General features: G+C 59.5%; 419 protein-coding genes, 1 tRNA gene and 22 pseudogenes (2 of these 442 running past the window's edge). 262 read left to right on the forward strand and 180 right to left on the reverse strand.

What is annotated here, in order from left to right; all coding sequences use genetic code 11:
* The 5 genes and pseudogenes from LAC81_RS35740 to LAC81_RS35760 form a co-directional block, all read left to right on the forward strand.
* Window positions 1-245 (forward strand): annotated as a pseudogene (locus LAC81_RS35740) (DoxX family protein) (it extends 197 nt beyond the left edge of the window).
* A 32-nt stretch (window positions 246-277) separates the two neighbouring features.
* Window positions 278-436: pseudogene (locus LAC81_RS35745) on the forward strand (MFS transporter); the annotation flags it as partial.
* Window positions 437-740: 304 nt separating this feature from the next.
* The gene (locus LAC81_RS35750) at window positions 741-1,172 is read left to right on the forward strand and encodes an Hsp20/alpha crystallin family protein (protein WP_223730924.1); all 432 of its coding nucleotides are present in this window, start codon (window positions 741-743) and stop codon (window positions 1,170-1,172) included.
* A 10-nt stretch (window positions 1,173-1,182) separates the two neighbouring features.
* Window positions 1,183-1,587, forward strand: a complete 405-nt coding sequence (locus tag LAC81_RS35755) for an Hsp20/alpha crystallin family protein (RefSeq protein WP_223730925.1) — start codon at window positions 1,183-1,185, stop codon at window positions 1,585-1,587.
* A gap of 25 nt (window positions 1,588-1,612) precedes the next feature.
* Complete coding sequence (locus LAC81_RS35760; protein WP_223731040.1) at window positions 1,613-2,113, forward strand: Hsp20/alpha crystallin family protein; 501 nt, start codon at window positions 1,613-1,615, stop codon at window positions 2,111-2,113.
* Between the two features lie 50 nt (window positions 2,114-2,163).
* Here LAC81_RS35760 and LAC81_RS35765 read toward each other — a convergent pair whose 3' ends face one another.
* From LAC81_RS35765 to LAC81_RS35780, 4 genes are all read right to left on the reverse strand, one after another.
* Window positions 2,164-2,427, reverse strand: a complete 264-nt coding sequence (locus LAC81_RS35765) for a hypothetical protein (protein ID WP_223730926.1) — start codon at window positions 2,425-2,427, stop codon at window positions 2,164-2,166.
* A 562-nt stretch (window positions 2,428-2,989) separates the two neighbouring features.
* Window positions 2,990-3,373, reverse strand: coding sequence for a PRC-barrel domain-containing protein (locus tag LAC81_RS35770; protein ID WP_223731041.1), 384 nt, complete (start codon window positions 3,371-3,373; stop codon window positions 2,990-2,992).
* 55 nt (window positions 3,374-3,428) lie between these two features.
* Window positions 3,429-3,791 (reverse strand): response regulator, encoded by a 363-nt coding sequence (locus LAC81_RS35775; protein WP_223730927.1) that lies wholly within the window; start codon window positions 3,789-3,791, stop codon window positions 3,429-3,431.
* Window positions 3,778-6,342 carry a PAS domain-containing sensor histidine kinase gene (locus LAC81_RS35780; protein ID WP_223730928.1) on the reverse strand — a complete coding sequence of 855 codons (2,565 nt, stop codon included), beginning with the start codon at window positions 6,340-6,342 and terminating at the stop codon, window positions 3,778-3,780. Before LAC81_RS35780 ends, LAC81_RS35775 begins: the two co-directional genes overlap by 14 nt.
* 116 nt (window positions 6,343-6,458) lie before the next feature.
* On the opposite strand from LAC81_RS35780, the pseudogene LAC81_RS35785 reads away from it, so the two are divergent.
* Window positions 6,459-7,123, forward strand: a pseudogene (locus tag LAC81_RS35785) (sulfate/molybdate ABC transporter ATP-binding protein); the annotation flags it as partial.
* A gap of 433 nt (window positions 7,124-7,556) precedes the next feature.
* Here the strand turns inward: LAC81_RS35785 and LAC81_RS35790 are convergent.
* From LAC81_RS35790 to LAC81_RS35800, 3 genes are all read right to left on the reverse strand, one after another.
* On the reverse strand, window positions 7,557-7,817 hold the full coding sequence (locus tag LAC81_RS35790) for a DUF1344 domain-containing protein (protein WP_223730929.1): 261 nt from the start codon (window positions 7,815-7,817) through the stop codon (window positions 7,557-7,559).
* A 157-nt stretch (window positions 7,818-7,974) separates the two neighbouring features.
* A complete protein-coding gene (locus tag LAC81_RS35795) occupies window positions 7,975-9,366 on the reverse strand; it encodes a sensor histidine kinase (protein ID WP_223731042.1) in 1,392 nt (463 codons plus the stop codon).
* Window positions 9,359-10,036, reverse strand: coding sequence for a winged helix-turn-helix domain-containing protein (locus tag LAC81_RS35800; RefSeq protein ID WP_223731043.1), 678 nt, complete (start codon window positions 10,034-10,036; stop codon window positions 9,359-9,361). Before LAC81_RS35800 ends, LAC81_RS35795 begins: the two co-directional genes overlap by 8 nt.
* A 434-nt stretch (window positions 10,037-10,470) precedes the next feature.
* Between LAC81_RS35800 and LAC81_RS35805 the strand changes: the two genes are divergently transcribed.
* Together LAC81_RS35805 and LAC81_RS35810 are read left to right on the forward strand one after the other, a co-directional pair.
* Window positions 10,471-11,118 carry an MOSC domain-containing protein gene (locus tag LAC81_RS35805; protein WP_223730930.1) on the forward strand — a complete coding sequence of 216 codons (648 nt, stop codon included), beginning with the start codon at window positions 10,471-10,473 and terminating at the stop codon, window positions 11,116-11,118.
* A gap of 470 nt (window positions 11,119-11,588) precedes the next feature.
* Window positions 11,589-12,845 (forward strand): arsenic transporter, encoded by a 1,257-nt coding sequence (locus LAC81_RS35810; RefSeq protein WP_223730931.1) that lies wholly within the window; start codon window positions 11,589-11,591, stop codon window positions 12,843-12,845.
* A gap of 186 nt (window positions 12,846-13,031) precedes the next feature.
* On the opposite strand, the gene LAC81_RS35815 is transcribed toward LAC81_RS35810, so the two are convergent.
* The 3 genes from LAC81_RS35815 to groES all read right to left on the reverse strand — a co-directional run bounded on the left by LAC81_RS35815 (window position 13,032) and on the right by groES (window position 15,454).
* A complete protein-coding gene (locus LAC81_RS35815) occupies window positions 13,032-13,334 on the reverse strand; it encodes a DUF982 domain-containing protein (RefSeq protein WP_223730932.1) in 303 nt (100 codons plus the stop codon).
* Window positions 13,335-13,455: 121 nt separating this feature from the next.
* Window positions 13,456-15,084 carry a chaperonin GroEL gene (gene groL / locus LAC81_RS35820; protein ID WP_223730933.1) on the reverse strand — a complete coding sequence of 543 codons (1,629 nt, stop codon included), beginning with the start codon at window positions 15,082-15,084 and terminating at the stop codon, window positions 13,456-13,458.
* Window positions 15,085-15,139: 55 nt separating this feature from the next.
* Window positions 15,140-15,454 (reverse strand): co-chaperone GroES, encoded by a 315-nt coding sequence (groES, locus tag LAC81_RS35825; RefSeq protein ID WP_223730934.1) that lies wholly within the window; start codon window positions 15,452-15,454, stop codon window positions 15,140-15,142.
* 271 nt (window positions 15,455-15,725) lie between these two features.
* On the opposite strand from groES, the gene LAC81_RS35830 reads away from it, so the two are divergent.
* From LAC81_RS35830 to LAC81_RS35845, 4 genes are all read left to right on the forward strand, one after another.
* Window positions 15,726-15,998: an usg protein gene (locus LAC81_RS35830; RefSeq protein ID WP_223730935.1), complete on the forward strand. Its 273-nt coding sequence runs from the start codon at window positions 15,726-15,728 to the stop codon at window positions 15,996-15,998.
* Window positions 15,999-16,181: 183 nt separating this feature from the next.
* Complete coding sequence (locus LAC81_RS35835; RefSeq protein WP_223730936.1) at window positions 16,182-16,658, forward strand: Hsp20 family protein; 477 nt, start codon at window positions 16,182-16,184, stop codon at window positions 16,656-16,658.
* A 69-nt stretch (window positions 16,659-16,727) separates the two neighbouring features.
* Window positions 16,728-17,045, forward strand: a complete 318-nt coding sequence (locus LAC81_RS35840; protein ID WP_223730937.1) for a DUF982 domain-containing protein — start codon at window positions 16,728-16,730, stop codon at window positions 17,043-17,045.
* Window positions 17,046-17,085: 40 nt separating this feature from the next.
* Window positions 17,086-17,382 (forward strand): DUF982 domain-containing protein, encoded by a 297-nt coding sequence (locus LAC81_RS35845; RefSeq protein ID WP_223730938.1) that lies wholly within the window; start codon window positions 17,086-17,088, stop codon window positions 17,380-17,382.
* A 313-nt stretch (window positions 17,383-17,695) separates the two neighbouring features.
* Here LAC81_RS35845 and LAC81_RS35850 read toward each other — a convergent pair whose 3' ends face one another.
* Entirely contained in the window at window positions 17,696-18,451 is a 756-nt protein-coding gene (locus tag LAC81_RS35850) for an SDR family NAD(P)-dependent oxidoreductase (RefSeq protein WP_223730939.1), read from the reverse strand.
* A 297-nt stretch (window positions 18,452-18,748) separates the two neighbouring features.
* On the opposite strand from LAC81_RS35850, the gene LAC81_RS35855 reads away from it, so the two are divergent.
* From LAC81_RS35855 to LAC81_RS35870, 4 genes are all read left to right on the forward strand, one after another.
* Window positions 18,749-19,336: a L,D-transpeptidase gene (locus LAC81_RS35855; RefSeq protein WP_223730940.1), complete on the forward strand. Its 588-nt coding sequence runs from the start codon at window positions 18,749-18,751 to the stop codon at window positions 19,334-19,336.
* Window positions 19,337-19,518: 182 nt separating this feature from the next.
* Complete coding sequence (locus tag LAC81_RS35860; RefSeq protein WP_113540252.1) at window positions 19,519-19,650, forward strand: ABC transporter; 132 nt, start codon at window positions 19,519-19,521, stop codon at window positions 19,648-19,650.
* A gap of 126 nt (window positions 19,651-19,776) precedes the next feature.
* Window positions 19,777-20,349 carry a hypothetical protein gene (locus LAC81_RS35865; protein ID WP_223730508.1) on the forward strand — a complete coding sequence of 191 codons (573 nt, stop codon included), beginning with the start codon at window positions 19,777-19,779 and terminating at the stop codon, window positions 20,347-20,349.
* Between the two features lie 119 nt (window positions 20,350-20,468).
* Entirely contained in the window at window positions 20,469-20,606 is a 138-nt protein-coding gene (locus LAC81_RS35870; protein WP_328717964.1) for a hypothetical protein, read from the forward strand.
* Between the two features lie 218 nt (window positions 20,607-20,824).
* Here LAC81_RS35870 and LAC81_RS35875 read toward each other — a convergent pair whose 3' ends face one another.
* The 3 genes from LAC81_RS35875 to LAC81_RS35885 form a co-directional block, all read right to left on the reverse strand.
* On the reverse strand, window positions 20,825-21,058 hold the full coding sequence (locus LAC81_RS35875) for a hypothetical protein (protein ID WP_223730941.1): 234 nt from the start codon (window positions 21,056-21,058) through the stop codon (window positions 20,825-20,827).
* Between the two features lie 1,832 nt (window positions 21,059-22,890).
* A complete protein-coding gene (locus tag LAC81_RS35880) occupies window positions 22,891-23,097 on the reverse strand; it encodes a hypothetical protein (protein WP_223731044.1) in 207 nt (68 codons plus the stop codon).
* A 652-nt stretch (window positions 23,098-23,749) separates the two neighbouring features.
* The gene (locus tag LAC81_RS35885) at window positions 23,750-24,247 is read right to left on the reverse strand and encodes a response regulator (protein WP_223730942.1); all 498 of its coding nucleotides are present in this window, start codon (window positions 24,245-24,247) and stop codon (window positions 23,750-23,752) included.
* A gap of 367 nt (window positions 24,248-24,614) precedes the next feature.
* Between LAC81_RS35885 and LAC81_RS35890 the strand changes: the two genes are divergently transcribed.
* The 5 genes from LAC81_RS35890 to LAC81_RS35910 all read left to right on the forward strand — a co-directional run bounded on the left by LAC81_RS35890 (window position 24,615) and on the right by LAC81_RS35910 (window position 28,175).
* Window positions 24,615-24,959: a response regulator gene (locus tag LAC81_RS35890; RefSeq protein WP_223730943.1), complete on the forward strand. Its 345-nt coding sequence runs from the start codon at window positions 24,615-24,617 to the stop codon at window positions 24,957-24,959.
* Between the two features lie 220 nt (window positions 24,960-25,179).
* Window positions 25,180-25,626 (forward strand): hypothetical protein, encoded by a 447-nt coding sequence (locus LAC81_RS35895; RefSeq protein WP_223730944.1) that lies wholly within the window; start codon window positions 25,180-25,182, stop codon window positions 25,624-25,626.
* Window positions 25,627-25,890: 264 nt separating this feature from the next.
* Complete coding sequence (locus LAC81_RS35900) at window positions 25,891-26,901, forward strand: ATP-dependent DNA ligase (RefSeq protein ID WP_223730945.1); 1,011 nt, start codon at window positions 25,891-25,893, stop codon at window positions 26,899-26,901.
* 183 nt (window positions 26,902-27,084) lie between these two features.
* On the forward strand, window positions 27,085-27,396 hold the full coding sequence (locus LAC81_RS38665; RefSeq protein ID WP_419195928.1) for a hypothetical protein: 312 nt from the start codon (window positions 27,085-27,087) through the stop codon (window positions 27,394-27,396).
* A 206-nt stretch (window positions 27,397-27,602) separates the two neighbouring features.
* Window positions 27,603-28,175 carry an alpha-ketoglutarate-dependent dioxygenase AlkB gene (locus LAC81_RS35910; RefSeq protein ID WP_223730946.1) on the forward strand — a complete coding sequence of 191 codons (573 nt, stop codon included), beginning with the start codon at window positions 27,603-27,605 and terminating at the stop codon, window positions 28,173-28,175.
* A gap of 563 nt (window positions 28,176-28,738) precedes the next feature.
* Here LAC81_RS35910 and LAC81_RS35915 read toward each other — a convergent pair.
* Both LAC81_RS35915 and LAC81_RS35920 read right to left on the reverse strand, forming a co-directional pair.
* Window positions 28,739-29,182: a hypothetical protein gene (locus LAC81_RS35915; protein ID WP_223730947.1), complete on the reverse strand. Its 444-nt coding sequence runs from the start codon at window positions 29,180-29,182 to the stop codon at window positions 28,739-28,741.
* Between the two features lie 346 nt (window positions 29,183-29,528).
* Entirely contained in the window at window positions 29,529-29,825 is a 297-nt protein-coding gene (locus LAC81_RS35920) for a hypothetical protein (protein WP_223730948.1), read from the reverse strand.
* A 631-nt stretch (window positions 29,826-30,456) separates the two neighbouring features.
* Between LAC81_RS35920 and LAC81_RS35925 the strand changes: the two genes are divergently transcribed.
* The 4 genes and pseudogenes from LAC81_RS35925 (at window position 30,457) to LAC81_RS35940 (ending at window position 35,018) form a co-directional block, all read left to right on the forward strand.
* Window positions 30,457-30,633: a hypothetical protein gene (locus LAC81_RS35925; RefSeq protein ID WP_223730949.1), complete on the forward strand. Its 177-nt coding sequence runs from the start codon at window positions 30,457-30,459 to the stop codon at window positions 30,631-30,633.
* Between the two features lie 320 nt (window positions 30,634-30,953).
* Window positions 30,954-33,590 (forward strand): DNA ligase D, encoded by a 2,637-nt coding sequence (ligD, locus tag LAC81_RS35930; RefSeq protein WP_223730950.1) that lies wholly within the window; start codon window positions 30,954-30,956, stop codon window positions 33,588-33,590.
* Window positions 33,591-33,620: 30 nt separating this feature from the next.
* A pseudogene (locus LAC81_RS35935) lies at window positions 33,621-34,534 on the forward strand (hypothetical protein).
* Complete coding sequence (locus tag LAC81_RS35940; protein ID WP_223730951.1) at window positions 34,509-35,018, forward strand: DUF4334 domain-containing protein; 510 nt, start codon at window positions 34,509-34,511, stop codon at window positions 35,016-35,018. The pseudogene LAC81_RS35935 and the gene LAC81_RS35940 overlap by 26 nt, the downstream one beginning before the upstream one ends.
* A 346-nt stretch (window positions 35,019-35,364) precedes the next feature.
* Here LAC81_RS35940 and LAC81_RS35945 read toward each other — a convergent pair whose 3' ends face one another.
* Both LAC81_RS35945 and LAC81_RS35950 read right to left on the reverse strand, forming a co-directional pair.
* Window positions 35,365-36,411 (reverse strand): glutathione synthetase, encoded by a 1,047-nt coding sequence (locus tag LAC81_RS35945; RefSeq protein ID WP_223730952.1) that lies wholly within the window; start codon window positions 36,409-36,411, stop codon window positions 35,365-35,367.
* 46 nt (window positions 36,412-36,457) lie between these two features.
* Window positions 36,458-36,706, reverse strand: coding sequence for a hypothetical protein (locus LAC81_RS35950; RefSeq protein ID WP_223730953.1), 249 nt, complete (start codon window positions 36,704-36,706; stop codon window positions 36,458-36,460).
* Between the two features lie 64 nt (window positions 36,707-36,770).
* Between LAC81_RS35950 and LAC81_RS38365 the strand changes: the two genes are divergently transcribed.
* The 7 genes from LAC81_RS38365 to LAC81_RS35980 all read left to right on the forward strand — a co-directional run bounded on the left by LAC81_RS38365 (window position 36,771) and on the right by LAC81_RS35980 (window position 43,950).
* On the forward strand, window positions 36,771-36,899 hold the full coding sequence (locus LAC81_RS38365; RefSeq protein WP_268906885.1) for a hypothetical protein: 129 nt from the start codon (window positions 36,771-36,773) through the stop codon (window positions 36,897-36,899).
* Window positions 36,900-37,838: 939 nt separating this feature from the next.
* Window positions 37,839-38,456, forward strand: coding sequence for a helix-turn-helix domain-containing protein (locus LAC81_RS35955; RefSeq protein ID WP_223730954.1), 618 nt, complete (start codon window positions 37,839-37,841; stop codon window positions 38,454-38,456).
* Window positions 38,457-38,700: 244 nt separating this feature from the next.
* On the forward strand, window positions 38,701-40,287 hold the full coding sequence (locus LAC81_RS35960) for an ABC transporter substrate-binding protein (protein ID WP_223730955.1): 1,587 nt from the start codon (window positions 38,701-38,703) through the stop codon (window positions 40,285-40,287).
* Between the two features lie 86 nt (window positions 40,288-40,373).
* On the forward strand, window positions 40,374-41,423 hold the full coding sequence (locus LAC81_RS35965; protein ID WP_223730956.1) for an ABC transporter permease: 1,050 nt from the start codon (window positions 40,374-40,376) through the stop codon (window positions 41,421-41,423).
* A gap of 9 nt (window positions 41,424-41,432) precedes the next feature.
* Entirely contained in the window at window positions 41,433-42,335 is a 903-nt protein-coding gene (gene nikC, locus LAC81_RS35970) for a nickel transporter permease (protein ID WP_223730957.1), read from the forward strand.
* The gene (locus LAC81_RS35975; RefSeq protein WP_223730958.1) at window positions 42,332-43,183 is read left to right on the forward strand and encodes an ABC transporter ATP-binding protein; all 852 of its coding nucleotides are present in this window, start codon (window positions 42,332-42,334) and stop codon (window positions 43,181-43,183) included. Before nikC ends, LAC81_RS35975 begins: the two co-directional genes overlap by 4 nt.
* Window positions 43,180-43,950 (forward strand): ABC transporter ATP-binding protein, encoded by a 771-nt coding sequence (locus LAC81_RS35980; RefSeq protein WP_223730959.1) that lies wholly within the window; start codon window positions 43,180-43,182, stop codon window positions 43,948-43,950. The genes LAC81_RS35975 and LAC81_RS35980 overlap by 4 nt, the downstream gene beginning before the upstream one ends.
* Before the next feature lie 189 nt (window positions 43,951-44,139).
* Here LAC81_RS35980 and LAC81_RS35985 read toward each other — a convergent pair whose 3' ends face one another.
* The 3 genes from LAC81_RS35985 to LAC81_RS35995 are packed head-to-tail and all read right to left on the reverse strand — an operon-like array spanning window position 44,140 to window position 46,343.
* Window positions 44,140-45,195 (reverse strand): LacI family DNA-binding transcriptional regulator, encoded by a 1,056-nt coding sequence (locus LAC81_RS35985; RefSeq protein ID WP_223730960.1) that lies wholly within the window; start codon window positions 45,193-45,195, stop codon window positions 44,140-44,142.
* A gap of 8 nt (window positions 45,196-45,203) precedes the next feature.
* Window positions 45,204-45,416: a tautomerase family protein gene (locus LAC81_RS35990; protein WP_223730961.1), complete on the reverse strand. Its 213-nt coding sequence runs from the start codon at window positions 45,414-45,416 to the stop codon at window positions 45,204-45,206.
* A gap of 15 nt (window positions 45,417-45,431) precedes the next feature.
* Window positions 45,432-46,343: an SMP-30/gluconolactonase/LRE family protein gene (locus tag LAC81_RS35995; protein WP_223730962.1), complete on the reverse strand. Its 912-nt coding sequence runs from the start codon at window positions 46,341-46,343 to the stop codon at window positions 45,432-45,434.
* A 350-nt stretch (window positions 46,344-46,693) separates the two neighbouring features.
* On the opposite strand from LAC81_RS35995, the pseudogene LAC81_RS36000 reads away from it, so the two are divergent.
* Window positions 46,694-47,437: pseudogene (locus LAC81_RS36000) on the forward strand (substrate-binding domain-containing protein); the annotation flags it as partial.
* A gap of 234 nt (window positions 47,438-47,671) precedes the next feature.
* Here LAC81_RS36000 and LAC81_RS36005 read toward each other — a convergent pair.
* Window positions 47,672-47,857, reverse strand: a complete 186-nt coding sequence (locus LAC81_RS36005) for an oligopeptide/dipeptide ABC transporter ATP-binding protein (RefSeq protein WP_328717969.1) — start codon at window positions 47,855-47,857, stop codon at window positions 47,672-47,674.
* 215 nt (window positions 47,858-48,072) lie between these two features.
* Here LAC81_RS36005 and LAC81_RS36010 point away from each other — a divergent pair, with 215 nt between their 5' ends.
* A complete protein-coding gene (locus LAC81_RS36010; protein ID WP_223730963.1) occupies window positions 48,073-48,351 on the forward strand; it encodes a CopG family ribbon-helix-helix protein in 279 nt (92 codons plus the stop codon).
* Window positions 48,339-48,629, forward strand: a complete 291-nt coding sequence (locus tag LAC81_RS36015; protein WP_223730964.1) for a type II toxin-antitoxin system RelE/ParE family toxin — start codon at window positions 48,339-48,341, stop codon at window positions 48,627-48,629. Before LAC81_RS36010 ends, LAC81_RS36015 begins: the two co-directional genes overlap by 13 nt.
* 321 nt (window positions 48,630-48,950) lie before the next feature.
* On the opposite strand, the gene rpsU is transcribed toward LAC81_RS36015, so the two are convergent.
* From rpsU to LAC81_RS36035, 4 genes are all read right to left on the reverse strand, one after another.
* Window positions 48,951-49,181, reverse strand: a complete 231-nt coding sequence (gene rpsU, locus LAC81_RS36020; protein ID WP_057249963.1) for a 30S ribosomal protein S21 — start codon at window positions 49,179-49,181, stop codon at window positions 48,951-48,953.
* Between the two features lie 145 nt (window positions 49,182-49,326).
* Window positions 49,327-50,121 (reverse strand): L,D-transpeptidase, encoded by a 795-nt coding sequence (locus tag LAC81_RS36025; RefSeq protein ID WP_223730965.1) that lies wholly within the window; start codon window positions 50,119-50,121, stop codon window positions 49,327-49,329.
* A gap of 364 nt (window positions 50,122-50,485) precedes the next feature.
* A complete protein-coding gene (locus LAC81_RS36030; protein ID WP_223730966.1) occupies window positions 50,486-51,049 on the reverse strand; it encodes a cytochrome b/b6 domain-containing protein in 564 nt (187 codons plus the stop codon).
* The gene (locus LAC81_RS36035) at window positions 51,046-51,321 is read right to left on the reverse strand and encodes a PepSY domain-containing protein (protein ID WP_223730967.1); all 276 of its coding nucleotides are present in this window, start codon (window positions 51,319-51,321) and stop codon (window positions 51,046-51,048) included. Before LAC81_RS36035 ends, LAC81_RS36030 begins: the two co-directional genes overlap by 4 nt.
* Before the next feature lie 102 nt (window positions 51,322-51,423).
* Here LAC81_RS36035 and LAC81_RS36040 point away from each other — a divergent pair, with 102 nt between their 5' ends.
* From LAC81_RS36040 to LAC81_RS36055, 4 genes and pseudogenes are all read left to right on the forward strand, one after another.
* Window positions 51,424-51,801: a PepSY domain-containing protein gene (locus LAC81_RS36040; RefSeq protein ID WP_223730968.1), complete on the forward strand. Its 378-nt coding sequence runs from the start codon at window positions 51,424-51,426 to the stop codon at window positions 51,799-51,801.
* On the forward strand, window positions 51,798-52,463 hold the full coding sequence (locus LAC81_RS36045) for a response regulator transcription factor (protein WP_223730969.1): 666 nt from the start codon (window positions 51,798-51,800) through the stop codon (window positions 52,461-52,463). The genes LAC81_RS36040 and LAC81_RS36045 overlap by 4 nt, the downstream gene beginning before the upstream one ends.
* Window positions 52,464-52,498: 35 nt before the next feature.
* On the forward strand, window positions 52,499-53,833 hold the full coding sequence (locus LAC81_RS36050) for a sensor histidine kinase (protein ID WP_223730970.1): 1,335 nt from the start codon (window positions 52,499-52,501) through the stop codon (window positions 53,831-53,833).
* A gap of 35 nt (window positions 53,834-53,868) precedes the next feature.
* Window positions 53,869-54,333, forward strand: a pseudogene (locus LAC81_RS36055) (heavy metal translocating P-type ATPase); the annotation flags it as partial.
* Between the two features lie 143 nt (window positions 54,334-54,476).
* On the opposite strand, the gene LAC81_RS36060 reads toward LAC81_RS36055, so the two are convergent.
* The 3 genes from LAC81_RS36060 to selD all read right to left on the reverse strand — a co-directional run bounded on the left by LAC81_RS36060 (window position 54,477) and on the right by selD (window position 61,774).
* Complete coding sequence (locus LAC81_RS36060; protein ID WP_223730971.1) at window positions 54,477-58,790, reverse strand: putative Ig domain-containing protein; 4,314 nt, start codon at window positions 58,788-58,790, stop codon at window positions 54,477-54,479.
* Between the two features lie 21 nt (window positions 58,791-58,811).
* The gene (locus LAC81_RS36065) at window positions 58,812-60,065 is read right to left on the reverse strand and encodes an IPT/TIG domain-containing protein (RefSeq protein WP_223730972.1); all 1,254 of its coding nucleotides are present in this window, start codon (window positions 60,063-60,065) and stop codon (window positions 58,812-58,814) included.
* 653 nt (window positions 60,066-60,718) lie between these two features.
* The gene (selD, locus tag LAC81_RS36070) at window positions 60,719-61,774 is read right to left on the reverse strand and encodes a selenide, water dikinase SelD (RefSeq protein WP_223730973.1); all 1,056 of its coding nucleotides are present in this window, start codon (window positions 61,772-61,774) and stop codon (window positions 60,719-60,721) included.
* Window positions 61,775-61,960: 186 nt separating this feature from the next.
* On the opposite strand from selD, the gene fdnG reads away from it, so the two are divergent.
* The 9 genes from fdnG to LAC81_RS36120 all read left to right on the forward strand — a co-directional run bounded on the left by fdnG (window position 61,961) and on the right by LAC81_RS36120 (window position 73,657).
* Window positions 61,961-65,047, forward strand: coding sequence for a formate dehydrogenase-N subunit alpha (fdnG, locus tag LAC81_RS36075; protein WP_223730974.1), 3,087 nt, complete (start codon window positions 61,961-61,963; stop codon window positions 65,045-65,047).
* Window positions 65,044-66,030: a formate dehydrogenase subunit beta gene (fdxH, locus tag LAC81_RS36080; protein WP_223730975.1), complete on the forward strand. Its 987-nt coding sequence runs from the start codon at window positions 65,044-65,046 to the stop codon at window positions 66,028-66,030. Before fdnG ends, fdxH begins: the two co-directional genes overlap by 4 nt.
* Window positions 66,030-66,719, forward strand: a complete 690-nt coding sequence (locus LAC81_RS36085; RefSeq protein WP_223730976.1) for a formate dehydrogenase subunit gamma — start codon at window positions 66,030-66,032, stop codon at window positions 66,717-66,719. The genes fdxH and LAC81_RS36085 overlap by 1 nt, the downstream gene beginning before the upstream one ends.
* Window positions 66,720-66,821: 102 nt before the next feature.
* Complete coding sequence (gene fdhE, locus LAC81_RS36090) at window positions 66,822-67,733, forward strand: formate dehydrogenase accessory protein FdhE (protein WP_223730977.1); 912 nt, start codon at window positions 66,822-66,824, stop codon at window positions 67,731-67,733.
* Complete coding sequence (selA, locus tag LAC81_RS36095; RefSeq protein ID WP_223730978.1) at window positions 67,733-69,109, forward strand: L-seryl-tRNA(Sec) selenium transferase; 1,377 nt, start codon at window positions 67,733-67,735, stop codon at window positions 69,107-69,109. The genes fdhE and selA overlap by 1 nt, the downstream gene beginning before the upstream one ends.
* Window positions 69,106-71,010: a selenocysteine-specific translation elongation factor gene (gene selB / locus LAC81_RS36100; protein WP_223730979.1), complete on the forward strand. Its 1,905-nt coding sequence runs from the start codon at window positions 69,106-69,108 to the stop codon at window positions 71,008-71,010. Before selA ends, selB begins: the two co-directional genes overlap by 4 nt.
* 843 nt (window positions 71,011-71,853) lie before the next feature.
* A complete protein-coding gene (locus LAC81_RS36105) occupies window positions 71,854-72,246 on the forward strand; it encodes a hypothetical protein (protein WP_223730980.1) in 393 nt (130 codons plus the stop codon).
* 487 nt (window positions 72,247-72,733) lie between these two features.
* The gene (locus tag LAC81_RS36115) at window positions 72,734-72,970 is read left to right on the forward strand and encodes a hypothetical protein (RefSeq protein WP_223730982.1); all 237 of its coding nucleotides are present in this window, start codon (window positions 72,734-72,736) and stop codon (window positions 72,968-72,970) included.
* A 414-nt stretch (window positions 72,971-73,384) separates the two neighbouring features.
* Window positions 73,385-73,657, forward strand: a complete 273-nt coding sequence (locus LAC81_RS36120; protein WP_223730983.1) for a hypothetical protein — start codon at window positions 73,385-73,387, stop codon at window positions 73,655-73,657.
* Window positions 73,658-73,674: 17 nt separating this feature from the next.
* On the opposite strand, the pseudogene LAC81_RS36125 reads toward LAC81_RS36120, so the two are convergent.
* Window positions 73,675-73,824 (reverse strand): annotated as a pseudogene (locus LAC81_RS36125) (CsbD family protein); the annotation flags it as partial.
* A 278-nt stretch (window positions 73,825-74,102) separates the two neighbouring features.
* Here LAC81_RS36125 and LAC81_RS36130 point away from each other — a divergent pair.
* From LAC81_RS36130 to LAC81_RS36145, 4 genes are all read left to right on the forward strand, one after another.
* A complete protein-coding gene (locus tag LAC81_RS36130) occupies window positions 74,103-74,369 on the forward strand; it encodes a hypothetical protein (RefSeq protein WP_223730984.1) in 267 nt (88 codons plus the stop codon).
* A 1,842-nt stretch (window positions 74,370-76,211) separates the two neighbouring features.
* Complete coding sequence (locus LAC81_RS36135) at window positions 76,212-76,721, forward strand: hypothetical protein (protein ID WP_223731087.1); 510 nt, start codon at window positions 76,212-76,214, stop codon at window positions 76,719-76,721.
* Window positions 76,636-76,920, forward strand: coding sequence for a tyrosine-type recombinase/integrase (locus LAC81_RS36140; protein WP_223730985.1), 285 nt, complete (start codon window positions 76,636-76,638; stop codon window positions 76,918-76,920). Before LAC81_RS36135 ends, LAC81_RS36140 begins: the two co-directional genes overlap by 86 nt.
* Window positions 76,921-76,988: 68 nt before the next feature.
* Window positions 76,989-77,084, forward strand: a tRNA-Sec gene (locus tag LAC81_RS36145).
* A 516-nt stretch (window positions 77,085-77,600) separates the two neighbouring features.
* Here the strand turns inward: LAC81_RS36145 and LAC81_RS36150 are convergent.
* Window positions 77,601-78,695, reverse strand: coding sequence for a GSU2403 family nucleotidyltransferase fold protein (locus tag LAC81_RS36150; protein ID WP_223730986.1), 1,095 nt, complete (start codon window positions 78,693-78,695; stop codon window positions 77,601-77,603).
* Between the two features lie 998 nt (window positions 78,696-79,693).
* The gene (locus tag LAC81_RS36155) at window positions 79,694-80,350 is read right to left on the reverse strand and encodes a dihydrofolate reductase family protein (RefSeq protein ID WP_223730987.1); all 657 of its coding nucleotides are present in this window, start codon (window positions 80,348-80,350) and stop codon (window positions 79,694-79,696) included.
* Window positions 80,351-80,458: 108 nt separating this feature from the next.
* On the opposite strand from LAC81_RS36155, the gene LAC81_RS36160 reads away from it, so the two are divergent.
* The 3 genes and pseudogenes from LAC81_RS36160 to LAC81_RS38670 all read left to right on the forward strand — a co-directional run.
* Entirely contained in the window at window positions 80,459-80,809 is a 351-nt protein-coding gene (locus LAC81_RS36160) for an ArsR/SmtB family transcription factor (protein WP_223730988.1), read from the forward strand.
* Complete coding sequence (locus LAC81_RS36165; protein ID WP_223730989.1) at window positions 80,793-81,272, forward strand: SRPBCC family protein; 480 nt, start codon at window positions 80,793-80,795, stop codon at window positions 81,270-81,272. The genes LAC81_RS36160 and LAC81_RS36165 overlap by 17 nt, the downstream gene beginning before the upstream one ends.
* 144 nt (window positions 81,273-81,416) lie before the next feature.
* Window positions 81,417-81,646: pseudogene (locus tag LAC81_RS38670) on the forward strand (ABC transporter ATP-binding protein); the annotation flags it as partial.
* Window positions 81,647-81,700: 54 nt separating this feature from the next.
* Here LAC81_RS38670 and LAC81_RS36170 read toward each other — a convergent pair.
* Window positions 81,701-83,716 (reverse strand): transcriptional regulator, encoded by a 2,016-nt coding sequence (locus LAC81_RS36170; RefSeq protein WP_223730990.1) that lies wholly within the window; start codon window positions 83,714-83,716, stop codon window positions 81,701-81,703.
* 80 nt (window positions 83,717-83,796) lie between these two features.
* On the opposite strand from LAC81_RS36170, the gene LAC81_RS36175 reads away from it, so the two are divergent.
* From LAC81_RS36175 to LAC81_RS36200, 6 genes are all read left to right on the forward strand, one after another.
* Window positions 83,797-84,885 carry a PLP-dependent cysteine synthase family protein gene (locus LAC81_RS36175; protein WP_223730991.1) on the forward strand — a complete coding sequence of 363 codons (1,089 nt, stop codon included), beginning with the start codon at window positions 83,797-83,799 and terminating at the stop codon, window positions 84,883-84,885.
* A gap of 11 nt (window positions 84,886-84,896) precedes the next feature.
* Window positions 84,897-86,405, forward strand: coding sequence for a pyridoxal phosphate-dependent decarboxylase family protein (locus LAC81_RS36180; RefSeq protein WP_223730992.1), 1,509 nt, complete (start codon window positions 84,897-84,899; stop codon window positions 86,403-86,405).
* Window positions 86,406-86,932: 527 nt separating this feature from the next.
* Window positions 86,933-88,639 carry an adenylate/guanylate cyclase domain-containing protein gene (locus LAC81_RS36185; protein ID WP_223730993.1) on the forward strand — a complete coding sequence of 569 codons (1,707 nt, stop codon included), beginning with the start codon at window positions 86,933-86,935 and terminating at the stop codon, window positions 88,637-88,639.
* A 262-nt stretch (window positions 88,640-88,901) separates the two neighbouring features.
* Window positions 88,902-90,257, forward strand: coding sequence for an NADP-specific glutamate dehydrogenase (gene gdhA, locus LAC81_RS36190; protein WP_223731046.1), 1,356 nt, complete (start codon window positions 88,902-88,904; stop codon window positions 90,255-90,257).
* 456 nt (window positions 90,258-90,713) lie between these two features.
* Window positions 90,714-91,655, forward strand: a complete 942-nt coding sequence (locus LAC81_RS36195; protein WP_328717965.1) for a DMT family transporter — start codon at window positions 90,714-90,716, stop codon at window positions 91,653-91,655.
* A 720-nt stretch (window positions 91,656-92,375) separates the two neighbouring features.
* Window positions 92,376-95,825, forward strand: coding sequence for an IPT/TIG domain-containing protein (locus tag LAC81_RS36200; protein WP_223730995.1), 3,450 nt, complete (start codon window positions 92,376-92,378; stop codon window positions 95,823-95,825).
* A gap of 233 nt (window positions 95,826-96,058) precedes the next feature.
* Here LAC81_RS36200 and LAC81_RS36205 read toward each other — a convergent pair whose 3' ends face one another.
* The 4 genes from LAC81_RS36205 to LAC81_RS36220 are packed head-to-tail and all read right to left on the reverse strand — an operon-like array spanning window position 96,059 to window position 101,116.
* Window positions 96,059-96,973, reverse strand: a complete 915-nt coding sequence (locus LAC81_RS36205; RefSeq protein WP_328717970.1) for a nucleoside hydrolase — start codon at window positions 96,971-96,973, stop codon at window positions 96,059-96,061.
* A gap of 46 nt (window positions 96,974-97,019) precedes the next feature.
* Window positions 97,020-99,092, reverse strand: a complete 2,073-nt coding sequence (locus LAC81_RS36210; RefSeq protein ID WP_223730997.1) for an ABC transporter permease — start codon at window positions 99,090-99,092, stop codon at window positions 97,020-97,022.
* Window positions 99,089-100,153 carry a quaternary amine ABC transporter ATP-binding protein gene (locus LAC81_RS36215; protein ID WP_223730998.1) on the reverse strand — a complete coding sequence of 355 codons (1,065 nt, stop codon included), beginning with the start codon at window positions 100,151-100,153 and terminating at the stop codon, window positions 99,089-99,091. Before LAC81_RS36215 ends, LAC81_RS36210 begins: the two co-directional genes overlap by 4 nt.
* 24 nt (window positions 100,154-100,177) lie before the next feature.
* The gene (locus LAC81_RS36220; protein ID WP_223730999.1) at window positions 100,178-101,116 is read right to left on the reverse strand and encodes an ABC transporter substrate-binding protein; all 939 of its coding nucleotides are present in this window, start codon (window positions 101,114-101,116) and stop codon (window positions 100,178-100,180) included.
* A gap of 172 nt (window positions 101,117-101,288) precedes the next feature.
* Between LAC81_RS36220 and LAC81_RS36225 the strand changes: the two genes are divergently transcribed.
* Window positions 101,289-101,873, forward strand: coding sequence for a TetR/AcrR family transcriptional regulator (locus tag LAC81_RS36225; protein ID WP_113536262.1), 585 nt, complete (start codon window positions 101,289-101,291; stop codon window positions 101,871-101,873).
* Between the two features lie 552 nt (window positions 101,874-102,425).
* On the opposite strand, the gene LAC81_RS36230 is transcribed toward LAC81_RS36225, so the two are convergent.
* Window positions 102,426-103,337 (reverse strand): LysR family transcriptional regulator, encoded by a 912-nt coding sequence (locus LAC81_RS36230; RefSeq protein ID WP_223731000.1) that lies wholly within the window; start codon window positions 103,335-103,337, stop codon window positions 102,426-102,428.
* A gap of 394 nt (window positions 103,338-103,731) precedes the next feature.
* Between LAC81_RS36230 and LAC81_RS36235 the strand changes: the two genes are divergently transcribed.
* From LAC81_RS36235 to LAC81_RS36270, 8 genes are all read left to right on the forward strand, one after another.
* Entirely contained in the window at window positions 103,732-104,190 is a 459-nt protein-coding gene (locus LAC81_RS36235) for a (2Fe-2S)-binding protein (RefSeq protein ID WP_223731001.1), read from the forward strand.
* The gene (locus LAC81_RS36240) at window positions 104,190-106,364 is read left to right on the forward strand and encodes a xanthine dehydrogenase family protein molybdopterin-binding subunit (protein ID WP_223731002.1); all 2,175 of its coding nucleotides are present in this window, start codon (window positions 104,190-104,192) and stop codon (window positions 106,362-106,364) included. Before LAC81_RS36235 ends, LAC81_RS36240 begins: the two co-directional genes overlap by 1 nt.
* 505 nt (window positions 106,365-106,869) lie before the next feature.
* Entirely contained in the window at window positions 106,870-108,303 is a 1,434-nt protein-coding gene (locus LAC81_RS36245; protein ID WP_223731047.1) for an NAD-dependent succinate-semialdehyde dehydrogenase, read from the forward strand.
* Between the two features lie 140 nt (window positions 108,304-108,443).
* A complete protein-coding gene (locus LAC81_RS36250) occupies window positions 108,444-109,460 on the forward strand; it encodes an amino acid ABC transporter substrate-binding protein (RefSeq protein ID WP_113536267.1) in 1,017 nt (338 codons plus the stop codon).
* 69 nt (window positions 109,461-109,529) lie between these two features.
* The gene (locus LAC81_RS36255) at window positions 109,530-110,339 is read left to right on the forward strand and encodes an amino acid ABC transporter ATP-binding protein (protein WP_113536268.1); all 810 of its coding nucleotides are present in this window, start codon (window positions 109,530-109,532) and stop codon (window positions 110,337-110,339) included.
* A 2-nt stretch (window positions 110,340-110,341) separates the two neighbouring features.
* Window positions 110,342-111,385, forward strand: a complete 1,044-nt coding sequence (locus tag LAC81_RS36260; RefSeq protein ID WP_223731003.1) for an ABC transporter permease subunit — start codon at window positions 110,342-110,344, stop codon at window positions 111,383-111,385.
* Between the two features lie 10 nt (window positions 111,386-111,395).
* Window positions 111,396-112,424 (forward strand): ABC transporter permease subunit, encoded by a 1,029-nt coding sequence (locus LAC81_RS36265; protein WP_223731004.1) that lies wholly within the window; start codon window positions 111,396-111,398, stop codon window positions 112,422-112,424.
* 352 nt (window positions 112,425-112,776) lie between these two features.
* Window positions 112,777-113,796, forward strand: coding sequence for a molybdopterin-binding protein (locus tag LAC81_RS36270; RefSeq protein ID WP_223731005.1), 1,020 nt, complete (start codon window positions 112,777-112,779; stop codon window positions 113,794-113,796).
* Between the two features lie 172 nt (window positions 113,797-113,968).
* Here LAC81_RS36270 and LAC81_RS36275 read toward each other — a convergent pair whose 3' ends face one another.
* The 6 genes from LAC81_RS36275 to LAC81_RS36300 form a co-directional block, all read right to left on the reverse strand.
* The gene (locus LAC81_RS36275) at window positions 113,969-114,601 is read right to left on the reverse strand and encodes a LysE family translocator (protein ID WP_223731006.1); all 633 of its coding nucleotides are present in this window, start codon (window positions 114,599-114,601) and stop codon (window positions 113,969-113,971) included.
* Window positions 114,602-114,676: 75 nt separating this feature from the next.
* The gene (locus LAC81_RS36280) at window positions 114,677-115,609 is read right to left on the reverse strand and encodes an EamA family transporter (RefSeq protein WP_223731007.1); all 933 of its coding nucleotides are present in this window, start codon (window positions 115,607-115,609) and stop codon (window positions 114,677-114,679) included.
* A 38-nt stretch (window positions 115,610-115,647) separates the two neighbouring features.
* Window positions 115,648-116,412 (reverse strand): SDR family NAD(P)-dependent oxidoreductase, encoded by a 765-nt coding sequence (locus LAC81_RS36285; RefSeq protein ID WP_223731008.1) that lies wholly within the window; start codon window positions 116,410-116,412, stop codon window positions 115,648-115,650.
* A 13-nt stretch (window positions 116,413-116,425) separates the two neighbouring features.
* Window positions 116,426-117,256 (reverse strand): aspartate dehydrogenase, encoded by an 831-nt coding sequence (locus LAC81_RS36290; protein WP_223731009.1) that lies wholly within the window; start codon window positions 117,254-117,256, stop codon window positions 116,426-116,428.
* A gap of 23 nt (window positions 117,257-117,279) precedes the next feature.
* Complete coding sequence (locus LAC81_RS36295; protein WP_113536276.1) at window positions 117,280-117,831, reverse strand: 3-hydroxyanthranilate 3,4-dioxygenase; 552 nt, start codon at window positions 117,829-117,831, stop codon at window positions 117,280-117,282.
* A gap of 35 nt (window positions 117,832-117,866) precedes the next feature.
* Entirely contained in the window at window positions 117,867-118,820 is a 954-nt protein-coding gene (locus LAC81_RS36300) for a dihydrodipicolinate synthase family protein (RefSeq protein ID WP_223731010.1), read from the reverse strand.
* A gap of 260 nt (window positions 118,821-119,080) precedes the next feature.
* Here LAC81_RS36300 and LAC81_RS36305 point away from each other — a divergent pair, with 260 nt between their 5' ends.
* The 12 genes and pseudogenes from LAC81_RS36305 to gpmI all read left to right on the forward strand — a co-directional run bounded on the left by LAC81_RS36305 (window position 119,081) and on the right by gpmI (window position 132,895).
* Window positions 119,081-119,650 carry a CGNR zinc finger domain-containing protein gene (locus LAC81_RS36305; RefSeq protein WP_223731011.1) on the forward strand — a complete coding sequence of 190 codons (570 nt, stop codon included), beginning with the start codon at window positions 119,081-119,083 and terminating at the stop codon, window positions 119,648-119,650.
* 3 nt (window positions 119,651-119,653) lie between these two features.
* A pseudogene (locus LAC81_RS36310) lies at window positions 119,654-120,560 on the forward strand (cyclase family protein).
* A gap of 415 nt (window positions 120,561-120,975) precedes the next feature.
* A complete protein-coding gene (locus LAC81_RS36315; protein ID WP_223731012.1) occupies window positions 120,976-121,953 on the forward strand; it encodes a LysR family transcriptional regulator in 978 nt (325 codons plus the stop codon).
* 2 nt (window positions 121,954-121,955) lie between these two features.
* Window positions 121,956-122,915: a LysR family transcriptional regulator gene (locus LAC81_RS36320; RefSeq protein WP_223731048.1), complete on the forward strand. Its 960-nt coding sequence runs from the start codon at window positions 121,956-121,958 to the stop codon at window positions 122,913-122,915.
* A gap of 149 nt (window positions 122,916-123,064) precedes the next feature.
* A complete protein-coding gene (locus tag LAC81_RS36325; RefSeq protein WP_223731013.1) occupies window positions 123,065-125,125 on the forward strand; it encodes a hydantoinase/oxoprolinase family protein in 2,061 nt (686 codons plus the stop codon).
* Window positions 125,125-126,897, forward strand: a complete 1,773-nt coding sequence (locus LAC81_RS36330; protein ID WP_223731014.1) for a hydantoinase B/oxoprolinase family protein — start codon at window positions 125,125-125,127, stop codon at window positions 126,895-126,897. The genes LAC81_RS36325 and LAC81_RS36330 overlap by 1 nt, the downstream gene beginning before the upstream one ends.
* Before the next feature lie 20 nt (window positions 126,898-126,917).
* Window positions 126,918-127,742, forward strand: a complete 825-nt coding sequence (locus tag LAC81_RS36335; RefSeq protein ID WP_223731015.1) for an NAD(P)-dependent oxidoreductase — start codon at window positions 126,918-126,920, stop codon at window positions 127,740-127,742.
* A gap of 72 nt (window positions 127,743-127,814) precedes the next feature.
* The gene (locus LAC81_RS36340) at window positions 127,815-128,810 is read left to right on the forward strand and encodes an ABC transporter substrate-binding protein (protein ID WP_223731016.1); all 996 of its coding nucleotides are present in this window, start codon (window positions 127,815-127,817) and stop codon (window positions 128,808-128,810) included.
* Between the two features lie 28 nt (window positions 128,811-128,838).
* Window positions 128,839-129,648, forward strand: a complete 810-nt coding sequence (locus LAC81_RS36345; RefSeq protein ID WP_223731017.1) for an ABC transporter ATP-binding protein — start codon at window positions 128,839-128,841, stop codon at window positions 129,646-129,648.
* Between the two features lie 11 nt (window positions 129,649-129,659).
* Window positions 129,660-130,493 carry an ABC transporter permease gene (locus LAC81_RS36350; RefSeq protein ID WP_223731018.1) on the forward strand — a complete coding sequence of 278 codons (834 nt, stop codon included), beginning with the start codon at window positions 129,660-129,662 and terminating at the stop codon, window positions 130,491-130,493.
* Window positions 130,494-130,553: 60 nt separating this feature from the next.
* The gene (locus LAC81_RS36355; RefSeq protein ID WP_223731019.1) at window positions 130,554-131,309 is read left to right on the forward strand and encodes an SDR family NAD(P)-dependent oxidoreductase; all 756 of its coding nucleotides are present in this window, start codon (window positions 130,554-130,556) and stop codon (window positions 131,307-131,309) included.
* A 92-nt stretch (window positions 131,310-131,401) separates the two neighbouring features.
* On the forward strand, window positions 131,402-132,895 hold the full coding sequence (gene gpmI, locus LAC81_RS36360) for a 2,3-bisphosphoglycerate-independent phosphoglycerate mutase (protein WP_223731049.1): 1,494 nt from the start codon (window positions 131,402-131,404) through the stop codon (window positions 132,893-132,895).
* A gap of 155 nt (window positions 132,896-133,050) precedes the next feature.
* On the opposite strand, the pseudogene LAC81_RS36365 reads toward gpmI, so the two are convergent.
* A pseudogene (locus tag LAC81_RS36365) lies at window positions 133,051-133,316 on the reverse strand (DUF433 domain-containing protein); the annotation flags it as partial.
* 641 nt (window positions 133,317-133,957) lie between these two features.
* Between LAC81_RS36365 and LAC81_RS36370 the strand changes: the two are divergent.
* The 10 genes from LAC81_RS36370 (at window position 133,958) to LAC81_RS36420 (ending at window position 144,883) form a co-directional block, all read left to right on the forward strand.
* On the forward strand, window positions 133,958-134,953 hold the full coding sequence (locus LAC81_RS36370; protein WP_223731020.1) for an MsnO8 family LLM class oxidoreductase: 996 nt from the start codon (window positions 133,958-133,960) through the stop codon (window positions 134,951-134,953).
* 20 nt (window positions 134,954-134,973) lie between these two features.
* Entirely contained in the window at window positions 134,974-136,323 is a 1,350-nt protein-coding gene (locus tag LAC81_RS36375) for an LLM class flavin-dependent oxidoreductase (protein WP_223731021.1), read from the forward strand.
* Between the two features lie 20 nt (window positions 136,324-136,343).
* Window positions 136,344-137,531 carry a M20 aminoacylase family protein gene (locus LAC81_RS36380; protein ID WP_223731022.1) on the forward strand — a complete coding sequence of 396 codons (1,188 nt, stop codon included), beginning with the start codon at window positions 136,344-136,346 and terminating at the stop codon, window positions 137,529-137,531.
* 22 nt (window positions 137,532-137,553) lie between these two features.
* Complete coding sequence (locus LAC81_RS36385; RefSeq protein ID WP_223731023.1) at window positions 137,554-138,105, forward strand: GNAT family N-acetyltransferase; 552 nt, start codon at window positions 137,554-137,556, stop codon at window positions 138,103-138,105.
* A 42-nt stretch (window positions 138,106-138,147) separates the two neighbouring features.
* Window positions 138,148-139,923, forward strand: coding sequence for an amino acid ABC transporter permease/ATP-binding protein (locus tag LAC81_RS38495; protein WP_273700269.1), 1,776 nt, complete (start codon window positions 138,148-138,150; stop codon window positions 139,921-139,923).
* Window positions 139,924-139,998: 75 nt separating this feature from the next.
* Window positions 139,999-140,943 (forward strand): ABC transporter substrate-binding protein, encoded by a 945-nt coding sequence (locus LAC81_RS36400; RefSeq protein ID WP_223731024.1) that lies wholly within the window; start codon window positions 139,999-140,001, stop codon window positions 140,941-140,943.
* Window positions 140,944-141,026: 83 nt separating this feature from the next.
* Window positions 141,027-141,962 carry an ABC transporter substrate-binding protein gene (locus LAC81_RS36405; RefSeq protein WP_223731025.1) on the forward strand — a complete coding sequence of 312 codons (936 nt, stop codon included), beginning with the start codon at window positions 141,027-141,029 and terminating at the stop codon, window positions 141,960-141,962.
* 11 nt (window positions 141,963-141,973) lie between these two features.
* Window positions 141,974-143,005: an LLM class flavin-dependent oxidoreductase gene (locus LAC81_RS36410; protein WP_223730448.1), complete on the forward strand. Its 1,032-nt coding sequence runs from the start codon at window positions 141,974-141,976 to the stop codon at window positions 143,003-143,005.
* A 52-nt stretch (window positions 143,006-143,057) separates the two neighbouring features.
* Window positions 143,058-143,654 (forward strand): 2-hydroxychromene-2-carboxylate isomerase, encoded by a 597-nt coding sequence (locus tag LAC81_RS36415; RefSeq protein ID WP_223730449.1) that lies wholly within the window; start codon window positions 143,058-143,060, stop codon window positions 143,652-143,654.
* A 38-nt stretch (window positions 143,655-143,692) separates the two neighbouring features.
* A complete protein-coding gene (locus LAC81_RS36420; RefSeq protein WP_223730450.1) occupies window positions 143,693-144,883 on the forward strand; it encodes a cystathionine beta-lyase in 1,191 nt (396 codons plus the stop codon).
* Window positions 144,884-145,008: 125 nt separating this feature from the next.
* Here LAC81_RS36420 and LAC81_RS36425 read toward each other — a convergent pair whose 3' ends face one another.
* Window positions 145,009-145,317 (reverse strand): hypothetical protein, encoded by a 309-nt coding sequence (locus tag LAC81_RS36425; RefSeq protein ID WP_223731080.1) that lies wholly within the window; start codon window positions 145,315-145,317, stop codon window positions 145,009-145,011.
* A gap of 213 nt (window positions 145,318-145,530) precedes the next feature.
* Here LAC81_RS36425 and LAC81_RS38675 point away from each other — a divergent pair.
* A pseudogene (locus LAC81_RS38675) lies at window positions 145,531-145,800 on the forward strand (type II toxin-antitoxin system VapC family toxin); the annotation flags it as partial.
* 36 nt (window positions 145,801-145,836) lie between these two features.
* Here LAC81_RS38675 and chrA read toward each other — a convergent pair.
* Complete coding sequence (chrA, locus tag LAC81_RS36435) at window positions 145,837-147,252, reverse strand: chromate efflux transporter (protein ID WP_223730451.1); 1,416 nt, start codon at window positions 147,250-147,252, stop codon at window positions 145,837-145,839.
* Window positions 147,253-147,267: 15 nt separating this feature from the next.
* Window positions 147,268-148,248: a chromate resistance protein ChrB domain-containing protein gene (locus LAC81_RS36440; RefSeq protein ID WP_223730452.1), complete on the reverse strand. Its 981-nt coding sequence runs from the start codon at window positions 148,246-148,248 to the stop codon at window positions 147,268-147,270.
* A 734-nt stretch (window positions 148,249-148,982) separates the two neighbouring features.
* On the opposite strand from LAC81_RS36440, the gene LAC81_RS36445 reads away from it, so the two are divergent.
* The 5 genes and pseudogenes from LAC81_RS36445 to LAC81_RS36465 all read left to right on the forward strand — a co-directional run bounded on the left by LAC81_RS36445 (window position 148,983) and on the right by LAC81_RS36465 (window position 152,688).
* Window positions 148,983-150,008: a sulfate ABC transporter substrate-binding protein gene (locus LAC81_RS36445; protein WP_223731051.1), complete on the forward strand. Its 1,026-nt coding sequence runs from the start codon at window positions 148,983-148,985 to the stop codon at window positions 150,006-150,008.
* Window positions 150,009-151,009: 1,001 nt separating this feature from the next.
* A pseudogene (locus LAC81_RS36450) lies at window positions 151,010-151,178 on the forward strand (ATP-binding cassette domain-containing protein); the annotation flags it as partial.
* 104 nt (window positions 151,179-151,282) lie between these two features.
* A pseudogene (locus LAC81_RS36455) lies at window positions 151,283-151,468 on the forward strand (SfnB family sulfur acquisition oxidoreductase); the annotation flags it as partial.
* Between the two features lie 160 nt (window positions 151,469-151,628).
* Window positions 151,629-152,189, forward strand: coding sequence for an FMN reductase (gene msuE / locus LAC81_RS36460; protein ID WP_223730453.1), 561 nt, complete (start codon window positions 151,629-151,631; stop codon window positions 152,187-152,189).
* A 145-nt stretch (window positions 152,190-152,334) separates the two neighbouring features.
* The gene (locus LAC81_RS36465) at window positions 152,335-152,688 is read left to right on the forward strand and encodes an FAD/NAD(P)-binding protein (RefSeq protein ID WP_223730454.1); all 354 of its coding nucleotides are present in this window, start codon (window positions 152,335-152,337) and stop codon (window positions 152,686-152,688) included.
* On the opposite strand, the gene LAC81_RS36470 is transcribed toward LAC81_RS36465, so the two are convergent.
* Window positions 152,649-153,635 (reverse strand): FAD/NAD(P)-binding protein, encoded by a 987-nt coding sequence (locus LAC81_RS36470; protein WP_223730455.1) that lies wholly within the window; start codon window positions 153,633-153,635, stop codon window positions 152,649-152,651. The two genes, LAC81_RS36465 and LAC81_RS36470, sit on opposite strands and share 40 nt — an antisense overlap.
* 450 nt (window positions 153,636-154,085) lie before the next feature.
* Window positions 154,086-155,099 carry an acetylserotonin O-methyltransferase gene (locus LAC81_RS36475; protein ID WP_223730456.1) on the reverse strand — a complete coding sequence of 338 codons (1,014 nt, stop codon included), beginning with the start codon at window positions 155,097-155,099 and terminating at the stop codon, window positions 154,086-154,088.
* A gap of 559 nt (window positions 155,100-155,658) precedes the next feature.
* Between LAC81_RS36475 and LAC81_RS36480 the strand changes: the two genes are divergently transcribed.
* The gene (locus tag LAC81_RS36480) at window positions 155,659-155,949 is read left to right on the forward strand and encodes a helix-turn-helix domain-containing protein (RefSeq protein WP_223730457.1); all 291 of its coding nucleotides are present in this window, start codon (window positions 155,659-155,661) and stop codon (window positions 155,947-155,949) included.
* A gap of 18 nt (window positions 155,950-155,967) precedes the next feature.
* A pseudogene (locus tag LAC81_RS36485) lies at window positions 155,968-156,585 on the forward strand (type II toxin-antitoxin system HipA family toxin); the annotation flags it as partial.
* A 275-nt stretch (window positions 156,586-156,860) separates the two neighbouring features.
* Here the strand turns inward: LAC81_RS36485 and LAC81_RS36490 are convergent.
* The 8 genes from LAC81_RS36490 to LAC81_RS36525 all read right to left on the reverse strand — a co-directional run bounded on the left by LAC81_RS36490 (window position 156,861) and on the right by LAC81_RS36525 (window position 166,013).
* Window positions 156,861-157,781 carry a LysR family transcriptional regulator gene (locus LAC81_RS36490; protein ID WP_223730458.1) on the reverse strand — a complete coding sequence of 307 codons (921 nt, stop codon included), beginning with the start codon at window positions 157,779-157,781 and terminating at the stop codon, window positions 156,861-156,863.
* A gap of 57 nt (window positions 157,782-157,838) precedes the next feature.
* Window positions 157,839-159,371, reverse strand: coding sequence for an ABC transporter ATP-binding protein (locus LAC81_RS36495; protein WP_223730459.1), 1,533 nt, complete (start codon window positions 159,369-159,371; stop codon window positions 157,839-157,841).
* A gap of 5 nt (window positions 159,372-159,376) precedes the next feature.
* Entirely contained in the window at window positions 159,377-160,309 is a 933-nt protein-coding gene (locus LAC81_RS36500; RefSeq protein ID WP_328717907.1) for an ABC transporter permease, read from the reverse strand.
* A gap of 75 nt (window positions 160,310-160,384) precedes the next feature.
* On the reverse strand, window positions 160,385-161,479 hold the full coding sequence (locus LAC81_RS36505) for an ABC transporter permease (RefSeq protein WP_223730461.1): 1,095 nt from the start codon (window positions 161,477-161,479) through the stop codon (window positions 160,385-160,387).
* Window positions 161,480-161,552: 73 nt separating this feature from the next.
* Window positions 161,553-162,542, reverse strand: a complete 990-nt coding sequence (locus LAC81_RS36510; RefSeq protein WP_223730462.1) for a BMP family protein — start codon at window positions 162,540-162,542, stop codon at window positions 161,553-161,555.
* A gap of 54 nt (window positions 162,543-162,596) precedes the next feature.
* A complete protein-coding gene (locus tag LAC81_RS36515) occupies window positions 162,597-163,892 on the reverse strand; it encodes an amidohydrolase family protein (protein ID WP_223730463.1) in 1,296 nt (431 codons plus the stop codon).
* A 218-nt stretch (window positions 163,893-164,110) separates the two neighbouring features.
* Complete coding sequence (locus tag LAC81_RS36520) at window positions 164,111-164,899, reverse strand: aldolase (protein ID WP_223730464.1); 789 nt, start codon at window positions 164,897-164,899, stop codon at window positions 164,111-164,113.
* A gap of 217 nt (window positions 164,900-165,116) precedes the next feature.
* A complete protein-coding gene (locus LAC81_RS36525) occupies window positions 165,117-166,013 on the reverse strand; it encodes a LysR family transcriptional regulator (RefSeq protein ID WP_223730465.1) in 897 nt (298 codons plus the stop codon).
* A 162-nt stretch (window positions 166,014-166,175) separates the two neighbouring features.
* Here LAC81_RS36525 and LAC81_RS36530 point away from each other — a divergent pair, with 162 nt between their 5' ends.
* The 10 genes from LAC81_RS36530 to LAC81_RS36575 all read left to right on the forward strand — a co-directional run bounded on the left by LAC81_RS36530 (window position 166,176) and on the right by LAC81_RS36575 (window position 177,649).
* Window positions 166,176-167,567: a nucleobase:cation symporter-2 family protein gene (locus LAC81_RS36530; RefSeq protein WP_223730466.1), complete on the forward strand. Its 1,392-nt coding sequence runs from the start codon at window positions 166,176-166,178 to the stop codon at window positions 167,565-167,567.
* Window positions 167,568-167,630: 63 nt separating this feature from the next.
* Window positions 167,631-168,494 (forward strand): FAD binding domain-containing protein, encoded by an 864-nt coding sequence (locus LAC81_RS36535; protein ID WP_223730467.1) that lies wholly within the window; start codon window positions 167,631-167,633, stop codon window positions 168,492-168,494.
* Window positions 168,491-168,973 carry a (2Fe-2S)-binding protein gene (locus LAC81_RS36540; RefSeq protein ID WP_223730468.1) on the forward strand — a complete coding sequence of 161 codons (483 nt, stop codon included), beginning with the start codon at window positions 168,491-168,493 and terminating at the stop codon, window positions 168,971-168,973. The genes LAC81_RS36535 and LAC81_RS36540 overlap by 4 nt, the downstream gene beginning before the upstream one ends.
* The gene (locus tag LAC81_RS36545) at window positions 168,970-171,276 is read left to right on the forward strand and encodes a xanthine dehydrogenase family protein molybdopterin-binding subunit (RefSeq protein ID WP_223730469.1); all 2,307 of its coding nucleotides are present in this window, start codon (window positions 168,970-168,972) and stop codon (window positions 171,274-171,276) included. The genes LAC81_RS36540 and LAC81_RS36545 overlap by 4 nt, the downstream gene beginning before the upstream one ends.
* A complete protein-coding gene (locus LAC81_RS36550) occupies window positions 171,273-172,406 on the forward strand; it encodes a CobW family GTP-binding protein (protein ID WP_223730470.1) in 1,134 nt (377 codons plus the stop codon). Before LAC81_RS36545 ends, LAC81_RS36550 begins: the two co-directional genes overlap by 4 nt.
* Before the next feature lie 400 nt (window positions 172,407-172,806).
* Window positions 172,807-173,730 carry an amidohydrolase family protein gene (locus LAC81_RS36555; RefSeq protein WP_223730471.1) on the forward strand — a complete coding sequence of 308 codons (924 nt, stop codon included), beginning with the start codon at window positions 172,807-172,809 and terminating at the stop codon, window positions 173,728-173,730.
* An 18-nt stretch (window positions 173,731-173,748) separates the two neighbouring features.
* Complete coding sequence (locus tag LAC81_RS36560) at window positions 173,749-174,693, forward strand: amidohydrolase family protein (protein WP_223730472.1); 945 nt, start codon at window positions 173,749-173,751, stop codon at window positions 174,691-174,693.
* A gap of 60 nt (window positions 174,694-174,753) precedes the next feature.
* Entirely contained in the window at window positions 174,754-176,127 is a 1,374-nt protein-coding gene (locus LAC81_RS36565; RefSeq protein WP_223730473.1) for a UbiD family decarboxylase, read from the forward strand.
* Between the two features lie 3 nt (window positions 176,128-176,130).
* Window positions 176,131-176,712 (forward strand): UbiX family flavin prenyltransferase, encoded by a 582-nt coding sequence (locus LAC81_RS36570; RefSeq protein WP_223730474.1) that lies wholly within the window; start codon window positions 176,131-176,133, stop codon window positions 176,710-176,712.
* Window position 176,713: 1 nt separating this feature from the next.
* Entirely contained in the window at window positions 176,714-177,649 is a 936-nt protein-coding gene (locus LAC81_RS36575) for an XdhC family protein (protein WP_223730475.1), read from the forward strand.
* 60 nt (window positions 177,650-177,709) lie between these two features.
* Here the strand turns inward: LAC81_RS36575 and LAC81_RS36580 are convergent, their stop codons facing one another.
* The 9 genes from LAC81_RS36580 to LAC81_RS36620 all read right to left on the reverse strand — a co-directional run bounded on the left by LAC81_RS36580 (window position 177,710) and on the right by LAC81_RS36620 (window position 185,727).
* Entirely contained in the window at window positions 177,710-178,198 is a 489-nt protein-coding gene (locus LAC81_RS36580) for a GNAT family N-acetyltransferase (RefSeq protein ID WP_223730476.1), read from the reverse strand.
* Window positions 178,199-178,237: 39 nt separating this feature from the next.
* Complete coding sequence (locus LAC81_RS36585; protein ID WP_223730477.1) at window positions 178,238-178,669, reverse strand: gamma-glutamyltransferase; 432 nt, start codon at window positions 178,667-178,669, stop codon at window positions 178,238-178,240.
* A gap of 189 nt (window positions 178,670-178,858) precedes the next feature.
* Window positions 178,859-179,644: a L,D-transpeptidase gene (locus LAC81_RS36590; protein WP_223730478.1), complete on the reverse strand. Its 786-nt coding sequence runs from the start codon at window positions 179,642-179,644 to the stop codon at window positions 178,859-178,861.
* Window positions 179,645-179,815: 171 nt separating this feature from the next.
* Window positions 179,816-180,136 carry an ATPase inhibitor subunit zeta gene (locus LAC81_RS36595; RefSeq protein WP_223730479.1) on the reverse strand — a complete coding sequence of 107 codons (321 nt, stop codon included), beginning with the start codon at window positions 180,134-180,136 and terminating at the stop codon, window positions 179,816-179,818.
* Window positions 180,137-180,467: 331 nt separating this feature from the next.
* Window positions 180,468-181,733 carry an alpha/beta hydrolase gene (locus LAC81_RS36600; RefSeq protein ID WP_223731052.1) on the reverse strand — a complete coding sequence of 422 codons (1,266 nt, stop codon included), beginning with the start codon at window positions 181,731-181,733 and terminating at the stop codon, window positions 180,468-180,470.
* Between the two features lie 88 nt (window positions 181,734-181,821).
* Window positions 181,822-182,034 carry a hypothetical protein gene (locus tag LAC81_RS36605; RefSeq protein WP_223730480.1) on the reverse strand — a complete coding sequence of 71 codons (213 nt, stop codon included), beginning with the start codon at window positions 182,032-182,034 and terminating at the stop codon, window positions 181,822-181,824.
* A complete protein-coding gene (locus LAC81_RS36610; RefSeq protein ID WP_223730481.1) occupies window positions 182,031-182,819 on the reverse strand; it encodes a DUF2092 domain-containing protein in 789 nt (262 codons plus the stop codon). Before LAC81_RS36610 ends, LAC81_RS36605 begins: the two co-directional genes overlap by 4 nt.
* A 141-nt stretch (window positions 182,820-182,960) precedes the next feature.
* Window positions 182,961-184,772 carry an adenylate cyclase gene (locus LAC81_RS36615; RefSeq protein WP_419195915.1) on the reverse strand — a complete coding sequence of 604 codons (1,812 nt, stop codon included), beginning with the start codon at window positions 184,770-184,772 and terminating at the stop codon, window positions 182,961-182,963.
* Between the two features lie 616 nt (window positions 184,773-185,388).
* Complete coding sequence (locus LAC81_RS36620) at window positions 185,389-185,727, reverse strand: DUF2147 domain-containing protein (protein WP_223730482.1); 339 nt, start codon at window positions 185,725-185,727, stop codon at window positions 185,389-185,391.
* A 476-nt stretch (window positions 185,728-186,203) separates the two neighbouring features.
* Here LAC81_RS36620 and LAC81_RS36625 point away from each other — a divergent pair, with 476 nt between their 5' ends.
* From LAC81_RS36625 to LAC81_RS36640, 4 genes and pseudogenes are all read left to right on the forward strand, one after another.
* Entirely contained in the window at window positions 186,204-186,629 is a 426-nt protein-coding gene (locus LAC81_RS36625) for a cysteine rich repeat-containing protein (RefSeq protein ID WP_223730483.1), read from the forward strand.
* A gap of 28 nt (window positions 186,630-186,657) precedes the next feature.
* Window positions 186,658-187,228: pseudogene (locus LAC81_RS36630) on the forward strand (OmpA family protein).
* Window positions 187,229-187,309: 81 nt separating this feature from the next.
* Complete coding sequence (locus LAC81_RS36635) at window positions 187,310-188,752, forward strand: DUF1254 domain-containing protein (RefSeq protein ID WP_223730484.1); 1,443 nt, start codon at window positions 187,310-187,312, stop codon at window positions 188,750-188,752.
* A gap of 728 nt (window positions 188,753-189,480) precedes the next feature.
* A complete protein-coding gene (locus LAC81_RS36640; RefSeq protein WP_419195930.1) occupies window positions 189,481-190,422 on the forward strand; it encodes a polysaccharide lyase in 942 nt (313 codons plus the stop codon).
* Between the two features lie 252 nt (window positions 190,423-190,674).
* Here LAC81_RS36640 and dhaL (LAC81_RS36645) read toward each other — a convergent pair whose 3' ends face one another.
* The 8 genes from dhaL (LAC81_RS36645) to LAC81_RS36680 all read right to left on the reverse strand — a co-directional run bounded on the left by dhaL (LAC81_RS36645) (window position 190,675) and on the right by LAC81_RS36680 (window position 199,764).
* Window positions 190,675-191,316: a dihydroxyacetone kinase subunit DhaL gene (gene dhaL / locus LAC81_RS36645; protein ID WP_223730485.1), complete on the reverse strand. Its 642-nt coding sequence runs from the start codon at window positions 191,314-191,316 to the stop codon at window positions 190,675-190,677.
* Between the two features lie 62 nt (window positions 191,317-191,378).
* Entirely contained in the window at window positions 191,379-193,466 is a 2,088-nt protein-coding gene (locus tag LAC81_RS36650; RefSeq protein WP_223730486.1) for a bifunctional sugar-binding transcriptional regulator/dihydroxyacetone kinase subunit DhaK, read from the reverse strand.
* Between the two features lie 171 nt (window positions 193,467-193,637).
* Window positions 193,638-194,279, reverse strand: coding sequence for a dihydroxyacetone kinase subunit DhaL (gene dhaL, locus LAC81_RS36655; protein WP_223730487.1), 642 nt, complete (start codon window positions 194,277-194,279; stop codon window positions 193,638-193,640).
* A 15-nt stretch (window positions 194,280-194,294) separates the two neighbouring features.
* On the reverse strand, window positions 194,295-195,287 hold the full coding sequence (locus LAC81_RS36660) for a dihydroxyacetone kinase subunit DhaK (RefSeq protein WP_223730488.1): 993 nt from the start codon (window positions 195,285-195,287) through the stop codon (window positions 194,295-194,297).
* A gap of 29 nt (window positions 195,288-195,316) precedes the next feature.
* Window positions 195,317-196,090 (reverse strand): SDR family oxidoreductase, encoded by a 774-nt coding sequence (locus LAC81_RS36665; RefSeq protein ID WP_223730489.1) that lies wholly within the window; start codon window positions 196,088-196,090, stop codon window positions 195,317-195,319.
* A gap of 59 nt (window positions 196,091-196,149) precedes the next feature.
* On the reverse strand, window positions 196,150-197,136 hold the full coding sequence (locus LAC81_RS36670; protein ID WP_223730490.1) for a substrate-binding domain-containing protein: 987 nt from the start codon (window positions 197,134-197,136) through the stop codon (window positions 196,150-196,152).
* Window positions 197,137-197,222: 86 nt separating this feature from the next.
* Window positions 197,223-198,227 (reverse strand): ABC transporter permease, encoded by a 1,005-nt coding sequence (locus LAC81_RS36675; protein ID WP_113540297.1) that lies wholly within the window; start codon window positions 198,225-198,227, stop codon window positions 197,223-197,225.
* Between the two features lie 58 nt (window positions 198,228-198,285).
* Complete coding sequence (locus LAC81_RS36680) at window positions 198,286-199,764, reverse strand: sugar ABC transporter ATP-binding protein (protein ID WP_223730491.1); 1,479 nt, start codon at window positions 199,762-199,764, stop codon at window positions 198,286-198,288.
* 248 nt (window positions 199,765-200,012) lie between these two features.
* On the opposite strand from LAC81_RS36680, the gene LAC81_RS36685 reads away from it, so the two are divergent.
* Entirely contained in the window at window positions 200,013-200,324 is a 312-nt protein-coding gene (locus LAC81_RS36685) for a hypothetical protein (protein ID WP_273700258.1), read from the forward strand.
* 199 nt (window positions 200,325-200,523) lie between these two features.
* Here the strand turns inward: LAC81_RS36685 and LAC81_RS36690 are convergent, their stop codons facing one another.
* Window positions 200,524-201,006, reverse strand: coding sequence for a hypothetical protein (locus tag LAC81_RS36690; protein WP_223730492.1), 483 nt, complete (start codon window positions 201,004-201,006; stop codon window positions 200,524-200,526).
* A gap of 391 nt (window positions 201,007-201,397) precedes the next feature.
* On the opposite strand from LAC81_RS36690, the gene LAC81_RS36695 reads away from it, so the two are divergent.
* From LAC81_RS36695 to LAC81_RS36730, 8 genes are all read left to right on the forward strand, one after another.
* Window positions 201,398-202,771, forward strand: coding sequence for a lyase family protein (locus LAC81_RS36695; protein ID WP_223730493.1), 1,374 nt, complete (start codon window positions 201,398-201,400; stop codon window positions 202,769-202,771).
* A gap of 31 nt (window positions 202,772-202,802) precedes the next feature.
* Window positions 202,803-204,308, forward strand: a complete 1,506-nt coding sequence (locus tag LAC81_RS36700; protein WP_223730494.1) for an aldehyde dehydrogenase family protein — start codon at window positions 202,803-202,805, stop codon at window positions 204,306-204,308.
* A 58-nt stretch (window positions 204,309-204,366) separates the two neighbouring features.
* Complete coding sequence (locus LAC81_RS36705; RefSeq protein ID WP_223730495.1) at window positions 204,367-205,404, forward strand: aldo/keto reductase; 1,038 nt, start codon at window positions 204,367-204,369, stop codon at window positions 205,402-205,404.
* Between the two features lie 60 nt (window positions 205,405-205,464).
* The gene (locus tag LAC81_RS36710) at window positions 205,465-207,066 is read left to right on the forward strand and encodes an ABC transporter substrate-binding protein (protein WP_223730496.1); all 1,602 of its coding nucleotides are present in this window, start codon (window positions 205,465-205,467) and stop codon (window positions 207,064-207,066) included.
* Window positions 207,067-207,161: 95 nt separating this feature from the next.
* The gene (locus tag LAC81_RS36715) at window positions 207,162-208,103 is read left to right on the forward strand and encodes an ABC transporter permease (protein WP_223731055.1); all 942 of its coding nucleotides are present in this window, start codon (window positions 207,162-207,164) and stop codon (window positions 208,101-208,103) included.
* Window positions 208,100-208,942, forward strand: coding sequence for an ABC transporter permease (locus tag LAC81_RS36720; RefSeq protein WP_419195916.1), 843 nt, complete (start codon window positions 208,100-208,102; stop codon window positions 208,940-208,942). Before LAC81_RS36715 ends, LAC81_RS36720 begins: the two co-directional genes overlap by 4 nt.
* On the forward strand, window positions 208,939-210,516 hold the full coding sequence (locus LAC81_RS36725; RefSeq protein ID WP_223730497.1) for a dipeptide ABC transporter ATP-binding protein: 1,578 nt from the start codon (window positions 208,939-208,941) through the stop codon (window positions 210,514-210,516). The genes LAC81_RS36720 and LAC81_RS36725 overlap by 4 nt, the downstream gene beginning before the upstream one ends.
* 86 nt (window positions 210,517-210,602) lie before the next feature.
* Window positions 210,603-211,490 carry a LysR substrate-binding domain-containing protein gene (locus LAC81_RS36730; RefSeq protein ID WP_223730498.1) on the forward strand — a complete coding sequence of 296 codons (888 nt, stop codon included), beginning with the start codon at window positions 210,603-210,605 and terminating at the stop codon, window positions 211,488-211,490.
* A gap of 194 nt (window positions 211,491-211,684) precedes the next feature.
* Here the strand turns inward: LAC81_RS36730 and LAC81_RS36735 are convergent, their stop codons facing one another.
* The 5 genes from LAC81_RS36735 to LAC81_RS36755 form a co-directional block, all read right to left on the reverse strand.
* On the reverse strand, window positions 211,685-213,730 hold the full coding sequence (locus LAC81_RS36735; RefSeq protein ID WP_223730499.1) for an ABC transporter ATP-binding protein: 2,046 nt from the start codon (window positions 213,728-213,730) through the stop codon (window positions 211,685-211,687).
* A gap of 3 nt (window positions 213,731-213,733) precedes the next feature.
* The gene (locus LAC81_RS36740) at window positions 213,734-214,621 is read right to left on the reverse strand and encodes an ABC transporter permease (RefSeq protein WP_223730500.1); all 888 of its coding nucleotides are present in this window, start codon (window positions 214,619-214,621) and stop codon (window positions 213,734-213,736) included.
* On the reverse strand, window positions 214,618-215,571 hold the full coding sequence (locus LAC81_RS36745; protein ID WP_223730501.1) for an ABC transporter permease: 954 nt from the start codon (window positions 215,569-215,571) through the stop codon (window positions 214,618-214,620). The genes LAC81_RS36740 and LAC81_RS36745 overlap by 4 nt, the downstream gene beginning before the upstream one ends.
* On the reverse strand, window positions 215,568-216,239 hold the full coding sequence (locus LAC81_RS36750) for a dimethylsulfonioproprionate lyase family protein (RefSeq protein ID WP_223730502.1): 672 nt from the start codon (window positions 216,237-216,239) through the stop codon (window positions 215,568-215,570). Before LAC81_RS36750 ends, LAC81_RS36745 begins: the two co-directional genes overlap by 4 nt.
* 68 nt (window positions 216,240-216,307) lie before the next feature.
* Window positions 216,308-217,834, reverse strand: a complete 1,527-nt coding sequence (locus LAC81_RS36755; RefSeq protein WP_223730503.1) for an ABC transporter substrate-binding protein — start codon at window positions 217,832-217,834, stop codon at window positions 216,308-216,310.
* A gap of 109 nt (window positions 217,835-217,943) precedes the next feature.
* On the opposite strand from LAC81_RS36755, the gene LAC81_RS36760 reads away from it, so the two are divergent.
* Window positions 217,944-218,822: a LysR substrate-binding domain-containing protein gene (locus LAC81_RS36760; protein ID WP_223730504.1), complete on the forward strand. Its 879-nt coding sequence runs from the start codon at window positions 217,944-217,946 to the stop codon at window positions 218,820-218,822.
* Between the two features lie 872 nt (window positions 218,823-219,694).
* On the forward strand, window positions 219,695-220,102 hold the full coding sequence (locus LAC81_RS38680) for a helix-turn-helix domain-containing protein (protein WP_223730505.1): 408 nt from the start codon (window positions 219,695-219,697) through the stop codon (window positions 220,100-220,102).
* Between the two features lie 124 nt (window positions 220,103-220,226).
* On the opposite strand, the gene LAC81_RS36770 is transcribed toward LAC81_RS38680, so the two are convergent.
* Window positions 220,227-220,982, reverse strand: a complete 756-nt coding sequence (locus tag LAC81_RS36770) for an SDR family NAD(P)-dependent oxidoreductase (protein ID WP_223730506.1) — start codon at window positions 220,980-220,982, stop codon at window positions 220,227-220,229.
* A gap of 318 nt (window positions 220,983-221,300) precedes the next feature.
* Between LAC81_RS36770 and LAC81_RS36775 the strand changes: the two genes are divergently transcribed.
* The 7 genes from LAC81_RS36775 (at window position 221,301) to LAC81_RS36805 (ending at window position 226,075) form a co-directional block, all read left to right on the forward strand.
* Window positions 221,301-221,888, forward strand: a complete 588-nt coding sequence (locus LAC81_RS36775; protein ID WP_223730507.1) for a L,D-transpeptidase — start codon at window positions 221,301-221,303, stop codon at window positions 221,886-221,888.
* 190 nt (window positions 221,889-222,078) lie between these two features.
* Window positions 222,079-222,210, forward strand: a complete 132-nt coding sequence (locus LAC81_RS36780; protein ID WP_113540252.1) for an ABC transporter — start codon at window positions 222,079-222,081, stop codon at window positions 222,208-222,210.
* A 126-nt stretch (window positions 222,211-222,336) separates the two neighbouring features.
* Window positions 222,337-222,909, forward strand: a complete 573-nt coding sequence (locus LAC81_RS36785) for a hypothetical protein (RefSeq protein WP_223730508.1) — start codon at window positions 222,337-222,339, stop codon at window positions 222,907-222,909.
* Window positions 222,910-223,114: 205 nt separating this feature from the next.
* Window positions 223,115-223,702, forward strand: coding sequence for a protein-S-isoprenylcysteine O-methyltransferase (locus LAC81_RS36790; RefSeq protein ID WP_223731057.1), 588 nt, complete (start codon window positions 223,115-223,117; stop codon window positions 223,700-223,702).
* Window positions 223,703-223,712: 10 nt separating this feature from the next.
* Complete coding sequence (locus LAC81_RS36795; protein ID WP_223730509.1) at window positions 223,713-224,495, forward strand: 2-oxo acid dehydrogenase subunit E2; 783 nt, start codon at window positions 223,713-223,715, stop codon at window positions 224,493-224,495.
* Complete coding sequence (locus tag LAC81_RS36800; protein WP_223730510.1) at window positions 224,492-225,370, forward strand: SDR family NAD(P)-dependent oxidoreductase; 879 nt, start codon at window positions 224,492-224,494, stop codon at window positions 225,368-225,370. The genes LAC81_RS36795 and LAC81_RS36800 overlap by 4 nt, the downstream gene beginning before the upstream one ends.
* A gap of 489 nt (window positions 225,371-225,859) precedes the next feature.
* Window positions 225,860-226,075: a hypothetical protein gene (locus LAC81_RS36805; protein WP_419195931.1), complete on the forward strand. Its 216-nt coding sequence runs from the start codon at window positions 225,860-225,862 to the stop codon at window positions 226,073-226,075.
* A 324-nt stretch (window positions 226,076-226,399) separates the two neighbouring features.
* Here LAC81_RS36805 and LAC81_RS36810 read toward each other — a convergent pair whose 3' ends face one another.
* The 4 genes from LAC81_RS36810 to LAC81_RS36825 form a co-directional block, all read right to left on the reverse strand.
* Entirely contained in the window at window positions 226,400-227,380 is a 981-nt protein-coding gene (locus LAC81_RS36810) for a DUF2950 domain-containing protein (RefSeq protein ID WP_223730512.1), read from the reverse strand.
* A gap of 18 nt (window positions 227,381-227,398) precedes the next feature.
* Window positions 227,399-228,766: a DUF3300 domain-containing protein gene (locus tag LAC81_RS36815; protein WP_223731058.1), complete on the reverse strand. Its 1,368-nt coding sequence runs from the start codon at window positions 228,764-228,766 to the stop codon at window positions 227,399-227,401.
* A gap of 460 nt (window positions 228,767-229,226) precedes the next feature.
* A complete protein-coding gene (locus tag LAC81_RS36820; RefSeq protein ID WP_235693199.1) occupies window positions 229,227-229,658 on the reverse strand; it encodes a MarC family protein in 432 nt (143 codons plus the stop codon).
* Entirely contained in the window at window positions 229,642-229,896 is a 255-nt protein-coding gene (locus tag LAC81_RS36825) for a hypothetical protein (protein WP_223730513.1), read from the reverse strand. Before LAC81_RS36825 ends, LAC81_RS36820 begins: the two co-directional genes overlap by 17 nt.
* Window positions 229,897-230,395: 499 nt before the next feature.
* Here LAC81_RS36825 and LAC81_RS36830 point away from each other — a divergent pair, with 499 nt between their 5' ends.
* Window positions 230,396-230,848, forward strand: coding sequence for a DUF2721 domain-containing protein (locus LAC81_RS36830; protein WP_223730514.1), 453 nt, complete (start codon window positions 230,396-230,398; stop codon window positions 230,846-230,848).
* 70 nt (window positions 230,849-230,918) lie between these two features.
* Here the strand turns inward: LAC81_RS36830 and LAC81_RS36835 are convergent, their stop codons facing one another.
* Window positions 230,919-231,170 carry a hypothetical protein gene (locus LAC81_RS36835; protein WP_223730515.1) on the reverse strand — a complete coding sequence of 84 codons (252 nt, stop codon included), beginning with the start codon at window positions 231,168-231,170 and terminating at the stop codon, window positions 230,919-230,921.
* Between the two features lie 285 nt (window positions 231,171-231,455).
* On the opposite strand from LAC81_RS36835, the gene aspT (LAC81_RS36840) reads away from it, so the two are divergent.
* The 5 genes from aspT (LAC81_RS36840) to LAC81_RS36860 all read left to right on the forward strand — a co-directional run bounded on the left by aspT (LAC81_RS36840) (window position 231,456) and on the right by LAC81_RS36860 (window position 239,232).
* The gene (gene aspT / locus LAC81_RS36840; protein ID WP_223730516.1) at window positions 231,456-233,147 is read left to right on the forward strand and encodes an aspartate-alanine antiporter; all 1,692 of its coding nucleotides are present in this window, start codon (window positions 231,456-231,458) and stop codon (window positions 233,145-233,147) included.
* Between the two features lie 250 nt (window positions 233,148-233,397).
* Window positions 233,398-236,109 carry a decarboxylase gene (locus LAC81_RS36845; protein WP_223730517.1) on the forward strand — a complete coding sequence of 904 codons (2,712 nt, stop codon included), beginning with the start codon at window positions 233,398-233,400 and terminating at the stop codon, window positions 236,107-236,109.
* A gap of 115 nt (window positions 236,110-236,224) precedes the next feature.
* On the forward strand, window positions 236,225-237,919 hold the full coding sequence (aspT, locus tag LAC81_RS36850; protein ID WP_223730518.1) for an aspartate-alanine antiporter: 1,695 nt from the start codon (window positions 236,225-236,227) through the stop codon (window positions 237,917-237,919).
* Window positions 237,920-238,051: 132 nt separating this feature from the next.
* Complete coding sequence (locus tag LAC81_RS36855) at window positions 238,052-238,417, forward strand: hypothetical protein (protein ID WP_223730519.1); 366 nt, start codon at window positions 238,052-238,054, stop codon at window positions 238,415-238,417.
* A 41-nt stretch (window positions 238,418-238,458) separates the two neighbouring features.
* Window positions 238,459-239,232: a hypothetical protein gene (locus LAC81_RS36860; RefSeq protein WP_223730520.1), complete on the forward strand. Its 774-nt coding sequence runs from the start codon at window positions 238,459-238,461 to the stop codon at window positions 239,230-239,232.
* Between the two features lie 283 nt (window positions 239,233-239,515).
* On the opposite strand, the gene LAC81_RS36865 is transcribed toward LAC81_RS36860, so the two are convergent.
* The 3 genes from LAC81_RS36865 to LAC81_RS36875 form a co-directional block, all read right to left on the reverse strand.
* Entirely contained in the window at window positions 239,516-240,547 is a 1,032-nt protein-coding gene (locus tag LAC81_RS36865) for a DUF4105 domain-containing protein (protein WP_223730521.1), read from the reverse strand.
* A 521-nt stretch (window positions 240,548-241,068) separates the two neighbouring features.
* Window positions 241,069-242,046, reverse strand: a complete 978-nt coding sequence (locus tag LAC81_RS36870) for a DUF2950 domain-containing protein (RefSeq protein WP_223730522.1) — start codon at window positions 242,044-242,046, stop codon at window positions 241,069-241,071.
* A 21-nt stretch (window positions 242,047-242,067) separates the two neighbouring features.
* Window positions 242,068-243,447: a DUF3300 domain-containing protein gene (locus tag LAC81_RS36875; protein WP_223730523.1), complete on the reverse strand. Its 1,380-nt coding sequence runs from the start codon at window positions 243,445-243,447 to the stop codon at window positions 242,068-242,070.
* A 404-nt stretch (window positions 243,448-243,851) separates the two neighbouring features.
* Between LAC81_RS36875 and LAC81_RS36880 the strand changes: the two genes are divergently transcribed.
* From LAC81_RS36880 to nuoG, 14 genes are all read left to right on the forward strand, one after another.
* Window positions 243,852-244,352, forward strand: coding sequence for an NADH-quinone oxidoreductase subunit J (locus LAC81_RS36880; protein ID WP_223730524.1), 501 nt, complete (start codon window positions 243,852-243,854; stop codon window positions 244,350-244,352).
* Complete coding sequence (gene nuoK / locus LAC81_RS36885; RefSeq protein ID WP_113540320.1) at window positions 244,352-244,654, forward strand: NADH-quinone oxidoreductase subunit NuoK; 303 nt, start codon at window positions 244,352-244,354, stop codon at window positions 244,652-244,654. Before LAC81_RS36880 ends, nuoK begins: the two co-directional genes overlap by 1 nt.
* A 4-nt stretch (window positions 244,655-244,658) precedes the next feature.
* Complete coding sequence (locus LAC81_RS36890) at window positions 244,659-246,122, forward strand: monovalent cation/H+ antiporter subunit D family protein (protein WP_223730525.1); 1,464 nt, start codon at window positions 244,659-244,661, stop codon at window positions 246,120-246,122.
* The gene (locus tag LAC81_RS36895; protein ID WP_223730526.1) at window positions 246,119-246,373 is read left to right on the forward strand and encodes a hypothetical protein; all 255 of its coding nucleotides are present in this window, start codon (window positions 246,119-246,121) and stop codon (window positions 246,371-246,373) included. Before LAC81_RS36890 ends, LAC81_RS36895 begins: the two co-directional genes overlap by 4 nt.
* Complete coding sequence (locus tag LAC81_RS36900) at window positions 246,366-248,126, forward strand: Na(+)/H(+) antiporter subunit D (protein ID WP_223730527.1); 1,761 nt, start codon at window positions 246,366-246,368, stop codon at window positions 248,124-248,126. Before LAC81_RS36895 ends, LAC81_RS36900 begins: the two co-directional genes overlap by 8 nt.
* A gap of 8 nt (window positions 248,127-248,134) precedes the next feature.
* On the forward strand, window positions 248,135-249,610 hold the full coding sequence (locus LAC81_RS36905; protein ID WP_223730528.1) for an NADH-quinone oxidoreductase subunit M: 1,476 nt from the start codon (window positions 248,135-248,137) through the stop codon (window positions 249,608-249,610).
* On the forward strand, window positions 249,607-251,046 hold the full coding sequence (locus LAC81_RS36910; protein ID WP_223730529.1) for an NADH-quinone oxidoreductase subunit N: 1,440 nt from the start codon (window positions 249,607-249,609) through the stop codon (window positions 251,044-251,046). The genes LAC81_RS36905 and LAC81_RS36910 overlap by 4 nt, the downstream gene beginning before the upstream one ends.
* Before the next feature lie 153 nt (window positions 251,047-251,199).
* Entirely contained in the window at window positions 251,200-251,565 is a 366-nt protein-coding gene (locus tag LAC81_RS36915) for an NADH-quinone oxidoreductase subunit A (protein WP_223730530.1), read from the forward strand.
* Window positions 251,553-252,056 (forward strand): NuoB/complex I 20 kDa subunit family protein, encoded by a 504-nt coding sequence (locus LAC81_RS36920; protein WP_223730531.1) that lies wholly within the window; start codon window positions 251,553-251,555, stop codon window positions 252,054-252,056. Before LAC81_RS36915 ends, LAC81_RS36920 begins: the two co-directional genes overlap by 13 nt.
* A complete protein-coding gene (locus LAC81_RS36925; protein WP_223730532.1) occupies window positions 252,053-252,607 on the forward strand; it encodes an NADH-quinone oxidoreductase subunit C in 555 nt (184 codons plus the stop codon). Before LAC81_RS36920 ends, LAC81_RS36925 begins: the two co-directional genes overlap by 4 nt.
* Window positions 252,608-252,680: 73 nt before the next feature.
* A complete protein-coding gene (gene nuoD, locus LAC81_RS36930; protein ID WP_223730533.1) occupies window positions 252,681-253,895 on the forward strand; it encodes an NADH dehydrogenase (quinone) subunit D in 1,215 nt (404 codons plus the stop codon).
* Between the two features lie 16 nt (window positions 253,896-253,911).
* Window positions 253,912-254,403, forward strand: coding sequence for an NADH-quinone oxidoreductase subunit NuoE (gene nuoE, locus LAC81_RS36935; RefSeq protein ID WP_223730534.1), 492 nt, complete (start codon window positions 253,912-253,914; stop codon window positions 254,401-254,403).
* Between the two features lie 4 nt (window positions 254,404-254,407).
* The gene (gene nuoF / locus LAC81_RS36940; protein ID WP_223730535.1) at window positions 254,408-255,670 is read left to right on the forward strand and encodes an NADH-quinone oxidoreductase subunit NuoF; all 1,263 of its coding nucleotides are present in this window, start codon (window positions 254,408-254,410) and stop codon (window positions 255,668-255,670) included.
* A gap of 30 nt (window positions 255,671-255,700) precedes the next feature.
* Window positions 255,701-258,268: an NADH-quinone oxidoreductase subunit NuoG gene (gene nuoG, locus LAC81_RS36945; RefSeq protein ID WP_223730536.1), complete on the forward strand. Its 2,568-nt coding sequence runs from the start codon at window positions 255,701-255,703 to the stop codon at window positions 258,266-258,268.
* Window positions 258,269-258,317: 49 nt separating this feature from the next.
* Here the strand turns inward: nuoG and LAC81_RS36950 are convergent, their stop codons facing one another.
* From LAC81_RS36950 to nuoH, 3 genes are all read right to left on the reverse strand, one after another.
* Window positions 258,318-258,758 carry a CBS domain-containing protein gene (locus LAC81_RS36950; protein WP_113540270.1) on the reverse strand — a complete coding sequence of 147 codons (441 nt, stop codon included), beginning with the start codon at window positions 258,756-258,758 and terminating at the stop codon, window positions 258,318-258,320.
* Between the two features lie 45 nt (window positions 258,759-258,803).
* Window positions 258,804-259,370 carry an NADH-quinone oxidoreductase subunit I gene (locus LAC81_RS36955; protein ID WP_223730537.1) on the reverse strand — a complete coding sequence of 189 codons (567 nt, stop codon included), beginning with the start codon at window positions 259,368-259,370 and terminating at the stop codon, window positions 258,804-258,806.
* A 110-nt stretch (window positions 259,371-259,480) separates the two neighbouring features.
* Window positions 259,481-260,476: an NADH-quinone oxidoreductase subunit NuoH gene (nuoH, locus tag LAC81_RS36960; protein ID WP_223730538.1), complete on the reverse strand. Its 996-nt coding sequence runs from the start codon at window positions 260,474-260,476 to the stop codon at window positions 259,481-259,483.
* 464 nt (window positions 260,477-260,940) lie between these two features.
* Between nuoH and LAC81_RS36965 the strand changes: the two genes are divergently transcribed.
* Window positions 260,941-262,701: an adenylate/guanylate cyclase domain-containing protein gene (locus LAC81_RS36965; protein ID WP_223730539.1), complete on the forward strand. Its 1,761-nt coding sequence runs from the start codon at window positions 260,941-260,943 to the stop codon at window positions 262,699-262,701.
* A 391-nt stretch (window positions 262,702-263,092) separates the two neighbouring features.
* Here LAC81_RS36965 and LAC81_RS36970 read toward each other — a convergent pair whose 3' ends face one another.
* Window positions 263,093-263,473, reverse strand: a complete 381-nt coding sequence (locus tag LAC81_RS36970) for a hypothetical protein (protein WP_223730540.1) — start codon at window positions 263,471-263,473, stop codon at window positions 263,093-263,095.
* 753 nt (window positions 263,474-264,226) lie between these two features.
* Between LAC81_RS36970 and LAC81_RS36975 the strand changes: the two genes are divergently transcribed.
* From LAC81_RS36975 to LAC81_RS37010, 8 genes are all read left to right on the forward strand, one after another.
* On the forward strand, window positions 264,227-264,637 hold the full coding sequence (locus tag LAC81_RS36975) for a hypothetical protein (protein WP_223730541.1): 411 nt from the start codon (window positions 264,227-264,229) through the stop codon (window positions 264,635-264,637).
* 1,025 nt (window positions 264,638-265,662) lie between these two features.
* Window positions 265,663-266,058 carry a DUF1236 domain-containing protein gene (locus tag LAC81_RS36980; RefSeq protein WP_223730542.1) on the forward strand — a complete coding sequence of 132 codons (396 nt, stop codon included), beginning with the start codon at window positions 265,663-265,665 and terminating at the stop codon, window positions 266,056-266,058.
* 132 nt (window positions 266,059-266,190) lie between these two features.
* Window positions 266,191-266,463: a hypothetical protein gene (locus tag LAC81_RS36985; protein WP_223730543.1), complete on the forward strand. Its 273-nt coding sequence runs from the start codon at window positions 266,191-266,193 to the stop codon at window positions 266,461-266,463.
* A 124-nt stretch (window positions 266,464-266,587) separates the two neighbouring features.
* Window positions 266,588-267,199: a BA14K family protein gene (locus tag LAC81_RS36990; protein ID WP_223730544.1), complete on the forward strand. Its 612-nt coding sequence runs from the start codon at window positions 266,588-266,590 to the stop codon at window positions 267,197-267,199.
* Between the two features lie 196 nt (window positions 267,200-267,395).
* Window positions 267,396-268,598, forward strand: coding sequence for an acyltransferase family protein (locus LAC81_RS36995; RefSeq protein WP_223730545.1), 1,203 nt, complete (start codon window positions 267,396-267,398; stop codon window positions 268,596-268,598).
* A gap of 15 nt (window positions 268,599-268,613) precedes the next feature.
* Window positions 268,614-269,723 carry a glycosyltransferase family 2 protein gene (locus tag LAC81_RS37000; protein ID WP_223730546.1) on the forward strand — a complete coding sequence of 370 codons (1,110 nt, stop codon included), beginning with the start codon at window positions 268,614-268,616 and terminating at the stop codon, window positions 269,721-269,723.
* The gene (locus LAC81_RS37005) at window positions 269,720-270,748 is read left to right on the forward strand and encodes a glycosyltransferase family 2 protein (protein ID WP_223730547.1); all 1,029 of its coding nucleotides are present in this window, start codon (window positions 269,720-269,722) and stop codon (window positions 270,746-270,748) included. The genes LAC81_RS37000 and LAC81_RS37005 overlap by 4 nt, the downstream gene beginning before the upstream one ends.
* A 9-nt stretch (window positions 270,749-270,757) precedes the next feature.
* Complete coding sequence (locus LAC81_RS37010; protein WP_223730548.1) at window positions 270,758-272,554, forward strand: ABC transporter ATP-binding protein; 1,797 nt, start codon at window positions 270,758-270,760, stop codon at window positions 272,552-272,554.
* 49 nt (window positions 272,555-272,603) lie between these two features.
* Here the strand turns inward: LAC81_RS37010 and LAC81_RS37015 are convergent, their stop codons facing one another.
* Window positions 272,604-272,825, reverse strand: coding sequence for a hypothetical protein (locus LAC81_RS37015; protein WP_223730549.1), 222 nt, complete (start codon window positions 272,823-272,825; stop codon window positions 272,604-272,606).
* A gap of 537 nt (window positions 272,826-273,362) precedes the next feature.
* A complete protein-coding gene (locus LAC81_RS37020) occupies window positions 273,363-273,773 on the reverse strand; it encodes a low affinity iron permease family protein (RefSeq protein ID WP_223730550.1) in 411 nt (136 codons plus the stop codon).
* Between the two features lie 860 nt (window positions 273,774-274,633).
* Here LAC81_RS37020 and LAC81_RS37025 point away from each other — a divergent pair.
* The 3 genes and pseudogenes from LAC81_RS37025 to LAC81_RS38685 all read left to right on the forward strand — a co-directional run.
* A pseudogene (locus LAC81_RS37025) lies at window positions 274,634-274,840 on the forward strand (cytochrome c3 family protein); the annotation flags it as partial.
* On the forward strand, window positions 274,835-275,236 hold the full coding sequence (locus tag LAC81_RS37030; protein WP_223731081.1) for a hypothetical protein: 402 nt from the start codon (window positions 274,835-274,837) through the stop codon (window positions 275,234-275,236). The pseudogene LAC81_RS37025 and the gene LAC81_RS37030, both read left to right, overlap by 6 nt.
* An 86-nt stretch (window positions 275,237-275,322) precedes the next feature.
* Window positions 275,323-275,502 (forward strand): annotated as a pseudogene (locus tag LAC81_RS38685) (cytochrome C oxidase subunit IV family protein); the annotation flags it as partial.
* 27 nt (window positions 275,503-275,529) lie between these two features.
* On the opposite strand, the gene LAC81_RS37035 reads toward LAC81_RS38685, so the two are convergent.
* From LAC81_RS37035 to LAC81_RS37045, 3 genes are read right to left on the reverse strand one after another with little or no spacing between them, the layout of a single operon-like run.
* The gene (locus LAC81_RS37035) at window positions 275,530-275,814 is read right to left on the reverse strand and encodes a hypothetical protein (protein WP_223730551.1); all 285 of its coding nucleotides are present in this window, start codon (window positions 275,812-275,814) and stop codon (window positions 275,530-275,532) included.
* 31 nt (window positions 275,815-275,845) lie between these two features.
* Window positions 275,846-277,171 (reverse strand): PQQ-dependent sugar dehydrogenase, encoded by a 1,326-nt coding sequence (locus tag LAC81_RS37040; protein ID WP_223730552.1) that lies wholly within the window; start codon window positions 277,169-277,171, stop codon window positions 275,846-275,848.
* On the reverse strand, window positions 277,168-277,602 hold the full coding sequence (locus tag LAC81_RS37045; RefSeq protein WP_223730553.1) for a DUF2231 domain-containing protein: 435 nt from the start codon (window positions 277,600-277,602) through the stop codon (window positions 277,168-277,170). The genes LAC81_RS37040 and LAC81_RS37045 overlap by 4 nt, the downstream gene beginning before the upstream one ends.
* A 213-nt stretch (window positions 277,603-277,815) precedes the next feature.
* On the opposite strand from LAC81_RS37045, the gene LAC81_RS37050 reads away from it, so the two are divergent.
* Complete coding sequence (locus LAC81_RS37050; RefSeq protein WP_223730554.1) at window positions 277,816-278,109, forward strand: DUF6894 family protein; 294 nt, start codon at window positions 277,816-277,818, stop codon at window positions 278,107-278,109.
* A 423-nt stretch (window positions 278,110-278,532) separates the two neighbouring features.
* On the opposite strand, the gene LAC81_RS37055 is transcribed toward LAC81_RS37050, so the two are convergent.
* Window positions 278,533-278,901, reverse strand: a complete 369-nt coding sequence (locus tag LAC81_RS37055) for a hypothetical protein (RefSeq protein WP_223731082.1) — start codon at window positions 278,899-278,901, stop codon at window positions 278,533-278,535.
* Window positions 278,792-279,367 (reverse strand): N-acetyltransferase family protein, encoded by a 576-nt coding sequence (locus tag LAC81_RS38690; RefSeq protein WP_419195917.1) that lies wholly within the window; start codon window positions 279,365-279,367, stop codon window positions 278,792-278,794. The genes LAC81_RS37055 and LAC81_RS38690 overlap by 110 nt, the downstream gene beginning before the upstream one ends.
* Before the next feature lie 419 nt (window positions 279,368-279,786).
* Here LAC81_RS38690 and LAC81_RS37065 point away from each other — a divergent pair, with 419 nt between their 5' ends.
* The 9 genes from LAC81_RS37065 (at window position 279,787) to LAC81_RS37105 (ending at window position 290,316) form a co-directional block, all read left to right on the forward strand.
* Window positions 279,787-280,281 carry a ferritin-like domain-containing protein gene (locus LAC81_RS37065; RefSeq protein WP_223730556.1) on the forward strand — a complete coding sequence of 165 codons (495 nt, stop codon included), beginning with the start codon at window positions 279,787-279,789 and terminating at the stop codon, window positions 280,279-280,281.
* Window positions 280,282-280,479: 198 nt separating this feature from the next.
* Window positions 280,480-281,217 (forward strand): PHB depolymerase family esterase, encoded by a 738-nt coding sequence (locus LAC81_RS37070; protein ID WP_328717913.1) that lies wholly within the window; start codon window positions 280,480-280,482, stop codon window positions 281,215-281,217.
* Window positions 281,218-281,619: 402 nt separating this feature from the next.
* Entirely contained in the window at window positions 281,620-281,949 is a 330-nt protein-coding gene (locus tag LAC81_RS37075; protein WP_223730557.1) for a hypothetical protein, read from the forward strand.
* 265 nt (window positions 281,950-282,214) lie between these two features.
* Window positions 282,215-282,424, forward strand: coding sequence for a hypothetical protein (locus LAC81_RS37080; protein WP_223730558.1), 210 nt, complete (start codon window positions 282,215-282,217; stop codon window positions 282,422-282,424).
* Window positions 282,425-282,547: 123 nt separating this feature from the next.
* Window positions 282,548-283,159: a (2Fe-2S)-binding protein gene (locus tag LAC81_RS37085; RefSeq protein ID WP_223730559.1), complete on the forward strand. Its 612-nt coding sequence runs from the start codon at window positions 282,548-282,550 to the stop codon at window positions 283,157-283,159.
* A gap of 2 nt (window positions 283,160-283,161) precedes the next feature.
* A complete protein-coding gene (locus LAC81_RS37090; protein ID WP_223730560.1) occupies window positions 283,162-284,178 on the forward strand; it encodes an FAD binding domain-containing protein in 1,017 nt (338 codons plus the stop codon).
* 2 nt (window positions 284,179-284,180) lie between these two features.
* Window positions 284,181-286,469, forward strand: a complete 2,289-nt coding sequence (locus LAC81_RS37095) for a xanthine dehydrogenase family protein molybdopterin-binding subunit (RefSeq protein WP_223730561.1) — start codon at window positions 284,181-284,183, stop codon at window positions 286,467-286,469.
* Between the two features lie 306 nt (window positions 286,470-286,775).
* Window positions 286,776-288,284, forward strand: coding sequence for an ATPase domain-containing protein (locus LAC81_RS37100; RefSeq protein ID WP_223730562.1), 1,509 nt, complete (start codon window positions 286,776-286,778; stop codon window positions 288,282-288,284).
* A complete protein-coding gene (locus tag LAC81_RS37105; protein ID WP_223731060.1) occupies window positions 288,259-290,316 on the forward strand; it encodes an ATP-binding protein in 2,058 nt (685 codons plus the stop codon). Before LAC81_RS37100 ends, LAC81_RS37105 begins: the two co-directional genes overlap by 26 nt.
* 69 nt (window positions 290,317-290,385) lie before the next feature.
* On the opposite strand, the gene LAC81_RS37110 is transcribed toward LAC81_RS37105, so the two are convergent.
* The 4 genes from LAC81_RS37110 to ligD (LAC81_RS37125) form a co-directional block, all read right to left on the reverse strand.
* On the reverse strand, window positions 290,386-290,571 hold the full coding sequence (locus LAC81_RS37110) for a hypothetical protein (RefSeq protein WP_223730563.1): 186 nt from the start codon (window positions 290,569-290,571) through the stop codon (window positions 290,386-290,388).
* A 54-nt stretch (window positions 290,572-290,625) separates the two neighbouring features.
* Complete coding sequence (locus LAC81_RS37115; RefSeq protein WP_223730564.1) at window positions 290,626-290,805, reverse strand: DUF1289 domain-containing protein; 180 nt, start codon at window positions 290,803-290,805, stop codon at window positions 290,626-290,628.
* A 204-nt stretch (window positions 290,806-291,009) separates the two neighbouring features.
* Entirely contained in the window at window positions 291,010-291,213 is a 204-nt protein-coding gene (locus LAC81_RS37120; protein ID WP_223730565.1) for a hypothetical protein, read from the reverse strand.
* Between the two features lie 141 nt (window positions 291,214-291,354).
* Window positions 291,355-292,377, reverse strand: coding sequence for a non-homologous end-joining DNA ligase (ligD, locus tag LAC81_RS37125; RefSeq protein ID WP_419195918.1), 1,023 nt, complete (start codon window positions 292,375-292,377; stop codon window positions 291,355-291,357).
* A gap of 351 nt (window positions 292,378-292,728) precedes the next feature.
* Between ligD (LAC81_RS37125) and LAC81_RS37130 the strand changes: the two genes are divergently transcribed.
* A complete protein-coding gene (locus LAC81_RS37130) occupies window positions 292,729-293,133 on the forward strand; it encodes a hypothetical protein (protein WP_223730567.1) in 405 nt (134 codons plus the stop codon).
* A 282-nt stretch (window positions 293,134-293,415) separates the two neighbouring features.
* A complete protein-coding gene (locus tag LAC81_RS37135; RefSeq protein ID WP_223730568.1) occupies window positions 293,416-293,784 on the forward strand; it encodes a hypothetical protein in 369 nt (122 codons plus the stop codon).
* Between the two features lie 35 nt (window positions 293,785-293,819).
* Here the strand turns inward: LAC81_RS37135 and LAC81_RS37140 are convergent, their stop codons facing one another.
* Entirely contained in the window at window positions 293,820-296,318 is a 2,499-nt protein-coding gene (locus LAC81_RS37140; protein WP_223730569.1) for an EAL and GGDEF domain-containing protein, read from the reverse strand.
* Window positions 296,319-296,800: 482 nt separating this feature from the next.
* Here LAC81_RS37140 and LAC81_RS37145 point away from each other — a divergent pair, with 482 nt between their 5' ends.
* A complete protein-coding gene (locus tag LAC81_RS37145; protein WP_223730570.1) occupies window positions 296,801-297,139 on the forward strand; it encodes a hypothetical protein in 339 nt (112 codons plus the stop codon).
* Window positions 297,140-297,352: 213 nt separating this feature from the next.
* Here LAC81_RS37145 and LAC81_RS37150 read toward each other — a convergent pair whose 3' ends face one another.
* Both LAC81_RS37150 and LAC81_RS37155 read right to left on the reverse strand, forming a co-directional pair.
* On the reverse strand, window positions 297,353-299,254 hold the full coding sequence (locus tag LAC81_RS37150; protein ID WP_223730571.1) for a potassium transporter Kup: 1,902 nt from the start codon (window positions 299,252-299,254) through the stop codon (window positions 297,353-297,355).
* A gap of 189 nt (window positions 299,255-299,443) precedes the next feature.
* Entirely contained in the window at window positions 299,444-299,890 is a 447-nt protein-coding gene (locus LAC81_RS37155) for a hypothetical protein (protein ID WP_223730572.1), read from the reverse strand.
* Between the two features lie 348 nt (window positions 299,891-300,238).
* On the opposite strand from LAC81_RS37155, the gene LAC81_RS37160 reads away from it, so the two are divergent.
* The 4 genes from LAC81_RS37160 to LAC81_RS37175 all read left to right on the forward strand — a co-directional run bounded on the left by LAC81_RS37160 (window position 300,239) and on the right by LAC81_RS37175 (window position 304,274).
* Window positions 300,239-300,547, forward strand: a complete 309-nt coding sequence (locus tag LAC81_RS37160) for a DUF1236 domain-containing protein (RefSeq protein ID WP_223730573.1) — start codon at window positions 300,239-300,241, stop codon at window positions 300,545-300,547.
* A 269-nt stretch (window positions 300,548-300,816) separates the two neighbouring features.
* Complete coding sequence (locus LAC81_RS37165; protein ID WP_223730574.1) at window positions 300,817-302,010, forward strand: low temperature requirement protein A; 1,194 nt, start codon at window positions 300,817-300,819, stop codon at window positions 302,008-302,010.
* A gap of 946 nt (window positions 302,011-302,956) precedes the next feature.
* The gene (locus LAC81_RS37170) at window positions 302,957-303,541 is read left to right on the forward strand and encodes a hypothetical protein (protein ID WP_223730575.1); all 585 of its coding nucleotides are present in this window, start codon (window positions 302,957-302,959) and stop codon (window positions 303,539-303,541) included.
* Window positions 303,542-303,704: 163 nt separating this feature from the next.
* Entirely contained in the window at window positions 303,705-304,274 is a 570-nt protein-coding gene (locus LAC81_RS37175) for a DNA-3-methyladenine glycosylase (protein ID WP_223730576.1), read from the forward strand.
* 101 nt (window positions 304,275-304,375) lie between these two features.
* Here the strand turns inward: LAC81_RS37175 and LAC81_RS37180 are convergent, their stop codons facing one another.
* Window positions 304,376-304,690: a plasmid stabilization protein gene (locus LAC81_RS37180; RefSeq protein ID WP_223730577.1), complete on the reverse strand. Its 315-nt coding sequence runs from the start codon at window positions 304,688-304,690 to the stop codon at window positions 304,376-304,378.
* A 204-nt stretch (window positions 304,691-304,894) separates the two neighbouring features.
* Between LAC81_RS37180 and LAC81_RS37185 the strand changes: the two genes are divergently transcribed.
* The 4 genes from LAC81_RS37185 (at window position 304,895) to LAC81_RS37200 (ending at window position 314,295) form a co-directional block, all read left to right on the forward strand.
* Window positions 304,895-310,840, forward strand: a complete 5,946-nt coding sequence (locus LAC81_RS37185) for a HAMP domain-containing protein (protein WP_223730578.1) — start codon at window positions 304,895-304,897, stop codon at window positions 310,838-310,840.
* A 10-nt stretch (window positions 310,841-310,850) separates the two neighbouring features.
* Entirely contained in the window at window positions 310,851-312,524 is a 1,674-nt protein-coding gene (locus LAC81_RS37190) for a response regulator (RefSeq protein WP_223730579.1), read from the forward strand.
* A 220-nt stretch (window positions 312,525-312,744) separates the two neighbouring features.
* Window positions 312,745-313,182, forward strand: a complete 438-nt coding sequence (locus LAC81_RS37195; protein ID WP_223730580.1) for a hypothetical protein — start codon at window positions 312,745-312,747, stop codon at window positions 313,180-313,182.
* 159 nt (window positions 313,183-313,341) lie between these two features.
* Complete coding sequence (locus LAC81_RS37200) at window positions 313,342-314,295, forward strand: SDR family oxidoreductase (protein ID WP_223731061.1); 954 nt, start codon at window positions 313,342-313,344, stop codon at window positions 314,293-314,295.
* 119 nt (window positions 314,296-314,414) lie between these two features.
* Here LAC81_RS37200 and LAC81_RS37205 read toward each other — a convergent pair whose 3' ends face one another.
* Both LAC81_RS37205 and LAC81_RS37210 read right to left on the reverse strand, forming a co-directional pair.
* Window positions 314,415-314,888, reverse strand: coding sequence for a ProQ/FINO family protein (locus LAC81_RS37205; protein WP_223730581.1), 474 nt, complete (start codon window positions 314,886-314,888; stop codon window positions 314,415-314,417).
* Between the two features lie 72 nt (window positions 314,889-314,960).
* Complete coding sequence (locus LAC81_RS37210; protein ID WP_223730582.1) at window positions 314,961-315,215, reverse strand: hypothetical protein; 255 nt, start codon at window positions 315,213-315,215, stop codon at window positions 314,961-314,963.
* Window positions 315,216-315,583: 368 nt separating this feature from the next.
* On the opposite strand from LAC81_RS37210, the gene LAC81_RS37215 reads away from it, so the two are divergent.
* The 4 genes from LAC81_RS37215 (at window position 315,584) to LAC81_RS37230 (ending at window position 319,331) form a co-directional block, all read left to right on the forward strand.
* Window positions 315,584-315,790: a CsbD family protein gene (locus LAC81_RS37215; protein WP_223730583.1), complete on the forward strand. Its 207-nt coding sequence runs from the start codon at window positions 315,584-315,586 to the stop codon at window positions 315,788-315,790.
* Between the two features lie 89 nt (window positions 315,791-315,879).
* A complete protein-coding gene (locus LAC81_RS37220; RefSeq protein ID WP_223730584.1) occupies window positions 315,880-316,107 on the forward strand; it encodes a ribbon-helix-helix domain-containing protein in 228 nt (75 codons plus the stop codon).
* Between the two features lie 311 nt (window positions 316,108-316,418).
* Complete coding sequence (locus tag LAC81_RS37225) at window positions 316,419-318,407, forward strand: AI-2E family transporter (RefSeq protein ID WP_223730585.1); 1,989 nt, start codon at window positions 316,419-316,421, stop codon at window positions 318,405-318,407.
* Window positions 318,408-318,542: 135 nt separating this feature from the next.
* Complete coding sequence (locus tag LAC81_RS37230; RefSeq protein ID WP_419195919.1) at window positions 318,543-319,331, forward strand: ABC transporter permease; 789 nt, start codon at window positions 318,543-318,545, stop codon at window positions 319,329-319,331.
* Between the two features lie 32 nt (window positions 319,332-319,363).
* Here LAC81_RS37230 and LAC81_RS37235 read toward each other — a convergent pair whose 3' ends face one another.
* The 3 genes from LAC81_RS37235 to LAC81_RS37250 all read right to left on the reverse strand — a co-directional run bounded on the left by LAC81_RS37235 (window position 319,364) and on the right by LAC81_RS37250 (window position 323,177).
* A complete protein-coding gene (locus LAC81_RS37235) occupies window positions 319,364-320,389 on the reverse strand; it encodes an ABC transporter substrate-binding protein (RefSeq protein ID WP_223730586.1) in 1,026 nt (341 codons plus the stop codon).
* 94 nt (window positions 320,390-320,483) lie between these two features.
* On the reverse strand, window positions 320,484-322,376 hold the full coding sequence (locus tag LAC81_RS38695; protein ID WP_419195920.1) for a flagellin: 1,893 nt from the start codon (window positions 322,374-322,376) through the stop codon (window positions 320,484-320,486).
* A gap of 171 nt (window positions 322,377-322,547) precedes the next feature.
* Window positions 322,548-323,177 carry a hypothetical protein gene (locus LAC81_RS37250; protein WP_223730587.1) on the reverse strand — a complete coding sequence of 210 codons (630 nt, stop codon included), beginning with the start codon at window positions 323,175-323,177 and terminating at the stop codon, window positions 322,548-322,550.
* Window positions 323,178-323,497: 320 nt separating this feature from the next.
* Here LAC81_RS37250 and LAC81_RS37255 point away from each other — a divergent pair, with 320 nt between their 5' ends.
* Both LAC81_RS37255 and LAC81_RS37260 read left to right on the forward strand, forming a co-directional pair.
* Window positions 323,498-325,246, forward strand: a complete 1,749-nt coding sequence (locus LAC81_RS37255) for a hypothetical protein (protein WP_223730588.1) — start codon at window positions 323,498-323,500, stop codon at window positions 325,244-325,246.
* A 395-nt stretch (window positions 325,247-325,641) separates the two neighbouring features.
* Window positions 325,642-325,956 carry a hypothetical protein gene (locus LAC81_RS37260; RefSeq protein ID WP_223730589.1) on the forward strand — a complete coding sequence of 105 codons (315 nt, stop codon included), beginning with the start codon at window positions 325,642-325,644 and terminating at the stop codon, window positions 325,954-325,956.
* A 125-nt stretch (window positions 325,957-326,081) separates the two neighbouring features.
* Here the strand turns inward: LAC81_RS37260 and LAC81_RS37265 are convergent, their stop codons facing one another.
* Window positions 326,082-326,288 carry a hypothetical protein gene (locus LAC81_RS37265; RefSeq protein ID WP_223730590.1) on the reverse strand — a complete coding sequence of 69 codons (207 nt, stop codon included), beginning with the start codon at window positions 326,286-326,288 and terminating at the stop codon, window positions 326,082-326,084.
* Window positions 326,289-326,876: 588 nt separating this feature from the next.
* Between LAC81_RS37265 and LAC81_RS37270 the strand changes: the two genes are divergently transcribed.
* The 4 genes from LAC81_RS37270 (at window position 326,877) to LAC81_RS37285 (ending at window position 330,156) form a co-directional block, all read left to right on the forward strand.
* Window positions 326,877-327,986: a flavodoxin family protein gene (locus tag LAC81_RS37270; protein WP_223730591.1), complete on the forward strand. Its 1,110-nt coding sequence runs from the start codon at window positions 326,877-326,879 to the stop codon at window positions 327,984-327,986.
* 235 nt (window positions 327,987-328,221) lie between these two features.
* Complete coding sequence (locus LAC81_RS37275) at window positions 328,222-328,803, forward strand: nutrient deprivation-induced protein (RefSeq protein WP_223730592.1); 582 nt, start codon at window positions 328,222-328,224, stop codon at window positions 328,801-328,803.
* The gene (locus tag LAC81_RS37280) at window positions 328,796-329,215 is read left to right on the forward strand and encodes a phage holin family protein (protein WP_223731063.1); all 420 of its coding nucleotides are present in this window, start codon (window positions 328,796-328,798) and stop codon (window positions 329,213-329,215) included. The genes LAC81_RS37275 and LAC81_RS37280 overlap by 8 nt, the downstream gene beginning before the upstream one ends.
* The gene (locus LAC81_RS37285; RefSeq protein WP_223730593.1) at window positions 329,212-330,156 is read left to right on the forward strand and encodes a DUF3618 domain-containing protein; all 945 of its coding nucleotides are present in this window, start codon (window positions 329,212-329,214) and stop codon (window positions 330,154-330,156) included. Before LAC81_RS37280 ends, LAC81_RS37285 begins: the two co-directional genes overlap by 4 nt.
* A 399-nt stretch (window positions 330,157-330,555) precedes the next feature.
* On the opposite strand, the pseudogene LAC81_RS37290 reads toward LAC81_RS37285, so the two are convergent.
* Window positions 330,556-330,816 (reverse strand): annotated as a pseudogene (locus LAC81_RS37290) (pyridoxamine 5'-phosphate oxidase family protein); the annotation flags it as partial.
* Between the two features lie 453 nt (window positions 330,817-331,269).
* Between LAC81_RS37290 and LAC81_RS37295 the strand changes: the two are divergent.
* From LAC81_RS37295 to LAC81_RS37305, 3 genes are all read left to right on the forward strand, one after another.
* Complete coding sequence (locus LAC81_RS37295) at window positions 331,270-331,545, forward strand: hypothetical protein (RefSeq protein ID WP_223730594.1); 276 nt, start codon at window positions 331,270-331,272, stop codon at window positions 331,543-331,545.
* A complete protein-coding gene (locus tag LAC81_RS37300; RefSeq protein WP_223730595.1) occupies window positions 331,499-332,242 on the forward strand; it encodes a hypothetical protein in 744 nt (247 codons plus the stop codon). Before LAC81_RS37295 ends, LAC81_RS37300 begins: the two co-directional genes overlap by 47 nt.
* Before the next feature lie 466 nt (window positions 332,243-332,708).
* A complete protein-coding gene (locus LAC81_RS37305; protein WP_223730596.1) occupies window positions 332,709-332,963 on the forward strand; it encodes a hypothetical protein in 255 nt (84 codons plus the stop codon).
* Between the two features lie 426 nt (window positions 332,964-333,389).
* Here LAC81_RS37305 and LAC81_RS37310 read toward each other — a convergent pair whose 3' ends face one another.
* Window positions 333,390-333,593 carry a cold-shock protein gene (locus LAC81_RS37310; protein ID WP_223730597.1) on the reverse strand — a complete coding sequence of 68 codons (204 nt, stop codon included), beginning with the start codon at window positions 333,591-333,593 and terminating at the stop codon, window positions 333,390-333,392.
* 184 nt (window positions 333,594-333,777) lie between these two features.
* On the reverse strand, window positions 333,778-334,653 hold the full coding sequence (locus LAC81_RS37315) for a 3-hydroxybutyryl-CoA dehydrogenase (protein ID WP_223730598.1): 876 nt from the start codon (window positions 334,651-334,653) through the stop codon (window positions 333,778-333,780).
* A 924-nt stretch (window positions 334,654-335,577) separates the two neighbouring features.
* Here LAC81_RS37315 and LAC81_RS37325 point away from each other — a divergent pair.
* On the forward strand, window positions 335,578-336,717 hold the full coding sequence (locus LAC81_RS37325) for a trans-sulfuration enzyme family protein (protein WP_223730599.1): 1,140 nt from the start codon (window positions 335,578-335,580) through the stop codon (window positions 336,715-336,717).
* 205 nt (window positions 336,718-336,922) lie between these two features.
* Window positions 336,923-337,384, forward strand: a complete 462-nt coding sequence (locus tag LAC81_RS37330; protein ID WP_223730600.1) for an NUDIX hydrolase — start codon at window positions 336,923-336,925, stop codon at window positions 337,382-337,384.
* A 96-nt stretch (window positions 337,385-337,480) separates the two neighbouring features.
* On the opposite strand, the gene LAC81_RS37335 is transcribed toward LAC81_RS37330, so the two are convergent.
* Window positions 337,481-337,627, reverse strand: a complete 147-nt coding sequence (locus LAC81_RS37335) for a DUF1127 domain-containing protein (protein WP_113536282.1) — start codon at window positions 337,625-337,627, stop codon at window positions 337,481-337,483.
* 499 nt (window positions 337,628-338,126) lie between these two features.
* On the opposite strand from LAC81_RS37335, the gene LAC81_RS37340 reads away from it, so the two are divergent.
* Window positions 338,127-338,468, forward strand: coding sequence for an ArsR/SmtB family transcription factor (locus LAC81_RS37340; protein ID WP_223730601.1), 342 nt, complete (start codon window positions 338,127-338,129; stop codon window positions 338,466-338,468).
* A gap of 19 nt (window positions 338,469-338,487) precedes the next feature.
* Window positions 338,488-339,687, forward strand: coding sequence for an arsenite efflux MFS transporter ArsK (gene arsK / locus LAC81_RS37345; RefSeq protein WP_419195921.1), 1,200 nt, complete (start codon window positions 338,488-338,490; stop codon window positions 339,685-339,687).
* A 28-nt stretch (window positions 339,688-339,715) separates the two neighbouring features.
* Here the strand turns inward: arsK and LAC81_RS37350 are convergent, their stop codons facing one another.
* The 9 genes from LAC81_RS37350 to LAC81_RS37390 all read right to left on the reverse strand — a co-directional run bounded on the left by LAC81_RS37350 (window position 339,716) and on the right by LAC81_RS37390 (window position 345,024).
* Window positions 339,716-340,486 carry an SDR family NAD(P)-dependent oxidoreductase gene (locus LAC81_RS37350; protein ID WP_223730602.1) on the reverse strand — a complete coding sequence of 257 codons (771 nt, stop codon included), beginning with the start codon at window positions 340,484-340,486 and terminating at the stop codon, window positions 339,716-339,718.
* Between the two features lie 255 nt (window positions 340,487-340,741).
* Complete coding sequence (locus tag LAC81_RS37355) at window positions 340,742-340,933, reverse strand: DUF6494 family protein (RefSeq protein ID WP_223730603.1); 192 nt, start codon at window positions 340,931-340,933, stop codon at window positions 340,742-340,744.
* A 107-nt stretch (window positions 340,934-341,040) separates the two neighbouring features.
* Window positions 341,041-341,322 carry a GDCCVxC domain-containing (seleno)protein gene (locus tag LAC81_RS37360; RefSeq protein ID WP_419195922.1) on the reverse strand — a complete coding sequence of 94 codons (282 nt, stop codon included), beginning with the start codon at window positions 341,320-341,322 and terminating at the stop codon, window positions 341,041-341,043.
* A 182-nt stretch (window positions 341,323-341,504) separates the two neighbouring features.
* Complete coding sequence (arsH, locus tag LAC81_RS37365) at window positions 341,505-342,233, reverse strand: arsenical resistance protein ArsH (protein WP_223731066.1); 729 nt, start codon at window positions 342,231-342,233, stop codon at window positions 341,505-341,507.
* On the reverse strand, window positions 342,208-342,630 hold the full coding sequence (gene arsC, locus LAC81_RS37370) for an arsenate reductase (glutaredoxin) (RefSeq protein ID WP_223730604.1): 423 nt from the start codon (window positions 342,628-342,630) through the stop codon (window positions 342,208-342,210). The genes arsH and arsC overlap by 26 nt, the downstream gene beginning before the upstream one ends.
* A gap of 2 nt (window positions 342,631-342,632) precedes the next feature.
* On the reverse strand, window positions 342,633-343,691 hold the full coding sequence (gene arsB, locus LAC81_RS37375) for an ACR3 family arsenite efflux transporter (RefSeq protein ID WP_223730605.1): 1,059 nt from the start codon (window positions 343,689-343,691) through the stop codon (window positions 342,633-342,635).
* Window positions 343,691-344,218, reverse strand: a complete 528-nt coding sequence (locus LAC81_RS37380) for an arsenate reductase ArsC (RefSeq protein WP_223730606.1) — start codon at window positions 344,216-344,218, stop codon at window positions 343,691-343,693. Before LAC81_RS37380 ends, arsB begins: the two co-directional genes overlap by 1 nt.
* Window positions 344,219-344,233: 15 nt before the next feature.
* Window positions 344,234-344,674 (reverse strand): arsenic resistance N-acetyltransferase ArsN2, encoded by a 441-nt coding sequence (arsN2, locus tag LAC81_RS37385; protein ID WP_223730607.1) that lies wholly within the window; start codon window positions 344,672-344,674, stop codon window positions 344,234-344,236.
* On the reverse strand, window positions 344,671-345,024 hold the full coding sequence (locus LAC81_RS37390; protein WP_223730608.1) for an ArsR/SmtB family transcription factor: 354 nt from the start codon (window positions 345,022-345,024) through the stop codon (window positions 344,671-344,673). The genes arsN2 and LAC81_RS37390 overlap by 4 nt, the downstream gene beginning before the upstream one ends.
* Before the next feature lie 556 nt (window positions 345,025-345,580).
* On the opposite strand from LAC81_RS37390, the gene LAC81_RS37395 reads away from it, so the two are divergent.
* Window positions 345,581-346,078 (forward strand): MBL fold metallo-hydrolase, encoded by a 498-nt coding sequence (locus LAC81_RS37395; protein WP_223730609.1) that lies wholly within the window; start codon window positions 345,581-345,583, stop codon window positions 346,076-346,078.
* 87 nt (window positions 346,079-346,165) lie between these two features.
* Here LAC81_RS37395 and LAC81_RS37400 read toward each other — a convergent pair whose 3' ends face one another.
* Window positions 346,166-347,962, reverse strand: coding sequence for an adenylate/guanylate cyclase domain-containing protein (locus tag LAC81_RS37400; protein WP_223730610.1), 1,797 nt, complete (start codon window positions 347,960-347,962; stop codon window positions 346,166-346,168).
* A 290-nt stretch (window positions 347,963-348,252) separates the two neighbouring features.
* Here LAC81_RS37400 and LAC81_RS37405 point away from each other — a divergent pair, with 290 nt between their 5' ends.
* From LAC81_RS37405 to LAC81_RS37430, 5 genes and pseudogenes are all read left to right on the forward strand, one after another.
* Window positions 348,253-350,022 carry a diguanylate cyclase gene (locus tag LAC81_RS37405; RefSeq protein WP_223730611.1) on the forward strand — a complete coding sequence of 590 codons (1,770 nt, stop codon included), beginning with the start codon at window positions 348,253-348,255 and terminating at the stop codon, window positions 350,020-350,022.
* Window positions 350,015-350,149 (forward strand): annotated as a pseudogene (locus LAC81_RS37410) (ring-cleaving dioxygenase); the annotation flags it as partial. The gene LAC81_RS37405 and the pseudogene LAC81_RS37410, both read left to right, overlap by 8 nt.
* A gap of 266 nt (window positions 350,150-350,415) precedes the next feature.
* The gene (locus tag LAC81_RS37420) at window positions 350,416-351,519 is read left to right on the forward strand and encodes an NADH:flavin oxidoreductase/NADH oxidase (protein ID WP_223730612.1); all 1,104 of its coding nucleotides are present in this window, start codon (window positions 350,416-350,418) and stop codon (window positions 351,517-351,519) included.
* A 533-nt stretch (window positions 351,520-352,052) separates the two neighbouring features.
* Window positions 352,053-354,443: an arylsulfatase gene (locus LAC81_RS37425; RefSeq protein ID WP_223731067.1), complete on the forward strand. Its 2,391-nt coding sequence runs from the start codon at window positions 352,053-352,055 to the stop codon at window positions 354,441-354,443.
* 55 nt (window positions 354,444-354,498) lie between these two features.
* Entirely contained in the window at window positions 354,499-355,470 is a 972-nt protein-coding gene (locus tag LAC81_RS37430) for a formylglycine-generating enzyme family protein (RefSeq protein WP_419195923.1), read from the forward strand.
* Between the two features lie 281 nt (window positions 355,471-355,751).
* Here the strand turns inward: LAC81_RS37430 and LAC81_RS37435 are convergent, their stop codons facing one another.
* From LAC81_RS37435 to LAC81_RS37455, 5 genes are all read right to left on the reverse strand, one after another.
* On the reverse strand, window positions 355,752-357,005 hold the full coding sequence (locus LAC81_RS37435) for a patatin-like phospholipase family protein (protein ID WP_223730613.1): 1,254 nt from the start codon (window positions 357,003-357,005) through the stop codon (window positions 355,752-355,754).
* 53 nt (window positions 357,006-357,058) lie between these two features.
* Window positions 357,059-358,225 carry a low temperature requirement protein A gene (locus tag LAC81_RS37440; RefSeq protein WP_223730614.1) on the reverse strand — a complete coding sequence of 389 codons (1,167 nt, stop codon included), beginning with the start codon at window positions 358,223-358,225 and terminating at the stop codon, window positions 357,059-357,061.
* Between the two features lie 58 nt (window positions 358,226-358,283).
* On the reverse strand, window positions 358,284-358,958 hold the full coding sequence (locus LAC81_RS37445; protein ID WP_223730615.1) for a YoaK family protein: 675 nt from the start codon (window positions 358,956-358,958) through the stop codon (window positions 358,284-358,286).
* A 189-nt stretch (window positions 358,959-359,147) separates the two neighbouring features.
* Window positions 359,148-359,837: a hydrolase gene (locus tag LAC81_RS37450; protein ID WP_223730616.1), complete on the reverse strand. Its 690-nt coding sequence runs from the start codon at window positions 359,835-359,837 to the stop codon at window positions 359,148-359,150.
* A gap of 234 nt (window positions 359,838-360,071) precedes the next feature.
* On the reverse strand, window positions 360,072-360,218 hold the full coding sequence (locus LAC81_RS37455) for a hypothetical protein (RefSeq protein ID WP_162768613.1): 147 nt from the start codon (window positions 360,216-360,218) through the stop codon (window positions 360,072-360,074).
* Window positions 360,219-360,877: 659 nt separating this feature from the next.
* Between LAC81_RS37455 and LAC81_RS37460 the strand changes: the two genes are divergently transcribed.
* Complete coding sequence (locus LAC81_RS37460) at window positions 360,878-361,072, forward strand: hypothetical protein (protein WP_223730617.1); 195 nt, start codon at window positions 360,878-360,880, stop codon at window positions 361,070-361,072.
* A gap of 185 nt (window positions 361,073-361,257) precedes the next feature.
* On the opposite strand, the gene purU is transcribed toward LAC81_RS37460, so the two are convergent.
* From purU to glyA, 3 genes are all read right to left on the reverse strand, one after another.
* Window positions 361,258-362,154 carry a formyltetrahydrofolate deformylase gene (purU, locus tag LAC81_RS37465; RefSeq protein ID WP_223730618.1) on the reverse strand — a complete coding sequence of 299 codons (897 nt, stop codon included), beginning with the start codon at window positions 362,152-362,154 and terminating at the stop codon, window positions 361,258-361,260.
* Window positions 362,155-362,178: 24 nt separating this feature from the next.
* Window positions 362,179-363,069 carry a bifunctional methylenetetrahydrofolate dehydrogenase/methenyltetrahydrofolate cyclohydrolase FolD gene (folD, locus tag LAC81_RS37470; RefSeq protein ID WP_113535907.1) on the reverse strand — a complete coding sequence of 297 codons (891 nt, stop codon included), beginning with the start codon at window positions 363,067-363,069 and terminating at the stop codon, window positions 362,179-362,181.
* A 118-nt stretch (window positions 363,070-363,187) separates the two neighbouring features.
* Window positions 363,188-364,465 carry a serine hydroxymethyltransferase gene (glyA, locus tag LAC81_RS37475; protein WP_113535906.1) on the reverse strand — a complete coding sequence of 426 codons (1,278 nt, stop codon included), beginning with the start codon at window positions 364,463-364,465 and terminating at the stop codon, window positions 363,188-363,190.
* 134 nt (window positions 364,466-364,599) lie between these two features.
* On the opposite strand from glyA, the gene LAC81_RS37480 reads away from it, so the two are divergent.
* From LAC81_RS37480 to LAC81_RS37505, 6 genes are all read left to right on the forward strand, one after another.
* Window positions 364,600-365,484: a LysR substrate-binding domain-containing protein gene (locus LAC81_RS37480; protein WP_113535905.1), complete on the forward strand. Its 885-nt coding sequence runs from the start codon at window positions 364,600-364,602 to the stop codon at window positions 365,482-365,484.
* A gap of 455 nt (window positions 365,485-365,939) precedes the next feature.
* Window positions 365,940-366,971, forward strand: a complete 1,032-nt coding sequence (locus LAC81_RS37485; protein ID WP_223730619.1) for a transporter substrate-binding domain-containing protein — start codon at window positions 365,940-365,942, stop codon at window positions 366,969-366,971.
* A gap of 63 nt (window positions 366,972-367,034) precedes the next feature.
* The gene (locus LAC81_RS37490; protein ID WP_223730620.1) at window positions 367,035-368,249 is read left to right on the forward strand and encodes an ABC transporter permease subunit; all 1,215 of its coding nucleotides are present in this window, start codon (window positions 367,035-367,037) and stop codon (window positions 368,247-368,249) included.
* Window positions 368,246-369,370 carry an amino acid ABC transporter permease gene (locus LAC81_RS37495; RefSeq protein ID WP_223730621.1) on the forward strand — a complete coding sequence of 375 codons (1,125 nt, stop codon included), beginning with the start codon at window positions 368,246-368,248 and terminating at the stop codon, window positions 369,368-369,370. Before LAC81_RS37490 ends, LAC81_RS37495 begins: the two co-directional genes overlap by 4 nt.
* A gap of 24 nt (window positions 369,371-369,394) precedes the next feature.
* On the forward strand, window positions 369,395-370,153 hold the full coding sequence (locus LAC81_RS37500; protein ID WP_273700267.1) for an amino acid ABC transporter ATP-binding protein: 759 nt from the start codon (window positions 369,395-369,397) through the stop codon (window positions 370,151-370,153).
* Between the two features lie 42 nt (window positions 370,154-370,195).
* Complete coding sequence (locus LAC81_RS37505; protein WP_223730622.1) at window positions 370,196-371,524, forward strand: D-serine ammonia-lyase; 1,329 nt, start codon at window positions 370,196-370,198, stop codon at window positions 371,522-371,524.
* Between the two features lie 268 nt (window positions 371,525-371,792).
* On the opposite strand, the gene LAC81_RS37510 is transcribed toward LAC81_RS37505, so the two are convergent.
* A complete protein-coding gene (locus tag LAC81_RS37510; RefSeq protein ID WP_223730623.1) occupies window positions 371,793-372,026 on the reverse strand; it encodes an AbrB/MazE/SpoVT family DNA-binding domain-containing protein in 234 nt (77 codons plus the stop codon).
* A 622-nt stretch (window positions 372,027-372,648) separates the two neighbouring features.
* Between LAC81_RS37510 and LAC81_RS37515 the strand changes: the two genes are divergently transcribed.
* From LAC81_RS37515 to LAC81_RS37530, 4 genes are all read left to right on the forward strand, one after another.
* Complete coding sequence (locus tag LAC81_RS37515) at window positions 372,649-373,797, forward strand: type II toxin-antitoxin system HipA family toxin (protein WP_223731070.1); 1,149 nt, start codon at window positions 372,649-372,651, stop codon at window positions 373,795-373,797.
* Entirely contained in the window at window positions 373,764-374,777 is a 1,014-nt protein-coding gene (locus LAC81_RS37520; protein WP_223730624.1) for a transcriptional regulator, read from the forward strand. The genes LAC81_RS37515 and LAC81_RS37520 overlap by 34 nt, the downstream gene beginning before the upstream one ends.
* Before the next feature lie 288 nt (window positions 374,778-375,065).
* On the forward strand, window positions 375,066-376,067 hold the full coding sequence (locus LAC81_RS37525; protein WP_223730625.1) for an IS30 family transposase: 1,002 nt from the start codon (window positions 375,066-375,068) through the stop codon (window positions 376,065-376,067).
* 124 nt (window positions 376,068-376,191) lie between these two features.
* Window positions 376,192-377,529, forward strand: a complete 1,338-nt coding sequence (locus tag LAC81_RS37530) for an ISNCY family transposase (protein ID WP_223730626.1) — start codon at window positions 376,192-376,194, stop codon at window positions 377,527-377,529.
* Between the two features lie 42 nt (window positions 377,530-377,571).
* Here the strand turns inward: LAC81_RS37530 and LAC81_RS37535 are convergent, their stop codons facing one another.
* From LAC81_RS37535 to panD, 4 genes are all read right to left on the reverse strand, one after another.
* Window positions 377,572-378,309, reverse strand: a complete 738-nt coding sequence (locus LAC81_RS37535) for a hypothetical protein (RefSeq protein WP_223730627.1) — start codon at window positions 378,307-378,309, stop codon at window positions 377,572-377,574.
* A 452-nt stretch (window positions 378,310-378,761) separates the two neighbouring features.
* Entirely contained in the window at window positions 378,762-379,478 is a 717-nt protein-coding gene (locus tag LAC81_RS37540) for a DUF4118 domain-containing protein (RefSeq protein WP_223730628.1), read from the reverse strand.
* A 351-nt stretch (window positions 379,479-379,829) separates the two neighbouring features.
* On the reverse strand, window positions 379,830-380,144 hold the full coding sequence (locus LAC81_RS37545; RefSeq protein WP_223730629.1) for an ArsR/SmtB family transcription factor: 315 nt from the start codon (window positions 380,142-380,144) through the stop codon (window positions 379,830-379,832).
* A 233-nt stretch (window positions 380,145-380,377) separates the two neighbouring features.
* A complete protein-coding gene (panD, locus tag LAC81_RS37550) occupies window positions 380,378-380,830 on the reverse strand; it encodes an aspartate 1-decarboxylase (protein ID WP_223730630.1) in 453 nt (150 codons plus the stop codon).
* Window positions 380,831-381,053: 223 nt separating this feature from the next.
* On the opposite strand from panD, the gene LAC81_RS37555 reads away from it, so the two are divergent.
* The 6 genes from LAC81_RS37555 to LAC81_RS37580 all read left to right on the forward strand — a co-directional run bounded on the left by LAC81_RS37555 (window position 381,054) and on the right by LAC81_RS37580 (window position 389,111).
* Window positions 381,054-381,563, forward strand: a complete 510-nt coding sequence (locus LAC81_RS37555; RefSeq protein ID WP_223730631.1) for a transposase — start codon at window positions 381,054-381,056, stop codon at window positions 381,561-381,563.
* Between the two features lie 221 nt (window positions 381,564-381,784).
* Window positions 381,785-382,426 carry a hypothetical protein gene (locus tag LAC81_RS37560; protein WP_223730632.1) on the forward strand — a complete coding sequence of 214 codons (642 nt, stop codon included), beginning with the start codon at window positions 381,785-381,787 and terminating at the stop codon, window positions 382,424-382,426.
* Window positions 382,427-383,730: 1,304 nt separating this feature from the next.
* Window positions 383,731-386,457: a PAS domain S-box protein gene (locus tag LAC81_RS37565; protein ID WP_223730633.1), complete on the forward strand. Its 2,727-nt coding sequence runs from the start codon at window positions 383,731-383,733 to the stop codon at window positions 386,455-386,457.
* Window positions 386,458-386,967: 510 nt separating this feature from the next.
* Window positions 386,968-387,240: a hypothetical protein gene (locus tag LAC81_RS37570; RefSeq protein ID WP_223730634.1), complete on the forward strand. Its 273-nt coding sequence runs from the start codon at window positions 386,968-386,970 to the stop codon at window positions 387,238-387,240.
* Window positions 387,241-387,256: 16 nt separating this feature from the next.
* The gene (locus LAC81_RS37575; RefSeq protein ID WP_223730635.1) at window positions 387,257-387,541 is read left to right on the forward strand and encodes a hypothetical protein; all 285 of its coding nucleotides are present in this window, start codon (window positions 387,257-387,259) and stop codon (window positions 387,539-387,541) included.
* Between the two features lie 1,054 nt (window positions 387,542-388,595).
* Window positions 388,596-389,111, forward strand: coding sequence for a sigma-70 family RNA polymerase sigma factor (locus tag LAC81_RS37580; RefSeq protein WP_223730636.1), 516 nt, complete (start codon window positions 388,596-388,598; stop codon window positions 389,109-389,111).
* 61 nt (window positions 389,112-389,172) lie between these two features.
* On the opposite strand, the gene LAC81_RS37585 is transcribed toward LAC81_RS37580, so the two are convergent.
* Complete coding sequence (locus tag LAC81_RS37585) at window positions 389,173-389,457, reverse strand: hypothetical protein (protein ID WP_419195924.1); 285 nt, start codon at window positions 389,455-389,457, stop codon at window positions 389,173-389,175.
* A gap of 263 nt (window positions 389,458-389,720) precedes the next feature.
* Here LAC81_RS37585 and LAC81_RS37590 point away from each other — a divergent pair, with 263 nt between their 5' ends.
* The 8 genes from LAC81_RS37590 (at window position 389,721) to LAC81_RS37625 (ending at window position 394,427) form a co-directional block, all read left to right on the forward strand.
* Window positions 389,721-390,269 carry a YidB family protein gene (locus LAC81_RS37590; RefSeq protein ID WP_223730637.1) on the forward strand — a complete coding sequence of 183 codons (549 nt, stop codon included), beginning with the start codon at window positions 389,721-389,723 and terminating at the stop codon, window positions 390,267-390,269.
* Between the two features lie 584 nt (window positions 390,270-390,853).
* A complete protein-coding gene (locus LAC81_RS37595; RefSeq protein WP_223730638.1) occupies window positions 390,854-391,639 on the forward strand; it encodes a hypothetical protein in 786 nt (261 codons plus the stop codon).
* Between the two features lie 166 nt (window positions 391,640-391,805).
* Window positions 391,806-392,105: an aldehyde dehydrogenase family protein gene (locus tag LAC81_RS37600; RefSeq protein ID WP_223731072.1), complete on the forward strand. Its 300-nt coding sequence runs from the start codon at window positions 391,806-391,808 to the stop codon at window positions 392,103-392,105.
* Complete coding sequence (locus LAC81_RS37605; protein WP_223730639.1) at window positions 391,997-392,383, forward strand: RidA family protein; 387 nt, start codon at window positions 391,997-391,999, stop codon at window positions 392,381-392,383. Before LAC81_RS37600 ends, LAC81_RS37605 begins: the two co-directional genes overlap by 109 nt.
* Window positions 392,384-392,397: 14 nt before the next feature.
* Entirely contained in the window at window positions 392,398-392,547 is a 150-nt protein-coding gene (locus LAC81_RS37610) for a hypothetical protein (protein ID WP_223730640.1), read from the forward strand.
* A 44-nt stretch (window positions 392,548-392,591) separates the two neighbouring features.
* On the forward strand, window positions 392,592-392,753 hold the full coding sequence (locus LAC81_RS37615; RefSeq protein ID WP_223730641.1) for a RidA family protein: 162 nt from the start codon (window positions 392,592-392,594) through the stop codon (window positions 392,751-392,753).
* 319 nt (window positions 392,754-393,072) lie between these two features.
* Window positions 393,073-393,249 (forward strand): hypothetical protein, encoded by a 177-nt coding sequence (locus LAC81_RS37620; RefSeq protein ID WP_223730642.1) that lies wholly within the window; start codon window positions 393,073-393,075, stop codon window positions 393,247-393,249.
* A 218-nt stretch (window positions 393,250-393,467) separates the two neighbouring features.
* Window positions 393,468-394,427 (forward strand): DUF3991 and toprim domain-containing protein, encoded by a 960-nt coding sequence (locus LAC81_RS37625; protein ID WP_223730643.1) that lies wholly within the window; start codon window positions 393,468-393,470, stop codon window positions 394,425-394,427.
* 427 nt (window positions 394,428-394,854) lie between these two features.
* Here LAC81_RS37625 and LAC81_RS37630 read toward each other — a convergent pair whose 3' ends face one another.
* Window positions 394,855-395,115 carry a hypothetical protein gene (locus LAC81_RS37630; protein ID WP_223730644.1) on the reverse strand — a complete coding sequence of 87 codons (261 nt, stop codon included), beginning with the start codon at window positions 395,113-395,115 and terminating at the stop codon, window positions 394,855-394,857.
* 174 nt (window positions 395,116-395,289) lie between these two features.
* On the opposite strand from LAC81_RS37630, the gene LAC81_RS37635 reads away from it, so the two are divergent.
* From LAC81_RS37635 to LAC81_RS37665, 7 genes and pseudogenes are all read left to right on the forward strand, one after another.
* Entirely contained in the window at window positions 395,290-396,207 is a 918-nt protein-coding gene (locus LAC81_RS37635) for an ArdC family protein (protein WP_223730645.1), read from the forward strand.
* Between the two features lie 145 nt (window positions 396,208-396,352).
* Window positions 396,353-396,550 (forward strand): annotated as a pseudogene (locus LAC81_RS37640) (zincin-like metallopeptidase domain-containing protein); the annotation flags it as partial.
* A 636-nt stretch (window positions 396,551-397,186) separates the two neighbouring features.
* A complete protein-coding gene (locus LAC81_RS37645) occupies window positions 397,187-397,495 on the forward strand; it encodes a DUF736 domain-containing protein (RefSeq protein ID WP_223730646.1) in 309 nt (102 codons plus the stop codon).
* Between the two features lie 280 nt (window positions 397,496-397,775).
* Complete coding sequence (locus LAC81_RS37650; protein WP_328717971.1) at window positions 397,776-398,507, forward strand: LuxR family transcriptional regulator; 732 nt, start codon at window positions 397,776-397,778, stop codon at window positions 398,505-398,507.
* A gap of 172 nt (window positions 398,508-398,679) precedes the next feature.
* Window positions 398,680-399,747: a class I SAM-dependent methyltransferase gene (locus LAC81_RS37655; protein WP_223730648.1), complete on the forward strand. Its 1,068-nt coding sequence runs from the start codon at window positions 398,680-398,682 to the stop codon at window positions 399,745-399,747.
* 160 nt (window positions 399,748-399,907) lie between these two features.
* Window positions 399,908-401,143, forward strand: a complete 1,236-nt coding sequence (locus LAC81_RS37660) for a hypothetical protein (RefSeq protein WP_223731073.1) — start codon at window positions 399,908-399,910, stop codon at window positions 401,141-401,143.
* 60 nt (window positions 401,144-401,203) lie between these two features.
* Window positions 401,204-401,767 (forward strand): GNAT family N-acetyltransferase, encoded by a 564-nt coding sequence (locus LAC81_RS37665; protein ID WP_223730649.1) that lies wholly within the window; start codon window positions 401,204-401,206, stop codon window positions 401,765-401,767.
* A 243-nt stretch (window positions 401,768-402,010) separates the two neighbouring features.
* On the opposite strand, the gene LAC81_RS37670 is transcribed toward LAC81_RS37665, so the two are convergent.
* Entirely contained in the window at window positions 402,011-402,184 is a 174-nt protein-coding gene (locus tag LAC81_RS37670; RefSeq protein WP_223730650.1) for a hypothetical protein, read from the reverse strand.
* A 677-nt stretch (window positions 402,185-402,861) separates the two neighbouring features.
* Window positions 402,862-403,125, reverse strand: a complete 264-nt coding sequence (locus tag LAC81_RS37675; RefSeq protein ID WP_223730651.1) for a helix-turn-helix domain-containing protein — start codon at window positions 403,123-403,125, stop codon at window positions 402,862-402,864.
* A gap of 141 nt (window positions 403,126-403,266) precedes the next feature.
* On the opposite strand from LAC81_RS37675, the gene LAC81_RS37680 reads away from it, so the two are divergent.
* From LAC81_RS37680 to pepT, 7 genes are all read left to right on the forward strand, one after another.
* A complete protein-coding gene (locus LAC81_RS37680; protein ID WP_223730652.1) occupies window positions 403,267-403,806 on the forward strand; it encodes a hypothetical protein in 540 nt (179 codons plus the stop codon).
* 104 nt (window positions 403,807-403,910) lie between these two features.
* A complete protein-coding gene (locus LAC81_RS37685) occupies window positions 403,911-405,515 on the forward strand; it encodes an ABC transporter substrate-binding protein (RefSeq protein WP_223730653.1) in 1,605 nt (534 codons plus the stop codon).
* Between the two features lie 6 nt (window positions 405,516-405,521).
* Window positions 405,522-406,499 (forward strand): ABC transporter permease, encoded by a 978-nt coding sequence (locus LAC81_RS37690; RefSeq protein ID WP_223730654.1) that lies wholly within the window; start codon window positions 405,522-405,524, stop codon window positions 406,497-406,499.
* Window positions 406,500-406,510: 11 nt separating this feature from the next.
* Window positions 406,511-407,386, forward strand: a complete 876-nt coding sequence (locus LAC81_RS37695; RefSeq protein ID WP_223730655.1) for an ABC transporter permease — start codon at window positions 406,511-406,513, stop codon at window positions 407,384-407,386.
* Window positions 407,383-409,140 carry a dipeptide ABC transporter ATP-binding protein gene (locus tag LAC81_RS37700; RefSeq protein ID WP_223730656.1) on the forward strand — a complete coding sequence of 586 codons (1,758 nt, stop codon included), beginning with the start codon at window positions 407,383-407,385 and terminating at the stop codon, window positions 409,138-409,140. Before LAC81_RS37695 ends, LAC81_RS37700 begins: the two co-directional genes overlap by 4 nt.
* Before the next feature lie 89 nt (window positions 409,141-409,229).
* Window positions 409,230-410,465: a CapA family protein gene (locus LAC81_RS37705; RefSeq protein ID WP_223730657.1), complete on the forward strand. Its 1,236-nt coding sequence runs from the start codon at window positions 409,230-409,232 to the stop codon at window positions 410,463-410,465.
* 75 nt (window positions 410,466-410,540) lie between these two features.
* Entirely contained in the window at window positions 410,541-411,785 is a 1,245-nt protein-coding gene (pepT, locus tag LAC81_RS37710) for a peptidase T (protein ID WP_223730658.1), read from the forward strand.
* Window positions 411,786-412,113: 328 nt separating this feature from the next.
* On the opposite strand, the pseudogene traD reads toward pepT, so the two are convergent.
* Both traD and traC read right to left on the reverse strand, forming a co-directional pair.
* Window positions 412,114-412,328 (reverse strand): annotated as a pseudogene (traD, locus tag LAC81_RS37715) (type IV conjugative transfer system coupling protein TraD).
* Window positions 412,329-412,332: 4 nt separating this feature from the next.
* Complete coding sequence (gene traC, locus LAC81_RS37720; protein ID WP_223730659.1) at window positions 412,333-412,623, reverse strand: conjugal transfer protein TraC; 291 nt, start codon at window positions 412,621-412,623, stop codon at window positions 412,333-412,335.
* A 510-nt stretch (window positions 412,624-413,133) separates the two neighbouring features.
* Between traC and LAC81_RS37725 the strand changes: the two genes are divergently transcribed.
* Window positions 413,134-414,969 (forward strand): caspase family protein, encoded by a 1,836-nt coding sequence (locus LAC81_RS37725; protein WP_223730660.1) that lies wholly within the window; start codon window positions 413,134-413,136, stop codon window positions 414,967-414,969.
* Between the two features lie 100 nt (window positions 414,970-415,069).
* Here the strand turns inward: LAC81_RS37725 and LAC81_RS37730 are convergent, their stop codons facing one another.
* Window positions 415,070-415,969, reverse strand: coding sequence for a hypothetical protein (locus tag LAC81_RS37730; RefSeq protein ID WP_223730661.1), 900 nt, complete (start codon window positions 415,967-415,969; stop codon window positions 415,070-415,072).
* A gap of 274 nt (window positions 415,970-416,243) precedes the next feature.
* Between LAC81_RS37730 and LAC81_RS37735 the strand changes: the two genes are divergently transcribed.
* Window positions 416,244-417,113, forward strand: a complete 870-nt coding sequence (locus LAC81_RS37735) for an alpha/beta fold hydrolase (protein WP_223730662.1) — start codon at window positions 416,244-416,246, stop codon at window positions 417,111-417,113.
* Window positions 417,114-417,140: 27 nt separating this feature from the next.
* On the opposite strand, the gene LAC81_RS37740 is transcribed toward LAC81_RS37735, so the two are convergent.
* From LAC81_RS37740 to LAC81_RS37755, 4 genes are all read right to left on the reverse strand, one after another.
* Window positions 417,141-417,731, reverse strand: a complete 591-nt coding sequence (locus LAC81_RS37740; RefSeq protein ID WP_223730663.1) for a cation transporter — start codon at window positions 417,729-417,731, stop codon at window positions 417,141-417,143.
* Between the two features lie 194 nt (window positions 417,732-417,925).
* The gene (locus tag LAC81_RS37745; RefSeq protein ID WP_223730664.1) at window positions 417,926-421,192 is read right to left on the reverse strand and encodes an error-prone DNA polymerase; all 3,267 of its coding nucleotides are present in this window, start codon (window positions 421,190-421,192) and stop codon (window positions 417,926-417,928) included.
* On the reverse strand, window positions 421,189-422,709 hold the full coding sequence (locus LAC81_RS37750; RefSeq protein WP_223730665.1) for a Y-family DNA polymerase: 1,521 nt from the start codon (window positions 422,707-422,709) through the stop codon (window positions 421,189-421,191). The genes LAC81_RS37745 and LAC81_RS37750 overlap by 4 nt, the downstream gene beginning before the upstream one ends.
* Window positions 422,624-423,385 (reverse strand): ImuA family protein, encoded by a 762-nt coding sequence (locus tag LAC81_RS37755; protein ID WP_223730666.1) that lies wholly within the window; start codon window positions 423,383-423,385, stop codon window positions 422,624-422,626. The genes LAC81_RS37750 and LAC81_RS37755 overlap by 86 nt, the downstream gene beginning before the upstream one ends.
* A gap of 215 nt (window positions 423,386-423,600) precedes the next feature.
* On the opposite strand from LAC81_RS37755, the gene LAC81_RS37760 reads away from it, so the two are divergent.
* Both LAC81_RS37760 and dinB read left to right on the forward strand, forming a co-directional pair.
* Entirely contained in the window at window positions 423,601-424,269 is a 669-nt protein-coding gene (locus LAC81_RS37760; protein ID WP_223730667.1) for an SOS response-associated peptidase, read from the forward strand.
* 40 nt (window positions 424,270-424,309) lie between these two features.
* On the forward strand, window positions 424,310-425,392 hold the full coding sequence (gene dinB, locus LAC81_RS37765; protein ID WP_223730668.1) for a DNA polymerase IV: 1,083 nt from the start codon (window positions 424,310-424,312) through the stop codon (window positions 425,390-425,392).
* 169 nt (window positions 425,393-425,561) lie between these two features.
* On the opposite strand, the gene LAC81_RS37770 is transcribed toward dinB, so the two are convergent.
* From LAC81_RS37770 to LAC81_RS37795, 6 genes are all read right to left on the reverse strand, one after another.
* A complete protein-coding gene (locus tag LAC81_RS37770) occupies window positions 425,562-425,894 on the reverse strand; it encodes a DUF6766 family protein (RefSeq protein WP_328717934.1) in 333 nt (110 codons plus the stop codon).
* 184 nt (window positions 425,895-426,078) lie between these two features.
* The gene (locus LAC81_RS37775) at window positions 426,079-426,927 is read right to left on the reverse strand and encodes a YihY/virulence factor BrkB family protein (RefSeq protein ID WP_223731074.1); all 849 of its coding nucleotides are present in this window, start codon (window positions 426,925-426,927) and stop codon (window positions 426,079-426,081) included.
* A gap of 444 nt (window positions 426,928-427,371) precedes the next feature.
* On the reverse strand, window positions 427,372-427,668 hold the full coding sequence (locus LAC81_RS37780; RefSeq protein WP_223730670.1) for a DUF982 domain-containing protein: 297 nt from the start codon (window positions 427,666-427,668) through the stop codon (window positions 427,372-427,374).
* 68 nt (window positions 427,669-427,736) lie between these two features.
* Window positions 427,737-428,093, reverse strand: coding sequence for a DUF2188 domain-containing protein (locus tag LAC81_RS37785; protein ID WP_223730671.1), 357 nt, complete (start codon window positions 428,091-428,093; stop codon window positions 427,737-427,739).
* 139 nt (window positions 428,094-428,232) lie between these two features.
* Window positions 428,233-428,757: a DUF4142 domain-containing protein gene (locus LAC81_RS37790; protein ID WP_223730672.1), complete on the reverse strand. Its 525-nt coding sequence runs from the start codon at window positions 428,755-428,757 to the stop codon at window positions 428,233-428,235.
* A 158-nt stretch (window positions 428,758-428,915) separates the two neighbouring features.
* The gene (locus LAC81_RS37795; RefSeq protein ID WP_223730673.1) at window positions 428,916-429,215 is read right to left on the reverse strand and encodes a hypothetical protein; all 300 of its coding nucleotides are present in this window, start codon (window positions 429,213-429,215) and stop codon (window positions 428,916-428,918) included.
* On the opposite strand from LAC81_RS37795, the gene LAC81_RS37800 reads away from it, so the two are divergent.
* Both LAC81_RS37800 and LAC81_RS37805 read left to right on the forward strand, forming a co-directional pair.
* Window positions 429,202-429,381 (forward strand): hypothetical protein, encoded by a 180-nt coding sequence (locus LAC81_RS37800; RefSeq protein WP_223731083.1) that lies wholly within the window; start codon window positions 429,202-429,204, stop codon window positions 429,379-429,381. The two genes, LAC81_RS37795 and LAC81_RS37800, sit on opposite strands and share 14 nt — an antisense overlap.
* Before the next feature lie 32 nt (window positions 429,382-429,413).
* Window positions 429,414-431,168 (forward strand): thiamine pyrophosphate-binding protein, encoded by a 1,755-nt coding sequence (locus LAC81_RS37805; RefSeq protein WP_223730674.1) that lies wholly within the window; start codon window positions 429,414-429,416, stop codon window positions 431,166-431,168.
* Window positions 431,169-431,343: 175 nt separating this feature from the next.
* On the opposite strand, the gene LAC81_RS37810 is transcribed toward LAC81_RS37805, so the two are convergent.
* The 8 genes and pseudogenes from LAC81_RS37810 to coxB all read right to left on the reverse strand — a co-directional run bounded on the left by LAC81_RS37810 (window position 431,344) and on the right by coxB (window position 438,675).
* The gene (locus LAC81_RS37810) at window positions 431,344-431,541 is read right to left on the reverse strand and encodes a hypothetical protein (protein WP_223730675.1); all 198 of its coding nucleotides are present in this window, start codon (window positions 431,539-431,541) and stop codon (window positions 431,344-431,346) included.
* 354 nt (window positions 431,542-431,895) lie between these two features.
* Window positions 431,896-432,180, reverse strand: a complete 285-nt coding sequence (locus LAC81_RS37815; protein ID WP_223731075.1) for a hypothetical protein — start codon at window positions 432,178-432,180, stop codon at window positions 431,896-431,898.
* A 102-nt stretch (window positions 432,181-432,282) separates the two neighbouring features.
* Window positions 432,283-432,744, reverse strand: a pseudogene (locus tag LAC81_RS38700) (DUF6894 family protein); the annotation flags it as partial.
* Between the two features lie 460 nt (window positions 432,745-433,204).
* The gene (locus LAC81_RS37820; RefSeq protein ID WP_223730676.1) at window positions 433,205-434,269 is read right to left on the reverse strand and encodes a c-type cytochrome; all 1,065 of its coding nucleotides are present in this window, start codon (window positions 434,267-434,269) and stop codon (window positions 433,205-433,207) included.
* Window positions 434,269-434,898, reverse strand: coding sequence for a cytochrome c oxidase assembly protein (locus tag LAC81_RS37825; RefSeq protein ID WP_223730677.1), 630 nt, complete (start codon window positions 434,896-434,898; stop codon window positions 434,269-434,271). The genes LAC81_RS37820 and LAC81_RS37825 overlap by 1 nt, the downstream gene beginning before the upstream one ends.
* Window positions 434,895-435,275 (reverse strand): hypothetical protein, encoded by a 381-nt coding sequence (locus tag LAC81_RS37830; RefSeq protein ID WP_223730678.1) that lies wholly within the window; start codon window positions 435,273-435,275, stop codon window positions 434,895-434,897. Before LAC81_RS37830 ends, LAC81_RS37825 begins: the two co-directional genes overlap by 4 nt.
* A complete protein-coding gene (gene ctaD, locus LAC81_RS37835; protein WP_223730679.1) occupies window positions 435,275-437,791 on the reverse strand; it encodes a cytochrome c oxidase subunit I in 2,517 nt (838 codons plus the stop codon). Before ctaD ends, LAC81_RS37830 begins: the two co-directional genes overlap by 1 nt.
* Window positions 437,788-438,675, reverse strand: a complete 888-nt coding sequence (gene coxB, locus LAC81_RS37840; RefSeq protein WP_223731076.1) for a cytochrome c oxidase subunit II — start codon at window positions 438,673-438,675, stop codon at window positions 437,788-437,790. The genes ctaD and coxB overlap by 4 nt, the downstream gene beginning before the upstream one ends.
* Window positions 438,676-439,002: 327 nt before the next feature.
* On the opposite strand from coxB, the gene LAC81_RS37845 reads away from it, so the two are divergent.
* Together LAC81_RS37845 and LAC81_RS37850 are read left to right on the forward strand one after the other, a co-directional pair.
* Window positions 439,003-439,272, forward strand: a complete 270-nt coding sequence (locus LAC81_RS37845) for a hypothetical protein (RefSeq protein WP_223730680.1) — start codon at window positions 439,003-439,005, stop codon at window positions 439,270-439,272.
* A 260-nt stretch (window positions 439,273-439,532) separates the two neighbouring features.
* On the forward strand, window positions 439,533-440,318 hold the full coding sequence (locus LAC81_RS37850; protein ID WP_223730681.1) for an SDR family oxidoreductase: 786 nt from the start codon (window positions 439,533-439,535) through the stop codon (window positions 440,316-440,318).
* 301 nt (window positions 440,319-440,619) lie between these two features.
* Here LAC81_RS37850 and LAC81_RS37855 read toward each other — a convergent pair whose 3' ends face one another.
* The 4 genes from LAC81_RS37855 to glgX form a co-directional block, all read right to left on the reverse strand.
* Window positions 440,620-441,123 carry an HD domain-containing protein gene (locus tag LAC81_RS37855; protein ID WP_223730682.1) on the reverse strand — a complete coding sequence of 168 codons (504 nt, stop codon included), beginning with the start codon at window positions 441,121-441,123 and terminating at the stop codon, window positions 440,620-440,622.
* Between the two features lies 1 nt (window position 441,124).
* Window positions 441,125-441,559, reverse strand: a complete 435-nt coding sequence (locus LAC81_RS37860; protein ID WP_223730683.1) for a CBS domain-containing protein — start codon at window positions 441,557-441,559, stop codon at window positions 441,125-441,127.
* Between the two features lie 19 nt (window positions 441,560-441,578).
* Complete coding sequence (locus LAC81_RS38705) at window positions 441,579-441,803, reverse strand: DUF2934 domain-containing protein (protein ID WP_419195925.1); 225 nt, start codon at window positions 441,801-441,803, stop codon at window positions 441,579-441,581.
* Window positions 441,804-442,446: 643 nt separating this feature from the next.
* Complete coding sequence (glgX, locus tag LAC81_RS37870; RefSeq protein ID WP_223730684.1) at window positions 442,447-444,495, reverse strand: glycogen debranching protein GlgX; 2,049 nt, start codon at window positions 444,493-444,495, stop codon at window positions 442,447-442,449.
* 191 nt (window positions 444,496-444,686) lie between these two features.
* Between glgX and treZ the strand changes: the two genes are divergently transcribed.
* Entirely contained in the window at window positions 444,687-446,450 is a 1,764-nt protein-coding gene (treZ, locus tag LAC81_RS37875; protein ID WP_223730685.1) for a malto-oligosyltrehalose trehalohydrolase, read from the forward strand.
* Window positions 446,447-447,109: a UdgX family uracil-DNA binding protein gene (locus tag LAC81_RS37880; RefSeq protein ID WP_223730686.1), complete on the forward strand. Its 663-nt coding sequence runs from the start codon at window positions 446,447-446,449 to the stop codon at window positions 447,107-447,109. Before treZ ends, LAC81_RS37880 begins: the two co-directional genes overlap by 4 nt.
* Window positions 447,110-447,118: 9 nt before the next feature.
* Here the strand turns inward: LAC81_RS37880 and LAC81_RS37885 are convergent, their stop codons facing one another.
* Window positions 447,119-447,289 carry a hypothetical protein gene (locus LAC81_RS37885; protein WP_223730687.1) on the reverse strand — a complete coding sequence of 57 codons (171 nt, stop codon included), beginning with the start codon at window positions 447,287-447,289 and terminating at the stop codon, window positions 447,119-447,121.
* 154 nt (window positions 447,290-447,443) lie between these two features.
* Between LAC81_RS37885 and LAC81_RS37890 the strand changes: the two genes are divergently transcribed.
* Both LAC81_RS37890 and glgA read left to right on the forward strand, forming a co-directional pair.
* Window positions 447,444-447,806, forward strand: coding sequence for a hypothetical protein (locus tag LAC81_RS37890; protein WP_223730688.1), 363 nt, complete (start codon window positions 447,444-447,446; stop codon window positions 447,804-447,806).
* A gap of 84 nt (window positions 447,807-447,890) precedes the next feature.
* On the forward strand, window positions 447,891-449,351 hold the full coding sequence (gene glgA / locus LAC81_RS37895) for a glycogen synthase GlgA (RefSeq protein ID WP_223730689.1): 1,461 nt from the start codon (window positions 447,891-447,893) through the stop codon (window positions 449,349-449,351).
* A gap of 54 nt (window positions 449,352-449,405) precedes the next feature.
* On the opposite strand, the gene LAC81_RS37900 is transcribed toward glgA, so the two are convergent.
* The 5 genes from LAC81_RS37900 to LAC81_RS37920 form a co-directional block, all read right to left on the reverse strand.
* Window positions 449,406-449,666 carry a hypothetical protein gene (locus LAC81_RS37900; protein ID WP_223730690.1) on the reverse strand — a complete coding sequence of 87 codons (261 nt, stop codon included), beginning with the start codon at window positions 449,664-449,666 and terminating at the stop codon, window positions 449,406-449,408.
* Window positions 449,667-449,786: 120 nt separating this feature from the next.
* Window positions 449,787-450,425 carry a response regulator gene (locus LAC81_RS37905; RefSeq protein ID WP_223730691.1) on the reverse strand — a complete coding sequence of 213 codons (639 nt, stop codon included), beginning with the start codon at window positions 450,423-450,425 and terminating at the stop codon, window positions 449,787-449,789.
* 1 nt (window position 450,426) lies between these two features.
* A complete protein-coding gene (locus LAC81_RS37910; protein ID WP_223730692.1) occupies window positions 450,427-450,903 on the reverse strand; it encodes a hypothetical protein in 477 nt (158 codons plus the stop codon).
* Window positions 450,900-451,544, reverse strand: coding sequence for a BON domain-containing protein (locus LAC81_RS37915; protein ID WP_223730693.1), 645 nt, complete (start codon window positions 451,542-451,544; stop codon window positions 450,900-450,902). Before LAC81_RS37915 ends, LAC81_RS37910 begins: the two co-directional genes overlap by 4 nt.
* Window positions 451,545-451,645: 101 nt before the next feature.
* Entirely contained in the window at window positions 451,646-452,611 is a 966-nt protein-coding gene (locus LAC81_RS37920; protein WP_223730694.1) for an SDR family oxidoreductase, read from the reverse strand.
* Between the two features lie 254 nt (window positions 452,612-452,865).
* Here LAC81_RS37920 and LAC81_RS37925 point away from each other — a divergent pair, with 254 nt between their 5' ends.
* Window positions 452,866-453,243: a hypothetical protein gene (locus LAC81_RS37925; protein WP_223730695.1), complete on the forward strand. Its 378-nt coding sequence runs from the start codon at window positions 452,866-452,868 to the stop codon at window positions 453,241-453,243.
* Between the two features lie 107 nt (window positions 453,244-453,350).
* Window positions 453,351-453,638: a DUF1236 domain-containing protein gene (locus tag LAC81_RS37930; RefSeq protein ID WP_223730696.1), complete on the forward strand. Its 288-nt coding sequence runs from the start codon at window positions 453,351-453,353 to the stop codon at window positions 453,636-453,638.
* A 486-nt stretch (window positions 453,639-454,124) separates the two neighbouring features.
* On the opposite strand, the gene LAC81_RS37935 is transcribed toward LAC81_RS37930, so the two are convergent.
* Together LAC81_RS37935 and LAC81_RS37940 are read right to left on the reverse strand one after the other, a co-directional pair.
* A complete protein-coding gene (locus LAC81_RS37935; protein WP_223730697.1) occupies window positions 454,125-454,562 on the reverse strand; it encodes a CBS domain-containing protein in 438 nt (145 codons plus the stop codon).
* Window positions 454,563-454,957: 395 nt separating this feature from the next.
* Window positions 454,958-455,452, reverse strand: a complete 495-nt coding sequence (locus tag LAC81_RS37940; RefSeq protein ID WP_223730698.1) for a ferritin-like domain-containing protein — start codon at window positions 455,450-455,452, stop codon at window positions 454,958-454,960.
* A 155-nt stretch (window positions 455,453-455,607) separates the two neighbouring features.
* Between LAC81_RS37940 and LAC81_RS37945 the strand changes: the two genes are divergently transcribed.
* Window positions 455,608-455,838 carry a hypothetical protein gene (locus tag LAC81_RS37945; protein ID WP_223730699.1) on the forward strand — a complete coding sequence of 77 codons (231 nt, stop codon included), beginning with the start codon at window positions 455,608-455,610 and terminating at the stop codon, window positions 455,836-455,838.
* Between the two features lie 273 nt (window positions 455,839-456,111).
* On the opposite strand, the gene LAC81_RS37950 is transcribed toward LAC81_RS37945, so the two are convergent.
* A protein-coding gene (locus LAC81_RS37950; protein WP_223730700.1) for a DUF1236 domain-containing protein crosses the window boundary here: on the reverse strand, window positions 456,112-456,313 show its 3' end. Its footprint extends 578 nt past the window's final position; only the last 202 of its 780 coding nucleotides appear in the window; its start codon lies off the right edge, out of view; its stop codon occupies window positions 456,112-456,114.

The raw sequence follows: 456,313 nt of genomic DNA on the forward strand, positions 1-456,313 counted from the left end.
AATCGCCGTTATCGCATTTGAACTGACGGCTTCCGCTCTGGTGATCTCCGGCTTCCTGCGGTGGGCGGGTTCCCTGGCGCTCGCCGGCTTCACGCTTCTCGCGACCTTTATCGCGTTGCGCTTCTGGGAGATGGCCGGGCCTGGATCGCATGATGGTGGCCAACGCCTTCTTCGAACATCTCGGCCTCGCTGGCGCATTCCTCTTCGTCGCCGCATTCGACTTATCCAAGGGAGCAGGCAAATGAGCACCGCAAAACCATCTGGCGGCACCTTCGCTTTTCTCAAGCAGCCTGTGTTCGCGGTCTTCTGGATCGCAACCGCCCTCGACAATACGAGAAACTTCGTGCGCGATGTTGCGAGCTCCTGGCTGATGACGGACCTGTCGGCATCCCCTGCCGCTCGTCCCGGGGGGCAAGGGCTGCCCGAGCAAGGATGATCAACTCTCAAGCAAGCTCGGCCCTTGAAACGCCCGCTTTGCTCACCTACCTCAGGTCTGCCGGATGCCCCTCTCGGATCCTGGCACGGGAACGATGGTCCACTCATGCGCTGGACCTGGTTCGGTTCATATCGCTTCGCAAGGAGGATATGGTCCGGCGACTGCCCGACCTCCCTTGCTTAGCTGTTGTGCGATCCACCGCCTCGGTCCCGTCCCGTCCGTTTCCGACCGTTCGACCTCCGGTCTGCACGTCCTTTGCACGTTGCAAGGAACGATGGCTGGTTTCATAGGAAGGAGGATGCACATGCTCGTATCGGATTTTGGCCGCATCGGTTTCGATCCATTTGTGGAAGTGCGGCACATGCAGCAAGAAATGAATCGGCGCTTGTCCGACATGACAGCCAGAGCCGCCCAGGAGTTTCCCCCCATCACGATCTGGATGGGTGAGGACAGCGTGGCGGTGACCGCAGAATTGCCTGGAATCGCGCCTGACGAGCTCGATCTCACGGTTCGCGAAAACACGTTGACGTTGAGGGGGCAGCGCCCTCCGACGGAGGAGAAGAAACCCGTCTGGCACCGGCGCGAAAGAGTGTACGGAAACTTCTCTCGAACGGTGCAATTGCCTTTCCGCGTCGATCCAGAACAGGTCGAGGCGCGTTTCGCAAACGGGCTTCTTGAAGTCGAGCTACACCGGCCTGAGACGGATCGGCCGAAGAAGATCCAGATCAAGGCATAAGGAGGGAAAAATGGCTCAGGAACTGAAAACAACCGAACGCCGGGCCCCAAGCAGGCTCGACGGTGGCGAACCGACCCATTCGCGCCCGGTGTTTATCCCGCGAACCGATATCTATGAGACAGAGGACAATGTCGTGGTTCTTGTCGACATGCCCGGCGTGGCCTCGGAGGGCGTCGACATCACGCTCGAAAAACGGACGCTGGCAATTCGCGGATACGCGACGGACCAGCAGCACGACAACTATCGCCAAATCTACGCCGAATATGGCGCGGGCAATTATGAGCGCGTTTTCACCCTGTCGGAAGATATCGATCGGGACAGTATCGAGGCATCGCAGAAGAATGGCGTGCTGCGGCTGGTCCTGCCGAAGGCTGCGCCGGCAAAGGCGAGGAAGATTAAGCTGAAGATGGCATAATTCGTCCGAAGGAAGGAGGTTGGCCATGCAGATTAGAGATCTCATCCCCTGGGGAAATCACAAGGGAAGCGAAATTACGAAGTCAGAAGAGGGAAGCGCCATCTTTTCTTTGCAGCGCGACGTGAACCGTCTGTTCGATGATTTCTGGAAGCGGCTCGATCAATCGTTCGGCGCTTTCGGTCGTTGGGATAGCGGCGGGCCGCGAACGGACGTCACGGAAACTGACAGTGCGCTTGAGGTTTCGGTGGAACTTCCTGGAATTGATCAGAAGGATGTCGAGGTCTCCTTGACGGACAGCGCGCTCACGATCAAAGGGGAAAAGAAAAGTGAGCAGGAAAAGAGCAAGAAGGGGCATCACTTGTTGGAACGCTCATACGGGTCCTTCTGCCGCTCGATCCCGCTACCGTCGGGCGTCGACACGGGCAAGGTTGCCGCCCGCTTCAAAGACGGCGTTCTGACCGTGACGGTTCCAAAAACGGAGGAAGCGCTGTCGCGTGTTAGGAAGATCCAGGTGAAGGCGACCTGAGGCCTCACGGTCGGCAGATGCGGCCCACGAAACCGCCGTATCTGTTACGATTACTGCAGAGATCTCGTCCGTGGATATGCCATGAGCGAAGCGCGGGCGCGGGCGAGATCTTCTCGAGCGACGGTCAGCATCTGGTCTGCGGTATCCAGAGCCGCGAAAGCAGCCGCGGTCGGATTGGGCCGCTCCGCAGTGATGCGAACCCAGACGCGGTCGATTTCAGCAAGAGCCGCGCGAACATTCGCGATCGCTCGTTCGATGGCATCGTAGAGAGCAATCTCCTCTTCGGAGACGATTGGCGAATTGTCACCGGTCATCGATCTCTTGCGTCACCCGGGTCCATTGTGCCTGTTCGAATTGCAAAACTACCACAAAGTGCGCTCTATGTTAAACCGCCGTGGCGACGATCCGATCGCAGGCGAAACCTCGACAGAAACCGTGCTCCCCGATGGCGGTGTACTAAATGCCGCAAGGCGTGAAAGTGCAACCATGGAAACGATTGGTGATCGTAGGTTCATTGCCAATCTTCGCCTGCCTCCAACATTTTCCTGCACGGATAGGCTATCTGGTAAAACCGGATTCAGCGCGACGGGCTTCGCCCCTCCCGATCAAAGTATAAGCCGAGGAATATTAACGGCGGCCACCAGACCGCCGCCGATCAGGGCAGAGGTGTTGTCTGCATAAGGGTGAAGGACCTATGCTGGATGTTGCACCAAACGTAACGGCCGCGGACCCGAAAAAATCAGCCCGACAGTCGCCCGGTCCGACCGTGAAATCGTGGCTAGACCGTCAGAAAGCAGGCGCTCCGGATCAAGTCCTCAGCCTCGCGCCTGAATAGATTTCGGTGCAGCCTTCTCATGTACTTTGTCTTCGCCCGGATCACCGTTCCCAGCGACCTGCGTATTTGAATTCAGGCGCTGCCTTGAGCTGATCCTTAGCCGGATCCATCACCGCTGTCCACTTTTTGTCGTTTTCGACATAAGTGATCTTGACGGCCTTCGGGCTCACAATCACGTAACGATCGCCCATTCCGAGAAACCCGCCAACCGACACGATGTAGCCCGTCAGCTGGTCTTTCGACAGGATCAAATCCTTGATCTCGCCGATCGTCTCGTTGGCATTGTTAGTGACATTGAGGTTGATGAGGTTGTAGCTCAGCACGTCGGTCGGCTTCGCGGTAACGAAGGTTTCGGTGGTTGTGGTTGCTGCGGTGCGCTTCGCGACAAGTCTCCAGCAGGGGTGAAATACGCCCCTTGAGTACACGAGGCCAAAAAGATAACACAGCAACGGGATTGCGGAACCGCAGTGACCGAAGACGTCACCGGACCAGCGCCGCAATCACTCGCTGCACATCCTCCGTGACGTAAGGTTTCGCCAGCGTCGGAACGTCCGCAAACTCACGTTCCAGACCATTTCCGCCATAGCCGGTCGCAAAGGCAAATGGGATACCACGCTCCCTCAACATTTTGGCGATCGGGTAGCTGGGTTGGCCGTCGAGGTTGACGTCGAGAATTGCCAGATCGAACGTTCCCGTCTGCGCGATGTCGCAAGCCTGGCGCAGGTGCGAGGCGACAGCGCTCACCGCATGGCCGAGATCTGCCAGAATGTCCTCCATCAACATTGCTATCAGTGCTTCGTCCTCGACGACGAAGATGCGCAGCTTCCGTTCAAGGGCGTTCATGTATGCTCGTTCCGTCTGTCGGGGTTATGTCGATCAACGGGGCATCCAAGGTGAAAACTAGTCCTGATCGGGGAAATAATAGCGCTACCTGGGCATCCAATTCACGAGCCAATGCCTGTTCGAGTAGGCGGCTGCCAAATCCCCTTTGTACCGGCGCGGTGACATCCGGGCCGTCTAACTCGCGCCAGGTGAGGTGAAGTCTTCGGATTTCCCCGCTGCCTGTGATACGCCAATCGACCGCCACCTTGCCGGAATCGCCTGATAGGGCGCCGTGTTTCACCGCGTTCGTACCAAGTTCATGAAATGCCATGGATAGGGAAAGCGCGAGCTTCGGCTTGAGGCGGCACAGCGGTCCGGAGGCCCGAAGGCGGATTCCCGGCTCGGGGCAAACCGCCTGGAAGGAGCGATCCAAAATGTCGCGGATATCGGCGCCCTCCCAACTTTCCTTTGTCAGAAGGTCGTGCGCCCTAGCAAGCGCAACGACGCGGGTTTCGAAGCGTTTAAAGCTCTGACTAGCCCGTTCGCCGCGAAATGTCTGAGATGCCAGCGACTGTACGGTGGCAAGGGTGTTCTTCACCCGATGGTTCAGTTCGTTGATGAGCAATTGGCGACGGCGTTCCTCTTGCCGCCGCTCGGTAATGTCGCGCGCAATTTTCGATGCGCCGGTAATCTCGCCGCTCCCGTTTTTCAAGGGCGAGACGGTCAGTGAGACATCGATCAGACTGCCATCCTTGCGCCGGCGCGCTGTTTCGAAGTGTTCGATATGCTCACCTCTGCAGATCCGCGCGAGAATTTGGGGTTCCTCGTCCTGCCGGTCGGGCGGGATAAGGATCGTGATCGGCTTGCCAACTGCTTCCTCCGCTTTGTATCCGAAGATCCGTTCGGCAGCCTGGTTCCAGGTCTGAATGACGCCCCGAACATCCTTGCTGACGATGGCATCGTCTGAATAGGTGACAATTGCGGCCAGCCTCTCGGCATATTCCTGGGCCTTCTTCCGATCGGAAATATCGATCAGCATGTTGATGGCGCCGATTAACTTGCCGTCGCTATTGTGCAGAGGAGTGGGGTAGGGGATGAAAGGGACACGCGTGCCGTCGGGCCGTTCCGCAACCGCTTCTTGACCACGAATTGCCCGGTCTTCCTTGATGGCAACCGCCATCGGGCATTGGTCGTGCGGCAGAAAGCTCCCATCCGTGCGGTACAGGCGCCAGGTGACGCACCATTTATCCCCCAGCGCTGGAGTGCGTCCGGCCATTTGCACAGCTGCCTTGTTGAAAAAGGTGATACGGCCGTCCGCGTCCGTGGTATAGACGGCCGCCGGCAATGCCTCAAGCAAATCCCCGAAGTTCTTCTCGCTCTCGCGAATGCGGTCCTGCATCCGCTCGGCATCGGTGACGTCGATCAAGACGCGCACACCGTACCGAAACCGCCCGTCAGCATCTCGCACGGACGAGCTGTGAACGTCCAGGTATATGGAAGATCCGTCTGGCTTTATCGCCCGCTTTCGGACAACATAACTATCAATCTTACCTTCGATTTGCTGTGCGTAAGAAGCCTTGTCCCGCTCTCGATCAACGGGATCGGTGTAGTCGAGAAACTTCATTGCCAACAATTCTTCTTCCGAGCGTCCGAGCATTCGGCAAAGTGCTTCGTTCACACGTACAAGGTGTCCGTCCGCGTCCGCCTCCGCAATGCCGATGGTTGCAGCTTGGTAGGTCGCGGCAAGACGTTCTTCGCTTTCGCGGCGTGCGGACTCGGCCTCGTGAACATCAGTGACATCTGCGGTGAAGCATTGGGTGTTGGTAAACACGCCGTTCTCGAAGCGGCCGCTCGAGGTAATCAGCACATATTTGATCCGCCCGTCTTTGGTGCGCAACCTTGCTGGATAACGATCGAGGGTCTCTCCAGCTTTCAGTTTGTCAAGGATGTCTGATACTGTCGAGCGATCTGCGTGGAATTCTCCGATATGCCTGCCGACATACTCCTCCGCGGCATAACCAAGCAAGTCAAGCTCAGCCCGGTTCGCGCCTCGAATGGTCCCATCGTCGCCCACGATATGCAGTGCAACAGGGGCGTTTTCGAAGAAATCTTCAAGGTCGGCGGCGTGGCGCCCTTCGAGATCAGGAGGTTTCTGCCGGGAAACGTCGTGGAAGCAGTTAATTGCTCCCTCTATTCTGTCATGGCGATCGCGCAGCGGGCGGACGTTTACCAACGCATCGAAGCGAGAACCGTCTGGCCGCTCCATGGTCACGAATTCGTTGCGCGTTTGGCGGCCAAACCGTATCGCGTTCGCCATCGGAGAGTCCTCACGCGGCCAAGCCGATCCGTCGAGGCGGTAGAGGCGATGTGACCCGCAGAAACGCTCCTTCGCGTCCTGCAGCGGGGGATGCCTGCCCCACAGACGTGCGGCTTCTCCATTGTAGCGGATAAGATGTCCTTCAACGTCGCACACATAAACTGCACCGGGGATCGCATCCAGAATAGTCGCTTCGCCGGCCAGGATGGCTTCGTAATCACTCGGTGGTGGACTTAGGGTTTCGGCGTTCGTCATTCGGGGCCCCAATAGCGTCCACGTCCCTCGCATGCATGCGAAAAAGACCGGCAGCAAGTGTCTCCAACGTTCCCGACACCGCTTGGTTCCTTGCCAGCCGGGATTTTCAGTCATAGGGCACCAACTCGGGTTATCCTGCCCAGCTTTCGGGTGGCCAGCGTCAGCGCGTGGCACTTGCCCGCGCCATGGCTGTCAAACCCACCTTGTTGCTGCTTGATGAACCTTTCGGAGCGCTTGACGCGCAAGTGCGCAAGGAGTTGCGACGGTGGTTGCGCGAAATCCATGATCGAACCGGGTACACAACCGTTTTTGTTACCCACGACCAGGAGGAGGCGCTGGAACTTGCCGATCGGATTGTCGTGCTGAACAAAGGCGCAATCGAGCAGTCGGGCACACCCGACGAAATTTATGATAACCCCGGGACTCAGTTCGTCTATGGGTTCATTGGCCAATCCAATAGCTTGAACGTCATCCTTTCCAACGGTGAGATCTGGTTTGACGACAAATTTACAGGGCTTATCGCTGCAAGCGAGCGCGATGGTGAAGCGTTATTGTACTTCCGGCCCCACGACGTTGAGCTTACAGACGAACCCACACGCAGGCTCGTGGGCCCAGTCACCGGCAGCCGCAGGGTTGCAGCCACGCGACACCTGGAAGTTCAGCTGGGAAAGAGGCACTCAGCCGTCGAGATCGAACTGCCGCCCGAGCATGCGCATTTTCCACCCATACTCGCATCACTGTCAGACCAACGAAATGGAAGCTCTTTCGTGAACAAGCGTAGCCGCGGCGGAGCGCCCATGTGCAAGAGTGCTTCTAGCCACACAGTCCAATCTCCGCTCCAATTCAATGGCCCCTGGAACAAGGGGGTGAAGTTTTTCACCAGGCGCCACTCGCATGCGCGCTGGCATCCAGCTTTTGGATGACGTTTGGGCACTGCGGCATTTTCGGAGATTTCTGCGGTCGCTATGCGGGATGATGAGTATGGATAGACCCTTTGAGGCTCGCGCGAATCCATCGCTGCGCGAAATTCCACTTGCTGCGCGATCAGGACATGGCGGGGCGAGAGCGCGCCGCTGCCAGAACATTAACGGTAAGGAATCCGTCGCCCCCGAAGATGAGTAAGCAGGTGCATGCGCAATGGCCAGCGCATTGTCGCATGCGATGGCAAGCATCGCTGCGTCAGTGCCCGGCCAGCGCCTCTCGGCAAGGTTTTTCTACTTCGTCATTTCGACCTTGGATGCGAGTAACTTATTGCCCTGTTTCACGTAAGTGATCTTCACCGTCTCCCCGACCTTGAGTTTCTTGACGTCGAACTTGGTCGGAAGGGTGAACGTTTCACCGGATTGAAGGACGATATCGTCCTTGGCTGGATCAATGGTCTTGACAACGCCGGTCGTCGAGAGTGATGCGGCGAGAGCCGAGGCCGCAAGTAGCGTCGAGACGAGAAGTCCGGGAAGAATGCGTTCGATGGTCATACCTTGCTCCTTCGCTCCAAAAAGGCGGGGGCCACTGGCCCTCCGGATGGTTTGTATCATTGCACGCACGACATTGTCGGGAATTGGCTGCTTGATTACGGATAGGTAAGGTGCCGTGTGGTCCGCCCGTCGGGTTTCCCTAAAGGCAGGCCGTGGCTCAGTGCGGCTCCGCCGCCTCGCTGCTCGCCAATCGCGGAAAGTCAATGCGAATGACGAGGCCTGGGCTGTTGTCAGAGAGTGCGACTTTGCCTCCGTGCAGCTCGGCGATAGCAGCAACCAGACTCAAGCCAAGTCCGCTGCCCGGCGTTGAACGCGACTTTTCTAGCCGATAGAGACGATGAAACACTTTCTCTCGCTCGTGTGAGGGAATCCCAGGGCCGTCATCCGAGACGATGACACTCGGACCCATTTGGCTAGCGTCCAATGTCATACGAATCGTTGTTCGCGCGGGACAATGGCGGATGGCATTTTCGATCAAGTTCACGAAAAGCTGCATCAAAAGTTCGCTGTCGCCATTCACAAAAGTTTGCCGGCTCGGGAGACTCATCACGAGAGCATCCCCAGCATCCTCAGCGACCGGGCGATAGATTTCTGCGATCTCGGTTAGAAGGTCTTTTAAGTCTGTTGCGCGGAATAGCTGCTTTCGCGCGCCTGCTTCAATCTGGGCAATGCGGAGTAGCGCCTCGAACGTCTCCACAATGGTGTCGAGTTCCACAAGAGAGGTGCTCACTTGTTCTTGAAACTCGGAGAGGCTCGTTGCGGTTCGTCGTGCCACGTCCAGTCTTTGTCTCAGTCTGCCCATCGGTCGTTTGAGGTCGTGGGCGATATCGGTCGAGGACCGGTCAACACGCTCTATCAGCCGCTGCAGGTGGTCGAGCGTACCGTTGATCTGCTCAGCCACACGATCGAGGTCGTCGCCCGAGTAGCGCCGGGCAACGCGTTCCTGCAGTTTACCGTCCGCAAAGGCAGCGAGCACCCAGGAGATAGCTTCGATTTGCGTCTGGGCGCGCCTAGCGATCAGAGTACCGGATGCCGTCGCTAGCAGCACCAAAGCGGCAAGCTCCCAAAATAGTCCGCCAAGCAGTGTCGATTGAACCACCCGCAGGTCTGCGATGCTGGCGCCGACCAGTAGCTTGCCGCTGGATAATGGAGTCCAACTGGCGTAGTAAGAGTCGTCCGGATTTCGTTCCCCATTCATGCGTGCCAGGTCGGCTTCCTGTAGTATGCGCCAATTGCGAAAATCTGGGATCCCGGCGACATTGCCTGCCACAAATGTGCCGGTGCGGTCGACCAGCAGAAGGATCGTGCCAATTGGGCGACGCGAGGCCGCCTCATGCTTAACAACCTCCGAAACCTCGTTAAAGCCGTCGCTGCTGTCTATCGCCACCAATGCATCGCGGTTGTCGAGTATACGCAGCTTGATACGCTCCTCGAGTTCGGAAGTCAGTCGCCAGTAAATGACGCCCACCCCAGCAAGCACCGTAGATCCGATCAATGTAGCGAGCAAAATCGATCCCTGCACTGCCGTGCGACGCAACAGGTCAGACATGGTCGTCAATAATATAGCCCGCTCCGCGTACGGTGTGGATCAACTCGGTGTCAAATGGCTTGTCGATCTTCGTCCGGAGTCGTGAGATATGGGTCTCTACAACGCTGGTCTTGGGTTCAAAATGGAAGTCCCATACACGCTCCAGTAGCATTGTTCGGGTTACCACTTTGCCCCTATTGCGGAGCAACACCTCCAGGAGCCGGAACTCGCGCGGCTGGAGGTCGATAGTCACACCGGCTCGCTGCACGACCCGGCGGGAGAGATTCATTTCGAGGTCGCGAAATCTCAGCGTGGTCTCTTCATCTTTAAGTGGGGGGCGGCGGCCCAATGCGTTCACACGCGCGAGCAACTCTGAAAAGTAGAATGGTTTCAAAACATAGTCGTCGCCCCCTGCCTCAAACCCCTTTACGCGGTCATCAACGCCCCCCAGGGACGTCAGATAAAGAACAGGCGTCGCCTTGCCGACGCTTCGGAGCGCCTTCACCAGCGACAAACCATCGAGCACCGGCAGCATTCGATCGACTATCAGCACGTCGTAATCGTCTGTCGTTGCCTGTAACAGGCCGTCACGACCGTCGGCAGCAACGTCGACGAGGTGACCGTCCTCGGTGAGACCGTTGTTGATATAGGATGCTGTCTCCGCATCGTCCTCGATGACCAACACTCTCATTTTTTTCGCTCTTGCTGCAGCGGGCAAATCGCCCAGCGCTGCAAGGGTGACTAAGATAGCAGAATCCGATAAAAATGGCCCGACATTCCTGACGGGCCAGTGCCAATCCGACAAAAGTTCCCCCCAGTCGCGAGAAAAGAAGACCGCGTGGGGAACGACGATCGCCGGCCGTCGCTGGGGACCGTTGAAGCCAATTGTGCCTATCAAACGGGCAAGGCGAACGCGTTTGCAGGAAAAGGAATTCGCACTTGCTGCGGCTATTTATCCCCAAGAGTTAACTCATCTGCTAAGGGATAGTTCGGCTCCCGGCAACGCGTTTGCCTAAGGTCGTGTAAGTTCGAACTTTAAGCTGCATAGGGAGGCTGGGCGGCTCGTCTGCGCGAAGGCTGCGGTACGGGGAATAGTCGCAAGCGTGGTATTGGAGTTGGTTTGACATGTCGGACGGGGCGCAAGATCTTAGAGTGCTGGCGGTTTGCCTTGGCCAGGCCGAGACAAGACCCGGCAAAAAGACGAAAACCGGAATTAATAAGCACCCGACAAACAAAAGCGTGTTCGTTGGATTCGAAGGTCTCGATGGTGACGCGGTGTGCAATAGAAAATTCCATGGTGGACCGGAGCAAGCGGTTTACATTGAGGGAGATGTGAGCCGTCTCTGGTGGCAAAAGACCCTCAAAATACCGATTGATCATGGGCAATTCGGCGAAAATCTCTGCATTGAAGGATTGGATAATCAGATCGTGACGGTTGGGGACCGCTTCACTGCTGGCGATCTCGTGATGGAAGTCACTGCACCTCGGATGCCCTGCCGAGTGCTCTTTGATAAAATGGGGGATGCAGGTTTTCCCAGGCTATACAGGAACGCTGCTCGGCCCGGCTTCTACTGCCGCATCATTCAACCTGGTCTTATCACCGCAGGAACGCTCGCTCGGTATGTTCCTTACGGCGGAGAGCGTATCTCAATGCCAGAAATGATGAGCCACCATGGCCAAAGGGTGTCGCCGGAATTGATCGCGCGCTATCAACGCGTACCGGTTCACGCAAAACTGCGGGCTTCTCTCTCGAAAAGCGTGATCAGATTTTAGGCACCTGCGGCTTGCTCGGAAGACCAACCCGCTAATCAAAGCTGATGGTCTTTGATCAGCTCCTGCGCCACGTGCAGCTGGCCTGCACATTTTGAAACAAGTGATCTGATCTGTGTGCGCCGGTGCGAATTGGGCCCTTCGGCACAGGTTCTCGGCGAGTGACTCCATAAGATTTCCCGCCGCCTCCAGCGCTGACGCCGTGTGAACGTAGGTGGCCGTTCCGCCCCGCTGCTCAGGTCGGAGCGACTCGTGCCGTAAACGGCGTTCACCGCGTCGTTCCAGGCCGAGCCACCTTCGGCGGGCGGGTGTCGGTTTACTTGTTGGGCCCTTGGCGTGCCGCGTTTGCTGTCGCAACCTTCACGAATAACCGGAAGACTATTGCTCCGTCGTTAAATAACGATATGGATGCCCCGACCTGTTGCTGATGGCGATATGTCGGCACCAGCTCCGAAATTCGGTTTGGAAATACGATGAGTACATTCACCATAACTTGGGGCATTGCGGGACTGACTGCGCTCGGCGTCATCACCAGGCCCTTCGCCTGGCCGGAAGCGATATGGGCGGTCGTTGGTGCCCTCCTGCTCGTAGGGCTTGGACTGATTGGTCCGGCCGAGGCGTGGACCGGTGTCACAAAGGGTATCGACGTCTACCTGTTCTTGATCGGCATGATGCTACTTTCGGAGCTCGCGCGCCAGGAAGGGCTCTTCGACTGGCTTGCTTCGATCACCACCACACATGCCAAGGGCTCGCCTAAGCGGCTGTTCGTCCTCATTTACGCCGTCGGCATCGTCGTCACTGCACTCCTGTCGAACGACGCAACGGCGGTGGTTTTGACGCCAGCCGTGTATGCGGCATGCAAGGCGGCCAAGGTGCGCGATCCCATGCCCCATCTGCTCATCTGTGCTTTCATCGCCAATGCAGCCAGCTTCGTTTTTCCGATCTCTAATCCAGCCAATCTGGTAATTTTCGGGGGCGGCCATATGCCGCCGCTATCGCGCTGGCTCGCAACCTTCGGTCTGCCTGCGATTGCGTCCATTTTCGTAACCTTCCTGGCGTTGTACTGGAGCCAGCGCTCGGTCATCAGGGCCGATAGCGTTGCCTTCGATGTACGGGTCGTGCCCTTGTCATCGAGCGGGAAGCTGGCTGGATTTGCATTGTGTGGCACGGCCGCCATCCTGCTTGCCGCCTCGGTAATGCATTTCGATCTCGGTTTGCCAACGTTCCTTGCCGGTTGCGTGGCAACGGCCGCAGTCCTGCTCATCACCCGTCAAAGTCCTGTCGGGACGTTAAAAGGAATCTCGTGGGGCGTGTTGCCGCTGGTTGCCGGATTGTTCATCGTCGTCGAGGCACTGGACCGGACGGAATTGATTGACCATCTCTCGCAGTACCTTTCCCGTCATGCTTCGACATTTCCGACCTGGACTGTCGCTGGCGCTGGCACGCTGGTCGCTCTGCTTTCCAATCTCGTCAACAATCTGCCGGCCGGGCTGGTCGCCGGAAGTGCCGTTCAGCTGGCGGATGTGTCCGACAAGGTCGCCGGCGCGGTACTGATCGGCGTTGATCTCGGCCCGAACCTTTCCGTCACCGGCTCGCTGGCCACCATCCTCTGGCTTACAGCGCTTCGCCGCGAGGGGCTGCAGATCGGAGCATGGGCGTTCATGAGGATCGGCTTCGCCGTCATGGTGCCGGCGCTCGTGGCATCGTTGACCGTCCTGGCGTTGCAATAGGAGGATCAAATCCTGGTGGTCGAGTGGAAAGCGTCGCTTTTGCCACAACGGGCGGATTGTCGAAACGTTCACGCCCGTTGCACTGCGACTGGCGCTGCCCGCATCTCTTCGACCAAACTTCAGGTGTATCGTCTGAACGACGTGAGCGGAGAGGCCGCAACCGCAGCCTCTCCCTAAGAGTTTAGTTCACGGCGAGATCCGGCCGCCACCGGACTTCGCTTTGATCATCCACGGGAGAACCGCGGGCGTTTTGACGAGTATGCCTTTTTTCTTCGCGAAGGAACGGAGGGCCTCGCGCGCAACCTGAACTGGCTTGTGACCGTCATGTGCCAAGTAGCATGTCTTCAGGGTCGCGTCGTGAATGATGTCGCGGTCTCCTTTGGACCATCCCTCAAGGAAATCGATCGCATCGTCCAGGTTTGTGATTTCGAGGACCAGATCCTTCCTTTCACGCAGGTAAACTGGTCGATCAAACATCTTCGTTTGCATTTCTACCTCACTGTGAATAGCTGTGGCGCCACTTACCCAACTGAAGCAGCCAATATCCTGGCCGTCTCGCGAAGTTCCGCGGGCCGATCCTGTCGGTGGAGAACGGGTCTGAGCAAACGCTTCAGAAGTCCATCCCACCGCCGGGGGCCGGGGGAGGAGCAGTGTCCTTCTTTGGCTTCTCGGCGATCATTGCTTCGGTCGTAACCAGGAGACCGGCGACGGAGGCAGCATCCTCAAGCGCGGTGCGTACGACCTTGGCCGGGTCGATGACGCCTTGCGCATAGAGGTCACCATATTCCCCGGTCTGAGCGTTCCAGCCGTAAGAGAATTCGGTCCTCTCGCGTAGTTTGCCGACGATAATGGAGCCTTCGGCACCAGCATTCTCGGCGATCTGGCGCACCGGCGCCTCGATGGCGCGCCGAACGATTTCGATGCCCACCTTTTGGTCCTGATTGGCCGTCTGCAATTGGTCTAGCGCCTTGATGGAACGCAGCAGCGCGACACCGCCGCCCGGCAGGATACCTTCCTCCACAGCTGCCCGTGTTGCGTGGAGCGCATCGTCAACGCGGTCTTTCTTTTCCTTCACCTCGACTTCGGTTGAACCGCCGACGCGGATTACCGCAACGCCGCCGGCGAGCTTGGCCAGGCGCTCCTGCAGTTTTTCCCGATCGTAATCCGACGATGTTTCTTCGATTTGAGCGCGGATCTGGGTGATACGGCCATCAATGTCGTGCTTGGCGCCGACACCGTCGATGATCGTCGTATTCTCCTTCTCGATCGCGACCTTCTTTGCCCGACCGAGCATGTCGAGGGTGACGTTTTCGAGCTTGATGCCGACGTCGTCGGAGACTACCGTTCCACCAGTCAGAATGGCGATATCTTCCAGCATCGCCTTGCGCCGGTCGCCGAAGCCGGGTGCCTTGACCGCAGCGACTTTGAGGCCGCCCCTCAGCTTATTGACAACCAGTGTGGCGAGCGCTTCGCCTTCCACGTCCTCAGCGATGATGAGCAGCGGCTTGCTGGACTGAATCACCGCTTCGAGCACCGGCAGCATCGCCTGGAGGTTGGAGAGCTTCTTTTCGTGAATGAGGATATAAGGATCATCAAATTCGGTCCGCATCTTGTCGGCATTCGTGACGAAGTACGGGCTAAGATACCCGCGGTCGAACTGCATGCCTTCCACGACCTCTAGCTCGGTCTCGGCCGTCTTGGCTTCTTCGACGGTAATGACGCCTTCATTGCCGACCTTTTCCATCGCTTCTGCGAGATAACGGCCGATTTCCTCGTCGCCGTTTGCCGAGATCGTCCCGACCTGCGCAATCTCCGCATTATTGGAAATCTTGCGGGCATTGGCCTTCAATTCTTTCACGATCGCATCAACAGCAAGATCAATGCCTCGCTTCAGATCCATCGGGTTCATGCCGGATGCGACCGCCTTGGCACCTTCCTTGACAATGGCCTGAGCAAGGACGGTCGCCGTGGTCGTCCCGTCGCCCGCTAGATCATTGGTTTTGGAGGCGACTTCGCGCAACATCTGCGCGCCCATATTTTCGAACTTGTCTTCGAGCTCGATTTCCTTGGCGACCGAGACACCGTCCTTGGTGATGCGCGGGGCGCCAAACGACTTGTCGATCACAACATTACGCCCCTTGGGGCCGAGCGTGACCTTTACGGCGTTCGCAAGCACATCGACCCCACGCAGCATGCGTTCCCGGGCGTCGAGGTTAAACTTGACTTCTTTCGCAGCCATTTCTGTAACTCCTTAATAGGCAGCTATCTGACTGATGGACATAGAGTGGATCGGCTCAGGCGGCCTGTTTTCGCGCAGCTTGGGCTTCGATGATCCCCAGGACGTCGCTCTCCTTCATGATGAGCAAATCTTCCCCGTTGATCTTGATTTCGGTGCCGGACCATTTGCCGAACAGAATGCGATCGCCTGCCTTGACGTCGAGTGCCTGGATCTGGCCCGCTTCATTGCGCGCTCCCGCGCCAACGGCAACGACTTCGCCTTCCTGCGGTTTTTCTTTCGCCGTGTCTGGGATGATGATCCCACCCCTGGTCTTCTCTTCCGAGTCGACCCGGCGGACGAGAATGCGATCATGCAGCGGTCGGAAAGACATGTCTTCCTCCATGGACAAACAGGTGTGACGTTGTTCCCATCATCGGACCGGTTGACCAGTCGAGACGGGTGCAAGACCTCACTTGAGCATCTTGCGCGAAATCATCTGGTTTCGCGATTTTTCAGTTTCAAGAGGGCGCTTGCAAAAAATTAGCACTCTTTCGAAGTGGCTGCTAAGCAGCTGTAAAGGAACAAGAATCCGTCCCATCCGTTGAGCATTAGAGGGTGGCTGCAGATGCCATCCGTCTCCTTGTTTCGAACGGAGTGCTCACATGCAAAACTCTTCGGATCTGGAACGCCAGTTAAATGGCTACGGTCTCACCACTGCACACATCCTTTATCGGATGCCGGATTTTGAATGCCTTTTGCAGACTTACATCTGGCAGGACTACGATATCGCTCCCGACTTTCCTGAAATGCGGAAATTCCTGGACTATTGGCAAGCGAATCTCGAAGGAGCACTTCATTCCGTTCGGTATTCCCATCGGGCGCTGATTGGTCCCAGTGAGTGGCGACGCGTGGATGGTGAGTTCATGCTGAATTGAGCGTCTGGCCAGGCAGTCAGTCTGGCTGCCAGCCGAAAAAGAGAAATTTTTCTTCTTGGGACTTGAAACCCAACTTTTGTTAAACCAAATCGCTTGCCGCCAGCCGCTAGAGTGAGGGCTGGACTTGCTGGAAGCGTCGCTTTCGGCGCTTTCATACCCATGTTGCTCAAGGAGGAGATGGCTATGACAACGACTCATGATTACGCGCCTCTTTTCCGTTCGACCGTAGGTTTCGACCGGGTTTTCAATCTGCTGGAAAACGCCCAGCGGGGGCGCTCTGTCAGCGACTGGCCGCCCTATGACATCGCCAAGACCGGTGCGGATAGCTACCGGATTTCGATTGCTGTCGCCGGTTTCACGCAAGACGATCTAGAGATCACATTTCAGTCTAACCTCCTCACCGCGCTGGGTAAGAAGCAGGATGCGTCTTCGGAGGGCTATCTGCACCGCGGGATCGCCGGGCGGCCGTTTGAGCACCGGTTCGAACTTGCTGACCACGTCAAAGTACGTGGGGCTAATTTGAACAATGGGCTTCTGGAAATTGATTTGGTGCGCGAGATCCCCGAGGAAATGAAGCCGCGAAGAATAACGATCCAAAGTGCTTCCACTCTCGGACAGGCGCAGGCTCGGAGGGAAATCGAGGCCCCGAATGCTGCGTGACCAATTTCGGGGTGCTGGGCGCCGGGTTAGCCGCGCCCAGCGAGCAATTCGGGTGGAAAGGAGCGAGCGATGAAATCCGATATGTTCCAACAGCCAGTTCGCATTCTTGTCGGTCTTGGGGTCCCGGTCGACGTCTGGTCGGTGATGGATGCCTATCGTCAGCTTGTTGACTGGCCAGCCTTTTCGAGAGATGCAGCTCACTGCATGGCGCTCAAGGCATGCCTTGCTGGTTTGCGGGGCGAAGTTGAACCAGAGACTGTCCGTGGGCTCTTTGTCGCCTTTGCCGAAAAACATCACATCCTTGCCTCAGCGATGAGCGTTCACCCTGGCATGGCATTCGTGCCAACGAGAGCCGCTGTTGGATCTGGACCTGGCCGTGTTGCATAGCAACTTTGTCGTCCGGCTCGGTCACTTAGGGAGGACCCCCATGCTTGACACCCAGCTGCTGTTGATGGCGCCGGTCGTGGTTCGTATGAAGGATGGAACGCGACGGGTCTTTGGTTCTGTTAATGATGTGCTCGAACTCCTCGAAGGTGAGCAGCTTGTTTACCGAGGTAGGAAATACGGCAGGGCAGTTCAGACATGCCGCCGAGCACTCAAACGGATTACGCCCGTTGCGATCGCGCGTGAGGCGTTCATTTATGCGTGCCGAGACGCGGGGATTTTAGCAGAAGGGAACGGATTGCACAGCAACGAACAACAATGGCCCGGGCGGTGGCCCTGACCGGCTTGTGATACGTCGTCGCGTGACACGAATACTGGGGTACAGAACCTTCCATAACCCGGCTGATCGCTAACCGTCGAACGTCCCGCAGGCAGTCGGCTATGGTCTGCCTGATCACCCAACGTATGCTCCGTCTTTTCAACTTCCATCGTTGACACCCTATGGCAACGTAATGCGTCAGATGTGATTGCCGATCTATTTCGGGCGAATCTCGCGCAAATGGGTGACATTTTTTGACGAATGAGGACTGATGTGGGAACCATGTTTTGGCGAGTGGAGACCGCATTTTGCATGGCTGACCGGAGCGACTTTCTCAGTGCGCCGTGTAGGCGCCATCGACAAGGTGAACGCTTCCTGTGATGAAACTCGCTTGCTCGGACAACAGAAAACAGATCAAGGCAGCCACCTCATCCGGCGTGCCGCGCCGTCCCATTGGCTGCAGAGACATTATGCGCCTGCTGCTTGCCACATCGACACTTTCTGAAGTGAGCGGCGTGTCGATCCAGCCAGGGGCGACTGCATTGATGCGGATCCCCGTTCGAGCGTACTCGATCGCAGCTGCCTTGGTCAGGCCGACCACTGCATGCTTGGCGGCGGTGTAAGCGGCAGCGGTCGGGAGTGCGACGGCGCCCAGAATGGACGCAGTGTTTACGATCGCGCCGCCGCCCTGCGCTGCCATCGCTGCAATCTCATACTTCATGCAGTAAAAAACGCCGTGCAGGTTCACATCCATGAGTGCGTGCCAGTTCTCAAGCGGATAGTCGGCAATCGGCCGGCGGATCCCGTGGACGCCGGCATTGTTGACAGCAAGATGCAGGCCTCCACAGGCCTTCACGGCAAACGATACCAGCTGTTCCACCGCGGCCGGATCGGCGACATTGGCCGCGATATCATGGGCCTTGCCTCCGCTCGAACGGATTTCGTCGGCGACCAGGCGCACGGCATTCGCATCAACATCCGCAGCGACGACTTCGGCGCCCTCGGCAGCGAGCTGGTGACACACTGCCGCACCAATTCCGGAACCCGCGCCCGTCACAAGCGCGACCTTGCCTGCGAAGTCTAGATCCATATGTGTTCATTCCTAACTTTGCCGTTCCGCGAACGCGCCGTCTTCGCAAGTCATTCTATGAAATGCACCCGAAGACCCGATCTTCCAACCGGACCAGCACAGCAACGCATAAGAATGGCGCTAACTTTAGACCCGATTCACGCAGTGCATCTAGGCCCTCTTTTGGAATATACAGCGCTTTCCGCCCAATTCGCGGGGAATGCAGGCAAGAAGCCCGAAGTTTATTGCAGCTTGGTGGGTAAGTGTTGTAAGTCTAACGGACGATTCGGGGCGTACCATTTTTCTCAGCAGGTAAGAATGGACAATCACCGCATTACACGGAGGTTCCTCCTCGTTGGCAGCCTTAGCCTATTGGCCGGGTGCAGTTCAAACTGGCAGCGCATTTCCTTTCCCTCCCTGTATGCCGGCATCCCCGGCGTCGATCCGCGCTATCGAAAACAACATGTTCGCTTCGACGGCAATGAGCCAGCCGGCACAATTCTTGTCGACACCAACCAACGCTACCTCTACGCCATCGAAGAGGGCGGATGGGCGATGCGCTATGGCATCGGTGTCGGCGAGGAGGGCCTGACGCTCAAGGGCCGCGCCGTTGTCGGGCGAAAGGCCGAGTGGCCAGCATGGACGCCGACGGCAAGCATGATCCGTCGCAAACCGGAACTGGCGCAATACGCCGGGGGCGTTTCCGGCGGCCCTCACAACCCGTTGGGGGCGTCCGCTCTATATCTTTATCGCAACGGGCAGGACACCAAGTTCCGTCTGCACGGCACCAACGCACCCTGGACAATCGGACACGCCGTTTCCAACGGCTGCATCCGGCTTACAAACGACGATATCGTTGATCTTTACGCGCGAACTCCGGTTGGAACGCAGGTATTGATCATTTGATCAAGAATCTATTTCCAAAAGGGAATAGAATAGGAGAGGCATACTTCGGAATATATTTGTGCTTTGATAACTATAATCCGACTCACGGGTGTGCTTTTTCTGAATTAGGACTAATTGGGACTTTGTCGCCAGGGATGTTGCCTTCGAATACCCATTCCGATCACAGAGGGAAGGAAATATTGATGAGCAGAATTCTAATCGTAACAGTTGCGTTGCTTTCCGTTGCTAGCCTCTCGGCTTGCGGAACAATCGGCAAAGGTAAGGGTAAAGCGCCGCCACCAGTGGCAGCGGAACCTGCGCCCGTTTACAAATAGTGGCTGACCTTGGTTCGGGGAGGGCCTCACGGTCCTCCCCGCCCTGTCTGATCGCGGCTGCGGTGGCAAGCCGCTCAAGATGGCCGCTTCAAGCGCTCATCTGAATTCAGGAGATATGGCGCAGTAATGACGCTCTCACTAGGTCGCATTCCGTTCGCCGTCATAACCGCCCTGGCGGTTACCGCGTGTCAATCGCAAGACAAAAGCCCGCAGCCACGCTATGTCTCAACCATTGCAGGCAGTCCAGCGCAACAACGCGATCAGGGCTATTTCATCGAATTCCGCTCCCGTTATGCGCTCAGTTACGGTCATACCTATGTGGTCTTTGGCCGCCTGAACGAGTCCGGAGCAATGGTCAATCCGGAAGTCGCGGGACTGGCTCCAGCAACAAGCGACACCGCTCCCTACGTGCTGGGGCATCTTTTGCCGGTACCTGCAGAAACGGGCGCAAGCGACGGTGATCTTGAGGAGCAATACAGGTCCGCGAGCTGGCGCGTCATGTTGACTGAAGCGCAATACCGCGACGTCGTCGCCAAAATCCGAAAGCTCAAAGCCAAAGCCCACTTCTGGCACGCGTCGCTCTATAACTGCAACGCTTTCGTGGCCGATATTGCCCGCTCCATGGGATATAAGACACCTGGTATCTGGCTGAGACCCCAACAGTTTGTCACAAGACTACGCGAGATGAATGGCGGCTGATCTGATAAGCCCCTGCGGCGCGACCAAAGGGAACTGCCGCTGTCAGCTTTAGGACGTCATCAGGCCGAAGCAACGCGACCAAGTCGCTTTCAAAGGCGATCAACGACCCGACGACGGCCGTGTTGGCGATCGACGAACTGCATCGCCTGCTGCGCGGCGCCGGAGGCCGCGATCTGCAGAATGAGAGCATCTGCGATCGACGGGCGCGCGTGCGCCTGATACTGCGAACACCAACTGGAAAGACTTTGTGTAATTGACCTGTCGCGAGGGCCGAGTACTCTCCCCGCGGCGGCTTTGGGCCATGATTGACATTGCTTAGTCCGCCAACAATCAGCACGTCGACGGGTTGGGCAGAGAGGCCAGTTGTCGCTGAGACCTGGACTCGAGGGGGCTTCGCCCATAGGAAACCGAAGCTTGCGGTTGTGCGGGGCTGTTTCCAAGGTCTCCTGTCAGAGCGATGCTTTAAGTGGCCATTTCAGCGGTTGCGTTTTTTCCACTCGCGATATGGTGCAAGCAACTGACCCGGAAATCGCTTTGCAATTTCTTCTCCGGTCAGGGCAATGCGCGCCAGCACCGCATCGCGTTCCCCGCCTTCAACACATTCGCTTGCAGCTTCCAGATCACTCATGACAGTAAAGACCTCGTCCTTTGTCATAGCCGCAAGTCGCGCAGCAAAATCTGCGACGGGAATGTTGTCGAAGTTCGTCATGGATCACCTCCAGCCTTCCTCACCCTAAAGCTTGATATCGGCTCGAAAGTTCCCGAGAGGTGGAAATCAGTAAGGCCTGGCTAGGTTTGCGTCCCTTTTGTTGCGAAAAATTCCTTCTCCATGCTGAGCGGGCAAGTATAACGCCGTAGCGACAACCAGCGCAGAAGGATCGGCAAGCGCGGCACGCCGAGATCTTTTTGACGGCCATTGCCCCTCCTTTTTCATCAGCGACCCTCCCTGTTCGCAAGCACGGTAATGCCCCCGTGGGCGAGTGCCGCCTTGCCAAGTTGGGGGGCCTCCTTGAAGTCCAGGAACCAAGCGTCGCCCCGTCGTCAGTGACAGTCGGATATGGTCACGAACCACCCTTCCAACAGGCAGCCTGCCAAAAACTAAACGCGAGCGCCGATGTCGAATTTTGGGATTTTATCCTTCTGACGCGCTTCTTTGTCCAAGGTCGTGGTCGCTCATCTGGTTTGTGCCAAAAACTTATAACAGCTATGCGCGCCTATCAGTGTTATAATTTTTTGCCAAGATCTTATAACCGCCCGCCGCTATGAGAGTCGCCGAGCGCGGCGGTGCGTCTGACACGGCGCGAGACGGCGCCATGCTGCTTAAACGCCGAAGTCTGGAAAGCGGGAAGCATGCGCGCATCCAATCTACATGCCTTGCATTCCACTGCAATGATCTGCCACTTGAGAGCCTTGGCTTTCAGGAGACTAAGCGCGTCGAGGGGCGGTGAGGAAGCTCGGTTTCAGGTCTGTTGTTTCGTGTTTGTTGGATCGGTGAGGAGGAGGGCCACGAGAACCCGGCCGTAAACCGTTCGCAACATCAGATTATCGACGGACAACAAATACAATGGAAAAATTGGGACCCAAAAAGCGACAACGGGGCCAGTATGTCGAGTAGAAACGGAAGAGCCCCGTCCCTCCTGCGGCTCTAATTCTTTGATGTCCGCGGGAACTTTCGAATGATCTGTTCGTTTCAAAATGCCAATGATCCAGATCCCTCCGGATCAAGGTAGGGCCCCATCAACGCACCCGGCGGAGGTGGGGCCTTTTTGCGAGGTTCTCCTTGATCCACGATCGCCTGATCGAGCGCCGTCACATGGGTCGTCGGTTCCCGGCGAGAAGAAGTCAGCGCCAAATGCGGCATGGGCGCCATGCGCTGCTTATCGCAGTTGCCGCAGTACCGGTCTGCCGATCGAGGGTGGGGGTCGTCGAGTAAAAATGGCTGCCGATTGCCTGGGAAAAAACGCATACACTAGACTTGGGGCAGATCCTTAAGAACCATCAGTCGGTTGCCGGGCAACAGCACGATGAACCTGTCCTGTTCGAGTGCATACAAGACCTCCATGATTTCATCCTGCGTAAATCCTGCCGCGGTCAACGGAACGCCGATATCGCGGGAGCGTAGACGATCGATCAATGCGATTTCGGTTTCCGCGAATCTATTCATAGTAGCTTGATAACGCTTTTAGGCGGAATCGTCTCAAATTCCAACTCGATGCGCCTCTATCCTCTAACCGCGGTCCTCGCAAGCAAATCGGCTTTTGAAGAAAGCCTGTGGTGGCGCGAAATATCACGTCGTTGTTCCGTGGAGCCACCTATTCGAATGCATTCAAGAGTAAGATCTCCTTGGTCGCGGGAACGCCAGTCCTCAAGAGATGCGGTACGTCAGTGGCCATCCTGTTAACCCCGAAGGTGGCCGTCCATTGGTCAATTCCAGTCAAAGCGAGGAAACAGACCAGGACAAGGCGATGATTAACAATCTCAGGCCGTAACAGGACCTCGCGCCGCGTACCGGGTCGCCGTTATGGCCTGCACGGCGAGAGCTTATAAGTCTCCAGGGTTTTGTTTTTCGCCCGCGCTCCTGCCGTCAGAACTCCGAGATCGTTCATCGAAACGCTCTTCCCCTTTGGCGAGCGGACTCCCTTTCTGGTTTTCGACTCGACGCTCTTCATTTTCCGCACTCTCCCGTAGACCTTGCGCCGATTCAGCGCCTTGTCGCTGGGCCGCGTCGCCTGCATCGCCATCTGGCAGTTCCGCGGACTTCGAGATTTGGTCTTCCGATACGACGTTGGCAATGGCCTCACGGCGAATCTTCTCTAAAATCTCGCTTACCTCATCTTCGTCCCATCCCGCTTCGACAGCGTCGGTCATGAAGTCGACATCGATGTCTTGAGCGGGGCCACTTCGCGCCTGTGCCGAAAGGGTCGATGAGAGGCATTGGTAACAGTCGGCCACCCGCTCCGCAGTGCCTTTTCCTGTCCTCGGGGATGAAATGTATGCCATGGTCCTAGCCTCCTTTGACCAATTGCTGGCTGGAAAAACCTAATGCCTCGGCAAATGTTCCGCAGACCGTATGTGATATCGGAGTTCGACCCGGGTCGAGGCATGGGCAGGAGAAAGACTGAGCGCTACGCGATCAAGACCGGGGTCGGCTACATGAGCCATCCTGAGGCCTGAAAACGGAGGCGTTGTTGGCATCGATCCATTCAAAGAAAAAAATAGGTGAGAGCGGCTATCAAAGGAAAATCGCCGAAATCTCCGACTTTTGCTGGATCACTTTGGTCTCGATCAGGCCGATCTCGAACATAGGGGCGTCATCTGGCGGGAATGGGTCTCAGTCCATTCAATGCTGCGTAGGGCCCGAATAAAGTCTCCTGCACGAGACCGTCGACGCAAGATGTCGTCAATAAATCAGCATCTTTATTAGCGCCTCGTAAGAATAGGGCTTGGGAAGAAAGGAGACGCCGCTGGCAAGATCGAAGGCGCCGAGCATCACGTGTCCTGAGGTCACGATCACCCTGGTTTGCGGAGCAGTCGCTCGAACCCGCTGGACAAGGACGAGCCCGTCAACCGAACCCGGCATGTTAATGTCTGTGAAGAGCGCATCAATTTCAGCACTCTGCAATAAGGCCATGGCTTCGTCGGCACTGCCAGCCTCCAACACCCTGAGGCCCACTCCCTCCAGTGCGTCAACCGTCGCGAAGCGAATAAGAGGGTCGTCCTCAACCACCAGAACAGTTTCTATCGGTGGCATTGAGCCGGTCGTTTCTGTTTTGGAAAGCAGGTCTCGCTCGGAGACTGCTTGGTTCCAATGCTCGCGATCCCGTCCGTCGGGACATCCTTCCTGCTGCCATATCTCGTGGGCTCGTCGGCTGATCCAGTTGTATGCATCTTGATCCATTTATGCCTCCAGGCCAGTCGTGAGAATGGCGGCTCTGTCGCTCCATGCAAATTTTGACCAATTTAGGCAGCCGTCCAATGATGAATGTTGAGGCTTCGGGCTGATCAACTTTTCCTCCTTTGAGCTCTGCCTGCCTAACGTTTGATTTGGCATTGGGTTTCCTCATCTCCTCAGATTGCCGACCCCTACACGGGGCAGCCATCGTTCATATCTTCACAAGGGTATACGCGAGATGGCCTTTGAAGGTTGGCAGGCGTGCGTTGGCGAACAACGATCACACCCTAATTAAAACAGCGGGTTCCGTGCCTGCCGCTGCAGACACATATGCTGGAGAATATTCGTGACGCCGGGGAGTTGTGCCCTTGTGATGGAAGATGAACCGATAATTGCGCTCGATCTCGAGGAAATTCTAGCCGAGGCAGGATTTGATGAGATCCGCGTGTTCAGTTCATGCACAGATGCCAACGGCTGGCTCGAGCTAAACACGCCTGAGGTAGGAATCCTCGACCCACAGGTGAGAGACGGTGTGTGCACGTCAGTGGCTAAGACCCTGGTGGAAAGAGCTGTACCGTTCGTTGTCTATTCTGGGCAATCGGCCGACCTGACGGAAGACGCAGCCGCGATCTTCAGCAAAGGCATTTTACTTCTCAAGCCGTGCCACCCAGACATGCTCTTGACTGCGCTCGCTAAAAGTGGGCTGCGCGCGGGCTAGGCGAGGGAGTCTCCTGGTACCTTCAAGCGCACAGGCGGGGGGCTCTCGCGCAGGTCGCGCACTCTCCCATGGACCCTCCAGGGAGGGACCACTAGGCGATCTGATCTTGCAGAACCGCCAGCCGTTAATCGGCGGAAGCCCCCGGCGTCGTCGACTAAGCGGAACGTCTTCGCCGGCGGAGGCGTTACTCACTTGTTCCCTGCAAATCTGGAGCACGAGAATGCGAGAGGCTACAAAAATCGGAAAGCGCTCTCCCGGCGAGCGCGGTAGTGAAACGACCTTTGGAAAGTCGATGGAGAGCAAGGCGCAGATCGAAGACGCCGACGTTAGAGCCAAAGGTGCCGCCGCCGAAACATTGAACATTTACAGATTGGTACCGAACACCACGCCAACCGACCCACGGTGGGGAAATTCGCCATCACACGGGGAAGTCGTCGTCGCCGCCCGCACGGCGGGTGATGCACGCATCGTCGCAGCGGGGCGAGAACTGGACTTCATGGAAATAGATGCGGCACCCGCAGAGGATGTCAGCACATCATCCGCCAGCGCATTCCGATCGGAAAAGCTCTATTCGGTCGTGGAACTGGAGAGAGGTCGGACCGATTTGTCCAGGGGTGTTCTCTCGGGAGAGGTTTCGGTGGGCAACATAAAGCCGACACAGGTGTGAACGCTCGCTCGGCCAAAGCCGTATCAGCAAAGGTGAGAGCGCATAATGCTCGCGAGCCGACCGGTGATCCGGTTGGCCTCTGGTGACCCAAATTTTCGCGCATCGGATTCGCTCCTCCGGCCTGGCAGGAAGCAGGTGAACCGGGCACCCAGATCCTCTGGAACTTTCGATCGGATGTGGGGTTGGCTGCGGGAGGAACGGAGCCAACTCAATGAGTGGGCAACTCTTTCAGACTTTGGCGGATTGGCTGTGAAGGCGGCGTGAATGACCAAGGTGGATGTAGAATTTGGCCTCTCGCTCAAAGTAGAGCCGATGGAAGCAAGGCCAGCGGCCGAATTACCGGGCGAGGAAGGTTGGCAATACGAACCAAAATGGGATGGTTTCCGTTGCCTGGCATTCAAGCGCGGTAGCAACGTAGATCTAAGAGCAAAGTCGGGAAAGTCTCTTGCAAGGTACTTTCCGGAGGTGGTCGCCTTTCTGTCCGAACTGTCGGTGCAACGGTTCGTTATTGATGGTGAACTGGTGATCGAGATTGATGGAAGCCTCTCGTTCGACGCTTTACAAATGAGGTTGCATCCCGCCAAGAGCCGCGTCCAAAAGCTATCACTCGAAACCCCCGCAAGGCTCGTGGTTTTCGATATGTTGGTGAATCCGGATGGAACGCCCATTCTTGACAAGGATTTGCTTGAACGCCGCGCGGCGCTTGAGGACTTTGCACAAGACGCAACAAACCGCGATCGCCTCATGCTATCGCCCACCACGCGCGATATCGCCCAGGCCGCCGATTGGCTGTCAGCCTCTGGGGGCGACACCGATGGTGTCGTTTGCAAACGGGTGGACGGACGATACATGCCCGGCGAGCGGGCGATGGTCAAAGTGAAGCGGCTGCGCACGGCCGACTGCGTCGTAGCGGGCTTCCGATATGAGATCGACAGCGAACTGGTTGGCTCTCTGCTGCTCGGCCTCTACAACGAGAAGGGTGAGCTTGACCACGTAGGTTTCACGTCGACAATCAGCGACAAGGAAAGGCCCGAACTGACGTCGAGGTTAGAAGCATTGCGAGGAGGATCGGGATTTACTGGCAAGGCGCCGGGCGGGCCAAGTCGATGGAGCACGAAGCGCTCGAAAAATTGGGAGCCTCTCCGGCCGGAACTTGTCGTTGAGGTCCGTTTCGACCATGTGACGGGTCGTCGTTTCAGGCATGGCACCAAGCTTCTTCGATGGCGCCCGGACAAGAAGGCATCGCAATGTGACTACCGACAGATGGACAGGTGAGGGTGTCGGCTCCGTGAGCAACACCTCCGCCTTACCTGGCACGATCATGCGGCCGAGCGGCAGCCAGGTCCAACCCACACACGCCCTTATCGTGAGGGTGCGAGACAACTCTCAATTCCACCTCGGGCGGGCGAAAGGCTTCGCTCAGTGGAGCGCACGTCTGTACGGGTGGCGATTGATGCGATGATCTACTTCACGAGCCATACGCCTTTTGGCAATTCTCGCGTGCTGCGCATCGACCGCCACCCATTTGCAAATATTCAGGACCACGATACGGCTCTGGTTTCGAACTGGGACAAGATAGTTTCGCCAGAAGATGTTGTTTGGCATCTTGGAGATTTCGCAGGGAGGCGAACCGCCCTTGCCCAGCAGCTCCTGTCCCAGCTCAACGGTAGAAAGCAACTTATCATTGGCAACAATGATCCCGCTGAAACCACGTTCGCGAACGGAGGGGGCAAGCGCCGAGCACTACGTAGGATTGAACGCCACAGGTGAACTTTTAATCCTCTGCCACTATCCATTTCGCAGCTGGAACCAGATGGGCAAGCGATCGATCAATCTCAACGGTCATTCGCACGCGAAGCTAAAGCCGATGCTGCGCCGGTTTGATGTCGGTGTCGATCCACGTGCTCTTCGCCCCACAACTCTCGCGCAGATACTGGCGAAAGCCCGTGGTCCATCCCAGCGAAAGGAGGTAGCCAATGCAGGGTGATCTGTTCGGTGACCTGCCATCAAGTCTGCCCGAAGGTTTTAGGTATCGCCGAGACGCCGTCCCACAGGATATGCAGGATGAGCTTTTACGCGAGATCCCCAAGCTGCTGTTCAAAGCATTCGACTTCCATGGCTTCGAAGGTAAGCGGCGCGTGGTTTCATTCGGCTGGAAATATGATTTCGATACAGCCGCGGTAAGGAAAGCAGACGACCTACCCAGCTTCCTGCTTCCGTTGCGAGAGCTTTCGGCCGAATTCGCCGGCCTTTCGTCCGACCGATTGCAGCAAGCCCTGATCAGCGAATACGGTATCGGCGCGCCGATCGGCTGGCACCGCGATAAGGCTGTATTCGGCGTGGTCGTGGGCATCTCACTCCTATCGCCCTGCACCTTCCGCCTTCGGCGGCGGATCGACGATAGTTGGGAGCGGGTCTCAATAATCGTCGAGCCCGGATCAATCTATTTGCTTTCTGGCATCGCAAGAACGGTCTGGGAGCATTCAATCCCGCCGGTTGATCGGTTGCGCTATTCGATCACATTTAGGGAGCTAATCGGTAAGATATGAAGATATAAAGCTGCGGCTGGAGCGGAGGACGCTTATCGCGAGCCCGCTGAGGAGCAATGCGCCGCACTCGACTTCCTTGCGTGGGGCGTTTTGCAACGGCATTCTCCTCGCTGTCTGCATCAACGTGCGCTCGTCCGCTGTGCCGACTATAGGGATGACACGCGGTAAAATCCTGCTGGTAATTCCTGCATCGAGAGGAGGGCAAAAGGTCAAAAACCGTTGGAAAATCAAATCAGTGCATTTCGGCCGACGCAACTGCCGTTGGCGACCTGTCATGCTCAGTCTCGATGCAACCTGGCCCGGCGTGGCAGTCCTGAACGCGGCTGTAGAGGGGTATTTTCCTGGCTCTTCTTACTGTGGGAAGTTTGACAGTGATCATCGGAATTACTCGTAGTTAGGAAACGTTGTGCATCATTTTCGCCAACGATATTGAAGATCGGCGATTAAGAAGCCGCAACGCCCGACTTGGGCCCGGCGGTTCCGCTTCGGGATAACCTTCATGTCAATTTGGCGCTCCACCTTCTCCCATTGCAAGCGAGGCCCTGGTTGGCTACCACGCTGGTTTAGACTTTGTACCGACCCGAGCTTCGGCCGAAGCGAAGCTCCAGCATCAAACCTATAAGCCAGCCTCTCACGTCAGAACTTTTGCGGAAATCATCGACGTGCCCGATTGCGTACTCAAGTGTTTGTTCTGACAGTGCAGTTGCTGCCCTTGGTGAGGCAGTCAGGCTACGCGCCCACGCCGCTAACTCGGGTAGAAAGTCCTGAACTTCCGTCTTGCCGCTCGGCAGCGGCGAATACTCCAGAGCGCGGCAAGTCTCCGTGAGACGGAGCTCGAGCTCCCACGATCTTCGTGTGCCGCTCATGAACAGGTCAAGGGCATGCCGCGCCAGACACTCGCCTTCTTCACTTCGACGGTCGATGTTCCGCGCGTTGACGACATTTTCCAAGGCCGTGCAAATAACGATAAAATCATCAGGAAGGACATACCCGGATTGACCCGCCATAGCGCAATCTCCTCCAGTTGGGGCGAAAGCTCTTATGATCTTCCAGGCGCCGGAGCCCTATTCTTCGCACGGCGATGGGCGGAAGTATGCTCCTAGGGGAGGCGAATGGCTATCAGAATGCGAACGCAGCACGGTGAATCGTAGCAGTTCGAGGACTACCTGCGTGGCAGTTCGACGACCGTTATTAAACGCCGGAAATAGCTGGTCTTTGCCTGCGAGCCTCCGAGATTAGGAGATTCGCAGACAGCAAATTCTTGCGATGGCCGGACGATCTAGATCGTGCATCGCTGCGTGTAGGGGCGCGCCACACACCGGGGGCAGTGCGCAGAGCGTGACGTCGAAACTGCTAGCGGCTACTTCTGGGAACCTCTTCGTCGAACCTTGAATTTTCACGCTCGGGATCATCTTCGAGGATCTCCTCCTCTGTATCGTCCGGCAGGGCTTCGTCGGGTTCAATGTTGGCCTCATCACGGCTAGGAACGGGCTGAACTCGGCGCTGAGACGACGGTTCGTCGGTATCTTGGGAGGCTCCGGACAAGTCCGGCAACGGAATTGGCTCCAGATCCATTTCTGGCGGCCGTGGTTTTGAGATCGGCTTCGGCATCGGTTCGCCGCTGCCCTTTTTATCTTTCGGATCGCTCATTGTTCGGCTCCTTTTCAACGCGAAGGGAACCGGCATTCATCAGTTATGTTCCACACCATCTATAATTCCAACTATAATTCCAAGCTCGTCGGAGCGATTGGCCAGACTACGACACCGCGCGGCGGCGCTCTGCCGGCCGCTGTCGCGCTCTCCCTCAGGATCGGTTTTAACTATGCAGACGGGAAACCTTAATCAGTCTTATGGTCGAATTCTTAGCGTGGTGCAGCGGCGCCGCAATCCATCTTCCCGGGCCCTGCGACGGCTCGCCATCCTCTATGCCTTGCGGGGGATTCTGCTGTCGTGCCGCGTCCATAGCCCCTTCGTCAGCTCGGCTTGTTGGATCTTTTTCCAGCATGCCGAGAACCAGGTCATCGATGGTTGCAGAAACCATCAGCCCGCGGCCACAGCGATCCATTGGGACGTGACCGAGACGCAATCGATCATCAGATCATCAACCTCGCCCCGATGTCGACCCCGTCTAGCTCATCAACGCGGGCACCAGCGATGTGGATGGAGATGTGTTGCACATCGTTGACGGTAGCGTGAGCTTGGACAGCGGTGCAAGCCTGCCACCCTACATCGCGATCGTTGGGGATACGATTGAGCCGTGCACTTGATGATCTCTCGAGTGATGGCCAAGACGGGAACGATCCGCCGCCAGCTGTCGCAATTCGGCTGGGCCGTCATTTTCCTGCTTTTTGGTGTGCTTGGTGGCCGGGCCTTGTTCGCTCCGCTCCGTGGCGCGATGGTGGCCAACGGCGTCGTCAAGGTGCCGAGGCCCGAATGTGATCAATCCCTGTCGCTCTAGAAAATGCGCGGCTCGTCACCGCGAGCAAAGGCACCGCAAAAATCGATCCTTCGATCATCCCGCGAAGCATTGGGTTGACGTGAGGTCACGATAAGCCTCCGTAATAAAAGATGCCCCTTAAGTCGTTCGGATTCTGAAAGCGCTTGCGAACTAGACGACGTCGCAACGTGCGTGATTTGCGTCGCCCAGTGTGTTTCTCCCGGTTCGCGACCGCGTATTCACGAAACTTCCAGCCGTCGAAGGCGTTCTCGTTGCGTTGATATAAAAATCAGGAGACTGGCAGCGCCGCACCTCCTGCTATGGAAGGCTCCGCAAGACATATGGCCGACAATCTCTCGAAATACCGGGCAAAGCGCGATTTTCAAAAGACACGCGAACCGAGCGGCGAGGCAAACGTCAAGCCGTCGAACCGGCGACGGTTCGTGATTCAAAAGCACGATGCGAGTCGGCTTCATTATGACCTCAGGCTCGAACTTGATGGTGTCTTCAAGTCATGGGCGGTGACCAAGGGGCCGTCGCTTGATCCGCATGACAAGCGGCTGGCCGTTGAAGTCGAGGATCATCCGCTCGACTACGGCGACTTCGAAGGCACCATTCCCCAAGGTCAATATGGCGGCGGCACAGTGATGCTATGGGACCGCGGCTATTGGGAGCCGGAGGGCAATACGTCCCCGGGTGAAGCGTTGAGGAAGGGTGAGTTCAAATTCAGCGTTCAAGGCAAACGCCTGCATGGCAGCTTCGTCCTCGTCAGGATGCGCAACGAGCGCGACGGCGGCAGGCGGACGAATTGGCTTTTGATCAAGCACCATGATGACCATGCGGTTGAGGCGAACGGCTCGGCTATCCTGGAGGAGAACGAAACCTCGATCGCCTCGGGCCGCAGCATGCAGCAAATCGCAGAGGGCAAAGGCCGCAGTCCGCGACCGTTCATGATCGCGAATGCGGATGCCAAGGCAGATGCCGTCTGGGACAGCAAGCAAGGGCTCGCGGCGACCCAGCGCAAGAAGCGATCGCGCACGGGTGCCCCAACCTCTACCGCTGTCGATCTGCCAGAATTTGTCGATCCGCAGCTTTGCGACAAGCTTGCTCGGCCGCCCGCTGGCAATGGCTGGCTGCATGAGATCAAGTTCGACGGCTACAGGATTCAGATGCGCGTGGCAGATGGAGCGGTGACGCTTAAGACACGAAAGGGGTTAGACTGGACCGCGAAATACCCTGAACTCGCAAGAGGCGCTTCCAACCTGCCCGATTGCATCATCGATGGCGAGATCTGTGCGCTTGACGAGAGTGGCGCGCCGAATTTCGCCGCACTCCAGGCCGCCCTGTCGGAAGGCAAAACCGGCAATCTGGTCTACTTCGCATTCGACCTGCTGTTCGGTGGCGGCGAGGACTTGCGGTCGATGAGGCTGGTCGAGCGCAAGCACCGTCTGAAAAAACTGCTTGCACAAGCGAGCGACGATCCCCGTATCCGTTATGTTGAACATTTCGAGTCGGGTGGCGAGGCGGTGCTGCGGTCCGCCTGCAAGCTGCATCTGGAGGGTGTCATCTCCAAGCAGGTTGACGCACCCTATCAATCGGGCCGCACCGACACCTGGGCGAAGTCGAAATGCCGGGCTGGCCATGAGGTCGTGATCGGCGGGTACGCCAAGACCAACGGCAAGTTCCGCTCACTCCTGGTTGGCGTCTACCGTGGCCATCACTTCGTCTATGTCGGCCGTGTCGGAACCGGCTACGGTGCCAGGAAAATCGAAATGCTGCTTCCGAAACTGAAGGCGCTCGAGACCACCCGATCGCCATTCGTCGGTGAAGGTGCTCCAAAAAAGCAAGCCGAAGTCGTATGGCTCAAGCCGGCGCTTGTCGCCGAAATCGAATTCGAAGGGTGGACCGCGGACGGTCTGGTCAGACAGGCAGCCTTTAAGGGGCTACGTGAGGACAAGCCGGCGAAAGAAGTTGAGACCGAAAAGCCGGCTTCCCCCACCCAGATTGACGCTGCTGAACCTGCCGCGTTGGCCAAACAAAAACCTGCCCACCGCAAAGCCGCCAAGGCGGAGGTCATGGGCGTGCTTATCTCCAGTCCGGACAAGCCCCTCTGGCCGGATGCCGGAGACGGTGAACCTGTAACCAAGGAAGAGTTGGCGCGTTATCACGAAGCCGTCGGCGTCTGGCTTATCGAGCATATCAAAGGCCGGCCGTGCTCTATCATCCGGGCGCCGGACGGGATAGGCGGAGATCAGTTCTTCCAGCGCCATGCCATGCCCGGCACCTCTAATCTACTCGAACTGGTAAAGATCTTCGGAGACAAGAAGCCTTATCTGCAGATCGATCGGATCGAGGGGCTCGCGGCGATCGCCCAGATCGGCGGCGTAGAACTGCATCCGTGGAATTGCATGCCCGGCAAACCGGAAGTGCCTGGCCGGCTGGTGTTTGACCTTGATCCGGGTCCCGACGTGCCCTTTGCAAGGGTAGTGGCGGCGGCGCGGGAAATGCGCGAGCGCCTTGACGAATTCGGGCTTGTCAGTTTTTGCAAGACGACGGGCGGCAAGGGGCTGCATGTCGTGACCCCGCTCAAGGCGAACAAACGCAAACCGCTGGCTTGGGCAGAAGCGAAAGGTTTCGCACATGACGTCTGCCAGCAGATGGCCAGCGACAATCCGGATCTCTATCTTATCAAGATGACCAAGCGCCTAAGAGGCGGCCGGATTTTTCTTGATTATCTTCGCAACGATCGCATGGCCACCGCCGTGGCGCCGCTTTCGCCGCGGGCACGACCCGGCGCAACCGTTTCGATGCCGCTGACGTGGGCGCAGGTGAAGTCCGATCTCAATCCGAAGCGATTCACGGTTCGCAGCGTCCCGCGGCTGCTTGCCAGAACCTCCGCTTGGCATGACTATTGTGATGGCGAACGGCCACTTGAGCAGGCGATCAGGCGCCTCGGAAAAGGGCAACCCTCAGCGTGAGCTCGCAACGAAGATTCCAGGCGATGTCATATGGACGAAGCAACAAAGGAAACAGTCGAACCGCCTCCGCGCGAGGGGACAACGACCGAACTACCGCATGACCGGACGACGGTAGAGCGGTTTCGGAAGGCGTTTCCGCGCGCCGGGTGGAGCGACACACTTAATGCCTGGTTTGTGCCCGGGTGCATGGCCGAGAAGCGCATCGGCCGCTGGCTGGCGAATTGGAGGCTGAAGCGGACAGATATGCCGACGAGAAGGGAAGGGACGCCTTTGCATTCGAGCCTATCGAAAGGCGCTACCTTGAAGCGGCGCCAGCGACCTTCGAGATCCGGACATCCTTCTCCCGCACCGTCGTCGATGAAGTCCGCGAAATCCCGCACGCACGCCGGGACGCCGATCGCCGCCTCTGGACTGTGCCCTATAGCTCATTTGAAAAACTGCGGCAGCGCTGGCCATCGATCGAGGCAGCCGCCGTGCGGAGCGAGCCGGAAACCCGCCGCGCAAGGCGCGAAGCGATCAAGGGGACAGAGGAAGACCATGCCTTCAAAGCGAGGGCGAGCGAGCGTCGGCGAAAGCGATATCCGGTCCGCGCGGACGATCCGCCGCCCTTCGACCGTGCGATCGCCACACATATCGGGGTTGTATTCTTCACCAGGACCGACGGCGAACTCGCGGAGCCAGCGACGGTCAGCGCGTTCTACTTTGCTGCAGAGGCTGGAGAGGATTATGTCTGGGCGTCCTGGCGATCGGGCTCGCTGGAAGAGTTGGTCACCACTTGGCCGGCACGCACGCCAGCAGATCAGGCAGAAATCAGACGCGGCTGGTGGAAGCCGTCTCTTGAGGAACTGCGGATTGCACGGCGCGACGCCAAATCCAAGCGGCGGGCCAAAGAACGCAGGAAAAACGACGACCCATCCGGTGGGAGGACAGCAGATAGTGCTTGACGAATTTCGAGGCTTGTCTCCGATCGAGCCACGGACACTCGTCGGCCTTTGGAAAGGGCGCGGCGTACCGGCGGGACATCCGTTCGACGGCGTGTTGGAAAATCTTGGCTGGTTCGGCAAGCGGTTCACACCCAACATGCGCGCCGACGCGTTGTTGTTTCGGTTCGGCGACCATCGGCTGACCGCCCTCGATCCGAAACTGATACCGCTTCGCGTGGCGCTGCGCTTCCATAAATTTGGGCGGACGCGGATGGCGCAAAACTTGTTTTCTTGTCTTGAGCGGCGACTGCGGGCAACGGGACCGGTCGCTTCTCTGAAAACCATGCCGTTTGGTGGCGTAGAAAGTGCGGCTATGGTTTACGACGACCAGCCCATCGTCGACTATTTTCGGCGAGTCGATGATCGTAGGGTCATGGGTGCGATGACCATCAGGGGCGACGAACGGATCTACTTTTTCGAACTTGAGCGCGTCGACGAAACTTGAAAGCCGCTCACCCCTCGGTTCATCAACTGTTTCAATGAAGCCCTACCGGGCAGGGCAATGCCCCATCAACGCTCATCGGAGGCAAGAGCTTCTCGCCTTTCTCAAAAGCGCGGTATACCTTCCTCGTTCCCCCATCTATTGTGGCGAGATTTAGTAACCGCGCGACGTCCCGGCTCGGGCTGTGACACGAAACGCAGCAATTTCAATGTCTATCGAACGCTCGGCGGCTTGATGTGATAAGCGGTCCGGATCACTAGCCAGACAAGCTCAAGCATCCAACGTCCGAGCTTGGACACGGAAAGCCGAGCGTGGTCAAACGCGAATGCTTGGCTCGAAGGGGTGTGCGCTAATAGGTCGACAAGATGCGGTTGTTCAACACGCCGTTGTAGGTCTTTTTGGTAGAAACTTTGTTCTCCAGCGAGTCGAGGATTTCCTCGCAAAAGTCGACATCGCACAGTTCACGAATGGTCTGGAGGCCCCCAGGCGTGAAAACATTTATTTCGAGCAGCTTGTCGCCGACGATGTCGAGGCCGACCAGGAACATGCCATCTTCAACGAGCTTCGGGCGCAGAGTCTCGGCGATAGCCAACATTTCCTTTGTCACATTCGCTCGTTTTGGTGTCCCACGCGCATGAAGGTTGGAACGCACGTCTCCCCTCGCGGGAACGCGCCTGAATGCAGCGTACACGGTTCCGCGCTTTAACGGTCGTCCGTTCATGAGAAACATTCTGGTGTCACCATCCGACGCTTTTGGAAGGTAAGACTGCGCGATAAGATAACCGACCTCGCCGACCGCATCGATGATCTGGTTGAGGTTGGATTCTGTGCTGCTTGCGACCCGGAAAACGTTCTTGCCGCCCGATCCTTGGAGCGGTTTGATAATCACACCGTCTGAATGGTTGTCGATAAACGACCTGATCTCCTCAATATCCTTGGAAATCAGAGTTGTTGGACGGACGATAGCCGGGAAGTCCTGGAAATAGAGCTTGTCTTGAGCCAAGGCCAGGCCGCATGGGTCATTGACGACGATCGTGCCTCTTTCTGCCGCGAGCCGACCAAAGTTTGCACCGGCATGCGCGGCCCAGGGACGGCTATCGGCATCCAGCGCCGGATCGTTCCGTAAGAACAGGACGTCCACCTCTTCAACGTTGATGAGGGTTCGTTCCTGCTCAGGTCCGGTTAGAGCACGGAGAAGCGTTTCGGGCTTCTTGGGTCGGGCATCGCCAAACTGTGCGGTACGGATCATCAATGCGTCGTCGGGGCTCAAAATGAAATCGCCCGGAGTGATGTAACGAACGTCATGGCCGCGAGCGAGGGCGGCAAGTGCCAGCGCTGTTGTCGTATAGGAAGGCTTTTCGGTTTCAATCGCGTTGACGAGGAAGGCGATGCGCATAGGAACTCCTGGCTTGAGACAGGGATGAGCCGACGGCAGGGATTATTTATCGCCAGTAGCCCCACTTGCGATCGACCGATGAGCTTCCCAATACGTACCCGATGGTGAATGCCAGGGCCCCTATAAGTACTGCCAGAGTGGATGCGGTTTGAGGATGTTGTGCTGCCGCAGTAGCGACCGCGCTTGTCTCTCGCTTCACTGCATCAGTGGCTGTCTGAGCAACTTTGCGAAAGCCCGCGAGAGGTTCTTCCGGAGTACCGGTAAAGCCCGCCTTTAAATTGTCGTCCTTGGCCATTGCATGTCTCTCCTGCCGATTTTGGAGGAGAAACGGAGGACGGCGCCTTCGGTTCCGAAGTGCCATGAAGAAAGCCTTCCTGATCAATGTTTTGGCGCCCGCGAAGGAGCCGGATCCTCGCCTCTCAAAATCTCGAGGAAAAGCCCTGATGGCGATCGCGCTGTATCCGGCCGCCAGAAATTTCAACTCATAGAGATGGCGCCAAGCAAGTGAGACAAATATCCACGCGACCGCCCGTAAACTGGGGGTTGCCAGATCGACCACCAGCACTGTCTTGGGGAGCCTTGGACAGCAGTTTATTTTCCGGCCTTCCTCGTCGATTTCGCGGTTGTCGCCTACTGAGCCCTGGACTTTGTCAGTGCCAAAGGCCGGTCTGGACCATGAAGGGACCGATGCTATAACTCTCCTTTCTGAGGGCCAGAAGGGGAATTCGGCCACGGCGTGCTCGCTTGTGCAGGTTTCGATTGTAAAATCTGGAAGTGGTCAGCTCAGCCTTGGTTTTCAGTTGCGCGTGGATTGCATGACGCTGGCGTGGCCGGGCAGGTGAGGGAGGGATGCTTCATCGCGAATGCTGCGAACCTCGACCAAAAGGGGCCCCCCGATATCCCTCCCGGCTTGTTTTTCCGCACCTACCGTCCGGTAGATCGCTGACGTTAATTGGCCGCCTTCAGGTAGTCAGGGTTCGTGAAAACTCGAGCCTACCAGGGGCTTGGCCCAGAGGCTGCATGACCTGGCGTAGCTCCGGCTATTTCAAGAGCTGGGATTGGGCCGCCGCCGGCTTTGGCCTTCTGCTCGGTAAACCATGCCATGGCTACATGCTGTAAACGCACTGAAGATGTGACTGGCGTTTCGGTGTATTCTCATGCGTCGTTGCTCGGGCTTGAGCAGCCTCGTGTCCGCGCTTTGCGCGAACCCGGCACTCATTTCGGATCCGATTTTCGAACGCTACCGTCTCCGCATTGAAGGTTCGATGCGGGGAGTTGGCGCACCCGCAACTCACGTTTCAAACACCGAGGCCCGCTTGCGGGCCTCGCCTGCAGCCCAAATCAACAACGCGCGCTCTATTTTACTTGCATCAAGTGCTTTAGTAAGACTAAAGTTTTCTCAGGCTGGCGCAGTGCGGAAAGACAACATGAGCTTCAATGATAGGGAGGCGCAACAGGAGGCCCCTGAGCGATCCTCTCTTTTTCCTCCTGCTATTTCACTCGGGCGTGCGCTTCGAGAGCGGCGCAAGGAGATCGGCAAGACGATGCGGCAGGTTGCGCGCGAGGCTGGCCTCAGTGAGGGCTTTGTCAGTCAAGTAGAGCGGGGTCTTTCGACGCCCTCCTTGATCTCGCTTTGCAACCTCGCCTCGAGTTTGGAGGCCAGTGTTGAGGCCTTTCTGCCGCAAGCGCCGCAGCGTACCCACTCCGTGGTCTCGCATGCCAGCGAGCGCCACAACTACACTCTCGAGGCGGAAGAGCGGGTGTACCAACTATTGCAGCGCGGTTTTCCCGGGGCGCTTCTAAACAGCTGTATCACGCACATGCCTCCCGGATACGTCTCGGATGTGACACGCCACGAGGGCGAAGACTTCCTCTATCTCATCGAGGGCGAGATGCTCTACGAGGTCGGCGACCGCAAATATCTACTCACGGCCGGGGACACGTTGCATTTTCTCGCATCGTTGCCGCACCGTGCACGCAATGTCGGTCCCGGCGAGGCGCGGGAACTTTGGGTTGGTACAACGCGGATCATACCGGAGCGCTGATCGGGGAGAATAGTGGTCAGCATTCAAAATTGTCACGAGGCCGATTGACAACCGCCCCTCTTGAACTTTAGCCTGACTAAAGTTCAAGAGGGGCGGGAGCGGTGGAGGCCGCTCGATTGGGCGCATAGCTTGGCCGGTGCGGGAACCTTCACAGGACCGGACCGTAAAAGCGGAAGGCTTTTCAAACAACGCAACGTGGGAGCGGGCGGACGCGGGTGAAACCTGCACGCCTGAAGGAGGAAAAATGCGCGCAAAAAAACTGATCAACGGGGTTGCCCTCGTGCTGGCATTGGCGGCTGGCCAAGCCCTGGCCGAAACGCCGAAGAACACGCTCGTCGTCGCCGATGCCATCGACGATATCATCACACTTGATCCGGGCGAGGTGTCGGAGGTTGGCGGCGTGCTTGCGGCAAATCAGATCTACCAGCCGCTTCTGACTGCAGCGACCGACGGTTCCAGCAAGATCATCGGTGTGCTCGCCGAAAGCTGGACGGCGTCGCCGGACGGCAAGAGCCATACCTTCAAGATGCGTCCGGGCCTGAAGTTTGCCTCCGGCAACCCGGTGACGGCGAGGGATGCGGAATATTCGCTGCGCCGCGTCGTGCAAATGAAGTCGCGCTCTGCCTTCATCCTCACCCAGTTCGGTTTCACGCCTGAGAACGTCAAGGATCGCATCAAGGCGACTGACGACATGACGCTGGTCATCGAGATCGGTGACACCTATGCGCCGTCATTCCTCTACTACTGTCTGTCCTCCTATGTCGGCGGCATCGTCGATTCCAAGCTGGTGCAGGAGCATGAGCTCAATGGCGACTTCGGCAATGCCTGGCTGAAGGCTGAGAACTCCGCCGGTTCCGGCCCGTACGTGCTGACGCGCTGGGAGCCCAAGCAGTCGATCATGTTGACCCGCAACCCTAACTATACCGGCGAGACTGGAGGCCTGGAGCGGATCTTCCTCCAGCACATTCCCGAAAGCGCCACGCAACGCCTGTTGCTCGAAAAGGGCGACATCGACATCGCCAACAAACTCGGACCGGATGATTTCGGCGCAATCGAGAAGAACCCGGACGTCGGCTTTGTCGACGGACGTTCTGGAACCATCTACTACATGGGCCTGAACGTCAGGAACGAGTTCCTGGCCAAACCTAAGGTCGTGCAGGCGCTGAAGTATCTGGTCGACTACCAAGGCATCGCCGACACAATCTCGCGCGGCACGGTGGAAGTCCACCAGACGCTGGTGCCGAAGGGCTTCCTCGGAGAAATCGACTACAATCCGTACAAGCTCGATATCGAGAAGGCCAAGGCGCTGTTGGGCGAGGCTGGAATTTCGGGTGAGTTAACGCTGGATACCGTTGTCTGGAATACGCCGCCCTACACGGATTTCGCCCAGGCGGTCCAGGCGACCATGGCGCAGGCCGGCATCAAGCTGAACCTTGAAGTGGTCGACGGTCAGCAGTGGCTGGAACGTTATCGCTCGTCAAATCTCGACATCTGGCTCGGCCTGTGGGGCCCGGACTATCCCGACCCGCACTCCAACGCCAAAGCCTTTGCCGTGAACAAGCAGGACGCACCGGACGGTTCCGCCGGCCTTGCCGATCGATTTGGCTGGAATGCTGGAAGCCTGTCCCAGGATGCGATGGCGGCCGTACGCGAACAGGATACGGACAAGCGACGGGCGACGTATGAAACCCTCCAGAAGGCCCACACCGACACTTCGCCCTTTGTCTACATGTTCCAGCAGGTCCGAAAGGTCGGCGTGCGCAGTTCGGTCAAGGGTGTCGTCCTCGGGCAGACCTTCGCCGACGACCGCTACTGGAACGTAACCAAGTAGCCGTCCGAACCATGCTTCGGACGCGAACGGAGCCCCGGCACCGGTCGCGTCCGAGGTCAATCCCGGTAAAGCAAACGGAGTGGTTCGTGCCGGCAGTTCTCATCAACCGGGTTCTCGGTGTCACCGGTCGGATCCTCACGCTTCTCCTCACCGTGGGCATCACGCTCATTGGCCTGGTGGCACTCACCTTTTGTATCGGCCGCGTTGTACCGATCGATCCGGTCCTGTCGGTGGTCGGACAGAAGGCGAGCGAGGAGGTCTATCAGCGCGTCTTCCTCGAAATGGGCCTCGACAAGCCGCTCTGGCAGCAGTTTATAGCCTATGCCGGAAAGCTCCTGCAGGGCGACTTTGGCACGTCTTTCGTCACCAACCGACCCGTGCTCTTAGACCTCTCCGGCTTCTTTCCCGCAACCTTGGAGCTTGCGACGCTCGGCCTTCTGGCTGGCACGCTCATCGGCGTGCCGGCGGGCGTGGCGGCTGCCTACTGGCACGACAGATGGCCCGACTACGTGATCCGCTTCGTCGGCCTCATCGGCTATTCCGTGCCAATCTTCTGGCTTGGACTGGTCGGTCTCTTCGTCTTTTATTCCCGGCTCGACTGGGTGTCTGGTCCTGGCCAGATCGACGTCTTCTACCAGGGCATCGTCAAATCGGTAACCGGTTCGCTGTTGATCGACTCGTTACTGTCAGGCGAGTGGGAAGTCTTCGGAAATGCCTTGAGCCATATCGTGCTGCCGGCAGCGCTGCTCGGCTATTATAGCCTCGCCTACATCTCGCGCATGACGCGCTCGATGATGCTCGACCAGCTCTCGCGCGAGTACGTGCTGACGGCCCGCCTGAAGGGGGCGACCGAATATCGCGCGGTGATGCTGCATGCACTGCGCAATGCCGCCATTCCGCTCGTCACGGTGATCGCACTTTCCTATGGCGGTCTCCTGGAAGGCTCCGTGCTTGTCGAGACCGTCTTCGCTTGGCCGGGCATCGGCAACTACATAGCCTCATCGCTCTTTAGGGCCGACATCAACGCCGTGCTCGGCGGCACGGTACTGGTTGGCGCCGTGTTCATTCTGCTCAACATGATCTCGGACGTCGTCTACCAGATGCTCGATCCGCGCTCCAACCTTCGCCGCCGGTAGGAGGCTGCCATGACCGCAACAAACCTCACCCACACCAACAGCCGCCGCCAGCTCAGGCGCGCGCGCCTCGGCGAATTGCAGCGATTTTCTCGCCGCTTCGCCCGCAATCCGCTCGGCATGATCGGCCTTGCCATTCTTGGCCTGCTCGTGCTGAGCGCCGTCGTCGCGCCAGCTCTCGCGCCGCATGATCCTTACCTGCCCGATCTCGCTCGTCGTCTTTCGCCACCGAGCGGGGAAAACTGGCTCGGCACCGACGAACTGGGACGCGATATCTACTCCCGCATCCTTTATGGCGCCCGGCTGACATTACTGATCGTCGGGCTAGTCGTGGCAACGTCAGCGCCCATCGGCCTCGCCATCGGCGCGGTGGCGGGGACGGCGGGCGGCTGGGTCGACGCGGTGTTCATGCGCATCACCGATGTCTTCCTTGCGGTCCCGAAGCTGCTGCTGGCGCTCGCCTTCGTTGCCGCGCTCGGCCCCGGCATCGTCAATGCGGCGCTGGCAATTACGCTCACCGCCTGGCCGCCCTATGCGCGGCTGGCGCGGGCCGAAGCCCTCATCGTGAGAGACAGCGATTATGTCAACGCCGTCAGGCTTGCCGGCGGCTCGCGATTCCGCATCGTCTTGCGCCACATAATCCCAATGTGCCTTTCTTCTGTTATCGTGCGCATGACGCTCGACATGGCCGGCATTATCCTGACGGCCGCCGGCCTCGGGTTCATCGGCCTCGGCGCGCAGCCGCCGCTGCCGGAATGGGGCGCGATGATCTCGACCGGCCGCAAGTTCATCTTCGATCAATGGTGGGTAGCAACGATGCCTGGACTTGCGATCTTCATTGTCAGCCTCGGCTTTAATCTTCTGGGCGATGCCATGCGCGACCTGCTCGACCCGCACTTAAGGAGGCGCGCATGAGCGAGACGCTTGTCAACGTGGAAAACTTGCGCATCGCCTTTGCCGGCGAGGGCGGCACAATGATCGAGGCCGTCAAGGGCGTTTCCTTCCAAGTCGGCCGGGAAAAGCTCGGCATCGTCGGCGAAAGCGGCTCGGGAAAGAGCCTCTCCAGTCGCGCCCTGATGGGCGTTCTGCCGGAGCATGCGCGCGTCTCGGCGGATGTCATGTCCTTTGCCGGCATCAACCTGCTTACGGCCTCGCCGCGGGTACGTCGGCAGCTGCGTGGCAATCGCATGGGCATGATCCTGCAGGATCCGAAATTCTCGCTCAACCCGGTCATGCGTGTCGGCAAGCAGATCGCCGAGGCGATCCGGCTCGGTGCTCGATCGCTGACGCCGGCAAAGGTGCGCCAGAAAGTACTTGACGTCTTGGAGGCGGTGCATATCCGCGCGCCGGAGCGCGTCTACGACCTCTATCCACACGAGCTCTCTGGCGGCATGGGCCAGCGGGTGATGATCGCCATGATGGTGGTGCGCGAGCCGGAACTGCTGATCGCTGACGAACCCACCTCCGCCCTCGACGTCACCGTGCAGTTGCAGGTGCTCGAGATCATGGACGAACTGGTCAGGCGCCGTGGCATGGGTCTTGTCTTCATCAGCCACGACCTCAACCTTGTCTCGCGTTTCTGCGACCGTGTACTGGTCATGTATGCCGGCCGGATCGTCGAGACGCTGGATGCGCGACGCATGCACGAGGCGGTACATCCCTATACGCGGGGGCTGCTCGCCTGCCTGCCAGCCATCGATGGGCCGCTGACACCACTGCCAACTCTCGCGCGCGACGCGAGCTGGGGAGAGGCCCGCTTATGATCCGCATCGACAATCTCAGCGTCCATTTCGGCAGCGCCGTCGCGGTGCAGAACATCAGCCTCTCAGTGGAGAGCGGCGAGAGCTTCGGTCTCGTCGGCGAAAGTGGCTCGGGCAAATCCACCGTCTTGCGCACAGTCATGGGTCTCAATCGCCATTGGACCGGTGATATCCACATCGCCGACATAGATCTACGCAAGGGAAGGCGGCGCGACCTCGTGCGCGTGGCGCAGATGGTGTTCCAGGACCCCTATGCCTCGCTGCATCCCCGTTACACGATTGGCCAGGCCATCGCCGAGCCGATGCTGATCAACCGCATGTCGGATGTGGATGCCCGCACGGTCGAGTTGCTGGAGATGATCGGGCTGACGGCGGCACACCGGTTCCGCTTCCCGCACGAACTGTCCGGCGGCCAACGCCAGCGCGTGGCGATCGCCCGCGCACTGTCGCTGTCCCCAACGGTGCTGCTGCTCGACGAGCCGACCTCGGCGCTCGACGTTTCGGTCCAGGCCGAAATCCTCAATCTCCTGAACCGCCTTCGTCGTCAGCTTAACCTGACCTTTGTCATCGTCAGTCACGACCTCGCGGTCATCTCCTATATGTGCGATCGATTGATGGTGATGCAGAACGCCCGCGCAGTCGAAACGCTGACGCGCGCACAATTGCGCGCTGGCGACATGGAACACGACTATACTCGCACACTCTTTCGGGCGAGCCGTCGCGATCGCATGGGCGCTCCTGCTTCGGCCGAAGCTGGTTGTTGTGGATGAGCGCTCCGCGGCACTTTTGCCAAAGCTTGTCCAGAATGTGTGCCGCCGGCGCTGCAATTGCTGCAAATCCTTCGCGCCACGACCGGCCGTCAACTGCGCAGAAGTCGGGATGGTGGGATCATCAGGGCCGCGATCGCTAATGTATCATCTGGATTGTGCGCTGCGGCCGATCCGTGAGGATGTGCCGCTTCATCGCGTCGTACTTTCGCGAACCTGAAGCTCGAAGCCCAAGTCGACGATTGGCGATTCAATTGGCCGGCCGGCAAGTCGATCCAGCACCATCTGCACCGAGAGCCGGCCTGTATCATAGCGCGGTGTACGTACGCTTGTGAGCGACGGGTAGGCGACATGCATCATATCAAGGTCGTTGAAGCCGCAGATTGCCATGCGGTGCGGGACAGCGATACCCGCCCGCTGGCATTCAAACAGTACGCCCATCGCAAGGTCGTCATTGTTGCAAAAGACCGCGTCAAGGTCGGCCGCCTTCGCCAGCGCATCGGCGAGCAGCTGCCCGCCGAGTGATACACGCGACGGCGTAAGAGTGGTGGTTACCAGCTTGGGATCGAAGAGCTGCGCCGCCTCCAGCGCTGAGCGATAGCCGGCCAGTCGGCGCTGCGAGCGTGGATCCATGCGCGCGCCGATGAAGCCGATCCGCCGGTATCCAGCTTCGATCAAGTGGTTGGTAGCCGTTTTGCCGCCTTCGAAATGGGAAAAGCCGACCAGCATGTCGACCGGAGTGTCGCCGTGCTCCATGATCTGCACGATTGGGCAATCCGCGCTCTCGAGCAATTTGCGGGTCCTCTCGGTCTGGTCTATGCCGGAGACGATCAGTGCTGATGGCCGCTGGCTCAGAAACATGCGGACCAGGCGCTCCTCTTCGCGAGGCGAATAGTGGGTATTGCCCATCTGTATTTGCAGTGGACCGTCGCCGAGCCCGTCATAAATGCCTCTCACCGTGTCGGCGAAGACGATGTTCGTTAGCGACGGCACGAGAACACCGATCACGTCGGCTCGGGAGGAAGCAAGCGCGCGCGCATTGGGGTCGGGCGCATAGCCGAGCTGCGTCACCGCCGTATCGATCTCTGCGCGCAGTTCGGCCGAAACTCGGGACGGATCGCGCAGCGCGCGCGACACGGTGATCGCGGCAACGCCGGCCAGTTTCGCGACGTCGGCGATCGTCGGCCTGCCACTGCTGCGCCGGCTTGTTTTTCGACCCTGGTCCCTGGAGATAATGTCGTCCGTCACGTCGACTCCTAAGCGCTCCGCCTGCGCAGGGTCTCGACATCGGTGCTGCCGATATACCAGTTCCTGGCCTCCACCTCATCGAAGACGACGGAGACTTCGCGCTCAGGAAGTCCGGTTGCTTCGGCAATCGCCGCTGCGACCTTGCGACTGACGACAGCCTTCTTGCCGGTAGGGTCATCGGCGAGGGTCTCGCGCACGATGGTGATGCGCACAAATGGCATGGCTGACCTCCCTGCTCAGTATAGTTTTGCGCCGTTGACCATGAGCCGAACCGCATAAAGCGAGCTGGTCGCGCAGATATAGAGGATGTTTCGTTTAGGCCCGCCGAAGACGCAGTTGGCGGTATTCTCCGGTACCCTTACCTTGCCGAGCAGGGTGCCGTCCGGGTGGTAGCAGTGGATGCCATCGCGCGCGCTCGTCCAGATCCGTCCCTCGTCGTCCAGACGAAAGCCGTCAAAGAGGCCAGCAGTGCAATCGGCAAAGACGCGCCCGCCCGAAATTACGCCCGCATCGCTGACATCGAAGACGCGCATATGTGCAGGATGGTCGGGCCCGTGGGTGCGGCCGGTGTCGACGACGTAGAGCTGTCTTTCGTCAAGGGAAAAGGCAAGGCCGTTCGGTCGCACCATGTCGGTAATGGCGGCGGCGACCTCGCCGGTCGCCGGGTCGACGCGATAGACGTAGCAGGCGCCGATCTCGCTTTCGGCCCTGTGACCCTCGTAATCGGACTCGATGCCGTAGGCGGGATCGGTGAACCAGATCGACCCGTCCGACCGCACGACGACGTCGTTTGGCGAGTTGAGCCGCTTGCCGTTCCAGCGGTCGGCGATGGTGGTGATCCTCCCGTCATGTTCCGTACGGCTTACGCTGCGGCGGCCGTGTTCACAGGTGACCAGCCGGCCTTGCCGATCCGTAGTGTTGCCGTTTGAAAAGTTGGACGGCTGGCGAAAGACGCTCACATGCCCGTCGGTCTCGTCATAGCGCAGCATCCGGTCATTGGGGATGTCCGACCAGACGACATAGCGCCCGCCGGCGAAATAGGCCGGCCCCTCGGCCCAGCGACACCCCGTGTAAAGCTGCTCCACCCGGGCGCTGTGGTTGACCAGACGGGCAAAGCGCGGGTCCACGATCTCGAAATCCTCGGCCATGGGGCCTCCTCATGCGACAAAGAAGGTATCTGAGCGTGGCGATATGATAGCGCTATCATAAAAGAAGGGAATAGCCTTCCTGCTGGAATGCCGAAACGACACTGATTTTGATCTGAAATCTCGGATGTCCGCTGTTTTATAATCCGCAAATGTTACTTTACAATCGTATGTGGTAGCGCTACCTAATTAAGAGACAGCGGTGTTTTCGGGAGGAGACCAGAGCGCCTCGTCAATGGTGAAAGCAGGCATCCAGCGTGCCGGTGCCTCAGGAGTTCGTGCCGTTCGGGGGAAAAATTTCCGCCCCGGGCTGGAGAACAAAACAAGTGGCGCGCCAATGGGAGGAAATGTCGATGGTGAAGTCACTCGCTGGCGGCATCGTTGCCGCCACTGCCTTTTTCATGCTGGGCTCTGCTGCCTACGCAGATCCGGAAATCGTCTCGGGGCCTGCGGCTGAGCCGGAATGTTTCGCGCCGTGGTCGGCGGACACCAAGTTCTTCAAGTTTCCAAAAAAGGACGGCCCGTATCGCGTTGCGCTGGCAAACGGCTACATCGCCAACACCTGGCGCATCCAGATGGTGCAGACCGCCAAGGCCTATGCCGCTCAGCCCGACGTTGCGGCCAAATTGAAGGAGTTCAAGGTCGTTTCGACGGGTGAGGACGTGCCCGCGCAGATCTCGGCGATCAACAACTTCATCGATTCCGGCTATGACGCCATCGTCGTCAACGCCCAGAACCCGACGGCATTCGCGCCCGTCATCAAGCGGGCGAAGGAGGCTGGCGTGGTGCTGGTCGCCTTCGACAACATCCTCGACACCGAGGACGCCATCAACGTCAACGTCGACCAGAAGGGGCTCGGGCAATTGTGGGGCGACTGGCTCGTCAAACATCTGCCTGATGGCGGCAAGGTGCTCGAGGTGCGCGGTGTCGCCGGCACGTCTGTCGATACCGACAGACACGACGGGATCCATGAGAAGCTCCAGGCGTCGGGCAAGAACTTCGAGGTCGTTGAGGTCATGGGCAAGTGGGATGACGGCGTTGCCCAGAAGGTGACTGCGGACGCAATCGCAACCAGCGGTCCCTTTGATGGCATTACTGCCGCCTGAGACGGTCCAAAGCACGCCCGTTCCCGCCCACACCATGCATTCAACGCATGCCGGCGCGTCAGCGCGAAGCCAGCATCGGTCTCTTGTTCGTCCTTGCGCATTTCCGTTCTCCTTCGAACGTGAGCGTCCGAGTAGGAGACCGAGAAAGCCCCGCGCTTATTCTGGGCAAGCGCTCACTTTATCGCGAGCCGTGGCGCGGAGACAAGTTTGGCCGCCGGGAAGTGTTCATGCGGCTGTCAACCGCCTAGCAAAAAGCTCGCCGGCAAACCTGCATGCGGCTCTATGGTTCGAACTGACTTCTGTCAGATGCGGTTCCGCAGCGGCACAGTCCTTCACCGCAAGGGGACACCGTGTCCTGAAAAAGCAACCGGACGGAGGGTTCGTCGGGCTCGGTATCTCGCCCTTGATCAGGGTGGGCTTCTATGGCGCTCCACTGCCGGATCAGCTTCGGGAACCGAGGCGACCGCGTCACGCGACGACATCATCGACATTGTCCGGTCGCTGGCGCGCTCGGGAAGGTGAGTGGCGGTAGGTTGCGTGATCGCGACGGAGCTGGATCATAGACAACTGAAACAGCAGCTCTTATATTTAGCGCTTGGTATTACCTCTAACTAAGGACGGTTGCGATGGCATCCCCAACCTCGCTCAAGCTCGATGATGAGCTGAAAGGTCGCGTTCAACACTTAGCTGAAATCCGCCGCCGTTCGTCTCACTGGATCATGCGAGAAGCGATTGCGCAATACGTCGAGCGAGAAGAGAAGCGAGAAACATTGCGACAGGACACGCTGGACGCGTGGGAGGAATATCAATCGGCGGGCCTCCATGCCACTGCGGCCGAGGTCGAAAAATGGCTATCCACGTGGGGAACTGACGACGAGAGCGCTGCGCCTGAATGCCACAAATAGTCTTCTCTTCAGCGGCTGTTCGTGACCTAGAGCGTCTCCGAAAATACTTGCAGCCCAAAAGCCCTTTGGCTGCCAAGCGAGCGGCTGAAGCCATCCTGAAGGGTGTGCAGGCCCTTGGCGCACATCCAAAAATGGGGCGCCTTATTGATGATCTGCCGGATCAGTATCGAGAGTGGCTCATTGATTTTGGAGATAGCGGATACATCACGCGTTACCGCATTGATGAGGACGTTTTGACAATCCTCGCCGTGCGGCACCAGAAAGAAAGCGGCTTCTGAGAGTAAGCCGGCGGTTGGACCGCTCATCAGGGAATACCAACAGACTCAGTTGTTCACCTTATGGCGTCTCGGATCGCGTAATATATCGACCGGAACGCCTATCAGGTCGCCGATGATTGAGGTCATTCCTTGATGCGGGTGATCTGATCCAGTGCTTGGTAGTGATTGAAGCCCAAGCAGCGCGAATTTTTAACGTGTGCTTTGCGGGTGCTGATTAATCTATTCGAGTTGCGCGGCAGCCCCGGACAAATATTTGGACCTGTGCTTCAGAACCACAGGGCGCTCTACCCGTCACAACGGCCGCCCTAAGCGTTCATGAAGCTATCTACTCTTTTTCGGCTTCGACGGGAGCAGGCCTTCGCGTTGCATTTGTTTGCGAGCATTCTTGCGCTGGCGGCTCACCGCCTCGGCTTTCTCGCGCGCCCTCTTAACCGAGGGCTTTTCAAAAGCTTCGCGCATCCGCATTTCACGAAAAATGCCCTCGCGCTGGAGCTTCTTTTTCAGGACGCGGAGCGCCTGATCGACATTGTTATCGCGTACTAGAACCTGCATTGGCCGCTCGTAGTTGGAAAAGGTCGCTCAACTTACAAGTTTTCGCGCTGATTCCAAGTTCACAGTTTGCAGAAACTCGAGCCTTCTAAAATGAAAAGCAAGGCGACGCTGAAACCGGGTCCTCGAACCATGCCTCGAGTGGAATTCATGCGACCACAATCGGGACTTTGCTCGGTGACGCCTTCACCCGGTTGTAAAGGTCGATGACGTCCTGGTTGATCATGCGCACGCATCCGGAAGATGCCTGAGTGCCAATGGTCCACCATTCCGGTGAGCCGTGTACGCGATAGCCAGTATCGTGGCCGTCCTTGTAGATATAGTGCGCTCGGGCGCCGAGCGGGTTGTCGAGTCCGCCCGGCTGACCGCCCGTCCATTTCACAAGCTCTGGCTTGCGCGCGATCATCTCTTTGGGCGGCGTCCAAGTCGGCCACTGCTTTGTGTACTGGATCTCGGCGCGACCGCTCCATTCGAAGCCGGCCTTGCCGATGCCTACGCCGTAACGGATCGCTTCACCGCCTTCCTGCACCCAATAGAGATGCCGCTCGCTGAGCCGCACCACTATGGTGCCCGGCGCCTCTCCGGTTGGATCGATAACGATTTGCCGCCGGAATTCCGGCTTGACCTTCTGGTATGGGATTGCCGGGATCACGAAACCATTGTCGATCGTCGAGGCATACATCGTGCCGTTGTCGGTGATGTTGCTGTCGACGCTGATCGGTGGGATAGCCCCGGTCGACATGTTGTCAACGCCCGCAGGCGACAAACGAGCGGACGGCTCGAGCGGTTCCAGCGATGGGAGTTCAAGCGCCTGCGAGCAGCCGGAGGCACCAAGTAACGTCATGACACCGAGGCCTGAAAGCACGCTGCGACGGGAGACGACATATCCGGGCTCTAAAATGGTGTCGCCGGAGGACAGCTTCTGATCTTGCGGCTTACGCATGCACTCTTCACCCCAAAAGAACGGTCGGCATCATGCCCTCCGGCTGGGCGCATTTTCACAATTTATGGTTAAGAAGGCGTGAAATGGGCCTGAATGCTGCTTTCTACTTGCAAGTGTAGGGTGGCAGACGCGATGCGATGCATAAGCCAGTTCCTCGTCGCAAGGACTGCATTTCTGGTTCTGGGCAGCAATTATGCACTCCATTGAACCCAGGGCGAGCTGCTTGTCCGCGGTTCGAATCCCTTCAAGGCGAGGGATTTAGACGCCTCATCGCTTCAAAAGGGCGGGCGTGGCGTTTGGATTTCCCTCGCGCCAGCGCCGGTAGCAAGTGGTCGTCCTTGTGGACCATTGTCGGGTCCGGCGATCATTCGGCACGTTTGCGGCCCGTGATCATCGCGCGGACCAGATTTTCCTTGTGCTCGATGCTGGCGAGCACAACGCCTGCGACGTGCAAGCCAATAAGACCAAGGGTCAGGTTCGCCAGCAGTTCATGGGTCTCCTCCACCCACGCGACACCCCAATAGGCGTCGGTCGTCATCATATATCCGGTTGCGGCGATGCCGGAGATTGAGATGAGAAGAGCTATCACCATCGCGCCTCCGGCCGGGTTGTGGCCAATATAGCGTCTGGCTTTCAGTGCTATGCTGTCCAGAAGAAATCTAACGGTTGTGACCGGGCTGTATATGAAGTTCGAAAATCGCGCGTGGCGAGTACCGATAAAGCCCCAGATGACGCGAATGACCAGAAGCCCGATGATTACGTATCCCGCCAGGATATGGGCCTTTTTCCACTCGTCGCCTGTCAGGTAGGAGAAGGAAAACAGTCCGACGACACTCCAGTGGAACACGCGCACGAGCGGGTCCCAGACATTGACCGTCGGCGGCGAGCCCGTGCTCGCCGCATCTAGATCCATCGTGCCCATGATCATTCGCTTTCGTTGCCGACCGCAGCGCCGGTCTCGGGGTTGAACACGGTCTCAACCTTGTTGCCCTTGGCGTCGATAGCGTAAACTTCGTAGCAGCTGCCCTCGACTTTCACCCGGCGCACATCGAGGCCCGTGGCTTTGGCCTTTTCCTTGATGCTGTTCTCGCTAAGCCACTTGTCCTTGGCCGCGCTTGTGCAATTCTGCTCTTCTTCGGCGCGGGCGACGCCTCCAGAGGCGGTGGCGAGCAGGAGGGTCGCGAGGATGATCATCTTCATTTGTCTTCTCCATCAGATACCCAGGAGCGGTTCTGCTCTTCTGGTCGACGTCGAACCTATGGCAGGCAACATGACGACGACCTGATGGAGATTGTCAGGTTCTTGTCATCTGCGATGGGCTATCGGTGTGCGATGTGTTCGTTTCGCATCCTCAGCGTCTTTGCGCTTCTCCTTCTCGGCCTGCCCCTGCTGCCGGGACCTGCCCGTGCTGACGATGACCGCTCACATGCTGCCGGAGACGACGACGTCCCGTCGCACGATGATCTCAGCGAGCTTGTCCGGGAGGGCAGAATTCACCCACTGGCCGTTCTGAAGGCGCAAGTCCTGACCAAACTGCCGGGCGAATTGATCGATGTCAGGGTGGAGCGCGACGACGGCGTTATCATCTATGAATTCCGGATCCTGAGGGAAAGTGGCCGGGTCACCGAAGTGGAGGTGGAAGCCGCCTCGGGCAGGATCGTCGAAATCGAGAACGAATGATGCGTCTGCTGCTTGCCGAAGACGATCCGCTTATCGCCCGTGACGTGGGTGCTCATCTTGCGAAGGCGGGCTTTAATGTCGTGCACGAGAAGAATGGAGAGGCGGTGTTGTTCGCGGGCGAACATGAGGACTTCGCGGCTGTCATACTCGACCTGGGTTTACCCACGATCGACGGCCTCACCATCCTGAAGAGGTGGCGTTCTGCCGGCCGAGGCATGCCCGTGATCATCCTGACGGCACGAGGCAACTGGGAGGAGCGCGTGGAGGGCATCAACGCAGGTGCTGATGACTATCTCGGCAAGCCCTTCCGTATCGCCGAATTGCTTGCCCGACTGCACGCCGTGCTGCGCAGATATTCCGGCCAAGCGAGCGCAGTCCTGTCCTCTGGGCCCGTTTCAATCGACACCCGCCATCGTACGGTTGCGATCGACGGGGTGCCCGTGGACGTGACACCCCTGGAATACAAATGTCTCACTGTCCTCATGCAAAACCGCAGTCGCGCCGTTTCGCAGATGGAGTTAACCGAACAGCTCTACACTCAGGACTTCGAACGGGAGAGCAATTCCGTTGAAGTCCTTATCGGACGATTGCGAAAGAAACTCGGGCGGGACGCAATCGTCACGCGCCGGGGCTTCGGCTATCAGATCGCGGCGGACGAGTGATGAGGTCGCTCCATGGCCGCTTCATTCTTACATCCGTGGTCGTCGTCTCGATCTGCCTCGCAGCGGCGTTTTTTGCTCTCGTTCAGATTTTTGCGGAAAGCTACAGTACGCGCCTCCAGAACGAATTGACCGGGCACATAAACCGACTGGCTGCCGTCATCCGCTTCTCTGCTGACGGGAAGGTCCAGGTGCCTGAGAATCCTCCGGACAATCGTTTCCTGCTGCCTTATGGCGGTCTGTATTGGCAGATCGACGATCCAGTCGGGAAAGTTGAGCTGCGGTCGGCCTCGCTATTCGACTACGCCCTGCCGCTGCCGCAGGAGGCGCACCCGGTCGGCGTCATGCACCTGTATCGCCTCGCTGGTCCGGAGGGAAAGGATGTCCTGGTCCAGGAGCGCGTTCTGTTGTTGGCCGCACCCGAAGGGAAAAGGCCTGTCCGGATTGCGGCTGCGGTGAATGCGGATGAGGTCGACAACGCACGCGCGGCCTTCGCTCTCGACATCCTGCCCTATGTGGGCGTGCTGGCCGTGCTGCTGGTCCTCATGTCGATCATCCAGCTCTGGATCGGCCTGAGACCCCTCGACCACATTGGCCGCGACCTCGAGGCGGTGCGTGACCGCAGCGTTAGGCGCTTGGCAGGTCCATACCCCCGTGAGGTCCAGCCGCTCGTCGATCGGTTGAACAGACTGCTGGAAACCCAGGCCACGGCCATGGACAACGCAAGGGGCCGGGCCAGCGACCTGGCGCATGGACTGAAGACACCGCTGACTGTCCTCACCAACAATGCCTTGACCCTCCGCGAGAAGGGTGAGATCGAAATCGCTGACGAACTCGACCATCTGGCCGATACCATGCTCTCCCATGTCGAGCACGAGCTGGCCCGTGCGCGGCTCACACCGAGCGCGGACCAGCGGAGCGGCGATGCCGACGTCGCCAGGATCGTCGGCGAGACGATCCGGATGCTTCAGCACACCGAGGCAGGCGAGCGCCTTTCATGGGAGGCCGGCTTGCAGGAGGGCCTGACGGCGCCGATTGATCCGCATGATTTTCGCGAATTGGTCGGCAACCTTCTCGAAAACGCATCGAAATGGGCCACGAGCCGTGTGGCTGTCACGGCCGTCCGGCGCGATGGTCTTATCCGGCTTGTGGTCGAGGACGACGGCCCGGGGGTGTCACCCGAGAGACTGCCGGACCTGCTGCGCCGGGGTGTGCGCCTGGATCGCCTGAAGCCCGGCTCGGGTCTTGGTCTGGCGATCGTATCCGAGATCGCCAATGTCTATAATCTGGCCCTAACCTTGGAGAATAGCGCCGAAGGCGGCTTGCGCGCGGAAGTCGCCGGTTCCGACCCGCGTCCTTCGCCGGAGACCTGATGTCGCGGAACATCAAAGCGAAGCTGAACTGAAACTTGGCCTTCTGCTTGTTGCGTCGGCGGATTGCTGCTTGGCTCGGCTCGCACTTCGCAGGCCGAACGGATGCCGCGCGATTTATATGGACAATCGCCATCGCTCCGGTTCTGGGGGCCTACTTGTCGAGATAATCCGAAGCCTATGGCATGGGGAATGGGCCTGGACCTCGTCACTGCGCTGTCGATGTCGGCTGCACTCATCTTTGGAGAAGCCTTGGCGGCAACGGTTGTCGCGCTGATGTACACGGGCGGCACATTCCTCGAAAACTTCGCGGAGGGGCGCGCGCCGCGAAAATGCGTGACTTACTCTCCCGCGTGCCGCGGACCGCGACGCGCTATCTTGACGGCGGCCTGCACGGGGTTCCTATCGACGGCATCCGGTCTGGCGATCGGCTGCCGGTCCGAAAGGGTGATGTCGTCCCTGTGGACGGGACGGTCGCGAGCGCCCGGGCCTTCCTCCGCACAGACGGCCCCGGCCGAGGCAGATTATTTCACCGGGTTGCGCGATCGGGCTCGTGGTCGACAGAGCAAGTGAAAACCAAGCCGGTTATTCCACGTAAGCTGGGCGCTGCTCGGCTCGACGTCGCATGACCAGCGATCCGCTTCCGTCAGAACTGCCTTCCCGCCCTCACTTTGCCGCCGGCGGCTTTCTCGCCATCGCCTTCGATGTCGAAGAGCAGATCGGCTGAAAGCATCCAGAGGTCGGCCGTTTGAAGCGAGAAGCCGGCGGTGATCGACCCGAAAAGGCCGGATCCATCCTGGCCTGAATAGCCCGCGGTGACGCCGAGCTTGGGCGTGAGCGCCGATCCGTTGTCCAGCGTGAAGGAGCGGGCGATTTCAGCGCCGAGGCTGACGCGGAACTGCTGGGCGTCAAAGCCGTCGATCGCTATCTCGTCGCCTGCGTCGTTGCGCACCGAATAGTCATCCACCTTTTCGTTGAAGTAGACGGCCCTCAGCTTCGGCGTCAGCACCGTGGCGTCGTCGAGCTGCCACTCTCCCGTGATCGCGGTATCGATTATCCAGCGCGTCGTGTCGAAATCGCCGTTCCAGAACTCGGTATCGATATCGTTGGCCGAACCGCCGTAAAGAAGGCTCGTGTCCCAGAATACACCCTGGCCGATTTCGAGCGAGGCATAGGGACCGGCAAGCCAGCCATTGCCCGTCAGTTCCGCATCAGCGTCACTTGGATCGGTCATGCGATCGAAGTGGAACGACAGGCCGACAAGCGCTCGCTCCGACAGCAGATAGTCGGCGCCGAGATTGAGCATCGCGAAGCTGCCCCACTTGCCGTCGTTCTGGTCCCGCTTGTGTGCGAGGAAGGTGCCATCGATCCAGATGTTGAAGGGCGGCAAGGCGGTTGCCTCGATGCCATCCGCAGCGTCCCGCGCGGCATCCAACTGCGCAAGGCTGGTCGAGAAACTGGCTGTCATGCCCTCCTCGGACGGTGTCATGCGCGCGGTGACCGAATCTGTTGCGTGTTGCATCTGCCGACGCTCGAGAAGGCCGGGAACGTATATGCCGTTGGCGATCAGGCCCTGCCGCGTCTCGACAAAGCCGCTGACGAGCGCGTTGATATCCTCCGCCACGTCGGTCGCGGCATAGGCGAGATTATAGGTCACTGTGCCGATGTTCGAAGAGCCAAGCGAACTCGTCAGGCGGAAACCGACCCTGGCCGCGCCGGAAAATGCCGGATTGGGGGTAAACTGCAAGTACCAGCCGACCGGCCCGGTGACCGGACCTGCCTGGGCAAGCCGCCCCTGGATGATCGTGGCGGTGCCGGCGTTGGGAGGCTCCACGAAGGCCACGTCGGCGGACGTAAACGGTCCCCCGGTCGCGCCGCGATTGAGATAGATGTCAGGTGGGCTCGTGCCGGCGGGCACATTCACCACCTGGTCGGTGACGGTCGCTCCGCGTGAGTTGACCGTCATGCTGTAGGTCGCAGAACCGGACGCGCCGTTGTTGTCCTCGACCACCACAGTAAAGGTGTAGTTGCCTTGGCTTGCGGCATCGAGCGGGCCGGTCAGCTCGCCGGTCGAAACGTTGAGCACCATGCCGCCGGGCAACGCGCCGGATCCGATCCGATAGAGGAGCGGTGCCGCCCCGCCGGTCGCCGTGATCTGCTGGCGATAGTCCTCGCCGGCCATCGCATCGCCGAGGGGTCCGGGCTGAGGCGTGAAGGTGAAGGCGGCGATCGGCGCCCTGACGGCAAGCGAATAGGTGGCCGAGCCCGTGGCGCCATAGGCGTCGGTGGCGGTAACGGTGAAGCCGAAGTTGCCCGTTGCCGTGGGCGTGCCGCCGACATGGCCGGTTGTGCCGTCGAGCGCAAGTCCGGCCGGAAATGCACCTGCCGTCACGGTGTAGGCATAGGGCGCGGTGCCGCCGGATACGGCAAGGGTCTGGGCGTAAACAGTTCCCTTGGTGCCGTCGGCAAGCGCGCCTGCGCCAGGCGAGAGTACCAGCGTTGGTGCCGTCACCGTGACGGTAACCGTTGCGGCCGATGAGGTTCCGGCAGCATTGGTGGCAGTATAGGTGAAGCTGTCCGTCCCGGAATAGCCGGGCGCCGGTGTGTAGGTGATGGTCGTGCCAGACGCTGTCGCCGTGCCGTGGGCGGCAGGGTTTGCAACCGCAACGCTGTCGGCAGCACCTCCGGTGATCGCAAGTGTGATCCCGTTGGCCGTGGAGTTGGCCGCAACCGTGGCCGTGACGGCGTTGGCGACGGGCAGGACCTGGTCGACGACAAGGGCATAGCTTTGCGTGCCCGTGAAGGGGCCGGTACCGCTCGCCGCGTCGGTGGCGCTGATCGTGATGTTGAAGGTTCCGACCTCCGACGGCGTGCCCGAGAGAACGCCAGCGGCGCTGAGGTTGAGGCCCAGTGGAAGCGTGCCGGATGTGACAGAGTAGCTGTAGGGGGCAATGCCGCCGGATGCCGTCACCGTCTGGCTATAGGCCGCGCCGAAGGTCGCGTTCGGCAGGGTGGACGGTGCAACCGCGATTGCCGGAGCTGCAATCGTCAGGGAATAGCTCTGCGAGGCTGTGAAGGGTCCTGTCCCGGTTGAGCTGTCGGTCGTCCTGACCGTGAAGGTGAACATGCCGCCTGCGGTCGGCGTGCCGGAAAGAACGCCGGCCGAACTCATGCTCAGGCCGGCCGGAAGCGCGCCCGTTACTGAGTAGGTATAGGGGCCGGTTCCGCCCGACGCGCCAAAGGACTGGCTGTAGGCAAGGCCGGTCGTGCCGCCGGGTAGAGCGCCTGCTGGCGGCGACAGAACCATCGTCGGTGTGTCGACGGTCAACGCATAGGCACGCGCGCCCGTATAGGGCCCGGTCCCTGCGCTGTCGGTGGCGGTGACCGTGAAGTGGTAGGTTCCCCCACCGGTCGGCGTGCCTGAGATGGTGCCATCGGCGGCCAGCGCGAGGCCGTCCGGGAGTGCGCCTGCGGTGATCCCAAATGTAAATGGGGCAATGCCGCCCGTAGTGCTCACCGTCGCGCTGTACGAAATGCCGTTCGCCGCGTTCGGCAACGATGGGGGATTGATGGTGATGGTCGGCGCGGCAATGCTGATGCTGGCTGCGGCCGTGCCGGTAAAGCTGCCATTTCCTCCCGAACTGTCGGTCGCGGTGACCACGACCGTGGCATTGCCCGCCGTCGTCGGCGTGCCGGAGATGACGCCTGCGCTGCTGATCGACAGGCCGGCCGGCAGTCCCGTTGCCGAGAAGTTGGAATAGGGAGCGTTACCGCCGCTGACGCTGACGGCGATCCCGCCGCTGTTATAGGCATCGCCCACCGTGCCGGTGGAGGCCGGGAGCGTGACCGAGAAGACGGGATCGTTCACCGTCACGAAGACCTGGCCGACATTGGACGTGCCGCCCGGGTTGGTCGCGACGTAGTTGAAGGTGTCGGTGCCACGGAAGCCGACTGGCGGCGTGTAGCTGACGAGGCCGGCGCTATCGATGCTGACCGGGGCGCCATAGGACGAAGCCCCCACCTGATAGCCGGTCGGGTTGTTGGTGGCGTGTGGGGCAGCACTGAAGGTCGTGGCCGAGGCCGAGCCGGCGTTATAGGTCAACCCGGAGATGGCGAAGGACGAGACAATCGGCGCCGGCGGCAAGACGACCGTCAGCGTCGCCGTCGCATTGGTGTTGTAGGGACCTGCCCCCAACGAGCTGTCAGTGATGTTGACGCTCACCGTGAAGGTGCCGCTGGCCGTCGGCGTTCCGGTCACCACACCGCTGCCGCTATCGACCAGACCCGCGGGCAGCCCGCTGACGCTGTTGACCGTGTAGAGTGCTTTGCCGCCCGAGATCGTCACCGCGGCGTTGCCGGTGTTGTAGGCCGTGCCGACGGTGGCCGTGGCCGACGGCAGCGTGACCGTAAGGGTCGGATTGCCGATCGTCACGGTGACGGTGGCGGGGCTTGACGTGCCGCCGAGATTGGTCGCCGTGAAGGTGAAGCTGTCATTGGCATTGCGGTAGCCCACAGGCGGGATGTAGGTCACCTGTCCGCTGCTGTCGACGCTGACCGACCCGCCTTGCGCAGTGGTTGAGGAGCCGACCGCGTAGCTCGTTGGATTGTTGCTCACGTGTGTGGACAGGTCGATCGACTGGCTGAAACTGGAGCCGTCGTTGTAGGGCACGATCGAACCGTGGGTGAAGCTGGTCGCTACAGGTGGCGCTACGTACGTATACTGGTCGGACGCGCTCGTCGCGCTCGTGCCACCGGGCGTGGCCACGGTGATGTCGTACGTGCCCGCCGAACTGGCCGGCGCCGTCGCCGTGATCTGCGTGTTGCTGTTGATCGTATAGACCGCAGTTGTCGCCCCGAACTTCACCGCGCCTGTCGGATTGGCTGCCGCAAACCCGGTGCCGGTGATGGTCACCGTCGTACCGCCTGCCGTGGGGCCTGCCGTTGGCGACGTCGAGGTCACGGTCGGTGCGGCAACATAGGTTTATTGGTCAGACGCGCTGGTGGCGCTCGTCCCGCCCGGCGTCGTCACGGTGATGTCATAAGTGCCTGCCGAATTGGCCGGCGCTGTCGCCGTGATCTGCGTGTTGCTGTTGATCGTATAGGTCGCCGTCGTCGCCCCGAACTTCACTGCCCCGGTGCCGCTCGCAGCCGAGAACCCGGTGCCGGTGATGGTCACCGTCGTACCACCGCCCGTCGGACCCGAGGTCGGCGACGTCGAGGTCACGGTCGGCGCCGAAACATAGGTGTACTGGTCGTTGGCACTCGTCGCGCTTGTCCCGCCGGGCGTGGTCACGGTGATGTCATAGGTGCCCGCCGAATTGGCCGGCGCCGTCGCCGTGATCTGCGTGGCGCTGTTGATGGTATAGGTCGCGTTTGTTGTGCCGAACTTCACCGCGCCGGTAGCATTCGCAGCGGAAAACCCGGTCCCTGTAATGATGATGGTCGTGCCGCCCCCGGTCGGACCGGTCGCGGGAGATACCGACGTCACCGTCGGCGCCGCCACATAGGTGTAACCGCCGGTGAGTGTCGCGGTTCCCCCGCTCGTCGTGACGACGACATTGACGAAGCCGGCGCTTCTCGCCGGTGCGGTCGCCGTGATCTGGGTCGCACTATTAACAGTATAGCCGGCTGCCGCCGTCCCGCCAAAGGTGACCGCTGTCGCCCCCGACAGATTGGTACCGGTAATGACGACCGTCGTGCCACCGCCCGTCGGGCCCGACGCCGGCGTCACCGCCGTCAAGGTCGGCGTGGGACCATAGGTGAAATTGATCGTTGCCGGGGTATCCGAGCGAAAGCTCGGATTGCCGGTATACATGTAGCCGGTAAAGCTGTCCGAACCCGATGGTGGCGCGGTCAGGAGCTTTATTTGGAGAACGGAGTTGCTTACGTTGAAGGTAAATTCATAATTTCCGCCATTGCTTCCGCTTCTCTGCTCGGCAACGGAAATTCCTGCATCGTTCGCGCCGAGTCCGTAGCCAGATTGGATATCGACCGTCGGCGAATCGTAGAAGCTGCCGTAGGTGCCGTCCGGCGCAGCCAACTCGCAATCGTTGGTGTTGATCGTTTTCGTCTGACCGACGAAGGTGAAGGCGACATCCCATGTGCATGCGGCCTGCGCCGCCAGAGCGCTCGCAAGCCAGAGCGATAGCGCTATCGCACCGGCACGAACGAACCCGAAGACGCCTGGCAGCACGGCGCCCGATATCGCCTCGCATGCTGCAGACCATGCTTTCAAGCATGATTCTCGGCCGGGCCTCAACTTAGAGCCAAGGCCTTTGCACGTCTCAACATCCCATGCCCGCACTTTGTAGTCCCCAACCACATCAACGAAAGAAGAGCTTAGAGAATGCAGGTATCGAAAGCTGAAAACATCCAGCCTAGATTGCATTCCTCGCGCAATGCGCGCAGCATCAACTTTTAACTGCGGCTTGAAGCCATAAATTGTTTCCGGCCGGGATGCTATGGGTTGCGTCGCATTTTTGCCCCAATTTCACAACCTACCGTTTTGCGGCGGCGAGTTCCTTGGCGCCGATGATCACTGCAGCTTTCATCGGCTCTTGGTGGATACTGAAAGCGTTGCAAATTAATCCGTGAATCGCGGGCCGTTCTGAAGACTGAAGCGCCTGTCTGTCATGCATATGGATTTTGCGGTTGGAGAGCATGTCGCCCGCGGCGCATTGGTCGGCGTGCTCGGGCTTTGGTGTCCAGGTTGCGAAGGATTCGACGTCTTGCCGACACGGGACCAAATGGCTGCTAAGGTCCGGCGAGGGCAGAGTGCGTGCTGCATCTGCAAGTCGAAAATGTGGAAGCCTGTGTGAAATTGTGAGGGCGAGCCTCTTGTTAAGCCTCATCCATAGGAACCGGGTCACCGAAAGCGAACATCCAGGTCTAGAACACCGACAATCCGGCATCACCATCCACCACTTCCCCAATTACCGCGGCGTCGGAGGCGTGCTTGCGGAATATCGCGAGTATGTCTGGCGCGGTCGATCGGGAACAGGCGACGAGCAAGCCGCCACTCGTTTGCGGATCGCAAAGCAGCGCCTTGTCGATCGCGCCCATCTCGCGTGCAAAGGCCACGTCCTGCCCATAGCTTGCCCAGTTCCTCCCGGAGGCGCCGGTGACAAAACCGGCGGCCGCGAGATCGAAAGCGCCTTCCAGAAGGGGAACGGCGGACCAGTCGATCCGGACCCGGCAGCTCGACCCGCGCGCCATTTCGAGCGCGTGGCCGGCAAGGCCAAAGCCTGTCACGTCGGTCATGGCATGCACGCCGGAAAGCCGCGCGAGTTCGGGCCCGGCCGTGTTGAGGCGGGTGGTGCTTTCGATCATGCGGGCATAGCCGGCCTCATCGAGCGCGCCCTTTTTCAATGCCGCGGAAAAGATGCCAACGCCGAGCGGTTTGCCGAGGATGAGTACGTCGCCCGGAAGGGCGCCGCTGTTGCGCTTCAGATGCGCGGGATCGACGAGGCCGATGGCGACGAGACCGTAGATCGGCTCGACGGAATCGATCGTGTGACCGCCGGCGATCGGAATGCCGGCTGCCCGGCAGGCCGCCGCCCCGCCATCAAGGATGGCGCCGATGGTTTCGGTCGACAGCACGTTGACCGGCATGCCGACGAGCGCCAGCGCAAAGATCGGCGTGCCGCCCATGGCGTAGACGTCGCTGATGGCATTGGTCGCGGCGATCCGGCCGAAATCGCGGGGATCGTCGACAACAGGCATGAAGAAGTCTGTGGTGGCGACGACCGCCTGGTGATCGTTGAGGCGATAGACCGCCGCATCGTCAGACGTTTCGATGCCGACCAGCAGCTCCGGCGGCACAGGCAGCTGGACGCGTCCCCGCAAGATTTCCTGAAGCACGCCCGGCGCGATCTTGCAGCCGCAGCCGCCGCCATGGGCAAGTGAGGTCAGGCGAGGCTCGGAGGAGGCGGGCAGGCTGCTCACGATTAGAACTCCCTCGACGCAATGGTATCGCTGGCGGCCTTGCCGGCCACGGACGCGATCATGACCCATCATTTCCGGCAAGGCCATGACTTTTCGTGACAAAAGCCGATCAAATCGGCCTTGACACGCCGGCTGCAAGGTTCGACCATTCGTTTCAAGACCGATACGCATGGAAGAGGACCTCCAATGAACATCGATCTTTCCCGCCGCAGTTTCCTGAAGCTCGCTGGCGCAGGAGCCGCGGCCACCACGATCGGGGCCATGGGCTTCGGAGCGGCCGAGGCCGCAACAGCCGCCCATGTGCGTGCCTTCAAACTCGCAAGCACCACCGAGACCCGCAACGTCTGCACCTACTGTTCGGTCGCCTGCGGCATCCTGATGTATTCGAAGGGTGACCTTTCCGCCGGCGAGAAGGCGGAACTCATCCATATCGAGGGTGATGCCGATCATCCGACCAACCGCGGGACGCTCTGTCCCAAGGGCGCGGCGCTCAAGGACTTCGTGAAGTCCGAGACCCGCGCCACGAAGCCACGTCACCGCGCCCCGGGCGCCGACACCTGGCAGGATATCTCCTGGGAAGATGCCTTCGACAAGATTGCCCGGGCGATCAAGGACGACCGCGACAAGAACTTCATCGAGAAGAATGCGGCCGGGGTCACCGTCAACCGCTGGACGACGATGGGCTTCCTTGCAGCGTCGGGCGGCACCAACGAGACGGGATGGCTGACCTACAAGACCGTCCGGTCCTTAGGCGTCGTCGGCTTCGACAACCAGGCACGCGTCTGACACGGCCCCACGGTAGCCAGTTTGGCTCCAACATTTGGCCGCGGCGCAATGACGAACGCCTGGACCGACATCAAGAACACCGACCTCGTCATCGTTATGGGTGGCAACGCGGCGGAAGCACATCCCTGCGGCTTCAAATGGGTGACGGAAGCCAAGCACCATCGCGGCGCCCGGCTGATCGTCGTCGATCCGCGCTTCAACCGCACGGCATCGGTTGCCGATGTCTACGCCCCGATCCGTCCTGGCTCCGATATCGCCTTCCTGATGGGTGCGATCCGCTACTGCATCGAAAACGACAGGGTCCAGTGGGATTACGTGAAGAACTATACCAACGCGACCTATCTGGTGAACGACGCGTTTGGATGGTCTGATGGTCTCTTTACCGGCTACGACGAGGAAAAACGCGACTACGACCGCACCGCCTGGGAATACCAGCTGAACGAGGACGGGACGGTGAAAACCGATCCGACGCTCACCGACCCGCGCTGCGTCTGGAATCTTTTAAAGCAGCATGTCGCGGCCTACACGCCGGAGTTCGTGGAAAACATCTGCGGCACGCCCAAGGATCGCTACCTGAAGATCTGCGAAATGATCGGTGCGACGTCCGCCCGCGACAAGGTGATGACCTCGCTCTACGCGCTCGGCTGGACGCAGCATTCGAAAGGCGCCCAGAACATTCGCGGCATGGCGATGCTTCAGCTGATCCTCGGCAATGTCGGCTTGCCCGGTGGCGGGGTCAACGCGCTTCGCGGCCATTCCAACATCCAGGGGCTGACCGACATCGGCCTGCTTTCCAACTCCCTGCCGGGTTACATGAACCTCGCGACGGAAAAGGAGACGGATTACACGACCTACATGTCGACGCGCGGCAACAAGCCGCTCGTTCCTGGCCAGACGAGCTACTGGCAGAACACACCCAAATTCATGGTCAGCTTCCTGAAGGCCATGTGGGGCAGCGCCGCGACACGCGAAAACGACTGGGGCTTCGACTGGTTGCCGAAGCTCGATGTACCCTACTACGACATCCTCAGAATGTTCGACATGATGAGCCGCGGCGAAGTGAACCTCTACTTCTGCCAAGGCTTCAACCCGCTTCTGTCCTTCCCCAATCGGGCGAAGCTGACCGAGGGTCTGTCGAAGCTGAAACTGCTCGTGACAATCGACCCGCTGCAGACCGAGACGGCGCATTTCTGGGAAAACCACGGTATCTACAACCAGGTGGATTCCGCCAAGATCATGACGGAGGTCTTGCAACTCCCCGCGACCTGCTTTGCCGAGGACGAGGGCGCCACTGTCAATTCGGGCCGGTGGCTGCAATGGCACTGGCCAGGGGCGACACCACCGGGCGATGCCAAGCACGACACCTGGATCATGGCCAACATCTTCCTGCGCGTGCGTGAACTCTACCGCAAGGAAGGCGGGGTCTGTCCCGAGCCTATCCTGAACCTTGCCTGGGATTACAAGGACCCTTACGAGCCGGAACCGGCCGAGCTAGCCCAGGAGATGAACGGACGGGCGCTCCAAACGCTCTATGATCCGACCGATCCGACGAAGGTGCTGGTCGAGGCCGGCAAGCTCTTGCCCAACTTCGGCGTGATGCGTGACGACGGCTCCACCATGTCGGGCTGCTGGATCTATACCGGCTCCTGGACGGAGGACGGCAACATGATGGCCCGGCGCGACAATAGCGATCCGGGCGATGTCGGCACCTTCCTCAAATGGACCTTCGCCTGGCCGGCCAATCGACGCATCCTCTACAATCGTGCCTCCTGCGACCTTGAGGGCAAGCCCTGGGATCCGGCGCGCAAACTCATCGAATGGAACGGCGAACGTTGGGCGGGCTTCGATGTGCCCGACATCGCGGTGACGGCAAAGCCCGAGGCAGTGATGCCATTCATCATGACGGCCGAGGGAACCGCCCGTCTCTTTGCCCGCAAGCTGATGCGGGACGGACCCTTCCCCACACACATGGAGCCATTCGAAAGCCCGGTCGAAAATCCGTTCAACGCCAAGCTTCGCGGCAATCCCGTCGCGCGCATCTTCCCCGGCGACCTGCAACAGCTGGGCACGAGTGGCGACTTCCCCTTCGTTGCCACGTCCTATCGCCTCACCGAGCATTTCCACTTCTGGACCAAGCACAGCCGTGTCAACGCCGTGCTGCAGCCGGAATTCTTCGTGGAAATCAGCGAGGAACTGGCGGCCGAGCGAGGCATCACCAAGGGCGGGCGGGTACGCTTGTGGAGCGCGCGCGGCGAGGTCTGGGCGAAGGCCGTGGTGACGAAGCGCATTCGCCCGCTGATCTGCAACGGCAAACCGGTTCATGTGGTCGGCATTCCGCTGCACTGGGGCTTCATGGGAGCGGCCCGCAAGGGCTTCGGCCCCAACAGCCTCACGCCTTTCGTCGGCGACGCCAATATCGACACGCCGGAGTTCAAGGCCTTTCTGGTCAACATCGAACCGGCGGCGGAAGAAGGAGCTTCGGCATGAGCGAACGCGCACCGGAACCGGTAACGGCTGCCGCCAACCCGCCGCTACAGCCGCTGGCTTCGAACCTTTTGTCGAGCGACGTCATCAAGGTGTCGGCAACCAGCGACGTGCCGACACCCGAACGACAGCTGACCCCGGTTGCCAAGCTGATCGACGTGTCGAAATGCATCGGCTGCAAGGCCTGCCAGTCCGCCTGTATCGAATGGAACGACACCCATCCGGACCTGGAGGAAAATGTCGGGGTCTACGAGAACCCGCACGACCTGACGGCTGATATGTTCACGCTGATGCGGTTCAGCGAATACGAGAACCCCGTTACCAACGAGTTCGAATGGTTGATCCGCAAGGACGGCTGCATGCACTGCGCCGATCCCGGTTGTCTCAAGGCCTGCCCGGCGCCGGGCGCTATCGTGCAATATTCCAACGGCATCGTCGATTTCATCTCGGACAACTGCATCGGCTGCGGCTATTGCATCGCCGGCTGCCCCTTCAACATTCCGCGCATTTCGAAGACCGCACATGTGTCGAAGAAATGCACGCTCTGCTCGGACCGCGTCGCGGTCGGCCAGGGACCAGCCTGCGCCAAGGCCTGCCCGACCAAGGCGATCACTTTCGGGACGAAGGAAGACATGGTCACGCTTGCCAACGAACGTGTCGAGGACCTGAAGTCGCGCGGCTACGACCACGCCGGCCTCTACGACCCGCAAGGCGTCGGCGGGACGCATGTTATGTACGTGCTGCATCATGCCGACCAGCCGTCGCTCTATGCAGGGCTGCCGGAGGATCCGCAGATTTCGCCGGTGGTGCGCGGCTGGAAGGGGCCGGCGAAGACCGTCGGTCTCGCCGTTGCCGGTCTTGCGGCCGCCGGCGCCGTGCTGCACGGCATCTTCGCCCGTCCGAACGAGGTGACCGCCCATGAAGAAGGCGAGGCGGAGGAACTCGTCGAGGACCGCAACCGCCCGCAAGGCGGCAGGGAGGCGTGATGGCTGACAAACGCATCTATTCGGCCCCCGGCGACAGGATCGAGACGAAGCACCCGGTCACCGTCAATCGCTATCGCGGCTATACGCGTCTCAACCATTGGGTCACCGCCGCCTGTATGATCGTGCTGCTGACTTCGGGCCTTTCCTTCTTCCATCCCTCGCTGTTTTTCCTGACAGGCCTTTTCGGCGGCGGCCAGATGACGCGGTGGCTGCATCCGATCGTCGGGCTTATCCTCGTCGCAAGCTTCCTCCTCCTGTTTGCGCAGATGTGGAAGCTCAATCTGCCGCGGCGCGAAGATGTGGAATGGAGCCGCAAGTTCGGCGATCTCCTCCAGGGCAACGAGGAGAGCCTGCCCGAACTCGGCAAGTACAATGCCGGGCAGAAGATGGTTTTCTGGGGCATGTCCGGTCTGATCGTCGTGCTCGTGACGACCGGCATCATGATCTGGGAGCAGTACTTCCCCGATCTCGTTTCCATTCCCGTTCGCCGCATGGCCGTCGCCGTGCATTCGCTCGCAGCCCTTTTCACGATCCTGATCTTCATCGTCCATGTCTATGCGGCGATCTGGACGCGCGGCACGATCCGGGCGATGACCCGCGGCACCGTCACTGGCGGCTGGGCGTTTCGCCATCATCGCAAATGGCTGCGCGAACTGGCTGGACGCCAGGGTTCGGACCCGTCAAAATGATCGTCTCCTACAGCGCCGCGCGTCCTGTCAGGCGCGCAACGGTCGCTGTAGCACTCTGAATGCTGCATGATCCGGCGTCTCCGCCGGATTGCCGGAGATGCGATGGCTGAAGACGTACAACCCGATCCCTCCCTCATCGGCGGCGTGCCGACACCGCCGCTGGCCTTCCTGCCAGAGCCGGTCAAACTGTTCCAGACGCGCGCGCGCCGCTTCGCGTTTCTTGCCGAAAGCAATGCGCTTGCGCCTTACCTCACCTTCCTTGCGGCGCTCTCCAAACTCCAGGCGCGCTTGGCAGTAACCCTTCCGCCCGTGACAGCGCCGTCATCGGCGCGCGTTGCCGAGGCGGCACGCGTTGCGATGCCCCCGATCGACCGGCTGGCGCTTGTCGATGACCCCGGCCTTTCGGCGACGCTCGACGCGCTCCTTGAAGGCGCTGTCGAGATTTCCATGCCCGACCCCGCCCGGCTAGCGCTCGATGCGGTGCGAACTGCCGAAGACGGCGACCGACGCTGGCTGCTTGCCAACATCCTTTCCGATCAGGTTCCGGAAGACAGCGCCGCTCCCCATCTCTTCGTTGCAGCCGCGGTGCAGGCGCACATGGCGCGGCTCGCCGCGACGCTCGATGCGAAAGCGCTTGTCCCTGTCGGACTTGGCGTCTGTCCCGCCTGCGGCGGCCGGCCGGCAACGTCGTCGGTCGTCGGCACGCAGGGCGCCGAGAACGTGCGCTATGCAGCCTGCGCCTGCTGCGCCACGCAATGGAACGAGGTGCGGGTAAAGTGCCTCTGTTGCGGTTCGACCAAAGGCATCAGCTATCGTTCGGTCGAGACGTCGGAAGCGACCGTGAAGGCCGAGACCTGCCGGGAATGCCATTCCTGGGTCAAGATCTTCTACCAGGTGAAAAACCCGAGCCTGGACCCGATCGCAGACGACGTCGGCAGCCTCGGCCTCGATATCCTGATGAAGGACACCGAGTTTCGCCGCGGCGGTTTCAACCCCTATCTTGCGGGGTATTGATGCCGGATTATCGCGTGCTTCCCTCGGTCGACCAGATGCTGACCTCGCCAGAGGGACTGGCGCTGACGGAAGAACATGGCCGCCTTGCCGTCGTCACCGCCGTCCGCGCCGGGCTTGAGATCGCACGGGAGAAAATCCGTGCGGGCGAGGATGGGGCAACGCTTGCAGCCGACCTGCCGCGCCGCGTCGCCGAGGAGCTGGCGGCTGCCGCCCGCTCCGCCCTTCGCCCGCTCATAAACCTCACGGGCACCGTGCTGCACACCAATCTCGGCCGCGCCATCCTGGCCGAAGAAGCCGTCAGCGCCGCAACCGCCGCGATGGCCAACCCGCTGGCGCTGGAGTTCGACCTTGACGGCGGCGGGCGTGGTCAGCGCGACGACCATCTGCGCGGCTTGCTTCGCGAGCTGACCGGCGCCGAGGACGCCACCATCGTCAACAACAATGCCGCCGCCGTGCTGATTGCGCTCAATACGCTCGCCGACGGACGCGAGGCGATCGTCTCGCGCGGCGAATTGATCGAAATCGGCGGCGCCTTCCGCATGCCCGACATCATGGCCCGCGCCGGCGCCAGGCTGGTGGAGGTCGGCACCACCAACCGCACCCATCCGCGTGACTATGAGGGCGCGATCGGGCCTGAGACCGGCGTCATCCTCAAGGTCCATACCTCCAACTACCGGATCGAAGGGTTTACCGCCGAGGTGCCGGCGCCAAGACTGGCCGAGATTGCCCGCAAGGCCGGTGTGCCGCTCTTGAACGACCTCGGCTCGGGCTCACTCATCGATCTCTCGATCTTCGGATTGCGACGCGAGCCCACGGTGGCGGAAGCCGTCGCCGAAGGCGCGGATCTCGTCACGTTTTCGGGCGACAAGCTCCTCGGCGGGCCCCAGGCGGGCCTCATCGTCGGCCGCCGCGATCTCATCGCCGCCATCAACCGCAACCCGCTGAAACGCGCCGTTCGCCTCGACAAGATCCGCATCGCCGCGCTTGAAGCGACGCTGAAGCTCTACCGCGATCCCGACCGGCTGAAGGAGCGGCTGCCGACGCTGCGCTTTCTTTCCCGGTCGCAGGCCGATATCGCCGCACAGGCGGCCCGTCTCGCTCCGGCAATCGATGCGCTGCTCAAGCCGCTCGGCTATTCGGCCGGCACCTGCACGTGCCAGAGCCAGGTCGGCTCCGGCGCCTTGCCAGTCGATACGATCCCGAGTGCCGGCCTGCGGCTGACAGGCAGCGGCGGCGACGCACCGGAACGGCTTTCGGCACGGCTTCGCGCCCTGCCGGTCCTGGTCGTTGGCCATATCCGCGATGGCGCGCTGGTCCTCGATTTGCGCTGTCTGGAAAGCGACGAGATGCTCATCGCGGCCCTGGTGGCACTATGATCGTCGGAACGGCAGGGCATATCGACCACGGCAAGACGGCGCTGGTGAAGGCTCTGACCGGCACGGATGCCGACCGCCTTGCCGAGGAGAAAGCCCGCGGCATCACCATCGACCTTGGTTTTGCCTATGCCGATCTCGGCGGCGGTACGGTCACCGGCTTCGTCGACGTGCCGGGTCACGAACGGCTGATCCACACCATGCTTGCCGGCGCCGGCGGCATCGATTTCGCGTTGCTGGTGGTCGCCGCCGACGATGGAATGATGCCGCAGACGCGCGAACACCTCGCGATCCTCGACCTGCTCGATATTACCAGAGGTATCGTCGCGCTCACCAAGGCCGATCTCGCCGGGCCTGAGCGGCGCGCGGAGGTGACAGCCGAAATCCAAGCAACGCTTGCTGGCACCGGTTTGGCAATGGCACCGATCCTTGCCGTCTCCGCCCTTACCGGCGAGGGTATTGAGGCCCTGCGCGCCGGCCTCGCGGCCGCCGAGGCAGAAACAGCCGCCCGCAACGAAGCCGGCCTGCTGCGCTTTGCCGTCGATCGCAGTTTCACGCTTGCAGGCGCCGGCACGGTGGTGACCGGCATGGTGCTCGGCGGCCGTGCGAAGCCCGACGATATGATCATCGTCAGCCCGACCGGGCTGACCGCCCGCATACGCGGCATCCATGCGCAGAACCGCAAGGCCGCAGAGGGGCTTGCCGGCCAACGTTGCGCGCTGAACCTTGCCGGCGAACGGGTGACGAAGGACGCGATCCGGCGCGGCGACGTGGTTCTCGCGCCGCCACTGCACGCCCCGACGGACCGGATCGACGCGGAGGTTCGCGTGCTGGCCTCGGAGGCGAAGTCGATCGGCTCCTGGTTTCCCGTTCGCCTGCACAGCCACGCGGCAGAAGTTGGTGCGCGGATCGTACCTCTTGCCGGCCCGCTCGGTCCCGGAACACAAGGCCTGGTACAGCTGGTCCTCGACCGTCCCATCGCCGCGACCATCGCCGACCGCTTCGTCCTGCGCGACACCTCGGCCAGCCGGACGATCGGCGGCGGCCGCTTTCTCGACCTGCGCCCGCCGGCGCGAAAGCGAGGCACGCCGGAGCGCCTGGCCTTGCTTGCCGCCTCTGGCAACGAGGACCCGGCGGTGGCGCTTTCCGCCCTGTCCGATCTCGCGCCGATCGATCTTGCGGGTTTCCTTCGCGACCGTGGCCTGGGCGAGGACGCCCTTTCCGGGCTCCTGAAGGCCGCCGGGGCGACGACCATCGGCGACCATGCGCTCTCGCGCGCAGCGGTGGACGGATTGCGGGCGAACCTGACAGACACCCTCGCAGCCTTCCACGCAGAAAACCCCGAGCTTGCCGGCATCGGTCGCGAGCGGCTACGGCTCCTTCTCAAACCGCGCCTGCCGACGACAAGCTTCCTCGCATTCCTCAAAGACGAAGCGGCTGCAGGTCAAATCGTGCTCGACGGCGCCTTCCTGCGCCTGCCGGGTCACGAGGTCCGACTGTCGCCGGCGGACGAAGACCTGTGGCAGCGGATCCATCCGCATCTCCTCGACGACAGCCGCTTCCGGCCACCGCGCGTGCGCGATTTCACAGTCCTTCTCAATGCAGAGGAGCGCGACATAAGGCGCGTGATGAAACTCGCCCAGCGGCTCGGGCAGACCCACGAGATCGCGCACGACCATTTCTTCGCCCGCGCGGTCGTGGAGGAGATGGCAGCCATCGTGCTCGAGGTGGCAGCCCAGGCGGACGATGGCTGGTTCACCGCGCCCGACTTTCGCGACCGGGTGCACAATGGCCGCAAGGTCGCCATCGAAATCCTCGATTTCTACGACCGGCTCGGCCTGACCTTGCGCAGGGGAGATATGCGTCGCATAAATCCCCATCGCAGCGACCTATTTGCGCGCTGAGGCCGGGTCTTGCCGCCTCGCGCGCAGTATCTCGCAATTGCCTTGGTTCGGCGTCGGCGGAGAGCCTTTGAAGGTGCGAGGCACCGAGCCGGCCCAATGCCAGCGGCCAGCCGTGGGGCCGCCGGTCTCCTTTCGGATGCGTCCGATGTTGCCGATACCGTCAAAGCCGAGCCAATTGAAATCCGTTGGTGGGTCGTGCGCGTCCAGTTCGTTCATGGCTTAGGATGTGATTGCGGTCCGGAGAAATTCAAGTCGGGCGGAACCTCTTTGCAAATCGCTGGTTCGTGGCCCGGGCTCTGAGGACTTGCCCAATCAGAGCCCTTCATGACGACGACACCTTGGCCCCGCCCTTCATTGGTCGGGGCCTTTTTCTGGAACTATCTGGCTTCATTTTGGTTAATTAGATGCCTCTGATCTACACCCCGCTTAATCAGAGGTTTCAGGCTCATCTAACGTCCATATGGATCGAGCCGTGTATGGCAAAATGCCGAATGGCCTCGACGATCTGCCGAGGCCATTTTTCGCTAAAATCAGCGGCGCTACGCAAGAAACGCGCAACGTTTCCTGTGGACGGCAGTTGTGACGCGCCGTCGACCTTCCGTTACTAAGGGCCAACGGTCGGGCTCCTGTTCGAGCCTCCTCTGCTATCCAACAGGAGCCCCTCGCGCGGCTGCGACCTCTCAGGCTCGCTTGTCGCCTTCGGATAAGGGGGTGGGAGTGCTTCGCCAAGAAAGTTGCCTTATCGCGAGGACGCCCTAAATACCGAACGCATTGTTGGGTGGTTTTAAGGGCGCGTCCCAACGACTGGAAGATAATTCGCGCCCCAAGGCAGGAGGTCGCGCGATGAATTCCACGACCAATCCGAAGGCACTTCTCCCCCACGAAATGAATGAGGTTGATCGGATCTTCAATGAGATCCTTAGTGAGCAAGGGCTCCTACGCGGTTGTGAGGAAGCAGAAGCGATTGCGGCTCGCATACTCGGCCACCACCAGCGAGGCGTTCGAGATGTCGAGACCATAAAGTTCGCGATTGGATTAAGCTTAAGGTCTGGCGCCAAGGAAATCGCAGGGGCGGCCCGCGAGGCGACGATTTCGATCATGAATGTTGGGGGCGGTCCAGAGAGTCAAATCAGTCCCGAAGTCCTCGAAATGCTTCAGCGCACCTTCGAGCGTGTGTCCATCTGGTGCAGGATCCCGCGATATGGAAAACGAGCCGCCGGCTCGCGCAATATCTGACCGAGAGCTTTCGAATCGGAAGGTATGATGAAAAAGCGTTGTCGGAAATCGCGGTGTTGCTTGAGCAGCATCCTGACGATCGCTGTGAAATCTAGTGCCCCGTGCAAAGAGGCTCTCCCGCGGAGGGAAAGCGACCGGCTGCCGCGCCGCATTTTTTTGGCGCAAAAACACTCTTCCTCAGGAACGGACTTCGATCTGTCGCGTTTTGTTTCGCATGGAAAATCTACGGCCGACACCCACAGCAGCCGTCCGGCAATATGCGGACATTTACAGCCTCGAAGAATTCGCAGTCGCCTACGATCTAAGCGCCACACGCGCGAACGACCTGTACCGGCGATTTGGCCCAACACGCGCGAAGCTCGACACGTTAATGGCGGCGCTTCATCACTTGGCGTCCTGGCGACCATAGGTCTTTCCGCAGGTCGATGTCGCGGGCGGCGCCGACGCCGGTTTTTCTCGTGCGAGGCTCACAAGGAGAAGGCACCCCATGGGCAACGACGATGACGATACCTACACACCGGCAGAAGAGCGCAGCGGCGTAGGCAAAGCCGCACAGGTCGCGGCGGAAGCTGTAAAGACAGAGGTAAGTGCCGTGGTTGGAGCGGCAGCAGAACATCCGCACACCGTCTCCGCCGTGGGTGTACTGTTAGGCGCTCTCGCCTTTACTATCGGCTACGTGGTGGGTCGAAATTCGGTCGACACGAGGCGAGGTTCTAGGTGGTGAGCGGACGTGTGTGGCCGACAGCCCTCTGTCGGATCCTGCACGAAGGCGCGCCCTAGCCTGAGAAAAGAAAAAAGGCCCTCCGGGGCCAAGTTTTGTGGAGTTTAGGCGGTCGTTAACTGCCGGTTAGGCCGAAAGTTTCTCGCTTTTCGGCCCCATTTGTCGCCTTTTGGGGCCGCTGTTTTGCCCAAGGAACCTCTGGCGCCCTCGCGCGTTTACTGGCCGCCTACGATCTGCCCCCCGCGGATCTAGGCCGAGCTCCATCGATAGTCCCCGGAATGGAGCCGATTGGCTAGCCGTCCTCGGGCCTCGGTCTCCCCCGGCCGGGGCCGCTTCTTTCTAGGTGCTCTGATTTAGCACTCACTCAAGGAACACCTCTCGGCCCACCGCGTTGGAACTTCATAAGGAGTTCCGGTGATGATTTTGATTCCGCCCGATTTTGACTGCCGAGGAGGCGAAGGCTCTGATGCTTCTGGCCTGATCGCTTCCATCAAGTACGCCTTGGCTGCCGAGGCGCCGTTCGATACACAAGGCCTCTGCTTCAGGGCGCTTGGAAACTGTGTCGTAATCGAGGGTCAAGTTGCCGAGCCCGACGGCGACGAGTTCGTTCGACGCGTGGCTGAAGATATTGCAGGGCCCGACCGTGTTGTGGTGCGAGTTGGTTGTCCGCGGCGAGCCCCGCAGTCGTGAAAACGTGCCTACCAGGTCTATCGTGAGTACCAGTTATCAATATCTTTGCGAACCTGGTTTTTCTCCAGGCCGTACCGCTCTTGAATCTTCCCTTCGAGCTGATCACGTCGGCCGGCGATCTCATCGAAACTCTCGTCGGTTTGCTTCCAGTTACCTTTAACGCGATCTCAGTCCATAGTGACCTCCTTGCGCTCCTCTTGTATCTGCCCCAAATCCCCACGGCGGAGCTTAGTTCCTGGACGGCCCTCGGACCTGGTCTACCTCGATTTTTTTCATTCTGGAGAACCTTTCATCCAGATCGGGGTTTTAGGTCTTGCTGATGATCTCGGATCCCTCCAGATCAAGGTGGAGGAGCCCCAAAGCCGTTTCTACTTTGCGATGGGGCTCTTCTTCAAAGCCCTGCTTCTCGGGGATGCACCTCTGAGGTCGTCACGGAGGAACACCAATGCCCAAAAGCAAAAAGCGGGTGATGACCCGGAGTGAGGTTCCGGTTTTCGTGAACGAGGTGATCGAGGCAGGCTGCAACATTTGCGCCGTGGGTCACGACAGTTACGTGATCGGCGACATTGCAGACCAAGACAGGGCGAAAGACGAAATCGACAGAATAGCGGAGAAGTACGGCGACCGTGACCCTTTGAAGTGGCAGATTGTCGCCTATCTCTGGTCGATCGGCCGATACATAGAGCTGGCGTCGGAAGCCACGCGGCACTGACAGGAGGCTGGTAAGGCGAAGGATGTGAAAATCAAAAGCCAGCACGGAACCATTTGACGAGCGAGCGGTTAAAAAGTGGGGCTCCCGCGTTTCTCGTTTCCGCTAGGGTCCCCGCGCACATACCTTTCATGGCCCCTTGGTCGCCTTTGGGGCCATTTCTTTTAGCGCCGCAGGCAACTGCCCTCGCGCTGGCCCGCTTCGATCCGTTGCAGTATCTCCCGCAGACGCGGCTATCGACTGAAAGACTGTTTAGCGTGTTCTCCACAGCGCATCGAGGTGGCAGCCTCGGCCGCCTGCTTCTCGACGCCAGTTATGCGGAGCTCGTGGTTGTCGAGCCCCGTGTATGGGCGGCATAGTCATCGTCGGCGGCGTTGACGTTGTCGGCAATTTCATGGTCGCCGCGGGCGACGTTGCCAGGCCTTCAGCGGCGAAGTGAAATGCTCCTTGTCGAGATCAGAGGTTCGATAGGCGCCGGCACTGCAAATGCGCGATGATACGCGGCATTTACATCGGCTGGAGCCATTCCAGCGGTAGGCGATAGCTCATCTTGAAAATTCCTTTGAGTGGACCAGGTTGTGGGGGGCTCCGAAAACAACGGGAGGCAGCAGTGGATCACTCCGACGGCTTTGAGATCCGGTGCCAAGCATGTGGCGCCCGAGAGCACCTGACGTTCTCAGAAATGGAGATGCGAGATCACGTTCAGTGCCGGGTCTACGGGACAGTCCGTAACATGCGCAAGGAAGACATCCTGGAGACTTGCCGTGACGCAGTTAGGTTGACGGGCGGGGGCTATGAAGATTTCATGGGTGAGAATTCGCGTCCGCAAGGCAACCCTAAATTAACTTGATGGAATGCAATTTACGGTCGGTCGCCATTGTCCCTGCACTCACAACTGGCACCCAAAACCGCAGCGCCCACCCACGGCTGCGGTTTTGCCAATTGGTCAGTTCGCCGCCCAAAAAAAGTCCCTGCCGGTCCACCGGCAGAGGTTGGTTCGGTATGCCGGATCGCTTGAGAAGCGTTCGTAGCGCGCAAGCTCGAAAGACGATCCTGCAGAGAGAATAAGGTCGCAATACCTTGAAACAAGGCAACTCAATAGATGATGCCAGGGCGTTCCTGCCTCACGCACACGTTTCACGAAAGCGAAACTGCCTACGCTCAATTGAGTGACAGAGGCGAGTTATGATCCCAGACGAGATTACCAGGAAAGCGTGGAGCCTTGCAGCCCGTCACCTTGCGCGCGGGCAACGCGACCCGACCAAGATGGTTGCTGAGGCTATTTCCCTGGAACGGCAACGATGTTTGGAAATCGCCACTGAATGTTGCGGCGAAAACAGCGACGTCGCTCGGGAGATACGGGAACGGTGAAAATAGCGATGGCCAGACGGGCCGCCTCGATGTTAGATGCGGGTAAGCTGCGAGAGAGCCCGATGAACGGACAAACGAAGCGCACCCGGGACCTGGTACTCATCGTTGTCGTGACTGGCGTCGCCCTTATAGTGGTTGCGGGCGCTTTGCTTTTTTTCGTCATTTGACGAGTGGCGCGCGGTTCGTCGGCAACCTTGTCATCGGCCCCCTTCCGGTCGGGTGCCAACGTTTCCACTTTAGACTAGGCGTGCCTAGGCGTTGATTTCCTGAGCTATCAGGATCGCGGTCGCTGCCCACCGAAGCGGCGCGCACTTCCGGTCCCATTCGTGCGCATCGTTACGGCGGTAGTCGGACCAACCCGCACCTTGTAGGTTACCGGCTGGTCGTGTTCGGGGCATCGACAAACTCTATTGCCATGCCCTCACAATAGCCCCCGGTCCCGACGACCTTGCCCATTGCCTGAAACGCACTCGCTTGGCCTACCAAGCTTTGACTTGGGAATTGATAGCGAAGAATCCTGCAGTTTTGAGTAAGGCTCCGAAGCAGGAGCGCAAGCCGATGCTGGCGTACGATGCCTCTCAGACAGCAAAGTTGCTGCAGGTCGAGGGAAAGCGCATCCATATTCCGGTGCCGTTGGCGGTAATGTGCGGCTTGAAACCAGGAGACATCGCAGCACTTCGGTGGAATCATATTGACTGGGCCGGCGCGCGCGCCGCTATTATCGAGAGTGTAGAGCAGACCGTCGAAGGCGTTCACTACAAGGAGCCGAAGTCTGGCCGGAGCCGCGCAGTTGATCTGTCACCATCTGTTATCCTCAAGGCACATCGGGCTAGACAGGCAGAAGGCTTACTCGCAATCGGCATCAGAAGCGCTGAAGACATGTTCATCGTGAGTGACCATGAAGGCGCCCCAGCCGCGGGCACTGACAGACGCATGGCTACGCTTGCTGGAAGGGCTGGACCTCCCGCGCATCCGTTTCCATGATCTCCGCCACACTCACGCCGCCCAACTCCTATCTGCTGGGGGTGCATCCAAGATCGCTAGCGAACGCTTGGGGCACTCGATCGGCATTACCCTCGACCTCTACTCACACGTGATGCCGGGAATGCAGGCGAATGCCGCGGTACAGATTGACGAAATGATCCGCCGTGCGGTAGGGGATTCTAGCGAGAGCAAAGGGTAGCAAACCGGTAGGAAAAGGCTCCTCGGAACATTGTCGGTTTGGAAGAAATGACAATGAAATCAAAAACTGGAAGGGAATCGTCTCCGGTGGGACGGCCGGACTTCAAATCCGGTTGGGGCAGCGAGCCTGTCCCGGGTGGGTTCGACCCCCACTCCCCTCCGCCATCGACTGGTGTGTGCAGGACGTCCAAGCTAAGATCGTTTTTTTTCGAACTAGGCTAAGTGTAGCGCGTAAGTCACTCCATCGGCCGCTGAACGCGCATCTCGCAGAGTCCTGCGCAGAAACCTAGGGACGACACTTTGAATCACCATTGAACATACAAGTTGGTAACAGCGGAGGGAGGCAAGCCACGCCATCGTTCCCGATCTCCCTCTGACCACAATTTCGGCCACTGGCTCTTCACGTGTTAACGATCAACGAGTTTCGGGGAGAGGGCTTCGATCCGCATCGCGAGGCTATTGCCGTGATCATTGGCGATCGTCCCGCGATGGTTGTTGTTCGGAACCGGGCTTTGGTCACACGGCATGGCCACAGCCGTCGCCCAGGGTGGCCCGCTCCACGGAAGGCTGACAACGCGCGCCGGGACGCTGTTCATGTCAAGGAGAGATCGGAGGCCGTTGCTGGGACCCGGGCGATGCCGACGGCTGTTGTCGGCGCAAAGGGGGGCGTGGCCGCAGAGCTCATTTGGAGCGATCATCAGCTCTCAACTTCTCCAGGTCAGGCATCTTCGATCCGAGCGCCTTATCGAGTGCCTTCACACCTTTGGCTGACAGCCTCAAGAGGCCGTTGCAAAGGCCTTCCTTCCAAGAATCGCCGCGATCCCACGCCTCCGCCCAAGCATCGACCAATTCGTATTCGTGGCGGGTCTCCACCAGGGCTTCGAATAGTAAGGAGGCCTGCACCAGATCCTTGTCCGATTTCACGCGTCCTAGCGTGTCAGGGAGCCTTCTGGAGGCTACGATAAGCTTATGGACGGCATACCGCTCGGGAGCCGGGACTAGGACGTTCACGCCTTCGCGGAAGAGAAGCACCGTGCGGACAGGCTCGTAGATCAGGAAGTCGAGGAACCTGAGGTTTTCTGCCGACGCGCCGCCGAGGGCGGGCATGGGAGACGGCTTGCCCGTGTATTCGTCCGATCCCCGGTTTCCAGTCAGGAACTCCACTCGGTAGCCCCTCGCGTTCTGAAAGGCGACCACCTTGGCTTTGTCCGCCTGGTGTGGCACGGCTCGGAAATTGGGATCGACCGACTGGAGGATATTTAGAACGGGCGGAAGGCTGTCCTGCACCCCGGCCGAGATCGCGAAGTCCTGAGCGAAATCCGCGTCGCCCGTCTGCATCGCAGACGAGGGCAGTCGGACGCCTAGCATCCCCGCATAGGTGCTGAATGCTACTGACCCAATCAGGACCGCACGGAGCCGGAACAATCCGGCGTCGGCAAGCGCCTTCGTAATATCGCCGGCGAAGGTGTCGGGACCGGGGAGACCGGCACGACGCAGAGTGCTTACCATGCGCCTCCGCTCCCGGAGATCGTCCTTGATCTCCTTGTGTGCCTTCACCCGTGCCGTGATCTCTTCGTCACTTTCTGGACCGACATAATTTCGCTTGTATTTGCCCTGTCCATCTGGGAGATCAAAATACCAGTAATTACGATCCTTGACTGTTACGGTCACGAACCACCCTTCCATCGGAAAGTCTGCCAAAAACTGACCGTCGAGCGTCCGCTGCGTCAGCTCGGCGAACATCGTCCGATAGCTGATGTCGATCTCTCTCATCATTGGCCTTTCGTCCTTTTGAAAGCGCCGAAAGGCGTGTCGATCAGCCTGTCGTGCGCTTCCCTTTGTCCAAGCATTTTGGTCGCGTTATAATTTTATGCCACGAACTTATAGCGGTCCTCGTGCCTGTCAATGTTATATGTTTTTGGCAGAAACTTATAACATTCGCCGAGGGTCGCCAACGTGGCTGCCGACGGCTGGGCCAGCCACCACCTCGGCACCGCTGGCGACGAGATCCGCTTCGTGACAAAACGCTTTCAGCAGGGGCCGATCCCAGGCCGCGCTAGGTCAGGGAACGGCGACCTTGCTGGGGTTTCGACGAATACGCTTGTTCGGCTCTAGCGGGTCAATCCGGATCCTGGCCTCGCCGACTATTTGGGGCGAGCGTGCCCCAGGCTAATTCACTGACCGCGCCTGAATTGATACCCGCGGCAACGCCGGATCGGCTCGCGACGGTCCCCGATCAAGGCCCTGGTTGATTGGTTTTTTACCGCTTGCTGTAGATTGTGCTCGCGGATTGGCGGATGCCGGAAGATGACAATGGAGGAGAAGGAATTGGATCCCGCTGGCAACATACGTGATGGGAAAGGCGGGCTTTGCAGCAACGCTCTGTAGCAACAATTTGTATAGCGCGACCCGTGACAACCATCTAGGGATGACGTTGCACGCTTGACTTGCGTTTGCTGCCTCGCAGGCTGAGCGAAGGTTCGTCGGTTGTAGGAGTGCTTGCAGCAACCCAGACATAGCGGCGCTTGCGAATTTGGGGCGGCCTTCGGGGGAAGGCAGACGGGGAGCCTATGATATTGACGATGGTTAGCGAGGCTTGGCAACTAAGCCGAGAATCCGACCAGTCGGATTCTCAAATTGCCAACAGGATAGTGCCCCGGTCATGGCCCAGTGCGGGCAATGAAGTTTCAAAGTTCTCCAACATTGTGCGCCCAAACAAGCCGACGATCGCTAGGACGCCAGTCGTCGGCTGGCCGGCGGATTTGAGGCGCTCGTCACGGGACTGGCGGCTCACGGTGGAACGTGAGGTGGACAGTCCCGCTCTCGGCCGTTTCAGACTTGACTGTGTAGCCGGCTTCCAAACCGCGTAGGTCGTCCCAGAGGCGTATACCCCGCCCCAGCAGGATTGGGGTGATTGCGATATGCAGGCGGTCCACAAGCCCAGCCTTCAGATAGTCGCGAACCGTCGTCGGCCCGCCACCTATCCGTACATCCTTGCCGTTCGCGGCAGTGACGGCCTGCTGCAGTACATCAACCCGGTCTGCAGCGAGGAAATGGAACGTGGTACCTCCAGCCATCTCGATGGAAGGCCGCGGTGTGTGCGTCAGGACAAAGACCGGGCAGTGGAATGGCGGCTCGTCGCCCCACCAACCTTTCCAGTTCGGATCATCGGCAAAGTTGTGTAGCCCGAACATGCCGGCCCCGATGATTTCGGCGCCTATGTTCGCGAAGTAGTCCTCGGCATACGCGTCATCCACGCCGGTGGTGCCTTGGCCACTGATGTCCTTGAGCACACGCTCCCGGAACGTTTTTGTGGCGACATAGGCACTGACAAGGCGCGACCAGTCGGAGCCGAAGGGGTTCTCCGGCGTCTGGTCCGTCGTTGTTGCGAAACCATCGAGCGAGAGGAGAAGATCGGCGCGAACCGCCACTGGAGTGCTCCCAAAAACTAAGGTAGATGCCTTCATAATCGCGGAGAAACACTAAGGCAAGTGCCTTTTTATTCTTGACCGACACGCGCGGCCGCTTTACCGAGCTATATGCCCTATCACACGACCCCACTTGATCTCGCCTTTTACGCCCTCAGCGATCCGACCCGCCGCGCAGTGGTGTCTCGGTTGGTCGAGGGCGAGCTGCCGGTGACAGCCCTGGCTGAGCCTTTCGACATGGCGCTGCCCTCCTTCGCCCAGCATCTCAAGGTGTTAGAGGAGTGCGGATTGATCGCCAGCGAGAAGCGCGGGCGCAGCCGTTGGTGCCGACTGGAGCGGGCGCGCTTCGCCGAGGCGGCAAACTGGATGGAAGCGGAACGCCGACGCTGGGGCGAGCGGCTTGATCGACTGGAATCGTATTTGGACATGGCGGAAGAGAACGATGATGGAAAAGCTGTTTGAAACCTGGGCGCACGACCGAGAGATCGTGCTGGTCAAGGTGCTGAAGCACCCGCGGCCAAAGGTCTTCGCCGCCTGGATGGACCCTGACGCGCTGGCACAGTGGTATGGCCCGGATGGACTTAGCATTGAGAACCACGAAGTCGATATTCGCGAGGGCGGGAAATGGCGCTTCGACATGGTGGGCGTATTCGAAGGCAAGAAGCAGCGCTTCCCCAATCTCATGCGCTTCTTGAAGATCGTACCGAACGAACTGATTGTGGTGGACCATGGTACCCCGGACCCCAATGACCCGCAGCGCTTCTTTATGACGATCACCTTCGATGAACAGACCGACGGCAAGACCGTGCTGACGATGCGCCAGCTTCACCCAAGCCGCGAACGTCGCCAAGTGGTCGTCGGTTTTGGCGCGGTTGAGTATGGATTGCAGACGCTGGACGGCCTCGCCAGGTGGCTCGATGGCTGAACGCGAGACAACGCATCGGGATGCTCGGGAAACTTCCTGCGAAAACTTGCATCGTCGATTCTGATTTTGAATGCCGCATAGAGCGATCCAAGCGACGGCGCCGCCGCGATCTCTTGCCGCGAACATTTTCAAACCGGGAAATTGTCTGCGGTCGACGGGCTATCGGAGGCGGCCATGGTCGAGACCCTGAAGTCGCGAGCGGGACGCCGCTCGACGATCGTCATAAGCCTCCATCGCAGCACCATATCGTTATGACGAAGTCGTCATCCTTGGTGGGGGGGCAGGTTAAAAGCCAGGCACCTTTCGCCGACGTTGCCAGCTTGACCATGGACCAGCTTTATGAGCGCTGGTCCGGCGGCGTTGATTCCCGGTAGAAGGGGCCGAGTACCGAAGTACCGCGCCCGGAGCCAAGCTTCTCGGTCTATCGTTCAGGTATCCAGCCCAACCAGGACCGCCGCTTCGCGGTATTGGCCAATGACCTCGGGCGTGAAGTGGAAGGCGTCGAGGAAATTGTCCGTTCGGTAGTCCGGGTTTTGAAGCCGGATTTTGGCTGCAAAGCTACGAGCCTCACTGATGCGCCCGGCGAGTGCGAGGCAATGGGCGGCGATCGCGAGGATGTGGACATGCGCGTTCGGACGGGCGGCTGCCTTGACCGCCCAGGTTGCCGCCTCCTCAAAGGCGCCCAGGCGGATGAGGGCAATAGCGCGGGTTCCGAGCATACCAAAGAGTAGGGGATCATAGGGGCTCAAGAGCCGCGAATGATCGGACGCAGCGATCGCTGCGTTGGGGTCGCCGGACTGGGAGTGCACGAAGGCGAGCGCATAGTGGCCAAGGGCGAAATTGGGGCTGAGATGGACCGAGTGCTCCAGTTCGCGCAACGCCTGGTCGTTGTCTCCGGTCAGCCAGAGGGCACGCCCCATCGACCAGTGCGCGGCGGGGTTCTGGTCGTCGACCAACAGGCTCTGCCCGGCGGCTTTGAGCGCGCGCCGGATCTCGCCGTCGCGGTCACCCCAACGCTGGAAGGCTCTTTGCCAGTGCGTGAAGGAGAGGCCCGCATGGGCGCGCGAGAATGTCGGATCGAGGCGGGTCGACAGCCGGAAGAATTCGGCGGCGCGCTCGTTTTCCTCGGCGGTGAAGCGAAACATGTGCCATAGGCCGCGATGATAGGCCTCCCAGGCGTCGAGCGAATCCGGATGTTTCAGGATCGCGCGGTTGCGTTCTTCGTTCTCGATTTCGGCCGCAATCGACGACACGATGCTGTTGCTGATCTCGTCGACGACGGCAAAGCGCTCGGCCGAGCGCGCCTCGAACTGCTCGGTCCACACGATGCGGGCGGTGGCTGCCTCGGCGACCTCCACGGTCACTCCGACCCCGAGTTCGTGCTGTTCCAGGAAGCCGGTGGCGACATAATCGACGCCGAGCCGACGGCCGAGTTCCGGCAGTTCGAGGCTCTCGCCGGCAATGGCAAAGACGGAACCTCGGGCAATAACGAAAAGACTGCGCAGGCGCGCCAGCTTGCTGATGATGTCATGCGCGACCGCGCTGCCGAGATCGTGCCGGCCCGTCGGGTCCGCGACAAGCTCGCGAAACGGCATGATGGCGATCGAGGCGCGGCGCGAGACCGTCATGTGGGCGGGCTGGGGGGGGCTGCCAACACCGTCAGAAACGATGACGACCGCCGGTTGCCGTGGCTGGGGCCGAAGGCGTTCCCATGCCTCTTGGATCGGTGCGAAGTCCTCGCCCTCATCGGCAAAGAGGCGTGCTGCCGTATCGAGATGCCGGGCGCAGGCATCGCTCATCCGCCGGTGGGAGAGTTCCGCTAGAAAGCGGATGTTTGCGTCTGTGTCGAGCGGGGCGAGGTCGAGCCATTGCCGGGCTGCCGGCAAGCCGTCCTCTTTGCCGATGGGTGTTCTTTTGCCGATTTCTGCTGCGATCTCCAGCGCGTACAGGCGAAACTCGCTCCTCACCGATGTCAGCCAGTGCTCGAAGGCAGGGCTGTTGTCGATCTCGACGCCTTCGAGCAGATCGCCTCCGCACCGCCCCGCGATCGTTCGCAATACCTCCAGATTAAGGTTTCGGACACCGCGCCGCCTTGCTTCCAGCAGGTAGCGCACGTCGACGTCACAGCCTTCGAGATCAAGTGAAATCCGGTCGTCGGCTGTGATCACGCGCTTGCGGCCATCCGTCTCCATGAGCGAGCGGATCTTGCTCAGGCTCCAGCGCAATTCACCGCGCGGATCGCTCGGCACTTGCCAAAGCAGATCGCAGAGCCGCTGGCGGGGAACCGAACCGGGCGTTACGGCCAGATAGGCGAGCAGTGCGCGCACCTTGCGCGACGGCGGTAGCGGCACGGCCACCCCGCGGCGCACGAGTTTCATCGGCCCGAGGAGCCGCAGTTCCAGCTCCTTTGCCGAAAAAACCACGTCCGGGCCATCCGTTCCCATGCGCACTCCCACGTGGGCTCCCACGCCGGCACTTTAGCATCCCTTGCCGAACCTAGCATCCGGAAGAGTGAGAGGACGCAATGGCTACCAATTCAGGACTGAGAACCACGAACGGCCGCGGGCGGCTTTTCGACAGCGTGCTGGAGACGATAGGCGACACGCCGGCGATCCGTATCAACAATCTCGGCGTCGGCAACGCGACCATCTATGTCAAGGCGGAGTACTTTAATCCGGCTTCGTCGGTGAAGGACAGGCTCGCGGTTGCGATCATCGAGGAGGCCGAGCGCAGCGGCAAGCTGAAGCCCGGACAAACCGTGGTCGAGGCCACCAGCGGTAACACCGGCATCGGACTGGCGATGGTCTGTGCACAAAAAGGTTACCCGCTCGTCGTCACGATGGCCGATAGCTTCTCCGTCGAGCGCCGCCGGCTGATGCGCATGCTCGGCGCCAAGGTCGTGCTGACGCCGCGCGCCGAAAAGGGCCTGGGCATGTATCGCAAGGCGGTGGAGCTTGCCGAGAAGAACGGATGGTTCCTCGCCCGGCAGTTCGAGACCACAGCCAACGCTGCGATCCACGAGGCGACGACCGGACGGGAGATTGTCAACGACTTCGCCGGCTCCCGCCTGGATTACTTCGTCACAGGCTACGGTACCGGCGGCACGGTCGTCGGCGTATCCCGCGTGCTGCGCCGCGAACGGCCCGAGACGAAGATCGTGCTTGCCGAGCCCGCCAACGCGCAATTGCTCGGCAGCGGCCATGTGCAGCAGCGGGGAGCAGGAGGTGCGCCGGCGGTCAGCCATCCAGCCTTCGAGCCGCATCCAATCCAGGGATGGACACCGGACTTCATCCCTGACGTCCTGCAGGAGGCGGTCGACAACCGCTACTATGACGAGCTTGTCCCGATTGCCGGCCCGAAAGCGATGGAATGGGCCAAGGCGCTTGCTCAGAAAGAGGGCATCTTCACGGGCGTTTCGGGCGGGGCAACCTTCGGCGTTGCGCGCCAGATCGCGGAGCATGCGCCGGCCGGCTCGGTGATACTCTGCATGCTGCCCGACACTGGGGAGCGCTATCTGTCGACGCCGCTCTTCGAAACGATCCCGGCTGACATGGATGACGAGGAGATGGAGTTGTCGCGATCCACGCCCGCCTTCCAGCTGGCGGCAGAATAGAGGAAAAGGCGATGGAAGCGCAATTGTCCGCTGCGAGTGAGGGGGCGCACAAGCAGCCGGAAGTTCTTGCAACTCCGGAAACTCTCGACCCCGCGGACTGGTCGTCCGTTGCGGCACTCGCCCACCGGATTGTCGACGATGCCGTCGACCATCTCGGCCGCGTGCGCGAGCGTCCGGTCTGGCAACCGCTGCCCGACGAGATCGAAGCGCTGTACCGGGCGCCTCTCCCGGATCGGCCGACGCCGCTCGAAGACGTCTACAGGCAGGTGAAGGACACGGTGCTCGCCTATCCGATGGGCAACATCCATCCACGGTTCTGGTCCTGGTACATGGGTTCCGGCAACTTCACCGGGGCGCTCGGCGACTTCCTCGCAGCGATCCAGGGGTCCAATCTCGGGGGCGGCCGCCATGCCGCCGCCCTCGTTGACCAGCAGGTCGTCGGCTGGCTCCGCGACATGATCGGCTTGCCCGAGGCGGCGAGCGGTACGCTGGTAAGCGGCGGTTCTGTGGCCAATCTGGTTGGGCTGACGGTTGCCCGCAACGTCATGGCAGGGATTGATCTGCGCGAAGAGGGTGTCGCAGCCCTGAAGCAGCCAATGCGTTTCTACGCCTCCGACCAGGTCCATTCCTGCCATCGCAAGGCGGTCGAGACGCTCGGCCTCGGCAACAAGGCACTCAGACGGATCCGCACCGATTCCCGTTACCGCATCGACCATGAGGCGCTTCGCGCGGCAATCGCCGAGGATCGCGCGCTGGGCTTCAGGCCTGCCTGCGTCATTGGCACTGCCGGTACGGTCAATTCCGGCGCGGTCGACGATCTCACCGCCTTGGCCGAAATCGCCGCAGAGGAGGAGCTCTGGTTTCATGTCGACGGGTGCATCGGTGCGCTCGTGGCAATCGCGCCTGAGAACGCCTGGCGCGTCAAGGGTATCGAGCGGGCGGATTCCGTTGCGCTCGACCCGCACAAGTGGCTGCATGCCCCGTTCGAAGTCGGTTGCGCGCTTGTACGGGACCGGACGAAGCACCGGGAGACATTCGCCGTTTCGCCGGAATTCCTGCAGCGGATGCCGCGCGGCATCGCCTCCGCTCAATGGCTCCACGAATTCGGCTTTCAGACCAGTCGTGGCTTTGCGGCGCTGAAGGTCTGGATGGCACTGATGGAGCATGGTGTTGCCAAGTTTGGCCGGCTGATTGACCAAAACATTGCGCAGGCTGCATGGCTTTCGGATCTCGTGCGGTCACACCCGCCTTTGGGACTTGTCTCAGAGCCCGAGATCAACATCGTCTGCTTTCGCTATGCGCCCGATGGGCACAGTGAAGAGCGACTAAAGCAGATCAACCTTGAAGTGATGCTGCGCCTGCAGGAGGCAGGTATCGCGGCGCTCTCTGACACAACGATCCGGGGGAAGCACTGTTTGCGGGCAGCGATCTGCAATCACCGCACCCGCAAGGACGATCTCGACCTGCTGGTTTCGGAGGTACTGCGGCTTGGGCGGGAAGTGGACCCATCATTGGCTTGATAGCGTTTTGATAAGAAACGATCGCCTGGTGCAGGGGCCATCCGATTTCGCCATGCGATGATGCCACATCGCCGGTTCGACCCCGGTCAAGGGGCAGGAGGCATCCGTGCTGCCGCTTCCGCTCGTCGGGTGATCTGAACGTTGAAGGAGCGTCTGGAGCGGATACCGGGCAAGCGCGACCCGAGCGTCTCAATTGGGCAGGAAGGAGACTGGCCGCACCTGGAGAGTTGGCCAGGGATGCAGACTTGGCGCAGTTGCAGTTCGGGTCTTCCCCGGAATGCCGTTTCGCAAACAGAACTGGCCACTTCTGCCGAAAGCCCCGCTCGCCGCCCATTACCAGGCGTTCAAGAACCGTCCGCTTTGCAGCGGACACTCATTTCCGTGTCGTCTACTTCGTCGCCGTCGGTCACAACGAAGGTTAACGGCTCGATGGAGGTGGAGGTCGCCTGGGCATTCGCTCTTGCCACTTGTGACTGAGCCGCGGCTGAACAATAATTTGCGAACTCGGTCGTTAGGCTCGTCCTCACATGACGGATCAATCTCTTCAGCGTCGTCTTGCCGCCATCCTCGTTGCCGATGTGGTGGGATATTCGCGCCTGATGGAGGCTGATGAAGCCGCAACGCTGGCGGACCTCAGGGAACTCCGTTCTGGTGTTATCGAGCCGGCAGTGTTGCGCAACAACGGTCGCCTCTTCAAGGTCATGGGCGACGGATTCCTAATCGAATTCGGTAGCGCGGTGGACGCGGTCGTAGCCGCGTTGGAAATGCAACGGGGCGCCACTGCTGTTGGGGCTTCCGGAGACCGGCGCCTGCTTTTGCGTGTTGGCGTCAATCTGGGAGATGTCATTGACGACGGTTCAGACGTTCTCGGCGACGGCGTCAATGTCGCGGCGCGCCTGGAGACGCAGGCCGCACCGGGAGGTATCTGCATTTCGGCCAAGGTTCACGGCGAGATCGTCGGCAAGATCGGCGACCGGTTCTTTGATGCAGGCGAACGCCACCTGAAGAACCTGACTCGTCCGGTCCACGTGTGGCATTGGCCGGATGCGCTGCAGAGCATATTGCCGCTGCCCGAATATCCCTCGATCGCTGTATTGCCGTTCACGAATATGAGTGGGGATGAAGCGGACGCGCCTTTCGTCGACGGCTTGACCGAGGACCTGATCACCGACCTTTCCCGCAACGCCGGCCTGTTCGTGATCGCGCGCAATTCCGTGTACGGCTACAAGGGCAAGCCGGTCGACGTACGGCTGGTTGCGCAGGAACTCGGCGTCCGCTACGTCCTCGAGGGGAGCGCCAGACGCGCAAATGGCCGTATCCGCATCAATGCCCAATTGATCGACGCGCTTGCCGGCCAGCACTTGTGGGCCGACCGGTTTGACAGGACAGTGGAAGATGTTTTCGAATTGCAGGATGAAGTCAACGCCAAGATTGTTGAAGCCCTCGTCGGCCGGCTGACCATCCCGACGCAGCGCAATCGGCCGAAGAACTTTGAGGCCTACGATCTGTGTGTGCGCGCCCGCCTCCTGACGGAAGAGTCGCCGCAAACTGAGCGTGAGGCCTATATGCTTCTCCAGCGCGCGGTTGAGCTCGAACCATCATACGCCGAGGCGCTCGGTCTGCTCGCCTATAACCGTTGGCTTGCCTGGACTCATTTCGGCGAGCCCGAAAATCCTAACCGTCGGATGGCGGCGACGTTCGCGCAGAAGGCGGTCGATCTGGATCCCAACGATGCCGGCTGCCGTTACGTTCTGGGGACCATTTTGGCCTATGAGTGGCGATGGGAGGAATCGGAGGCCGCCTTCGCCAAGGCCCTGGAGCTCGACCCCAACCACGCCGACACCTGGGCCGCCATGTCGGACATGTCCGTGCTGGACGGCAGGGTTGCCGACGGACTAGCGCAGATCGAAAAAGCGCTGCGGCTCAATCCCTATCCGACCTGCTGGTATCTTTGTCATCTTGGTCAGGCGCAATACGCCGCGCGCGACTACGTGGCGGCAGCCGCTACACTGCGCAGGAAGGACACGTATCGCACCAACTCACGCAAATTCCTGGCTGCTACGCTTGCGCAGTTGGGCCACCGTGAGGAGGCGCGGCGAGAAGCAGAATTGTTCCTGATCGCCCACCCTCATTTCACGATCGGCCATTGGCTCAGCTCCCAGCCGCTACGCGATGCGTCTGTTCGAGACCACTTTGTCGACGGCTTCCGAAAGGCTGGCCTGCCGGAAATGTGACAGCGGGTGGGGACCTCTTGGCCTCAGGCTTCGAAAGCTGATCGATCTGTCATTCGCCATTCACACAACATAGACGCTTTATTCGAGCATTCGCTGTCGTTTCTCTGGGGGCCAACGACCATCGTTTCCGGGCGACCATGCAGGCACATCTTGGACGTGTCGCATAAAAATTCATCAAATGCCGCATCGACATTCGCCCGCTTTGCGTTCATGCAGGGCAGAGAAGCACGTTTTTCTTGCAGTCGCCCAATGGAGATGCGAATTGGTAAGCGTTGATGAGAAGCTCGAGCCCATCTTTCAGGAGGTCTTGAGGCGTAATGCTGGTGAACAGGAATTTCACCAGGCCGTAAGAGAAGTGCTCGAGAGTCTGGGACGTGTCATAGCCAAGCACCCGCGCTATCTTGAGAATGCTCTCATCGAACGCATTTGCGAGCCGGAACGACAAATCATTTTCCGCGTCCCTTGGGTTGATGACCAGGGGCAGGTGCAGATCAACCGTGGCTTCCGCGTTCAGTTCAATTCGGCACTCGGCCCCTACAAGGGCGGCATCCGGTTCCATCCGTCCGTCAATGTCGGCATCATCAAGTTTCTGGGATTTGAACAAACCTTCAAGAATGCCCTTACGGGCATGCCGATTGGTGGCGGCAAGGGTGGTTCCGACTTCAATCCGCGGGGTCGTTCTGACGGCGAAATCATGCGCTTCTGCCAGTCATTCATGACCGAGCTTCATCGCCACATTGGCGAGTATACGGACGTTCCCGCCGGCGACATCGGCGTGGGCGGACGCGAGATCGGCTACATGTTCGGCCAGTACAAGCGTCTGACCAATCGGTATGAAGCAGGTGTCCTGACCGGCAAAGCGCTCTTTTACGGAGGCTCGCGCGCCCGTACTGAAGCAACTGGCTACGGCAATACATATTTTGTCCAGGCCATGCTGGCGACAAAGGGGCAGAGCTTCGACGGAAAGAAGGTCGTCGTTTCAGGCTCCGGCAATGTTGCCCTCTACACGATCGAAAAGGTGCAGTCGTTTGGCGGCAAGGTCATGGCCGTCTCCGACAGTTCCGGCTATATCGTCGACGAGAGCGGCATCGACCTCGCGCTCCTCAAAGAGATAAAGGAGGTCCGCCGTGGCCGCATGTCCGATTATCTGCGAGCCAAGGGCAAAGGTGTCTACTTCGTCAACGCCGATGCAGGATCAATCTGGGATGTCCCATGCGATGTGGCCATGCCATCGGCCACCCAGAATGAGCTGACCGGAAAAGACGCGAGGAAGCTCGTCGCGAACGGCGTGACGGCGGTCGGTGAAGGCGCAAACATGCCCTCCACGCCCGATGCCATCCGCATCTTCCAGGAAGCCGGCGTTCTGTTCGCACCGGGCAAGGCCGCCAATGCCGGCGGCGTAGCGACGTCCGCGCTCGAAATGCAGCAAAACGCATCCCGCGACAGTTGGACATTCGACCAGACCGAGGCTCGCCTTGCCACCATCATGCGCAACATCCACGACGCATGCGCAGAAACAGCCGACGAATACGGTGCGCCGGGTGACTATGTCCTTGGAGCCAACATTGCGGGCTTTGTCAGAGTTGCCCAAGCCATGGATGCACTTGGAGTGATCTGACTTAGGTTGCGAGGGCTGGGCGGACGATCGATCACCATGACGGTTCGGTTGTCTCCGCTCAGCGTGTCGGCAATAGCGCGAAGCGGACTTCTTGCGCCATGATTTTTCCACCTTCATGGGAGTGATCGCGCCAAGGCTTGGAAGGTGCAGAGCAGTTCCGCCTATGGCCATCGGTGCCACAACGATCCACGGTAACGTCATCGACACGTCGAGCAGGATCAAAGCCGCCAGCGCGAGGGCAAGATCATTCTTTTTGCGGTGTCGCTGCCTTCACTTCGCATCTTCTCTCTCATTCTGACGAAATTCTAACGCGAAACTAACGTTTCAAGAACTGTAGCGCTCCCCGCCCAAGCGTCACCATGACGGCCGATCATTTTTAATTCGCCAAATTGGGATGACCGACACAACACACGCGTTCGCGCGAGGGGGTGACGAGTGTCCAGAACAAGAGCCAACTTGCTGTTGCTGTTTGCAGCCGCGTTGTGGGGCTTCGGCAACGTCGCGCAAAAGACGGTGCTTGAACATCTCGACGCGCTGAACGCGGTGGGCCTGCGCTGTCTGATCGGCGGGTTAATTGTGCTGCCCTTTGTCTTGACCGAAAGGCGATTGCCGACCGGGTCGGGCTATTTGCCGAGTTTGGCCAGAGTGGGTGCGCTGTTTGCCACCTCCGTCATGCTCCAGCAACTCTGCTATCTCGGCGCCACCGTCACGAATGCGAGTTTCCTGATCAGCACAGCAACGGTGATGACACCATTGGCCGCGTGGCTGCTTATCGGCGAACGTCCAACAATGAACCTCACGGTGGCCGCCGTGCTCACCGTGGTCGGCGCCCTGCTTTTGTCGGGTGGGATCTCCGGACTCAACAGCGGCGACCTCACCGCTATCATCTCGGCCGCCTGCTATGCGATTTGGGCCGTCGAGCTGGGGCGGCACATGCAAGTTCATGGGCGTCCGCTCACCGCGGCTGCGGCGCAGTTCCTCGGGGGCGCCGCCATCGCCCTTCTGTTCGGGACCGTCGAAGGGAACCTCTCACCAGCCGCTGTATCCGCGGCAGGCCTTGAACTGGTGGTACTCGGTGTGTTTTCCACCGCCATCGCTTTCGGCATCCAGATTGCCGCCTTGCGATTCACCTCGGCCAGCCATGCTGCCGTGATCGTCAGCGCTGAAAGCGTCTTCGGGGCGCTGGGCGGAGCGATGCTACTCGGCGAGCGGTTTTCCGCCAGCGGAGCAGTGGGCGGGGCAATCATTCTTGCAGCGATCCTGTCGGTCGCGATGTCGAACCCTACAGCGTCGGCCGCCGCGCCATTTCGGGCCGACTCGATTCAAGCTCCCGATCGAGCCCCCGTCTTTGCCGCTGAACCGTCAGCCCGGGCGGGGGATCGTACCGCCACCAATTGAGTGCAAGCGGAGGGGTGCAATGGAGACCATGTCTGGGACTAGACGGCGCGGGGAACGGCGGTTGAACAGGGTCGGCACGTTCGGTCGTCGGATTTCTCGCGATTAGGTAGGCCCGCGCCGAAAGCTCGCATAAATTTTCGATCGGAACTCAGGGTTTATCCCGTCGAGGTCCAGCCGCTACAGATAGCGCAATCAAGCAAGAACGCGCCCGAATGGGCGTCCGCATTCAGGCGTCCGATCGGTGTTCACCCAAAGAGAGCAACTCCAGCCACATGGCGGTCTCAAACAGGGCGCCCTCATCGGAGTCCCTCTGCGGGGACTGAGCCGACAGACACCGAGCCAAGCAAACGGCCCGCTTTCCGTAACGCGGAATGCTGCAACCGATGTGCACGCGGTCGACAATGCCTGATTTCGAGGTCGTTCGTGCTGATCTGACTGTTCAGTCCACCGGCAATTTCCTGCAGGTTCGGATCAGCGGATTGTGACTCGACACTTTTCACCAAGTCAAACATGGACCAAAACGAAGAAACAATTAATAAGTTGGATCGGATGTTGTTGTGATGGGTCATCCATCAAGAATAGGAAGTGGATTGTACTGGGTGACTGTAATATAAATTGCACTCCGAGGCACCTGAAATTTGTCGTACTGGGCGCTCCTTTGCGTATTCGTCGAGCGCGTCGACCTTGCGCCATGAGTCAAGACAACGACGGGGGATCGAGATGGTACTTCGCATACACGAGATTTCACCCACGAAAGGCTGGCCGGGAACGATCGTCGAGTTTCGGGGAGAGGGCTTCGATCCGCATCGCGATGCCAATGCGGTGATCATTGGCGATCGTCCCGCGATGGTTGTGCGGGTCGAGCTAGAGCGGTTGTTGGCGATGGCGGCCGAGGATGCCCGTACCGGTGAGATTCGCGTTACAGTTGGCGTGGATAGCGAGGTTGGCCCGCCGTTCGAACTCCTCCCTTATCCCGAGGAGCATGATTGGATCTCGCCGGCGCCGCCGCGCTTTTTTCACGGTCCACAGGGTGGGACGCCTTCGCGCAACGTGCAGAACCAGCGCGTCCTCGTCCTACCAGTCTTCACCACCGAAGCACCCCCGGTGCCACCACCCACGGCAGCACAGCTCGCCGCCCTCGACGTCAAGTATAATCGAGTCGACGAGTTCTGGCGCACAGCTATTCACCGGACCTCATGGAAGTTCGAGCGCCACGCGACCTGGCTCCAGCTTCCTCGTGAGGGCGATTTCTACATCATCGATCAGACACACATCGATCACGCACGCTTTGCCTATCTCACGGCTGATCGACGCATCGTCGGCGACAGCGGCGTGATCTTCGCAGCCACGAATACTGGCTTCATCCCCATCCTGCACCCGTCGCCGCTGAGCTGGACCTATCTGCTCGGCCCAAACGCCCCAAATGATGGGGTCGTCCTCGCCCAACTCAAGGTCGGCAACAGGCTCTATGTCGGCACGAATGGCGGCACCCTGGCGATCTTCGATGTCGCCTCGCCGGGCGCAGCGGTGCTTTTGGGCTCGGTCGATGCTGGGGATCCAGTATGGGATATTGCCCTGATCGGTACGAACGCGGTGTTGGCGCAGGGCGCCGGTGGCCTCGGCCTTGTCGATGTCTCGAATGCCGCGAACCCGTCGATGCTGATCGGTGGCTGGGGAGGTGGCCTCGACCCAAACTGGGCGACGCGCGTCAAGACCGTCGTCAATCGCATTTACTCGAACCGCGGGGAAACGCTGCGTGTTCACGACCTGAATGCGGCACTGGCCTTCGTCAATGTCGCCGACGTGCCGATCGGTGACTGGATCGTGGACATTGCCATTGACGGCACGCGCTTGGTCGTTGCAACTGACGGAAGTGGCATCGTCACATTGGAGGTCACTGCAGGCGGCTTGCTCGAGAAGGCGCGCCTTACTGCATTCGCGTTCCCGCGCGAAATTCGCATCGCCGGCAATATAGCCTGGATCGTGGCGTCCGAGGATGGTCTTGCCGCGATCGATATCGGCAATCTGGCTGCACCAGCAGCCCTTGGGTCGAAGAAGTTCAAGAGGGACGCCAATTCAATTATTCTCAACGGCAACGAGGCGGTGGTCGCTCTGGGCGATACCGTTCTTGTATCGGTGAACATCGCCAATCCGGCAGCGATGACGCTGAACAGTCCAGAGCAAACGGCCAGCTTCAATATACCCATGGCGGACCGCCGCGCGTTTCTCATTGCACGGATCAATGGAAGAGGATCGGCCGTCGACTCCGATCGTATCTTCATCGATGCACTGCGTGTCTGGTTCGCCGCCACGGGGAAAGACCATCACGACCTTGATCCCTATGAGGGCATCGTCGTCAGCTTGGCCGGACCTGTCGTTCGGGCGCATAGCGGGCCGGCTGATGGCCTGGCTTCCTCAGAGTTTCGGATTCCTTTCAACGGAACAAAGGGCCTTTTCTACGAGGGCCACACCGACCCCTGGACCACGCCAACTCACGAGATCGTCCATTGGCTAGGTATGGGGGATCTCTATGAGGAGCAGTTTGCCGATGGCTCTGTGGTGATGGGCAGCGCCGCGCAATGGTGCCTATCGGGAGACAGTGGCGGTGCGCCATTGTTCTGCGCGCAGCGCCTCACTGATGCCTTGGATTGCCTCAAGATCGGCGCGGGCGCGGCCGAGAACGTCCGCCAGTTGATCTGGACGCCAACCACACAGGTGGACCAGAGTTTTGATATCGTCGCGCATGGCGCGACCGAGGATACCGACCCGGAACGCGTCCATGCGCTGCGCCTCGTGGTCTCCAAGGCGATGACCTACTGGGTAGAGGTGCGCCAGCACGCGCCTCCAGGATTACTCTTCGATCAAGCGATACCGGTTGTGCCGCCGGGTGCTGTCGGGTGCGTTCTGGTGACGCGCGCCACTGACGAGCAAAGTGTTGCCGACAACACTTTCGAGCGACCAGTTCAACTGATGGGCGTGCTTCAGCCCGGCGAGGAGGTCGTTGATGCCTCGCGCAATCTACGAATTACGGTCGATACCATTATTTCGGTCGACCCGCTGACATATCGCGTCCGCATCGAATGGAATCAGCCGATCCCGGACAATCCCGACGGCGCCTTCGACCTTACGATCACGCCCTGGGATCTCAACACCTACGAGACACCCGACATATGGATCGATTCTCCGCGTACAGGCATCAATGTTTATGAATTTTGCGAGCCTGGCGATCCCTCCAAGCCGATATTGAGCGGCGACCGGCCATGGGTAAAACATCCCAACACGATCAAAGCACGGATCCGCAACACTGGACCACTGCAGGTCGACGACATCCATGTCACCTGCTACGTCACCTCACCGCCGGGCATTGGCGACAATGGCGAGTGGCAGACACTCGAGACGAAGCCAGTTGCGTCGATTGCCGGCCACAGCGAAGTCATCGTCGACTTTCGATGGGTGCCGGAGGTCGACAAACACACCTGCATCTCCTTGGCCATCTTGCCCAAATTGGGTGAGGTCACGGGAAAAAACAACCGTGCGCAGGAGAATGTCGCGGTGTTCGACACTGCTTCAGGTTCCTCGCACGAGCCGGTGATTATCGAGGCGGCGGTGCGCAGCCCATACACCATTGGCAAGAAGATCGATGTGCTTGTGCGTCATCTCCCCGACCGTTGGCATGCCGTAGTCGATCATGCGTCTGTCTGGTTAGCCGGCAAAGGCTCCGCGCCAGTTCGCGCGGTGATCTGGACGGACCTGCAGTCTTGGGGCCTTGAAGGAGAGCATGGCGAGCGGCTTGCGAAGCCGACAATCGAGGGGTGGACGTATCACGGCGATCACTATCGGCCGATCGGCGGCATTTTGGCACCAGTCCGTGCCGTTCCCGGTGTCCGCATTATTTTTGGGGTCGAGGCTGGCGGTGGCGCCATCTACGTATGGGGCCACCTCGAACCGCGTGCCCGGCAAGTGCCCATAGCCGTCGAGATCCAAGCGGAATCGGGCCGAACTTGGATGCTTTACGACAGGACGGACAACAACGGCGAGTTCAGGCCTTCAACACCCGGGGCTGGCCTTTCCCTAGATCCCGGTCGCTACACCGTGCAGGTATTCACCGCCGGCGGAGCCAACGCTGCCGAAACCGAATCTGAAATCATGCAGGTCAATCTCGGGCCATAGAACCTGAAGGCGCTCGATGTGCCGTGCATGTGAGAAGGGCTCGACCAGTGACATCATAATCGTCCGGTCGAATGTCGGCTCGTTGCGCCTCTTGGCGATCGCATATGGGCAGTAGCGTTGGACAGTGTATCGACGGGCTGATTCGACCCTCGAAGCCTTCCGTGCCCCAAAAGTTGTGAAATGTGCCGCAGTCGGTGGAGACCAAACGACTGCGGCTCCGGCTCGAGGTACCTTCAAAGGCTTTTGAGGCATGCACTTTCTCTGGGCGTGTCACTGCCGGCGAGCTTGTGGATGAAGTCCTTCATGATGGCGTTGCGGTCGACGGCATAAACGTATCGCATCATGTGACGGGCACGATCCGAGCTGTAGCGCATGTCATTGGTCAGCACTGGCGTTGGCACCAGAACGCTCGGGGCCCAGTCGAAGCTGAGCGCCCACGCTGTTGCCGCCATATCCCAAATCTCCTTGGCCCAACCGATATGGTCATCGCAATACCCCTTGAAACGCATTGCCAGGAAAGCACCGATCTCTCCATAGGGCTCTACGTAGCGCTCGATCTCCGGGACGGTGCTGTGGAGGATGGTGGTCACGCCTTCGCACGGAATGAGAACCAGAGGAACGCCCGAGTCGAACAGCACCTGCGTGCCGCCTACGTCCTGCGCGAGATTGAATTCGTTCTGGTGGCTCCAGTCGATGGCATGACCGCCAAGCCAGACCACGACGATCTTCTCGATGATGTCGGGCGCCTTCAGGATGGCTGAAGCGACGTTGCTGATCGCAGCAATCGCAATGACGTATAGCGGATCTGTTGCGGATGAATTCCTTGCTCGGGCGATTAGATCATCGACGGCCGGCGCATCCAACGGTCGCTTTTCTGGCCCTACGTATCTCGTCACGCCGCGGTGAACGAGGCCTTCGTGAGGAATGTTCAACCGGGCGAGCAGCGCGAGAACCTCGTCGTAGCTGAGTTCCATGCCGCGGGCGGGATCGTCATTGGACTCATTGACGAATGGCGCGGCGTAGATCGCTTCAACGTTCACTCTCTCGGGGGACAAGAGCGCGTGAACGATCGCGAACTGGTCATCGATCTCGTTGAATGTGTCCGTGTCGATGACGATACGGCACTTTCCGGCGGGCGGCGCGAGCATCGACAACCGAAGGGCTTCGGACATAGGCATGGATGGTTCCTTTTCTTTAATGCGCGCCGCGGAGACGCTCAGCGACGCCTCGAAGGATGCGATCGAGATTGATGGCGAGGAGGCAAAAGACAATGCCGGCAGTTACGCCAAGACCTGCGTCGGCTTTCCCAAGCGCGATGTAGATCTGTTGACCGAGCTCTGCCGTGCCGACGGTGGCTGCCACGGGCAACATGGTGATCGCCGACATGATTACCTGGTTGAGGCCGAGAAGCAGGGCCGGGCGCGCCGTTGGTAGCTGCACCAGGAGTGTGCTTTGGAGCGGTGTGCAGCCTATTTGGGTTGCCGTTTCCAGCAGGTTGGCGGAGACACTCCGCAAGCCAGCCTCAGTGTAGCGGATTGCGGGTACGACCGCATAAAGCGAGATTGCAATCAGCCCGGCGAATTCGCCAACCTTAAAGAACATCAGGGCCGGGATTAGGAAGACGAATTGCGGCATGGTCTGCAGCGCATCGTTAACCGGGCGAATAATGGCGGAGAAGCGATCACTGCGTGCCGCGATGATGCCGATCAAACCACCGGCAAAAGCACAAAGCACCACGGCTACGACGACAAGATAAAGTGACTTAACGAACGGCACCCAAAGGCCGGTAACCAGCACGAAGCCCAAGCTCAGCCCGGTGAACAGGGCCAGCCGCAATCCTGCAGCTCGCCACGCGCTCCACATTGCAAGGGCGATTGCCGCCGGCCAGGGGAAGGCAACGAGACCGGTGTAAATCAGCACCGCCAGACAAAGAGTTGCAGCAGCAGCCGAGGGCCGGCCCCGAAGTATCTGCCGAGCGGACAATAATACTGCCAGCGCGCCATATGCGGCGGTGATGCCGGGGGTCATCGAAAAGCCCCAGGTCAGCGGCAGGACGGCGCCAGAAAGTCCCACGCGCAATGGGAGTACCAGATAATAGAGTACCGCATTCTTGATGGCTTCGAGCACATCACTATACCTTGCGACGAATGCCAGGAGGACTTGGTTGAGGCCCTGAAAATCGACAATGCCGCGGCCTTCATTCCACCCAGAAACAACGGCCGGCTGGGCGTAGCGCATGATCGCGCCGAGGGTCATGATTGCAGCGGATGAAAGCAATATCGCCCGCCAACCTGCGTTCAGCCTACCCGCATTGTGTGGCCGAGCCGAACCAAGAATTCCGCCCGTGATGCGGTCAATGACGACTGAGATCATTACGATGACGAGACCCGCCATCAAACTCTTTCCGAGATCCGCAGAACGCAATCCGCTTAGGACCGCCCAGCCGACATCGTCGAAACCACCTATGATTGATGCGGTGATTACCATGCTGAGCGCCGCCATCGTGGTCTGGTTGAATCCAAGGGCCATCATCGGGCGAGCTGAGGGAAGTTCGACCCACACAAGTCGCTGCCATGTCGTGCAGCCGCTCATTTCCGCCACTTCGCGTCGTTCCTCAGGAACCTCTGTGAGACCGCTCAGCGTGCATCTAGCCATAGGCGGGACCGCGTAGATCGCGGTTGCGATCAGCCCGGCGATCGGCCCAAACCCGAAAAGCAGAAGCAGCGGCAGCAGATAGGCAAAGGCAGGAAACGTCTGCATAAAGTCGAAGACCAACTCCAGAGCCCTGCGCATGCGGGGTAGAAAGAATGCGCCGAGTCCGAGCAGGAATCCGATCAGAACCGAGAGCGGGACAGCCAGAACTACGAGGGAAAGCGTCGCCATGCTTTGCTGCCAGAAGCCTGTCAGTACAATGTAGGCGATGGCGCCGACACTGATTGCCATCAGTCTCATGCCGCCGGCTTTGAAGCTGATCAGGACGACGGTTGCAGCGACAGCCGGCCACGGCAAGTATTGAAGGGTGCCGACAAGAGCGGCGAGGAGGACGGTCGTGATGCCGCTGACGAAGGACGTTATCGGCAGGATCGTTGGGACGAGCCATCCGAGCGCGCTGTTGATCAGGGAAGATACGGGAAACATCCATGATTGCGGAAAGCTTTCAACTGCAGGCGAAAGCTCTCCCGCGCCGATGCAGAGCAGCACAAGCGCAGGCATCGCCGCCGCTCGAAACAGGGCAGGCGCGTTGAATGTCGTGTGAGTACGCTTCATGGCGTTGCCGCTCGATCGCCACGCAACAGGCGGGAAATGGACGACGAAGAAATCTCTCCGATGAGCGTATCGCCGGGACCTGAGATTCCCACCGTTTCGTTGCCGCCCAGCAGGTCGGGGAGGATGTCCTCCAGCGGGTCGTCGGGTGAAAAAGCTCTTGTGGGACGTGTAGAACCCCTTACAGGATGCATTACGTCTGCCGCCCGAATAACTTTAAGAAGCGGGACGTCGCGCAGGAATTCGGCAATGTAGTCGTTGGCTGGGGTGAGGGCGATTTCAGCAGGTGTGCCGATCTGAACAATTGCTCCATCACGCATGATGGCAATCCGGTCCGCGAGCCGGAACGCCTCCTGAACGTCGTGAGTGACAAAAACGATCGTTTTGCGGAGCATTTTCTGCAAGCGAATGAACTCATCCTGCATTTGGCGTCGGATCAGTGGGTCCAAGGCGGAAAATGGTTCGTCAAGGAACCAGATTTCCGGCTCGGCCGCCAATGAGCGGGCAATGCCAACACGCTGTTGCTGACCGCCCGAAAGCTCGCGTGGATACTGCCCTTCACGACCCTTCAATCCGACGAGTTCCGTCATTTCCCGTGCTCGAGCCTCCCGCTTGGCGCGATCGATGCCCTGTACACGCAGCGGGAAAGCTACGTTGTCGAGAACGGTGAGATGTGGAAGTAGGCCGAAGTTCTGGAAAACCATCCCCATGGCTTGTCGGCGAATTTCCGTCATGCGCTGGCGGCCCGCCGCCAGGAGGTCTTCTCCATCGAAGGTCACGCTCCCGTACGACGGTTCGATCAGCCGTGTCAGGCAGCGTAGCAAGGTTGACTTGCCCGATCCGGACAGTCCCATCAGCACGAAGATTTCTGCCTCGTGGATATCCAGTGTTGCACCGGCGACAGCTGCGACCGGGTTGCTCCCGGAGGTCGACTTGTTGCCGTCATTCCGGGAAGCGCCCGCAATCTCAGCAGCCTCCCGTGGGGTTACGCCGTAGATCTTCCAAAGGTCACGGCAGGCGAGCTTAACCGCGCCCAAATCTGCTTTTTCATTTGTGGATGTCATTGCCGTTCTCCCTGGTTCCGCCCCTTACTTCTTTGCGGCGTCGATCCAGGGCGACCATGTTGAGGCGTGTGCGTCGAGCCACGCACTGACCACGTCTTCGATCGGCTTTTTGTCCTGATCGATTTCGAATGTCATCTTTTGCTGGTCATCAGCGCTCAGTTGATAAAGCTTCGTGAGGGCGTAGGCGGCTGGCCACTTTTCGCCAAATCCGGAGCGAACGACTTTGATCACGGGTGCAGGGAGAACGCAGCGCGGGCCGTCCTTGGGATCGCAAGGGGGCATGTCGAGCCAATTGAGCTTAACTTTTGTGAGTATCCAGTGTGGTGCCCAGAAGCGCATCAAAAGCGGCTTGTCGGCTGCGGCTGCGGCTTGAAGTTCAGCCACCAGCGCACCTTCTGAGCCGGCGGGAACGGCCGTAAGCGGGATATTGAAATCGGCGATTTCATTTGCGGACGCCGTTCCCCAATCCGCGGGATAGTCGAGAAGACGACCGTTCGGAAGCGTTTCAGCCGTGGCGAGCGCTGCCGCACAGTTTGGCTCCATCAAGGCCTTCCAGCTTGGCAGACCCGGGCAAGCCTTGAGCGTTGCATCGGTATAGGCCCAACCGTCGCGGGCGTTCAGGCCAAGGTCGCCCACAACCTCAACCTTCTTGTCTGCCAGCATTTTGGGATAAATATCGCCAAGATTGTTCGTCCAGAGTTCCGGCACGAGATCGATTGAGCCGTCCTGCATGCCAATCCACTGCGGGAAGGAGCCGGCCGTCTGATATTGAACCTTGTAGCCAAGCTTTTCGAGGAGCTGGCCTGCGACATGGGCGGTGATGTTCTGCCCCGTCCATTCGTTCAGCGATATGCGAATAGGTGCATTGGTGTCGCCGAGGGGCGCAGACATCCCCTGTTGGGGCGTGGCTGCCAAAGTCGCAAAACCTGCGGCTGCTAGTGCAAGAGATCGAAAAGTCGGCACGGTAATTCCTCCTTTGATTTAAGCTCCCGACATGCTAAATAGTCCAAACCGTCCAGCCGGTCTATAAAAAACCGTCTGGCCGGTCGAAAATGTTCAACGACGGGTTCTCTCGCTTGAGGACTTTTTGCTATGTCTCGCGCCGAGAAGGCGCAAAAGGGAGCCCAGGTGATCGATGAATGACCCCAAAAAGATAATGAAGTTTCGCAAGAGCGGGGACGAAATCAAGGCGCTGATTGTCAATGCGGCGACGCGCGTGGTCATGGAACGCGGGGCTGCGCGTATGACACTGGCCGATGTTGCCACCGAGGCAGGCATCAGTAAGGGAGGCCTGCTGCATTATTTCTCTTCAAAGGATGATCTCATCCGAGCGATGATTGCCGCAGGGCTTGAATCGTTCGAGGAGAAAACGATGGCGATGGTGGCCGCCGACCCGACGGCAGGTTCTTATCTTCGCGCGTACATTACAACGAGCTTTCCGGCCGAAGGTGCCGATGACATCGCTGCGGCGATGATTGCCGGAATTGCTTCTGACATTGAACTGCTCGCCGAGTATTCTGCGGAGAATGCAAAATGGTCAGACCGCTTGGAAAAGGATGGTCTCGACTATTTTTACGCGCAGGTAATACGGCTCGCAGTTGACGGCCTGTATTTCAGTGAAGCAATCGGATTGCCTCAATTCAAGCCGGAAGATCGGAAGGCTTTTTTGCAGCGCCTTCTGTCGATGACGCGTCTGGAGAAGCCTGAGGAGCATTCCTAGTCGCGACACGCAGCATGGGGTAACCCGGAGCATAAAGTTTAAGTCTGAGTTGGTGTCTGCGCAACAGGTGAAGCTGTGGTTCAAGCGTCATCCACCTCATCTCACCCTATGCTGAAGGTGGTCGCCCCGTTGTTTGCGCAATTGAGACCGCAGGCCGGTTACGCACGTTCGGCCGTGCTGAGACGAGCGAGCAAGCCGGTGATCGCGACTGGCGGAACCGGGAGATGGGAGGCGGTACCAGCCGCAGTTCTTCCATTGGGTGAGCCGATACGTCCGGCAGCGACACGGTCTCATAACGTTCCTCGTGCACGATCCGCCGGTCCTTGGTGCGGTCAAGCTGACGGGTCAGATGCAGCGTGAGCGCCAGGCCGCCTTGGTAGATTGATCAAAAACGAGGCTCAATCGGGCAGCTTGCTTATCGGGTTCAACCAGCCAGTGTTCTAGTGGCGACCTATAGCATCAAGCGCCAGTCTGTGGCCGGCTTCGATAGAGTGAACGTCCGTTTCCCCCCTTGTGTTCGCCGCAAGACATCGCCGGCCGGTCTGAGGCGGCTCAAGTTTGAGGCGCCGGATTGAGACGCTGCGTGTAGGAACGCAATATCCCGAGGAGGGAAACCACGGCGGGCGACGCAGATCGGCCGCTCGCATGGATCAGTGCGATGTCGCGGGTCATGGTCGGTTCGACGAGAGGCCTGGTAATGATGCCGTCGGATTTTGCCGCCGCGAGCGCATATGTTGGAAGGACGGACACCCCGATACGAGCTTCGACAAACGCCAAGGCTGTGGTTATGAGGGACACTTCGAACGCAGGCTTGAGGGGCATCCCGATCGATTCCATCGCAACATCAGCCAACAGGCGGATACCACTTTGACGCGTCAGGGCAATAAGTGGCATGTCGCGCAGATCAGACCATTTGATTGTTGGTTGCTGCGCGAGTTCATGCTCCTTCATGCAAAACAGCATGAGGTTGTCGCGCATGAGCAACGTCCGTTCGATGCCCTCTTCGTTCGGTGAAAATGTCCCAATGCCGCAGTCGGCCATGCCCGTTCTGACGTTGTCGACGATCTGCTCCGTTCCGATATCGATCAGTTCAATGGAGATGCCGGGAAACTCGTTGTGGAACGCGGCGATGGCGGAGGGGAGGATTACGGCCGAAAGCAGCGGCGGCGCGGCAATTCTGATGCGGCCGCGTCGACGCGCGGCCAAGTCGCGCATGTTTTGCACGGCGTGGTCAAGATCTTCAACGATTTTGGATGTGTAGCCTCTGAACTCATGACCGGCCGCGGTCAATTCCACGCGTCTTGTCGTTCGATCGAACAACCGGACGCCCAGTTCGTTTTCCAGGTCCTTGACCGCCTGCGACAGCGCCGGCTGCGCGATATTGAGATGCCGAGAGGCGGTGGAAAAGTTGCCGTGGGTCGCCACGGCCAAAAACGCTTCGATGTGTCTGATCGCAAACTTCATAGCTTGTCCATAAGATTCGGCGATTAATTTATACTATAAAGCATGATTGAACGATAGATCCACGCCGCCGATGATGCGCTCGCGTCAGCAATCTTGGATGTTCCGGCTGAGATCCCATGGAGGCTTGTGGATCCTTTTGCCACAAAGCCTTTCGAGCACGGCCCATTCAGGATCTCTGACGCGTTAGCAGCCACGACGTCGCTTCGGAGTACTTGACCCCCAGACCTTAGCCCACGCTCCGAGCGGCCGGGTTCGGCGTTCTATGCGCCAAACCCGGTCTCGCTCATCTGTGACCAGCAGGAGCCGAGGCTGCTTTGTGGGCATCTGTCCGACACGTTTGGAGAGAACTTACGAACAAAATCGAGGGTTCAGACCTCGGTGGAGGGAACAAGCCATGAAACTCAATATCAATGGAACTGAACATGCTTTCGATGGCGATCCAGAGATGCCATTGCTCTGGTTCGTACGCGACGTTCTCGGGTTGAAGGGAACGAAGTTCGGCTGTGGTGCTGCCCAGTGCGGAGCATGTACGATGCACGTGGACGGCGTAGCGATCCGTTCATGCATTACTCCCGCGTCTTCGATCGAGGGACAGGAGGTGACCACCATCGAAGGGATTTCCGGCAAGGTCGCAGATGCTGTGCGCGCCGCGTGGGTAGAGCTCGATGTTCCTCAATGCGGATACTGTCAGTCGGGCCAGATCATGACCGCTGTCGAGCTCCTGACGGACAACCCCAATCCCAGCGACACAGACGTAACAGCTGCGATGGACGGAAACCTGTGCCGTTGCAACACGTATCATCGAATACAGGCAGGTGTTCAGAAAGCCGCGCAGATTATGGGGGGTGAGTGATGTCCGGACCTTCGAAAGAGCGCGCGGGCCTCACGAGGCGCAGCTTCCTTGTATTCGTTGGGGCAGCCGGAGCCGGTCTCACCCTCGGGCTCCCGAATGCCTGTGCCGGCACGCCCGATGCCGCCGGCGGGGCGGCCACGCCATTCGACGCCTATCTCCGGGTCTCGCCCGACAACAGCGTTACCATCCTGTCGGCGCACGTCGAGATGGGGCAGGGCATCACCTCGGGAATTGCGACGCTGGTTGCCGAGGAGCTCGATGCCGACCCCGCGCAGATGCGCGCCGAGGGGGCCGCGGGCAATACCAAACTTTACGCGAACCTCGCAACGGGCGGCACCATGCAGGAAACGCAAGGTTCGACCGGGATCATGTCCTCGTTCGAGAGGTATCGTCTTGCGGGCGCGACTGCGCGCGCAATGCTGATTGGCGCGGCCGCGAAAGAGTGGGGTGTCTCGGCCAACGAGGTGCAGGTCAGCAATGGCGTGATTTCGCATCCCTCAGGCCTAAGCGCTTCCTTCGGCGCGTTGGCGGATGCGGCAGCGCGGCTTCCCGTGCCGTTACAGGTCTCGCTGAAGGACCCCAAGGATTGGATACTGATTGGCACGGAGAAGTTTCGGCGGCTGGACAGCTTTGATAAATCGCATGGCCGACAGAAGTACACGATCGACGTGGAACTGCCTGAAATGTTGACGGCCATGGTCCTGCATGCACCGAAGTTCGGTGGCAAGGTCAAGACGTATGATGCCGCTGGTGCCAGAGCCGTGGCTGGGGTGGTCGACGTTGTGCCTCTGGCCAACGGCGTCGCAGTTCTTGCGCATAACACCTGGGCGGCGATGAAAGGGCGGGAGGCGCTTCAGGTAGAGTGGGATTTCTCCGGCGCGGAGCAACGCAGTTCCGACCAATTGTTCGCCGAATATCGCCAGTCTGTCTTGCAGCCACCGTCGGTGACTGCTGTCTCGCGCGGCGATGTGCTGGCTTCCATGAAGGTGGCGGCGAAAACCGTTGAGGCGACCTATGAGTTCCCATACCTCGCGCACGCCGCCATGGAGCCGCTTGACTGTGTTGTCTGGCTTCAAGGCGATCGCCTTGAGCTTTGGGGCGGGTTCCAGATGCCGGATCACTACCAGGTAATCGCCGCCCGCCATGCCGAGCTTCCCCATGAAAAGGTGAAGATGAACGTCCTTTCAGCGGGCGGCGCCTTCGGACGTCGTGGAACACCCGACGCCCAGATCGTGGTCGAGGCCATCGAGTGTGCGAAGGCGATCGGATGGCGTGCGCCGGTGAAAGTGCTTTGGACCCGTGAGGACGATATGACTGGCGGCCGATACAGGCCAATGTGTTTGCATTCCGTCAAAGTCGGAGTGTCTGCGGACGGCCTACCGGTCGCTTGGCAGCACCGCGTTGTTGGACAGTCGATCTTGATGGGCACGCAGTACGAAAACTACGTTGAAAATGGCGTCGACCCAAGCTTGACCGAGGGCACGGCCAACACGCCTTACCCACTGGCCAACTTCAGCCTGGATGTGACCACGGCGGAGGTCGGTGTTCCGGTTCTTTGGTGGCGTTCCGTTGGTCACAGCCACAACGCGTTCGTCATGGAAACATTGGTAGACGAGTTAGCGACAGCCGCTGACGAGGATCCGCTGGAATATCGACTAAAGCTGTTGCAAGACCAACCTCGTCATCGTGGCGTACTTGCGTTGGCGGCGGAGAAGGCGGGATGGGGCAAAAAGCTCCCTGCCGGACATTTCCGCGGAATAGCGGTCCATGAAACCTACGGCAGCCTCGTCGCGCAGGTCGCCGAAATCGCAATCGACAAAGCTGGCTCTTTCGAGATTAAGCGGATCGTGGCGGCTATCGATTGCGGTGTAGTCGTAAACCCCGATCAGGTACGGGCGCAGGTGGAAGGGAGTATTGGTTTTGGCCTGGGCGCGGCCCTCTACTCCAAGATAACCCTCACCGACGGCGTCGTTGATCAGACCAACTTCGATAGCTATCGAGTACTTCGATCGAGCGAGCTACCCAAGCTCGAGGTGCATATCGTCCCGTCAACCGCGCCGCCTAGTGGGGCAGGGGAGCCAGGTGTGCCTCCCGTAGGTCCTGCCGTTGCCAACGCGCTTGCGGCGGCAACCGGCCGCAGATCACGGGTGTTGCCGCTGCATCCAGACGCCTAGTCGCAGCATTCGCGTGCAATGCCACGCCCGATCGCAGGTGCCTGCGGTCGGGCGAAGTATCGTTGCGTTCAACTAACGCCCGACAACCCGTCAGTTCCGATACCGCAATTGGCATGCGGGTGCGCCGATCGCCGCCAGCACCTGGCGAAGCAGATTGGTGTGCACGCCTGCTGTAGTTCAACGGCGCGGCCCTGATGCACGGCGTGGCCGCGAATTCATTTATAATGAAATCATCTAAATTAATGCGATAATTCAGGATGGATTTATATAAAGGCCGGAGCTTTAATCCTGGCCATCAGCCTTCGAGCCGAGCATCGAGCGCGTGGTTCCGACGCCAAGTGTGAGGAGGAAAGGGCTGATGAATGGTGAGCCAGGGAAGCGGAAGTATATCGTCTTCCAGCACGCCACATCCGATGCAATGCCACAAAGGCACTGCTTTTTAAATTCTTTCAGCGGGAACTTCGCGCGTTCGGATGTTCTTGCTCAGCTAGATACAGGGCATACGATGACTGTCTATCCGGAGTTGTACCTCTACATTGCAGGAGCTTGGCGGAAGAGCAAGGAAACGCTCCCTGTCCTCAATCCTGCCGATGAAAGTGTGCTCGGCGAGCTTCCGATTGCGTCGCGCTCAGACTTGGACGATGCCCTCGACGCCGCTGCCGCTGGTCACAAGGTGTGGAGCGCCATGGCGCCGGCCAAAAGGGCGGAAATCATCATTCGCGCGTCGTCGATCATGCGGCAACGCGTAGAAGAAATTGCGTACTCGCTCACTCTTGAGCACGGCAAGCCTTTGGCGCAGGCGCGGCTGGAAGTGCAGCGTGGCTGTGAGTTTTTCGAGTGGGACGCCGGCGAAGCGGTTCGTACCTATGGCCGGGTAATCCCCAGCGAGTCCGGTATTCGATACATGGTTCTGCACCAGCCGATCGGTCCGGTTGCCGCATTCTCACCGTGGAACTTCCCGATGAGCCAGCCATCGCGCAAAATCGCGGGTGCGCTTGCGGCGGGATGCTCCATCATCCTGAAGGCAGCCGAGGAAACACCAGCCGGTGCGATGCATATCGTTCGTGCGTTTCATGACGCTGGGCTGCCTCCTGGCGTGCTGAACCTGGTGTTCGGCGTGCCTTCCGAGATCTCAAGCTACCTTATCCCGCAACAGCAAATCCGGCTTGTTGCCTTCACCGGATCGACGGCGGTTGGAAAGCAGCTTTCCGAAATTGCGGCTAGGCATGTGAAGCCGGTCTTGATGGAACTTGGAGGTCATGCACCGGTCATCGTTTGTGACGATGTCGATCCGGTGGCCGCGGCACAGCTTTCGGTCTTGCGCAAGGCACGGAACGCCGGACAGGTTTGTACTTCACCAACCCGCTTCTTCGTGCACAAGGATCGCTACCAGGCCTTTGTTAAGGCGTTTGTCGAGCGGGCAAAGACGATTGTCGTCGGAAATGGTCTTGCTCATTCCACCGAGATGGGACCGGTGGCCAATCATCGGCGAGTGGAAGCGCTGGACAGACTGATTACCGATGCCGCCGACAAGGGTGCTCGCGTCCTGGCGGGCGGAACCCGTCCACAATGTCGCGGATATTATTTTCCCCTGACCGTGGCCGCGGATCTTCCAGACGATGCTCTGGCCATGAGCGAAGAGCCGTTCGGTCCGCTCGCGCTCATCAACCCGGTCGACTCCCTTGACGATGCGATCGAGAAGGCCAACTCGCTTCCCTTCGGCCTGGCGGCATACGCGTTCACGCACTCTGCGCGCAACGTTCACTTGCTGTCCGAAAGAATCGAGGCTGGAAACCTGTCCATAAACACCCTTGAGGCTTCTGTCGCCGAGACGCCGTTTGGCGGCGTCAAGGAAAGCGGATACGGGCGTGAAGGGGGCATGGAGGGATTACACCAATACATGTCCATTAAGAACGTGTCTCACCGAATCGCGTTCTAACGCTAAGAGTTGTTCGAGCACGGAGGCAGGAGATACCCGGAATGTTCTGAAGCTGGATTGTAAATGATGGTTCGAGTGCCGCCAATTCACAGAATATACGCGCACGAACTGTGGATCTTACGTGATACTGGGAGGTTGAAATGAAAAACTACATGGTCGGACTTGCTGCGTTCGTTTCCTTGCTGGCTGTATCGAACAGTCAAGCGGCGACGGTGTCGGAAAAAGTAAAGGAACGCGGTGAGTTGCGCTGCGGCGTTGGGGATCCGACGCCGGGTTGGCATAGCCTGGACAACAACAACCGGTGGGTCGGGTTCGGGGTCGACTTCTGCCGCGCAGTTGCTGCGGCCGTTCTAGGTGATGCAGAAAAAGTCGCTATCTTGCCGATCGGCTGGGCTCAGTCGTATGAGGCGCTTCGCTCAGGCGAGATCGACATCGCGACGACGTCGCACACCTATCGTATCGAGCGGGACACCGGCCTGCAGGTCAATTTTCCGGCGGTGTATTTGTTCTCTGGCATCACGGTGATGACGCGCAAAGAGAACGAGATCAAGCAGTTCTCCGACCTGGCCGGCGCCACTATCTGCCATATTTCCGGCAGTTCGGATGAGAGCACGGTTGCAGAGTGGTTTCGCTCGCGGGACCTGCAATTTAAAGCGTTGCCTTTCGATACGATGACGGCGGTGTCCGAGGCGTATGCGAAAGGGCGTTGCGATGCTTTTGCGACCGAGCCTGCTTTGCTTGCGGGATACAGGTCGAGCTATGCCGATCCGGACGACCATGTGATCCTCCCCGACTTGTTCTCAATCGACGCCGCCGGACCCATGGTCGCAGAAGGCGACCCGCAATGGGACAACATCGTTCGAGCGGTGATTTCGGCCACAATCGCCGCAGACCAGTTCGGGATCAACTCGCTCAACGTCGATGAACAGTTCGAGCTGGCAACAAGCGCAGAGGCTCGGCGACTGCTCGGCAAAGAGGGCGAGCATGGAAAGTTGCTGGGCCTCTCGGAATCCTGGGCTCGTGATCTCATCAAGCAGGTTGGAAGCTACTCCCAGATCTACGACCGCAATCTGGGAATGAAGAGCCCCACGAAGCTTGAACCCGGCTTCAATGCTCTTGTCACAGATGGCGGCCTGCTGTTTTCGCCGCACTTCTAGATCGGACGCGCAGGAATACTTGCTGGCGGCCAACACCGCCAGCGCTCATCTTTAATAGGGCTCACTGCAATGAGTATTCAAACCCAGAACGTTTCGAAGTTTCGCGACACGACGATCTCAGATTTCGGTCTTGCGAGCATTTCGCCCAGCACTCTGGCCGTAGAAATCACCGACCTTGGCAAGTGGTATGGCGAGTACCAAGTCTTGAAGAACATCAACCTGTCGGTATCGCAGCGCGAGAAGATTGTCATCTGTGGTCGTTCGGGCTCCGGGAAGTCTACTCTAATTCGTTGCATCAATCGCTTGGAGCGGCATCAGAAGGGCAAGATTGTCGTAGACGGGATTGAGCTCACGGATGACATGAAGAAGATCGACGAAGTTCGGCGCGAGGCCGGAATGGTCTTTCAGAGCTTTAATCTATTCCCGCATTTGACGATTCTTGAAAATTGCTGTCTCGCTCCCATGCGCGTCCGCAAGCTGCCTAAGTCGCAAGCGGAAGAGCTTGCCATGCATTTCCTCAGCAAGGTCAAGATACCTGATCAGGCCCGCAAGTATCCGGGCCAACTTTCCGGTGGGCAGCAGCAACGGGCAGCTATTGCCCGGGCCCTTTGCATGAAGCCTCGCATCATGTTGTTCGATGAGCCGACATCCGCGCTCGATCCCGAGATGATCAAGGAGGTTCTCGACACGATGATCGCTCTGGCGGACGAGGGGATGACAATGCTCTGCGTGACCCATGAAATGGGTTTCGCGCAAAGCGTGGCCGACAGGATCGTTTTCATGGACGAAGGGCAGATCATAGAAGTCGATGATGCCAAATCGTTCTTCACCAATCCTCGGCATGATCGCTCGAGGAAGTTTCTTGAGCAGATCCTCTAGCTATGACTGACGCTACCAAAAAATATACGTTGCTGGCGGTTTACGTCCTCATTGCCGTCATCGGCATCACAAGAGCCGTAGACAGCTCCTTCTACCTCGCGCCCTCCGGATTGGTGATCTCAAGCACGCTGGTGCCATGGGATGAATCCTATTCGTATTCATTGGCATTTGCAGTCGCAGCCGGAAACTCTCTAGCCGTGGGCCTGATCGCCATCGTCCTGTCGAGCCTTCTCGGCGTGCTGATCGGTCTCGTCGGTGTGCAGCGGAACAAGGTCGTAAACTGGCTGTACAACTTCTATGTCGGCGCTTTTCGCAACGTGCCAGTTCTTTTCGTCATTCTGCTTTTCTACTTCATTGGTATCGCGCTGCCCAAGCCCGCGAAGGCGATCGATATCCTTGGCCTGGTGTATCTCTCCAACAGAGGTGTCGCGATACCAACGGTCGACTTTGCAGCAAATGTAGAGCCGCTTGTTGCGATCGTTCTTTCAATCGTGGCTGTGGCTGCGCTTTTTATCCCAGTGCGCAAGTGGCTTCGCTTTTCCATCGCGGCAGGCGCTGCGGTTGCCTTGTCCGCGCTCGTGTTCGATGTCACCGCTCCTGTCCGGGGGAAATTTGGGTTCACGGGGGGCGCGACGGTACCGATCGAGTTCATGGTGCTGACGGCGGCGCTTTCGATCTACTACTCGGTAGAAATCGCCGAGATCACCAGGGGCTCAATCCTGTCGATCAACAAAGGCGTTATCGATGCCGCACATGCCCTTGGCTTGCACGCGTTCGATCGGTTTCGGTTTGTCGTGGGCCCGCTCGCTTTGCGGTTTGGCCTTCCCTCCGCGTTGAACACGCATCTCGTGATTATCAAGGCGACGTCTCTTGGTGTGGCGATCGGTTACACGGAACTCTTTTCCGTGTCGCGCCTGGCCATGTCGTCGTCGGGCCGGATACTTGAGTGCCTGTCGCTGATGGGCCTGTATTTCCTGGTGATCTGTGGGTCGCTGTCGCTGGTGGTGAACCTGGTCAACGACAAATTGAAATATTGGAATAGGTGAGAGACGAGCGATGTCAAAGTCAAATCAGTTGCTGTCGCAAAGACTAGGAGTCGCGGTTCTCGGGATTTGCGCGGCGTTCGTCCTCTGGCCTGTGGCGCAATGGGCTGTCTTGGATGCGGTATGGAGTGGGAGTGCTGAGGCATGCGCTGCCGCCTCCGGCGCGTGCTGGGCATTCATCAGGCTTCGCCTGCAGTTCCTGCTGTTCGGATTTTATCCGCCGGAGCAGTTCTATCGCGCGATTGCAGTCATCCTGATCGCCGTGGGCGTGGTTCTATTGATTACGCATGTCAGATTTGTCAGGGAAAAGCTGGCACGGGTCTATGTCGCGATATTCCTCGCGTTCGTCGTCTCAGTGTGCTTGCTTCGGGGCGACGGCCTTGTCCTGGCGAATGTCCCTTCACGCCTGTGGACCGGGTTCACTTTGACGGTGACCGTTGCCTTTGGCGGCGTGGCTTTGGGGCTGGCCCTCGGAACGCTTCTGGCTTTCGGGCGCAATTATGGTGGCTCGTTGCTGTCGACCACGTGCATGGTCGTGATTGAAACTCTGCGCGCTTTGCCAAGCGTCGTAACGATGTTCATCGTTATCGTGGTTTCGCCGTATGTCCTGCCCGCGTGGGTCGGAGAAAGCATGTTTTTCCGGATCATGCTGGGCTTTGTGCTGGTGGCCGCTGCATTCTATGCCGAGGCTTTACGTGGAGCCTTGTTGACCTTCGCCAAGGGGCAGGGCGAGGCGGCAATATCGCTCGGCATGAAATCGCCGACCGTTTATCTCGAAGTCATTCTCCCACAGGTCGTGGCGCTGTCTTTTCCAGCCCTGATGAACATCAGCCTGATGGTGTTCAAGGACACCGTACTCATTCTCGCATTCGGCTATTACGAGCTCCTTGGAGCTGCGAACGCCTCAATCAACACGCAGGAATGGAATGGCTTTGCGCCAGAGATGTTCATCTTTGTCTATGCGGTCTTCTGGTCCTCTTGTTCGCTCATCTCTCGCGCTGGACGAGCCGTAGAGCGAAACCTGTACGTGCGAAAAGTGTAAGCGAAATCCGCAATGTCCGGCGAAAATTCATCTGGGGTGGGGGCGGGCACCATGCGCAGAGCTATCCATTCCTTGGAGCAATTTTGATCGGCAAGGCCTGGATCGAGGGGGCGTACCGGATCTCGAGGGGAACCGGTAACGCAACCCGTGGCTACGCTTCTTTACCAGTGAGTAGCCAGGTCGCTTTTGACGGCGGCCGGCTCGGCCTGGCGGTAAGTTCCATCACGCGGGCCGGTGCTCCCATCGGGCTCGACATCGATGCGCCAGGTCCATGCGCCGCCGCAGTTTATCCTGGTGCGAACCATCCATGCTCTGTAGTGCGCAGGAACAGTGAACGACGCTGGGGTACTCAATGAAGTTCGGCTTCGTCAGAATATCAGAGGCAGAAGGTGCGGTTCTAGTTCACCCCACGTCAGCCGGCGGGAGCCGACTGCTGAAGGGGCACGTGCTGACTTCGGCCGATGTCGCGGCGCTTGCAAGGGAGGGCACCGACGAAATTGTCGTCGCGCGCGCAGACTTGGGTGAAGTCCTGGAGAATGAAGCGGCGACGCGAATAGCCGAGGCTGTCGTCAGCCCCCAGATCAGGTTGTCGCCGGCGGCGGGCGGCCGGGTAAATGTCTACTCGCGAATTCGGGGGCTTTTCGTTGCCGTTCGTGAAGCCGTTGACCGGCTGAACGGCATTGATCCGTCCATCGCTCTTGCCTGCCTTGGCGATGGTACTCCGGTGCAGCCAGGTGACTTGCTCGCCACCTTCAAGATAATACCCTTTGCGGTAGCAGGTTCGGTTGTAGAGCAGGCGTACGATTTCTTGTGCGCGTGGCCGGTGTTCCATGTCAGGCCCTTCATCCCCCGCCGGGCGGCGCTGATTGCGACAGAATTGCCTTCATTGAAGCGCCTAACCATGGACAAGACCCAAGCCGTTTTGGCGGCCCGCTTTCAGCAGTACGAAAGTCAGCTCGCCAGTGAGCGTCGTGTTGCGCATGCCGAAGAAGCAGTGGCCGGTGCCATAAGCGAGTTGATGGTGGACCACGACCTCGTTGTCATCTTCGGCGCTTCCGCTGTGGCGGATACGAACGATGTTGTCCCGGCTGCAATCCGACGCGCTGGTGGTCATGTCGCCCAGGTCGGCATGCCGGTGGATCCTGGAAATCTGATCGTACTTGGGTGTATCGGCACTTTGCCGATAATCGGGGCGCCTGGCTGCGCGCGCAGTCCTACCGAAAATGGCTTCGACTGGGTGCTAAGGCGCGTACTTGCCGGTTGTTGGCCAAGTCCGCAGGAAATCGCGGGGCTCGGGGTCGGCGGACTGCTGAAAGGGAAGGGGAGCCATCCAAAGCCGCGCGTCATGGGCACCGGTGCAGCACAAGCATAGCGCGGCAAGCGCACCATCCTTGATCAGGCTGCCGTCGATTTGGTCGTCTCTACGAGTGCTCGCCCCTGCACCAACAACAAAGCTCGAAAATGGGAACCGGCGATAACTCTGGCCGCCCGCTTCTTTTGCCCGGTCGCTTTGTTTGGCGTTGGTTGGGGTACTCGGTAGTGCGTTATTGAGGGCGTCGGCTGAATGCCAGCAATACACCGAACGTCATCATTACCGAACCGCTTATCCGGTTCAGTCGGCGTCTCGCCCCGGGGGTCCGCATTATGCCCACGATGCGCTTTCCTGCATACGCGTACGCAACGATCGCCACCACCTCGAGCGCCAGATAGATGCCCGCCAGCACTGTAAAGCTTTGCCAATAGGCATCGTCCTGGACGAATTGCGGAAAGAAAGCTGCAAACACCAGCATCGCTTTTGGATTGCCGGCGGCGACGATGAACTCTCTCGAGGCTGACAGCCTGAGTGGCTTGACGTGCCCGTCGAGTGGCACATCTGCAGCGGTCGGAGATTCGGGCGCGGTCAAAAGGCGGTAGCCGATCCAAAGGAGATACATGACCCCTCCCCATTTAACCATCGAGAACAGTAGCTCTGAGGCCATCATCGCTGCCCCAAGCCCTAATGCTGTGGCGAGGATCATCAAGCTAAATGCGGGAAGCCTGCCAACGACCGCGGCCGCTATGGCATAGCCCATTCCATGGTGTGCGGCATTCGTTAAGGAAAGCAGGTTGTTTGGTCCGAACACCATGTTCAGCGCGAAACATGCTGGGATAAACATCAGAATTGAATCGAGCGGCATCGTTCAGTCTCCTTCCATGCGTTCTGCCAAAGCGCGGTCGTGCGCGTGCAATGCCGGTGGCAATCGGCTCATGTTTCAGTCGGTCAATGCTCGGGCAGCGATGAGCGCCAGGCCAGCCAGCGATAGGAGACCGGCCAGGATATTGCCTTTGCCGAATGACCTTTCCTGACGAAAGACAATGGAGGAAAGCAGTGGTCCAACCAGCATCTCCAGCGATCCGATGAGAGCCACGATGACCATGTCGGTATGCCGAAGCGCGAAAAATTGCAGCAACTGTCCAAGCGAAACACACGCAGCCGCCAAGAACTGCCAGCGGCTAGCGCCACCGCCGGTTGCCTCGGTCATTTCGCCTGTGCTTGTCCCCAATCGGCGCTGTGCGTAACACCAGATCATTCCGCTAAGACTGCCAACGAACGCCCCGAATGCTGGATCCGGACAAGCCTCCATGCCGAGTTTCCTGGCGGAATAGGCACCGGCGTAAAATACCGAAGCGAAGAGCCCGAACATTATCCCACGGTTTGCAGATTGGCGTATTCCGAATGTACGATCTCTATCCTCTAGTGCTGGGGTTTTTGCTAAACCGATCGCGCTTGAGTAGACTCCAAATACTATTAATGTAATTCCCAGAATTTCTGTATTTGAAACTGAAGATCCAAAAATAATAAGCGAAAATACAATCGAAAACGCCGGAATTAATCGTCGGTGGACGGCTGAATTGGCGACGCCGGAAATTTCTGTTGCTTTAAAGGCCATGCTTCTGGCCAGTCCGGTCGATAGAACGCCGCCTAACGTAAACCATCCGAGAGCAGCGTATTTCCCTGGTAGATCGAGAAATTCACCGAAGGGTAGCCCGACCGAAATCCACAGCATGGACGAAATGATTGCGGTCAAAAGGCTTGATAGCAGCACGCCGCTGCTACCCTTTTTAGTCGGGCCGCCTCTCACGATCGACGCATCTGCCAGTGAGTAGCAAAGTGCGGAAAGTGCCGCGAAGCATTCGCCGACCATGACAAGACATCGCCTAGAACGGGTTTTTGATAAATGGGCTATGGACGCATGTAGTTTCCGCCATTTACGTCGAGGATGGCCCCCGAGATGAAACTCGCTCCCTGGCTGCAAAGGAATGCAATTGGCCAAGCAACTTCTTCGGGTTTCGCTGCCCGCTTCAGCGGTTGCCTTGCGATCGCCTGCTCAAGGTTGATGTCCTTCAACATAGGTGTATCGATGGTTCCGGGAGCAACGCCATTAATAAGCAATCCCGATGGCGTGTAGCGCGCGGCCAGGTAGCGGACGAGCGTATGAATTCCACCTTTGCTTATAGCGTAGTGTGGGCCGACGCCCGGGAAGGTGCCACCCGTAAGCGCGGCGACCGACCCGACGAATACGATGCGGCCGTTGCCTTTCCTCGCCATCTGGTTTGCGAACTCTCGAGCCAAACGCATGGATGCTCTAAGGTTGACTTCGAACGCAATCGAGGTCTGTTCGTCCCAATCCTCGCTATCCCAGTCGATCGCCTTGTAGATCCCGTGGCTTAGAATGAGAGCATCTAGTTCGCCACACCATTCGGCGAGCTGCTTGGGGGTAAGCGGATTGGTTACATCGGTCTGGGTCCATGACGCCGGCTTCCCATCCCGCGTCAATTCCGCGGCGAGCACCTCGCAACTTGACGTGTCCGTGAGCAGGACTGTCGCGCCGAGTTCGAAACAGACGCGCGCTGTTGCGGCGCCGATGCCGCCCGCGGCGCCGGTGATGAGGATACGTCTTCCGTCGAGCCGCAGCTGATGGGGAATGGATGGTGCGATCTCGCGCATGGGAACTCTCCAGTTAGACGACCAGTGAGGACATTTCAGACTCCAATAGCCTAACGAGGCTGAGTGCTGTCATTTCCGAAGTCTTGGGGTTGGTTTGCATTGGTTCGTTCTCGATCGTGAGATCGAGGTTGCCGAACACTCCGATCGCCCGGATACTGTGGATGTTTCGTCGCGCAGAGGGATCGGCGACAAGCTGCACCCTCGTCCGGTCCAGACCGAGCCCAGCCAACGACGAAATGACGACGGCATTGGCGTTGGCGGGAAACGACGAGGCCGCGTCACGCGCACCCCCTTCATATATCGTCAAAGCTTCCTTAAGACTGGAAAGGTCGGCGATGGCTTCGGCTGGCGTTCCCTTCCAGGCATCAGGATGCTTGCGGATGGAGTGAACGACTTCGTGCAGCGCAAGCGTCGACGCCGCCGAAAGAGCGTGCAGTCCCCCCAACGCCCCGTGGGCGAGAATAAGTTGAGAGCCGAAGCTGCGTGCCGCATTCTCCAGAGAACTTCTCAGATGATCGTCCGTTAGCGCGCTCGCAGAGCAGATCACGAATTTTCGCGCGGCCTTCAGTGCGTGAAAGCCCCATTGGCTCACGGCTTCGCGGCTGGCCACTTCCAAGACGATATCTGCGTCGAGAGTTGCGAGGGCGTTGGGGTCGGAAATCTGTACGGTTTCTTCGGGCCACCATGACTGGCGCTTCACCCCTGGGGGAACCGCAATCGCGACCAGCTCAATTGAACTGGTCGACGATGGTCCGAGAAGTTCGACCACCCGACGCGCGATCGCGCCGGAGCCGACAAGGCATATTCGCAGCCGATTTCGTGTGCTCTTAATATCTTCTGACACCACGCAGTCTCCCCTCGGCCGAGCTATAGCGACACCCATCCAGCGGGCGGAGCCTTGCCTGGGTGGACGGTCCCGCATTTGCTGCACGTGCGCGCGCCCTCATCTTCGTAGAACGCTTTGTAGATCGGCGGGAGATCGGTCACGATGCTGTTCAGATGGACCTCAACTCGCTTCACAAGGTTGTGGCATTCGAAGCAGTACCATTCGAACGCATCCACTTCCCCCGTATCGCGTTTTGGCTCGACCACAAGTCCAATCGACCCTTCTTGCGGACGCTGCGGAGAGTGGCGCACGTGAGGCGGCAGGAGGAAGATCTCACCTTCCTTGATCGGAACGTCATAGAAATCTCCGTTGTCGATGACCTTGAGGACCATGTCGCCTTTCAACTGGTAGAAAAACTCCTCAACCGAGTCGTCGTGATAGTCGGTCCGCTGGTTTGGACCTCCGACCACGGTCACCATCAGGTCAGCGTCCTCCCAGATCTGCTGATTGCCGACCGGGGGTTTCAACAGGTGCTGGTGCTCGTCGATCCATTTGGAAAAACTGAACGCGTTCAGTCGGCCTCTTTTAGTCATCGTATGTTCTCCGTCCCAATTCTTGATATTTAGGTTTAACGCCCAAGACCGCTGGCCAGGAATGCCTGTTCGGTAAGCGCTCGCTCGTCGGGTGTCAGTTCCAGTAGCGGTCGCCGAACGTATCCGCCTGTTTGGCCAAGAAGCTCTTGCCAGTACTTCGAATGCGCGTGCGGTTTTTCGAGAGGACGAGATTTGCTAAACGCCCTGCGAACCGGCTCCAGGCTGTCGCGGATAGCGCGCGCCTCGTCGATTTTGCCTGCAAGCGCCAGGTCGGTGTACTTCCGCATTCGCAGGTCATTCTTTGTCTGAAGGAGATACGGCGGGGACGAGCAGAGATACAGCTTCCAATCGAGCTCGGTGATGTTGTCGAACCACTCTGCCTCCGATGCGGTGCTGACAAGGATGCGGTCTCCCGCCAGCCTGGTCAGCTCTGAATACATCGGCCTGGGGACGCTGTATTTGATGGCGACGATGTTCTCGATATCGGCGAGTTGTGAGCAAAGCTGCGGGGAAAGAAGGTAGCCGCTATCCGGGTGGCTCCACAGCGCGATCCCGATATCCACTTTTTCTGCGATAGTGCGGTAGTACTCGTAGACGGTCTGTTCTTGAGCGTGGTGGAAATGAAGGATCGGTGCATGGACGACGATGTAATCTGCGCCTACGCGCTGGGCGTGTTTGGCGAGATCGATGACCACATCCATGTTTTGATCCGAACATGACATGATCGTCTGCGCCCGTCCGGCGCACGCGTCGACTGCAATCTCGAAGCTTCGCTTCCTTTCTTCCAGGGACATGGAAAAGAACTCGCCCTGTTTTCCGGCAACAAAGAAGCCGTCAATCTGCAGGTCACTTATCCAGTGCTCATAGTTTCTGCGCACCCCTCCCTCGTCGACAGTGTGATCGGCCTTAAAAGGCACGAGTGCAGCGGCCCAAATGCCCCGCATCGTCTGGCGCGAGTGGCTCTTGGCGTCCTTCTTCTCATACTTCATGGAATCTATGTCCGATTTTGAACTGCAATGAATGCGTTCATTTGACAGGACCGGCAGTTATAAGACAACGATAAGTATTCTTATTAAATAAGAATAGAATCATATAAATGTAAAGGCGGCTGCACTTCCCAGTCTTTGGAGCGCGAGTTCCGCCAGTGGTGGGTGGATTAGCGGCGATTGCATCTCGAACGCTTATTGCAGAGCGCTTCTCCGGGATTGCGCCGCTTGATTGCGCAGTGAACACCTGTTAAACAGGTTACATGTCTAGCCGTTTCAAATTTGAATTCATTGCAGGCGGCCCAGCGCTCAACTTTGTTGACACGTTCGGCAATCGTGGTGGGGAGGGACGGGAGCGCCTTGTAAGCGTAGCTGCCTTCGGCGAATGGCTGGCGCGGGCGGGGCTGTCGGACGGGACGCCACGCATGCCGGCGGACACGCATCTTGACGACGCGCGGTCGCTGCGGGAGGCAATTTTCCGGTGCTGCTTATGCGTTATCGAGGACCGGCCCATGGGGCAGGGGGACATTGGTCAGCTGAACCATGCGGCCGCGAAGATGCCTCTCAGGCCGCAGCTTCAGGATGGCGGCCTCTTTCTTGTCGGTGCAAATCCGGTGGAAGCTGCTCTTTCGGTTTTGGCGGAAGATGCCATCGATTTGATCGCCTCGCCCCGCCGTGCGCGCATTCGGCAATGCCCCGGATGCGCAATGGTATTCGAGGACACCTCGCGGCCGGGCAAGCGACAATGGTGCTCATCAGCAAGCGGATGCGGCAACCGCGCGAAAGTTCGTGCTCTCAGAGCGCGTCGTGTTTTGGGTCAAAAGGACGTGTGATCTATGGTGGAGAAGAGAGTTTGCTTCGACTTTGAGGTCGAGTTTTCCAACGGTGGCGGCATCCAGGGGCAGGATTTTCGCCTTGATATCGAGGGCGACGACATCGACGATGACGCGCTTGCTACCTATATCATTCGAGATATGCGTCTGCTGATGGTGGGGGAAGTACGTATCCTCAACAAGCAGATCATCGAAGAAAAGCACAAGCGCACCGCAAGTGCTGACGTGGCGATCACGGACAAGCACCCGGCCCAAGTCTTTGTCGATCTCAGTCATACGATTGAAAGCGGAATCATCACGTACAAGGGGCTGCCGGCGCCGATAATCTGTGATCATCTTTCGCGCCTCAAGTCCCGGGAGATTTACTCGGACGGAACGGAGTTTCAGATTGGGCGCATCGATATGGTCGCCAATACCGGAACCTACATTGACGTCCCCTTTCACCGATACGCCGAGGGACATGATCTCGCCGGGCTCGGGCTTGAGCGGGTGTCCGATGTCCCCGGGGTCGTCGTCAGGGTCGTCGGAGCGGCCGAGCGCGTGATCGACTGGCATCATTTCGTACCTATCAAATGTCGCGGCCATGCCATTCTGATCCACACGGGCTGGGACCGCCACTGGGGTACGGACAGCTATTTCGAAGGCCACCCGTTCCTCACGGAGAAGGCCGCTCTTTACCTGCGTGACCAAGGTGCTCATTTGGTCGGAATCGATTCTCTCAACATCGATGACACGTCATGGGGGGACGCGGCCCGTTCATTCGGTTCTGCTTGGCTTCGGCATACCAATTGTCGAGCACATGACGAACCTTGGTGCGCTGCCGCTCGACGGCTTTCGCTTCCGCGCCGTACCGCCGAAGATCGCCGGCATGGGGACTTTTCCCGTGCGGGCCCACGCCGTCTTCGTATGATTGACGGCGCCAATCTACATCAACTGAACATGGATCGAATCGAGGCGGGAGGCATTTATCGCTTCCCGCCTCCGCCAACATCATAACGGCCATCTGGAGCTCGCTGCGATGCGGCATAACCCGGCGGGCTGGTGCCGGCGGCGGTGCATGTGCAGGAGCGAACGGATCGAGGAAAACAGGCTTGCGGCAAGCTGCAAGGCAGCACCGCAGGCGACGGCTATCTGCGGCAGGATCAGCCATTCGCGCGTCCAAGCGGCACCGGAACGCACGGTGCCGGTCTTTGTTCTTGACGTTGGGCAAGCTTGCAATCCAATTTCAGCTTGCCTAAAGGTCCGTAATCCATGACGGATAGTGCATCGGGTTTTTGCTTAAAACGCGGCATCCCAGCCCGCTTCGAAAGCGTCGCGTCGATGTGTTGATTTGGGAGAAGACCATTAATCTCAAACAGCTCCGGTACTTCGTGAAGGTGGTCGAGACCGGGAACATTACCCGGGCGTCGGAAAGAATGAACGTCGCGCAGACCGCTCTTGGTCAACAGATCAGACAATTGGAACAAGGCCTGGGCGTTCAACTTCTCGAGCGCCATTCGCGTGGGATTTCCCTTACCGAGCCGGGAGAGGTGCTTTATCGGCATGCGCTCGCCATCCTTTCCTCGATCGACCTTGCACGCCAGGAAGTTATTGCCTCCGGCGCACAACGGCGGGAAGTCGTCAATCTCGGCGTCACACCCAGCATTCAGGCTTTGATCGGACCGGAACTCCTTTTGGATGCACGTGCAGAGATTCCGCACTTTTCATTTCGCATCGTCGAAGAACTGAGCTTCATTCTGGTCGACGCCCTGCTTCGCGGTGAACTCGATCTCGCGCTTGCCTATGAATTCCAGAAACGTCCGGAGGTTTCCGCCGTGCCGCTGATGGAGGAGGAATTGCTTTTCGTGGCAAGTGCCGGCTCTTGCGTGCTGGAGGAGCCGATCTCCTTCGAAGCTGCGATCCGCACGAATTTGGCGCTGGTCAGCGACCGCGATATCATTTGGCGCATGGTCCATGACGAGGCACGCCGGCAAGGGATCCCCGTGAATATCGCCTTTGAGGTGCAGTCGATGCCCGCAATCAAGACGTTGGTCATGCGCGGAGCTGCAACGAGCATCGTGCCTTATGGTGTGGTGGCGGAGGAAATCCAGCAGGGGCTGGTCGTCGCTTGTCCGATCTGCGAACCGACGTTGAAGCGCACATTGTTTCTCAACCGGAAAACCGGTGCGTCGTCGTTTATCCAGGAAAAGAGCCTGTTTGCCTTTCTCGACAAGATGATCGACCGGCTCACCGAAAGGATGGGGCCGTATGGAAGGCGGATCGGCAGGGACGCCTTCCAGCAGCGGGGGGAGATAAAACCATAAACCTGCGGCAGCTTCGCTATTTCGCAATGGTGGTCAAGACCGGTGGCATGTCGCATGCGGCTGCGCGGCTGAAGCTTGCGCAGACCGCCATCAGCATCCAAATCCGCGATCTTGAACGGGAAATCGGCGTTAGCCTGTTTGAGCGACATTCGCGCGGTGTCGCGCCGACGAAGGCCGGCGAGATATTGTACGAACGCTATAACGAACTCGAGCGCTTTCTCGATCGCACGCTCAAGGACGTTCAGGCGGCGGCCGGCAGCGTCGCGCCGCGGCCTTTCATCATCGGTCTGACGCCGAGCCATATGCGCCTTGTCGGCGCCGACGTGCTGATTGCGGCGGGGGCAAGGCTGCCCGCAACCTCGCTCAAGTTCGTCGAAGAGCTGAGCTTCGCCCTTATCAACGCCCTGGAGCGCCGGGAAATCGACGTCGCCTTCGCTTATGACGTGGAAGGCCGGTCTGGCCTCGTCCGCGAAGCGGTGATCGAGGACGAACTGCTGTTCGTCACAGCGCGCGCAAAAACCCTGGACGAGAGCCCGATTTCCTTCGCAGATGCCCTATCGGAGGAGCTTTTCTTCGCCGGCGAGCGAGGCATCGTAACCCTGGTCCGTCGCATGGCGCAGCGCCTGTCGCTGGAGCCACGCATCTCATCCGACATGCAATCGGTGCCGGCGATCCGGGCGCGTATCACCGAAGGCGGCGCTAGTCTTCTGCCCTATGGCAGTGTTGCTGACGGCGTCAGCCGGGGCATCTTCGCCATCCGCAGGATAGAGCGCCCCGTACCGAGCCGGACGCTTTACATGGTGAGCAGGCGTGAAGAGCGCTCGCCTCTGGAAGACGAATTGATAGGCCCGTTCCTGAAGGAAGTGGTTGGCCATATCTGCCGCGCTTCGGCGCCTTACGCCATCATCGTCGACCCACGTTTCAATGCCGCAGTGCCTCTTTCCGGCCCTGTCAAGCCATAGTGAAAAACTTATAGCTCGCCGCTTTTAACGGTTTTGGACAGGCGTCCTTCACGCCACTAGGTTTGCCCCATGACAAATCTGGCCGGCCGGAAAGAGGCACCTGCCTCTTCCAGGTATCGGCCATCTGGATGGTATCAGGGAGCTGCTGCATGGGAGGCTATCGCGTCACCGTCGATACGGGCGGAACGTTTTCAGATTTCGTCTATCTTGATGAAACGACAGGGGAAACGTCGATTTCCAAGGTTCCATCCACCCCCGACGATCCGTCGCGGGCAATCCTTTCCGGAATAGACATCCTTCTGTCGCGCGGCGTTCAGCCGGATGACGTGAACTACTTCTGCCACGGCACGACGGTCGGTACCAACGCTCTTCTGGAGGGTAAAGGTGCAAAGACTGGTCTGCTCGTGACCAAAGGGTTTCGCGGTATCTATGAGGTGGGAGAGCAGGCCCGTCCGCACGGTTCGGCAATTTTCGACATTCTCTATGAAAAGCCTGCGCCGATCGTCTTGCCGTCGCTGACGGGTGAAGTCGTGGAACGGGTGGTGCATGACGGCAGCGTTCTTGAAAGTCTCGATGAGGCGGCACTCCGCGAAACACTCGGCGAACTGCGCGGCCAGGATGTCGAATCCGTCGCCGTCTGCCTGCTCTTCTCCTTCCTTCATCCGGGCCACGAAGAGCGCATCCGCGAGATTGTTCGTGAAGAGCTGCCGGATTGCGAGGTTTCGCTTTCCTGCGAAATCGTGCCGCAAATTCGTGAATATCACCGCCTCAGCACGACGGTGATCAACGCCTATTTGCAGCCGGTCCTTGCCCGCTACATCGCGCGCCTTGCCGACCGGCTCGAAGAGGCCGGTGTGAAGACGCCGCAGAAATACATCATGCAGTCGAACGGAGGCATGGCGACCTTCGAGGCGACGGCCAAGAAGGGTGTTTCGACCGTGCTCTCGGGGCCCGCCGGTGGCGTGACAGCCAGCGTGGCCATGGCGCGCTCGAGCGGTCACGGCGATATCGTCACCTTCGACATGGGCGGCACCTCCTGTGATGTGGCGCTGATCAAGAACGGTACGGCCGTGATCGCCAATCGCGGCAAGGTCGAAGGCCGCGATATTGCAATCCCGATGATGGACATCAACACGGTCAGCGCCGGCGGCGGCACGATCGCTGAAGTCGACCGCTTCGGCGTCCTCCAGGTCGGGCCGGAAAGCGCCGGCGCAATTCCAGGCCCGGCCTGCTACAGCCGAGGAGGCACCAAGCCGACCATCACCGACTGCAATCTGCTGCTCGGCTATCTCTCGGAGGAGAACTTCCTCGGTGGAAAGATGCGTCTCGATGCCCGGAAGGCGCGTCAGGCGGTCGAGACCCACGTGGCCGGGCCACTCGGCATGGATGCGCTGGAGGCGGCGGAAGGGGTCATCCGCATCATCAACGTCAAGATGGAAGAGGCGATTAAGGCCATCTCGACCACGCGTGGCCATGACTTGCGCGATTTCATGCTGCTGCCTTTCGGTGGTGCCGGTCCCCTCCATGCAGGCCGCATGGTACGCGAACTTGGCATGGCCGGCTTCATCGTGCCGCTGCATGCCGGCGTCTTCTCGGCCATGGGGCTCGTCATGTCCGACGTGACCCATGACTACGTCCGATCGCGCCTGATACCGCTCGATGGTTCAGCGTGCGGCGAGCTTGCGGCAATCTTTGCCGGCATGGAGGCGCAGGCGCTTGCCGATCTCGCGGAGGAGGGTTTCCCGGCCGACCGCATCCGTCTCCAGCGGGCCCTGGACCTGCGCTATGCCGGGCAAGGCTATGAATTGGTGGTTCCTCTCGGCGGGATCGGCGACGGAGAAGATCTCGCGCGAGTGCGCGAGGCTTTCGATGCCGAGCACGAGGCCATGTTCGGTCACAAGGCCGCGCAAGAGGCCGTGGAGATCGTCTCGTACAGAGTGAAGGCGGTCGGTCTCTTGCCGCCGGTTCATGCCAGGCGTTACCAGCCGAACGGTGGAACGCTGGCCGATGCCTGCCTCGGTCAGCGGTCCGTCCGGTTCGACGGCGAATGCCTCGATTGCTCCGTCTATCAGCGCGAGCGCCTTGATGTCGGGCTTGCCTTCACCGGACCGGCAGTCGTCGAGCAGTTCGATTGCACGACGGTCATCCTGCCCGGCCAGCAGGTTCGGGTTGACGAGTTCAAAAATCTCATCGTAACGGAGGTCGCGTGATGCTTCAGCGCAACGTTTCGCTCGACAACAAGCCAACGGCCGTCGAACTTGAAGTGATCCGTGCCAGCCTCGGCGGCATCGTGCAGGAGATGCAGAACTCGCTGTTTCGCACCGGGTTCTCCACCATCATTCGCGAATCGCAAGATGCTTCCTGCGCCCTACTCGACGCCACTGCCGCGATCATCGCCCAGCATGTGGTGCTTCCGTTGCACATCGGCGCCTTTCCTGCCTGTACGCAGGCAGTTTTGCGTACCTTCGGCGATGATATCGCGCCCGGTGACGCTTTTCTCATCAACGACCCTTACGAGGGCGGCAGCCCGCACGCGCCGGACATGGCGGTCATCACGCCGCTGTTCTTCGGCCAGACGCTGGTCGCGTTCTGCGCCAGTATCGCGCATAAGGGGGATATAGGTGGGCCGGTGCCGGGGAGTTGCTCCGGTCAGGCGCGCGAAGTCTTCAATGAAGGGCTGCAGTTGCCGCCGGTGCGCTACCAGCGCAACTTCCTGCCCTTTGGCGACGTCGAACGGATTATTGCCGCCAACAGCCGCACACCGGAACTGGTGCTTGGCGACATCCGTGGCCAGCTTGGTTCTGCGCGCCTCGGCGAGCGCCGGCTTTGCGCGCTCCTGCAGAAGTTCGGTCTTACCAAATGCACGGCCGCCTTCAACGAGCTGAGCGAGATCGCCGAGCGGCGGATACGCGCGGTCATCGAGACCTGGAAGGATGGTGTTTTTGAAGCCGAGCGCTTTGTCGACGACGACGGCGTCGACTTGTCGAAGCCCGTACGCATCCATGTCCGGGTGGAAAAGAAGGGAGACGCGCTTCGTTTCGATTTTACCGGGGCGGCAGATCAAACGCGAGGGCCGGCCAACATCCGCCCTCCGCTCGTCCAGGCGGCCTGTGCCTATGCGCTGATCTCACTGGTCGATCCGAACATCTTCATCACAAGCGGCATCCTGCGCTCGTTCAGCATCGAAACTCGCCCGTCCAGCGTGCTGAACCCACGCTATCCGGCGCCGGTGAATACCTATAATCCCACGGTGCACGCCGTCGTCGATGCAATCTTCGCGGCGCTTGGGCAAGTGGTGCCGGAACGCTCGCGCGCCGATGGCTGCGGCAGCCGCTCGATCATCTTGGGCGGCCGCCAAACGAATGCCGGCAGCAGCTATGTTCAGTACGAGATCGTCGGCGGCGGCGCCGGCGCCCGTTCCACCCGCGACGGTGCCTCGGGAACGACGGTCAACCAGAGCAACGCGAAAATCGCGCCGGTGGAGATCATTGAAAGCGAGTTCCCAACCCGCCTGCTTGCCTTCGAGCTGATCCGCGATTCCGGCGGTGCCGGCAAGTTCCGTGGCGGTCTCGGCATTCGGCGCAAATATCTCAACCTTGCCGATGCCCGCTTCTCCATCCGGTCTACGAAGCACGTCATTCCGGCCGAGGGTTACTCCGACGGCCTGTCCGGCCGCACCGGCGATATCCGGATCAATCCGGATGGAGAAAGCTGGAAGCGCCTGCCATCCCGTTATGCGGATTATCCGCTGCAGGCAGGTGATGTGTTCGAACTCGAAACCCCCGGCGGCGGCGGCTATGGCGATCCGCTGACACGCGATCTGGCATTGGTGCTGGCAGATGTCCGGCAAGGATATGTCTCCATCGAGGCGGCAGGGCGCGACTATGGCGTGGTGCTGGTGAAAGGGCCCGATGGTCCGCAACTCGATGTGGAAGCGACGCAGCGGCTGCGCACCGTGCGGTCCAAGGCCGGCGCGGCTTGAATTAGATCAGGAGGAAAATGATGGATGCAATTGTGAATACCAAGCCGAAAGCCGGTGTCATCGGCCTGGGCGCCATGGGCTACCAGATGGCTCGCCACCTGAAGGAAAAGGGTTTTACGGTCTCGGGCTATGACGTATCGGCCGAAGCGACCACCAAGTCTGAGGCAATCGGCATTCCCACCCGAACCGATATCGCGGCGGTCGGCAGCACCTCCAACGTCGTCATCGTCATGGTGCAGACCGACAAGCAGGTCGTCGAGGTCATTCGCGAAGGTGGGCTTCTCGCATCGCTTGCCCCCGGATCGGTCATCTGCATCGCAAGCTCGATTGCCCCGGTGACCTGCCGGCAACTCGAAAGCGAAGCCGCCGAAAAGGGTGTCGGCGTTCTCGATACGCCGGTGGTGCTTGGTCAGGAGGCCGCCGACAATGGAACCTTGACGGTGTTTGCCGGCGGCGAGGCGAATTGGCTGGAAGCTGCCCGCCCCGTCTTGTCTGCCTTCAGCGGCAATATTTTGCATATAGGGCCCAGCGGTACCGGGCAAATCGCCAAGACGGCCAACAACATGCTGCTTTGGGCGTGTATTTGCGCGAACTTCGAAGCGCTCAGCCTTGCCAGAGAACTCGGCGCAAACGTACCGACGCTGGTCTCGGCGCTGATGCATTCGTCCGGCGCCAACTGGTCGCTGTCGCGTTGGGGAAAAAGCACGGGCAAGTGGGCCGAGAAGGATATGGATGTCGCCCTGGATCTGGCTCAGAGCGTCAAGCTGCCGCTGCCGCTAAACGGTCTCGTCGACCAGCTCATGAAGTCCATGAACAAAGAACGCATGCAGAGCCTGTTGAACTGAAAACCTGGCTATGTCCCTTACCCACGGTTCGGGGGAGCCGGGGACGGGCAAGTCGAAACCTGGGAGGAGAGCATGAGGAATTTTCTGAAAACAGCATTGGCGACAGGTCTGACCCTGCTTGCCGGTGTCCTGTCGCCGGCAGCGGCGAAGGAAGCCCTGACCAAAGTGAACGTCGCCTATGACGGCTTCACCATGACCAGCGCACCGATCCAGTACACGCTTGCAAAGGGCCTGTTCAAGAAACACGGGCTGGACGTCAATCTCGTCTTTGTCGAGGGTGGTTCCGTGCTGACGCAGGCCCTCGTGGGCGGCTCGATCGACATTGCTCAGAACGGCTACACCCCTTCAATTTCAGCCGCCGTCGCCGGGGCGGATGTGGTCATCATCGGTAGCATGGCCAACAGGCTGCCGTTCCAGCTTGTCGTCGATCCGTCAATTCAGACGCCCGAGGATTTGCGTGGGAAGAGCATTGCCATCAGCAAGTTCGGCTCCTCGACCGATACCGCGCTCAAGTTCGCACTGAAATCGCTCGGACTTGAAACGACGGACATCAATATCCTTCAGCTTGGCGGCGAAGGCACGCGCGCGGCCGCCTTTGCTACGCATCAGGTTCAGGGGCTGATGTCGCAATATCCGCGCACGCAGGAGATGGTCGATGAGGGCTCGAAAATGCTCGTGGACGTGACCGAGATCATCAAAGACTATCCGAATACGGCCTATGTCGCCTCGCGGAACTACCTTTCCTCCCACCCCGACGTGGTCAAGCGCTTCTTCATGGCGATCGGCGAAGGGCTTCATGATTTCCGCGCCAATCCCGCCGAGGCAATGGAGACGACGGCGTCGTTCCTGAAGCTTGAGAAAGGGCCGGCGGTGGAGCAGGCGTTCCGCTTCTATTCGGAGAAGGTGTTCCCGCAAGACCTCAGACCCTCGATGCCCGGTGTCGCCGCCGTTTTGGCCGAACTCGCCAACACCATGCCGGCAGCCGCCTCCGTCAAGCCGGAAACGATCGTCGATACGACGACCCTTGATGCGCTCGATAGCGAAGGCTTCTTCAAGGCGCTCAACTGAAACGGCACGCAAAGCAGGAGGAGAAACCATGTCGCAGACAACGCCGGTCAAGTTGAGGGCCGATAACGTCAAGTTGAACTATTACAATCAACGCACTAAGCGGGATTTGAACGTACTGGACGGCATCGACTTCAGCATCAGCGAGGGCGAGCTCGTCAGCATCGTCGGGCCGAGCGGCTGCGGAAAATCGACCTTTCTTGCTGCGGTCGACGGGCTCGTTTCGATCGACGGCGGCAAGATACTGATCGACGGTCGGGAAGTGACGAAGCCAGGCCCGGATCGCGGCCTCGTCTTCCAGCAGGATTCGCTCTTTCCTTGGCGCACGGTGCAACGCAACGTGTCCTATGGTCTGGAAATCCAGAAGGCCGCCGACAAGGAGGAAATCGCACGGCGCGCACGCACGTTCGTCGATCTCGTCGGGCTCGCCGGCTTCGAGGACAGCTATCCCAACGAACTCTCCGGCGGCATGCGCCAGCGTGTCAACATCGCCAGGGCCCTTGCGGTCGATCCGGAACTGCTGCTGCTTGATGAGCCTTTTGCCGCGCTCGACGCGCAGACCCGCGAATTCATGCAATTCGAGTTGCTGCGCATTCTCGACCGAGCGCAAAAGACCGGGCTTTTCATTACCCACCAGATCGACGAGGCGATCTTTCTTTCCAACCGGGTGATCGTGTTCTCCGCACGGCCGGCGAAGGTGAAGGAGATCGTCGAGATCGACCTGCCGAAGGAGCGAACGCTCGATTTGAAGCACACGCCGCGCTTCATGGAGATCTTCCGCCATATCTGGCGGCTGATCGAAGAGGAAAGCACCCGCATGGGTTTGCTGCGCGTACAGTGAGGGGGAACGAGATGACATCCGTGGCCGAAGAACGAGAAATCCCGAGACGGCGCAAATCCGAGTTCACCATCTATGAATTCCTGGTGCGCAATGAAAATGCCCTGCTGGGCGGCGTCACCCTGATCGCAGCGCTGCTGTTGTGGGAGGCGGTCGTCAGCTTCGGCTGGGTCAACCCGCTGTTCACAAGCTCCCCGAGCCGCATCATCGCGACCGGCTACAAGATGTTTGCCGACGGCAGCATCTATCCGCATCTGACGATCAGCGGACTGGAGCTGTTGGTCGGCTACGGTCTTTCGATCATCGTCGGCGTGCCGCTCGGCATCCTGATGGGCTGGTATCGTCGCTTTGATGCGGCGCTCGATCCGATCATTTCGGCGCTCTATGCCACACCGCGCATCGCACTCCTGCCGCTGATCATGATCTGGTTCGGTATCGGGCTCGGCTCGAAGTTCGCGATCATTTTCCTCAGCGCCGTGTTTCCGATCCTCATCAACACGATCGCCGGCGTCCAGACTGTCGAGCGCGACTATGTCAAGGTCGCCCGGTCCTTCGGTGCGAGCGACCGGCAGATGTTCCTGACCGTCGCCTTTCCCGCCGCAGTTCCCTTCCTGCTGACAGGGTTGCGCCTTGGCCTCGGTCACGCGCTGATCGGCATCGTCGTCGGCGAGATGTATTCGGCTCAGGCCGGTGTCGGCTACCTCATCTCCGTTGCCGGCGCGACTTTCCAGACGGATCTGGTGATGTTCGGCATCATCCTGATCGCAACGGCGGGTGTGATCCTCACCAATCTACTCAGAATGATCGAGCGCCGGTTCGACCGCTGGCGGACGAACAACAAGCTTTGATTTCCCGGCCGGCACGGATGGCCGGCTGGATTGCTTCACTTCAACGAACGGTAGGACAGAATGAAACTCATCGATCAGGTAGCCGTCATCACAGGCGCCGGCCGTAACATCGGGGAGGCCACGGCAAAGCTGCTGGCCCGTGAAGGGGCAAGCATCGCCGTTGCCGATATCGATGCGAACCGTGCCGGCCGGGTCGCCGAAGAAATCCGCGCGGCCGGCGGCACCGCCGAGCCTTTCCTCGCCAATGTCGCCGACGAAGACGGCGTCAAATCGCTCGTCAAAGGGGTCGCCCAACGCTTCGGCAAGGTCGATATCCTCGTCAACAACGTCGCCATCAGTGACAACAAGCACATTCTCGACGTATCCAAGGAAGAATGGGACCGCGTGATCGCAGTGACGCTCACCGGCACCTTCCTGATGAGCAAGTATTTTGCCCAGCAGATGGTGGAACAGGGCCATGGCGGCAACATCGTCAATGTCGGCTCGACATCCGGGTTTTATGGACGTCCGCGCGCTGTCGCCTATACGGCCGCCAAGGCAGGCGTGACCAATCTGTCGCGTTCGCTGGCGATACAACTCGCCAAGCATCGTATCCGTGTCAATTGCGTGGTGCCGAACAAGATCGGCTCACCGGTGGGCAAGGACGTGTTCGACCCGACCCGTCCTGTCGTCAACCTGCGCGACCGGCCAGGCGTTCCGGACGATCTCGCCCGCGCGATCCTGTTCCTAGTCTCCTCCGATTCAGATTTCATCGACGGAACCACGCTTTTCGTGGATGGTGGCGTCTCTGCGCTTATGCCCGGCAGCGAAGGTTAGCCATCGGTGCTTGACCGGCGCGAGAAGATGACCGAAGACCGCGGCCGTAACGATGGAGGCACGTAGTGAGCGAGAAACAAGCGACTGTCCTGATGATCATGGATGGCTGGGGCTGGCGTGAAGAGCCGCATGGTAATGCCGTGCTGCAGGCAAACACGCCGAATTTCGATCGTCTATGGTCACAATGCCCGCATGCTCTGTTGACGACGCACGGTCCTGCCGTGGGTCTGCCCGAGGGACAGATGGGCAATTCCGAGGTCGGTCACCTCAATATCGGCGCCGGCCGCATCGTCATGCAGGAGCTGCCGCGTATCGACGCGGCGGTCGCCGATGGCAGTCTGCGCCAGCGTCTTGCCGAGAGCGGCTTGCCCGATGTGCTCGGCCGCACGGGCGGCGTTTGCCACCTTCTTGGTCTCGTATCGCCGGGTGGGGTGCATGCCCATCTGCTTCATATCGCAGCCCTTGCGCGGACGCTTCGCGATCTTGGCATCCGTTCGGTCGTCCATGCCTTTACCGACGGACGCGACACGCCGCCCGGATTGGCCGGAGATTATCTGAAGCAACTTGCCGACGGGCTTCCCGAGGATACGGCGGTCGTCACGGTCAGCGGCCGTTTCTATGCCATGGATCGCGACAATCGCTGGGATCGCGTTGCGGCAGCCTATGGCGCGATCGTCGAGGGCAAGGGTATCCCTGCGGCTTCCGTCGAACAGGCGCTCGAGGCGGCGGCGGCGCGTGGCGAGACGGATGAATTCCTGACGCCGAGCGTGATTGGCGATTATGGCGGCCTGCAGAATGGCGATGCCATCCTTTGCGCCAATTTCCGCTCGGACCGCGTCCGCGAAATCCTTTCGGCGCTGCTGCTGCCGGATTTCGACGGGTTCAAGCGGTCGCGCAAGGCGGATATCGCCCTTGGGGTCGGCATGGTTTCCTACGGCACCACGCTCGACGCCGCCATGCGGACGCTCTTTTCGCCGCAATCGCTTGCCGACGGACTGAGCGAAACAGTCTCGAAGGCTGGAAAAACGCAGATCCATCTCGCGGAAACCGAGAAATACCCGCATGTCACCTATTTCCTCAATGGCGGGCTCGAAGCGCCCCATGCGGGTGAAGTGCGCACCATGGTCCCCTCGCCGAAGGTGGCGACCTATGACCTGCAGCCCTTCATGTCCGCGCCGGAACTGACCGAGAAAGTGATCACCGCCATCGACGGCGGCGAGTACGATCTTGTCGTCGTCAACTACGCCAATCCCGACATGGTCGGCCACACGGGAAGCTTGGAAGCGGCCATCGTTGCCGTCGAAACGGTGGATGCCGCGCTCGGCAAGATCTGCGAAAGCGTGCGAAACAGGCAGGGTTCCCTTCTCGTGATTGCCGATCACGGCAATTGCGAAACCATGATTGATCCCGAGACCGGCGCGCCGCATACGGCTCATACGATCAATCCTGTTCCGGTCATCCTATTCGGCCGGCCTGAGATTGCCGCGCTGCATGACGGCATTCTGGCAGATGTCGCCCCAACCCTACTTGCGCTCATGGGGATCGACGCATCAGCACAGATGACCGGTCGCCCTCTCTTCGATTAAAGGTGTTTTTCGCAATCCCGGCAAAATCCTCTGAATTTTGCCGGGATTGTTTTACTCACTCCTTCGGTGTAGGCCGAAGAGGCTTTTTGCAGATCTTCCTTCCTTCGGAGGATCTGGGCCGTTCAGGATTTGGACGATTGCACCTGTCGGGATGAGCCGGAGACGGCGGGCCGGCCGCGCAAGGGGCTTGCTTTCGCATAGATTGAGGCGAGCCTTATCTTTTCCACGTTTAGGTTAGGCCAGGCTTCCCTAATGCGCGCAACCGAATGACCAGCAGCTACGGATGCGCCAATATCGTAGACCGGTACGCGGGTGCCGCGGATAATAGGCGTAGCGCCCAGTATGTCGGGGAGGATGTGACGATCTTGCGCGCTGTGACAAGGTCATCCAGCCGTTCGCTAGCACCTCTCATATAGGGCATAACGAGATTTCCGAACTTGTGCCGGCATATCTTGGCGAACATGCCGAGCTTGAGCGCCGCAATGCGATCTTTGAACCTGCCATGGCGCAAGTCCGTCGCATGGCGACCGGGACGAATATCTCGCTCAACCGATACCAGGGCGAAATGGAGTGAAGTAAGAGAGACGCTATTCGGGTCCTTCTCGAAGCTTAGTACGAAAAAGAGCGCAGGCCCTTCCTGCTATCTCCCGCCCGATGGTTATTCCAGCCGACCGGTGTACGGAGTGTCCTTGGGCTTCGTGATGCGCGCTTGTAAGATACCGCCCTTGAGCTCGAACCAGCAGATTGCTGCACGGAAGGTGATCCACGCTTTGTGTCAACGTGGCGCCTGTTAGCGCCCGGAAGTCGCGCAAGGGGGAGTGAAGCTTCCTGTGGTATGCGGCCGGCGCTTGCCTGCGAGAGGCGCTTGCCTGCAAGGGCGCTCGCGCCGGGCGCCTATGCCTGGGCCGACCTGCATCCGCCAACAGGGAACCCGCCCTCCAGACGTGGCTGTAAGCGGCAACTTTTCTCGTTTCGGGCAGAGAAACAGAACGGTATTTCTATAATCTATAAAAATTATGTATTTAATTGGTTTCATTGCGAACCGCGGTGGAAGCCCTAACCATGTCCTATCTCCTTAGCCTTCTCGATAAGTGTCCTGTTGACCCCGGAAAGACACCGACGGAGGCTCTTCACGCGACGGCCGGCCTGGCTGCGAAGGCGGAGGAGTGGGGCTACCATCGCTTCTGGGTCGCGGAGCACCACAACATTGCCGGCCTGGCGAGCTCGGCGCCGGAAACCTTGATCGCCTACCTCCTGGCCAAGACGTCGAAGATCCGCATCGGTTCCGGCGGCGTCATGCTGCAGCATTACAGCGCCTACAAGGTCGCCGAGACCTTCAACCTGCTTGCAAGTCTCGCACCGTCCCGGGTCGATCTCGGCGTTGGCAAGGCGCCCGGTGGTTTTCCGTTCTCCACCAAAGCGTTGCAGGCCGGAATTGACCCGGCCTTGCGACCGAACTTCCCGGAGCAACTGGCCGATCTCAACCGCTATTTGCTGGCAGAAGGCGGGGAAGCTTCGGACCTGTTGGCGACGCCGCTGCCGCCCGTCGCGCCGGAACGCTTTCTGTTGGGTGCGAGCGTCGACAGCGCGTTGCTAGCTGCCGAAAAGGGCTGGAAGCTTGTCTTTGCCGGCCATCTCAACGGCGATCCGGACAATCTGCAAAGAACCTTCGACGCCTATGACCGCGCCACCAAGGGCGAGCAGCCACTTCTTGCTCTCGCGGCCTTCGCGGCCGAAAGCGAACAGCAGGCGCGCGAACGCATCGCCGGTCTGAAGATCTTCAAGGTGCTGCTTGCAAACGGCCAGAGCGTCAACGTCGGCAGCGAAGAACAGGCCGCCGAATTCGCCCGTCAGGCAGGGATTGCCGACTACCGCGTCGAGGAAAAGACGCCGAGCGTGCTCACCGGTACGGCGCGGCAGGTCCGCCAGGAACTGGACGAACTGCACCGACGCTACGGCGTCAAGGAATTCGTCATCGACACCCCCGCCGTCAGCACCAGCGAGCGTTTTGCCTCGATCGAACTCATCGCGCGGGACCGGCTTTCTCTCGCCGCCTAATTTTCCGGGAAGGATCTGTCATGACCAAGAAGAACGTGACTTTCGGCATCATGCTGCAAGGGCCGGGCGGGCATATGAACGCTTGGAAACATCCAAGCGGCCCGGCGGACGCCAGCGTCAACCTCCATTTCTTCGTCGAAACGGCGCGAAAGGCGGAAAATGCCGGCATCGCCTTCGCCTTCGTCGCCGACGGCCTCTACATCAACGAGCAGTCGATCCCGCATTTTCTCAATCGCTTCGAGCCACTGACGATCCTTTCGGCGCTCGCCGCTTCCACCTCGAAGATCGGCCTGGTCGGCACGGTTTCGACGTCCTATAGCGACCCGTTCACGATCGCCCGGCAATTCGCCTCGCTTGACCTCATCAGTGGCGGTCGCGCCGGCTGGAATGCGGTGACCTCGCCGCTCGAAGGCTCCGGCCGCAATTATGGCCGCGAGCATCCGGAACATGAGCTGCGCTATGAGATTGCCGACGAATATCTCGATGTGATCAAGGGGCTCTGGGACAGTTGGGACGACGACGCCTTCGTGCGTGACCGGGCAACCGGCGTCTATGCCGACAAGTCGAAGCTGCGGCGGCTGAACCACAAGGGACGTTTCTTCCGGATCGAGGGGCCGCTCAACATCGAACGGTCCGGGCAGGGGCAGCCGGTGGTGTTCCAAGCAGGAGCTTCCGATTCGGGCATTCGGCTTGCCGGAAAACATGCGGATGCCGTGTTCACCAATGGTGGCCCGATCGAAGACGCGAAGGTCTTCTACAAGCAGGTCAAGCAAAGTGCAGTGGCTCAGGGGCGCAGCGCCAGCGAAATTGGCATCTTTCCGGGCATCGGCCCGATCGTCGGGGCAACGGCCGAGGAGGCCGAGGCGAAATACCGCGCAATCCGCGATCTCGTAACCATCGAGGAGGCGTTGCTCTATCTAGGTCGCTTCTTCGATCATCACGACTTCAGCGCCTATCCGCTGGACGAGCCTTTTCCTGACATCGGCGATATCGGCAAGAACAGTTTCCGGGCAACCACGGACCGCATCAAGAAGACAGCGCGTGAAACCGGGGCGACCCTGCGCGAAATCGCGCTCGATGTTGCGACGCCGCGGACCGCCTTCATCGGCACGGCAGAGCATATCGCCGCCGAGATCATCCGGTGGATCGACGAGGATGCTGCGGACGGCTTCATCCTCGGCTTTCCGGTGATCGCCGAAGGTCTCGCCGACTTCGTTGCACATGTGCTGCCGATCCTCGAGCGCCGCGGCTACTTCAACCCAAGCCTCGAGGGCACGACGCTCCGCGACCATCTCGGGCTCGCCTACCGCGAAAGCCGCTACGCACGATCTGCGCCTGCCGTTGGACGAGGGAAGGCCGTCGGCGCCTGAGGGGCCGACGAAAAAAAACCATGAACCTGATTGTCACCAATACTCAGAGATCTGCTGTTGTCGAACGCGGCCTTGCAGCCTTCATTGACGAGATCGTCACCCTTCGCCGCGACCTGCACCAGCATCCGGAACTCGCCTTTCAAGAAAATCGCACCAGCGGTCTGGTCGGCGATCGGCTCGCCTCCTGGGGTTATGAGGTGAGCCGCGGCATCGCCGGAACCGGTATCGTCGCCACACTGCGGCGCGGAAGCGGCGAGAAGGCGATCGGCATTCGTGCCGACATGGACGCCCTGCCGATCGAAGAGGCGACGGGGCGCGCCTATGCCAGCCGCCACAAGGGTGTGATGCATGCCTGCGGCCATGACGGGCACACGGCCATCCTGCTTGCCGCCGCGCGATTTCTGGCAAGTGAGGGGCGTTTTGACGGTACGCTGCGGCTGATCTTTCAGCCTGCCGAGGAAATCGGCGCCGGCGCGCGAAATATGCTGTCGGAGGGCCTTTTCGAGCGGTTCCCGGTCGATGCTGTCTTTGGCCTGCACAATTGGCCGGGCGTGCCGGCCGGCCGTTTCGGCTTCGTCGAAGGACCGGCCATGGCCTCGGTCGACCAGGCAAACATCAAGGTCGTCGGCAAGGGTGGGCATGGCGCCGAGCCCCATCTGACGGTCGATCCGGTGCTGGTGGCGGCATCGCTGATCACGGCGCTTCAGAGCCTTGTCTCGCGCAATGTCGATCCGCAGCATATGGCCGTCGTCACGATCGGCTCCATTCACGGTGGCCAGGCATCGAACGTCATCCCCGAGAGCGTATCGCTGAAGCTCACTCTACGCGCCTTCAATGGCGCGGTTCGACACCTGCTCGGCGAACGCGTCCAGGCACTGGCACGTGCGCAGGCCGAGAGCTTCGGTGCAAAGGCGGAGGTTGACTACCGGCTCGGTTTCCCGGCGCTCGTCAACCATCGGAGCGAAACCGAATTTGCCCGCAAGGTCGCGCTTCAGGCGCTTGGCCAGGACGCGATCATCGCCGACTTCAAGCCGCGCACGGCCAGCGAAGACTTCGCGTTCTTCCTGGACGAGAAGGTCGGCAACTACGCCTTCGTCGGCAATGGCGACACCGCTCCCCTGCACAGCGCCGAGTACGACTTCAACGACGCGATCATCGCACCAGCCGCCCGCTACTGGGTGCGCCTGGTGGAAACCTTCCTCGCATGACGACCATGGGATGGCGAAAGACATGAGCGATACGTTTCTCTACACCACGCCCCTAGACCCGCGCGCCAAGCCGCTGATCGACGAACTCATCTTCGAATATGACAATCGCTATGGGACCTACTTCAGCGAAGAAGGAGCGGCAGCGGAGATGAACCGTTACCCACCGGAGGCCTTTGCGGCGCCGCATGGCAACTTCGTGCTGTTGATGCGCGACGGACAAGCGATCGGTGGCGGCGCCTTCAAGCACTATGACGACCGCACCGCCGAGTTCAAGCGTATCTGGACGCGATCGGATCTGCGCCGCCAGGGCCTGGCGCGAAAGGTGCTGCTCGAGCTCGAAGCGCAGGCGGCGCGGCAAGGCTATTCGCGCATCTATCTGACGACCGGGTTTCGCCAGCCCGAAGCCGTCGGCCTCTACCTTGCGAACGGCTACACCGCGCTTTTCGACGTCGAGGCCGATCCAGAAACCTACAAGACGCTGCCGTTCGAGAAGGACATCACGCATCTCGTGGTGTCGCTCACCCTCATCGGCGATATGCCTGCGTCAAAGCCTCAAGCCGTGAACCACATCTAGCAGCAGCGGCCGCCTCAACAGATTTCAGGAGAGGAATCCATCATGGCAGTTCTGACCGATCTTGCCGGCGTGCCCGCCACCAGGCAAACCAGCGAGCCGAACCCCGGCTACGCCCATTTCCGCATCGTGCCGGCGCGTCATCCGGGGCGTGCGCTCGGGACGCTGTTTGCGGCTCTCGTTATTGCCGGCGTGCTCTACTCGGTGTTGAGCAATCCGCGCTGGGGTTGGCCGGTCTTTGCGGAATGGTTTTTCGCCGAACCGGTCCTGGCGGGCCTCGGCCGGACCCTGCTTTTGACGGCGCTGGCAACCGTTTCCGGCTCGCTTCTGGGGACCGCGCTGGCGCTCGCTCGGGTATCTAGGTCGCCGCTGCTGTCGGGACTTTCCTTCGGCTACATCTGGCTTCTTCGTTCCATCCCGCTGATCGTGCTTCTGCTGGTGCTCAACAATCTCGGCTATCTCTACGAGACGATCTCGATCGGCGTGCCTTTCACCGAGACCGTGTGGTTCAACTACCCGACGACGCAGCTTCTCACGCCCTTCGCCGCCGCCTTCCTGGGGTTGACCTTCAACCAGGCTGCCTTCTTCGCCGAGATCGTACGCGGCGGCATACTGGCCGTCGACCAGGGACAGCATGAGGCGGCCGCAGCGCTCGGACTCCCCCGCCACCGCCAGGCCTTTCGCATCGTGCTTCCGCAGGCCATGCGCTCCATTTTGCCCACGGGTTTTAACGAAATCATTGGTCTCGCGAAGAGCACGTCGATGGTCTACGTGCTGGCATTGCCTGAGCTCTTCTATACGGTCCAGGTCATCTACCGCCGCAACCTCGAAGTCATCCCGCTGTTGATGGTCGCGACCGTCTGGTATCTGGTGATCATGACCGGGCTCTCGATCGCCCAGCACTACATCGAACGCCATTTTTCCAAAGGGGCTGTCCGCAATCCGGTGCCCCTGCCGTTCCAGTCGTTGATCGCACGGGTCCGTCGCCCGTTGCCGGATGTCGCTCCCCAGACCGCTGCCGTGGTCGAGACCGGGTTTCGCGACGCGCAGGGCTTCCGTTCGGGCGGCGCCGTGCATGTGCACGGAATCTCCAAGAGCTTCGGATCTCTCAAGGTTCTGGATGGCGTCGAGCTGAACCTTGAGGCAGGCAGCGTCACCGCTATCCTCGGTCCTTCCGGTTCGGGCAAGTCGACCCTGCTTCGAACGATCAATCATCTCGAGCGCGTCGACGACGGCTTCATCTCGATCGACGACGAACTCGTCGGCTACAGCCAGAAGGGCGACACACTCTACGAGCTCAAGGAAAAGGACATCTTGAAGCGCCGCGCCGATATCGGCATGGTGTTCCAGAACTTCAATCTTTTCCCGCACTTGACCGTGCTTGAAAACCTGGTCGAGGCGCCGCTGCACGTGCGCGGTCTCGGGCAGGACGAAGCGGTCCGCATCGCCCAGGAACTGCTCGCCCGCATCGGCCTCAGCGACAAGATCAATGCCTATCCACGCCAGCTTTCGGGCGGCCAACAGCAGCGAGTGGCGATCGCCCGTGCCTTGGCGCTGCGGCCGAAAGTGCTGCTGTTCGACGAGCCGACCTCTGCGCTCGATCCCGAGCTCGTCGGTGAAGTGCTGGAGGTGATCAAGGAACTGGCGCGAACCGGCACGACGCTGGTAATCGTGACCCATGAAGTTGGCTTTGCCCGCGAGGTTGCCGACACCGTGGTCTTCATGGAGGCGGGCCGGGTCCTGGAAGCAGGTCCGCCGTCCGAGATCTTCACCCAAGCAAAGCACCCGCGCACCCGCGAATTTCTAGCGCGCGTTCTGTGAAAGAAACCGACCGATTTTCCCGAGAAAGGCGAAGTCTGTCTACGACAACAACCACTAATAGAAAAGGAGCGAAATATGAGAATGCTTGACACTGCAAAGTTGTTGCTCGCCGGCGTTGTCGCCGCAGCCACGCTCGGTATCGCCACGGCCAATGCTGAAGAGAAGTTCGACCTTAGCCCCGATACTTCCAACCGCGTTCGCGCAGAGAAGAACGAGGCGGCGATCAAGGCGATTGCACCCGATTTCAAGTTCGTGAACCCGGGCAAGTTCACAGTCGCTATCAATCCTTGGGATCCGCCGATCGCGACCTATGCCTCCGACTCCCAGACTGTGGTTGGTGCCGACCCGGATGTGGCTTCGCTGCTCGCGGACTCCTTGGGGCTCGAGCTGGAACTTGTTGCCGTCGCCTGGGCGGACTGGCCGCTTGGTGTCAGCTCCGGAAAGTACGACGCTGTCATCAGCAACGTCACGGTGACCGAGGAGCGCAAGGAGAAGTTCGATTTCTCCACCTATCGCAAGGACGTGCTTGGCTTCTTCGTCAAATCGGACAGCAAGATCACCGAGATCAAGGAGCCGAAGGACGTCGCCGGGCTGAAGGTCATCACCGGAGCCGGCACCAACCAGGAGAAAATCATCCTGGAGTGGGACCGGCAGAACGTCGCGGCCGGCCTGAAGCCCATCGAGGTGCAGTACTACGACGATCGCGCGGCCGGCGACCTCGCCTTGCAGTCGGGCCGCGCTGATGTCGAGTTCAACCCGAACGCGACGCGGGCCTATGCCGCTTCGATCAAGAACAACACCAAGGTCGTCGGCATCGTCAGCGGCGGCTGGCCGCTGACGGCGGAAATCGCGGTCACGACGCGAAAAGGGGCGGGGCTTGCCGATGCCGTGACCATCGCGCTCAACGACCTGATCAAGAACGGCAAGTATGGCGAGGTGCTGAAGCGCTGGAGCCTCGGCGCTGAGGCCGTCGACGCCGCGCAGACCAATCCGCCCGGCCTGCCGAAGAGCGGTTCCTGATCCAACCTCAACGGACCGGCGCGCTTGCTGCCGGTCCGTCTTCTGCGTGCCTCTCTTTCGCATGTCACATGGAGACAACCAGCATGATCGCCTCACCGGCCCTCCGAACTCTTCTGGCCGCCGCAGCGGCAACGCTTCTGCATCTCGGCCCGGTACGCGCTGATGCAGGCTTCGATCTCAGCCCCGAGCAACCCGGCCGTGTCCATGCCGTTCGCAACGAGGGGGCGATCGCGGCCATTCCCGCGGACTTCAAGTTCGTGACGCCGGGCAAGTTCACGGTTGCCGTCAGTCCCGGCGGGCCGCCGCTTGCCACCTACGCGACCGACGCACGGACGGTCATTGGCGCGGATCCGGAATATGCCGGTGCCGTCGCCAACAGCCTTGGCCTCGAGCTCGAGCTCGTCCCCGTCGCCTGGATCGATTGGCCGCTGGGGCTGACTTCCGGCAAATACGATGCGGTGATCTCGAATGTCGGCGTCACCGAACAGCGCAAGGAAAAGTTCGATTTTTCCACTTATCGACAGGGCCTGCATGGCTTCTTCGTAAAATCCGATAGCGGCATCACGTTGATCAAGGAGCCGAAGGATGCGGCGGGTCTCAGGATCATTGTCGGCGCCGGCACCAACCAGGAACGCATTCTCCTGAAATGGAGCGACGAGAATGTCGCTGCGGGCCGCAAGCCGCTGGAGCTGCAATATTACGACGACGAGGCCACGAGCCTCGTGGCACTCGCCTCCGGGCGGGCCGACGTCATCGTCCAGCCGCATGCGCAACTCGTGTTCATCGCCGCCCGCGACAACAACATCAAACGTGTCGGCACCTTGAGCGCTGGCTGGCCGGAGCGTTCGGACGTGGCGATCACCACACGCAAGGGCAGCGGGCTCGCCAACGCTCTGACGATCGCCACCAATGGCCTGATCGAGGATGGCACCTACGGCAAGGTTCTGGAACGTTGGCACCTCCAGGAAGAAGCCTTGCCGAAATCCGAAACCAACCCGCCCGGTCTGCCGAAATTCTAGGGAACGCTCGCGTGACGCAAAAAAAGATATCGATCGGCCGTATCGGCTTCCTGAGCCCCGGCAACTACCCCGCCGACGATCCGCTCGACGGACTAGAAAAGACGCTGGCGCTCCTGCAATATGGCGAGGCATTGGGCTTTGCCAGCGCCTGGGTGCGCCAGAGACACTTGGAGCCCGGCATATCCTCGGCCGCGGCCTTTCTTGCAGCTGCAACCCAGAGAACCAGCCGCATCGAGCTCGGCACCGCGGTTATTCCGATCGGCTACGAAAGCCCCTACCGGCTTGCCGAGGATCTCTCCACGGTCGATGTGCTTTCGCGGGGCCGTCTGAACATCGGCCTCAGCGCCGGACGTCCTCTGCATGCCGACCTGATCGGGCGCCTCGTCTTCGACGATGGCTGGGAGAGCTTCGACTTTACCCACGCGCGTGTGCTGCGCTTTGTCGAGAATCTGCGCGGCCAGCCGATCGGCGATGACGACACCTTCATCAAGACTCCCTTCGGCCCGCAGCGCCCCCGGCTTCAACCACATGCGAAGGGTTTGACCGAACGTATCTGGTACGGCGGCGGCTCTCTGAAATCCGCGGGCTGGGCCGGTCGCAGCGGCCTCAATCTCCTGATCGGCAACGTGACGACCGGGGAGGGGACCGACGATTTCTTCGTAGCGCAGCGGCGCCAGCTCGAGACCTATCGCGCGGCGGGCGGCGAGGACAAAAGAGTGGCGTTGGGCCGGGTGATCGTCCCGCTCGATGGTGCTGACGCGAACACGCGCAGGCGCTATCTGGATTATGCTGCAGGGCGCACGCAACGAACGCTGACGCCCCAGGGTGAACGACGAACGCTTTATGCCCGCGACCTCGTCGGCACCTCGGAGGAGATTCTCGAACGGTTATTCACGGACCCGATCCTGCCGCATGTGCACGAACTGAGGCTCGAGCTTCCCTACGAATTCGAAGACGACGACTACCGCCAGATCGTCCATGACTTCGTTACCCGCATCGCTCCGGAACTCGGGTGGTCCCCGGCCGATCAAAGGGCAGCCTAGCAAGGCGGGAGATGCAGCCGATGCGGATGGAATGGCAGACAGGAACGCAGCAATGACAACGACGATCGACTACTTCTTCTCCATCGGCTCGCCCTGGTCCCATATCGGTTTTGGCAGCCTCGTCGACCTTGCGACACGTCATGGGGCTAAGATCAGGCCCTATTTGACCACCATTGTCGAAGAAAACGGGGGCATCTTCTCGCGAAAGCGGCCGGATGCACGCCGTGCCTATGGGGCACGTGACCTCAAGCGATGGGCCAATGTACGCGGTAAATCACTGCTTTTGGAAAACCGGCCGGCGCTCGGCGACCCGACGTCTGCGTCGCTGATTGTGATTGCCGCCTTTCTCGACGGGGAGGACTGGATCGGTCTCACAAGTGCGCTGCAACATGCTTTCTGGGCCGAGGCCAGGGACATTGGCAGTCCGGATGTGCGTGAAGCGATCGCGCGGACCGCGGGTCTTGACGGCGCGGCCCTCGTCCGGCGCGAAGCGGATGAGGACGTCAAGGCAAAATGGGCAGACGATCGCAATCACGCCGTCGCGAGCGGCGTGTTCGGCTTTCCGACCTACCGCTATGATGGGGAGCTCTATTGGGGACAGGACAACCTGTTCTTCCTGGAGCGCCATCTGGGTGGTGACCGGCCATAGCTTCTCGATCGTTCTCAGTCTTCCAAAGAGCATGCGACATGAATGACAAAACAAATGCCAGCGCCAAGCCAGGTCCGCAGACACAGTTGATCAAGGCGGGATATGACCCGGCCAGTCAGCGCGGCTTTATAAATCCACCGGTCGTCCACGGGTCGACGGTGCTTTTTCCCGATGCGCATACGATGGAAACGCACGGGCAGAAGTACACCTACGGCACGCGCGGCACGCCTACGACCGACGCACTGTGCGACGCGGTCAACGAACTGGAGGGGGCGGCCGGCACGATCCTTGTTCCTTCCGGACTTGCCGCGGTCACCGTGCCGCTGCTCGCCTATCTCTCTCCAGGAGATCATGCGCTGATCGTCGATTCCGTCTATGGCAATGTCCGCCAGTTCTGCGACCACATGCTGGCGCGCCTCAACATCGAAGTGGACTATTATGACCCTTCGCTGGGTGCAGACATCGAGCTGCTTTTCAAGTCCAATACCCGCCTTGTTCACACGGAAGCGCCAGGCTCCAACACCTTCGAGATCCAGGATATTCCCGCTATCGTTGCTGTGGCTCACCGTCGTGGGGCGATCGTCACGATGGACAACACCTGGGCGACGCCCATCTATTTCAGGCCGCTCGACTTCGGGGTCGATGTTTCCATCCAGGCATCCACCAAATATCCGGCCGGCCATGCCGACATCCTGTTCGGAACGGTGTCGGCGAATGTCGAACACTGGCCGCGCTTGAAGGAGGTAAACGGGTTGCTTGGTCTTTGTGCTGCGCCCGACGATGCCTATCAGGTTTTGCGCGGGCTGCGGACGCTCGGAATTCGGCTTGAGCGACATCAGGCGAGCGCCCTTGAGATTGCCAATTGGCTCGAAGGTCGCGACGACGTTGCACGCGTACTTCATCCCGCCCTTCCGAGTTTTCCCGGCCATGCCCTGTGGAAACGTGATTTCAAGGGCGCCAGCGGCGTCTTTTCCTTTGTACTTCGCGCCGAGCATGAGGATCGGTTCAAAATGAAAGCACAAGGCTTTTTGGAGGCCTTGTCGATATTCGGCTTGGGATATTCCTGGGGCGGATTTGCTACGCTCGCGCTTCATGTCAATCTTGACGAGCGCAAGGTGACGCCCGTGCCGACCGGCGGGCCGGTCCTGCGCCTGCAAATCGGGTTGGAGGATGTTGACGACCTCAAGGCGGACCTGGAGCGGGCGCTTTCGGCTACTCGAGCGGCCTAGAGCTGGGTGTGCGAGGGGCATGCCAAGAGATGCGGGCGGAGAACGCCGAGCTTAGCAAGCGGCTTGGTCTTTCCTAATGGGTTCGGTGATTGCCCGCCGATCGGAGCGTGCAGGATTCGGGTGGCTTAGAGCTCAGCGCAATGGGTGCCGGCGCCACCGCGTGAGATGAGGCGCACGATGTAGTCGCCGTGGAAATACCTGGCCGGTTGACGTCCTTGGGCCGGACAGCCAACGAGGCTGCATGACCGGCAGAAGCCGAGCCTTCGAAGCGGTGCGAGCGCGACGATCGACCGGCCGGACACGCCGGCAGACCCGCCGGGAACATTGTCGACCCGGTCGAAATAGTCGAGCAGATGTATGCGGCCGCGCGCTGACGGCCGCGCGTGGGAACGGGCACAATCAGCGCAATCGAGAAACGTGCAGCTGCGCGTCATCAAGCTTAAGCGCCAAGTCGGTTCGTGGTTAAAGCGGTTCAGCGGAAGGAAGCGCCCGTCGTCGTGCCGTCGCCCGCGACGTTGCCCCGACGCTCTGCGCGCTGGCCGGCCGACATTGGTCGATGATCTTCTTGGCGGTCCCGCTTGGGACGATCAGGCCGCTGATGCGGCGGGCGTACGGGTCAAGATCGCCAAGCCGCGATCTGGGTTTTGATGTATCTAGTTGACATCAACATCGTCTGTAAAGCGTGGCCCGGCGCGCTGCAGACGGTGTCCTGGCTACGCTCCGTTGATCCGCTCAGCATCCACTGAGTGCCTTCATCATCGGCGATATCATGCACGGCATCACCCAAAAAAGAGAGGTCGGAACCGAAGACCGCCGTGCACCTCACCGAATGGTGCCAAGCTGCCCACGATCACGGCGACCGCTTTTTGCCGACAACAGACCAAATCGCGATCGAATGGCGCCGCATCGCGACGATCCTCGCCTTTGATCGCGTTCTGTCGTGATTGCCGGTCCTAGGCCAAACCAACGATGGCTCCGTACACAATGCCGAGGAGCGCGCATGCGGCAAGAACCGTGAGCGTGCCGACCTTGAAGCGGAAGACGGCTATAACAGCGCCGACCGTAAGCGCCAGCGAGGGAATGTTGACGGAGCTAAACACCGGAACATCGACGGTCATTCCAAATGCACGCATTTCATAGAGCGTCCCAAACAACACATGCAGCGCAAACCAGACGGCGAGGTTCAGGATCACGCCAACGACCGCCGCAGTGATCGCCGCAAGCGCCGCGGCGAGAGCCTTGTTGCTGCGCATCTTCTCCATGAAAGGCGCGCCGAGAAATATCCAGAGGAAGCACGGAACGAACGTCACCCATGTCGTGAGCAATCCGCCAAGCGTACCTGCCAGCAAAGGATGCAGCGATCCCGGCATGCGGTAAGCGCCCATGAAGCCGACGAACTGCGTAACCATGATCAACGGACCAGGCGTGGTTTCGGCCATCGCCAGACCGTCCAACATCTCGCCCGGCTTCAGCCAGTGATAGTGCTCGACCGCCTGCTGAGCGACATAGGAAAGAACGGCATAGGCGCCACCGAAAGTGACCATGGCCATCTTGGAAAAGAACACGCCGATGGCGGTGAAGACACTGGCTTCTCCCAGGAACAGCAGAAGCAACAGGAGGGGCCCGCCCCACAGCAAAACTCCCCAGGCCGCGACCTTCAGAAGCCAGGACCGCTTGAGCAGAGCATGTTCGGGGATTCCTTCACCAAGGGCGCTGTCGGTATCGGCAACGTACTTGCCTGCGAACTTGCCGTGTCCGCCGCTGGCCAGGAATGCCTCCCAACCCAACCGACCGCCAACATACCCGATCAGTCCTGCGGCAAAGACGACGAGCGGGAACGGCGCGCGGAAGAACGCGAGCGCCATGAACGCAGCCGCGGCCAGGCCGACCATGACCTTGTTCCTGAGGGCGCGGCGACCAATCCGAAGAACCGCCTCAAGGACGATCGCCAGCACCGCGGCCTTAAGGCCGAAGAACAGCGCCTCGACGGGACCGACATTGCCGAACAGGGCATAGATCCAACTCAGTGCCATGATGGCCAAGGCGCCCGGCAGCACAAACAGGGTTCCGGCCACCAAGCCGCCCTTGGTCTTATGCAGCAGCCATCCGATATAGATCGCCAGCTGCTGGGCTTCGGGACCGGGAAGGAGCGTGCAATAATTCAGCGCGTGCAGGAACCGGGTTTCGCCTATCCAGCGTTTCTCCTCGACGATGATCCGGTGCATGACGGCAATCTGCCCGGCAGGGCCTCCGAAGCTAAGCGCCGCGACACGCGCCCAGACGCGAACCGCCTCGCCGAACGGGATTCCGTGCGACGGTACGTCGGCTGGCTTCGCCTCGCGGTGGTGGAGAGCTTCCGTATCATGCATCTGCTGTCGTCCGTGCTATGCGCGTGTCGCGCGGAAATATTCATAGAGATTGTCGAGGACCGATCCACCCTGAGCGATCCGCTGTTCGTCCTGCGTGTTGGAGGCGCAAATCCCGGCGATCAGGCTGGCGATGCCGCTGGTCTCCTCGCGCGCAAACTTCGCGTCCTTCAAGTCGATGTCGTGCACGATCTCCGAGAGGGTATGCAGGGCCGGATCTGTAATGGCGGCCCTCGTCAGGAGAACTTCGAAGCTGCAGCGATCGCCCTCATGCGTGATCTCGCCTTCAAACATGTCGAAGCGGATTTCGCCCGGATTGGGGACGTAGCCTTTGCCGGGTACGAAGCGAATGGCGGCATCCGGATCGATGAAGCGGCGGATGAGCCAACTACACGCGATACGGTCGACATGGACGCCCTCGCGAGTAACCCAGACGCGACCTTTCAGATCATCCGGGCTCTCCACCGGGTTTTTCGGTCCTTCTTCGGCCACGTCCACGTCCTCTACCAGATTATGTTCCAAATCCGCGACGGCGGTCTCGGCCTTTACTCGTGCGGCCGCGCCGAAAAAGTCGATCGCCACGATATCCGCCAGTCGCCGACGGAGACGGCCGACGGACGCCCGCAATTCCGCCTTGTCAGCGGCCTTGTCTGCCGCTTCCAGCGTTGCGGCGAGCGCGCGTGCTTCGCTCGATACCGCCTCGTAGGCTTCATCCCGCGCGACATCGAACATCGCGCGCGCCTGAGCGTCCGACAACCCGTCAATCAGTCTGGCCTCGCAGAGCATGGCCTCGCCTCCGCCCTCCACGATTTCTTTCAGGAGCCATTCGAAATCTTCCTGGGTCTCGGCGTTCCCGGGAAGAGCGTAAACGGTGCTCTTGACCGCAACCGCACCGACGCGCTGCAGCCGCCGCCAGATTTTCACGCGGAAGTACGCTGGCTTGCTGGGCAATTGATGGATCAATAGCAACCAGCGCTGCGCCGTCGTCTCGTCTCTCATATAGAAACCGTATCATCAAGATTCCAAAATGCAACGCTTGTATCATTTTGCTATCCCTCCGGGGAACATATCGGCCCCTTTGAACCCCGACCAGTCCTTTGCTGGTCTGGCGCGGCTTGAGGAATTGTCCGAACAGCTGCTGACGAGTGACTACGAGAGCCACCGCGGCGGGTGCGGCCCGACGTCTGAATTGATCGAGCGTCGGCGGGACCAACGGGACTGGTGGACCGACGGGGCTGGGGCAGCCTGGTCTTCGACTGAAACGGGAGTTGTTCCTCGCCGCAACCTTCGTCGATCCTTCACGAAATTAACTTCGACGGTTTTGACGGCTCAGGCGATGCGGGCGGCGGTCTTGCCGCCGCCCGCGTTGGGACGATGAGCTTGCAAGGAGACGCCGATCGTCGTCTATTGCTTCTAAGGATTCCAGGTTCGCCGCGAGGCCTTTGAAGAGTTGCACCGCCGCGGCCGAGGCGCGGAGGTGGTCCTCCACCGATTGCGGGCTTCCAAGAGGTCGACTAGGGCAAAGTGGGAAGCGGCGCCTTACAGTGAACGGGCTGCTGGCGGGTCGCGGGAGACACATAGCTGCACCGGACTAAGCTGCGTGGTGGCAATAAATTCCCAAAGGTGGCCGAATGAGGATTAGGTATTCCTAAAAGTCGACATCGGACGTCATCTCTTTGCGTTGTGATAGTCCATCAGATTGATAGCTTATCCGTTAAACAATGGAGGTCGACATGAATTCGAATAAACTTTCTGGAATGATCAAACTGGCGTTTGTCGTGGCAAGCCTGCACCTGGGCTCAGTCGGCCTGGCGGCTGCAGACACAACGATCCTGAACGTCTCCTATGATCCCACCCGCGAGCTCTACAAGGATTTCAACGCTGCTTTCGCGAAGAAGTGGAAGGCTGATACCGGGGAAACGGTCACGGTACAGGCGTCCCATGGCGGCTCGGGCAAACAGGCCCGAGCCGTTATCGACGGCCTTGATGCCGACGTGGTGACGCTGGCACTCGAGGCCGACATCGACGCCATTGCCAAGGAGAGCGGCAAGATACCCGCCGACTGGAAAAAGCGTCTGGAAAATGGCAGCGCCCCCTATACCTCAACAATCGTTTTCCTGGTCCGCAAAGGTAACCCAAAAGGCATCAAGGATTGGGGAGACCTCGTGAAAGAAGGTATCCAGGTCATCACGCCCAACCCGAAAACATCGGGCGGTGCGCGCTGGAATTTTCTGGCGGCATGGGCCTGGGCCCGCGGCGCCAACAACGGTGACGATGCGAAGGCGCAGGAATATGTGACACAGCTTTTCAAACACGTGCCAGTGCTGGATACGGGTGCGCGCGGCGCGACGACCACCTTCGTTCAGCGTGGACTTGGCGACGTATTGCTGGCCTGGGAGAACGAAGCGTATCTTTCACTTGAAGAACTCGGACCTGACAAATTTGAGATCGTCACCCCATCGGTCTCGATCAAGGCTGAGCCGCCGGTTGCTCTCGTGGACGGAAACGTTGACAAGAAGGGTACCCGGAAGGTGGCCGAGGCCTACCTCCAATACCTTTACAGCGATGTCGGCCAGAAGATTGCCGCCAAGCACTTTTATCGGCCGTTCAAGCCCGAACTTGCCGATCCCGCGGACATTAAGCGCTTTGCGGATGTAAAGCTCATCACGATCGACGAGTTCGGCGGCTGGAAGGAAGCTCAGCCGAAATTCTTCGCCGACGGGGGCGTCTTCGATCAGATCTACAAGCCCGCACAGTAACATGTGCCCTCTGGCATGGCTGCGAGGGATCTTTGACAGCCGAGCGTCGTCCCCAACTTGGGTCCGACGCTCGGCGACATTGCAGGATCAGGCCCCGGGTGCCGCAAAGTCGTCGCGACGCTGATGCCAAGCCGGTTTGCGCATTCTGTTCCGTTCGGGTCCATCCACGTCGTGAATGGCTACAACGATCTTACGAACATTCTCATCTCGCGCGTCCAGTTTCGCAAAAAAGCTGAAAGCGTTAAGCTGATTTGTTGGCGGCTTACATGAAAGCGGTGTGCCAGTCGCACCTTGTCAACGAATCCCAACTACGGTGGTGGATGATGACCGTGCCCAGCTCGTGGTCAATTCGTGACGTTCTGGAGCTTAAATGCAAGCCGATGACAGCGGACCAACCCTAGCTCAAGGCCTAGTGAGGCTTGGCACGCTCTTAGCAGTAACCGCGATTGGCGGCTACTTCCTCTGGAGCTTGTTCAGTGAGAACGCGGCTTTAAAACGGCTTGCGACTACCGCAAAAAACTTTCGTTACACGCAAAGTTGTGATGTCGAAGGGCGCCCCGTCTCCTCTGGCGTATCCAACTGCATTGATCTGAACCATTACGTCTTTGTCTACGGTCCCGTGATGACAGCGCTCCGCAGAGACTGCACGGGAAAGCCGGAAAAGATACTCTTCTTCGAGAAGGGGGAAGTCGCTCGGACCGAGATAAATCGCGTTGAGAAGTTGCTGCGATTCCGCGAGCAGAACGGAACGAATTCCCCCTGCGGATTGTATCGTTAGGAAAGCCAAGTAACAGACCTAGGCGCTCCAAGTATTCCATGGAAGGAGCCCTACAATTTGGCTTTGCTTATGGCCTTTCACGATCGACAGCCTCGTGCGACTGTTCAATCCTTAGAGAAACCGTCGGTCGTCCGAATCTTCAATTAACTCCCACCACGGAAGGATGCTTACATGGATGTTCGAATCGAAGGTCTGAGCAAAGTTTGACCGCGCTCGCGTGTTTGCGGGTGAATTGGTTGCGTTGCTCGGCTCCTCGGGCTCAGGAAAGACGACGTTACTCCGTCTGACCGCCCGCCTGGAAAACCCAACGGGCGGTGCCTGTGTTCTTTAGCGCCGAAGACGCTTCGCAGAAGACCGTGCAAGAGAGAAAGATAGGATTTATCTTGCATCACCCTCTTTCGGCACAAACGTGGCCTTTGGACCAAAGGTTCGCCGCTCAGACAAGAGGGCGCCTCCAGAAGAGTTTTGCAACCGGCGCCAGGCCCGCACCCGCTGGATCCTCTCGACGGAGTCGCTGCCACAAGCTGTTCGAGGCGGCACAAGCTTGACGCTGGCCGAGTACAATCTGGACCGGCAGCGGCGCAATGCCCGGACCCACACGCTCCATTACCCGCGGCGCTGGAAGTACGCCATTTTGGGCAAGTCCTTGCTGAACTGCGAAATTCCGCCATTCACGCCTTGAGTTGAACGGCAAGGCTAAAGGCACCGTTTAGAGCCGCTCCAGCTTCACGCGTGCCACCCTGACAGGAGCGTTCTTTTTCACGAAACGGTCAGGAAAGAGTGTCCCATTTCTTTAATCCATAAATTTTATAGAGAATTATTGGGCCAAATTGGAGGATCCCATGTCCGCGCTTCGGCTCGTAAGTCTCACCGGCAGTTTCAATCGCCCATCCAAGACACGCGCTCTTGCGGATCATATCGCTTCGCTGGTTGAGGCACGATACGCTGTCGAGAGCGAACTCTATGATCTCAATGACGTCGGGCCGTCGCTTGGGAGGGCGCTCTGGCGCAAGGATCTCGATCGGCAGGCATCAGATGTTGTTAATGCAGTCATCTCCGCCGATGTGCTGCTTGTCGGCTCGCCGACATACAAGGGCTCCTATCCAGGTCTGTTCAAACATCTGATCGACCTGATCGATCCTCTCGAGCTCAGGGGCAAGCCCGTGATCCTGACCGCGACAGGCGGCGGCGATCGGCATGCCCTGGTGGTCGAGCATCAGTTGCGTCCGCTCTTCGGCTTCTTCAGTGCCCGCACACTTCCGACGGCGATCTATGCGGCGGACGTCGATTTCAGGGACTATCAGGTCGCGCCGTCGCGCTTGGCCGCACGCTTTGAAGATCTGCTGTCCGATCTCGGCGATGTCCTGCCGAAGCGTGAGAAGAGCGTTGGCTATGCCGCTTAAGGCCTTCGAAAACGGGCCCGTCGCCCGAACGCGAAGGAGTAGCGCAAAACGTCAGTGATTTACTGGAGAATAACGCGCTGCCCTCCTTGAGTGAAGAGGGCCGCTGCAGCCCCCCCACCCGGCCTGGAGAGGAAGGAGCCAACCGATGACGCTTTCGCCCGCCCACTCCCCGCAACCGCAGCGGGGCGCCGCCCTTGCCAAAATCGCGATCGTTGGACGCGGTTTTACCGGTCTCATGGTCGCGATCGCTTTGCTGCGGGCGTTCAAGCGACCCTTTCATCTCGTCATGTACGATCCGTTTCCAAAGATCGACGGCGCCGAGAGTGGGCGGCCGTCATCGACCCTCTTGAACAGCCGTGTTCGGGACTTGTCGATTGACCCGTCATTGCGCGACGACTTCAAGCAATGGCTCGAGACAAACGATCGATTGCCCGACCAGTCGGGTGAGGGGGATGCCGATCAATGTCCAATTGGCAGCCGGTTGCGATGGCTGTCGTAGATAGGCTTCACATGCCGCTTGAACCGGCGACGCTCCTCCGGAGTCAGCGCTTGCCAAAGGTCATGCGCGCGCAAGCGGAAGTCATTCATGATGCCTTGCCAGCCAGAACCTTCCGCAGCCGCCTTGCTCGCCGCCTCCCGCAGGTAGCGGAAGGCACCGCGAAGCGTTTTAGGGAACGGCTGGCTGGACGACGTGATACCAACTGCCCAGGGCGTATGGGGTTGCGGCAGAAACCCGGATGCCGAGATCAATGTCACATGAGACGCCTCGCCAGCCGCCAGCAACCGCAATGCGCGGTCAACGGCATGGATCCCTCCGCCAATCACCAGCGCGTCGCGAACTGCAGTTTGGCTATCGTCAACGCCGGCGCAACTGCGCAAGCCGTAACCGGTCGCCAGGAACACCGCGTCGAAGCGAGCCTGCTCACCCTCACCTGAGAGAAGCGACAATCCACCCTGCGCATGACGGCCAATTGCCGCTACACTGTCGGCGCGGACCTGGACCATGACGTCGACGCGTTCTCGCAGCGCTTCGGAGAACCGCTGATAGACATAGGTGCTGAAAACCTCGCCTGCCACAAATGCGTTTATGAACGTTTGCGTCAGGCGATCGAAAGTGGAGCAATAACCGTGCGCAAGGGCAGAGTGGAGCGCATCGCCACCAATGGCGTGCTTCTGTCCACCGCGGCGGGTTTGCAGGTTCTGCCTGCAGAGCAAACGATCGATTGTCGTATCCGCCTGATCGATGCGGATTCTCTTCTTCTGCGTTCGCTTGTCTCGGCCAATCTTGCTAAGCGAGACGAACTCGACATTGGCATCTTCGTCGACCGAAGCGGTCGGGCGCTGGTCGACCCGGAAACCTTCGAGGGCGTATTTGCAATGGGACCGCTCGGGCTCGGTAGCCTTCCCGACATTGACCTCATTCCGGAAATCGTCAATCAGGCGCATGTAGCAGCCGACGTGCTTGGAGCATGGGTTGATGGCCGCCAGGAAGCGCCTGGAACGGCTACATGGGCCACGCAAGCTTAAGACGCTTTGGCCGCATCCGCCATTTGAGCCGTCGGCACTTCGGTCTCTTGCGCGGCCGGTCTTTGCTGATCTCTTCCCTTCGTGTGCCTCTGAGATAACGGAGGCTCGTTTGCAATATAATGCAGAATTCCGGCTCAAGCGTGCACCCTGCGGCTTGTTCTCAGCCGCCTGAGGTTGTGCGCGGTCCGGATGCAGATGAATTCCGACGGATCGGAAATGGCCCTATGTCTAGGCTCGCAAGGCCACCCCCGCATGGACCAACGGGCCCGCCGTGAAGGGACGAAGGTCCACATTGGTACCCACATCATCACCGGCTGCATACCGTTGAAGTCGGTTTTGCGGAACACCCACCGGGGTCGTGGTTTCTGCTCAGTCGGGCTTGAAGCCGATCACCATCGAGTCCGGTCCCAGCAACGGCTCGACGCGCGTAGAGACGAAGCCGGCGTCGCGCATCCAGGCTTGGCAGTCGGCGCCGGTGTAGTCGAACCCGCCGCGGGTCTCGATCAGCATGTTCAGGCTCATCAGCAGGCCGAAGGCGTTCAAGCGGCGGTCGTCGTCGATGACGGCATCGTAGACGATTAGGGCCCCGCCGTTCGGCAGTGCGGCGAACGCTTTTTCCACAAGCTTCCTTTTCTCGGCCAGATCCCAGTCGTGCAGGATGTGCCCCATCACGATCACATCCGCATTCGGCAGCGGGTTGTCGAAGAAGTTGCCGCTTTGAAAGCGGATGCGGTCCGCGAGGCCCTGCCGGTTGACGAATTCCTCGAAGATCGGCTGCACGGAGGGCAGGTCAAAGCCGATGGCCTTAAGATGCGGATGGGCGCGCGCGACCACCACTGGCACCATCCCTTGCGCCGCCCCCACATCGGCGAAGGTCGTGTATTTCGACCAGTCGAACTTGGCGGCGATCGCCTGCGCCGCACCAGCGCTGATCCCGCTCATGGCCTCGAGGAACCCGCGCAACCGTGCCGGTTCCGCATAAATCGCGGCGAAAAAGTCCTCGCTGTGCTTGGCTTCGTTCTGCGGCTCTCCGGTGCGCAGGGCTTCCGTCAACGAGCCCCAGAAACCGTAGAGCCGGGCATTGGCCATTTCGAGGATGCCGCCGATATAGGAGGGTTTTGCCTTGTCGAGGAAGAGGTCCGTATCAGGGGCATTGCGATAGCGGCCCTCCTCACGTTCGAGCAGCCTCAGGGCCACCAGGGTGTCGAGGAAGTCGCGGGCCGCGCGGGGATGCAGTTTCAACCTGGTTTGCAGGTCGGATAGGTTGGCCGGGCCGGTTGCGAGCGCGGTGAAGACGCCGAGCTCGACCGCGCTGAGCACGGCTTTGGAGGCCCAGAATCCCATGCTGAGCTGCATGATGTTGTCCGGTGTCGTTGCGCCCATCGCTCGTCTCCTCATGGATCGTGTCGTCAAACGGCATCCGGGATTGGCGCAAAAACCGAGGCGGTCCGGCAGCGCTGGCAAGTCGAGGACGTTCCGTCTCGTCGAGGCACTTAGTCGGCAAAAATAGAGCGTTTTGCCAGAGGCCGCAATTAATCAAGAAGCGCTAGGTAAGGGCTCTTCGGCCACCTCATTTATGACAGGAGTTGTAGCCCGCTTCTGTCAGGAGTGGAGTCCGTAACCATGCCGCACGACATCGAGCGACGCCCTCGGCGGCATGGCGGTGAGGTTTCGAAGGGTAGGGGCTCAGCCTTCATCACTAATGGATGGTAGCGTGCCGGGTCGTCGCAAAAGGTGGTCGAAGGCAGTCCCCTGCAGCTCGTCGCTCTTATCCCGGCTAGGACTTGCCCCAAGAAATGGTCAGTTCTTGGGGCGTTGGATCGTTGTCGTATCAAATCCATAGGCGGTGATATGTTAACGTGTCATTGTTTGCTTGCCAGCATAGCTAAGGTGGTATGTTTGCAGATCAATCGAACGAAATATGAGCCGTTAAGGTTTCAAAATGGCCAGTGAATTGTTGCAAGAAATCGGCAATCTTTTGCGCGATGCGCGAAAAGCTGCCCATCTGACCCAGGTGGCTGATCTCGCCGGGATATCGAGGCCCCGGTACCGTGATATCGAGAAAGGGACCGCGGCGGCGCGCGCCACAACGCTCATCAATATCGCTCGCGCAGTTGGTCTCGAACTGATACTCGTTCCTCAAGCAATGGTGCCCGCGATCAGGGCGCTTTCGCGACCTATGGAGGACGATGACCTGCCGGCCTTTGCACCGGAACCTGATAGGGAGCGATGATGGCAGCGACCTAACGCCCGCGAGCTCGTCGAAAAGTCGAATTTTGAGGGGATCCCGGAAGAACTTTCTACGTTGGCGGATGGCAAGGTGTTGCTGGTCAGACGCTTCGACAGGGCCGAAGGCGGCGCGCGTATTCATATTGAGGACTTCGCACAGGTCTTCGGTGTCTACCCTTCGCGCAAGTACGACGGTGCGGCTTACCACGATATCGCGAGTGCACTGAACGTCGCTGTCTCGCAAGCCGCCGCCCTGGAGTTTGTCCGCCGGCTGACAATGGCTGTGCTCACGGGCAACGGAGATATGCATCTGAAGAACTGGTCGATCATTTATCCCGAAGACGGAAACACCCCAGCGTTGGCTCCTGTTTATGATGTGCTTTCGACCATCCCTTATATTCCCGCTGATGCGATGGCGCTTTCGTTGGGCGGCGAACGAGCGCTTAAGGCCCTCTCGGCCCCACGATGGAAATCTTTCGCAAACCGGGCTCGCCTTCCCGAGCCTGCAACCCTGCGGGCCGTCACCGAAACGGTCGAACTCGTCAATGAGCGCTGGTGGACATTGCCGGAACGCGACGCTGTTCCGACGGCTGTGCTGGAGAGGATCGATGCTCACATTAAGGTTGTGACGCCTCTCCTTGATAGGGGTCAAGGTCATATGATGGGGGGAAAACCGATACGAATGCCAGCTCTTGCCGGAAAAGGGGGATGGGCGGTCTGTTTCCGTTTTCTGCTTGGAAAGTCTCATGATGTATCGACACGGCTTGAGGCTGTCAGTTGCAGATAGCCTGGAGCTTGGCGAGAGGAAGAGGCTGGTTCGCTTCACCCTATATCGGTGAGGATGTCTGCGCTGATTTTTGTATGCCTCCTCGCTGAGCGGTGAGCATGCGTTCGTCAGGCCCGACCCTCACCTCTCTAGTCGGCAACGCTTGAGAGAAAATCCGTTCGCTCGGCTGCGCTCGCAACGAACACCGCCTTCAGGCGTTCAGCGGCAGGAGAAAGGCTGTGTTGACGGCGCTGCAACAGGGAAACGTCGCGCATGACGAGGGGCTCGACCAGGTCGACGGTCGTGACACGCACGGCGGAGGCGAGCTGGCTGGAGTTTTCCGGCAATACCGCGACCCCCATGCCCGCGGCGATCATGCTGATTGCGGTCGTTGAGAAACGCACTTCGTATTTTGGCCGGAAGTTTGGAACGACACGGATCAGGTTGTGCTCGACGATGTTGCGCAGCGGGTTGGCGGCCGCCAGCGTGATGAGGGTTTCCCCCTGCAGTTCCGCCCAGCGCACCGATTTGCGCTTGGCAAAGCGGTGATCCTCCCGGCAGACCAGCATCAGCTTGTCGCGCAGCAACGGGGTTGCGGTGATCTCCGGATCCTCCTGCGACAGCGTCCCGACGGCAATGTCGACCTCGTTGCGCTTGAGCGCGGGGGTGATCTGTTCCTCCGGCATGTCGCGGATGTTGACGGAGATCTCCGGGTACATGCGCAAGAACCGCGCGATGATCGGCGGCACGATGGTAGCGGCAAGAACGATCGCCGCAGCGATCGTCACCTGGCCGCGCTTCAAGGAAGCGTTGTCGCGCACGTCCCCGACCGCAAGCTCCAGGTCCTTGAGGATCTTTCGTGCCTGCGGCAGAAACTCCTCACCGACGAGGGTAAGGGAGACCATGCGCGTGTGTCTGTCGAAGAGGCGCACCCCGATCTCCGATTCCAGGTCGCGGATAAGAATACTGACCGCTGACTGGGTAAGATGGAGGTTTCGCGCGGCCAGATTGAACTGGCCGAGCTCGGCGACCGCTATGAAGGCCCTGAGTTGCCGCAGGGTTATGTTCATCGATGCGCGGCCTCCTGTTGTCGAACTTTCATCAAAGCCTGCCGCGTCTACTCTTGTCTACCCCGCAAGTGCTGGTTGCTCTTTGTTGCCGGCCATCAGCAGGCCGAGTTCGTCGAGGCGGCTGCGGTCCGGCGGCAATTCGCCAAGGATTTCGCCGTGAAACATCACGAGGATGCGATCGCAAATCGCAAAGAGCTCCTCAAGTTCGGTGGAAATCAAGAGGATGGCCCGGCCGTTGTCGCGTTGCTTCAACATCTCCTCCATCACGAACTCCATCGCGCCGATGTCAATACCGCGGGCAAGCTGGTTGACGAGGATGAAATCCGGATTGCGCGCCAGTTCCCGCGCGACCACCAGCTTTTGCTGGTTGCCGCCCGACAGGGCACCGATCGGCTGGTCTTCGTCTCGACATTTCACGCGGAAACGCTTGATGAGATCGCGGGTCTGTTCGCCGATTGCCCGTCGGTTCAGCATGCCGCGGGTCGCGAAGGGTTTCTGGTCATAGCGCTGGAGAATGGTGTTCTCGCTGAGCGATAGCGGCATCACGATGCCATGCTTGTGCCGGTCTTCGGGAATGTGGGAGAAGCGCCTGGCATTAATGCGGGCGGGGTCGAGGCCTGTGATGTCTTCGCCATTGAGCATCACGCGGCCGGAACTGATCGGCAAAAGACCGGAAAGCCCGAGCGAAAGCTCCGTCTGGCCATTGCCGGACACACCTGCGATCCCGACGATTTCGCCAGCGCGCACATTGAGACTGACGCCGCGCACGGCGGGCAGGCCAGCCTCGCCGCGGCAGACGAGATTTTCAACCGAAAACACGATGCGACCGGGAGACGAGGGGCTTCGCGGCAGTTCCATGCGGACGTCGCGGCCGACCATCATGCGGGCAAGGTCACGCGCATTGGTCTCGCGCGCATCGATCGTGTGCACGACGCGGCCGTCGCGCATGACGCTGATGCGATTGCTGACGCGCATCACCTCGTCGAGCTTGTGCGAGATAAAGACGACGGTCTTGCCGTCCTTCACGAGGTCACCCATGAGGCACAGCAGTCGGTCGGTCTCCTGCGGCGTAAGAACGGCGGTCGGTTCATCGAGAATCAGCAGATCGACACCGTGGAACAGGGCCTTGAGGATTTCGACACGCTGTTGTTCGCCGACCGAAAGATCCTCAATGCGCGCCTCGGGGCGCACGTCGAGCGCATAGCGGTCGGAAAGGGCGCGGATTGTCTCGTGCACCTTGTTCATGTCATTGATGACGCCAAGCGCCGAGCCCTGGCCGAGGATGTAGTTTTCCGCCACCGTCAGGTTGGGCACCAGCATGAAGTGCTGATGCACCATGCCGATGCGCTGGCGGATCGCTTCCCGAGGGCTGTTGAAGCGCACGGATTGACCCTTGTAGACGATCTCGCCCTCATCGGGGCGCACCATGCCGCAGATCATGCTCATCAGCACGCTCTTGCCCGCGCCGTTTTCGCCGAGCAGCGAATGGATCTCGCCCTCTGTAATTTCCAGTGACACGCCGTCGCTCGCCACAATGGAACCGAAGCGCTTGCGGATATTATCGATGCGCAGGAAAGGAAGCTTGGACATATCCGTTACCTCATCTCGTAGGGCTGGCCGAGTTTGCTCGGTGCGGAGCCCCTGCCGCGGACGACGACGAGCGTGATGATCGTCATGACGTATGGAAGTGCCTGCAGCACCTGGTACGGCACGACGATCGATGCCTGCGCCTGAAGCATGAGCTGCAGCGCATAAAAGAGGCCGAAGAGCAGGGAGACGAAGAAGGCCCCGGTCGGCGACCAGCGCGCGAAAACGACCACTGCAAGCGCGATGAAGCCGCGGCCGGAGGTTATGCCTTCGACAAATTGATTGGAGTGGCCAAGCGTCAGGAACGCGCCTCCAAGCCCGGCAAGGCCGGTGCCGACCAACACCGCCGCGTAGCGGTAGCCAGTCACACTTCTGCCGGCGACGTCCACGGCCTTGGGATGTTCGCCGACCGCTCGAAGGGTAAGGCCGAAGGAGGTGCGGTAAAGCACCAGCGCGGCAAGGACTGTGACGAGGATCGTCGAATAGACGATGAGGTTTTGCCGAAAGAACGCTTCCCCGAGGAAAGGCAGATCGCTGAGGAAGGGGATGCGGACGGGTTGTGCGATTTCGATGCCTTTGCCAGTCGAGACGTAGTAGGTGCGAAAGAGGAAGCCGGTAAGGCCCATGCCAAGCAGGTTCAAAGCCGCACCCACGACGATCTGATCCGCCTTGATGGTGATCGTCAGGAAGGCGAAGATCAGCCCGAACAGCATGCCGCCGGCGATACCTGCTGAGAGCCCGAGGGGAATGTTGCCGGTCGCGGACGCAGCGGCGAAGCCGCAAAACGCACCCATCAGCATCGTACCCTCGAGGCCGATATTGAGCACGCCTGCCCGTTCGGAAAAGACCTCTCCGATCGAGGCGAATATGAGCGGTGTCGCAAGCCTCCAGGCGGCGCCGACAAGCGTCGCGAGAAATGTGCCAAACATCATGTCGTCCATATGAGACCCTTCCGGAATATCGCTAAAGTTTTGTTGTCCCGAAGCGCTCGCGACGCTTGGGGAGTTTCCATGCTTTCAAGCCACTATCCTGAAGAAGTCGCGCAACTTGGCGAAAGCGACGACCGATAGAATGACGATGCCCTGAATGATCAAGACGAGGATCTGCGGGACCTGAGAGTTGATCTGGAGGATTTCCGAGCCCGAGCGAAGCGTCGCGAAGAGACCCCCCGACAGGATCGCCGCCAGTGGATTGTTATTGGCCAGCAGCGCCACCGCGATGCCTTCGAAACCATAGCCGGGGGAGATATTCTGATAGAGCCGACGCGTGACGCCCGCCACCTCGAAGGCCCCGGCAAGGCCGGCGAGCGCACCGCTGATGCAAATCGCGATCATGACGTTTCGCGCGACATTCATGCCGGCATAGCGGGCAGCATGCGGATTGACGCCGACGACGCGCAACGCAAATCCCACGCTGCTCCTTTTGAGGAAGATGGATAGTGCGATCGCCAGGGCCACGGCAACGAGGATGCCGATGTGAAGCCGCATGTCCGTGACGATGCGGGGCGTCCAGGCCTCACGAACGAGCTTTGCGGATTGGGGGTAGGCGGCACTTGCATCGCGCATCGGACCGGTGACGAGGTAGCTCGTCATGATGAGGGCAATGTAGTTGAGCATGATCGTGGTAACGATCTCGCTCGCCTGAAAGCGCACCTTGAGATAGCCCGCGATGCCGGCCCAGGCGGCGCCTGCAAGGGCGCCCGCCAGCATCACGAGCGGCGCGTGCACCCAGACAGACAGACCGTCGATGCTGGTGCCGACGAAGGTGGCGGCGATCGCTCCGACATAGAGTTGACCTTCGGCGCCGATATTCCAGATCGAACAGCGGAAGGCGACACAAAGACCTGCGCCGATCAGGATCAGCGGCGTCGCCTTCAGAAGAATCTCTCCGACCGATCGCATGTCCTGGAAGGAGCCGAAGATCATCACGGTGACGACATCGCTGCCGTTGAAGCCGTTCAGCCAGAGCAGGGCAGCGCCGCAGGCAAGCGCGACGAGGACCGCTGCCAGAGGTGTCACGGTGCTGATCGCAGCCTGAAAGAGCGAGCGGTAGAATGCTTGGGTTGCTTGAGAATTCACGGTCTCGCGCACTCCCTGGTTTACCTGTGCCATGGGTGGGGTCCGGATGTTGGTGTGATGCGGAGGGATGTGTTGCGGCCGGTAAGCCGGCCGCAACCGCAATCGGCTATTGCTCGCCGGTCTTGATTTGCCCGGCGGCGATCTTGGCGCTGATTGCCGTCACCTCGGCTTGGATATCTGCCGGTACCGAGACCGGACCATCGTCTCGGAAGGTGAAAGAGATGACCTTGGGGTCCTTCAGGCCGAAGACCACGTTTTCCTTCGGCGGATTGCCGTCCTTGATCGAGCGCACCACCTCGACCACGCCTTGCGCATAGTCGGCGACGTAGAGGCCGAGGATGTTGTTGGGCGCAACCTCGGTGAAGTCGCTGAAGATCGAGAAGGAGCGCACGTTGGGACCCGATTCTGCGATCGCCTGATAGCCGCCGACCGTCGCACCCGAGGCGTTCGGCACCACGAAGTCAGCGCCTTGGGCGATCATGCTCAGGGCCGCTTCCTTGGCAGCGGTCGTGTCGGTGAAGTTGCCGATATAGGCTTCGCTGATCGGGAAATCCGGGTTGATGCTTCTTGCACCATTCTTGAAGCCTGCGAACGCCTGCTGGATTGGAGGGATTTCCATGCCGCCGACAAGACCGGCCTTGCCGCCCATTTTGGCGGCAATGACGCCCATCAGGTAGAAGGGCTGGCTGGTATCGGTGTTGAGGCCGATGACGTTGCCCTCGTGGATGGCGCTGGAAGAGATCAGGAAGTAGGTGTCCGGATAGTCCTCGGCCACGTCGAGTGCTGCATCCTGGAATTCGAAGCCATGTCCGAGGATGACCTTGTATCCCTGGCTCGCATAGTCGCGAAACGCCTTCTCAAACGATGCCGGGTTCTGCTGCAACTCGACATAGCTGACCTTGGCGCCGAGCTGTTTCTCGACGCCTTTCAGCGCATTGTAGCCGATCCGGTTCCATCCCTCTTCCGAAACGCTGCCGGGGACCAGAAGACCCATCTTGAAATCTTCAGCGCGTGCAAAGTCCTGGCAGAGCGATCCGGCAAGAGCCAGCCCGAGAGTTGATGCAAGCAGCGAACGACGTGAAATTGCGGTGTTCATTTCATTCCTCCCATTAGATTGAAGTTCCAATCCCCCCGGAGCAGCCGTTCCCTTTTATGCGTTCTCCTTCAGGCGGATGTTTTCTGTGATGCTCTGCGAAACCAGCCGCCCGTTCGAAAAGACGAAGGCACGGTCGGGTCCGCCGGCAACCAGCGTGTCGGTATCGACGCAGTCGCTGATGACGAAATCGGCGCGGGCGCCGGCCTTGAGACCGTAATTGCGGCCAAGGCCCATCAGGCGGGCTGGCGCGGTTGTGATCATCTTGTGCGCGGCGGCGAGTTCGTCGCCACGCAGATGTCCGGCAAGCAGCGTCCAACGCGCGATTTCCAGCATGTCCCCCGAACCGGTCGGAACGAACGGGTCCTGGATGTTGTCCGAGGCGGTGGCGATGGTGACGCCGGCGCGATGCAATTCGGCCACGCGCGTCAGTCCGCGCGGGGGCAGCATTTCGTAGTCCCGACCCTGCAGGTAGAGATTTGCCGCCGGCAGCGTCACGACGCCCACATCAAGGGCAAGCAGCCGTTCGGCGATGCGCTGGAATTCACGACGGGGCAGGGCGCTCAGCACCGAAACATGGCTAAAGACCGTGCGGCCCTGCATGCCGAAGCGCTCGACCCGTTCAAGGGCGGCGTCCAGAAGCTGGACACCGGCATTGAGGTGTTCGTCAAGGTGCAGGTCGACCGGCTTTCCGGCCTCCACTGCGGCCGAAAACAAGATGTCGAGATAACGCGGCGGGTCCTGCGAGACGGCGGGTGTTCCACCGACCGCGTCGGCGAGCGCCACCGCGCCGCCTATATTCTTCTCAAGCCAATCGAAATCCTGGCCGGGATGCGGCGTCATGAACGCGACAAGCTGCAAGGTGATGCGGTCTCTATTTGCGTTCCGGATGCCCGCCAGGGTCTCGATACCGTGGAAGCCTGCATCCTTATCGACGTTGATATGGCTGCGGATCGCGGTCGTGCCGCGTGAAAGACAGCGCTCGATCGTGCGGGTCGCGCGCCTGTGAATGTCGTCAGGGCCCGCGGTGCGAGCATATTTCGCGAATGCTTCGCGGGCGCCCTGGAGCGTGCCCGACGGATTGGGCGTGAAGCGAAGCACGCCTGTCTTGTCGAGATGCTGATGCGCATCGACGAAACCCGGTGAAACGAGCGTGCCCGTGATGTCCACGCGGACGCTTGAGGAACTGGTGTCGAGAAAGGGCTCGGCGATGGTGATGCGCCCATCGGCGCCAACGATAATGTCGCTTGGCGACTGCGAACCGTCGTCATGAACGACGGTTCCGCCGGTAAGAGCAAAGGGCTTGCCGGCCGTCAGGCTTTTGAGCGCCGCCGCTGGATTGTCACGTACCATTCGTCCCCACCTTCTTTGTTATGGCGGGAAACTAAGCACGAGCGATTAATTTAAACAAATTCATTATTTCAATTGTTTGATAAAATATCAGCAATAATCGCCGGCGATTGTCTTTCTTTGCGGCATGCATCGTCGATGCAAAAGTCGAGTATAATCAATGGATTATACTCGACTGCAGTTGGTGCGGATCGGCGACGCGCTAAGGAACGCCGCGGAGGTCAGTGCCTGTATTGCGGCTCTTCGGCATCCAGTTGCCGGCGGATGGCGGCAAGATGGGCCTTGGCAGACTGGGGATCGCCTTCGCGCATCTGCCGGTACGCGGCCTCGGCAATTGCCTGGTCGACCGGCGAAACTTTCCTGCCCGTCGACATGGCGAGAACCTGCACCTCGGCTGCTCTTTCGAGGTAGTAGAGATCGTCCCACGCCTCGGCGATCGTGGGCGCCAGCACCAAGACGCCATGGTGCTTCAAGAAAACGATGTCCGCATCGCCTGCCGCCTCGGCAATGCGTGCACCCTCGCGGTGATCAAGTGCCAGCCCGTTGTAATGTTCGTCGACGGCCGTGCGGCCGTAGAATTTGAGTGCTGTCTGGCCTGCCCAGATCAGCGGCGGGCCGTCCGTCATCGAAAGCGCCGTTGCATAGGGCATGTGCGTGTGGAAGGCGACCTTCGCGCGCGGCAGCAGCCGGTGGATCTCGGCGTGGATATAGAAGGCCGTTGCCTCCGGTTCGCCCTCGCCATCGACAACGGTGCCGTTCAAATCGCACACGAGCAACTTTGAAGCCGTTAGTTCGCGAAAGGCATAGCCATAGGGATTGACGATGAAGAGCGTGTCATGGCCGGGGACGACCGCGGAGAAGTGATTGCAGATCCCTTCCTCGAACCCGTTGCGTGCCGCCATGCGGAAACAGGCGGCGAGGTCTTCCTTCGCGGTGCGGATGGCATCGCTGGAAAGGTCGGGATAGTTCGTCCGCGCGGCGTTGGCACGGCCTTTCAGGGAGTGCGCCATCGTTATTGCTCCTGGATTGGCGTGGATGGGGGCGGCGGTTGGCCAAAGGCGTCTTGGACGCCCGCCTCCGCGCACAGGGTCAAGCCGCTGCGCCCTGCCTGCCCGCGGTTGCGCGGTCCAGCAGCGCCACCAGATAACGCTGGAATTTGAGCGCGGTCAATCGGAGCGACTGGCCGATGCCGGACCTGAGTTCTGAACCCATATCGGCCTGAAAGCCTCAATGAACCGATTTTACAAGAAAGTCGCGAAACCGTCGGGCGGCAGGCGACAGCGAGCGTGCGCGCTTCTGGATCAGGCTGACTTCGCGCTTGATATGCGGCTCGGTCGGTGTGCGCACCACAAGGCCCATGGACGTCGCGAGGCGGGTGACGGCCGACGTCATGATCGCGACCCCGAGACCGCCTTCGACCATGCCGATGATCGTCAGCGGCAATGCGACCTCCTGCATTGCCTTTTCGAATGGCAACACGATGCCATTGCGCGCCAGTTCGTTTTCCAGGCGATCGCGGATCGGGTTGCCGCGCTGTGGACCGATCAGCTTGCGGTCGGCGAGATCCGTCCAGCGGATTTCCGCCAGTCTGACCAGCGGATCATCCGGGTGCAGGACCACGAGGAATTCATCGGTGGTGATCCGCGTGCCCATGAGTTCGGTGTCGTCTTCCGGCGCCGTCCCGATGCCGATGTCGACCGAGCCGTTGGCCACCTGTTCCAGGACGGCTTTTTCGGCGACATCGTGCAGTGCGACAGTAATCTCCGGGTAGAGCTTGTTGAAGCCATTGACGAGCTGCGGCAGCATCAGGGCCGCCTGCACCGTTCCAGCCGCGATCGATACCTTGCCGCGCCGCAGCGCGTTCAGTTCGCGCGAGGCCTCCACCATGCCTTCGATGTCTGCCACCGCGCGTGCTGCGACCGGCAGGATGTCCATGCCCGCCTGGGTGAGGCGCAGCAGCCGGGTATGCCGGTCGAAGAGACGCAGATTGAGGTTCTGCTCCAGTTGGCGGACCAACGTACTAACGGCCGATTGCGACGAACCGAGCTTGTCGGCTGCAAGCGTGAACTGGCCGAGATTGGCTACGGTAACGAAGGCCCGAAGCTGCTTTAACGTGATGTCCATGGGAGCTCATTCATTCAATTACTATATGAATAAATATAATTGTGCCGATTGTTAACTGATTTGGCCAGCCGCATGATCCGCGATGTACGGCGTGCGGTGATAACACCATGAGGCCAAGATGCCCCCCACCGCGCCGGAAGCTGTTCGCTGGGAGGAAAGCGAATGTCTAATCCCGATACGACGGATCCTGTCGAAAAGATGTACCCGATCACGAGCCTGATGGCTCTGGGCCTGCAACACGTACTCGTCATGTATGCCGGAGCGGTGGCCGTGCCGCTGATCGTCGGCAGCGCGCTTCAACTGCCCAAGGAACAGATTGCGATGCTCGTCAGCGCGGACCTGTTTTGTTGTGGCATCGTCACCATCATACAGTCGCTCGGCCTGTGGAATGTCGGCATTCGCCTGCCGATCATGATGGGCATTTCGTTCACCGCCGTGCCGTCCATCATCGCAACGGGTACCAATCCCGACCTCGGCATGCCCGGCGTCATTGGTGCCGTCATCGGCTCCGGTGTGTTTACCATCCTGGCCGCTCCGTTCTTCGGGCGCTGGGTACGCTTCTTCCCGCCCGTCGTCACCGGCACGGTCATGCTGGTGATCGGCCTGTCACTGATGCGGGTCGGCGTGAACTGGGCGGCAGGTGGCCAGCCGATGATCAAGGGGCCGGAGGGAATGATCCCGAATCCGGCCTATGGCGCGCCGTTCGCGCTTGCCGTCGCCGCCATCGTGCTTCTGTCGATCCTGCTCCTTACGCGCGTTCTCAAGGGCTTCCTGTCCAACCTTGCGGTGCTGATCGGCATCGGCATCGGTTTCGCCGTCGCCATTGCCGCCGGCAAGGTGGATTTTCATGGCGTCGCGGATGCGGACTGGGTTCGCATCATCCATCCGCTCGCCTTCGGATGGCCGATCTTCGAGTTCTGGTCGATCTTCTCGCTCTGTGCGGTCATGACGGTCATGATGATTGAATCGACCGGCCAGTTCCTCGCAGTCGGAGATATGGCCGGGCGCAAGATCACCCAGGCCGAGCTCACCCGCGGCCTAAGAACCGACGGTGTCGGCAACATTATCGGTGGGCTGCTCAACACCTTCACCTACACGACCTATGCGCAAAATGTCGGCCTGCTGCAGATCACCGGCGTGCTCAGTCGATGGGTGGTGGCGGCGGGTGGTTTCATCCTGATCCTGCTCGGTTCGCTGCCGAAGGTTGCCTTCGTCAGTGCGTCGATCCCGAGCTATGTCGTCGGGGGTGCTGCGATCGTCATGTTCGGCATGGTTTCAGCGACCGGCGTGAAGATCCTGTCCAAGGTGGACTTCGCCGCCAACCGCCGCAATCTCTACATCGTCGCCGTCAGCGTCGGCCTCGCCATGGTGCCTGTTGTCGCCGAAAACATCTTCGTCCAGCTTCCCGCAGCGCTGGAAAAGTTCCTGCACAGCGGCGTGCTCGTCGGAACCTTTGCGGCAGCCCTGCTTAACATCCTGTTCAACGGCGTGCCGGCGAAAGACCCGGACGAGGTCGAGGTCGAAAACAGCGCGCCGGCGCCTGACCCGGCCTGAGAGCCACCAGTCCAGTCCGGCGGCCAACGTGCCGCCGGTGCCCCGAACCCCGCGAGGAATACCATGAGACGCTTCGACTATCATCGGGCGGAAACGCTGGAGCACGCCTCCCGTCTTCTTACCGAACTTGGCGACGACACCTTTCTGTTTAACGGCGGTACGGATCTGCTGGTCGAAATTCGCGAGCGGCTGCGGCGTGTGCGCAACGTCGTCGACATCAAGCAGATCCCCGGCCTGTCCGATATCACCTATGACGAGACGCGCGGGCTGACCTTCGGCGCGCTGGTAAGCGTCGGCCGCCTTGAGCGCCTGCCTCTTGTGCGCGAGCGTTATCCGAACCTTCGCTCTGCGCTCGCTTCGCTCGGCTCCATCCAGGTGCGCAACCGTGCGACCGTTGTTGGCAACGTCTGTCGGGCCTCGCCGTCGGCCGATACCATTCCGCCGCTGATCGCCGATGGCGCTTTCATACACATTTACAGCCGTACCAACATGCGGGTCGTGCCGCTTTCGGAATTCTTCACCGGTGCCGGCAGGACTGTGCTCGAGCGAGGCGAAATCGTCACCGGCATTACGGTTCCGCCGGCCAGCGACAACGCAGGAAAAGCCTATCTCAAGCACGGCCGCCGCAAGGCAATGGAGCTTTCCACCGTCGGCGTTGCCGTCAGCCTCGCCATGGAAGGCAGCGTGTGCAGCAACATCCGCATAGCGCTCGGTGCTGTCGGCGCGACCGTGCTGCGCGCGCCTGAGGCAGAACGCATTCTGCTTGGATCGACACTCGACGCTGCCACGATCAGGTCCGCTGCCCGAAAGGCGATGGAGGAATGCACGCCGATCAGCAACGTGCGCGCCAGCGCCGACTACCGGCGCGATATGGTCGGCGTCCTGACGGGGCGCGCCATCAACCAGGCATTGGAGGCCTTGGCATGAAACGGATAGTCGAGTTCACCGTCAACGGCGAGGAACGGGAGATGGCGGTCGAGACCTGCCGCTCGCTGCTCGATGCGCTGCGCGACGACGTCGGCCTCACCGGCACGAAGAAGGGTTGCGATGTCGGCGATTGCGGGGCGTGCACGGTGCTGGTCGATGGCGAGCCCGTCAACGCCTGTCTGATACTCGCGGTCGAAGTGGAGGGCCGTTCGGTTGAGACCGTCGAAGCGCTCCAGCCAGGCGTCGATACGCTGCACCCGCTGCAGGATGCCTTCATGCGTCATGGCGCCTCGCAATGCGGCTTCTGCACACCGGGCATCTTGATGATGGCCAAGAAGCTGATCGACGACAATCCGCGCCCGACCGATGACGACATCCGCTTCGGTCTTTCCGGCAATATCTGCCGCTGCACCGGCTACACCAAGATTTTCGACGCGATCAAATCCGCCGCGCGCGAGATGGAGGCTGCAAGATCATGAACATGACGACCCCTATCGAACAACGCGATTTCAAGATCGTCGGCAAGAGCGTCAAGCGCGACGACGTGCTCGAAAAGGTGACGGGCGAGGCGCAATATACCGGTGATATCAAGCGGCCCGGCATGCTTCACGGCAAGATCAAGCGTGCGCCCCTGGCCCATGCCCGCATCAAGAGCATCGACGTCAGCAAGGCGCTCGCCTATCCCGGTGTGAAAGCGGTGCTGACGCACGAAAACGTGCCGCGCGTCTTGCATTACGGCTCGCCGCATCCGCGTTCGGCTTCCTGCACCAAGGACCAGTACATCCTCGATGATCACGTGCGTTTCTGGGGTGAGGGCGTCGCCGCAGTCGCGGCGGTCAGCGAGGAGATCGCCGACGAGGCACTCGATCTGATCGAGGTCGAATACGAGCCGCTGCCGGCCGTCTTCGAGCCTGAGGATGCCACCCGGCCAGATGCACCCCTGATCCATGAAGTCGGCCCCGGCGGTAACCTGGTTCTCGATCCGGTACGCGTCAACCGTGGCGATGTCGATGCTGGCTTTGCCGCGGCGGATTTCGTGCTCGAGGGCACCTTTGCCGGTGGACGTCCGCACCCGGCCTATATGGAGCCGAATGTCTGCATTGCCGACTGGGACGGCTCGAACAAGCTCACCTTCTGGACGTCAACGCAGACCTCCTTCATGGTGCGCGGCATCCTTGCCGAAGTGCTCGGACTGCCGCTCACGAAGGTCCGCGTGCTCGTCGACCACATGGGCGGCGGTTTCGGCGCCAAGCAGGATCTCTTCCAGCACGAGTTCCTTTGCGCCTTGCTTGCCAAGGAGACGCGCCGGCCGGTCAAGATGGAATTCACCCGTCGCGAGACCTTCGTCGCCGGGCGCTCGCGCCATCCCTGCAAGATCTGGCTGAAGCAGGGTTTCAAGAACGACGGCACGCTCGTGGCCCGCGACATGAAGCTCGTCTACGATTCCGGCGCCTACGGCTCGCATGGTCCAGGCGTCACAATCGTCGGCACGACGGCGGCGACCTCGCTCTATCGCTGCGACAACGTGCGGCTGGAGGGGCGCTGTGTCTACACCAACACGCCGATCAACGGCGCTTTCCGCGGCTATGGCGTGGTGCAAAGCTACTATGCCCTCGACATCCAGATGGACGAGGCGGCCGAACGGCTCGGCATGGACCCCGCCGAGCTCAAGCTGAAGAACGTGGTGCGCGAGGGCGACATCGCGCCCTCCGGCCACCCCATCATCGGCCACGGGCTCGCGATCTGCTTGAAGCACGGCATTGACGTGCTCGACTGGAAGGCGTTGCGCAACCGCGATCGCACGCCGGATGCCAAGCGTCCGCATATCCGAACGGGATGGGGGGTTGGTTGCGAAATGCATGGGTCGTCGGCCTATCCGGGCATCAAGGAGCAAGGAAACGCCACGGTTAAGATTAACGAGGATGGCACGGTGACATTGCTCACCGGCGCGGCGGGTCTCGGCACGGGCGCCCATACGGCGCTCGCACAGATCGTCGCTGAAGAACTCGGCGTGCGGTTCGAAGACGTCGGCGTCATTCATGGCGATACCGATGTCGTTCCGTGGGATATCGGAGCCTTCGCAAGCCACACCACTTACCTGGTCGGCACCGCCGCGAAGATGGCTGCCGGCAAGGTCCGCGCCGCCGTGCTCGAGCGCGCTGCGATGAAGCTGCAGCTTGCACCCTCTGACCTTGATCTCTCGGAAGGTCGGGTTTTCGTCCTCACCGAGCCCGATCGCGTCATGACGGTTGCCGAGGCAATGGGGCCTTCTCGAGGAATTCCCGCCGCCAACATCGTTGCCAACGGCACCTATGAGCCGACGAAATCCTACTCCTTCGCCGCACATTTCACCGAGGTGGACGTCGACATCGAAACCGGGATCGTCGAGGTCAAGCGTGTCGTGCCGGTGCACGATGTCGGTCGGGTCATCCACCCGATCGCTGCGCAAGGCCAGATTGAGGGTGGTATCCAGCAGGGCATCGGCCACACGCTTACCGAAGACTACGTCATCTGCAAGAAGACCGGCCGGTCGCTGAATGCCGGCCTGGTCGACTACAAGATGCCGCTCTCGATGGACATGCCGGATATCGAAACGATCATTCTGGAAGCCGCGCCCGATCCAGGTGGTCCCTGGGGCGCCAAGGGCGTCGGTGAGGATCCGATCATCGCCATCGGCCCCTCGATCGCCAACGCGATCCATGACGCCGTCGGCGTGCGCTTCCACCACTATCCGATTACTCCGGAAGATATTCTGAAAGCCTTGAGGGAGAAGGGCGAATGAACATCCATATCGAACCTGCGAGCCGGCAGAAGCTCCCGATCACGATCCTCACCGGGTTCCTTGGGTCGGGAAAGACGACGCTGCTCAATTACATTCTCACCGAACGCCACGGTCATCGCATCGCCGTGATTGAAAACGAGTACGGCGAGGTCGACGTCGACAGCGATCTGGTGCTCGCCTCCGACGAGGAAATCTTCCAGATGCAGAACGGCTGCATCTGCTGTTTCGTCGACGTGCGCAATGATCTGATCGACGTGATGAAGAAGCTCTTGAGCCACAAGGACAAGTTCGATCACATCATCGTCGAGACGTCCGGTCTCGCCGATCCGACGCCCGTGGCCACAGCCTTCTTCGTCGACCGCAACGTGGCGGAAGAAGTAGAACTCGATGCGGTGGTCACGCTGGTCGATGCCAAGCATATCGACCAGCATCTTTACGATCCCGTCCTCGATGGCAGCGACAACCAGGCGGTCAACCAGATCGTCGCGGCTGACCGTATCATCGTCAACAAGATCGACCTGGCAGAAGACGAGGCGCTCGGGTCGCTGGAGGGTTCGTTGCGCAAGCTCAACCAGACAGCGCCGATCCTCAGATCCAGCTATGGCAAGGTCGACCTTTCCGACATTCTTGGCGTGAACGGCTTCCGGCCGTCCTATGTGCGCGAGCGGGCAGAAATCCTCGATATCGATCTGGATGACAATCGCGATGCGCATGGTCATCACCATCACGAATGCCATGATGCGGCGTGCGACCATCCGGATCACGATCACGCCCGTCATGGCCACGATCATGACCATCGCCACGCGTCAGCTCTCAAACCGCACCGGCATGACGCGACCGTAACGTCGCATTCCTTCGTCTACCCGGAGGCTTTCGACGCTGAGAAACTCGCCGCCTTCCTTGAAGGTTACCTGGACAAACACGGCAACGACATTTTCCGCACCAAGGGCATCGTTTCGGTCGCCAATGACGATCGCTTCTTCGTGCTTCAGGCGGTGCACAAGCTCGTAGATTTCCGCCCTGACCACGCATGGGGCGAAGACAGGCGGAAATCGAAATTCGTTTTCATTGGTCGCAATCTCGACCGTGTCGGTATCGACAGAAACTTGCGTGCATGCCTGGTGCCATAGCAGCGCTTCTCCACGCCGGACGGTGCCTTCGTAAGTCTTTCTGTCTGAGCCGCCCGCGCACCTCCAGCGCGGGCGGTTGCTGCTTCGTCAGCGTAAAATAGGAAATAAAAACAATATCTTAGCAAAAATAATCTGTTGACACGACGCTTCCGTCGAGGTTAGCTTGAAGCCGAGTAGAAGCACCGACAATTGCTCACCGTCTGTTGGAAGATGAGGCCGCGATGTCGATGCTGACTACGAAAGGAATGCCCGGTTGCGCCCGCCTTGGGGATTTGAGCGCCGGCCTTTCTTTTCCGTCATCGGCATTTCCTGAGATCGCGGATCCACGCCTGGCTTCGGCCGGCATGGCGTTCACCGCGCGGCCCCGCATCGACCGGACCCTCTACGACAGGAGAACCCCATGATAATTGACCTGAGCTGCTACCCCACCGACCTGGTGGATCTGGCTTGGCGCCACGACGGGCCGCCGTTCACCGGCGACAAACTGCTGAAAATGATGGACGGCCCGTACTATGTGAACGGCAAGCCGCGCCGCATTGACAAGGCTTTCATCCAGCCGCCGCAGGGCAACACGATCTATACCCACGAAGTCATGGACCTGGAGGGCAAGGCCGCCATCCGCCAGTACATGGCCTATACCGAAAAAATGGTGACTGAGCATCCGGACCGCTTCCTTGGCTGCTTCGTCTACAATCCGCGCTACGGCACGCAGAACGGTGCAGACGAGATCGAACGCTATGCCAAGGAGTTCGATTTCAAGATGGTGCAGCTGCAGGCAAACATGCACGCCTATCGTCCCGACCGCGCGCTCGACTGGCTGCGTCCGGCTCTAAAGAAATGCGCCGATCTCGGCCTGATGGTGAAAGTACACACCGGCGACGGGCCGTACTCGATCCCGACGGAGTTCTACCCGATCATCCGCGAGTTCCCCGAAGTAAACTTCATCCTGGCGCATTTCGGCGTGCAGACCGGCGGCGTCTACGTGTTCGAACCGATGCAGATGGCGCTCGATACGCCGAGCGTCTACGTGGAATCCGGCTGGTGCCTGCAGTCGCGCATCGTCGAATTCGCAAAGGTCCTGCCCAAGCACAAGATCCTCTTTGGCTCCGATACCCCGCCGAACGAGCCGGGCATGTGGATCAACCTTCTGGAAGTCCTCTGCCATGAGCCGCCCCAGGGCCTGAACCTCGATGAAGATACGCTGGAGGATTACCTCGGCAACAACGTCGCCCGCATGATCGGCCTTGAGGCAACCAAGCCCCCGGCCACGGTCGAGGAAGCCGAGGCGTATCTGCGCCAGCACGGCGTAGCGCTCGCCGCGTAAATTTGAACGGAGTGAACAATGATCATCGATACCCATCTTCACCCGACCAATCTCGTCGACGAGGCGTGGCGCCACACCGGCGAGCCCTTCACCGGCGAGCGCATGCTCAAACTGATGGACGGCCCCTACATGATCAACGGCAAGCCGCGCCGGATCGACATGGGCTTCATTCAGCCGCCGCCGGGCAACACCGGCTACCGCGACGGTAACCGCAAGGGCCGCGAGGGCATTCGCGACTACATGGCCTATTGCGCCGAGCTTTGCCAGAAGTACCCGGACCGCTTTATTGGCAACTTCAACTACAATCCGCGCTGGGGACCTGAAAACGGCGCGGCGGAGCTGGAATTCCACGTCAAGGAATACGGCTTCAAAATGCTGAAGCTGCACGCCAACATGCACGGCTATCGCCCCGACCGCGCGCTCGACTGGCTGCGTCCTGCGATGAAGAAATGCGCAGAACTCGGCGTTGTGGTTCTCATCCACACAGGCGACGGCCCTTACACCATCCCGACGATGTTCTACCCGATCATTCGTGAATTCCCGATGGTCAACTTCATCATCGGCCATTTCGGCATTCAGACGGGTGGCAACTACTCGTTCGAATCTTTCTGGATGGCGATGGATACGCCGAACGTCTACTGCGAGTCCGGCTGGTGCTTCCAGTCGCGCATTGTCGAGTTCGCCCAGCAACTGCCGAAGAACAAGATCGTGTTCGGTACGGACAGCCCGCCGAACGATCCTGGCATGTGGCTGCGCGAACTGGAAGTGCTGTGCAAGGATCCGCCGCAGGGCATCAACCTCTCCGAGGATGATCTGGAGGGCTATCTCGGCAACAACATCGCCAAGCTCGTCGGCATCGACCCGTCGCCGCCGCCGCGCGACCTCAGGGACGCACAAGCACGCCTTAAGGACTCCTACGCCGGCGTCGACCGCGCGACGGGCCGTCACCTGGAATTTGCTTGATTGAAGACGACGGCGCCCGTTCCGGGCGCCGTCACTCTCCAGATGCGCCGAGGCTGAGAAATGACCCAATACCACAAGCAAGACGTCCGACGCTTCCTGACGGACTACAGGCAGGAGCACCCCGAAGACGTGATCACCATCGACCGTGCGGTGTCGGATGATCAGGACGCGACGGCGTTGATCTGGAACCTGGCCGACAAGGGACAGCATCCGATGCTGCATCTTAAGAGTGTTAGCGGCATCGGTTCTGAAGTTCTTTGCAACATCTTCGCCTCGCGCGAGCGGATCGCCCGCCTTCTCGGCTCGACGGCCGAAAATCTGCACGAGGTCTACCAGGCGCGCTCCAATCGGCCGTTCACGCCGAAACTTCTGGAATCGGGCCCGATAAGCGAGGAGATCATCTCCGGCGATGCCGTCGACCTGCACGATCTGCCGATGCTCAAGCATTTCGACACGGATCGTGCGAAATACATCACCAGCGGCATCATCATCGGCGAGCATCCGCAAACCGGTGCCGGCAATCTCAGCTATCACCGCGCGATGATCCATTCGAAAAACTCGCTCGCAACCTCGCTTCACTCGCGCGGCCATCTCTGGCGGTTGATGAACATGGCCAAGGAGAAGGGAAAACCGATGCCCGTCGCCATGGTCATCGGTGGCCATCCGCTCTTCATGATCGCGGCCTCCGCCCGTCTTGCCTTCGGTGAAGACGAGCGTGATGTCGCCGGTGGCTTGATGGGAGAACCGCTTGAGGTCGTGCGCACGCCAAAATTTGGCATCCGCGTCCCCGCTCATGCCGAAATCGTGCTGGAAGGCGTGCTGGATCCCGAGGCGCATGTGGAGGAGGGGCCTTTCGGCGAGTTCACCGGTTATTCCTCCGATCGTTCGACCAACAATCTCTTCACCGTCGAAACCGTAATGCGCCGGCGCGATGCCATCCTCGTTAGCGTGGCTGGCGGTAACTCGGCGGAACACCTCAATCTCGGTCGCGTGCCGCGCGAGGCGGAGGTGGTGGAAAAACTGAAGGCGCGTTTTCCCTCGATCACCGCCGTGCACTACCCCTCGTCGGGCACGCATTTCCACGCCTATATCGCCATGAACCAGACCCGCGAGGGAGAAGCGCGGCAGGTGATGCTCGGCCTTCTTGGCTGGGACCAGTATCTGAAAACCGTCGTCGTGTTGGACGCGGATGTCGACATCACCCGTGACAGTGAAGTGCTCTGGGCGCTCGCAACCCATTTCCAGCCGCACAAGGACGTCGTCATCATCGAGGGCCTTCCGGGCAATGCGCTCGATCCCTCCGCCAGCGGCATTGGCACGACGTCGCGCATGGGTCTCGATGCGACCCGCGGGCCGAATTTTCACGGCGTGCGCGCCCGCATCAGCGACGAGGCTTCTGCTCGTGCCGCATCTCTGCTGAAAAGCGTGGGATAGGCCATGGCGCATCCAAGACGCATGATCGTCGGCATTTCGGGGGCATCCGGCGTTGTCTACGGAAAGCGCCTCCTCGAAGTGCTGCGCGACCTCGACATCGAGACACACCTGATCATGTCACGCGCTGCCTGCATAACGCTTGCGGCCGAGGCGGAGTTCTCGAAACAGGATCTCGAAGCTCTGGCGACAACCACACATTCCAACAAGGACATCGGCGCGGCCTGCTCGTCCGGCTCCTACAAGACGCTTGGCATGATCGTCGCTCCCTGTTCGGTAAAGACGCTTGCCGAGATTGCAACGGGCACAACGGACAATCTGCTATCGCGTGCCGCCGACGTCGTGCTCAAGGAGCGTCGCCGCCTCGTCCTCATGCTGCGCGAGACACCGCTCCATCTCGGCCACATTCGCAATATGGCGCAAGTGACCGAGATGGGCGGCATCATCTATCCGCCCGTGCCGGCTTTTTATGCAAAGCCACGAAGCATCGAGGACATGGTCGACCACACCGTCGGCCGCGTGCTCGATCTCTTCGAACTTGATGCGGGCGTCGTGCGACGGTGGCAGGGAACGAGAGGAGAGGAATGACATGGCAGGGAGCATCGCCACATATCCGGATAGTTTTGCGCCCGAACCCCGTGCCGCATTCTTGTCGGACGATGCCGCCGACATTCTCGCTTTCGCGGCCGAGTGTCTGGAAGGCGGCCACAAGGCTGCCCTTGTCACCCTTGTCGAAATCCGGGGTGGCGCAGCGCGGGCTCTTGGTGCGCAAATGGTCGTGCGCGAGGATGGTTTTTATTGCGGCTTCGTGTCTGGCGGCTGCACGGAAGCGGCCGTTGCGGCTGAGGCCATGACGGCAATCGGGAAGGACATGGATCGCAACCTTCGTCTCGGTGAAGGCTCTCCCTTCTTCGACATCGTTCTTCCGTGCGGCGGCGGGATTACGCTCACCATCCATGTCCTGCGCGATGCAACCGTCTTGCACCTCGCCTTGACGGCCCTTGATCGCCGCACGCCGATGCGCCTGCGCTATCATCCCGGCAAACGAACCCTTTCCGTCGCGCCTGGCGAGGGACCAAGCGGATGGGATGGCCCGTACTTTTTACGGGCGTATCGACCGAAACCGCGGCTGCTGATCGCCGGTACACCGTTGGAGGCCCAGGTGGTGTCGCGGCTGGCAGTTGCCTGCGGATACGAGGTTGTCGTTCTGGCGCGCAGTGAGCAGCCCTCAGCGGATCAGTTGGACGCCGACACTGCCGTCGCGCTGCTCTTTCATGATATCGATCGGGAACTGCCGGTGCTGAACGCCGCGCTCGCCTCGAAAGCATTTTACGTCGGCGCCCTCGGCAGCCGCAGGACCCACGCGAAGCGTTGCGAGGCTCTTCGCCGTTGCGGCTATGGCGACGACGACATTGCGCGCATCAGAGCGCCGATCGGGATCTTCGACAAGGCAAGAGACGCGTCCTCTCTCGCCGTCTCCGTCGTTGCCGACATTGCGCACGCACGGGTCGGCTACACAGCTTGAGGCTGTGGCTGCCACGACCGGTTCCAGCCCTACGCAGCAGGTTACCGGGGCGTTGCTGGATCAAACATTCCCGCCCAACGCCATCTCAACCATTGTCGGACGAAAGCCTGCCGTTAAAAACAGTCGCTGGGCTGCCTCGTTTCTGTGGGCCGTCGACAGTACGAGCAGGTCAGCACCTCGCCTTTGCAGCTCTGCGATCACCGCGTCCACCAGCATGCGACCGACGCCTTGGTTGCGATGTTCGGGATCCACAAAGAGATCGTGGATGACCCCCGCCGGCCCTCGAAGCGCCATATAGTCATATCCCTCGAGAGAGGCATAGGCATATCCGACGATTGCTTCGGCCTGTTCGGCTGCGAGGACCACGACATCGGACGCTTCCAGCTGACTTTGCAGCCATCGAGCATAGGAAGCCTTCGTATCGGCCCGCGTTGCGATGAAGCGCTCGGGGTCCCATTGGTGATGGAGCGCCGTTAGCTGCGTGCCGAACGTGCCGAGGACTGGCATGTCTCCCTTCCGGGCGGCTCTGATCGTGATTGATGTCGACATTTTGCTGCATGATCCATCTGGTGTTCGAACAGCATGAACCTATACGCCGATCGGTTCGTCTGCCCAACTGACACGGTGGCCCATGGAGGGCAGACGGTCAAAGGTGGCCTGCGAATGGGTCGTTTCCAGTTGCAGGTTGTCGCCGAATGCGAATCGGCGCGGAGCGGCGTTCGCCGCCTGGACATCCCGGCCTCGGTCAAACATCTCGGAAAGGATATAGGCATGGCCGCCGACAGCCTGGAACTGTCCGCCCATCACGCCGAACGACATGACGGTCTTCCCCTGCTCGAGGAGCAGTGCGGAATTTGCTGGTCGATGGTTCGTTTTGGCGGGGAAGTGCGATGACCGTCGGTCGATCAGGTGATGAGCTACGCCAAGGGCCGCATGCCCGGCAGCGGCGTGGAATGGTTTGATGTCGGCTGCGCCAATTGCGCCCACTATGCCGGCGACCTGCTGCGCTGTTTGCTGCATTCGCAGCACTGGCGAGTTTTCGAGGGAGACTCGAGTTATCCGGCCAGGCCCATATCGGCCCGATTCCACCTGGTCTCTGCCGATCAGCGGTCGAAGAAGAGCAACCGGGTGCGCTAGGATCGAGCGGCTGACTTTTTGCCAAGGACCGTCGTGGTTCTTCGGGTCCCTGCTCACTCGGCGCAGCACCTATTACGCAACCACAATGGGGACTTTGGTCGGCGACGCCTTGACCCGGTTGTACAGATCGATAACGTCCTGGTTGATCATGCGTACGCAACCGGAAGAGGCCTGTGTGCCAATGGTCCACCATTCCGGTGAGCCGTGCACGCGATAGCCGGTATCGCGGCCGTCCTTGTATATATAGTGCGCGCGGGCGCCGAGCGGGTTGTCGAGGCCACCCGGCTGGCCACCCGTCCATTTCACCAGCTCCGGCTTGCGCGCGATCATTTCTTTGGGCGGCGTCCAGGTCGGCCATTGTTTTGTATACTGGATCTCCGCGCGGCCGTTCCATTCGAAGCCGGCCTTGCCAATGCCGACACCGTAGCGGACCGCTTCGCCGCCTTCCTGCACCCAATAGAGATGCCGCTCATTGAGCCGCACCACGATCGTGCCCGGCGCTTCACCAGTCGGATCGCGAACGATCTGACGACGGAATTCCGGCTTAACCTTTTGGAACGGGATTGCCGGGATGACGAAGCCATTGTCGGTCAGCGAGGCATACATCGTGCTGTTGTCGGTGATGTTACCGTCGACGCCGATTGGTGGGATTGCCCCGGTCGACATGTAGTCAACGCCCAAAGGCGACATGCGACCGGACGGTTCGAGCGATGGGAGTTCGAGCGCCTGCGAACAGCCGGAGGCACCAAGCAGGGTCATGACACCGAAGTTTGAAAGCAGGGTGCGGCGGGAAACGACGTAGCCGGCTTCCGAAATGGTCGCGCCGGAGGCGAGCTTCTGATCTTGCGGCTTACGCATGCACTTTTTACCCCAAACGACCTCGGCATCATGCCTCCGGATGGGCGCATTTTTACGATTCATGGTTAAAAAGGAGTGAAGCCGTAACCTGCCGCACGGGTGCTTGATCGCAGCCCGGGCCATTCCAGCAACGGGCTCTGGCCTCGATAGCGGCCTTCGCCTCGAGACACGCTACCGCGAGAGATTGCGGGCGATCTGCACGAGCGCGACATCGCTTGCATCCGCGCGCTGAGTTTGCTTTCCAGCTTCCAGCCAAGACAGGTTCATTACGTCTAGAATCTGCTCGTCGGACTGAACGACGCCGGCAACTTCGAAATCTTTCCGAATAATGGCAAGAAGATCATTGCGTTCGAAGTCAAGCGCCCTCATCGCAAGCTCGTTCGAATAGGCGATCGCGCTCTCACCGGTAAGAGCCAGTTTGTCCGCGGCCCAAATGCCAACCAGTTTGTTGCGCCGAGCCATTCTCATCACGTCTGTACCCAGGCCAGCCATCGAGGTGCTCCCAAGCTTGTTTGATAATATCCTACCTCAATTTTTCTCGTCTCTAAACGTATTCCGCTTCGTCGAGCAAAAGCAGAAAACAGCCGAGGCTGTCACATATGCGCTGCGCGGATATTGTCAGTGCACGCCCGATACCGTCAGCATCGTCTTCGACGACGTCAGAGATGATAGTTGAGCATTCTCTGACAGGCTTCGTCACTACGCAGCAACCCAAGAACGCTCGAGACTTCTTGCCCGGCAAGCTTTCGCTTGTCGGACAACAGAAGTGGATTGCGCAATGGCCCGAGCGCCGAGCAATCGGTATCCTCGCATTGAGCACTCCTCAGTCTTCGTGCGAGCGACACGTGGGAGCGCGTTCTAGGCTTTGATTTGAAACACAGTCCTTGGCGGCGTTCGCCGGTTTGCTGCCCGACGACCCCGCTAACCCGTTTAAATGGTGAACGTAGTTTTCGCGTGTCGCTTGATCGACAACGGCGACCGGTGCAGCGAGGACCAGGCCCGCAGCATTGCCTGCTGCTGCCGCAACCCCGGCCGTTCCAGCGATAAGGTGATCTCCAAGGCCCATCTTGCTGTCCGTCAGGGTTTGGCCGTCAGAAATCCGGGCGCCGATCAGTTGGACCACCTGCGGCGATTCCGCGAACTTGCCATGGTGCATGCTGTCTCCGGCCTTCACCTTGGTCAGATCAATGACGGTGATATCGTGGTTCGCCAACTCTTGGCGATAAGGGGCTTGCTCCGGATCGATCGATCCCAGCCGGGGGATGTCACCCCAGACCCTGCGCGAAAAAGCGAGCGCCCGGTCGTCCTGTGACACGAAGAGGGTGAACCGCGGGTGCTGGTCGCCCATGTCCTCGATCTGCGAGCGAAACACATCGACGTCGACGTCGGGGGCTGCAAGCATCACGTTTTTGAACTTTGGCGGTAGCCGTCCGTTACGGATGGCCATCTGCCGGAGCGCTTCCAGCGTCAGCCAGTTTCCCATCGAATGAGCCAGGATCGAGACGTCTTTCACCTCCTTGTCCGCAGCCAAATACTGGAACAACGATTCCAGCGCATTGCGGGTATAGTTGGTGCTTTCACGGTCATAGCCATAGGCCAACAGGCTGCCCCGCGATGGCCAGGTTACCAGAACGGGCGTGCTTTTGACGCCGGAATCATGGACGATCTGGGCAAAACGATAGACGGAGTCTTCAAAGCGATTGTTGAATCCGTGGATGAACACGAGCACGCTCCGGTCGGGACTTTTCCTGACGGAAGTACTCAGCCAGGCCTTAGCCTCGTCCTTCGTCAGTTCATCCGCCTTCAAGGTTGCAAAGTCTGTCGCCGGGTTGGCGGGCAGCTTCTTTGGCCATGCCACGTCACCCACCTTCCGTAGAGGGGGGATGGATACGGTGATGTCCGCAAACGTTGGTGCACGTGCCCTCTCGCCCGAGAACATTTCTCCGGGCACTTTTGAGCGGTCACGCGTCGTCGTGATCAACATCTCCACCCTGCTTGCATCGGCTGACGTCTCGGCGACGGGCGTCAAAACACCCTTCGGGTGGCCGCCGCATCCGGAAACCGTGATGAGCGTCAAGCAAAGGATCATCCGGCGCAGGCGACTTGAGAATGGAGCGACGCGTGCATCGCTGGTTTCAGATTTGATCAAAACGCTTCCGCTTCCTGAAATCTTGGCTCTAGCAATAATAGACGCCGACGGCACAGCGTCTCACGGTTCGCCGAGCTACGCCCGCGACGCTGACCGGCGTCAAGGGACGACCGACACGAGCCTCGGCGTGCTTGGCAAAGCCGTAGAGCCCAAGGATTGGTGCTTGCTCAGCGACATCGATCGCGGGAAGCAACAGCGCGGCAATAACCAGAACGGTCTTCAGTCTCCCGGGCACGGTCATTTGTTGCCTCCAATGGACAGGTGATCTGGTAGTTCGTCGACGTCGGCAAGATCCTTCAGCTCCACCATCTTCGCGTCGGTCTTGTTGACGTAACTATAGTCTTCCGCCACGACATCGACGCCTGTCTTCCAGTCCGAAATCTGGATACTGTATTGCGGACCTTGCTCGATCTGACTGGCGGTAATCACGTAGCGGCAGGGATAAGGCGTTTCTCCCTGCGCAATCCAAATCTGCCAGTCGACGTCTTTCGCCCGGAAAGCGAGATGATCGCATTCGACACCCCCGATCACGCCGCTGCCGAGGTCCTTTACGTTGGTTACGCCCTCCATCAGCTTGTCATAGGCATCGGGCAGGAGCAGGTCCCCGCCGGGCACCGGTTTGCCGAGCTTATCCCGCATCGCATCGACCAGATGCTCGAGTGTGCCGGGGAGTTCCACCTGGGTGTAGCGGTTTATATCCTTTCCGACCAACGTCACCGTCTTGCCGTCGAAAACCATTTCAACATTGGCGAAGCCGCCAAGTCGCGTGGCGCGCAATTTGTCCGGTCGCCCTAGTTCGATCTTGCCGGAACTCGCCAAAAGCAATTTCTGATGGTCACTGGTGACGAATTCCAGGTTTGAATCGTAGGCGAACGAAATCGCCTTTTGCGAAGCGAGATAGTCTGACATCGCCTTGAGGAGGCCCTTTGCCTCGACTTCTGCCGCCATGGCTCCTTGTTGCGCAATCACCCCTAATAGTAAGGCGAGTGCAGCGGTTGGGGCGGTTTTCTTACTCCAGCGGATCATCGGCCTTTGCCTCTCGGTGCCTGGCATGCATCAGTCGCCGGCCGGCGGCTAATATCGGCAAACTGTAGACACAGCCGAGAATGAACGCCCGTAACGTCTGGTAGGTTCTGCGCGACGAGACTGTAGGATCTGTCTTCCAGCCTAGGGGCGTTTTGCTGCAGCGGCGGCCAACATCTGCGCCGCGACGTCCTCTTCGCTCGGCACAGGAAGCCCCGCCTTGCGGAGCGATGCGATCATCCGCAGATTGTCCATCGGCTGGATGTTGCGTTTCCTGTGCTCCTCAATGATGTTCGGGATGTAGTCTGGACGCATCTTCATGAAGATCTCTCCCTCGCGCCTTGCGTCATCCAACAATCCAGCGTCGGCGTAGATGGCGGTTGCGACCAGGTGAAACATCGGGAACTGTTGCAGGTTCGTCTTGCGGATGAGGCGCACCGCTTTATCAGTATCGTTCAGCATATAGGCCGCGAGCGCTCGTGCTCCGTGATAGAAGCTTGCGCCACCGGGATTAAGCGCAAGTGCTCTATCCAGAAGATCCGCGCCACGCTGCCACTCGCCACAGATTGCGAGCCGCGTCCCGAACTCACCCAATAGCTCCGTGTCGTTCGGGTTTAATGCCAACGCTTCCTCGCCAACCTGAAGCGCTTCTGCGAGTTGTTGGTTGAAAAACAATGCGATCATCAAGGATTGAAGCGCCCGGGTGTTACCCGGTTCCAGTTCAATCGCCCGTCGGGCCGAGCGCAAAGCGCGCTCAAGCGGCGTCGGTTGACTGCTTCTGGGGTTGAAGCGAAAGCGATCCTCATCAAGGTACAAGATGGAAGACATTGCCCACCCGGTCGCATAACCAGGGTAGCGTGCAATGACGCTTTCCAGACACTCTCTGGCGTCCAGATGGGTCTCTGGGGTCAATTCTGAACGATACGCATAGAAACGAAGTGTGCAGTCGTAGACCCCAAGGTCGTCAGGGGGAGGGTTTGCTGTCGCAGCCTGCGCGATAGCGCCGTAAGGCTGAGCTATCGCGGACGCCACCTTGCTCGCGACGTCGGATTGGATGACGAACAGTTCCCGGCTCGTCAGGTCATCATCATAGGTCTGCGACCAGATAATTGCTCCGTCGGATGTGTCCAGCAAGCGCGCCGTCACCCGGACCTTGGAACCCGCGACCCTGACGCCGCCTGCAAGCAGATAGCGGGCACCGAGCCCGCCGCGAACCTCGGAAGCCTCAACCTGTGGCGAGAGAGATTTTGACGTCTCGCGGCCGAAAACCTTGATCTCCTTGAACCGCGGCAGGGCGGTGAGCAGTTCCTCGGTCAGCCCTGCTGTGTACAGTTGGGCCTTGGGGCCGTCGCCAAGATTGGCAAAGGGTGCGATCACCAGCTTCGGCTCGTCTGGTAACCTTGCAGCTCCGGCACGTTTGGCGGCCTCAACGACACGCTCGCTCCCCCAGTATGTGAGCGCGGCAAGACCGATGACGCCAACAAGCCCAATCATCAGCCACCCGCGACGCTGCCAAGATTGACCGACCTTCTTGCTTCCCGTGTCGACCGCGGTAGAAATTGCAGGTGATATCGGACAGTTCCAGGCGAATGAAGGCGCATAACGTCCCTTTGGGATATCTATCCTGACGCGATCGTCCTGTCCGGCCACGAGATAGTAACGCTCGAGCGCACGTCTCAGCCGCCCGGCCTCGATGCGGACGACCGGATCGTCCTGGGTAAAGTCTTCGCCCCGCTTGAATACCTCGACCGCGATGGTGTAGCCCTTTAGCCGCTGCCCTCGTCCCGCAAGCGACTCCTCGACGACGAAGCTCAGAAAGGCCGGGCCGCGACCTCCCTTTGGAAACTCCGCACTCGAAATGATGCGCGCAAGTTGGTCACGAACATCTGCGGCGGTTGGTACAGATCCTGGCGATTCCCCCATGCCGGCTGATCCGTGTGCCACAATTGTGTCCATCAATCGCTCCTACGACGCACACAGCTGCGACAATCACAGATTTAGTTTGCGTCCCTTGATGTAACCTACGCTGCCAAGTTCCGCTCGTCCAGAAACCAGATCGGACCACAACAGAGATTTGGTGTTGCATTCAATGGCATCGTGATCGCTGCGGGGGGATGGCGCTGAAGCAGGGTCGACCGTCTAGCCCCGTGGCCGCTGCACTTTACGTCGCGCGCGCAAATGGCGAGGCTTGAATTCCTCAGGCAGATTCGCGGGGCAATTCTTGAAGGAGTTTCGCCGTCGGCACAGTGAATGGCGCGAGCTTGCGAGGAGTGTAAGGGCGATGAGGACGAATGACCGCCAGTTTTTCGCGGAGGTCTCGTCGCAGCTCGTGAACACCAAGGCCGCGTTTGACTTGGAAGAAGCGCCGTGTTGCGCTCAGCGCCGACCGATGGGGCGTGCCGTTTGCGATCGTGTATGGGAAGGCGGCTACCGCGCGTTGGCTCAAGTCCAGACACGCGGGCGTGGACATCGGTAGCGGAGACGTTTGCAGCTCTGCCGGGAAGGCAGCAACTGCAAACGTAGAGGTCGGAGACGCTCTATCCGCTTGTGTCGCGCGGGAGGAAAACTATTTTCACATTCGTGGCCAGGTCTGAGATTCGCACACGACCTTCAGCACACACCCCTTCATCTTCAGGGCGTTGCCTGAAACGGTAAGGGAACCGTCATAGGTCTTGTTCGCGTCCGGATCTGTTATCTTTCCTGAGTAGCTGCCATCCTTGCCATGGAAAGTACCGATCTGCTTGCCTGCATGCTTTCCGGATTTCAACGTGATGCAGTAACCTCCACCGCAAGGGGAAATCGCCGCAGTGTCGCCCAGCTCGGTTTTCCAGTTGCCGATGATCGGGTCTTCTGCGAAGGCGTTGCTTGAAGCCAGCGTGAGTGCGGCAGCCATGGCGAAGATATGCTTCATATGTCGCTCCTATGATTGGGACACCCCGAGCCTACGCCCGTACCCCCTCACGCGCCTGTAACAACTCGTAGGCTCTCTGTAAGGCAACGGCTGTGGGGCCTCTTCGTGCGATGTAACATCTGAGGGATGAGGGTGCGATTGTTCCACCTTTTCGCGTGATGAGAGTTCCGCGATCTGTGACATGAGCTTCGCACCGCCGACCCATGTTCCGGCAATCGATGTAAAACTCTTGGCTTCCCCCGCGCGCGACGAACCTTCGCGGGAAACGTGGAATAGCCCGCAAGACAAGGCGTCGGCAGCGCTCGCCATCGTGTCGTCTCTGGCCTGCTAAAACGACACCGCGACCGTAACAGGGGCGTTGGATACTGTAAGCTACTTTCCTTTTGGCCACCGTATTGAGCATGTCAACGCTGGTTAGCGCCTCGTTTATCGACCGGGCTAACCGAGTTTGGGGCTGTTTTCGATCGGACTTGCCAATGACAAACAGACTTGCAGTTTTCGGAGGAACGTTAGTTCTCACTGTTCTTGCCCTTGCCACAATCGGTCGGGCAGACACCATCAGCTACGCCGACGCCGTGAGCTTGCTCGCCAACGATTGCGGCTCGGATATCAAAAAACACTGCAAGGGGCTCAACCTGGGCGGCGGCCGCATCCAGACCTGTCTCGAGCAGAACGTGGGCAAAGTCTCGCCAACCTGTACCGTGACTTTGGCGAACGTGATCACGTCGATAAGCCAACGCCAGGCGGCCCAATCGTCCTTTGCGGAGCTCTGCCGACACGACATTGCCCAATACTGCAAGAGCGTCAAAGGCGAAGGAAATGTTCTTTCCTGTCTGAACAAGGCGACGCGCGTGAACGAAGGGCAATGCGGTCAGGCCATCATCGACGCCGGATGGCGCTGAGACCTTCTTGATAACGAAAGGCAAGTCGATGAAGAATTTCCATCTTGGCGCATTACTGACGATCGGGCTCGGCATGGCCGCTGGCGCGGTCGCAGCGCAGGACATCAGTGACAAGGAACTTGTGCGCACCCTTGGGAGGGTGGAAGGCGCCGCGCCCGCAATCGACGTCGCGCTTCTGGTACAGGAGGCCGAGGCGAATGCGGGAAAAGGTTTCGCCGACCTTCCGAACTGGCAGAAACTCTCCAAGTTGTCGCAACTGATCGTAGATATCGAATTTGAGAACGACTCGATCGCCATCGAGCCGAGTTCTTACCGCACTGTCGGGCTGATCGCCGACGCGTTGCCACCATCCCAACCTGCGGCGCTATAGATTTCTCATCGTCGGCCACACGAGCTCGACGGGAGACGCGCAACACAATCTTGAACTCAGCGCGCAGCGCGCCAATGCCATAACTGAGGCACTTTCGACTACGTTTGCGATCGCGCCCGAGCGCTTGTATTCGATTGGCGTGGGCGAGGAGTGGCCGCTCGATACAGCCAACCCGACGTCGGCGGAAAACCGGCGGGTCCAATTGATCAACCTCGGTCTCGTCAAATAGCGCGCATCTAGATGAGTTCATTCTGGGGCAGATTTTCCCCCAGCCGCATTTCGGTGCAAGATTTTTTTTTGGAGGATAGTAATGGATATCACGCGTCGTGAGTTAACGGTTGCCAGTCTTGGGCTGATGGCCGCCGGTTCCGTGGGGTCTGCGGCGAACGCCGAAGACGGACTGGTGGCAAATTTGCCGGAAGGTCTTGATGAATTCGCATTGGCCGTCGAGGCGTATATCTACGCCTATCCGCTTGTCACCATGGAGATCACCCGGCGCGTGATCACCAACGTCGCCGAGGTTGAAGGAACCCGAGGTCCGATGGGGCATGTCATCAAGCTGCGCCAGTATCCGGATGCCAAATTCCGCGACGTGACGGCGCCCAATGCCGACACCCTCTATACGACCGCATTTTTCGATGTGGGTGATGAACCTTGGGTGATCAGCCTGCCCGACCTCAAGGATCGTTATGCTCTGTTTCCGATGCTGGACGGCTGGACGACGGTGTTCGACGTTCCCGGAAAGCGGACGACCGGTACAGGAGCGCAGACCTACGTTGTGACCGGCCCCGGTTGGGAAGGGACGCTGCCGGAAGGGCTGAAGGAATACAAGTCGCCGACAAGCATCGTCTGGTTGCTTGGGCGCATCTATTGCACGGGCACGCCGGAGGACTACGCAGAGGTTCACAAGCTGCAGGATGAGGTAAAGCTTTATCCCTTGAGTGCATGGGGCAAGGACTGGACACCACCCAAGGGCAAGGTCGATCCGTCGGTCGACATGAAGACCGCGGTTCGCGCGCAAGTCAACAAGATGGATGCCGTCGAATACTTCACCCTGTTCGCCGAGCTCCTGAAAAGAAATCCGCCGAGCGAAGCCGATGCACCGATCGTCGCCAAGCTCGCCGAGCTGGGCATCGTTCCCGGCAAGGACTTCGACAAGACCAAGTTCGACCCTGCATTTGCAAAGCGCGTCCCGGAGCTGGGTTTTGCCCGCATCATGCTGCATTTCAAGTTCAGCGACGGCGACGTTCAGGACATCGACGGCTGGGGCTTCACAACGAAGACCGGCATCTACGGCACCAACTATGTCCAGCGGGCCTTGATCACCGCGATCGGTCTTGGGGCAAACCGGCCGCAAGATGCGATCTACCCAACGTCGACGAAGTCCGGAGGCAGTCTGATCAAGCGGGCCTACAATGGGTCCGACAAGTATGTGCTGACGTTCAAGAAAGGTCTGACGCCGCCGGTTGGGGGCTTCTGGTCACTGACCATGTACGATGCGGAGTACTTCTTCGTCGACAACCCGCTCAACCGCTATTCGATCAGTGCAAGGGAGCCGCTCAAGGCCAACCCGGACGGCTCTATCGACCTGTTGATCCAGCACGAATCTCCAGGAGCGGACAAGGAATCAAACTGGCTGCCGGCGCCCAAGGGGAAATTTATCCTCATGATGCGCCTGTATTGGCCGAACGAGGCCAATCCCTCCATCATCGACGGCACGTGGACGATCCCGCCGGTGAGAAATGTAAGCTGATTGCAGGCTGGCAATGGGCGGCTTAACGCCGCCCATTCATTACCGTCAGCGCGTGATCAATTCGGAACTGAATAGGCCAGGCCTCAACGAGCACCGTCACGCTCAGCTCTGTCCCTGCCGCAAATGGGCGCCCCGTAGCTACCCGCCGTCACAGTTCGGCCTGGCTCGCAAGTTTGACAAACGACCAGGTTGAGACGGGTTGGCAGCGGGAAGGGAAGAACCGGGGAGGGCAACCACATCCTGGCCAGCTCGGATTCATGGGAAAGGGTCTCTGCATGAAGCATGCGGAGTTCGTCGCGCACATTCGTCAAACCTATGCTCGCCTTTTTGATCCAGATACGAGCGAGGAGACGTGGTCTCTTTTCCTGACTGCCAACACGGGCTGGAACGGCTTGATCGAGGAGTATCTACGGCGCGTCGAAAGGTACCTCAGCAAACGCGGGCTGCTTTCCAAGGTTTACATTCGACAAATAGAGGAGAAATGGGGCGGTCTACGCTGCTACCTCAGGCCGACGAATGACTTTCGCCTGTCGGCAGAAGCGACCGCTGCGCTTGGCGGCATCTATCACGACATTGCGGGCCGGTCGTACCACACGTGTGACGTGTGCGGCGAAACCGGGCGATTGAAGTCCATCAACGGCACATACCTCACCCGGTGCAACGATCATATCTCTGACAGCAGGTTCATGACGGGTCTTGCAAGTGTCGAGGGTGTGGCGGCGAAGGAATTGAACGTTGGCAACTCACCTCATGGGAATGACAAGGCCGCGGCTCCACTCTCTTGGGAAGCCAACCTTATTGACGGTTTCGAAGGTGACCGCTTCTCGCCCATGGGTGGGCTCTACTATCGCGATAATGTCGAGCAACGGGCAGGCTCACTCGAGTTTCAGCGCGACGTCACGTTTGGCAGTGCCGGCGCGTTGAAACTAAGCGTCCGACCGCTCTTTGATGGCGAAAACCATCGGAGCGAGCGGGCGGAGGTGTGGGAACGCACGGCTCTGCGCGTACCCTATGACACAGCCGTCTGGTACGGCTTTTCCGTGAAGTTTGCCGACCCAATCCCGCAACAGGACCACCGCCATCTGATCGCTCAATGGAAGCGCGAGATCGGTCCGGACGCCAGGGGTGACTATAGTCCCTTCCTGGCACTTCGTTTGGTTCGCGGTCGGCTCTTTGCGACCGTTGAAACCACTTTTCCCGTGATCCCTGGCCGGGTTTTGCCAACCAGCGCACCGGTTCTCACGCCGGTTTGGCTACGTCCGGGAAAGCGGCAGATGCGTGCACTGGTAGCCGCCGACCCGGGTTGGACGCCAGCAGACGGGCACCTGTTTACCGCCTACACAGATCGTATCACTGTCATCCCCAGAGGAAATGAACTACCGACGCCGCATAGTGGCTGGATTGACTTTGCGGTGATGACCCGTCCAGGCCCGGATGGTACGGGGCATATCGAACTCTTCGCCAACGATCGTTGGATCGTGACGGTCCGAGGGCATATCGGCCACGACGAACAAGGGCTGGGCGCTCGGCAGTATTTCAAGTTCGGGCCCTACCGCTCGGCATCTCAGGGCGAATGGTCGCTCTACTTCGACAACTTTCGCCGCTCCACGCGTAGTGATGATGTGCTCGGACCGGTCGGACTTGCAGCGCTACGTTCAGCAGGCTCATAGATCCCGGGACAGAACACTTCCTCAAAAGCTGGAGCGCGCCCCTGGCCGATTCAATGACTGCAAGCTGAAGCCGTGCCCTCATTGCATTGGCCTGGGCACTTGCGAACGTGGCCTTCGCCCGTCTGCCGCAGCTTGCGCGAAGGTCTTTGCTACTTTTCGACACCCAACCGTTCGATGCCAGGAAGCACCCCTTGATGGCGTCGCGAACCGGTGTACGCCTTGTAGATCCCATAGCGTTCGCTCTGTTGTTGCTCAACTGCCGAGGGTTGCCGCCATGGCGCGGATAACAACAACGGCGGAAGCAGCGCCTGGGTCGACATGGCCAAGCGAGCGTTCGCGCACACGGGCTGCCCGACCCTTGGCCGCCACCATTGACCGGGTCGCGTTGGCCCCGGCATCGGCGGCGGCAACAACATCGCTCCAGAACTCAGCGCTAGTCTTCTCGTCTGCGAGTGCTGCTGCTGCGGCGTCGGCTGCTGGCAACCAGGCATCCAGCATGGTCTTGTCGCCGCGCTGGCCCTTGCCGCGCTCGCAGATGCCAGAGCCGATGGCGTCGATCATGGCCGCTGCTGTGGCAAGGTTCAGTTCACTGGCGTCCGCAAGCGCCTGTGCGGCGCGACGAAAGGCGGTCGCATAAAGCGGACCCGTCGATGCGCCAACGGCGTTGAGGAAGGCACCGGCCGCCGTCTCCATCACATCGCAGGGCTGCGCCTTGTCGACGTCGATCTTTGCGAGTTCGGCTTTCACCGCAAGGAAACCCAACGACATCGTTGTGCCATGGTCGGCGTCGCCAATCGCGCCGTCCAGTTCGGAAAGATGATCCTTCTCGGTCTCCACGGCGGCAGAAATCGCCTCGAACATAGCGATGAGGCGGCGCACCGCATTTTCCGACATGATTATCCTCCCAGAACGTCGCGGGGGGTGGCGTTTCGTAGCCCGCACCCCGTGACGGAATATCAATTGATACGCAGGAAAGCCGTTTCGCAAGGATGGCGCAACAGTTCGGTCAGTTCCTGGTCGAGATGCAGAATGGAGATGGAAGCTCCAACCATGTCGAGTGAGGTGCAATAGTGCCCAATCCAGTTCGCTTCAATCCGAATATTCTTGGCTTCCAGTCTTTGGGCGACTCTCCGGAATAGGATGTAGAGTTCCATCATCGGTGTGCCGCCGAAGGAGTTGACGAGCACGGCAACGCGGTCGCCGGGGGCGGCCTTCATCTCCTTGAAGATGTTGTCCATGATGCTGTCGGTGATTTCGTCTGCGGATTTGATCCGCTCGCGCGTGACCCCCGGTTCGCCATGGATGCCCATCCCGATCTCCATGTCATCGGGCCCAATCTCGAAATTGTGCCTTCGGGTCTGCGGCATCGCGCAGGGCTCGAGCGCCACGCCGACGGTGTAGGTGCGCAGGTTTGCCTTTCGCGTGACCGCCTCGCAGGCTTCAAGCGTCAGGCCGCGATCACAGGCAGCACCGGCGATCTTGAAGATGAAGAAGTTTCCGGCAACGCCACGGCGTCCCTCGCGGTCTTCGACCGGCGACGATGCGATGTCATCGGTGGTGAGCACCGTGCGGACTTTGATGCCTTTCTCCTCGGCGATCTCCGCGGCCATCTCGAAGTTCATCACGTCGCCCGCATAATTGCCGTAGACGAAAAGCACGCCCTCGCCGCCCGAGGCAGCGGCTGCGCATTGTACGATCGGGTCGGGTGGCGGCGAGGAGAAGATATTGCCGACGGCAACGGCATCGGCGAGCCCCTTGCCGACATAGCCGAGAAAGCATGGCTCGTGGCCCGTGCCGCCGCCAATCACCAGTCCGACTTTCCCAGACCTTGGGCCGTTGCGCGCGACCAGCGCGCGATTGGAGCCGTTGATCGGCTGCAGATAATCGGTATGTGCGCGAACGACGCCGTCGAGCATCTCCTCGACCACCTGGTTCGGGTTGTTCAGGAACTTCTTTACGTGGGTTCGATAAGAGCTTGGCGCCTGCGCGACCTTTGGTTTCTGGGAAAGTCGTGCATCGAGACTTGTAACGCCGTCTGCCCGAAGGATGCCGTGTCCGGTTGCCGCATCGGTGATCAGCACGTTGGCGTAGCCGCCGCGCAGTGCGGCAAGGAGGGCCGGAACCTTGTCGAAGCCGCCTGCAACGAGAATGCGCGTGTCGATCTTGCGCAGCATGTCGAGCGAGATACCGACGGTGCGGTCGTCGAGCGGGCCTGCGACCGGTCGGCCGCGCTCGTCGATAAAGCGTCCGGCAACGACGCCGACGGCCCCGGCTGCCAGGTAGTGCTGCAGCGAAACGGACTCGAAGAAGCCGCTGGTATGGATCGTCGAGTTTGGTCGCAGCGAGGAAATGCCAAAGAGCATTCGATTGGCGCGCCCGAGCGTTTGGAATTGTTCCTGCAGCAGCGGCTCATCCAGCAGCATGGTGCGCATTGCCGGCGATTTGACGATGGCCGGGGCGGTGATGTTGACGCATCGCGCCGAGACCGACTGAGCGATTGCGGCCGCACAGAGTTCGGGCGTGTAGGCAAAGGTTGCCGTGGTGCCGCCAGTTGCCTGGACGACGGTCATGTCCTGGAGCGCTGCAATATCCGCATGTTCGCCGACGGAAAGCACGGTGCGCCCCCAGGCGACCGCGAGCGTGTCCCCGGACTTCAGGAGCTTCGGAAGCGCCTGTGCGGCGGCTACGCCAAGCCGGTCGATGAGCGGTCGCGCGTTGTCGTCGCTTGGGACCACGAGGCAGTCCATCAGCCCGAAATGCCGCTTCAATTCCTGCGCGATCGTCAAGGAAGCCAGCCGCGCCGGCTCCAGGGAGATGTGGACGATACCTTTTTCGCGCGCGTCCGCCAGATAGCTGTTGACCGTCGCGCGTGAGACGCCCATGGCGTCGGCGATCTCGCCCTGGGTCATGCCGTCTTCGTAGTAGAGCCAGCAAGCCCACACATAGGGGTCATCGCCGTAGCGCAGCGGGATTGCGTCCGACGTATCGCTCGCACCGCCGCGGTTGGCGCCGCCCTTGCGTGGAGAGGGTGTCTTGGTCGTCATCTGGTCTTTTTCTTCCCCTGTTTTGGCTCGGGAGGATGGAAGCAACGTCGTGCTTTTGCAACCTCATAACCGCGTGGAGCGGGGCGCGACCCCAGTCTATTCACCGGGATCGCGCAGGCCCTGGGAGAAGGTCATCGGCCGCGGCAAGCTTGCCGCCGCGGCGCGCAGGTGTCAGGCGAGGCGCGCCTGGGCGCCAAGCGAAAGTTCCTTGAGGATGATTGCGCAGGATGTCGCGCCTGCGTCGAGCACCCCCAGAGAGCGCTCGCCGAGCCGGCTGGCGCGGCCGATCTTGGCAACGAGGTCGCGCGTCGAGTCGCGGCCGGCTTCGGCCGCGACAATCAGGGCGTCGAGGGCTTCGGAGAAGCTCTTCCCGGACGAGACAGACCCGTCGAAAGCCTCAATGGCCGGAACGAGCGTGTCGATCAGCGTCTTGTCGCCAACCTTGGCGGAGCCGATCGACTGAATGCCCTCAAGCCCCGCGTGCAGCATACGGCTGTAGGCTGCCGTGTCGATGGCCGGCACGCCGTCGAGCTTTTCGGCAAACTCGGTGAACATCACCCCATAGAGCGGGCCCATCGAGCCGCCGATCTCGGTCATCAGCACGGTGCCGAGCGTGTCCAGCGCCTCCGACAGGGTGGTTTCCCTGTCCTTCATCCGTTCGGCTGCCATGCCGAAGCCCTTGGCCATGTTGACGCCGTGGTCGCCGTCGCCGATCTTGCCGTCAATCTCGCTCAGATAGGCGCGGTTCTCGATAATGCGTTCTGCGAGCGACTGCACGATCGCGCCGGCATTGGCGTTGCTAAACGTCTGCATGATGCGCTTCCTTCGTCACAGGATGGTGGTGCAGCGGACCTCGACGTCGAGGAGCGCCTTGAGTTCGTCGTCGAGTGCCAGCACGGTCAGCGTCGCGCCGACCATCTCCAGCGATGTGAAGTAGTTGCCGATATAGGTCCGGTAGATGCTAAGGCCGCGGGCGGTGATTTCCTTCTCGATCGTGTCGTTCAGGATATAGAGCTCGTTGAGCGGCGTGGCGCCGAGGCCAGAAACCAGCACCGCAACCTCCGTTCCGGACGCCAGGTTGTGATCGTCGAGCACGATCTGGCACATGTCCTTGGCGACTTCGTCGGCGGTCTTCAGCGCTTCGACCCGTACGCCCGGTTCGCCGTGGTGGCCGATGCCGACTTCCATCGTGCCGGGCTCGATCTGGAAGTTCGGATGGCCGACGGCGGGAAGCGTGCAGGGACCAAGGCCGACGCCGATCGAGCGGCAGTTGTCGATCGCCTTCTGCGCGGTCGCGCGCACCTCTTTGAGACTTGCGCCTTCGGCCGCCTTGGCGCCGCCGATCTTCCACATGAAGATCTCGCCGGCCACGCCGCGGCGCTTCTCGCGCTCTTCCGGCGGTGCCGAGCAGACGTCGTCATTGGCAACGACGGTCAGCACCTCGATGCCATCCTTGGCAGCGAGCTTCGTCGCCATCTTCACGTTCATGTTGTCGCCGGCATAGTTGCCGTAAAGGCAGACGACGCCCTTGCCGCCATTGGCTTCGCGGATGGCATCGTGGAAGCTCTTGGCGGTCGGTGAGGAGAAAAGCTCGCCGACGGCAACGGCATCCAGCATGTTGCGGCCGGTGTAGCCTATGAAGGCCGGCTCGTGGCCAGAGCCGCCTCCGGTGACGACGCCGACCTTGCCGGCAACCGGCGCGCCCTTGGCGACGACCACGCGCGGGTTGTCAGCCAGGCGAACGATGTCGGAGTGAGCCTTGACGAAGCCCTTGACGGTGTCCTCGACCACCTCGTCGGGATTGTTGATGAACCTTTGCATGGTGTCTCCTGTAATGGGGTCGTGCTTCGTCAGAGAATGGTGTAGCCGCCGTCGATCAGGAGATCGGCGCCGTTGATCATGTCGGCTCCTGCCGACGCCAGGAACACGGCGGCCGCCGCGATCTCTTCGGGAAAGGCGAAACGGCCGGCCGGGATACGCTTCTTGGCTGCTTCCCCCTTCTCACCGCTCCAGGCCTTCTTGCCGAGTTCGGTCAGAACGATGGTTGGCGAGATAGTGTTGACGGTGATGCCGTGCTTGCCCCATTCGGCCGCAAAGGTCTTCGACATGCCGATGACGCCGAACTTCGATGCGCAATAGGCAACGTGGTCTTCGATCGCCACGGTGCCGGCCTGGGAGGCGAGATTGACGATCTTGCCGCCCTTTCCGGCTGCGATCATCGCCCGACCGACCGCTTGGGTGACGAGGAAGCTGCCCTTCAGATTGATGGCGATGGTTTTGTCCCAATGGTCGAGCGACAGATCTTCGGCCGGCGCCAGGTAGACGACGCCGGCGCTGTTGACGGCGATGTCGATGCCACCGAACGCGGCGAGCACGCTGGAGACGGCCGCATTGACCGAGGCTGCATCCGAAACGTCGCAGACGAAGGGCCTCGCGCCACCGCCGAGCGCTTCGGCTTTTGCGCGCGCAACATCCTCATTGATGTCGAGCACGGCCACTTTGGCGCCCTTTTCGGCAAAGGCGCTGGCGATGGCCGCACCGATACCGGAGGCGCCGCCGGTGACGAGGGCAACCTTGCCGGTCAGCGGGAAGTTAAGGTCGATCTGGGGAGTGGTCTCGGTCATGTCGTTGTCCCTCGGCGGTTGGATAGCGGGGCGGGCAAGCCGCCCCGCCAGCATTGGCGTTACTTGCGGGCTTCGAGCAGCTTGTCGACGTTCTCGGTCGTGACCGGGGTCCACGGAACGTTGTATTCCTTGTCCTTGCCGTCGTTGAACGGCATGTCGGGGTACTGCGCCCAGATGTCGGACTGCGGCTTGTAGTCACCCTTCTTTGCCTGGAAGATAGCGATGTCGAGCGCGCCCTGCGCCTGGGCGCGGGCATCCTGCAGGATCGAAGTCATCGTGCCTTCCTTGACGGCCGTCAGCGCATCGGTCACGCCGTCGATGCCGGCAATGGCGAAATCGTCGACCTTGAGGCCGGCCGATTTGATTGCCTCGATTGCGCCGAGCGCCATCTCGTCGTTCTGGCCGATGACGCCGTTGATCTGGCCCTTGTGAGCCGTGAGCCAGTTTTCCATCAGCGTCTGGGCTTCGGCACGCGACCAGTTGGCGGTCTGCTGTTCCAGGACCTTGACGTCGGGGCACTCGGCGAGCGCCTTCTTGTTGCCTTCGAGACGGGAGATCTGCGCCGACTGGCCGATCGGGCCCTCGATGATCACGACGTTGCCCTTGCACCCGATCTTGTCGAGCACGGTCTTGGCTTCCATGTAGCCCGAGACCGTGTCGTCCGATCCGACATAGGCGGTCAAGAGATCCGAGTTGACGCGCGTGTTGGAGCCGACGACCGGGATCCCGGCGTCGTGTGCGGCTTGAACGGCGGTTGCACCGGCCTCGATATCGATTGGCACGAAGATGATCGCGTTGAATTTCTGCGTGATCATCGTGTTGAACTGTTCCTGCTGGACCAGCGCGTCGTAGCGGCCATCAAACACGGTCAGTTCGACTTCACCGCTCTTGACGGCGGGATGATCTTCGAGGGCCGCCGACCAGATCTGCATAAACTCGGCGTTGAGGCCGTAGGGCGCTGCGCCGATCTTGATCTTTTCCTGCGCGACGGCTGACGACGCCAAGAGGGCCGTGGCGGAAGCCAGGGCGATCACGAGTTTCTTCATGCTACTCCTCCATATTGTGGTTTCCGCCGCCTTCATGGCGCACGGATTGGTTGACAGCCGCCGCCAGGCGGCCGTTGTCTTGAGGGTCAGAGACCCTGATTGCGTTTCTGGTCGAGCATCACGGCGCCAACGATCAGCGCGCCCTTGAGGACTTGCTGGTAGTAGGACTGGATGCCCATCAGATCGAGGCCGTTGTTCATCACGCCGATGATCAGCGCCCCGATCAGCGTTCCCGTGACGCGGCCGACGCCACCCGAAAGGCTAGTGCCGCCGATGACGACCGCGGCGATAGCGTCGAGTTCATAGGCGATGCCTGCCTGCGGCAGGGCCGAGCCGGTGCGAGCCGAGAGCATCATGCCTGCAAGGCCCGAAAGACCGCCGGAGATGACGTAGACGAGGAAGCGGATGCGGGTGACGTTGATGCCCGAAGTCTTGGCAGCATGCGGATTACCGCCAACGGCGTAGATGTAGCGGCCGAAGCGCGTGCGGGTCAGGATCCACCAGGATGCGAGAAAGACGGTCGCAAGCAGGATGACCGGCATCGGGATGCCAAGGATGTTGCCCGTTCCGATCCAGCGGAACTCAGGCGTCAGCGCCGGCACGGGCTTGCCGCCGCCATAGATCAGCGTCATGCCGCGGGCAGCAGACAACATGCCGAGCGTGGCGACGAAGGCCGGGACCGAGAAGCGCGAAACGATGAAGCCGACGATGATGCCGCAGGCGACGCCGACGAGAATGCCGATCGCCAGTGCCACAAAGAAGGGGTAGGGCGCGCCGGCGACACCGGCAGTGGCCGAAGTGGTCGCGAAGCTGGCGCTGACCATTCCGGCAAGGGCCACGACCGAGCCTACGGATAGGTCTATGCCGCGTGTCAGGATGACGAAGGTCATGCCGATCGCAAGTACGCCGTTGATCGACGTCTGCAAAAGCACGTTCGAGATGTTGCCGGGCGTCAGGAAGTACTCGTTGGAGAACGAGAGGATGACTGCCAGCAGCAGGAAGGCGAGAAAGATGCCGTATTCCTGGATCAGCGTGCCGCGCTGTTCGGCGCTGAACCAGCTTCTGGACGGGTTGTTTTCGATGTTGGACACGGTTCTCAGGCCCCTTTGATGTCGGACAAGCGCTTTTGGCGTCGATCTCGCGGGTGGTTCAGGTCGACAGATGGACGAGGGTTTGGGCGTCGGTCGCCCGGCGGTCGTAGATGCCGGCCGATTTTCCCTGCCGCATGACCAGGATACGGTCGGACATGCCGAGCACTTCGTCGATCTCGGAGGAAATCATGACGACGGTGCCGCCGGCTGCGGTGAAGTCACAGATGATGCGGTAGATTTCGCGTTTCGCGCCCACGTCGACGCCGCGGGTGGGCTCATCAAGCAGGAGCAGTCGCGGTTGGCGCAGGAACCATTTGCCCAGCACCACCTTCTGCTGGTTGCCGCCCGATAGGCCCGAGACCGGCATCGTGTCGCGTGCGGCCTTGATGCCGAAGCGAGCGATCATCTCGGCACTGGCTGCCGCCTCGTCCCGCGCCTTCATGACGAAACTTGGGCTCATCTCGGGAAGGCTGGCCAGGCAGATGTTGCCGCGAACGCTATCGGCAAGATTGAGGCCGCTGACTTTCCTGTCTTCGGTGACAAGCGCGATGCCGCTCGCCATTGCGTCGGCCGGCTTGTTGACACTGATCTGCTCGCCCTCGAGCCTCACGTCACCCCGTGCCGGACGGTCGAGGCCGAACAGGCAGTTGAAGATCTCCGTGCGGCCCGAACCCATCAGCCCGTAGATGCCGAAGATCTCGCCCTTGCGCACGGAAAACGAGATATCCTCGATCTTGCCCGGCAATGTCAGCCCAGAGACCTCGAGGCCGATCTTGTCGGTGGGAGCGTTGGTCTTGATATATTCCTCGCCGAGTTCGCGCCCGACGATCATCTTGATCAGGCCGGGGCGATCGATATCGGCCAGCAGGCCGCTGCCGACATAGCCGCCGTCGCGAAAGACCGTGTAGCTGTCGGCGATCTGGAAGATCTCCGACAGCCGATGCGAGACGTAGACGACGCCCTTGCCTTCGGCCTTGAGGCGAGCGACCGCGGCAAACAGGTGCTGGGCTTCCTTCTCGCCAATCGCTGATGTCGGTTCGTCCATGAAAATCACCTCGGCTTCGTGGCTGAAAGCCTTGGCGATTTCGACGAGCTGCATCTGCGCGACCGAAAGGGTCAACATCGTCTGTGTGGCGCGGATGCCGAATTCCAGCCGATCCAGCAATTGCTGGGCATCCCGGTTCATCTTCTTGAAATCGATGCCGCCGAAGCGCCCTGAGGGTTCGCGGCCGAGATAGATGTTTTCGGCCACCGTCATGTGCGGGACGGGGCTCAGTTCCTGCTCGATGATGGCGATGCCGGAGGCAAGTGCTTCGGCCGGGTTGCCGTAGCGGACTTCCTTGCCGCGCCGCCAGATCGTGCCGCCGTCGCGTTGCTGGATGCCCATCAGGATCGAAAGGAAAGTGGACTTGCCGGCGCCGTTGCCACCGCAAAGCGCGTGAACCGAGCCGGCCTGAAGTTCCAGGCGGCCGTCGCGCAAGGCGGCGACGCCTCCGAACGACTTCTTTAATCCCTCAACTTTCAGCAATGGCTGCATGGTTTCCTCCACGCGTCGTCAATTTCGACAAAAATCACATTGAGATCGACAAATGTCAATCGCACAATTTTACTTTTGATAATTGAACTACGACTTTTGTAAAGCTGCGATATCGCCAAACGCACCGATCGAGGCAGGCCGTTGGTGCTGAAGCTGGCAGGAATTCAGTTCCAGCGCGTTGAAATCGGGGGGTCCACGCCTTCGGCCGCGGGAACTTAGGCCTCACATTGGCGGGAGTAACGCGGCAATTGGTTGCCGTCGCCTTGGACCTGCAGCAGATCAATACTGCCGTCAACCAAATGGATCAGGACACGCAGAAGAATGCGGCGATGGTCGAGGAAACCACGGCTGCGATCCACAGCCTTTCGCGAGAAGTGTCTTCGCTGAACGAACTCATCGCACTATTCAAAGTGACCGCGGTGGCGCCAAAGGCACCCAACACAGCATACCCGACGGTCGTGTCTCCGCCGCACTCGCCCGCGCGTGATCTCAGACGCCGGCTGATTGGCGCATCCGGCAACAGTGCGACGTTGAGACGAGAGGACTGGGAAGAGTTCTAGGTACGCGAGGGTCAGATCCCAATGATCGCTGCTGTAGCTGAAGCAATGGACCCGAAACTCGCCCGGATATGCTTCTGCGCCGACGGGCTGAGGATCCATATCCAAGTTCGTAAAGAGGGAAGTTGCCTGGGGGCGTTCAATCGAGGAGGCGCGCATGGCGCGAAGCTTCGTTCGAGGCTTGTCCATGCAGCATGGCACATCACAAGCCGAGCCATAAGCCGGCAGTCAGAAAGGCGAGTGTGCCCGCCGCGACTTTCATGCCTCGGCTGTGGAACACGCGCGCCATACGAGATGGGTGTCCTGGACGGCCGGTAATGTAGCGTTCCGTGACGTCAGCGTCGGCATGCATAATGTCTTCATCATCCCAGCCGAACGCTTCACAGGCCATTGTCGGCCAAACCGAGCTTTGATTGAGCTCATCGATCGCCCTCAGACTACGTTCCTGCATCGCCTTTAAGGTGGCTTCCTTGGGCTGAGGCGTCTCGGTTATCTTGACTGCGACAAGGTCCGAAACCCTGACGATGTTCTTACCGATATTCACGCTCCCTCCGGTGCGATAGGGGACGACGAAGCGTTTGATGAACTGCCTTTCGTTCAGGTCGGAAAACACCAGAACAGCCTTATCCGCGGCCTGCGAGGTGCAAACGACGACGTGGAAGTATGATTGCTGCGGTTCGCCCATCACGCGCCTGCAAGTCCTCGATTTCCGCCGAGAAGTATCGCCAGTGACCGTCAGTTGAAGCATCCGGTCCACCGTATCAGACGAATATGAAGGTGATGCGTACGTCCCCGGTTCGGGCTCGCACGTCTCTGTCGCAAAATGTTCCAACTGCCAGTCGCAAGAGCCAGTCGCACAAGCCGCCGGAATCGGTTGCTGGCACAGATGCTCATGACGCCCGGTTCCGCCAGGGCGTTGCAGGCAAGCCGGATGCGAACGCTGGAACGGCTGCGCGCTTCTGCCATCCCTCCGTGTGAAGGGTATGAGTTTTAGGAATGACCCCTGCGCGATAGTCGTTTGTCAGACAGGGTCGAATACCCGATCTATGCGTCCCACTGGAGAGGAGGACGCATTTATGATCGCAGGCCACGGCCCGACCCGTCAGGAAGTTGACAGCATTGGCGCGCACGCCGTGCCAGCGGCGGCCGTATACGGCATCCAGACGCAGCGGGCAGTCGAGCTCTATCCGCTCGAGGGGGCCGCGGGGTTTGCCGACTACCCTTTGCTCCTTGCCGCCATGCTGCATGTCAAGAAGGCGGCCGCGCGGACCAATATCGAGATCGGCGCGATCGAGGCGCCCATGGGCCAGGCGATCATCAAGGCGATCGACGATCTCCTGGCGCGCATCCCCCCCGAGGCATTCCCGGTCCATGCCTTCCATGGCGGCGGCGGGATCTCGTTCAACATGAACATCAACGAGGTCCTGGCCAACCTTGCCAATGCCAGAGATTTCGGCGTCGCCTTTGGCACCTATGCGCCCATCCACCCGAACGACCATGTGAACGCCAATCACTCCACGGCCGACTGTTTTTCGACCGGCTGTCATATCGCCGCACTCGCCGCCTTCGATGGCCTTTCGCAGGAAATTGAAGGACTTGCTGCCGATCTCGACAGGCTGGGCGCCGAATGGACGCCACTGCGCAAGCTCGCCCGCACGTGCCTCCAGGATGCCGTAGACATCGGTTTTGAAGACTATCTTGGCGGTGTCGCGTCTTGCCTGCGCCATAATCTGGCGCGGGCGGCACAAGATGCCGAGGACCTGCGCCACGTCAGCATTGGCGGCAACATCATCGGTCGTTCTACCGATTGCGATCCCGGTTTCTTCGCGCTGATCATTCCCGCGCTCAACGAGCAGCTTGAAGCAGCCGGACTGCCGGCCGCGCTCACCCGAACCGGCAACCTTTATTCGGCCTCGCAGGCGCACGACCCTCTTTTGGCTCTTGCCGGATCGCTCGAACAGACCGCGCGCACGCTGATCCGTTTCGCCAAGGATTTGCGCCTGATGGCCTCGGGACCGCATGGTGGTCTCGCTGAGATCCGCCTGCCTGCGGTGCAGCCGGGGTCCTCGGCCATACCGGGCAAGGTCAACCCGACGATCCCGGAATTCATGGTGCAATGCGGCATGATGGCCTGTGGTCGCGCGGCCGCGGTGGCCATGACCGCAGATCATGGGGAGATGGACTATAATCCATGGGAAGCGGTGGTTGTCACCGGCCTCCTCGACATGATCGCGATCCTCACTTCAGGGGTTTTTACCTTCAGGCGCAATTGCGTGCAGGGCATGCGGCCTGATGCGAAGCGCAACACCGACAATGCCACCAGTCTCTTGCCCTCGCTGATCCGGCTGAAACAGCTGAAGGGCTACAGCTATGCCTCCGCCATCGCAAAGGAGGCCGCCGGCGACGTCGACTTCGTACGCCGCAAGGTGACTGAGGCCGAAGCCGGCTGACCTTTCCCTCCCAATCACTTCTAAGCAAGGCATGAAAGACATGTTGCAGGAAACCGAACTTGCCTGGGCTCAGCGTTGGCTCACAGCTGAGAAAAAGCAATATATCGATGGCCAGTGGGTCCGGGGCGCCGGCGCTAAATGGTCTGTGATCAACCCGGCGACCGGTAAGGCGCTTTGCGCAATACCACTTGCCGATGCAGACCAGGTCGAGACCGCAGCGGTTGCCGCCAACCGCTGCCATCGCAGCGAGGTCTGGAGCCGAAAGACGTCGCGCAAGACCCGCTCTGACCTGTTGAACGCCATCGCCCGGCTGATCCGCGAAAATGTCGAAAAGCTGTCGCTGCTCGAAAGCCTTGCCAACGGCAAGACCTACGCCGAGGCGCTGGTCGACGACATCCCGACCTGCGCCGACATTTTCGAATATTATGCCGGCTGGACGGACAAGTATTACGGCGAGGTCTCGCCTGTCGAGGACGGGTTCCTGAACTTCACCTCGAAGGACCCGGTTGGCGTCTGCGGGCTGATCGCGCCCTGGAACTTCCCGCTCTACCAGGCCAGCCTGAAGATCGCTCCGGCGCTTGCCATGGGCAATACCGTGGTGATGAAGCCGTCGGAGTTCACACCGCTCGCCACGCTCTATCTCGTAGAGTTGATCGATCGCCATCTCGACCTGCCGAAGGGCCTCCTGAACCTTGTCCTCACCGATGGCGAGGCAGCAAACCAGCTCACCCTCAGCCGCAACGTGCACAAGGTCTCCTTCACCGGCTCGACAGTGGTCGGACGCAAGATCGTGCAGAATTCGGGCGTCTCGAACCTCAAGGCCGTGACGCTGGAACTGGGCGGCAAGTCGCCTTGCATCTTCTTCGACGATACGCCGAACCTCGACGGGGCGATCGACCGGGCCTTCACCGTGATGTTCTCGCACAAGGGTGAGAAATGCTCGGAACCGACACGCTTTCTCATCCAGAAGGGTATCTATGACTATGTGCTGGAGCGGCTGATCGACAAGGCCGAGGCGGTGCGTTGCGGCGATCCGCTTGCGTCTGGAACCCAGCAGGGTCCGCAATGCAACGAGGCGCAGTTCCGTCGCATCATGAACTATATCGAGATCGGCAAGACCGAAGCAGAGCTTGTCGCGGGTGGACGCGATGACCGGGCGGGAGAGAACGCCGACGGCCTCTTTATCCGTCCCACCATCTTTTCAAACGTGCCGCAGACCGCCCGCATCGTGCAGGAGGAGATTTTCGGCCCCGTTCTCTCCTGCACGCCCTTTTTTACGGCGGAGGAGGCGGTGACCCTTGCCAACGACACGGTCTATGGCCTCGCCGCGGGGGTCTATACCGGCAACGTGACCCTGGCCCACCGCATGGCCGAGCGGCTGGATGCCGGCATGGTCTTTGTCAACCGTTACGGTTGCTATGGGCTTTCCAGTCCCTTTGGCGGCTTCAAGGAAAGCGGCTGGGGCAAGGAAATGGCCGTGCATTCGCTTTCCTCCTACACCCGGACCAAGGGGACCTGGGTCTATTTCGGCGATTGAAACACTCGCCTTCTCCCCGTCGCACATCCTCCCAACGCTCCATCCGAAAGTCTGAAGAATGCAATACATCCGTCTCGGTCAATCCGGCCTCAAAGTCTCTCGACTGTGCCTCGGCACGATGAACATGGGCTCCAAGAACTGGAAGCCCTGGATTTTCGACGAGAGCGAAAGTGAGCCGATTATTGCCCATGCGCTCGACAACGGCGTGAACTTCATCGATCTCGCCGACTTCTATTCGGCCGGCGCGGGCGAGGAGGTGGTGTGCAACGTGTTGCGCCGGGTGGCACGCCGGGAAGAACTGATCATCACCACCAAGCTCGGCTACGCCATCGGCAAGGGCGTCAACAGTGGCGGTCATTCGCGAAAGCGTGTCTTCGACGCCATGGACGGCTCGCTCACGCGCATGAAAAGCGACTACGTCGACATCTACATGCTGCACTACTTCGACACGGAGACCCCGGTCGAAGAGACGATGGAGGCAATGAACGATCTCGTTCGGGCCGGCAAGGCGCGCTACATCGGCGTCTCGACCATGTTCACCTGGCAGTTCGCCAAGATCCTGAAGGTCTGCGAAAAGAACGGCTGGGCCCGCCCGATCAACATGCAGCTTCAGCTCAACTGCGCCTATCGCGAGGAAGAGCGCGAGATGATCCCGTTCTGTGCGGATCAAGGCGTCGGCGTTTCGGTCTTCAGCCCGCTTGCCCGCGGGATCCTGACCAACGACATGAACTCGATCCGCAACCAGACCGATTTCTTCACCGCCGAAATGTACAACGACCGCGCCTCGCGCGACATCGCTCTTTCGGTCGCTCGGGTAGCCGAGGCGCGCGGCGTCAGTCCGGCGCAGATTGCCCAGGCCTGGGTTCTCGGGAAGCCGGAAATCTCATCCATGCTGGTCGGCGCCGATACCAAAGCGCAGTTCGACAGCGCCCTGGCGGCGCTCTCGACCGCGCTCGATGCTGACGAGGTGTTCGAAATCGAGCGCAACTACACGCCCTGCGACCTGATCAACGACTACACCGCAGGCAAGCGTCTGCCGCGCGAGCCGCGCCCGGCCGCCGGACGTTTCGCGGCACCCATGGCAGCAGTTGCCTGAGGAGGAGGGCGGACCGGATGGCGGTCCGCCGCAAGGCAAATTCTAGAGGGAGAAGAGGAAATGACGGATTTCAAGACACTCAGCGGCGCGCCGCTTCATCCGGAGGCCGAGACGCTCATGACGCGTCTTTCTGCCAGAGCAATTGACCGCCGCGGCTTCCTGCGTGCCATGGCCTGGCTTGGCGTTGCCGTCGGCAGCGCCAGCACCTTCGGCGGCAAGGTCTTTGCCCAGGAGACGCCCAAGGACGGGGGCACGCTGCGCTTTGCCTGCCAGATTCAGGAAATCACCGATCCGATGATGACGAACTGGATCGAGGCTTCGAACCTGTTTCGCAACAGTCTGGAATTCCTGACCTACGTCGACGAGAACAACATCACCCATCCCTATCTGGCCAAGAGCTGGACACCGTCGGCGGACCTGACCGTCTGGGATTTCGAGCTTGACGAACGCGCCAAGTGGTCGAACGGTGACGCATTCCTGCCCGAGGACGTGATCTTCAACATCGAGCGCTGGATCGCACCGGATTCACAAAGCTCGAACAAGACTGCCTTCGGCGCAATCTCGCGCGTTGAAAAAACCAGCGACCACGGTGTGCGCATCACGCTGTCGCGGCCGATGGCATCGCTCCCTGAACAGCTTTACTCCTACACCTGCCCGATCGTTCACCGCAGCTTCAAAGGCAACTGGCCGGCCGACCCCGTCGGAACTGGACCGTTTGCGCTGGTCAGCCACGAGGTCGGACGGCAGGCCGTCTTCCGTAAGCGGCCCGATTACTGGGGCACGCCCGCCCATCTGGACGAGGTCCAGTATATCGACCTTGGGCCCGATGTGACGACGCACCTGGCGGCACTCTCCGGAGGACAGGTGGACGTCATCTACCGTGCCACGATTGCCGAGTACGACTTGATGAAGTCGCTGCCGAACATAAAGATCCTCTCGGTGAAGGGCGCCAACACCATCGTGCTGCGCATGCAGGTGGATCAAAAGCCGTTCGATGATATCCGCGTTCGCCAGGCGGTCGTGCTGGCCGCCAACAACCAGCAAATGCTTGATGTGGCCTATCGTGGACAGGGCGATCTCGGCGCCAACTATCATGTTTCTCCCACGCAGGCCGACTATTTCTCACTTCCGGCGACCCCGCGCGACGTAGAAAAGGCAAAGGCCCTTTTGGCTGAAGCCGGCCATCCGGACGGGCTGGATATCGAGCTGACCCTCGGCAACACCCAGGGCAAGTGGGAACAGGACACCGCACAGGTGCTGCAGCAGAACCTTGCCGAGGCCGGCATCCGGCTGAAGCTCAACGTATTGCCTGCCTCGCAATACTGGCCGATATGGAACAAGGTGCCCTTCGGCCTGACCTTCTGGGCGCACCGTCCGCTCGGCACGATGACACTGGACCTTGCCTATCGCTCTGGCGGCTCATGGAACGAAAGTCACTTCGCCAGCCCGGAATTCGACGCGGCACTGGACAAAGCCATGGCCGTTGTCGACCCGCAGGCGCGAAAGGCCGCCATGCAGGATGTCCAACGCATCCTTCAGGACAACGCCGTCATGGTTCAGCCTTTCTGGCCGGAGCGTCTGACCGCTGCCTCCGAGCGGGTGCGCGGCTTTGTGCTGCATCCGTCGGACTATTTCCGCATGGACAGCGTCTGGGTCGCGTAAGCGCAACGGCCGGGCGCAAGGCGCGCCGGCCGTCCAAGCGCGCCCCGCGAATGAGGCGCGGCCTGTTTCACGATGAGGGGGAGAATTCGGTGTTTTTGGGCATGTTCCTGTTGAGAAAGGTAGCGATCGCGCTTGCCACGATGCTGGCAGTTTCGTTCCTCATCTTTGTGGCGCTGGAGGTGAACGTCGAGGATGTCGCCGTCAAGGTGCTGGGGCAGTACTCGACCGTCGAGCAGCGTACGGCCTGGCTGGCGCAGAACGGCTACAACGATCCTTTTCTGCTTCGCTACATTCGTTGGCTGGGCCAATTCGTGGTCGGCGACTGGGGCATGTCCACCTTCTTTCGCGCGCCGGTGATCGAGATGGTAATACCGCGCCTTGCGGCCTCGGCTCTCCTGGCCGGCGGCGCCTTGTTGGTGATTGTCGTTTTCGGTCTCGGCCTCGGCGTACTTGCCGGCATGCGGGCGGGCTCGCTCCTTGATCGGGTGATTTCGGTCTTTTCCGTCGTGACCACCTCGATACCGGATTTTGCCTCGGCGGTGTTCCTGTCGGGGATTTTCGTATTCTGGCTCGGCCTTCTACCTGGTGCGAGCACGATGATCTCCGGATTTTCGCTGGCAGAACTGGTTCTGCCAGTCTCGGTGCTCGGGCTTTATTCGATGGGTTACCTCGCGCGCGTGACGCGTGCTTCGATGGTAGAGGTGATGAACGCGCATTACATTCGCACCGCGCGCCTCAAGGGTGCCGGGATGGGTCGGATCGTGCTGCGCCACGCGCTGCGAAACGCCCTGATTACGCCCGTCACGGTCATCATGCTGCAACTGCCCTGGCTCTTGTCGGGTGTCATCGTCGTTGAGGTCTTCTATGCCTACAAGGGTTTTGGCACGCTTCTCTACGACGCAGCGCTCAACCAGGACATCTACCTGATCGAGGCCTGCGCCATGATCTCCGTGCTTGTTGTCGTGGCAAGCCAGGTTCTGTCCGATCTGCTCTACGGTTGGCTTAACCCGCGCATCGCACTGGGGGCTGCGGCATGAAGACGATGATCTCGAATTTGGCAAAACCGCTTGTGCTTGTGGGAGGCGTGCTCGCCATCGGCTGGCTGCTGGTCGCCCTATTGGCACCGCTGATTGCTCCCTACGACCCCTTGCAGACGCTGCAGCCCCTCGCCAAGCCGTTGACGGCGGGAGCCAAGGGGGAATTCTTCCTCTTTGGCACGGACATGCTGGGCCGCGACATCTTCTCGCGCCTTGTGTGGGGCGCGCGTACGGTGGTGGTCTACTCCACGCTCGCCACGCTGACCGCCTATGCCTTCGGCCTTTTCTTCGGCCTCATCGCCGGTTATGCCGGCGGGCGGACGGACGCGACCCTGTCGTTCCTCGCCAACGTCGTGCTCAGCTTCCCGGTCCTAGTGCTCTATATCGTCATCATTGTCATGATCGGTGCCTCGCCCGTAAACATCGTCATCGCCGTGACGTTCAGCAGCGCGCCCGCTATCTTCCGTATCGTGCGCGGCATTACGATCGATGTCGCCAGCCGGGACTTCGTCAAGTCTGCCATCACCCAGGGCGAAAGCACCCTGCGCATTCTCTTCGTCGATATCCTGCCCAACACGACCGGACCGCTCGCCGTCGATTTTTGCCTCAGGCTCGGCTATACGGCGATCACCATCGGCACTCTTGGTTTCCTTGGCCTTGGCCTGCCTCCACCGACGCCCGATTGGGGCGGGATGGTCAACGAGGGCCGCGCCATGGCCATCGCCTTCCCGCATCTCGTCATATTCCCCTGTATCGCCATTTCGTCCCTGACCCTCGGCCTCAGCCTTTTGGCCGATGGCCTGCGCGAAGTGAACGACGCGAAGGAGCGCCAGGCATGAACCAGCCCCTCTTGAAGATCCGTAATCTTTCCGTGGCCCTGCCGAAGGGCGCCGACCGTCCTTTCGCGGTGCATGATGTTTCGCTTGAGGTGAAGCCAGCCGAGATCCTTTGCGTCGTCGGGGAATCCGGTTCGGGCAAGTCCGTGCTGACTTCGGCGCTGATGGGCGCCGCCCCACGCGGTCTTAGTGTTGCGAGCGGCGAGGCGCGCATGGGCGGACGCGATCTGCTCGCACTCACCGAACGCCAGTGGCGCGATATCCGCGGCAAGGATATCGGCATGATCTTCCAGGAGCCGATGGCTTCTCTCAATCCAGCGCTGACTGTCGCGCGGCAGATTGAGGAGGTCTTCGAGCTGCATTCCGATTATTCCCGGGCCGAACGTGCCGAACGCGCGCGGCGGCTGGTCGAGGAAATGCACCTGCCCGAACCGGACCGGGTTCTCAAAAGCTATCCGCACCAGCTGTCGGGTGGCCAGTGTCAGCGCGTGGTCATTGCGATGGCGCTGGCGATGAGCCCGAAGCTGCTGATTGCCGATGAACCGACCACGGCGCTCGACGTGACCACCCAGGCCCAGGTGCTGAAGCTGATCCGGGAGCTGCGCGACAATCACGGCCACGGCATCATCTTCATTACCCACGATCTCGGCGTTGTGGCCGACATCGCCGATCGCATCGCCGTGATGCGGCGCGGCGAGGTGGTCGAAATCGGTAGCGCCGAACAGGTACTGAAGGAGCCTAAGCACGACTACACCCGCGCGCTGATCGCTGCGGTGCCGAGCCTCGTGCCGCACTGCCGCCCTACGGTAGAGGCGCAGGACGTGCCGGCGCTTTCGGTCAACGGGCTCAACCACAGCTACGGTGCAAAGCAGGTTCTGCATGACATCACGCTTTCGGTCGCGCCCGGAAGGGTGCTGTCGATCGTGGGGGAATCGGGATCGGGCAAGTCGACCATCGCCAAGAACCTCATCCGCCTTACCGACCCGACCGAGGGGAGGATCGCGGTTGCCGGGCAGGACATACTCGAGCTGAAGGGTGGTGCGCTGCGTCGCATGCGACGGCGGATCCAGATGATTTTCCAGGACCCCTTCGGCTCGCTCAATCCGCGCCGCAAGGTCGGGCCGATGATAGCGCGTGCCGCCATGCTATCAGGCATGGGCCGTGCCGAGGCGGTGGAGCGAGCAAAGGAATTGCTGGAGCTCGTCGGGCTGCAAGGCAATGCCTATGAGCGCCGACCGGCCGCATTTTCGGGCGGCCAGCGTCAGCGGATCGGCATAGCCCGTGCATTGGCGATGCGCCCCGACGTTCTTGTCGCCGACGAAAGCGTTTCGGCACTGGATGTGTCGGTTCAGGCCCAGGTGCTCGACCTTTTGGCCGATTTGCAGAAGCGCTTGTCGCTGGCCGTGGTCTTCATCACCCACGACCTCAGGGTGGCCGCGCAGATCAGCGACGAGATCGTGGTCATGAGCAAGGGCCGTGTGGTCGAGCGCGGACCCGCAAGCGAGGTCTTGACCCGGCCGCAGCATCCCTATACCCGCGATCTGATCAAGGCGGCGCCTGGGCGCGGCGCCTTTTGATACGACCCGGTGGTCGCCATCGGGGCCTGGATCTCAACGCACGCCTGGGGCCGGCCGCCCCGGAGCCATGACAGGTATAGCCCGCGATGTCGGTTGCTCCATCCCTCACGTCTCTGCGGGCTTTTTCAGTCGTCGGACAATGTCTGAGCTTCACGCAGGCAGCGCATCGCCTAGGCGTAACGCAGAGTGCAATCAGCCGGCAAATCCGGCAACTTGAAAGCACGCTCGATGTTGCCCTGTTCCGTCGCATCGGCAACAGCGTTGCGCTGACGGAAGTGGGTGCGATCTTGCACGAGCGGCTGAGCGTTTCGTTCGACCTGATGGACGAGGCCGTGCGCGAGGTGCGTGCGACCGTGCCGCGCCAGACCCTGAAGGTTCTCGCTCCTCCGACCTTCGCCGCGCGCTGGCTGGCGCGGCGGCTTGCCTCCTTCCGCCAGCGGTTTCCTGATCTCGATCTGTCGCTGCACATGCGCGGCGACGAGAATGTCCGCTTTGATTGTGTGATCCGCTTCGGCGCTGGCCCTCGGGAGCGCCACACCAGCACCCGGCTGATGACCGAGCAGCATATCGCGGTCTGTGCGCCCGGGCTTGAAAAGGATCCAGAGCGGCTACGCAGCAGTTGCCTGCTCTACGTGCTCGACCAATCACGGCGCCTGCCGACCTGGGAGAACTGGTTTGCCGCCACACAGCGCGACCGGCGCGAACTGCCCGAGAACGCAATGGAGTTCGCCACGCTCGACATGGTGATCCAGGCGGCCCTGACCGGAGCTGGGATTGCCGTGGTGGACCGCAACATGATCGAAGCCGAATTGCAGGCCGGAAGCCTCATTCAGCTCGATCCGGTGGTCGTCACGGGGCCGGTCGGCTACTGGTTGGACATTTCCGGAGAACGCCTCGCTCATTCGCGTGTCGTGCATTTCGCGCGCTGGCTGCAGCAGATGGCCGGAGGCGGCCGGGAGCTTGACCTTTCCTAGGACGAATTCAGGCCAAGTACCCGGATACACTGTCCCACAACAATTTAATGTGGTCCCGACCGGCCGGCCCTAACAGGCGCGATAGACCTGGCGCTGGTCGAGCACCCCATGGAGCGGCAGCCCGACCAAACACCTGGTGAGAAGGCAAAGCATTGCCCGGTTGTTGGCGCGACCCGGCACATCCGGCAGTTATTTCAAAGGGACTGGAGCCGACCGTCTTCGACGGCGGATGATCGGATATGTTTTGGCGAAGGGACGTGCCTCCCAAGAGCGTCAACGGGCAGGTGGCAACGGACAAAGCCGCTTCCCGTTTCCTGAACGGGAGGACGTGTTTCCGCGCAGAGGCTGCCGGGTTGGCGCGGGCAGCGCCCGGCAAAGGGACAGCCGATTCCCGGCGCTGCTTTCAATCCGGGTGCAGAAGGCGGGCGAGAGACATGCCCATCCTTGCGCAGGCTTGGCGCGGCTTCCAGCAGCATTTCCGTATATGGATGCAGCGGTGCGGTGAGGAGGGATACCGCCTTGCTCATCTGCATGAGGTCGCCATGATAAAGGACGGCCACCCGGTCTGCCAGTTGCTGGACGACGGCCAGGTCATGCGAAATGAAGAGCATAGCAACGGCATGCTTTTCCTTCAGCGACCGCAGAAGCTCGACAATCCGGGCCTGGACCGACACGTCGAGCGCCGACAGGATTTCGTCGCAGATCAAAAGCTTCGGGTTGACGAGCAGCGCGCGGGCGATGGCGATGCGCTGGCGCTCGCCGCCGGAAAGCTGTTCGGGAATGCGATCGAGATAGCCGGCATGAAGGCCGACGCTTTCGAGCACGGTTTCAAGCGTCTTGCCTTCTGCGGAAATGCCGAAATGCGTCAAGGGGCGCTTGAGGATCGAACGGATGCTGGACCGGGGATTAAGCGACGCGTCGGGGTTCTGGAAGATGTACTGTATCTGGCGCAGTTGCTCGGCCGAGCGATCATGGAGCGCCGGCGAAAGAGGACCGTCCTTGAGGGTGATCGCTCCGGAGCGCGGCGGCAGCCGCCCGCTGATCGCCCGGGCGATCGTCGATTTGCCGCTGCCCGACTCCCCGACAAGCGCGACCACTTCTCCGGTCCCAAGTTCCAGGTCGATGTCGCGCACCACCGGCAGGGTCGTACGCCCCAGGATTTTGTCGACGATGCTCGGTTTTCGATAGGAAAGCTGGAGGCCTGAGACCGCAAGAAGCCGCTCCGACCTCGCAGATGCCCGGCCTTTCGGCTCGGCCGAGACGGCTATCTGATGTTGGGCGGCCGCGTCCCGCCAGCGCATGCAGGCGACGGTGCGTGCATCGGCGATCGGCTCCAGGAGCTGAGGTGTCGTGCGGCAGGCGGGCGTTGCGAAATCACAGCGCGGCGCGAACTTGCAGCCGGTCGACATCTGATCACGCCGAAGCACGCCGCGCAGTCCGCGCTGATGCCGGTCGGCGCCGTCCATCGTCGGGATCGAGGCAATCAGCCCGCGGGAATAGGGATGGGCAGGGGCCGAAAGCAGCCTGTCGCTTGTCGCCACTTCGACCAGCTGGCCGGCATACATGACGCCGACGCGATCGGCGATCTGGGCGAGCAGCGCAAGGTCATGGGTGACATAGAGCATCGCCATGCCGATGCGAGCCCTGAGATCGGAAAGAAGGTGGATGATCTGACGCTGTGTGGTGACGTCGAGGCCGGTCGTCGGCTCGTCGAGAACCAGAAGATCAGGATTGCACGCGACCGCCATGGCGATCGTCACCCGTTGCTGCTGGCCGCCGGAGAGCTCGTGCGGATAGCGGTGACCGACATCCGGCAGCCCGACGAGCGCAAAGAGCTCGATGATGCGGCGCCCCATCGTGATGCCGTCCGGCAGCGCCTTGTGCGTTGCGATCATTTCGCGGATTTGCGCACCGACCCGCATGCCGGGGCTAAGCGATGTCGTCGGGTTCTGTGGCACGAGCGCAATGCGGTTGCCGCGCAGGCGTGTCAATGCCGTGGGCGCGAGCTTCAAGAGGTCGACGCCGTCAAAAAGCACTTCGCCGGTCTGAACGAAGCTGTTGATCGTGCCGTATCCGAGCAGGCGATAGGCAACTGTCGATTTGCCACAGCCGGATTCCCCAACCAGTCCGAAGGCTTCGCCCCGGGCGATTTCGAAGGAGACGTTCTGCACCACGTTGGTCAGGCCGGACGCTCCGCCATAGGCGATGTTGAGATTGCGAACTTCGATGAGCTTTTTCATGTTTCACGCTCCCGCGACGGGCCGTTGGCCGAGCATGCGCGACAGGCCGTCGGTAAAGAGGTTGAAGCCGATGACGAGCGACGCGAGGCCGAGGCCGGGCCCGAACACCGTCACCGGGGAAACGATCAGGAGGTTGCGGTTTTCACTAATCATCAGTCCCCATTCGGGCGTCGGCGGTCGGATGCCGAAGCCGAGAAAGCCGAGTGCTCCGATCAGGATCGGTGCGTAGCTGAGGCGCAGCGAGAACTCGACGAGCAGCACGTTGGCGGCATTGGGAAGGATTTCCCTAAAGACGATCGACCAAGTGCCTTCGCCACGCAGTTCCGCTACCGCCACATATTCGCGCGTGGCGATCTCCATCGCCGCCGCGCGGGCGATGCGGGCAATGCGCGGCGCATAGACAAGGGCAACGACGAAGACGATGAGCACCGGTTCTCCGGCGAGCGCCGGGCCGGCCGCAATGATCATGACAAGTGCAAGCGCCAGGAAGGGAATGCTGATCGTCGCCTCGACGACGCGCTGCGTGATTTCATCGAACCAGCCGCCGATATAGCCGGACAAAAGCCCGAGCGTGGTACCGGCGACCATGCCCAGAATCGTACCGGCGAAGGAGAGCAGCAGCACGATATGGGCGCCGTACATGAAACGGCTGAAGACATCGCGGCCGATCTGGTCGAGCCCCATCGGATGGTGAAGGGACGCCCCGGAAAGGGGGAGCCCCGCGCCCATTTCCGCAAAGCCATAGGGTGTCCAGAAGGCACCCGCGATCGCGAACATTACATGGGCGGCAAGAATGATCGCACCGACCCTGAAGGGGCCGGGCGTCGCACGCCAGAGCGCTTTGTCGAACCAGGCGGATCGTGCGGGCAGGTTGGACGTCGTCATGGTCATCGGCTTGTCCTCAGGCGCGGTTGAAGCAGGACGGCGAGCACGTCCGCTACCAGGTTGGCGGCGACGTAGACGGCCGCGCTGATCACTACCGTCGCTTTGATGAGGGGAATGTCGCGCAATTGCAGCGCGTCGATCAGCAACGTGCCGAAGCCTGGATAGGAAAACACCCGCTCGACGATGACAACGCCGCCGATCAGGAAGCCGAGGTTTAACGCAGTCACGTTGAGCGCGGGTACGACGGCGTTCGGAAGGGCGTGACGGAAGAGCACGGCGCGGGGCCGGAGGCCCTTTAGCTCGGCGAGCCGCACATAGTCCGAGCGCAGTACCTCGATCAGACTGTCGCGCAACACGCGGATGGCATAGACGGCCATCATGATCGCAAGCGTCACCGCAGGGAGGATCATGGCGCGTAGCGTCTCCTGCCAGGTGCTGGTCTCGGAGATCGTCGCCAGCGCCGGCAGGATCGGCACGGCGACCGCGAACAGGAAGAGCAGGATGGTTGCGAGTAGGAAATCGGGCAGCGAGAGCAGGAGCAGCGTGATCACGGAGATGACGTTGTCGATGGTCTTGCCGCGGTTGACTGCCTGGATGACGGCCGGAACGAGCGCCAGCACCAGGTAGATCGCAAAGGCCAGGAGCGACAGAAGCAGCGTGTTGAGGATGCGAGGCGCCAGAACGTCGGCGATCGGCCGGCCGGTCGCGATCGACACGCCAAGATCGCCGCGCAGGAAATCGCCGAGCCACTGGAAATAGCGCACGAGTGCAGGCTGGTCGAGATGGAGCTGGCTGCGCAGCACCTCCAGCGCCTTGACGGTTGCGTCGCGTCCTAGAATGCGGGTGGCGACGTCGCCGGGAAGCGCCTCGAGGATCAGGAAGATCAGGATCGAGACCAGGAGCAGGGTGAGGGCCGAAAACAGGATCCGGCTGACAAGGAGGCGGACGACACTCATTTCGGGATCGCTCCGGCTGAGCGCAGGGCCGCCTTGGCGGTCAGCGGGTCGGGAATGAAGGCGGCATCCGTTTCAAGATCGCCTTCCCAGATGTAGAGAAGCACCAGGGGCCTGTCGGCCGACAGCGTGGCGTGCGGCACCCATGGTGCGTGATGAATGGTTTCGCCGATGCCCCGCATGTCCCAGTCGGCGTCTCCGGCCCGCCAGAAAGAAGGCCCGGTGACCGTGTAGTAGAGCTCGTCGGCGGGATGATGGTGGAGCGGATAATGGGTCTTGGCCCCTAGGAACATCAGCCCGAAGGCGAGTTCCCGATCCTCGATCAAGGCCGGCACGCCATTGTCGGGTCCGCAAATCACGCCGTATCCGTAGTTCTCACCGAAATCGCTGCTGGGCGGATTGGCCAGGTAACTCTTGCTGCGGGTGACATGGATAGCCGGCAGCAGGGCGCAAAGGGCCTGGGCGAGTGCGGATGTGCCGCCATAGGCTGCAAGCTCGTCTTCGCAAGCGGCCTGGATCGGCACGCGTCCCTTGGGCACGGCGGTGACGGGCGGCAGATGCTGTGCAATCCGGCGCAGCCGGACGGCGTGCGATCGCGACACGGCGCGCTGATCGCGATCCAGCGCATCGGCAAAAGAGTTCACAAAGGTCGTCAGGGCGGAAATCGTCATGCAGCTATCCTCTTCCACGGGACGGCTCGTCCCGTGGATGGGTTGACATGAGGGTTGGGAGGGCGGCTCTAGTTGCCGCAGGTCAGCTCGGCATAGTCGATACGGTTCACATCGACATTCGGCCGGTAGCCCGAGCAGCCCTTGCGCAAACCGGCGACCACCGAGGTGAAGACCGGCAGGATCATGCCGCCTTCATCGGCGACGATCCGTTGGGCATCGCGGTAGAGCTTGTTGCGCTCCGTTTCATCAGCCGTTTGCCCGGCCTTGACGACGAGCGCATCGAAATCGTCCCGCTTCCAGTGCGTCTCGTTCCATTCGGACTTGCTGTTCAGCGACAGCGTCAGGGCTTCTGCCGGCGGGCGGGCGCTGGTGTAGGAGATGACCGCCGGCTTCTTCAGCCAGACGGTGTCCCAGTATCCCTCGGCGGGAGAGGTGATCACGTTAACGCGAATGCCAGCTTCTGCGGCCATCTGCGCATAGACCTGCGCCAGCAGCATCATGCCCGGATAGGAATCCGACGTGTAGAGATCGAAGTCGATGCCATCGGGGTGGCCGGCTTCGGCAAGCAGCGCCCTGGCCTTCTCGACATCGACAGCCTTCGCCGGCACGCCGAGGCCGAGCGGGGAGGAGAGCGGGATCGGCGTATCGCCACCGACCTCGCCATAGCCGAGCAGCACCGTATCGAGGATCTTCTGCCGGTCCATCACCAGCCGCAGGGCCTCGCGAACCTTGACGTTGTCGAAGGGCGGCGTGTCGGTCCAGACGGCGAGATAAAGGGACGTCGCGCCCGGTGTGGCAACGAGTTCGACTGCTGGATTGTCCTTCAGCGTGATCAGGCTCGGCGGATCCACCGTCAGGGAGAGATCAACGGTGCCGGACAGAAGGGCGGAAAGCCGCGAGGTGGATTCGAGGCTGGTAGTGATCTCCAGGCACTCGGCCTTCGGCAGGCCTGGACGCCAGTAGTTCGGATTGCGCCGCATCACGCGGACTGGGCCATTGATGGTGAAGGTCTCCTGCATGAAAGGCCCGGTGCCGTTGCCCCTGGTGCGAAGATCCTCCGACTTGGCGCCATCGGGCACCATCAAGGCATATTTGGTTGCGATCAGCATCGGCAGTTCGACGACCGGCTCCTTCAACTTGAAGAGCACGGTATGATCGTCGATCGCCGTGATGCCGTTCTGATCGAGGAAGGCGAGGGTCGAAAAGCCACCGGGCGAGATCGCCGGATCGAGCAGGCGGCGATAGGAGTAGACCACGTCCTGGGCGTCGAAGTCGGTGCCGTCGTGGAATTTTACGCCCTTGCGCAGGTGAAATGTCCATTCTGTTGCATCGGCGTTGGCTTGCCAGGATTCCGCCAGCACAGGCACGGGCTGCATTGTGTTGCTGCGGTCGACAAGCGGCTCGTAGACTGAACGGATATGGTAGACGCTGTCCGTGCCGATGAGGGCTGCCGGGTCCATCGTCTGCTTCTCGCCGTCGGATTCATAACCGAGCACCCGGACGCAAGCCTGCTGAGCGGCGGCTGCGGTTGCAAAAAGCGCACAGCCGGTCATGGCCACGGCGAGTGCCGTGGTTCTCATAAGATCCCGTTTCATTTCGGTTCCCCATTCTTGGATTATTCAGGGAGTATGAAAATGGCGCCGGCTGCTTGCAAACGATTAGAATTAACGTCTACATGAGTAAAATTCATGTGGGTTTGAAAGCATGGTCCGCCGCACATTGCCGCCCTTGACGACGCTCAGGGCCTTCGAGGCCGCGGCACGGTTGTTGAGTTTCAAGGCGGCAGCAGAAGAGTTGCGGGTCACGCAGTCGGCGATCAGCCATCAGGTGGCTTCGCTCGAACGCAATCTCGGCACGCCGCTGTTTCTCAGACTTCCCGGTCGGGTCGAACTCAGCCAGGAGGGAGCCGTCTATTTTCCCGTCGTGCAGGAAGCGCTCGACAAGGTTGCGCTCGCCACCGACCTCATCCGCCAGACGAACACGCCGGTATCGCTGACGGTGCAGGTTTATGTTACCGTCGCCGTCCGCTGGCTGATACCGCGCATGCAGACGTTCAAGGAGAGTTCCCCCGAGGTTGCCGTCAATCTCGACGCGAGCCTGCTCGACTGGGAGTTCAATTCCGACCGCGCCGACATCGGCTTCATCTACACGAAGACGCCGAACCGGCCGACCCTTGCATATACGCTACTGCGCCGCGAGCGCCTTGTTGGCGTCTGCTCTCCGGCCATTGCCAAGGTCATCAATACGCCCGAAGACTTAAGGCACTTCTCGTTTCTATCGGTCAGCGGCACTGCCGAGGATGCTGCAGCCTGGGCGGCGAGCGTCGGAGCGAGCGGTCTCTCTCAAAAATCCTCGCCGCTCTTCGACAGCAATCTGCTCGCAATCGAAGCGGCCGCCAACGGCCAGGGGCTGGTCGTCGTGCCCCAGTTCCTGGTCGAGGCAGATATTGCCAACGGTACGCTTGCAGTCCCGCTTGCCTCGCAGGTCATGCAACCGGGCGGATGGTACCTTGTGCACCTGGAACGGCGCGCGAACGAGAAGGCGATCCGCAAGTTTCTGCAATGGATTGAAAGCCAGGTGTGAAGACGCAAGGGGGATGCTTGCATGTTCCGTTTATGCAGAGCCTGCAGTCACCGCAACAGCATCATCGGTACATCCATCAGATGCGGACCGAAAATACCGAAAAAGACTTCTGCTGAGGCTCTTATCTCCGCATAGGCTGTTAGAACAGCCAATCCCAGGATTGAGATCGCAGATCCGAGCCGGATAGCAGCGCTACCATCACCATCATGAACGTCCGTCGTGGGCGCTGGAGGGTCGGAGGATGGGCGGTTGCCATGGAGAAGGTTGTCGTTTGCCGCGCGCAACAGGCGGGTGGGTCGCGGATATCGAAGGCGACTTTTCTCGCATATCCCGGGATAAGCCTCGCAGATTGAGTTCGCCATCTGACACATCCATGACCAATTTGAACGCTTACAATCTTAGGTGAACCGCTTCGTTTGGCCGTTCCCAGGGTAACTGGGCCCCCCAGTTGGCATTCTCTTGCCACGGGCGAAACGCCCCTGTTTTGGTTCTCGAAGGGACTCCTCAATTGGCAACCGCGAGACATCGGCCAAGGGGGCGCGTTCCTTCCCGCGTGACCGGCCTACCTGCCTATTGAGCGCCCAACATTGGAGCAATGCATCCCGACGCGGCAGGGAACCAACTGGTCGCGACTGGTGGCTCTCAGCGTTTCGACATTGGATCTGCGCATATCGTAAGATCGTGGAAGAGGGGTTCATTGACCTTGCAATGGGCATGACACCACCGAATCTTCGCGATTGGCAATTGATGCCGATCTGCGCTAGCTCAACCGACATCTTGGATCCTGTATACCGGAAGCACACTGGACGCAGGGGCCGGGACAGAAATAGGCGGATGGTACGCTGTCCTCTTATCCTGGCGCCAAGGACCAAATGCAGGAAGCCGTCGTCGCCCATATCGGGATCCGTATCCGCGCGCGAAGGATCAGGTCGAGAATGTCACGAGCGGAATTGGGCGCAATAGTTGGCCTGACAGGCGGGCAAGTGGGCGACGTCGAGCGGGGCGTCAGCTGGGTCAGTCCATACCAGCTCTTGTCCATCGCCGACGCGCTGGAAGTGGACGCTTCGCATTTTTTCAGTGATCAGCACCTCTTACAGCACCTGCTGCGAGGCAACAGGCAGCCTCGGAGTTGGGCGCTGATCCGACCTGTTCGGTCGCTGAGATCGGCTTCGCATTCGTGCTCCAATAATGGTCGCGGAATTGACTGCGGTTTCGATCGTGCTCAACACCGGTCCTTGTCGAACGCCGAAGTGTCTGCCGGGGCAGTCCCGTCAGGGTAAGTTTTCAAGGCGGACGCAGCCAGATCAAGGGTCCTTTGGTCGTTCAAATGCCTTGCGACAGCCTCCAACTTCTTGGCACCAGTCGCGAGATCAAGACTGAGGTTGCGTTCCAAAGGCGACTTTCTCAGTGCGCCGTGTAGGCACCATCCACAAGGTGAACGCTTCCTGTGATGAAACTCGCTTGCTCGGACAACAGAAAACAGATCAAGGCAGCCACCTCGTCGGGCGTGCCGCGCCGTCCCATTGGCTGCAGAGACATTATACGCCTGCTGTTTGCCACATCGACACTTTCTGAAGTGAGCGGCGTGTCGATCCAGCCAGGGGCGACTGCATTGATGCGGATCCCCGTTCGAGCGTACTCGATCGCAGCCGCCTTGGTCAGTCCGACCACTGCGTGCTTGGCGGCGGTGTAAGCGGCAGCGGTCGGGAGTGCGACGGCGCCGAGAATGGACGCAGTGTTTACGATCGCGCCGCCGCCTTGCGCTGCCATCGCTGCAATCTCATGCTTCATGCAGTAAAAAACGCCGTGCAGGTTCACATCCATGAGTGCGTGCCAGCTCTCAAGCGGATAGTCGGCAATCGGCCGGCGGATCCCGTGGACGCCGGCATTGTTGACAGCAAGATGAAGGCCACCACAGGTCTGCACGGCAAACGTGACCATCTGCTCCACCGCGGCCGGATCGGCGACATTGGCCGCGATATCATGGGCCTTGCCTCCGCTCGAACGGATTTCGTCGGCGACCAGGCGCACGGCGCTGGCATCAACATCCGCGGCAACGACTTCGGCGCCCTCGGCAGCAAGTTGGTGACACACTGCCGCACCAATTCCCGAACCCGCGCCGGTCACAAGCGCGACCTTGCCTGCGAAGCCTAGATCCATATGTGTTCATTCCTAACTTTGCCGTTCCGCGAACGCGCCGTCTTCGCAAGTCATTCTATGAAATGCACCCGAAGACCCGATCTTCCAACCGGACCAGCACAGCAACGCATAAGAATGGCGCCAACTTTAGACCCGATTCACGCAGTGCATCTAGGCCCTCTTTTGGAATATACAGCGCTTTCCGTCTAATTCGCGGGACTGTCGGCAAGAAGCCATTTTCCTATCCTGTCCCCGGACGAAGTTTATTGCAGCTTGGCGGGTAAGTGTTGTAAGTCTAATGGACGATTCGGGGCGTACCATTTTTCTCAGCAGGTAAGAATGGACAATCACCGCATTACACGGAGGTTCCTCCTCGTTGGCAGCCTTAGCCTATTGGCCGGGTGCAGTTCAAATTGGCAGCGCATTTCCTTTCCCTCCCTGTATGCCGGCACCCCCGGCGTCGATCCGCGCTATCGAAAACAACATGTCCGCTTCGACGGCAATGAGCCAGCCGGCACGATTCTTGTCGACACCAACCAACGCTACCTCTACGCCATCGAAGAGGGCGGATGGGCGATGCGCTACGGCATCGGTGTCGGCGAGGAGGGCCTGACGCTCAAGGGCCGCGCCGTTGTCGGGCGCAAGGCCGAGTGGCCATCATGGACGCCGACGGCAAGCATGATCCGCCGCAAACCGGAACTGGCGCAATACGCCGGGGGCGTTTCCGGCGGCCCTCACAACCCGTTGGGGGCATCCGCTCTATATCTTTATCGCAACGGGCAGGACACCAAGTTCCGTCTGCACGGCACCAACGCACCCTGGACAATCGGGCACGCCGTTTCCAACGGCTGCATCCGGCTTACAAACGACGATATCGTTGATCTTTACGCGCGAACTCCGGTTGGAACGCAGGTATTGATCATTTGATGGCGCCCTCTATGTTAGAGCGGTATTGGAATAGGGCTGACATACTTCTGACGAACTCTTCAAAGTTCGGTAATGATAAATGGACTGACGAGTGTGCCCTTTCCGCACTAGGCCGAATCTTGAATTGCTACTAATACTATGAATGTTGCCTTCGAATACCCATTCCGATCACAGAGGGAAGGAAATATTGATGAGCAGAATTCTAATCGTAACAGTTGCGTTGCTTTCCGTTGCTAGCCTCTCGGCTTGCGGAACAATCGGCAAAGGTAAGGGTAAAGCGCCGCCACCAGTGGCAGCGGAACCTGCGCCCGTTTACAAATAGTGGCTGACCTTGGTTCGGGGAGGGCCTCACGGTCCTCCCCGCCCTGTCTGATCGCGGCTGCGGTGGCAAGCCGCTCAAGATGGCCGCTTCAAGCGCTCATCTGAATTCAGGAGATATGGCGCAGTAATGACGCTCTCACTAGGTCGCATTCCGTTCGCCGTCATAACCGCCCTGGCGGTTACCGCGTGTCAATCGCAAGACAAAAGCCCGCAGCCACGCTATGTCTCAACCATTGCAGGCAGTCCAGCGCAACAACGCGATCAGGGCTATTTCATCGAATTCCGCTCCCGTTATGCGCTCAGTTACGGTCATACCTATGTGGTCTTTGGCCGCCTGAACGAGTCCGGAGCAATGGTCAATCCGGAAGTCGCGGGACTGGCTCCAGCAACAAGCGACACCGCTCCCTACGTGCTGGGGCATCTTTTGCCGGTACCTGCAGAAACGGGCGCAAGCGACGGTGATCTTGAGGAGCAATACAGGTCCGCGAGCTGGCGCGTCATGTTGACTGAAGCGCAATACCGCGACGTCGTCGCCAAAATCCGAAAGCTCAAAGCCAAAGCCCACTTCTGGCACGCGTCGCTCTATAACTGCAACGCTTTCGTGGCCGATATTGCCCGCTCCATGGGATATAAGACACCTGGTATCTGGCTGAGACCCCAACAGTTTGTCACAAGACTACGCGAGATGAATGGCGGCTGATCCGCGATCAGCGGCCGATCAGACGGCCTAGGGCCGGCTGGGTATGATTGGCTGCCAGTGCCTGGCGTCGGGCCGGCGTGAGTTTTGGTGTGCTCAGTTTCACTTTAGCACCTTGTCAGGTAGAGGCGGCGCATGGCAGTCTCGTCCCGGCTTGAAGTTTCGGTAGCCGAAGCAGCAGCAATAGCTTGGGTGATGCATCGTGAACATGTCTGTCCCTTCCATCGGTGAAGCTTTCTGGGTCATAGGCATCGTTGCCTGGTATGTGGTCCGTTACCCGTTTGAACGCCGGGCGAAGCGGGTGCGCGTGACGACCAGTCGCCGCTCGATGACCGACACGATTGGCCTTGCTGCTGCTTTGCTCGGTCTTGCGATTTTGCCCGGGTTTTATGTCGCAACCGGTATCCCCCGCTTTGCCGACTACCCCGCACATTCATGGATGGTGGTCCTCGGAGCCCTCATTTTCGGCATGGCTCTATGGACCTTCCGCCGCACACACAAGGAGCTCGGCCGGAATTGGTCTATCTCGCTGGAAATCCGAGAAAAACATCAATTGATCAGCAAAGGCCTGTACGCCCTCATACGCCATCCGATGTATACAAGCTTCCTACTGATGGCCATAGGCCAGCTGTTTTTGTTATCAAACTGGCTGGTCGGCCTTGCGGGCGTCGTCGGTTTCTCCGTGCTTTTTTTCCTGCGGGTCGACAAGGAGGAGCGTCTGATGCTGGAGTTTTTCGGCGCCGAGTACCGTGCCTACATGGACAGGACGAAGCGCATTATACCCTATCTGTACTAGAGGTGGCGTGATGCGGGGCCGACCGGTCAAGCTTTCTGCGGCACGACGCCTCGTCGGGGATCTCATGCGATTTTCGATCGGCGTGCCGCGGGTTACCGTGCAGCGACAAATGCGTCTCAGCGTGTTGCATGAAGCCAGGACAAACCAATCGGAACGACCCTCTTGGATGGTGCTGTTCTTGAAGGGCTACGGGCTCCTGTCCAAAGAGATGCCAGAGTTCCGCCGGGCCTATGTCAAGTTGCCGAGACCGCAACTCTATGAATACCCGGGAAGCGTCGCGTCCGTGGCGCACGAGCGAGAATACCAAGGTGAGCGGGTTGTGCTTCTCAGTACGATCAGGACGCCCGAACGGCGGTCGATCCCGGAGTTGAGCGCCCTGCTTCAGGAAGCTCGGTCCCGTCCGGTTCTCGAAATCAGGGAGTTCCGTCGAGCGCTGAAGATTGCACGGTTTCCAGCGCCACTGCGGCGGCTGTTGATGTGGCTCAGCCTCAACATGGGTCGTCAACGGGGACACCGGTTCGGCACGTTCCAGTTGTCGGTCTATTCTGGGCTGGGTGCGGAGTCGCTCAATCCGCTGACGCCTTTGACGACGATCTTCAACTATGGCCCAATCGCTGAAGACGGAACGGTCACCGTCCGTATTCACTATGATCATCGCGTCATGGACGGCGCCAATGTCGCGCGCGCCCTCCTGCGCTTTGAGGAAATCTTAAACGGAGAAATCGCAAACGAGGTGGCCAGTCTTTCCGCGGCCGAATACGCTTCGATTGCGGCGCGAAAGTCCTCCGTATGACATCGCGTCATCTTCAACGGCCCGCAATTGTCGTCGTCGGGGCGTCCCGGGGGATAGGCAGAGCGATAGCTGAACTTGCCGCACGAGATGGCGCGCCGGTAGTCCTCATTGCGCGATCCATCGAGGGTCTCCACGTCGTGGAATCCTCAATCAAACAGGCGGGCGGCCAAGCATTCAGCCTCTCGCTTGATCTTACATCTCGCGATGCTTCGACCAATCTTGAAGAGTTCCTCTCACACCAGGGGCTCGTCTGCGAAGTTCTTGTCAACAGCGCCGGCTTCGGCTTGCGAGGTGCGGCCACATCGTTGCCGATTGGCGACCAGGTGGGGATGATCGACGTCAATATGCGCGCTCTTGCTGAAATGACACTGCGCCTGCTACCGGGCATGGTCGAAAGACGTCGTGGGGGCGTCATCAACATGGCCTCAGTGGCCAGCTTTACCCCTGGCCCCTACATGGCGATGTATTATGCGAGCAAGGCGTTTGTGCGCTCCTTCTCAGAGGCCCTGTACCAGGAGACGCGAAAGACGGGGGTAACTGTGACCTGCGTGGCGCCGGGACCAGTGTCGACCGAATTCCTCGAAAAATCTGGAGCCAACAGGGCTGCGCTTTTCAAGGTATTACCGAAAGCCAGTCCCGATTATGTGGCAGCCGCCGCATGGCGCGGATTCAAAGCGGGCCGCCGGCTGGTTATTCCCGGCGTTTCTGCAAAATTGGCGATCCTTATGGCTGGGATGCTTCCCTCCCAAGCGCTTCTGCCACTCATCGGTAAGCTGCAACTGCGGGGCAATGACCCTTGCCCTTGTGGGTCCGGCAAGCAGCTCAAGCACTGTTGCCGCGCAGGTCCTCCCAAAGGTGGGACTGCATCAGTTTGACCTACCCTTGGGCGTCGAACGCGCCTCATGCTCACGCAGGTCCACTTCAAATTTCTGACGCGTCTTTGATCGCACTCTTATCTTTTCCGCCGTGCAAAAAGCTTGCCGCTGGGCGGTGCAACGAAACATGCCGGATGCGAATTGAACTTGATCGGACTCTTTGAACCGAACGTCTCAAGTTCATAGTGGCGCACTGAACAAGCCAGGAACGCATATTTTGCGGGGAAAGACCGTGATCCACTCGGCTTGTTGACGAGATCTGAACTACAAACGAACTCTGTTCATGAGCAGCGGTTCCCTTTGTCATTCTGGGCCGTGATCGATTTCGATCAATGATTGGGACCAACACGGACGATCCTATAGCGATTCTCTTGGCTACAGGTGGACAATTATGCCCTTCCGTTTGGGGCCGTTCTTTTACCTGGAAGCAATCAGGAGGGTCAGGCAATGGGCAAGCTGAAACCGCTGTATATAGCGCTATTGGCCGGGATGTTTCTGGCAACTGTACCGGGTGTATCGTGGTCGACCGATCAAGCACAGCAACGCCGCGCAGGGCGCGACGTCAGGCAAGAGACACGGCAGGGCGCGCGCGAGACGAAGCAAGATTGCCGTGCTGCCAATCAACAAAGCAACGCGGCATGTCGACAGGACAAGCGGCAGACCAAACAGACTGGTCGACAGACCGCTCGAGATATCAAGTACTGAATGTAGGCCGGAGGAGTAGGCGTTCCAAGGCCGGCTCTGGCCAACGTTGCCCAGAGAACGCGTCGATGCAAGCGTACTCTACGGCTACTGAAAAGCCCGCGTCCCAAGACGCGGGCCTTTCGTTTTAGAGGACGTCAGTACCATTGTGCGTACGTGATCTTCGCCCACATAGTCGTCCGGGCGCCTTTGGCGCTTTCCGAGCTCCGGTTCAGTGAACTTCACCTGCACGCAGGGGGTAGGCAAAGATGTGGTCGGCGCCAATCGCTCTCGCGTTGATCGACTTCGAGCCTTCCGGGTTTTCCGATACCTCCTGACGTGGGGTTTTCAATCGGGCACGACGTCCCATTTGTCGTCGGGATCGAAGCGATCGATGAAGGGCACGATCTCTTCGGTATTCGGCCCGAGATCGCGTTCGTAGACGATGCCCTGCTGGTTGACGACGAAGGTCTTGACGCCGGTCTCGGCATAGCTGACCGGCGAGGCGATCAGGGCAAAGCCGCCGATCATGTTGCCGTTGATGACGTAGTCGTACCGGCCGCCGGCGATGTTGTCGCCCTGTGACGTCAGGATGCGGAAACGGTAGCCGAAGTATCCTTGGCCGGCCTTCGCCTTTTCCAGTGCAGCTTCGCTGATCGCATCGCCGACCGGGCTTTCACCATCGCCCTGGTCAGCCGGCCAGTAGAGCCCGTCCGTCAGGCCCGGGCTGCTGATCAGCTTCTGGGCATATTCGAGCACGCCATCGCCATCGCGGTCCTTGGAGGCATATTCCCTCTGTGCGTCGACATAGGCCTGAACGGTGTCGATCGCCTGTAGTTCGTTCTCGCCGACGCGGCGATTGAGAATTTCCTCGAGCCCGACATAGGTGTCGAAGGCCCATTTGCCGTCTTCGCCCTTGGTGATCGGGAACGGCAGCGGCCAGAGCCGATCACCGATCTGGATGATCTCGCGCCCTTCGAGATCGCGCACGATGACATTGCGGGCTGCACCTTCGCGGATGAGCGCGAAAGTATCCATCGCGCCTTCACCGGCTTTGAGCTTTTCCGCATTGAGCCCGAGAAGTTTTGCCAGACCGTCGAAATCATTGGCGGCGAGCTTCGCCTTGAATTCGTCGACTGCCTTGGCCGGATCATCGAAGGCCGGAGGATCTTGGTCGGACGCATAGGCGTCGAGGCCGGCCGCCATTTGATCCATTGGTGCCTGCTCCGCCGGCGCCTTTGTCTGCGCGAAGGAAGTTTTGAGCGGTCCGGCGGCCAGGGTGAGGGCGATCGCCGTTCCAAGGAGAAGCGGATGAAAGAGCTTTGTCATGGTCGTTCTCCTATCTGACTATCGTCTGCCGCCGCCGCCGCGCCCACCGCCGCCGCCACCGCGTTGGATTGGAGGTTTGCCGCCGCCGCGGGTTGCTTGTGGCCGCCCGCCGCCACGCTGGCCGCCACCCATGCTCTGTCCACCGCGCTGTGACGAGTTAACCTCGCGACGGCCGGAATTGACGGTGCCGAGCCCCGACGGGTTCGCGGGTCGGTTCTCGGCCTTGCCGCCCATCTTCGGCTTGCCCGCGGGTCGGTTTGCCGGGGTCTGTTTTGCTTGCGGACGGTTGGTGCCTGCCTTGGCGTCACCGGCCTTCGGTCTTGTCGCCTGGCCATCGGCGGGACGGGTCGCTGGCCGCTGCTGCGCCTTCAGCCCATCAAGGGTGTTCTTGCGCACGTCCTTGATCTGGCCCGCGCTGCCACCGGTAGGCCCTGCGTTCGGGCGATCGCGGTTGATCTCGTTGGCGCGGTTGCGCAGGTTGTTGTTGCCGTCCGCCTTGATATTGTTCTTGACGTTGGTCCGGTCGAACTTCTGAAACTGAGTGCTGTCGAGCTTGATCTTGCTGCGGTCGACGTTCTTCCAGTCGACGTCGTTCCACTTGACCTTGCCATTGATGTTGTTGAAGCAATTGTTGCAGTCGATGTCGACATCGCCGCCATTCCAGCGGCCGCCCCACACACCCCAATCGTCCCAGTCGACGATCGCCGCAAAGGCCGCACCCGTCACCGCACCTGCAAAGAAGGTCGCGCCCGGATACCAATAGGCGGGAGAGGGCTCTTCATAGTAACTGATCGGCGCCGGCGCATAGTTGGGCTGATACAGCATCTCCGGCGGATACTGCGGCACGTAGATCGTTTCCGGGTTCGCCGCCTGGATGACGACATTGTCGCCTTCCTGGACCACCGTCACTTTGTCGTCGGACTTGATGATGTTCTTGGCGACTGCCTCGTCGCGCAGTTGCTGTATCGCGACCAGCACGTCTTTCTGCTGATTGGCGATCGCATCGCCGAAGGACTGCGTCCAGTCGAGGTCTTCGGCCATCATCTTGACGATCTGGGGATAGTTGAGCAGCGAGATGACGCTGCCGTCCCAATCGTCCTTCGGTTTCGTGTCGGGCTTCTTCTGGCGGCCCTCAAGGAACCGTTCCGCCTCGACGATCTGCAGCGGATAGAGAGCGGCCGCGGAAATCAGCGCCACCAGCTCGTCGGGATAGAGCGCGATGCGGGCAATCAGGATCTCGAGTTCGTCGTCGGTGAGCGGTTCCGGCGCCGTTTGCTGCTCGGCCGCCGGCGCGCCTGCCGACTGCTGCGCGAACACCGGGTTCATGGATGATGAGAGCATCATGGCAACAGCGCTGCCAAGCACGATTATTGTCTTCCGCACTATGATCACCTCCAAGGGTAAAGACGGAAAGGGTCGCCCGAAATACTGGTCTCCTTGGGATGCCGGTAAAGCGGCTCGGTGTGTATTGGCTGGGCAGCAGAGCGAGCGCCATCGCCAGCGCCTATCTGAACCAACTTCATGACAACCAACCGCCGCATGGCTTCCCCAAGGTCACTCCGAACGGACATTAAGCGGAATATGTCGGCTTGCTGAAGAACGTAACAGTTACATTGTGCACGGCCGTGCGATTGCTGGCGGTTTCACCGCCGAGAACATTGTCTTCAACTCCTGATCGGGAGGGCTCGACATCTCGAGTGCCCGGGACTGGCGGGAAGGCTGAAACGACTTCGAAAGCTAAGGTTACGTCACCAGCAAGCGTGCTAGGTGCTAGGTAAATTTCAAGCCGAGATCGCGCTATGCGGGCGCCGAAGAGGTGCTTGTGGTCGCCTTTGACAGGCGGAGGTCACCATTCGATCAAACTCAAACTATGCAGAATGATCTGAAGTCCAAGGGCCGCCTGCGTGACACCGAGCACGACCGCCAATACCTGGAGGGAGGTTCCTACCCATTTCAAGATGGTGTCCGCGAACGTCATCGCGAGCCAATCCAGTAACAGGATTAGGAGCACGATGGCGGCGACGATAAAGCCTTCCGCCTGGCGATCGCCGGCCAGGGTCGTAAAAACGATCACGGCAGCGATACCATAGGGAGGGACGATGATTGGAAAGGCTAGTGGCGCAAGGGCAAGCCTCTGGTCTTGTGGTCGGCCCACCGCGAGGGTGTGCTCGGTCTGGTTCGCGGATTGCTGCAAGATCGTTCGAAGAGCCACGAGAAACAGGATGATGCCCCCAGTCATGGCCAGGACCGGCAAGGAAATTTCAAAGTTCTCCAACATTGTGCGCCCAAGCAAGCCGGCGATAGCCAGGGCACCGGCCGAGAAGAGGATGGCCCTCCCAGCCGGCGGTGATGCTTACAAAGGGTACCAATATCTTGATGGGGCCGAGCATAAGAAAAAGCATCAAGAACATTTTTCGCGGGCCAAACTCGACGTCCGGCATACCCGCAGCGTTCAGCGGTTGGGCGAGGGACTGCTCGGCAAAACTGCTTGCGATTATCACGAGTGTGATGGTCAAGCCGATAGAATGCCCAGTTCGACGCCATTTTGATTTTTCAAATGCGCCAGGCTTACCGTTCCCGCTGGCGCGTAGCGATATGAGCGTGCGTATGAGGTTTGGACATGCCGTCATTTGCCAGTCCCCGATCACTCCAGAGCCATGGATGTCCTGACCAATTTTCTACCGGCGCTGCCGCGCACCAGGTTCGCCAATAGGGCCAAGCCGCGTCAAATGGAGCCCTGCGTTGCGGGCGCGCGTGGGTGACTGCCGTCTCAGCGTCTCAGTTGCCGCTCTCGTCAGAGGCCGGTCGGCCGCTTGGGTAACAACTTCGGCGTCAATCGTAGACAACAAACCCTTGTTCGCTCCGGGAATGCGCAGCCGTATCGGCTCTCAACTCGAAAAGACCAATTCCCTCGCCCGTTCAGTACGGGTGATTTGCCTTTTTGGGAGCCTGCCACAGATTTCTAATATTCCATACGTCGCAAATCTAACTGCGCAGAAGTTGTTGAGAGCACACATGCAAACACCAGCAATCGTCTCCGATCTTGCCTCTATTGTCCAAACCGCGCTGGCGCCGGTTTTTCTCCTTGCCGGCACGGCAGGTTTCGTCGGTGTCTACGAGATTCGTCTTGGCCGGGTTTCGGATCGGGTCAACGCGATACAGGAGAAGCGTGAACGGGGGGAAGCTCGACGCACGCAGCTGGACTATCTGCGCCGGCGTACGCTTGCCCTGGAGATAGCGGTCGCCCTCGGGACATTCGCCGCGATCTGTACTGGTTGGGCTATCCTCAATCTGCTAGCCGGTGCGCTCCAGTTCGGGTTCCGTGAAGAAAATCTCTTCTGGTTCTTCGGCGGCGCGATCTTGTCGCTCATCGGATCGCTTGTGGCATTCCTTGTTGAGATGTTTATCGCCGGGCGCAGCATGTTGCGCCAGATACGGATGGACGAGGCGACTCCAGAACGCGACTGACTGCCATTGGAGCAGGACTTGCCGAAGGTCCGGAGATAAAACGCCTTCCAGACCAATCCGCCCAAATCAATCACATGAAACCCAAAGTTCCCGTGAGAAATCCAATCGGGCTCGCACGCCCTTCAACATGGGACCGATAGTGGCTGGACGGCAGGGCGGCAGCGGGCGCGCGGCAGGCAGGGTTGCCGGCCGGGAGAAAGTTGAATTGCCATCCCTTGATTTTGCGACTTGCGCGGTTTCGCTGGGCCATGACCGCGGTGATGGGCGTTGAAATCAGCATCGTCACTGCGCTGCCAAGCGCGATGAACGTTTTCCGGATCATGATTTGCCCCCAAGTACAGAGGGGTACTGATTCCCTTAAAGAAATTGAACTCACCTCTGCCTCCATTACCGCGGCAGGGCGAGAGGGCAAGTACGATACAATATTTTGCTTGGGTCAATTATGGGCCGATGCGTTGCTCCAGGGAAGATACGTAACAGTTACATTGTCGTGCTTTCGCATGATTGCTGTTGCTTCTTTGAAAGGTGCTGGGCATCATCACGTTCAAATAGTGATTAGCTTCAGTCGGCTATCGAATCCAAGGTCCGAGTAATGGGGGGAGGCAGTATGATTGACTGGTTCGTAAGCACGCTTCGCACGTATCCTGAGATTGCAATATTTCTCTCCCTGGCACTTGGTTACTACTTCGGCTCGTTTACGTACAAGGGCCTCGGCCTTGGCGCGGTAACGGCCACGCTGGTTGCTGCCGTCATCATCGGACAGATCGGGATTACGATTTCGCCGCCTCTCAAGGCCACGTTCTTTCTGATGTTCCTGTTTGCGATCGGCTACGGCGTCGGTCCGCAATTCGTGCGAGGTATCGCCAAGGATGGCATCCCGCAGGCGTTGTTCGCAGTCGTGGTCTGCATATTTTGCCTTGGCGCGCCTTTCGTCGCGGCCAAAGTGGCCGGTTACGATGTCGGTTCCGCACTGGGGCTCTATGCGGGATCGCAGACCATCTCCGCGTCGATGGGCTTGGGAACGGACGCCATCAATCGTCTCGGCCTTGCGCCCGAGGAGACAAAGCGATTGCTGGATGCGATGCCGGTCGCCTATGCAGTCACCTATATTTTCGGCACCGTGGGATCGGCTATCGTTCTAGCCCTTTTTGGACCGGCGCTGCTGGGTATCGACCTGGAGGCTGAGTGCAAGCGCTACGAGGCGGAGCAGGGCGGCAAGAAGGAGGCGGGCGGCGCTGGAACAGCCTGGCATCATTACGAGTTGCGCGCCTATCGCGTTCGTGCGGATGGCCCTGTCGTCGGCAAGACGGTACGAGAGGCCGAATCCCTCATCCCCGAGCAGCGCGTGTTCATCGAGCGGATCCGGCGGGGATCTAAGATCGAAGAAGCGACAGCGGATATGGTGGTTCAGGCGGGTGACGTCGTTGCCGTTGCCGGCCGCCGTGACGTGCTGGTGGGCCTGATCGGTCAGACTGCAGAAGAGGTCGACGACCGCGAACTGTTGGCGGTGCCCATCGAGGGCGTCGACGTCCTGGTGACTGCCAAGGAAGCCAATGGAAAGACGCTGGCCGAACTGGCGCAGTGGCCGACTTCTCGCGGTGTGTTCCTGCGGCGGATCGCCCGTGGCGCAACGGCGACTGAAATCCCCATTCTTCCGAACACGGAGATCCATCGCGGTGACATCCTGACGATTGTCGGACGGACGCAGGATACTTCCGCAGCCGCGAAGGCGCTCGGTGTTGCCGACCGCCCGACCGACGTCGCGGATGTTGCGTTTATTGGTGCAGCGATTGCGATCGGTGGCCTGCTCGGTGCGCTCGTATACAAGGTGGGCGATGTGCCGTTTACCTTGTCCACGTCCGGGGGCGCGTTGATCTCCGGGCTTTTCTTCGGCTGGTTGCGCTCAGTGCGCCCGAAATTCGGCCGGATACCGACATCGACCGTCTGGTTCATGAATTCGGTCGGTCTGAACGTCTTCATCGCGGTGGTCGGCATCTCCTCCGGCCCAGGTTTTGTCGCCGGCCTGCAGCAGCTTGGCTTCAGCCTGTTCCTTTGGGGGATATTCGCAACGACCGTGCCCCTCGTGCTGGCAATGTATGTCGGAAAGTATGTGTTCCGGTTTCACCCCGCCATTTTGCTGGGATGCTGCTCGGGCGCACGCACGACGACAGCCTCGCTTGGGATGATCAATGATCGCGCCAAGAGCCAGATCCCTGGGCTCGGCTACACCGTGACCTATGCCGTCGGCAACACGCTTCTGACGATCTGGGGCATGGTGCTCGTCATGATGATGACCTAGTCATTTTCGGTTTGAATGGCGGCGCTTCGGCGCCGCATCTCTTTGCGAAGAACCGCTCCTTTCCGAAGATGCGGCCTCGTCTTGGACACCCATGGTGAGTTGTTCGAAGCTTTTACCGGCAGAAGCCGTGACCGGGTTTCGAAATTGGTTCGTCTTATTTTTTTGCGTCCATCATAGCCGCGGCCACTGAGAAAGAACTGCAGATCAGTGGCCGCTGGCAGCCCATATAAAACTGAGTTGGGAGCGCGCTATGCCAAGCAAGACCGCACAAGTAGACCAGTTTTTGCTCATCCATTCGGCGCGTGCCGACAACTGGCGTGAGATCACGACGCTTGCAGAGGCCTGGGCCGCCAATCGCGGCGCACGGGCAGCGCTGGAAGCGGCGATCTCTGCCGTGGCGCCGGCGGAGGAGTACTACGCCTATCCGGGCCGGGGATTGCTTATGGCTCTGGCGGAGCGCATCGCCACCAATGATGCGGGCGGGGCAGCAAGGCTTGCGCGGCGCATCTCCAATGGGCTGCTGACCCATTCCTATCGGGGACGTCAGAGTGAATGGGACGTGCATGACGAGATGTCGGGAACGGAGGTGACCGATATCATGCCGCCTGGAACCGGGGAGGCGAACGGACGCCGGCCCTATTTCGAAGTTCTGTTTGTCAACAGCCAGCCGGCCGCGCGCTGGGAGACGTTCGCAGCGGAGATCCGCAGGCTCCGGCGACCGGAGGACGGCTTCATCTATGAGCCTGTTCTGGTCGGGTCCTTCGAGGATGCCTTCTGCGCGGCCGCCCTGAACCCCGATATCATCGCTGTCGTACTCGCGGAAGGCTTTCCTTACCGCTCGCGCCACGACGCGCCTGTGCTTCGCTCGGTACTCGATCCGCTTGGGGAAACCGACGGACCAGACATGTCGGCGCTCCGCCTGGCACGCAGCTTGAAGCGTATCCGGCCCGAACTCGACGTCTATCTGCTTTCCGACCGGCAAGTCGAAAAGATCGCCGGCGACCCGACGGCGGATTCGGTGCGGCGTGTGTTCTACGCGGTGGAGGAGCCGCTGGAGATGCATCTCGCCATCCTCGAAGGCGTGCAGGCACGCTATGAAACGCCCTTCTTCGACAATCTGAAGAAATATGCACGACGACCCATCGGCACATTTCATGCGCTTCCCATCGCCCGCGGCAAATCTGTCTTCAAGTCTGACTGGATCCGCGACATGGGCGAATTCTATGGGCTCAATCTGTTCCTGGCGGAAAGCAGCGCGACGACCGGTGGTCTCGACAGCCTGCTGGAACCTACCGGCACGATCAAGCGTTCGCAGGAGCTTGCGGCCCGCGCCTTCGGGGCCGACCACGTCTTCTTCGTGACGAATGGCACGTCCACTTCCAACAAGATGGCGGTGCAGGCGCTTCTGGCGCCCGGTGACATTGCGGTGGTCGATCGAAACTGCCACAAATCGCACCATTACGGCATGGTTCTGACCGGTGCGCAGCCCTACTACGTCGAAGCGTTCCCGATGACGGAATACTCGATGTACGGCGCCGTGCCGCTTTCGACGATCAAGCAAGCCCTCTTGGCATTGAGGGCGGAAGGACGCCTTGATCGGCTGAAACTGCTCGACCTCACCAACTGCACTTTCGACGGGCACATGTACAATGTCAGGCGCGTGATGGAGGAATGCCTCGCGATCAAGCCGGACCTCATCTTCCTATGGGACGAAGCGTGGTCCGGATTTGCCAGGTTTTCACCCTTCCTGCGTCCACGCACCGCCATGGGGGCGGCCGCCGATATCGAAGACTGGCTGCACGATCCGGCCTCGGTCAGTGCCTATGAAAAGCAGCGCGCTGATCTCGGGGATGATCCATCTGACGAAGCGCTGCTTAAAGCACGCCTGATCCCCGACCCACGGCTCGTTCGCCTTCGGGTCTATCAGACCAACTCGACGCACAAGTCCATGTCGGCGATCCGGCAAGGCTCAATGTTGCTGGTCAAGGATGTCGACTTTCACACCGTCGAGGCCCAGTTCCACGAGGCGGTGTTCACCCATGCTTCCACAAGTCCGAACCAGCAACTGATCGCCAGCCTCGACGTGGCTCGCAGGCAGATGGAGCTCGATGGGTATGGGTTGGTGATGAACGCGATCGAAATCGCGCTCAAGATTCGCCGGGCAATCAACGAGCATCCACTGATCTCGAAGTATTTCCGCGTTCTGGGTGCCGATGAGATGATCCCCGCGGAGTACAGGCAGTCAGGGTTCAAGGACTACCTGGCGCCGGGCGCGACCTGGGCCACGGCGGTGAAGGCGATGAAGGAGGACGAGTTCTACCTCGATCCAACGCGTATGACGCTGGTGTGCGGAACGGCTGGCTTTGACGGAACGCAGTTCAAGGGGCTGCTAGCCAACGAGTACGATATCCAACTGAACAAGACGTCGCGCAACAGCGTGCTCCTGCAGTCCAACATCAACAATACCCGCAGCGATATCGCGCACCTCGTTCGTGTCCTGGTCGAGATCTGCAATGATATCGAAAAGCGCCTTGTCAACGGCGGAGAGGCCGAGCGTGCAGCTTTTGCAGCACGGGTAAAGTCGCTGATGACCGACGTGCCGGACCTCCCCAACTTCAGTCATTTCCATGAGATGTATCGCGGCGATGCGGGGCGTACGACGCCGGAAGGCGACATGCGAGCCGCCTTCTTCAATGCCTATGACGCCTCCGTGTGCGAGTATGTGCCGCTCATTGGCGCTGAATGCGATCGGCGCCTGAAGGAGGGGCCAGAAATGGTCTCTGCCAACTTCGTTATCCCCTATCCGCCGGGGTTCCCGATCATGGTTCCGGGTCAGGTCCTGACGCAGGAGACAATCGACTTCATGCGTAAGCTGGATGTGAAGGAGATCCATGGCTACGAAAAGGCTCGGGGACTGAAGCTGGTCAAACCAGATGCCGTTGCTGCCAAGGCGAAACGATAGCCTGCAACACGGTCGTGCCGGAATTCTCAGCGTAGCCGCTTGCCAATTTTGCATGAGCGTTTCGGTTCGACCGTGATGGCGTCTTAGCCTCTGGCCGAAGGGGGAGGGGGACCTGGTGATAATTTGGATCGAGCAATTCCTGACCAAGTATCCTGAGCTTGCGGTATTCCTTGCTATCAGCATTGGATATCTGATCGGGGGTCTGAAGTTCGGAGGCTTCAGCCTGGGGCCGGTTACGGGATCGCTGTTTGCAGGTATCCTCATCGGCCAGTTCGCCGATGTTCCGATTGCCGGGATGGCGAAATCGCTGCTGTTTCTGCTGTTCCTTTTCGGTATCGGCTACTCGGTCGGGCCACAGTTCCTGCAGGCCTTGAAACGCGATGGAATGAAGCCGGTCCTGCTTGCGGTGTTTGTGTGCGTGACCGGATTGCTCACAGCTGTCGTGGTTGCCAAATTCCTTGGTCTGGATCCAGGTTTTGCGGCCGGGCTTTTGTCGGGTGCCCTGACCGAAAGTCCGGCAATGGGCACTGCCACCGAAGCGATCAATGCATTGCCACTGCCCGAGGCGGATCGCGCACGGTTTGTCGCCCATATCGCTGTGGCCGATGCTGTTTGCTACGTTTTCGGCGCAGTTGGCGTCATTCTGTTTTGCAGCGTCGTCGGCCCGAAACTGCTTGGCATCGACCTCGTCGCCGAGGCGCTGAAGCTTGAGAAGGCGTACGGGATAACCCGTAAGACAACCGGGGTCTCCTCCGCCTGGCACCGGTTCGAGATTCGCGCCTACCGGATAGCGGACGGCGCGCCGATCGTCGGCCAATCGATCGTCGCTGCCGAGGCGACACTTCCAGAGCATAGACTTTTCATTCAACGCTTGCGGCGGAGGGAGGCTATCCTTGAGGCCGCGCCCGATCTTGTAATTGAACCCGGCGATATCGTTGCGGTGTCCGGAACAAGAGAGGTTCTTGTGACTGTTCTTGGTCCGCGCTCCGAAGAAGTCGAGGATCGCGAGCTGCTCGACGTGCCGGTCTCGGTTACCGACGTTTTGCTGACGAACCCTGATCTCAATGGCCGAAGCATAGCGGATGTAGCGACCGAAGGATGGGCAAGGAGCCTCTATCTGCGAACGATCACTCGTGGCGGCCAAGATATTCCCCTTGCGCCCGGGATCACGGTGCAGCGCGGGGATATCATGCGCCTCGTCGGCCCGGAACCTGTCGTGTCGAGCGCGGCCAAGCGCATTGGTGTCGTCGTCGCGCCGGCGACGGCAACGGACTTCCTGGTCCTTGGCCTTGCCATCTTCCTTGGCGGGCTTGTCGGCGTTCTCGTCACGTTTCCGATCGGCGATATGCGGATTTCGCTGAGCACCAGTGTGGGCACACTCCTCGCCGGACTGATTGTGGGGCACCTGCGTACGCGCTTTCCACTTTTTGGCAGGATTCCGGATGCCGCCGTTTCACTCATGACGGCGCTTGGTCTGGCTGCCTTTGTCGCGATGACCGGTCTTCATGCCGGACCTATATTTGGCCCCGCTATTGCGGAAGCGGGTGTCGGACTTTTGTTTGGCGGCATGGTCGTCACGATGGTTCCGTTGATCGTAGGCCTCTACTTCGGGCGCTACGTACTTGGCATGAACCCCATATTGCTGCTGGGCGGGCTTGCCGGAGCGCAGACCATGACGGCTGGCATGGCCGCGGTGCAAGACAGGTCCGGGAGCTCTGTTGCAGTCCTTGGCTACACGCCCGCGGTCCCGATCGGCCATATTCTGCTGACGACCTGGGGGACAGTGATCGTCGGTATCGTCGCCGGATGAAATCCCGATAGTCTAATCGATCAGCTGCAAAACTGGTGCGTAACTAGAATTCGCAACAGACTTCCAGAGTAAAGTGGCGAATACTGCTGCGAATCGTCAAGGCGAATCGCCGATGAGCTGAAGGTGCTTTTGATGCGGCATGCATTATACGTTGTTTCACCCGCACTTCTCATGGCGACACTGGCGGGTGCGGGGTCTGTGGCGGCCCAGGAGCCGGCAAAACCAGTGCAGCAGCAAGGGCAAAACAGCAAGGAACCAGAACATTGGATTCCGAAGCTGCGGCTCGGCGACGATAATGCCTATTTCGAGTTCTACGGGCAGATCAACAAGGGCCTGCTGATCTACGATGATGGCGGGCAAACGGAAAACTATTTTCCAGTCGACAACGGCAACTCGTCTTCACGCGCGGGCTTTCGCATCTATAGCCTCATGGAAAACGACTGGTCTTTCGGGGCCAATCTCGAATGGGAGTGGAACCCTACTCGACAACCAATGTGAACCAGACGAACGAGGATCACTTCGACTGGGGAACCGACCTTATGCGCAAGGCGGAAATCTATCTGAATTCGAAGGATTACGGCAAGTTCTGGTTCGGCCAGGGCAGCATGGCCTCCGATACGAGCGCCGAGGTGGATCTCTCCGGCACGGACGTCGTTGGTTATTCATTGGTGTCGGATATGGCCGGTGGACCGTTTTTCCGCAACGAGGACGGCACGCTGTCGACGGTCCATGTCAAGGACGCGTTCACCAACTATGACGGCCTCAGCCGCAAGCTGCGCGTCCGGTACGATACTCCATCTTATGGCGGCTTCAGCCTTGCGACGTCGGTGGGAACGCAGGTTGTGCCGGAGACAACCGACGTCACTGTCTGGGATATGGCGGTTCGATACAATGAGACCTACGATGCCTTCAAGGTTAGCGCGGCTCTTGCTTTTTCAAAGCCAGGCGGCAGCAACTCCATCTACGACGGGTCCGTTTCCATCCTGCACCTGGATACCGGCCTCAGCCTCACCCTTGCAGCGGGCTATTCCGACAAGGAGACGGTTGATGGGCGCTATGGTTACGTAAAGGTCGGCTATCAAGCTGATATCTTCGATGTCGGTAAAACTGCATTTTCAGTCGACGCCTATTTCGGCAAGGACATTGCAGGCAAGGGTAGCGAGAGCGATTCCTTCGGGGCACAGATTGTCCAGAACCTCGACTATCTGCAGACGGAGCTCTACCTTGGAGCGCGGACCTACTCACTCGATCAGGAGACCGCCGATCTTCAGGATAGCTTTGCTGTTTTGGGTGGTGCCAGAATAAAGTTCTGAAGCACCGTTGGGCTGGCAAACTCGTACCTGCAACCATTCGCCAATGAAACGACGGGCTTGACCTTTGAGCTACGGGTCGCACCAAAAAAAGTTTCTCAGGGCGGCAGCTCGTTTGCGCGGGCCATAACTGGGCCAGTGACGGCACGTCCAAGGGGCGTCGGCACTTGTCGTCAACTTGGCCGGTACGTCATGATGAAGCTTGGCTTGCCAAGCTTGGCCCTGATGGTCCATGCTTTCGACCTGGTCGACCAACATTCATGTTTGTCGCCGTTGGTCGCCATCTTCAAGGGGGGTGCTGCGGCACTGGCGAAGGTACGCCAAGTCGTATCGCCTTCGAGAAGTTCGGCGACAACCCGTCGGCCCGCGCACGCTGGTCGATATGACTGGCATTTCTGAGCTCCGTGAGCGACACTGACGTATCAACCGCGCCGCGACCATAAGCGTAGTCGGGTAGATAGCCGTTGACGATGAGACGCCAGTCGAACGGGACCGTGTCTCCCACAACGCGCATCATCTTGACGACTGTGGTCGTGCAGTTGGTCGTAAGCGAGTTGTAGAATTGCGGCGTTCTAGCAAGCGCATTGGCGTCTGCAACATACTCGCGCAGAAGCGCACGTGCCTGGTCAGGCGACGCTTTCAGGCGATAGATCTGAACATCCTCGCCGCGGAAGTTCGAACGGACGCCCACCACGTCCCGTTCATCGGCTGCGATGATGACCAGAGGATTGCTCTTGAATAAATCTGCAAGCGGCGAGAACCCGCCGCCAGCCCGCCGACGGACCTCGATCGACCACGGAAGCTGCTCGCCCCCTTCAAATCCGAAACTGAAAATGACGTGGGCAATCTCTGGTCCCGCCCAATAAGACATGAACAGGTCGACCGTTTTGAGCTTCCTCATGTCGTAGGTCCGCGTGGTCCACTGCTCGACGAATTCCGTGGTGCTGTGCCATTCGAAGTTCCGAACATTGGTCAGTGTCAGCAGGTCGCCGTCAAATTCGCCTGTGACCTGTCGCGCGACATCGGGTGCCCAGGATGCGTTTTCGACGGGTTTGATCGTCCGCCACCACAACAGGACAACTGCGAACGCGACTGCGAACGCCAGGAGAGCTTTGAAACGCCAGCGGCCAAACAGCGCGGCGACCGTGAAAAGCCCGACAAGTGCAAAAAGGCCGGCGACAAAGCCTCTTGTGATCTCTGAAACGGGAAGGCGGTACCACAATGCGAGCGTGGCCCATGCAGCGGCCAAGGCTAGTAGAATTGCTGGTGGAACAGTCAGGACAGCCAGAGCCAAGCGGCTCCAGCCGCTCTTTTGCATGTTCGCCCCAGGACCGCTCAATAGATCAGTTCCCGCGCTGTCTTCGGGCCGCATTGCTTGGCCTGCCGCTTGCTCATGTCTTACCCCTCTCGTTTACGTTCGAATACTTCGATTGGCTCGGTTCAGGAGCCGTTTGACCGCCGCAGGATTTCCCCAAGTTCCCTATTCGTCTGCATTATGCTGAATATGGCGTGTCGCTAAAGAGCGTAACGGTTACATTTTTGCACGACCGCGGTGCCGCCGCGGACTTTTGTTTCGGCGGCGACTTCAATGGGGCGGATGGATTTGCTCTTGAAGCCCGCAAAGAGGGCTGGGGAGAAGGATCAAGCGTCAGCGGCTCGTGGGAAGCAGGCGTCAAACGCGCCTACTAGCCCAGCTAAATTCAAGGAACTTGCGATAGACTTGCGCCTTGGCCAATCCACAGTCGAAGTTCGAAAAGAATTGGCGTGAGCTCAATTCCATTCACCTGCGACGCCGTCGGATTTCGAACCGTTCAACAAGGCCTGTAAGGAGGCATCCTCTCAATCGGGCGCGACGTCCCATTTGTCGTCGGGATCGAAGCGATCGATGAAGGGCACGATCTCTTCGGTATTCGGCCCGAGATCGCGTTCGTAGACGATACCCTGCTGGTTGACGACGAAGGTCTTGACGCCGGTCTCGGCATAGCTGACCGGCGAGGCGATCAGGGCGAAGCCGCCGATCATGTTGCCGTTGATGACATAGTCGTACCGGCCGCCGGCGATGTTATCGCCCTGCAACGTCAGGATGCGGAAACGGTAGCCGAAATACCCTTGGCCGGCCTTCGCCTTCTCCAGCGCAGCTTCGCTGATCGCATCGCCGACCGGGCTTTCACCATCGCCCTGGTCGGCCGGCCAGTAGAGCCCGTCCGTCAGGCCCGGGGAGCTGATCAGCTTCTGGGCATATTCGAGCACGCCATCGGCGTCGCGGTCCTTGGAGGCATATTCCTTCTGGGCGTCGACATAGGCCTGTACCGTATCGATCGCTTCGAGTTCGTTCTCGCCGACGCGGCGATTGATGATTTCCTCGAGCCCGACATAGGTGTCGAAGGCCCATTTGCCGTCTTCGCCCTTGGTGATCGGGAATGGCAGCGGCCAGAGCCGATCGCCGATCTGGATAATCTTGCGTCCTTCGAGATCATTCACGGTGACATTGCGGGCGGCACCTTCGCGGATGAGCGCGAAAGTATCCATCGTCCCTTCACCGGCTTTGAGCTTTTCCTCATTGAGCCCGAGAAGTTTTGCGAGACCGTCGAAGTCATTGGCGGCGAGTTTCGCCTTGAATTCGTCGACTGCCTTGGCCGGGTCATCGAAGGCCGGAGGATCTTCGTCGGACGCATAGGCGTCGAGGCCGGCCGCCATTTGATCCGTTGGTGCCTGATCGGCTGGCGCCTTTGTCTGCGCGGATGCGTTGAGCGGTACGGCGGCCAGTGCGAGGGCGATCGCCGTTCCAAGGAGAAGCGGATGAAAGAGCTTTGTCATGGTCGTTCTCCTATGATCCGTTCAACGTCTGCGTCCGCCGCCACCACGACCGCCGCCGCCACGGTGAATCGGCGGCCTGCCGCCACCGCGGCTCATTTGTGGCCGTCCGCCGCCGCGCTGGCCGCCGCCCATGCTCTGGCCACCGCGGCGTGACGAGTTGATTTCGCGCCGTCCGGGATTGACGTTGCCGAGGCCCGATGGGTTTCTCGATCGGTTCTGCGCCTTGGAGGCCATCTTCTTCTTGCCGCCCTGACGGTTGACCTGAGAAGGTTTTTTGCCCGAGGGACGATTGATGCTCGGCTTGCCGTCGCCGGCGCGCGCTTTTGCGATCGCCTGCCCGCCACCGGCCCCACCTGGTCTGGCTGCCGGCCTCTGCTGGGCCTTCAGCCCATCAAGCGTGCTCTTGCGCACGTCCCTGATCTGACCGCCGCCACCACCGCCGGGCCGTGCGTTCGGCCGATCGCGGTTGATCTCGGCGGCGCGGTTGCGCAGGTTGTTGTTGCCGTTTGCCTTGATGTTGTTCTTGATGCTGTTTCGGTCGAAATGTTGAAGCTGGTCGCGGTCGAAGTTGATCTTGCTGCGATCGACATTCTTCCAGTCGACGTCGTTCCACTTGACCTTGCCGTTGATGTTGTTGAAGCAGTTGTTGCAGTCGATGTCCATGTCGCCGCCATTCCAGCGGCCGCCCCAGACGCCCCAATCGTCCCAGTCGACGATCGCGGCGAAGGCAGCACCGGTCACAGCACCTGCAAAGAAGGCTGCGCCGGGATACCAATAGGCCGGATAGGGTTCGTCATAGTAGCCGATCGGCGCCGGTGCATAATTCGGCTCGTACAGCATCTCCGGCGGATACTGCGGCACGTAGATCGTTTCAGGATTGGCTGCCTGGATGACGACGTTGTCGCCTTGCTGGACCACCGTCACCTTGTCGTCGCTCTTGATGATATTCTTGGCGACCGCTTCGTCACGCAATTGCTGTATCGCGATCAGCACATCCTTCTGCTGATTGGCGATCGCGTCGCCGAAAGACTGCGTCCATTCGAGGTCTTCGCTCATCATCTTGACGATCTGGGGATAGTTGAGCAGCGAAATGACGCTGCCGTCCCAATCGTCCTTTGGCTTCATGTCCGGCTTTTTCTGGCGAGCCTCGAGGAAGCGCTCCGCCTCGACGATCTGCAGCGGATAGAGCGCGGCAGCGGAGATCAAGGCCACCAGTTCGTCTGGATAGAGCGCGATGCGGGCAACCAGGATCTCGAGTTCGTCGTCGGTGAGCGGTTCCGGCGCCGTTTGCTGCTCGGCCGCCGGCGCGCTTGCCGACTGCTGCGCGAGCACCGGGTTCATGGATGATGAGAGCATCATGGCAATTGTGCTGCCAAGTACGAGGATCGTCTTCCGGATCATAATCACCTCCGAGCGACTGAAGAACATTGGGTTCTCGGACTGCTAAGAACTCAGGGCACGTTTCCGTAAACGGTTCCACGAGCATGTGAGCGCCCGCGAAGAACCAATTCTAGCTAAAGATCCACAAGCATTGTGCGGATTTTGTGCGTTTAATGAAGAACGTAACAGTTACATTACCGACGCAATGAGGGCCTCGGCGCCTCCGTCGCCCCCTATTCAGGCATGCGGAAGAATTTCGCGCGGGAGCGTTTGCGCCCCCTCAATCATCCATTTTGTATTGACGACAATCATCTTGTGAAAAATCCGATACTGGCGCACAATTTTAGAACGCATCTGAAGTGTGGCACTATCTTTTTCAGGCCATCTCGCGCCGAACGATAGTGCGCGCGGGAGGGTTTGCGGCGATGGGCCAGGGGTTCTTCCTTCTGTTCGCTGCAGGGGCTGTCATCACGGCCCTGACGGTGGTCATCGCGCGCAATCCCGTCCACAGCGCACTGGCGCTGATGGCATGTTTTCTGCAAATCTCGGCAATCTTCGTTTTGCTTGAGGCGCCGCTGCTCGCGGTCGTCCAGATCTTCGTCTATGTCGGCGCGATCATGGTCCTCTTCCTGTTTGTGATCATGATGATCGACGTGCGCGAAGCGGTGCTGCAGCGCTTCTTGCCCGGCGGCAATCTTCCGGCTTTGGTCCTGCTCGTCCTTTTGGGGATCGAGATGGCTGTGTTGGCGCTCTGGAGCAACCGCCTCTCGGTCGGTGAGCCCGTCGTCGCGCGACAAGGCGATACCATCAGGCAACTTGGCACGGCACTTTTCACCGACTACCTGCTGCCATTCGAGGTCGCTTCCGTGATCCTTCTGGCAGCCCTGGTCGGCGCCATTGTCCTTGCCCGCAAGGAGTGGCGATGATGGTCCCACTTGGCTGGTACGTCCTGCTTTCAGTCGTCCTGTTCGTGATTGGGGCGGCAGGTGTTCTCCTCAGGCGCAACATCCTGATCGTGCTGATGTCGCTTGAGCTGCTCTTGAATTCGGTGAACATCAATTTCATCGCCTTTGGACACTACTACGGTGACCTTCGCGGACAGATCTTCGCGATTTTCGTCATCGCCATCACCGCGGCGGAGGTTGCCGTCGCCCTTGGCATTTTGGTCGCCCTCGTGAGGAACCGCGCCACCCTCAAGATCGACGACGTTACCTTGATGAAAGGATAGCGGCTTGGAACCGGTGATATCAGTCCGGCCGCTGCTTGCCGTCGCCGTTGCCGGGCTGGCGGCTCTTTTCATTCTTCTGCTCAACAAACGCGAAAATCTGCGCGACGTCGTCTCCCCGTTGGCGGCGGTCGCCATGTTTGCGATCGTCATCTCGATGGCACCGACGGTGCTGGCAGGCGGTACGGTTGAACTGCGTCTGTTTGAGGTCCTTCCCGGGATTGATTTTGCGTTCCGGGTCGATGCACTCGGCATGGTGTTTGCGACCGTTTCGTCGCTCCTGTGGATCGCAGCGGCAGTCTATTCGATCGGCTATATGAAGCATCTTCACGAGCACGCACAGACCCGCTTCTTCGCGTGCTTTGCGACAAGCCTTGCGGCCGCCGTTGGCGGCGCTTTTTCCGCCAATCTGTTCACGCTGGTGATCTTCTACGAGGTGCTGAGCCTCGTGACCTGTCCGCTGGTCTATCACCACGAGGACGACGAGGCCTGGGCGGGCAGCCGCAAATACCTCGTCTATCTTATGGGCGCCTCGAAAAGCGTGCTCCTTGCAGCTTTGGCATTGACCTACCAGATTGCGGGATCGCTCGACTTCGTGCCGCAAGGCTTGTTGGCAAGGGTCGATGCTCCAGCGGCGCTGCTGACGGTCGTCTATTTCTGTTATCTCTTCGGTTTTGCCAAGTCCGCCGTGATGCCGATGCACGCCTGGCTGCCCGCCGCCATGGTGGCGCCGACACCGGTCAGCGCGCTGCTGCATGCCGTTGCCGTGGTCAAAATGGGCGTTTTTTGCGTGCTGAGAGTGGTGTTCCATGTCTTCGGCGTGGGCCTGATGGGCAACCTGGGGCTCGGCATCGCGACGGCCTATCTTGTCTCGTTCACCATCCTGATGGCGTCGATATATGCGCTGACGCGAGATGACCTTAAGGCGCGGCTCGCCTACTCGACGGTCAGCCAGCTCTCCTATGTGGTGCTCGGCGCGGTTCTGCTTTCGCCAGTCGCAATGGTCGGCGGCATCCTTCACATCGCCGTGCACGCATTCTCCAAGATCACGCTCTTCTTTTGCGCCGGGTCGATCTATTGCGCGTCAGGCAAACGCAACATCAGCGACATGGCCGGCATCGGGCGCAGGCTGCCATGGACAATGGGGGCATTTTTCGTCGCTTCGCTCAGCATGATCGGCGTGCCGCCGACCGCGGGCTTTATCAGCAAGTGGTATCTGACGCTTGGATCGGTCGAGGCAGGCGAAATGGCGTTCCTCGCGGTGCTCCTGGCAAGCTCGGTCCTCAATGCCGCCTATTTCCTGCCGGTCAGCTATGTCGCCTTTTTCGGGACGGAGGCGTCGGAGGGGTCAAAAGCCATCCGCGAAATTCCCATGGTGACAGTTCCGCTGGTCGCGACGGCCGCCCTGTCTGTGCTGATGGGTATCTTCCCCGGCTATTTTGTCACGCTTGCAGAAGGAGTGATCCGATGATCAAGCGTCTCGTCGACTTCTTCGGGGACGCCCGATACGCAGTGCCGCGCCGCAGGCTGTTCTATCTGGTCCTGGTGCTCATCGTCGTTGCCGACTTCCTGGTCCCGCGCGAGCACTCCGAATACCTCTGGGAGCGCTTGCCGGGCTGGTCAGCCTTCTATGGTTTCGGCTCATGTGTGCTTTTGATCTTCGTTTCAAAGTTCCTCGGCCATCAAGGCGGGCTCATGCGGCGCGAGGACTATTATGACTGACTTCGTCCACCCCGCTTTGCTGTTCATTCTTGGCGCGATAGCGATCCCGGTCCTGAAGGGGGCGATCCGTAAGGCCTATCTGGTTCTGGTCCCGGTTCTGGCCATCGTCTCGGTGTTGACGATCGAACCTGGCAGCTACGGCGCGGCTCGTTTCGTCGGCCAGGACATCCTGATTGCCAAGGTCGACAAGCTGAGCGTCGTCTTCGCGACCGTCTTTTCAATCATGGCGCTGATCGGCACGGTCTATGCCCTGCATCTGACGCGCGCAGGCCAGCATGTGGCGGCCTTCGTCTATGTCGGCTGCGCGCTTGGAGTGGTCTTTGCCGGCGACTACCTGACCCTTTACCTCTTCTGGGAGGGCATGGCATTTGCATCTGCCTATCTGGTCTTTGCGGCGCAAAACGTGCGGTCGACCCGCGCAGCGTTTCGCTATCTCATGGTCCATGTTACCGGCGGCGTCTTGCTGCTTGGCGGCATCGTGCAACATGGGCTATCGGCAGGCTCCTTCCTCTTCGGTCCGCTTGCGGGTTCGATGGACACCGGCGCCTATCTGATCCTTGTCGGCTTTCTGCTGAATGCCGCAGTGCCGCCGCTCAATGCCTGGCTGACCGACGCGTATCCGGAAGCAACCGTGACCGGGGCTGTATTCATGAGCGCTTTCACGACCAAGACGGCCGTCTACGTTCTCGCACGCGCCTTCCCGGGAACGGAACTCCTCGTCTGGCTTGGCACCGCAATGGCGCTCTACGGCGTCATCTACGCTGTGCTCGAGAACGATTGCCGGCGGCTGCTTGCCTATCACATCGTCAGCCAGGTGGGTTACATGGTGGCTGGCATCGGCATCGGTACGGAGTTGGCCATAAACGGGGCCACCAGCCATGCCTTTGCCCATATCCTCTATAAGGCGCTGCTTTTCATGGGGGCAGGGGCGGTGATCCATGTCACCGGGCGCCGCAAGCTCACCGAGCTTGGCGGGCTCTATAAGACGATGCCGCTGACGGTTGCACTTTACATGATCGGCGCCTTGGCGATCTCGGCCTTTCCATTCTTCTCGGGCTTCGTCACCAAGTCGATGGTGGTGGCCGCCGCCGGCGAGGATCACCGGGCGTTGGTGATGCTGGCTCTGACGATGGCCTCGTCGGGCACGTTCCTGCACACCGGTCTCAAGCTACCCTATTTCATGTTCTTCGGGACCGATCGGCAGATCGAGGCTCACGAACCGCCGACCAACATGCTGGTTGCGATGGCGATGGCTGCGGTGCTCTGCATCGCGATCGGCGTGTTCCCGGGGCCGCTTTACGCGCTTCTTCCATATCCGGTCGCTTTCGAAGCCTATACCGGGTCCCACATCACCGAGAGCCTCGGCGTGCTGATGTTCACGGCTCTGGCCTTCGTGCTCTTCTTAAGGGTACTCGATCCGGAAAACACCGTCAGCCTCGACACCGACTGGTTCTACCGTCGCGGTGCGCGTGCGTTCCTGTGGTTCGCCGAAAAACCGATCGCCCGGTACGAAAAGGCGACGAGCGAGGTCAGCGAGACCGTGGTACTGCCGTTGCTGCATGGCACGGCGCGCGCCGGGCTCCGCTTCGACCTTGGCGGTGTGGACGCAGCCGTGAACGGCCTTGCACGAGCCATCCTGGATGGAGGCGGGACGCTGCGACGGCTGCAGACCGGTGTCGTCACCCACTACGCATTGGCAATGATCGCCGGCCTGATTGCCGCGACCGCCATATTTGCCGCCGTCTGGCAGTAGGGGATGTCATGACCTTTCCACTGCTCAGCCTCATCATCCTTTTGCCCGCAGCAGGTGCTATGGCCCTGTTGCTGCTTCGCAACGATGATGCTGTCAGGTGGACGGCACTCGCCTTCACCGTGCTCGACTGTGTGCTCGCACTCGTCATGCTCTTGGGCTTCGATCCGACGACCCACGAGATGCAGTTCGTCGAGAGGCGACCCTGGGTGCCCGCACTCGGCATTACCTATGCGCTCGGCATCGACGGCATCAGCGCGCTCTTTGTATTCCTGACCACATTGCTCGGCTGGATCTGCGTGCTTGCCTCCTGGGTCGCCATCGACCGCAAGGTCAAGGAATTCATGATCAGCCTGCTTGCCATGCAAGCCCTGATGCTCGGCGTGTTTTCGGCTCTCGACCTCTTCCTCTTCTATGTCTGCTGGGAGGCGATGCTGATACCGATGTATCTGATCATCGGCGTCTGGGGCGGCGAGGGGCGGGTCTATGCCGCCTTCAAGTTCTTCCTCTATACGCTGACAGGCAGCCTGCTGTTCCTCGTCGGGGTCATTGTGCTCTATCTCCAGGGCGGCCGGACATTCGACATTCTCGCCCTGATGGCCGCGAACCTGCCGTTTACGACGCAGTCCTGGTTGTTCTTTGCCTTCCTCGTCGCTTTCGCGGTCAAGGTACCCATGGTCCCGCTCCATACCTGGCTGCCGGATGCTCACGTCCAGGCGCCGACCGCCGGCAGCATTATCCTTGCTGGCGTGCTGTTGAAGATGGGTGCCTACGGTTTCCTTCGCTTCTCCTTGCCGATCCTGCCGGAAGCATCGGTGCATTATTCGACGCTGATGATGGCGTTGTCGGCGCTGGCGATTGTCTATGGCGGCTTCCTCGCGCTGGCACAGGACGACTTTAAGAAACTGGTGGCCTATTCCAGCATCAGCCACATGGGTTTCGTGACGCTTGGGATATTCGCCCTCAACCGGCACGGCCTTGAAGGCAGCATCCTGCAGATGTTCAATCATGGCGTGACGACCGGCGCCTTGTTCCTTTTCGTCGGCCTGATCTACGAGCGGACCCACACCCGCAGCATCTCCAATTACGGTGGTCTGATGAAGGTGGCGCCGGTCTATACCGGGCTCCTCGCGCTGTTCGTGCTGTCGTCGATGGCGTTGCCAGGCACCAATTCGTTCGTCGGTGAATTGCTCGTGCTCTCCGGCGGCTTTGCCGCCAACCTCGCCATCGGTGCGACAGCCGTTCTCGGCGCCTTGCTTGGCGCGGCCTATCTGCTTGGAATGTACGGAAAAGTGGCGCTCGGCTCGGTAAATGTCGTCGACCGGTTCAAGATCCGTGACGTCAATGCGCGCGAACTGACAGCGATCCTGCCGCTTGCGGTTTTCGTCATCTGGGTCGGGCTCTATCCCAAGCCGTTTCTTGCCATCATCGACAGTTCGGCCACGCATCTCCTGGACGAAGTGCACAGCAAGGGGGGAGGTCCATGACGGCGGCAACACTCCTATCTTGGATTGTCGCGAGCCTGCCGGAAATCCTGGTGGTCACAGGGGCCTGCATCCTTTTGATCGCGGGGCAACTCGTGCGCAAGGACCAGGGACATGTCCTCGCATTGGCTTCAGTCGCGATCGTTCTGGTTGGGGCACTTGCAACATTCATGCTGGCGGGCGAGGTGCGGCCGGCCTATGCGGGCATGTTCATCGCGGACCGCTTCGCCGCCTTCTTCAAATTCGTGTTTTACCTGGCGACGGTACTCACATTCCTGCTGTCGCGAAAATATGCCGATATCGAGGACATCGGCAGCAGCGAATATTACGTGATGCTGCTCTTTGCGCTTTCCGGCATGATGATCATGGCTTCGGCGACCGATCTCCTGTCGATCTATGTCGGCCTCGAATTGATGGTTCTGAGCACCTACGTGCTGACCGGTTTCCTCAGGCGCGAGCAACGCTCAAATGAGGCGGCACTCAAATATGTAATCCTGGGCGCCGTCTCGACCGGAATATTCCTCTACGGCGTCTCGCTCATCTATGGCCTCACCGGCACCACGCAACTGGATAAGATGGCAGAGGCAGCGGCCGGTGGGCCGCTCGACCCGGGATTGCTTCTCGCGGTGGTGTTCGTCGTCGCGGGATTGGTCTTCAAGGTCGGCGCGGTGCCGTTCCATATGTGGGTGCCGGATGTCTACGAAGGTGCGCCAACGACGATTACCGCCTTCATGTCGGTGGGGCCGAAGGCCGCCGGTTTTGCGGTGATCCTCCGAGTGTTCCTCAATCCGCTGGTTGCCGCCTCCAACGTCTGGATCATCGTGGCCGTCATTGCTGTGGTGACCATGGCGCTCGGCAGTTTCGTGGCGCTGGTGCAGGACAACTTCAAACGCCTGCTTGCCTATTCCAGCATCGCCCATGCTGGATTTGCCATTTTCGGCATAGTGGCTGGCGGTGCGGATGGGATCGCCAGCGTGATGCTCTACCTGTTGATCTACGCCTTCATGAACCTCGGCATCTTTGGCGCCGTCATCATGATGCGCAATGGCAACTCTTCGGGCGAACTCATCGACGACTATGCAGGTTTCGCCAAGTTGCATCCGGGCCTGGCTGTCTTGATGCTGCTCTATCTTTTTTCGCTTGCCGGCATTCCGCCGACGGCAGGGTTCTTCGCCAAGTTCTACGTGCTTGTTGCTCTCGTCGAGCGCGGTTTCGTCCTTTTGGCGGTGATCGCCGTTCTCTTGAGCGCGGTTGCGGCCTATTTCTACATCCGCATCGTCATGGTCATCTTTATGCGCGAGCCCGCAAGAGCGTTCGAGCCAGCGCTGACGCCCATGGTTGGTGCCACGCTGGCGCTAACGGCCGCCGGCACCATCGGCATTGGTCTGTTTCCGGCATGGTTTCTGAAGCTTGCTCAACAATCGGTGTTTGGCGGCTGATCGATCGTGTTTGCAATGGTCTAAACGACGGAATAAACTAGAAGTACAAGAAAGGAATGCCCAAAGTCGCTTCCCGGGGCGACCGCGCTTCTGGCCCCATTGGCCGTAACCGCGGCTTGAGCAATGCCCCGACGGGTGACCGGGCAATGCGAGATGAGTGCAACCGAATTCCTGCCGGTTCTTTTCATGATCGCCGGAATTGTTCTGGTGGCAGGTGCGACGCTTTTTATCTCATCGCTGTTGCGCCCCTCCAATCCCTACCGGGAAAAAAACATGCCCTATGAGTGCGGCGTGGACCCGGCTGGCGAAGCCGCCGGAGGTCGGTTCAGGGTCCAGTTTTTCATCCTTGCGATCCTGCTCGTCGTCTTTGATGTCGAAGCGATGTTTCTCTTTCCATGGGCCGTCGTTCTGAAAGAGATCGGGATCGTCGGCTACCTTGAGATGTTTGTCTTCATGGTGCTGCTTCTCGTGGGCTTTGCCTACGCCTGGCTAAAGGGGGCGCTCGAATGGGAGGAATAGGAAACGCGATCCAGGACAGTGTCCTCTTCACCTCGGCCGAAAGCGTCATAAACTGGAGCCGAAGCTCGGCCCTGTGGCCAGAAACCTTCGGCATCGCCTGCTGCGCCATCGAGATGATCTCGGCCGGGTGCGCGCGTTATGATCTTGACCGGTTCGGAGTGGTGTTTCGCCCTTCGCCGCGCCAGTCCGACGTCATGATTATTGCTGGCACCGTAACGCGCAAGTTCGCGCCCATTGTACGAAGGCTCTACGACCAGATGCCGGAGCCGCGCTGGGTAATCGCGATGGGCACCTGCGCGATATCGGGAGGGGTCTATAACACCTATGCGGTGGTGCAAGGGTCGGAAACCTTCGTACCCGTCGACGTTCATGTGCCCGGCTGCCCGCCAAGGCCCGAAGCGCTGATGCATGGTTTCCTGTTGCTTCAAGAAAAGATTAAGAAGTCCCGTGCGCTCGCCGGGACCAGGCTCGATCGGGCTGAAGCGTCATGAGCGTCGAGCCGTCTCTCAATCGCGCTTTGATCCTCGCCCGCTTCGGAACGACAATCGAAGATTTGGGGACGGCGCACGGCGTTGATGTCTTTACCGTTCCAATGACGAGCCTCATCGAATTCTGCCAATTCCTGAAAGAGGACCCGGGGCTGCAGTTTAATTTCCTTTCGGATATCTGCGGGGTCGATCACTATCCCAAAACCCCTCGCTTCGAGACGGTGTACCACCTCTATTCGTTGCCCAACCGTTGGCGCGTTCGCATCAAGTGCTTTCTTGGCGACCCGCCGGAGGTCCCAACGGTCACAGGCGTCTGGCGAACCGCCAACTGGCACGAACGCGAGGCCTTTGACATGTATGGCATCCGGTTCGAAGGGCATCCCGACCTCAGGCGGATCTATCTCTGGGAAGGTTTCGAGGGCTTCCCACAACGCAAGGACTTTCCGCTAAAGGGCTACAAGGACAAGCTCAATCCGTTTGGTGCCGACGGTCCGCCGCCGACACAGCCTGATTTGGCCACCCGGGACATTCCATGGAGCGGGAAGGGGAACTGATCGTGCAAAGCTTGGGTCGCGCGACCCAGCGACATTGTAAACCAAGGAGGCCGTTTGACGCCGGAGCGTTGAGATGACCGAAGTCACCGAGCTCACAAGGCTAGAGGGCGAAGCGCTCAGCAGCAAGGAAGTGCTTCTCAACCTCGGTCCCCAGCACCCCAGCACCCATGGGGTACTCCGGCTCGTCCTTGAGCTCGACGGCGAGATTGTCGAGCGGGTGGATCCGCATATCGGCTATCTCCACCGCGGTACCGAGAAATTGGCGGAAAGCTTCACCTATACCCAGATCTTTCCGCTGACCGATCGGCTCGACTATCTCTGCCCGCCATCCAACAACCTGGCCTTTGCACTGGCCGTAGAGAAGCTGCTTGGCATAAAGGCTCCGATCCGGGCGCAATATATCCGTGTGATGATGGCGGAACTTGCACGGATCTCGGGCCACCTCCTGATCACCGGTGCACTCCCAATGGATCTCGGCGCGATGACCGCGCTGCTTTATGTCATGCGCGAGCGTGAAATGATCATGGATCTTCTGGAAATGATCACTGGCGCACGCATGCACACGTCTTTTTGCCGCGTCGGTGGGGTGCGCGAGGACCTGCCCGAAGGCTTCTTCCCGAAGATCCGGGAATTCTGCGACATCTTTCCGAGCCGGATACGGGACTATGAGCGTCTGCTTGAAGACAACCGGGTATTCCTGAAGCGCACGCGGGATATCGGCGTCATCGCCGCAGAAGATGCCATCGACCTCGGCTTGTCCGGTCCGAACCTTCGGGCATCAGGTGTCGACTGGGACATCCGTCGTGACGAACCCTACGAGATTTATGATCGGCTCGAGTTCAACGTCATCACCAGCACCGACGGCGATTGTTATGCGCGCTGGCGCTGCCGGGTTGACGAGATGCGCGAAAGCCTAAGGATCATCGAACAGTGCATCGATCAGATGCCCGAGGGGCCATTCCAGATCGACACCCCGACGATCGCCTTCCCGGTCGACAAGGAAAGAGTGCACTGCTCGATGGAAGCCCTCATCCAGCATTTCGATCTCTCCGCCTACGGCTTTAACGTACCGGCGGGCGAGGTCTATTCGGCGATCGAGGCACCCAAGGGGGAACTCGGGTTCTACATCATCAGTGACGGGTCGCCGAAACCGTTTCGCATGAAGGTCCGGGCGCCTTCTTTCGTCAATCTGCAAGGGATCTTCGGGGTGACGAACGCCCGTTACCTTGCCGATATGATCGCAGTGCTTGGCAGCCTCGACCCGGTGATGGCGGAGGTGGACAAGTAACCAGGAATTGGCCGCAATGACGATGCGCGAAAAGATAAAAGAGGCTGCAACGCGGTATCCCGACCAACGCTCGGCAATCATGCCGGCGCTTCTCATTGCCCAGCGCGAACATGGCTATCTGCCTGGCCCGGTGCTGGAGGAGGTCGCTGAAATCCTCGGTGTTGAGCGGATCTGGGTCTACGAGCTGGCGACATTCTACACACTCTTCCATACCGAGCCCGTCGGCAATTTCCATCTGCAGCTGTGCGACAACGTCTCCTGCATGCTGTGCCACTGCGAGGATCTGTTGCGGCATTTGGAGCAAGTGCTGGGGATCGAAAAAGGCGGAACGACCCCGGACGGCATGTTTACGCTGTCGACCGTCGAATGCCTCGGGGCGTGCGAGATGGCCCCCGTCATGCAGGTCGGCGACAACTATCATGGCAACCTCGATGCCGCGGGCATCGACGCGCTTTTAGACCGGCTGCGGGCTACGGGCGCCGATCTTGTCGCAACGCAACCGGGATAGCGCCATGTTCGAGCCGGTCCTTTTGAAAAATCTCGATGTTACAGACGCCCATCTCCTGGCGACCTATGAGGCCGGCGGGGGCTACCGGGCTCTTGCAAGAGCGCTCAAGGAATATACGCCAGATGAAATCATCGACCTCGTCAAGACATCGAACCTGCGCGGTCGCGGCGGTGCCGGATTTCCAACGGGCATGAAGTGGAGTTTCGTGCCGAAGGGGAACAGACAGAAATATCTCTGCTGCAATGCCGATGAAGGCGAGCCCGGCACCTTCAAGGACCGCATTATCATGGAGCGCGACCCGCATCAGCTGATCGAGGGCATGGCAATCGCCGCCTACGCGATCGGGGCAGAAGTCGCCTACGTCTATATCCGCGGGGAATATGTGCTTGCGATGCGTCGGCTCGAACAGGCGATCGCCGAGGCCAGGGCGAAGGGTTACCTCGGTTCGCGGATCCTGGGCTCGGACTTCAATTTTATCGTGCATGTCCATTGCGGCGCCGGTGCCTATATTTGCGGCGAAGAGACGGCAATGCTTGATTCACTTGAAGGCAAAAGGGCGCAGCCGCGCCTGAAGCCGCCGTTCCCGGCCGTTGCGGGGCTCTATGCCAGCCCGACCGTCATCAACAATGTAGAAACGCTGGTCTGCGTGCCGCATATCGTTGCCCGGGGTGCTGATTGGTTCCGCACGATCGGCCCGGCAAAGAGCCCGGGCCCGAAGCTCTACTGCGTCAGCGGACAGGTGCGCAAGCCGGGGCTCTACGAGCTTCCGATGGGAATCCCGCTGCGCGAACTGGTCGAGGATCATGCCGGCGGGGTGCCGGCCGGGCGCAGGATCAAGGCGGTAATCCCCGGTGGGGTTTCAGCACCGGTGCTCCCGGAAACCGGCCTGGATGTCGCAATGGACTTCGACTCGCTTGCAGCCGTCGGTTCGATGCTTGGCTCGGCAGGCGTCATCGTCGTCGACGACACGACATGCATGGTCAAGGTCGCGACCCGGATCGTCGAGTTCTTCCACCACGAATCCTGCGGCAAGTGCACCCCTTGCCGTGAAGGGCTGAACTGGGCGGTGAAAGTGTTGCGCCGGATCGACGCGGGCGAGGGTGCGCCGGGCGACATGGAGCAGCTGGACATGCTTTGCAAAGGCATTTTCGGCAATACGTTTTGTGCCCTGGGAGATGGCGCGGCCATGGGATTGCGCGCCTCGCTTTTGCACTTCCGGGATGAGTTCGTCGCTCATATCGAAGAACGGCGCTGTCCGTTCCATTAAGAGCACCCTAGGCAAAGGGGCGTGTAGGTCATGGCTAGCGTTACGATCAATGGACAAACAATTGATGTCGAGCCCGGTTCGACCGTGCTGCAGGTTGCCCGGCGATTGGGCATCGATGTTCCAACCTTTTGCTACCTGAAGCGCCTGCCGCCTCTTGCCTCTTGCCGCATGTGTCTCGTGGAGATCGAGGGGCTGCGCCGATTGCAGCCATCCTGCGCCACCGTCGTCACAGACGGCATGGTCGTGCGTACGGACACATCGTTGATCGACGAAACGCGCTCTTCCATGCTCGACATGCTGCTTGCCAATCATCCTCTCGATTGCCCGATCTGCGACAAGGGCGGCGAGTGCGAGCTTCAGGATATGGTGATGGCCTATGGTCCTGATAAAAGCCGGTTCCGCGATCCCAAACGCGTGTTCCATTCTCGCGACATTCGCTTGAGCCCCGTCATCATCATGAACGTCAACCGCTGTATTCAGTGTCAGCGCTGCGTGCGAATGTGCGAAGAGGTGGTCGGTGCTGTCGCGCTCGGAACAATCGAAAAAGGCATGGATACGGCCGTGACCGGATTTGAGGGGAGCCTTGCCAGTTGCGACCAGTGCGGCAACTGCGTCGAGGTCTGCCCGGTCGGTGCACTGATGAGCTTTCCCTATCGATACAAGGCACGCCCCTGGGACCTTGCCGAAACAGACACGGTTTGCCCGCATTGCGGTACGGGTTGCCAGCTGACTGTCGGGGCGCGCAAGGGCGAGTTTATGCGGGTCCGCTCCAAGGAGGAACATGGCGTCAACCGCGAAACGCTCTGCGCGCGCGGCCGCTTCGGCCTCGACTTCATCGAAGGACAAGATCGGATCAGACGGCCAATGATCCGCCATGAGGGCGTCCTCGTGTCGGTCTCCTGGGACGAGGCAGGAAGCTATCTGCGCCAGCGGCTGGCTCAGGTCGAAGGCAAGGCGATTGGTGGAATTGTCTCGCCACGCCTGCCCAACGAAGTGCTCTATCAGTTCCAGAAGCTGTTGCGGACCGTCTTCCTCACCAACAACATTGACTGCTCGTCGCGCTGGTCCACGCCCTTCGATGCGCTTGCCCCCATCTTGGCACGCTATACCCGCAGCCCTCTTAATGAGGTGCTTGGCAAAGAATGTGTGCTCGTTGTCGGCGGAAATCCGACGGAGGAAAACCCGGTCACCGAATATCTGCTGCGGGATGCCGCGAGACGACGCAAGACCGTGCTTCTCATGCTGACGACCCGACCGTCCCGTCTCGACGACGATGCGCAAGCGGTGGTCCGCGTGTCGCCCGGCGCAGAAGCGATGAAACTTCAGGCAGTTGTTGCCGGCCTAGCGGCGGCGGCGGGGGAGAGCCTTGATAGTGAAACACACGCGGCGCTGGGACCGACAATCGCCAGCGCGGCGGCCGACAAAGACGTCGATCGTCTGGTTGCCGCGCTTAACGATCGAAAGACCGTTTCGATCCTTGTCAGCGTCGACCTCCTGCGGTTGCCCGAAGCGGACGCGACATTCCAGCAACTCGCCAACCTCCTGCAACTGCTCGGGCTCCTTGGCAAGGATCCGGCATTGCAGGTGCTTTTTGATCGCGCCAACCAAATGGGGAGCTGGGATATGGGCGTTCTTTCCGGCGCTTTGCCCGGGATGCGAGCCATCAGCGACGGTGCTGTGCGCAACGCCTTTGGTCGAGACTGGAGTACTGAAATCCCACATGAGCCCGGCGCTGACCTCGACGAGATGTTGGATCTTTGCGTCTCAGGAAAGATGGGCGCGCTCTATCTGGTCGGAAGCGACCCCTTGATCGCTTATCCGGACCGGGAGTTCGCAGCCCAAGCCCTTGGCACTTGCGATCTTCTGATTGTGCAGGACAGTTTCCTGACAGAGACGGCCGCATTGGCTGAAGTCGTTTTGCCCGCGGCCGGCTATGGCGAGGAGCCGGGCACCTTCACCAACAATGAGGGGCGCGTCCAGAAGGTCCGCAAGTTCCGAGAGCCCGTCTTCGAAGCACGAGATAATCTGGCGATCTTCGATTTTATCGCGGCACTGCGCGGCCGCAAATTGCAGCATTCGACACAGAGCGAGATTTTCCATGAGATCGCGCGAATGGTTCCGGCCTATCAAGGGCTGACCGAAGACGATATTGGCGCCGACGGCGCCTTCACCACAACGAGCGCGATATCGCCTGGCAGCGCATTTTCCGCGTTGCCGCCTTCTTGCACAACTGCCGACGGCCTCATGCTCGTCACAGGCAACAGCCTGTTCCACAACGGCTACCTTTCGAAGCGCTCGGAGATCCTGAATACGGTCGCCAACGACCCTTATGTCGCGATGAATGTTGACGATGCTCAAGAACTCGGGCTGTCGGACGGGGACCAGGTGCGTGTTTGCTCGTCCCGAGGCGCACTGGTCGCGACGCTGAAGGTCGAGAGGCAGTTTCCAAGGCGCCTTGTATTTGTCCCTGAAAACTATAGATCGCTACGCCTCAACAGCCTGATGCGACGCGGTGAGTACCCGTGTCCGGTTGAGGTCAAACGTGTCGCGGCGGCGGAGCATACCGAGGCCACGAACCGGGTCTGGCGTGGAGTGTGATCGGTGATCAACCGCTCCGCGTATCGATGGCCGAAAGGCTCGAAACCCTTCAATGATAGCCGGCCCCGGCTATGTAGTCGTGCAGGTGCAGTTCCGTGCGTTGTGCTTCCTCAAGCCGGTGCTTGACCACGTCGCCGATGCTGACGACGCCGACAAGCGCCTCCTCCTCGATGACGAGCACATGACGTGTGCGCCGCTGGGTCATGATGCCCATGACGACCGGCAACCCATCGAGGGCCGAGCAGACTGCGACATTGCGGTTCATGATTTCAGCGACCGGCATCAACGCTGCCTCGGGGCCGTACTCTGCAAGCGCATTGCAACAATCCCGCTCCGATAGCGTGCCCAGATATCGTCCAGGCGCGTGGCTGACGACCACGAAGCCGATATTGTTGTCCCGAAACAGCCTGAGGACTTCCACCATCGACTGGTCTGGAGCAACAGCAATGACGCCGGCACCTTTATCCTTTACGATTTCGCCGACAAACATCTGAGCCTCCTTTCTACGCGCGGCGGCCTGTCAGATGGCGCGCGTTCACGTCCGCCGGATATTCCGCCACCAGTTGTACCCATGCGGTTCCTTCGTCTCGACCAGCACGTTCTCCTTGGTGTTTAGACGCGCGGCAACAACGCTGCCACCGGTCGATGCCTTTCCCGGTTTACGGAGAAGTTCGTCGCGCGCGATCACCAGATCGCGCGAGGAAAAACTCGAGAACTCGTACTGCTGACCGAGCGCGATCGCATCTGCCGGGCAGGCGTCTTCGCACAAGCCGCAAAACAGGCATCGGGCCGTGTCGATCTCGAATTTAGCGGGGTGACGGTTGCCCTTCTCGTCCTCATAGGGGACGACCTCGATGCAATCGCAGGGGCAAATCCGCGCGCAGAGTTCGCAGGCGACGCATTTGATTTCGCCTTCGTCGTCGCGTTTGAGGAAGTGGTGCCCGCGATAGCGCGAGTAGGGCAGCCATTTCTCCTTGTCCGGATACTGCATGGTCACGGGCTTGGAGAACATGTAGCCAAAGGTCAACCTGAGGGCGCGCGCCAGATCGGAAAACAACGCCCAGCCGATCCATGTTGCAGCTTTGTTCAGAACGCGTGCCATCGCCGCGCCGTCCTACGAGGCTCCGGTGCGCTTTAAGGCGCCTGAGCCGCCGTAGCCCTTTGGTTTGCTGCGCGTGCCCCAGCACTTCTAAGGACCACGCAGTGGAGCCGCTACAGCCCCTGAGAAAAAGCTATGCCAGTGACAAGTATGTTCGCCAAGGACAGAGGAAGCAAGACTTTCCATCCGATCGCCATCAACTGATCATAGCGATAGCGAGGCAATGTGAAGCGAAGCCACATGAACAGGTAGACGAAAAACGCCACCTTGAGCAGGAACCACACAAGTGGCGGCAGCGGCAGCAATATTCCGTTCCAACCGCCGAAAAAAAGGATAACCGAAAGCACCGACACCAGGAGCATGATGACATACTCGCTGACCATGAAGAACGCGAAGCGTATGCCGCTGTATTCGGTATGAAATCCGGCGCCGAGATCGCCTTCCGCTTCAGCCAGATCGAAGGGAATGCGTTGCGCTTCAGCCAGGCCGGCAACAAAGAACACGAAGAAGCCGATCGGCTGATAAACGATATTCCAGACATCGCTTTGCGCGCGCACGATATCTACGAGGCTCATCGATTGCGCCAGCATGACGACGCCGATGACCGCAAACCCCATGGGAATTTCATAGCTGATCATCTGTGCGCAGGTTCTAAGACTGCCGAGCACCGCGTATTTGCTGTTGGCGGCCCAGCCGCCGAAGATGACACCATAGACCTCGAGACCGATTACCGCGAAAACAAAGAGCAGCGCCACGTTCAAGTTGGAAACGTAAAGCGTAATCTCGGCGTTCAGTATCGAGACTTTCTCACCGAACGGGATCGCGACAAAGACGACAAAGGGTGGTGCAAGTGCGAGGATCGGCGCCAACTTAAACAGGAAGCGGTCGGCGTCTGAGGGAATGTGGTCCTCTTTCGTCAGGAGTTTGATGCCGTCGGCAACAGGCTGCAACAGTCCGTGCCAACCCACGCGCATGGGCCCCATCCGCTGCTGCATGTGACCGGCGATCTTACGTTCCAGCCAGGTTAGCGGCAGCGGCAATAAAAGCAGGGCCGCAATGAGGAATGCGACCTTGAAGATGATCAGACCAAGGGCGACGGCAAGTTCCATTCCCCGCGCCTACGTTTCGAACGGGCTGCGTGACCGGACTTTCAGCCCACATTTGTCCCATTCAATTTACAACGACCTCAAATTGTTAACAATGCCCTCGAAGCTTCGCGGCACTCTGACGTCGCGGTTTCCGTCGGAGCCGAGGATGATCCCTTCTTCAAGGGGTGCCAGCAGCATATGCGTGCTTGCGTGCAATCGAGATTTTCGAAAGTACGCTCCAGCGACCGCAACATTGGTGTGAGCAGACCGCAAAGGATGTCGGGCGAGGCTTTGACGAGCTCTCACCTTGCGGCACAGCCGACTTGGCCGGGCTTGCCACCGGATCGACCCTGTCGCGAATGACATGACACGCAGCAGCCTGACTTGGCTCCGGGGCCACTGGTTGCGGCCAGGCGCGGCTGTGCTATCGTTGTCACCAACCAGCTCTGCAAGGGAGCCCAGTTGACCAACTGGGGCACTATCGAGTGGTGGAGAAGTCCGTTCAGCGCCGTCTGGCTGCCATCCTCGCAGCCGATGTGGTCGGTTACAGTCGCCTCATGGGCGTGGACGAGGACGGCACTTTGACGGTTGTGCGGAACCTTCGCGCCGAAGTAATCGAAACGAGCATCGCCGAGCACCAAGGTCGGCTGTTTAAGTCTATGGGGGATGGCTTTCTCGCGGAATTCCCGAGCGTCGTGAAGGCCGTGGCCTGTGCAGTTGCACTACAAAAGGATATTGCAGCACGCAACGCAGAGCTGCCAGAGGGCGGAGCCATCCAACTCCGCATTGGCGTCAACTTGGGGGATGTGATTGCTGAGGATGGCGATGTTTTCGGTGAAGGCGTGAACGTCGCTGCGCGGATCGAGAGACTTGCCCCGGCGGGCGGCATCGCAGTTACCGGCATGGTTCATGAGAACATCGGAAGTCGCCTTGATCTCTCGTTTGAAGATATGGGCGAGCAGCAACTCAAAAATATCGCCCACCCGGTCCGAGTCTATAGTCTGGCAGCTCCTTCAGGCACATCGGTGCGACCAACAGCGGTAGAACGAATTAAACCGTCCATAGCAGTACTGCCATTCACCAACATGAGTGGTGATCCCGGGCAACAGTACATTTCCGATGGGATCACCGAGGATATCATCACCGAACTCGCCCGTTTTCGCGGCCTGTCCGTAGTGGCCCGTCACGCGTCGTTTCATTTTGCCAACAAAGGAAAAAGTCATATCGAAGTAGCGCGGGAACTGGGCGTTGCCTACGTCGTTGAGGGTAGCCTACGCAAATTGGGGGACCGAATACGCATCACAGCCCAATTGGTCGATGCCGTAACCGGCACTCACGTCTGGGCCGATCGCTACGATCGCGATGCGCAGGATATCTTCGCTGTCCAGGATCTTGTCGTGGCCGCAATCGTAACAATGCTGGAGGGCCGTATGTCCGCTGCAGAAGCAGCAAAAGCCCATGCGAAACCAACGACGAGCTGGTCGGCTTATGACTGTCTGCTACAAGGCCGCAATCTATGTGACCATCAGCGTGATGCCGAAGCCATACCCTTACTTGAGCGCGCGATTGCCGTCGATCCGCATTTTGCACTTGCTCATGCCTGGCTGGCGATAGCTCTTACAATGAGCAATGTCATTGTGCTCGATGACGATCAGATGGCCAAGGCTGAGAGCGCTTCGAGACAAGGGCTGGAACTCGATGCCAACGACGCCACGTCTCATTGGGCAAGAGGGCTCTACTACCTTTGGACAGGCGACCATGACCGTTCACGCTTCCATCTTGACAGGGCGCTGACACTCAATTCGGCCGATATCCAGATTAAGGGCGACTACGCGAACTGGCAGCGCGCCAGTGGCAGACCGGCGGATGCTTTGGCCACAATCGATGCCGCCATAGGCTTGGGTCCCTTCGTGCCCGATTGGTTTGCAGCGGTGCGCGGCCTGACGCTCTTTGACCTTACTCGATATGCTGAGGCAGTCGAAGCGCTCGAGAGTGTGCTCGAGAATGTTCCTGTAAAACGCTCCATTGGCTTCTTGTACCTAGCCGCCGCGCGCGCGCAATTAGGTGACTTAGCCGGTGCAAGTGAGGTGATCGCCAAGGTGAAGTTGGTGAAGCCGGATTTATCGCTTCGGAATGTGATGAAGATATTGCATTACGCACGCCCTGAAGCGCAGCAACACTTGATTGATGCCCTGCGGAAGGCGGGGCTGCCGGAGCATTGTCTGCATCCCTGGCGAGCAAGTTGAGTTAACTGCTGCTTATGGCCCATTGCTCTTTTAGCTGCGCTGCAAACGTTGGTCGCTTTCGGTGGATAGCGGTCCGCCCGGCTGGTTTATGGGTTCAATGCCTAGATGTCCTACGGGATCCAACGCAGACAGGAAAGAAAAGCTGATATCGATCAGCAAAGGAAGAACGTTTCCCAGAGGCGGCAAATCGAAGTTGCCTGGTCAGAAGATCTGGCTGGTTGTCCGTGCTTGGCGTTGGCACCTGTATGGATCAAGTCTACGCACCCAAGCTCCGGGAGCGTCGCCTCGTGCTGCCCCAGCCGCCCTTGTTATTCCATAGAGCATTCGGGGACTTCATCGACGTTGTTCGTTTTTTAACCGTGGGTCATGTCCACTTGATGAGCCATGGATATCAAATGTGAGTGGCGAGGGTGCAAGGGAGCGCCCGCCAATTGGAATGACGCGCATTGAGCAAAGTCGAATTTCCATCGACCACGAGCCAAAGTTCGTTGATTAGGGGGCGAACCGTGAGAGGCTTCCGTTTCTCCTGACGACCATTCGCTGCTGTCAGCATATGGCGGTTCGCATTGACGATGCCTCGGTCGCGGGCACGCGCATTGACCAACCGCCGAAGCTCTATGAGTAGGTACGGCCCGCCAAGGTCGAAGTAGAGCGAAGGATCGTCCGGAAGCTTTGCAAGCGACGCGGCGATTTCCCGTTTCAACACAAACTCCCCAATAGCGCCGCCAGGCTGGAGAGTGAAATATCTTGGCGAGATTTCTTCAACTGTCATGCAGTGCCTCTCGAAGTGTTTTTTCGCTTTGGCTTTAAACGGCGAGCGCCTTGTCTGCGTTCCACGGTTTGACGGCCTCACAGGCGCATGCCCTCACTGAGGGGCCGTTTCGCCGTGGGTCTGTGTGCCGCTCTTGGCCACAGTCGCCGGATCTCTAAGTCGCAACGCACTGCCGGGCCATGCCGCCGCTGTTTTCCGATGACTGAGCAGGCTGGCTGGTGATGGAACTCAACCTCGCACCTAAATGTTTTGCTTGCGCGTCCGTCAATCTGAATTGCAGGGACGATACGTCAGTGCGGTCTGGATCAACGCTGAATTCGATCCTCAGCAACACGTCGCCACACTCGTCTTCACTGACGACTTCAGCCTTGCAACCGATGACCGCTGACGATCGGATATTGCCTAGTCCGTCTGTACTCCAATCATTTCTGTGCAAGCTCACTCCCCCCAAACTGCACAGGCTCCCATGATCATCGATGCGAACCCGCGTGACCGGCTTACGTCCAGACATTGGCGCCGGCGAAATGGTGCATACCAATTCAGTTGTAATGGTTATTCATTTGTGACGCATTAAAATTTGCTAATGGAAAAAAATAAGCGCTTCGTTCTTCGCACTGTGCACTTGAGTGGTGTAGCCGAGGTGAACCGTCCTCGAGACGCTGGCGTCTGGCACAAATGCGAGTGGAAAACCAAACCGTCTGTTAAATCTCTAACGGCTAATATGTCTCAAAATGGGATAGGGAAGACATATTGATGAGAACCGCGTCGCCTGCAATGCAACGGCACTTCCTGAACAAGGAAGAGTCCTTCATGTACGATCGGGAAGCGAGCTTTCCGATGGAGGATACGCGCAACGAGGCGCGGATCGAGTACACGGAAAAGGGCATGACACAGCTGAGCTCCCGTCGCTGCGAGATCCTCAAACTCTCCAAGAGCGGCGCCGTCCTTGGGATCATGACCCACTATCAATTGCCGCAGAACTTCTACCTGGATATTCCAAGTGCCCGTATTCAGATGGTCGGCTGCCTTTTGAAGCGCGTGCACACCAACAATGTCGTCGAAGCCCGGTTTCTCCGACCGCTGAGCGACCGCGACCTCAACCGCATCTTCGTCTACAGCACGCATCCAAATCATCGGAGCCGCACGCTCGACATTTACCGCTAGAAGAAGGCGATGGCCCTGACCTCCCATCGTGGTGGAGGGACAGGGCCGATGGGAGCGACGAGCGGTAAAAGAGCAGCTGCATCCTCAGTTACCCTGCGTTTGATCGAACCTCGATGCCGAGTTAGTGATTGCAAACTCACAGCCATGTCTCTCTTTATTGCCGAATAGATCAGAGCTGCCAACGAGATCGAGAAGCTGTCGGCTCATGGGGTAAGCCGCCAGGTCTGTCGACACAATCCGCGAAATGCGCGAGCAGATCGGGGTCGTGGGTGGCCAGCGCGCACGAGACGTCACGACGCTCTTCCAGCCGCTTCCTCGCGCGCGAAAGAACTCTCACCGGAAGACGCTGGAGATACTCTCCTCGATGCCGCTTCATCATCGGGGTACTATGAATGATGCAAGACGGTCAGGAATGAGAACCAATGGCCGACATTGCGTACAGCTTTCCGACGAAACTGAGCGGCACAGCACCAACAATCTCACCCAATTGGCTTGCTTGTTCCATGTTGCTGCGCGCGTATACTTTGCAGAGCTGTCCGCCGCAGTGTAGCCGCTGCGGATTTCGCTCGGGCGGCTTTACACGGCGCAGCTGAGCCTTCGCCCGTAGGGCAGAGGCTCTTTTTTTGCGCTTTGCGATAGTTGATTGCGGACGTTTCCGCCTTGAGAGGAACCTCAGTGCTAACGAACGCTAACCCCCGCAATGCGCAAGGGCCATTGTCGCAGCCTCCCCAACGCGCGGTGAGTACGGTTGAGCCAATGCACGCGCCCATTAGGAACTTATGGCACTTAAAAGCTAAAGGACGGTCGGCTCCCAACCCGATCAAAATCAAAGTTCAACGTCAGCCGTCTGCACAAATCGCATCACCGATGCATTGAATGAGACAAATTTGGAGATGTGCGGCACCCAAATAACAGGACCTTGGTCTGAGGTTGCGTCCGACCAAGGCCCGTAACGGGAACCAATAATCAACCTTTGAATTTAACTTTGGCGGCCATGGAGGTCGCGGCAATCAAAGGAGGACAAAATGGTTCACAAGATCTTCATCGGTGTCGCTACCACTGCAACCATGCTCGCGGGCGTCGCCCTTGCTCAGTCGTCAACGGTCAACGGTGCGGCGGGTGGTGCCGTTACGGGCGCAATAGTCGGCGGTCCCGTCGGCGCGGCGGTTGGCGGTGTCGCTGGCGCCATCATCGGTACGGCCATTGACCCGCCGCCTGAACAAGTCGTGACCTACGTTCGCCAGGCACCCGCTCCCGCGCCGATCGTAATCAAGGAGAAGATCGTGGTCGGCCAGGCTTTGCCGAGCACGGTCGTGGTTACTCCGGTACCTGAGAATCCGAAGTACGCCTACGCAATTGTCAATGATGAACGCGTAATCGTCGAGCCGTCGTCTCGCAAGGTTATACAGGTCATCAACTGAACGAAGACACGCAGTCCGCGCTTGGCCCGCGTCTTGAGTGGTCTGGCGCGGTGCTGCGTCACGGGACAATCCTGGATTTCTTTGAGAATTCAAACAGCGTTACGATCTTAGATATCACGGAGGAATTGCCAGATGGCTGATCGTGGACCAACAGTTATCAATACAGGCAGCAGTGGCAATGGCGGGTGGGCAGTCGCCATCATTATTGCTCTCGTTGTCATCGGTGGCTTATTGCTCTTTACCGGCGTTATCGACATCGGCGCAAGCAGTGGTGGTGGCACCGATGTCAATGTCAACGTTCCGGCAGTCGAGTCCCAGTCGACAGACAAACCGGCAACGTCGGCCGAAAAGCCGGCAGCCCCAGCCGACAAACCGGCAACAGCGCCTGCAACGCCGGCCCAATAATGGGCTTCGCCCAAGGTCCGGCGGCTCGCACCGCCGGATCGTGAAACTGCCTGACTTACGCCGCGCAAACGTGGGTTCGTGGCCGTCAGCAAATCCTCAGACATCCGATACCAGGAACGAGACCATGAAAGCAATTGCATCGCTGGCATTCGGCATTGCTTTGTCCGTTAGCGCCTGTATCGGGACCGCCTCGGTGGCATCCCTGGTATTGGCTGAGCCTGGTAAACGTCCCTTGCTCGAGGCGTCGGCTCCTGACCTGTGGACCGCGACGCCGGTTCGGATTGATCCGAGTGAGCAGCATTACGAACGTCTGCCGGCTGTCTATTCCACCTATGTCACAAACCCGATCCCAGCAAAATTGGTGACACGGAGATCTCGCACGGTTTGGAAATCGACCGCTACTCCAGACGAGCTTTCGACAGCGCAGGCCGATGCGTGCTCAAATCGGTATCAATCATACGACCCGGTCACAAACACCTATCGGTCCTACGGTGGGCACAGGCGGACCTGCGGGGCGTCTCACGCAAACCAGCATAAAAACCAGAAAGGCCGGAGTGCTCAGATCAATCCCCGTTTCGTGGGCTATGGAGCGGACAATCTGCGCATTGCTCAGTGTGCCGCGCGATACCAGTCGTACCGCGCCTTTGACAACACCTATCAGCCGTACGACGGTCCTCGCCGTCCTTGCTTGCCACCCTCCGGTGATGTGCGACTTGAAGCTTTGGAGACGCACTAATCGAGCGGTCAAAGTTTAGCCCCTATTCGACCCTAGTTTTTTAGGGGCCGCCTTCAACGTATGGTGCGACCGACCAGACCTTTCACGCTTCCTTTGAAGCAAACGGCAACCTCGCGGCAAAAAAATCGTAGCTGACCAGAGAGTTGGCTCCACAAGGAAGAGGCCCGTAAAGGGCGCAGCTCCGAGGGGATGTTCAATGCTGAATATGCGCGACCGTCAATTGGACGGATTGCGAGCCGCTGCCGTTTCAATGGTTCTGTACGCGCATTTTTTTGCCGCGGGCGGTTCGCAAATCGGGCACATCGGTGTTCGGCTGTTCTTCGTTCTCAGCGGCTTTCTGATCACACGATTGCTGCTTGATGCCCGCTCCGCCACGCAATTCGAACCGGAAACGGTTCTCAAATCCTTTTACGTGCGTCGCGCCCTGCGCATCTTTCCACCCTATTTCGGCATGTTGGCAGTCCTGTGGTCGATCAACCTGGAAGGCGCCAGGGAGGGCTGGTTCTGGCATGCGCTTTATCTCTCGAACTTCTGGTATGCGCTGAAAGACGCCTGGACACCTTGGATCCTATGCCACACCTGGAGCCTGAGCATTGAAGAGCAATTCTACATTGCCTGGCCGCTGCTTGTTTTAATGACACCGCGCCAACTGCTTGGGCGGCTTTGCGTCAGCGTGATCGCCAGTTCGTTGGCCTACCGCTTCTATTGGCCGCTGACGGGTGAGCCCTCTCTTGCGCGCGACCTGCTGCCTCCCGCCTCGATGGACGCCCTGGCGGCCGGAGCCCTTCTCGCAGTTTACCGTTCGACGACCATGTCTTGGCCGCGATGGATGACGGTCAGCTGGGTGCCGCTTTCCATCTTCTCTTTGGCGCTCCTTTGGGCCCGATCGGCGTCAACGGGCCCCGTGCCCGATTGGCTCGTCTGGATCGGTCTTGAAGCCGTTCCGCTGGTTCCGATTGCTATGTTGGTGGGGGCAGCGTCCACTGGCTTTGGCGGCCGGGTCGGCAGGTTGCTCGAACTTCAGCCGGTGACGGCGCTCGGGCGCGTCAGCTACGGCGCTTATCTGTATCATCCCGTCGTGCTTGCACTGGTCGTCAGTGCGCAAGCCTGGATACCGTTCAACGTTGCCGAGCAGGGGCTCGCACGCTTGCTCATCGCCGGCTCCGTCACATTGATCGTGGCTGCTTTTTCCTGGCACGCATTCGAAAAGCCGCTCAATGCCCTGAAGCGGTATTTCCCCTACGTACGTCCGAACAGCGGCGTTGGAGTCGTCGCGATGACCACGACCCAAGCGACCGATTGGCTCGCCGGGCAAAAGGGCGAGAGGCAGCATGCGGTTCACCTATCGGGTGAGAGGACCTCTGCCCGAAAGACGCTTCAAGCGTCAGATCTGCAATAATATTCGAGGTTGTCCATGACCGTTCCGTTGGTTTCCGTCCTCCTGCCTGTCTATAACGCCGAGCCCTATCTCGCAGCGGCGATTGAAAGCATTCTGCGGCAGGACCACCAGCGGCTGGAGATCATTGCCATCAACGACGGCTCGCGCGATCGCTCGCTCGAAATCATGCAACGCTACCAGCAAATGGACGGTCGCATCACCATCGTCTCGCGCGAAAATCGCGGGCTGATTGCAACCTTGAATGAGGGACTGGCGCTGGCGAAGGGCGATCTCATCGCCCGAATGGATGCCGACGACATTTCCTATCCCTCACGGCTCTCACGTCAGGTGTCCTTGTTCGTTCAGCAGCCGCAGTTGGCGCTCTGCGGCACGGGCATCGACACGCTGCTTGGCGACCGCATCATTCGTGGCACGCCCGATCCGATCTACCAGCCGGCAAGCCTCAGGGCGTTGTCGAAGTTTTTTACGATCTTCATTCACTCGACCGTTGTCTACAACAGGCACGTCATCCCGCAAGACATGCTGCGCTATGACGCCCAGTATGTGCATGCGGAGGATTTCGATCTCTTCCGGCGCGTCACCGACCGATTTCCTGCTAAGATGATTGATGAGGCGCTGATCGCTTACCGCATCCATGGCAACAGCGTGACGAACATGCACAAGCGCCAGATGCGCCGCACGCATCTGGCGATCGTCGCCGAAAACCTCGAGCGCGAACGTCTTTGTGACAACCCGGGTGCGCTTAACCACATAGGTCTTGCGGTTACCTCAGAAACGATCCGGCAAGCGGCCACGTGCATTCACTCCGTCGAAGACAGGATCTCGGCGCTTCCGCCGCAAACCCGCAAAGGCTACGAAGCGGGCGCGTTGAACCTCTTCTATTTTCTCTATCAGTTCGTCAGCGACGAACGTCGGCCGGAACTCACTCATGAATTTTTGACGCAAACGGGAAAATGGGGGCTCATCCGTCGTCGGGAACGATATGGCCTTATCACGGGGGCGCGTGCCCCGTGGTGCAGCCGCCTGTCACTGGCGGCCACCAGCCGGCTGGACGCTTGGTCGCGATACCGGCGTTCCGTGCCAGCGGCAAGCGTGCTTCCACTTGTTGGGGAGACGCTGGCATGACCATCGAGGGCCTGAAGCCGACAGCGGTGGAACGGGGTAACATTGCAGAGGCATCGGTGGCCTTGGCGAAAACGTCAAGTGCGGCGCCTTTCGCAAGCTTTATCGTCTGCACGCGCAACCGCGCCGAAGCGCTCGAGACCTGCGTCCGGTCGATCGAGGCGGCCTGCGGTGTCGATGCTTTCGTCCGGTGGGAATTGATCGTCGTTGACAACGGATCAACCGATGACACGCCGGAGCGAATTGCTCGGATTATCGCTGCGTCGCGGCTGACTGTCATGCACCTCGTGGAGAGACGTCCGGGGCTTGCTGCCGCGCGCAACCTTGCCATTTCACGTGCTCGCGGCGGCATCTTAATCTTCATCGACGACGATTGCGAAATCGATGCACACTATCTGCGCGATCTGGAATGTCATTACGAAGGCGGCGAAGATGCGCTTATCCGCGGCGGCCGCGTCGAACTGGGAGACGTCAGCGACTTGCCCTTCACGATAAAGCGGTCGAGCGCACGCGAACGGTTCACCTCCTCTGTGCATCCGGGCGGGTTCGTTTTGGGTTGCAACATGACGATGCATCGCGAGGTGGCGCTGCGCGTCGGGGCCTTCGACGAACGTTTCGGTGCCGGCGCCCCACTGCGTTCGGCCGAAGACACGGATTATCTGGTGCGTGCCTATCGGCTTGGCATCCCGATCGAATATGTACCCGATATGGTCGTCTTCCATCACCACGGCCGCCGGGCACGGGAAACCATCGAGACGCTTCATCGCAATTACAGCTTCGGCAATGGTGCGCTCTGCGTGAAACACATCCGCACCGCACCGTGGCTGCTGCGGCATTTCTATTGGACGGTCCGGTCCGCGTTTGCCGAGATCTTCGGGGGGCCCAGATTCGACCCCGTCTTGCATCTGTCTCACTGGCCGATCGTGCTGATGAACCTGGTTGGCGCTCTCAAGTTCGTAGGCCTCTTCGTCGCCGCGCGCAGACTGGGCCAAGTCGAGCAGCGTGCTAAAGAGCAACTCCAGCGCTAAGGACTCGCCATGAAGTTTCGTATCCTCCTGCCGAGCCTTCAGTTGTTGCGCGATGCACTGGGCGGCCAGTTGCGCCTGCTTCCGATCGTCATGGTTCTTGGCCTTTGCAGTGCGGCACTGGAGGGCGTCGGCATCGGCCTTATCATTCCGATGCTCGGGATCATCGCTGGCCACCAGGACCCGGCGGCGCTGAGCGGCATCTCTGCTCTCTTCCAGCAGGTCGGATCTGGCATGGACGATCGTCAACGGCTGGTCGTCATCGCGGCTGCTGCCTTTGCCTTGATTTTCCTCAAGAACGTTTTGGCTTATGCCAATACGGTGCTTGCGGCTTTCATTTACGGCAAAGCGGGCCATTCAATCCGCGGTGCCCTTGCATCGCAGATCCTGCATGTCGGCTATCCCTTCCTGATGAAGGAGAGCCCGGGACGGTTGCTCAATATCATTTCAAACGAGTCCTGGCGCGCCTGCGATGCCGTTCAGACGGTACTTGCGGCATTGGTGAATGGCTCGGCCACCATCATTCTGCTTGCGTTTCTTCTGCTCCTGTCCTGGCAGATGACGTTGTTCGTGGCGCTCGGCCTCTTCCTGATCCAGTTTCTCCACTACGTCCTCTCCGCAACGCTCACGGGTCCGAGCCGCAATGTTACCGTCTTCAACGGCGAACTGGCGGCTCGCATGCTCCATCTGGTTCACGCTGGCCGCTTGATACGGATATTTGGCAAGGAGGTGCGAGAAAGGGTCGTTTTTGATGGGGCGTCCGATGCCGTGCGGCGGGCCGCCTTCGTGCTGCAGGCGCGCCAAGGCCTGCTGCCGCCACTAACCGAAACGCTTCACTCCGTGCTCTTCCTGGCCGTCGTCGTCGGCGCCTGGTCCGTCGGCGTCACCTTTCCCGTCATTGTAGCATTCGTGGTCCTGCTCTACCGCTTGCAGCCGCATATGCGTGCACTGCAGATGTCGTGGAGCCAAATCCAGGGGTGGAGCGGTTCGCTGGAGGAGGTGCGCTGGCTACTCGATCCGTGCGGCAAGCCAAAGTCGCCGGCAGGACAGGAACCTTTCCGCGGATTAGGACGGCAACTGCTATTTGATGACGTCACTTTTCGCTATCCGAATTCTGATACCCGGGACGTCGTTCTGCAGTCGGCGACGTTCGAAATCCGCGGCGGCTGTTCGACCGCACTTGTCGGCCGGTCCGGGGCCGGCAAGACGACAATCGTCAATCTCCTATGCCGTTTCGTGGAGCCGAATGAAGGGAGCATTCTCGTCGATGGTGTTCCCCTAAACCAAATCGATCCGGTGCAATGGCGAAGCCGGATCGCGCTTGCGAGCCAGGATTTGGAACTGGTCGATGGAACAATCCTTGAAAACATCACCTACGGCCGGCAAGCCACACAAGCCGAAGTGGAGCATGCGGCCAGGATGGCTGAAGCGCACGGTTTCATTGAGGGTCTCCCGAAGGGCTACCAAACCGTTGTCGGCTATCGAGGCGCAAGCCTGTCGGCGGGGCAGCGGCAGCGGGTGGCACTCGCCAGGGCCCTAGTGCGCGATCCGGATATCCTGATCCTGGACGAAGCGACGAACGCTATCGACGGGCTATCGGAAGCGGCCATTGTCGAGACGCTGAAGTCGAGAGCGGGCCGCCGCACGACGATCGTCATAAGCCACCATCGCAGCACCATATCGTTCTGCGACGAGGTCGTCATCCTCGGTGGCGGCCAGGTCAAAAGCCAGGCACCTTTTGCCGAGGTTGCTAGCTTGACCATGGACCAGCTTTATGAGCACGAAACGAGGAAAGAACGGCGGGCTTGAAGGGGCTTGCCAATTCGGGAAGCAAACCTTGCTTAAAGATCTACCCTTATCAGGCGTCGCCAATTTTGATGTCGTCGCGGATCAGCCTTGCCAGCTCACATTCATCCGTGACACCGAACTCGTACCACTCAATCAAACTTTTCGCTGTGCGCCCACCTTCACTGCTGTCAGCGAGATGCCCTTTTTCGTCGCACCAATCCCTCAAGATTCGCCGAAGTACCACAATTGTGTCTGCTGTCACTGCCGCTTTCGGCCAATCTGTCTTCCACATCCCCGCCTCCCGGAAAGCAACTGAACCTAACGGGTAGAACCTAGCGTGCGCAATGTGATTCTGAATAATCTCCCAATGTTCAGACTTCCCGCGCGAGCGAAGGCAACTGCGATCGTGGGTGCGGACCGCCCAAAGGGTATGGCTGACCATTCGGGTGTCCCTCGATGCTCATCAGGTATGAAAGGGCTCCTCCTGACCTCTGGCCACCGACAAGGTGCTGGCATTTAAGGAGCGTCGCCGCGACGCACGTCAGTCGCGCCTGGCCAGTTCGTTGCTGGTGACAAAACGCGCTTGAGAGGTCTCAGCGCGCTTTCCGATCTACGCAGGGTGCGCCCGTCAAGCCACCCTTGAACGGCCAGAAAACATTAAAACCGACCAAGTCGAGACGGTGTCCCCTGCGATGAAAATCGATCTTGCTGCTGTTTGAATTTCACGGGGCTAGTTGGCGATATCGCGCTTGAACTGACAGGGTACTGTGAGGTTCGTCAGCGACGAAAAGCGAAGAAATTTCTCGACTTACAGAATACTGCGGGCTGCTTACGTCGTCCGCTGCTTTCTGGCGCTTCTTTCCTGATGCGCACTCTTAAGCATAGCATTCGAACGTTGTGCCGCCTTTTCGCAGCGAGCATGAAGCTCCTCCAGTTCCTTGTCTGTCAATTTCTCGATCCCAACGAATTCATTCTCGGCGTCCGTAAACAGAATGATTTCGTCCAGTTTGGCCTGAAGTGCCGCACCATCCCGGTTTTGCGTATTCTGAATTAGAAATACCATAAGGAACGTGACAATCGTCGTTCCCGTATTGATCACCAATTGCCACGTCTCCGAGAAGCCGAACAGGGGACCTGACAGCGCCCAGACGACGACTGCCACGACACAGAGCAGGAAGGCGAGAGGGCTTCCTGTCGCATGGGCGGTCGCGGTGGCAAACTTTGCAAAAATACGGTCCATGGTGTGAGCCCTCGGTTCTGCGTTCCTTCTACATTCCTGTTCTCAACCGGTAGGTTGCCTTCGCCGTGTCGCAAGAAAACGGAGAATTATCTTTCTTGTTCCATGGGTTCAACGGCGGTAGCGGCGCGGCTCGCAAGTTGCTGGCCTTTGAAACCGCCACGACACTGACCAGCACGCGCGTTTGTCTACCTGCAGCTGGGTTCCGATACGGGCGGGCTTTCACACGATTGCGGACCTACCGGTAAGGTCGAGTAACGCGCTGGCGACGGCCGCGCCGTCATGTTGGCCCGATTCCACGCATCCTGCTACTCGCCAGTGATCACGTTATGGTCCCGTGAGGCCATTGCGTGTGAGAGATACGGAAACGAACCGATCGTCTTCTCAAATTGATAGAAAACGCGGTTGCCCAGGACATGCGTCACGAGTGGGCGGGTCGTCCGTCCTTGACAGTCCCGTTTTCTCGCGAATGCTCCTGGAGCTTCCGCCGCTATCCCAAGCCGGGACGACGCGGGTCAAATGAGCCTTTCCGCAAAGCGCGATGTTGATCGAGCGGCAGGCACTCCCACCAGAAAAATGGACGATACGTTTCAAGCAATGCTCCGGCAGAGGTTCGGGGTTTTGCGAGCCAGGTGTCATCTCGAGCCCTTGTCTACTCCAAGGGACGGCATCGTGTCGATGCATCGAAAAGGCGCGGTCGAATGATTGCGGTCGGGTCTGAACCAAGGTCGCCCGAGATTGTTTTAGGCTTGGATAGGCTTTGAGAGGCAGCGTGGCGCAGCACAGCATCGGCCGCACCCGACTGCGCGCGGCAGCATTGCTCGCGGTCATTTTTGTTGTAATGCCATCGGCGGGTTTTTGGCGGCTATGCCGATAGCAGCTATGACACGCTCGTCGGCTGGGTCGAGCATCAGCCAGTTCCCTTCAGCCATTGGCATCATGTCGGCGAACTCGGCATCGATTACCGCTATTGCCACGCCACCGTCGAAACCAACGCTCATGCGGGGGTGCCCTCGACCTTCACCTGCATGAGCTGCCATTCACAGATCTGCACCGGGGTGCCCATGCTTGCCGGTGCGAGCTTCCTTAACAGCGAGATGATGCTGTTTTCAGGCCCCTTCCTTATTACGCTCGATCCGAGAATCCAACATGCCACGGAGTTTGCCGGGGCCTCGAGGCAGATGCGTTACTTCATCGGCGCGACGAATACCGCGCTGCTTTCGACCTCAAGCTTCCTGGCCGCCGTGGCGGTAGAGGCCGCTCGCAACGGCCGTACTCGTCCCGGTATTAGTTGCTCTCCTCGGTACTGGCTTTTTCACTCTGAAGGCGGCGGAGTGCCGGATGGAGTATGCCGAAGCGATCCTGCCGCTGCCGGGCCGAGGTCTTTTCGACTTCGACACAGCATGTTTTCGGGCTCGGTGCGCCTGCTGCGCGGCAAACTGCCTCTGCCGAGAGAAGCATCGTGATCACGAATGCCGGGCTCTCCTGTCATTGCATCGACGCGTGATCTGGATCTTCCTTTACCCCGTATTCTATCAAACGAGGTGAAACCATGCGCGTCGCATCGGCGGTCGCAATCTGGATCATGCTCCTGAGCCTGCTCGGGCTGACACCTGCGGCGATCGCCTTGACGATCGCGACTGTAAAATCCGGCCTTGTCTTTTGGCGCTACATGCACCTGCGCGAGGTATCAGCGCTGCTGCGCATCGCAGCGCTCGGGGCGGCTTTCTGGAGTATTGTTTGCGTTCGTCGCTGCGGCCTATCTCAGGCGCGGGCTTTCTTGAGGAGGGTCCAACAGCCCCCATCGATCATCCCATTTCACGTCCTCGAGCAACTCGACATAGATCGGCGCGCCCTCGGCGTGACTTCGGGCAAGCATCAAAGCGCTCTCGGGATCCATCTCCTCGCCGGGAAAGATCGTATCGTTCTCGCCCTGGCGCGTAGCCCTGCGAACATAACCTTTGACCATGTTGCCTGACCGATAGAGCCTGACGACAATTGCATCGGATGGCGGCGCTTGGGAAAGGGTGTGGTATGACTGCATTTTGCGCTCCTGTCGTTTGAGGGGCGGGCGCTCATGATCCGCTCGTCACGCGCCAGACCGTATTGCCGACATCATCGGCGATCAGCAGCGCACCCTTGGTATCGACACCAATGCCGACAGGACGACCGCGGGCATGCTCGTCCTTGTTGAGAAAACCGGTCACCACATCCTCGGCCTTTCCGCTTGGATGCCCGGCCTCAAATGGCACGAAGACGACCTTGTAGCCGCTAAATTTCTGGCGGTTCCAGCTGCCATGTTCTCCAACGAAGGCGCCGCCACGATACTTTTCCGGCAGGGCCTCGGCCGTATAGAACGCCAACCCCAATGGGGCGACGTGGGAGCCAAGCGCATAGTCGGGAGGCAACGCCTTTCCCACAAGATCGGGTCGCTGGGGCATCACACGTGGATCTACATGTTGGCCGTAATAGCTATAGGGCCACCCATAAAAGCCGCCTTCTTTAACAGAAGTCATGTAGTCCGGTACGAGGTTCGGGCCAAGCTCGTCGCGCTCATTCACGACCGTCCACAGCTGTTTTGTTGTCGGTTCGAATGTGAGGCCGTTGGGATTGCGAAGGCCACTGGCAAAGATGCGCCAAGCCCCGCTCGCTCGATCGACCTCCAAAATAGCGGCGCGATTTTCCTCGGCCTGAATGCCATTCTCCGTGATGTTGCTGTTGGAGCCGACACCGACATAAAGCTTGGTGCCATCAGGGCTGGCAACAAGGCTCTTGGTCCAGTGGTGGTTGATAGGGCCGCCTGGAAGCGCGGTCAGCATTACCGGCGTGGCGGTTATCTCGGTCTGCCCGGTCTGGTAGGGGAAGCGCATGATCGCATTGGTATTTGCGACATAAAGGTCATTTTCGACGAGCGCGACCCCGAAGGGGGAATCGAGATGATCGATGAAGACGCTTTTGACCTCCGGCACACCATCGCCATCGGCATCGCGAAGTAGCGTGATCCGGTTGCTCGGCGCATCGCCGCTGCCGCCGGCTGCCAGCGATTCAATCCAGCCCATGACAAGATCCTTAGGCCGGCGGATGGGTTCCGTGCCTGGAGACTTGGATTCAACCACGAGTACGTCCCCGTTCGGCAGCGAATAGACTGCGCGCGGATGCTGGAGGCCGGTCGCAAATGCTGCGATCTTGAGGCCCGGCGCAACGGCAGGTGTTTCTTCCTTTTTCCAGCCGACGATCGAGGCAAGATGCATTGGCGGGAAGAGATATTGCTGTGGTTCGGGCAGTTTCGGGTTGGCGCCAACCTGGGTCTGAGGATCGAAATTCTCCTCGCTGCAGGCCGAAATAAGGACGAGGAGCCCAAGGATGGGGAGGAAGAAGGTGGTGTTTTGCGACGGTGTCATGGCTCGATCTCCCGGTCCGTACGGCGGAGCTCGACGATCCGCCAGAGACCCGTCAGTAGCACAACAAGAACGGTCACTGCCGAAAGTGTCAGGCCCCAGGGCACGACGGAGGTCCAGGCATCGCGGCTGTGGATCATCATGTTGAAAATAAGGAGCACCAGGACGACGATGCCGGCTGCGACATTGAGCGGACGAGGTCCGCTCCTTCGTGAGCGGAAGATCAGATGATCGATGAGGGCAACGACGCCCGCAAGGATCGCCGCGACGACGGCGGCCGAGACCAGCCACGTTGAAAAATCCGCCCAGATGAACTCTGCGCTTTTCCAATAGGCGATATCCGTCAACAATCCGCCGATCATGCAGCCGATCGCAAAGGCCGCGATTAGTTCGTGAGGGGCATAGCGGGGGTGGGCATTTCCGGACGTGGCCATACCATCCTCCTTTACGTGGCAGTTCGGATTATCGAACCACGAGACGCGTTTGATGTTCCCGCCGGGCTTCAGTCCGGACAAAAACCACGGGCCGACAATCCTTGCTCTCGAGGAAGAGAGGTTTTGTCAGCGGTGCGTCACGCAACTGTCACGCGCAATCGTTCCCGGGAGCTGCTAAGAAGTAGAAGGATGTTTCGTTGTTCGAGTAGAGAGATGCCCCGATACCTTTTTCACATTGATCTTCGTGGAAAGACCCGTCGCGACAGCGTCGGCTCGGTTTACGCCAACGACAGCCAGGCGGTGGCCAATGGCAGGTCGGTTGCCGACAGGATCGCGGAGGACGACAGGCATCTAAGTGTGATCGTTACGGTCGAAAGGGCAGGCGGTTCCGTTCTGGCGCGTCTGACTGCCAGGAAGGCGATGCCACCCTGGCAGTCGCCAGGCTCAAGGTTTGAGCATGCCTGGAGGGAACTGATCGGACTGGATATCGGCAAACTGCTGAGCTAGATCCCGCATTGGGTTGGGATAGCACTTGCCAAGCGCTCAGCAAGTCATCGGGTTGGCGCTTGGCGTGTAGAAGACGACCTCGTTGCGCCCGTTTTTTTGGGCTACATGACGCGCCTCATCCGCTTACCTTTCAAGCGCTTCTGAAGTGACCGCTTCGCCGCCACGCTTGAGGACGGCTAGGTATCGCTCGTCGTATTCGCCGCCCGTGTTGACGCCGACCAGTGTGACCGAAAACAGGGCGCAGGAACAACCCGATGTGAACAGAAATTGCCTCCACCCACTCCATGGGGCTTCAGGAAAACCACTGCTGTAACGAGCAGCCGGTGGCAGGATCGAGGCGGGCACGAGCCTGGACTTTGCAGCTTCAGAAAGGGAGCAGGGTCGCAAATCAAGCACATCATCTAGGCTCTTGAAGATTTCTGGTCATTCGGTATTGCAAGGTATCGCCCGCCAGTTCGAATATCGAGCGTTGATCAGGGTCGAGTTGCCGTCCACGACGAGCCAGAGTGCATTGTCCAGAGCACGCACCGTCAGCGGTTTGCGTTTTTTTGGGTTTCCCTTTGCACCTCCTTGCATGTGACGGTTTGCATTGACGATGCCTTTGTCGCGCGCCCGCGTATTGACGAGCTTGTCGAGCGGGATGAGCAGGTGAGCCCCACAAAGGTCGAAGTAAAGGGCGGGGTCATCCGGGAGCGCTGTGAGCTCCGCGGCAATTTGTTCGTTGAGCACGGCCTCGCAGACCGCGCCGTCGGGTCGAAGCGAGAGATATATCGGCACTTCGCAATCTTTCATTCGGGGGCCCAAGGTATTTAGCGCTCACTGAAATAAGTCCATGCTTTCGGCGTCTCGTTGGTGCTCTTTTTCGTGAGAATCCTTGCGCGCAGCGGTGACAGTTTTTCGACGCATGATCGTTCCTGCGTGCCGTGGAAAGAACGATCAGGTTCGCACCTCGCCTTTGCAACTCTGCGATCACCGCGTCCAGCAGCATGCGGCCGATGCCCTGATTGCGATGTTCCGGTTCCGCAAAGAGATCGTGCACGACACCTGCAGGCCCTCGAAGCGCCATGTAATCATATCCGTCGACCGAAGCATAGGCATAGCCGACGATCGCTTCTTCCTGCTCGGCGGCAAGAACCATGACATCGGGTTTTTCCAGCTGACGTTGCAGCCATCGTCCATAGAAGGCCTTTGTATCGGTTCCCGCTGCGAGGAAGCGCTTTGGGTCCCAATGGTGGTGGAGCGTCATCAGCAGCGCCATAGGTACCAAGCACGGCCATATCTTCTACCATGGCGGCTCTGATCGTGATTGTTGACGGCATTTCGGCGTGATCCATCACTCGTGTTCGCCGCGCGCTGACCTTCCATCAGCCTGGCCGAACGATCTTGTCTTAATGAACGGCACTATTGCTCAACGGTGCGGATCGTTCGGGGAACGTACAATTTTTTCGGTCAGGCCCGCGTCGCCAACTTTCACCAAGCGGCGCTGCCGCGTGGCTCTTCGAAAGAAGGCGCGACAACGAGGCTCAATGCAAGATCGAGAACGGACCTTGCAGCGTCACCAGGGTTCCTTGCTATCGTAGCCGTGCTTTTTTCCGAGATCTAGAGCTTCAGCGGGGAACGATTTCGCGGTTGAGTAATTTCTCTCCTGCCTTTCATTTGTTGCCAAGGAGATAGTTCATGAAATCGCTTGCCGAAATTTTCGAGCATACCCTGCAGGATCTCTATTTCGCTGAGAACGCCATTACCAAGGCGCTTCCTAAGGTCGCGGAGGCAGCCAAAAGCGCTGACCTGAAGAAGGCAGCCGAGGAGCACCTGTTGGAGACGAAAGACCAAATCAAAAAGCTGGAGCTGGTTTTCAAGTCCATCGGCAAGACGGCATCGGGCGAAAAATGCGACGCGATCGAAGGGTTGATCAAGGAGGCTGACGGCTTGATGAAAGAGGCTGAGGGCACGGCGCTCGACGCCGGTCTTCTGGCAGCCTGTCAGGCGGTCGAGCACTACGAGATCGCTCGCTACGGCTCGGTACGTGAATGGGCCAAGGACCTTGGCCATGACGAAGCGCACAAACTTCTCAGCGAGATCCTCGACCAGGAAAAGGCGACGAACAACAAGCTCACCAACCTGGCTGTAACCTCGATCAACAAGACGTCGGGGCGATCAAAGGCAGCCTGACAGGTCAAGGGCGGCCTGGCCGCCCTTTTCCACTTTCGACCCCCGGGTTGTTTCACGCGGCATCGTTACCTGTGTCCGGGCTGAAACCCCTGGCGCGCGAAGTCGGAAGCTCAACCCCCCACGCTGGCACCCGGTCCTCATATTTGTTGTTCAGCTGTGACGATTGACAGGTCGCCTTGCGTTTCAAAGGACGTGCCGATGACGGTGAATATGCGAAAGTCCTTGTCGCGAATGCTGCGGGGGCAGAAAAAATTTCGCCGCCTCGTTGAGGCTTCGTTGTTACGGCTTCCGCAAAAAGCCGGTTTGAGGCAGCGCCGCGTTCCAAGACCGGGTCTCGTTCCTGTCAAAGAATTCGGCAGCAATCCTGGACGTCTCCGCATGAAACTCTTCGTGCCGAGGCGGCTCGCGGCCAAGCCTGCACTCGTTGTTGTCCTTCACGGTTGTCGTCAGACACCTGAAAGTCTGGATGCTGCCAGCGGATTTTCCAGGCTCGCCGCTCAAAGGGGGTTCCTTCTTCTTTATCCGCAGCAGCGACAGGAGAACAACACGCAACGCTGCTTCAACTGGTTTCGCCCAAGCGCCATCGCCCGCGACCGAGGTGAGATCATGTCCATCCGGCAAATGATCGACCATACATGCAGGTGTCATGGAGCCGATCGCTCGCGTGTCTACTTGGCTGGGCTTTCAGCAGGCGGCGCCATGACGCAAGCGTTGCTGGCAATCTATCCTCAATTTTTCGCCGGCGTGGCGATATTTGCTGGGATGGCTTATGGTTCGGCCAGGGACGCGGTATCGGCTGTGCGCCAGATGAAATCTGGCAATTCGCGATCGCCGGTCGAATTGGGTGACGCAGTGCGCGCCGTTTCCCCAGATCACAGGGCCTGGCCGTGCGCTGGGATGGAAAGAACAAGCACCAAGTGTCGCTTTACGTTTTAGATGGCTTTGCGCATGGCCTGCCGATAAGGGCCTCGCAGAAAGAGGGGAGCCGCGCAGCTGATCCCTATGTTCTCAACGCGGGAATTTCCGGGCCGCATGAACTCATGCGCATTTGGGGGTTGAAGCGCTTGGCGTTATTAAAGAAAACGCCCATTTCGTAAAATAGCGAGCCCGCTTATTAAAGGGCGAGAGCTGTCACACCCCGCGGCCTGCCTGTCGCTGGGGCTGTCTTGTTCTCCGCAACCGAAAGACCGAGTTCGATGCGGCACATCGGCGCTTGGCGCCCACCATTTTCGAATTGGCAAAGACAAGAATGGCCTCAGCCGCCACCGACTGACTGGTTACAAACGATGGAACAATGAAACGGCCTCTTCCGTTTGGGCAGTTGAGGAGGGCGAAGTGATGGATGATACGTTGAACCATGAGGACGAGAGCACGAACTTTTCCAACGCAGAGTCCGCAGACGAAACGCGCCAGACTGAAACGGTTCGCGATGCGGTGGAGTATGGCCGACAAGCGCAACGGGAGCAGCTTGACGCCCTCCGGGTCGACGTTATGCGTCTTCGCACCGAGGTCATGGCCATCGCAGCCGGCACGTCAAAACTCGCCGCGCTTGAGGCGTCCCTCGCTATCGAGACGGTGGAGAACGGCATACGCCGTCATCTAGCTCCCGTCCTCTTTGCCGCAGGCGCAGCGGGTTTTGTTTGGAGCGCATTCCTTCGGCGCCGCTGAGCGTATTCCAGTTGTGCATGAACCGGTTGTTCCCTCCGAGCGGGTGCCGTCCGGGCTTTTTGTCCATCGACTGGGATGAGGTTGTCGTCAGGTGGGATCAGCATCAGGCACCCGCGGGAGACCTCAAATCACAGACAATATGCTTGGACGCGAAGTGGTTCCGTTTTCGATGGCCGCATGAGGAACCGACAGTCGCTCTCATCGGTTGGACGAACTCCGCCGCTGACGGCGGTCGACGCTCTAAAAATCGATGGGAGAGCATCCAATGAGCAATGAAGTCGACCTTGAGCCTCGTCAACTTACCGCAAGATGCAAAATGCAGCTGCAAGAACTGATGGTTCTCATGCGCGAAGACATCGAACGGGTCGACGAGCCGCAGTTGAAGGCAATGTTGGAAACGACGGCCGAGGTCCTGGGTGGCCTCAAAAAAGCGTTCAACGACTACGAACAGAAGAACGAGGCCGCGTGGCGTTAGGTCGGATTGAGAGAAATGCCCGTTGACGGCTACAGGCCCGGAATGGGGGAACCATCACCGGACGAGCCGGTTTGAACGGTTTTCTCAATCTGCCTCATCAGCGAGCAAGGCCGAGGATCTTCCATGCACACGACCTTCAACGAAGTCTCCCTGAACCGTCGCACCCTGATCAAAGGAACTTTGTTCGACGTGGCTTCCGTTCCACTTGCAGACACGGTTCCCGCGGCAGCGGCGCCTGCAGTCGCTCCCGTGGATGCCCGCGATACCTCGACCGTCTCACTCACGATCAACGGGCAGACTTATCGGCTGGACGTAGACGGGCGAGCATCACTGCTCGACGCATTGCGCGACACTGCGGGTCTGACAGGCACCAAGAAGGGGTGCGACCACGGCCAATGCGGTGCCTGCACCGTCCTGGTCGATGGCAAGCGTGAACTATCCTGCATGAGTTTCGCGGTCATGAAGGAAGGCAGGACTATCACCACGATCGAGGGGCTGGAGAATCCCGACGGTGACTTGCACCCGATGCAGCAAGCCTTCATTGATTACGACGCATTCCAGTGCGGCTATTGTACACCCGGCCAGATCCTGTCCGCGATCGCCTGTGTCAAGGAAGGCCATGCGAAGTCGGATGACGAAATTCGCGAATATATGAGCGGCAATCTCTGTCGATGCGCTGCCTACCCAAACATCGTCGCCGCCATCAGGCAAGCTCGCGACAAGATGGAGTCGTGACGATGCTGCCCTTCACTCATGCCAAGCCATCAACCAGCGAAGATGCCGTGAGCCTCGTTCTCGGGTCGGATCGGGGCCAAGCGACCCGCGCCCGTACTCAATTTGTCGCCGGCGGCACCAATATGACCGACTATATGAAGCTCGGTGTCGCACGGCCTGGTCAACTCGTCGATCTCAATGGTCTTGAAGACGGCGCCTTTCGCCAAATTAAGGTCTCACCGAGCGAGATCCGGCTCGGTGCGCTGGTGCACATGTCCGAGGTTGAGGATCATCCCGAGATCCAGAAGCTTTTACCGGTGCTGACCGATAGCCTGCGTCTGGCCGCCAGCCGCCAGATCCGCAATATGGCGACGATCGGCGGCAATATCCTGCAGCGGACGCGTTGCGAATATTTCCGGGAGACCTCCTGGCCCTGCAACAAGCGCAATCCCGGCTCCGGTTGCGCTGCCCTTGAGGGCTTCAATCGTCAGCATGCTGTCCTTGGCGGCAGTTCGTCGTGCATAGCGACCTATCACGGTGACTTGGCTCAAGCACTGGTCGCCCTTGATGCAACCGTCGAGGTTCACGGGGCGCGGGGTCGACGCCGGCTTGCATTTGCAGACCTTCACCGCCTGCCGGGTGAGACCCCGGAAATCGAAACGACCATCCGTGCTGACGAGATCATCACTTCGCTCACCTTTCCGATCGCTCCCTGGATGGCGCGATCGACCTATCTGAAAATCCGTGATCGGCAGTCCTATGCCTTTGCCCTTGCATCAGCCGCAGTCGTGCTCGATCTTGACGGGACAATTGTGCGCGAAGCGCGCATTGCGCTTGGCGGCCTTGCTACAGTGCCCTGGCGTGCGCGGGAAGCGGAGGCCGAACTGCAAGGTAAGCCGCTCGACGAAGAGACCTGCGCCCGCGCGGCGAAGGTTGCCTTCGCTGACGCCACACCACGAAAAGACAACGGGTTCAAGATCGCGCTCGGCCGGCAAACATTGGTCCGCGCCTTACTTGAGACCCGGGACATGAGGATCTGATCATGGTCGATGCTGCCCCGACACCGAAGGAAAATATGGGCCAACCGGTCCCACGCATCGATGCCAGGCTGAAGGTGACGGGCGGCGCCCGCTACCCTGCCGATATTCCCGTCTCCAATCTCGCCTATGGCGTTCTGGTAACAAGCACGATCGCTCGCGGGAGGATCACCGCTCTTGATGTCGAGGCGGCCCGCGCCACACCGGGCATAATCGCGGTTCTCACCGAAAACGAGGTCAAGGGACGCATTGCCAAACCGGAGTTCGGCGGCTCGAACGCGACCTCCATTGCACCGCTCCAGGGTGCCGATATAGCCCATGACGGCGAGATCATCGCGCTCGTGGTCGGCGAAACTTTTGAAGCAGCGCGCGAAGGGGCCATGCTCGTTCACGTCGACTATGCCAAGGAAACCCCAAGCACCAGCCTTTATTCCCAAGGCGCAGAAACAGTGGCTGCCGTTGATGCTTCCAAACGCTTCAAGGAGGACCCAAAGGTTGGAAACTTCGATGAGAACCTTGCGGCCTCGCAGGTGAAGATTGAAGCGGACTACTTCATGCCGACCCAGCATCACAACCCGATTGAGCTGTTCTCGACCACGGCCGCCTGGAACGGAGATGAGCTCGTCGTTTATGAGCCGAGCCAGAATGTTACGGGCTGGAAGATCGAGATCGCCAAACAACTGAAAATTGATCCCGAGCGCGTTCGCGTGGTCAGCCCCTTCATCGGCGGCGCTTTTGGATCAAAGGGACCGATTACGCCGCGCACGGCGCTGGTCGCCTATGCCGCCAAACTGCTTGGCCGGCCCGTCCGTTGCGTCGTCTCGCGTATGCAAAGCTTCACCACAATGACCTACCGTGCCGAGACCCGCCACCACATCGAGATTGGCGCCACGCAGGATGGCAGGATTACGGCATTCAAGCACGAAGGTTTTGAAGTCACCTCGCGTCCTGACCCCTATCTTGTTGGCGGAACGACAGCGACCGCGCTGATGTATAATTATGGCTCGGTCCTCACCAAGGTCTCATTGGTCAAGACCGATCGTCCGACGCCCGGCTACATGCGCTCTCCACCTGAGACGCCCTATGTCTATGCCCTGGAAAATGCCATGGACGAAATGGCCGTCGCTCTCAACATGGATCCTGTCGAGTTTCGACGGATCAACGATACGATGGTCGAACCGATCAAACATCGCAGGTTCACCAGCCGCTCTCTGATGACGTGTTTCGATGCTGCAGCGAGCGAATTCCGTTGGTCGGAGCGCAAGTCCGAGCCGGGTTCGATGCGTGAGGGTGACTGGTTGATCGGAATGGGTTGCGCTACGGCGATCTATCCGACCAATATAGCGCCTTGCGCAGTCCGCGTTCGCCTGACAGCCGATGGAAGGGTCCGGGTTCAGACTGCTTCGCATGAAATTGGCACCGGCATTCGTACGGTAGCAGCGCAGGTCGCAGCCGAAAGACTGGGCGTCGCAACAGAAATGGTCGATATTGAAATGGGCGATACGATCCTTCCGCCAGCGCCTGTCGCGGGCGGGTCAAACTCGACCGCAAGCGTGTGCTCCGCGATCATGAAGGCCTGCGACGAGATCCTTGACCAGCTGTTCTATAGCGCATCGAGCAGCAAGGAAGGCGCACTCTCGAAAGCCAGGGTCGACGAAATGAAGGTAGCGAACGGCGAGGTCGTCTCTGAAAGGGCCAGCGAAAAGATCGCCGATATCTTAAGCCGCAGCGGCGAGGGCGCGATCGAACAATATACGGAATTCCTGCCGGAAGGCGCGAGCCCTCAAGGCGTCTCCAATCTCTACAAGGGCAAGCTTGAGATGATCGGTGGCGAAAGCGGTAAACAGGCGATTCGTTTCGCCTTTGGCGCCGAGTTCGTCGAGGTGTGGGTACACAAGCACACGCGTGAGATCCGCGTCCCAAGGATTGTGGGTGCGTTTGCCGGCGGAAGGATCATCAATCCGAAAACAGCGCGCAGCCAACTCATGGGTGGCATGATCTGGGGCATTTCGTCTGCCTTGCATGAGGCGACCGAGTTTGATCATCGCGAGGCCCGCGTCGTCAATCGGGATCTGCAGGACTATCTCGTGCCGGTCAATGCCGACATCAAGGAGGTCACGGTTATCCTCGTGCCCGAGGTCGACGACAAGGTTAATCCCGCCGGTGTGAAGGGCCTTGGAGAACTCGGCAATGTCGGTACAGCCGCAGCCATTGCGAGTGCCGTCTACAATGCAACCGGTAAGCGGGTACGGGATCTACCCATCCGGGTCGACACGTTAATCGGGGAGGCTTGATTGCATCGTGTCGGCAACGTTCGAAGAACTCGGCCAAAACTGGTTCGCCGGGGCATGAAATTTACGATCGGATGATTGTCGTCGCAGAACCGGTCGCAAATTTCCTCTTTTGTACGGCGGGACAATTTGGTGCCTCTAGGGGCGGGGTGGGGCCAGATTGGGTAAATAGCTCTCAATTTTTTGGAGGTGGCGCAAGGTGAACGGAACCTCGTCCGGGTCGCGGACGTTTGGCGATTTGAGATGATCTTTTCCCGTTGCAATCGGACAGCTGAACCCTAGTTAACGCCAGACCAACGGAGGGCAAACATGGACAAAAGCGTTTCGGCGACGGCAAAAACAGGGGTCGAGGGTCTGGATGATATTCTCTCGGGAGGACTTTCGCGTCGTCATGTGTTTCTGCTGGAGGGGGCGCCCGGTACGGGAAAGACAACTGTCGCGCTGCAGTTCCTCCAGGAGGGAGCGCTGCTTGGCGAGAAGTGTCTGTACATCACGCTGTCGGAGACCGAGGAAGAACTGCGCGACAGTGCGCTCTCGCACGGGATGGAAATCCATGACAACATCAAGATTTTCGAGCTTGTTCCGCCTGAAAGCCTGTTGAACGAGGAACAGCAGCAAAGCTTGCTCTACTCGTCGGATCTTGAACTCGGCGAGACCACGAAGATGATCTTCGAGGCCTTTGAGAGAGTGCAGCCCAGCCGCGTCGTCCTCGACAGCCTGTCAGAAATCAGGCTGCTTGCCCAAAGCTCCCTGCGCTATCGGCGGCAGATCCTGGCTTTGAAGCATTTTTTTGCCAAGACGGGCGCAACCGTGCTTCTGCTCGACGACATGACCTCAGACAGTCTCGATAAGACCGTGCACAGCGTCGTGCATGGAGTAATCCATCTCGAGCAGCTGGCGCCAAACTACGGTTCGGAAAGACGTCGCCTGAGGATCACCAAATACCGTGGCCAGGCCTACCGCGGCGGTTATCATGACTTCACGATCAGGACCGGGGGTGTATCGGTCTTTCCGCGTTTGCGCGCCATCGAGCACCGAACGGAGTTCAAGCGCACGACCCTGACGAGCGGCATCTCCGAACTCGATGCGCTGTTGGGTGGTGGCATCGAGCGGGGATCGAGCACGCTGCTCATTGGTCCGGCGGGCACGGGCAAGAGTTTGTTTGCTTTGCAATTCGTTGACGCTGCCGTCAAGCGCGGCGAACGGGCGGCACTTTTCATTTTTGACGAAGAACTGGGGCTGCTTTTCGAGCGAACGAAGGCGCTGGGGTTCGACCTGGAGAACCATCAACGGGAGGGCCTGATCCATATCGAGCAACTCGATGCTGCCGAACTCTCGCCCGGCGAGTTCGCTCAGCGCGTGCGCGACCGGGTTGCAAGTTTTGAGGCGAAGACCGTCATCATCGATAGCATCAATGGCTATCAGGCCTCCATGCCCGAGGAAAACGCGCTCATCCTTCATATGCATGAATTGCTGCAATATCTGAACCGTCAAGGCGTGAACACCTTTGTAACGGTGGCCCAACATGGCCTCGTTGGCGACATGAAGTCGCCGGTCGACGTGACCTACCTCGCCGATGCCGTTATCCTGCTACGCTACTTCGAGGCTCTTGGCAAAGTCAGGCGGGCTATTTCCGTCATCAAGAAGCGTACAGGCAAGCACGAGGAAACCATTCGGGAATTCCGCATCGGCAAGGGTGGGCTCTCGCTCGGCGAACCCCTTTCGGACTTCCAGGGTGTCTTGCGAGGCGTACCGACCTTTGTTGGCAACAAACAGCCGCTTTTACAGTCTGATGAGGGGGAGGACCATTCCAAATAGAGACGCCATTGCTCTGATCCATGCGCCGTTGGGGCGGGACGCTCAAATCGCGGGCTCGCTTTTGTCCGAAGCCGGGATCCCGTCGAAAGTCGTGGAAGATCTCCAGGCTTTCGTGCAGGCCTTGGAAGAGGATACCGCTTTTGCCGTCGTAACGGAGGAGGCACTGCGCTCAGCCGACCTTCGTCGCCTGTCTGCATGGATCAAATCACAACCAAGTTGGTCTGACCTTCCGTTCATTATCTTCACCCATCGTGGCGGTGGTCCTGAGCGTAACCCTTCTGCTGCCCGCCTTTTAGAGGTGTTGGGGAATGTCAGTTTCATCGAGCGGCCGTTCCATGCCACGACCTTCGTCAGCGTAGCCAATTCGGCCCTTCGAGGTCGCCGACGCCAGTACGAGGCGCGGCTACGCATCGAGGCACTAGACGAGGGCGAAAGGCGGCTTCAGACTGCCCTTGAAGCAGGCCGCCTGGGGGCATGGGAACTTGATCTTACCACCCATGCCCTGGAAGGGTCGTCTATCTTTCGGGCTGTATTTGGCCGGAGGCCTGCCGACGCGTTCACCTATGAGGATCTTCTTGCCGCAATTCATCCTGACGACGTCAACAAGATGGAATCCGTGATGCATGCCACCATGGCGAGTGGGACGGATTTTGCGATCGAATTTCGCGTGGTCTGGCCTGACGGAACGGTTCATTGGGCGGAAAATCGCGCGCAGCTTTATAGAGACCGGACCGGAAAGGCGATCAAGCTGGTCGGTGTCTCCTCGGATGTCACCGACCGAATATCATCCGAAGTACAGCAGCGCCAACTGAACGAGATCCTCGAGGAGCGCGTTGTCGAGCGAACAGCTGAACTTCACAAGGCCCACGCTGTCGTGATGGCGGAAATGGCACACCGGGAGCGCGCCGAAGCACAACTTCGCCAGGCCCAGAAGATGGAGGCGATCGGGCAGCTGACGGGTGGGGTCGCCCATGATTTCAACAATCTTCTAATGGCGGTCTTGGGAAATCTCGAGCTACTGCGCAAATATGCCGGCGGCGACGTGAAAGCGGCAAGATTGATCGACGGCGCACTTCAGGGAGCCAGGCGCGGAGCATCGCTGACGCAGCGGCTTCTCGCCTTCGCGCGCCGTCAAGATCTCCACGTCGGACCGGTGGATCTCGGCAAGTTGGTGGGGGAAATGGCCGATCTCATAAAGCGCACGGTCGGAACGGGCATTGTAATTGAAACCTCCTTTCCCGCCAGCCTGGATGCGGTACTTGGCGACTCCAACCAGTTGGAACTGGCGCTCCTCAACCTCGTGGTAAATGCGCGGGACGCTATGCCGAACGGCGGGACGATCCGTATCGAGCTGAGGCAGGCGAACCTCGTGAGGCGGGACGGTGATCTTATGCCGGGGCAATATGGAGTACTTTCCGTTGCCGACGAGGGCCATGGCATGGATGAAGCTACGCTGCAAAAAGCGATAGAGCCGTTTTTCTCGACCAAGGAACTCGGCAAAGGAACGGGGCTCGGCCTATCGATGATCCACGGCCTTGCACTTCAACTCAAGGGAACACTCCGGCTTCGCAGCACACCGGAGAAAGGCACTACGGCGGAACTCTGGCTTCCGGTATCGAGACAAGAGCCTGTCGTGCCCGAGGAAGCTGTTCTCCCGCTAGAGGATCGGCGGTTCCGGCCGCTACGCGTCCTACTCGTTGACGACGATTTCCTGATCTCCATGAGTTCTGCCGACATGCTCGTCGATCTCGGGCACGAGGTCGTGGAGGCCAATTCTGGCAAGGAGGCGCTCGCTCACTTGACGGGGAATGGCCGGTTCGACCTGTTGATCACCGACTACTCCATGCCGCAGATGACAGGTGGAGAGCTGGCCAAGGCGGCGCGTGACCTGTTTCCCGATTTGCCGATCCTGATCGCATCCGGATATTCGGAGCTGCCGCCAGGCGTAGATTTCGATGTGGCAAGGCTTGCAAAGCCCTACACCCAGAAGCAACTCGCGACAGAAATCGAACGTGTCTTGAAAGATGTCTGAGGCACGACGGGATCTTTGAGAGCGATCCGCCGTACCCTGGCCTGGTGAGCGCTGCGAAACCGGGCTGATTTAAAGCCGATCGTCCTTAATCAGCGACCTGATCAAGGGCTGTTCGCGCACTGATTGGGTGGAAAAACAGACCGTATCGAACGACGTCATGGTTTTCCGATCGATGGTGCGCGAGATATACATGCCTTCAACGGCGGCATGGATCGCCTCAAAGGCATCACTCTTGAACCTGTGCGTGGTCGCCATTTCAAACCTCAAACAGGACCGTCCCGGCGTTCGTTGCTCTCGCTGAAAGTCGATCTATTGCCCACCCGGCAGCCGCGTCATCCGGCGTCGCAACTCTTTTGCAAGGGCTGCGCGATGAAACGGTGACATCTTTCTCCACGCCTTGATTTCCGCGGTTGTGCGTCCACAGCCAACGCACCACTTTTTGCGCGGATCGAACTGGCAAATGTCAGTGCAGGGATCTTCAATCTTCATTGTATCTCAAAATCACCACCGGCCACTGCGCGCAGACGACAATGCGCGGAACTGCCGTGGCGTCATTTATATGAACACAACGACGCCGACCAGCCACGGCATCGAGTTTGGGCAGGAGATGGAACGTTTAATTTTCCGCCGCATGTTTTTTGGCGCGGGATGCTCGTCGCCCTTTGTAGATGACCCCAGTCGTACGCAATGTCATCAATGGCGCGAAGATAACTGCCAATAACGCGCCAGCTCCGGATCGAGCGTCAAATGCTCCTGCCAGGCGGGCTCTGGAACTTGTCCTGATAGGTAGGCTTCTATCAGTAAGCGTTGATCGTCGTTTAGTTTTGGCTCGGTCGGACGATGAAGATGGAACAGCTCAAGGACCGCATCGCCGATATCTCTCATGTGGATAGACATTTGATACCTCGCTTCGCCCTCTTCGAGGTAAACGCATTCGAGCCCCTGATGTTTCACGCCAAGGGTAGAGCGCTGCGCGCAAGAGGCAGGTTCAAAGCAAGGACGTGGCAAGTTGCCGACTACTGTTTGGTACCGTCGAAGTCAGGCCCGCCGTCCCCGGAGACGACAGACGTCCGCATTGTCCTGGAATTCCCGCAAGCCTTTAAACGAGGGGTGCCGGAGCTTTTCGTCTGCCGTCCAGGCGCTATACTCGATTTCGGCAATCAGGGTCGGTTGCACCCACACGACTTTGCGTTTGCTTGAATAGGGCACGGGCGGCTGTTTGTGCCTCCAGGGGATCTTGTCCATCGTCTTTCGAAGTTGCACCGCGTCACGTTCCTTAAAACCGGTGCCGACGCTACCAACGTAAACCAGTTCGCCATCGCTTAACGCTCCAAGCATCAGGGCTCCGAATCCAGCCCGAGATGCCGTGGAAGGTTCGTACCCCACCACCATGAACGCGTCACTCTGGGTGCACTTGAGTTTGATCCAGTCGCCGGTGCGGCCGGAGCGATAGAAACTGTCCTGACGTTTGCCGACAATGCCTTCAAGTCCCATCCTGCAGGCGTGATCAAGCAGGTGAGTAGGGTCCGCATCGAGCTCTTCGGAAAGCAGGATCGCGCCCTCATGACCGCGCAATGTCTCTTCAAGCAGGTGGCGCCGGGTTCGATATTCCACGTGGCGCATGTCGTGACCGTCAAGATAGAGGAGATCGAACGCATAAAGCAGGGCAGGCGAGGGCTGGTTTCCGATCTTTCGTCCCGATGCCCCGAGCGACTTCTGCAGCAGACTGAAATCCGATCTGCCCTCCTCGTCGACAACGACAGCTTCTCCATCCAGGATCATGGACGTTGGTGCGAAGGTTCGCGCCGCTTCGGCGATTGCGGGGAACCGATTGGTCCAGTCAAAGCCTCCCCGGGTGAGAATTCTCACACGATTGGCCTCGATGTGAACGTGCAGGCGATACCCGTCCCACTTGATCTCCCAGCCCCAGCTGCCGCCGACAGGGGGCTTGTGGATTAAGAGAGCGAGCGCTGGCTGGATGCGGCCGGGCATCGGGTCGAATAGAAGCCTTGGCTGCAAAGGATCGCGCCTGGTGATGCGGCCGCTTTTTAGCGCAGTCATTTCGTCCTTTAACAAAGGCTGTGATCGAGGCGAGCGGGGTCTTTTGGTCATTTTGCTAGTGTATCAGCAAAATCTCAAATTAACTCCGCACTGAACCGCTGCTGCGTGATTCGACCTTGCAACAGCGGCGCGCTGGTTGCTTTCATGTCGCGAGCGGCCTGCAGCGCGTTAGGCAGCTGTAGAGCTACATGAGATATCGCGGACGTAGGCGTTCGAACGAGGCCAATTTGGACATTGGAGGTCGACAGCACGGTATTTGTTTCGGGCGGGCGTTCGTCTTTCACGCGCCATTATTGACTCTCATCTTTCCCCGTTGGAAAAAAGACGGAACGTTGGAGAGGGAAACAACACATGGCAGACGAGAGCAATACCGAGGTTGTCGAGGCAACGACGCCTGCAGAGACGGCAGCGCCCAAGAAGCGCCGGGGGCCGAAGCCGAAACAAGCCACTTTAGAAGTCGCTGCTGAAGCCATCGATGCAAAGCCCGCAAAGGCTGTAGGCGGACGCCGGAAAACGCCGGAGAAGTCGGCGAACGAGGCTGTGACCGGCAAGGCTGCGGCCAGGACCACGACCAAGAAGCCAGCCAAGAGCACTGAAGCCCGACCTGCAAAACAAGCGAGTGCGCCAGCTCCAGTTCTCGACGAGATCGCAGACCTGCTTCAGCTCGAAGAAGAAAATGCGAAGCTTCGCAAGGCGTTGGCTGAAAAATTGCGCACCGAAAATGCGGACCTGCGCAAGCGGCTTGGTCTTGCCTGAGCATCCGGCCATTTCCTATCTGGCGGGGCAAGCAGCCCCGTCGTCTTGTCTTGGTTGCTCAGACGCCGGAGCCACGGTTCCAGATGCGCCTGCTCGAGGTGAGGCCGCATCATGAAGTCACCCTGGAGATTTCTGGTCGAACTAGCCTCTAGAGGTGGAGCGACCAAGGAGCAGGAGAGCGCGAGAGAGACAGAGGCCCCGAATTCGGATGGCTCATCGCTGCCCTCAGAGAGCTCCTGGACCAGTGACCTTCCGCCCCCAGCAGCTGAAGCACCGAATGAGGTGAACGAAGCGGCTGCAAAGGCGGATCGTGTATTAGCGGACGAAAACGAAGCGCCGACCGCCACTTTCGTTGATGAGAAGCATGCTGACGATCAAGGTGACGATGCTGAACGCGCACCATCGTCACAGCCACTTCCACAAAAGGTAAAGCGCCGCGTCAAGAAGACCAGCGTCCGGAGGGCCAGAGCGGTCGTCCCCATCGACGGTGTGGATGAAGGCTCTTTCGTAGCTCAGCCTCGGACGTTCAAGGAAGAAGTTGCTGATCTCGATGACGAAATCAGGATGCTGAGGCGACAGCTTGCGCAAAAACTACGCGTGCAGAATGAGCAGTTGAAGAAACTCCTCGAGCGGTTCGACGCTGATGTTTAAGCGCTTCCTGCGTGCAGTCGATGGTTCATCGACCGTCATTGCGACGTGTGGCGAGGGGACGGCGCACGGAACGTCTTCCTGTTGGTCTTGATGAAATGTAGCACCTTTTGAGCAGGTAGCGGCCGCGAGATCAAATAGCCCTGCGCCTCATCGAAGCCTTCAATCCTGACAACGTCGAGTTGGCTTTGCTTTTCGACACCCTCGACCGTCGTCGTAATTCCGAGGGACCGGCCGATGGCCGCCACAGCTCGGATAATAGCCAGTGATTCCCTGCCATCTGGAAGGTCGCTTATGAAACTTCGATCGACCTTGATCTTGTCGAAGGAAAACGTCCTCAAATAGGCGAGAGAGGAATAGCCGGTTCCAAAATCGTCAATTGCGATCTTTGCACCAAGCTCCCGCAGCTCTCTCAGCCGTTGCAGGTTGTCATCACAGTCATTGAGCATGACGGATTCGGTGATCTCAAGTTGGAGCCGTGCGCCATCAAGTCCCGTGGCGTTGAGAACGTCGGACACAGTCGCTGCGAGCCGGGGGTTCCTGAATTGCAGCGGAGAAAGATTGACGGCCACACCGATGTGGGCTGGCCACCTTCGAGCGTCGACGCAGGCCCGCCGCAGAACCCATTCGCCCAACACGTCGATCAGGCCGGCTTCCTCCGCAACCGGGATGAATTCTGCAGGAGAAACCGGACCGAGCTCCCGCGGTGACCAGCGAACGAGCGCTTCCAATGCGGGAATCTCGCCTGTTAGAAGGTTGAGCAAGGGCTGGTAATGGAGCTCGAGTTCATCGTTTTCGACCGCTCTCCTGAGGGCTGTCTTTAGGTTTTGCTGCTTGCGAACTTGAAGACCCATGTCGGGCCTGTATTCCACACAAGCGCCGCGGCCGCGAGCCTTCGCATAGTCCAGCGCCACGTCGGCTGCCTGAACAAGTGCATCGAGCGCCATGTCACCGGCTGCACCGGTTGTAAAGCCAACGCTTGCCGGAAGCTCGATGGGGTTTCCTGCGAGCGGGAATGGATACCCAACGACTGCAACAAGCTGTCGAGCCAGGCTACTGGCTTCGTCGGTGCTGTTGAGACCAACGCGCAGGACGCAGAATTCGTCCCCGCCTAGACGGCACAGGATGTCTGACTGCATCAAAGAATTTCGCAGCCGATCGGCCACGCGGCTCAACAATTGATCGCCGGCCCTTCTCCCGTGCGCATCATTGATCGATCTGAAGTCATCCAGATCAAGGCATAGAAGCGCCATCTTCGTGCCTGGTGCGATGGCTTTGCACAGGAGGTCGAATTCTTCCCGAAGGTAGCGGCGGTTCGGCAATCCCGTCAGCGCATCGTGCCGGGCCATGTGATGGACCTGCTTTTGTGCCACCAGCTTTTGTTGCTGCGCATTTCGGCGCTCTGTTATGTCGACTGCAATGCCAACAAAGCCGACGAACTTACCGTCGGCTGCAAAGCGCGACTGTCCCGCATCCAGAACCCAAACGGAGCTACCGTAGGGGCGTAACAAGCGATACTCCATACGGATCGGTTGACGCAGATCGAAGGCCCTTGAAAACGCCGCCTCCACCTTTTGGCGGTCGTCGGGATGGATCGCGCTCAGCCATCCTTTCCCAACTGCTTGCTCGGGTGTCTGCCCGGTCGTCTCTTGCCAGAGCCGGCTGTGGTAGTCGTTGCTGCCGGTTGCGTTGGTGACCCAGATCATCGCTGGCGCATCATCGGCGATTGCCCGGAAACGCGCCTCGCTTTCCTTCAACGCCTCCAGCGCCTTTCGTTCCTCATCTATGTCTTCGACCGTTCCGTACCAACGCAGGATCGTTCCGTCGTCCGCGCGCCGGGCCGCCGCCCGCCCGCGAAACCAACGGTAACCTCCTTCTTGCGTCGCCAAGCGAAACTCCGTGTCGAGAGGCAGGCCTGTCTGTAGTGACTTGGACCATTCTTTTTCGACATTTCCCAAGTCGGCCGGATGGATTGCCTTTGCCCAACCTGCACCGAGCGCGTCGGCTGGATCAAAACCCGTTGCTTTCCACCGCGGGCCGATCTCAAGGACTTTTCCTGATGGATCTGCTGTCCAGGGCATTTGCGGGTGCAGTTGTATCAGCGCCCGATATTGTTCCTGGCTCTCTCGGCGATCGGCCTCGGCTTGGCGTTGTGCGGTGGTGTCGAGAATCGACGCCATGATCAGGCGTTGCCCGGTCGCCAGAACAACCCGACGGTGGTGTATCACGAGGGACCCGACGCCTTCGGGCACGAGGACTTCTTGTTCCTCAGTGATTTCTTGGCCGGTGCGCAAAACCTGCTCGTCCAATTCCCGAATGCGATCGGCCTCACTTTTTGAACGAAAATCATAGTCCGTCGAGCCGATCAGTTCGTCGTTCGTTTTGCCGATAAGGAGGCATGCCGCACTGTTTACGTAACGAAGGCGGAAACGGTCGTCCTTCACCAAGATGGGTTGAGGCACAGCGTTGAGAAGATCGCGCACTGTGTCTTCGAAATCCGTGAATTGTTGCGACGATCTTGAGAGTGTTTTTTCCATGAAGTCCCCCACCGCCAATGCGCGTTTCGTTCCCTCGCACTTCAATCGAGCATTGCTGCCATCCAGACTGGAAATGGCGCCCATTTAGGCCGTGTCAACCCGCAAAGCGGCGATGGGCCCGCACGTGTGGAAGACATCCTCACGCCGCTCTCGCGTCGCCCGGTCGAAGGCGATCGATAGGCCAAGCTTGGCGCCCTTGCATCCGTAACCCGCCGATCGGCTAGAAGCGAAGTACTCTTGCCACCTCTTAAAGGAGCAGCGAACGGTCGCGAAATTCGTTTGGATAGCGTGGGTGCCCGTCTTGCGATCGGGTTTGGAGTTTCCCTATTGGACGGCGGTTAAAACCAGACCATGGTCGCAAACTCGTGCCGCCAATGGTCCAGATTGAATGGGACTGAAGTCGGGCGGTGGGAACGGTAGCTTGGTAGCGGAGTTGGAGAGAAGGCTAGTGAAGCCCAATGTAAACCAGATAGGAGAGCCTGATGAATAAGCTCTTATCCGCCTTCGCAGCGGTTGGCTTGGCTGCATCCTCCGCACTACCGCTGAGCGCGGCTCCAATGTTCGTGCCGCAATCCGAACAGGTGCAAAACAGCCCTGTCGAACAGGTTACGCACCGAAGCCATCGTCATTGGCATTCCGATCGCCAATGGGATCACCGTTGGCATAGGCGCTATGCTCATCGTGACTGCCGCTATTACGGCAGATGCTATCCACGACACTACGGCTACTATAACGGCTACCGTGATCGAGGGTACTATGGCTATCGTGACAACTACCGCTACCACCGTCGTTCTGGAGCCTCGGTATATATGGAGTTCTAGCGGTGCATTCGCCGCAATCCCATAGGCAACTATGTGAAACCGGCGGCCGCTAGTCGACACGGCCGCCGAAACCACTATCCCCGCAGTTCGGGCATGCTGAGCCCGCCGACGTCACCAGTTCACTTTGGCGATCCTATCGATCTCGGGTCTTTCTGCCGCTTCAGCACAGCCAAAGAGCGTCAGTACGGTTCGCGTCGGCATTCAGAGCCAATATCAGATCACAACCTGTTCCCCAAGCTCAACGACCCGGTTCGGTGGGAGGCTGAAGTAGTCCGCCGGATCAATCGCCGCCGATGCCATGGCGATGTAGAGCTTGTCTTGCCACCCCGGCAGGCCGGAGTTCGGGTCCGCAATTAACTTACGACGACCCAGAAAGAAGGAAGTCGACATGATCTCGAACTTGAAACCGGCCTTCTTACAGAGCGCTAGCGCCTTCGAGACGTTTTGAGTGTCCATGAAACCGAAGGTAAGTTCGATGCGGGTAAATCGCTCCGAAAGCCTGTTGATCACGAAGCGGTCCCTCTCGCGTACAAACGGAACTGAAGCAGTCTTGATGGTCAAAATCACATTGTGAGCATGCAGGACGCGGTTATGCTTGATATTGTGAAGAAGCACGCCCGGCGCCTTGTCGGGAACACTCGTGAGAAAGACGGCAGTGCCGGGCACTTGTGCTGGGGCGTGCTCGGAGTTTCGTTCGATCGCGGCAATGAAGCCTTCTAGCGGGATTTCGTTGCGCGTCGCTTTCTCCCTGAGGATCAACGTTCCTTTTCGCCAGGTCCACATCAGGATCATGATGGTCGTGGCGATCAGAATCGGCACGTACCCGCCGTCATGGATTTTCAGGAGGTTCGCGCACAGGAAAATGCTCTCAAGGACGAGAAGCGGCATAAGGAATGCCGCCGCCGAAAGTGTCGACCATCTCCACGCGTCCCGAACGAACTGGAACGATAAAAGCGTGGTCACCACCATCGCGCCGGTGACCGAAATCCCATAGGCGGTTGCCAGCGATTGTGAATCCCCGAAGGCGAAGATGAGTATCAATATGCCGACGAGCAGTACTGTGTTTACGTCGGGAACGTAGATCTGCCCGGTGCTGGTTTCCGACGTGAAACAGATCTCAAGCCGCGGCAGGAAGCCGAGGTGGATCGCCTGGCGGGCAAGTGAAAACGCACCAGTGATGACCGCTTGGCTCGCAATGATGGTGGCCGCGGTCGCCAAAATGACGACTGGCAGCAATGCCCATTCGGGAAACATGAGATAAAAGGGATCAGATGCCGCTGCCGGATGAGACAGGACCAAAGCGCCCTGGCCGAGGTAGTTCAACGCCAGCGAGGGAAACACGAGCGCAAACCAGGCAAACTGGATCGGCTGCCTGCCAAAATGGCCGAGATCGGCATAAAGAGCCTCAGCCCCCGTCACGGTCAAGAACACGGCACCCAGCACGATAAGCCCGACGAACCCTGCGTGGGTAATGAAGTAGACCGCATGGAGCGGATTGATGGCATTAAGGATGGTTGCGTCATCAGCGATATGAGCGAGACCGCCGGCACCCATGACGAGGAACCAGAGGACTGTGATCGGCCCGAAGAGGCTTGAGACCGCGGCGGTACCTCTTGACTGCACCAGAAACAGTGCCAGCAAAATCGTCGTCGATATTGCCAGGACGTAATCGCCGAGCGCTGGTGTTACCAGCTTCAGGCCCTCAACGGCGGAAAGCACCGAAAGCGCCGGGGTGATCATCGCGTCGCCGATGAAAAGGGCCGCTCCGATCAGTCCGGCAAAAAACAGCAACGACTTATGGCTCGTCGATTTTTTCATCAGTAAAGCAAGGAGGGATAACGTCCCTCCTTCGCCGTCATTGTCGGCTCGAAGCAGGAAAAGTACGTACTTGGCAGTGACGATCAGGGTCAGCGTCCAGATCATCAACGAAATCAGTCCGACGACTTCGTCATGACTGACACCATCATGGGCGAATGGTCGCAATGCTTCGCGGAAGGCGTAAAGCGGGCTGGTGCCGATGTCGCCGTATACAACGCCAATCGCTCCTAGAACGAGCGTGGCAAACCGCCTTCTGTCCACTGCCCCTGAGGTGGTCTCACTCAACGACGTGGTCATGTTTCCTCCAGTCCCAGCCGCCGCCAGTCCGACCGAGCAGGCGAGGAACAAATACTTTGAAGATGATTATTGTTCCAGAACACGAGGATCCTTCGCGCCGCTACCAACGGCCTCCGATTGGTGTGATGGCAACCATGTTCGGCTCGATGGCGCGAGCATCCTTGGCTGGCCTGCGACTTTCATAACGATTTAGGGCAGACGTACGCCACGACCACGGCCGAGGCGCAATTCGACCATCAACGGTACCAACCATTCTCTGACATCTTTTGCCGCGAGGAACTCGTCCATATGGGCGATTGCATACTCCAAGGTCTGCTCGGCGAGCGCTGTTGCGGCCTCCTGCGAGGCTGTGAGGCTCCGGGACCAGGCTGTCAGTTCGGGCAAGAAATCCACGACCTCGGTGTTGCCATTTGCTCTTGGACAATGATCGACAGGGCAAGTCGTGCTCAGTCTAAGTTCGAGTTCCCAAGTCTCCCGCGTCCCACCCATGTAAAGGTGGAGCGCGTGTCGGGCCAAACGCTGGCCCTCGTCACTTTGCCGAGCGATCTGCCGAGCATCTGCAACCCGGTTAAAAGCCGCGGAAACGACAGCGAAGCCATCAGGAAGTATGTATCCAGATCCGCGTCGATCAAACATGCGGGAGGCTCCGCGATTCTTGGGCAACCACGCCATCATATTTCCAACCGTGGGTGCCCGATCCCCGGCGACGGTTCAAGTATGCGCCGATTATGTCCTCGAGAATACCCCTTTTGGCATCATCCTTTCGGTTGAAGTTTCAATTGCGTCGGGGCCTTGCGGCGGGCGCCTCACGGTGCCCTGCGCGACCTCGTGTTCGCATCGGACGATAGTCCGATAGCCCCTGCAGACCATCGTCCGGGCTCTTCGGACTGAAGTCCGGCATCGGGAACGCCTATTCAGCGCCTGCGTTGGTTAGTCGTTCCCGCATAGAGAGTGGGGGCTGCAACATCGAGACTGGAGAAGAACATGAAGACGCTTTTCAGTTCCGCCTTCGCAGGTCTGTTTCTACTCGGCGCCTCGGGCATCGCCTTGGCGCAACAAACAGTTATTATCACCCCGGCCCAGGAAACGGTCGTGCGCGAGTACGTAAAGAAAAAGCCGATTGCTTCCATCTCTCTTCCCGGCGTGGAGCTCAATGTTGGCTCCGTCGTTCCGGAAAAGGTCGAACTCCATACTATTGATGCGCCGGACGTCAGCTATCGATATGTCGTCGTCGACAACCGCACCGTGCTGGTAGACCCCGGCACGCGCAAGATTATCCGGGTCATCGACTAACTTTTCAGAGGCTGTTTCTTTCCTTGGGAGGGAACAGCTTCGACCCTCAACGTGCGGCCACCTTGTCACTGACCAATTTTCCTTCTCCGTTTGAAAGAACGCGCTTATTGGCCGAATTACGAAACCCACCCTCCGACCCCTCAGTGAGAGCTTACGGTGCACCTTGAACGTGGCAAAGGCTGTTGCGCCTTGAGAGCGCGGTTCATGCCTCTATTTGCCCGCTATGAGGCGGTTCGCGGCAATTCGCGAATCCTTAAGGACTGGCGAAGATGAGTGCCGAGGAACGACGCCCGAGCTGGATTCGCGGCCGGGATGCTCAAGAGACGAAGGCGAGCTTCCCTGAGCTTTTTTTTGATCTGGTCTTCGTTTTTGGCCTTATTCAGCTTTCCCACACATTGGCTGCCGATTTTACGTCGGCAACGGCCGGCGAGGCACTCCTGCTCGTCCTTGCGATCTGGTGGCTTTGGATCAACACCACATGGGTGACCAATTTGTTAAACCCGGACAGCGATCCGGTCCGCTACATGCTCTTTGCTTCGATGTTCGCTGGCATCCTCATGGCGATTGCCCTTCCCAATGCGTTCGGCAACCACGCGTTTGCCTTTGCAGCCGCCTATTCGGCAATACAAATCGGGCGTTCGATTTTTACAGTTGCGGCATTCAGACGTGAGAGTGACGAGACTGCCGGCACCTTTGTCCGCATCACTCTTTGGGCAATGATTTCCGGGGCGCTGTGGATCGCCGGAGCATTCCTGCCCTTCGAGGCGAGAGTAATCGCCTGGATGACAGCCATCGCCACTGAATACGCGGCGCCTCTTCTTCACTATTGGGTTCCGGTCCTTGGAAGAGCGCCCCGACAAATGTTGATACTGTCCGGCGAGCACCTGGCGGAGCGGTGTGCGCTCTTTGTGATTATCTGTCTCGGCGAGACCATCTTGACGACCGGCCGAAACGCTGCGGACTACATGGGAGGGGATTTGACCTTCGTGGTTTTCTGCAGCGCCTTTGTCAGCACAGTTGCCATGTGGTGGGTTTACTTCAACGAAGGACAGGAGGCTGCGGCCGAAAAAGCCGACAATGCGGCCGAGCTGGAACCTGTCGCCCACAACCTCTTCACTTACGGGCACCTCCCGATCGTGGCGGGCATCATCTTGACGGCCGTGGGCCAAGATTATTCCCTCTCACACGCCCAGGAGGATGCCGATCTGAAGACGGCCTTTGTTGTGTTGGGCGGCCCGGCTCTCTTTCTGTGTGGGAGTATATGGGTGAAGGTCTCTGCGATCCGTCGCTTGCCGGTTTCTCACGCAGGAGCGCTTGTCACGATAGGGCTGCTCTTGGCAACGTTTCAATACTTCCCCACTTATCTGTTGAACCTTGGCGCTACAACCAGTCTCGTAACAGCAGCCACATGGGATTATGCCGCACTTCGATGGCCGTTCAAAGGAACGGGCAAGGCGCGCTGAATTGTTCGACCTTTAGCTTTCGAACTTCAAAATGCGGTCCGGGTCGGAACGATTGGCGGGGGAAGAAGGGCCGATTGTTGCTGAAGGGGGACACGTCTCCTGGAGCCGCTTTCCCGAAAAAAAAACGGCCCCGCCAGTGCGCGAGGCCGGTGAGGTAATCGTTCCTTGCCTTGGGCAACGATTGAGAATTTGCGTTCCTGTGACAATTCTAGGAGCCCATTTTGGGGCGCTGAGAAACGGGCCCGCAGCCCTTCGATGGGGGCAGGATTAGAAGGGTTATCCGAACCTAGGGTGCACGAAAAGGTTCCGCCATGGGACTTCAGTCCGATGACGCCTGCGCAAAGGTCTGAACTGCGTTGTCGGGAGGTCGCGTCGCGTTAATTTCTTACGACGCCAGGCGGTTGTCAAAGACCGGATTGAGGATCTGCGAATGTTCGAACGAAAATGCCATAATTCGTCAGCGGCAAAGTCCCCCACGTGCCTTCCAACGATTGTCATGCTGATCTCGATCTCGGTTGCGACCGCCTACCTCATGGCTGGAGACGCTCTGTCGAATGAAAGCGACCAGATGGTCGCCATCATCGGTGGAGACTTCGCAATAGCGTGTGCCGTGCAGCGAGGTGGTTGTACGACGTCGCTTCTTCATTCACCCGCGCTGGACTTGTGGACTGCGCTCCGTCAGCGGGCCGGTGTGCCGCGCATGGCTATGGGAGGGCGTTGAGAGTGCAGACAAGGGTTGGATCGATGCTGCTGGTTTAAGTCGCCTTCTTAAGGCTCGATCCCCTCCTGGCAGTTAAAAAAGTCGGGAACTTTTAGGCGAGACCTTCATCCAAGGGGATGCGGCATACGTGCCGATTTTGCGGTCCGTCGGCCGGCTACGAGGGGCGACCATGCCCGAGCGGACGATTTCGTTGGCGACTGCCCAGCCTGCTATGAAAGGCTAGACATGAGGCGTTTCACGATCGATACGAAATGCTTGGCTGGCTACAATGAAAACGGGCATGTCGACCGGGATGTGGAGGCGCTCGTCGAAGCGGCAAGAAAGGGGGAGGCCGATATTGCAATGCTTGCGTCAAGTTCCTCCGAGGTACACCCCTGCGGTCAACATCTTGCCCGGTTCGCCGATTTTCGCAAACGGATGATCGATGTCGGCCTGGGGACGATCTTTCTTCTGCCGCCGCTGGCAAAACACGGTTTTACGTTTCCGGGCTTTGGTGTGTTGGGCGATGAGGTCACCGTTCATCGGGAGCGACTTGTCTTCAAGGTCCTTTTTCCGGGAATGCACTCAAGGTGGTCTGACTATGCAGCGGCAAAGGGGTTGGACCGGAAGGACATAGCCAGTCCGGACGCTTGGAAATGGCGTGGCCGCCTTGGCGACGTCCAGGCGTTCTGGGCACATGAGTACAATCGACGGGATGTGTTTGTCACTTGCGACGAATGTTTCGGAAGACTGCCGGACCATCCCGAGTTTTCCAGGGCAATGGTAGTGACGCCATCACAGGCTATGCATATGTTGACGGTGAGCGGATAGGCCCCCAACTGCCGAAGTCAATAGACCGCTTCACCAAATGATGTCTTTTTGGGTATGCTGGTCAAGCAAACGCAATTTGCATTTGCTCCTTATCCGGGACGATGATCCTTGGTTGAGCACGAGGCGCTCCATGTGTTGCGTCTCTACGGGATTTAAAAGCGAAATGAGTTCATTGATCACGCCCGCTTTTTTCGAACGTGATGCCGCTACCGTTGCGGAAGCCTTGATCGGCAGTTTCCTTAAAATCGATGGAGTGGGTGGCAAAATCGTTGAAACCGAGGCTTATGGACGCGACGATCCTGCCTCGCACAGCTTCGGCGGCAAAACCATACGCAATAGCTCTATGTTTGGCCCAGCGGGCACGATCTATGTCTATAAATCCTATGGCTTGCATTGGTGTCTTAACTTCGTGTGCGAGGAAGCAAGTGCCGTGCTCATCCGGGCGCTCGAGCCATCTTCAGGCCTCGAAACGATGCGGCTGCGGCGCGGGACGCTCAACGACAGGATACTTTGCGCGGGGCCGGGGCGACTTTGCCAGGCGCTGGCAGTCACGCAGCACCTTAATGGTCGCTCTGTCTTTTCCCGTCCACTATGCCTTTCTCCTCGACAGGGTGTAATGGAGGTTTCCAAAGGGCCGCGCATCGGCATCAGCAAGGCGACCGATTTGCCGTGGCGCTTTGGAGCCCTGGGATCGATCTATTTGAGCCGTGGGTTTCCCTCGCCGACTTGTTGAGCGCGCGCCAGCTACTTGCGGGCGCGACTTCGGGGTTTTCGGTGGGCGCCGCTCTTGTTTTAGGCGGATTCGCCTTGGATGTGTCACGGCTTTTAGAGCGATCAGTGGTGAGCGTGCTGGTCGTTACGCTTGCGGGTGGCTGCCACCTTTTTGGCCGAAGCCGAGCGCTCGTCCTTGGAGCGATGAGCCGACGCCGCTCCGCCCTTGTGCCCGCCCTTTTTAGATGAGGCGTGGTGTTCGGCGTGACCCCGACCGGAACCCGATTTCTTACCGCCACCACTTTCCTTGTTTACCGTCGCCCAAGCGCGCCGCTCGGCCTCGCCTTTCGACACGCCGCGATCTTCGTATCCTTCCTCTATATGTTCAGCTTTACGTTTCTGTTTGTCCGTATAGGACGACTTGTCGCCGCGGGGCATTGTGCATCTCCTTGTTGCGGTTTGTTCAATCGATGCAAACCGATTCAAGCCAGCGATGTTCCAACCATTGATGCAAGGGCTTTCCGCTTCCGGTTGGAGCACTAGATCTCATCTTGCTCAACGGAGATCATTGAGGTGGGTAGACAAAGCGAGGACGTTCGGCGTGCTCAAGTCGGGTCGGTAGACCGTCTTGAGCCGGCTCCGATGGCAGGTGAAGCAGCCCGGGCGCTGGTGGAAGCGCTGATTGCCATGAAGCAGGGCGACTTCTCGGTAAGGATGAGGTCAGACCTGGACGGAGTTGCCGGAAAAATAGCCGATACGTTCAACGATATCATCGCCGCCAACCAGAAAATGGCGCAACAGCTCGAGCATGTCGGCCAGGTCGTTGGTCGGGACGGGCGCACGAGCACACGCGTCAGGTTCGGCCTTACCGATGGTTCGTGGTCGGCCATGGAAGGCTCGATCAATACCCTGATTGACGATCTTGTCTGGCCGACGGCGGCGGTCACTCGAACGATTGCCGCGGTCGCAAAAGGCGATCTCCTGCAAACCGTTCCGCTCGACGTCGATGGCCGGCCCTTGAAAGGTGAATTCCTGCGGTCGGCTGGCATCGTCAACACGATGATCAAACAGCTGAGTGTCTTCACGTCGGAAGTCACCCGGGTTGCTCGCGAGGTGGGTACGGACGGCAAGCTCGGCGGCCAGGCTCAGGTCCCCGAAGTGACCGGCGTCTGGAAAGACCTCACTGAAAGCGTCAACTCGATGGCGTCAAATCTTACGGCGCAAGTGCGCAACATCGCGGATGTTACGATCGCAGTTGCCAATGGAGACCTTTCCAAAAAGATCACCGTCGATGTCCGCGGTGAAATCCTGCAGCTGAAAGAGGCCATTAACACGATGGTCGACCAGTTGCGTTCCTTTGCATCGGAGGTGACCCGCGTTGCGCGCGAGGTTGGGACGGAAGGAAAGCTCGGGGGGCAGGCGCTTGTTCCCGGAGTCGCTGGCACGTGGAAGGACCTGACGGACTCTGTCAACGCTATGTGTGGCAACCTGACAGCACAGGTTCGAAACATTGCACAAGTGACGACTGCCGTTGCCAGAGGCGACCTTTCTCGCAAGATCACCGTCGACGTGTCGGGAGAAATTCTGGAGCTCAAGGAGACCATCAACACGATGGTCGATCAGCTAAACGGATTTGCCGGCGAAGTGACCCGCGTTGCCCGCGAAGTGGGCACCGAAGGACGCCTCGGTGGGCAGGCCCAGGTGCCAGGCGTGGCGGGGACCTGGAAGGATCTTACCGATAACGTCAACTCGATGGCTTCCAACCTGACAGCTCAGGTGCGCAACATCGCCGAGGTGTCCACAGCCATTGCCAACGGGGACCTGTCCAAGAAGATCACGGTTACCGTTTCGGGCGAAATCCTGGAACTCAAGGAAACCATCAACACGATGGTCGACCAGCTCAATGCGTTTGCATCCGAAGTAACGCGCGTGGCGCGTGAAGTTGGAACTGAGGGACGGCTCGGCGGCCAGGCGAATGTGCGCGGCGTTGCCGGCACGTGGAAGGACCTGACCGAAAACGTCAACTCGATGGCAGGAAATCTGACGGCACAAGTGCGCAACATCGCCGAAGTATCGACGGCAATCGCCAATGGCGATCTGTCCAAGAAGATCACCGTAGATGTCAAGGGCGAGATCCTCGAACTCAAGGAAACCATCAATACGATGGTGGACCGCCTGAACGCTTTTGCTTCCGAAGTCACGCGGGTGGCAAGAGAAGTCGGCACGGAAGGTCGCCTTGGCGGTCAGGCCAACGTGCGGGGTGTCGCCGGGACGTGGAAAGATCTGACGGATTCAGTCAATTCCATGGCATCGAACCTGACTGCTCAGGTCCGAAACATTGCCGAGGTCGCAACCGCCGTCGCACAAGGGGACCTGTCGAAGAAGATCACCGTTACGGTATCGGGCGAAATCCTGGAGCTCAAGGAAACCGTCAATACGATGGTCGACCAGTTGAACGGGTTTGCCGGGGAGGTGACGCGCGTTGCACGGGAGGTCGGCACGGAAGGGCGGCTCGGCGGCCAGGCAAACGTGCTCGGCGTTGCCGGCACGTGGAAGGACCTGACGGACTCCGTCAACTCGATGGCCGGAAACCTGACTGCGCAGGTTCGCAACATCGCCGAGGTGTCGACCGCCATCGCCAACGGCGACCTTTCGCGCAAGATCACCGTCGATGTGAGAGGGGAGATCCTGCAGCTGAAGGAAACGCTCAACACGATGGTGGACCAGTTGAACAGGTTCGCATCCGAAGTCACCCGTGTTGCCCGAGAAGTCGGAACCGAAGGCAAGCTCGGCGGACAAGCGCAGGTTCCAGGGGTCGCCGGAACCTGGAAGGATCTCACCGAGAACGTCAATTTCATGGCGTCCAACTTGACAGGCCAGGTCAGGAACATTGCCGAAGTCACCACTGCCGTCGCGCGAGGCGATCTTTCGCGCAAGATCACCGTCGATGTTCGCGGCGAGATCCTTCTCCTAAAGGACACCCTCAACACAATGGTCGATCAGCTGCGCTCCTTTGCGGGCGAGGTAACCCGCGTGGCGCGGGAGGTCGGAACCGACGGTCGCCTGGGCGGCCAGGCAGTCGTCCCCGGTGTAGCCGGCACATGGAAGGACCTAACCGACAACGTTAATCTGCTTGCCGCCAACCTCACGACCCAGGTCCGCAACATCGCGGAAGTCACGACGGCGGTCGCGCGTGGCGACCTGTCCCGGAAAATAACGGTGGACGTGAAGGGCGAAATTCTCGAACTCAAGAACACCATCAACACAATGGTGGATCAACTCAACGCCTTCGCCGGCGAAGTGACGCGCGTAGCGCGTGAAGTGGGAACGGAAGGCAAGCTTGGCGGTCAGGCGCAGGTGCCAGGTGTTGCCGGAACCTGGAAGGATCTGACCGACACGGTGAATGTCATGGCGGCCAATCTTACCGAGCAGGTCCGCGGCATCGTTAAGGTAGTAACGGCGGTCGCGAACGGCGATCTGAAGCAAAACCTGACGGTCGCGTCTAAGGGCGAAGTCGCGGCCCTTGCCGAAACTATAAACAATATGACCAACACCCTAGCGACCTTCGCCGATCAGGTCACCAGCGTTGCGCGCGAAGTAGGTGTCGAAGGCCGCCTCGGCGGGCAGGCGCATGTTCCCGGCACCGCGGGTACCTGGAAGGACCTGACAGGCAACGTCAACCTCTTGGCTGCCAATCTGACGACGCAGGTACGCGCGATCGCCGAAGTGGCAACTGCTGTGACGAAGGGTGATCTTACGCGTTCCATCCAAGTCGAAGCTCGCGGGGAGGTAGCCGAACTCAAGGACAACATCAATACCATGATCGGCAATCTGCGGCTCACGACCGAACGCAATACCGAGCAGGATTGGCTAAAGACCAATCTTGCCCGCTTCACCAATATGCTTCAAGGCCAGCGCGATCTGGCATTGGTCGGGAAGATGCTTTTGTCCGAACTGGCGCCGCTCGTGGGCGCTCACCAGGGCGTTATTTATCAGGTCGACGGTGAAGAGCGCCAGCCGACGCTTTCCCTGCTGTCCGCTTATGCCGACGGTACAGATGCGACACATCCCGCCCGCCTGGCATTCGGGCAGGGGCTGATCGGACAGTGCGCGACCGATACCCGCAGGATACTCATCACCAACTTACCGGAAAACGTGATCCCCATCACCTCAGGCGTATTCTCCGCGCCTCCCAAGAGCGCCATTGTGCTACCCGTTCAATTCGAAGGGCAGGTCAAGGCGGTGATTGAGCTCGCGTCCGCCGGCGACTTTACGGAACTTCAATTATCTTTCCTTGACCAGTTGACGATGTCGATCGGCATTGTACTCAACTCGATCGAAGCGACGATGCAGACCGAAGGGCTGTTGAAGCAGTCGCAGCAGTTGGCGACCGAGCTTCAGACCCAGCAGAAGGAGTTGCAGCAGACGAACGAACAACTGGAGCTAAAGGCGCAGCAGCTGGAGGAACGAAACGTCGAGGTGGAAGGCAAGAACCAGGAAATCGAGCAGGCGCGCCGAGCGCTGGAGGAAAAGGCTACGGAGCTCGCCCTGACATCAAAGTACAAATCAGAATTCCTCGCCAACATGTCGCACGAGCTTCGCACGCCACTGAATTCGATCCTGATCCTCGGCCAGCAACTGGGTGACAATCCCGATGGTAACCTGTCGGCGAGGCAGGTGGAGTTCGCCAAAACGATCCACGGCGCCGGCACGGATCTGCTCAACCTGATCAGCGATATCCTCGACCTCTCCAAAATCGAGTCCGGCACGGTTTCGGTCGATGCCGAGGAGATTTTCATCAACAACCTGCTTGAGGTGATGTCGCGGCCGTTCCGGCACGAAGCCGAAAATCGAAACCTGTCTTATGCCGTGGAAATCACCCAGGACGTCCCAAAGAGTATCATCACGGACTCCAAGCGACTACAGCAGATCCTCAAGAACCTGCTTTCCAACGCCTTCAAGTTTACCGCCGAAGGAGGGGTAACCCTGAAAGTTGCCCTGGCAAAAGGCTGGTCCTGTGACCACGCCTCTTTGCAACATGCTCCCCTGGTGGTCGCTTTCGAAGTCGTGGATACTGGAATTGGAATCCTACCGGAAAAACAGCGCATCATCTTCGAGGCATTCCAGCAGGCGGATGCCTCTACCAGTCGCAAATACGGGGGGACGGGGCTTGGGCTTGCCATTAGCCGGGAACTCGCAAATCTCCTTGGAGGAGAAATCCAGCTGCGAAGCACGCCAGGCATCGGCAGCGCGTTTGTCCTCTACTTGCCACTGAGCTATGTCGGTGCGTCGACCAACGCGAGACACCTTCCAGCCTCCAGCAATGTCGTGCAGCTTGCAGAGGTGGCGGCGGCACGTCGGGCTGATCGGACGCAGGAACCGGTTTTCGACGATCGCGGTGTGATTGGACCGGGCGACGCAATCCTACTGATCGTTGAAGACGACCCCCACTATGCGCGGGTACTTGTCGATTTGGCCCATGACAACGGCTTTAAGGTTCTTGTGACGACGCTTGGCAGCGAAGCCCTTGATCTTGCACAGGAATACAAACCTGCTGCGATTTCGCTCGACATTTTCCTGCCCGACATGTCGGGATGGACTGTCCTTAGCCATCTGAAGCAAAGCCCTGCGACGCGGCATATCCCGGTCCAGATCATCAGTCTCGACGACGACCGGCAGCATGGACTGACGCGCGGTGCTTTCGCTTTTATGACGAAACCCACCACCACCGATAGCGTGGGCAAGGCCTTATCCCGCCTAAAATCCTATGCCGAGCCCCGTCGCAAACAGCTTCTTCTCGTTGAGGACAACGAAGCCGAGCGCTTGAGCGTAACTGCGCTGCTTGGTGACCATGACATCGATATCTTGAGCGTGGGGTCGGGCGGGGAGGCGCTCTCGGCCCTTAAGGAGAGCCCGGCTGATTGCGTGGTTCTGGATCTTACGCTTCCTGACATGAGCGGGTTTGAGGTTCTTGAAAAAATCCGCGACGACCAAGACATTGGTGAGGTGCCGGTGGTCGTGTTCACCGGCCGCGCGCTCACCCCGGCTGAGGACGCACAGTTGCGCACGATGGCGCGGAGCGTCGTCGTGAAGGGCGTAGAATCGCCAGAGCGTCTATTGGACGAGACGGCACTTTTTCTCCACCGGATCGTTGCAGACATGCCCCCCGCAATGCAGGCATTGCTTGAAGATTTGCATAGCTCAGATGAAGACCTGCTGGGTGTCTCCGTGTTGCTCGTCGATGACGATGCGCGTAACATTTTTGCCCTTAGCAGCGTATTGGAACGGCGCGGCATGCGGGTGCTGACGGCAACGACCGGCAGCGAGGCAATTGAGGTTCTTGGTCAAGAGCCGACCGTCGCAATCGTGCTGATGGATATCATGATGCCTGGAATGGACGGTTACGAGACGATGCAGGTCATCCGTTCGGACCTGAAGTTCCGGCGTCTTCCGATCCTGGCGCTGACCGCAAAGGCAATGAAGGGCGATCGAGAAAAGTGCCTCGAGGCGGGTGCGTCGGATTATCTCGCCAAACCCGTCAATACCGAGCAATTGCTGTCGGCACTGCGTATGTGGCTGCACCGCTGAGGATTTGGTCATGAATCCCGTCAACATCCTTTTGGTAGACGACCAGCCGGCAAAGTTGATGAGCTATGAAGTGGTTCTCCAGGACCTGGGGGAAAACCTCATCAAGGCGCAATCGGGTCGCGAAGCCCTGGAGCATCTTCTGCGCAATGAGATCGCAGTTATTCTCGTCGACGTTTGCATGCCGGAACAGGACGGCTTCGAGCTTGTCAGCATGATCCGGGAGCATCCGCGGTATCAAAATACCGCAATCATCTTTGTGTCTGCCATCATGATGGCCGAGCCCGATCGATTGCGGGGCTATGCGGCAGGGGCCGTCGATTACGTCGCGGTGCCCGTCGTTCCCGAAGTCTTGCGCGCAAAGGTCAGGGTGTTTGCAGATCTTTATCGCAAGTCGAGAGAGCTGGAACGTCTCAATGTCGACCTTGAAAACCGGGTGCGCGAGCGAACCGACGAACTGGAGGCCTCCGCAAGCCAGTTGCGACAGCTCAATGAAGAATTGGAAGTGAGAATCAATCAAAGGACCCGAGAGCGCGAAGCGGCGCTTGCGCAGCTATTTGAGGCGCAAAAGCTTGACACTGTTGGCCAATTGACCGGTGGCGTCGCTCATGACTTCAACAACCTTCTCATGGCGATCCTTGGCAGCCTTCAGCTTCTCAAAAAGCGGCTTCCCGAAGATGGCAAAAGCGAGCGGCTTGTTGAAAACGCCATACAGGCGGCCGAACGTGGCGCCGCGCTGACCCAACGCTTGCTCGCGTTTGCCCGCCGCCAGGAGTTGAAGCCGCAGGCGGTGGATTTTCTCGACCTATTTCAAAATGTGGAGGAGTTGCTCAGCAGAGCGCTCGGCCCGGGGATAGATACCAGGAAACGCATCTCGAGCGCGCTGCCCCCGCTGCTGGTCGACCGTAACCAGCTCGAACTTGCTTTGCTCAATCTGTTTGTGAACGCACGCGATGCGATGCCCGGAGGCGGTTCACTCGTCGTTTCGGCAGAAGAGGAACCCGGGACGCCACCTAATAACCTTAAAGCCGGCAGATACGTAAGGCTCTCGGTGTCGGACAGTGGCGAAGGCATGGATGAGGCTACCCTGGCCCGCGCTGCTGAACCGTTTTTCACGACGAAGGGACAAGGAAAAGGGACCGGCCTTGGCCTGTCCATGGTCCATGGTCTTGCAGCCCAGTCTGGTGGGACATTGGGCCTGGAGAGCAAATTGGGGATGGGAACGACCGTGTCACTTTGGCTTCCGGTCGCGGAAGATGGGGCCGCAGCCCCCACGCCGACACCGGACTTGCACCATGAGGCTGCCCCATTGCATCGCGGCCTCACAATACTTGTGGTAGACGACGACCCGCTCGTCAGCATGGGCACATCCGCCATGCTGGAGGACCTTGGGCACGCGACTGTCGAGGCATCGTCGGCAGCCGCCGCACTCGAGATCCTTGATTCGGGGCAGCGATTTGACCTGGTCGTTAGCGATCAAGCCATGCCAGGCATGACGGGCGTGGAACTCGCGCGTCTGATTTTCTCGTCATATCCTGGCCTGCCGGTCATTATCGCCTCTGGCTATTCCGAACTTCCTGACGACGATGGGCTGCCTGAGCTCTTGCGCATGACAAAGCCGTTCACACAAGTGCAACTGCAGACCACCGTTAGACGAGCGCTCGTCGTCCGGCCGCCGGCTTCTTGACGCTGACGGGGGCAGCCCTCGCTCATGAGGCCGCTTTTCGGTGATACTTTCGATCGGAACGGGCGGAGCCAATCTTGCCTGAACGTGTTGGTCCCGAGCGACCAGGCCTGGGCCGTTTGCTAGATTTATCGGGTTGCCCTCCCTGCAAGGGACCCCTAGTCTTTATTGTCGGCGCAGACTGGGCTTCGGCGATCGCTCACCGGCTCAAGGACGCTACGCAATGTTTTCCACCAGCAAACCCACAGCCCTTTTTCCTCATGAAATGGATGAGGTCGAGCGGATGTTTCGTGACATCCTTCAAGAGTGTCGCCTTGCGCCGGATTGTGAGGCAGCCGAAGCAATCGCCAGGCGTATTTTTGGCTATTATCAAGGGGGCGTTCGCGAGTTCAGCGCGTTGAAGGCCATGCTCGGCCTTGAGGCGGATCCGGGTTCCGAAACGAGTGCTGACAGGGCATTTGGCGGTCACGAAGGTGACCGGAATGAGTCCGGGATGAAGGTCCCGCGTTCGCTGGAAATGGCCGACAGCCCTGACGCTCATGGTGTCTGGTTTGGCGCCAAGGTGCTGCAAGCGCTTGAAGACACCCGCCCCGATCTCGAGCATGTTGATGTTGAGCCCGGTTCGGCGAGCGAGGCCTGGCTGCCGACATCTCAAGACTGACCTCCCGCAATAGCGTCGTTTAATCCGTAGCCTTCACTGCGACAGGCGAAGATGAAGCTGTCGCGCGAACTATTCGCGCCTCGCGCGTTCCGAATTGCAGATCGTACCAAACTTTTTCGCACCACCGGCGTTCTTCCTTCTTCAAACAAGGAGGTGGCAATGAAATCCGAAACTGGCAAGACGCAGCGAAAGATTCAAAAGCAGGTCGAGAGGGCCGACGAAAAGAAGCCGCGGAAACCTCCCGGTGCAATGCAGGCAGGTGCCCGCCTATATCCCGAGCCGCCGCTTCCAAAGGTGCATCAGGACAAGCCGGGATCGGAGGCTGATCTGCCGCTTTCGCCCATGTACGACGCGCCTTTTTACAAGGGCTCAGACAAGTTGAAGGACAAGGTTGCGCTCATCACCGGGGGTGACTCTGGCATCGGCCGGTCTGTCGCGGTCCTCTTTGCCCGGGAGGGCGCAGATGTCGCGATCCTTCATCTCGAAGAAGCGCAGGATGCAGAAGACACGAGAGCGGCGGTCGAGAAGGAGGGTCGTAAGTGCCTCGTGATCAGCGGCGACGTCAAGGACGCGACCTTCTGCCGGCACGCGGTTGAAAGGACCATCACGCAGTTTGGCCGGCTGGACATCCTCGTCAACAACGCCGCCTTCCAGGTTCACACATTGAATATCGAAGACCTCACCGACGAGCACTTCGATGAGACGCTGAAAACGAACCTTTATGGCTACTTCTACATGGCAAAGGCCGCAATTCCCCACATGAAGAACGGTTCCGCCATCATCAATACGGGGTCGGTTACTGGTCTTAACGGCTCGAAGGAACTCCTCGACTATTCCATGACCAAGGGCGGCATTCATGCTTTCACCCGGGCTCTGTCGGGACAACTCGTGCCCAAGGGCATCCGCGTGAATGCCGTTGCCCCAGGCCCTGTCTGGACCCCCCTTAATCCGTCGGACAAGCAGGCGAAGGACGTCGAGAAATTCGGCGCCGATACGCCAATGAAACGTGCGGCCCAACCTGAGGAGATTGCGCCTGCCTATGTCTTCCTCGCCTCCTCGCAAATGTCGAGTTACATCACCGGCGAAATCCTCCCGATCGTCGGCGGGTATTGAATTTCCTTGCGGGGCAAGGACGCGGCGCGCCTCGCATCCGTGAGGCGTGAAGGAGGGAGGCCCCGGCCCCGTCAGATTGCTCTGCAAACATGGCGCTGATGATGCGCCTGGGAACGAACTCAGCCGGCATGGCGGACCTTTCGCCGGCCCGAACCATCACGCGTCCTGAAATTTTCGTATTTTTTCCGTGCGTCCAATCGGTCGGCGTCCGATATCGGCTCGACCGGTTTGCCTTTTATGTCGTGACGGATGGAGCCCGGCCGTGCGACCGCCATCTGGTAGGTTCTGCAGTGCACATAAGCCCCGGTCGCCTTGCGAAGGGTCGAAACGCTGATTTCCGGTTTCAAAAGAACACGGGTCTCCGCCCAAAGGCCAAGGGCAAACGGTCGTATCGGATCGCCGGGCTTTGCCGGCAGGATCCCAATCGGCCGGATTAGTAGCGCGTTGATCGCCTTAGCCTTGGCGACCTCGCGTTCGCGTGCTTCAACCGGACCGGAGCTACCGAGGAGCGATTTTATTATCGGGGAATTCTGAGGCAAGGGGCACCCTTGGTCGTCTGGCAGTTCGCGAGGCCAAGATACGCCGTCTAACATGGCGAACCAATGACCCCGCGCCGCTTTCAGTCGATCATTCGTGCAATGGTACGAATAAGGTCCTCCCGCAAATCACATCGCATCCATGCCCTTGATGGCGTTGCTCAGATGTGACTTGCACTTTTCCACGTCGTTGGCCGCCATGGCTTGCTTGGCCATGTCCAGTTCCTTGGCGGACTCGATTTTCTTTGCGCCATCGTTGATCTGGCCGATCTGCTGCTCGGCCTTTAGAAGTGCCGCTTCGTCGCAAACGACATCCGTCTGGGCAAAGGCAGCAGTGGCAAGGGCTGCGACGAAGGTGAGGGTAGCGATTGATTTCAAGATCATGTGGGTTCTCCATTCGCCGGCCCGATGCCGGCACGCTCAGTTGAACCGCGAAGGCGCGTATCTGTTCCTCTAGTTGCATTGCGGGGACAAAGATTTTTGCCGGGACCGTTGCGGCGCGAACCTGAATTCTCCTCTGGCACGGCGCCGAGCGGCCAACAGAGGGCCACTTCACGAGGCATGGTGACGGCGGGCCCGTTTGCCGCGGTACAGTCAAAGGTCGCGCCCCCGTCGGTTAGTTTTGCGCGCGGGACACTTTTCAAAGCGAGCCTTCGGCCATTGAATTTCCAATTTCCGATTAACCCCTGGGGAACAATACGAGGATGGTGTCGTTTTCCAGAAGTAAGAGAAACAACAATGGAGATAACGCCATGGATTGGAACCGTGTCGAAGGTAACTGGAAGCAGGTCAAGGGCAAGGTCAAGGAACAATGGGGTAAGTTGACCGACGACGACCTGGATCAGATCAACGGCAAGCGCGAGCAGCTCGAAGGAAAGATCCAGGAGCGCTACGGATACGCGAAGGATCAGGCCAGGAAGGATGTCGACGCTTGGTACGATAACCAGCGGTTCCATTGAACCCGAAATTTTGGAATGGTCGCCGCAATACGGCGGCCATTCTCCTTATCAGTTGCCTTGGCAAATGCCTTTGAAGCCATGTCATCATCATGAACACGATCAATCTCTATCTCCCGGACGACCTGAAGACCTTCGCGGACGAGCAGGTCGCCGATCGCTATGGCACGATCAGTGCATATATCCGGGATTTGATAAGCAAAGACCAAGACCGGCTCGCCTCCCGCAGCCGCTTGCTCGATGGCGCCGCCTCTGATCATCCGGAAGCGGCCGATGGCGAGTATTTCACCGGCTTGCGCGAGCGGGCTTCTCGGCTATGACCTGCGTGTTACTATTCTCAGGCTCCACTAGGCGCGCGGGCCCTGCCCACAGCTTTCAGTTGGTGTGAAAGGGATCAGCGCTGCCGAAGATCACGGCACCGTCGTATTAGGCGGCCTGCCCGTCGCGGCGACGTTGTTTGGCATATTTGTGCGCCTGTCCTAATATTACCTTCTTGGTTGGAGCGGTTCGGCCCGGCACGCCGGCGAACCGCCATATATCAAGACGGCGGTTGAGACCCCGGAGCCCAAGCGGGCGCTCGGGACAGCGAAAGTCCAAGTTCCGTCACGAGTGAATGGTCACGGGAGTTTCGATGCTGAGATTTTCGCGCAAGATTGGAAAAGAGCCGGCCGATTTGGCCGCCGATTTGCATCCAGTGACGTTGTTAGGGGGCCCGGCCGACACTTCGAAGCTGCCAACGCTTGCAGCGAGTGCCGCAACCGTTGCGGTGCTCTATTTTGCACGCGACGTCTTCCTGCCGTTGGCGATCGCCATCCTTTTGACCTTTGCTCTTGCGCCGGTCGTCTCAAGGCTACGCCGCGCCGGCTGCCCCCGTTCAGTCGCGGTTGTCGGAACCGTAACGCTGGCTTTCCTGTTCCTGACCGCATTCGGCATCATTGTCGCGCTGCAGATCAGCGAGGTCGCTCGGGATGTGCCGAAGTACCAGTCGAACATTGTTGAGAAGGTCCGCTCTCTTAAAGAAGCCGGATCAGAGAACCAGATACTCGATCGGCTGAGCCGGGTCATGGAGCGGATCAGCGTCGAGCTCAGCCAGCCTGAAAAAGATGTGCCTTTGTCGCCGGCTGCGGTGCCTGAACCAAAGCCACTTTTGGTAGAGATATTTTCGCCACAGCGCCCCATTGAGATCCTGATGAGCGTCATCAATCCGCTCCTTGGTCCCTTGGCGACCGCTGGCCTCGTCATCGTCGTTGTCATCTTCATGTTGTTTGAGCGCGAGGATCTGCGCGACCGGTTCATCCGCCTGGTCGGCTACGGCGATCTTCATCGAACGACCGAGGCGCTCCAGGATGCGGCAGCGCGCGTGGGCCAGTATTTGCTTATGCAGCTCGTCGTCAACATAACCTATGGGGTGCCGCTTGCGATTGGCCTCTGGCTTTTAGGGATTCCAAACGCGCTTTTGTGGGGAATGCTGGCGATCGTGCTGCGCTTTGTGCCCTATATCGGACCGGTCATTGCTGCTGCTTTACCTCTGTTCCTGGCATTCGCGGCAGCACCCGGCTGGAGCTTGGTGGTCCTGACGCTCGGGCTGTTCATTGCGCTTGAACTTGTGAGCAACAACATTGTTGAGCCCTGGCTATATGGTTCCCGCACCGGCCTGTCGCCACTTGCGATCATCGTTGCCGCCATCTTCTGGGCCTGGCTCTGGGGCCCGGTCGGACTGGTGTTATCCACCCCACTGACCGTTTGTCTGGTTGTGCTCGGCCGGCATGTCCGCCAGTTCGAGTTTCTCGAAATTCTGTTGGGTAACGAGCCAGTCCTCAATCCAAAGGAGCGCCTTTATCAGCGCTTGCTGGCAGGGGACCCGGACGAGGCAACGGATAACGCTGAGGAGATGCTCGAGGAAATCTACCTCGTCGAGTTCTACGACACGGTCGCCATCCCGGCGCTGCTTCTTGCCGAGAGTGATCGTATCCGTGGTGCCTTGACGGAAGAGCAAAGAGCGCGCGTTGCTGACAGCGCAACCACGCTGGTTGCCAACCTCGAGGAGATCGCGCTCGAAGAGGAAGACGAAGACAAAAGCGCAGATCCCGAGCGCGACGCCGATGAACAAGAAAAGGATTACGAACTTCCCTCGGGCGAAGGGCGATCCGTGCTTTGCCTTGGAGGCCGCAGCGCACTCGATGACGTCACAGCGATGATGCTCCACCAGGTTCTGCGGGTTCAAGGCGCCGACGTTAGCTACTTCAGCCACGACGGTCTGAAGCCACAAAAAATCAGAGAGCTTCCCATCGACGGGCGACACGCGATCGTTCTTGCTGCCCTTGACCGGGAATCCATGCGGCATGCCAAATTCCTTGTCCGTCGGCTCAAGCGGTTGGCTCCAGCTTCGCGGGTCGGCATAGTCCTGTGGCAGGACCTCCATCAAACCGACGCTTCGAAAAACGCGCTCCTCGTTGAGGAAACGCAAGCCGACTTTGTCGTCTCTGCGATCGCTGACGCCATCCGGGAGGCGCTGTCGGCGGAACCACCGCAGCCCGTCAAGTTTCCCCATCCAAGGACTGCCCGTCGTCTGGCGGTGCGTGGATTTCTCGCTGAGGAGAAAAGGACGGCAGCCGACTGACTTTCAAAGCCAACTGGAAATCGCGGACTTTGCTTGCGACTGCCTTATTTGGAATGGAGCCCGATGACATCTCGCAAGCTTCGGGAAACCAGAGCCCGCTAATCCTCGGTTGATCAGGGCCAGGTAAAGCAGATTTTGAAAATATCCCCGGACGCAGTCCCATTTCGCATCTTTGCGCATCTTCTTGCTGCATGCGCGCTGATTGCGTGCTGGACGGCCTATGTCGAGCTGTCGGAAATCCCGGCCTACGTTTTGCCGCGGCCCGATGCCGTCGTTGCGGCACTTGTTGCCGATTGGGGCGTTTTGGGTCCGGCGCTTTGGGTGACGATGCAAACGACTTTTGTGGCGCTGCTCCTGGCCATCTGCGGAGGGGGATGTGCCGCTGTAATGTTGGCACAGTCTCGATGGATTGAGACGGTTCTGTCGCCTATCATGGTAACGTTGCAGGTAACGCCGATCATTGCCATTGCACCGTTGATCCTGGTCTATGCGCCGACACCCTGGAGTGCGCAGTTGATATGTGCGTTTCTCGTCACCTTCTTCCCGATCATGCTCAATACGTTGCAGGGACTGAAAAGCGCTGACCGAAACCATACCGACCTCTTGAAAACCTATGGCGCGTCGCGCTGGCAGGCTCTCTTCTATCTGAAACTGCCGTCAGCCCTTCCTGGCTTCTTCGCAGGCCTCAAGATCGCAAGCGGCCTTGCGCTTGTGGCGGCAATTGTCGCAGAATTTGCGGCTGGGCAGGCCGGTAATAATGCCGGTCTGGCCTTTCGACTGCTGGAAGCGCAATACCGGCTGAACATGCCGCGCCTGTTTGCATGCCTCGTCCTGCTTGCCGGTCTCGGGGCGGCGATGTTCTATCTCTCATCCATTATGTCGTCGCTCGCCCTTCGCCGCTGGCATGAAAGCGAGCAGCCCTGATGGACCCTCGGAAATGATCCGACGCTTCCAACTCAAGATCTCTCTTTCAGCGACATGCCGACGCCCTTGCACGAAAAGCGGGGATCAAAAGCCTTCGTGTAGTCGGTGTCGGGCTGAAGCAGATTGACCTTCACCAACGCGTCGAACAGCTGCTTGTAGCGTTCGGCGGAAAGACAGCCGATGCCCTTGGTGAGCGCCTCGCCGGAATCGACGATCCCATATTGCTTCATCTTGTCGATGGCATACACGATCTGGCCATCGGTCATTTCCGGATTGTCTTTCTTGATCAGCACATTGGCAGCGGCATTGTCCCCGTAGAGATAATTGTACCAGCCCTCGATTGAGGCATCGACGAAGCGTTGCACGAGATCGGGGTCTCGATCGATGAGGTTTTGCTGGACTGTGATCATCGTGGCGTAGGGCGCATACCCGCTGTCAGCAAGGAGGAAGATCTTCGGCTCTTTGCCCGTCTGTCGCTCGATTTCATAGGGTTCGGCGGTGATCAACCCTTGTTGCGCGGAGCGGGTGTCGGCCAGAAACGGAGCGGATGAAAAATTGTAGGGCTTGAATTGCTCGTCGCGGAAACCGGTAAAATTGGCTTTCATCCACTCGAAATAGGCGCCGAACCCGCCGTGTGTCATGTAGATCGTTTCGAGCCTTGCTATGTCCCCGAACGTTTCGATGTCGGCGTCCGGATGGGTCAGGATGACCTGCGCGTTCTTCTGATAGAAGGCGGCAACATCGACAAGGGGAATGCCTTCTTCGACACCGGTCAGTTGTTCCTGCTGCGTGCCGAGATAAAAATCGAGTTTGCCTGCCAGAAGCAAAGCGCGGTTTTGTGCGCCCGGTCCGCCCTGTTTGATCTCAACGTCGAGGCCGTATTTCGCGTAGGTCCCATCGGCAAGCGCTTGATAAAATCCACCATGGTCTGCCTCGGCCAGCCAATCGGTGCCGAAGCTGATCTTGTCGATGGAAAAGGCAGGCGATGCGGTCAAGGCCAAGCAGATGGTCAGCACGCCGGCCGTTGCCGCCGTGCTGGATAAGGTAGACGCGTTCATTGCAATTCCTGATGCGGACGAGGCGGTATGATAAACACCGCGCTCGTATCGCAAATCCGTTGCGCCTACAACTTATAATAGGAGCCTGGGGCGATCATCGGAATAATTGCAAGATGTTGCCGGCATTGGAATTTGCAATCTGGAGTGACTGTATTGCCAGCTGTTCCTGCGCCTGAAGTGCCTTGAGCCTTGTCGAGGCCTCGTTCATGTCTGCGTCGACGAGACGGCCGACACCCTTGTCGATCGTGTCCATCAGTGTTTGCGCGAAGCCTTCCTGCAGGTCGATGCGGGTCTTAAGCGCGCCAAGCGTCGCACCAGCATCGATCACGTCAGCCGAAACGACCTCAAGATAGCCGATGTACATGTCGAGCTTTTGCGGGTTGGCGACAATATCGATGTCGACCAGGTTCTGCTCGGCGAGCGGCTCGATGCTGACCTTGATGCCGGTAAACCCGATCGAGGTTCTGCTACCCGACAGACGGTCCACGGCCTTGTCCGAACGGACTGAAATCGCAGACGGGCTCGTTGCCTCGATGATGACATCCGGCCAGTCTGTGCTGATCAAAGACTGCAGCAAGGTCACCATTTCGTCCGACGTCTCGATTTTTCCGTTGGTCTTCGAAAGGAGCGAATTGACGTAGGTGCGGTCGAATACGTGGTCCGTTGATGGTGCGCCGTTCACGCTGAAGCTGAAACGCATTTCCACGCCGTCAAGGTTGTCGCCATCGGGGTAGACCTCAAAAGGCGTAAACGCGAGTGACATCCCCGAACCGCGGACGCCGTAATGGAGGGAGTCGGACATGCCGCCAGATCCAACAGTGCTGGCAAAGCCGGAAATTTCGACCGACGAGCCATCAAGACCGGAGTTTTCCTGCGTCTGAATGCCAATACGATTGGGGATCGGAACGCCGTTGTTGTCAAAGTAGGTTGTGGCCCGCGCCCCAGAATTTGCCTGGACGAGTGCGTGGTTAAGCAGCGAGGCGTATTGCGTATAGCTGGAAATGACGCCATTTGCTGCCGGAAACAGGGTGTCGACCATCGCTCGGTCGATGATGATGTTCGTGGTCTTGCCAGGATTATGGGGTGGGTCCAGGTCGGCCGGATTATCAGCGTCGACCGTGATGCTAAAGCTGATGGTGTCGCTCGCGCCAAATGTCAGTGGCCCGGTGAAATTGAAATCCTTGACCGCGCGATCCCCGCTTGCGGTGTTTGTCGTGTCCATATGGATGAGCCCTTGGGCATCCATATAGGTGTCGTAGTTCCTGATCCCGCCCAGGGTCAGCATCTTGCGGGTATCGGCCTGTAGGAGACCGCCACCTGTCCTGTTGAAAAGCGCAATCTCTGACAGATGGAAATCGGTCTTGCCAATGCTGACGCCATCCGCCGACCGGATAAATGACGAGGTCAGCGAGACCTTGTTGAGGTCGCTGTCGTTAATATTGGCAATGTCGGTCTCCAGCCAGTTGACGCCGTTGAAACTTGCCGACTTCGAGACACTGACAAGCTGGCCCTTCAGTTGTTCGAGTTCGCCCTGGATCTTGGCGGCATCGACACCCGGCTCCTTGGCAGCAATGAGCTTGGCCTTGAATTCCGAGAGCACCCCGATAACCGTATCAACCGCTGTGTAGGCGACGTCGATCTTGGCTGCTGCAAGGCCGAGTGCGTCGGCTACCGCCGAGATCGCCTTGTTGTCCGAGCGCATTGTCGTCGATATCGACCAATAGGCGGCGTTATCGGATGCGGTCTGCACTCTGAGGCCCGAACTTACCTGCTGCTGGGTATCGGCCATAGCTCCGCCGATCGTGCGCAATGTCTGAAGCGCGGCCATTGCCGCGGTATTTGTTAGAATGCTGCTCAAGTTAAAAGCCCCGAAGAATAGGCTAGCTCCCGGACTTGAACGACCAGTCCGGCACAATAAGGCTAGCAATGGTGGGACACTTTTAACGGTTAACCACGAGGGTGCTCGCCATAATGGCGAGACCGTCACCCCAAGAACCGAGGAGACCCGTTCTCAAGGCTGCCCGCACGACATCTGTTTGAGGTGTCGAGCCGAACACTTTCATTAAAATTTTTGTACCAGAATCGGTTAACAAATGGTTAACGCAGAGCGGTGTGGTGACCTCGCATTTCCGGGTCGCTTCTTTATCTGTCAGCCAGCCTAAAGCGTGTCGTCGAGGTGTCGGAATTGCGCGATCGCGCCTGCGACCAGCTCGAATTCCGCGTCAAAGCCATTGATGAGCTCAACGAATTTTCTTTCGATTTCTCCGGGATCGCTGATGTCGCTCAGAGCAATCGAGTTTCGCCGCAGGAACCGCGAATAAAGCCGTCCCTTGTCAGAGGCACCGGGCAAGAACTGGATCCGCTTAAGGCCTTTTGCCGATGCGGCCGTGCTGATGGCTTCGATGATACCTGCGCGCACACGATGGTTCGAAACAGGGCCGACTTCGGCATTCAGCCTGAGATATCCCTTGGCATCGAGATCGCCGGCCCGCAGTTCGACAAGGCTGATAAGCGGATAGCCTGCCCACCAGTTTTCGCAGCCACGCCATGTGCTCCTCGTCTTGTCAAATTCCTGACGCCATCGCGCCGGCAGGAAGCTGACCTGGCTCCTGGTAAGGCCAGAAAACATGAACTCGCTGTTGCCAATTCTGACCAACTTCTCTCGCGCCGGGTTGTTGCCAAACAGCCTGTGCACGGCGGGCTCAAAGCCCGAACCGGCATTGTCCTCCTTGATGAGGCCCAGCACCTTTTTGTGATCCCGATAGAACGCACGCGCAAGGTTTTCCAACTCGGAGCTTTTTTTGTTCAATTGGGGAAGTTCCTCCAGACACCAAGTCGTCGTCAGTCGCGAGTATTTTATAGGACCTACCTGTCCCCAGAGACAGGATCGAGTCAATGGCTACGCAAAAGTGTCACCGCTTCACAACCTGTGGCCGATGATCGACAATGGCCGCGCCACCCAAGGGCGCCCTCTTGACGGACCTCATTGCGCGACTTCGTCAATGACGCAATTCGCGCGCCGTGCGGCGCATATGAAGTCGGCTCGGGCGCACAATCCATCCACTATGCGCGTCATCCTTCGCCTCGAGAACGGATAGTCAGATCACGATGAACATTGCGCATATGCAGGAACAGCGATTGAAGGCACTCGAGTTGACAAACTCCGGAGCTCCGAGACTGCCATCCAATCCCTTCTTCGGTGTCGGAGCTATTACGGATGCGGCCACCGACGAAGTGGACAGCCGCCTTCGGCGCCTGGCGTTCGATGCCTGGATCGAGAAGACCTATCGCAAGTTTGACGACAGGGGGAATGACATTGGCGGCTTCACCACCGCCGAGATCTCCCGCAGCATGCACCGCGGTTATCCGGCCGACAAAATCCTCACCGACATGATGCGGTCTATCCATCGCTACTTCGGTTTCCCGAAGACCAATCGCATGGCCGTCGGGCTCGGCGGCGGACACAGTGGCTTTACTGTCTGCGTGCAACATCTGATGAACGCAAATGACGCCTCGCAGCGCATTTATGTCGACACACCGCGACCGGAAAGCGATCCGTCCAGGGCCGCTGGCTTCTTCCGCCAGTCCTGGGCAACCCAATTGATCGAGATGCAGCGCTTCGCCGAAAACGGTTGCGAGAGCCGTATCCATTTCGCCGACAGCGAAGGCATCATTCCAACCGCAGAAGAGCTGACCAGCCTTGGCGTTTCGATCTTCGTCGGTGTCGGTCACGAAACGACCGGTGCCAATGCCTATACCAGCCGCGAGATCGGCGAATTGCTGAAGTGGATCGACGGCGATCCGCAACACCGTCATGCGGTGTTCGATGCGACCTCGATGCTCGGGGCAATGCCGTGGGAGCCCGAACTGGTGGCCGCAGTGATGGCCAAATGCTGCCTGTTCATGCCGTTCCAGAAGGCGATCGGCGGTGTGTCGGGCTACTTCGTCGCCTCGTTTACGCCGCATGCACTGGCACTCATCGAGAAGAACCAGCAAGATCCCCCCTGGGCGATCCCGCGCCAGCTCAAGATCGCTCCGCCGGTCGATCCGAGACAACCCTTTTCAGCCAAGCGCTCTGTTGACGCCGGACCGTTTTATGACGCCAGCGAAGACCGCATGCTTGGTGGCGTCATCAACACCTATAGCGCGCTTGCCTTTGCCGAGACTACGTTCGGGCTTTTGCAGTCTGAAGCCCGGGTCGGCTCTGTCGTTGACCTCAACCGCCGTTCGGCAGCCAACCGCAAGGCGATCGACGAATGGGTCCAGTCCAACGCCCTTTTGTCGTTGACGGTGACCGATCCTGAGCGCCGCGGCGCCGCAGTGACGCTCCTGAAGGTCGAAGACGACGGGATTTTCGATCCCGACATCCACGCCCGCATCATTGCCCGCTCGAAGCAACTGCTCGGTTATGAGGGCATTACCCATCCAAACGGCGAGTACGAACGGGGTCTTGATGCTGCTCGCTACGTCAACGCCTTCCCGGGCACGCCAGGCGACTATCGCGCCTGGGTTGGCGGCATCCGCGAGCCGGAAGACGTCGTCGCCCTCCTCGAAAATCTAAAATACGCCTATCTGCGGGCCAAGATCGTCGTCCTTGAAGAGGAACTGGCCAAGAAGGGCGTTACCTTCGAAGCGCTCAAGACATCGGATGGTTCGATGCGCAAGGACGATCCGACGCGCGCCTATACCGTGCTCGTCGCCGACCTGATTGGCTTGCGCTTTGACGCCGCCGGCAACCCGGATCACAGCGAAATCAAGGCCTATGTCGAGGAGAAGGGCGGTGTCTTCCATCTCGGGCCGCTCAATGACCGTTCATCGCTTGAGAAGGGCAGGGTTCATTTCTTCTACCAGCCCTGACCGGGCGGAAGCGTTGGTTCGCGCGCATCTCGATCTATCGCGCAGGAACATGGCGATGTATGCCGCCCCGGAAGGCATGGCAATTTCTCTCGGCGTGTAACCGTTGCAAGGTGAGGGGACTTGAATTTGTTTGACCCTTTTAATGGGTCATTTATGGCAGAGAACCGGATTTATGGCCCATTAAAAGGGGCATTAAACAAGTCGGCGCACGCGCTCTCGTATAAAACTGAGCCCAGGATGGTCGCTCTTGCGAGCGAGTAGCGCTGGAGCAAGGCAGCACGGACTGCCGTCGTCAGGACCCCACAATAGGACCGTGGCCTTATTTTCTCCGGTCCACACGTTAGCATCTTCTGGCAAAGAGGCTGGTCTCACCGCAACAGTCGGCTGGGGGACGCATGAAAAGTACTGAAGACGTCATTGCCGAGTTGACCCGTGCCGCGCTCCACGTTGACGCCCTGTCGGAAGGTGAAAAGCTCAGCGTGATCGCCCGTGCCTACGTCACGATCCAGGAGGGCTGGGAAGTGCTCGGACAGCCCGAACGACAAATTGCGTCACTCGAAACCATGGACGTCATTCGTGCCGGCGGAGTACCGGTCCATCTCTACGATGATGAAATGCGTGCGATCCTTGAGGAAGCGATCAAGGTCATCCAGCAGATCGAGGCGGCCATGCAGGCGAAAAAGAACGCGACAGGCGCATCCGATCCTTGACGACTGCCGACGCCAATCTCGATCGAAACGCTACTCTGGACCGACCGCCGGCGTCGGCCACATCCATGCCTCTGCGTGGCGTCACCCTCCATTAAGGTAGTTACGGCGCCTCCCGGTGGCTGAGCCTACTCGCCGACGAGGCCATCGAAGACTTCAAGCATGGCATCGCTGATTGCCTTGCCGAGCGCCGCTGCGGTCTCAGTCAACGCTTCTTCGTTTGCTTCGCGGGCGGCGATCGCAAGGGCTGCGCCTTCGATCGCCACGATTTCCTGCGCGCGTTCAATTGCCCAGAGTGCAAAATCGCTGCGGTTGCTGATTTCGATCGTTTCCATGATTTCCTCTGAAAGTGAATGAAGTTCCTTACACCGTTTGTGCAGCAAACTAAGTGTCCTCTGGCGGCTGGCAATGCCGAAGCAGCCTCATGGCGTGACCTCTGCAGCATAAATGTGCCAGATGCCAGGAACATCACGCAGTGCGGTTTCGCCTCGTGGGTGAAATTTGGCTCCCGAGCCAACCACCAAATCTCTCACCGTTGATAGGCGATGTTCAGTCCGTCACTTCTCGCATAGTGCGTGCTCGGTCGCATGGTTGAAGATAGCACGCCTCTAGCGGCTGTGCTTCTCACCATCTTGGGCCAGTGCCTGCCGCAAATTGACCATCCTTTCCCAAGGAGCTGTCTGACGCCGGGGCCTAGGACACCCGAATTTTTGCTAATCACAACGGGTTAGAAATCCACGTTCGTACTCAATGCGTTCTCAGATCGTTCAATGAGTATTAGGAGTTAATCTCTGCTTCGCGGGTCAACTATTGGGCGAGCTCGCTGCGGTCGCGCGATCTGGACCACCACCTCCAACGCGCCCTGAAAGGAACAATCCCAGGCTTGACCGATTGGGAAGGCATCCACCACGGGGATCAAGCTGATGGGAAAACCTTCTGGTAGCGATGTTCCTTCGACAGCGACCGAACCGCGCAAGGGAACGCCAAGTCCACGACTGGAGGAAGCCGAGTTTCGCCGGCGTTTCCTTACCCGGTTTCAGGATCCGGCCTTCGAGGCGCTTCAAGAGGAACTCAACAAGATCGCTTCCGCGGCATGGGACGCTTACGAACAGGAGCGAAAAGCCCCGCGAACGCAAAAGGCGGGCGCCGCCTTCAAGGACCCGGACTACGATCTCTCTATCGACTGGCTTGCAGCCCGTTCGGACATCCAGGATGCGCAAAAACGCCACGATGACCCTGATGCCCCCGCCCGCATCCTCCTCATCAGTGGATCATCGCGCAGCGAGCATACGTGCCCCGGCGAAATGTCGAAGACATACCGGTTGGTGAAAATCGCCAAGGAGACGATTGACGACATGACCGGCATGGCAACGACCGTGCTCGAACTCAATCGGCTTGCGTCGGAATATGGGCGAAGCATCCACCCCTGCAAGGCGTGTTTTTCGACCTCGCCAGCACTCTGCCACTGGCCCTGCTCGTGCTATCCGAACTATTCGCTCGGGCAGGTGCACGACTGGATGAACGAGATCTATCCGATGTGGGTTGAGGCGCATGGGGTGATGATCATAACGCCGGTCAACTGGTACCAGGTTTCCTCACCGGTAAAACTGATGATGGACCGGCTTGTTTGCGCTGATGGAGGCAATTCGGATCCGACATCAACCAAGGGGAAGAACGCGGCACTGGCCAAGGCGCTGGAACTAGAAGGTTGGAGCTACCCGCGGCATCTCGCGGGCAGGGTCTTTTCCGTCGTGGTCCATGGCGATGCTGCTGGCGTCGAGAATGTTCGGCGCAGCCTTTCGGACTGGCTGTCCGATATGCAGCTTCAAGCAGCCGGGCCGCTGGCCGAAATTGACCGCTACATCGGCTATTGGAAACCTTATGGGTCGAGCCATGAGGAACTGGACGCAGATGAGGCAGTGCAGGACGAGATCCGCAATGCTGCTCGAACCTTGGCGCAAGCGGTCTCAGCCAAGCGGGCCGGAAAGCGTTCATCACCGGGAAGCGACCTCACCCAGCCAAGGGACAAGTAGTCGAGATTTGCCTGCTCAAGGAACGTCCCGAGCGTTGGCGCTGCATCCCCCACAGGCAGGTGTCGACGTATCTTGTTCCTTGGCGCATTGCGTTTCGCTCACGCCATTGGAAAAGAAGGGTTTCCAATTCCTCTAGGGGACCTCCTGGCCGCGCAAAATCCAAGGAACAAGGATCAAATTGGCGGGTTTGAAGCGCACTAAGCCGGGCTGCAGCCCGTTCGAGGAGGAGACCGAAATGATAGACGACCCCAGGGATCGCAGACCCCAGTTGCAAGAAAGGCTATCGCCGTCGCAAGAGAGTAATCGGCAACAGGAAGACGTTGACAACAATTCTATCGATTGGCGGGCTGAAACGCGGACCGAAAATCGAGCCGGTGGAAATTCACCAGCGAATGGACCGGCCACCCAGGCTAAGGCGGCCGCGTCCCAGGTCGTGGATCATGAAAAGAGTGCGCTTGCCCGTCAACTTCGCGGTCTTGCAGGCGCCATGGAAAAGGTCGGGGCTGAACTTCGCCAGTCGGACCAGCCAGGACTTGGACGCTATACGCAGCAGATCGGCAACTCGATCGGACGGCTGGCGCACGACTGCGAAGACAAGGAACTGGGCGAAATAGCGTCGATGGCGGAAGACTTCGGGCGCAAGCAGCCTTTGGCCTTTCTTGGCATGGCAGCGATTGCCGGCCTGGCGGCAAGTCGCTTCCTGTCGGCTTCAGCCGAGCGGACCCACAACAATCCGGAAAAACCTCGACCAAATCCTGGCCCTCCAGGCGGAAAGGATGGCGATTGGGACTTTGAAAAGGAGCTGGGCGATGCTTAACCCTCGTGACGAACGGTCCCTGCCGGATCTCATGACAGGATTGGTGACGGATATTTCCGGGCTTTTCCGAAAGGAAATCGATCTCGCCAAGGCGGAGGCCGGCGAAAATCTCGATCGGGCAATCGGCAGCCTTGAGACGCTCCTTGTTGGGCTCATCTTTGCCATTGCAGCCATTGGCGTGCTTTTAAGCGCCGTTGTGGTGGGGCTTGGCGCGTTCTTGATCGCGCAGGGAATGCATGAAGCCAACGCCCACGCCTTATCGGCGATTATCGTCGGTGCTTTCGTGGCGATCCTTGCATGGGTGATGATTTCGCGCAGCCTCACAAAGCTTGGAAACCGCAGTGTTCGCTTCGACAAGACAACGGCGTCCCTCCAGCGTGACCTTGATGTGGCCAAGGAGACAGTACGATGAGCGCCGACACCCATTCACCTGCCGAATTACAGCGCGAGATCGAAGCCGATCGGCAAAGGATTGAAGAGAAGCTTCATGCCATCCAGGAGCGGATGTCGCCTGGCGAATTGATGGATGAGTTCCTTGCCTATGCGAGGCGCAACGGCGGAACCGAGTTCCTGAGCAACCTTGGCGTTGCGATGAAGGCAAATCCCATTCCCGTTGCGCTTACGGGTATCGGTCTGGCCTGGCTCCTTGCAGACCCGGCGTCCCGGGCGCCCCAAACTGCAGTGAAGGACAATGGTGTAGACGACTATCCGCTCGCGTCCGTGAATGGCGGCTTGCGGCGCGTTGGGCCGGTCGAGGCGAATTTCGGTGAGCGATATAGCCATTTCGAAGATCAAAATGGCAATCGCTTTAGGGCCCGCACTGATGCCGCTGGTCGAAGGGCAGGTCACTTCGTCGACCCTCAAGGTACGGTCTATCGCGGCTTTGCCGACGCCACGGGACGCGCCGTCGATGAAATCCGCGACGAGGCAGGCAACGTCTTCGACGACGCCTCCGGATGGGCGTCGTCAACCTGGCGAGAAATGAAAGGTGCAGCAAGCAGCCTTTCAGACAGCATAGCTGGCACCGGCCGGTCGATGGCAGACAGTGCCCGGGGTATTGGCCAGACTGCCCAGACCCGAGGAGCGGAGTTGAATGCGGCCATCTTGAAGAACTTCCGCGACCAGCCTCTCGTTGGAGGTGCGCTTGCCTTCGCAATCGGTGCTGCGATCGGTGCCGCGCTGCCCGCAACCGCGCTGGAGGATGAGACTGCCGGCAAGGCTGCTGACCGGGTTCGCGATCAGCTTGCAGCGACTGCCGATGCAGCTGCAGAGGGTGCGATCGAGGGCGCGAAGGGAGCTCTCGATGACACAGCCAGAAAACCACCGCATGACATGGTTAGGGATCGCCCGTAGGGCGCCCAGCAGAGATGCAGTTTGCCTGAAAATACAGCCTTGCAAGCCAAGGACAGCCGGCCCCGCAATACGAAAGACAAGGGTGGCCGGCTGCGACGTCGGCGTGATGCGCCGTCTGCTTCGGTCCGCCGCAAAGTGGACCTTCGTTGCTTACCCGATCACCGACCCAAAGTCGACGAGAAGGGCAGGGAAGGCCATGCAAACAGTCTATATGCAGCGCTTGGTGCGCCTCAAATGCAACAGCGTGATAAATGCGGGACAGCCTACCAGAAAGAGCAAGCGTTGGGGGCGCCTTCAGTCCCGGGGCCCCCTCGTCGCATCGTTGGAGCATAGGATACGAGGGGAGCAACTTTTTACCATGGCGTCGGTCCGGGCTCGGCGAAAAATGAGGGTTGGCGCTCAGCTAAGATCCACCTGGCCGACATTGTCTTTGTAGTCGTCTTTTGGATCCACGCCGAACAACATTTTGACGCCAGCCCAAAGGCTGGACGCATCCTTCCAGATTTCCGCGTGCTCAGGTTCCAGTCGCAAGAGAACCAGCTTTGCGTCGCCCTTGCCACCTTCATACCAGGCAGCGACGAACGGATTCCACAGTCGTTCGATCGTTGCGCGGTCATTGTCGATAACAAGGTTGCCGTGGATCGCTGCGAAGACATCGTGTCTGCAGCGCACAGAGGATCTGATCTCGAGGGCCGAGGCAGTCGGGGTTGGGGCATCTTGAGCGAATCCAGCCGGCTGAATGAGGTTGCGGCGGGGACGTCTGGCCAAAAGAGTTTGTTGACCCGCTACTCTACAAATCTCTGGAACAGACCTTTCCTCTACTCTTGTCTGATTGGAAGCCGGCGTCCGGTAAATTGGAGCCCTAGGGCAACAATGGAGAAGTTGGATCGCCTTTCGAGCAGCGGTTCCCGGCGACCCCTCGGCGAGGAGATCCGTATCACCACTCGGGGTCACTGGCGGCTTCAGGTTCGAGGTCGTTAACCGAACACTGGCATAATCGCGTGAAGGGCGATATCAAGCCGTCGTGTCCGCCACGAACCCGTCCCACAATCTTCGAGCCGCATTCAATCCGCTCGAACGGGGACGAAGGGAAGCGAAAATGAAAGGCGCGCCATGAGCCTGACCACCGGCTTGAGCGATCGATACCCGCACCTGGGGTTCGACGAACGTCCATTGGCGGTCCAATGCGGCGCCGGTTGGCTGGGCATCCTGCACGCATTCTTCGTCGACGCCGACAAAGCCATGGCTACAGGCGGCTCATTCACGCTGTTAGAGGTGAGGGGGAAGGTGGGGGGCTTGTGCATCGACCTTGCCACGGCAGACCTCGCGCCCGAGGCTCACCGTGCGATCACTGATGCTCAGCGGTTGGCATCACTGCGATCCCTTTAACGTCTGCGAGATCTGCGGACGCCGGGGACAGCTGAATACATTCGGCGGCCGCTGGAAGGTCCTCTGCAGCGACCACGCAGATGGTGCACTTGGTCGGGGTGATCATCTCGAAGGCCCACGTGTCGCACTCGATGTCTATTCGCCCGAAACAGATCCGTTCGTAGCAGCGCGGCCAACTGTTAGAGAGTTCGACACAGCTCCTATTGTTGAAGGATGGCTGATCGAGGAGCAGGGTGGGGGCGGCCCGCGTCCCTGGCTATATGGATGGTTTTTCGGCCAGCCTGGTACGAACAACGGCGAGCATGGGGCCACGGATCCCATCGTGCAGATGGACGACATGGTGCCTCCGCGGTGGGCGCGGACAGAAAACGGACTTTACCGGCTCGGGAATTATTACCCACCGGCCGAACGCGAGATACGTTACTGGGCGCAGAAGCTCGCCCGACGTCCTGTCGTCTGTGGCGAGCCTCCAGGTGGCAGCCACGACGTTGAGGCGATGCTTGTCTTCCTCCGCTCGACCGGCCGCCTGCGATCGATGAAGATCGATCGCATGGAACATGCCTATAGCGAAGAGCAACAACGCCATAGTTCGGTTCAAGGGATGGTTCGATTGGAAACCCAGAGCGCAACGTCGCTTGGGGCTGGGGCGCGCTCTGGGGATCACAAGCGCCAAGTGCGGCTGACGCTCAACCAGTAATGGTGAGATGGTTTGGATTCGGCAATAGGGCGGCTAAGACCTTTTACGCGGCTGCTCAGACTTAAGTCTTCGATCGTGGTTTGTTTAAGTATCGCAGATGTTTAGCGATGTTCGCGTATGTTCTTCACCCACTTGGGCGAACGCCGCCTGCGTGAGCATGTTTCGTGCTCAGCCCGTTCCGCACCCGTTCACCCATATTTCAGAAGTTGTAACATTTCGCGTGGGTGGTCGAACTGCCATCGGCAAGACCTTTGGGGTTGGGCTTTCGGTCCCCGTCGAGATTGAGAAGTCATCGATCGTCAGACCAACCACCGGAGTTATGAGAGGTTCCGACATGGACGAGTGCCAGTGGTGCTTAAAACCGAGCCCGACAGGTGTCAGATCACGATTATGTGTCCTCGCCGCGGGAACAGCGGTTTCGCTCGTTGGTTGGCACGACGTTGAGCGCTTTGAAGAGGAGATAACGATGCTGAAGACGCTAGGGATTGCGGCTTTTCTATTTGCCCTTGCCGGGCCTTCTGCCTTTGCTTTGTCCGATATCGTCTGTGACCAATCGAACATGACCAAGCTCGAAAACGATGTGAAGGGCATGAAAGACGAGATGAAAAAGGACTACGCAAACAAGGAACTGGCGATGGCAAAGAAAGCGCTTGCGTCAAACCAGAGCGACAAGTGCAAGACGCATATGTCGAATGCGATGAAGGGAAATGACCCGATGTGACGGCTGCGGGCCATGAGAAATGGCCCCGCCTGAGAAAGGACGGGGCCACGAAGCATGCATGTACAATACGTCCCGAGGGGGAAGGGTGTCGGGACGTCTTAAAAACCTTGGTCGCTGAGAGAGGTTCCCGACCGGCAGTTTTTTCTTTCATCTGCAGGCAAAGGAAGACTGTACGCCAATGGATCGAAGGGAATATCTAGTCGCCGTCAAGGTACAGTGAAGCTGGGCAGGTTCGAGCTGGGAACCTTCGGTGCTTTGCGGCCGACGGTTCGGCACTGCATGTGAGGCTGAACAAATGGCCGAGCAACGTTGAGGCGGAAGCGCCCCGTTTAGTTGATCCCCTTGGAAGGTCATTTGATTTCCGCGCCTGCAATGCATGTCGCGGAAATCAGTCAGGGTGCTACCGGCCCCCTTAACAAGGCGCCGTCAAAAAGGTCTGACGTTTTCAGCCTTTGTTTTCCCGGTCTTGCGATCCTGTCCGAGATCGTAAGATACCGCCTGACCTTCTCTTAGCACGTCGCCGTATTGAAGTGCGGAGACGTGAACGAATACATCAACGCCGGACTGATCCGGTGTGATGAAGCCGAAGCCCTTGTCTGCATTGAAAAACTTTACTTTGCCCGTCGGCATCATGACCCCCTGGTTAATTGCGAACAGCCTAATGTTCATGTGTCGGCGATTCAAGCTAGGGGTATGGCAGAATCTTTAGTTATTTCAACGCGCTCACATGTGGACAACTGGGTTTATCGGTGATCGCGCATGCGCTGACGTGACGTGAAGGATAGTCAGCGACGACAATTCGTCGCTCGCAGCTTCAGCGGCTGGGCACCGGCGATTGCCCGCGATAGTCGTAAAAGCCCTTGCCTGATTTTCGGCCAAGCCAGCCGGCTTCGACGTATTTGACGAGCAAAGGGCAGGGGCGATACTTGCTATCTGCCAGACCATTGCGCAGCGACGTCATGATGGAAAGGCAGGTGTCGAGACCGATAAAGTCGGCAAGCTCGAGCGGTCCCATCGGGTGATTGGCACCGAAGCGCATGCTGTTGTCGATATCGAGAACCGAACCGACCCCTTCGTAAAGAGCATAGACCGCTTCATTGATCATTGGGATGAGGATCCGATGGACCGTGAAACCCGGGTAGTCTTCGACGACAACCGCGGTTTTGCCGAGGCGCTTGATGACTGCATCGACGGTGTCGAATGTTTCCTTGCTGGTCGCAATGCCGCGGATAAGCTCAACAAGTGGCATCGAAGGGGCCGGGTTCATGAAGTGCAGCCCCATGAACTGCTCGGGCCGATTGGTTACGCCAGCCATGCGCGTGACCGAGAAGGATGACGTGTTTGAAGTGAGAATTGTTTCAGCCTTCAGGTGGGGCGTCAGATCCGCAAATATCCGATGCTTGACGGCCTCGATCTCCGCTGCGGCCTCCACGATGAGGTCGCTGGTGCCGAGATCGCTGAGGTTCGTGGTTGTCGAAAGGCGGGCCAGGGCGCCCTTCTTATCGGCAAGGTCAACGTTCCCGCTTGCGATCATTTCGTCGATCTTCGCGGCAACGCTAGCGACCGCGGGAACGAGGGCTTTCGCATCGACGTCCGTCAAAGTGACGTCGAACCCTGCAAGAGCGAAGGCACACGCTATGCCGCTGCCCATATTCCCTGCGCCGACAACGCCGACAGTCTCGATTGTCAAGTGTTCCTCCCCATCCAACTGGGCAACTGTGGTCTGGTTTGACGGCAGGTGTTGTTTCGAACTGAGCTTTCCCAGCGCCTGCACATCGGGCACGAAGAGCCTCCCGCTCCTGCCTCCCGCTCGGTTGCTGTTGTTCATTCCATCGGCCCCGCCAGTGATCGAATTGTGGCATCGCCCTGAGCTTTCACCATCGACCAAGCGAAACACTCACCTCCGCCCAGACGAGAATGATCAAAGCAATTTGCACGGTACTTGGGGGCGACAGAAGGGAGGTCTTGCGCAGCGATGTCAATCCAATGTCGTGCATATTTCGGCGCGGGACCATCGGAATCATGACCAAGCGTAGTCAATATAAATCTGCTGGTTGAGTCTAGAGTTTGGCCCTAATCTCAAGGTGCTGAGGGTAAGGCGATCTGACCCCGACGTGCGGTTCCCTTTGGCGTCCGGCTGGTGGGGATCGGATCGGTAAGTCCGGGTGCGCAGGTCCCGCCTGTCAGGGGGCGGCGCTGCTACCTTTTCCCGCTTTGCCCGATCGAGCAGCGATGCAGCGCTGGTCGAACGGAGACGGGTCTTCTTGCTCCTGAACGTGCTATCAGCCCAGACACATCAGAAGGCCACATCGCGACCTGGCGTCTTGGCGCGTGCATTGACAGCTTCAACGAGCTGATCGTCCCATTTGGGAGCGCCAAGCAGAGCTTCGAGAAGCGTTCGCCGACCAACGCGAGAACATCATGGTCATCGGCCGACAGCGCGCCGGCCGTTCGCCAAGCCTGTAGCGTGGTCTGTGGACCTTCCTGACGCGACATTTGCACCACCTGTTAGAATTCGTTCTTGGCGCCCTGCAGTCGCCATTCCATAGTTCGCTGCGCGTAACCTACGCTATCACGCTAAATAGTCCAATTTGTCTTTCAATCGGAGATGGAAATGAACTGGTCGAAGGCGAGCCTGCTTGCACAGGCGATGGGAAAGATCGACGAAACGACGCGTGCCGTTACCCCGCCAATCCACGTGACATCGACCTTCATACGGGACCCCGATAACGAGTACAGGTCGGGCAATGTCTATGGCCGCCCGGACAACGAGACGGTGCGTGAGGCGGAAAGCGTCCTTTCAATGCTTGAGGGCGCTTCGTCCACGCTTGTATTTGGCTCCGGAATGTCGGCAGCCACCGCCGTTTTCTTAGCACTTAAGCCAGGTGACCATGTGGTCGCGCCAAAGGTCATGTACTGGGCGCTTCGCAATTGGCTGATGAACGATGCGGTGGCATGGGGGCTGAACGTCGACTTCGTGGACATGACGGATCTCGACACCGTTGCCGCAGCGATCAAGCCCGACATCACGAAGCTTGTTTGGGTCGAAACTCCCTCAAACCCATTGTGGTCGGTAACGGATGTTGCCGCTGTTGCAGCAATGGCCGAAGCGGCAGGCGCGAAGTTCGCCGTAGACTCGACGGTCGCAACTCCGATCCTCTCACAGCCCCTGGCGCTTGGTGCCGACATCGTCATGCACTCGGCAACGAAGTACCTGAATGGGCACTCGGACGTGATCGCGGGTGCGCTTAGCACGAAACGCGACGATGCATTCTGGGGCCGCATCAGACGCAACCGGTCGATGCTCGGACAAATCCTCGGGCCTGTCGAGGCATTCCTCCTTTTGCGAGGGATGCGCACTCTAGACCTGCGCGTCCGCACCCAGAGCGCATCGGCCTTGACGCTGGCTGCACGTTTTGCGTCCCATCCGCGTATTCTGGATGTCCTTTATCCCGGGCTTCCGTCTCATCCCGGGCACGAGTTGGCAGCGCGCCAGATGTCTGGGGGCTTCGGCGGCATGTTGTCGATCAGGGTGCGGGCCGGTGAGGAAGCGGCCATCAGGACCGCAGCCAACGTCCGTCTCTGGAAGCGCGCGACTTCGCTTGGGGGCGTTGAATCGCTCCTTGAACACCGTGCATCCATCGAAGGTCAGGGATCGCCTTGCCCGACCGATCTGCTGCGACTTTCGGTCGGGTTGGAAAGCCCCGATGATTTGATCGTCGACCTTGAAGGGGCGCTGGACGTCAATTCGTGAGGTGTCCGATAAAATCATAGTGAAATCGTCGTTCCGCTGACGATAACCGAAAGACCTCAACACTTTCGGGTCGAGCTGGCGCTCATTGATGGAGCGACGTATTTCGGGATCCTTGTGTTGAGTTCCGCGAAGTTCCGTCTTAAAACTGTTGGCGTATAAGCCGAGCCTTCATCTGTTTTCCATTCGCCTCAACGAGTGAGCGACGATGCAAACGATACTCGCCTCTGCGCTGCCAACCGGTGTAAGTACCCTGCGTCCCGCCCCCGCCGCGGTTGTTCAAGCGGGTGCCATTTGCTACCGCCGAGCGCGTGCAACTGATGGATATGATGTACTCTTGATTTCTGGTCGCAGCACCGGGCGCTGGGGCATTCCAAAGGGCCACTTGGAAGCCGGAGAAACCACCAAGGGCGCAGCTGCCCGTGAAGCATTCGAAGAGGCGGGTGTGGTTGGGGTTGCAACTGAACATTCAGTGGGTGGGTTTACGTATTCCAAAGACGATGATGCTCTGGTCTACCGGGTTCGCGTGCACCTGATTGCGGTTCGCGCGATCGCTTCTGATTATCCGGAACGCAGCGTCCGCTCGAGCCGCTGGGTGCCGGCTTCAATCGCGGCCTACGAAGTTGGTCAGCCCGGACTTCGGAACCTTCTTGTGCGCATATTGGGATAGCGCACTGGTCCCGCTACCAAAATCGAAACCCCTAAAAAGTAAAAGCGCCCGCAGGAGATGCAGGCGCTTGGCAATTATTCAGTCTTTGAGGTCGCCTTAGCGGGCGAAGGCCGTGCGTGCGACACGGTCGATGTCACCACGTTCGATGCCGAGGTCGCGCAGTTCCCGGTTCGACATGCGGCCCAACTCGGTGACCGTCTGACGATACTTGCGCCAGTTGTTGATGGAGCGTGCGATGTTCATTGGATCCCCCTTTCAATGGGCTTTCGAAGCCTGGCTGCCAGTCCGTGGCGCCTCGTTCCGCTTCGACGAACACCTTATAGCTCAGGCCCTTGGTAAGCTGCAGCGCTCAAAACTCAGCGCTCCCATGTGGGAAATGCATAGGCCGACCCGATGTTGAAGGTAATGACCTCAGACAATCGCCTCAGCACCACACCAAATTCCGCGGCGAGAAGGAGACACTTTGGCCACGCGCGGTTTAATCCGCCAATGGCTATACCTTCGACAATCTGAAAACAGCGCTTGCTCACGGGAGAAAGGAACGAAAGGCGCGCAAATAGCGCTGCGCTAGAGTGGCGTAAGGCGTAATGCCTCTCGAGCTTGTCAGCAAGCGGGGTGGCTATTGATGGCAATCCTCAAAAACAGTCCCAAGGCGAGGTGTCGGTTCTGTCTGAATGGATATTGTCGGCCGCGCACTTTTTGCGTATATCCTCAATTTCAACGATTCAAGGATTGTTGAAATATGGATGAGCGTCAAGCCCTCGCGTCCTTCGCCGCACTCTCCCAGGAAACCAGGCTGGCCATCGTCAGAACGCTGGTGGTCGCGGGCCCGGATGGGCTCGCCGCCGGCGCGATCGCCGAGCGCATGGGCGTCTCCCCATCGAACGTGTCATTTCACCTCAAGGAGTTGGACCGCTCCGGCTTGATCTCACAGCGTCGGGCGTCGCGTTCGATTGTTTACAGCGCAAGCCACGACACACTTGCCGACCTCCTGACCTTCCTGATGGAGGATTGCTGCGCAGGACATCCGGGCATCCGTGGATCGGTAGAACGGTCGACGGGATGCTGCCCGTCCGAAGCGTAGGCCACCGAGGAAACCGGCATTGCACACGATCAAGGTTCCAGCAGGTATCGTCTGCGCACTCGGTGTCACGCAGATCGTCGGCTACGGCACTCTCTACTACTCCTTCAGCATCCTGGCACCTGGGATGGCCAACGACCTGGGCATCAGCCTGGAACAGGTCTTTGCCGTCTTTTCGCTCTCCTTGTTCATCGGCGGCCTGTCGGCTCCGTTCATCGGAAGGTACATGGACAGGATCGGCGCTGCGGCCGTCATGACGATAGGCTCCATGCTTTCCGCCGGCACTTTGGCGCTGTGTGCCTGGTCACCGTCGGTCGCAATCTTCGCGCTCGCGATAGTCCTCCTCGAAATTTCTTCGGGCATGGTCCAGTACCAGGCCGCCTTTGCGACGTTGGTTGAGAGCGAACCCCGTTCGGCCTCGCGCAGCATCACGTATCTGACCTTGATCGGCGGCTTTGCATCCACGATCTTCTGGCCGATCGCCGCGGTCCTGACCGGATACCTGTCATGGCGGGAAATCTACCTGGCATTTGCAGCGCTGAACCTTATCGTCTGCATGCCGCTTCACTGCTGGATCATGCTCTGTGCAAGAGCGAGTTCCAAGCAGGAGGGAGCAAGACCCCGCGAGGTCGTCATCGGCGCGCTCGAACCTGAGGCGCGTCGCCGCGGTATGCTCCTGGTGTCCTTAGCCTTCTCGCTTTCGGGTTTCACACTCGCCGCGATCCTTGCGCACATGGTGCCGATGCTCGGCAGGATCGGACTTGGTAGCGCGGCAGTGGTGATCGGTTCGCTGTTCGGTCCGGCACAGGTCATGAGCCGTCTGATCAACATGGTCTTCGGAAAGAGCTTGTCGCCGCCTGCGTTGGCGATTGTCTCCGCGGCGCTGATGGTCGTCGGTGCGGTGATACTCGGGTTGTCGCGTGATTGGCTGCCTGGTGCCGTGGCTTTCGCCATCTGTCTCGGCCTTGGGTCGGGGATCAACAGCATCGCTCAAGGGAGCCTGCCGCTCTATCTTTTCGGGTCAGCGGGCTATGGCGCTATCACGGGCAAGATGGCTGCCGCAAGGTTGGCGACTGGCGCGGCCGCCCCGTTTGCTTTCGCGGCCGCGATGACCCAGTTCGGGACCGCCATATCCCTTTTCGTCATCGCCGCGCTGGGTACGCTCGGAATCCTGGCGTTCGTCGCTGTCGCCTCATCGGTGCGTCGCGACAGCGTTGCCTGATGACGGACGAACGTTCGGCCCCGTGGCCTCAGGCGATGGACCATCCGCCGTCCACCAGCAGGTTCGCGCCGGTGATCATGCTCGCAGCCGGCGATGCAAGGAAGACTACGGCACCCACCACATCATCGGTTTCCCCGATCCGGCCGAGTGGAATGTGATCGACCGTCGCTTGGCGATTTTTGGCATCGGCTAGAAACGGTGCTGTACCATCCGTGTGGATGAACGTCGGCGATACGGTGTTTACGGTGACATTATAGCGTGCCCATTCGGCTGCAAGACAGCGCGTGAGGTGATTAATTGCCGCCTTGCTCATGCAATAGATTGTCTCTCCGCGCAGTGCGACCGTACCGGCCTGTGAGCTGATACTGATGATCCGGCCCCCATTTCGCGCGATCATGTGACGGCCCACTGCCTGTGTCATCAGGAAGGTGCCCTTGATGTTGACATCGAGTATCTCGTCAAGGTCCTTTTCCTCAACGAGTTCCGCGAGATTGCCCGGGGCCACGCCGACATTGTTGACGAGAACATCGATCCGACCGAATGCAGAAACCGCCGCGTCGACGGCTTGTGCGATATGGGCCTTCTTGGGAATATCCAGTTCTACGGGGAGAACCTTTCGTCCCGCACCCTCGAGTTCGGCGATCAGGCCCGCTGATGCTGCGACATCGCGGACCCCCAAGACAATATCTGAGCCTGCTGCAGCACAGGCAAGTGCGCAAGCACGTCCAATGCCACGGCTCGCGCCCGTCACCATAGTCACCTTGCCCTCAAGGCTGAAATCCGGCGCACTCTTCCCCATCATTGCCTCCCTCGATGAAGCTCATTTATTGCAGCGTCGGCGTGCGGCCAGTTTTCTGCTCATGTCGCGCACGCGAAGTCCGTCCGATCAACGTCACGCTTGTCGAGAACGACCTTGGGGCAGTGGTGCGCGGGCTGTAGGCTTGGCTCGGTGGGGAGATTGAAGCTTCCGGACCAGTGCGGGCGCGATGCCTGGCCGATCTTGGTCTCATTGTTGAGTATCGGCATGGGCGTTTCGATCTCTGCTTCGCCAGACCTATGGAAGTTCGATCTCACCGTTCACTACGTGGTTGAGACCGGTGCCCTCCGCCGTCAGCGTCATGCGCACCTTCAGCTTCTCGCCGCCGAACTGCCCCTCGCGCACCGCCTCTTCGATCTTACGCTGCGAGGTGACACCGACTTCTTTCAGGAACTTGGGGATCGACATGTTGAAGGCGTCTTCGCTCATCGTGGAACTCCTCTGCGTCCGTGAGAGAGCAGCGTTGGCGCTTGTCTTTCGCCCGGAATGCGCCGACATAGTCCAATAGGGATGTCAGCCTCGCCTCTCATCCCACGTTAGGAACCGACGCAACAACTTGCGGCTCCGTTGTTATGTTTGGCCTCCTGGATTGGCGGGCAAGGCGCGTCGCCAAAGGAACAGAACACACAGCAGTCCCCGGATTCTGGCCGGAGCATCGTACCGCATCCATTGCAATCATAGAAAAACTGACAGGCGTCGGTGGGCATCGTTTCCGTAGCCCGCTGGCCGCAATTCGGACAGGTGAGGGTTGATCGAAGCTGTATCGTCACTCTTTGTGCCTCGGCAACGGATGCCTTCAGATGACGCCCGTCATCCATCGCTGAATAGCCTATTGGAAATATCGCCTCGTGCATAGTTTTGCGTCATGCGCGCTAGGTCAGTCTTTCGAAAGGCTGCAATGGGCCGCCATAACCGGACAAGGCGTTGGTTCGCTTTGGCCAAATAGCGGTCACTGCGATTGCAAGATGACCGCTATCGGAACATTGCCGATGGCGTTTGACTAAATCGACCTCAGTGACACCCGCTTCTCCAACTCGGCAGCGTGCTCCTTCCGCTCGCTATAACGGTCGGTCAGATGCGCCGAAGCGTCCCGTGTCAGCAGCGTGAACTTCACCAGTTCCTCGCAGACATCCACGACGCGGTCGTAGTAGGACGACGGTTTCATCCTGCCGTCGGCGTCGAACTCCTGGTAGGCCTTGGCGACGGACGACTGGTTGGGGATCGTGATCATCCGCATCCAGCGGCCGAGCACGCGCATCTGGTTCAGGGCGTTGAAGGACTGGCTGCCGCCGGAGACTTCCATGATGGCCAGCGTCTTGCCTTGCGTCGGCCGGATCGATCCCAGCGACAGGGGAATCCAGTCGATCTGGGCCTTCATGATGCCCGTCATCGCGCCGTGGCGCTCGGGGCTAACCCAGACCTGGCCTTCCGACCATTGCGACAGGTCGCGCAGCTCCTGCACTTTCGGATGGCTGACCGGAGCCTCGTCGGGAAGCGGAAGCCCCCTCGGATCGAACATCCGCACCTCGCACCCCAACCGCTCGAGCAGACGTCTGGCTTCGTGCGCCAACAGGCGGCTGTAGGAAACCTCCCGGAGCGAGCCGTAGAAGATCAGGATGCGCGGCTTGTGCGTCGAAAACGCTGGACGCAACGCGTCTATGTCAGGTTGGCGAAGATGCCGCTCCTCCAAGGCGGGAAAGGTCTCAGACAACGCGCTTGCCCTCCTGATCGAGGACCTGCTCGCCATCTTCCTTGAAGAAGGCTCCCTTGAACGCATCCGGCAGGATGTCGAGAACGACTTCGGAAGGGCGCGCGAGCCTGGTGCCGAGTGGTGTGACGACGAACGGACGATTGATGAGGATCGGGTCCGTCAGCATCGCGTCGAGCAACTGGTCGTCCGTCAGCTTCGGATCATCGAGGCCCAATTCCGCATAAGGCGTACCTTTCTCGCGGATCGCCTGCCGGACGGTCAGCCCGGCGTCAGAGATCATCGTTGCCAACTCGTCGCGCGCCGGCGGTGTCTTGAGATACTCGATGACATCAGGTTCGATCCCGGCTGCGCGGATTATCTCCAGCGTGTTGCGGGACGTGCCGCAGGCCGGGTTGTGATAGATGGTGACGTCCATTGTCATGTCCTTTCGGTGATGGTGTTGCGGGAGACAGAGGGAGCTGCCTCGTACCAGCCCTTGGTGTGGTTCACGGCCCAGACGACCGTGAGCATCACGGGAACCTCGATGAGCACGCCGACGACGGTCGCCAGCGCTGCTCCGGACCGGAAGCCGAACAGGCTGATCGCCGCGGCAACCGCGAGTTCGAAGAAGTTGCTGGCTCCGATCAGGGCTGAAGGCCCGGCGACGCAATGGCGCTCGCCCGACATCCGGTTCAGGAGGTAGGCCAGGCCTGAGTTGAAGTAGACCTGGATCAGGATCGGGACGGCCAGCAGCGCGATGATCGTCGGCTGCGCGATGATCTGCTCGCCCTGGAAGCCGAACAGGAGGACGAGCGTCGCCAGCAGTGCCACAAGCGAAAGCGGCTGCAGCTTCGCCAGCATGGCGTCCAGCGCCTTGGTCGTGCCGTCGGCGGTCAGCCGCGCTCTCAGGACCTGAGCGATGATGACCGGGACGACGATATAGAGGACGACCGACAGAACGAGCGTGTCCCACGGTACGGTGATAGCCGACAGTCCGAGAAGCAGTCCGACGATCGGGGCGAAGGCGACGACCATGATCGCATCGTTGAGTGCCACCTGGGACAACGTGAACAGCGGCTCGCCGCGCGTCAGGTTGCTCCAGACGAACACCATCGCGGTACAGGGCGCAGCCGCAAGGATGATAAGGCCAGCAATGTAGGAGTCGATCTGGTCAGCCGGCAGATAAGGACGGAACAGCCATCCGATAAAGAGCCATCCGAGCAACGCCATGGAGAACGGCTTGATGGCCCAGTTGATGAACAGGGTCACGCCGATGCCGCGCCAGTACGTGCTGACCTGCGCCAGCGAGCGGAAGTCGATCTTGATGAGCATCGGGATGATCATCAGCCAGATCAGGATGGCGACGGGCAGGTTCACCTTGGCGACCTCCGCCGCGCCGATGATCTGGAAAACGCCGGGCATCAGATGGCCAAGGGCAACGCCGACGACAATGCAGAGGAACACCCAGATGGTGAGATAGCGTTGAAACGTCGACATCAGGCCATCTTTCCCGGAGTTCCCGTCGAGCCTTCCATCGCGCCGATTTGGCGGAGCTTCGTTTCGAGCGCCAGGCGGTCGATCGATGCCAGCGGAAGGCTGACGAAGGCCATGATACGGTTCTTGAGGAAACGGGCGGCCGTCGCAAAGGCGCGCTGGATTTCGACCTCGGAGCCGACAACGGCCGCGGGGTCCTCGACACCCCAATGCGCGGTCATCGGATGACCGAACCATACCGGGCAGGCCTCGCCAGCCGCGCTGTCGCAGACCGTGAAGATGAAATCCATCTGTGGTGCGCCGGGCTCAGAGAAGACGTCCCAGCTCTTCGACGAGAAGCCAGTCGCAGAATAGCCAAGGGCTTCGAGTTCGTTCAGCGCATGCGGATTGACTTCGCCCTTGGGCCGGCTGCCCGCAGAAAACGCCCGGAAGCGCCCACCACCCTCATTGTTGAGGATGGATTCGGCGAGAATAGAACGTGCGGAGTTGCCCGTGCACAAGAAGAGCACGTTGTAAGTCTTGTCGGTCATGGTCGTTTTCCGTGGTTAGGTCGGAGGTCTGTTGAATTGCATGATCGTTGCCGATGCCGGGCAGATGCCCGAAAGCTGACGGGTCGTAAGAACGGCGGGCGGCACATTGCCTCGCTCGATGACGACGAAGCCGAGCTTTGCGAAAAACGGCTCGGCGGTCGTCGTGGCCAGGAAGACAGTAGAGGCAGGGTCGATGGCTTTGAGCATTTCGTTGGTAAGCGCACTGCCGAGAGACCTGCCGCGATGCTCGGGCAAGATGACCATCGACCTGAGCAGGACCGCATCGCCGCACGTCTCGATGCCTGCGTATCCAACCGTGCCGCCATCTGATGAAAGCGCTCTGAAGAACGAGCGGCCAGGGTCTTCAACGTCCTCTATCGGAAGACCTGAAACCGAGAGCGCCAGCTTCAGGGCGGCATGGCTTCCGGGAACTGGCTCCAAGCGGATGTCGCTCATGATGGCTTCACCTTGGGCGCACAGCAGGGTGTCAGTTCGGCGATCAGCGGCGCACAGAGTTCGATCGAACCGCCGCAGCAGTCTTTCAACAGGAAGAGTGTCAGGTCACGCAGCCCCTGAAGGTCCGCCCTGTAGATGATCGAGCGGCTCTGGCGTTCGTTTGTGACGAGGCCCGCACGCGATAGCGTGGCCAGATGCGCGGACATGGTGTTCTGGGGGACGTCGAGAAGCCGGGCGAGTTCGCCGGCCGGCACGCCATCGGGCTCGTGCCGGACGAGAAGCCGGAAGGTCTCGAGCCTGGTGGTCTGGGCCAGTGCGGCGAGCGCCGCGATCGCTGTATTGCTATCCATATATCCAGACTTATGGATATATATAACTTTGTCAATAGGAGGCAGAGATGGTTTAACAGTGGCGTTCTTCACCCCTTTTCATCTAGAACGCCTGCAATGATCGCCGAACCGATGACGAAGGATGACGTCCAAGGTACCTCTGCCTTCAGAGCGGCCGCTGCCAACCAATGTCGAGCCCTGGCATTGTCGAGCTATTGGCTTGTTGCAGTGGGGACCAGGCCGGCATGATGATAGTTGTTGGCAACCGCTGACGTTGCCATGCCAGCTTCCAAGCATGCGCCGATGAAGGCATCCCGCGCGACTGCCGCCGGAACATTAAGGAGCAGCCTGTGGCCGAGCAGAACCACTGGTTCGAGCGCGAAATGATATCGGAGACGATAGCCCGCATCTGGGAGCCCTTCGTCCACCCGTTCTTTCGCGCAAACATCTTTCACGTAAGGTGCAAAGAAGCCGACCTCGTGGTCGACTTCGGAATGGGACTACGTTCGCTCCAAAGCTTCCTGGCGACAGACCCTGACCGGCCGATCGTGGCCGTAGCCATGTCCACGTTGATCATGTGGGATCGTTCCACGAGTTTGAGTACCGGCTGGGACACTCCTTGGAGGCAGACGCCTTTGCGGGCATGAGAGACAGTCAGACACTTGCCGAGTACTTTCGGATGCAAAAAGACGGGGTGGCGGTCGCCCCGAATGAGCGATGGCAACAGAAGCGGTTCTCGATCACTCCAGCGGTCCTGACAAAGGTGTTGGACGATGGTGCCCGCATAGATCTCGGGGACCGGTCGTTCACTGTCCTGCATCTCCCAGGTCATTCACCGGGCTCGATAGGGTTGCTCGACGAACATGACGGTACATTCTTCTCCGGCGATGCCATCTATGAAGGGACGCTGGTCGACAACTTGCCTGGTTGCGACAAGAGTGACTATCGGGGCACAATGAGGCGGTTGCTCGAACTCGATGTTGGCACAACGCACGGCGGTCACGGCGTTGCCATGACACGAGAGCGTATGGCGGCGATAGCGCGCGAGTATCTTGTTCGCCTGGATCAAGGTTGAAAATGCCGCAGCAGACTTAGTCCACGGATCAACGGGCGGCGGGTCGATAGGGCTGCGAATTGGAAGCTTTAGCTTGCGACAACATCGTCAGGCCGGCAATCCGGCGCGGCGTAGGCCCTCACGCAATCGGTCTGCATCTTCGGCCCGCCGGAAATATAACGCGTCCACGAGCCAATCCACGTATTCACTTGGGCCGGCAGACGGATCGCCGCGCCACAACGCGCGGACTGACTCGATGCACGTCCTGCCACACCGCTGTGCCTCTTCGAGGCGCCCCAAATGACCGAAGGCCGCCGCGCGCAGAGCCATGTATCTAGGGTGTCGCCGGCTTGGTGCGTCCATTATCAGTCGCTCCAATAGATCGGCTGCTTCTTGGTAGCGTCCGAGCCGAAACACAATGTGCGAAAGATAGAAATTGTACCAGAACGGGTGGCATGGGTTAAGCCGAAACGCAATCTCGGCGGCGTGCAAGCCCAGTTCGGGCTTTCCATTGCACGATTGGATCCAGGCCCAGAAAATCTGGATCAGTGGATCATTCGGGTTCAAAGCCCGAGCAAGGCCCAAATGCCGCTCGGCCCGCTCGAAGTCGCGCAGCATCAAGCACATGTATCCAAAGGTGGAGTGCACGCGCGCATCGTTGGGGTCTTTCGCCACTGCTTCTTCGGCCTGGTGAAACGCTGCGATCCGGTTCTCGTCCTTGTCTCGCGGCACTCCGACGCACATCTCGACCGAACGATTGAGGTAGATCCATGCGAGGCCCGTATGGGCTCGAGCAAAGCCCGGGTCGATGCGGAGTGCCGCTTCGAATAGTGCTTGCGCACGCGCTTGGGCCTCCGGTGTGAATACGTCAGAAAGTCGATTTCCCTGGAGGAAGAGATCATAGGCCTGAATGTCTTCGGGCTGGCGTCGCCGGGCTGCGACTTCGCTGTCCTGGATGATCCGTTGGGCTACCATTGCAACGATGCTCTGGGAAATTTCTTCCTGAACGGCAAACACGTCCTCGAGTGCGCGGTCGTATCGCTCGACCCAAAAATGGGCACCGCTCGTAGCATCAATCAGCTGGGCCGTGATGCGAACGCGCCCGCCAGCCCGGCGCACACTGCCCTCGACCAGGTATCTGGCCCCGAGCGAACGTCCGATCTCGCGCGCGTCCACGTTTTTCCCGCGGAACGAGAAGGAAGAGTTTCGGGCGATGACCATGAGTTCGCGGAAGCGCGAGAGTTCCGTGATGATGTCTTCGCTGATGCCATCGCTGAAATAGATCTGTTCGGGATCAACGCTCATGTTTTCGAAGGGCAACACCGCCACCGTCGGTCTATCGCCTGAAGCCCAGGCGGTTCTCGCGCCGTCGGGGGCATTGTCTGGCACCAAGCCGTAAGTCCTAACCGGCCGCGCGATGTTTTTCAGGTGCCGCTCACCCGCAAACTCGAATCGGCAATCGAGCTTTCCAGAGAGTTGGTCGTAGGCTGTTCCGGAGATAAGGAGGCCACCTGGCGGGCAAGACTGTTCCAATCGGGCAGCCACGTTGACGCCGTCCCCCAGCAGATCCTCGCCATCCACCTGGACGTCGCCCAGATTGATGCCGATACGCAAGACAATCCGACGCTCAGCCGGTATCTGCGTCTGACATTCAGGCAGTTGCTTTTGAACCGCAGCGGCGCAGGCTACAGCTTCGACGACGGACCCAAATTCGGCGATCAGGCCGTCGCCCGTCAGCTTGAAGAGGCGACCGTGATGTTGCGCCAGCAAAGGCTCGAACAGGGTCCGGCGCAGGTCTGTGACGGCCGCGAGAGTTGACGTCTCGTCCAATTCGACGAGCCGTGAGTAGCCGACAATGTCGGCAACGAAGATTGCCACCAGCCTGCGTTCTCCGAGGATACTCATCTCCTCGCCCCTTTTGCTGCCCGATGCTCCTGGCTACACAAACCGAACAAGCAACAATAGCCCACCGACAGCGCCCGGACCATCTTTCCGTTTGGAGACTGTGCTGGTCGTGAAACAGTAAAGCGGTTTACCTGGGTAGCGTGGGCTAGCAGCATTCCTGCCCCCGGCAACCAATTCTCAAAACCGTCCAGATGCTTTCCAGCGTGGGTGCGTCAGAGCATCTTCCTTGTTGGTGACACTAGCACCCGTCGGGTAACTGCGTCTCAACGATTGGCGGCTAACGTCGGGCAATGATCTGGGAATATGTTCAAAAAATGCTGGCTGTGGCAGGGCTCAGCCTTGTGCTTTTCGCATCGCTGGGTTTCAAACCACTCAGCGCGGCTGGAAACGCGGAGATTAGCAGTTCCTGCTGGAAATCGGCGGGGCTTTCGGACGATCTTGCAACTCTTGCGGTCTCCCCGGAACGCTGGACCTGCGGGGATCACGCCTATTCGATTGAGGGCGATCGCATACTACTGCGCTTCGAAATCGAAGCGAGTGATGTCCTTCCCCAGTATCTCTTCTCAAGGCGTAGCGCACTTGCAGCGGTCCATTTGCTGGCAATCGATCGGGACGGCTCCATCCACCAAGCCTCGCTGTCTTCGAGCGAGCTGCTAAGCGCCTTGTCCGGCGGATATTTCAAGGCAGCACTTCCACGCGTCACCGGCGACACGACGCAGATTGTGGTCGCTTTTGATTTGCCAAGCCATACGATGACGCTTGAGAACGCCCGTATTGGACCATCGGACCTTCCCATAGACATTTCCCGTACGCGGTCGCTACTTCTTTTGGCGGCGCTTGCCGGGATGCTCTCTATGCCGCTCATTTTCAACGCGGCGTTCTATCGAGTCCTGCGAGAGCCGTTCGTCCTATGGCATGCCGCGCTCGCGGTCTGCTTGCTGTTGACCATCCTGGTCTCTTCCGGTCTTGCCGTCGTCATATTCGATCCGCCGGCAATGACGTTGAGCTGGATGACCACGATAATCTTCGGCCTGACAATTGCTTCCGGGGCAATGTTCACCCGCAGCTTCATCGAACCAGGCTTGTTGCGGCCGCTCCTGCGTCACGCACTCCTCTACTGCGCAGGATGGGCGCTGTTCCTGAGCACCTTCCACGCAGCATTTCCGTTCGTCGCGCGTCCGATTCAGTCTACCCTGTACACTGCGGCCTTTGCCCCGGTGCTTGTCGTCTTTGTGCTGTCTCTTGCAGACGCGCTGAGACGCGGAAGCCGGGCGGCCGGGTTTCAGGCGATCGGCTATATACCCATGATGTTTACCGGATTGGTGCGTCTGGTAACCGGCGTCGTTCCGTGGCTGCAGTCGCACGACGCCATGCTCCTGTTTTATGTGGGCTGCGTGTGCGAGGTCCTGTTTACGACACTTGGGCTGGCGGATCGCTTCATGTCGATTAGGCGCCAGCGCGACCATGCTCGATTTGAAGCGGATATGCTCGAGCGCCTATCTGAGCGCGACCCCCTAACGGGATTGCTTAACCGGCGAGCCATTGATGAGAAGTTCGAAACGATGCGTGCCGAGGGCTACTGCACACTTGCGGTACTCGATTTAGATCACTTCAAGGCAGTCAACGACATTCACGGTCACGTTGTTGGCGACGATGTATTGAGAGCCACGGCCAAGGCGCTTCAGGCAGATGAGGATGTTCAAGCCTACCGGCTTGGCGGCGAGGAGTTTGTCCTTCTTGTGCGCGGCGGCGACGCAGAAGCGAGGGCGGAGCGTCGACGCCAGGCCATTTCCTCAATCGTCGCCAACGCAGTTCCTGGACTTAGCAGCCCCGTAACCGCCAGTATGGGCGTTGCGTCCGCACCGCCAGGTGCCGCTGTAGAATTCTCAACACTTTACGAACGCGCCGACAAGCTGCTCTATGATGCAAAACGCGCCGGTCGAAATCGAACCAAAGCCGCGTTGGTTGAAGGAGCGGCAAGAAAGGTCAAGACACCCTCTGGTCACCGCGAGCCTGTGCCGGCTCGCAAAGGCGAGCCAGCACAAAAGCTTCGATGGTAACGGCCTCGCGCTGATCGAAGCGGCCGACGATGCCCGCGCCCTCTGGCTCGCCCAGGACATCTCCGAAGCCAACGCCATCCGCGGCTTTAGCGGCGCGCGCTTCAACCATCGGCGAACAGGTTATACCTTCTGACAGGACTGTCTGGGCAAGGAGCCGGCGGTGACGTCCTGGATCAACCAGATCAAGCCCCACATGTTCGCTCACCTGCCGAAAGGAGAAAAACCGGGCCCGCAGCAACACGCGAGGTCCGGATCACATCCGACAGTTGAGTGCGCCTCGAGCCGGAGTCTCCGGGAAAGCCTGTTTGACACCGAGATTGCAACTTCGCTGACAAACGGCGAAAACATTGGCGTGTCGGTTCGACCGGCCCCATCGATCTCTGGAGAATGATCATGAGCGGAACCAGGCTTTTCTCACCCTTTGAATTGGGATCGCTTACGCTGCAAAACCGCATCGTTATCGCCCCGATGTGCCAATATTCGGCGACCGACGGGCAGATGAACGACTGGCATCTCATTCATCTCGGCAATCTGGCCCTGTCGGGAGCGGCGGTGCTCACGATCGAGGCCACGGCAGTTCTGCCTGAGGGCCGCATTTCCTATGGCGATGTCGGGCTTTATTCGGATGCCTGCGAGCACGCCATGGGCCGTGTCCTGGACGGCGTGCGACGGTGGTCCGACATGCCGATCGCGATCCAGCTAGGCCATGCCGGACGCAAGGCTTCCAGCGAAATCCCATGGAAAGGCGGACGCCAGATCAATCCGAAGCGTGAGGGGGGCTGGAAGACCGTTGCCCCGAGCGCTGTCCCGTTCCACGAGGATTATGACCATCCGGCGGCGCTCGATCAAAGTGGCCTTGCGCAGGTCCGGGCGGCCTTTTCCGATGCTGCCAGGCGCGCCGCCGCTCTCGGGTTGGACGCTGTCCAAATTCACGGAGCGCACGGCTATCTCCTGCATCAGTTCCTGTCGCCGCTCTCCAATCGGCGCACGGATGATTATGGTGGGTCGCTCGAAAACCGCATGCGCTTTCCTCTTGAGGTCTTCGAAGCCGTTCGCGAGGCATTTCCGGCGGACCGGCCGGTGACGATGCGGGTCTCGGCGACCGACTGGGTGCAGAACGGTTGGGATATCGAGCAAACCGTTACCTTTTGCCAGGCGCTTGAAGCCCGTGGCTGCTCAGCCATTCATGTCTCCTCGGGCGGCCTTGCGTCGAACCAGCAAATTACGATCGGTCCAAGTTATCAGGTACCCTTTGCGCGCGCCGTCAAGGAAGCCGTGGGGATACCGGTCATTGCCGTGGGCCTCATCACAGAGTTCGAGCAGGCCGAAGCGATCCTGACGATGGGCGATGCCGACCTCGTCGCGATTGCCCGCGCCATCCTTTACGATCCGCGCTGGCCCTGGCATGCGGCGGCGCATTTCGGTGAGCGGGTCTTGGCGCCCGATCAGTATCTGCGATCGCAGCCCCGGCAGCTCCGCCATCTCTTCGACCGCTAGGCAGAGTCAGGACCCCGCGGTGTGACTTTTACTTCCCGATTTCAATTGAAGCGCGCAGCGAAATCTTTGACCTACTGGCTTCAAACGCTGAGCAGGGCAGGGCCTCTCAAAGCTCGGATACCTTGGTGAGATTGACCCGGAAGCGGTCGCGCCTGCGCTGCTGATGTTTGCGGGGGCATCTCTGTTGGCGGCCCGATCTCGCAGTTAAATGACAGCGCCGGTGAGACGTTGAGCGGCGCCCAGGCGCTCGTGCGCCGTCGCTACATTCGAAGCTTCCGTCATATGGGGTAATTGGCCGCACCGCTAAGCCCATGCTAATGTTAATGGCGTGGGTGGAGTGATGGCGCAGATGCAGAGTATGTCCCCGCCACAGTATATCATTGTTGCTAATTCTGTTTGGCCTTTGTGGAGTTAGTTGGGCCTAGGCTCCAGCTAATACTTTCTGATGTACTCGTTCGACTGAAGTTCCCCTCAATTCATGCTGATGTGACCGTTTCGATCTGATGGTAGCGACCAGGGAGTGCACCATGCGAATGAAATTGGCTCTTTTGACCCAGGTCGCCGCGGCGGCTCTGACGTGTTCAGCCTGGGCTGCAAACGCACAACAAATCACCGGCACACCGGGCGCACCGGACGCCACGACGACCGTCGATGGACGCTACCTCCCCAACCCACCAGCGACCTTCGGCGGCGAGATCGGGCTGAGCGCAAAGGACTCAAAACCGTATTGGCCGCCGCAGATCGTCCCACCCAAGGGCGCACCCAATATCCTTTTGATCATGACGGACGATGCCGGCTACGGGGTTGCCGGCACGTTCGGCGGCGTCATCCCGACACCGGCGCTTGATCGCGTGGCGCAGATGGGCCTGCGCTACACGCAGTTCCACTCAACCGCACTCTGTTCGCCGTCGCGGGCAGCGCTGATCACCGGACGCAACCATCATTCGACCGGATTCGGTGTGATTTCCGAGCAGGCGACCGGCTATCCAGGATATGACTCGGTTCTGGGCGTGGACAACGCAACGATTGGCAACATTCTGAAACAGAACGGCTATTCCACCTCATGGTTTGGCAAGAACCACAACACGCCGTCATTCCAGTACAGCAGCGCCGGTCCCTTCGACCAATGGCCGTCGGGCATGGGCTTCGACTACTTCTATGGCTTTATGGGCGGCGATAGCAACCAGTGGGAGCCCTATCTCTTTCAGGATCACACGCAGATATTTCCATGGGTCGGAAAGCCCGGTTACAACTTGATTACCGACGAGGCCGACAACGCTATCAACTACATCAAGCAGTTGAACGCGGCTGCGCCCGACAAGCCCTTCTTCGTCTACTACGTACCCGGCGCCACGCATGCGCCGCACCATCCCACGCCGGAATGGATCGAGAAGTTCAAGGGCAAGTTCGACATGGGCTGGAATGCCGTGCGCGACCAGATCTTCGCGAACCAGAAGCGTCTTGGCGTCATCCCGCAAGATACGCAGCTTACCGCCTGGCCCGATGACCTGCCGAAATGGGACACGCTCGACGCCGACAGCAAGAAGCTGTTTGCCCGCCAGGCCGAGGTGTTTGCAGCTTACGTCGCCTATTCCGACAATGAGATCGGCCGCGTCATCCAGGCGGTAGACGACATGGGCAAGCTGGACAACACGCTCGTCATCTATATCGAGGGCGACAACGGCACGAGCGCGGAAGGGAGCACGCTCGGCACTCCGAGCGAGGTGATCACTATCGAGGGCATGGAGATCCCTGTCGCCGACCAGTTGAAATTCTATGATGCCTGGGGTTCCGACCAGACCTACCCACACATGTCGGTAGCGTGGTCATGGGCCTTCGACACACCGTTCAAATGGACTAAGCAGATCGCCTCGCATTTCGGCGGTACGCGGCAAGGCATGGCAATGGCGTGGCCCGCCCGCATCAAGGACGCAGGCGGCATTCGTACCCAGTTCCACCACATGATCGACATCGTTCCGACGATCCTCGAGGCGACCGGGATTCCGGCGCCAGCCATGGTCAACGGCGTGGCGCAGAAACCGATCGAAGGCGTCAGCATGGCCTACACGTGGGATAAGGCCAACGCCGACGCGCCCTCGACGCGCCACACGCAATACTTCGAGATGTTCGGCAACCGCGGCATTTACAACGACGGCTGGTACGCCTGTACCACTCCGCCGGCAGCACCTTGGCTGATGGGCAAAGCGCCAATGCCGGAAGTGGTCAATGGCTACAAGTGGGAGCTCTATAATCTCAAAGAGGACTATTCGCAGGCCAACGACCTTGCTCAGAGCAATCCGGACAAGCTGCATCAGATGCAGGAACTGTTCCTGCTGGAAGCCGCAAAGTACAACGTATTCCCGCTCGACAACTCGATCCTGGAGCGCCTCATGACACCGCGGCCGAGCGCGACCGCGGGGCGCAAGCTGTTCACCTATTCAGGCGTCGTTTCCGGCGTGCCCGGTGGCAATGCTCCGAACGTCCTGAACAAGTCCTACACGATCACGGCTGAGATCGAGATCCCGGCGAATGGCGCGGACGGCATGCTCGTGACCACCGGCGGCCGTTTTGGCGGCTTCGGCCTATACATCCTGAAGCAAAAGCCGGTGTTCCTCTACAATTTCGTGGACATCGAGCGCTTCCGCTGGGAGGGCCCCGACACGCTGGCCGCCGGTAAGCATACGATCGAGTTCGGCTTCACATCGGACAGCCACACCATGGGCAGCGGCGGTACGGGCATTCTCAAGGTGGATGGCAAGGAGGTCGCCAGCCAGAACATCCCGCACACTGTCCCCGCCCTGATGCCATGGGACGAGACCTTCGATGTCGGCATGGATACGCGCACCGGTGTCGATGACAAGGACTACCAGGTGCCGTTCGCCTTCACCGGGACGATCGACAAGCTGACGGTCCAGCTGAACTGAGAGCGTGCTCAGGCTTTTCGGATCGTCTTGGCCCGGCATCAGGGTGAGGTGACGCATGAATGTCTCGCCTGACCGACCGGCTGTCGGTCGAATAAGGATGCAGGTCAGCGCTCCCGAACAGGTCTGGATCGACGGGGGCAGCTTCCTCATGGGCTCGGACCATCATTATCCCGAGGAAGCTCCTGCCCATCCGGTGAAGGTCGATGGTTTCTGGATCGACGTGGCACCGGTGACGAACCGGCAGTTTGCCGCATTCGTGGAGGTTACCGGTTATGTTACGCTCGCCGAAAAGGCGTCCAATCCACAAGATTATCCCGGCGCGCCGCCCGAAATGCTAAAGCCGGGGTCGGTGGTCTTTGACCCACCGAAGCGGGTCTCCGGTCGCGATCCATCGCAATGGTGGAAATTCAAGTTCGGTGCGAACTGGCGTCGGCCCTATGGGGGCCTGAGCAACCTGCGTGGCAAGCTCGACCATCCGGTCGTCCAGATCGCCTATGCCGACGCCATGGCCTACGCCGTTTGGGCGGAAAGGGACCTGCCGACGGAGGCGGAGTGGGAAATTGCAGCCAAGGGCGGCCTCGAAGGCAAGGAGTTTGCTTGGGGGGACGAATTCATCCCAAACGGCCGCTGCATGGCCAATACCTGGCACGGCATGTTTCCGACTGAAAATCTCAAAAGCGACGGGTTCGAGCGGACCTCGCCAGTCGGCAGCTTCCCGCCGAATGCTTACGGCCTCTACGATATGATCGGCAATGTCTGGGAGTGGACGAGCGACTATTGGACGACACGCCATTCCGCCCCGGCCGAAAAGGCTTGCTGCGTTCCGGTCAACCCGCGCGGTGGCAGCGCCGAGGCAAGCCGCGATCCGGCACGGCCCGACATCAGGGCCGCAAGGCGGGTGATCAAAGGCGGATCGCATCTCTGCGCACCAAACTACTGCCGTCGTTACCGCCCTCAAGCACGCCATCCCCAGGAGGAGAACGCGGCGACAACCCATATCGGTTTTCGCTGTGTCCGCCGGCCATAGAGCCATGACTTCATGGCTGCAGCCGCGCGGATCTCGGCAACAATGGGCGCGAACGGGCGCTTCGAGCGCCAGCCGAGCTGGTACCTCAGTGTGTGCCTTGTTGGCTTGCCCGTTATCTTTGGCTAGCTAGGAAGTTGCGGAACAACCATACGCTGATCGTCGCGGTGGGGGTTCTGGCCGTCGCGCTCACGCTCGGAATGCTGGTTCAGTTTCTCTTCTTCCGATGACCCCCGCAGGCTCAGGAACTGCCCAGCGAGCGTGGCATTTATCGGCGCAAAACATCAGCCAGGATTGCGCCCTTCGGCCGCCTGCACCGGCGTAGGCGGCGGCTGCTTGCGCCAGCGCGCAAGACGTCCCTCTTCGTTTCCGACAGCAAAAAGCTTTTGCATGTAGTTTCGATCGAACTCGGATTTCGATCTCAGTGTGAAACGATCGGGGATAGACGCGTAATAGAGCTGACCGCGCGCGGCCGTCGTTTGTAGCTGCAAGCGCGTCAAATCGGATATCGTCTGATACTTGATCAAGGTCTCGATCGAGCGGCGGGCGATCCCGAGCGCCGTTTCTTCCGTCTCGGTATATTCGGGCGTCAATCGCCCGTTGCGGATCAGATAGAGCGTTCGCGACCGGGCATGACCAAAGTAGCGCTTCTCATAACCCGAGAGCTCGATATTGGGCGGGGCGAAGAAGAGCTGCGCCACCGTCCCGCCATCGACATGCAATTCCTGCCTGACTTGACCGTCCAGCCTCACATCGATGCGGACCGGTGGGAATACCGCGGGTATGGCGGCGGACGCCAACAGGATGTCGATCATGCGTTCTCGACGATCGGCGCGTGCGCTGGCGGCGATTGCGGACAGGTCCCAAACGACGGGACGCTGGGCATCGATGTTGGTGGTTTGGATCAAAAGACGGCGGCCAATGTGGTATTGCGCTGCGATTTCTTCGACCATTTTTTCGGTGAGATAGCGGCCGATCAACTGCCGCAACGGCGAATTGTCATAGAGGCCTCGGCCCATCACGCCGAACAGCCCGAGATTTCGATAGATGTCGCGGTCACCGTACTGCGTGAAAACTTCGCGCAATTCGTTGTCATGACCCGGACCAAGAAAAGCAAAGGGGGCGGCCAAGGCGCCGGTGCTGACCCCTGTCACAACCTCGAACTGCGGTCGATTGCCTCGCTCGGTCCAGCCCGTCAGGTATCCTGCAGCAAACGCACCGTCGGCGCCGCCGCCCGAAATCGCAAGAAAGTCGACATGGTCTGTGGCGGTGGACGGCCGATGCCCTGATCGAACAGCAGTCTGCGTCTGTGCGTACTGTTGTGTAATGAGCGAGCGCAACGTGGGCGTGACCTCGTCTCCCCAGAAGCGGGCAAGGTCCACCTCATCGATTTTAACAGTCGAGGCCTGTTCTGCCGGAACGGAGACACGCTCAGGCCCGGCGACGCATGCGGTAAGGAGACTGGACGCCAAAAGGAGCGGCATGATTGCGGATCGAAATCCCGGATAGCGCACAAAAATGGTCGCTGACAACGACATCGGCCTTTGATCCCCCATCATTGTCTCCAGCCTACTTTGCCGTTCGCGGATTGTCAGTTGTGTTCGCTGCCGTCGCGAAAGGGTGCCGGATATAGGCGACGGCGTATCGTGACAGCGAACGCCAGCAAAGCTGCGTTCATTTCCAGAGCGTGGGAGGCAAACGCCCCGCTTGCGAGCACGAGCGCTGCGACCACCAGGAGAAGCCAATGCATCGAGCCATGCCTGGATGCCCGGTCGCGGACGAGCCAAAGGGCGGTCAGGTAGATCGCGATCGGGATGCAGAAGGCGAGAGCGGCGAGCTGTTGCGAAACGGTCGCGTTGCGGGCAGCGCTTAGAAACACGACAAAACCGGCGGCCGTCGCCGATCCGGCTGCGAAAAGCAGACAGTGGCCGTAGGCCCAGGTCAGAACGGTGCGAGCTTCACGGCCAAGCAGCTGTTCGTTGCGGTCAAAATACAATCCCCACATCGAAAATGCGATGATGGAGCAGAGCGTCGCCCACCAGAAATGTCTGAGCTCGGGCGTCGCCGGATCTGAGATGATCAAGGCGATGGCAGCAAAACATTCACCAAGGACGATGATGTTGAACGAGTTGTAGCGATCAATGATGTGACCATGGTGCCAGTTGCTCGCGGTCCCGCGCTCGGCCAAAAGCGGTATGGCCAGTTCGCCGGCGGCGCCGAGTGCAAAGAGCGGGAAGTAGAGCGGCGCTTCCGGCGAAACTGTGACGATCAGGGTGTTCCAGTAGACCTGCATGGCGCCGATCCCGGCCGCGTAACGCAGGGCCGCCGGGCGGGCCTGCCGATCGCCATTCGCCGCGCCGAGCCAAAGGGCGATCATGCCGAGGCGCATGATGCTGAAACCGATGAGGACGAGCCAATGGGGCTGATCGCCAAGGCCGCTTCTTATCCCGCCGGCAAGGGTAAGCGATCCGAACATGATGACCATCGTCAGCACACGAAAGGCGGCAGACTTGTTGTCATAGCCCGAGGCAAACCATGTGTAGTTCGCCCAAGCCAGCCAGGCCATGAAGAAGCTGCAGGCGAAGCGTATGAGACCGGGTCCGGATGCGCCGGCCTCGATGTCCTGCGCCAGGCTGTGAGCGGCGGCACCCACCGCCACGACGGTCGCAAGATCGAACATCAACTCGAGCGAAGTCGAGCTGCGGCTGGCCTCGTCGCGATCGCGCGGGGCGAGGCTAAAGGCGGCTATCGCAGACAAGGCAGGCCTCCTCTTGAGATCGCGATTGCAGGGGGGGGAAGGCGACGGATGCCACGGTTCAGCCGGGCTTCTTCGTTTCTTGCGGTGAATAGAAGAACCCGACGAGAAGCAACAAGAAGGCGGGAAAGAGCATTCCTGCAACACCCACGGTGACTTGCGCCAACGCGCCGGCAGCACACCCCATCACAAAGCCGAACACCAGGATGAACGACGTCAGCGACTGCCCCCATTCCTCCGGCTTCTCGCTGTAGCCAATGACGCGACGGGCCGTGGCGACCGCAAGGCCGGCGATGTTGCCCGTCATGAGCGAAAATGGTGGGCCGAGTCTCGGGTCGAGACGTTCTATCGCCGTCAGCATTCCCATCGCGGTGACGGCGAGCAACGCACAAGCCGACAGCGGTCCGGCATCGAAGATTGCCAGAAGGGCGGACGTCGCGAATGCAACGGCCGCGATGATGAGCGTCCAGAACGTTGCCCGCTCGAGAGGCTTGATCCAGGCGACCATGATTGCCGCCAATCCTGCGCCCACCATGAAGAGGGGGAACGACATGATCTGGAGACCACGCAAGCCGCCTTTCTCGTGTCCGACCAGGCCCAGCCCGAGGAGCACGGCATTGCCGGTGACGAGCCCGACAAAAAGACCGCCCAAGTGAATGAAGAAGAGTGCGTCGGCGAAGCCGGAAATGAAGGCCAGCGCCAGCGAGTTGCTTTTCCCGCGAAGTATCGTGAGCATCGAATGCCGCTCCCCTAGTTGATTGCGCGCCCTGGCAACGAGAGCAACGACTGCAGCGACAACGCAACGGTCGATGCTGATATCGTACCGCCGGGCGTGAAGCGAACGTTCCGCGGTACGCCCCTTGAAAACGAATTTTGACAGGCGATGCGGTTCCCCAGGGCGACAGCCCAGGGGAACCGATGATACTTACTTTGCCGGGTTCGGTCCGATGGTCTTGCCGTGGTGGGTGCGCTCTTCGCCGTTGTGAACCATGGTGACGGCGTAATCGATGCCCATGCCATAGGCGCCCGAGTGCTCCTTCACCAGCGAGGTGACGGCATTGTAGGTTTCCTTGCGGGCCCAGTCGCGCTGCCATTCGAGCAGGACCTGCTGCCAGGTCACCGGGATGACGCCGGCCTGGACCATGCGGTCCATGGCGTATTTGTGCGCATCGACCGAGGTGCCGCCGGAGGCGTCGGCCACCATGTAGATCTCGTAATCCGGTACATCATTGAGGGCCGAGAGCGCGAAGGTGGTGTTGCAGACTTCGGTCCACAGGCCGGAGACGACGATCTTCTTGCGACCGTTGGCGGCATTCTTCGCCAGCGCATCGCGGACGTTCTGATCGTCCCAGGAGTTCATCGAGGTGCGCTCGAGAATGTCGTTTTCCGGGAAGACGGCGAGCAGTTCGGGATAGGTGTGGCCGGAGAAGGACGTGGTCTCGACGGTGGTGATCGTCGTCGGGATGTTGAAGACCTTGGCGGCCTTGGCGAGACCGACGACGTTGTTCTTCAGCACCTGGCGATCGATCGACTGCACGCCGAAGGCCATCTGCGGCTGCTGGTCGATGAAGATCAGCTGGCTGTTCTGCGGGGTCAGGACTTCGAGTTTGGCCATGGGATATCTCCTCTTTGAGCTGGTTGGGAAGAAGGGTGTCGGTGTCTGTCTTCGCCAGTCTGTGGTGAACTTGTCTGGTGAAAACAGGAGTATCGGGTCGGATTGCGCCGAACAAGTGCAATAAGAATTTCGATGGAGTTGCGAATATTGCAACAATCGACGTGAAGTGATGTGACCTGGAGCACCTCGGTTCAGATGAAAGCCAGACGCTCCAACGCCTGGTTTGAAGAACAGTCACAGAAAGCGGATCGCTGGTTCTTTCGTCCGGTCGTCACCGACCGAAAGAATGAGGCCGTCGGCGATGGCAACGGCGGTGGCAGTCGGATTGGCGCGGTCGAGCATCGTGACAAGGCCGTTGTGGAGAATGAGGTCGGGCGTCATCGTGGTGTCTCCGGACTGTTGGGCGCCGGCGGTGCGGGCCGACGAAAAGAGAGCAGGCAGGGCAAGCGACGAGGCTGCGCCGAGGAACGTGCGTCGGGTGGGCTCATGATTCCTCCTTGTCTCTGAAGCTGCCGGCGAGTGGTCGGATCTTCATCTAGTGATCCATCGTGACAAAGAGATTGTCCGTCCGTGGGCGAGGCGCAGGAGCAAGCATGCAGCACGAGGCAAGAAGGCGGCCAAGCGCTCGCAAGGGAAAGTCCATCGGACATAACGCACCGATCAGCGAGCTGGCTGCGGGCAGAAAGCATGCGCGCGCGAGATCAGAAGGCTGCGGAACGGTGGCTTGATTGCCAGGATCATCGGCTTCTCCCTGATCTGATCGGTTGCGGGTCTGGTTTTTCGATATTGCTGCTATTGCGCTCTAGTTTCTTGTCCAGAATGCCTGTTTTTAGAACGTTCTTGCGCTCCTGCGGCGAAGTCAGGCATCGATGACCCGGTGTTCGCCGTGATCCGAAAGTGCGATGGCGTGGGTTTGGGCGTAGACGCCGGATCGGTCCGCCAAGGCGCTTGGGCTGGGGACGTCACGGGCTCGGTCACCGTCGGCAAGCGCGCTGACCTCCTCCCGTTTGCGTACCGATCGCGTGCTGAATTTCGCCCCGATGGAAGACATCGACAGTGTCGGGGTCAGCGGACGTCGAGCGAAAGCCGACGGTGTCATGCTTGACGTGGATTGGGCGCACGCAAGACGACGCACCATCGGTATTCAGGAGCGGGTCTTTGCTCTGGCGGAGACGATCAACCTGACATGGCCAGCAAATGGGTCGCAGGTGGCCGCGATGTGCAAGTCGAAATGACTCCGTTTGCCAGCGATGGCTGGACTAGGCTGGGCTTTGCCAATCGCCGGCCGCGCCTCTGACGCCACGGGCTGAGGTTGGTGCACCTCTGCCCGCTGGCCAGTCAGCGTGATACTCTCAAAAGTCCCTTGGCCCGATCGCCGACCAAGGGGTGCACCTGGGAACCTTCTTCCGCGGGGCTTGGTTCAGCCCATCCGTTCCGAGGCGTACGAGCCTGGCGAAGGTGGGAAGACCACAGCCTTGTTCCCGTTGATGAAGACGCGGCCATGGATATGCGCGTGGATCGCGCGAGCGAGCACCTGGCTTTCCACGTCGCGGCCGAGGCTGACGTAGTCCTCGGCACTTTGAGCATGGGTCACACGCACGGTGTCCTGTTCGATGATCGGGCCTTCGTCGAGGTCGGCAGTGACATAGTGAGACGTGGCGCCGATGAGTTTCACGCCGCGCTCGAATGCCTGCTTGTAAGGGTTCGCACCCTTGAAGCTCGGGAGGAATGAGTGATGGATGTTGATGATCCTGCCCGACATCCGCGAACACATCTCGTCTGAGAGAACCTGCATGTAGCGCGCCAACACGACAAGTTCGGCACCGCAATCTTCAACGATTTGCATTTGCTCGGCTTCGGCTGCCGGCTTGTTATCCTTGGTCACCTTGATGCAGTGAAACGGTATGTCGTGGTTCACGACAACGCGTTGATAGTCCAGATGATTGGAGATCACGCCAACGATGTCGATCGGCAGCGCGCCGATGCGCCAGCGATAAAGGAGGTCGTTCAGGCAGTGGCCGAAGCGTGAAACCATCAGGATCACCTTCTTCTTTGCGCTTTCGTCGAAGAACTCGGCGTCAGCCTGGTATCTGGCCGCGATCTGCGCGAACCCCTCGCGGAGTTGGTCGAGGCTGTGCCCTTCTTCAGGCTGGAAGCTGACGCGCATGAAGTAGCGTCCGGTGTCTGCGTCGTCGAACTGGGCACTGTCGGAGATATTGCAGCCATTTTCGGAGAGATAGGACGCAATCGCGGCCGTTACCCCGCGAATGGAAGGGCAGGCTACGCGCAGCGCGTATCGAGGCTTGGTGCTGGTCATGTGATGGGTACCGTTCTTGGCGATTTATGCAACGAGGCCTTGTTGGCGGCGAAAAGCTGTGAGTGTGTTGGACAGGAGGCAGGCGATCGTCATCGGGCCAACGCCTCCAGGGACGGGGGTGATGGCCGCGGCATGCCCCGCCTCGGCGTAAGCGACATCTCCGACGATCCTGGATTTCCCGTCTTCGACGATACGGTTGATGCCGACATCGATGACTACGGCCCCTGGCTTGATCCATTCTCCGCGAACGAGCCCCGGTCTTCCAACGGCCACGACCAGAATGTCGGCGGCGCGGCAAAGCTCGGCCGTATTCCTCGTCTTTGAATGGGCGACTGTCACAGTGCAATTGGCGCTCATCAGGAGTTGCGCCATTGGTTTGCCAACGATGTTGGACTTGCCTAGTACGACCGCGTTCAATCCAGCCAAATCCGCCCCCAGTCGATCATGGAGGAGCATCATGCAGCCAAGTGGCGTGCAGGGGATCAAGGCAGGCTGGCCTGTCGCGAGCCGCCCGGCGTTGGAGATGTGAAAGCCGTCAACGTCCTTGTCGGGGTTGATCGCCTGAATGACTAAGTTGGGGTCAAGATGACGCGGCAGCGGCAACTGCACCAGGATCCCGTGAACCTGAGGGTCCTGGTTCAATGCGCCGATCAGTGCCATGAGCTGGTCCTGAGTGGTATCTGCCGGCAGTCGGTGTTCGAACGATTTCATGCCCGCCGCAACGGTCTGGCGATGTTTGGACGCAACATAGACGGCGCTCGCCGGGTCGTCGCCCACGAGCACGACAGCGAGGCCCGGGGCAGCACCGGTCTCTGCCAGAAGCAAGGCGACGTCAGTCTCGATGCTTTTCAAAAGGCCGTTCGCAAAGGTCTTTCCGTCGATCACCTCAGCGCGGTGAAATCTATCCATTCCCATCTCGTTGCTCTCCTGTCGACCGGTTCGGGACATCGCGACGCCTGAGTATGACCATGCCGCGCGGTGCATTCTGCTCGCGCGGCATGCGTCAGGAATTCGGAGCGTCGGTGGGTGGAGCTCAGTGTCCGTAGACCGGGAAGCGGTGGGTGAGGTCGGCGACGACCGCCTTCGCATTACCAACGACTTCGTCAATCTTTCCAGCGGCTTCAGCGTCAATGAGATCAGCAATCACTTTGCCGAGCGCCTTGAACTCCTCTTCCTTCAGGCCTCGAGTGGTCGCCGCCGACGTGCCAAGACGCATACCGACCCATTCGGGCGGGCGAGGGCTGTCGCCTGGGATCGGGTTTTTGTTCGAGGTGATGTTGGCACGAGCCAACGCTACCTCGACCTGCTTGCCATTGAGGCCTTTGCTGGAAAGATCGAGCAACACGATGTGCGTATCAGTGCCGCCCGACACGATCCGGACGCCGCGATCGGCGAGCGTTTCTGCAAGTACCCTGGCATTTGCCTTGACCTGGTGGGCGTAGACTTTGAAATCATCTCGCAGTGCCTCACCCAGGCAGATCGCCTTTGCCGCAAGGACGTTGCTGTGAAGTGATCCCTGGACGCCCGGGAAGACGGCAGCTTGCAGCTTCTTGAACCATTCTTCGTTGTTTGTCAGAATGAGGCCGCCGCGCGGACCACGCAGTGTCTTCGTCGTTGTGCATGTGACGATATCGGCATGCGGGAACGGGGAGGGGTGCGCACCCCCTGCCACCAGACCTGCGATATGGGCCATGTCCACCATGAAGTACGCACCGACCTTCTTGGCGATCTTCGACATGCGCTCGAAGTCGAGTTCACGTGGGTACGCCGAGCCGCCGGTAATCAAGAGCTTCGGGCGCACCTCTTCTGCGACGCGCTCCATTTCGTCATAGTCAATGACTTCGTTCTGAGCGTTCACATTGTAGTTGTGTGCCTCGAACCATCGACCCGACAGGTTAGCCTTCATGCCGTGTGAAAGGTGGCCGCCTGCAGCAAGGTCGAGGGAAAGAACCTTGTCGCCAGGGGTCATCAGCAGGAAGAAGACCGCCAGGTTTGCCTGCGTGCCGGAATGCGGCTGGACGTTGGCATAGGCACATCCGAAGAGTTCCTTGGCGCGGTCGATGGCAGCCTGCTCGACCACGTCCACGAATTCGCCGCCACCGTGGAAGCGATTGCCGGGGTAACCCTCGAGCGTCTTGTTGGTCATCTCATGGCCAAGTGCATCGAGGACCGCACGGCTGACGATGTTCTCCGACGCGATAAGCTCGATCTGGTTCTGTTGGCGATGACGCTCGTTGGCAAGAGCGTTTGCAACGAGCGGATCGCGCTCTTCGACGTGCGTTTCGAAAAATGCCTTTGCGACGTTTTCCATTGTTCCTCTCCAATATCGGGTATCCATTTCGTTGGAGGGCAAACTAGTCGGCGTCACAATCCAGAAAAAGTTAATAATATTTGCATATACCATCAGATATGCTAAACAATTGAGCGTCGGAACGGGAGGATGGCATGGACATTGGGCGTCTGCGGGCTCTCAGGGAACTCTCGATCCGAAAGACAATGGCGGCTGTGGCCGAGGCTCTTTATGTTTCCCCGTCCGCGGTGTCGCAACAGATTGCACTCCTTGAGGAAGAGGTGGGCATCAAACTGATTGAGCGCCGGGGGCGCGGCGTCGTCATGACGCTTGCCGGGCAGAAGCTTGTCGATCGCGCCGGGAACATTCTGTCAGAAATCGAGTCTGCGCGAGCCGATATCTCGGAACTGAAAAGCGTGATCTCGGGCGAGTTGCGGGTGGCGGCTTTCCCGTCAGTTGCGGCCGCATTGATCCCGCGAGTGGTCCATCAGCTTGCCGAAATGCACCCGCACCTCACCGTCCAGTTCGATGAAATGGAGCCTGCGGAAAGCGTGGCCGCACTCAGAAGCTGGCAGACCGATGTAGCCATCATTGACGACCTCAACATGCCAACGGGCGCTTTGGACCCCAACATTGAAACCATCTATTTGATGGAGGATGTGTTCAACGTCATGGTATCGAAGGACCATAAGCTGGCCGAAAAGCCGACAGTCAAACTCAAGGAACTGCGAAACGAGCGCTGGGCCATCGACACCGCATCGGACACCTACAACACGATGCTTGCCGATGCCTGCCAGGCCGCCGGCTTCAAGCCCAATATCGTCGCGCGTTGCAAAGGGTTCGAGGTAACGATCGCTCTCATCCGGCAGAATTACGGCATCTCGATGCTACCGGGCCTTCGGGCCAGCCATGACCTGGAGGATGTCTGGGTCTGCAAGGTCGTTCCAGAAATCCGCCGCAAGATCTTCCTGGCTTTTCGCAAAGCAGAGAAGCGGAGCCCTGCCATGCAGGTCTTCATTGAGCAGATTACGCGCAAGTAGGGCGCGGGCTGACCATCATTTCAAGCAAACCATAGGGTGTTGAGCCCTTGAGCTTTGGCCTGCCTTCATCGGGCGATCGGCCGTGCTCGTAGCGCTCACCGCCGCGCTCACGTCCGACTCCTGGCTACGTTACTGCTCTTTGCCGAGCAAGATCCCGTTCGATCCTAAGATAGACACGCCTGGGTAGTCTCGGGGCGGTTGCGCCTCGCCTTGGCGCATTTCATTCATCAGTTTTGCTTATGTAATGATCAAGGGAAATTAAGTAGATTTAAACGAATCGACCCCTTATCGTCCCCCTGCCGATCGATGGGGCTTTAGCGACACCGGCGAACCGGCGGGAACATTTTTTGCTTCAGAACGGCAATAGCCGCTGCGGCCGACATCGAAATCAGTCCCCGCCAGTGCTCCGTCTTTAGGCCCCACAACCCGTCAGAGCGTCCGAAAGGGGAACTGAAATGAAATTCATGAAAGCACTCGCAGCCGGGGTATTCGCCGGGCTGGCTCTCGCAGCGACAAGCGCTTCCGCATCCGTCCTGGATACGGTGAAGCAGCGAGGCGTCCTGAACTGCGGCACCGACAATACCGCGCCCGGATTCGGCTATCTGAACACCACGACCGGCCAGATGGAGGGACTGGACGTCGACTTCTGCAAAGCCGTCGCGGCCGCAGTTCTGGGCGACGTGTCGAAGGTCAAGTTCATCACCGTGACGGACAAGAGCCGCTTCGACGCGGTGCTTACCAATCAGGTCGACGTCGTCTTCGCCCACACGACGATCAAGCCGGCGCGCGAATCCGCCATCGCGATCGATTTCCTGCCGATCAACTTCTACGACGGCAACGGCGTGATGGTGAAGGTCGATTCCGGGGTGACGCAGTTCAGCGACCTCGAGGGCGCGACGATCTGCACGACGCAGGGCTCCTCCACCGAGATGGTCCTTACCAATGCCTTCAAGGCTCGCGGCTGGACGACCTCAAAGGTATTGACCTATGAGAACCTCGAAAAACTCTTTGCAGCACTGAACTCCGGCCGCTGCAACGCCATGAGCACGGATAAATCCGCGCTTGCGGCTTGGGCTGGCAATTCGCCGAAGCCTGCCGATTATCTGATCCTCCCCGACACCCTCGACAAGTCGCCGTTCGGTGGCTTTGTGGTCGCAAACGACTCCAAATGGCGCAATGCTTTGCGTTGGGTCCATTACGGTCTCTTCCAAGCGGAAGAGTCCGCCATCACCCAGAACAATCTCGACGAAAAGCTCAAGAGCGAAGATCCCTTCGTTCAAAAGCTCCTGGGCGTTGGCGGCGGCTACGGCAAGGACTTCGGCCTTGCCGACGACTTCGTAGCTCAGTCGATCAAGGCCGTCGGCAACTATGGCGAGATCTACGATCGCAATCTCGGTCCCAACACCAGGATGTATCTCGACCGGAAGGGCACGGCGAACGCCCTTTGGACCCAGGGTGGCGCAATCTATTCCCCGCTCTGGAATTGAACCTGACAACGGGCTGGCGCGGCATTTGCCGCTCCAGCCCGAAATGGCGTTTGGAGCCCGGATATGAGCATCAATGAGACGAGCGCGGCACCCGGTGTCGTCGATCGTGACCAACAGCAGGCGCGGCGGTTGCGTAACCGGTTGCGCTACGACGCCATCCAGTTCGCGATAATCGCCCTGGCGATCGCTCTGGTTGGTGTCCTGGCCTACTGCGTGAAAGAAGGGCTTGCCGCAAAGGGCATCAAATTCAGCTTCGCGTTCCTCGCCAACACGGCGGGCTTCGACATCAGCGAAGGCAAGACGCTTTCGTTCGGGGAAGAGATCCTTCCGGTGTTCGAGGCCTTTACGTCCGACAGGACGAACGGTGCGGCCTTCGTCACGGGCATCTTCAACACGGCGAAGGTGGCAGTGCTCGCGATCGTCTTCAGCACGATCTTGGGCACGCTCTTCGGGGTCGGACGCCTTTCGACCAACTGGGTCGTCAGGAACCTCTGCTTCTGGATCGTGGAGTTCGTCCGCAACACTCCGCTTCTGATCCAATTGGTCTTCTGGTACTTCGCCGTCGTTTTGCAGTTCCCACCGCTCGCCTCCGCCGCCAAATGGTACGGTGGCGTCATTATCAGCCAGCAGGGCCTCCATTTTCCTTCTCTTTCCTGGGCCGGGGATGGCTCGCCGATTTCCATTGCGCTCGCGACGGCCACCTGGCTGGCGTTTGCCGGAGCGGTTTTCGATCCGGTTGGCAAGATGCGACGCGCCTGTATGATTGCACTCGCGGTGATGATAGGTGTGCTGCTTGCAACGGACATGTTGTCGGTCGATTATCCGGTGGCTTCGCGCTTCCAGGCGAGTGGCGGCACAAGTCTAAGCCCCGAGATGGCCGCACTTCTGTTGGCCATCGTTGTGAACAGCGCGTGCTATATCGCCGAGATTGTCCGCGGGGCGATCGACGCTCTCCCGAAAGGTCAATGGGAAGCGGCCGGGTCGCTCGGTCTAAGCCGTCGCGACACGATCAGCGACATCATCCTACCCCAGGTGTTTCGTGTCGTGCTCCCGTCCTTCGGAAATCAGTACATCAGCCTGACCAAGAACACCGCGCTCGGGATCGCGATTGGCTATCCGGACCTCTTCAACATCTATGGCACTGTCGCCAACCAGACTGGCCACAGCCTCGAAGGCATCGTCATCGTCATGGCGTCGTATCTGCTTTTGAGTTGGACGATCAGTGCAGTCGTTTCCTTTGCCGACAGGCGTCTGAACGTCGTGGGAGCAAAAAGATGATCGCATACGCTTTCAAGTGGTCACGCCATAACCTCTTTGCCAAGCCGTTCGACGCGCTCCTTTCCCTGATCGTCATCCCGGGGACGCTCTGGCTCATATATTCGGCTCTTGCATGGGCATTTACGACCGCGCAGTGGGATATCATCCCGCAGAGCATGCGTGTCCTGATGATCGGGATCTTCCCGGCCGATCAGGTCTGGCGTGCGTGGACGGCCGTCGGGATCATCGGTGCGCTTCTCGGGGCCGCACTCGGCTGCGTGTTCAGTTTCCGCGTCCACCATGCCTTTATTCTGGCAGTCCCGCCGCTCGCGCTTGCGGTTTCAGGACAAGGAATGGAGGTTTCCGGCCCTGCCGCTCTGGTCGTGGCGATCCTGGGGTGCGGATGGGCGCTGACCTCGTATGTGCCCCTGGCACGCAAAGTCCTGCTACCTGCATCGTTTACCGGGTTCATATCCATATTCGCCGTGATGGCGCCTCCAGGCGTTGGCCTGTGGGGAGGGTTGCTCCTCAGTATATTGCTGACGCTGGTGACCGCTGTTCTGTCACTTCCAATCGGCATCCTGCTCGCGTTCGGCCGTCGCAGTCGGTTTTCGAGCGTTCGCGTGATCTGCACGGGCTACATCGAGATCATGCGATCTCTACCGCTGATCCTGGTCGTCTACTGGATCTGGATCCTGATGCCGGTCCTGGCCACGGGATGGAACCTGGCAGATGTCGCACGCGGCATGATCGGTTTCACGATCTTCTACTCCGCATATGTCGCGGAATATGTGAGGAGCGGACTGCAGGCGGTCCCACAGGGTCAGACCGAGGCTGCACGCTCCCTCGGCATGAGTGAGTTCGATATCAACCGTTCAATCGTTCTTCCGCAGGCGCTGCGCGTGGTCGTGCCTCCGCTTGTTGGCAACGTGCTTGATATCTTCAATGCAGCGCCGCTCGTCTTCATCATTGGCCTTACCGACTTCCTTCGAGCGGGCCAGATGATCCTCGCCAACCCGCAGTACGGCGACCGAACCTACGAAGTCTATTCCTTCCTGCTTCTGACCTATTTCCTCGCCGGCTCGATGATCACCTACGCCGCGCGCAAGCTCGAAGCACATATGGCCGTCGGCAGTCGCTGAGCGGGCAAACATGGAGTGAAAGCGATGACCACCATCGTTGAAATGAAAAAAATGAACAAGTTCTACGGCACGCACCACGTGCTGAAGGACATCGACCTAACAGTGACACGCGGCGAGGTAATGGTTGTTCTCGGGGCGAGCGGCTCCGGCAAGTCGACCCTTATCCGTTGTGTGAACGGCCTCGAGATGTACCAGCACGGCAGTCTCGTGGTCGACGGTTATCACATGCCCGTCGACGAAGACCGAAGACTAGGAGGCGAGCGCGAACTGGCGGAGATCCGCAAGGGCGTGGGGATGGTGTTTCAGCAATTCAACCTCTTTCCGCACAAGACAGTCGTCGAGAACATTACGATCGCGCCGATCCGTGTACGGAAGAAATCCAAGGAAGAGGCCGAGGCGGCTGCGATCAAACTCCTGGAGCGCGTGGGTCTGAAGGCGCATGCGCATAAGTATCCGGGACAATTGTCGGGCGGCCAGCAACAGCGCGTGGCCATCGCCAGGTCGCTGGCGATGGAACCCCATCTGATGCTCTTCGATGAGCCAACCAGCGCCCTGGATCCGGAAATGGTGGGGGAGGTCCTCGATGTCATGCGCGAACTCGCCGCTGAAGGCATGACCATGATGATCGTCACCCACGAGATGGGGTTTGCCCGCGAGGTCGGCGACCGCGTTGTCTACATCGACCAGGGCTCAATCCTGGAGATCGCGAAGCCGGATACCTTCTTCGACGATCCGCAGAATGACCGTGCCCGCTCCTTCCTGGCCCGCGTTCTGAAGCACTGAGCGAAACACATGGCAATCAACCATCGGCAACAGGATAATGCGATGACCGTCGAAGTACCGAACGCGCAACTTCTCCAGGAAGTGGCCTCGGCGTGGCCGACCCTATGGGTGAACCCGAAGTACAAGGCGGGCGCAATCGACGGAGGAGACTTACCGGTAAATCCTTCCGATGTCCTGGACGCCAAACGGAACTGGGAGAGACTGGCTCCACTGCTCGCAGCGTGTTTCGAAGAACTCGAAGCCACCGGCGGCGTCATCCGATCCGAACTGCTCGAGCTCAAGGCGTTGCGACACGCGCTGGAATATGGCTCGCCGGAGTACGGTCGCCTGTTCATGAAGGCTGACAGCGAGCTTCCCGTGGCCGGTTCCATCAAGGCAAGGGGAGGGGTCTACGAAGTGTTTCTTTTCGCCGAGGGACTGGCGAGGCAAAATGGCCTGCTGGCCGACGGGGGAGACATCCGCAAACTCGCCGGGGCCGAAGCGCGAGACTTCTTTTCTGGATACACGATCGCCGTCGGCAGTACCGGCAACCTTGGCTTGAGCGTGGGCATCGCCGCCCGGGCGCTGGGCTTCAAGGCAACCGTTCACATGTCCTTCGATGCGAAGCAGTGGAAGGTGGATCGCCTGCTTCGCCTCGGTGTCGAGGTTATCAAACATGAGGCCGACTACACGACTGCGGTGGAGAACGCGCGCGTCGTCGCGGAAGCGGATCCGTCCATCTACTTTGTTGACGACGAAAAGTCTCGACACCTATTCCTCGGCTACAGCGTCGCGGCCTACGAACTGGCTGAGCAGTTGAAGGATCTGGGCGTAACTGTCGACGAAAACAACCCTTTGTTTCTGTATCTGCCTTGCGGCATCGGCGGCGCTCCAGGGGGTGTGACCTTCGGGGCAAAAGCAGTCTTCGGCGACAATGTCCATGCATTCTTCGTCGAACCCGTCCAGTCGCCTTGCGCGTTGGTGCATATGATGTCGGGCTCCGAGGAACTGGTGTCGGTCTATGACGTCGGCCTTACCAACAAGACCGAGGCTGACGGGATGGCGGTGGCGCGGATGTCTGCGTTCGTTGCGACCGTCATGCGAGAAATGTTGGCGGGCATCTACACTGCTCCCGACGCCGACTTGTTGAAGGCGCTGCTGTCTGCGTACGAGGCAGAGGGTTTACGCCTCGAGCCGTCCGCAACCGCGGCCTTGTTCGGCCCCGAGTTCCTCCTGCGCCACCCGCGCGGCGAAGAGTTCTGCGCGCAGCGCGGTATGCGGGACAAGATGGGACGCGCGACGCACATCCTCTGGACGACGGGGGGATCTTTCGTGCCGGACGAGCAGTTCGAAAGCTTTCTTGCACAGGCAAGGTCCTTGGTGCAGCGGTAGGCGCATGCGCGAACCTTTCGAGCAGTCGGGGTGATGGCCATTCCGATTGCCGGCTCACCCGTCCGGTGGTGCACGGCCCGGTCATCTTTCTGAAGCTGGCAAAGGCTCGCCCCGCGACATTCAGCCCGCTCAACCTTCAGGCGGCCGGGCTATGGGGAGTAGTTCCGGCGGTTGGCGCGGTCGGCTCCGACGAGCTGCGCTACAGACCTATTTGCCTATGTCGGATCATCGGTCGCGGCATCGAGAAGCACGTTTGTGTCGACGAATATCACGGCTCGTCACGGGTGAGTTCCATAATCGCGTCAGTGTCCAGCCCTTCGCCTGCGTGCCCCCGCAGTTTGGAAAAGCGGCAGGGCTGCTGCTTTTTGGCGTCGTGGACGAGAACGATGCTCCCATCCTGCGCGCCGCGGAAATCAACCTTGCTCCCAGGAACAATTCCCAGGAGGTCGCGCACTGATTTTGGAATGGTAACTTGCCCTTTGGCTGTAACTTTCGTCGTCATCGCCATTGCCCGATAAGGAATGATCTCATCAAGGTATTACTGCGCGGTCCTTTTTTCCAAGAGATTGCACGGATACCGCTCCGCTGGGCCTCCGCGACGTTACATCGTCCATAGGACCGAAAGCGGTGCAGCGTGCAATTTTTTCGCCGAATGGCGTCACGCGGTCGCGATCGTGTAAAAACGATGCCGTGCAGGAAGCGGTCGCCCACCGCCTCCTATAGCTTGTTGATGGACACCTGGTGGCTTCCAATATTATCGCGCCTTTGCCCGATCATTCATTGCATTGACGCCTTTCCATCCCTGCACAATACCGGCTTGATGGGCCGCGATTGGGAATCGTAAGCACTCGGAAATCTGGCAAGAAATGAAAGTTTGATTTCTCTAGTGATTGATGATGGAGATTAATCAAATTATGCTTTGTTTTTGTCGAATTGGCTCAATCTAGGTGACGTAACGAATTCATAATTTCATAAGTTGTGTCTAGCCCACAAAAATCGCGTTATAGTTTGACTTGTGCGAAAATTTAAAATATCAAAAAAGCAAAAGCGCATTATAGCCCTCTTTTGGCGATAAAAGGAAGGACGAGCAAGCTATAATTATACAAGGACGAGCTGCGAGAATCCTGTTCAAAGACGAGGACGTAGGCGTCTTGTCGGAAACGGCGAGCGGCGGAACGCGTTTTTCCTACGATGCGGAATGGAGGGGCGACATTGCCTGCTGTTTTTCGAGCGAACGCCGGGAGCACGATTGGATCAATGGTCTGCATCCCTTCTTCCAACATCTTGGGCCTGAGGGATGGCTGCGGGAGCAGCAAGCGCGATTGGCTCATATCGTGGAGGATGACGATTTTGGCCTACTGCTTCGCTATGGGCGTGACTGTATCGGTGCGGTGAGCGTCGTGCCAACAGAGGAGCTTGTCGATTTTGGGAACGCGACGCCCACGACGGCCAACCCTGGCCGCACTGTTTCTGGACACCAGAAAAAACTTCTGGTCGTCAAGACGCCAGGCGGATTCGAACCAGCCTCTGCAACGGGACCGGCTCCCTATATCGCGAAATTCAATTCCGAACGTCTGCCCACCCTAGTACGAAACGAAAATCTGAGCCTGCAGTGGGCCGCAGTTGTCCTTGGCAAAGGAGAAGTCAACGAATTTGCGCTATCTTTCGTGCCAGCTGTCCGTGAGCAGGCGTTAATAGTGACGCGCTTTGACCGCAAGGGTCAAAGCAAACTGAGGCTTGAGGATTTCGCTCAGATTCTGAGCGTGCCACGAGGTGCTGACTACGCCGGAAAATATAACGCGTCCTATGAGGATGCCGCCGAGGTGATCAAGAGGTACTCAACGAGGTCCCAGATCGATCTGCTTCGCTTCTTCCGACGGCTCGTCGCCTTTGCCATCGTCGGGAATTGCGATGCCCATTTGAAGAATTTTTCGCTCTTGGAAACGTCGACAGGACTGCGGCTTTCTCCCGCCTACGATGTCCTGAACACTGCAATCTACGACGGATATGACCAGACGTTGGCACTGTCGCTCGGGGGAGACAAGATAAATCTCGACGTCTTGACTGATGCCCACTTCAGGAGATTTGGCCGCTCGATCGGGCTTCCCGATCGGGTCGTCGACATCGTATTCGCCGAACTCAGACGCAATGTCGTAAAGGCGGCTCCAATCATCCGCCCTCCCGAAGCCGAGGGCGGCGAAGGTTTTCTAACTAGCTACGAAGAGATCGTGAGCAACTCATGTCAGAGGATATTGGGGGTGTACCCCCGCTGAACTGGTCAGTTCTGGTCAGTGAAGCGCTGCGCCGGCGCAAGACAGAAGGGCTAACCCAGAAGGAGCATGCAGCTCTCTCCGGCGTGAGCATTCCGACCATGGCCTCCTTCGATAGGGGCGAAACAACCCTGACATTGGCAAAAGCCTTCGATATTCTGCGGACCGTGGGCATGATCGAAGAGGCCTCCGCTGAAAGCGCCCAGGACTCATTCGTGAGCGACGCATTTGCCCGCTGGCGAAGTCTTGTCGATAAACTGCCAGTCCGTTCTCCCGGCCGCTTCCCCGACGGTTGGTATAGATTTGACTACGAACTGAAGGGTGATCTGAAGGCGTTCACCTTGAGAGAATTCGAGCGCGTCCTAAAGAAAGCCGAGACGCGCCATACGGGCTGGCCGGTATTTCTTATGTTGTCAGAACGGCAGGAATTCTTGCCGAGAGAAATGGACGGTCTCATCGAATGCTGGATTCGGCCTGAAGGCGACGGGACCACCCGCTTGGCCCTGGCAGATCCTGCACACTGTGATTTTTGGCGGGGTTCTCCGACTGGACGAATGTTCTCCATGCGAGGATACCAAGAAGACAGCGTTGAGACATTTCCGCCCCACACGATCTTCGATACCTCTTTGCCGATTTGGCGGATGGGCGAAGCGTTGCTGCACGCGGCAAACCTTGCCCATTTGATGGCGGATGACGGCGCCGAGATCACCATCAGATTTCGTGTCCTGTACACAGGTTTGGCAGGACGTGTGTTGCGCAGTTGGGCCAATCCCTTTGGCGACCTTCGTCTTGAAGGCGGCGGCGCCCGAAGCGATGAAGTAGTGCTTGAGACAGAGGTTGCCGCCTCCGAGGTAACGGACCGCCTGGCCGACTACCTCTATCCGATGGTCGCAGCTTTATACGAACGTTTCGGTGTCACGGGACTCAGTCCAAACCAGGTGGCTGTCGAGGTAGGTCGTCTGCTAAAAAGCAATGTCGGTTAACGCCTTAGCTGCGTTTGGGACGGCGACCTGCCGCCGATACGGGATCCGCTTTGTCTGCTAACGAAGGACGGCCTGCAAAGTCGCGCTGGTTAAGCAAGATTCAACAATGCAGTCCTACGTGGACATCGTCTCAAAGCTCGGCCGGGGCTCGGATCTCTAGGAACGTTGGTAAAATGACCGCGCAGTTCCATAATTAAGCTTATGCGATAAACGTCTGTAGCCGGGTACATTCTAATTTGAAGTGCGACATGCCAATGATTTCAATGATTTCCCCCTGGAGATTTTGGAATGTCCCGACGCTATTCGCAGCTGAATCTGGCCGATCGACGCCGCCTCTTCCACTTTGTCGAACGCAAAGTGCCGATCAAAGAAATGGCGCGCGAACTTGGTCGTCATCGATCGACGATCTACCGTGAGATCCGGCGCAACACCTTCCACGATCGCGAGCTGCCCGACTATAGCGGTTACTTCCCAACCGTTGCTGACGACATCCGCAAAGAGCGGCGGCAGCGTTTGAGGAAGCTCGTGCGGCACCCGCAATTGCGCGAATTGGTGATCGAGCAGCTGAAGGCACTTTGGTCACCGGAACAGATTGCCGGTCGTCTGCTCGCCGATGGCGTGAGCGCCGTGCGGGTCTGCACCGAGACGATCTATCGCTTCATCTACGGCAAGGACGATCAGGCGCTGGAGCTCTATCAGCATCTGTCGGAAGGCCGCCGCAAACGCCGCCCCCGCGGCTCGAGGAAGCCGCGCGACGGCACTTTTCCGGCTGCCTGCAGGATATCGCAACGTCCTGATTTCATTGGCGATCGTTCGCAGTTCGGGCACTGGGAGGGCGACTTGTTGATCTTCGAACGTGATCTCGGCAACGCCAACCTGACCTCGTTGGTCGAGCGCAAAAGCCGCTACACCGTGATGATCAAGAATCCGAGCCGGCACTCACGGCCGATCATGGACAAGATCATCGAAACGTTCTCACCTTTGCCAGCCTTTGCCCGGCAGAGCTTCACCTTTGATCGCGGCACGGAGTTTGCCGCTTTTAGGGCTTTGGAAGATGGCATCGGCGCGCGGAGCTGGTTTTGCGACCCCAGTGCGCCTTGGCAGAAAGGTGCCGTGGAAAACACCAACAAGCGCATCCGCCGCTTCATGCCTGGCGATACCGATCTCTCCGCTGTCAGTCAGCAACAGCTCGTCGCCCTCGCCCACCATATGAATGCGCTCCCGCGTAAGTGCTTGGGCTATCGAACGCCCACCGAGGTCTTCATGGCGCATTTGCGCGAATGCGCGTAGTGCCCTACTCTTCACCCGTCAATGTTGCACTTGGATTAGATTCTCCCCCGCAAAGTTAAAGTGTCCTGATCCTGCAAAGTAAGAATGTCACTCTCCCCGGGTTTGATGACCTGGGAGATTGCGGATGGGATTGATTGCGATGAGTGAGCGTGATCTGCAGCGGATCGAGGTTTTGTCGAAAGTTATCGCCGGGCGCATGACACTGGTGTCGGCGGCACATGTGCTGGGCTTAAGTACGCGCCAGGTGCGGCGTCTGTTGGGTCGGATCAGCGTCGACGGTGCGGCGTCGATCCGACACCAGGCGATTGGCCGGCCATCGAACAATCGAATTTGTGACGGCATGCGCGATTACGCCATGGCGATCGTGCGCGAGCGCTATGCAGACTTTGGTCCGACGCTGGCGGCCGAGAAGCTTGCGGAGCGTGATGGTCTGACGGTGTCGCGTGAGACCTTGCGCCGATGGATGTCGGAGGCCGGCCTGTGGCTGTCGCGCAAGCAGCGACGGACGTTCCATCAGCCACGATTGCGGCGCGAGGCCTATGGCGAACTGGTGCAAATTGATGGATCCGAGCATCGTTGGTTTGAGGATCGCGGTGATCCCTGTTCATTGCTGGTGTTCATCGATGATGCGACCGGCAAGCTGATGCAGTTGCGGTTTGTGCGCTCGGAAAGCGCGTTCAGCTATTTCGAGGCGCTCGAGCTCTATCTGAAGGCGCATGGTGCTCCCGTCGCCTTCTATTCCGACAAGCATTCGGTGTTCCGAGTGGCAAAGAAGGATGCCAAGGGCGGTCAGGGCATGACCCAGTTCGGGCGTGCGCTTTGCGAGCTAAACATCGAGAGTCTTTGCGCAAACTCGAGCCAGGCCAAAGGCCGGGTCGAGCGAATGAACCGGACGCTACAGGACCGGTTGATCAAGGATCTGCGTCTGGAGGGCATCTGCGGCATGGATGATGGCAACGCTTTCCTGCCTCGGTTCATGGAGCGCTATAACCGCCAGTTTGCCATTACCCCTGCCCGAGTTGAGGATCTGCATCGACCGCTGAACCTTGCCCCGGATCGGCTACGCGACGTTCTGTGCAAACGTGAGCAGCGTTATGTCGGTGCCCAGCTGACGTTTTCGTTCGAGCGCCAGCGGATCATGCTGGAGGAGACCGCGGTGACGCGCGGGCTGGTCGGTCGCTATGTCGAGACCTACGCGCTTGCCGACGGCAGGCTGGATGTGCGCTGGAAGGGGCATTCCCTACCCTACCGGGTGTTCGACAAGGACCAGCGGGTGACGCATGCGGCGATCATCGAGAACAAAAGGCTCGGTGAACTCCTGACCTACATCAAGGAGCGCCAGGACCAGGAGCAAAAGCCGGTTGTGAAGACGAACAGCGACAAGAACGGCTACAAACCGCGTGGCCGCAGGCCGGGCAAGCGGACGGATTTCATGAACGATCCGGCGGTGATTGCGCGATGAGAGAAAGCGTTGATGAAGCAGCCAGCGGCGGAATAAAGAGCGTCAATGCACGCCGATGTCACTCTGCATATCCGATTCCAACTGCAGGCAAGCTGGCCAAAGTGGCGTCTTGTGGAAGGCTCCATCCTGGAGGAGCGTGAGCCCCTCTCGTGCCTCATAGAGCACACCGAGCCAGCACAAGCGCCGAAAGACGCCATATTGGAGGTCGGATTTCAACTTCCAGGTTTCTATGGTCATTTCGGTGTCCGACAGAGGCGCCAAGTCTGGATAGAGGATCTTCACAACGTCTATTGGCGTGCACCCTTCTCTGGCTTTGATATTGAGAAGATTGAGGAACATGCGCCACCAGCGTAACCGCGCTCGGACCTCCTCCTCCCGCTCAGTGGTATGGACATACGAATAGAGATAATCCGTGGCGATCAGATCGAAGAAGGCTTGCGGGTTCACCAGGAACTCCCGGCCGCGTCTGGTTGGCAGCAGCACATCTTTTTTCCGACGAAGAAGCTTCAGATGACGGGTCATGTCGCGCACCACCCAAAGCGGCGGCATGTCGCTTTCATTGAGCACCTTGTTGATGCTGTAGAGGTCTTCGGCTGTGAAGCCTGGCCAAAGGAAGTGCACAGCGGCCCAATGCACGAACTTGCGGTTCATGGCGCCGGTCGCCGTCAATCCTATGCCGCCCTCACCGTCAGCATAGGCAACCGAAAGAAGCATACCGCGAAGAAGTGGGGACAGTGCGGCGACATCGACGTCACCATGCAGCTTGATTTCTGGAAGCATCGTGCGGCTGTGATCCCTACTCGCCCTATGCAGGTGCAAGCGAGTATCAACCGGCGACAAAACAATTGCTACTGAGAAAGCTAAAGCCGAAGGGGAGCGTCACCACCCGCCCCCTCCCTGCCCTTGCAACCCGGTCCAGCCGGTCCGGTCGGGCGCATGGAAAGGCAGCACTTCTTGTCGAGGGAACATCGAAGACGATCATCAGCTTCGAGAAAAGATTAGGAGCCGTTGTCGACCCATAGCCATGGCTGATTGACGTCGACAAGGATCCTAACGGTCATCGGTGACCAAAACTCAACGCGCCTGCCGGCTCTTGAGTTGATCCCGCGAGTTTTGGCATTAAAGTGCCAGCGACAGGACGTTGCGCACGATATCGACCAGAACGTCTGGTGCAGCCGGACGCCTGTCTGGATCGAAGGAGAGACCAAGCACGATGCTCTGTCCCGTTATCGTCATGGCCAGAAATCGAAGCGCGAATCCAGGGTCGGGTAGACCCCCGCTCGCTGTGCTGATCCCGTTGCAACGGATAGCCGCGCCGCTTCAAACTCGGCAATTTTCGGCTCTAGGTCTCCGGCACATTTGAGGGATGTCACCTGATCATCCGCGATGATCGCGGCGAAAGCAGGTACCTGGAAGAGATCGGCTAGCACCCGGGCGGCGGTGGAGACGGCAGCCTGTGCGTTGTTGTGTGTCTTAGATATGTCGCGGCAATATTCCTGCAGCACGCCAACATCGCGTCTCAACGCCAGCAACTCCTTCTCTCTTCGTTGTGAGGTGAAGGCAACGCCGCTCACAATCAATCCGACGACAAGGAGGAGGCTGATCGCCCAGATGTTTGCCGCGTCATCGACCAGGAGCAGGTAGCGCGGTTCGGTCAGGAAGAAGTTGTAGGACAGTGCCCCGAGCACCGCCGAACACACAGATGGTCCCAAACCGAACCCTACGGCTGCAATGACGACGGGCACCACGAAGATGAGGGAAACGTTCGGTATCTGGACACCGCTGTTGACCCCAATGGCGACGATCGTTGTGATGGCGGTCAGCATTATTGCGGCCAGGTAGCCCAGGCCCGCCGGCGCCATCGCGTTAACAGCGCTCACGATCCCGGCCGCAGGCGATGCCGAGCCGCTGGAATGACAGCCGATCGAACTGATTTCGAACTGGTGCAATTGAGTCCGGACCCTAGCGTGCCCGCTGGTTCGGACACTCAGGTCCAGGGCCTCCCTCGCCGTGGGCCAAAGCCTTCTGGCTTGCTGATGCTGGCTCACTTCTGACCGTTGCACGACAAGAACCCTCCTCCGGTGGGCCGTCCGGCCAGAAATATTTCCTGAAACCGTACCAGAACCGGGAAATCGGACCTTCCTTCAGAAGGGTCGCGCGCCTACCGTATATGAGCGATTTCTGTTGGAATTTTCCCTGCCTCCAGTGAGCCATCTGGACGCAACGCTAGCCCCGCCTTTCAGGCGGGGCATTTTTTCTGCCCAAGGAAACGAATGTCCGTCGTTCTGACAGCGTCGACCTCAGCTGATGTTGGCGGCGATCTGTGCGGCCAGTGCTGCCTGGATTTTCACCAGCTTGAGTACGGTTTCTGGTGAGGCGATGGAAAAGCGCATGCCCGCAGCCTTGACGCTCACAGAAAGCATGCCGATTTCGACGAGCTTGTGGAGGTGTTTGTAGACCATGCCTGCAGGAAGTCCGACCGCAGCCGCAAGCCTGCCGGCAGACAATTGCCGGTCTGACAGAGCTGCCAAGAGCAGGAGCCGTTTCGGGTGGGCGATGGCTTGCAGGAACTTTGCAGCCTCTTCGGCTTGCTGTTCATTCAGTTCGGCGGACACAGGAAAAGCCATACGGTCTCGTTACACGATCGGGCGACAGTGGCCGGCCCTTAAACGAACAACGCAAAAACGCAAAGACCGGGTGCACCAATTGGTATGCGCTTCTCCCGTTAATCTGCTGGGACGGAGGACACTTCTGGGCGTTTCTTCCTGTCGGCAGGTTCTGGGTGAACGACGCAACCCGGTCTCTTGGAGTCACGTCGCTGACCTGCAAGCGTTTTTGATGAACCCGGTCACGTCCCCGATACCATCAGCGGAATGGGGAGTGCGGTGTCTTGTTCATCGAGGATGTCGAAGGTATAGCGCCCCGCCGCATCGATATTGACCGAATAGCTCAGGCGGTCACGAATATGATTGTTTTCATCAAAGGTCAGAACCTTGGGCTTTAACGACGAAAGCTGGCTTTCGTGGAGATAAACGGAATTGCAGATGATGACCTGGTCGCCGGGCTGGCAGGTGCGTGCAGCCGCCCCATTGAGGATGCAACATCTGGAGCCGCGCTCCCCCAATATGACATAGGTAGATATACGAGCACCGGAGTTCTTGTTCCAGATTTCGACAAATTCCATCGGCAGGATTCCGGCTTGCTCGCAGTGATCAGGGTCCAATGTAATCGACCCATGATAGCTGAGGTTTGCCTCGGTCACGTAGATGCCATGTAGCTTGCCTGCGACTAGCTTTCTCATCTTTCCTCCACCCTTTTGGATGCCGCTTTATTAGAGTGCGAGCATTGAAGTTGAAAGACCCAATTGAGTGATCAAGCAAGGAAGGAAATTCAGGTGAATTTGGTGGCGCAAGGGCAGTGATTTCAGGAACCCGGAAACCATTACGCAACGCTGAGTGAGGGAGTTGTGTTGACTCTTCACTTCAATCGGTTGAAAACGGGGAAACTCCAACGAGGACGTACACATGGCCGAAGAAAATACGGCGCCTGCAACTGTGGCTGTTGAAGATGCCACTCCCGTCAAGGCACCAGAACCCAAGAAGCAAGCTGCACCGAAACGTCAAAAGGCGGCCGCCGAAACGGTTCGCACAACGAAGGCGCCGGCGGCAAAGGCAGTCAGCAAGACACGCAAGTTCAGCGAGGAAGAGAAGCTTGAGAAGCTCGAGCTGATCGAAGCCCAGATTGCAGATGGCGCAAGCACGCTCAAGGGCGCGGTCAAGCGCGCAGGCATATCCGAGCAAACCTACTATAACTGGAAGAGCAGCCTGAAGAAGGTTGGCAGCCAGAAGGCCGATAGCAAGAAGGTCACTAGCCAGAAGATCGGCAGCAAGAAGACGGCGGAACCCGCTCCGGCTGGCGACGAGTTTGCGGAACTCGTGCAACTCGAAGCCGAGAACGAGCGATTGCGCAAGCTTCTGTCGGAAAAGCTGCGCGCGGAGAATTCCGACCTGCGCAAGCGGCTCGGACTGGATTAATGTTGAAACGAGCGACGCACTGACGTGCAGCCGCTCCAAGACGCTGAAGTCCGGCCGGTATCCAGCTTGCCTACTCCCGACGGACACGGTCACAGCCTTGCCCGTGTTGATCTGAGTGCAATACTGCTTCACGCTTAGGTCAGTTGAAACGCGAAGCTTCGCCCTGTATTTGTGCCGCAGGGAAAATGCGGCACATCAAGCTACCTCTAGGTGCAAAACTTATGAAAACGCCACAACGCAAATTCGTTGTTGAGTTCAAATCCGGTCGCCGCCAGCCAAAGAACGGGGCGAACTCGATTTGGGGTGATACAGACTTCAAGGCCCTTGCGCGCGAGGTTGAAGACCAATCCTCTCACCTGTTCGGGACCGCTGAAACGACTGTCCCAGAAGTCACCGACCCGAAGGCTCAGACCGGCGCTCAGATCCCTGCGGGCGCACCGGTGGTGGAAGCTGTCGCTCCTGAGATGCTGACAAACCCGCTGAGCGCAGGCAGCACGGAACCCCCGGCATCACCGCCCGTTGTCATCGCCGCAGTTGCCGAACCCACCGCCGCCCCAGTCGAGCCACTGACAGTATCGAAGATCGATCAGGTGGCAGATCCCGAACAAGCGCCGATCGAGCTGCCGACAGTATCCAAGATTGCCAAGTCGCCTAAAAAGGCTCCGCGCAAACGCGTTGCTCGGGTCTTGCCGGGAGCCGCAAAAGACGATCCTCAGGTGCTGCCGGCGGAACCGGTGACTGCGCCGATTGACGCAGATGATCTGGATACGCTTGACGCCGAAAACAAACGCCTTCGGCTATTGCTGGCAAATCAGCTTCGTGCCCAGAACGCACAGCTCAAGAGAATGCTCGAGCGGTTTTGACCGTCGCCGGCTTACCTGCCTGTTTGGGCACGGTACTCGGCCAAGCCCCATGTCAGTGCTTTCGACTGTCGTCGTCTGACGTTGCGGTGCCAAGGACGACCATTGCCGGAATAGAGAAGATCAAGTCAATCACAGCAAGTCTGCTTTGCGATACTGGCGCTGCAAACCACGGCGGTAAAAGGCCCGCAGATACGGCCGAACGGCGAAATGACGCAACGGGAACGGGAGGCCCGCCCCAATCGTGACGCCGGATGATTCAGTCATTGCTGCGTGGAGTTGTTGGCAGAACACCTGTTACGCGGTCAAATAAAGACCCGACGACGATGGTTGCCGAAGCCATCATGGAGGAGCGCACGCGCTACCTTGGAATTGCTGTCGCATGCTGTGGTCGCCACTCCGAAGTCGTGCGACAAATTCAAACTGACCTGATCGACTAGGCAGGTTCTCGTTTAGATATGCCAGGGACGACAGGCCTACTCCATTGCACAAGATGCCGGCGCCTGGTCTCTATCCAGCGATTGAGCGGCGCCTAAGGCCCCCGTCACTCAAGCTCGCCTACGACCTTTTAGGAAACGGAACGCTTGGGCGGGAGCAGTCGGTCCCGCTTCCCCTGCGGGCCGCTATGCTGAAGCTCCTGCGGCGGCTCCTTTTCCGCCCGTCGCGTGACGCGAATTCCCGCTTTCTCACGCTTCGCGTGCCGTCATGCTGAAAGCTCCGATACGCTTCATTATTTTGGTCGCCGGCCGGCTCGGCCAAGCCGACCGACATTGATCCGGGTGAACGGACTTCAGCTGCGCCCTGTGCGATCCGGGCATGGGTCCTCCTGAGCTGGCTCAGTCAGCATCGCCCAGCTGACAACAACGTGAACGTTTCTGTTCGGACTAAAGATCGAACACGACCTGTGTTTCACGGAGATGGCGCCCTCCCTTCGCCGGCTTCACCTTACGTCCACTCGCGATAGAGTTCTATCGAGGCGCGTGCGCATTGATCATTTCGCGGACTTTGCCGGCCGCCGGCAGGTTGTTTGCCCCCTCATTGTCGGTGGGATGGGGCGCAACGCTTCCGTTTAGCCGTGCGCCACGCTTAGCCGCTATCTCGGCCATCTTCCGCAAGATATCGAATTGTTGACCGAAGCGGGAAACGGCGAAGGTTTCAGTGTGGTTTGGGACACGGCGGAGCGTACCCAGAGGTCGCCGACGCACAAAACCGAGCCTAGCGGAGTCTATCGATCGTTGCGGCGGGCTGAGGCGTCCACCTCGCTAGCGACGACTCGTCGCAACAGCCGAACTATGCAATGCTTGGCCATGGATCAAAACGCCCTCATGGAGGATTTGCGCCGACAGTTGGCCGAAGCGACCGACGGTCTTGCCCTTTTTCGCGCCCTCTTTGATACCTCAGATTCCGGCTATTCCATTCAGGAAGCGATATACAATGCCGATGGTCGGTTGGTGGATTTTTTAGGCGTCGACTTCAATCGCGCCTACGAAAAAACAACCGGGATCGCGCCTTGGAGGGGACGCCGGCTGTCCGAAATTCACACGGTCGAAGATTACTGGTTTGATTTTTACGACAACGTCCTGCGAACCGGTTCCCCGGGAAGAATAGAGGAGTACTCGCCGCAACATAGTATTTGGCTCAGCGTGAATGCCTCCCGAATCGGAGGCCAAGGCAGCAAGTTGGTTGCCTCCGTATTCGAAAACATCACCTCTCGCAAGAATGCCGACATTGTCGTGCGCGGGAACGAGACTAAGTTTCGTGCGGTGTTTGATACTATGATTGAAGCCTGCTGCATTTTTGAAATGATCTATGATGACCTTGGCAGGCCCGTAGATTGGAAGATTCTAGAAGCAAATGCTGGCTACGAAAAGCAGAGCGGATTGAAAGATGTCGCAGGCAAGTTGGCTAGTGAGGTAATGCCTGGGACAGAGCCATATTGGATCGAAACATTCGGCCGGGTGGTTGAAACTGGGGAGGCCGAACAGATTGAAAAGTGGCACCAACCCACGGGACGATGGATTCATAGTTCCACAGCGCGCGTCGGCGGCTCTGGAAGCAGGCGTCTGGTCAGCGTTTTCTATGACATCACCGAACGCAAACGCGCCGAGATCGCCCTGCGCGAAAGCGAGGAGCGGCAGGCGTTCCTGCTCGAACTTAGTGACGCGTTGCGGCCGCTATCTGAACCGATAGCGATCCAGGAAACCGCTTGCCGGCTTCTTGGCCGATATCTCGGCGTCGACCGGATGCGATACGTCGAAATGGATAGGCCACGCGACAATTTCGTCAACGCTCGAAACGATTTCGCGGGTGAGCGCCCGAGCCACATCGGCGTGTACGACACGGCCACTTTCCTCGCCCAGGCCGCGGCTTTGGCAGATGGGCACTCGCTCGCCATTTCCGAAGTCGCAACGGATAAGGCGCTGAGCGAGGCGGAGCGCGCCGGGATGCTGGCCAATTCGGTCGCCGCTGCGCTGACAGTGGCGTTGCTGAAAGATGGGGTTGTCGTGGCCGCAATTGCAGCGATGAGCGACACACCACGGTCGTGGAGCGACCTCGATCATGCCATCATCGATGAAACCGCCGACCGCACCTGGGCGGCCCTCGAGCGAGCCCGCGCGGAGGCCGCGCTACGCGAAAGTGAGGAACGCTTCCAGCAGTTCGCTGAAGCGTCTGCCGGCGCGCTCTGGATACGCGATGCGGCCAGGCTGGAGATGGAATATGTCAGCCCCGCCATAACCACCATCTACGGCCGCCAACGGGACTACCTACTCGGTGACATCCAGAAATGGGCAGCTCTGATCGTGCCGGAAGATCGCGAGAGCGCGCTCAAGCACATAGAGCGGGCACGCCAAGGCGAGTCGGTGGTACACGAATTCCGTATTCATCGGCTGTCCGACCACACCTTTCGGTGGGTACGCAATACTGACTTTCCGCTGCGTGACAGCAATGGGAACATCCAACGCATCGGCGGCATCGCTGAGGATGTCACCGAAGCCAAGCTCGCCATAGAACATCAGCGCGTTCTGGTTTCCGAACTCCAGCATCGAGTTCGCAACATCATGGCGATGATCCGGTCGATGGCCGACCGCAGCGCCGCCGGCGCGGACAGTATCGAAGATTACCGAGGGAACCTTTCGGGTCGGCTTCTCGCACTCTCCCGCGTCCAGGTCCTGCTGACACGCCAAGCAAACCAGGGTGAATCGCTGAAGACAGTGGTCGAGAACGAGGTGAGCGCGCAAGCACACCATCAAGGCCAGTACGAACTCTCCGGCCCGGACATCATGTTGTCCCCGAAGGCGGTGGAGGTGCTCTCGCTGACATTTCACGAGCTTTCGACGAATGCGCTGAAATATGGAGCGCTCTCCGTTCCTGGCGGCATGGTCTCCGTTCAGTGGCGGACCTTTGAAAAGCGCGGCGCCCCTTGGCTGTCGTTAGACTGGGTGGAGACCGGGGCATTGACGCGTAATCCGAAAATACGCCGGGGTTTCGGGAGCGACTTGATTGAGGGAAAAATTCCCTACGAGCTGGGGGGAAGCGGAAGGATCACCATCGAACCGAGCGGAGCCCATTGCCATCTTGAATTGCCGCTGAAGGATCGTGAGAGCATTCTCGAGACAGACGCTCCAATGCCGACAGTCGTCTTTGGGGGAGCCTTGGATATGACCGGAGCGCCCGATCTCACTGGCCAGACAGTTCTGGTCGTCGAAGACGATTACTATATTGCCGCAGACACCGCCGCGGCTCTCCGTGGTGCCGGTGCAACTGTGCTTGGGCCATATCCTAGCGAAGAGACGGCGCTCCAGGCGCTTCACGACAACACCCCTACCGCGGCAGTCATCGACTTAAACCTCGGTATCGGTGGCACGAAATTCGTGATTGCGCATCTTCTTCGCAAGCGCGCCATCCCCTTTGTCTTCCTCACCGGATACGACGCGAATGTCATCCCGAGCGACTTCATCGATGTGACGCGTCTCCAAAAGCCGGCTGAATTGCGCCAGTTGGTCGGCGCTGTTGCCGCAGCACTGGTAACCTGACAAGCGGATGCGGCAACGAAGACTTGGAAGCCGACGACAAAGTCTCTAAGTGGGCGGTGCGCGAAGCGCTCGCATTGGTTGGTTCGGGGGCTTTCTGCGAAAGCGGTCATCTTGCCTTCTGCATGGGGGACTGTCTGGGCTCATCCAAAGCTCGGTCGGTCAGCCAAGCTGACAAATCGGCGGTCCAGTCTAACGAAGTCCAACCTGTACTTCAGGCCCATGGGGACTTTGTCCGCTTGCGCTGCGAGCGCCTCGATGCCAAGCCGGCAAGGGCGCCGGCAGATTGAGCGCGGCCCTCGGTCGCCTTTCGTCCATATAAAGTTTCACAAGGTTGAAGATTGAAACTTTGGCGATAATTTCGCGCTCCGGACGGAGCTCATCCATGTCTGCACGATCAATGCAAGTGTCGGAGTGGGCGCTAAATCGCTTTGCCGACGGCTTTTGACCACAACGGACCGCGCCGCTACATAGGCGTCCAGCCACGTCGATCGGGGAAAGAAGGAGGTTGAGTTGGCGCGCTACAAGAACCGCAAGGGCCTCTTCGATAGCAAGGCACCTTTGTTCGTCCAGAGGTTTGAAGCCGGTCAGGCCGCGGGCCTATGCGGCGGCACCTATCGTTATGTCACCTGGGGACAGGAGATCCTTGCCGAGGAAAACGAAGTTCTGCCTGCGTTTGGGCAACACGAAAACAATACACCTGGAGACGTGGAGTTGTGGCGCGTGCTGGTCTTTCCTCAACCGATCCACAGGAATTGGCCGAGGATCGAATGTCATGCACTGTGAGGGCACGACAAAGTCTTTGGCCACGGCCTTCGTCTCCGAACTCGTCCTGTCCGCCAACCAGATCGATCAGCTCAGCACATTGGAAATGCGCCGACTGCTTGAACGGGCCGTCGTGACGATCCGAGACATGCAAGGACAGGTCAGCGACGACACCAATGGCGAATGGCCCGATCCCCTTGCATATCTGCGGTCGATGGCTGCGGCTGTTGAAAGGAACAACCCAGAGGCGGTCTCACAAGCATTGCTGGATGCCGCCAGCATGATCAGGATGCTGCGAATAATCCATGATGAGAAGGAGTGAGAGGCCTTTTGTTGTCGACGTATCACTTTGTCAGCCAAGCGTAGTTGGACGTTGGACATCGTCTCGTTCGTGAACAGCGGAGATAAGAACGACAAGGATGGGTGGCGGGGCCATTGCCTACCTCAGTGCCATCGGAGTGACGGTGGTATCTGCGCTTAGCGCAACTGTGGCGGAACGGCGCCGTAAGATGGCCATGGGTGAGCTCAAGCGCTCGGCAGCAGGGACCCGAACGCCGCTGCCACACGCGCCCGCCGCGAGGCCGGAGTACCGCGGTATCCCGGCCATCTTCGACCAGATGTCCGAGCGCTTAACAAATGATTTCGGGACTCCTTGGTTCCTCGGAACTATTGCACGTTTCATGCGTTTCGATGTCGCCGACGACCCCTTCCCCCCGCTGGTCTCGGCTGAGTTCCATCGAACCCCAGGTGGAGCTTTTTTGGCAGTATGCTGACTGGCCCCGCTCCCCCCAGCGGGGCCGCTTCTTTTCTTGGATGTCTCGCCACTTGGCGCAGATCGGCAATCCTGCCGACTGTAGCCCATCCAAGCGGTGATACAGTCATCAGATGCAATGTGGATGGAAAAATTACGCGTTATCAGGGGCGCATTCGGAACCGTCTTGGTTTCCCGCGTTTTGGTCTGGTCTCAGTCGGTTGGGACTGAGGTTAACAAGAAGAACGTCATGCCAGACAAAGGCGGCAGTAGCGAACAACATCGCAAGGCTGGCGAGCAGAGCCACAAGAATAGCAAGCCCGAAGCCGGCGGCCGGGAAAGCGGCAGCAGCAAAAGCTCAGGGTCTTTCAGTAGCAAAAGCGGATCGGGGTCTGGCGGTCGCGGCGGCGATCGAAAGAGCTGATACTGCACCAACAGATCCCGCGCCTGTTGACCCCAACCGGGCACTATTTGCCTTTTTTGCGTCGTCCACTGGACAAACAAAAAGGTCCCTCCTCTGACTGGTTGGAGCGAGGCTACTCTTCTGCGCTTTCTAAAATAGTTTCGGAACATAAGCGTCGGCCGTGCATTGATAGGAGCATCATACCGAAAGGCGCTCGTTTCCATGCCGTTTACCCCCGAAAAGGAAGACCAGCTGCCGCTGGAAACTCAGGTCGTAGATCTGATACCGGCGCTGCGGTCATTCGCACGCACGTTCTTTCCATCCAATTTCGAGGCGGACGATCTGGTCCAGGAAACGCTTTTTCGTGCGCTGCGCAGCATCGACAGATTTCAGCCGGGCACAAATCTGAAATCCTGGCTCTTCACCATCATGCATAATGCGTTTCGCACGCAGTACAAGTTGCGTCGACGGGAAGCGCCAGGGGCGGTTGATTGCGCCGAGATGCCGATCCCGATGGCGCCGCCGCAGGAATGGTGCGTGCTCAGTAGCGAATTGCACAAGGCGCTCGACAGATTGGCGCCCGACCATCGGGAAGTGATTGTCCTCGTCGCAGGCTATGGCTTGAGCTACAAGGAGGCTGCCGATATCTGCGATTGTGCTGTCGGTACCGTCAAGAGCCGCCTTAGCCGAGCCCGTGACGAGCTTGCTGGCCGCATGAACGGTGTGCCTGATTTCTGATTAACTGGATCCCGCATGCAGGGCGAACAAATGGGGCTCCTTTTGGCCGTTGGAAACGCCCTTATCGCCTTGCTCGCCTCCATCCTGCGGCTCGCGCCTCGGCCTCGCTGCAGAACCACCGCTCACCATAATTCCCGTTAATGACGGTTGCCGAATAAAACTTCTGGCCCGGAATATGGTAGATCCGCTCCCCTGTATCGATGCTGATATTCCCCTTGATGTCGCAGCTTTGGCCGATGGTCGAGACGATCCCTGAAGGCTCGATCACCCACTCCTCGATAGAGGTCAGTCCAGCAATACCGCTAACCCCCACGAGCACGAGCAGGGCCGGCGCTTCACGCAGCAATGGCGGTCTTCGCCGCTGCTGATGTCTGTGATGCTGATGGCGCACTTTGTTCCCCTGGCCACCGTGGTTCCGAGTCAATTGAACGTCAAAGTCGCAGCGATGTCAAAGTAATCTCTAAAATAGCTGTCCATTGCATTCATTCGCCCTGCCGGACTCCGATCGGGAACATGCAAGGCCCCAAGGCGTTTTCGCTCAATGCGATCCGGGCGGCCGCCGAATGAGCGGTCATGTTGCGCCGGAGCGCACTTTCAGGGAGACGAACAATGGCAAGCAACGCGTTAAAAGCCCTTTTGGGAGTCCTTGCTGTGGCGGGCTACCAGAACCGCGATAAGATCCGTGACCTGTTGAACGGTCTTCGTAATCCTCAGCCTGGGCCGGATGGCCAGCCGCAGGGCGGTGGATGGGGCGACCTTCTGGGCGGGCTGGCCGGGAGTGGCCAGGCAGGATCGGGTGGACCGGGAGGCCTTGGAGGGCTTTTTGGCGGTAGCGCGACCGCAGGAGGCGGTCTTGCAGGCGGTCTTGGGGAGTTGCTTCGACAATTCCACGAGACGGGACATGGCGAAACAGCGAACTCGTGGGTACAGCCCGGTGAAAACAAATCGGTCGATAACCGCCAGCTGTCAGAGGTGCTTGGCCCCGAGGTGCTCGACGAGCTCTCAGCAAGGACAGGCCTCCCGCGCGAGGAAATACTCAGTCGTTTGAGCCGCGAACTCCCGACCGCCGTCGATGATCTGACGCCGAACGGACGGCTGCCCACAGACGATGATATGGACCCGTCACCCGACCCTTCCGCGAAGCCTCAGATGATTTAAGGACAGCGGCCTTGAAGAGCGAAGCCCTCGGCGTCCCTCCTCTTGCGCGAGGAGAAAGGGTGTTCGTCGATGCGGCCTCAGACCGAGTGCTCGCGCTCGCGCTCTCTCTGCCTCGGGCCCAGATCAGGAGATCTTCCATCGGCCACCTCCTGACACCGGGTAAGCTCGCAAGCAGTCTTGCGTCGCCCGGGCGTCTGGATCCGTCGATGCGCCCTCGACGCTGGGTGCAAGGCGTATCTCGGGCGTGCTCTGTTAATCTCAGGCGGCAGGCTTCTTTTCCGCCTGCCACGTCGGGGCCGCCCTCACCGCCGTGGAGGCCTATTGGCGATGGGACGGTGGCAGGTGCGGGCGCCGCGTAGCCAAATACTCTCGATGATCTCAAGGTCAACTGATCACCCTTGGAGCTTGCTTCGTTTGCTCATCTGGCGGCAACCGTGACAAGAAGAAATGGCGAGCCTGGATAAAAGTTCCCCGCTGGGTAGGTTGCGTCGGTGCCAGATCGGGACATACTGATCGCCTGTCGGTCGATGCGGGCCAGGGACCGAAAGGTGAACGCGCTTTCGCCCTGCTTCAGGAGTCGCGTGATGCCTTCCACGACGAATCCCAAGGCGCTTCTCCCCCATGAAATGAATGAGATCGCCACCATCTTCATCAAAATTCTGCATGAACGCGGACTGCCGCGCGATTGTGAGATGGCGCACACAATCGCCGGACGTATTCTTGATTGCTATCAAAACGGCATCCGCGAGAGTGGCGCGATCAAGAGGCTGATTGATTTCGAACTGGTCGCTCCCCGAGACAGCGGTGTACAGCATTACGAAACGTCGAAAGCCCCGCCCGCATGCCCAGGGCCATCGGTTGCCCAGGTCGACCACGATGGGCTCGACATGTTTCAGCGTACCTTTAACCGGGTTTGCATTTGCCGCGGTATTCCGCGCTATGGCAAACGGGCAGATCGGCTTTCGCGCTATCTTGCGGATCAGGCCCGCAATGGCGTGTCCGATGAACAATCGCTGCTCAAGCACGCGATGTTGTTCGAAAAGCCTGACGGCGAACAAATGACAACTTCAGTAGGTGACGGCAATCGGGCGTTTTTCGTAGATAGTCCCCAAGGGATTTCGCTCGGTCGACTGGGTGTTCCTGTGCCCCGCGATCCTGCGCCACCTTCGTCCATGGGAGGAGTGGCCATGAATGAACAATATGGCTACGGCGTGCCAGAGCGAAAGTTTTCAACCGGCCTTCCGGTTGGCGCCACGATGGTTTCAATAGTCGTGATTGCTGCCTATCTTTTGGCCGGCTCTTTAAGAGATGACAGCGGGAATGCGCCCACCATTGTCCTCCCCAAGCCTGCCGTGGCCACCTCGAAGTAGCCCGGAGGTTTGCAAAACCTGTAGCCGCTGAAATAGACGACGATCGGAACGCCGGCTCCTATTCTGCGCCGACGGTCGTCGCTGGCGGCTCCGATGCCCTCAAGCTGGTGAATTATGAGCCCTTCGGGCCAATTGCGATGGTAATCCGCCGCGCCAACAGCCTTCCATTGGCCTTTCTTCCTACGTATTCACCGCATCGAGCAGTCGAGCCCATCACACTGCGCAAGCGCTTGCCGCCGATCTAGTCAGCATCAATCACTTTGGTCTCGCGTTACCTGAAACGCCTTTCGGTGGCATCAATGGCAGCGGCTATGGTAGCGAGGGCGGAATTGAAACCATATCCCTTGGAGAGCAAGAATGTTTGAAGTCATCGACACTGGTTCCGATCCCTGCGACGCTCCGGTCAGCGAAGTCGTCCGCGCCGGCAACCTCGTGTGGTCGGTCCATATCTCCGAAGATCCGGTGACCGGCGCGCCTGTCGCCGGCGACATCGAGACCCAGACGCGCAGGACACTGGGAAATCTCGACATTGCGATCCGCGCCGCCGGCGGCACACTGGCCGATGTCGTGCAGGTTCAGGTTTTCCTCACCGAACGATCTGACGCCGCCGGCATGAACAAGGTTTACGCCGAGTTCTTCAAGGAACCCTACCCGGTGCGCGCGACCGTGGTGGTGAAAGAACTGCTGTCGGAAGGCCTTCGCATCGAGATCCTCGCCCACGCGGTTCTCGACAACAAGGCGTAGCGGGCGGATTATGTTTGAGAAAGTCGAACCGGCATCGAAGCCTCGAAGGCGCCACTGAGCGCCTTGGTGAAGGCCGGCCGCATCGTGCGCTCGGCCATATTGCGAAAGACCAGACGACGGGCGAGCCCGGTGACATCGAAGCGCAGGTGCGCCAGGGTTTCTAATCTGCGTCAGGCACTCGAGGCGGCCGGGGCACGCTTGCGATGTCGTGCAGATCCAGGCCCATCTCGTCGACAAGGCCGACGCTGCCCGCATGAACCGTGTCTATCGCGAGTACTTTTCGGCGCCCTACCCTGTCCGTGCCACAGTCGTTGTGGACCTCCTGTCAGCGGGTATACGCCTGGAAATCCTGGTGACAGCCGTCATCTAGGCCTCGTGCAACCGACTGGTGGAGCCGCGCGGCGTGGCTTCATCGTTTAACCTGGGCGCAAACGATATCGAAACTGCAGGTCGGCAGGGTATCGAAGCGCGCAGTATCGCAGATTGACGCCCGGCGGTGCACCCAATCCCGCTCTCGTTCGATGGCGTCCTGGCCCGGTTCCGGATCTTCCACGATCAACCCGTGAAGGGTCCGCTAGCTGAAGCTGCGGCCGCTTGTCGCTTTCGACTTCGCGGTGATCGCGCCCGGTCCCAAGCCTTCTTTGGAGCCATCGAGCGGGAATTGGCCCGCTCCCAGATGGAGCCTCAAGATGTCGAACGCACGTTCTCTCGCACAATCCCACGCCTTCCAGCTCGCCCGCGACCTGATGGTTCCGGTCACCGTCTTTGAAGTCGACGGTGAATATGGCGTCCTCCCCTCAGACGAGATCGATGCCGGCGACGATCTTGAGATCATCTGCGAATTTCATCCATGGTCGGCTCACTGAGCCGCTTTCTGCCTGCTGGGCCGTACCGGCAGCCGCTTGCGAGCCGGCGGCCGCAAGGGAGGCTTCGCCGCGCCTGGTTCGTGAGGGCTTGTCGGATTCGTCAATTGCCAGGCGCGCCCTTGCGGCCTTTGCTCTTCGCGGCCGCTTGAAGGTGGCCCGCGATAGTGGCGGTAAGGTGAAGAGATGGAGGTCGGACGCGGCGCGACCGGACAAAGCAAATGAAGAGAAGCGAGATCGAGCGACTGAGGGAAAGTGTGAGCTGCCAGGTGGTGTTGCAGACGTCCGGCTTTACGCTCGATGCCCAAGAGAGCACCGCGCGTGCCATGAAATACCGCCATGGCGGCGAAATCATCATCGTTACCCATAGCGGACGCGGATGGTTCGATCCTCTTGGTGACGAGAAAGGCGATGTGTTCGCTCTGGTAGCCCGTCTTGAGAACTGCACCTTTCTCGATGCGTGCGCGCGGGCTTGTGCGCTTGCGGGCGTCCAGCCATCGCATCCGATATGGCAGAATGAAGATTTTGAGCGCCCGAACTCACCGGCTGTTTGCGAGGAATGGGCCCGCCGGAGACCGCCATGGTCAGGCTCGGCGACTTGGCGTTACCTTTGCAAGCAGCGGCGCCTGCCGGTCTCCATCATCCGGGTTGCGGTCGAACAAGATATCCTGCGTGAAGGCCCATGCGGCAGCATGTGGGCAGCCCATACTGACGAGGCTGGCAGGGTTTGCGGATGGGAGGCCCGCGGGCCGGAATGGCGCGGCTTTGCGACCGGCGGAGCCAAGGTCCTGTTTCGGTTCGGCTGCAGTCAGGCCACTCGCCTCTGTGTGACAGAGGCGGCAATTGACGCCATGAGCCTGGCGGCAATCGAAGGTATGCGGGACGACACTCTCTATTTGAGCACCGGAGGTGGCTGGGCGCCGGCGACTGCGGCCGCTCTGCGCGGGCTTACAACAGGCTCGGAGATTAAGCTCGTCGCAGCGACGGACGCCAACGCGCAGGGAGATGCCTACGCTGATCGGCTGCGCGTAATCGCGGATGACGCTGGCTGTGCATGGGGTCGGCTTCGCCCCTCCTCCGACGATTGGAATGAACTTCTGAAACAGCGGGAAAAGGAAGGAATGGTGAGGAAGAAGGGCAGAGGCGACGGGCCGCATCCCCGCCGGCCGCGTCAAGGCTAGCTTCGCCCGGCTATGCCAGCTCCTGGTCGATGCAGTCCCGATCGCTGCCCGAACACCTGTCTGACCGCCCGGCATCGCGAGCCAGGGCAGGCTTCGATCGCCGAGGGCGAAGGGTTGCTTGCTGTAGGTCGCCTGTCGCCGTTGCAACGCGAAGCCATCGCGCGCGACAACGAAACACAAGCGCCGGCTCATAGCACCACTGATGGAGGGCGGAGCATGAGCGCGCTCGGCGCCAAGAGCGAGGCGGCGTTGCGGGCAGCGACGGCGCGGCTGCTCGACGGCCGCCCCGAGACCGATGGTGCGCTCACCGTCTCCAACCTGGCGCGCGAGGCGGGCGTCAGCTGGGCGACGGCGAACCGTGCGGCTGATCTTCTCGCCGAGTTCCGGGCGGCCCAAGCGCGTCACCGGCAGTCCTCCCCGAGGGCCCTCAAGGAGCGTCCGTGCACTCGAAGCCGCGCTGCGCGCCGTGCGCGGTACCGAGATTGCCGAACTGCGCGGCCTTGTCCGCCCGGTACATCCAGGTGTTGACGCTGCAGGACGCGGGCCGGAATGACGTCATCGAGAGGGTCTGCGGCAAGAACTGGCCTGATCCGCTAGTGCTGGGGTTGTCCCCCTGAAGCGCGCCACGAGACGACGCTGGCTGAGAGGCGCGCATCATCCCGGTCGGTTTCTTCCGCGCGCCGATCATGGCCTGCGCCTCCTTCAGCTCGCCCGTCGAGGCAGGGCTCGGGTGTGGCAGACGCTGCCAGCCCGTCAACCCCGTTCCGCACCATAACCGAGAACAGGGTATGACGGGCAGGCTTCCCGCGTCTGCCCCTGTCGCCTCGCCCTCGACGGAGAGGGCGAGCTGAAGGAGGCACCCATGACCAAAGATCGCAACCACCACACACCGACCGATATCTACGAGCGCGTCACCAGCCAGATCATCGCTGCCATCGAAGCCGGCGCCGGTGACTACCGGATGCCCTGGCATCACGACGGATCAGCCATCACCACGCCCGTTAACGTCGCCTCAAGCAAGGCCTATCGCGGCATCAACATCCTCTCGCTCTGGGCCGCGGCGCACGGGGCCGGCTATCCCGCCGGTATCTGGGGTACCTACCGCCAATGGCAGGCGCTCGACGCCCAGGTTCGCAAGGGCGAACGCGGCCATCTGGTCGTGTTTTGGAAAACCACCGATCACGGGGCGGACGCCCAACACGGCGACGAGGATCGTGACGAGCCCGCCCGGCGTCTGTTCGCTCGCGGCTACACCGTCTTCAACTGCGCCCAAGTTGACGGCTACACACCGCCCGTGATGCCGGTGTTGGCCGAGGCTGAGCGGATCGATCGGGCCGAACGGTTCTGCGCGGCTCTCGGCATCGACATCCGCCACGGCGGCTCGCAGGCCTATTACCGCCCGGCGACGGACCAGGTGCAGATGCCAAGATTTGCGTGCTTCCGCGACGCGGTCGCCTACTACGCCGTGCTGCTCCATGAATGCGGCCACGCCTCCGGCGCAAGGCATCGCCTCGACCGCGATCTCTCCGGACGCTTCGGCTCGGCCGCCTACGCCATGGAAGAATGCACGGTCGAGCTTTTGAGCGCGATGATCTGCGCCGATCTCAACCTCAGCGTCGAACCGCGACCCGATCATGCCCGCTATATCGCCTCCTGGCTGGAAGTGCTGCGCGCCGACGCGCGCGCCATCTTCACCGCCGCGAGCAAGGCCCAGCAGATCGCCGACTGGATGCACGCGCAGGCGGGCGCCCGCCAGCACGAGGTCCGGGGCGCCGCATAGCCGCCCCTCAAACTCGATCGGTTGAGTACCGCAAGGCGCTCGCAACACCCCTCGAATCTGTCTCACGCGCCACCGATCGGAGTGCGCGGTTTGGCAAATGCCGCCGCGAAATCCGCCTGAGACAGCTTGACTGTCCAGATAAAATGCCGAACTCGGTAGTTGCTTCCTTTGCGCCGATGTTGGGATGACGCCTGAACTCGAGCCGAGGCCAGATTCATGCCGCCTACCTCCAGTCCTGGCTGCAGGTTCTGGCCGGCGACAAGCTGGCAATTTTCAGGCGGCGCATGCGCAGCGCGCAACTGCCTTCCTTCATGGGCTTCAGCCCGTCGAGGCTGAAAGGCGAAACGTATGGGGTGACGTTAAGGTCGGTCGCCGCTTTTTAGCGGGGCCGGCTCCACGACCTTCTTCACGTGGTCGATCAGGTCGTCAGCCACGCTCATGTCCAGTTTCGCTGAGATCGAGGGTTTCTGGGGGTCGGTCCTCAGCTTCCGGGATTGCTTGATTTCAACGATGAACGGCTTGTCTGCTGACGCATTTTTCCCCCAGGCGACAAATCACGACGAAACTCTATGGCTGATAGTTTGTCTCGCAAGCGGATCTTGGCCGAGGATCACGTAAGAAGCGTCTGGTGACCGTGGTAGTTGGCGTCGGGTTCGGCACGGTACAGCTATTCAACAGGATCATTGATGCCGATCGCCACAGGCATATCCCGTTCGTTGATCACAGGGCACCATCCGCGGGCTCGATGTGGCATGTCTGACCGGACAACGGCTTCGCCTCGCTCTTGTTCCCGCAACGGTCTCCTTTGAAACTTTCATCCCCTGGCGGCATGCCGCCATTCCTCGCGAACAAGAAGGTTTCGCCAGCCCGCCCTCCACATGTGTTCCGGCCCTTCGGGTGCGCGCCGATCGTCCCCGTTCCTTGCGACTGCCATCGAGGCCGCAATGGAGCGGCCCGAAACAGCGAAAGGAATACGACAATGGCTACCATCGGCACCTTCACCTCCTCCGAGAATGGCTTCACCGGCTCGATCCGCACCCTCGCCCTCAACGTCAAGGTCCGCATCTCCCGGGTCGATAACCCCTCGGACAAAGGCCCGCAGTTTCGCATATTTGCCGGCGCGGTCGACCTCGGCGCCGCCTGGCAGAAGACCTCCGAGCAGGGTCGCGATTACCTCTCGGTCAAGCTCGACGATCCGAGCTTTCCCGCCCCGATCTACGCGACGCTGACCGGTGTCGAGAGCGAAGACGGCTACCAGCTGATCTGGTCCCGCACGAACCGGGACTGACATCAACCGGCCCCGCCGAGAGGCGGGGCCGGATCTAGCGAAAAGGCGGCCACAACTCCATTCAAGCCCGGCCAACGGCGGTTTCCGCTTTGTGCACAGCTGCCGGCGGCTCGGGTCGCGGATCCGGGCAGAAAGGTTGGTCGATCAGCTGCCGAGGCTGGGCTCTTGCGGATCGCACCTTGGTACTTCCTACAATTTCGCTTCCGGAGTGCAGCCGTTAGGATCGAGAGTCCGATCCAAAGTGCGGAACGAAATGGCAGACGACCGAAGCTCACCACCCATAGTCAACCATCGCAGATTGTCGTTGTCTCTGAGGACGCTTCGATCGGCGCAGCGTCGCGAAGACCTTTACCCGGCTCTGGGCGAGCTTTGTCTTCAGTACGGTTTAGACCATATGACGTTCCTCGTGGTCAGCAGCGGAGACGGTTTGGGTCCTTACCCCTATTACTGCACGACCTATCCCGATGCATGGACCGCGGTCTATATCGACAGCGGCTACTTCGACATCGATCCGGTGATTGATGTCGTGCGGTGGGGCTTTCTTCCGGTAGACTGGTCTTCCCTCGATCAGGCGTCAGGATCGGCCTCCCGCTTGTTTAAGAACGCCCGTGCCCACGGGATTGGATCACAAGGCTTGACGATGCCGATCCGGGGACCGCATGGCGAGCGCTGCCTCTTTTCCGTGACATCGAAGCTCCCCAGGCGGGAATGGTCGCGGATACGCGATTCAAGCATTCACGAGTTGCAGATCCTTTCGCATCATGTCCATGAGACGGTGTTTCACGCTATCGGTTTGCGTGAGCGAGACCGAATTCGCAGGCTGTCTCGGAGGGAAAGACAATGTCTGCAGTTACTCGCGATGGGGCGGATCTCCAAACAGATAGCAGCCGACTTGGGGATCTCGGAAAGCTCCGTCAGGTTGTATCTTCGCTCCGCAAGGTTCAAGCTTGGCGCTGTTACGAGCCACCACGCTGTCGCCAAGGCAAGCTTCCTAGAGCTGATCACGGTCTAAGGCTTGTCAGGATTCCGAGGCCTTCAGCCGGATCTCCCGCAAAGATTAGCCTGTTCATTTCGATAGATTGGCTGTCGCTTCGCCTGGGTCACAAATGGCAGCCAGAAAACTCACCGGCGGCAGCGACGCAATCAAAAGGTGAAATTCTGTCCGCCCTATGATGGAGAAGGCGATGGTGGATCGCGCAACGATCGAACATTGGCGCAAGGCGCCCAGGCTTACGTCGTTTGCGGCGTTTTTTGAACGAACGGCAAGCGGCGCGGCCGGAGCACCTGACCTTGCTGAACCGAAACTTGATTTGAGCCTGCTCGACTTTGATCTCGAGGCCGCGGTCTTTTCGGACACGCATCGACGCCTTTGGGGACGCTTTGATAGTCACTATTTCGCCAGCATTCCCTACAGGCTGGAAGAAGAAAACCGCCTGGGAGCGGCGATCCTTTCCTTTGCCTTAAGGGCTTGGGCTCGTAGCGGTGCAGCGACGACCATATACACGCTCGGCACGGGGACAGGATGTCTAGCACGCACTCTCGCAACGCTTGGCAATGGTCGCATAGAGGCGCTTTGTTGCAGCCCGACGGCCGCCAACCGGGTATCTTTCGATGCAAACCGCGGAAGCGAACATGCCCAGTTTTTCCATGGGCCGTTCTTCGAGCTCACCGACGAAAGATACGCGACAGTTCCGGATCTTCTTCCATTTCGAAACGGATTTGACCTCCTCCTGGAGGACACGACGTTCCAAATGTACGATCGTGATCGCATAAAGCAGTTGGAGTTTGTCGTTCCGCGCATCCGTCCGGGTGGTGTCCTGGTGCAAGTTCAAAAGCTCGCACATGAGGATCGCGAGATCTACGAGGAACGCGAGCGCCAAAAAGATGACATCTTCAAAGCCCGCTTCTTTTCGACCGGGGACATTTCCAAGAAGAAGGAAGAGGTCCTCGACACGATGACGGGTCTCCAGGTCGACTTGGTCTCGACGGTTACCGCTCTTAGGACGTTTTTTCGCTATTCGGTGCTGACCTGGAACAGCGGAAACTTCTACACTATCGTTTCGTCTAACTCACGGACGGCCATACTGGAGCTGATCTCATTGATGGTGAAGCCGGCAATTCCGCCCCGTTACTGCTACCAACGTTTGCCGGTTGTAATCATCGATACCGACGCAGAGCCATTGGCGCCTGATCTTATCTGGCGAAGTGCTAAGACGATGGTGTCACTCGCCCCACGGCGCGTGGTCTCGTGAGATGAATACACGCTTGGCAGATGCAAATGACGTGCGGCGTACTCTGTGTGAAGTCATGCCGCAGCTTGGCGCCTTTTGGAAACGGCCGCTTAAGGCCTATGCGTCGGCAGTTTACGAGATCGAGAAATTTCAGACTGAGAGCTCCGTACGTCATCAGGCCATGGAACTGCTCTGCAGATGTGTCGAGCGGGCGGCAAAGAGATCCGGTTACAGCGTCGAGGAAGGCCGAGGCGCTAGTCGACAATTAATGGCGGCACCGGTGCTTCAGACTGGGCCCCATTGCCTGTTGCTGACCGAACCGGACGGGTTTTACACTCACTTGTTCAGTCTCTTGGGGCTCACAACTCACCGGCACGAATGGTACATCGCGTACCATGCCTCGACCGTGAGCTTCGCTGAACGTGCAAAGAAGGGTCCCGGCTGGCTCTGGGTGGGAGATGAGCCGTTGAACGTCTTTGGCCTGCCCCGCAGCCGGATGGATTCATTCAGCATTTGCGGGACGGCCGGGCCCTATCGCTTCGCTCTTTCGAGCGCCAGCGGAGAACTGGCGCCAAACAGTCCTGCCGCCAAACTTCTTGCGGAGCTTCCTCCAGGGGAATTTGCGTCTGCTGCAGACGCGATCAGAGAGGCAAATCAGGTCCTGTGGCGCCGAAAGTTTCCCACCTCGGTCAAGCTGCTTCAGCTTGATGACTTCGACATCGCCGATTTGGTTGCGGAACATCTTGACGACGCATCATCCTGGATGTCGATCGAGTTCATCGGAAACGGCGAAATGGCCGGGAGCATCCTAACCGCAATGGATCGGCTGAACACAGGCTCTTTCAAGGGGTGGGTCCGGCGAACGACGGATTTCTTCTGGGGCATGGAGAACGGTAGAATCGTTCCCCTTCACCTCAGCGATAACGTGCTCAGGGCGAAGAACACGTCGAACTTTGAAGTTAAGTTCCAGGTGGAAGCTATCGCTGACGCGCTTCGCCGGCGCGTACTGATACCAAGCCTTTATACGGTTTTCCTGGTGACCTCGATTCTGCCGGGGGTGCGGGTTCTGGGAGGATGTCGCCAGGTCATTTACTATCCCCTTATGCGCTACCTTGCTGCCCTTGGGTTCGAGCGGTCGCGCGAGGCACAGATTTTGGCCGAGCTGCGAAGGGATGGTTTGCCAGGGCTTTGGGGCCACCGCGTTTTGAAACCTGTTGGCGACGACCCGTTTGGCGAGCTCGAGTCTTTGGGCGGTGCCGCGAACCCGCTTTCCCAATACGCGGAGGTGTCCCTAGCGCAATCGGCCGGCGATCTCGCAAGCTTTACCAGAGATCCACTCTGGGGCGACCTGTCTAACCAAATAGCCAATGGGCTTGTCAGCGCAAGATCGGCCGAGTGGCGGTGGGCCGGGCTATGAGTGCGCAAAGACGCGAGCGAGATTGTTTGACGGGTGTAACGCGTCTCACAGGAGGTCGGTATGCCGAGTAGCGATGGAGCGGTCGTGCGACGTCTGTCCGTCAAGGACGTAGATATGTTTCGACGAATCCGTCTGGAAGCTCTTTCACACGAACCTCTTTCATATGCGAGCGTGTTTGCAGACTGGGTTCACCTCTCCGATCGTCAATGGCGCCAACATCTTCATCAGCCAGTGTTTGTCGCCCTGCTCAATGGGCAGCCTGTTGGCATGATGGGGCTCAGGGTAGAGTATGCCAGGAAAATGGCCCATCGCGCCAAGCTTGTCAGCGTCTATGTCCGCAAAAGCAGTCGCGGGACCGGCGTTGCCGCAAAGCTGTTGGACGGTGTGACCGAGCACGCCTTGGCACACGGAGTCCTTCAGCTTGAACTCGCCGTAAATGCCGAAAATTCGCCAGCCATCCGCTTCTATGAGCGCCACGGCTTCATTGCGGTTGGGCGTATCCCGAACGGCTTCCTCGGTCTTGACAGGATGCACGATGAACTCATCATGGTGCAGCGCTTGGCACCGCCTTATGGACCCGGTGTCGGAATATACCGGTTTCAAGGAATGAGCTCTTCGACGTAGGTTTGTTCAATCGTTTTTGGGAACCTCTTTCGAAATTGGCGGTTGGCAGAATGCTGATGATCCATGATGCCGGGTTATTAGCAGGGCTCCGAGGATTACCCTTTCTCCGGCGGAGCCCAATTTTTGCAACACATGTTTCCGGATCCCGTTGTCGCCTTCGGGCGCTTTCTTTGTCGCAACCTGCTGGCAATTTGGTTGGCCTCGGATTTTGGGCGCCAGTGGCGAAGAGAGAGGGCTGGAATATCAGCCCCTACCCTCTCGACCGGGCTGCCCGGCTTCTGGTTTGTAGGATGCGAGCATTTGCAAAGCCTTTTCCGCTGCGGCCGGGCTGTCGGGTTTGATCCCGTGCGCACGGCACCACTCTTCGTGTGATCGTTTGATCGCATCCATGTCGAATGTAGAGAACGTGTTGCGCATATTTGCCTCCGCTTTGATACTGACGGTGGGAGACTATCATCAAGGGAAAACCGAAAAATCCTGCACAAGTGCTGGGTTTCCTTCTTCCTTGAGGTCATGCTGCATGTCTTGAGGGCGCCTCAATCACATTTTGACGGTGTTCCTGCAGAAGCGCGTTCATTTTTGCTCTCGCCCCTTTCCGTGATAAGATGGTTGTGAGGTGAGCACGGAGGCAGCCGTGGATTGCTCCAACAGTTTCGAGATTACGTGTCTGCAGTGCAACGCACGCGAACGGTTGTCTTTCTCTGACATGGAGACGAGACTGATCGTTCAGTGCAAAGTCTGTGCGGCAATTCGCAGTATGCGGAAAGAAGATATCCTCGAGATATGTCGCGACGCATCGCGACTTTCACGGCAGCGGCTTTGAGGCGCTCTTAACGCCCCGGCTCGGTGATCTTCGCCAAATCAAGGTGTCGCTTCGCATGAGGTCGGATTTGCAAATGCGCCAGAGAGGAGCCTCGTCCTTTTACGGCCAGAGGCTCAGTTAGGTTATGGCGGGCCACCGACGCGCAATCCGCAGTGGCAACTTCTACGGCACGGTAACCCGTTCAGGAATCGTACGCTCATTTCGGGGTGTGGCAAGGTAGGCTTTTGAATGAGCGAGCCGAGTACGATCCACTAGTGACAGCTCGTGTCCGTTACCGCTTGAACCGGACTCCAGCCCCTCCGCCGTTTTCAGGAATGAACTCAATGCCGGCCGCTTCTAAAGCCTGTTGGATGGCCTTCAAGTTTGCGCTTGTTAAAGAGGTGACTCCGTCTTCTACTTCTGCGCGGCTTACGGTGGCGACTCCGATAGCAGCGGCCTTTGCAAGCTCTTTTGCGCTCCAACGCAGCAGCGCACGAGCGGCGCGTATTTGCGCGCCCGTGATTTCATTATCATCATGTGATTTCGAATTGATCAAGTCGGACTCGTGTGCTACCTAGACGTTACTTGAAACGCCAGTTCGCCTCGAATGGTGGGTATCAAGGGAACTGACGGCTACATCCGGTGCGGGAACACCGAATGCAGCCTGACCACAACCAAGCTTTAGGGAGCTCGGATCATGGCTGATTCCGACAATACCAGAACTTTGTCTACGGTCACCCGAGGAGAATTTCATTCTCGCGTGGTGGCGTGTTTTCCCACATATCCTGAGGTTGCAGCCCATCAGAATCCAGGGTTTCGCCTTTCTGGCGATGATCCGGCGGTCGCTGTTTGGCAGGAGTGGTGTAGCGCCTGGCAACTTTTGAGCGAATCAAACGCGCAGCAGCAGCGGATCGAGGCACGCCTATTCAAGGCGGCAGACGGCCCGGTTGAACGCGATCCCGACCACAGCGAAGCGCTCGAAGCCGAGGATCGCGCTGCGATTGCCGAGGAAGAAGCGGCGAAGGCTCTGTGGGACACGCCGGCGCAGTCGGCCGCCGGTGTGACCGCCAAACTGCACGCTATTCTCAGCCGCTCGCAGCCCTCACCCACCAATCCCGATGAGCCGTGGCCGCAAATCCGCGGGGTGATGGCGGACCTCCTCGCGATCGATGCGGCTGGCGCGCCGCCCCGTCGGCTCGCCGTGCGCGAACGCGAAGCCGCGTTGCCGAATAGCTGAGCACGCCACGCCCGCCTGGGCTCAAACAATCGGTTGATTTTCCCCGCGCCGGAGCCTCTCCGGGGCGAACCCTTGACTCTGTCAAAAACAAGAAGGAACAACACATGAAACTGGGAAGCCCCTTTCGCCCCCGCCGGCTGACGGCGTTTCTGCTGTCCGTCGCGCTCGGCGCGTCGTTGATGTCGACGCCGGCCCGCGCCCAGGAGCAGGGCGAGCTGCGCATCGCCACGTCCTACAAGCTGATGACGCTTGATCCGCACTACGCCAACCTCAACGAGAACACCTCGTTGCTCTCCCACATCTATGAGCGGCTGGTGTATCAGGATGAGGGCCTCGAGCTGAAGCCCGGGCTTGCCACCTCCTGGCGCGCGCTCTCCGACACGCGATGGGAGTTCAAGCTACGCGACGGCGTGCGCTTCCATGACGGCTCCGTCTTCGATGCCGAGGACGTCGTCTATTCGATCGAACGCATCCGGGATTTCCTGAAGCCCCCGAGCGGCGGCTTTCGCGCCGCGCTGAGCGGCATCAAGGCGGTCTCGGCAATCGATCCGTTGACGGTGGTCATTGAGACCAACGGTGCCGCTCCTAACTTGCCACTCACCTTCTCCTCGATCTTCCTGATGAACAAGCCGGTGGATGGTTTTGAGACGACAGAGGCGCTTAATTCCGGAACGCCGCCGGTTGGTACCGGACCCTACCGGTTCGAAAGCTGGAGCTCCGGCGAAAGCCTGAGGTTGAGCCGCAACGACGCCTATTGGGGCGGCAAGCCCGCCTGGCTGAAGGTCGGGTTCCGGGTGATCGAGAGCCCGGCTGCCCGTGTGGCGGCGCTCAGCACCGGTGAGGTCGATGTCGCCGACGCCATTCCCGCCCGCGATGTCGATGCCTTGAAGCAGCGCGGCGCCTGGATTGCAAGCGTCGGTGCCGCCCGCATCAACTTCGTGCAGTTCGATGTGGCCCGCGACACCTTGCCCGGTGTGACCGACAAGGCGGGAGCGCCGATCGCCAACCCGTTCAAGAACCCGCTCGTCCGCCGTGCGCTGGCGCTGGCAACCGATCGCGGTATTCTCGTCGACAAGATCCTCGCCGGTTATGGCACCGCCGCATCGCAGGTGTTTCCGACCGGCCTGCCGGGCACGTCGGCCAAGTTGCTGCCCGAGGCGCCGGACTATGAGCAGGCCAAGGCGCTGCTTGCCAAGGCCGGACATCCTGACGGGTTCAATCTGGTGCTTGCCGGTCCGGCCGGCCGTTATCCCGGCGACGCCGAGAGCCTGCAGGCAATCGCCCAAAGCTGGGCCCGGATCGGTATCAATGCCCAACCATCGGCAGCCCCGTTCTCGGTGTTCAACACCAAACGCGCTGCCGGCGACTATGCCATCTGGTATGGCGGCACCTCCGGCGAGGCCGTCCACATCATCCTTCGCGCCCTGCTCGCCTCGCCGAACCCCGAACGCGGAACCGGAGCGCTGAACTTCGGCAAGTACCAGAACCCCGCATTCGACGAGATGCTGGCCAAGGCCGAGAGCATTGCGGTCGGTCCGGAACGGAATGCCGCATTGAGTTCGGCAACCGAGCTGGTGATGGCCGACCAGCCAATCATCCCGCTCTACCACTTCCACCATATCGTCGGTTACGGCCCGCGCATCGGCGCCTACGTCATGCATCCGCGCGGCTGGACGACGGCGATGCAGACGATCGCTGCAACGGAGTAAGCTTGAATGGATATGATCTCGGTCGCACTCGGAAGGCTGTCACAGGCCTTCCTGCTGCTCATCGCCATGTCGTTGATCGGCTTTATCGGCATCCACACCGTCGGCAATCCGGTCTTCAACGTCGTCAACATCGAAACCGCCACGCCCGAGGACATTCAGGCGGCAACCATCGCGCTCGGTCTCGACCAGCCGATCTGGCGGCAGTACCTGGTGTTCATCGGCAATGTCGTCAGCGGCAACTTCGGCACCTCCTACATCTACCATCAGCCGGCCTTTACGCTGGTGATGAGCAAACTGCCGGCGACACTTGAGCTGGCCTCGATCGCCATGCTGATCGCAGCCCCGCTCGGTACCGGGCTCGGTCTTCTCGCCGGTCGCCGCAGCGGCACGCTGTTCGACCGGACGCTGCTGAACGTTAGCGTCTCGGCGCTCAGCATTCCCTCATTCTGGCTGGCAATGATGCTGATCCTCGTCGGCGCCATCCTCACCGGCTGGTTTCCCTCCGGTGGCCGGGGGGCAACGGTGCGTATCCTCGGTGAGGACTGGAGCTGGCTCACCGCCAACGGATTGTGGCACCTGGTGCTGCCGGCACTGGCGCTCGCCATTCCCAACATCGCGTTGATCGCGCGGCTGTCGCGCTCCGGCACGATAGAGGTCGAGAGCCAGGACTTCACTCGCTTCTGCCGCGCCAAGGGGCTGTCGTCACGACGGATCCTGATGCGCCACACGCTGCCGAACATCAGCGTGCCGATCGTGACGATCATCGGCCTGCAGTTCGGCGGCATGCTCGCCTTTGCCGTGGTGGTGGAATCGATCTTCTCGTGGCCGGGCGTCGGCAAGCTTCTGATCGACTCCATCCAGCTGCTCGACCGCCCGGTGGTGATGGTGACGCTCACCTTCATCGCCGTCGCCTTCGTCGTGCTCAACGCCCTCGTCGATCTTTTCTATGCCGTGCTCGATCCGCGCGTGCGCCTGTCTTCCTGAAGGAGACCGTCATGAAAGCCCAAATCCTGAGCGCACTTAAGAAGCGCCGACACGGACCGGTCATGACCGTGTCCAAAGTACTGCTCGTCAGCTACGTCCTCGTTGCCATCGCCGCACCGCTGATCGCACCTCAGAACCCCTATGATCCGCTGCAGATCTTTGGCTGGGAGGCATCGTCGCCGCCCGGAACACTGGGTAGCGGTGGCTATCTCTATCTGCTTGGAACTGACGGGCTTGGCCGCGATATTGTCAGCACCATCCTCTATGGCCTGCGCATCAGCCTGGTCGTGTCGATCGTCAGCTCCGCGCTTGCCGCCCTGATCGGGCTCACCGCCGGGGTCAGTGCTGCCTACTTCGGCAAATGGGTCGATGTCGTCATCATGCGGCTCGTCGACCTGCAGCTCAGCCTGCCGACCATCCTGATTGCGTTGATTGCCATCGTCACGCTTGGACCGGGCATCGACCGGATCATCCTGGCGCTGATCATCGCCCAATGGGCGACCTATGCGCGGATCGCTCGTGGCGTCGCGCTGAGCGAAGTCAAGAAGCCCTACATGGATGCGGCCCGGCTGATGCGGCTGCCGACGTCAAGGATCCTCTTCCGTCACCTGCTGCCCAACAGCATCGCGCCGGCGATCACTCTGATCCCGATCGAGGTCGGTCATGCCGTGGCGTTGGAGGCGACGCTGTCCTTCCTGGGCTTGGGCGTTCCGATCGACAAGCCTTCGCTCGGCGCCGCCGTTGCCAACGGCTTCCAGTACCTGATGACCGGCCAATACTGGATCAGCCTGTTTCCAGGCCTCGCGCTCTTCGGCCTGATCGCTTCCATCAATCTTGTCGGCGAGGACGTTCGCCGCAGCCTCGATCCAAGGAACCAGACGCGATGACATTGAACCAAGTGAACGCCGCCCTGCAGCCCTCCTCGCCTCCGTTGCCTTCCTCGCCGCTGGTGCCCGCGTCGCCGCCATTGTTGCGGGTCGAGAACCTTGGCCTTCGCCATCTGTCCAGGCTCGGCCCGACGACGATCCTGAGCGACGTCAGCTTCGAGCTCCGCCGCGGCGAGATCCTTGGCATCATTGGCGAGTCCGGTGCTGGCAAGTCGACCGTCGGCAACGCCATCCTCGGGCTGCTTGCGCCGGAGTTCCAGCAGACATCGGGAACGCTCAACTTCGACGGCAAGGCCTTGGAGGCGATGTCGGCGGGAGAGCGCGAAGCGCTTCGGGGCAAGCGCATCTCGGCAATCTTCCAGGATCATACCGCCTCGCTCGATCCGCTGATGAGCGTTGGCGCGCAGGTTGAGGAAACTTGCCTGGCGCTCGATCCAACCCTTTCGAGACGTCAGGCCCGCACCCGCGCCATCGATCTGCTGGCCCGGGTCGGCATTCCCGAGCCTGAGCGACGATTTGGCAACTACCCGCACCAGTTCTCCGGTGGCCAGCGGCAGCGCATCGTCATCGCCATCGCCCTTGCGGGGTCTCCCGACATCATCATCGCCGACGAGCCGACCTCGGCACTCGATGCCACCGTGCAGAAGCAGGTGCTCGGATTGCTCAGAACCCTCGTCGACGATACCGGTGTCTCCGTCATTCTCGTCACCCACGACATGGGGGTGATCTCCGAGATTACCGACCGGGTGCTGGTCATGAAGAAGGGCCAGGTGGTCGAAGCGGATGACACGGTCACCATCCTCGATCAGCCGAACCACGACTATACCAGGAAGCTGCTTGCCGCTGTTCCACGGCTTCGCATTCCTGCAAGGGCAGCGAAGGTGGAGGACAAGACGGCACACGCTGATGACAGTGGCGTTGACGACTGGTCCCGTGTCGCGGACAAGCTCGAACGTCCACTTCTTGTTGCCGAAGGCATATCGAAAGTGTTCTCTCCGCAGGGTTTCCATTGGGGCCTTGGCCGGAAACGGTCAAGCTCCGGTCTGCGTGATGTCGGCATTCGTCTGCAACGCGGGACGATCACCGGCATCGTCGGCGAGAGTGGCAGCGGCAAGACCACCTTCGGCCGGATCCTTGCCGGTCTAGACAGCGCCCATGAAGGTCGGATTGTGATCGGTGACAAAAGCTTTGAGGCTGCCTCAAGTGGCCGGCGCAGTGGTCTTCTCGGCCGGGTGCAGATGATCTTCCAGGATCCATCGGTATCGCTCAACCCACGGATGACCATCGGCGAGACGCTTGAGGAAAGCATCCGCTTCGGCGCCGGTGGGGGTTCCAGGGGCCGATCTGTGGCTGACACCGCGGCTGAGATGATGGATCGGCTCGGCCTTGCCCGCAGCCTGCTGTCCCGCCATCCGCATCAGCTCTCTGGTGGCCAGAAGCAGCGGGTCTGTATCGCCCGAGCGCTGCTTGCCGAGCCTCAGATCATTGTTGCCGACGAGCCGACTTCGGCCCTCGACGTCTCGGCCCAGGCCGAGATCGTTACTCTGCTGAGGGAGACCATCGCAGAGCGGGATATGACCATGGTGTTCATCTCTCATGATCTCGCCATCGTCCAGGCACTGTGCAGCGCCGTCTACATCTTCAAGAACGGTCGGGTCGAGGACTTTGGGTCCTCGGACTTCATCTTCTCGCGCTCCGACAATACCTACACCCGCACGCTGATTGCCGCCCGGCCAGAGCGCTTCACATGCTGAGGGGTGCGTCGACCCTCAGCGAGCGGATCCAACCCGGAACCATCAGATATTCGAAACGGCTGGCGCGTGTCGCCCCAGAAAGTCCTCCCATGCAACACCGCTTCACCCTCGCCGTTACCGGCCAGTCGCTGATCAAACATGACATCCGCGACATCACCGCTCCGGCATTCGCCAAGGTTCGCTCGCTGCTGCGCGAAGCCGATCTCGCCTTCACCAACTTCGAAGGCACGATCCTTGGACGTCACGGCGGCTGGCCGCTCAAGGGCTCGTTCTTCGGCTGCAGCGATCCGGTCGTGCTCGACACTCTGGAGGGTATCGGCTTCAAGGCGCTGTCGCTGTCGAACAACCATGCCTTCGATCTCGGTCCCTCGGGCGTGCTCTCGACGCTCGAAGAGGTCGAGAAGCGCGGCTTCCTTCATGCCGGCCTCGGTCGCGACCACGCGGCTGCCTCACGGGCAAGCCGTGCGACGGTATCCGGGCGGCCGATTGCCATCGTTGCGATGGACGGCGGCCCCGGTCCCGACTTCATGTATGCCGCCAATGGCGACGCCAATCGCCCGGCCCGTCCCGGCGTCAACCGGCTCGGGATTAGCCAGAGGATCGAGGTCGACGGTCCCGCCTTCGAGCAACTGGCAGCGATCCGCGACCAGGTCGGTTACACCGCGATCGATCTTGCCAATGACAGCCAGCCGGACGATCGCCCTGAGCTTGACCCGGAGACCGAGGTCGCCATTGCCCGCGCCGTGTTCCGGCGATCGGAGCGCTGCGGCCGCAGTGTGACCATCGATGAGAGGGATCTTTCCCGCAATCTTGCTGCGATCACGGCGGCGGCGCAGGACGGATCGTTGGTGGTCGCCTATCTGCACCATCATCATTGGGCGTCCGACTGGTATCAGGTTCCCGACTGGGTGAGTGCTGTCGCCCGCGCCTGCATCGAGGCCGGCGCCTCCCTGTTCGTCAGCCACGGTGCGCCGGTGCTGCAGCCGATCGAGATCTACCGCGGTCGGCCGATCTTCTATAGCCTCGGCAACTTCATCTTCCATGTCCGCTCCGAGAAATCGACCTGGACGGCGCCGGAGGTCTGGGAGAGCGTTGTGGCGGCGACAACCTTCGACGCCGACAACCGTCTCGTCGAGATCAGACTGCATCCGGTCGTCATTGGCGGCGACGCGGCGTTGCTGGATGGTGTGCTGGAGCGGCGCCTGGCGCCGCATCTTGCAACCGGGGCCCGTGCCGAGCGCATCTTGCGGCGGCTGAAAGAACAATCGGCCGGGCTCGGCGTCGAAATCCAGGTCTCGGACGGCGTCGGCATCATCCGGGCCTAGTGGCTCGTTCTCCGCCCATTCCGACACCGAATCGGGCCAAGTCATCTCGGCCCGCCCACCCACACGAGGACCATCATGGACATTCGCCAGGAACTGATCAGCCGCTTCTTTCGCTATGCCGCGATCGAGAGCCAAAGCAATGCCCGCGCGACTTGCCTGCCCTCCTCGCCCGGACAGGCAGCACTCGCCGCCCTCATCGCCGATGAGATGCGGGTGCTGGGCCTGGCAGACGTCCGCGTCGACGAACATGCCATCGTCACCGGGGTCAAACGCGGCAACCGGCCCGAAGCGCCGGCGATCGGCTTTATCGCCCATCTCGACACCGTCGATGTCGGGCTCTCACCGTTCATCCGGCCGCAGATCCTCCGTTTCGACGGCAAGGATCTTTGCCTCAACGCCAAGGACGATATCTGGCTGCGCGTTGGCGAGCATCCGGAGATCCTCGGTTGGACCGGCGAGGATATGATCGTCAGTGACGGCACCAGCGTGCTCGGGGCCGACAACAAGGCGGCGATCGCCGTTATCATGACGTTGCTTGCTCGGCTCGACCAGCAGACACATGGTGACGTGTTCGTCGCCTTCGTGCCCGACGAGGAGATCGGCTTGCGTGGCGCCAAGGCGCTGGATCTCGCCCGCTTTCCTTGCGACTTTGCCTATACGATCGACTGCTGCGAACTGGGCGAAGTGGTGCTCGAGACCTTCAATGCCGCCTCCGCCGAGATCGTCTTTACCGGTGTCAGCGCCCATCCGATGTCGGCCAAGGGCAGCCTCGTCAATCCACTGACGATGGCGATCGACTTCATCGCCCAGTTCGACCGCAACGACACGCCCGAACACACCGCCGATCGCCAGGGCTTCTTCTGGTTCAAGGATCTCGTCGCCCATGACAGCGAAGCGACACTCACCTGCCTGATCCGCGACTTCGACAGCGATGGCTTTAATCAGCGCAAGCGGCGGATCGCCGAGGTGGCGGAGCGGGTCCGCTCAACCTACCCGACCGGCAACATTCGCTATCAGGTCACCGACACCTATCGAAACATCGCCACCAGCCTGGCGCACGACGACCGCGCCGCTCGCCTGTTGTTCGACGCCATGGACGGGCTTCAGATCGACAGGAAACTGATCCCGATGCGCGGCGGTACCGATGGGGCCGTGCTCTCAGCCCGTGGCATTCCGACGCCGAACTTCTTTACCGGCGCCTATAACTTCCACTCGCGCTACGAGTTCCTGCCGATCCCGGCGTTCGAAAGTTCGTTTGAGGTCGCGTTGGGAGTTTGTCGGTTGGCGGTGATGAGCATATCGCCAAATTGTTTGACCTAAAGCTGCAGTCATGGACTTGGTCGCGGGTACCCGATCAGCAACTGTTGCAAGGCGTGTTTCCTCCCGTATCGCGGCGATCAACAATGTCGCCGTGCTTCCGGCAAGGGCTCCCCAGGCCGCGTATTTTATGTTCGCGGAGCCTGCGCTCGTAAACAGGAGGACTGTGCCGATCGTGGCGGAGACGACATAGGGCGCGGCGATCCCGATCCGTCCGAGCGTCAGCCTCGCGGCTTCCGTTTTAGCAAACTCCGCAAGCCATTGTTCGATCCCGCTCATGCCGACGACCGCCATGACCATCAGCACGACGGGCACGGATACGAAGGCAAGCTTATTCGCCGCCATTGCCGAAGGCTCTGTTCCGATGGCAATCAACCGCGCCCGCTCGCCCTCGTCCGCATGAAGCTTGCGGCTAAGATCGACTAATGCCCCTAACAGGAGGGCGCGCTTTTCGTATCGCAAACCCGCCTTGACAATCAGGCCGCCGAGTTCGATTTTTTCTCGCGTATCCTTCTTTCGTTCGTCGGATGTCATCGTCTTCGCCATCCGCTCAAGCCTCGTCACTGCTGACCGGATTCGCGCCAGGGATGACCACCGCGGTCGATGGACCGGCGTCTCCATTCCCCCTCTTCCTTCCGGTCGTAGGATACTTCCCGCGGCGAAACCCAGTCGCGAGGTCTTCAAAGGCTGCGAGAAGCGCAATTTCTTCAATCGAGATTTCGCCAAGTCCCGCCTTGAGCGCAAGGTGGCCAATCCCTTCGGCCTCACGGGTCTCCGCCTGCCTCAGTTGTTCCTGGAGCTTGGCGATTTCATTGCGAATTTTCGAGGAAGGTTTTTTCATTCCGTTCGTCTCCCTGACTTTGGAAAGCTTGTCTTTCGAAGCCAGTTTTTCTGACTGGAGCGCGGAACGCACTATGGAGAATCCTACAATCGCCGAGGCGCAAGCTTTGATGAATGATCACGGTCGTTCCGAAGGAGCGGGTTTCAAGGGCGCATCCGGGCTCGCAATTGATGATGGCTGCGAAGCAGTTGGGTCTCCGCGGCGTCTCGGGGCTTAGAAACTGCCAGAACCTGCATGATTTCCTCCAGCATTGTTGCTCGGTGAGGAGATCAGCACGAATCGAAATCGTGCGTCAGTTGCAGGATTCTACATTCCTAGTTCGGATACGGGCCCGTGGTAGACGGGAGCGCCTGTAGAGAGTAACTCGGCTAGAGCTGCTTGATAGTGCACGCGAGGCCGTCGTTGCATCGTGAATTATAAAAATCTAATATAAATGCACGCGATGGGGCGCATCCAAGAATATCCCGTCATGGCAATCCGTTTCAGTCCCTGGGGCTTGGAGGGTAGGTCATGCAGTGGCGTGCGAAACTGAGATCCTGGATCCTTTCGGTCCCTATGCTCCTGCTCGTGGTCGGGCATGGCTTCGCCGAGGAGAATGGCAAGCGGCTTGCGCTCGTCGTCGGCATGGCGAACTACGTCGCGGCGGGAACGCTTCCCAATGCCGCTCGCGACGCTGAAGCATTCGGAACCTTCCTCAAGGGACAAGGATTTGAAACCGATCTTGTGCTCGACGCAGATCGCAGGGGACTTGCTGGCGCGCTTTCAAACTTTTCCCGCAAGATCGGGCCCGATGATGTCGCCCTGTTCTACTATGCCGGACACGGCATGCAGCTGCACGGAGAAAACTTTCTCATCGGCACGGACGCGAAGCTCGAGAGTGAGTTCGACGTTCCCGCCGAAACCATAGCCCTGTCGGAGATCATCAACGCGCTGGAGAAGCGCGCCCGGATATCGATGGTCTTCCTGGATGCCTGCCGCAACAACCCTCTCGCCAATCGGCTGAACACCGAAGTCGAAGGTGCCACCCGCGGTGGCGCAACCAGAGGCCTGGCACCGATCGAGACCCAAGGCGCCGGCACGCTCGTCGCCTTTGCGGCCGCACCCGGCCAAGTGGCAGCCGACGGCACCGATGGGCATTCGCCGTTTACCCGCGCCCTGATCGCCAATCTCTCCGGTGCCGGGCTGGAAGTCGGCACCGCCTTCAAGCGGGTCGTGCGCGACGTGCGCAAGGAAACACAGGGCAAGCAGCAGCCGCAGATCCTGTCGTCGCTGTCGCTGGAGTTCTATTTCGGTCCGGAAACGGCAGCGCCACAGACCCCGACGGTGCAACCGGTCCAGCCGGCACTGGCGGTACAGGCGCCGGCTACGGACCCCGTTGATCCTGAGGTAGAAGTAGATTTCAAGAAGGCGTTGAGGATCGGCACGCCCCGGATCTGGCGCTTCTTCTTGGAAAAGCACCGGACCGGAGAGTATGCGGAACTCGGGCGTCGGACGTTAGCGCAGATCGAGCCTGCATCGGTGCGCAATCAGTCGCATCTGCCACAGTCCGTCGAAGCGAGACTTTTGCCAGATAAGGAGCAGAGGCGGAACGTCCAGCTAGCGCTTGCGGCCAAGGGGTTTGCCACGGGCGTACCCGATGGCGTTTTTGGTGGACAGACGCGCGAGGCGATCAAAAGCTACCAGCGCAGCAAAGGCGAAGGCGGCTCGGGTTTTATCACCGAGAGGACGGCCGAGAGCCTCGGCATCAAGGTGAACCTTGCCGCCGACGGAATCTATAGTTCGGCGACGGCGCGCACTTATGACATCAAGGATCTTACGGGTCTTGAAACAGACGAACGCGTCCTTGCCGCCGTGAGGTGCACGAGCTACGAGCCGTCCGTTTATGGCGCCTTCGGGGGACATTTCTACGTCGCTGTGCGAACCGGACCGTCGCTCGCGTCCTATGCAGAGATCGTCGCCAAGCGATGCGGTGCTCGCCTCGCCTCGATCACGTCGGAGGCTGAGAACGCATTCGTCGCGTCGCTCTTCAACTCCGACCCCAACTTTTTCGATATGGGTTTTTACGTTCCGGACAAGATCAGCTACAAGGTCGGGCCGTGGATCGGCTTGGTTCAAGACCCGCAAGGCAAGGAGCCAAGAGGCGGCTGGCATTGGAACAACGGCGAGGCGATGACCTATTCAAAGTGGTGGTCAGGCGGGCCAAACGAGTTCAAACCAGGAAACGACCTTGCGATGTACTACACTCAGCGCGACGGTCGGCTCGACATGAAGAGCACCTTTGTCAACACATGGCATGACATGGGGACCAAGAACACGAGCCCGAGCCTGGTGCTGGAATTTGAATAGTCACTCGTGCCAGTTTCGATACAGGGTGACTTTCCACAATCAGTTGGTTCAGGGCTGGAATTTGCGGTCCCTGGTTATGTTCGTGCATTTTGATAGCCCTTCACGAACGAGGTTGGCGTGTAGAACGTTGAACGGTCTCTGCTGTACGGTGCGTCCTTGATATTGCGCGTCTGCGTTCGCGAGATCGGGCCTGCTTTCTGGCGGTGCGCAATTCCTCAAGGTTGGGTAGCCACCAGCCGCGCCTATGATCCGGCTCGACGCGCGCTGGCCAAGTTGAAACCAATTCGCGCAGCGTTGCTAGCCGCCAGGAGGCCCAGACAAACTCCATCAGGCTGTTGTCCATAAAGGGATAGAAACTGGAGAAATTTCGAGGGACGATCTCCTGCGAAATCCCGATGAATACGACGACGCCGTAGGTCTGCGTTGATACAACGCGCCCAAGGTCAGGAGGGAATATGGGCGGGACGGGGTATCGGCGCCTTCGCCGTTCATTGGTCTTGTTTCGGGCTTGCGTCTCTTCGAATGATCCGCGCAAGCTAAGGCGTCGTAGCTTTCGTGCGTCCGGTTCGTTTCGGCGCGCTGCGGCCTCGATCGTCGCCCATCGTTTCTTGAAGTCATCATAGGATCGAAACGGGACACGCCACGTCTTTGTATCCTCATCCCAATGCGCCCAGGGGATCTGCCTCAGTTCGCCGACAATGGTCCTGGAGTATGGTGTGCGCAGGCGAAGATCATCTGCGACTTCAAGGTATGGGCTGACGATCGGGTCGAACTCGAAAGCGTCTTTCCCCTTCTCGTCGGCAAACGGATCGCTTTGCGATAATTGCCGATCCATCCACCTGGCGAACCGGCGTTCGGCTGTCTTGCCGGGGACAAACCAGTTTCGCCTGTCGTCATTCCATCGCGCTCGAGGAAACTCCCGTCGAAATTGCTCAAGCGTCTCCCGGTCGTAGGGAAACGAAACATACGCCCCGAGAGGAGTTGCTGATTGGCCCGACATTGTATTGCAGCGCCTCCTCCTCGTTTGAACCGCGTTGTCATTCCATCAATGGGATAACGAGCGCGTGCGGTCACCGTTCCCAAGGGGGCAATTTTCGGATTGGTTCAGCAGAAAGGATTTACCAGGATCAGCAACAACGGCCTTTGCACGCACCCCCATGCGGAACCAACTACGCTCGCCGATGGTTCTTCAACCTTGGGAGCTGGACAGCCAGCATTCCCGGTTGGAGAAGTGACGGGACGGTTCTCGGCCGTTCATCGAATGGAGGTTCGCGATGGACAGCCTGGTGCGACATCGGAGGATCACGATTTCTGGAACTGATACCTTCTATCGCGAGGCCGGTCAGCAAAGTTCCCCGGTGATCTTGCTCCCGCACGGATATCCCTGTTCATCCTATGAATTTCGCAATCTGATGCCTCGGCTTGCCGACCGTTGGCGCCTCATCGCCCCGGACTTTCCCGGCGCCGGTTACAGTGGGACGCCAGAGGATTTTGCTTACAGCTTCGATGGGTACGCTGTGTTCCTCGAGAACTTCGTCGACGCTCTTCAGATCGATCGCTTCATTCTCTACTTGCATGATTTTGGATCGCCCATTGGCATCCGGCTGGCCATCAGAAAGCCAGAACGCATAGCCGCGCTAATCATTCAAAACGGTGATATTCCCTATGAAGATGCTTTGGGTCCCAAGTACGCCGAAATCGAAGAGGCCTGGACCCTTCCAGATCCGGAGATGAGACGTACATTGGCGGCAGCGGTCAGCGAAGAGGCTTTCGAGGACGAGTTTCTGAATGATTTGAAGTGCTCCCTAGCAGACGCTATCTCTCCTGATCTTTGGAGGTTGCATTGGTCACTCATGACCCCAAAGCGAAAAGAGATCGCAGTCGACCTTATCGTCGGATTGAAAGAGAACCGGGCATGGTTTCCTCAGCATCGCAAATATCTGCGCGAGCACCAGCCGCCCACTCTGATCGTTTGGGGACCAAATGACCACTATATGCCGGAGAAGTCCGCAAGAGCCTATCTGCGCGATCTTCCCACGGCTGAACTCCATCTTCTCGACGGAGGGCATTGGCTTCTTGAAACGCATCTCGATGAAGCAGCCGAACTTATCCGCGGTTTTCTTGGACGCGTTCACGCGGTCTGAGCGGCGCGTGATCAACCGACAGCTTCCTCATGCCGCGGCTTCATGTTCTTCTCGCGCTGCTCCCCACACCTCCTTGGCGGCATCAAGGTTCAAGTAGGCAATCCCCAAGCCAACGATAAGATCGGGCCATGCAGAAGGCCAGAGATAGGCGGTTACGAGGCCCGCGGAGATAATGGCAACATTGGCGAGAGCATCGTTGCGAGCTGACAGGAATGCCGCCCGCGTCAGTGAGCCGCTGGCATGGCGGTGGGCAACAAGCAGATACGCGCAACACAGGTTGACGACCAGAGCACCCAGGCCGGTCAAACTGAGCGCAAACGGTTCAGGCGGGATTGGAGCCAGGACCTGGTGCCACCCCGTCCAGAGGAAGGCCAAAGCAGGCAACAACAGGATGAGCGCCATTGCCATCGCTACTCGGGCGCGGCTATGTGCCGACCATGCCATAGCGAAAAAGATGAGCAGGTTGACGGAGGCATCTTCAAAGAAATCGGCACTGTCGGCCAGCAGAGACGCCGATCCGATGCGCAAGGCAACGATGAACTCAATGCCGAAATAAGCAAGATTTGCAAGGGCTACGATCAATACCGCGCGCCGGAGCGTCTGATCAATGGGCGGCATGTTACATCCCTCGCAAGGCAATGATGACGTATAGAGGCATCATTACCTGATTCAAGGACTGGGTGCGAGGCGCGTTGGCAGCCACTTGCGGTATGGTCGCGTCAGAGTGCTTGGCAACTGGTGGACCGTCGTTTGCCGAAAACGGGTTCAGCCACCACGTCCGACCTATGATAGCCGGGAGCGCCTGTAGTTTGTCACCGAAAATCCCGTGTCTTCACCTTGATCGCATCAAGATGCAGGTACGGATCGACTATGTCGCGCGGCCGAGGACCCTTGAGCATTCCTCGTGGATCGGGTGCCGGCGCCCCGCGATGAAACTCGTCGCCTCGACCGTGAGGCAGAGGGAAGTCGGCATCACGATCGCCAACACTGGCGAGCTCGCCGGACAGGTCGGTCAGCCGGTGGGCTATCAGGTGGACCACATCGCCCTCCTTTTGGATCCGGCCATAGATGCCGAGCATGCCGGCGCCCAGCACGACGCGGCGGTATTTCTCGAAGGTCTTTGCCCAGACGACGAGATTGGCAATGCCGGTCTCGTCCTCGATGGTGATGAACATCACGCCCTTTGCGGAACCTGGTCGCTGGCGGACGAGCACGAGGCCGGCGGCCTCAAGCCATTTGCCGTCGCGCGACTGCATTGCTTCCCGGCAGGAGGCGACGCGGCGCTTCGTCAGATCCGCGCGCAGGAACGCAAGTGGATGCTCACGCAGCGTCAGCCCGACATGGCCGAAGTCCTCGACCACCTCGCCTCCCGATGTCATGGGGTTCAGCGCTATAGCCGGTTCGTCGAGCTCGGCCACGGTCCGGTTCTCGCGCTCCGACGCCGCCTCAAAGAGCGGCAAAGGTTCGTCGCGCAGCGCCTTGATCGCCCAGAGCGCCTCGCGGCGGGCAAGGTTCAGCGAAGGCCTGAATGCATCGGCTTCGGCGAGCTCGACAAGCGAGGCGGCAGGTACGCCGGCGCGGCGCCAGATATCGTCGACGCTCTCGAAGGCGCCCTCCGCGCGCACAGCGACGAGTGTGGCCGCGTCAGCATTCGCAAGCCCCTTGACCATTCGCAACCCAAGGCGGACGGCAAACCGGCTTTCGTCGCCGGTCGGTTCCAGTGTGCAATCCCAGCGGCTCTGATTGATGCAGACCGGCCGAACTTCCACCCCGTGCTCGCGCGCGTCGCGAACGATCTGGGCCGGTGCGTAGAACCCCATCGGCTGGGCATTGAGGAGGGCCGCGCAAAAGACATCCGGATGCCAGCATTTCAGCCAGGAGGACGCATACGCGATCAGCGCGAAGGAAGCGGCATGGCTTTCCGGGAAACCGTAGCTGCCGAAGCCTTCCAGCTGCCGGAATGTCTTTTCGGCAAAGTCCGGCTCATAGCCGTTCGCCACCATGCCGGCGATCAGCTTCTTGCCGAACTTCGAAACACCGCCGGTGTGCTTGAAGGTCGCCATGGCGCGCCTGAGCTGATCCGCTTCGCCAGGCGTGAAGCCGGCACATTCGATTGCCACCCGCATCGCCTGTTCCTGAAAGAGCGGCACACCGAGCGTCTTGCCGAGCACCTCTTCCAGTTCCGGCTTCGGATAGTCGACCGTCTCCTTGCCCTCGCGGCGCCGCAGATACGGATGGACCATGTCGCCCTGGATCGGACCGGGGCGCACGATCGCCACCTCGATGACGAGGTCATAGAAGGTGCGCGGCTTGATCCTTGGCAGCATCGACATCTGCGCACGGCTTTCGATCTGGAAGGTGCCGAGCGTATCGGCGCGTCGGATCATCGCGTAGGTTCGAGGGTCTTCCGGCGGGATTCTGGCAAGGTCGATATTGATACCCTTGTGCTCGGCCAGAAGATTGAAGCCTCGCTTCATGCACGAGAGCATGCCGAGCGCCAGGCAATCGACCTTCATGAACTTCAGGATATCAATGTCGTCCTTGTCCCATTCGATCACCTGGCGCTCGGCCATTGCCGCCGGCTCGATCGGCACCAGTTCATCAAGGCGATCATGGGTCAGCACGAAGCCACCTGGATGCTGCGACAGGTGACGCGGCGCACCCATCAATTGGCGGGCAAGGTCCAGCGTCAGGCGCAGGCGCCGGTCGCCAAGATTGAGGTTCAGTTCCTCGGCATGTTTTTCACCGACATCCTCACCCCATCCCCAGACCTGGGACGAAAGCATCTTCGTCATGTCCTCGGGCAACCCCAGCGCCTTGCCAACGTCGCGAATGGCGCCTTTCGACCGGTAACGGATGACGGTCGAACAGAGTGCCGCATGGAAGCGGCCATAGGTGTCGAACACCCATTGCATGACGATCTCGCGGCGCTCGTGCTCGAAGTCGACATCGATGTCGGGCGGTTCGCGCCGCTCCTCGGAGACAAAGCGTTCGAAGAGGAGATCGTTGGTATCAGGATCGATCGAGGTGATGCCGAGCACATAACAAACGGAAGAATTGGCGGCCGATCCCCTGCCCTGGCACAAAATGTCCTTCGAGCGCGCGAAGCGGACGATCGCGTTCACCGTCAGAAAGTAGGGCGCATATTGGAGCCTCTCGATCAGCCGCAGTTCATGTTCAAGGTTCCGCCTGACCTTGTCCGGCAACCCCTCGGGATAGCGCCAGACCGCACCTTCCCAAGTCAATTGCTCCAACGTCTGCTGTGCTGTCAGCTCCGGATTGGAGCGCTCCTCCGGATATTGATAGGCGAGCTCGTCGAGCGAGAAGCGGCACCGGTCGAGGATCTCGATCGTGCGATCGAGTGCTTCCTGATAGTGTGGGAAGAGACGCACCATTTCTTCCGGGGGCTTCAAGTAGCGGTCGGCATGGCGCTCGCGCCTGAAACCCGCTTCATCGATGGTGATGTTGTGACGGATACAGGTGACGACATCCTGAAGGATGCGCCGCTCGGGAACATGAAACAGAACGTCGTTGGTTACGACAGTCGTCACGCCTGACGCCCTGGCCATATTTGCGAGCCGATGGAGCCGCAGCTGGTCGTTCGGCCGGCGCCGGAGTGTCAGCGCCAGATAGCTGCGGTCGCCAAAGGCTTGCCCCAGATGGCGAAGCTGCAGCGCCAACTGGTCATCGGCTTCACCTGGAACAAGAACGACAATCAGGCCTTGGCCATAGGCAACGAGATCGTCCCAGCCAACCCGGCATTTCGCTTTCCCGCCACGCTTTTTGCCGAGCGACAGCAACCGGCAAAGGCGGGCATAAGCCGGCCGATCGGTCGGGTAGACTAGCACGGAGAGACCGTCGTCGAGATCGAGCCGGCAACCGACGATCAGCCGCACGCCGGTGTCTCTCGCTGCCTGGTGCGCCCTGACGATGCCGGCGAGGCTGTTGCGATCGACGATCGCCAGCGCGTCGATCTTGAGTTCTGCAGCGCGCTGAAACAGCTCCTCCAAGGATGAGGCCCCACGCAGGAAAGAAAAGTGCGAGGTCACCTGCAGCTCGGCATAGCGCGGCGCCGTCATGCGAATATCCCATGCAGGAACCAGCGATGGCTGCCGGTTTCACCATGTTCGCCGTCGCCGGAGCGAAAGATCCAGTAGCGCTCGCCGGCGTCATCCTCGACCTGGAAATAATCGCGCACAGCCACGAGCTCGGCATCGCGCTTCCACCATTCGCCAAAGACGCGCTCCGGACCGTCGGCGCGGCGAACGCGCCTTCTAACGCCCCGCCAGGTGAAGCTGACCGGAGGATGGTCGGGAAGGAGCGCCATGGTTTCGATCGGTTCGGGATGAAGAAGAAGGCGCGTCGGCCGCGGCCAGTGACCGGACCAGGTCTCGCCCGCATCCGGCGCCATCGGGGCAATGCGGGCGATGGAGCGCTCAGGCACATCGCTTGCGACCGGCGCGAAGCGGAACAGCCGGCGCTGGCCGATCCGGTTGCCGATAATGTCGATCAGGCCGGAGACATCGGCCTCCGGCTCCTCGACCAGCGAGGAAATCACCTGAGTGGCGATGAGCGGCTCGGCATGGCTTGCCGTCAACGACATGATCTCGATCCCGAAACCCGGATCGATGGTTTCGATGCGGTCGGTCAAAAGACGCGTCAAGCGCTGGAAGTCGCGGACGGGCGTGGTGGTTCCTGCCCGGATCGCCTGATAGGAGTTGTCGACGCGGTGAAACAGAAGATCGACCCGACGCGCGCCGAGACCCTTTTCCTCAAGCAACCGGCAGAGCATAGCCACGAGTTTGGCCGTATAGCGCGCGATCGTCTCGGCTGCAGCGATCGGTTCGCCAAAGGAGCGCCGGACCTCAATGAGCTCAGGCGTGCGGATCGGTTCGATCGGCTCGGCGATGCGGCCGGCCGCCTGGTCGAGACGCCGACCGAGTTCCGGTCCGAAGCGCAAGGCGAGCGGCGCGCGCGGCTGACGGTCGATGTCGCCGATTGTGTTGAAGCCGAGAACACGAAGATCATGGACGATCGATGGTTCGAGCCTGAGTGCTGCGATCGGCAGATTGGCAAGAAGCTCTCGCTGAACACCAGGTGCAATGGCAATCGTCGGCTGAGCCAGATACTCAGCCGCATGGGCAGCACCCCAGGTGTCGGCAACCGCGGCGCGCGCGGCGGTGCCCGATCCATGGAAGCGATTGACCATGCCCGAGAGCATCAGTGCTTCGCCACCATGCAGATGATCGGCGCCTGATGTGTCGATCACCAGGCCGTCGGGCGGATCGGCGGCAACGATCGGCGCATAACGCTGCAGCGCCCAGAGTGCCAGGCGGTCGAGCGCCTCGGCGTCGGCCACGGGATCTGCATCCATGACGACGAGATCGGTCACGAGCGCCTGTGCCTTGGTCGCCGCCATGCCAATCCTCAAACCCGCAGCATGTGCTGCAGCATTTGCCGCCATGACCACCCTTCGGCGTTCGCGGCGGCCAATGAGGACAAGTGGAGCGTCAGCCGGCGGCGCGGTGTCGGCGAGCTTCCGCCTCAGACGGTCCGTCGGCCAGGTCGGAAGGAACAGCGATACGACCCTTGGCATCGGGGGCCTCCACTTCGAAATCTGCACTTTCGCCGGCGCGGCAACGGATAAGCTCGACGAGCCAGCGCGCGCGGCCGACGCCGGGAACGGGTAGTGGCGCCGAAGGCAGGACGGAAACCCGCCAGCGTGTCGTCGAAGCGGTCGGCTGCCCGAAATCCGAGGCCTCCGTCTGCCTTCGCCAGCGGCGGATCGCGATCCCGATTGTCCCTGAGCTTTCGGCTGCAAGCTGCAACCGGCGCGAGGCCGTCATCGAAAGGCGGGCCAGTTCGCCAGCGACGACGCTGAGACCCCCATGACGCAAGCCTTCCTCCATGCAGGAAAGAAGCGCCTTCTCGTCTCCGGCCTCCACGAATATGACGCGGCCCGGCGATAGGCCCACCTGGGCGAGCGCCGGCGCGAAGAGGTCTGGGCGTGTCACGCACCAGAGCACCTTGCCCTTCGAGCGGGCAGCGATGCCGGCGCAAAAGAGTGCCGCAGCCGCGCCGTCGATGGCGCCATTGCCGCCGCCGGCGACCTCGTGAAGCGCGCCAAGCGAAAGCCCCCCGCCGGGCAAGCGTTGATCGATGGCGGCGACGCCGAAAGGCAGGACCTTTCGCCCGCGGCCGCTTGTGCCTTGGAGACGCTGGATGCGGTCGCGAAGTTCTGAGACGACGGTATTGTCGACTGGACGGGGCATTTTGGAAGGAACAGCTCCCTGGGACTATGCATGAGTCTTTCTGTTGATATGTTCTCTATTTGTTCCTTTTCGTGTTGCGAGTCAACCGACCTTCAGGGCAAGAGGTTCTGGCAAATGCAACTCAAGGGAAAGGCGGCCCTGACATCGAACCAAGGCGGCAGCTGCCGGTCTTCGTTGGTATGAAGTGCAGCGGATTGGAAGCGGGGAGGATTGAAATGTGCAACCTCTACAACATCACGACCACGCGCGACGCGGTGATGCAGTTTACCAAGGCCCTGCGCGACAGGGCCGGCTGGAACGAGCCTTCGCTTGACGTCTATCCGGGCTACCAGGCGCCGGTCGTGCGTGTCCGCCAAGACGGCCAGCGCGAGATCACGCGCACCACCTGGGGCATGCCCTCCCCACCTGAAGTCGTGAAGAACTATGATCACGGCGTCACCAATATCCGCAATCTCAATTCGCCGCACTGGCGGCGGTGGCTCGGTCAAACCAGCCGCTGCGTCGTGCCGTTCACCTCGTTTGCCGAGCCTGATCCGGCAGCGAAGGTCCCAGGAGGCAAGATCCCGAACGCCTGGTTTGCAGGCAACAACGACCGGCCCTTGATGTTCTTTGCCGGGTTCTGGACGCCCTGGAAGGGTGTCAGGCGCGTGCGCGACGGCGAGCGCGAATACGAGCTCTTCGGCTTCCTCACCACGTCGCCGAACGAGATCGTCGCTCCCATCCACTTCAAGGCGATGCCGGTGATGCTGACGACGCCTGGGGAAGTGGACCTGTGGCTCACCGGATCCTGGGGCGAGATCAAGCATCTGCAACGGCCTCTTCCGGGCAACATGCTGGTGATCGTCGAGCCGCCAGCAGCACCGACCGAAGGTCTGCTGCTGTGACCGCTCATTCGGCTACGACAGCACCGCCGAGTTGACGGCCATGGAAACGGCTGTCCGATTACGCAAGATCATCCACGTTGACATGGATGCTTTCTATGCCTCCGTCGAGCAACGGGACAATCCTGAGCTCCGCGGGTTCCCGATCGCTGTCGGCCATGGCGAAGCGCGCGGCGTCGTGGCAGCGGCAAGCTATGAGGCGCGCAAGTTCGGCGTCCATTCGGCCATGCCGTCGGTAACGGCCAAACGCAAATGCCCCGACCTGATATTCGTGAGACCGCGCTTTGATGCCTATCGCGCGGTGTCTCAGGAGATTCACGCGATTTTTGCGCAGTACACGCCGCTGATCGAGCCGTTGTCGCTCGATGAGGCCTATCTCGACGTGACCGAGAACCTGAAGGGAATGGAGGTTGCAACCGAGATTGCCGAGGAAATCCGCGGGCAGATCAAGGCCCGGACCGGACTGACGGCGTCCGCCGGCGTTTCCTACAATAAGTTTCTCGCCAAGATGGCGTCCGACCAGAGGAAGCCCGACGGCCTCTTCGTCATCACGCCGAAAAATGGCCCGGCCTTCGTCGAGGCCCTACCGGTCAAGAAGTTTCATGGCGTCGGGCCGGCAACGACTGAACGCATGCACAGGCTCGGCATAGAAACGGGAGCCGACCTCAGGGCGCGCGACATTGCCTTTTTGCAGCAGCACTTCGGTAAGTCAGGGCCATATTTCTATTGGATCGCCCGCGGTGTCGATGAACGGCAGGTCAAACCCGACCGGGTGCGCAAGTCGATCGGCGCGGAAGATACCTTCTCCACCGACATCCACGATTTCGAGGCGGCGCGCTCAGGCCTTCAGCCGCTGATCGAGAAGGTCTGGCGCTATTGCGAGGTCAACCGCATTCACGCAAAGACGGTAACGCTGAAGGTGAAATGGGGAGATTTCACGCAGATAACCCGAAGCAAGACCGTCACCGCTCCGATCGCAAGCGCAGGCGAACTCGCCGACGTCTCGAGGCTGCTGCTCTCACCCCTTTTTCCTCTCACGAAAGGTATTCGCCTTTTGGGCGTGTCGCTGTCATCGCTCGAAAAAAGGGCAGTGGAAGACAGGCCCCAGCTTGCCTTCGCGCTCTAATTTGGCGCCCGCTCAACCATAGGGTCCGGCTGACGCACTGCGGCGCGCAATCGGTATTTGATCAGCGTGTTGCTTTGCTCCACAACGGCCCGGTCCATAAAAGAACCAATGCCGCTGCAAGCGGCAGAGCCATGATAATTACAAGTACAAGAGCTCCCATGGGTTTTCCTCAAGGCCTGTGTTGATGCGGCTGGCCCGTAGGTCGACCACCATAATGGTCATCGAGCCTGTCGATGACCGCCTTGCCCTTTTCCGGGTCAAGAGGCTTCAGCAATTCATCCAGCTTTGCTTCGACCCGGTCCGTCCCCTCCTTCGATTGCGGAGAGCCGACGAACAGGAAAAACGCGAGACCCCCAACCTGCCAAAGGAGTTGCAGGAATTCCGACTGCCAGTTTTCCAGCGTATCGCGCGACATTTCGATAACATATGCGGCTGTCTCTGGCGATTGCCCCAATGCACTCTGCTGATCGACATACGCAAACCCCGAACACCCAATGACCAACCAGCGAAAGCAAAAATAGGATCAGGGTGACCCAGGCGTAGCCGTATGCGTACCAGATCGAACGGATTTTCGGCTCGCTCATCGTTCATGTTCCGTCTTTAGCGTCTTTCTTGCCGAACATTAAGGAGATTGCTTTGTTCCTCGCGGGCCTCGTCAAACGGTCGCAGGTGGTTTGGGATAGCGGTCAATCTTTCTCATCGCCGGGCGAACGCGGTGACGTTGTCTGCTCCAGTTCTGCGTTCAGTTCCGCGCCGACGAGGATGATGATGGTCGATACCCATATCCAAAGCATGAACCCGATTAGTGCCCCCATGGTACCGTAGGTGGCGTTGTAGTCCGCGAAATTGTCGACATAGAAGGAGAACAGCAGCGAAACCGGTAACCAGCAGATTGTGGCGATCGCTGCCCCCCAGGTGAACCATCTGGATTTTTGCGGCTCGCGATCAGGCCCATAGCGGTAGATCAAAGTGATGCCCACCCCGACCAGGAGAAGAAGCAACGGCCATCGCAAGAACTTCGCCAATCCTTCTACCCATGCATCGAGGTAAAGTGTGGCAAGAATGGCCGGCATTACCGCTATCAAAGCAATCAGCAGCGCCAGGAAGACGAGCCCGGCCAGGGTGAAAAAGAGGCTGAGCAGGGTGAGACGAATGAAGCTTCGTTCCTCCGTTTCGTCATAGGCAATGTTGATCGCCTCGAAAAGCGAGGCAACTCCGTTGCGCGCGCTCCAAAGCGCAACGAGCAATCCAGCGATGAATCCGAAGCTGAGGCTGGATGCTTTCTGGGACACCAAGGATTCCAGTTGCTGGGAAACCAATTGAAGCGATTGTGACGGCAAGACGTCAGACAGGTTTGCCAATTGTCCACCGATTGCAGAGGGGTCCGAAACAAGGCCGTATATCGACACAAGCGAAGTCAGTGCCGGAAAGACAGCAAGTAAGACATAGAATGTCACACCCGCCGCGACGAGCGTCACCTTGTCTTCGCTGACCTGGGAGGCTACCCGGAAGAGGATTTCCTTGAGTTCATGCATTGAAACATCGCTGTTGCCGAAGAAAGGTCGCTTCGGTGTGTTCGAGCGCACGGGGTTTGTCTCTTTCGTCGACCTTGTGATCAATGCAGTCCAACTTTTGATTTCCCCATCTTGTTCCGTAACAGCGCGAACAGTTTGGCGCGCACCGGCGTTATCGGTCGTTCCTGTTCATGAAGCTTGATGGGCTGAATAGTTTCATCGTCTTCCTGAGGCGAAACGTCCGCCTGCTGCCTCTCTCTCTATCCGAGGGAGGTGCTCGGGAAGGCACCGTGATCTTCCGGGAAACGCCAACCGAGATAGGTTCGGCCAACAGAGTGAATATTCGACAATTCATCGCGTTTGCAACGACGACTAGGTCCGGGCGACAGCATCTTCCTGCCGCCGTTCGTTTCATGCTCGCCAACCGGTGAGGGACGGCCTCAGGTCGCTCAATATCTTGCGCAATCAGGTGTATGCCTTCTCGATCCGCTCAGGCGTTCGCAACGTCGCAATCGCAGTTGGCACCATGCCGGCTTCAAGGCAAGCACCGACGAAGGCCTCGCGCGCGACGGCAGCGGGCGTGGCCCGCTTCAAGGCGCCGCGGCAGCTGCGCACAGCGCCTTCGTAACCGCGGCCACTGCGTGTCGGCCACTCGTTTTCCAGGAAGTCGAGGGCAGCGTGAACAGAGAAAAACAGACGCTCGGAACCGGATTGCAGCCGAACCGACAAGGGAACGGTCCATGGTATTTCTGGGGTGTGCATGTTTTATACTCCCTGATGTTGCGTGTGGAGAAGTGATTTTATCAATCCAATTGTCAGGCCGTTTGAGCTCAGCGACGTCGAGAAAGACGGAGCAGGAAATTCATTACCAGCACTGCACTGGTCGCCAGCAGGAAAATTTTTAGCGGTCCCGCTCGATCGGCTTGCTGTTCCGCAATTTGCGGCCTGGTATCGATGACTTCTGTTTGGGGACGGTCAAATCCGGAAGATGTTTGTTCGTGCCAACGACCTTTGGCGTCCTGAAACTCGATCTGTTCGTCAGAGCCAGGGGCTTCATGTTGGTTCGCGGCGATCTTTGCCGCGGCTAGCGCATCGCCATGCGTTGAGAAGGTTTCAGAAAAGCCATCGTTGACCTTGTAGGCCCAACCTCCGTCGTGCTGTACGACTTCATATCTGATTTTTTGCATGCGACCCTCCCCCTTTGATGAGGTAAGAACAATCAGGATTGAAACTGGTTGCGCGCATCGGTACCCCACCCTTTCCCAACGCGGTGCAATGAGGAAGCCGACAGGACGTTGGCCCACTCGCCGTTTGACGAAGACGCGCCTACTTCAACGCCCGGGCCATTTCCAGGTGATGCTTAAGCACAGGAAGCGTCTTGGCTGCCCATGCCTTAAGGTCAGGGTTGTCGCCGCTGTCGGCGTAGCGTCCAAAGATATCGACTGCGTCTTCATGAGCGTCGATCTGGTTGTCGCGGTACTCGTCGGTGAACTCGGCGCCCTGCAGTTCCTTAAGCTTGCCCAGGGCTTCGTTTTGATCTTCTGACATGGTGCTGGTCGCTGCAGCCTTGACCTTACCGCTGTCCAAAAGCTGTTTGAGCTCGCTGGTTGTCTTCTGGTGATCTTGCATCATCTGTTGGGCGAACGTCTTTGTCGCCGCGTCGGCGCGCTCCAAAGCCAGCCTGCTCGTTTCGATTTCGTACATATCGCTCATCGAGACTTCCTTGACGAAGTCCTCCGTCTTCGGCGCCGCCCCGACAAGGCTGTTGATGCCGGACTTTTCCGCAGCAGATTGGGCAAGGACCGATGTCGCGGCCAGGATCAAAGCCGCAGTCAGCGTAATCGTTCGCATTGACGTCTCTCCCGTGTTCGATTTGCTCGAACCACGGAGCCGTCAAGTTGTTCCTCAATCCGACTGCACCGATCGATCTTTATCCACGCAGACGCCCCGGTCAGTTGAGGGCTTTCGGACTGCCCCTGCGGAACGGACACATTGTGGTCCAAGGCCCGTTAAAAGTCGCGCGGAGGAACAAACAAGCAGATAGTGCGCCCGGTGTGCGACCCGTTCGTCGAACACCAATGATATTCACCGTCAGGCGATTGTCGGATCCTAGAGTCTTTGTAGGGAATAGTCTCACCGGTCGCATTTACGATGAAGCCCTGGGGGCGCTCACCGATGTCGGCGGCGGGTACCTCGCGACAATCGAAGTTCGAGCAACAGGACATTGGATAGCTCCAGCCGCTGGGGGCGTCATGGGCGAGAGCGGGGAATGCGAGCAGGCAAAAGCCAAGAGCAATGGAAATCCGCATCGTGGTGGTTTCCTCGTTAATCGCGCTCGAAATCAAGCGCTATGGGACGGAACCACAGACGGCGAAAAATGATCCATCGCCACGAACCTACCCCTTCAGCGCTGCTGAGGCTCTAATGGCAGAGAACCTCCTCGGCTTGGAACAACCAATGCCACTGTTGGTTTAGGGGACAATTTGAGGCAAGAAGAGGACGCGACAATGGCCAATGCTGCACAGGTGCTCGTCGATTGTCTGATCGCATGGAAGGTCGATCGGGTTTATGGCCTGCCGGGAGATGGTATCAATGGCATCATCGAAGCGTTGAGACAGCGCCGCGAAGAGGTCGAGTTCATCCAGGTTCGCCATGAACAATCCGCCGCCTTCATGGCCTGTGCTCACGCAAAGCTGACGGGCCGGCTCGGCGTATGTCTTGCGACCTCCGGCCCGGGCGGCACCAACCTGTTGACCGGCCTTTATGATGCCAAGCTGGATCAGATGCCGGTGCTTGCGATTACCGGAATGCAATATCATGACCTTGCCTCCACCTTCACGCAACAGGATGTCGACCTCACCCAGGTTATGGAAGACGTCTCAACGTTCAACGCGCAGGTGTCGGATGCAGCGCACATGGAGAATATCGCTAATCTCGCCTGCCGCAGCGCCCTTTCAACACGCAGCGTGGCCCACATTTCCATTGCCAGCGATCGACAGGAGGAAGGGGAAGCCTCTCGCTCAAGACGCAATCTGAAAGGGCATGTTTCCGCGCGCTACTTCAAACCCGAACCGGTCCCGCAAGCAGGGCTTATTGACGACGCAGCTCGGATCTTGAACGCGAGCGGCAAGACGGCCATTCTTGTTGGACGCGGCGCGCTTGAGGCGGGGCGAAAGGTCCGCCTTCTTGCAGAACGCCTGGCAGCTCCTGTCGTCAAGGCATTGCTCGGCAAAACCGTCCTTGACGACAGGGACGAATTCTCGATGGGCGGCATCGGCATCCTCGGAACAGCCGCTTCCCAGAGTGCACTTTCGGAATGCGATACACTCGTGATCATTGGCTCGAGCTTTCCCTATATCGAATATTATCCAAGGCCCGGGACCGCCCGGTGCATCCAGATCGATTGCGACGCGCAGCGTATAGGCCTGCGGTACCCGGTCGACGTCGGTCTCGTTGGTGATGCTGAAGCTGTTCTTGATCGACTATTGCCGAAGCTCGATCAGGCAAGCGACAGTACTTTCCTCAAAATCTGCCAAGAGCGCTCGCGCAACTGGCGAGAAAAGATGGAGATCTTGCAAGGAGAAGAGTGTTCTCCTCTGAAACCTGCTCCGGTTGTCAAGGCGTTTGGAAGAAGGATTGCTCCGAACGGAGTGGTGATCGCTGACTCCGGGCAGAATACCGAGCTTGCGGCAAGACATCTCGATCTGACGGCAAACAACGCGTTCCTTGTGTCTGGCGCTCTCGCTTCGATGGCAAGCGCGCTTCCTTATGCGATTGCGGCCGGCATCACCTTCCCAGGACGGCCGATCTATGCCGTTGTCGGCGACGGCGGCCTAGCGATGCAGCTCGGCGAATACTCAACAGCGGTTCGTCACCGGATCCCGCTGAAGCTGCTGGTGATTTGCAACGGAATGTTAAACCAGATCGCCTGGGAGCAGATGATGTTTCTTGGTCATCCGCAATTTGGATGTGAACTCGCGCCAATCGATTTCGCGCTTGCTGCCAGGGCCATGGGCGGGGAAGGCTATACAATTCGAGAGTTTAGCGAAATTGAAGCGGTCATGAATGAGGTGTTTTCACACGACAGTCCGTCCATTATCCAGGCCTATGTGGATCGCTACGAGCCGATGATGCCGCCGATCATGCCCGCTGACTATTCGAGAAACTTCCAAAAGTCGCTTGAGGAGACGCCCGGAAAAGACCGGATCAGGGCGAATGTCGCGCGCGAGCCTTTGAAAAGCATGATGGAGCGCAAGGCTTAGCAGGTGCGAAGGATCAGTCAGCGAGTGCTAAAAAACATCCCATAAGCGAGGGTAACGCGTGTATACAACACGCGCCGATTGCCACTGCGCAGGCCTATAATCAGGCCTTTTCCGCAAGGATACAGGTTCGACGGGCGTGTCGTGCGAGGGCGCAAGCTGCGTGGGCGTCTCGTCGTCAATCATCAGGGCCGTTCGATTGATCAGGCGCGCGTGAAACCGGCTGGTCCTTTTCGGTCGCGCCGGGCGTCCAGAACACGACGTAAATGGCTGCCAGGAAAAGCGCGAGCGCCGTAATCGTCACAACGAACTTGGCCATGCCGGCCTTGGCTTTTCGATCCGTATCTTTCATGCGCAGCGAACCGTCGAGGTGCAATTAGGTTCCTTGGCGCTTTTTGGCGACAGGCATCCGGAATGCCGCCCTGATCCAAGCTTAATTGATGACTGCGCACGTGCTGAAATTATTCGAGGAGTAGCGTGACCGGGAGCCGATGGAGATTGTGGTAGTTGCGGACGCTCGCGAAACACGCTCTGCGGTGCTGGCATGTGGTCTCAGCGGTCTCGTAAAAGCCGCTCTCCTGACGCGTTGTTCACAAACAACGGTCGCCTCGGAGAGATTTCCTACCTTGGAGCGGAACCTGGTTCTCATGCTTGCAGGCAGATGCAATCCGTGAGACCTGGAGGCGCCTGGCGGGGGCGGCGGCCAAGCCTCGCGGATCTTCTCCTTCGCTTACCGGCTCCAGATCCGTTTTGCTCCTGCATCGGCAAGTGTGCGATGGACGGCTTCAGCCTTCGTGGCTGCGATGTCGACTGAGACCTCGATCTCGCCTCTAAGGGGAGCATCGTCGCGCGCCCCTTGTTCATGGGAAAAATCTCCCCCTGAGGCAGTCAACCCTGCGGTGTTTCGCTCCGTTGCCGACCCCACGAATATGTCCGGCCTCGACACGGCCTGTTGCTGAACCAGATGTTCGACGGCGAGATCCGCAGCCTGGCGCGTCTCGAACGTTGCGCAGATCGTACTTGAGCGGTCCTCTCGCCCCGGGTTAGACGCGACTGGCGATCCAGAAGGGGCGTCGCCGCTTCCTGCGGCCGCCTCTTCCTTGTCTATGGCAAACAAGAGGTCTCCGTCTGAATTGCGAACGCGCACCAGCCAATCCGTCTGCTCCTCCTCCCCTTCAACAAACTCTCGCAGAATTTCCCGGGCCGCACGCAATGCCTCTTTTCGCGCGGCTTCAAGGCTTGGCATGATGGAAGGTGGTGTCCGATTGATGCCGGCACTGTCTCTATACTCGAAGACATAGGTGGCGGTACCATCGCCGTGGCTCACCGCCGCCGCGGCAACTTCGTCGAAATTACCATTGCTTCTCGCGTCATATTCATTGGCGGCAGCGCTGAAGGCTGCGGTTTGGACAAGAAGCGCCTTGGCGTGGTCGATCGCGGCCACATCGTCCGTCGGTTCGTTGAGCTTGGCCATGTCGACAGTGATCGACTCCCCACCCTCTCCGCAAAAATGCACCCGGTGAATGTCCTGTCCGCCAGCACCGGTCGTGCGCACGACCTCGACATTGATAATCTGCATGAAGACCTCCGTTGGTCCGTGATCTGCCGCATGACATCCCGGTTCGTTGAAAAGCGCCTACTGCGGACGGGTCGGCCGAGCAATGACACCTTAAAACATCTCGTTTGCGCAATTGTTCCCCATCGCTTGCAGGCCTGGACTGCGCTCGCCTGGGCTCTGGAAAATCCTTTGCAGCGCTTCGGTTAGGGCGCCTAAGGGACAAGGTCCACCAGCGTCACCTCTATTTTGCGCGAGGCGCAGTCGACAGGAAGATGAAGGGCGCCGTCCCGCGCCTTTCGGTCCGACCACGGCGTCGCCTCTGTGAGGTTCACCGCAGGTATCCATTGCCTCGATTAGACGAAAGCCGACGGTCGCTTCGTACCGTGACATCATGGTGATGGCTGCCGTCTCGACAAGAACAAGGATGGTGATCAGCAGGCTGTCACAGGCGCAGTCCTTTGGACTCCGCGTCCAGGGTGCTTCAGTGCTTTGGAGCGAGTTGCGAAAAATAAGCCGCGACATCTGCAATATCCTCATCCGACAGCCTGCGCGCGGCGCTCTGCATGATCGGGCTGAAACGGGTTCCACCCCTTTGCCCCTCTCGAAACAGGCGTAGCTGAGTGGCGATGTAGAGCGCTGATTGTCCTTCGATATCTGGATAAACCGGATTGCGCGCGCTGCCTTCATGGCAGCCAGAACACGCGGGCACGTTGTCGGTGGGGCGGCCCCGGCGTGCGATCACTTCGCCGCGCATGGCACCGTCGTTTTGATCGCTGACCCTGGTTTTGCGCGGCAAAGCCGAAAAATGCCGTGCGAGCGCTGGCAGATGTAGCCGGTCCACCGCTTGGACGGAGAGTTGCATGATGCCGCTTGGACGACGCCCGTCGGCATAGGCACGCAGAGTTTCAAGAAGATATATCTCACTCTGTCCGGCAATCGGCGGTGTGAGCGGGCTGCGCCCCATGCCATCGACGCCGTGACAGCGGCTGCATTCTGTCAGGACGCCTTCGCATCCCGGCGTCTGTCCTTGACGCGTCGGTGCTTCTGTGTGAACCAGTGCCCGGTAGGTCACGGGCTCCATTGATGGAAGATGGCGCAAGAAAGCAACCATTGCCCAGACTTCGTCATCGCGCGCCTGTGTTGGCCAGGCGGGCATCCCTGTGTAGCGTACACCATGCTTCACGATGCGGAAGAGCTCCCCATCCTTCCATGTTTCAACGACGCCCGCCAAGTCTGGGGGTTGTGGTAACATGGCGAGCGCGGCGGCCGAACGGGGTTCACCTGGCGCGCCGTGGCAGATGGCACAACCGCGTGCGAAATGGCCGGCGGCCGGTTGGAGCCCTTCACGAGGAAGTTGGTTTGGAACGTCGACCCAGAGCGCATAGTTGCGAATGGACGAGCGCATGGCGAAATGCAAGAACCACTCCGTGATCTTCCAATGCCCGGTGGATGCTGCGACATTGAAGAAACCAGTCCAGGCAATGAAGACCACAAGGAATGGTAGGACAGCAAGCCCGATGGCGAGATTTCTCCCTCGGACGCGCATTACAAAGCCCTCCGCCGGGGTTCGCCGAAGAGCCCCGCCAATAGCGCGACACCCCCTGCAAGATAGCTGGCCGCCCCAAGCAGCAACATGATGACGGCGCCCAACTGCTGATCCTGCGCTGCGGTGAGTGTTGTTCCGAAGCAGGTTACGTCACTGTCTCCGTAAAGCGGGCGGGCGCTCAAGCCCAGGAGAGCACCGAGCAAAGTCATATGGATCGTGGTGAGCAACAGAGCGAAGGCACCGGCCGCTTGGCAGGCGGCTTTGCTGGTGCTTGCGGCGGCGAGACAGGATAGCCAGAGGAAGAGCCCGGCTACAAGAAAGCTGACCTGCTCTGCCACTGTGCCGGCTAGGGAGCTTTCGGCCCAACGGCGCGCTGCCGGTGCATGCCATCCCCAGACAACGACGAGCTCAACAAGCGAGGCAACGATTGGCCACGACGCGGCGTTCGACGTCCTTGCCTGAGCGAGGCGGTGTTTCAGACCAAGCGCCAACAGCGGAGCGACGATGGCTAAGATGCCCATGTGGGCCAGCATATGCGCGGTTATCGATCCGCGCCAAAGGATAAGCAGCGGCCCCAGCCAGATCGAGGCGAGGATGGCTGTCCCAAGCGCTAAAAATAACCCGCTCATCGCAGGCACTCCGAAATGAAAATCGTCGGCATGGCCGTCAGTAAGACGGCGACGAAACTCAGACCCGAAAGCAGCAGCGTTGCAAAGCCTTGGAACAGGACCCGGTCATGACGCGTCGGGTCGTCATGCGGGGGATCGTGAGCACCAAACCCCCATTGTCGCCAGGCAAGGAATGCCGAGAGAGCGATCCCCGTCAGGGCTGCGATGGTCGCGAACGCGATCCCTGTGCGCAGTGACCCGAACTCCGTGCCGAACAGTCCCGGCTTTGCACAGAAGACGGCGGCGCTGAGATAACAAAGGAGAAAGTGGAAAGCCCATATCGCCGGCGCGGTGAAAAGGGTCCAGAGAGACTCGATCTCTTTTGGCAGCAGGCGCATCAAAGCACCTCCGGAAACAAGCCAACCACGGAAAATGTGACCGTGGTGGTGATCGTCTGGAAATGCCAGTAGAGAGCGAGGTTGCGGATATCCATGTCGTGGCTGGGGGTGAGGCGGCCGGCAAAACTGCGGGCAAGACAATAGCCAAGCATCACAGCACCGACAGCCGCATGAGCTATGGCCCACCCGACCAGCACCCAGACGATTGCCGCATAGACATGGGCGGTTGGGTCCATGCCATGCGACCAGGGGCCGTTAAGCCCTGCGACTGATGCGGCGGTCGCAAGCGCAAGCGCTGTTGAAAGCGCGGCACGACAAGGGACGACTTCTCCCCTGCTGTTGAAGTGTCGCGCCGCCAGCGTGACGAGCCAGCCTGCGACAAAGAGGGTGGCTGAAATGAGCGGCCAGGTCATGCCCGGCCCGGTCAAGCCTGCAGTGAAATCGTCGTGGACCGTCCAGTAGAAGAAATAGCCGAACACCAGGCTGGCAAACGCCGTGCTGTCTCCAATCATCGTAATGAACATAGCCCACCAGCCGACGGAAGCGGGCCCCGAAGCGTAGAGCGGCAAGCAAAGCCCAAGCCCGATATCTTTTTCAGTTTTCTCGGGAATCTCGGCCGTTCCGGTCCAAAGCCAATAAAGAATGGCGCAAAAGCACATCAGGGCAGCAATCGCGGTTACGATCCACCACTTAAACGTAAGGGCGACGAAAACCGCACCGAGCGAGAAGGCCGAGACGATGGTGACATAGGAGGTGCCGCCGACCCTCAAGACCTGTTCTGGCCGCGCGTCGAGCACCGAAGTGATCAGCCCTTCGCGTCGTCCCTCCCTGGCGTCGGGGAGATACCAACGTCCTTCCGAAATTTCGCGGGCGAGTGTCGGCTGCTCCCAAAGGGGATAGCGGCTCGAGATATGCGGGATTGAACGCACACCCCAGTTTTCTTCAGGCTCGCTGATCCACTCGAGCGTGCCGGCGTTCCAGGGGTTCTGTTCTTCGCGTTCTTGCCGGTGTTTCGGACGAACGACGTCGACCACCACGAGTGCTACGCCAGCCGCAAACAAAAATGCTCCGATGCTGGAAATAAGGTTCAGCCAGTTCCACCCGAGGTCGTCCGGGTAGGTGAAGACCCTGCGCGGCATGCCGAGAAGACCGGTCAGATGCATCGGAAAGAAGGTGACGTTGAAGCCGGTGAACATCAGCCAGAAGGCGGTGCGGCCGAGCCGATCAGATAAATGTTTTCCATCGATCAGCGGATAGTAATAGTAGATACCCGCGACCACGGGAAAAAGCATGCCGCCAATTAAGACGTAGTGCAGGTGGGCAACGACAAAGTAGGTGTCATGGGCCTGCCAGTCGAAGGGCGCGATCGCCACCATCATTCCCGTCAAACCGCCGATCACGAAGATGACGATACCGCCGGCTCCGAAAAGCATCGGCGTCGAGACGATGACCCGACCGGCAAGCATGGTTGCGATGAAAACGAAGATCTGTACGGCCGTGGGGATCGCCACGGCCTCTGAGGCCGCCGAGAAGAACGCGAGCGATATTTGTGGCAGCCCGGTTGTAAACATGTGGTGGACCCACAGTCCGAAAGAAAGAAAGCCCGTGCCCACTGCGGCAAGCACGATCCACGAATAGCCAACGATTGGCCGTTGGGCGAAGGTCGGCACGATCATCGCCATCAGCGCGATTGCGGGCAAGAAGATGATGTAGACCTCGGGATGGCCGAAAATCCAGAACAGGTGTTGCCAAAGCAACGGATCACCGCCGCGCGCTGGATCGAAGAATGGCCAATCGAACATCCGCTGAAGTTCGAACAACAGGTCCCCGGCAATTAAGGGCGGAAAGGCGAAGAGGATCATGCCTGCGACGATCAGCAGGTACCACGCAAAAAGAGGCATAAGATTGATGCGCATGCCGGGCGCACGGCATTTCATGATGCCAACGATCAGCTCGACCGCGGCCGCGATCGAAGCGACCTCGATGAAGGAGAGACCAAGGAGCCAGATGTCGGCGCCGATCCCTGACAGTTCCTCGTCTGTTGCAAGCGGCGGATACATGAACCAGCCTGATGACGGTGCGGCGTTGAAGAAAATCGAACCGCAGACAAAAACTCCTCCGAGAAAGAAGCTCCAGAAACCGAAGGCACCAAGCCGGGGAAACGGCAATTCCCTTGCGCCGATCATTGGGGGCAACAGGAAGATCGCCACAGCCTCGAAGATCGGCACAGCAAACAGGAACATCATGACCGTGCCATGCAGCGTAAAGGCCTGGTTGTAGAAGTCGGCCGAGACAAGGTCGTTGTCGGGCACAGCAAGCTGAGCACGCATGATGAGCGCCAGGACGCCGGAAAAGAGCAAAAATGAAAACGCAGTCGTCGCGTACCAGAGCCCCACCTGGGTGTTGTTGACGCTTGTCCAATAGCGCCATCCGGTCGGATTTTCCCAGACTTTGCGCAGGCGCTCGGTCTGCGCCTGACGCTCTTCATCGCTTATGGGCGCACTCGGACAGGTCATCTGAGCCCCTTCAACCAGGCAGCAATCGTGCGAATGTCCTCACGCGGGAGCATTGAAAAGGCCGGCATATTTGCTCCGGGCTTCACCGCATCGGGCGCGAGGATAAAGCGGGCAATGTTGTCCTTGGTGTTTGTGGTCGCGCCAGCGCCCAGGGTTAGTCTTGATCCAAGATGAGTGAGGTCTGGCCCAAGCGTGGCGGACGCCTCGGTCCCGCCAACACGGTGACAGGCGCCGCAACCGTGCTTGACGAACAAGTCAGCTGCTTTGCCATCCGGCTGGGTCGCCGGCTTTGTTTGAGCCGTCCGCCAGGTATCGTAAGCGCTCTGCTCCATGACGATCACAGTCAGTGCCATCAGTGCGTGCGAGGTGCCGCAATATTCTGCGCAGGGCCCGCGATAAACGCCCGTCTTGTTCGCGATGACGGACAATCGGTTTTGCCGGCCGGGGATCATGTCCATCTTGCCGGCGAGCGAGGGTATCCAAAAGGAATGGATGACATCGTCACTCCTCAAGACGAACTCGATCTGGCGGCCGGCCGGCAGCCGGATTTCATTGGCAGTCACAATCGGCGGCCCCGGATGGAGGTAGACCACTTGCCACCAGTATTGACGGGCCGTGACCTCGATGCGAATGGCCGGCTCGCTGGTCGCGGCGAACGGTCTGAGCGAAGGAATGAGCCAAAACGCGTAGGCAAGAAGAACCAGAGTGGCGATCGACGGCGTCACCGCCCCACCCCACAGAACGATCGCGTTTGCGGCTTCTTCGCCAATGGTTTGTCGGCGGCTGCGAAGGGCAAAGCAAAGCATCGCGATGACGCCTAGCCAGATTAGTCCAGCCGCGACTGTCATTGTGACGAGCAAGCCAAAGGTCCCATTTGCCTCCATCCCCGCCGGGCTCAAGGCGGACTGAGCTCCTTGGCACCCCGTTAGAGTGGACAAGACCACAAGTAGTCGGCGCGGCAGGACGCAAATGTCCCTCCCTCCGAGCATTTTCCAACCAGGCGTGGCGTCTTCCTTTCCATATTCAGCTCATCGCTTAACCCGGCGCACCCAGCAAAGTTCCGCACGTTAGGGGCCAGGATTTTAGGGACTACCATAGACCAGGGGAACCATTCTTGCGGCCGGCGGTTAGGAACCTCCCGCACTCGGGGGTCGGGTTCCATTGTACAGCGTGACCGCCGGTAGTTTTCTCCATGACCATGGGAGGGTCTAATGGTGGAAGCAGGGTCAGAAATATTCGACCGACAGATCGGCCAAGCGGAGCTTGAGATGCTCCAACGCACGTTCGATCGCGTTTGTCTTTGGCGCAACATTTCCAAGGACACCAAAAGAGCGGAACGGCTCGCGCGCTATTTGACTGGACTTTTCCGCAATGGCATTTGCGACGAGGCGACGCTCTTTGAGAATGCAATGTGGTTGGAGCGTCCACGTTCGACCATTGTGCCACTTCGCCGGGGGATGCCATTGCGACCGCTCGATTGATCGCGGCCGGACCTGCGCGCAAAGGCAGTGGAAAATGGACGCGCCTTTTACCCGTGCCGTTTAACAGCAGCCGTTCTGACGTTGCTGTTCGCCCGACATCGATCGGCGCTCGGCGCCTGCTATGCGATGAGCGGGTTGCACCACCCGGAACAACCTGCCTGCTCGCCAGTTGTGAAGGGCTCGCCTGAAAGTTAAGGCAAACCGAAGCGCGACCGGATAACGGGGAGCATCTTGCGTGACGCTTCAACGAGAGGTGGACGATGCAGCCGACGGGACGCAGTGTGGCCCTGGTTACCGGAGCCGGTTCGGGAATTGGAAGGGCGGTAGCCGAAAGGCTTGCGGCATTTCAAGTCAACATCGGTGCTCTCGGAAGGACCGCAGACGAGCTCAAGGAAACGGTTACAACAATCCGCTCTCGTGGCGGCAATGCCGTGGCCCTTGAAGCTGATATTGCGGACGAGAAACAGATGCGCGCAGCCGTTGCGCAACTGATCGCGACCTACGGCAGGCTCGACATCGTGGTTGCCAATGCCGGCGTCAACGGGGTCTGGGCCCCAATCGATGACCTTAAGCCTTTCGAATGGGACAATACGATCGAGGTTAACCTGCGTGGCACCTACCTGACACTCCACTTTTGCGTTCCTCACCTTAAGGCCGCCGGAGCTGGGGCAATCGTGATCGTCTCATCGATTAATGGGACGAGGACCTTTACGACACCGGGCGCAACCGCCTATGCGGCAACGAAAGCTGCGCAACTGGCCATAGCTCAGCAACTTGCATTGGAACTCGGCAAATATCATATACGCGTCAACGCCGTTTGCCCGGGTGCGATCAAAACGTCGATTGGCGACAACAGCACCCTGCGGGGAAAAGCCGAAACCGCCGTACCTGTCGAGTGGCCTGATGGCGATATTCCGCTGACGGGTGGCGAACCCGGCGAACCCGAACAGGTTGCCGCCGTAATCCAGTTCCTGGTATCGAACGACGCAAAGCACGTAACGGGCACTCCGATCTGGGTGGATGGCGGCCAGGGGTTGCTGCGGTAGGTCGATGACGATTTTGCGACGTGCCCATGCCAGAGTCGGGCGGAAAACTCCCGGTACCACCCTGACGAATTTGGAAAGCTCGCCTATCACGACCGATGACCCCCTTCCGATCATGGCGAAAAAACACGAGTTCAATAAAGTTTCCGACAACGGTGGGCGGGCGGTCGTGCGTGCTCTTCCACGAGGATGTGCGGACCTGCTGACTGGCTATCTGAACAAGCATGAGGGGGCTAAAGCAACGAAAACGGTGCAATCCGAGGACCGGCGCGTTTTCTCGTCGTCGACATGTTGGCCAAAGCGTTTAATCCGGCCCCACATCAGCGTGTGTGTGTGTTGGGACGTGACGTGCGGCTTTCTCGAGAAGACGAATCCTATGCCTGTATGCTGCGCCGCTTTTTCCTTGCGCTTCAACCTGCGCAAGATTGTCCTTCAAATCGGCGAGCTTCACCGCAAGGCTCAGTGGGTGGGTCGCTGCGCGGATAGTCAGCGCGTCCTTGGTTTCGTCGAGCCGCTGCGTAAGGTTTTCCACGGCAGCGACAACCTGGGGCGAGAAACCGCATTCGAGCAGCCTTGCCGAAGTCCAGCCCGGCCCCTTTTCGAGGACGTCGTGGAGCAATGCCACAGCTTTGGCCTTGTGGCCGGCGACCGCATCGCAAACGCGCTCACAGTGGCGGATATACGGCTCTCCGGCCTTATCCGTCTGACCGGCATGCGCCTTGACTGCAACGCTTCTTGCCAAGTTCAGTTCCTCGGATGCAGACAAGAGCCGGCTGTTTGAGTGAGGGGGATCGTTGAAGCCTTCCATTTCAATGCGGCCTTTTATTATGCGCGCCGCCCGGGCCCGTGACGTCCCTCAGACCGATGCCGGCAACCGAGGGGTCTCGCCGTGCGGCATCTGCCAGCGAAACGATCCCGACGAGACGCTTGTTGTGGTCGACAACCGGCAATCGGCGCACCTGCTGTTGCCCCATGTTGCCTGCCACATCGGATACATCTTCGTCCTCAAAGCAGTATTTCACGTCGTTGGTCATGATCTCGCCAACCCGCATGGTGTGATCGCGATCTTCTGCGACACAGCGAATGACGATGTCACGGTCAGTGATCATTCCTACCAGGCGATCGTTGTCGGCCACCGGAAGGAAGCCGACGTCGTTTTGCGCCATTTCCTTCGCCGCGGTCGCGATCGTGTCCTCAGGACTGAGAACACGTACGTCCCGCGTCATGATGTCTACGATGCGCATGGTATGCTCCTTTCGTCTCTTACCCCTCGTCGGCCGGTCGACCGGCTGCGCCGCGTGGAGCGGTCGATGGCGCGACCACGGTTCCAGTGGCACTGTCCGCCTCCTGGCTTGAAGGGGGGCGCTTGCGCTTTGCCATCTCGCGGCTTGCCTGCTCCCAATGTCGTCTATCCTCGCCGTCGGGGCATCCTTCGCTTTCCCATATCGCATAGGCGCGCCGACGAATGAGTTCGTCCGTGTCGCTCATGACAATCAGCCCTCCTCGAAGTTGTTTGCAGGAGCAAACCGTGGAACCGCGCGTTTGTTCCCATCGCGCCTCAACGATCCAAACACACCGCCCGGGTTTCGGAACGTTTGTGCAAAAAGCGTGTTTGGCAGGTCCAAACGGATGGCTGGGATACAGATTGATGTCATGCAAGCAGGGATCATTTATCGTCGTGCGAATACGCCTGGGTCCGGGCGCAAGTTTTGCAAAGCTTTGCCCCACGGCGGCAGCTATCGTGCCACACGGAGCGGATTACGAAAACTCGCTGCCTGAAACCGCGATTGCCCACGGCTGCTTCACCTCACCTTTTGGAGGCGAACTCCCTTCGTTTCATCCGTCTGTCCGGCGTAAAGCAAGCGATACGCGATGAGAAGCGATGCTTGTACCGCACGGGACGGCACGGACATGTACGCCGGGATATCCACATTTTACTTGGAAGTGAGCGACAGGCCTCACGGAAGATCGCTTCCTCGACGCGTCCGATAGGTGCGGTGAGGTTCGTTCGTTCAACGAGCAAAACAACGTGCGGCGGTCGTTCTTGGCGCAACCCATGTCCACAACAAACGCGCATTCAGGGCCGCTGCACATCCTACCAAGGAGGCTTGCAGGTCGAAACCTAGCGCTACTACGTATCTGCCAAGAAAACGACAACGCTTTGCCCCGGTACCAGCTCAACGACGTTCGCCGCGCGGTCGGAAAAATCGCCAGTGCCGCTATCGAGAACGCGTCGCCACCGTAAGCCTTCCTTGTATTCGCGCGGAAGCATGAAATGGCACTCCTCGCCTGCATTCATGACGATCAGGAGATCGGCCTGTTGCCCATCGCCTAGAAGCAGCATGCCGACGATGCTGGTTTTGGGATCCTCCCACAGCTGCTGAGACATTACTTGTCCCTCGGCCGCGAACCACCGAACTGCCTCCTCATCCAGAAATTGATTTTGCTTGACCAGTCCATGGCCACTTCGAAATGCAACTACCGATCGGCAGAACTCCAGAAAATCGGGATTTGCTGCACCCCAATCGATCCAGCCCGTCGAATTGTCCTGGCAATAACTATTGTTGTTTCCGGCTTGGCTGTTGCCGAGCTCATCCCCGCCAAGGATCATCGGTACGCCCTGGCTCAGCATCAAGGTTGCCAAAAGGGCTCGGCGCCGGCAAAAACGCCTTTCTGTAATCTCGCGATCCTCCGTCGGACCTTCAGCGCCGAGATTGTCCGAATGATTGGCGCTATGACCGTCCTGATTTTCTTCGCCGTTTGCGGCGTTATGCCGTTCGTTAAAAGAAACCACATCTGCAAGTGTGAACCCGTCATGGGCGCTCACCAGGTTGATCGAGGACGTGGCGGTCCGCCCGGCATGGTTGAACTCTACCGACGACCCGGCCAGCCTTTGGGCGAGGGAAGGTAGCATTCCTTCGTCTCTGCGCCAGAAGCGCCTGACGTCATCTCGGAAACGGTCGTTCCATTCACGAAACGGGGGCGGAAAGCCGCCGAGTTGGTAGCCTCCGTCGCCGACGTCCCACGGCTCGGCAATGAGCTTTACGCCGGCCAGCACCGGATCCTGCCGGATCGCGTCGAAGAAACCGCCCTCCCTGTCGAAGTCGAGGTCTTCGCGGCCCAATGCACTTGCAAGATCGAAGCGAAAGCCATCGACATGCATTGCCGTCACCCAATAGCGAAGACTGTCCAGCACCATCCGCAAAACCATCGGATGAGCGACATTGAGGGTGTTGCCAGTTCCGGTCGTGTCGAACGTGTGCCGAAACTCTTGCGGAGACTGCCTGTAGTAGCTCATGTTGTCGATCCCCCGAAACCCAAGAGTGGGACCCAGTTCCGACCCCTCGGCCGTATGGTTGTAAACGACGTCGAGGATCACCTCGATGCCGGCCGCGTGAAATGCCTTTACCGCTGACTTGAATTCCTGGATGCTCCCAGATGACAGATATCTCGGCTCTGGCGCGAAATATCCCAGGGGTTGATATCCCCAGTAGTTGCTCAACCCTTTGTCAATGAGATGCTGGTCGTCGACGAAGTGTTGCACCGGCAAGAGTTCAATTGCGGTGATGCCGAGACGCGTCAGGTGGTCGATGATCACAGGATGTGCCATGCCGCGAAACGTACCACGCACCTCATCTGGGATCTTAGGGTGCAACATCGTCAAACCGCGCACATGCGCTTCGTAGATGATGGTGTCGTTCCAGGGGCGCCGGATCGCCTCTTCTCCAGACCAGTCGAAATCAGGGTCCTGAACGACAGCCTTTACCATGAAGGGGGCGCTGTCACGTTCATCGAAGCTCAGGTCAGCTTGTGCGTCTCCGACCTGATAACCGAACAGTGCATCATGCCATTGCAAGCGGCCGAAGATCTGTTTTGCATACGGGTCTAGCAACAGCTTATTGTGATTAAAACGGTGTCCGTTGGCCGGGTCGTACGGGCCATGGACCCGATACCCATATATGGTGCCCGGCGAAAGTCCGGCGATAAACCCAGACCAGATGTCCCCCTCTCTGTTGGGGAGGGCAAGCCGGGCGGTCTCTCTTTTGCCATCCTTCGCGAACAGGCACAGCTCAACCTTTTCCGCGTGCGCAGAAAACAGGGCAAAATGGGTCCCCTCGCCCGTGAATTCGGCGCCAAGTTCCGGTTTGAGCGAGTCGAGTTCGGTAAATGATAGGTCCATGCACTCCCCTCTCTTGAGGACTTCGGGCAGGTCGCACTTTGGGCAGATCGCACTTTCGGCAATGTAAAACCGGTGAAGCGACAGGGGTGCGAACCCGTAGGTCCCTGATTTGTTCCGGGGAAAGTCGAGCTATCGGTTGTCGGAACGAATGCGCGTGCCTGAAGTTCTGGGGCGGCAACAGGGACAACTCGATGGAAACCTTTGAAAAACCGCGCTGGGGCGCAAGGATGCTGTCGCCCGACAAGGCCTTCTTTCCGATATGGGCGCCGGACTGTAATTCTATGCGCTTGGCGCTCGGCGACCGCGTTGTCGACATGCATGCCGATGAAGATGGCTGGTTTTCCGTAACTTGCGCTGCGACGCCTGGCTCACTCTATCAGTTCGTGCTGCCGGACGGCACCAGAGTGAGTGATCCCGCTTCTCGAGCCCAGGCCAAAGGGGTGGAAGGACCTTCGATTCTTACGCCGCCGAGGGATCCGGCACTCTCGCGCCAGTGGCAGGGCCGCGCCTGGGAAGAGGCGATAATATACGAAATTCACATTGGTACGTTCACCGAAGAAGGAACGTTCCTCGGTGCAATTCCTCGTCTTGCCGAGCTCGCAGCATGCGGAATTACCGCAATCGAATTAATGCCCGTCGCGCAGTTCTCGGGCTTGCGCGGCTGGGGTTACGACGGGGTGCTGCAATTTGCGCCCCACCATAGCTACGGACCGCCTCAGGCGCTGAAGGCATTGATCGATGCCGCACATCAGGTGGGCCTGATGGTTCTGCTTGACGTCGTATATAACCATTTCGGACCGCACGGGAACGCGCTGCCACAATATGCCAGCCAGTTCTTTGAGGACGGACGGACGACCCCATGGGGCAAGGCTGTCGCTTTCGACAATCTCAACGTGCGGCATTATTTTCTCGAAAATGCGCTCTACTGGCTGAGAGGCTTCGGTTTCGACGGCCTGCGGCTTGATGCGGTTCAGCATATCAAGGGCACTCGAAAACCGGACTTCCTTTCCGAGTTGGCGGAGACCGTTTCAAAAGCTTTCCCAGGAACGCCCACCCACCTCATCGTTGAAGACGATGAACGCAGGCGCGACCTGATCGAATATCGTCAAGGACGCCGACTGATGTTTGACGCCAGTTGGAACGACGACTTCCATCATGCGGCCCATACCTTGGTGACGCAAGAAACAACCGGTCACTACGAGCCTTATGCGGATGCTCCATCACGGATGCTGGCCGAGGCAATCGCAATCGGCTTTCCGGTTGCCGCCGCTGAAATTGCCGAGCCTGTCACCCCAAGGGCACGTGTGGCGTTCCTTCAGAACCACGACCAAGTCGGCAATCGGGCAAAGGGGGAGCGTTTGCGGAGCCTGGTCGGAGATTCCGTCATGGACGTCTTGATGTCTTTGTTGCTTCTGTCGCCTCAGATACCGCTTCTATTCATGGGGGACGATTACGGAGAAACACAGCCCTTTCTCTATTTCGCCGACTACGATGGCGAACTCGCTGAAGCAATTCGACGTGGTCGTTTCGAAGAAGCAGAAAACTTTGGGTGGGAACGCGCCAAAGATACTGGAACTTTGCCAGATCCCATCGGTGTTGCGGCTTTTAGCACCTCTAAACTGGACTGGGCCCGTGCCCGACTGCCTCAGGGGCTCCGCCGCCGCTCCCAGCTAAACGAACTTACCCGTATACGCGCACGCTACGTTATGCCTTTGCGCGCCCTGCAAGATTGCACCATCCTTCCGACGTCACAGGGTGTCGTAGCGGTCGACTGGCGTTTCGATGACGGGACATTGAAGATGCGGGCGAACCTGTCGCAATCTCCACAATCGATACCGCGGCCGGGCGATGCGATCATATGGTCGATCGGCTGGCATTGCGACAAGGTCGGCGTGCTGGCCGCCCCGGGTATCGTCGTATCGGTCGGCCCTCCAAAGCAAGGGGGATTTAAGTGATCGGAGCCCCCAATGGCAAAGTCCGCCGTGTCCAAACAGGTCCGGCCCTTTCCCACGAACATGCTCATGGTCGGTCACTCAGCGTGATCGAGAGGGAGGCTCACGGGTGCCAGCGATGCGATCTTTACAGGAACGCGACGCAACTTGTTTTCGGGGAAGGGCCGCCCGATGCCAGGCTCGTTCTCGTCGGCGAACAGCCGGGCGACAAGGAGGACGTTGCGGGACGTCCCTTTGTCGGCCCCGCCGGCACTGTTTTGACAGAATGCCTCGGCGAAGCCGGCATTGAACGCGCAGACTGTTATCTGACAAATGCCGTCAAGCACTTCAAATACGAGCAACGCGGCAAGCGCCGCTTACATTCGAGGCCAAATGCGGGTGAAATACAACGCTGCGCCTGGTGGCTAGGCGCCGAACTCGAACACATTCACCCACACGTCGTCGTCGCTCTCGGGGCAACGGCGGCAAGAACGCTGCTCGGCCCAGGCGTCAAGGTGAGGACAGATCGCGGTAAAGCGATCGATCTGGGCCTGGGTTTCTGGATACTTGTGACGATACATCCTTCATATCTTTTGCGGATCCGGGGTCGGGAAAGCGCTGAACGCGAACGCTCAGATTTCATCTCAGATTTGAAGGTGGCCCTCGAACTTCAGCGAGCGTAACGCGGGCGCTTAAAAAACCAGCATCCAGATACCTCGCCAAAACAGTGAGTTCGGCGAAGCCAAGCGTTCGTCTTCATCAGAAACGTTGACGCGTGAGCGTGGTTTCCGGTCTGCGACCACCTTTCGCAGATTTGGCAGATACGGGTAAGCGACGATCCGGGCTAGGAGTTTCTGGGTCATGATGTCCTCCTCCTCTTCAAAGGCAAACGACTTCTTGGCCGTATCGTTCCGCCATTCTGAAAACGACTGCGACGCTTTCCGGAACCATTGAACATGGCCCCGGTTTTATTCGGAGCCCCAGAGAGTGGCTTGAGGAGAAACGGAGGGCCAAACGATGGCGAAGCACCTGGATGAACGCGGCGACCCGCAAACCGCAACCCATAACGCCGACAGGACCGACTTTTCCGCCCGCGAGACCCGCCAGGCCGGTATGGGCGCCCGCGTATTCCTGGTGCTGGCAGCAAGTCTGGTTCTCGCGCTGGTGATATGGGGCGCCCTAGAATGGGCACAACGTGAGCAAGCCGGTCCTACAGCAAACCATGAGACGCAACCCGCACCCTCCAAGCTGCCAGATGCCGAGCAACGTCCAAGCACGGAAAATCCGCAGGGCCAGGTTCCAACGGATCGAGATCCGAAGCCACAGTCGGGCAGCGGCGCGCCGAGAGAAAGCACCGCGCCCGATGACACCAACAGATGAAGGCTCTCGTAGTTGCCGGCCACTGGCGGGAACATAGCCGGAGGACCAGGGTTGGACGACCAAAGCATTGGGCAGGAGCGGGTCATGCAAATTCTGGCGGTCGCAGCTGAGATTTATCCTTTGATTAAGACAGGTGGCCTTGCGGATGTCACCGGTTCGCTTCCAAAGGCGCTGAAGCAATTTGGAGTGCACACGCGCACACTTGTGCCGGGCTATCCGGAAGTCTTGGCAGCGCTTGAAGGTAGTTCGGTGCTGCGTCATTACGGCAACGTTTTCGGCGTCGAGGGACGCCTGCTTGGTGGACGCGCGCGTGGTCTCGACATCATTGTGTTTGATGCGCCAGAGCTCTTTGTGCGATCGGGAGGACCTTACGGCCCCTGTGGCACACTGGGGTATGAGGACAATTGGAAACGTTTCGCCGCTTTTTCATGGGTTGCGTCTGATATCGCCGAAAGAGGGCTGGCGGGCTGGTACCCTTCGCTCGTGCATGCGCATGATTGGCACTCCGCACTTGCTCTTGCCTACCTCAAATATTGCGGAAATGGGGATATCCCTCGCATTCTTACCCTGCATAATTTATCGTTTCAGGGCCAGTTTCCAGCTCGTCACTTTGCTGAGTTGGGGCTTCCGGATGAATGCTATGGAGCCGATTGCCTCGAATATTACGGGGATATAAGCTATTTGAAAGCTGGTCTCACCTCTGCCGATACGATCACCGTGGTCAGCCCGACCTATGCGCGCGAAATCATGTCTCCCACGCAAGGCATGGGACTTGAAGGTGTCATCAACGCGCGCCGCGACGATGTTGTCGGTATCGTTAATGGCATAGACACCGACATCTGGGATCCGTCATGCGACCCGCACATCGAACATCACTATTCGGCACGCGTTCCTCTGCGTCGGCTAGCCAATCGTGCCACGCTTCTTAAGTCGTTGGGGCTGCCCCAAACGCGTGGGCTCGTTTTTGCCAGTGTTAATCGGCTTACCTGGCAAAAGGGCATGGATCTGCTCGCTGGACTTGTCGATGAGATCGCAGACCTTGGTGGTAAGCTAATCGTGCATGGCCAAGGCGACCATGCGATCGAACAGCTCTTCCTGCGCGCTGCAGATAGGCATCCCCGGCACGTAGCCGTCGTGATCGGCTATGACGAGGCGCTCGCCCATAGGATCCACGCTGGCGCCGATGCCATGCTTGTTCCCTCCCGTTTTGAGCCCTGCGGGCTGACCCAGCTATATGCTTTGCGCTATGGCTGTGTTCCAATCGTCTCTCGGACAGGCGGCTTAGCCGAGACAGTCATCGATGCCAACGATGCCGCCGTGCACGCGCGGGCGGCCACCGGGATCCAGTTCGCGCCGATCGACGCCGGCGGGCTGAGGCATGCGCTCCATCGGGCCTTCAAGCTGCATCGTCGCCATCGCGGCTGGGAGAAGTTATGCCGTCAGGCAATGAAGGCAGATTGTTCCTGGGCGCGCAGCGCCTCGCAGTATATAGAAGTGTACGGCAACGCCCTTAGCCAAGGCGGCCTACTTAGGGAAAGTGCCTAATGGATGAAGTGAGCAGAGAGACGAAGCTTCCGCCCGCGCAGTTGGGATTTGAAGCTACAGCCGATCTACAAACTTGTTGAACCGGCTCAATTTGCCGTCCGCGGTCTTATCTTGATGAAGAAACAGTAGCTTATTGTGGTCGAAGATCTGAAAAAACTCCTCCCAGGAAATGGGCTCCAGGTTTTCTTCGGGCTCGCCAAAGTCTATCCGCAAGATGCCGCCATTAAGCGCTGCCTTCCGCGCGGGGCGTCCCTTCCTCGCCTCAGCCCAATGCCGGATCTCATCATGGTTGTCAGTTGTCTGGGCCTCACTCATGAAACACATACTCCTTGCGTCTAGTCGTTTCGGGCACACAACCGACGCCGCTTGAGTTTGTTCCGGAGCGGCACATTTCGACAAGGAGGCCGACTTCTCGGCGCTCTACATTGGGCGTCCTTAATTCAGCCCGTAGGGACTCTCCAGGTGAATGGCGACCATCATCTCATGCAGCCACTGGTCCAGGGGTTGGGACCTGCAACGCGAGGCGACCGAAACAATCGCGCGTTCAAGCGTGCGTTCGACCAAGTAGTCCGCGGCCTCTGCATTTGGGGTAAGCTGGCGTGCTCTCAGGCGCAATCCCGGTATGAGGTCGATCACTGATTGGTCGGGAACACCCAGACCGGCAGGAGCGAGGGTAGACAGGTTCTGCAAGTACTCTTCGAAAACAGCACTAACCAGGTCCGCCGAGCCTGCGCATTTGCTCAGGCGGGCAACGGACTTGAAGCGCTCCGGCACATTCATCGTGTCATATCCGCTGTAGAAGATCACCGGCACCGATCGACGAACAAGCTCGTCGGCAACCGGAAAAATCAGCTCTCCGTTGAGGTTGATGTCGAGCACGGCGACCTGGATGTCATCAGCCGACGAGAGGCTCTCCATCGCCTCGCGAAGGGTGGGCGCGGGCCCTATAATGGTCGCCCCAGCGCGTTCGAGCCATAGTGCGATGTCGTTTGCGACAAAGAACTCGTCCTCCGCAACCAGAATCCGCAAATGCTGGAGATCGGGCACCATCTGTTGTCTGATGTTCTTGGCCACGTCACTCCTTCCTGCGCGGTAGGCGGGTTCTGGCGGGGCGCCGGCTCTCGATAGCTCTTTGAAGCCTGGTTGCCAGGATCAGAATACGATCCGGAATATCGTTTAACTGGGCCGGCGCGCTGATGCTGGCGGTCGCTCCAGCCTCCGGCTCTATCGACTGAGGTTCAGGAATAGTAACCTGTCGCTTCTGATCACGGTCGCTCCTAGAAGACATAATCTCGTTCCTCGCCTTCTCTCGCGCCCATTCTTTGCTGTCTTCGATAAGATCCAGTAACGATACCCCGGCTTGACCAACATGCCAAGCCTTGCCTGAAGCAATCACAATTGAACGCGGCTTAGTGGGGCCCGACATTTCTTTGGTACATTGCTCGGTGACACGCGCGGTTTGCGGTTTTTTCTGCGTCGGAATCAGAATTTGCCCGCCCGAAATCCCGTCCGGCAGGCGTCCCAAACGATCACGTAGAATTCCGAAGCTCAAAAGGTCTCGCCCTGCCTGGCTGAAGGAGCGTTATCGGAGGAACGAACACGCAAATTGTTCTGGACGTGGGTGACCCCGGACACCATTTCGGCGCAATCCTCTGCGCGGCGCTTGTCTTGCCGGCTCGATACCTCGCCCGCCAGGGTGACCTCGCCCGAGGCTACAGCAACATCGATGTCGGACGCGTCGAGCCAGGGATCGTCGGTCAGCCGATCGTTAACGTCTTCTTCGATCCGTTCGTCTGCCCTTGTGTACCCTTTGGGTCCCTTTCCACGGAACTGGTCGGCTCTGCGTCGGGAAGCTGCCTCCTCATCGCCAAACCACGAGGCAACCTCATCGCCGGCCCGATCCATGAGCCCGCGCTCCCGACCAAAGCGATCGTTTCGGCGCTGCTCATAACGGCCGCGTTCCGCACCATAGCGGTCCTGGTCGCGATATGATCCCGAAGGACCATAGGACGGGTAATCAAGGTCATCTGTTCGCCAATCCGACTGCTCGGCTCGGTCATAATCGGAAAGCGGGTCACTATTGCCATAGTTGTGGCTTGAAAATTCCCCACGTCGTTGGTTCCCATACTCACCCGAGCGCGAACCATGTCGACGACCGTAGCGTTCTTCCCTTTCGTAGCGGTCCTGTGCCATGGGTAAATCCTCCTGATTGGCTGGCTCTTACTTGAACCGCCACACAACCCGCAACAACCCAACCGGTTCCGCGCTGAACAGGCCAACGTTACAAAATGCCGTCACCTTTGCCCATTGCTGTGGATTCGCCAGAGCACCAGTAGGCCGATGCAAAGCGCCGCGCCCGCTGCGATATCAACAGAGCCGACCACGCGTCCGTTGCCTAAATCGCCCTCTACGTGGCCAGGGGTTTTAATCGGGCCAAAGAGGTTACCGTGGCTATTTCCGGTTCGCGCCGACCGACGCAGAGAACGCAACATCATGCCGGCCAATATTCGTGTGGTCAGATTGGGAGCGATGAGGTGGGCAAATCGGGCGACATTCGTCAGGATGCCGAAAGTTGTCGTCGGGCGCGGATTTGCCGCTAACCGGACAATTGCCCGAGCAGCCTTGCGAGGACTGTAGGCTCCGACCGGAACCGGCAGCTCACGACCGGTATAGTTTGCTCCATGCGATAGCCCAGGAGTGTTGAGAAACGTGGGGTATACGTCGCAAATGTGGATGTTCGGTTGATCGGCGAGCTCGGCTCGCAAAGCCTCCGAGAAACCCTTGAGGCCAAACTTGCTGGCCGAATAGGCAGACGCAAAGGGTGCCGCCGCCAGACCTCCTACCGAGATCATGTTGATGAAGACCCCGCGGCCCTGTTTCTTGAAAATCGGAATCGCGGCGTAGGCATCGTTGATGTGACCAATTAAATTTGTTCGAATGATGCTCTCATGCGCTTCTACAGGCGTGTCTTCAAACTTGCCGACTGCGCCGGTACCGGCGTTGCTGAACCATACGTCGATGCGGCCAAAGCTGAGCGCTTTTTCGGCGAGACGCCGTACCTCTACCATTTTGCCTATGTCAGTTGGTTCGACGAGAACCTCCGCCCCTAGCTCCCGGCAGGTCTTGGCAACGGCCTGAAGCCCACCGCCGTCGCGCGCTGCAAGCACTAGACGGGCCTTGTTTCGAGCAAACTCCTCCGCCACCGCCTGCCCGAGGCCGGACGAGGCTCCCGTAATCACCACTACGGCATCTTTTGGCATGATCTATCCCCTTCTCATAACCACATCGTCAGGCGTCTCCCATCCGGCACCGGGCAGATACGCTTCGAGGGAAGGGCAAACAGGCAGGTTTGCAGAGAGGTTGCCGCTGCCCCGCGCCGATACTTCGAAAGTCGAGCCCAACTTTTGAGAAGGGCTGGGGTTCCATGTTCGCCGAGCAGAGTGCCGGGCGGGTGGAACCATCAGGGGCGCCCACCGTTTTGGAATGCACAGTCAAGAGTTGAAGGAGATAGGCGATGGAGATCGTTGGCAATCAGATGTTATCGGAGCATTCCGGCGATGTAACAATCGAATGGGTCGGCGACCAAGGGGAAGTCGTGTCAGTTCGCGTTCCCGTCTCAGAGGCGGAAGGCGCGAGCCGGGAAACGGCGTTTGATCGTGCGAAGCAAATTTTGAGGGGCGTTACCGAGTTCGCCGAAGCTTCGAGCGGACTGAAAGACGATTTCGCCGGCCGGGGGCAGTCCAAACCGAGCGCGCGGCGCCGCCATGACGGTGAAGCATTGGAGGAGCAGCTGGTGGAAGGTCTGGAAAGCTCTTTTCCTGCAAGCGACCCCGTCGCTCCGACAAGCAGCGCCGTTGCAACCGGCCGCACGGACCCAACCAAAGCGCAATGACAATGCGATGCTCGGACGCTCATTGTCTCTGGATCAGTCATCCGCAAAGAGTGGGAACCGTTTTTGAACGAACGGGTTTGACGCAAGCAATCCAAGGAGGTTTGACCATGAAGAAAATCATTCTTGCAGGCATTCTGGCCGGTTTATCGTTCAGCGGAATCGCACTGGCGCAAACCGCAACCGTGACTGTGCCCGGCGAGGTTCGCACCTACGTCCTGAAACAGAAGAGCCCATCCGTGAAGTTTAAGGGAGATGTTGTCGTCGGCACGCGTGTGCCGGACAGCGTTCAGATACTAACGATCCCGGATCAGCCTGACTACGGATACGTGGTGCTCAATGACCAAAGAGTGGTTATCAACACCAAGACCCACGAGGTGGTCGAAATCGTGCAGTAATTGCTCTGAGTTTTAGACCGAGCAGTGAAATCCCACCGCAGTAGAGCGGGCGGCTGAACGCGACCTTGTTTACGTGTCCGACAAGGACCCGGGTCATAGCCGCTCGCGGTCGAAAGGGCGCTCATGCTATGGCCAGACGGCGCTTCTGTCACGGACGGGAGTGCGCGATAAAACGCATCAAGGCCCTTGGGCTTCCGCCCGCAAAGGAGACCTCCAAGTGACGGGCTAGATGTACGAGGCAGAAAGCCAAGTATGGCAACTCACAGTTTTCGCCACTGCACCCCCTCGAATCCGCTTGCGGCACAGACAGCTACGATCCAACAACGCCTCTCAAGCAGCATTTACAAGTGAGAGAAGTTGGTCTTCAGTTGGACTTCAGGAGGCAGCGAGGACGGCGCATTCGAAGGCGCCTTCACGGGATGATCTTGGAGGAAATCGGCGAGCTCGTGGAGCGAGACGCGGAAGGCAGCTGTGAACGACGCCCGATCATTGTTTCAGCTTCTGCAAGCCAGATTCGACCAACGAAGCCACACCGGGATGCCGGCCGACTATATCATTCAAGGCGAGGATACCGACGGCTCTTCGGGTCTCGTCGATCACCACCAAGCGACGGTGTCCCGCATCCACCATTTTTTGCGCCACCCCCAGTATATTGTCGTCCGCAAAGCAAGTTTCCGCCGAGACCTTCATGAATTCGTAGACTGCGGTCGTCGACGCCAACCCCTTGGCAACAACCTTCACGACAAGGTCCCTGTCTGTGACGATTCCCAAAATGGCTCCCACGCTGGGAGCTTCAACAGGCAGCATACTGACGCCCGCCTCACTCATCAGACGAGCGGCCGATTGCGCGCTGTCGTTGGGCGAGATCGAATAGACAGTCCGGGTCATGAGCGATCGGGCCGATTGTGCGTCAGGGGCGTCCATTGGCGAGGCTCCTGCCGTTGATCGACGCCGGGACATGGATTTCATCCACCGGCTGTTTTGGGTGTGGAAGGTCGACATGATCGGGAGGCACAACCTGCTGCCGCAGGACATTTCTTCTACCAGGCCGGTATCCGTACCATTCGGGATGTCTTTGACGGGGCGGCAACTGCTTCAATGGGGGTCTCACGGGATCTAAACCTTTCTATAACTCATGAGAGCAACGCTCTTCTTGAGGGTTCGTTCCAACCGCGGGTCGAAGTCACCTAAAACAAAATCACTCTGTCGTTCCCAAACACGCAACGAGAAGGCCGCTTCTCGTTGCGTGCCGACCAGCGACAGATGATCCTGGCACACCTGCCGCCGACAGGGACAGGAAACTATATAGGCAGGCGAAATCAGGCAGCCTTTGCCTTAACGTTGGCAGCAGTCAACGCCAGTTTGCTCAAGAGCTTGTCGGTGTTGCCTTCTTCCTGCAGCGTCTGATCCAAAAGTGATACGGCCTCGATCAGGCCAAGTTGTTTCGCCCAGGTCTTGAGGGTGCCGTACCGAGCGATTTCGTAGTGTTCCACCGCTTGAGCCGCAGAAATCAGGCCGGCGTCGAGCGCCGGGCTGCCCTTGAATTCCTCTATGATCTCTTCCCCCTCGGCGATGAGGCCCTGAATAGCTTCGCAAGTCTTCCCTTGAGCGCGTTTGCCGATTATCTCGAATACCTGCTGCAAGCGCTCAACATGGTCCTCCGTCTCTTCGCGGTGCTTTTCAAATGCGGCCTTGCTATCAGGTAGCTGCGCTGCCCGTGCCATCTTCGGCAGCGCCTTCAGTATCTGCCTTTCCGCATAGTAGATGTCTTTCAAAGTTTCATAAAACAGAGTGTCGAGTGTTTTGTCCGGCATGGTGCCCTCCGTTGGCCAGTGGTGAGGCGCACACAACATTTCGACTGCGCAAAGGTTCCCATCCGGGAACAAAAACCCGCCTTTCGACTTTGAAGCGTCAACGCACGCCATTGCTGGCGTAATGGTGGTGCGCAACACTTGAGGGAGAACTCACAATGCAACAGGACAACACCGGTTCAACTCACATCAAGCCGGTTGGAGCGAAGCGCGGACGCAGAAAGGCCATCCGTCCGTTCGAATCCGTATTTCGGGGTCACTACGATCTGACCGAGTTTATCGCGAAATACCGCTTGGCGCCCTTGCAAGCGCGAGAGATTTTCGAGCGTGTGGGGCCAGCCCGCGCCGCGCTCGACAAGTATATGGCGGCGCACGAGGGGAGCCGCTAAGCAAGCCCGACGTTTGGCGGAGAACACGCCGCGACGGCCCTTCGGGTCGAAGGACGCGCTTTTTACAATTTCCCCCTGCTCTTTAAGTGGCGTCTTCATCATCCGGAGGGGGCAAGTACGGCTTCCCTGATCGCCGCTTGCGCAGCGGTTGACTGCTCGACAATCTTGGCGGGCGACCCTGCGGAACGGCGGGGCGAAGGGATAGAGGGAGACGCGGAAGCGCTACTGGAGGCGTGGAGCCGTCCGGAAATCCAGACGGCTCATCGTTAACGGCTAGGCGAGGATCAATACAATTTCGAGCGAAGAAGGATCGACGATCGCGATCCGGCCGTCGGCCAGGACGAAGAACAGGTAACCTTCATAGCGAGGAACAACTTTTACGATCCGCGTCGGAAGCGGTCTCAGCTTGACCTTCGTTGCCTGGGGAACCACGACGCCGACCGCAACATCGAAGTCGACGTCAATAGGTCGTACC

Source organism: Ensifer adhaerens (assembly GCF_020035535.1).
Taxonomy (GTDB): Bacteria; Pseudomonadota; Alphaproteobacteria; order Rhizobiales; family Rhizobiaceae; genus Ensifer.

What these genes read in the sequence shown, in the direction of transcription:
- glgX (WP_223730684.1), bottom strand. Translation starts at nt 444,495, where the DNA reads ATGGACCTATCATTTACCGAACTCGACTCGCTCAAACCGGAACTTGGC.
- LAC81_RS37530 (WP_223730626.1), top strand. Translation starts at nt 376,192, where the DNA reads ATGGGATTGATTGCGATGAGTGAGCGTGATCTGCAGCGGATCGAGGTT.
- LAC81_RS35805 (WP_223730930.1), top strand. Translation starts at nt 10,471, where the DNA reads ATGTCGGACGGGGCGCAAGATCTTAGAGTGCTGGCGGTTTGCCTTGGC.
- LAC81_RS37620 (WP_223730642.1), top strand. Translation starts at nt 393,073, where the DNA reads ATGTCGAACGCACGTTCTCTCGCACAATCCCACGCCTTCCAGCTCGCC.
- LAC81_RS37185 (WP_223730578.1), top strand. Translation starts at nt 304,895, where the DNA reads ATGGCAGGTGAAGCAGCCCGGGCGCTGGTGGAAGCGCTGATTGCCATG.
- LAC81_RS35975 (WP_223730958.1), top strand. Translation starts at nt 42,332, where the DNA reads ATGAGCGAGACGCTTGTCAACGTGGAAAACTTGCGCATCGCCTTTGCC.
- LAC81_RS36185 (WP_223730993.1), top strand. Translation starts at nt 86,933, where the DNA reads ATGACGGATCAATCTCTTCAGCGTCGTCTTGCCGCCATCCTCGTTGCC.
- LAC81_RS37150 (WP_223730571.1), bottom strand. Translation starts at nt 299,254, where the DNA reads ATGACCACGTCGTTGAGTGAGACCACCTCAGGGGCAGTGGACAGAAGG.
- LAC81_RS37490 (WP_223730620.1), top strand. Translation starts at nt 367,035, where the DNA reads ATGAGCATCAATGAGACGAGCGCGGCACCCGGTGTCGTCGATCGTGAC.
- LAC81_RS36030 (WP_223730966.1), bottom strand. Translation starts at nt 51,049, where the DNA reads ATGATCATGGGCACGATGGATCTAGATGCGGCGAGCACGGGCTCGCCG.
- LAC81_RS36180 (WP_223730992.1), top strand. Translation starts at nt 84,897, where the DNA reads ATGGAAGCGCAATTGTCCGCTGCGAGTGAGGGGGCGCACAAGCAGCCG.
- msuE (WP_223730453.1), top strand. Translation starts at nt 151,629, where the DNA reads ATGTCCGCGCTTCGGCTCGTAAGTCTCACCGGCAGTTTCAATCGCCCA.
- LAC81_RS36835 (WP_223730515.1), bottom strand. Translation starts at nt 231,170, where the DNA reads ATGATCCGGAAAACGTTCATCGCGCTTGGCAGCGCAGTGACGATGCTG.
- LAC81_RS38365 (WP_268906885.1), top strand. Translation starts at nt 36,771, where the DNA reads ATGAAGAAAGCCTTCCTGATCAATGTTTTGGCGCCCGCGAAGGAGCCG.
- LAC81_RS36915 (WP_223730530.1), top strand. Translation starts at nt 251,200, where the DNA reads ATGAGTGCAACCGAATTCCTGCCGGTTCTTTTCATGATCGCCGGAATT.
- LAC81_RS37925 (WP_223730695.1), top strand. Translation starts at nt 452,866, where the DNA reads ATGGAGATCGTTGGCAATCAGATGTTATCGGAGCATTCCGGCGATGTA.
- folD (WP_113535907.1), bottom strand. Translation starts at nt 363,069, where the DNA reads ATGGGAATGGATAGATTTCACCGCGCTGAGGTGATCGACGGAAAGACC.
- LAC81_RS36140 (WP_223730985.1), top strand. Translation starts at nt 76,636, where the DNA reads ATGAAGGCGCCCCAGCCGCGGGCACTGACAGACGCATGGCTACGCTTG.
- LAC81_RS36330 (WP_223731014.1), top strand. Translation starts at nt 125,125, where the DNA reads ATGCTTCAGCGCAACGTTTCGCTCGACAACAAGCCAACGGCCGTCGAA.
- LAC81_RS37860 (WP_223730683.1), bottom strand. Translation starts at nt 441,559, where the DNA reads ATGCGCATCGTAGACATCATGACGCGGGACGTACGTGTTCTCAGTCCT.
- LAC81_RS37595 (WP_223730638.1), top strand. Translation starts at nt 390,854, where the DNA reads ATGCCTTCCACGACGAATCCCAAGGCGCTTCTCCCCCATGAAATGAAT.
- LAC81_RS36565 (WP_223730473.1), top strand. Translation starts at nt 174,754, where the DNA reads ATGACCCAATACCACAAGCAAGACGTCCGACGCTTCCTGACGGACTAC.
- LAC81_RS37070 (WP_328717913.1), top strand. Translation starts at nt 280,480, where the DNA reads ATGACGGTGAATATGCGAAAGTCCTTGTCGCGAATGCTGCGGGGGCAG.
- LAC81_RS37850 (WP_223730681.1), top strand. Translation starts at nt 439,533, where the DNA reads ATGCAGCCGACGGGACGCAGTGTGGCCCTGGTTACCGGAGCCGGTTCG.
- LAC81_RS36710 (WP_223730496.1), top strand. Translation starts at nt 205,465, where the DNA reads ATGACGGATTTCAAGACACTCAGCGGCGCGCCGCTTCATCCGGAGGCC.
- LAC81_RS36495 (WP_223730459.1), bottom strand. Translation starts at nt 159,371, where the DNA reads ATGTCCAAGCTTCCTTTCCTGCGCATCGATAATATCCGCAAGCGCTTC.
- LAC81_RS37725 (WP_223730660.1), top strand. Translation starts at nt 413,134, where the DNA reads ATGCAGTGGCGTGCGAAACTGAGATCCTGGATCCTTTCGGTCCCTATG.
- LAC81_RS36770 (WP_223730506.1), bottom strand. Translation starts at nt 220,982, where the DNA reads ATGGATCTAGGCTTCGCAGGCAAGGTCGCGCTTGTGACCGGCGCGGGT.
- LAC81_RS35900 (WP_223730945.1), top strand. Translation starts at nt 25,891, where the DNA reads ATGACCAAGGTGGATGTAGAATTTGGCCTCTCGCTCAAAGTAGAGCCG.
- LAC81_RS36750 (WP_223730502.1), bottom strand. Translation starts at nt 216,239, where the DNA reads ATGACGATTTCCGCCCTGACGACCTTTGTGAACTCTTTTGCCGATGCG.
- LAC81_RS37075 (WP_223730557.1), top strand. Translation starts at nt 281,620, where the DNA reads ATGGATGATACGTTGAACCATGAGGACGAGAGCACGAACTTTTCCAAC.
- LAC81_RS36725 (WP_223730497.1), top strand. Translation starts at nt 208,939, where the DNA reads ATGAACCAGCCCCTCTTGAAGATCCGTAATCTTTCCGTGGCCCTGCCG.
- LAC81_RS35855 (WP_223730940.1), top strand. Translation starts at nt 18,749, where the DNA reads ATGGACAATCACCGCATTACACGGAGGTTCCTCCTCGTTGGCAGCCTT.
- LAC81_RS37455 (WP_162768613.1), bottom strand. Translation starts at nt 360,218, where the DNA reads ATGACGCCCGACCTCATTCTCCACAACGGCCTTGTCACGATGCTCGAC.
- LAC81_RS37805 (WP_223730674.1), top strand. Translation starts at nt 429,414, where the DNA reads ATGGCCAATGCTGCACAGGTGCTCGTCGATTGTCTGATCGCATGGAAG.
- LAC81_RS36385 (WP_223731023.1), top strand. Translation starts at nt 137,554, where the DNA reads ATGAGCGATACGTTTCTCTACACCACGCCCCTAGACCCGCGCGCCAAG.
- LAC81_RS37045 (WP_223730553.1), bottom strand. Translation starts at nt 277,602, where the DNA reads ATGGCCACGTCCGGAAATGCCCACCCCCGCTATGCCCCTCACGAACTA.
- LAC81_RS37275 (WP_223730592.1), top strand. Translation starts at nt 328,222, where the DNA reads ATGATAGACGACCCCAGGGATCGCAGACCCCAGTTGCAAGAAAGGCTA.
- LAC81_RS37565 (WP_223730633.1), top strand. Translation starts at nt 383,731, where the DNA reads ATGGATCAAAACGCCCTCATGGAGGATTTGCGCCGACAGTTGGCCGAA.
- LAC81_RS37055 (WP_223731082.1), bottom strand. Translation starts at nt 278,901, where the DNA reads ATGAAAGATTGCGAAGTGCCGATATATCTCTCGCTTCGACCCGACGGC.
- LAC81_RS35835 (WP_223730936.1), top strand. Translation starts at nt 16,182, where the DNA reads ATGACAACGACTCATGATTACGCGCCTCTTTTCCGTTCGACCGTAGGT.
- LAC81_RS36265 (WP_223731004.1), top strand. Translation starts at nt 111,396, where the DNA reads ATGTCAAAGTCAAATCAGTTGCTGTCGCAAAGACTAGGAGTCGCGGTT.
- LAC81_RS36600 (WP_223731052.1), bottom strand. Translation starts at nt 181,733, where the DNA reads ATGATCCTTTGCTTGACGCTCATCACGGTTTCCGGATGCGGCGGCCAC.
- LAC81_RS36150 (WP_223730986.1), bottom strand. Translation starts at nt 78,695, where the DNA reads ATGATGAGAGAGATCGACATCAGCTATCGGACGATGTTCGCCGAGCTG.
- LAC81_RS35800 (WP_223731043.1), bottom strand. Translation starts at nt 10,036, where the DNA reads ATGAGAGTGTTGGTCATCGAGGACGATGCGGAGACAGCATCCTATATC.
- LAC81_RS35925 (WP_223730949.1), top strand. Translation starts at nt 30,457, where the DNA reads ATGGCCAAGACGGGAACGATCCGCCGCCAGCTGTCGCAATTCGGCTGG.
- dhaL (WP_223730487.1), bottom strand. Translation starts at nt 194,279, where the DNA reads ATGCAGACGTTTAGCAACGCCAATGCCGGCGCGATCGTGCAGTCGCTC.
- LAC81_RS37110 (WP_223730563.1), bottom strand. Translation starts at nt 290,571, where the DNA reads ATGGCGACCACGCACAGGTTCAAGAGTGATGCCTTTGAGGCGATCCAT.
- LAC81_RS37425 (WP_223731067.1), top strand. Translation starts at nt 352,053, where the DNA reads ATGAAATTGGCTCTTTTGACCCAGGTCGCCGCGGCGGCTCTGACGTGT.
- LAC81_RS36700 (WP_223730494.1), top strand. Translation starts at nt 202,803, where the DNA reads ATGAAAGACATGTTGCAGGAAACCGAACTTGCCTGGGCTCAGCGTTGG.
- treZ (WP_223730685.1), top strand. Translation starts at nt 444,687, where the DNA reads ATGGAAACCTTTGAAAAACCGCGCTGGGGCGCAAGGATGCTGTCGCCC.
- LAC81_RS36470 (WP_223730455.1), bottom strand. Translation starts at nt 153,635, where the DNA reads ATGCGCCTGATTGACGATTTCCGGAATGAGGTCAATGTCGGGAAGGCT.
- LAC81_RS37190 (WP_223730579.1), top strand. Translation starts at nt 310,851, where the DNA reads ATGAATCCCGTCAACATCCTTTTGGTAGACGACCAGCCGGCAAAGTTG.
- LAC81_RS36985 (WP_223730543.1), top strand. Translation starts at nt 266,191, where the DNA reads ATGGCTGATCGTGGACCAACAGTTATCAATACAGGCAGCAGTGGCAAT.
- LAC81_RS36830 (WP_223730514.1), top strand. Translation starts at nt 230,396, where the DNA reads ATGCAAACACCAGCAATCGTCTCCGATCTTGCCTCTATTGTCCAAACC.
- LAC81_RS36550 (WP_223730470.1), top strand. Translation starts at nt 171,273, where the DNA reads ATGAACATCCATATCGAACCTGCGAGCCGGCAGAAGCTCCCGATCACG.
- LAC81_RS37605 (WP_223730639.1), top strand. Translation starts at nt 391,997, where the DNA reads ATGTTTGAAGTCATCGACACTGGTTCCGATCCCTGCGACGCTCCGGTC.
- LAC81_RS37520 (WP_223730624.1), top strand. Translation starts at nt 373,764, where the DNA reads ATGTCAGAGGATATTGGGGGTGTACCCCCGCTGAACTGGTCAGTTCTG.
- rpsU (WP_057249963.1), bottom strand. Translation starts at nt 49,181, where the DNA reads ATGCAGGTTCTAGTACGCGATAACAATGTCGATCAGGCGCTCCGCGTC.
- LAC81_RS36340 (WP_223731016.1), top strand. Translation starts at nt 127,815, where the DNA reads ATGAGGAATTTTCTGAAAACAGCATTGGCGACAGGTCTGACCCTGCTT.
- LAC81_RS36380 (WP_223731022.1), top strand. Translation starts at nt 136,344, where the DNA reads ATGAACCTGATTGTCACCAATACTCAGAGATCTGCTGTTGTCGAACGC.
- LAC81_RS36585 (WP_223730477.1), bottom strand. Translation starts at nt 178,669, where the DNA reads ATGCAGCAAACAGCGCAGCAGGTCGCCGGCATAGTGGGCGCAATTGGC.
- LAC81_RS36210 (WP_223730997.1), bottom strand. Translation starts at nt 99,092, where the DNA reads ATGAAGCGTACTCACACGACATTCAACGCGCCTGCCCTGTTTCGAGCG.
- LAC81_RS38705 (WP_419195925.1), bottom strand. Translation starts at nt 441,803, where the DNA reads ATGAGCGACACGGACGAACTCATTCGTCGGCGCGCCTATGCGATATGG.
- LAC81_RS36625 (WP_223730483.1), top strand. Translation starts at nt 186,204, where the DNA reads ATGACAAACAGACTTGCAGTTTTCGGAGGAACGTTAGTTCTCACTGTT.
- LAC81_RS36775 (WP_223730507.1), top strand. Translation starts at nt 221,301, where the DNA reads ATGGACAATCACCGCATTACACGGAGGTTCCTCCTCGTTGGCAGCCTT.
- panD (WP_223730630.1), bottom strand. Translation starts at nt 380,830, where the DNA reads ATGAGAAAGCTAGTCGCAGGCAAGCTACATGGCATCTACGTGACCGAG.
- LAC81_RS36475 (WP_223730456.1), bottom strand. Translation starts at nt 155,099, where the DNA reads ATGGGCGCAACGACACCGGACAACATCATGCAGCTCAGCATGGGATTC.
- LAC81_RS36440 (WP_223730452.1), bottom strand. Translation starts at nt 148,248, where the DNA reads ATGAGAGACGAGACGACGGCGCAGCGCTGGTTGCTATTGATCCATCAA.
- LAC81_RS37360 (WP_419195922.1), bottom strand. Translation starts at nt 341,322, where the DNA reads ATGGATGACGGGCGTCATCTGAAGGCATCCGTTGCCGAGGCACAAAGA.
- LAC81_RS37705 (WP_223730657.1), top strand. Translation starts at nt 409,230, where the DNA reads ATGCAACACCGCTTCACCCTCGCCGTTACCGGCCAGTCGCTGATCAAA.
- ligD (WP_419195918.1), bottom strand. Translation starts at nt 292,377, where the DNA reads ATGACTGCGCTAAAAAGCGGCCGCATCACCAGGCGCGATCCTTTGCAG.
- LAC81_RS37010 (WP_223730548.1), top strand. Translation starts at nt 270,758, where the DNA reads ATGAAGTTTCGTATCCTCCTGCCGAGCCTTCAGTTGTTGCGCGATGCA.
- groL (WP_223730933.1), bottom strand. Translation starts at nt 15,084, where the DNA reads ATGGCTGCGAAAGAAGTCAAGTTTAACCTCGACGCCCGGGAACGCATG.
- LAC81_RS37845 (WP_223730680.1), top strand. Translation starts at nt 439,003, where the DNA reads ATGGTGGAAGCAGGGTCAGAAATATTCGACCGACAGATCGGCCAAGCG.
- LAC81_RS37760 (WP_223730667.1), top strand. Translation starts at nt 423,601, where the DNA reads ATGTGCAACCTCTACAACATCACGACCACGCGCGACGCGGTGATGCAG.
- LAC81_RS36580 (WP_223730476.1), bottom strand. Translation starts at nt 178,198, where the DNA reads ATGTCGACATCAATCACGATCAGAGCCGCCCGGAAGGGAGACATGCCA.
- LAC81_RS37325 (WP_223730599.1), top strand. Translation starts at nt 335,578, where the DNA reads ATGAACTGGTCGAAGGCGAGCCTGCTTGCACAGGCGATGGGAAAGATC.
- LAC81_RS37830 (WP_223730678.1), bottom strand. Translation starts at nt 435,275, where the DNA reads ATGCGCCTGCTGCCAAAAGAGATCGAGTCTCTCTGGACCCTTTTCACC.
- LAC81_RS36015 (WP_223730964.1), top strand. Translation starts at nt 48,339, where the DNA reads ATGCCACAAATAGTCTTCTCTTCAGCGGCTGTTCGTGACCTAGAGCGT.
- LAC81_RS35995 (WP_223730962.1), bottom strand. Translation starts at nt 46,343, where the DNA reads ATGGCCGAGGATTTCGAGATCGTGGACCCGCGCTTTGCCCGTCTGGTC.
- LAC81_RS36510 (WP_223730462.1), bottom strand. Translation starts at nt 162,542, where the DNA reads ATGAACACCGCAATTTCACGTCGTTCGCTGCTTGCATCAACTCTCGGG.
- LAC81_RS36445 (WP_223731051.1), top strand. Translation starts at nt 148,983, where the DNA reads ATGAATTCGAATAAACTTTCTGGAATGATCAAACTGGCGTTTGTCGTG.
- LAC81_RS37525 (WP_223730625.1), top strand. Translation starts at nt 375,066, where the DNA reads ATGTCCCGACGCTATTCGCAGCTGAATCTGGCCGATCGACGCCGCCTC.
- glgA (WP_223730689.1), top strand. Translation starts at nt 447,891, where the DNA reads ATGCAAATTCTGGCGGTCGCAGCTGAGATTTATCCTTTGATTAAGACA.
- LAC81_RS37210 (WP_223730582.1), bottom strand. Translation starts at nt 315,215, where the DNA reads ATGATCTTGAAATCAATCGCTACCCTCACCTTCGTCGCAGCCCTTGCC.
- aspT (WP_223730516.1), top strand. Translation starts at nt 231,456, where the DNA reads ATGATTGACTGGTTCGTAAGCACGCTTCGCACGTATCCTGAGATTGCA.
- LAC81_RS37255 (WP_223730588.1), top strand. Translation starts at nt 323,498, where the DNA reads ATGAACATTGCGCATATGCAGGAACAGCGATTGAAGGCACTCGAGTTG.
- LAC81_RS36525 (WP_223730465.1), bottom strand. Translation starts at nt 166,013, where the DNA reads ATGGACATCACGTTAAAGCAGCTTCGGGCCTTCGTTACCGTAGCCAAT.
- LAC81_RS37890 (WP_223730688.1), top strand. Translation starts at nt 447,444, where the DNA reads ATGGCGAAGCACCTGGATGAACGCGGCGACCCGCAAACCGCAACCCAT.
- LAC81_RS37270 (WP_223730591.1), top strand. Translation starts at nt 326,877, where the DNA reads ATGGGAAAACCTTCTGGTAGCGATGTTCCTTCGACAGCGACCGAACCG.
- LAC81_RS37855 (WP_223730682.1), bottom strand. Translation starts at nt 441,123, where the DNA reads ATGGAAGGCTTCAACGATCCCCCTCACTCAAACAGCCGGCTCTTGTCT.
- LAC81_RS35845 (WP_223730938.1), top strand. Translation starts at nt 17,086, where the DNA reads ATGCTTGACACCCAGCTGCTGTTGATGGCGCCGGTCGTGGTTCGTATG.
- LAC81_RS36200 (WP_223730995.1), top strand. Translation starts at nt 92,376, where the DNA reads ATGGTACTTCGCATACACGAGATTTCACCCACGAAAGGCTGGCCGGGA.
- LAC81_RS36790 (WP_223731057.1), top strand. Translation starts at nt 223,115, where the DNA reads ATGTCTGTCCCTTCCATCGGTGAAGCTTTCTGGGTCATAGGCATCGTT.
- LAC81_RS37695 (WP_223730655.1), top strand. Translation starts at nt 406,511, where the DNA reads ATGAAAGCCCAAATCCTGAGCGCACTTAAGAAGCGCCGACACGGACCG.
- LAC81_RS37205 (WP_223730581.1), bottom strand. Translation starts at nt 314,888, where the DNA reads ATGTTAGACGGCGTATCTTGGCCTCGCGAACTGCCAGACGACCAAGGG.
- LAC81_RS37430 (WP_419195923.1), top strand. Translation starts at nt 354,499, where the DNA reads ATGAATGTCTCGCCTGACCGACCGGCTGTCGGTCGAATAAGGATGCAG.
- LAC81_RS36255 (WP_113536268.1), top strand. Translation starts at nt 109,530, where the DNA reads ATGAGTATTCAAACCCAGAACGTTTCGAAGTTTCGCGACACGACGATC.
- LAC81_RS36620 (WP_223730482.1), bottom strand. Translation starts at nt 185,727, where the DNA reads ATGAAGCATATCTTCGCCATGGCTGCCGCACTCACGCTGGCTTCAAGC.
- dhaL (WP_223730485.1), bottom strand. Translation starts at nt 191,316, where the DNA reads ATGTCGGAAAATGCGGTGCGCCGCCTCATCGCTATGTTCGAGGCGATT.
- LAC81_RS36515 (WP_223730463.1), bottom strand. Translation starts at nt 163,892, where the DNA reads ATGGTACGTGACAATCCAGCGGCGGCGCTCAAAAGCCTGACGGCCGGC.
- LAC81_RS36375 (WP_223731021.1), top strand. Translation starts at nt 134,974, where the DNA reads ATGACCAAGAAGAACGTGACTTTCGGCATCATGCTGCAAGGGCCGGGC.
- LAC81_RS37660 (WP_223731073.1), top strand. Translation starts at nt 399,908, where the DNA reads ATGGAACTGCTCTGCAGATGTGTCGAGCGGGCGGCAAAGAGATCCGGT.
- LAC81_RS36500 (WP_328717907.1), bottom strand. Translation starts at nt 160,309, where the DNA reads ATGGACGACATGATGTTTGGCACATTTCTCGCGACGCTTGTCGGCGCC.
- LAC81_RS36370 (WP_223731020.1), top strand. Translation starts at nt 133,958, where the DNA reads ATGTCCTATCTCCTTAGCCTTCTCGATAAGTGTCCTGTTGACCCCGGA.
- LAC81_RS37160 (WP_223730573.1), top strand. Translation starts at nt 300,239, where the DNA reads ATGAAGACGCTTTTCAGTTCCGCCTTCGCAGGTCTGTTTCTACTCGGC.
- LAC81_RS37775 (WP_223731074.1), bottom strand. Translation starts at nt 426,927, where the DNA reads ATGCATGAACTCAAGGAAATCCTCTTCCGGGTAGCCTCCCAGGTCAGC.
- LAC81_RS36555 (WP_223730471.1), top strand. Translation starts at nt 172,807, where the DNA reads ATGATAATTGACCTGAGCTGCTACCCCACCGACCTGGTGGATCTGGCT.
- ctaD (WP_223730679.1), bottom strand. Translation starts at nt 437,791, where the DNA reads ATGACCTGTCCGAGTGCGCCCATAAGCGATGAAGAGCGTCAGGCGCAG.
- LAC81_RS37020 (WP_223730550.1), bottom strand. Translation starts at nt 273,773, where the DNA reads ATGGACCGTATTTTTGCAAAGTTTGCCACCGCGACCGCCCATGCGACA.
- LAC81_RS37285 (WP_223730593.1), top strand. Translation starts at nt 329,212, where the DNA reads ATGAGCGCCGACACCCATTCACCTGCCGAATTACAGCGCGAGATCGAA.
- LAC81_RS36950 (WP_113540270.1), bottom strand. Translation starts at nt 258,758, where the DNA reads ATGTTTGTCGGCGAAATCGTAAAGGATAAAGGTGCCGGCGTCATTGCT.
- LAC81_RS37400 (WP_223730610.1), bottom strand. Translation starts at nt 347,962, where the DNA reads ATGAGTATCCTCGGAGAACGCAGGCTGGTGGCAATCTTCGTTGCCGAC.
- LAC81_RS36260 (WP_223731003.1), top strand. Translation starts at nt 110,342, where the DNA reads ATGACTGACGCTACCAAAAAATATACGTTGCTGGCGGTTTACGTCCTC.
- LAC81_RS37195 (WP_223730580.1), top strand. Translation starts at nt 312,745, where the DNA reads ATGTTTTCCACCAGCAAACCCACAGCCCTTTTTCCTCATGAAATGGAT.
- LAC81_RS36325 (WP_223731013.1), top strand. Translation starts at nt 123,065, where the DNA reads ATGGGAGGCTATCGCGTCACCGTCGATACGGGCGGAACGTTTTCAGAT.
- traC (WP_223730659.1), bottom strand. Translation starts at nt 412,623, where the DNA reads ATGAAAAAACCTTCCTCGAAAATTCGCAATGAAATCGCCAAGCTCCAG.
- nuoK (WP_113540320.1), top strand. Translation starts at nt 244,352, where the DNA reads ATGGTCCCACTTGGCTGGTACGTCCTGCTTTCAGTCGTCCTGTTCGTG.
- nuoG (WP_223730536.1), top strand. Translation starts at nt 255,701, where the DNA reads ATGGCTAGCGTTACGATCAATGGACAAACAATTGATGTCGAGCCCGGT.
- LAC81_RS35920 (WP_223730948.1), bottom strand. Translation starts at nt 29,825, where the DNA reads ATGAGCGATCCGAAAGATAAAAAGGGCAGCGGCGAACCGATGCCGAAG.
- LAC81_RS37630 (WP_223730644.1), bottom strand. Translation starts at nt 395,115, where the DNA reads ATGATCGGCGCGCGGAAGAAACCGACCGGGATGATGCGCGCCTCTCAG.
- LAC81_RS36650 (WP_223730486.1), bottom strand. Translation starts at nt 193,466, where the DNA reads ATGACGACCAAGACACCCTCTCCACGCAAGGGCGGCGCCAACCGCGGC.
- LAC81_RS35960 (WP_223730955.1), top strand. Translation starts at nt 38,701, where the DNA reads ATGCGCGCAAAAAAACTGATCAACGGGGTTGCCCTCGTGCTGGCATTG.
- LAC81_RS36465 (WP_223730454.1), top strand. Translation starts at nt 152,335, where the DNA reads ATGACGCTTTCGCCCGCCCACTCCCCGCAACCGCAGCGGGGCGCCGCC.
- LAC81_RS37940 (WP_223730698.1), bottom strand. Translation starts at nt 455,452, where the DNA reads ATGCCGGACAAAACACTCGACACTCTGTTTTATGAAACTTTGAAAGAC.
- LAC81_RS36900 (WP_223730527.1), top strand. Translation starts at nt 246,366, where the DNA reads ATGACTGACTTCGTCCACCCCGCTTTGCTGTTCATTCTTGGCGCGATA.
- nuoF (WP_223730535.1), top strand. Translation starts at nt 254,408, where the DNA reads ATGTTCGAGCCGGTCCTTTTGAAAAATCTCGATGTTACAGACGCCCAT.
- LAC81_RS35955 (WP_223730954.1), top strand. Translation starts at nt 37,839, where the DNA reads ATGAGCTTCAATGATAGGGAGGCGCAACAGGAGGCCCCTGAGCGATCC.
- LAC81_RS37130 (WP_223730567.1), top strand. Translation starts at nt 292,729, where the DNA reads ATGGCAGACGAGAGCAATACCGAGGTTGTCGAGGCAACGACGCCTGCA.
- LAC81_RS36875 (WP_223730523.1), bottom strand. Translation starts at nt 243,447, where the DNA reads ATGATCCGGAAGACGATCCTCGTACTTGGCAGCACAATTGCCATGATG.
- LAC81_RS36905 (WP_223730528.1), top strand. Translation starts at nt 248,135, where the DNA reads ATGACCTTTCCACTGCTCAGCCTCATCATCCTTTTGCCCGCAGCAGGT.
- LAC81_RS35840 (WP_223730937.1), top strand. Translation starts at nt 16,728, where the DNA reads ATGAAATCCGATATGTTCCAACAGCCAGTTCGCATTCTTGTCGGTCTT.
- LAC81_RS37555 (WP_223730631.1), top strand. Translation starts at nt 381,054, where the DNA reads ATGGCCGAAGAAAATACGGCGCCTGCAACTGTGGCTGTTGAAGATGCC.
- LAC81_RS36205 (WP_328717970.1), bottom strand. Translation starts at nt 96,973, where the DNA reads ATGCTCGCGCCGCCCGCCGGAAAGTGCCGTATCGTCATCGACACGGAC.
- LAC81_RS36270 (WP_223731005.1), top strand. Translation starts at nt 112,777, where the DNA reads ATGAAGTTCGGCTTCGTCAGAATATCAGAGGCAGAAGGTGCGGTTCTA.
- LAC81_RS38495 (WP_273700269.1), top strand. Translation starts at nt 138,148, where the DNA reads ATGGCAGTTCTGACCGATCTTGCCGGCGTGCCCGCCACCAGGCAAACC.
- LAC81_RS36235 (WP_223731001.1), top strand. Translation starts at nt 103,732, where the DNA reads ATGAAACTCAATATCAATGGAACTGAACATGCTTTCGATGGCGATCCA.
- LAC81_RS37750 (WP_223730665.1), bottom strand. Translation starts at nt 422,709, where the DNA reads ATGCCAAGGGTCGTATCGCTGTTCCTTCCGACCTGGCCGACGGACCGT.
- LAC81_RS37340 (WP_223730601.1), top strand. Translation starts at nt 338,127, where the DNA reads ATGGATGAGCGTCAAGCCCTCGCGTCCTTCGCCGCACTCTCCCAGGAA.
- LAC81_RS36285 (WP_223731008.1), bottom strand. Translation starts at nt 116,412, where the DNA reads ATGCGCGAGATCGCACCATCCATTCCCCATCAGCTGCGGCTCGACGGA.
- LAC81_RS36280 (WP_223731007.1), bottom strand. Translation starts at nt 115,609, where the DNA reads ATGGTCGGCGAATGCTTCGCGGCACTTTCCGCACTTTGCTACTCACTG.
- LAC81_RS36275 (WP_223731006.1), bottom strand. Translation starts at nt 114,601, where the DNA reads ATGCCGCTCGATTCAATTCTGATGTTTATCCCAGCATGTTTCGCGCTG.
- LAC81_RS37405 (WP_223730611.1), top strand. Translation starts at nt 348,253, where the DNA reads ATGATCTGGGAATATGTTCAAAAAATGCTGGCTGTGGCAGGGCTCAGC.
- LAC81_RS37145 (WP_223730570.1), top strand. Translation starts at nt 296,801, where the DNA reads ATGAATAAGCTCTTATCCGCCTTCGCAGCGGTTGGCTTGGCTGCATCC.
- LAC81_RS37175 (WP_223730576.1), top strand. Translation starts at nt 303,705, where the DNA reads ATGAGTTCATTGATCACGCCCGCTTTTTTCGAACGTGATGCCGCTACC.
- LAC81_RS35780 (WP_223730928.1), bottom strand. Translation starts at nt 6,342, where the DNA reads ATGACGAACGCCGAAACCCTAAGTCCACCACCGAGTGATTACGAAGCC.
- LAC81_RS37355 (WP_223730603.1), bottom strand. Translation starts at nt 340,933, where the DNA reads ATGAGCGAAGACGCCTTCAACATGTCGATCCCCAAGTTCCTGAAAGAA.
- glyA (WP_113535906.1), bottom strand. Translation starts at nt 364,465, where the DNA reads ATGGAAAACGTCGCAAAGGCATTTTTCGAAACGCACGTCGAAGAGCGC.
- LAC81_RS35875 (WP_223730941.1), bottom strand. Translation starts at nt 21,058, where the DNA reads ATGACGAACTTCGACAACATTCCCGTCGCAGATTTTGCTGCGCGACTT.
- LAC81_RS36230 (WP_223731000.1), bottom strand. Translation starts at nt 103,337, where the DNA reads ATGAAGTTTGCGATCAGACACATCGAAGCGTTTTTGGCCGTGGCGACC.
- LAC81_RS36025 (WP_223730965.1), bottom strand. Translation starts at nt 50,121, where the DNA reads ATGCGTAAGCCGCAAGATCAGAAGCTGTCCTCCGGCGACACCATTTTA.
- LAC81_RS37235 (WP_223730586.1), bottom strand. Translation starts at nt 320,389, where the DNA reads ATGAACGCGTCTACCTTATCCAGCACGGCGGCAACGGCCGGCGTGCTG.
- LAC81_RS36980 (WP_223730542.1), top strand. Translation starts at nt 265,663, where the DNA reads ATGGTTCACAAGATCTTCATCGGTGTCGCTACCACTGCAACCATGCTC.
- LAC81_RS36810 (WP_223730512.1), bottom strand. Translation starts at nt 227,380, where the DNA reads ATGACAAAGCTCTTTCATCCGCTTCTCCTTGGAACGGCGATCGCCCTC.
- LAC81_RS36415 (WP_223730449.1), top strand. Translation starts at nt 143,058, where the DNA reads ATGACAACGACGATCGACTACTTCTTCTCCATCGGCTCGCCCTGGTCC.
- LAC81_RS35860 (WP_113540252.1), top strand. Translation starts at nt 19,519, where the DNA reads ATGAGCAGAATTCTAATCGTAACAGTTGCGTTGCTTTCCGTTGCTAGC.
- arsC (WP_223730604.1), bottom strand. Translation starts at nt 342,630, where the DNA reads ATGGACGTCACCATCTATCACAACCCGGCCTGCGGCACGTCCCGCAAC.
- LAC81_RS36480 (WP_223730457.1), top strand. Translation starts at nt 155,659, where the DNA reads ATGGCCAGTGAATTGTTGCAAGAAATCGGCAATCTTTTGCGCGATGCG.
- LAC81_RS37280 (WP_223731063.1), top strand. Translation starts at nt 328,796, where the DNA reads ATGCTTAACCCTCGTGACGAACGGTCCCTGCCGGATCTCATGACAGGA.
- LAC81_RS35865 (WP_223730508.1), top strand. Translation starts at nt 19,777, where the DNA reads ATGACGCTCTCACTAGGTCGCATTCCGTTCGCCGTCATAACCGCCCTG.
- LAC81_RS35910 (WP_223730946.1), top strand. Translation starts at nt 27,603, where the DNA reads ATGCAGGGTGATCTGTTCGGTGACCTGCCATCAAGTCTGCCCGAAGGT.
- LAC81_RS37935 (WP_223730697.1), bottom strand. Translation starts at nt 454,562, where the DNA reads ATGGACGCCCCTGACGCACAATCGGCCCGATCGCTCATGACCCGGACT.
- LAC81_RS37745 (WP_223730664.1), bottom strand. Translation starts at nt 421,192, where the DNA reads ATGACGGCGCCGCGCTATGCCGAGCTGCAGGTGACCTCGCACTTTTCT.
- LAC81_RS36760 (WP_223730504.1), top strand. Translation starts at nt 217,944, where the DNA reads ATGGTCCGCCGCACATTGCCGCCCTTGACGACGCTCAGGGCCTTCGAG.
- LAC81_RS37505 (WP_223730622.1), top strand. Translation starts at nt 370,196, where the DNA reads ATGACCGTCGAAGTACCGAACGCGCAACTTCTCCAGGAAGTGGCCTCG.
- LAC81_RS36085 (WP_223730976.1), top strand. Translation starts at nt 66,030, where the DNA reads ATGGCTGACAAACGCATCTATTCGGCCCCCGGCGACAGGATCGAGACG.
- nuoD (WP_223730533.1), top strand. Translation starts at nt 252,681, where the DNA reads ATGACCGAAGTCACCGAGCTCACAAGGCTAGAGGGCGAAGCGCTCAGC.
- LAC81_RS36560 (WP_223730472.1), top strand. Translation starts at nt 173,749, where the DNA reads ATGATCATCGATACCCATCTTCACCCGACCAATCTCGTCGACGAGGCG.
- LAC81_RS37900 (WP_223730690.1), bottom strand. Translation starts at nt 449,666, where the DNA reads ATGAGTGAGGCCCAGACAACTGACAACCATGATGAGATCCGGCATTGG.
- LAC81_RS37170 (WP_223730575.1), top strand. Translation starts at nt 302,957, where the DNA reads ATGAGGCGTTTCACGATCGATACGAAATGCTTGGCTGGCTACAATGAA.
- LAC81_RS37795 (WP_223730673.1), bottom strand. Translation starts at nt 429,215, where the DNA reads ATGCGGATTTCCATTGCTCTTGGCTTTTGCCTGCTCGCATTCCCCGCT.
- LAC81_RS36160 (WP_223730988.1), top strand. Translation starts at nt 80,459, where the DNA reads ATGCCCTATCACACGACCCCACTTGATCTCGCCTTTTACGCCCTCAGC.
- LAC81_RS36680 (WP_223730491.1), bottom strand. Translation starts at nt 199,764, where the DNA reads ATGCAGCCATTGCTGAAAGTTGAGGGATTAAAGAAGTCGTTCGGAGGC.
- LAC81_RS37165 (WP_223730574.1), top strand. Translation starts at nt 300,817, where the DNA reads ATGAGTGCCGAGGAACGACGCCCGAGCTGGATTCGCGGCCGGGATGCT.
- LAC81_RS36175 (WP_223730991.1), top strand. Translation starts at nt 83,797, where the DNA reads ATGGCTACCAATTCAGGACTGAGAACCACGAACGGCCGCGGGCGGCTT.
- LAC81_RS36575 (WP_223730475.1), top strand. Translation starts at nt 176,714, where the DNA reads ATGGCAGGGAGCATCGCCACATATCCGGATAGTTTTGCGCCCGAACCC.
- LAC81_RS36955 (WP_223730537.1), bottom strand. Translation starts at nt 259,370, where the DNA reads ATGGCACGCGTTCTGAACAAAGCTGCAACATGGATCGGCTGGGCGTTG.
- arsB (WP_223730605.1), bottom strand. Translation starts at nt 343,691, where the DNA reads ATGTCGACGTTTCAACGCTATCTCACCATCTGGGTGTTCCTCTGCATT.
- ligD (WP_223730950.1), top strand. Translation starts at nt 30,954, where the DNA reads ATGGCCGACAATCTCTCGAAATACCGGGCAAAGCGCGATTTTCAAAAG.
- chrA (WP_223730451.1), bottom strand. Translation starts at nt 147,252, where the DNA reads ATGCATGATACGGAAGCTCTCCACCACCGCGAGGCGAAGCCAGCCGAC.
- LAC81_RS37790 (WP_223730672.1), bottom strand. Translation starts at nt 428,757, where the DNA reads ATGCGAACGATTACGCTGACTGCGGCTTTGATCCTGGCCGCGACATCG.
- LAC81_RS36350 (WP_223731018.1), top strand. Translation starts at nt 129,660, where the DNA reads ATGACATCCGTGGCCGAAGAACGAGAAATCCCGAGACGGCGCAAATCC.
- LAC81_RS36605 (WP_223730480.1), bottom strand. Translation starts at nt 182,034, where the DNA reads ATGACCGTGCCCGGGAGACTGAAGACCGTTCTGGTTATTGCCGCGCTG.
- LAC81_RS37665 (WP_223730649.1), top strand. Translation starts at nt 401,204, where the DNA reads ATGCCGAGTAGCGATGGAGCGGTCGTGCGACGTCTGTCCGTCAAGGAC.
- pepT (WP_223730658.1), top strand. Translation starts at nt 410,541, where the DNA reads ATGGACATTCGCCAGGAACTGATCAGCCGCTTCTTTCGCTATGCCGCG.
- LAC81_RS37690 (WP_223730654.1), top strand. Translation starts at nt 405,522, where the DNA reads ATGGATATGATCTCGGTCGCACTCGGAAGGCTGTCACAGGCCTTCCTG.
- LAC81_RS37350 (WP_223730602.1), bottom strand. Translation starts at nt 340,486, where the DNA reads ATGGGGAAGAGTGCGCCGGATTTCAGCCTTGAGGGCAAGGTGACTATG.
- LAC81_RS36540 (WP_223730468.1), top strand. Translation starts at nt 168,491, where the DNA reads ATGAAACGGATAGTCGAGTTCACCGTCAACGGCGAGGAACGGGAGATG.
- LAC81_RS36355 (WP_223731019.1), top strand. Translation starts at nt 130,554, where the DNA reads ATGAAACTCATCGATCAGGTAGCCGTCATCACAGGCGCCGGCCGTAAC.
- LAC81_RS36535 (WP_223730467.1), top strand. Translation starts at nt 167,631, where the DNA reads ATGAGACGCTTCGACTATCATCGGGCGGAAACGCTGGAGCACGCCTCC.
- LAC81_RS37305 (WP_223730596.1), top strand. Translation starts at nt 332,709, where the DNA reads ATGCTGAAGACGCTAGGGATTGCGGCTTTTCTATTTGCCCTTGCCGGG.
- LAC81_RS36505 (WP_223730461.1), bottom strand. Translation starts at nt 161,479, where the DNA reads ATGGCACAGGTAAACCAGGGAGTGCGCGAGACCGTGAATTCTCAAGCA.
- LAC81_RS36720 (WP_419195916.1), top strand. Translation starts at nt 208,100, where the DNA reads ATGAAGACGATGATCTCGAATTTGGCAAAACCGCTTGTGCTTGTGGGA.
- LAC81_RS36010 (WP_223730963.1), top strand. Translation starts at nt 48,073, where the DNA reads ATGGCATCCCCAACCTCGCTCAAGCTCGATGATGAGCTGAAAGGTCGC.
- LAC81_RS36250 (WP_113536267.1), top strand. Translation starts at nt 108,444, where the DNA reads ATGAAAAACTACATGGTCGGACTTGCTGCGTTCGTTTCCTTGCTGGCT.
- gpmI (WP_223731049.1), top strand. Translation starts at nt 131,402, where the DNA reads ATGATCATGGATGGCTGGGGCTGGCGTGAAGAGCCGCATGGTAATGCC.
- LAC81_RS37030 (WP_223731081.1), top strand. Translation starts at nt 274,835, where the DNA reads ATGCTTGCCGGTGCGAGCTTCCTTAACAGCGAGATGATGCTGTTTTCA.
- LAC81_RS36970 (WP_223730540.1), bottom strand. Translation starts at nt 263,473, where the DNA reads ATGACAGTTGAAGAAATCTCGCCAAGATATTTCACTCTCCAGCCTGGC.
- LAC81_RS36995 (WP_223730545.1), top strand. Translation starts at nt 267,396, where the DNA reads ATGCTGAATATGCGCGACCGTCAATTGGACGGATTGCGAGCCGCTGCC.
- LAC81_RS37260 (WP_223730589.1), top strand. Translation starts at nt 325,642, where the DNA reads ATGAAAAGTACTGAAGACGTCATTGCCGAGTTGACCCGTGCCGCGCTC.
- LAC81_RS37460 (WP_223730617.1), top strand. Translation starts at nt 360,878, where the DNA reads ATGGAAGACATCGACAGTGTCGGGGTCAGCGGACGTCGAGCGAAAGCC.
- LAC81_RS36670 (WP_223730490.1), bottom strand. Translation starts at nt 197,136, where the DNA reads ATGAAGAAACTCGTGATCGCCCTGGCTTCCGCCACGGCCCTCTTGGCG.
- LAC81_RS36805 (WP_419195931.1), top strand. Translation starts at nt 225,860, where the DNA reads ATGTTTCTGGCAACTGTACCGGGTGTATCGTGGTCGACCGATCAAGCA.
- LAC81_RS36130 (WP_223730984.1), top strand. Translation starts at nt 74,103, where the DNA reads ATGCCCAAAAGCAAAAAGCGGGTGATGACCCGGAGTGAGGTTCCGGTT.
- LAC81_RS36780 (WP_113540252.1), top strand. Translation starts at nt 222,079, where the DNA reads ATGAGCAGAATTCTAATCGTAACAGTTGCGTTGCTTTCCGTTGCTAGC.
- LAC81_RS36170 (WP_223730990.1), bottom strand. Translation starts at nt 83,716, where the DNA reads ATGGGAACGGATGGCCCGGACGTGGTTTTTTCGGCAAAGGAGCTGGAA.
- LAC81_RS37220 (WP_223730584.1), top strand. Translation starts at nt 315,880, where the DNA reads ATGAACACGATCAATCTCTATCTCCCGGACGACCTGAAGACCTTCGCG.
- LAC81_RS37480 (WP_113535905.1), top strand. Translation starts at nt 364,600, where the DNA reads ATGGACATTGGGCGTCTGCGGGCTCTCAGGGAACTCTCGATCCGAAAG.
- LAC81_RS36660 (WP_223730488.1), bottom strand. Translation starts at nt 195,287, where the DNA reads ATGCAAAGGTTCATCAACAATCCCGACGAGGTGGTCGAGGACACCGTC.
- LAC81_RS37920 (WP_223730694.1), bottom strand. Translation starts at nt 452,611, where the DNA reads ATGCCAAAAGATGCCGTAGTGGTGATTACGGGAGCCTCGTCCGGCCTC.
- LAC81_RS38690 (WP_419195917.1), bottom strand. Translation starts at nt 279,367, where the DNA reads ATGGCGCTGCTGATGACGCTCCACCACCATTGGGACCCAAAGCGCTTC.
- LAC81_RS37785 (WP_223730671.1), bottom strand. Translation starts at nt 428,093, where the DNA reads ATGCAAAAAATCAGATATGAAGTCGTACAGCACGACGGAGGTTGGGCC.
- LAC81_RS38665 (WP_419195928.1), top strand. Translation starts at nt 27,085, where the DNA reads ATGATCTACTTCACGAGCCATACGCCTTTTGGCAATTCTCGCGTGCTG.
- selA (WP_223730978.1), top strand. Translation starts at nt 67,733, where the DNA reads ATGCCGGATTATCGCGTGCTTCCCTCGGTCGACCAGATGCTGACCTCG.
- LAC81_RS36820 (WP_235693199.1), bottom strand. Translation starts at nt 229,658, where the DNA reads ATGTTGGAGAACTTTGAAATTTCCTTGCCGGTCCTGGCCATGACTGGG.
- dinB (WP_223730668.1), top strand. Translation starts at nt 424,310, where the DNA reads ATGGAAACGGCTGTCCGATTACGCAAGATCATCCACGTTGACATGGAT.
- fdxH (WP_223730975.1), top strand. Translation starts at nt 65,044, where the DNA reads ATGAGCGAACGCGCACCGGAACCGGTAACGGCTGCCGCCAACCCGCCG.
- arsN2 (WP_223730607.1), bottom strand. Translation starts at nt 344,674, where the DNA reads ATGAGCGACATCCGCTTGGAGCCAGTTCCCGGAAGCCATGCCGCCCTG.
- LAC81_RS35810 (WP_223730931.1), top strand. Translation starts at nt 11,589, where the DNA reads ATGAGTACATTCACCATAACTTGGGGCATTGCGGGACTGACTGCGCTC.
- LAC81_RS37700 (WP_223730656.1), top strand. Translation starts at nt 407,383, where the DNA reads ATGACATTGAACCAAGTGAACGCCGCCCTGCAGCCCTCCTCGCCTCCG.
- LAC81_RS37645 (WP_223730646.1), top strand. Translation starts at nt 397,187, where the DNA reads ATGGCTACCATCGGCACCTTCACCTCCTCCGAGAATGGCTTCACCGGC.
- LAC81_RS36240 (WP_223731002.1), top strand. Translation starts at nt 104,190, where the DNA reads ATGTCCGGACCTTCGAAAGAGCGCGCGGGCCTCACGAGGCGCAGCTTC.
- LAC81_RS36735 (WP_223730499.1), bottom strand. Translation starts at nt 213,730, where the DNA reads ATGAAAAAGCTCATCGAAGTTCGCAATCTCAACATCGCCTATGGCGGA.
- LAC81_RS36785 (WP_223730508.1), top strand. Translation starts at nt 222,337, where the DNA reads ATGACGCTCTCACTAGGTCGCATTCCGTTCGCCGTCATAACCGCCCTG.
- LAC81_RS37740 (WP_223730663.1), bottom strand. Translation starts at nt 417,731, where the DNA reads ATGCCGCCCATTGATCAGACGCTCCGGCGCGCGGTATTGATCGTAGCC.
- LAC81_RS37435 (WP_223730613.1), bottom strand. Translation starts at nt 357,005, where the DNA reads ATGTCGTTGTCAGCGACCATTTTTGTGCGCTATCCGGGATTTCGATCC.
- LAC81_RS36910 (WP_223730529.1), top strand. Translation starts at nt 249,607, where the DNA reads ATGACGGCGGCAACACTCCTATCTTGGATTGTCGCGAGCCTGCCGGAA.
- LAC81_RS36925 (WP_223730532.1), top strand. Translation starts at nt 252,053, where the DNA reads ATGAGCGTCGAGCCGTCTCTCAATCGCGCTTTGATCCTCGCCCGCTTC.
- LAC81_RS37380 (WP_223730606.1), bottom strand. Translation starts at nt 344,218, where the DNA reads ATGACCGACAAGACTTACAACGTGCTCTTCTTGTGCACGGGCAACTCC.
- LAC81_RS36665 (WP_223730489.1), bottom strand. Translation starts at nt 196,090, where the DNA reads ATGACCGAGACCACTCCCCAGATCGACCTTAACTTCCCGCTGACCGGC.
- LAC81_RS37800 (WP_223731083.1), top strand. Translation starts at nt 429,202, where the DNA reads ATGGAAATCCGCATCGTGGTGGTTTCCTCGTTAATCGCGCTCGAAATC.
- LAC81_RS37200 (WP_223731061.1), top strand. Translation starts at nt 313,342, where the DNA reads ATGAAATCCGAAACTGGCAAGACGCAGCGAAAGATTCAAAAGCAGGTC.
- LAC81_RS35895 (WP_223730944.1), top strand. Translation starts at nt 25,180, where the DNA reads ATGCGAGAGGCTACAAAAATCGGAAAGCGCTCTCCCGGCGAGCGCGGT.
- LAC81_RS36045 (WP_223730969.1), top strand. Translation starts at nt 51,798, where the DNA reads ATGATGCGTCTGCTGCTTGCCGAAGACGATCCGCTTATCGCCCGTGAC.
- LAC81_RS36740 (WP_223730500.1), bottom strand. Translation starts at nt 214,621, where the DNA reads ATGACCATGACGACGTCCAACCTGCCCGCACGATCCGCCTGGTTCGAC.
- LAC81_RS36520 (WP_223730464.1), bottom strand. Translation starts at nt 164,899, where the DNA reads ATGGCGCACTCCCTGAAAGGCCGTGCCAACGCCGCGCGGACGAACTAT.
- LAC81_RS36305 (WP_223731011.1), top strand. Translation starts at nt 119,081, where the DNA reads ATGTCTAGCCGTTTCAAATTTGAATTCATTGCAGGCGGCCCAGCGCTC.
- LAC81_RS37100 (WP_223730562.1), top strand. Translation starts at nt 286,776, where the DNA reads ATGGACAAAAGCGTTTCGGCGACGGCAAAAACAGGGGTCGAGGGTCTG.
- LAC81_RS37180 (WP_223730577.1), bottom strand. Translation starts at nt 304,690, where the DNA reads ATGCCCCGCGGCGACAAGTCGTCCTATACGGACAAACAGAAACGTAAA.
- LAC81_RS36295 (WP_113536276.1), bottom strand. Translation starts at nt 117,831, where the DNA reads ATGACTAAAAGAGGCCGACTGAACGCGTTCAGTTTTTCCAAATGGATC.
- LAC81_RS36795 (WP_223730509.1), top strand. Translation starts at nt 223,713, where the DNA reads ATGCGGGGCCGACCGGTCAAGCTTTCTGCGGCACGACGCCTCGTCGGG.
- LAC81_RS37670 (WP_223730650.1), bottom strand. Translation starts at nt 402,184, where the DNA reads ATGCGCAACACGTTCTCTACATTCGACATGGATGCGATCAAACGATCA.
- LAC81_RS37820 (WP_223730676.1), bottom strand. Translation starts at nt 434,269, where the DNA reads ATGCGCGTCCGAGGGAGAAATCTCGCCATCGGGCTTGCTGTCCTACCA.
- LAC81_RS36225 (WP_113536262.1), top strand. Translation starts at nt 101,289, where the DNA reads ATGAATGACCCCAAAAAGATAATGAAGTTTCGCAAGAGCGGGGACGAA.
- LAC81_RS36215 (WP_223730998.1), bottom strand. Translation starts at nt 100,153, where the DNA reads ATGACATCCACAAATGAAAAAGCAGATTTGGGCGCGGTTAAGCTCGCC.
- LAC81_RS36595 (WP_223730479.1), bottom strand. Translation starts at nt 180,136, where the DNA reads ATGGCTGGCCTGGGTACAGACGTGATGAGAATGGCTCGGCGCAACAAA.
- LAC81_RS35765 (WP_223730926.1), bottom strand. Translation starts at nt 2,427, where the DNA reads ATGACCGGTGACAATTCGCCAATCGTCTCCGAAGAGGAGATTGCTCTC.
- LAC81_RS37335 (WP_113536282.1), bottom strand. Translation starts at nt 337,627, where the DNA reads ATGAACATCGCACGCTCCATCAACAACTGGCGCAAGTATCGTCAGACG.
- LAC81_RS36990 (WP_223730544.1), top strand. Translation starts at nt 266,588, where the DNA reads ATGAAAGCAATTGCATCGCTGGCATTCGGCATTGCTTTGTCCGTTAGC.
- LAC81_RS36545 (WP_223730469.1), top strand. Translation starts at nt 168,970, where the DNA reads ATGAACATGACGACCCCTATCGAACAACGCGATTTCAAGATCGTCGGC.
- LAC81_RS35890 (WP_223730943.1), top strand. Translation starts at nt 24,615, where the DNA reads ATGGAAGATGAACCGATAATTGCGCTCGATCTCGAGGAAATTCTAGCC.
- LAC81_RS37590 (WP_223730637.1), top strand. Translation starts at nt 389,721, where the DNA reads ATGGCAAGCAACGCGTTAAAAGCCCTTTTGGGAGTCCTTGCTGTGGCG.
- LAC81_RS37915 (WP_223730693.1), bottom strand. Translation starts at nt 451,544, where the DNA reads ATGGCACAGGACCGCTACGAAAGGGAAGAACGCTACGGTCGTCGACAT.
- coxB (WP_223731076.1), bottom strand. Translation starts at nt 438,675, where the DNA reads ATGGAGGCAAATGGGACCTTTGGCTTGCTCGTCACAATGACAGTCGCG.
- LAC81_RS37535 (WP_223730627.1), bottom strand. Translation starts at nt 378,309, where the DNA reads ATGCTTCCAGAAATCAAGCTGCATGGTGACGTCGATGTCGCCGCACTG.
- LAC81_RS37330 (WP_223730600.1), top strand. Translation starts at nt 336,923, where the DNA reads ATGCAAACGATACTCGCCTCTGCGCTGCCAACCGGTGTAAGTACCCTG.
- LAC81_RS37090 (WP_223730560.1), top strand. Translation starts at nt 283,162, where the DNA reads ATGCTGCCCTTCACTCATGCCAAGCCATCAACCAGCGAAGATGCCGTG.
- LAC81_RS37885 (WP_223730687.1), bottom strand. Translation starts at nt 447,289, where the DNA reads ATGACCCAGAAACTCCTAGCCCGGATCGTCGCTTACCCGTATCTGCCA.
- LAC81_RS37390 (WP_223730608.1), bottom strand. Translation starts at nt 345,024, where the DNA reads ATGGATAGCAATACAGCGATCGCGGCGCTCGCCGCACTGGCCCAGACC.
- LAC81_RS37510 (WP_223730623.1), bottom strand. Translation starts at nt 372,026, where the DNA reads ATGACGACGAAAGTTACAGCCAAAGGGCAAGTTACCATTCCAAAATCA.
- LAC81_RS36425 (WP_223731080.1), bottom strand. Translation starts at nt 145,317, where the DNA reads ATGACGCGCAGCTGCACGTTTCTCGATTGCGCTGATTGTGCCCGTTCC.
- LAC81_RS37040 (WP_223730552.1), bottom strand. Translation starts at nt 277,171, where the DNA reads ATGACACCGTCGCAAAACACCACCTTCTTCCTCCCCATCCTTGGGCTC.
- LAC81_RS37655 (WP_223730648.1), top strand. Translation starts at nt 398,680, where the DNA reads ATGGTGGATCGCGCAACGATCGAACATTGGCGCAAGGCGCCCAGGCTT.
- LAC81_RS37085 (WP_223730559.1), top strand. Translation starts at nt 282,548, where the DNA reads ATGCACACGACCTTCAACGAAGTCTCCCTGAACCGTCGCACCCTGATC.
- LAC81_RS36855 (WP_223730519.1), top strand. Translation starts at nt 238,052, where the DNA reads ATGCGGCATGCATTATACGTTGTTTCACCCGCACTTCTCATGGCGACA.
- LAC81_RS36705 (WP_223730495.1), top strand. Translation starts at nt 204,367, where the DNA reads ATGCAATACATCCGTCTCGGTCAATCCGGCCTCAAAGTCTCTCGACTG.
- LAC81_RS37500 (WP_273700267.1), top strand. Translation starts at nt 369,395, where the DNA reads ATGACCACCATCGTTGAAATGAAAAAAATGAACAAGTTCTACGGCACG.
- LAC81_RS37015 (WP_223730549.1), bottom strand. Translation starts at nt 272,825, where the DNA reads ATGTGGAAGACAGATTGGCCGAAAGCGGCAGTGACAGCAGACACAATT.
- LAC81_RS36345 (WP_223731017.1), top strand. Translation starts at nt 128,839, where the DNA reads ATGTCGCAGACAACGCCGGTCAAGTTGAGGGCCGATAACGTCAAGTTG.
- LAC81_RS36865 (WP_223730521.1), bottom strand. Translation starts at nt 240,547, where the DNA reads ATGCAAAAGAGCGGCTGGAGCCGCTTGGCTCTGGCTGTCCTGACTGTT.
- LAC81_RS37065 (WP_223730556.1), top strand. Translation starts at nt 279,787, where the DNA reads ATGAAATCGCTTGCCGAAATTTTCGAGCATACCCTGCAGGATCTCTAT.
- LAC81_RS37680 (WP_223730652.1), top strand. Translation starts at nt 403,267, where the DNA reads ATGGCTGATTCCGACAATACCAGAACTTTGTCTACGGTCACCCGAGGA.
- LAC81_RS37225 (WP_223730585.1), top strand. Translation starts at nt 316,419, where the DNA reads ATGCTGAGATTTTCGCGCAAGATTGGAAAAGAGCCGGCCGATTTGGCC.
- LAC81_RS37310 (WP_223730597.1), bottom strand. Translation starts at nt 333,593, where the DNA reads ATGCCGACGGGCAAAGTAAAGTTTTTCAATGCAGACAAGGGCTTCGGC.
- LAC81_RS37120 (WP_223730565.1), bottom strand. Translation starts at nt 291,213, where the DNA reads ATGTCTATCCACATGAGAGATATCGGCGATGCGGTCCTTGAGCTGTTC.
- LAC81_RS36035 (WP_223730967.1), bottom strand. Translation starts at nt 51,321, where the DNA reads ATGAAGATGATCATCCTCGCGACCCTCCTGCTCGCCACCGCCTCTGGA.
- LAC81_RS37005 (WP_223730547.1), top strand. Translation starts at nt 269,720, where the DNA reads ATGACCATCGAGGGCCTGAAGCCGACAGCGGTGGAACGGGGTAACATT.
- LAC81_RS35885 (WP_223730942.1), bottom strand. Translation starts at nt 24,247, where the DNA reads ATGGATCAAGATGCATACAACTGGATCAGCCGACGAGCCCACGAGATA.
- LAC81_RS36615 (WP_419195915.1), bottom strand. Translation starts at nt 184,772, where the DNA reads ATGGACACAATTGTGGCACACGGATCAGCCGGCATGGGGGAATCGCCA.
- LAC81_RS36245 (WP_223731047.1), top strand. Translation starts at nt 106,870, where the DNA reads ATGACTGTCTATCCGGAGTTGTACCTCTACATTGCAGGAGCTTGGCGG.
- LAC81_RS36635 (WP_223730484.1), top strand. Translation starts at nt 187,310, where the DNA reads ATGGATATCACGCGTCGTGAGTTAACGGTTGCCAGTCTTGGGCTGATG.
- LAC81_RS35945 (WP_223730952.1), bottom strand. Translation starts at nt 36,411, where the DNA reads ATGCGCATCGCCTTCCTCGTCAACGCGATTGAAACCGAAAAGCCTTCC.
- LAC81_RS37485 (WP_223730619.1), top strand. Translation starts at nt 365,940, where the DNA reads ATGAAATTCATGAAAGCACTCGCAGCCGGGGTATTCGCCGGGCTGGCT.
- LAC81_RS36590 (WP_223730478.1), bottom strand. Translation starts at nt 179,644, where the DNA reads ATGCGTAAGCCGCAAGATCAGAAGCTCGCCTCCGGCGCGACCATTTCG.
- LAC81_RS37080 (WP_223730558.1), top strand. Translation starts at nt 282,215, where the DNA reads ATGAGCAATGAAGTCGACCTTGAGCCTCGTCAACTTACCGCAAGATGC.
- LAC81_RS35795 (WP_223731042.1), bottom strand. Translation starts at nt 9,366, where the DNA reads ATGTCTGACCTGTTGCGTCGCACGGCAGTGCAGGGATCGATTTTGCTC.
- LAC81_RS37495 (WP_223730621.1), top strand. Translation starts at nt 368,246, where the DNA reads ATGATCGCATACGCTTTCAAGTGGTCACGCCATAACCTCTTTGCCAAG.
- LAC81_RS35980 (WP_223730959.1), top strand. Translation starts at nt 43,180, where the DNA reads ATGATCCGCATCGACAATCTCAGCGTCCATTTCGGCAGCGCCGTCGCG.
- LAC81_RS37625 (WP_223730643.1), top strand. Translation starts at nt 393,468, where the DNA reads ATGAAGAGAAGCGAGATCGAGCGACTGAGGGAAAGTGTGAGCTGCCAG.
- LAC81_RS37945 (WP_223730699.1), top strand. Translation starts at nt 455,608, where the DNA reads ATGCAACAGGACAACACCGGTTCAACTCACATCAAGCCGGTTGGAGCG.
- LAC81_RS36490 (WP_223730458.1), bottom strand. Translation starts at nt 157,781, where the DNA reads ATGAACATAACCCTGCGGCAACTCAGGGCCTTCATAGCGGTCGCCGAG.
- LAC81_RS35830 (WP_223730935.1), top strand. Translation starts at nt 15,726, where the DNA reads ATGCAAAACTCTTCGGATCTGGAACGCCAGTTAAATGGCTACGGTCTC.
- LAC81_RS36845 (WP_223730517.1), top strand. Translation starts at nt 233,398, where the DNA reads ATGCCAAGCAAGACCGCACAAGTAGACCAGTTTTTGCTCATCCATTCG.
- LAC81_RS37035 (WP_223730551.1), bottom strand. Translation starts at nt 275,814, where the DNA reads ATGCAGTCATACCACACCCTTTCCCAAGCGCCGCCATCCGATGCAATT.
- LAC81_RS37105 (WP_223731060.1), top strand. Translation starts at nt 288,259, where the DNA reads ATGAGGGGGAGGACCATTCCAAATAGAGACGCCATTGCTCTGATCCAT.
- LAC81_RS37755 (WP_223730666.1), bottom strand. Translation starts at nt 423,385, where the DNA reads ATGCCCCGTCCAGTCGACAATACCGTCGTCTCAGAACTTCGCGACCGC.
- LAC81_RS36920 (WP_223730531.1), top strand. Translation starts at nt 251,553, where the DNA reads ATGGGAGGAATAGGAAACGCGATCCAGGACAGTGTCCTCTTCACCTCG.
- LAC81_RS36530 (WP_223730466.1), top strand. Translation starts at nt 166,176, where the DNA reads ATGTCTAATCCCGATACGACGGATCCTGTCGAAAAGATGTACCCGATC.
- LAC81_RS37215 (WP_223730583.1), top strand. Translation starts at nt 315,584, where the DNA reads ATGGATTGGAACCGTGTCGAAGGTAACTGGAAGCAGGTCAAGGGCAAG.
- LAC81_RS36405 (WP_223731025.1), top strand. Translation starts at nt 141,027, where the DNA reads ATGATCGCCTCACCGGCCCTCCGAACTCTTCTGGCCGCCGCAGCGGCA.
- LAC81_RS35915 (WP_223730947.1), bottom strand. Translation starts at nt 29,182, where the DNA reads ATGGCGGGTCAATCCGGGTATGTCCTTCCTGATGATTTTATCGTTATT.
- LAC81_RS36610 (WP_223730481.1), bottom strand. Translation starts at nt 182,819, where the DNA reads ATGATCCGCTGGAGTAAGAAAACCGCCCCAACCGCTGCACTCGCCTTA.
- fdhE (WP_223730977.1), top strand. Translation starts at nt 66,822, where the DNA reads ATGGCTGAAGACGTACAACCCGATCCCTCCCTCATCGGCGGCGTGCCG.
- LAC81_RS37115 (WP_223730564.1), bottom strand. Translation starts at nt 290,805, where the DNA reads ATGAAGATTGAAGATCCCTGCACTGACATTTGCCAGTTCGATCCGCGC.
- LAC81_RS37825 (WP_223730677.1), bottom strand. Translation starts at nt 434,898, where the DNA reads ATGAGCGGGTTATTTTTAGCGCTTGGGACAGCCATCCTCGCCTCGATC.
- LAC81_RS36165 (WP_223730989.1), top strand. Translation starts at nt 80,793, where the DNA reads ATGGAAAAGCTGTTTGAAACCTGGGCGCACGACCGAGAGATCGTGCTG.
- LAC81_RS37420 (WP_223730612.1), top strand. Translation starts at nt 350,416, where the DNA reads ATGAGCGGAACCAGGCTTTTCTCACCCTTTGAATTGGGATCGCTTACG.
- LAC81_RS37580 (WP_223730636.1), top strand. Translation starts at nt 388,596, where the DNA reads ATGCCGTTTACCCCCGAAAAGGAAGACCAGCTGCCGCTGGAAACTCAG.
- purU (WP_223730618.1), bottom strand. Translation starts at nt 362,154, where the DNA reads ATGACCAGCACCAAGCCTCGATACGCGCTGCGCGTAGCCTGCCCTTCC.
- LAC81_RS36690 (WP_223730492.1), bottom strand. Translation starts at nt 201,006, where the DNA reads ATGGGCGAACCGCAGCAATCATACTTCCACGTCGTCGTTTGCACCTCG.
- LAC81_RS35850 (WP_223730939.1), bottom strand. Translation starts at nt 18,451, where the DNA reads ATGGATCTAGACTTCGCAGGCAAGGTCGCGCTTGTGACGGGCGCGGGT.
- LAC81_RS37155 (WP_223730572.1), bottom strand. Translation starts at nt 299,890, where the DNA reads ATGTTTGATCGACGCGGATCTGGATACATACTTCCTGATGGCTTCGCT.
- LAC81_RS36730 (WP_223730498.1), top strand. Translation starts at nt 210,603, where the DNA reads ATGTCGGTTGCTCCATCCCTCACGTCTCTGCGGGCTTTTTCAGTCGTC.
- LAC81_RS36420 (WP_223730450.1), top strand. Translation starts at nt 143,693, where the DNA reads ATGAATGACAAAACAAATGCCAGCGCCAAGCCAGGTCCGCAGACACAG.
- LAC81_RS36695 (WP_223730493.1), top strand. Translation starts at nt 201,398, where the DNA reads ATGATCGCAGGCCACGGCCCGACCCGTCAGGAAGTTGACAGCATTGGC.
- LAC81_RS36745 (WP_223730501.1), bottom strand. Translation starts at nt 215,571, where the DNA reads ATGAGTGTCGTCCGCCTCCTTGTCAGCCGGATCCTGTTTTCGGCCCTC.
- LAC81_RS35950 (WP_223730953.1), bottom strand. Translation starts at nt 36,706, where the DNA reads ATGGCCAAGGACGACAATTTAAAGGCGGGCTTTACCGGTACTCCGGAA.
- LAC81_RS36800 (WP_223730510.1), top strand. Translation starts at nt 224,492, where the DNA reads ATGACATCGCGTCATCTTCAACGGCCCGCAATTGTCGTCGTCGGGGCG.
- LAC81_RS37685 (WP_223730653.1), top strand. Translation starts at nt 403,911, where the DNA reads ATGAAACTGGGAAGCCCCTTTCGCCCCCGCCGGCTGACGGCGTTTCTG.
- nuoE (WP_223730534.1), top strand. Translation starts at nt 253,912, where the DNA reads ATGACGATGCGCGAAAAGATAAAAGAGGCTGCAACGCGGTATCCCGAC.
- LAC81_RS37295 (WP_223730594.1), top strand. Translation starts at nt 331,270, where the DNA reads ATGAGCCTGACCACCGGCTTGAGCGATCGATACCCGCACCTGGGGTTC.
- LAC81_RS37050 (WP_223730554.1), top strand. Translation starts at nt 277,816, where the DNA reads ATGCCCCGATACCTTTTTCACATTGATCTTCGTGGAAAGACCCGTCGC.
- LAC81_RS36335 (WP_223731015.1), top strand. Translation starts at nt 126,918, where the DNA reads ATGGATGCAATTGTGAATACCAAGCCGAAAGCCGGTGTCATCGGCCTG.
- LAC81_RS37095 (WP_223730561.1), top strand. Translation starts at nt 284,181, where the DNA reads ATGGTCGATGCTGCCCCGACACCGAAGGAAAATATGGGCCAACCGGTC.
- groES (WP_223730934.1), bottom strand. Translation starts at nt 15,454, where the DNA reads ATGTCTTTCCGACCGCTGCATGATCGCATTCTCGTCCGCCGGGTCGAC.
- LAC81_RS36115 (WP_223730982.1), top strand. Translation starts at nt 72,734, where the DNA reads ATGGGCAACGACGATGACGATACCTACACACCGGCAGAAGAGCGCAGC.
- LAC81_RS36895 (WP_223730526.1), top strand. Translation starts at nt 246,119, where the DNA reads ATGATCAAGCGTCTCGTCGACTTCTTCGGGGACGCCCGATACGCAGTG.
- LAC81_RS37265 (WP_223730590.1), bottom strand. Translation starts at nt 326,288, where the DNA reads ATGGAAACGATCGAAATCAGCAACCGCAGCGATTTTGCACTCTGGGCA.
- LAC81_RS36755 (WP_223730503.1), bottom strand. Translation starts at nt 217,834, where the DNA reads ATGAAACGGGATCTTATGAGAACCACGGCACTCGCCGTGGCCATGACC.
- nuoH (WP_223730538.1), bottom strand. Translation starts at nt 260,476, where the DNA reads ATGGAACTTGCCGTCGCCCTTGGTCTGATCATCTTCAAGGTCGCATTC.
- LAC81_RS37730 (WP_223730661.1), bottom strand. Translation starts at nt 415,969, where the DNA reads ATGTCGGGCCAATCAGCAACTCCTCTCGGGGCGTATGTTTCGTTTCCC.
- LAC81_RS36880 (WP_223730524.1), top strand. Translation starts at nt 243,852, where the DNA reads ATGGGCCAGGGGTTCTTCCTTCTGTTCGCTGCAGGGGCTGTCATCACG.
- LAC81_RS37140 (WP_223730569.1), bottom strand. Translation starts at nt 296,318, where the DNA reads ATGGAAAAAACACTCTCAAGATCGTCGCAACAATTCACGGATTTCGAA.
- LAC81_RS37735 (WP_223730662.1), top strand. Translation starts at nt 416,244, where the DNA reads ATGGACAGCCTGGTGCGACATCGGAGGATCACGATTTCTGGAACTGAT.
- LAC81_RS35775 (WP_223730927.1), bottom strand. Translation starts at nt 3,791, where the DNA reads ATGAACGCCCTTGAACGGAAGCTGCGCATCTTCGTCGTCGAGGACGAA.
- LAC81_RS36400 (WP_223731024.1), top strand. Translation starts at nt 139,999, where the DNA reads ATGAGAATGCTTGACACTGCAAAGTTGTTGCTCGCCGGCGTTGTCGCC.
- LAC81_RS36120 (WP_223730983.1), top strand. Translation starts at nt 73,385, where the DNA reads ATGATTTTGATTCCGCCCGATTTTGACTGCCGAGGAGGCGAAGGCTCT.
- LAC81_RS36300 (WP_223731010.1), bottom strand. Translation starts at nt 118,820, where the DNA reads ATGAAGTATGAGAAGAAGGACGCCAAGAGCCACTCGCGCCAGACGATG.
- LAC81_RS36860 (WP_223730520.1), top strand. Translation starts at nt 238,459, where the DNA reads ATGCGCAAGGCGGAAATCTATCTGAATTCGAAGGATTACGGCAAGTTC.
- LAC81_RS36870 (WP_223730522.1), bottom strand. Translation starts at nt 242,046, where the DNA reads ATGACAAAGCTCTTTCATCCGCTTCTCCTTGGAACGGCGATCGCCCTC.
- LAC81_RS35755 (WP_223730925.1), top strand. Translation starts at nt 1,183, where the DNA reads ATGGCTCAGGAACTGAAAACAACCGAACGCCGGGCCCCAAGCAGGCTC.
- LAC81_RS36570 (WP_223730474.1), top strand. Translation starts at nt 176,131, where the DNA reads ATGGCGCATCCAAGACGCATGATCGTCGGCATTTCGGGGGCATCCGGC.
- LAC81_RS36105 (WP_223730980.1), top strand. Translation starts at nt 71,854, where the DNA reads ATGAATTCCACGACCAATCCGAAGGCACTTCTCCCCCACGAAATGAAT.
- LAC81_RS35815 (WP_223730932.1), bottom strand. Translation starts at nt 13,334, where the DNA reads ATGCAAACGAAGATGTTTGATCGACCAGTTTACCTGCGTGAAAGGAAG.
- LAC81_RS35990 (WP_223730961.1), bottom strand. Translation starts at nt 45,416, where the DNA reads ATGCCATTTGTGCGCATCACCATCGTGCGCGAGACCCTCGCCGATGAC.
- LAC81_RS37560 (WP_223730632.1), top strand. Translation starts at nt 381,785, where the DNA reads ATGAAAACGCCACAACGCAAATTCGTTGTTGAGTTCAAATCCGGTCGC.
- LAC81_RS37635 (WP_223730645.1), top strand. Translation starts at nt 395,290, where the DNA reads ATGACCAAAGATCGCAACCACCACACACCGACCGATATCTACGAGCGC.
- LAC81_RS37780 (WP_223730670.1), bottom strand. Translation starts at nt 427,668, where the DNA reads ATGCACACCCCAGAAATACCATGGACCGTTCCCTTGTCGGTTCGGCTG.
- LAC81_RS35790 (WP_223730929.1), bottom strand. Translation starts at nt 7,817, where the DNA reads ATGACCATCGAACGCATTCTTCCCGGACTTCTCGTCTCGACGCTACTT.
- LAC81_RS38680 (WP_223730505.1), top strand. Translation starts at nt 219,695, where the DNA reads ATGCAGGAAGCCGTCGTCGCCCATATCGGGATCCGTATCCGCGCGCGA.
- LAC81_RS35760 (WP_223731040.1), top strand. Translation starts at nt 1,613, where the DNA reads ATGCAGATTAGAGATCTCATCCCCTGGGGAAATCACAAGGGAAGCGAA.
- LAC81_RS37930 (WP_223730696.1), top strand. Translation starts at nt 453,351, where the DNA reads ATGAAGAAAATCATTCTTGCAGGCATTCTGGCCGGTTTATCGTTCAGC.
- nikC (WP_223730957.1), top strand. Translation starts at nt 41,433, where the DNA reads ATGACCGCAACAAACCTCACCCACACCAACAGCCGCCGCCAGCTCAGG.
- LAC81_RS35750 (WP_223730924.1), top strand. Translation starts at nt 741, where the DNA reads ATGCTCGTATCGGATTTTGGCCGCATCGGTTTCGATCCATTTGTGGAA.
- LAC81_RS37000 (WP_223730546.1), top strand. Translation starts at nt 268,614, where the DNA reads ATGACCGTTCCGTTGGTTTCCGTCCTCCTGCCTGTCTATAACGCCGAG.
- LAC81_RS37445 (WP_223730615.1), bottom strand. Translation starts at nt 358,958, where the DNA reads ATGCTCACGATACTTCGCGGGAAAAGCAACTCGCTGGCGCTGGCCTTC.
- LAC81_RS37450 (WP_223730616.1), bottom strand. Translation starts at nt 359,837, where the DNA reads ATGGCCAAACTCGAAGTCCTGACCCCGCAGAACAGCCAGCTGATCTTC.
- LAC81_RS36975 (WP_223730541.1), top strand. Translation starts at nt 264,227, where the DNA reads ATGAGAACCGCGTCGCCTGCAATGCAACGGCACTTCCTGAACAAGGAA.
- selB (WP_223730979.1), top strand. Translation starts at nt 69,106, where the DNA reads ATGATCGTCGGAACGGCAGGGCATATCGACCACGGCAAGACGGCGCTG.